The 448,562-nt window shown below is 61.1% G+C and carries 444 protein-coding genes, 3 tRNA genes, 23 pseudogenes and 1 riboswitch (2 of these 471 cut by a window edge); of the genes and pseudogenes, 215 read left to right on the top strand and 255 right to left on the bottom strand.

Annotated features, from left to right (window positions below; all coding sequences use genetic code 11):
• A protein-coding gene (locus tag U5G49_RS04590) for a sensor domain-containing protein (RefSeq protein WP_193444817.1) crosses the window boundary here: on the bottom strand, window positions 1-1,991 show its 5' portion. 307 nt of this gene lie to the left of the window's left edge; only the first 1,991 of its 2,298 coding nucleotides appear in the window; it begins with the start codon at window positions 1,989-1,991; its stop codon lies beyond the left edge, outside the window.
• A gap of 254 nt (window positions 1,992-2,245) precedes the next feature.
• Between U5G49_RS04590 and U5G49_RS04585 the strand changes: the two genes are divergently transcribed.
• Window positions 2,246-3,613 carry a TIGR03808 family TAT-translocated repetitive protein gene (locus tag U5G49_RS04585; protein WP_193444818.1) on the top strand — a complete coding sequence of 456 codons (1,368 nt, stop codon included), beginning with the start codon at window positions 2,246-2,248 and terminating at the stop codon, window positions 3,611-3,613.
• Between the two features lie 98 nt (window positions 3,614-3,711).
• Window positions 3,712-4,371, top strand: a complete 660-nt coding sequence (locus U5G49_RS04580; RefSeq protein ID WP_193444819.1) for a glutathione S-transferase family protein — start codon at window positions 3,712-3,714, stop codon at window positions 4,369-4,371.
• 152 nt (window positions 4,372-4,523) lie between these two features.
• Here U5G49_RS04580 and U5G49_RS04575 read toward each other — a convergent pair whose 3' ends face one another.
• Together U5G49_RS04575 and U5G49_RS04570 are read right to left on the bottom strand one after the other, a co-directional pair.
• Window positions 4,524-4,766 carry a hypothetical protein gene (locus U5G49_RS04575; RefSeq protein ID WP_193444820.1) on the bottom strand — a complete coding sequence of 81 codons (243 nt, stop codon included), beginning with the start codon at window positions 4,764-4,766 and terminating at the stop codon, window positions 4,524-4,526.
• 290 nt (window positions 4,767-5,056) lie between these two features.
• A complete protein-coding gene (locus U5G49_RS04570; RefSeq protein WP_193444821.1) occupies window positions 5,057-5,953 on the bottom strand; it encodes a LysR substrate-binding domain-containing protein in 897 nt (298 codons plus the stop codon).
• A 174-nt stretch (window positions 5,954-6,127) separates the two neighbouring features.
• Between U5G49_RS04570 and U5G49_RS04565 the strand changes: the two genes are divergently transcribed.
• Window positions 6,128-6,322 carry a hypothetical protein gene (locus tag U5G49_RS04565; RefSeq protein WP_193444822.1) on the top strand — a complete coding sequence of 65 codons (195 nt, stop codon included), beginning with the start codon at window positions 6,128-6,130 and terminating at the stop codon, window positions 6,320-6,322.
• 38 nt (window positions 6,323-6,360) lie between these two features.
• Window positions 6,361-6,726, top strand: a complete 366-nt coding sequence (locus U5G49_RS04560; protein WP_047619561.1) for an MmcQ/YjbR family DNA-binding protein — start codon at window positions 6,361-6,363, stop codon at window positions 6,724-6,726.
• On the opposite strand, the gene U5G49_RS04555 is transcribed toward U5G49_RS04560, so the two are convergent.
• Window positions 6,711-7,331, bottom strand: coding sequence for a glutathione S-transferase family protein (locus U5G49_RS04555; RefSeq protein WP_193444823.1), 621 nt, complete (start codon window positions 7,329-7,331; stop codon window positions 6,711-6,713). The two genes, U5G49_RS04560 and U5G49_RS04555, sit on opposite strands and share 16 nt — an antisense overlap.
• 228 nt (window positions 7,332-7,559) lie before the next feature.
• On the bottom strand, window positions 7,560-7,916 hold the full coding sequence (locus tag U5G49_RS04550) for a DUF4406 domain-containing protein (protein WP_088680780.1): 357 nt from the start codon (window positions 7,914-7,916) through the stop codon (window positions 7,560-7,562).
• Window positions 7,917-8,056: 140 nt separating this feature from the next.
• On the opposite strand from U5G49_RS04550, the gene U5G49_RS04545 reads away from it, so the two are divergent.
• Window positions 8,057-8,812, top strand: a complete 756-nt coding sequence (locus U5G49_RS04545) for a DeoR/GlpR family DNA-binding transcription regulator (protein WP_193444824.1) — start codon at window positions 8,057-8,059, stop codon at window positions 8,810-8,812.
• On the opposite strand, the gene U5G49_RS04540 is transcribed toward U5G49_RS04545, so the two are convergent.
• Both U5G49_RS04540 and U5G49_RS04535 read right to left on the bottom strand, forming a co-directional pair.
• Window positions 8,787-9,527, bottom strand: coding sequence for a hypothetical protein (locus U5G49_RS04540; RefSeq protein ID WP_193444825.1), 741 nt, complete (start codon window positions 9,525-9,527; stop codon window positions 8,787-8,789). The two genes, U5G49_RS04545 and U5G49_RS04540, sit on opposite strands and share 26 nt — an antisense overlap.
• A 128-nt stretch (window positions 9,528-9,655) precedes the next feature.
• Window positions 9,656-10,663, bottom strand: coding sequence for an asparaginase (locus U5G49_RS04535; RefSeq protein ID WP_166480334.1), 1,008 nt, complete (start codon window positions 10,661-10,663; stop codon window positions 9,656-9,658).
• A gap of 613 nt (window positions 10,664-11,276) precedes the next feature.
• Here U5G49_RS04535 and U5G49_RS04530 point away from each other — a divergent pair.
• Window positions 11,277-12,488: an MFS transporter gene (locus U5G49_RS04530; RefSeq protein ID WP_193444826.1), complete on the top strand. Its 1,212-nt coding sequence runs from the start codon at window positions 11,277-11,279 to the stop codon at window positions 12,486-12,488.
• A gap of 28 nt (window positions 12,489-12,516) precedes the next feature.
• Here the strand turns inward: U5G49_RS04530 and U5G49_RS04525 are convergent, their stop codons facing one another.
• Window positions 12,517-13,140 (bottom strand): helix-turn-helix transcriptional regulator, encoded by a 624-nt coding sequence (locus tag U5G49_RS04525; protein ID WP_193444827.1) that lies wholly within the window; start codon window positions 13,138-13,140, stop codon window positions 12,517-12,519.
• Between the two features lie 101 nt (window positions 13,141-13,241).
• Between U5G49_RS04525 and U5G49_RS04520 the strand changes: the two genes are divergently transcribed.
• Window positions 13,242-14,669, top strand: coding sequence for an MFS transporter (locus U5G49_RS04520; protein ID WP_193444828.1), 1,428 nt, complete (start codon window positions 13,242-13,244; stop codon window positions 14,667-14,669).
• A 274-nt stretch (window positions 14,670-14,943) separates the two neighbouring features.
• Here U5G49_RS04520 and U5G49_RS04515 read toward each other — a convergent pair whose 3' ends face one another.
• The 5 genes from U5G49_RS04515 to U5G49_RS04495 form a co-directional block, all read right to left on the bottom strand.
• Window positions 14,944-15,723, bottom strand: coding sequence for a class I SAM-dependent methyltransferase (locus U5G49_RS04515; protein ID WP_018241160.1), 780 nt, complete (start codon window positions 15,721-15,723; stop codon window positions 14,944-14,946).
• 162 nt (window positions 15,724-15,885) lie between these two features.
• Window positions 15,886-16,881 (bottom strand): NAD(P)H-quinone oxidoreductase, encoded by a 996-nt coding sequence (locus U5G49_RS04510; protein WP_193444829.1) that lies wholly within the window; start codon window positions 16,879-16,881, stop codon window positions 15,886-15,888.
• A gap of 175 nt (window positions 16,882-17,056) precedes the next feature.
• Entirely contained in the window at window positions 17,057-18,880 is a 1,824-nt protein-coding gene (locus U5G49_RS04505) for a bifunctional diguanylate cyclase/phosphodiesterase (RefSeq protein ID WP_246289050.1), read from the bottom strand.
• Between the two features lie 159 nt (window positions 18,881-19,039).
• Window positions 19,040-19,279 carry a ribbon-helix-helix domain-containing protein gene (locus U5G49_RS04500; protein ID WP_018449468.1) on the bottom strand — a complete coding sequence of 80 codons (240 nt, stop codon included), beginning with the start codon at window positions 19,277-19,279 and terminating at the stop codon, window positions 19,040-19,042.
• A gap of 193 nt (window positions 19,280-19,472) precedes the next feature.
• Window positions 19,473-20,027 carry an HdeD family acid-resistance protein gene (locus tag U5G49_RS04495; RefSeq protein WP_112906276.1) on the bottom strand — a complete coding sequence of 185 codons (555 nt, stop codon included), beginning with the start codon at window positions 20,025-20,027 and terminating at the stop codon, window positions 19,473-19,475.
• A 152-nt stretch (window positions 20,028-20,179) separates the two neighbouring features.
• Here U5G49_RS04495 and betI point away from each other — a divergent pair, with 152 nt between their 5' ends.
• The 3 genes from betI to betA all read left to right on the top strand — a co-directional run bounded on the left by betI (window position 20,180) and on the right by betA (window position 24,086).
• The gene (gene betI, locus U5G49_RS04490) at window positions 20,180-20,806 is read left to right on the top strand and encodes a transcriptional regulator BetI (protein ID WP_193444855.1); all 627 of its coding nucleotides are present in this window, start codon (window positions 20,180-20,182) and stop codon (window positions 20,804-20,806) included.
• On the top strand, window positions 20,803-22,266 hold the full coding sequence (gene betB, locus U5G49_RS04485; protein ID WP_018241156.1) for a betaine-aldehyde dehydrogenase: 1,464 nt from the start codon (window positions 20,803-20,805) through the stop codon (window positions 22,264-22,266). The genes betI and betB overlap by 4 nt, the downstream gene beginning before the upstream one ends.
• 170 nt (window positions 22,267-22,436) lie before the next feature.
• Entirely contained in the window at window positions 22,437-24,086 is a 1,650-nt protein-coding gene (gene betA, locus U5G49_RS04480) for a choline dehydrogenase (RefSeq protein ID WP_193444830.1), read from the top strand.
• On the opposite strand, the gene U5G49_RS04475 is transcribed toward betA, so the two are convergent.
• The 5 genes from U5G49_RS04475 to U5G49_RS04455 form a co-directional block, all read right to left on the bottom strand.
• Window positions 24,087-24,386 carry a type II toxin-antitoxin system RelE/ParE family toxin gene (locus U5G49_RS04475; protein ID WP_130652001.1) on the bottom strand — a complete coding sequence of 100 codons (300 nt, stop codon included), beginning with the start codon at window positions 24,384-24,386 and terminating at the stop codon, window positions 24,087-24,089.
• Window positions 24,383-24,664 (bottom strand): YlcI/YnfO family protein, encoded by a 282-nt coding sequence (locus U5G49_RS04470; RefSeq protein WP_003546405.1) that lies wholly within the window; start codon window positions 24,662-24,664, stop codon window positions 24,383-24,385. The genes U5G49_RS04475 and U5G49_RS04470 overlap by 4 nt, the downstream gene beginning before the upstream one ends.
• 119 nt (window positions 24,665-24,783) lie before the next feature.
• Window positions 24,784-25,257 (bottom strand): DUF6644 family protein, encoded by a 474-nt coding sequence (locus tag U5G49_RS04465; protein WP_193444831.1) that lies wholly within the window; start codon window positions 25,255-25,257, stop codon window positions 24,784-24,786.
• A 19-nt stretch (window positions 25,258-25,276) separates the two neighbouring features.
• On the bottom strand, window positions 25,277-25,624 hold the full coding sequence (locus U5G49_RS04460; RefSeq protein ID WP_210262234.1) for a DUF6152 family protein: 348 nt from the start codon (window positions 25,622-25,624) through the stop codon (window positions 25,277-25,279).
• A 248-nt stretch (window positions 25,625-25,872) separates the two neighbouring features.
• Window positions 25,873-26,319 (bottom strand): RrF2 family transcriptional regulator, encoded by a 447-nt coding sequence (locus U5G49_RS04455; RefSeq protein ID WP_018241150.1) that lies wholly within the window; start codon window positions 26,317-26,319, stop codon window positions 25,873-25,875.
• A gap of 420 nt (window positions 26,320-26,739) precedes the next feature.
• Between U5G49_RS04455 and U5G49_RS04450 the strand changes: the two genes are divergently transcribed.
• The 5 genes from U5G49_RS04450 (at window position 26,740) to U5G49_RS04430 (ending at window position 32,008) form a co-directional block, all read left to right on the top strand.
• The gene (locus tag U5G49_RS04450; RefSeq protein ID WP_193444833.1) at window positions 26,740-27,516 is read left to right on the top strand and encodes a phosphoadenylyl-sulfate reductase; all 777 of its coding nucleotides are present in this window, start codon (window positions 26,740-26,742) and stop codon (window positions 27,514-27,516) included.
• Window positions 27,517-27,668: 152 nt separating this feature from the next.
• On the top strand, window positions 27,669-28,622 hold the full coding sequence (gene cysD / locus U5G49_RS04445) for a sulfate adenylyltransferase subunit CysD (RefSeq protein WP_003546395.1): 954 nt from the start codon (window positions 27,669-27,671) through the stop codon (window positions 28,620-28,622).
• Between the two features lies 1 nt (window position 28,623).
• Window positions 28,624-30,120 (top strand): sulfate adenylyltransferase subunit CysN, encoded by a 1,497-nt coding sequence (gene cysN / locus U5G49_RS04440; RefSeq protein WP_018449476.1) that lies wholly within the window; start codon window positions 28,624-28,626, stop codon window positions 30,118-30,120.
• A 412-nt stretch (window positions 30,121-30,532) separates the two neighbouring features.
• Window positions 30,533-31,174, top strand: coding sequence for a peroxiredoxin-like family protein (locus tag U5G49_RS04435; protein ID WP_193444834.1), 642 nt, complete (start codon window positions 30,533-30,535; stop codon window positions 31,172-31,174).
• Window positions 31,175-31,594: 420 nt separating this feature from the next.
• Entirely contained in the window at window positions 31,595-32,008 is a 414-nt protein-coding gene (locus tag U5G49_RS04430) for a GFA family protein (RefSeq protein WP_193444835.1), read from the top strand.
• A 154-nt stretch (window positions 32,009-32,162) separates the two neighbouring features.
• Here U5G49_RS04430 and U5G49_RS04425 read toward each other — a convergent pair whose 3' ends face one another.
• Complete coding sequence (locus tag U5G49_RS04425; RefSeq protein ID WP_246289054.1) at window positions 32,163-32,543, bottom strand: GNAT family N-acetyltransferase; 381 nt, start codon at window positions 32,541-32,543, stop codon at window positions 32,163-32,165.
• Window positions 32,544-32,681: 138 nt separating this feature from the next.
• Window positions 32,682-33,548, bottom strand: a complete 867-nt coding sequence (locus U5G49_RS04420) for a LysR family transcriptional regulator (protein ID WP_193444837.1) — start codon at window positions 33,546-33,548, stop codon at window positions 32,682-32,684.
• 67 nt (window positions 33,549-33,615) lie between these two features.
• Here U5G49_RS04420 and U5G49_RS04415 point away from each other — a divergent pair.
• Window positions 33,616-34,586 (top strand): annotated as a pseudogene (locus tag U5G49_RS04415) (quinone oxidoreductase family protein).
• A 14-nt stretch (window positions 34,587-34,600) separates the two neighbouring features.
• On the opposite strand, the gene U5G49_RS04410 reads toward U5G49_RS04415, so the two are convergent.
• The 11 genes and pseudogenes from U5G49_RS04410 to U5G49_RS04360 form a co-directional block, all read right to left on the bottom strand.
• Window positions 34,601-35,104 (bottom strand): hypothetical protein, encoded by a 504-nt coding sequence (locus U5G49_RS04410; protein WP_020572948.1) that lies wholly within the window; start codon window positions 35,102-35,104, stop codon window positions 34,601-34,603.
• Window positions 35,105-35,593: 489 nt separating this feature from the next.
• Entirely contained in the window at window positions 35,594-36,775 is a 1,182-nt protein-coding gene (locus U5G49_RS04405) for a glycoside hydrolase 5 family protein (protein WP_193444838.1), read from the bottom strand.
• 15 nt (window positions 36,776-36,790) lie between these two features.
• Window positions 36,791-38,170 (bottom strand): polysaccharide biosynthesis protein, encoded by a 1,380-nt coding sequence (locus U5G49_RS04400; RefSeq protein ID WP_193444839.1) that lies wholly within the window; start codon window positions 38,168-38,170, stop codon window positions 36,791-36,793.
• Window positions 38,171-38,172: 2 nt separating this feature from the next.
• Entirely contained in the window at window positions 38,173-39,174 is a 1,002-nt protein-coding gene (locus U5G49_RS04395; RefSeq protein ID WP_193444840.1) for a glycosyltransferase family 2 protein, read from the bottom strand.
• Window positions 39,167-39,994 (bottom strand): hypothetical protein, encoded by an 828-nt coding sequence (locus U5G49_RS04390; RefSeq protein WP_113543311.1) that lies wholly within the window; start codon window positions 39,992-39,994, stop codon window positions 39,167-39,169. Before U5G49_RS04390 ends, U5G49_RS04395 begins: the two co-directional genes overlap by 8 nt.
• The gene (locus U5G49_RS04385) at window positions 39,991-40,878 is read right to left on the bottom strand and encodes a DUF6492 family protein (protein WP_193444841.1); all 888 of its coding nucleotides are present in this window, start codon (window positions 40,876-40,878) and stop codon (window positions 39,991-39,993) included. The genes U5G49_RS04390 and U5G49_RS04385 overlap by 4 nt, the downstream gene beginning before the upstream one ends.
• Window positions 40,875-42,974: a hypothetical protein gene (locus U5G49_RS04380; protein ID WP_193444842.1), complete on the bottom strand. Its 2,100-nt coding sequence runs from the start codon at window positions 42,972-42,974 to the stop codon at window positions 40,875-40,877. Before U5G49_RS04380 ends, U5G49_RS04385 begins: the two co-directional genes overlap by 4 nt.
• Window positions 42,961-44,121, bottom strand: a complete 1,161-nt coding sequence (locus U5G49_RS04375) for a glycosyltransferase family 4 protein (RefSeq protein WP_130715963.1) — start codon at window positions 44,119-44,121, stop codon at window positions 42,961-42,963. Before U5G49_RS04375 ends, U5G49_RS04380 begins: the two co-directional genes overlap by 14 nt.
• A 26-nt stretch (window positions 44,122-44,147) precedes the next feature.
• Complete coding sequence (locus U5G49_RS04370) at window positions 44,148-44,864, bottom strand: glycosyltransferase family 2 protein (protein WP_245268248.1); 717 nt, start codon at window positions 44,862-44,864, stop codon at window positions 44,148-44,150.
• 173 nt (window positions 44,865-45,037) lie between these two features.
• Entirely contained in the window at window positions 45,038-46,294 is a 1,257-nt protein-coding gene (locus tag U5G49_RS04365) for a polysaccharide biosynthesis/export family protein (protein ID WP_246289063.1), read from the bottom strand.
• Between the two features lie 285 nt (window positions 46,295-46,579).
• Window positions 46,580-46,721: pseudogene (locus U5G49_RS04360) on the bottom strand (IS5/IS1182 family transposase); the annotation flags it as partial.
• A 215-nt stretch (window positions 46,722-46,936) separates the two neighbouring features.
• Between U5G49_RS04360 and U5G49_RS04355 the strand changes: the two are divergent.
• Window positions 46,937-47,890, top strand: a complete 954-nt coding sequence (locus U5G49_RS04355; RefSeq protein ID WP_193444843.1) for an NmrA/HSCARG family protein — start codon at window positions 46,937-46,939, stop codon at window positions 47,888-47,890.
• Between the two features lie 59 nt (window positions 47,891-47,949).
• Here the strand turns inward: U5G49_RS04355 and U5G49_RS04350 are convergent, their stop codons facing one another.
• Together U5G49_RS04350 and U5G49_RS04345 are read right to left on the bottom strand one after the other, a co-directional pair.
• Window positions 47,950-48,870 carry a LysR family transcriptional regulator gene (locus tag U5G49_RS04350; protein ID WP_018241132.1) on the bottom strand — a complete coding sequence of 307 codons (921 nt, stop codon included), beginning with the start codon at window positions 48,868-48,870 and terminating at the stop codon, window positions 47,950-47,952.
• 200 nt (window positions 48,871-49,070) lie between these two features.
• A complete protein-coding gene (locus tag U5G49_RS04345; protein WP_131605207.1) occupies window positions 49,071-49,670 on the bottom strand; it encodes an NADPH-dependent F420 reductase in 600 nt (199 codons plus the stop codon).
• Window positions 49,671-49,781: 111 nt separating this feature from the next.
• Between U5G49_RS04345 and U5G49_RS04340 the strand changes: the two genes are divergently transcribed.
• Window positions 49,782-50,711, top strand: a complete 930-nt coding sequence (locus U5G49_RS04340; RefSeq protein WP_193444844.1) for a LysR family transcriptional regulator — start codon at window positions 49,782-49,784, stop codon at window positions 50,709-50,711.
• 68 nt (window positions 50,712-50,779) lie between these two features.
• Here the strand turns inward: U5G49_RS04340 and U5G49_RS04335 are convergent, their stop codons facing one another.
• Window positions 50,780-51,769, bottom strand: a complete 990-nt coding sequence (locus U5G49_RS04335; RefSeq protein WP_018241129.1) for a LacI family DNA-binding transcriptional regulator — start codon at window positions 51,767-51,769, stop codon at window positions 50,780-50,782.
• Between the two features lie 613 nt (window positions 51,770-52,382).
• Between U5G49_RS04335 and U5G49_RS04330 the strand changes: the two genes are divergently transcribed.
• On the top strand, window positions 52,383-53,888 hold the full coding sequence (locus U5G49_RS04330) for a DegQ family serine endoprotease (RefSeq protein ID WP_193444845.1): 1,506 nt from the start codon (window positions 52,383-52,385) through the stop codon (window positions 53,886-53,888).
• 143 nt (window positions 53,889-54,031) lie between these two features.
• Here U5G49_RS04330 and U5G49_RS04325 read toward each other — a convergent pair whose 3' ends face one another.
• A complete protein-coding gene (locus U5G49_RS04325) occupies window positions 54,032-54,406 on the bottom strand; it encodes a hypothetical protein (protein WP_193444857.1) in 375 nt (124 codons plus the stop codon).
• Window positions 54,407-54,478: 72 nt separating this feature from the next.
• The gene (locus U5G49_RS04320) at window positions 54,479-54,883 is read right to left on the bottom strand and encodes a hypothetical protein (protein ID WP_018241126.1); all 405 of its coding nucleotides are present in this window, start codon (window positions 54,881-54,883) and stop codon (window positions 54,479-54,481) included.
• A gap of 191 nt (window positions 54,884-55,074) precedes the next feature.
• On the opposite strand from U5G49_RS04320, the gene U5G49_RS04315 reads away from it, so the two are divergent.
• The 8 genes from U5G49_RS04315 (at window position 55,075) to U5G49_RS04280 (ending at window position 58,363) form a co-directional block, all read left to right on the top strand.
• Window positions 55,075-55,377 carry a hypothetical protein gene (locus tag U5G49_RS04315; RefSeq protein ID WP_018449489.1) on the top strand — a complete coding sequence of 101 codons (303 nt, stop codon included), beginning with the start codon at window positions 55,075-55,077 and terminating at the stop codon, window positions 55,375-55,377.
• A 145-nt stretch (window positions 55,378-55,522) separates the two neighbouring features.
• On the top strand, window positions 55,523-55,786 hold the full coding sequence (locus U5G49_RS04310; protein ID WP_018241124.1) for a DUF1488 family protein: 264 nt from the start codon (window positions 55,523-55,525) through the stop codon (window positions 55,784-55,786).
• Between the two features lie 79 nt (window positions 55,787-55,865).
• Window positions 55,866-56,228 carry a hypothetical protein gene (locus U5G49_RS04305; protein WP_018241123.1) on the top strand — a complete coding sequence of 121 codons (363 nt, stop codon included), beginning with the start codon at window positions 55,866-55,868 and terminating at the stop codon, window positions 56,226-56,228.
• Window positions 56,229-56,295: 67 nt separating this feature from the next.
• A complete protein-coding gene (locus tag U5G49_RS04300) occupies window positions 56,296-56,445 on the top strand; it encodes a hypothetical protein (RefSeq protein WP_163999960.1) in 150 nt (49 codons plus the stop codon).
• Between the two features lie 84 nt (window positions 56,446-56,529).
• Window positions 56,530-56,973 (top strand): pyridoxamine 5'-phosphate oxidase family protein, encoded by a 444-nt coding sequence (locus U5G49_RS04295; protein WP_193444846.1) that lies wholly within the window; start codon window positions 56,530-56,532, stop codon window positions 56,971-56,973.
• 208 nt (window positions 56,974-57,181) lie between these two features.
• Window positions 57,182-57,418, top strand: a complete 237-nt coding sequence (locus tag U5G49_RS04290) for a hypothetical protein (RefSeq protein ID WP_193444847.1) — start codon at window positions 57,182-57,184, stop codon at window positions 57,416-57,418.
• Between the two features lie 118 nt (window positions 57,419-57,536).
• Complete coding sequence (locus U5G49_RS04285) at window positions 57,537-57,719, top strand: DUF3606 domain-containing protein (RefSeq protein WP_018517836.1); 183 nt, start codon at window positions 57,537-57,539, stop codon at window positions 57,717-57,719.
• Window positions 57,720-58,162: 443 nt separating this feature from the next.
• Window positions 58,163-58,363 carry a hypothetical protein gene (locus U5G49_RS04280; protein ID WP_193444848.1) on the top strand — a complete coding sequence of 67 codons (201 nt, stop codon included), beginning with the start codon at window positions 58,163-58,165 and terminating at the stop codon, window positions 58,361-58,363.
• Window positions 58,364-58,957: 594 nt separating this feature from the next.
• Here the strand turns inward: U5G49_RS04280 and U5G49_RS04275 are convergent.
• The 8 genes and pseudogenes from U5G49_RS04275 to U5G49_RS04240 form a co-directional block, all read right to left on the bottom strand.
• Complete coding sequence (locus tag U5G49_RS04275) at window positions 58,958-59,143, bottom strand: hypothetical protein (RefSeq protein ID WP_018241117.1); 186 nt, start codon at window positions 59,141-59,143, stop codon at window positions 58,958-58,960.
• 272 nt (window positions 59,144-59,415) lie between these two features.
• Window positions 59,416-59,844, bottom strand: a complete 429-nt coding sequence (locus U5G49_RS04270) for a DUF1515 domain-containing protein (protein WP_193444849.1) — start codon at window positions 59,842-59,844, stop codon at window positions 59,416-59,418.
• A 16-nt stretch (window positions 59,845-59,860) separates the two neighbouring features.
• Entirely contained in the window at window positions 59,861-60,379 is a 519-nt protein-coding gene (locus tag U5G49_RS04265; RefSeq protein ID WP_246289066.1) for a hypothetical protein, read from the bottom strand.
• A 92-nt stretch (window positions 60,380-60,471) separates the two neighbouring features.
• Window positions 60,472-60,672, bottom strand: a pseudogene (locus tag U5G49_RS04260) (hypothetical protein); the annotation flags it as partial.
• Between the two features lie 19 nt (window positions 60,673-60,691).
• Window positions 60,692-61,053: pseudogene (locus tag U5G49_RS04255) on the bottom strand (hypothetical protein).
• Window positions 61,053-61,514 carry a lysozyme gene (locus U5G49_RS04250; RefSeq protein WP_193444850.1) on the bottom strand — a complete coding sequence of 154 codons (462 nt, stop codon included), beginning with the start codon at window positions 61,512-61,514 and terminating at the stop codon, window positions 61,053-61,055. The pseudogene U5G49_RS04255 and the gene U5G49_RS04250 overlap by 1 nt, the downstream one beginning before the upstream one ends.
• Window positions 61,489-61,743: a DUF7940 domain-containing protein gene (locus U5G49_RS04245; RefSeq protein WP_193444851.1), complete on the bottom strand. Its 255-nt coding sequence runs from the start codon at window positions 61,741-61,743 to the stop codon at window positions 61,489-61,491. Before U5G49_RS04245 ends, U5G49_RS04250 begins: the two co-directional genes overlap by 26 nt.
• Before the next feature lie 398 nt (window positions 61,744-62,141).
• Entirely contained in the window at window positions 62,142-62,636 is a 495-nt protein-coding gene (locus U5G49_RS04240; protein WP_246289069.1) for a hypothetical protein, read from the bottom strand.
• Here U5G49_RS04240 and U5G49_RS04235 point away from each other — a divergent pair.
• Window positions 62,620-63,390, top strand: a complete 771-nt coding sequence (locus tag U5G49_RS04235; protein WP_322790909.1) for a methyltransferase domain-containing protein — start codon at window positions 62,620-62,622, stop codon at window positions 63,388-63,390. The genes U5G49_RS04240 and U5G49_RS04235 overlap by 17 nt on opposite strands.
• Window positions 63,391-63,485: 95 nt before the next feature.
• On the opposite strand, the gene U5G49_RS04230 is transcribed toward U5G49_RS04235, so the two are convergent.
• The 5 genes and pseudogenes from U5G49_RS04230 to U5G49_RS04210 all read right to left on the bottom strand — a co-directional run.
• Window positions 63,486-68,834, bottom strand: a complete 5,349-nt coding sequence (locus tag U5G49_RS04230) for a M10 family metallopeptidase (RefSeq protein WP_284200482.1) — start codon at window positions 68,832-68,834, stop codon at window positions 63,486-63,488.
• A 119-nt stretch (window positions 68,835-68,953) separates the two neighbouring features.
• Complete coding sequence (locus U5G49_RS04225; RefSeq protein ID WP_193446135.1) at window positions 68,954-70,411, bottom strand: HlyD family type I secretion periplasmic adaptor subunit; 1,458 nt, start codon at window positions 70,409-70,411, stop codon at window positions 68,954-68,956.
• Window positions 70,408-72,555, bottom strand: coding sequence for a type I secretion system permease/ATPase (locus U5G49_RS04220; protein WP_193446136.1), 2,148 nt, complete (start codon window positions 72,553-72,555; stop codon window positions 70,408-70,410). Before U5G49_RS04220 ends, U5G49_RS04225 begins: the two co-directional genes overlap by 4 nt.
• A 209-nt stretch (window positions 72,556-72,764) precedes the next feature.
• Window positions 72,765-72,941, bottom strand: coding sequence for a hypothetical protein (locus U5G49_RS04215; RefSeq protein WP_193446137.1), 177 nt, complete (start codon window positions 72,939-72,941; stop codon window positions 72,765-72,767).
• A 60-nt stretch (window positions 72,942-73,001) separates the two neighbouring features.
• Window positions 73,002-73,292, bottom strand: a pseudogene (locus U5G49_RS04210) (IS481 family transposase); the annotation flags it as partial.
• 339 nt (window positions 73,293-73,631) lie between these two features.
• Between U5G49_RS04210 and U5G49_RS04205 the strand changes: the two are divergent.
• Genes U5G49_RS04205 through U5G49_RS04195 form a run of 3 tightly spaced genes read left to right on the top strand, consistent with a single transcriptional unit; the run spans window position 73,632 to window position 75,676 of the window.
• Entirely contained in the window at window positions 73,632-73,829 is a 198-nt protein-coding gene (locus U5G49_RS04205) for a hypothetical protein (protein ID WP_065283532.1), read from the top strand.
• On the top strand, window positions 73,819-74,307 hold the full coding sequence (locus U5G49_RS04200) for a recombinase family protein (RefSeq protein ID WP_284200481.1): 489 nt from the start codon (window positions 73,819-73,821) through the stop codon (window positions 74,305-74,307). Before U5G49_RS04205 ends, U5G49_RS04200 begins: the two co-directional genes overlap by 11 nt.
• Window positions 74,246-75,676 carry a recombinase family protein gene (locus U5G49_RS04195; RefSeq protein ID WP_322790908.1) on the top strand — a complete coding sequence of 477 codons (1,431 nt, stop codon included), beginning with the start codon at window positions 74,246-74,248 and terminating at the stop codon, window positions 75,674-75,676. The genes U5G49_RS04200 and U5G49_RS04195 overlap by 62 nt, the downstream gene beginning before the upstream one ends.
• A gap of 222 nt (window positions 75,677-75,898) precedes the next feature.
• Here U5G49_RS04195 and U5G49_RS37320 read toward each other — a convergent pair.
• A pseudogene (locus U5G49_RS37320) lies at window positions 75,899-76,656 on the bottom strand (helix-turn-helix domain-containing protein); the annotation flags it as partial.
• A gap of 430 nt (window positions 76,657-77,086) precedes the next feature.
• On the opposite strand from U5G49_RS37320, the gene U5G49_RS04180 reads away from it, so the two are divergent.
• The 3 genes from U5G49_RS04180 to U5G49_RS04170 all read left to right on the top strand — a co-directional run bounded on the left by U5G49_RS04180 (window position 77,087) and on the right by U5G49_RS04170 (window position 79,867).
• On the top strand, window positions 77,087-77,932 hold the full coding sequence (locus U5G49_RS04180) for a dienelactone hydrolase family protein (RefSeq protein WP_193446155.1): 846 nt from the start codon (window positions 77,087-77,089) through the stop codon (window positions 77,930-77,932).
• Between the two features lie 86 nt (window positions 77,933-78,018).
• The gene (locus U5G49_RS04175; protein ID WP_245510096.1) at window positions 78,019-78,198 is read left to right on the top strand and encodes a hypothetical protein; all 180 of its coding nucleotides are present in this window, start codon (window positions 78,019-78,021) and stop codon (window positions 78,196-78,198) included.
• A gap of 358 nt (window positions 78,199-78,556) precedes the next feature.
• Window positions 78,557-79,867, top strand: a complete 1,311-nt coding sequence (locus U5G49_RS04170; protein WP_246289400.1) for an integrase catalytic domain-containing protein — start codon at window positions 78,557-78,559, stop codon at window positions 79,865-79,867.
• Between the two features lie 133 nt (window positions 79,868-80,000).
• Here U5G49_RS04170 and U5G49_RS04165 read toward each other — a convergent pair whose 3' ends face one another.
• Complete coding sequence (locus U5G49_RS04165) at window positions 80,001-80,462, bottom strand: hypothetical protein (RefSeq protein WP_193446157.1); 462 nt, start codon at window positions 80,460-80,462, stop codon at window positions 80,001-80,003.
• Between the two features lie 289 nt (window positions 80,463-80,751).
• Between U5G49_RS04165 and U5G49_RS04160 the strand changes: the two genes are divergently transcribed.
• The 3 genes from U5G49_RS04160 to U5G49_RS04150 all read left to right on the top strand — a co-directional run bounded on the left by U5G49_RS04160 (window position 80,752) and on the right by U5G49_RS04150 (window position 82,023).
• Window positions 80,752-81,081: an ArsR/SmtB family transcription factor gene (locus U5G49_RS04160; protein WP_018449519.1), complete on the top strand. Its 330-nt coding sequence runs from the start codon at window positions 80,752-80,754 to the stop codon at window positions 81,079-81,081.
• Window positions 81,078-81,542 carry an SRPBCC family protein gene (locus U5G49_RS04155; RefSeq protein ID WP_193446158.1) on the top strand — a complete coding sequence of 155 codons (465 nt, stop codon included), beginning with the start codon at window positions 81,078-81,080 and terminating at the stop codon, window positions 81,540-81,542. The genes U5G49_RS04160 and U5G49_RS04155 overlap by 4 nt, the downstream gene beginning before the upstream one ends.
• A 64-nt stretch (window positions 81,543-81,606) precedes the next feature.
• A complete protein-coding gene (locus U5G49_RS04150; protein ID WP_168319597.1) occupies window positions 81,607-82,023 on the top strand; it encodes a GFA family protein in 417 nt (138 codons plus the stop codon).
• Between the two features lie 357 nt (window positions 82,024-82,380).
• On the opposite strand, the gene U5G49_RS04145 is transcribed toward U5G49_RS04150, so the two are convergent.
• Window positions 82,381-83,454 carry an alkene reductase gene (locus U5G49_RS04145; RefSeq protein ID WP_193446159.1) on the bottom strand — a complete coding sequence of 358 codons (1,074 nt, stop codon included), beginning with the start codon at window positions 83,452-83,454 and terminating at the stop codon, window positions 82,381-82,383.
• A 123-nt stretch (window positions 83,455-83,577) separates the two neighbouring features.
• Window positions 83,578-84,366, bottom strand: coding sequence for an SDR family NAD(P)-dependent oxidoreductase (locus U5G49_RS04140; RefSeq protein WP_193446160.1), 789 nt, complete (start codon window positions 84,364-84,366; stop codon window positions 83,578-83,580).
• Between the two features lie 113 nt (window positions 84,367-84,479).
• On the opposite strand from U5G49_RS04140, the gene U5G49_RS04135 reads away from it, so the two are divergent.
• The 6 genes from U5G49_RS04135 to U5G49_RS04110 all read left to right on the top strand — a co-directional run bounded on the left by U5G49_RS04135 (window position 84,480) and on the right by U5G49_RS04110 (window position 89,378).
• Window positions 84,480-85,055: a TetR/AcrR family transcriptional regulator gene (locus U5G49_RS04135; protein ID WP_018449523.1), complete on the top strand. Its 576-nt coding sequence runs from the start codon at window positions 84,480-84,482 to the stop codon at window positions 85,053-85,055.
• A 474-nt stretch (window positions 85,056-85,529) separates the two neighbouring features.
• A complete protein-coding gene (locus U5G49_RS04130) occupies window positions 85,530-85,805 on the top strand; it encodes a DUF4242 domain-containing protein (protein WP_024322782.1) in 276 nt (91 codons plus the stop codon).
• 499 nt (window positions 85,806-86,304) lie between these two features.
• A complete protein-coding gene (locus tag U5G49_RS04125; protein WP_193446182.1) occupies window positions 86,305-87,357 on the top strand; it encodes a sensor histidine kinase in 1,053 nt (350 codons plus the stop codon).
• Window positions 87,358-87,430: 73 nt separating this feature from the next.
• Window positions 87,431-87,817 carry a response regulator gene (locus U5G49_RS04120; RefSeq protein ID WP_193446161.1) on the top strand — a complete coding sequence of 129 codons (387 nt, stop codon included), beginning with the start codon at window positions 87,431-87,433 and terminating at the stop codon, window positions 87,815-87,817.
• A gap of 95 nt (window positions 87,818-87,912) precedes the next feature.
• Window positions 87,913-88,317, top strand: coding sequence for a hypothetical protein (locus tag U5G49_RS04115; RefSeq protein ID WP_246289402.1), 405 nt, complete (start codon window positions 87,913-87,915; stop codon window positions 88,315-88,317).
• 269 nt (window positions 88,318-88,586) lie between these two features.
• Window positions 88,587-89,378, top strand: a complete 792-nt coding sequence (locus U5G49_RS04110) for an aldolase (RefSeq protein ID WP_193446162.1) — start codon at window positions 88,587-88,589, stop codon at window positions 89,376-89,378.
• 116 nt (window positions 89,379-89,494) lie between these two features.
• On the opposite strand, the gene U5G49_RS04105 is transcribed toward U5G49_RS04110, so the two are convergent.
• The 5 genes and pseudogenes from U5G49_RS04105 to U5G49_RS04090 all read right to left on the bottom strand — a co-directional run bounded on the left by U5G49_RS04105 (window position 89,495) and on the right by U5G49_RS04090 (window position 91,913).
• On the bottom strand, window positions 89,495-89,845 hold the full coding sequence (locus tag U5G49_RS04105) for an AraC family ligand binding domain-containing protein (RefSeq protein ID WP_193446163.1): 351 nt from the start codon (window positions 89,843-89,845) through the stop codon (window positions 89,495-89,497).
• Between the two features lie 233 nt (window positions 89,846-90,078).
• Entirely contained in the window at window positions 90,079-90,507 is a 429-nt protein-coding gene (locus U5G49_RS04100; RefSeq protein ID WP_193446164.1) for a hypothetical protein, read from the bottom strand.
• A gap of 201 nt (window positions 90,508-90,708) precedes the next feature.
• Window positions 90,709-91,182, bottom strand: coding sequence for a nucleoside deaminase (locus U5G49_RS04095; RefSeq protein ID WP_193446165.1), 474 nt, complete (start codon window positions 91,180-91,182; stop codon window positions 90,709-90,711).
• A 111-nt stretch (window positions 91,183-91,293) separates the two neighbouring features.
• Window positions 91,294-91,410, bottom strand: a pseudogene (locus U5G49_RS37060) (nuclear transport factor 2 family protein); the annotation flags it as partial.
• Between the two features lie 53 nt (window positions 91,411-91,463).
• Window positions 91,464-91,913, bottom strand: a complete 450-nt coding sequence (locus U5G49_RS04090; protein WP_193446166.1) for a VOC family protein — start codon at window positions 91,911-91,913, stop codon at window positions 91,464-91,466.
• 51 nt (window positions 91,914-91,964) lie between these two features.
• On the opposite strand from U5G49_RS04090, the gene U5G49_RS04085 reads away from it, so the two are divergent.
• Complete coding sequence (locus U5G49_RS04085; protein WP_193446167.1) at window positions 91,965-92,567, top strand: TetR/AcrR family transcriptional regulator; 603 nt, start codon at window positions 91,965-91,967, stop codon at window positions 92,565-92,567.
• A 57-nt stretch (window positions 92,568-92,624) separates the two neighbouring features.
• Here U5G49_RS04085 and U5G49_RS04080 read toward each other — a convergent pair whose 3' ends face one another.
• A complete protein-coding gene (locus U5G49_RS04080) occupies window positions 92,625-93,563 on the bottom strand; it encodes an AraC family transcriptional regulator (protein ID WP_193446168.1) in 939 nt (312 codons plus the stop codon).
• Window positions 93,564-93,642: 79 nt separating this feature from the next.
• Here U5G49_RS04080 and U5G49_RS04075 point away from each other — a divergent pair, with 79 nt between their 5' ends.
• The gene (locus U5G49_RS04075; protein ID WP_018241081.1) at window positions 93,643-94,470 is read left to right on the top strand and encodes an oxidoreductase; all 828 of its coding nucleotides are present in this window, start codon (window positions 93,643-93,645) and stop codon (window positions 94,468-94,470) included.
• 52 nt (window positions 94,471-94,522) lie between these two features.
• Here U5G49_RS04075 and U5G49_RS04070 read toward each other — a convergent pair whose 3' ends face one another.
• The 3 genes from U5G49_RS04070 to U5G49_RS04060 are packed head-to-tail and all read right to left on the bottom strand — an operon-like array spanning window position 94,523 to window position 95,871.
• Window positions 94,523-94,762, bottom strand: a complete 240-nt coding sequence (locus U5G49_RS04070; RefSeq protein ID WP_193446169.1) for a hypothetical protein — start codon at window positions 94,760-94,762, stop codon at window positions 94,523-94,525.
• Window positions 94,759-95,103 (bottom strand): hypothetical protein, encoded by a 345-nt coding sequence (locus U5G49_RS04065; RefSeq protein ID WP_284200497.1) that lies wholly within the window; start codon window positions 95,101-95,103, stop codon window positions 94,759-94,761. Before U5G49_RS04065 ends, U5G49_RS04070 begins: the two co-directional genes overlap by 4 nt.
• Before the next feature lie 48 nt (window positions 95,104-95,151).
• A complete protein-coding gene (locus U5G49_RS04060; protein WP_193446170.1) occupies window positions 95,152-95,871 on the bottom strand; it encodes an SOS response-associated peptidase in 720 nt (239 codons plus the stop codon).
• Window positions 95,872-96,069: 198 nt separating this feature from the next.
• Here U5G49_RS04060 and U5G49_RS04055 point away from each other — a divergent pair, with 198 nt between their 5' ends.
• From U5G49_RS04055 to U5G49_RS04040, 4 genes are all read left to right on the top strand, one after another.
• Window positions 96,070-96,660, top strand: a complete 591-nt coding sequence (locus tag U5G49_RS04055) for a TetR/AcrR family transcriptional regulator (protein WP_193446171.1) — start codon at window positions 96,070-96,072, stop codon at window positions 96,658-96,660.
• Between the two features lie 73 nt (window positions 96,661-96,733).
• Window positions 96,734-97,363, top strand: coding sequence for a hypothetical protein (locus U5G49_RS04050; RefSeq protein WP_193446172.1), 630 nt, complete (start codon window positions 96,734-96,736; stop codon window positions 97,361-97,363).
• Window positions 97,364-97,598: 235 nt separating this feature from the next.
• Entirely contained in the window at window positions 97,599-98,174 is a 576-nt protein-coding gene (locus tag U5G49_RS04045; protein ID WP_193446173.1) for a DUF308 domain-containing protein, read from the top strand.
• 176 nt (window positions 98,175-98,350) lie between these two features.
• Window positions 98,351-100,123 (top strand): adenylate/guanylate cyclase domain-containing protein, encoded by a 1,773-nt coding sequence (locus U5G49_RS04040; protein ID WP_193446174.1) that lies wholly within the window; start codon window positions 98,351-98,353, stop codon window positions 100,121-100,123.
• 142 nt (window positions 100,124-100,265) lie between these two features.
• Here U5G49_RS04040 and U5G49_RS04035 read toward each other — a convergent pair whose 3' ends face one another.
• On the bottom strand, window positions 100,266-100,859 hold the full coding sequence (locus tag U5G49_RS04035) for a TetR/AcrR family transcriptional regulator (protein WP_193446175.1): 594 nt from the start codon (window positions 100,857-100,859) through the stop codon (window positions 100,266-100,268).
• A 129-nt stretch (window positions 100,860-100,988) separates the two neighbouring features.
• Here U5G49_RS04035 and U5G49_RS04030 point away from each other — a divergent pair, with 129 nt between their 5' ends.
• From U5G49_RS04030 to U5G49_RS04005, 6 genes are all read left to right on the top strand, one after another.
• Window positions 100,989-101,369: a DUF4267 domain-containing protein gene (locus U5G49_RS04030; RefSeq protein WP_193446176.1), complete on the top strand. Its 381-nt coding sequence runs from the start codon at window positions 100,989-100,991 to the stop codon at window positions 101,367-101,369.
• A gap of 1 nt (window position 101,370) precedes the next feature.
• Window positions 101,371-101,691: a DoxX family protein gene (locus tag U5G49_RS04025; RefSeq protein ID WP_193446177.1), complete on the top strand. Its 321-nt coding sequence runs from the start codon at window positions 101,371-101,373 to the stop codon at window positions 101,689-101,691.
• Window positions 101,692-102,016: 325 nt separating this feature from the next.
• Window positions 102,017-102,349 carry an ArsR/SmtB family transcription factor gene (locus U5G49_RS04020; RefSeq protein ID WP_018241069.1) on the top strand — a complete coding sequence of 111 codons (333 nt, stop codon included), beginning with the start codon at window positions 102,017-102,019 and terminating at the stop codon, window positions 102,347-102,349.
• Window positions 102,342-102,827 (top strand): SRPBCC family protein, encoded by a 486-nt coding sequence (locus tag U5G49_RS04015; RefSeq protein ID WP_193446178.1) that lies wholly within the window; start codon window positions 102,342-102,344, stop codon window positions 102,825-102,827. The genes U5G49_RS04020 and U5G49_RS04015 overlap by 8 nt, the downstream gene beginning before the upstream one ends.
• Window positions 102,820-103,440 carry a glutathione S-transferase family protein gene (locus U5G49_RS04010; protein WP_193446179.1) on the top strand — a complete coding sequence of 207 codons (621 nt, stop codon included), beginning with the start codon at window positions 102,820-102,822 and terminating at the stop codon, window positions 103,438-103,440. The genes U5G49_RS04015 and U5G49_RS04010 overlap by 8 nt, the downstream gene beginning before the upstream one ends.
• A gap of 349 nt (window positions 103,441-103,789) precedes the next feature.
• A complete protein-coding gene (locus tag U5G49_RS04005) occupies window positions 103,790-104,602 on the top strand; it encodes an alpha/beta hydrolase (protein ID WP_193446180.1) in 813 nt (270 codons plus the stop codon).
• A 233-nt stretch (window positions 104,603-104,835) separates the two neighbouring features.
• Here the strand turns inward: U5G49_RS04005 and U5G49_RS04000 are convergent, their stop codons facing one another.
• Window positions 104,836-105,768: a LysR family transcriptional regulator gene (locus U5G49_RS04000; protein ID WP_193446181.1), complete on the bottom strand. Its 933-nt coding sequence runs from the start codon at window positions 105,766-105,768 to the stop codon at window positions 104,836-104,838.
• 121 nt (window positions 105,769-105,889) lie between these two features.
• Here U5G49_RS04000 and U5G49_RS03995 point away from each other — a divergent pair, with 121 nt between their 5' ends.
• Window positions 105,890-106,582, top strand: coding sequence for a type 1 glutamine amidotransferase domain-containing protein (locus U5G49_RS03995; RefSeq protein WP_018241064.1), 693 nt, complete (start codon window positions 105,890-105,892; stop codon window positions 106,580-106,582).
• Window positions 106,583-106,996: 414 nt separating this feature from the next.
• Entirely contained in the window at window positions 106,997-107,935 is a 939-nt protein-coding gene (locus tag U5G49_RS03990; protein WP_284200496.1) for a sialate O-acetylesterase, read from the top strand.
• Between the two features lie 288 nt (window positions 107,936-108,223).
• Here the strand turns inward: U5G49_RS03990 and U5G49_RS03985 are convergent, their stop codons facing one another.
• Both U5G49_RS03985 and U5G49_RS03980 read right to left on the bottom strand, forming a co-directional pair.
• Window positions 108,224-108,697, bottom strand: a complete 474-nt coding sequence (locus U5G49_RS03985) for an SRPBCC family protein (RefSeq protein WP_193446829.1) — start codon at window positions 108,695-108,697, stop codon at window positions 108,224-108,226.
• Window positions 108,698-108,730: 33 nt separating this feature from the next.
• Complete coding sequence (locus U5G49_RS03980) at window positions 108,731-109,600, bottom strand: SDR family oxidoreductase (protein WP_193446830.1); 870 nt, start codon at window positions 109,598-109,600, stop codon at window positions 108,731-108,733.
• Between the two features lie 104 nt (window positions 109,601-109,704).
• Here U5G49_RS03980 and U5G49_RS03975 point away from each other — a divergent pair, with 104 nt between their 5' ends.
• Together U5G49_RS03975 and U5G49_RS03970 are read left to right on the top strand one after the other, a co-directional pair.
• Window positions 109,705-110,595: a LysR family transcriptional regulator gene (locus U5G49_RS03975; protein ID WP_193446831.1), complete on the top strand. Its 891-nt coding sequence runs from the start codon at window positions 109,705-109,707 to the stop codon at window positions 110,593-110,595.
• Between the two features lie 253 nt (window positions 110,596-110,848).
• The gene (locus tag U5G49_RS03970) at window positions 110,849-111,406 is read left to right on the top strand and encodes a BA14K family protein (RefSeq protein ID WP_018449554.1); all 558 of its coding nucleotides are present in this window, start codon (window positions 110,849-110,851) and stop codon (window positions 111,404-111,406) included.
• Between the two features lie 163 nt (window positions 111,407-111,569).
• On the opposite strand, the gene U5G49_RS03965 is transcribed toward U5G49_RS03970, so the two are convergent.
• The gene (locus U5G49_RS03965; RefSeq protein ID WP_193446832.1) at window positions 111,570-112,316 is read right to left on the bottom strand and encodes a glucose 1-dehydrogenase; all 747 of its coding nucleotides are present in this window, start codon (window positions 112,314-112,316) and stop codon (window positions 111,570-111,572) included.
• A 107-nt stretch (window positions 112,317-112,423) separates the two neighbouring features.
• Between U5G49_RS03965 and U5G49_RS03960 the strand changes: the two genes are divergently transcribed.
• Window positions 112,424-112,768, top strand: a complete 345-nt coding sequence (locus tag U5G49_RS03960) for an ArsR/SmtB family transcription factor (protein WP_018241057.1) — start codon at window positions 112,424-112,426, stop codon at window positions 112,766-112,768.
• A gap of 650 nt (window positions 112,769-113,418) precedes the next feature.
• Here U5G49_RS03960 and U5G49_RS03955 read toward each other — a convergent pair.
• Entirely contained in the window at window positions 113,419-114,300 is an 882-nt protein-coding gene (locus tag U5G49_RS03955) for a LysR substrate-binding domain-containing protein (RefSeq protein WP_193446833.1), read from the bottom strand.
• A 123-nt stretch (window positions 114,301-114,423) separates the two neighbouring features.
• On the opposite strand from U5G49_RS03955, the gene U5G49_RS03950 reads away from it, so the two are divergent.
• The gene (locus U5G49_RS03950; protein ID WP_193446834.1) at window positions 114,424-115,128 is read left to right on the top strand and encodes an SDR family oxidoreductase; all 705 of its coding nucleotides are present in this window, start codon (window positions 114,424-114,426) and stop codon (window positions 115,126-115,128) included.
• Window positions 115,129-115,213: 85 nt separating this feature from the next.
• Entirely contained in the window at window positions 115,214-115,783 is a 570-nt protein-coding gene (locus U5G49_RS03945) for a pyridoxamine 5'-phosphate oxidase family protein (protein ID WP_193446835.1), read from the top strand.
• A 73-nt stretch (window positions 115,784-115,856) separates the two neighbouring features.
• Here U5G49_RS03945 and U5G49_RS03940 read toward each other — a convergent pair whose 3' ends face one another.
• Both U5G49_RS03940 and U5G49_RS03935 read right to left on the bottom strand, forming a co-directional pair.
• On the bottom strand, window positions 115,857-116,114 hold the full coding sequence (locus U5G49_RS03940) for a GlsB/YeaQ/YmgE family stress response membrane protein (protein WP_112906193.1): 258 nt from the start codon (window positions 116,112-116,114) through the stop codon (window positions 115,857-115,859).
• A gap of 168 nt (window positions 116,115-116,282) precedes the next feature.
• Window positions 116,283-116,501 (bottom strand): hypothetical protein, encoded by a 219-nt coding sequence (locus tag U5G49_RS03935; RefSeq protein WP_193446836.1) that lies wholly within the window; start codon window positions 116,499-116,501, stop codon window positions 116,283-116,285.
• A gap of 507 nt (window positions 116,502-117,008) precedes the next feature.
• Here U5G49_RS03935 and aac(6') point away from each other — a divergent pair.
• The 3 genes from aac(6') (at window position 117,009) to U5G49_RS03920 (ending at window position 119,607) form a co-directional block, all read left to right on the top strand.
• Entirely contained in the window at window positions 117,009-117,461 is a 453-nt protein-coding gene (gene aac(6') / locus U5G49_RS03930) for an aminoglycoside 6'-N-acetyltransferase (protein ID WP_193446838.1), read from the top strand.
• A 117-nt stretch (window positions 117,462-117,578) separates the two neighbouring features.
• On the top strand, window positions 117,579-118,445 hold the full coding sequence (locus tag U5G49_RS03925) for a protein-L-isoaspartate O-methyltransferase family protein (RefSeq protein WP_193446837.1): 867 nt from the start codon (window positions 117,579-117,581) through the stop codon (window positions 118,443-118,445).
• Window positions 118,446-118,581: 136 nt separating this feature from the next.
• On the top strand, window positions 118,582-119,607 hold the full coding sequence (locus tag U5G49_RS03920; RefSeq protein ID WP_284200639.1) for an IS110 family RNA-guided transposase: 1,026 nt from the start codon (window positions 118,582-118,584) through the stop codon (window positions 119,605-119,607).
• 269 nt (window positions 119,608-119,876) lie between these two features.
• Here the strand turns inward: U5G49_RS03920 and U5G49_RS03915 are convergent.
• From U5G49_RS03915 to U5G49_RS03905, 3 genes and pseudogenes are all read right to left on the bottom strand, one after another.
• A pseudogene (locus tag U5G49_RS03915) lies at window positions 119,877-121,062 on the bottom strand (IS3 family transposase).
• A 314-nt stretch (window positions 121,063-121,376) separates the two neighbouring features.
• Entirely contained in the window at window positions 121,377-122,402 is a 1,026-nt protein-coding gene (locus U5G49_RS03910) for an IS110 family RNA-guided transposase (RefSeq protein ID WP_284200639.1), read from the bottom strand.
• 488 nt (window positions 122,403-122,890) lie between these two features.
• The gene (locus U5G49_RS03905; protein ID WP_018241043.1) at window positions 122,891-123,502 is read right to left on the bottom strand and encodes a TetR/AcrR family transcriptional regulator; all 612 of its coding nucleotides are present in this window, start codon (window positions 123,500-123,502) and stop codon (window positions 122,891-122,893) included.
• A gap of 137 nt (window positions 123,503-123,639) precedes the next feature.
• Between U5G49_RS03905 and U5G49_RS03900 the strand changes: the two genes are divergently transcribed.
• The 3 genes from U5G49_RS03900 (at window position 123,640) to U5G49_RS03890 (ending at window position 125,300) form a co-directional block, all read left to right on the top strand.
• Window positions 123,640-124,038: a RidA family protein gene (locus U5G49_RS03900; protein WP_166480422.1), complete on the top strand. Its 399-nt coding sequence runs from the start codon at window positions 123,640-123,642 to the stop codon at window positions 124,036-124,038.
• Between the two features lie 331 nt (window positions 124,039-124,369).
• The gene (locus U5G49_RS03895) at window positions 124,370-124,687 is read left to right on the top strand and encodes a PepSY domain-containing protein (RefSeq protein ID WP_027685622.1); all 318 of its coding nucleotides are present in this window, start codon (window positions 124,370-124,372) and stop codon (window positions 124,685-124,687) included.
• Between the two features lie 16 nt (window positions 124,688-124,703).
• The gene (locus U5G49_RS03890; protein WP_028734442.1) at window positions 124,704-125,300 is read left to right on the top strand and encodes a general stress protein; all 597 of its coding nucleotides are present in this window, start codon (window positions 124,704-124,706) and stop codon (window positions 125,298-125,300) included.
• 258 nt (window positions 125,301-125,558) lie between these two features.
• On the opposite strand, the gene U5G49_RS03885 is transcribed toward U5G49_RS03890, so the two are convergent.
• The 3 genes from U5G49_RS03885 to U5G49_RS03875 form a co-directional block, all read right to left on the bottom strand.
• On the bottom strand, window positions 125,559-126,260 hold the full coding sequence (locus U5G49_RS03885; protein ID WP_193446284.1) for an alpha/beta fold hydrolase: 702 nt from the start codon (window positions 126,258-126,260) through the stop codon (window positions 125,559-125,561).
• 215 nt (window positions 126,261-126,475) lie between these two features.
• The gene (locus U5G49_RS03880) at window positions 126,476-127,162 is read right to left on the bottom strand and encodes an alpha/beta fold hydrolase (RefSeq protein ID WP_193446283.1); all 687 of its coding nucleotides are present in this window, start codon (window positions 127,160-127,162) and stop codon (window positions 126,476-126,478) included.
• A gap of 201 nt (window positions 127,163-127,363) precedes the next feature.
• On the bottom strand, window positions 127,364-128,287 hold the full coding sequence (locus U5G49_RS03875; RefSeq protein ID WP_246289426.1) for a helix-turn-helix transcriptional regulator: 924 nt from the start codon (window positions 128,285-128,287) through the stop codon (window positions 127,364-127,366).
• A 199-nt stretch (window positions 128,288-128,486) separates the two neighbouring features.
• Between U5G49_RS03875 and U5G49_RS03870 the strand changes: the two genes are divergently transcribed.
• Window positions 128,487-129,086 carry a c-type cytochrome gene (locus U5G49_RS03870; RefSeq protein ID WP_193446282.1) on the top strand — a complete coding sequence of 200 codons (600 nt, stop codon included), beginning with the start codon at window positions 128,487-128,489 and terminating at the stop codon, window positions 129,084-129,086.
• Window positions 129,087-129,187: 101 nt separating this feature from the next.
• On the opposite strand, the gene U5G49_RS03865 is transcribed toward U5G49_RS03870, so the two are convergent.
• Window positions 129,188-130,174 (bottom strand): MBL fold metallo-hydrolase, encoded by a 987-nt coding sequence (locus U5G49_RS03865; RefSeq protein ID WP_193446281.1) that lies wholly within the window; start codon window positions 130,172-130,174, stop codon window positions 129,188-129,190.
• A gap of 134 nt (window positions 130,175-130,308) precedes the next feature.
• On the opposite strand from U5G49_RS03865, the gene U5G49_RS03860 reads away from it, so the two are divergent.
• Both U5G49_RS03860 and U5G49_RS03855 read left to right on the top strand, forming a co-directional pair.
• Window positions 130,309-131,205 carry a LysR family transcriptional regulator gene (locus U5G49_RS03860; protein ID WP_193446280.1) on the top strand — a complete coding sequence of 299 codons (897 nt, stop codon included), beginning with the start codon at window positions 130,309-130,311 and terminating at the stop codon, window positions 131,203-131,205.
• A 218-nt stretch (window positions 131,206-131,423) separates the two neighbouring features.
• Window positions 131,424-132,533: a sulfite oxidase gene (locus U5G49_RS03855; RefSeq protein WP_246289424.1), complete on the top strand. Its 1,110-nt coding sequence runs from the start codon at window positions 131,424-131,426 to the stop codon at window positions 132,531-132,533.
• Window positions 132,534-132,941: 408 nt separating this feature from the next.
• Here the strand turns inward: U5G49_RS03855 and U5G49_RS03850 are convergent, their stop codons facing one another.
• From U5G49_RS03850 to U5G49_RS03820, 7 genes are all read right to left on the bottom strand, one after another.
• Window positions 132,942-134,135: an IS91 family transposase gene (locus tag U5G49_RS03850; RefSeq protein ID WP_127431938.1), complete on the bottom strand. Its 1,194-nt coding sequence runs from the start codon at window positions 134,133-134,135 to the stop codon at window positions 132,942-132,944.
• Window positions 134,136-134,138: 3 nt separating this feature from the next.
• Window positions 134,139-135,044, bottom strand: coding sequence for a tyrosine-type recombinase/integrase (locus U5G49_RS03845; protein ID WP_193446278.1), 906 nt, complete (start codon window positions 135,042-135,044; stop codon window positions 134,139-134,141).
• A gap of 161 nt (window positions 135,045-135,205) precedes the next feature.
• Window positions 135,206-136,114 (bottom strand): RNA polymerase sigma factor, encoded by a 909-nt coding sequence (locus U5G49_RS03840; RefSeq protein WP_193446277.1) that lies wholly within the window; start codon window positions 136,112-136,114, stop codon window positions 135,206-135,208.
• Complete coding sequence (locus U5G49_RS03835) at window positions 136,111-136,854, bottom strand: SDR family NAD(P)-dependent oxidoreductase (RefSeq protein ID WP_193446276.1); 744 nt, start codon at window positions 136,852-136,854, stop codon at window positions 136,111-136,113. Before U5G49_RS03835 ends, U5G49_RS03840 begins: the two co-directional genes overlap by 4 nt.
• Before the next feature lie 481 nt (window positions 136,855-137,335).
• Entirely contained in the window at window positions 137,336-137,932 is a 597-nt protein-coding gene (locus tag U5G49_RS03830) for an ATP-dependent Clp protease proteolytic subunit (protein WP_193446275.1), read from the bottom strand.
• A 44-nt stretch (window positions 137,933-137,976) separates the two neighbouring features.
• Window positions 137,977-138,336, bottom strand: coding sequence for an SRPBCC family protein (locus tag U5G49_RS03825; protein WP_193446274.1), 360 nt, complete (start codon window positions 138,334-138,336; stop codon window positions 137,977-137,979).
• Window positions 138,333-138,647: an ArsR/SmtB family transcription factor gene (locus U5G49_RS03820; RefSeq protein WP_018449587.1), complete on the bottom strand. Its 315-nt coding sequence runs from the start codon at window positions 138,645-138,647 to the stop codon at window positions 138,333-138,335. Before U5G49_RS03820 ends, U5G49_RS03825 begins: the two co-directional genes overlap by 4 nt.
• A 316-nt stretch (window positions 138,648-138,963) precedes the next feature.
• On the opposite strand from U5G49_RS03820, the gene U5G49_RS03815 reads away from it, so the two are divergent.
• From U5G49_RS03815 to U5G49_RS03800, 4 genes are all read left to right on the top strand, one after another.
• The gene (locus U5G49_RS03815) at window positions 138,964-139,668 is read left to right on the top strand and encodes a GntR family transcriptional regulator (RefSeq protein ID WP_246289422.1); all 705 of its coding nucleotides are present in this window, start codon (window positions 138,964-138,966) and stop codon (window positions 139,666-139,668) included.
• 85 nt (window positions 139,669-139,753) lie between these two features.
• On the top strand, window positions 139,754-140,278 hold the full coding sequence (locus tag U5G49_RS03810; protein WP_131605147.1) for a flavin reductase family protein: 525 nt from the start codon (window positions 139,754-139,756) through the stop codon (window positions 140,276-140,278).
• 10 nt (window positions 140,279-140,288) lie between these two features.
• A complete protein-coding gene (locus U5G49_RS03805; protein WP_193446273.1) occupies window positions 140,289-141,770 on the top strand; it encodes a 4-hydroxyphenylacetate 3-hydroxylase family protein in 1,482 nt (493 codons plus the stop codon).
• Complete coding sequence (locus U5G49_RS03800; protein ID WP_193446272.1) at window positions 141,767-142,153, top strand: cupin domain-containing protein; 387 nt, start codon at window positions 141,767-141,769, stop codon at window positions 142,151-142,153. Before U5G49_RS03805 ends, U5G49_RS03800 begins: the two co-directional genes overlap by 4 nt.
• Before the next feature lie 152 nt (window positions 142,154-142,305).
• On the opposite strand, the gene U5G49_RS03795 is transcribed toward U5G49_RS03800, so the two are convergent.
• Window positions 142,306-143,112, bottom strand: a complete 807-nt coding sequence (locus U5G49_RS03795; protein ID WP_193446271.1) for a class I SAM-dependent methyltransferase — start codon at window positions 143,110-143,112, stop codon at window positions 142,306-142,308.
• A 474-nt stretch (window positions 143,113-143,586) separates the two neighbouring features.
• On the opposite strand from U5G49_RS03795, the gene U5G49_RS03790 reads away from it, so the two are divergent.
• On the top strand, window positions 143,587-144,387 hold the full coding sequence (locus U5G49_RS03790) for an SMP-30/gluconolactonase/LRE family protein (RefSeq protein ID WP_193446270.1): 801 nt from the start codon (window positions 143,587-143,589) through the stop codon (window positions 144,385-144,387).
• 146 nt (window positions 144,388-144,533) lie between these two features.
• A complete protein-coding gene (locus U5G49_RS03785) occupies window positions 144,534-144,848 on the top strand; it encodes an EthD family reductase (RefSeq protein WP_193446269.1) in 315 nt (104 codons plus the stop codon).
• Between the two features lie 14 nt (window positions 144,849-144,862).
• Here U5G49_RS03785 and U5G49_RS03780 read toward each other — a convergent pair whose 3' ends face one another.
• Complete coding sequence (locus tag U5G49_RS03780; protein ID WP_246289420.1) at window positions 144,863-144,985, bottom strand: pyocin activator PrtN family protein; 123 nt, start codon at window positions 144,983-144,985, stop codon at window positions 144,863-144,865.
• Between the two features lie 55 nt (window positions 144,986-145,040).
• The gene (locus tag U5G49_RS03775; protein ID WP_193446268.1) at window positions 145,041-145,949 is read right to left on the bottom strand and encodes a LysR family transcriptional regulator; all 909 of its coding nucleotides are present in this window, start codon (window positions 145,947-145,949) and stop codon (window positions 145,041-145,043) included.
• Window positions 145,950-146,228: 279 nt separating this feature from the next.
• On the opposite strand from U5G49_RS03775, the gene U5G49_RS03770 reads away from it, so the two are divergent.
• From U5G49_RS03770 to U5G49_RS03760, 3 genes are all read left to right on the top strand, one after another.
• Entirely contained in the window at window positions 146,229-146,504 is a 276-nt protein-coding gene (locus U5G49_RS03770; RefSeq protein WP_376770339.1) for a DoxX family protein, read from the top strand.
• 246 nt (window positions 146,505-146,750) lie between these two features.
• A complete protein-coding gene (locus tag U5G49_RS03765; RefSeq protein WP_193446267.1) occupies window positions 146,751-147,800 on the top strand; it encodes an LLM class flavin-dependent oxidoreductase in 1,050 nt (349 codons plus the stop codon).
• Window positions 147,801-148,279: 479 nt separating this feature from the next.
• Window positions 148,280-150,205, top strand: coding sequence for an adenylate/guanylate cyclase domain-containing protein (locus tag U5G49_RS03760; RefSeq protein WP_193446266.1), 1,926 nt, complete (start codon window positions 148,280-148,282; stop codon window positions 150,203-150,205).
• An 18-nt stretch (window positions 150,206-150,223) separates the two neighbouring features.
• Here the strand turns inward: U5G49_RS03760 and U5G49_RS03755 are convergent, their stop codons facing one another.
• Window positions 150,224-150,352, bottom strand: a complete 129-nt coding sequence (locus tag U5G49_RS03755) for a hypothetical protein (RefSeq protein ID WP_431312676.1) — start codon at window positions 150,350-150,352, stop codon at window positions 150,224-150,226.
• Between the two features lie 90 nt (window positions 150,353-150,442).
• Window positions 150,443-150,958 (bottom strand): hypothetical protein, encoded by a 516-nt coding sequence (locus tag U5G49_RS03750; protein WP_193446265.1) that lies wholly within the window; start codon window positions 150,956-150,958, stop codon window positions 150,443-150,445.
• A gap of 336 nt (window positions 150,959-151,294) precedes the next feature.
• Here U5G49_RS03750 and U5G49_RS03745 point away from each other — a divergent pair, with 336 nt between their 5' ends.
• Entirely contained in the window at window positions 151,295-151,972 is a 678-nt protein-coding gene (locus tag U5G49_RS03745; RefSeq protein ID WP_193446264.1) for a winged helix-turn-helix domain-containing protein, read from the top strand.
• Window positions 151,959-153,326, top strand: a complete 1,368-nt coding sequence (locus U5G49_RS03740; RefSeq protein WP_193446263.1) for a sensor histidine kinase — start codon at window positions 151,959-151,961, stop codon at window positions 153,324-153,326. Before U5G49_RS03745 ends, U5G49_RS03740 begins: the two co-directional genes overlap by 14 nt.
• A gap of 50 nt (window positions 153,327-153,376) precedes the next feature.
• Here the strand turns inward: U5G49_RS03740 and U5G49_RS03735 are convergent, their stop codons facing one another.
• Window positions 153,377-154,180 (bottom strand): glycosyltransferase family 25 protein, encoded by an 804-nt coding sequence (locus tag U5G49_RS03735; RefSeq protein ID WP_193446262.1) that lies wholly within the window; start codon window positions 154,178-154,180, stop codon window positions 153,377-153,379.
• A gap of 337 nt (window positions 154,181-154,517) precedes the next feature.
• On the opposite strand from U5G49_RS03735, the pseudogene U5G49_RS03730 reads away from it, so the two are divergent.
• Window positions 154,518-154,968 (top strand): annotated as a pseudogene (locus U5G49_RS03730) (TetR/AcrR family transcriptional regulator C-terminal domain-containing protein); the annotation flags it as partial.
• A gap of 34 nt (window positions 154,969-155,002) precedes the next feature.
• Window positions 155,003-155,866 carry a class I SAM-dependent methyltransferase gene (locus U5G49_RS03725; protein WP_193446261.1) on the top strand — a complete coding sequence of 288 codons (864 nt, stop codon included), beginning with the start codon at window positions 155,003-155,005 and terminating at the stop codon, window positions 155,864-155,866.
• Between the two features lie 248 nt (window positions 155,867-156,114).
• Here U5G49_RS03725 and U5G49_RS03720 read toward each other — a convergent pair.
• The 3 genes and pseudogenes from U5G49_RS03720 to U5G49_RS03710 form a co-directional block, all read right to left on the bottom strand.
• Window positions 156,115-157,493, bottom strand: a pseudogene (locus tag U5G49_RS03720) (sulfatase-like hydrolase/transferase).
• 509 nt (window positions 157,494-158,002) lie between these two features.
• On the bottom strand, window positions 158,003-159,577 hold the full coding sequence (locus U5G49_RS03715; RefSeq protein ID WP_193446260.1) for a carboxylesterase/lipase family protein: 1,575 nt from the start codon (window positions 159,575-159,577) through the stop codon (window positions 158,003-158,005).
• Window positions 159,578-160,011: 434 nt separating this feature from the next.
• Window positions 160,012-161,427 (bottom strand): DUF1254 domain-containing protein, encoded by a 1,416-nt coding sequence (locus tag U5G49_RS03710; protein ID WP_246289418.1) that lies wholly within the window; start codon window positions 161,425-161,427, stop codon window positions 160,012-160,014.
• A 153-nt stretch (window positions 161,428-161,580) separates the two neighbouring features.
• Here U5G49_RS03710 and U5G49_RS03705 point away from each other — a divergent pair, with 153 nt between their 5' ends.
• Together U5G49_RS03705 and U5G49_RS03700 are read left to right on the top strand one after the other, a co-directional pair.
• Entirely contained in the window at window positions 161,581-161,817 is a 237-nt protein-coding gene (locus U5G49_RS03705; RefSeq protein WP_193446285.1) for a hypothetical protein, read from the top strand.
• A gap of 269 nt (window positions 161,818-162,086) precedes the next feature.
• On the top strand, window positions 162,087-162,989 hold the full coding sequence (locus U5G49_RS03700; protein WP_193446258.1) for a GNAT family N-acetyltransferase: 903 nt from the start codon (window positions 162,087-162,089) through the stop codon (window positions 162,987-162,989).
• Between the two features lie 115 nt (window positions 162,990-163,104).
• Here the strand turns inward: U5G49_RS03700 and U5G49_RS03695 are convergent, their stop codons facing one another.
• On the bottom strand, window positions 163,105-163,869 hold the full coding sequence (locus tag U5G49_RS03695) for a methyltransferase domain-containing protein (RefSeq protein ID WP_193446257.1): 765 nt from the start codon (window positions 163,867-163,869) through the stop codon (window positions 163,105-163,107).
• A gap of 344 nt (window positions 163,870-164,213) precedes the next feature.
• Between U5G49_RS03695 and U5G49_RS03690 the strand changes: the two genes are divergently transcribed.
• Window positions 164,214-164,717, top strand: a complete 504-nt coding sequence (locus U5G49_RS03690) for an AAA family ATPase (protein ID WP_193446256.1) — start codon at window positions 164,214-164,216, stop codon at window positions 164,715-164,717.
• A 150-nt stretch (window positions 164,718-164,867) separates the two neighbouring features.
• On the opposite strand, the pseudogene U5G49_RS03685 reads toward U5G49_RS03690, so the two are convergent.
• The 8 genes and pseudogenes from U5G49_RS03685 to U5G49_RS03650 all read right to left on the bottom strand — a co-directional run.
• Window positions 164,868-165,455, bottom strand: a pseudogene (locus U5G49_RS03685) (hypothetical protein); the annotation flags it as partial.
• A gap of 13 nt (window positions 165,456-165,468) precedes the next feature.
• Complete coding sequence (locus U5G49_RS03680; RefSeq protein ID WP_130740961.1) at window positions 165,469-165,666, bottom strand: response regulator transcription factor; 198 nt, start codon at window positions 165,664-165,666, stop codon at window positions 165,469-165,471.
• Window positions 165,663-165,962, bottom strand: a complete 300-nt coding sequence (locus U5G49_RS03675; protein WP_193446255.1) for a GcrA family cell cycle regulator — start codon at window positions 165,960-165,962, stop codon at window positions 165,663-165,665. Before U5G49_RS03675 ends, U5G49_RS03680 begins: the two co-directional genes overlap by 4 nt.
• Window positions 165,959-166,354: a hypothetical protein gene (locus U5G49_RS03670; protein ID WP_182565468.1), complete on the bottom strand. Its 396-nt coding sequence runs from the start codon at window positions 166,352-166,354 to the stop codon at window positions 165,959-165,961. Before U5G49_RS03670 ends, U5G49_RS03675 begins: the two co-directional genes overlap by 4 nt.
• Complete coding sequence (locus tag U5G49_RS03665; protein WP_193446254.1) at window positions 166,320-166,685, bottom strand: hypothetical protein; 366 nt, start codon at window positions 166,683-166,685, stop codon at window positions 166,320-166,322. Before U5G49_RS03665 ends, U5G49_RS03670 begins: the two co-directional genes overlap by 35 nt.
• Before the next feature lie 33 nt (window positions 166,686-166,718).
• Window positions 166,719-166,997 carry a sigma-70 family RNA polymerase sigma factor gene (locus U5G49_RS03660; RefSeq protein WP_193446253.1) on the bottom strand — a complete coding sequence of 93 codons (279 nt, stop codon included), beginning with the start codon at window positions 166,995-166,997 and terminating at the stop codon, window positions 166,719-166,721.
• Between the two features lie 215 nt (window positions 166,998-167,212).
• Window positions 167,213-167,408, bottom strand: a pseudogene (locus tag U5G49_RS03655) (hypothetical protein).
• On the bottom strand, window positions 167,405-167,596 hold the full coding sequence (locus tag U5G49_RS03650; RefSeq protein ID WP_041936201.1) for a hypothetical protein: 192 nt from the start codon (window positions 167,594-167,596) through the stop codon (window positions 167,405-167,407). The pseudogene U5G49_RS03655 and the gene U5G49_RS03650 overlap by 4 nt, the downstream one beginning before the upstream one ends.
• A 172-nt stretch (window positions 167,597-167,768) precedes the next feature.
• Between U5G49_RS03650 and U5G49_RS03645 the strand changes: the two genes are divergently transcribed.
• Complete coding sequence (locus U5G49_RS03645) at window positions 167,769-168,416, top strand: S24 family peptidase (protein ID WP_018449194.1); 648 nt, start codon at window positions 167,769-167,771, stop codon at window positions 168,414-168,416.
• Window positions 168,417-168,621: 205 nt separating this feature from the next.
• On the opposite strand, the gene U5G49_RS03640 is transcribed toward U5G49_RS03645, so the two are convergent.
• The gene (locus U5G49_RS03640; protein ID WP_018240996.1) at window positions 168,622-168,840 is read right to left on the bottom strand and encodes a hypothetical protein; all 219 of its coding nucleotides are present in this window, start codon (window positions 168,838-168,840) and stop codon (window positions 168,622-168,624) included.
• Window positions 168,841-169,293: 453 nt separating this feature from the next.
• Between U5G49_RS03640 and U5G49_RS03635 the strand changes: the two genes are divergently transcribed.
• From U5G49_RS03635 to U5G49_RS03625, 3 genes are read left to right on the top strand one after another with little or no spacing between them, the layout of a single operon-like run.
• Complete coding sequence (locus U5G49_RS03635) at window positions 169,294-169,557, top strand: hypothetical protein (protein WP_193446252.1); 264 nt, start codon at window positions 169,294-169,296, stop codon at window positions 169,555-169,557.
• An 11-nt stretch (window positions 169,558-169,568) separates the two neighbouring features.
• Complete coding sequence (locus U5G49_RS03630) at window positions 169,569-169,808, top strand: hypothetical protein (protein ID WP_193446251.1); 240 nt, start codon at window positions 169,569-169,571, stop codon at window positions 169,806-169,808.
• Window positions 169,805-170,029, top strand: a complete 225-nt coding sequence (locus U5G49_RS03625; protein WP_193446250.1) for a hypothetical protein — start codon at window positions 169,805-169,807, stop codon at window positions 170,027-170,029. Before U5G49_RS03630 ends, U5G49_RS03625 begins: the two co-directional genes overlap by 4 nt.
• 26 nt (window positions 170,030-170,055) lie before the next feature.
• Here U5G49_RS03625 and U5G49_RS03620 read toward each other — a convergent pair whose 3' ends face one another.
• Window positions 170,056-170,295, bottom strand: a complete 240-nt coding sequence (locus tag U5G49_RS03620) for a DUF982 domain-containing protein (protein WP_018069182.1) — start codon at window positions 170,293-170,295, stop codon at window positions 170,056-170,058.
• Between the two features lie 182 nt (window positions 170,296-170,477).
• Here U5G49_RS03620 and U5G49_RS03615 point away from each other — a divergent pair, with 182 nt between their 5' ends.
• From U5G49_RS03615 to U5G49_RS03595, 5 genes are all read left to right on the top strand, one after another.
• Window positions 170,478-170,666, top strand: a complete 189-nt coding sequence (locus U5G49_RS03615; RefSeq protein WP_193446249.1) for a hypothetical protein — start codon at window positions 170,478-170,480, stop codon at window positions 170,664-170,666.
• Window positions 170,667-170,675: 9 nt separating this feature from the next.
• On the top strand, window positions 170,676-171,698 hold the full coding sequence (locus U5G49_RS03610) for a LuxR family transcriptional regulator (protein ID WP_193446248.1): 1,023 nt from the start codon (window positions 170,676-170,678) through the stop codon (window positions 171,696-171,698).
• Window positions 171,699-171,948: 250 nt separating this feature from the next.
• Window positions 171,949-172,200 (top strand): type II toxin-antitoxin system Phd/YefM family antitoxin, encoded by a 252-nt coding sequence (locus U5G49_RS03605; RefSeq protein WP_003557256.1) that lies wholly within the window; start codon window positions 171,949-171,951, stop codon window positions 172,198-172,200.
• Entirely contained in the window at window positions 172,197-172,646 is a 450-nt protein-coding gene (locus U5G49_RS03600) for a type II toxin-antitoxin system VapC family toxin (protein ID WP_193446247.1), read from the top strand. Before U5G49_RS03605 ends, U5G49_RS03600 begins: the two co-directional genes overlap by 4 nt.
• A 218-nt stretch (window positions 172,647-172,864) precedes the next feature.
• Entirely contained in the window at window positions 172,865-174,451 is a 1,587-nt protein-coding gene (locus U5G49_RS03595) for a hypothetical protein (RefSeq protein ID WP_193446246.1), read from the top strand.
• Window positions 174,452-174,469: 18 nt separating this feature from the next.
• On the opposite strand, the gene U5G49_RS03590 is transcribed toward U5G49_RS03595, so the two are convergent.
• Together U5G49_RS03590 and U5G49_RS03585 are read right to left on the bottom strand one after the other, a co-directional pair.
• Complete coding sequence (locus U5G49_RS03590) at window positions 174,470-175,768, bottom strand: bifunctional folylpolyglutamate synthase/dihydrofolate synthase (protein WP_193446245.1); 1,299 nt, start codon at window positions 175,766-175,768, stop codon at window positions 174,470-174,472.
• A gap of 21 nt (window positions 175,769-175,789) precedes the next feature.
• A riboswitch (ZMP/ZTP riboswitch) is annotated at window positions 175,790-175,867 on the bottom strand.
• A 291-nt stretch (window positions 175,868-176,158) separates the two neighbouring features.
• Window positions 176,159-176,235: transfer RNA gene (locus U5G49_RS03585), tRNA-Pro, on the bottom strand.
• Between the two features lie 261 nt (window positions 176,236-176,496).
• Between U5G49_RS03585 and U5G49_RS03580 the strand changes: the two genes are divergently transcribed.
• The gene (locus U5G49_RS03580; RefSeq protein WP_018240983.1) at window positions 176,497-176,904 is read left to right on the top strand and encodes a hypothetical protein; all 408 of its coding nucleotides are present in this window, start codon (window positions 176,497-176,499) and stop codon (window positions 176,902-176,904) included.
• A 135-nt stretch (window positions 176,905-177,039) separates the two neighbouring features.
• Here the strand turns inward: U5G49_RS03580 and U5G49_RS03575 are convergent, their stop codons facing one another.
• The 3 genes from U5G49_RS03575 to U5G49_RS03565 all read right to left on the bottom strand — a co-directional run bounded on the left by U5G49_RS03575 (window position 177,040) and on the right by U5G49_RS03565 (window position 181,546).
• On the bottom strand, window positions 177,040-180,435 hold the full coding sequence (locus tag U5G49_RS03575; protein ID WP_193446244.1) for an acyl-[ACP]--phospholipid O-acyltransferase: 3,396 nt from the start codon (window positions 180,433-180,435) through the stop codon (window positions 177,040-177,042).
• A gap of 93 nt (window positions 180,436-180,528) precedes the next feature.
• A complete protein-coding gene (locus U5G49_RS03570) occupies window positions 180,529-180,810 on the bottom strand; it encodes a YiaA/YiaB family inner membrane protein (protein ID WP_003546080.1) in 282 nt (93 codons plus the stop codon).
• Window positions 180,811-180,859: 49 nt separating this feature from the next.
• Entirely contained in the window at window positions 180,860-181,546 is a 687-nt protein-coding gene (locus U5G49_RS03565) for a PspA/IM30 family protein (RefSeq protein ID WP_193446243.1), read from the bottom strand.
• 111 nt (window positions 181,547-181,657) lie between these two features.
• On the opposite strand from U5G49_RS03565, the gene U5G49_RS03560 reads away from it, so the two are divergent.
• The 5 genes from U5G49_RS03560 to U5G49_RS03540 all read left to right on the top strand — a co-directional run bounded on the left by U5G49_RS03560 (window position 181,658) and on the right by U5G49_RS03540 (window position 186,146).
• A complete protein-coding gene (locus U5G49_RS03560; protein WP_183605995.1) occupies window positions 181,658-182,266 on the top strand; it encodes a TetR/AcrR family transcriptional regulator in 609 nt (202 codons plus the stop codon).
• 450 nt (window positions 182,267-182,716) lie between these two features.
• Window positions 182,717-183,496, top strand: a complete 780-nt coding sequence (locus tag U5G49_RS03555) for an SDR family NAD(P)-dependent oxidoreductase (protein ID WP_193446242.1) — start codon at window positions 182,717-182,719, stop codon at window positions 183,494-183,496.
• Between the two features lie 137 nt (window positions 183,497-183,633).
• Window positions 183,634-184,245 carry a hypothetical protein gene (locus tag U5G49_RS03550; RefSeq protein ID WP_193446241.1) on the top strand — a complete coding sequence of 204 codons (612 nt, stop codon included), beginning with the start codon at window positions 183,634-183,636 and terminating at the stop codon, window positions 184,243-184,245.
• 209 nt (window positions 184,246-184,454) lie between these two features.
• A complete protein-coding gene (locus U5G49_RS03545; protein ID WP_193446240.1) occupies window positions 184,455-184,823 on the top strand; it encodes a protein NO VEIN domain-containing protein in 369 nt (122 codons plus the stop codon).
• 135 nt (window positions 184,824-184,958) lie between these two features.
• Window positions 184,959-186,146, top strand: a complete 1,188-nt coding sequence (locus U5G49_RS03540) for an integrase core domain-containing protein (RefSeq protein ID WP_432417007.1) — start codon at window positions 184,959-184,961, stop codon at window positions 186,144-186,146.
• Window positions 186,147-186,184: 38 nt separating this feature from the next.
• Here the strand turns inward: U5G49_RS03540 and U5G49_RS03535 are convergent.
• Window positions 186,185-186,258, bottom strand: a tRNA-Gln gene (locus tag U5G49_RS03535).
• Between the two features lie 162 nt (window positions 186,259-186,420).
• Here U5G49_RS03535 and U5G49_RS03530 point away from each other — a divergent pair.
• Genes U5G49_RS03530 through U5G49_RS03520 form a run of 3 tightly spaced genes read left to right on the top strand, consistent with a single transcriptional unit; the run spans window position 186,421 to window position 189,521 of the window.
• On the top strand, window positions 186,421-187,329 hold the full coding sequence (locus U5G49_RS03530) for an MBL fold metallo-hydrolase (protein WP_193446680.1): 909 nt from the start codon (window positions 186,421-186,423) through the stop codon (window positions 187,327-187,329).
• Window positions 187,330-187,350: 21 nt separating this feature from the next.
• Window positions 187,351-187,800: a thiol-disulfide oxidoreductase DCC family protein gene (locus tag U5G49_RS03525; RefSeq protein ID WP_193446679.1), complete on the top strand. Its 450-nt coding sequence runs from the start codon at window positions 187,351-187,353 to the stop codon at window positions 187,798-187,800.
• Complete coding sequence (locus U5G49_RS03520) at window positions 187,797-189,521, top strand: SDR family oxidoreductase (protein ID WP_193446678.1); 1,725 nt, start codon at window positions 187,797-187,799, stop codon at window positions 189,519-189,521. Before U5G49_RS03525 ends, U5G49_RS03520 begins: the two co-directional genes overlap by 4 nt.
• Window positions 189,522-189,663: 142 nt before the next feature.
• Here the strand turns inward: U5G49_RS03520 and U5G49_RS03515 are convergent, their stop codons facing one another.
• Both U5G49_RS03515 and U5G49_RS03510 read right to left on the bottom strand, forming a co-directional pair.
• The gene (locus U5G49_RS03515; RefSeq protein ID WP_049735019.1) at window positions 189,664-190,614 is read right to left on the bottom strand and encodes an IS110 family RNA-guided transposase; all 951 of its coding nucleotides are present in this window, start codon (window positions 190,612-190,614) and stop codon (window positions 189,664-189,666) included.
• Window positions 190,615-191,358: 744 nt separating this feature from the next.
• Window positions 191,359-192,270 (bottom strand): DUF1499 domain-containing protein, encoded by a 912-nt coding sequence (locus U5G49_RS03510; protein WP_193444396.1) that lies wholly within the window; start codon window positions 192,268-192,270, stop codon window positions 191,359-191,361.
• A gap of 339 nt (window positions 192,271-192,609) precedes the next feature.
• Between U5G49_RS03510 and U5G49_RS03505 the strand changes: the two genes are divergently transcribed.
• Window positions 192,610-193,002, top strand: a complete 393-nt coding sequence (locus tag U5G49_RS03505; RefSeq protein ID WP_018240964.1) for a hypothetical protein — start codon at window positions 192,610-192,612, stop codon at window positions 193,000-193,002.
• Window positions 193,003-193,017: 15 nt separating this feature from the next.
• On the opposite strand, the gene U5G49_RS03500 is transcribed toward U5G49_RS03505, so the two are convergent.
• Window positions 193,018-193,263: a hypothetical protein gene (locus U5G49_RS03500; protein ID WP_018449220.1), complete on the bottom strand. Its 246-nt coding sequence runs from the start codon at window positions 193,261-193,263 to the stop codon at window positions 193,018-193,020.
• Window positions 193,264-193,406: 143 nt separating this feature from the next.
• On the opposite strand from U5G49_RS03500, the gene U5G49_RS03495 reads away from it, so the two are divergent.
• Window positions 193,407-193,604 carry a hypothetical protein gene (locus U5G49_RS03495; protein ID WP_012756389.1) on the top strand — a complete coding sequence of 66 codons (198 nt, stop codon included), beginning with the start codon at window positions 193,407-193,409 and terminating at the stop codon, window positions 193,602-193,604.
• A gap of 287 nt (window positions 193,605-193,891) precedes the next feature.
• A complete protein-coding gene (locus U5G49_RS03490) occupies window positions 193,892-194,170 on the top strand; it encodes a hypothetical protein (protein WP_193444376.1) in 279 nt (92 codons plus the stop codon).
• Between the two features lie 35 nt (window positions 194,171-194,205).
• Here the strand turns inward: U5G49_RS03490 and ppdK are convergent, their stop codons facing one another.
• The gene (gene ppdK / locus U5G49_RS03485) at window positions 194,206-196,914 is read right to left on the bottom strand and encodes a pyruvate, phosphate dikinase (RefSeq protein WP_193444377.1); all 2,709 of its coding nucleotides are present in this window, start codon (window positions 196,912-196,914) and stop codon (window positions 194,206-194,208) included.
• 442 nt (window positions 196,915-197,356) lie between these two features.
• Between ppdK and U5G49_RS03480 the strand changes: the two genes are divergently transcribed.
• Window positions 197,357-197,617 carry a hypothetical protein gene (locus U5G49_RS03480; protein WP_193444397.1) on the top strand — a complete coding sequence of 87 codons (261 nt, stop codon included), beginning with the start codon at window positions 197,357-197,359 and terminating at the stop codon, window positions 197,615-197,617.
• On the opposite strand, the gene U5G49_RS03475 is transcribed toward U5G49_RS03480, so the two are convergent.
• The 5 genes from U5G49_RS03475 to U5G49_RS03455 all read right to left on the bottom strand — a co-directional run bounded on the left by U5G49_RS03475 (window position 197,614) and on the right by U5G49_RS03455 (window position 203,330).
• A complete protein-coding gene (locus tag U5G49_RS03475) occupies window positions 197,614-201,075 on the bottom strand; it encodes a chromosome segregation SMC family protein (protein ID WP_193444378.1) in 3,462 nt (1,153 codons plus the stop codon). The genes U5G49_RS03480 and U5G49_RS03475 overlap by 4 nt on opposite strands.
• A gap of 96 nt (window positions 201,076-201,171) precedes the next feature.
• A complete protein-coding gene (locus tag U5G49_RS03470; protein ID WP_112906128.1) occupies window positions 201,172-201,942 on the bottom strand; it encodes a DsbA family protein in 771 nt (256 codons plus the stop codon).
• 213 nt (window positions 201,943-202,155) lie between these two features.
• Entirely contained in the window at window positions 202,156-202,380 is a 225-nt protein-coding gene (gene relB, locus U5G49_RS03465) for a type II toxin-antitoxin system RelB family antitoxin (RefSeq protein ID WP_018245169.1), read from the bottom strand.
• 258 nt (window positions 202,381-202,638) lie between these two features.
• A complete protein-coding gene (locus U5G49_RS03460; protein WP_193444379.1) occupies window positions 202,639-202,833 on the bottom strand; it encodes a hypothetical protein in 195 nt (64 codons plus the stop codon).
• Complete coding sequence (locus U5G49_RS03455) at window positions 202,833-203,330, bottom strand: DUF721 domain-containing protein (protein ID WP_018245166.1); 498 nt, start codon at window positions 203,328-203,330, stop codon at window positions 202,833-202,835. The genes U5G49_RS03460 and U5G49_RS03455 overlap by 1 nt, the downstream gene beginning before the upstream one ends.
• Before the next feature lie 108 nt (window positions 203,331-203,438).
• Between U5G49_RS03455 and mutY the strand changes: the two genes are divergently transcribed.
• From mutY to U5G49_RS03440, 3 genes are read left to right on the top strand one after another with little or no spacing between them, the layout of a single operon-like run.
• Window positions 203,439-204,530 carry an A/G-specific adenine glycosylase gene (gene mutY, locus U5G49_RS03450; protein WP_193444380.1) on the top strand — a complete coding sequence of 364 codons (1,092 nt, stop codon included), beginning with the start codon at window positions 203,439-203,441 and terminating at the stop codon, window positions 204,528-204,530.
• A 2-nt stretch (window positions 204,531-204,532) separates the two neighbouring features.
• Window positions 204,533-205,147, top strand: coding sequence for an HAD family hydrolase (locus U5G49_RS03445; RefSeq protein ID WP_193444381.1), 615 nt, complete (start codon window positions 204,533-204,535; stop codon window positions 205,145-205,147).
• A 5-nt stretch (window positions 205,148-205,152) separates the two neighbouring features.
• Window positions 205,153-205,518, top strand: a complete 366-nt coding sequence (locus U5G49_RS03440) for a nuclear transport factor 2 family protein (protein WP_018245163.1) — start codon at window positions 205,153-205,155, stop codon at window positions 205,516-205,518.
• Between the two features lie 155 nt (window positions 205,519-205,673).
• Here the strand turns inward: U5G49_RS03440 and U5G49_RS03435 are convergent, their stop codons facing one another.
• The 3 genes from U5G49_RS03435 to U5G49_RS03425 form a co-directional block, all read right to left on the bottom strand.
• A complete protein-coding gene (locus U5G49_RS03435; RefSeq protein ID WP_018449229.1) occupies window positions 205,674-206,816 on the bottom strand; it encodes a site-specific DNA-methyltransferase in 1,143 nt (380 codons plus the stop codon).
• A 178-nt stretch (window positions 206,817-206,994) separates the two neighbouring features.
• A complete protein-coding gene (locus U5G49_RS03430; protein WP_166480470.1) occupies window positions 206,995-207,345 on the bottom strand; it encodes an antibiotic biosynthesis monooxygenase family protein in 351 nt (116 codons plus the stop codon).
• A complete protein-coding gene (locus U5G49_RS03425; protein ID WP_075224706.1) occupies window positions 207,342-207,671 on the bottom strand; it encodes an NIPSNAP family protein in 330 nt (109 codons plus the stop codon). Before U5G49_RS03425 ends, U5G49_RS03430 begins: the two co-directional genes overlap by 4 nt.
• Before the next feature lie 84 nt (window positions 207,672-207,755).
• Between U5G49_RS03425 and U5G49_RS03420 the strand changes: the two genes are divergently transcribed.
• Window positions 207,756-208,442 (top strand): ArsR/SmtB family transcription factor, encoded by a 687-nt coding sequence (locus U5G49_RS03420; RefSeq protein WP_018449232.1) that lies wholly within the window; start codon window positions 207,756-207,758, stop codon window positions 208,440-208,442.
• Between the two features lie 46 nt (window positions 208,443-208,488).
• Here the strand turns inward: U5G49_RS03420 and U5G49_RS03415 are convergent, their stop codons facing one another.
• Window positions 208,489-208,920: a hypothetical protein gene (locus U5G49_RS03415; RefSeq protein WP_026231108.1), complete on the bottom strand. Its 432-nt coding sequence runs from the start codon at window positions 208,918-208,920 to the stop codon at window positions 208,489-208,491.
• Window positions 208,921-209,154: 234 nt separating this feature from the next.
• Window positions 209,155-209,364 carry a hypothetical protein gene (locus U5G49_RS03410; RefSeq protein ID WP_018245157.1) on the bottom strand — a complete coding sequence of 70 codons (210 nt, stop codon included), beginning with the start codon at window positions 209,362-209,364 and terminating at the stop codon, window positions 209,155-209,157.
• A gap of 261 nt (window positions 209,365-209,625) precedes the next feature.
• On the opposite strand from U5G49_RS03410, the gene U5G49_RS03405 reads away from it, so the two are divergent.
• The 4 genes and pseudogenes from U5G49_RS03405 to U5G49_RS03390 all read left to right on the top strand — a co-directional run bounded on the left by U5G49_RS03405 (window position 209,626) and on the right by U5G49_RS03390 (window position 214,387).
• Window positions 209,626-211,458 carry a methyl-accepting chemotaxis protein gene (locus U5G49_RS03405; RefSeq protein ID WP_193444382.1) on the top strand — a complete coding sequence of 611 codons (1,833 nt, stop codon included), beginning with the start codon at window positions 209,626-209,628 and terminating at the stop codon, window positions 211,456-211,458.
• Between the two features lie 43 nt (window positions 211,459-211,501).
• Window positions 211,502-211,726 (top strand): annotated as a pseudogene (locus U5G49_RS03400) (hypothetical protein); the annotation flags it as partial.
• A 205-nt stretch (window positions 211,727-211,931) separates the two neighbouring features.
• The gene (locus U5G49_RS03395) at window positions 211,932-213,341 is read left to right on the top strand and encodes a Dyp-type peroxidase (RefSeq protein ID WP_193444383.1); all 1,410 of its coding nucleotides are present in this window, start codon (window positions 211,932-211,934) and stop codon (window positions 213,339-213,341) included.
• A gap of 356 nt (window positions 213,342-213,697) precedes the next feature.
• Window positions 213,698-214,387 carry an HAD family hydrolase gene (locus tag U5G49_RS03390; RefSeq protein WP_193444384.1) on the top strand — a complete coding sequence of 230 codons (690 nt, stop codon included), beginning with the start codon at window positions 213,698-213,700 and terminating at the stop codon, window positions 214,385-214,387.
• 85 nt (window positions 214,388-214,472) lie between these two features.
• On the opposite strand, the gene U5G49_RS03385 is transcribed toward U5G49_RS03390, so the two are convergent.
• Both U5G49_RS03385 and U5G49_RS03380 read right to left on the bottom strand, forming a co-directional pair.
• Window positions 214,473-215,237 carry an MBL fold metallo-hydrolase gene (locus U5G49_RS03385; protein WP_193444385.1) on the bottom strand — a complete coding sequence of 255 codons (765 nt, stop codon included), beginning with the start codon at window positions 215,235-215,237 and terminating at the stop codon, window positions 214,473-214,475.
• 256 nt (window positions 215,238-215,493) lie between these two features.
• Window positions 215,494-216,141: a hypothetical protein gene (locus tag U5G49_RS03380; RefSeq protein WP_018449237.1), complete on the bottom strand. Its 648-nt coding sequence runs from the start codon at window positions 216,139-216,141 to the stop codon at window positions 215,494-215,496.
• A 275-nt stretch (window positions 216,142-216,416) separates the two neighbouring features.
• On the opposite strand from U5G49_RS03380, the gene thrC reads away from it, so the two are divergent.
• From thrC to U5G49_RS03360, 4 genes are read left to right on the top strand one after another with little or no spacing between them, the layout of a single operon-like run.
• Entirely contained in the window at window positions 216,417-217,841 is a 1,425-nt protein-coding gene (thrC, locus tag U5G49_RS03375) for a threonine synthase (RefSeq protein WP_193444386.1), read from the top strand.
• Between the two features lie 3 nt (window positions 217,842-217,844).
• Window positions 217,845-219,143: a M16 family metallopeptidase gene (locus U5G49_RS03370; protein WP_026231110.1), complete on the top strand. Its 1,299-nt coding sequence runs from the start codon at window positions 217,845-217,847 to the stop codon at window positions 219,141-219,143.
• A 29-nt stretch (window positions 219,144-219,172) separates the two neighbouring features.
• Complete coding sequence (locus tag U5G49_RS03365; protein ID WP_018245151.1) at window positions 219,173-219,787, top strand: GNAT family N-acetyltransferase; 615 nt, start codon at window positions 219,173-219,175, stop codon at window positions 219,785-219,787.
• Window positions 219,784-222,696, top strand: a complete 2,913-nt coding sequence (locus U5G49_RS03360) for a sensor domain-containing phosphodiesterase (protein WP_130715783.1) — start codon at window positions 219,784-219,786, stop codon at window positions 222,694-222,696. The genes U5G49_RS03365 and U5G49_RS03360 overlap by 4 nt, the downstream gene beginning before the upstream one ends.
• A 33-nt stretch (window positions 222,697-222,729) precedes the next feature.
• Here the strand turns inward: U5G49_RS03360 and U5G49_RS03355 are convergent, their stop codons facing one another.
• Together U5G49_RS03355 and U5G49_RS03350 are read right to left on the bottom strand one after the other, a co-directional pair.
• Window positions 222,730-223,356 carry a class I SAM-dependent methyltransferase gene (locus U5G49_RS03355; RefSeq protein WP_193444387.1) on the bottom strand — a complete coding sequence of 209 codons (627 nt, stop codon included), beginning with the start codon at window positions 223,354-223,356 and terminating at the stop codon, window positions 222,730-222,732.
• Between the two features lie 303 nt (window positions 223,357-223,659).
• Complete coding sequence (locus U5G49_RS03350; RefSeq protein WP_193444388.1) at window positions 223,660-224,637, bottom strand: AraC family transcriptional regulator; 978 nt, start codon at window positions 224,635-224,637, stop codon at window positions 223,660-223,662.
• A gap of 126 nt (window positions 224,638-224,763) precedes the next feature.
• On the opposite strand from U5G49_RS03350, the gene U5G49_RS03345 reads away from it, so the two are divergent.
• On the top strand, window positions 224,764-225,798 hold the full coding sequence (locus U5G49_RS03345; protein ID WP_193444389.1) for an SDR family oxidoreductase: 1,035 nt from the start codon (window positions 224,764-224,766) through the stop codon (window positions 225,796-225,798).
• Between the two features lie 431 nt (window positions 225,799-226,229).
• Entirely contained in the window at window positions 226,230-226,580 is a 351-nt protein-coding gene (locus U5G49_RS03340; protein WP_284200606.1) for a DUF2200 domain-containing protein, read from the top strand.
• A gap of 76 nt (window positions 226,581-226,656) precedes the next feature.
• Here U5G49_RS03340 and U5G49_RS03335 read toward each other — a convergent pair whose 3' ends face one another.
• The gene (locus tag U5G49_RS03335; RefSeq protein ID WP_193444391.1) at window positions 226,657-227,355 is read right to left on the bottom strand and encodes a TetR/AcrR family transcriptional regulator; all 699 of its coding nucleotides are present in this window, start codon (window positions 227,353-227,355) and stop codon (window positions 226,657-226,659) included.
• A gap of 231 nt (window positions 227,356-227,586) precedes the next feature.
• Between U5G49_RS03335 and U5G49_RS03330 the strand changes: the two genes are divergently transcribed.
• The 3 genes from U5G49_RS03330 to U5G49_RS03320 all read left to right on the top strand — a co-directional run bounded on the left by U5G49_RS03330 (window position 227,587) and on the right by U5G49_RS03320 (window position 229,045).
• A complete protein-coding gene (locus U5G49_RS03330; protein WP_193444392.1) occupies window positions 227,587-228,030 on the top strand; it encodes a RidA family protein in 444 nt (147 codons plus the stop codon).
• Window positions 228,031-228,172: 142 nt separating this feature from the next.
• A complete protein-coding gene (locus U5G49_RS03325; protein WP_246288940.1) occupies window positions 228,173-228,598 on the top strand; it encodes a hypothetical protein in 426 nt (141 codons plus the stop codon).
• 138 nt (window positions 228,599-228,736) lie between these two features.
• On the top strand, window positions 228,737-229,045 hold the full coding sequence (locus U5G49_RS03320; RefSeq protein WP_065277994.1) for a Dabb family protein: 309 nt from the start codon (window positions 228,737-228,739) through the stop codon (window positions 229,043-229,045).
• Window positions 229,046-229,077: 32 nt separating this feature from the next.
• On the opposite strand, the gene U5G49_RS03315 is transcribed toward U5G49_RS03320, so the two are convergent.
• Genes U5G49_RS03315 through U5G49_RS03305 form a run of 3 tightly spaced genes read right to left on the bottom strand, consistent with a single transcriptional unit; the run spans window position 229,078 to window position 231,613 of the window.
• Window positions 229,078-229,977 carry a metal ABC transporter substrate-binding protein gene (locus U5G49_RS03315; RefSeq protein ID WP_193444394.1) on the bottom strand — a complete coding sequence of 300 codons (900 nt, stop codon included), beginning with the start codon at window positions 229,975-229,977 and terminating at the stop codon, window positions 229,078-229,080.
• Window positions 229,978-229,994: 17 nt separating this feature from the next.
• Window positions 229,995-230,867: a metal ABC transporter permease gene (locus U5G49_RS03310; RefSeq protein ID WP_018449256.1), complete on the bottom strand. Its 873-nt coding sequence runs from the start codon at window positions 230,865-230,867 to the stop codon at window positions 229,995-229,997.
• Window positions 230,864-231,613, bottom strand: coding sequence for a metal ABC transporter ATP-binding protein (locus U5G49_RS03305; RefSeq protein ID WP_193444395.1), 750 nt, complete (start codon window positions 231,611-231,613; stop codon window positions 230,864-230,866). The genes U5G49_RS03310 and U5G49_RS03305 overlap by 4 nt, the downstream gene beginning before the upstream one ends.
• A gap of 472 nt (window positions 231,614-232,085) precedes the next feature.
• On the opposite strand from U5G49_RS03305, the gene U5G49_RS03300 reads away from it, so the two are divergent.
• Complete coding sequence (locus U5G49_RS03300) at window positions 232,086-233,036, top strand: IS110 family RNA-guided transposase (RefSeq protein WP_049735019.1); 951 nt, start codon at window positions 232,086-232,088, stop codon at window positions 233,034-233,036.
• 468 nt (window positions 233,037-233,504) lie between these two features.
• Here U5G49_RS03300 and U5G49_RS03295 read toward each other — a convergent pair whose 3' ends face one another.
• The 6 genes from U5G49_RS03295 to U5G49_RS03270 are packed head-to-tail and all read right to left on the bottom strand — an operon-like array spanning window position 233,505 to window position 239,039.
• Window positions 233,505-234,197 (bottom strand): amino acid ABC transporter permease, encoded by a 693-nt coding sequence (locus tag U5G49_RS03295; protein ID WP_193444430.1) that lies wholly within the window; start codon window positions 234,195-234,197, stop codon window positions 233,505-233,507.
• 19 nt (window positions 234,198-234,216) lie between these two features.
• Window positions 234,217-234,924 (bottom strand): amino acid ABC transporter permease, encoded by a 708-nt coding sequence (locus tag U5G49_RS03290; protein ID WP_193444429.1) that lies wholly within the window; start codon window positions 234,922-234,924, stop codon window positions 234,217-234,219.
• 55 nt (window positions 234,925-234,979) lie between these two features.
• On the bottom strand, window positions 234,980-235,804 hold the full coding sequence (locus U5G49_RS03285) for an amino acid ABC transporter substrate-binding protein (RefSeq protein WP_193444428.1): 825 nt from the start codon (window positions 235,802-235,804) through the stop codon (window positions 234,980-234,982).
• A 16-nt stretch (window positions 235,805-235,820) separates the two neighbouring features.
• Window positions 235,821-236,561 carry an amino acid ABC transporter ATP-binding protein gene (locus tag U5G49_RS03280; protein ID WP_011650774.1) on the bottom strand — a complete coding sequence of 247 codons (741 nt, stop codon included), beginning with the start codon at window positions 236,559-236,561 and terminating at the stop codon, window positions 235,821-235,823.
• Window positions 236,554-238,044, bottom strand: a complete 1,491-nt coding sequence (locus U5G49_RS03275) for an NAD(P)-binding domain-containing protein (RefSeq protein ID WP_193444427.1) — start codon at window positions 238,042-238,044, stop codon at window positions 236,554-236,556. The genes U5G49_RS03280 and U5G49_RS03275 overlap by 8 nt, the downstream gene beginning before the upstream one ends.
• Window positions 238,041-239,039 carry a LysR family transcriptional regulator gene (locus tag U5G49_RS03270; RefSeq protein WP_193444426.1) on the bottom strand — a complete coding sequence of 333 codons (999 nt, stop codon included), beginning with the start codon at window positions 239,037-239,039 and terminating at the stop codon, window positions 238,041-238,043. The genes U5G49_RS03275 and U5G49_RS03270 overlap by 4 nt, the downstream gene beginning before the upstream one ends.
• 161 nt (window positions 239,040-239,200) lie before the next feature.
• On the opposite strand from U5G49_RS03270, the gene U5G49_RS03265 reads away from it, so the two are divergent.
• Both U5G49_RS03265 and U5G49_RS03260 read left to right on the top strand, forming a co-directional pair.
• On the top strand, window positions 239,201-239,683 hold the full coding sequence (locus U5G49_RS03265) for a CMD domain-containing protein (protein WP_018245126.1): 483 nt from the start codon (window positions 239,201-239,203) through the stop codon (window positions 239,681-239,683).
• Complete coding sequence (locus U5G49_RS03260) at window positions 239,680-240,255, top strand: peroxidase-related enzyme (protein WP_113541742.1); 576 nt, start codon at window positions 239,680-239,682, stop codon at window positions 240,253-240,255. Before U5G49_RS03265 ends, U5G49_RS03260 begins: the two co-directional genes overlap by 4 nt.
• Before the next feature lie 122 nt (window positions 240,256-240,377).
• Here U5G49_RS03260 and U5G49_RS03255 read toward each other — a convergent pair whose 3' ends face one another.
• Entirely contained in the window at window positions 240,378-240,863 is a 486-nt protein-coding gene (locus U5G49_RS03255) for a peroxiredoxin (RefSeq protein WP_003557102.1), read from the bottom strand.
• 95 nt (window positions 240,864-240,958) lie between these two features.
• The gene (locus U5G49_RS03250) at window positions 240,959-241,810 is read right to left on the bottom strand and encodes a protein-disulfide reductase DsbD domain-containing protein (RefSeq protein ID WP_065277974.1); all 852 of its coding nucleotides are present in this window, start codon (window positions 241,808-241,810) and stop codon (window positions 240,959-240,961) included.
• Between the two features lie 141 nt (window positions 241,811-241,951).
• Between U5G49_RS03250 and U5G49_RS03245 the strand changes: the two genes are divergently transcribed.
• The 3 genes from U5G49_RS03245 to U5G49_RS03235 all read left to right on the top strand — a co-directional run bounded on the left by U5G49_RS03245 (window position 241,952) and on the right by U5G49_RS03235 (window position 244,086).
• A complete protein-coding gene (locus U5G49_RS03245) occupies window positions 241,952-242,557 on the top strand; it encodes a YqgE/AlgH family protein (protein WP_018245102.1) in 606 nt (201 codons plus the stop codon).
• Window positions 242,558-242,657: 100 nt separating this feature from the next.
• Window positions 242,658-242,849, top strand: coding sequence for a CsbD family protein (locus U5G49_RS03240; RefSeq protein WP_003546001.1), 192 nt, complete (start codon window positions 242,658-242,660; stop codon window positions 242,847-242,849).
• A gap of 148 nt (window positions 242,850-242,997) precedes the next feature.
• A complete protein-coding gene (locus U5G49_RS03235; protein WP_113541741.1) occupies window positions 242,998-244,086 on the top strand; it encodes a zinc-binding metallopeptidase family protein in 1,089 nt (362 codons plus the stop codon).
• A 196-nt stretch (window positions 244,087-244,282) separates the two neighbouring features.
• Here U5G49_RS03235 and U5G49_RS03230 read toward each other — a convergent pair whose 3' ends face one another.
• The 6 genes from U5G49_RS03230 to U5G49_RS03205 all read right to left on the bottom strand — a co-directional run bounded on the left by U5G49_RS03230 (window position 244,283) and on the right by U5G49_RS03205 (window position 248,386).
• Entirely contained in the window at window positions 244,283-244,693 is a 411-nt protein-coding gene (locus U5G49_RS03230) for a hypothetical protein (protein ID WP_113541740.1), read from the bottom strand.
• An 11-nt stretch (window positions 244,694-244,704) separates the two neighbouring features.
• On the bottom strand, window positions 244,705-245,160 hold the full coding sequence (gene rnhA, locus U5G49_RS03225; RefSeq protein WP_003545999.1) for a ribonuclease HI: 456 nt from the start codon (window positions 245,158-245,160) through the stop codon (window positions 244,705-244,707).
• The gene (locus tag U5G49_RS03220; RefSeq protein ID WP_193444425.1) at window positions 245,157-246,122 is read right to left on the bottom strand and encodes a homoserine kinase; all 966 of its coding nucleotides are present in this window, start codon (window positions 246,120-246,122) and stop codon (window positions 245,157-245,159) included. Before U5G49_RS03220 ends, rnhA begins: the two co-directional genes overlap by 4 nt.
• Before the next feature lie 70 nt (window positions 246,123-246,192).
• The gene (gene ispH / locus U5G49_RS03215) at window positions 246,193-247,194 is read right to left on the bottom strand and encodes a 4-hydroxy-3-methylbut-2-enyl diphosphate reductase (protein ID WP_011650764.1); all 1,002 of its coding nucleotides are present in this window, start codon (window positions 247,192-247,194) and stop codon (window positions 246,193-246,195) included.
• A gap of 63 nt (window positions 247,195-247,257) precedes the next feature.
• Complete coding sequence (locus U5G49_RS03210; RefSeq protein WP_210262189.1) at window positions 247,258-248,004, bottom strand: SURF1 family protein; 747 nt, start codon at window positions 248,002-248,004, stop codon at window positions 247,258-247,260.
• A 1-nt stretch (window position 248,005) separates the two neighbouring features.
• A complete protein-coding gene (locus tag U5G49_RS03205) occupies window positions 248,006-248,386 on the bottom strand; it encodes a DUF983 domain-containing protein (RefSeq protein WP_047622041.1) in 381 nt (126 codons plus the stop codon).
• A gap of 141 nt (window positions 248,387-248,527) precedes the next feature.
• On the opposite strand from U5G49_RS03205, the gene U5G49_RS03200 reads away from it, so the two are divergent.
• Entirely contained in the window at window positions 248,528-249,169 is a 642-nt protein-coding gene (locus U5G49_RS03200) for a chloramphenicol phosphotransferase CPT family protein (RefSeq protein ID WP_047622040.1), read from the top strand.
• A 54-nt stretch (window positions 249,170-249,223) separates the two neighbouring features.
• On the opposite strand, the gene U5G49_RS03195 is transcribed toward U5G49_RS03200, so the two are convergent.
• The 6 genes from U5G49_RS03195 to coxB form a co-directional block, all read right to left on the bottom strand.
• Window positions 249,224-250,102: a cytochrome c oxidase subunit 3 gene (locus U5G49_RS03195; RefSeq protein ID WP_018245095.1), complete on the bottom strand. Its 879-nt coding sequence runs from the start codon at window positions 250,100-250,102 to the stop codon at window positions 249,224-249,226.
• Between the two features lie 61 nt (window positions 250,103-250,163).
• A complete protein-coding gene (locus tag U5G49_RS03190) occupies window positions 250,164-250,772 on the bottom strand; it encodes a cytochrome c oxidase assembly protein (protein ID WP_018245094.1) in 609 nt (202 codons plus the stop codon).
• Window positions 250,769-250,909, bottom strand: coding sequence for a hypothetical protein (locus U5G49_RS03185; RefSeq protein ID WP_193444423.1), 141 nt, complete (start codon window positions 250,907-250,909; stop codon window positions 250,769-250,771). The genes U5G49_RS03190 and U5G49_RS03185 overlap by 4 nt, the downstream gene beginning before the upstream one ends.
• On the bottom strand, window positions 250,909-251,859 hold the full coding sequence (locus tag U5G49_RS03180; RefSeq protein WP_193444431.1) for a heme o synthase: 951 nt from the start codon (window positions 251,857-251,859) through the stop codon (window positions 250,909-250,911). The genes U5G49_RS03185 and U5G49_RS03180 overlap by 1 nt, the downstream gene beginning before the upstream one ends.
• A gap of 67 nt (window positions 251,860-251,926) precedes the next feature.
• Entirely contained in the window at window positions 251,927-253,633 is a 1,707-nt protein-coding gene (gene ctaD / locus U5G49_RS03175) for a cytochrome c oxidase subunit I (RefSeq protein WP_018449293.1), read from the bottom strand.
• A gap of 17 nt (window positions 253,634-253,650) precedes the next feature.
• Window positions 253,651-254,535 (bottom strand): cytochrome c oxidase subunit II, encoded by an 885-nt coding sequence (gene coxB, locus U5G49_RS03170; RefSeq protein WP_018449294.1) that lies wholly within the window; start codon window positions 254,533-254,535, stop codon window positions 253,651-253,653.
• A gap of 316 nt (window positions 254,536-254,851) precedes the next feature.
• Here coxB and U5G49_RS03165 point away from each other — a divergent pair, with 316 nt between their 5' ends.
• From U5G49_RS03165 to U5G49_RS03155, 3 genes are all read left to right on the top strand, one after another.
• Window positions 254,852-255,520, top strand: coding sequence for an invasion associated locus B family protein (locus U5G49_RS03165; protein ID WP_018245089.1), 669 nt, complete (start codon window positions 254,852-254,854; stop codon window positions 255,518-255,520).
• A gap of 359 nt (window positions 255,521-255,879) precedes the next feature.
• Window positions 255,880-257,295: a metalloprotease TldD gene (gene tldD / locus U5G49_RS03160; protein WP_018245088.1), complete on the top strand. Its 1,416-nt coding sequence runs from the start codon at window positions 255,880-255,882 to the stop codon at window positions 257,293-257,295.
• Window positions 257,296-257,311: 16 nt separating this feature from the next.
• The gene (locus U5G49_RS03155) at window positions 257,312-257,803 is read left to right on the top strand and encodes a GNAT family N-acetyltransferase (protein WP_065277967.1); all 492 of its coding nucleotides are present in this window, start codon (window positions 257,312-257,314) and stop codon (window positions 257,801-257,803) included.
• A 69-nt stretch (window positions 257,804-257,872) separates the two neighbouring features.
• Here U5G49_RS03155 and U5G49_RS03150 read toward each other — a convergent pair whose 3' ends face one another.
• The 4 genes from U5G49_RS03150 to U5G49_RS03135 form a co-directional block, all read right to left on the bottom strand.
• Window positions 257,873-258,298 (bottom strand): DUF6678 family protein, encoded by a 426-nt coding sequence (locus U5G49_RS03150; protein ID WP_309232538.1) that lies wholly within the window; start codon window positions 258,296-258,298, stop codon window positions 257,873-257,875.
• 67 nt (window positions 258,299-258,365) lie between these two features.
• A complete protein-coding gene (locus U5G49_RS03145; RefSeq protein ID WP_193444422.1) occupies window positions 258,366-258,881 on the bottom strand; it encodes a hypothetical protein in 516 nt (171 codons plus the stop codon).
• 86 nt (window positions 258,882-258,967) lie between these two features.
• Window positions 258,968-259,285, bottom strand: a complete 318-nt coding sequence (locus U5G49_RS03140) for a nucleoside triphosphate pyrophosphohydrolase family protein (protein WP_018245086.1) — start codon at window positions 259,283-259,285, stop codon at window positions 258,968-258,970.
• Window positions 259,286-259,368: 83 nt separating this feature from the next.
• Window positions 259,369-260,652, bottom strand: coding sequence for a D-alanyl-D-alanine carboxypeptidase family protein (locus U5G49_RS03135; protein ID WP_193444421.1), 1,284 nt, complete (start codon window positions 260,650-260,652; stop codon window positions 259,369-259,371).
• Between the two features lie 262 nt (window positions 260,653-260,914).
• Here U5G49_RS03135 and U5G49_RS03130 point away from each other — a divergent pair, with 262 nt between their 5' ends.
• Entirely contained in the window at window positions 260,915-261,952 is a 1,038-nt protein-coding gene (locus U5G49_RS03130) for a polysaccharide deacetylase family protein (RefSeq protein WP_193444420.1), read from the top strand.
• A gap of 5 nt (window positions 261,953-261,957) precedes the next feature.
• Here U5G49_RS03130 and pdxH read toward each other — a convergent pair whose 3' ends face one another.
• Window positions 261,958-262,578 carry a pyridoxamine 5'-phosphate oxidase gene (gene pdxH / locus U5G49_RS03125; protein WP_018245083.1) on the bottom strand — a complete coding sequence of 207 codons (621 nt, stop codon included), beginning with the start codon at window positions 262,576-262,578 and terminating at the stop codon, window positions 261,958-261,960.
• Between the two features lie 65 nt (window positions 262,579-262,643).
• On the opposite strand from pdxH, the gene U5G49_RS03120 reads away from it, so the two are divergent.
• The 4 genes from U5G49_RS03120 to U5G49_RS03105 all read left to right on the top strand — a co-directional run bounded on the left by U5G49_RS03120 (window position 262,644) and on the right by U5G49_RS03105 (window position 266,499).
• Window positions 262,644-263,102 carry an RT0821/Lpp0805 family surface protein gene (locus tag U5G49_RS03120; protein ID WP_018245082.1) on the top strand — a complete coding sequence of 153 codons (459 nt, stop codon included), beginning with the start codon at window positions 262,644-262,646 and terminating at the stop codon, window positions 263,100-263,102.
• Window positions 263,103-263,726: 624 nt separating this feature from the next.
• The gene (locus tag U5G49_RS03115; RefSeq protein ID WP_193444419.1) at window positions 263,727-264,944 is read left to right on the top strand and encodes a J domain-containing protein; all 1,218 of its coding nucleotides are present in this window, start codon (window positions 263,727-263,729) and stop codon (window positions 264,942-264,944) included.
• Window positions 264,945-265,065: 121 nt separating this feature from the next.
• The gene (gene fabI / locus U5G49_RS03110; RefSeq protein ID WP_018245080.1) at window positions 265,066-265,884 is read left to right on the top strand and encodes an enoyl-ACP reductase FabI; all 819 of its coding nucleotides are present in this window, start codon (window positions 265,066-265,068) and stop codon (window positions 265,882-265,884) included.
• Between the two features lie 24 nt (window positions 265,885-265,908).
• Window positions 265,909-266,499, top strand: a complete 591-nt coding sequence (locus U5G49_RS03105; RefSeq protein ID WP_193444418.1) for a histidine phosphatase family protein — start codon at window positions 265,909-265,911, stop codon at window positions 266,497-266,499.
• Window positions 266,500-266,625: 126 nt separating this feature from the next.
• Here U5G49_RS03105 and U5G49_RS03100 read toward each other — a convergent pair whose 3' ends face one another.
• A complete protein-coding gene (locus tag U5G49_RS03100; RefSeq protein ID WP_018449305.1) occupies window positions 266,626-266,886 on the bottom strand; it encodes a DUF1344 domain-containing protein in 261 nt (86 codons plus the stop codon).
• A 244-nt stretch (window positions 266,887-267,130) separates the two neighbouring features.
• On the opposite strand from U5G49_RS03100, the gene U5G49_RS03095 reads away from it, so the two are divergent.
• The 3 genes from U5G49_RS03095 (at window position 267,131) to ribB (ending at window position 272,757) form a co-directional block, all read left to right on the top strand.
• A complete protein-coding gene (locus tag U5G49_RS03095; RefSeq protein ID WP_193444417.1) occupies window positions 267,131-270,310 on the top strand; it encodes a bifunctional diguanylate cyclase/phosphodiesterase in 3,180 nt (1,059 codons plus the stop codon).
• 232 nt (window positions 270,311-270,542) lie between these two features.
• On the top strand, window positions 270,543-271,640 hold the full coding sequence (aroC, locus tag U5G49_RS03090) for a chorismate synthase (protein ID WP_018516574.1): 1,098 nt from the start codon (window positions 270,543-270,545) through the stop codon (window positions 271,638-271,640).
• Window positions 271,641-271,653: 13 nt separating this feature from the next.
• Window positions 271,654-272,757: a 3,4-dihydroxy-2-butanone-4-phosphate synthase gene (gene ribB / locus U5G49_RS03085; protein ID WP_018245075.1), complete on the top strand. Its 1,104-nt coding sequence runs from the start codon at window positions 271,654-271,656 to the stop codon at window positions 272,755-272,757.
• A 37-nt stretch (window positions 272,758-272,794) separates the two neighbouring features.
• On the opposite strand, the gene U5G49_RS03080 is transcribed toward ribB, so the two are convergent.
• Both U5G49_RS03080 and U5G49_RS03075 read right to left on the bottom strand, forming a co-directional pair.
• Window positions 272,795-273,745, bottom strand: a complete 951-nt coding sequence (locus U5G49_RS03080; protein ID WP_322790906.1) for an IS110 family RNA-guided transposase — start codon at window positions 273,743-273,745, stop codon at window positions 272,795-272,797.
• Between the two features lie 386 nt (window positions 273,746-274,131).
• Window positions 274,132-275,322: a winged helix-turn-helix domain-containing protein gene (locus U5G49_RS03075; RefSeq protein ID WP_193445790.1), complete on the bottom strand. Its 1,191-nt coding sequence runs from the start codon at window positions 275,320-275,322 to the stop codon at window positions 274,132-274,134.
• 118 nt (window positions 275,323-275,440) lie between these two features.
• Here U5G49_RS03075 and U5G49_RS03070 point away from each other — a divergent pair, with 118 nt between their 5' ends.
• The 6 genes and pseudogenes from U5G49_RS03070 (at window position 275,441) to U5G49_RS03045 (ending at window position 280,004) form a co-directional block, all read left to right on the top strand.
• Window positions 275,441-276,115 (top strand): energy-coupling factor ABC transporter ATP-binding protein, encoded by a 675-nt coding sequence (locus U5G49_RS03070; protein WP_113541772.1) that lies wholly within the window; start codon window positions 275,441-275,443, stop codon window positions 276,113-276,115.
• Window positions 276,115-276,723 (top strand): energy-coupling factor transporter transmembrane component T family protein, encoded by a 609-nt coding sequence (locus U5G49_RS03065; protein ID WP_113541729.1) that lies wholly within the window; start codon window positions 276,115-276,117, stop codon window positions 276,721-276,723. Before U5G49_RS03070 ends, U5G49_RS03065 begins: the two co-directional genes overlap by 1 nt.
• A gap of 24 nt (window positions 276,724-276,747) precedes the next feature.
• A complete protein-coding gene (locus U5G49_RS03060) occupies window positions 276,748-277,311 on the top strand; it encodes a biotin transporter BioY (RefSeq protein ID WP_028734878.1) in 564 nt (187 codons plus the stop codon).
• 166 nt (window positions 277,312-277,477) lie between these two features.
• Entirely contained in the window at window positions 277,478-277,990 is a 513-nt protein-coding gene (locus tag U5G49_RS03055; protein ID WP_026231124.1) for a GXWXG domain-containing protein, read from the top strand.
• A gap of 87 nt (window positions 277,991-278,077) precedes the next feature.
• Window positions 278,078-278,866: an alpha/beta fold hydrolase gene (locus tag U5G49_RS03050; protein ID WP_047622012.1), complete on the top strand. Its 789-nt coding sequence runs from the start codon at window positions 278,078-278,080 to the stop codon at window positions 278,864-278,866.
• A pseudogene (locus U5G49_RS03045) lies at window positions 278,866-280,004 on the top strand (PAS domain-containing sensor histidine kinase). Before U5G49_RS03050 ends, U5G49_RS03045 begins: the two are co-directional and overlap by 1 nt.
• Before the next feature lie 126 nt (window positions 280,005-280,130).
• Here U5G49_RS03045 and U5G49_RS03040 read toward each other — a convergent pair.
• Complete coding sequence (locus tag U5G49_RS03040) at window positions 280,131-280,352, bottom strand: hypothetical protein (RefSeq protein ID WP_130751077.1); 222 nt, start codon at window positions 280,350-280,352, stop codon at window positions 280,131-280,133.
• Window positions 280,353-280,519: 167 nt separating this feature from the next.
• Window positions 280,520-282,064: a methionine--tRNA ligase gene (gene metG, locus U5G49_RS03035; RefSeq protein ID WP_193445789.1), complete on the bottom strand. Its 1,545-nt coding sequence runs from the start codon at window positions 282,062-282,064 to the stop codon at window positions 280,520-280,522.
• Between the two features lie 455 nt (window positions 282,065-282,519).
• Between metG and U5G49_RS03030 the strand changes: the two genes are divergently transcribed.
• Both U5G49_RS03030 and U5G49_RS03025 read left to right on the top strand, forming a co-directional pair.
• Window positions 282,520-284,043 carry an FAD-dependent monooxygenase gene (locus tag U5G49_RS03030; protein WP_193445788.1) on the top strand — a complete coding sequence of 508 codons (1,524 nt, stop codon included), beginning with the start codon at window positions 282,520-282,522 and terminating at the stop codon, window positions 284,041-284,043.
• A gap of 164 nt (window positions 284,044-284,207) precedes the next feature.
• Window positions 284,208-284,819, top strand: coding sequence for a 2'-5' RNA ligase family protein (locus U5G49_RS03025; RefSeq protein WP_193445787.1), 612 nt, complete (start codon window positions 284,208-284,210; stop codon window positions 284,817-284,819).
• 37 nt (window positions 284,820-284,856) lie between these two features.
• Here U5G49_RS03025 and U5G49_RS03020 read toward each other — a convergent pair whose 3' ends face one another.
• Entirely contained in the window at window positions 284,857-285,258 is a 402-nt protein-coding gene (locus U5G49_RS03020) for an acyl-CoA thioesterase (RefSeq protein ID WP_018245058.1), read from the bottom strand.
• A 283-nt stretch (window positions 285,259-285,541) separates the two neighbouring features.
• Between U5G49_RS03020 and U5G49_RS03015 the strand changes: the two genes are divergently transcribed.
• From U5G49_RS03015 to dxs, 5 genes are all read left to right on the top strand, one after another.
• Window positions 285,542-286,477: a histone deacetylase family protein gene (locus tag U5G49_RS03015; protein ID WP_193445786.1), complete on the top strand. Its 936-nt coding sequence runs from the start codon at window positions 285,542-285,544 to the stop codon at window positions 286,475-286,477.
• A 2-nt stretch (window positions 286,478-286,479) separates the two neighbouring features.
• Window positions 286,480-286,731, top strand: coding sequence for an exodeoxyribonuclease VII small subunit (locus tag U5G49_RS03010; protein ID WP_003545921.1), 252 nt, complete (start codon window positions 286,480-286,482; stop codon window positions 286,729-286,731).
• 88 nt (window positions 286,732-286,819) lie between these two features.
• Complete coding sequence (locus tag U5G49_RS03005; protein ID WP_130751067.1) at window positions 286,820-287,587, top strand: SDR family NAD(P)-dependent oxidoreductase; 768 nt, start codon at window positions 286,820-286,822, stop codon at window positions 287,585-287,587.
• Window positions 287,588-287,796: 209 nt separating this feature from the next.
• Window positions 287,797-288,720 carry a pirin family protein gene (locus U5G49_RS03000; protein WP_018449326.1) on the top strand — a complete coding sequence of 308 codons (924 nt, stop codon included), beginning with the start codon at window positions 287,797-287,799 and terminating at the stop codon, window positions 288,718-288,720.
• A gap of 165 nt (window positions 288,721-288,885) precedes the next feature.
• On the top strand, window positions 288,886-290,802 hold the full coding sequence (gene dxs / locus U5G49_RS02995) for a 1-deoxy-D-xylulose-5-phosphate synthase (protein WP_018449327.1): 1,917 nt from the start codon (window positions 288,886-288,888) through the stop codon (window positions 290,800-290,802).
• Window positions 290,803-290,920: 118 nt separating this feature from the next.
• On the opposite strand, the gene U5G49_RS02990 is transcribed toward dxs, so the two are convergent.
• Both U5G49_RS02990 and U5G49_RS02985 read right to left on the bottom strand, forming a co-directional pair.
• Window positions 290,921-292,858: a methyl-accepting chemotaxis protein gene (locus tag U5G49_RS02990; protein ID WP_130715730.1), complete on the bottom strand. Its 1,938-nt coding sequence runs from the start codon at window positions 292,856-292,858 to the stop codon at window positions 290,921-290,923.
• A 219-nt stretch (window positions 292,859-293,077) separates the two neighbouring features.
• Window positions 293,078-294,076, bottom strand: coding sequence for a DUF4424 domain-containing protein (locus tag U5G49_RS02985; RefSeq protein WP_193445785.1), 999 nt, complete (start codon window positions 294,074-294,076; stop codon window positions 293,078-293,080).
• Between the two features lie 93 nt (window positions 294,077-294,169).
• On the opposite strand from U5G49_RS02985, the gene U5G49_RS02980 reads away from it, so the two are divergent.
• From U5G49_RS02980 to U5G49_RS02970, 3 genes are read left to right on the top strand one after another with little or no spacing between them, the layout of a single operon-like run.
• The gene (locus U5G49_RS02980) at window positions 294,170-294,955 is read left to right on the top strand and encodes a TlyA family RNA methyltransferase (RefSeq protein WP_245509981.1); all 786 of its coding nucleotides are present in this window, start codon (window positions 294,170-294,172) and stop codon (window positions 294,953-294,955) included.
• Window positions 294,952-296,202 carry a class I SAM-dependent RNA methyltransferase gene (locus U5G49_RS02975; RefSeq protein ID WP_131605829.1) on the top strand — a complete coding sequence of 417 codons (1,251 nt, stop codon included), beginning with the start codon at window positions 294,952-294,954 and terminating at the stop codon, window positions 296,200-296,202. Before U5G49_RS02980 ends, U5G49_RS02975 begins: the two co-directional genes overlap by 4 nt.
• A gap of 2 nt (window positions 296,203-296,204) precedes the next feature.
• Window positions 296,205-297,215 (top strand): MBL fold metallo-hydrolase, encoded by a 1,011-nt coding sequence (locus tag U5G49_RS02970; protein ID WP_193445784.1) that lies wholly within the window; start codon window positions 296,205-296,207, stop codon window positions 297,213-297,215.
• An 80-nt stretch (window positions 297,216-297,295) separates the two neighbouring features.
• Here the strand turns inward: U5G49_RS02970 and U5G49_RS02965 are convergent, their stop codons facing one another.
• Complete coding sequence (locus tag U5G49_RS02965; protein WP_193445783.1) at window positions 297,296-298,051, bottom strand: crotonase/enoyl-CoA hydratase family protein; 756 nt, start codon at window positions 298,049-298,051, stop codon at window positions 297,296-297,298.
• A 9-nt stretch (window positions 298,052-298,060) separates the two neighbouring features.
• Complete coding sequence (locus U5G49_RS02960; protein WP_193445782.1) at window positions 298,061-299,839, bottom strand: acyl-CoA dehydrogenase; 1,779 nt, start codon at window positions 299,837-299,839, stop codon at window positions 298,061-298,063.
• 208 nt (window positions 299,840-300,047) lie between these two features.
• On the opposite strand from U5G49_RS02960, the gene U5G49_RS02955 reads away from it, so the two are divergent.
• On the top strand, window positions 300,048-301,043 hold the full coding sequence (locus tag U5G49_RS02955) for a transporter (protein ID WP_003556974.1): 996 nt from the start codon (window positions 300,048-300,050) through the stop codon (window positions 301,041-301,043).
• 93 nt (window positions 301,044-301,136) lie between these two features.
• On the opposite strand, the gene U5G49_RS02950 is transcribed toward U5G49_RS02955, so the two are convergent.
• Both U5G49_RS02950 and U5G49_RS02945 read right to left on the bottom strand, forming a co-directional pair.
• Window positions 301,137-301,622, bottom strand: coding sequence for a BA14K family protein (locus tag U5G49_RS02950; protein ID WP_018245044.1), 486 nt, complete (start codon window positions 301,620-301,622; stop codon window positions 301,137-301,139).
• A gap of 145 nt (window positions 301,623-301,767) precedes the next feature.
• Window positions 301,768-303,012, bottom strand: a complete 1,245-nt coding sequence (locus tag U5G49_RS02945; RefSeq protein ID WP_130751053.1) for an aromatic ring-hydroxylating oxygenase subunit alpha — start codon at window positions 303,010-303,012, stop codon at window positions 301,768-301,770.
• A 418-nt stretch (window positions 303,013-303,430) separates the two neighbouring features.
• Between U5G49_RS02945 and U5G49_RS02940 the strand changes: the two genes are divergently transcribed.
• From U5G49_RS02940 to U5G49_RS02930, 3 genes are all read left to right on the top strand, one after another.
• Window positions 303,431-304,039 (top strand): DUF6656 family protein, encoded by a 609-nt coding sequence (locus tag U5G49_RS02940; RefSeq protein WP_018245042.1) that lies wholly within the window; start codon window positions 303,431-303,433, stop codon window positions 304,037-304,039.
• 109 nt (window positions 304,040-304,148) lie between these two features.
• Window positions 304,149-305,123, top strand: a complete 975-nt coding sequence (locus tag U5G49_RS02935; RefSeq protein ID WP_193445781.1) for an L-threonylcarbamoyladenylate synthase — start codon at window positions 304,149-304,151, stop codon at window positions 305,121-305,123.
• 35 nt (window positions 305,124-305,158) lie between these two features.
• Window positions 305,159-306,595 carry an FAD-binding oxidoreductase gene (locus U5G49_RS02930; protein WP_193445780.1) on the top strand — a complete coding sequence of 479 codons (1,437 nt, stop codon included), beginning with the start codon at window positions 305,159-305,161 and terminating at the stop codon, window positions 306,593-306,595.
• A gap of 50 nt (window positions 306,596-306,645) precedes the next feature.
• On the opposite strand, the gene U5G49_RS02925 is transcribed toward U5G49_RS02930, so the two are convergent.
• Window positions 306,646-309,981: a DUF1217 domain-containing protein gene (locus U5G49_RS02925; RefSeq protein ID WP_193445779.1), complete on the bottom strand. Its 3,336-nt coding sequence runs from the start codon at window positions 309,979-309,981 to the stop codon at window positions 306,646-306,648.
• A 300-nt stretch (window positions 309,982-310,281) separates the two neighbouring features.
• Between U5G49_RS02925 and U5G49_RS02920 the strand changes: the two genes are divergently transcribed.
• Complete coding sequence (locus tag U5G49_RS02920) at window positions 310,282-310,848, top strand: DUF6101 family protein (protein WP_017990459.1); 567 nt, start codon at window positions 310,282-310,284, stop codon at window positions 310,846-310,848.
• 95 nt (window positions 310,849-310,943) lie between these two features.
• Here U5G49_RS02920 and ubiA read toward each other — a convergent pair whose 3' ends face one another.
• The 5 genes from ubiA to U5G49_RS02895 form a co-directional block, all read right to left on the bottom strand.
• Entirely contained in the window at window positions 310,944-311,903 is a 960-nt protein-coding gene (gene ubiA, locus U5G49_RS02915) for a 4-hydroxybenzoate octaprenyltransferase (protein ID WP_193445778.1), read from the bottom strand.
• 159 nt (window positions 311,904-312,062) lie between these two features.
• The gene (locus U5G49_RS02910; RefSeq protein ID WP_193445777.1) at window positions 312,063-312,875 is read right to left on the bottom strand and encodes a MipA/OmpV family protein; all 813 of its coding nucleotides are present in this window, start codon (window positions 312,873-312,875) and stop codon (window positions 312,063-312,065) included.
• A gap of 112 nt (window positions 312,876-312,987) precedes the next feature.
• Window positions 312,988-313,569: a histidine phosphatase family protein gene (locus U5G49_RS02905; protein ID WP_018449342.1), complete on the bottom strand. Its 582-nt coding sequence runs from the start codon at window positions 313,567-313,569 to the stop codon at window positions 312,988-312,990.
• A gap of 67 nt (window positions 313,570-313,636) precedes the next feature.
• On the bottom strand, window positions 313,637-314,896 hold the full coding sequence (locus tag U5G49_RS02900; protein ID WP_047621988.1) for an SAM-dependent methyltransferase: 1,260 nt from the start codon (window positions 314,894-314,896) through the stop codon (window positions 313,637-313,639).
• Between the two features lie 133 nt (window positions 314,897-315,029).
• Window positions 315,030-317,339, bottom strand: a complete 2,310-nt coding sequence (locus U5G49_RS02895) for a Tex family protein (protein ID WP_193445776.1) — start codon at window positions 317,337-317,339, stop codon at window positions 315,030-315,032.
• Window positions 317,340-317,558: 219 nt separating this feature from the next.
• Here U5G49_RS02895 and glyS point away from each other — a divergent pair, with 219 nt between their 5' ends.
• Both glyS and U5G49_RS02885 read left to right on the top strand, forming a co-directional pair.
• The gene (gene glyS, locus U5G49_RS02890; protein WP_193445775.1) at window positions 317,559-319,673 is read left to right on the top strand and encodes a glycine--tRNA ligase subunit beta; all 2,115 of its coding nucleotides are present in this window, start codon (window positions 317,559-317,561) and stop codon (window positions 319,671-319,673) included.
• A gap of 57 nt (window positions 319,674-319,730) precedes the next feature.
• Window positions 319,731-320,219, top strand: coding sequence for a DUF523 domain-containing protein (locus tag U5G49_RS02885; protein WP_193445774.1), 489 nt, complete (start codon window positions 319,731-319,733; stop codon window positions 320,217-320,219).
• A 79-nt stretch (window positions 320,220-320,298) separates the two neighbouring features.
• Here U5G49_RS02885 and U5G49_RS02880 read toward each other — a convergent pair whose 3' ends face one another.
• From U5G49_RS02880 to U5G49_RS02840, 9 genes are all read right to left on the bottom strand, one after another.
• The gene (locus tag U5G49_RS02880; RefSeq protein WP_193445773.1) at window positions 320,299-322,122 is read right to left on the bottom strand and encodes a methyl-accepting chemotaxis protein; all 1,824 of its coding nucleotides are present in this window, start codon (window positions 322,120-322,122) and stop codon (window positions 320,299-320,301) included.
• Window positions 322,123-322,500: 378 nt separating this feature from the next.
• Entirely contained in the window at window positions 322,501-322,962 is a 462-nt protein-coding gene (locus U5G49_RS02875; protein WP_182563916.1) for a plant virulence effector HPE1-like domain-containing protein, read from the bottom strand.
• Between the two features lie 99 nt (window positions 322,963-323,061).
• The gene (gene purD / locus U5G49_RS02870) at window positions 323,062-324,339 is read right to left on the bottom strand and encodes a phosphoribosylamine--glycine ligase (protein WP_166480524.1); all 1,278 of its coding nucleotides are present in this window, start codon (window positions 324,337-324,339) and stop codon (window positions 323,062-323,064) included.
• A 65-nt stretch (window positions 324,340-324,404) separates the two neighbouring features.
• A complete protein-coding gene (locus U5G49_RS02865; protein ID WP_193445772.1) occupies window positions 324,405-326,339 on the bottom strand; it encodes a DUF2207 domain-containing protein in 1,935 nt (644 codons plus the stop codon).
• Between the two features lie 37 nt (window positions 326,340-326,376).
• Entirely contained in the window at window positions 326,377-327,639 is a 1,263-nt protein-coding gene (locus U5G49_RS02860) for a 3-phosphoshikimate 1-carboxyvinyltransferase (protein ID WP_193445771.1), read from the bottom strand.
• A 108-nt stretch (window positions 327,640-327,747) separates the two neighbouring features.
• Window positions 327,748-328,299: a LemA family protein gene (locus U5G49_RS02855; protein ID WP_018245022.1), complete on the bottom strand. Its 552-nt coding sequence runs from the start codon at window positions 328,297-328,299 to the stop codon at window positions 327,748-327,750.
• A gap of 140 nt (window positions 328,300-328,439) precedes the next feature.
• Complete coding sequence (locus U5G49_RS02850) at window positions 328,440-329,396, bottom strand: glycine--tRNA ligase subunit alpha (RefSeq protein WP_018245021.1); 957 nt, start codon at window positions 329,394-329,396, stop codon at window positions 328,440-328,442.
• Window positions 329,397-329,565: 169 nt separating this feature from the next.
• Window positions 329,566-329,757 (bottom strand): membrane protein, encoded by a 192-nt coding sequence (locus tag U5G49_RS02845; protein ID WP_003556931.1) that lies wholly within the window; start codon window positions 329,755-329,757, stop codon window positions 329,566-329,568.
• A gap of 18 nt (window positions 329,758-329,775) precedes the next feature.
• Entirely contained in the window at window positions 329,776-330,636 is an 861-nt protein-coding gene (locus U5G49_RS02840; RefSeq protein WP_113543179.1) for a S49 family peptidase, read from the bottom strand.
• A 183-nt stretch (window positions 330,637-330,819) separates the two neighbouring features.
• Here U5G49_RS02840 and U5G49_RS02835 point away from each other — a divergent pair, with 183 nt between their 5' ends.
• Window positions 330,820-332,160 (top strand): Nramp family divalent metal transporter, encoded by a 1,341-nt coding sequence (locus tag U5G49_RS02835; protein ID WP_018245019.1) that lies wholly within the window; start codon window positions 330,820-330,822, stop codon window positions 332,158-332,160.
• 17 nt (window positions 332,161-332,177) lie between these two features.
• Here U5G49_RS02835 and U5G49_RS02830 read toward each other — a convergent pair whose 3' ends face one another.
• Window positions 332,178-332,954, bottom strand: a complete 777-nt coding sequence (locus tag U5G49_RS02830; RefSeq protein ID WP_130651806.1) for a tRNA1(Val) (adenine(37)-N6)-methyltransferase — start codon at window positions 332,952-332,954, stop codon at window positions 332,178-332,180.
• Between the two features lie 6 nt (window positions 332,955-332,960).
• A complete protein-coding gene (locus U5G49_RS02825) occupies window positions 332,961-333,188 on the bottom strand; it encodes a putative signal transducing protein (protein WP_003545870.1) in 228 nt (75 codons plus the stop codon).
• Window positions 333,189-333,296: 108 nt separating this feature from the next.
• On the opposite strand from U5G49_RS02825, the gene U5G49_RS02820 reads away from it, so the two are divergent.
• The 4 genes from U5G49_RS02820 (at window position 333,297) to moaB (ending at window position 337,811) form a co-directional block, all read left to right on the top strand.
• Window positions 333,297-334,313, top strand: coding sequence for a polyprenyl synthetase family protein (locus U5G49_RS02820; protein WP_018245017.1), 1,017 nt, complete (start codon window positions 333,297-333,299; stop codon window positions 334,311-334,313).
• A gap of 133 nt (window positions 334,314-334,446) precedes the next feature.
• Entirely contained in the window at window positions 334,447-336,279 is a 1,833-nt protein-coding gene (locus tag U5G49_RS02815) for a tetratricopeptide repeat protein (protein ID WP_018449355.1), read from the top strand.
• A 69-nt stretch (window positions 336,280-336,348) separates the two neighbouring features.
• Window positions 336,349-337,260, top strand: a complete 912-nt coding sequence (locus tag U5G49_RS02810) for a 4-(cytidine 5'-diphospho)-2-C-methyl-D-erythritol kinase (RefSeq protein WP_193445770.1) — start codon at window positions 336,349-336,351, stop codon at window positions 337,258-337,260.
• Entirely contained in the window at window positions 337,260-337,811 is a 552-nt protein-coding gene (gene moaB, locus U5G49_RS02805) for a molybdenum cofactor biosynthesis protein B (RefSeq protein WP_193445796.1), read from the top strand. Before U5G49_RS02810 ends, moaB begins: the two co-directional genes overlap by 1 nt.
• Window positions 337,812-337,845: 34 nt before the next feature.
• On the opposite strand, the gene U5G49_RS02800 is transcribed toward moaB, so the two are convergent.
• Both U5G49_RS02800 and U5G49_RS02795 read right to left on the bottom strand, forming a co-directional pair.
• On the bottom strand, window positions 337,846-338,160 hold the full coding sequence (locus U5G49_RS02800; protein ID WP_026231129.1) for a hypothetical protein: 315 nt from the start codon (window positions 338,158-338,160) through the stop codon (window positions 337,846-337,848).
• Window positions 338,161-338,341: 181 nt separating this feature from the next.
• Complete coding sequence (locus U5G49_RS02795) at window positions 338,342-338,860, bottom strand: glycosyltransferase family 2 protein (RefSeq protein WP_018245012.1); 519 nt, start codon at window positions 338,858-338,860, stop codon at window positions 338,342-338,344.
• Between the two features lie 139 nt (window positions 338,861-338,999).
• On the opposite strand from U5G49_RS02795, the gene U5G49_RS02790 reads away from it, so the two are divergent.
• Window positions 339,000-340,157: a PA0069 family radical SAM protein gene (locus U5G49_RS02790; RefSeq protein WP_193445769.1), complete on the top strand. Its 1,158-nt coding sequence runs from the start codon at window positions 339,000-339,002 to the stop codon at window positions 340,155-340,157.
• Window positions 340,158-340,434: 277 nt separating this feature from the next.
• Window positions 340,435-341,124: a ribonuclease HII gene (locus U5G49_RS02785; RefSeq protein WP_193445768.1), complete on the top strand. Its 690-nt coding sequence runs from the start codon at window positions 340,435-340,437 to the stop codon at window positions 341,122-341,124.
• 92 nt (window positions 341,125-341,216) lie between these two features.
• Here the strand turns inward: U5G49_RS02785 and U5G49_RS02780 are convergent, their stop codons facing one another.
• From U5G49_RS02780 to U5G49_RS02745, 8 genes are all read right to left on the bottom strand, one after another.
• Window positions 341,217-341,708 carry a F0F1 ATP synthase subunit B gene (locus U5G49_RS02780; protein ID WP_018245009.1) on the bottom strand — a complete coding sequence of 164 codons (492 nt, stop codon included), beginning with the start codon at window positions 341,706-341,708 and terminating at the stop codon, window positions 341,217-341,219.
• 3 nt (window positions 341,709-341,711) lie between these two features.
• The gene (locus U5G49_RS02775) at window positions 341,712-342,335 is read right to left on the bottom strand and encodes a F0F1 ATP synthase subunit B (protein ID WP_193445767.1); all 624 of its coding nucleotides are present in this window, start codon (window positions 342,333-342,335) and stop codon (window positions 341,712-341,714) included.
• 77 nt (window positions 342,336-342,412) lie between these two features.
• Window positions 342,413-342,640 carry a F0F1 ATP synthase subunit C gene (locus tag U5G49_RS02770; RefSeq protein ID WP_003545854.1) on the bottom strand — a complete coding sequence of 76 codons (228 nt, stop codon included), beginning with the start codon at window positions 342,638-342,640 and terminating at the stop codon, window positions 342,413-342,415.
• A gap of 67 nt (window positions 342,641-342,707) precedes the next feature.
• Window positions 342,708-343,460, bottom strand: coding sequence for a F0F1 ATP synthase subunit A (locus tag U5G49_RS02765; protein WP_018245007.1), 753 nt, complete (start codon window positions 343,458-343,460; stop codon window positions 342,708-342,710).
• 62 nt (window positions 343,461-343,522) lie between these two features.
• Window positions 343,523-343,861, bottom strand: a complete 339-nt coding sequence (locus U5G49_RS02760; protein ID WP_012756239.1) for an AtpZ/AtpI family protein — start codon at window positions 343,859-343,861, stop codon at window positions 343,523-343,525.
• 271 nt (window positions 343,862-344,132) lie between these two features.
• The gene (locus U5G49_RS02755; protein WP_018245006.1) at window positions 344,133-345,344 is read right to left on the bottom strand and encodes a cell wall hydrolase; all 1,212 of its coding nucleotides are present in this window, start codon (window positions 345,342-345,344) and stop codon (window positions 344,133-344,135) included.
• Window positions 345,345-345,497: 153 nt separating this feature from the next.
• Entirely contained in the window at window positions 345,498-347,396 is a 1,899-nt protein-coding gene (locus U5G49_RS02750) for a potassium transporter Kup (RefSeq protein WP_193445766.1), read from the bottom strand.
• A gap of 18 nt (window positions 347,397-347,414) precedes the next feature.
• The gene (locus tag U5G49_RS02745) at window positions 347,415-348,392 is read right to left on the bottom strand and encodes a magnesium transporter CorA family protein (RefSeq protein ID WP_018449361.1); all 978 of its coding nucleotides are present in this window, start codon (window positions 348,390-348,392) and stop codon (window positions 347,415-347,417) included.
• A gap of 39 nt (window positions 348,393-348,431) precedes the next feature.
• Here U5G49_RS02745 and U5G49_RS02740 point away from each other — a divergent pair, with 39 nt between their 5' ends.
• The gene (locus U5G49_RS02740) at window positions 348,432-348,668 is read left to right on the top strand and encodes a hypothetical protein (protein WP_018245003.1); all 237 of its coding nucleotides are present in this window, start codon (window positions 348,432-348,434) and stop codon (window positions 348,666-348,668) included.
• A 61-nt stretch (window positions 348,669-348,729) separates the two neighbouring features.
• Here the strand turns inward: U5G49_RS02740 and U5G49_RS02735 are convergent, their stop codons facing one another.
• From U5G49_RS02735 to U5G49_RS02725, 3 genes are all read right to left on the bottom strand, one after another.
• Entirely contained in the window at window positions 348,730-349,890 is a 1,161-nt protein-coding gene (locus U5G49_RS02735; RefSeq protein WP_028734918.1) for an Mrp/NBP35 family ATP-binding protein, read from the bottom strand.
• Between the two features lie 636 nt (window positions 349,891-350,526).
• Window positions 350,527-351,261, bottom strand: a complete 735-nt coding sequence (locus U5G49_RS02730) for a LuxR family transcriptional regulator (protein ID WP_193445765.1) — start codon at window positions 351,259-351,261, stop codon at window positions 350,527-350,529.
• A gap of 253 nt (window positions 351,262-351,514) precedes the next feature.
• Entirely contained in the window at window positions 351,515-352,312 is a 798-nt protein-coding gene (locus tag U5G49_RS02725; RefSeq protein WP_193445764.1) for an IclR family transcriptional regulator, read from the bottom strand.
• 111 nt (window positions 352,313-352,423) lie between these two features.
• Between U5G49_RS02725 and U5G49_RS02720 the strand changes: the two genes are divergently transcribed.
• The 5 genes from U5G49_RS02720 to U5G49_RS02700 all read left to right on the top strand — a co-directional run bounded on the left by U5G49_RS02720 (window position 352,424) and on the right by U5G49_RS02700 (window position 356,483).
• Window positions 352,424-353,188 carry an SDR family NAD(P)-dependent oxidoreductase gene (locus U5G49_RS02720; RefSeq protein WP_065277920.1) on the top strand — a complete coding sequence of 255 codons (765 nt, stop codon included), beginning with the start codon at window positions 352,424-352,426 and terminating at the stop codon, window positions 353,186-353,188.
• Window positions 353,188-354,105 (top strand): 2-dehydro-3-deoxygalactonokinase, encoded by a 918-nt coding sequence (locus U5G49_RS02715; protein WP_193445763.1) that lies wholly within the window; start codon window positions 353,188-353,190, stop codon window positions 354,103-354,105. Before U5G49_RS02720 ends, U5G49_RS02715 begins: the two co-directional genes overlap by 1 nt.
• A 13-nt stretch (window positions 354,106-354,118) precedes the next feature.
• Entirely contained in the window at window positions 354,119-354,760 is a 642-nt protein-coding gene (locus U5G49_RS02710; RefSeq protein ID WP_047621959.1) for a 2-dehydro-3-deoxy-6-phosphogalactonate aldolase, read from the top strand.
• The gene (locus U5G49_RS02705) at window positions 354,757-355,644 is read left to right on the top strand and encodes an SMP-30/gluconolactonase/LRE family protein (protein WP_018244996.1); all 888 of its coding nucleotides are present in this window, start codon (window positions 354,757-354,759) and stop codon (window positions 355,642-355,644) included. The genes U5G49_RS02710 and U5G49_RS02705 overlap by 4 nt, the downstream gene beginning before the upstream one ends.
• 233 nt (window positions 355,645-355,877) lie before the next feature.
• Window positions 355,878-356,483, top strand: a complete 606-nt coding sequence (locus tag U5G49_RS02700; protein WP_018244995.1) for a PRC-barrel domain-containing protein — start codon at window positions 355,878-355,880, stop codon at window positions 356,481-356,483.
• Window positions 356,484-356,536: 53 nt separating this feature from the next.
• On the opposite strand, the gene U5G49_RS02695 is transcribed toward U5G49_RS02700, so the two are convergent.
• Both U5G49_RS02695 and U5G49_RS02690 read right to left on the bottom strand, forming a co-directional pair.
• Window positions 356,537-357,901 carry a putative bifunctional diguanylate cyclase/phosphodiesterase gene (locus U5G49_RS02695; protein ID WP_018244994.1) on the bottom strand — a complete coding sequence of 455 codons (1,365 nt, stop codon included), beginning with the start codon at window positions 357,899-357,901 and terminating at the stop codon, window positions 356,537-356,539.
• 126 nt (window positions 357,902-358,027) lie between these two features.
• Window positions 358,028-359,749 (bottom strand): response regulator, encoded by a 1,722-nt coding sequence (locus U5G49_RS02690; protein WP_112906032.1) that lies wholly within the window; start codon window positions 359,747-359,749, stop codon window positions 358,028-358,030.
• A 184-nt stretch (window positions 359,750-359,933) separates the two neighbouring features.
• Here U5G49_RS02690 and mutL point away from each other — a divergent pair, with 184 nt between their 5' ends.
• On the top strand, window positions 359,934-361,736 hold the full coding sequence (gene mutL / locus U5G49_RS02685; RefSeq protein ID WP_193445762.1) for a DNA mismatch repair endonuclease MutL: 1,803 nt from the start codon (window positions 359,934-359,936) through the stop codon (window positions 361,734-361,736).
• A 171-nt stretch (window positions 361,737-361,907) separates the two neighbouring features.
• Window positions 361,908-362,138 carry a DUF2093 domain-containing protein gene (locus U5G49_RS02680; RefSeq protein ID WP_003588271.1) on the top strand — a complete coding sequence of 77 codons (231 nt, stop codon included), beginning with the start codon at window positions 361,908-361,910 and terminating at the stop codon, window positions 362,136-362,138.
• 166 nt (window positions 362,139-362,304) lie between these two features.
• Here the strand turns inward: U5G49_RS02680 and U5G49_RS02675 are convergent, their stop codons facing one another.
• From U5G49_RS02675 to U5G49_RS02665, 3 genes are all read right to left on the bottom strand, one after another.
• A complete protein-coding gene (locus U5G49_RS02675; protein ID WP_193445761.1) occupies window positions 362,305-363,222 on the bottom strand; it encodes a sugar ABC transporter substrate-binding protein in 918 nt (305 codons plus the stop codon).
• Between the two features lie 78 nt (window positions 363,223-363,300).
• Window positions 363,301-364,065 (bottom strand): ATP-binding cassette domain-containing protein, encoded by a 765-nt coding sequence (locus tag U5G49_RS02670; protein WP_027685817.1) that lies wholly within the window; start codon window positions 364,063-364,065, stop codon window positions 363,301-363,303.
• Entirely contained in the window at window positions 364,062-365,120 is a 1,059-nt protein-coding gene (locus tag U5G49_RS02665; protein ID WP_193445760.1) for an ABC transporter permease, read from the bottom strand. Before U5G49_RS02665 ends, U5G49_RS02670 begins: the two co-directional genes overlap by 4 nt.
• 99 nt (window positions 365,121-365,219) lie before the next feature.
• Between U5G49_RS02665 and U5G49_RS02660 the strand changes: the two genes are divergently transcribed.
• Window positions 365,220-366,104, top strand: coding sequence for a GntR family transcriptional regulator (locus U5G49_RS02660; RefSeq protein WP_193445759.1), 885 nt, complete (start codon window positions 365,220-365,222; stop codon window positions 366,102-366,104).
• 50 nt (window positions 366,105-366,154) lie between these two features.
• Here U5G49_RS02660 and lpxK read toward each other — a convergent pair whose 3' ends face one another.
• The 6 genes from lpxK to U5G49_RS02630 all read right to left on the bottom strand — a co-directional run bounded on the left by lpxK (window position 366,155) and on the right by U5G49_RS02630 (window position 372,276).
• The gene (gene lpxK, locus U5G49_RS02655; protein ID WP_193445758.1) at window positions 366,155-367,228 is read right to left on the bottom strand and encodes a tetraacyldisaccharide 4'-kinase; all 1,074 of its coding nucleotides are present in this window, start codon (window positions 367,226-367,228) and stop codon (window positions 366,155-366,157) included.
• Window positions 367,229-367,510: 282 nt separating this feature from the next.
• Complete coding sequence (locus U5G49_RS02650; protein WP_193445795.1) at window positions 367,511-368,233, bottom strand: HAD family hydrolase; 723 nt, start codon at window positions 368,231-368,233, stop codon at window positions 367,511-367,513.
• Window positions 368,234-368,242: 9 nt separating this feature from the next.
• Window positions 368,243-369,562, bottom strand: coding sequence for a lipid IV(A) 3-deoxy-D-manno-octulosonic acid transferase (gene waaA, locus U5G49_RS02645; RefSeq protein WP_193445757.1), 1,320 nt, complete (start codon window positions 369,560-369,562; stop codon window positions 368,243-368,245).
• 171 nt (window positions 369,563-369,733) lie between these two features.
• A complete protein-coding gene (locus U5G49_RS02640) occupies window positions 369,734-369,982 on the bottom strand; it encodes a DUF4170 domain-containing protein (protein WP_018244984.1) in 249 nt (82 codons plus the stop codon).
• Window positions 369,983-370,043: 61 nt separating this feature from the next.
• Entirely contained in the window at window positions 370,044-370,853 is an 810-nt protein-coding gene (locus tag U5G49_RS02635) for a 3'(2'),5'-bisphosphate nucleotidase CysQ (protein ID WP_193445756.1), read from the bottom strand.
• Between the two features lie 76 nt (window positions 370,854-370,929).
• Entirely contained in the window at window positions 370,930-372,276 is a 1,347-nt protein-coding gene (locus tag U5G49_RS02630; protein WP_018244982.1) for a TldD/PmbA family protein, read from the bottom strand.
• A 119-nt stretch (window positions 372,277-372,395) separates the two neighbouring features.
• Between U5G49_RS02630 and U5G49_RS02625 the strand changes: the two genes are divergently transcribed.
• The 4 genes and pseudogenes from U5G49_RS02625 to U5G49_RS02610 form a co-directional block, all read left to right on the top strand.
• Window positions 372,396-374,210 (top strand): monovalent cation:proton antiporter-2 (CPA2) family protein, encoded by a 1,815-nt coding sequence (locus tag U5G49_RS02625; protein WP_112906030.1) that lies wholly within the window; start codon window positions 372,396-372,398, stop codon window positions 374,208-374,210.
• Window positions 374,211-374,329: 119 nt separating this feature from the next.
• Window positions 374,330-374,701 (top strand): VOC family protein, encoded by a 372-nt coding sequence (locus U5G49_RS02620; RefSeq protein ID WP_193445755.1) that lies wholly within the window; start codon window positions 374,330-374,332, stop codon window positions 374,699-374,701.
• A 3-nt stretch (window positions 374,702-374,704) separates the two neighbouring features.
• Window positions 374,705-375,064, top strand: a pseudogene (locus U5G49_RS02615) (EVE domain-containing protein); the annotation flags it as partial.
• A gap of 92 nt (window positions 375,065-375,156) precedes the next feature.
• Window positions 375,157-375,298 (top strand): annotated as a pseudogene (locus U5G49_RS02610) (IS481 family transposase); the annotation flags it as partial.
• A gap of 95 nt (window positions 375,299-375,393) precedes the next feature.
• Here U5G49_RS02610 and U5G49_RS02605 read toward each other — a convergent pair.
• Genes U5G49_RS02605 through U5G49_RS02595 form a run of 3 tightly spaced genes read right to left on the bottom strand, consistent with a single transcriptional unit; the run spans window position 375,394 to window position 378,940 of the window.
• Window positions 375,394-376,275, bottom strand: coding sequence for a patatin-like phospholipase family protein (locus U5G49_RS02605; RefSeq protein ID WP_018244977.1), 882 nt, complete (start codon window positions 376,273-376,275; stop codon window positions 375,394-375,396).
• 12 nt (window positions 376,276-376,287) lie between these two features.
• Complete coding sequence (rsmD, locus tag U5G49_RS02600) at window positions 376,288-376,848, bottom strand: 16S rRNA (guanine(966)-N(2))-methyltransferase RsmD (RefSeq protein WP_017959156.1); 561 nt, start codon at window positions 376,846-376,848, stop codon at window positions 376,288-376,290.
• Complete coding sequence (locus tag U5G49_RS02595; protein WP_113542657.1) at window positions 376,829-378,940, bottom strand: pseudouridine synthase; 2,112 nt, start codon at window positions 378,938-378,940, stop codon at window positions 376,829-376,831. Before U5G49_RS02595 ends, rsmD begins: the two co-directional genes overlap by 20 nt.
• 90 nt (window positions 378,941-379,030) lie before the next feature.
• Here U5G49_RS02595 and U5G49_RS02590 point away from each other — a divergent pair, with 90 nt between their 5' ends.
• Window positions 379,031-379,468, top strand: coding sequence for a nucleoside deaminase (locus tag U5G49_RS02590; protein ID WP_113542656.1), 438 nt, complete (start codon window positions 379,031-379,033; stop codon window positions 379,466-379,468).
• A gap of 51 nt (window positions 379,469-379,519) precedes the next feature.
• Here U5G49_RS02590 and U5G49_RS02585 read toward each other — a convergent pair whose 3' ends face one another.
• Window positions 379,520-380,149, bottom strand: coding sequence for a hypothetical protein (locus tag U5G49_RS02585; protein ID WP_113542655.1), 630 nt, complete (start codon window positions 380,147-380,149; stop codon window positions 379,520-379,522).
• Window positions 380,150-380,282: 133 nt separating this feature from the next.
• Window positions 380,283-383,174, bottom strand: coding sequence for an isoleucine--tRNA ligase (ileS, locus tag U5G49_RS02580; RefSeq protein WP_193445753.1), 2,892 nt, complete (start codon window positions 383,172-383,174; stop codon window positions 380,283-380,285).
• A gap of 323 nt (window positions 383,175-383,497) precedes the next feature.
• Here ileS and U5G49_RS02575 point away from each other — a divergent pair, with 323 nt between their 5' ends.
• On the top strand, window positions 383,498-383,878 hold the full coding sequence (locus U5G49_RS02575; protein ID WP_245494208.1) for an antitoxin Xre/MbcA/ParS toxin-binding domain-containing protein: 381 nt from the start codon (window positions 383,498-383,500) through the stop codon (window positions 383,876-383,878).
• A gap of 3 nt (window positions 383,879-383,881) precedes the next feature.
• Window positions 383,882-384,316 (top strand): RES family NAD+ phosphorylase, encoded by a 435-nt coding sequence (locus U5G49_RS02570; protein ID WP_131605806.1) that lies wholly within the window; start codon window positions 383,882-383,884, stop codon window positions 384,314-384,316.
• On the opposite strand, the gene U5G49_RS02565 is transcribed toward U5G49_RS02570, so the two are convergent.
• Window positions 384,305-385,297, bottom strand: coding sequence for a bifunctional riboflavin kinase/FAD synthetase (locus tag U5G49_RS02565; protein WP_113542673.1), 993 nt, complete (start codon window positions 385,295-385,297; stop codon window positions 384,305-384,307). The two genes, U5G49_RS02570 and U5G49_RS02565, sit on opposite strands and share 12 nt — an antisense overlap.
• 14 nt (window positions 385,298-385,311) lie before the next feature.
• Complete coding sequence (locus U5G49_RS02560; protein WP_193445752.1) at window positions 385,312-386,160, bottom strand: TIGR01459 family HAD-type hydrolase; 849 nt, start codon at window positions 386,158-386,160, stop codon at window positions 385,312-385,314.
• 364 nt (window positions 386,161-386,524) lie between these two features.
• On the opposite strand from U5G49_RS02560, the gene groES reads away from it, so the two are divergent.
• The 3 genes from groES to U5G49_RS02545 all read left to right on the top strand — a co-directional run bounded on the left by groES (window position 386,525) and on the right by U5G49_RS02545 (window position 389,647).
• Window positions 386,525-386,821, top strand: coding sequence for a co-chaperone GroES (gene groES, locus U5G49_RS02555; RefSeq protein WP_003545797.1), 297 nt, complete (start codon window positions 386,525-386,527; stop codon window positions 386,819-386,821).
• 72 nt (window positions 386,822-386,893) lie between these two features.
• Complete coding sequence (gene groL, locus U5G49_RS02550) at window positions 386,894-388,534, top strand: chaperonin GroEL (RefSeq protein ID WP_018244970.1); 1,641 nt, start codon at window positions 386,894-386,896, stop codon at window positions 388,532-388,534.
• Between the two features lie 636 nt (window positions 388,535-389,170).
• The gene (locus tag U5G49_RS02545; RefSeq protein WP_193445751.1) at window positions 389,171-389,647 is read left to right on the top strand and encodes a hypothetical protein; all 477 of its coding nucleotides are present in this window, start codon (window positions 389,171-389,173) and stop codon (window positions 389,645-389,647) included.
• A 123-nt stretch (window positions 389,648-389,770) separates the two neighbouring features.
• Here the strand turns inward: U5G49_RS02545 and U5G49_RS02540 are convergent.
• Window positions 389,771-390,480: pseudogene (locus tag U5G49_RS02540) on the bottom strand (glutathione binding-like protein).
• Window positions 390,481-390,692: 212 nt separating this feature from the next.
• On the opposite strand from U5G49_RS02540, the gene U5G49_RS02535 reads away from it, so the two are divergent.
• Window positions 390,693-391,130 (top strand): DoxX family protein, encoded by a 438-nt coding sequence (locus U5G49_RS02535; protein ID WP_113542647.1) that lies wholly within the window; start codon window positions 390,693-390,695, stop codon window positions 391,128-391,130.
• A gap of 81 nt (window positions 391,131-391,211) precedes the next feature.
• Here the strand turns inward: U5G49_RS02535 and hisG are convergent, their stop codons facing one another.
• From hisG to hisS, 3 genes are read right to left on the bottom strand one after another with little or no spacing between them, the layout of a single operon-like run.
• Window positions 391,212-391,907, bottom strand: coding sequence for an ATP phosphoribosyltransferase (gene hisG, locus U5G49_RS02530; RefSeq protein ID WP_113542646.1), 696 nt, complete (start codon window positions 391,905-391,907; stop codon window positions 391,212-391,214).
• Window positions 391,904-393,025 carry an ATP phosphoribosyltransferase regulatory subunit gene (locus U5G49_RS02525; protein ID WP_193445750.1) on the bottom strand — a complete coding sequence of 374 codons (1,122 nt, stop codon included), beginning with the start codon at window positions 393,023-393,025 and terminating at the stop codon, window positions 391,904-391,906. Before U5G49_RS02525 ends, hisG begins: the two co-directional genes overlap by 4 nt.
• A 42-nt stretch (window positions 393,026-393,067) precedes the next feature.
• Complete coding sequence (gene hisS / locus U5G49_RS02520; RefSeq protein WP_193445749.1) at window positions 393,068-394,591, bottom strand: histidine--tRNA ligase; 1,524 nt, start codon at window positions 394,589-394,591, stop codon at window positions 393,068-393,070.
• A gap of 130 nt (window positions 394,592-394,721) precedes the next feature.
• Here hisS and U5G49_RS02515 point away from each other — a divergent pair, with 130 nt between their 5' ends.
• The 3 genes from U5G49_RS02515 to copM all read left to right on the top strand — a co-directional run bounded on the left by U5G49_RS02515 (window position 394,722) and on the right by copM (window position 396,455).
• Window positions 394,722-395,480, top strand: a complete 759-nt coding sequence (locus U5G49_RS02515) for a hypothetical protein (RefSeq protein ID WP_193445748.1) — start codon at window positions 394,722-394,724, stop codon at window positions 395,478-395,480.
• A gap of 171 nt (window positions 395,481-395,651) precedes the next feature.
• Window positions 395,652-396,020 (top strand): hypothetical protein, encoded by a 369-nt coding sequence (locus tag U5G49_RS02510; protein WP_193445747.1) that lies wholly within the window; start codon window positions 395,652-395,654, stop codon window positions 396,018-396,020.
• A gap of 75 nt (window positions 396,021-396,095) precedes the next feature.
• Complete coding sequence (copM, locus tag U5G49_RS02505; protein ID WP_113542642.1) at window positions 396,096-396,455, top strand: CopM family metallochaperone; 360 nt, start codon at window positions 396,096-396,098, stop codon at window positions 396,453-396,455.
• Window positions 396,456-396,521: 66 nt separating this feature from the next.
• Here the strand turns inward: copM and U5G49_RS02500 are convergent, their stop codons facing one another.
• Window positions 396,522-397,571 carry an aldo/keto reductase gene (locus U5G49_RS02500; protein WP_018449391.1) on the bottom strand — a complete coding sequence of 350 codons (1,050 nt, stop codon included), beginning with the start codon at window positions 397,569-397,571 and terminating at the stop codon, window positions 396,522-396,524.
• Window positions 397,572-397,921: 350 nt separating this feature from the next.
• Here U5G49_RS02500 and U5G49_RS02495 point away from each other — a divergent pair, with 350 nt between their 5' ends.
• Window positions 397,922-398,626 (top strand): HAD family hydrolase, encoded by a 705-nt coding sequence (locus tag U5G49_RS02495; RefSeq protein ID WP_018244959.1) that lies wholly within the window; start codon window positions 397,922-397,924, stop codon window positions 398,624-398,626.
• A gap of 29 nt (window positions 398,627-398,655) precedes the next feature.
• On the opposite strand, the gene U5G49_RS02490 is transcribed toward U5G49_RS02495, so the two are convergent.
• Both U5G49_RS02490 and U5G49_RS02485 read right to left on the bottom strand, forming a co-directional pair.
• Entirely contained in the window at window positions 398,656-399,159 is a 504-nt protein-coding gene (locus tag U5G49_RS02490) for a hypothetical protein (protein WP_018449393.1), read from the bottom strand.
• Entirely contained in the window at window positions 399,156-399,785 is a 630-nt protein-coding gene (locus U5G49_RS02485; RefSeq protein ID WP_130715699.1) for a DNA-3-methyladenine glycosylase I, read from the bottom strand. The genes U5G49_RS02490 and U5G49_RS02485 overlap by 4 nt, the downstream gene beginning before the upstream one ends.
• 249 nt (window positions 399,786-400,034) lie before the next feature.
• Here U5G49_RS02485 and U5G49_RS02480 point away from each other — a divergent pair, with 249 nt between their 5' ends.
• From U5G49_RS02480 to U5G49_RS02470, 3 genes are all read left to right on the top strand, one after another.
• Complete coding sequence (locus U5G49_RS02480) at window positions 400,035-400,784, top strand: L,D-transpeptidase (protein WP_193445746.1); 750 nt, start codon at window positions 400,035-400,037, stop codon at window positions 400,782-400,784.
• Window positions 400,785-401,024: 240 nt separating this feature from the next.
• The gene (locus U5G49_RS02475; RefSeq protein WP_193445745.1) at window positions 401,025-401,717 is read left to right on the top strand and encodes a L,D-transpeptidase; all 693 of its coding nucleotides are present in this window, start codon (window positions 401,025-401,027) and stop codon (window positions 401,715-401,717) included.
• A gap of 123 nt (window positions 401,718-401,840) precedes the next feature.
• On the top strand, window positions 401,841-402,515 hold the full coding sequence (locus tag U5G49_RS02470; RefSeq protein WP_018244954.1) for an outer membrane protein: 675 nt from the start codon (window positions 401,841-401,843) through the stop codon (window positions 402,513-402,515).
• Window positions 402,516-402,534: 19 nt separating this feature from the next.
• Here U5G49_RS02470 and U5G49_RS02465 read toward each other — a convergent pair whose 3' ends face one another.
• The 4 genes from U5G49_RS02465 to U5G49_RS02450 all read right to left on the bottom strand — a co-directional run bounded on the left by U5G49_RS02465 (window position 402,535) and on the right by U5G49_RS02450 (window position 407,032).
• Window positions 402,535-402,975, bottom strand: a complete 441-nt coding sequence (locus U5G49_RS02465) for a hypothetical protein (protein WP_130715696.1) — start codon at window positions 402,973-402,975, stop codon at window positions 402,535-402,537.
• Window positions 402,976-403,017: 42 nt separating this feature from the next.
• Window positions 403,018-404,328 (bottom strand): glycolate oxidase subunit GlcF, encoded by a 1,311-nt coding sequence (gene glcF, locus U5G49_RS02460; RefSeq protein ID WP_193445744.1) that lies wholly within the window; start codon window positions 404,326-404,328, stop codon window positions 403,018-403,020.
• Window positions 404,329-404,396: 68 nt separating this feature from the next.
• The gene (gene glcE, locus U5G49_RS02455) at window positions 404,397-405,596 is read right to left on the bottom strand and encodes a glycolate oxidase subunit GlcE (RefSeq protein WP_193445743.1); all 1,200 of its coding nucleotides are present in this window, start codon (window positions 405,594-405,596) and stop codon (window positions 404,397-404,399) included.
• Window positions 405,593-407,032 (bottom strand): FAD-linked oxidase C-terminal domain-containing protein, encoded by a 1,440-nt coding sequence (locus tag U5G49_RS02450; RefSeq protein ID WP_193445742.1) that lies wholly within the window; start codon window positions 407,030-407,032, stop codon window positions 405,593-405,595. Before U5G49_RS02450 ends, glcE begins: the two co-directional genes overlap by 4 nt.
• A 161-nt stretch (window positions 407,033-407,193) precedes the next feature.
• Here U5G49_RS02450 and U5G49_RS02445 point away from each other — a divergent pair, with 161 nt between their 5' ends.
• The gene (locus tag U5G49_RS02445; protein ID WP_193445741.1) at window positions 407,194-408,090 is read left to right on the top strand and encodes a LysR family transcriptional regulator; all 897 of its coding nucleotides are present in this window, start codon (window positions 407,194-407,196) and stop codon (window positions 408,088-408,090) included.
• 13 nt (window positions 408,091-408,103) lie between these two features.
• Here U5G49_RS02445 and U5G49_RS02440 read toward each other — a convergent pair whose 3' ends face one another.
• On the bottom strand, window positions 408,104-408,955 hold the full coding sequence (locus tag U5G49_RS02440) for a LysR family transcriptional regulator (protein WP_193445740.1): 852 nt from the start codon (window positions 408,953-408,955) through the stop codon (window positions 408,104-408,106).
• A gap of 137 nt (window positions 408,956-409,092) precedes the next feature.
• Here U5G49_RS02440 and U5G49_RS02435 point away from each other — a divergent pair, with 137 nt between their 5' ends.
• Window positions 409,093-410,088, top strand: a complete 996-nt coding sequence (locus tag U5G49_RS02435; RefSeq protein WP_193445739.1) for a zinc-dependent alcohol dehydrogenase family protein — start codon at window positions 409,093-409,095, stop codon at window positions 410,086-410,088.
• A 19-nt stretch (window positions 410,089-410,107) separates the two neighbouring features.
• Here U5G49_RS02435 and U5G49_RS02430 read toward each other — a convergent pair whose 3' ends face one another.
• On the bottom strand, window positions 410,108-411,265 hold the full coding sequence (locus U5G49_RS02430; protein ID WP_193445794.1) for an adenosylhomocysteinase: 1,158 nt from the start codon (window positions 411,263-411,265) through the stop codon (window positions 410,108-410,110).
• 155 nt (window positions 411,266-411,420) lie between these two features.
• A complete protein-coding gene (locus U5G49_RS02425) occupies window positions 411,421-412,329 on the bottom strand; it encodes a LysR substrate-binding domain-containing protein (protein ID WP_193445738.1) in 909 nt (302 codons plus the stop codon).
• A 234-nt stretch (window positions 412,330-412,563) separates the two neighbouring features.
• Here U5G49_RS02425 and U5G49_RS02420 point away from each other — a divergent pair, with 234 nt between their 5' ends.
• The 5 genes from U5G49_RS02420 (at window position 412,564) to U5G49_RS02400 (ending at window position 418,126) form a co-directional block, all read left to right on the top strand.
• Complete coding sequence (locus U5G49_RS02420) at window positions 412,564-413,076, top strand: NUDIX hydrolase (RefSeq protein ID WP_193445737.1); 513 nt, start codon at window positions 412,564-412,566, stop codon at window positions 413,074-413,076.
• 62 nt (window positions 413,077-413,138) lie between these two features.
• On the top strand, window positions 413,139-414,638 hold the full coding sequence (locus U5G49_RS02415) for an inorganic phosphate transporter (protein WP_193445736.1): 1,500 nt from the start codon (window positions 413,139-413,141) through the stop codon (window positions 414,636-414,638).
• Window positions 414,639-414,759: 121 nt separating this feature from the next.
• Window positions 414,760-415,497 carry a 16S rRNA (uracil(1498)-N(3))-methyltransferase gene (locus U5G49_RS02410; RefSeq protein ID WP_193445735.1) on the top strand — a complete coding sequence of 246 codons (738 nt, stop codon included), beginning with the start codon at window positions 414,760-414,762 and terminating at the stop codon, window positions 415,495-415,497.
• Window positions 415,498-415,644: 147 nt separating this feature from the next.
• A complete protein-coding gene (locus U5G49_RS02405) occupies window positions 415,645-417,018 on the top strand; it encodes a glutamate--cysteine ligase (protein WP_193445734.1) in 1,374 nt (457 codons plus the stop codon).
• 241 nt (window positions 417,019-417,259) lie between these two features.
• Complete coding sequence (locus U5G49_RS02400) at window positions 417,260-418,126, top strand: DUF937 domain-containing protein (protein WP_193445733.1); 867 nt, start codon at window positions 417,260-417,262, stop codon at window positions 418,124-418,126.
• A gap of 194 nt (window positions 418,127-418,320) precedes the next feature.
• Here the strand turns inward: U5G49_RS02400 and U5G49_RS02395 are convergent, their stop codons facing one another.
• Window positions 418,321-418,620, bottom strand: coding sequence for a DUF1127 domain-containing protein (locus tag U5G49_RS02395; protein WP_018449411.1), 300 nt, complete (start codon window positions 418,618-418,620; stop codon window positions 418,321-418,323).
• A gap of 215 nt (window positions 418,621-418,835) precedes the next feature.
• Here U5G49_RS02395 and U5G49_RS02390 point away from each other — a divergent pair, with 215 nt between their 5' ends.
• Window positions 418,836-419,792 carry a LysR substrate-binding domain-containing protein gene (locus U5G49_RS02390; RefSeq protein WP_032995021.1) on the top strand — a complete coding sequence of 319 codons (957 nt, stop codon included), beginning with the start codon at window positions 418,836-418,838 and terminating at the stop codon, window positions 419,790-419,792.
• Window positions 419,793-419,798: 6 nt separating this feature from the next.
• On the opposite strand, the gene U5G49_RS02385 is transcribed toward U5G49_RS02390, so the two are convergent.
• The 3 genes from U5G49_RS02385 to U5G49_RS02375 form a co-directional block, all read right to left on the bottom strand.
• The gene (locus tag U5G49_RS02385; RefSeq protein ID WP_246289297.1) at window positions 419,799-420,440 is read right to left on the bottom strand and encodes a TetR/AcrR family transcriptional regulator; all 642 of its coding nucleotides are present in this window, start codon (window positions 420,438-420,440) and stop codon (window positions 419,799-419,801) included.
• 224 nt (window positions 420,441-420,664) lie between these two features.
• Window positions 420,665-421,081 (bottom strand): MAPEG family protein, encoded by a 417-nt coding sequence (locus U5G49_RS02380; RefSeq protein WP_193445732.1) that lies wholly within the window; start codon window positions 421,079-421,081, stop codon window positions 420,665-420,667.
• A gap of 114 nt (window positions 421,082-421,195) precedes the next feature.
• Window positions 421,196-421,951 carry an SDR family oxidoreductase gene (locus tag U5G49_RS02375; RefSeq protein WP_193445731.1) on the bottom strand — a complete coding sequence of 252 codons (756 nt, stop codon included), beginning with the start codon at window positions 421,949-421,951 and terminating at the stop codon, window positions 421,196-421,198.
• 92 nt (window positions 421,952-422,043) lie between these two features.
• Between U5G49_RS02375 and U5G49_RS02370 the strand changes: the two genes are divergently transcribed.
• A complete protein-coding gene (locus tag U5G49_RS02370; protein WP_018244935.1) occupies window positions 422,044-422,961 on the top strand; it encodes a LysR family transcriptional regulator in 918 nt (305 codons plus the stop codon).
• Between the two features lie 8 nt (window positions 422,962-422,969).
• Here the strand turns inward: U5G49_RS02370 and U5G49_RS02365 are convergent, their stop codons facing one another.
• The 3 genes from U5G49_RS02365 to U5G49_RS02355 all read right to left on the bottom strand — a co-directional run bounded on the left by U5G49_RS02365 (window position 422,970) and on the right by U5G49_RS02355 (window position 426,386).
• A complete protein-coding gene (locus U5G49_RS02365) occupies window positions 422,970-423,524 on the bottom strand; it encodes a hypothetical protein (protein ID WP_193445730.1) in 555 nt (184 codons plus the stop codon).
• 2 nt (window positions 423,525-423,526) lie between these two features.
• The gene (guaB, locus tag U5G49_RS02360; RefSeq protein ID WP_130681284.1) at window positions 423,527-425,011 is read right to left on the bottom strand and encodes an IMP dehydrogenase; all 1,485 of its coding nucleotides are present in this window, start codon (window positions 425,009-425,011) and stop codon (window positions 423,527-423,529) included.
• 382 nt (window positions 425,012-425,393) lie between these two features.
• Window positions 425,394-426,386, bottom strand: coding sequence for an MBL fold metallo-hydrolase (locus U5G49_RS02355; RefSeq protein WP_193445729.1), 993 nt, complete (start codon window positions 426,384-426,386; stop codon window positions 425,394-425,396).
• Between the two features lie 251 nt (window positions 426,387-426,637).
• Between U5G49_RS02355 and U5G49_RS02350 the strand changes: the two genes are divergently transcribed.
• Entirely contained in the window at window positions 426,638-428,062 is a 1,425-nt protein-coding gene (locus U5G49_RS02350; protein ID WP_193445728.1) for an MFS transporter, read from the top strand.
• Between the two features lie 104 nt (window positions 428,063-428,166).
• Here U5G49_RS02350 and U5G49_RS02345 read toward each other — a convergent pair whose 3' ends face one another.
• The 4 genes from U5G49_RS02345 to U5G49_RS02330 form a co-directional block, all read right to left on the bottom strand.
• Window positions 428,167-428,550, bottom strand: a complete 384-nt coding sequence (locus tag U5G49_RS02345; protein ID WP_193445727.1) for a VOC family protein — start codon at window positions 428,548-428,550, stop codon at window positions 428,167-428,169.
• Between the two features lie 127 nt (window positions 428,551-428,677).
• Window positions 428,678-429,952, bottom strand: coding sequence for an O-antigen ligase family protein (locus tag U5G49_RS02340; protein WP_168324871.1), 1,275 nt, complete (start codon window positions 429,950-429,952; stop codon window positions 428,678-428,680).
• Window positions 429,953-430,363: 411 nt separating this feature from the next.
• Window positions 430,364-431,071 (bottom strand): RlmE family RNA methyltransferase, encoded by a 708-nt coding sequence (locus U5G49_RS02335; protein WP_112906002.1) that lies wholly within the window; start codon window positions 431,069-431,071, stop codon window positions 430,364-430,366.
• A gap of 9 nt (window positions 431,072-431,080) precedes the next feature.
• Window positions 431,081-432,646, bottom strand: a complete 1,566-nt coding sequence (locus U5G49_RS02330; protein WP_193445726.1) for a Ppx/GppA phosphatase family protein — start codon at window positions 432,644-432,646, stop codon at window positions 431,081-431,083.
• 243 nt (window positions 432,647-432,889) lie between these two features.
• Between U5G49_RS02330 and U5G49_RS02325 the strand changes: the two genes are divergently transcribed.
• Window positions 432,890-432,963: transfer RNA gene (locus tag U5G49_RS02325), tRNA-Gln, on the top strand.
• A gap of 330 nt (window positions 432,964-433,293) precedes the next feature.
• Here the strand turns inward: U5G49_RS02325 and U5G49_RS02320 are convergent.
• Together U5G49_RS02320 and U5G49_RS02315 are read right to left on the bottom strand one after the other, a co-directional pair.
• The gene (locus U5G49_RS02320) at window positions 433,294-433,536 is read right to left on the bottom strand and encodes a helix-turn-helix domain-containing protein (RefSeq protein ID WP_246289295.1); all 243 of its coding nucleotides are present in this window, start codon (window positions 433,534-433,536) and stop codon (window positions 433,294-433,296) included.
• Window positions 433,537-433,657: 121 nt separating this feature from the next.
• Complete coding sequence (locus U5G49_RS02315; protein WP_193445725.1) at window positions 433,658-434,416, bottom strand: membrane-anchored protein; 759 nt, start codon at window positions 434,414-434,416, stop codon at window positions 433,658-433,660.
• A gap of 120 nt (window positions 434,417-434,536) precedes the next feature.
• Between U5G49_RS02315 and U5G49_RS02310 the strand changes: the two are divergent.
• Window positions 434,537-435,219: pseudogene (locus U5G49_RS02310) on the top strand (transposase); the annotation flags it as partial.
• Between the two features lie 56 nt (window positions 435,220-435,275).
• On the opposite strand, the pseudogene U5G49_RS37055 reads toward U5G49_RS02310, so the two are convergent.
• Window positions 435,276-435,341: pseudogene (locus tag U5G49_RS37055) on the bottom strand (transposase); the annotation flags it as partial.
• Between the two features lie 479 nt (window positions 435,342-435,820).
• Window positions 435,821-436,087: pseudogene (locus U5G49_RS37085) on the bottom strand (hypothetical protein).
• Between the two features lie 208 nt (window positions 436,088-436,295).
• Between U5G49_RS37085 and U5G49_RS02305 the strand changes: the two are divergent.
• Window positions 436,296-438,320 (top strand): acyltransferase family protein, encoded by a 2,025-nt coding sequence (locus U5G49_RS02305; RefSeq protein ID WP_193445724.1) that lies wholly within the window; start codon window positions 436,296-436,298, stop codon window positions 438,318-438,320.
• Between the two features lie 352 nt (window positions 438,321-438,672).
• Window positions 438,673-440,438, top strand: a pseudogene (locus U5G49_RS37315) (recombinase family protein); the annotation flags it as partial.
• Between the two features lie 27 nt (window positions 440,439-440,465).
• Here U5G49_RS37315 and tnpC read toward each other — a convergent pair.
• The 9 genes and pseudogenes from tnpC to U5G49_RS02255 all read right to left on the bottom strand — a co-directional run.
• Window positions 440,466-441,860, bottom strand: a pseudogene (tnpC, locus tag U5G49_RS02295) (IS66 family transposase); the annotation flags it as partial.
• Window positions 441,861-441,934: 74 nt separating this feature from the next.
• The gene (gene tnpB, locus U5G49_RS02290; protein ID WP_193445723.1) at window positions 441,935-442,279 is read right to left on the bottom strand and encodes an IS66 family insertion sequence element accessory protein TnpB; all 345 of its coding nucleotides are present in this window, start codon (window positions 442,277-442,279) and stop codon (window positions 441,935-441,937) included.
• Window positions 442,276-442,530 carry a transposase gene (locus U5G49_RS02285; RefSeq protein ID WP_234907687.1) on the bottom strand — a complete coding sequence of 85 codons (255 nt, stop codon included), beginning with the start codon at window positions 442,528-442,530 and terminating at the stop codon, window positions 442,276-442,278. The genes tnpB and U5G49_RS02285 overlap by 4 nt, the downstream gene beginning before the upstream one ends.
• A 513-nt stretch (window positions 442,531-443,043) precedes the next feature.
• A complete protein-coding gene (locus tag U5G49_RS02280) occupies window positions 443,044-443,205 on the bottom strand; it encodes a CBS domain-containing protein (RefSeq protein ID WP_246289307.1) in 162 nt (53 codons plus the stop codon).
• Between the two features lie 96 nt (window positions 443,206-443,301).
• Window positions 443,302-444,038 (bottom strand): annotated as a pseudogene (locus tag U5G49_RS02275) (KpsF/GutQ family sugar-phosphate isomerase); the annotation flags it as partial.
• A gap of 231 nt (window positions 444,039-444,269) precedes the next feature.
• Entirely contained in the window at window positions 444,270-445,100 is an 831-nt protein-coding gene (locus tag U5G49_RS02270; protein WP_193445722.1) for a glycosyltransferase, read from the bottom strand.
• A 10-nt stretch (window positions 445,101-445,110) separates the two neighbouring features.
• Window positions 445,111-446,193 (bottom strand): NAD-dependent epimerase/dehydratase family protein, encoded by a 1,083-nt coding sequence (locus tag U5G49_RS02265; protein WP_210262351.1) that lies wholly within the window; start codon window positions 446,191-446,193, stop codon window positions 445,111-445,113.
• Window positions 446,194-446,231: 38 nt separating this feature from the next.
• Window positions 446,232-447,194 carry a glycosyltransferase gene (locus tag U5G49_RS02260; protein ID WP_193445721.1) on the bottom strand — a complete coding sequence of 321 codons (963 nt, stop codon included), beginning with the start codon at window positions 447,192-447,194 and terminating at the stop codon, window positions 446,232-446,234.
• Window positions 447,195-447,328: 134 nt separating this feature from the next.
• Window positions 447,329-448,562, bottom strand: partial view of a hypothetical protein gene (locus U5G49_RS02255; RefSeq protein WP_193445720.1) — the 3' portion only. Its footprint extends 1,214 nt past the window's final position; 1,234 of the gene's 2,448 nt are visible here — the last part of the coding sequence; its start codon lies beyond the right edge, outside the window; the stop codon is at window positions 447,329-447,331.

The raw sequence follows: 448,562 nt of genomic DNA, 5'->3' as shown, positions 1-448,562 counted from the left end.
GACAGGCGAACGCCCAGCGCCCGCAGCGATTCCATCATGGCGAGCGCGCGTTCGGCATCGTGCATCACCACGCTTTCGGTGACCTCCAGCTCCAGCCAGCGCGACTGCAGGCGGTGGCGCTCGAGCGCTTCGGTGACATGGGTTGCGAAATCCGGGTCGGCGAATTGCTTGGCGGAGACGTTGACGGCGATCGTCAGCGGCGGCAGGCCCATATCCTGCCAGTTGCGCGCCTGGCGGCAGGCCTCGTTCAGCACCCAGAGACCGAGGGGGACGATCAGGCCGGTCTCTTCGGCGAGCGGAATGAAATTGACCGGCGGCAGCCTGCCCTTGGCCGGATGGTTCCAGCGAACCAGCGCCTCGAGCCCGGTGATGCGGCCGGTGGCGACATCGACCTGCGGCTGATATTGCAGGAACAGCTGGTCGCCGGCGATCGCCAGGTGCAGTTCCTCGTGCTCGCCGAGCGGCATTCCGAGGGGCGTGCTGCCGCCCTCGTGATGTTGCAATGTGTTGCGGCCGAGTTCCTTGGCGCGGTACATGGCGCGGTCGGCATTGGCGAGAAGCTCTTCCGAGGTTGCGCCATCGAAGGGGAAGGCAGCGACACCGATGCTCGAGGTGACGGTGATCTCGCCGTCCGCGCCGCGGATCGGCCGGTTGATCGCCTTCTGCAGCTCGCGAAGACGGCGCGTGATGCCGGCATCGTGGCTCGACTGGTGGACGAGCACCACGAGGAATTCGTCGCCGCCGAGACGCACCACCATATCTGACGCCCTGACGCTATTAGCCATGCGGGCGGCGATCTCCTTCAGCACCTCGTCGCCGGCGGCGTGGCCGCGGCCATCATTGATGTACTTGAAATTGTCGAGATCGATATAGGCGACGGTCACCTTGCGGTTGTTGCGCCGGGCCTGGTCGAGGATACTCGCCAGCCGCTCCTTCAGGAAGGCGCGGTTCGGCAGGCCCGTGAGATCGTCATGATGGGCCATGAAATGAATGCGGTCGTCGACACGCTTGCGCTCGATGGCGATGCCGGCGATATGGGTGGCGAGCGCCACCAGCGTCATCTCGTGCTCGGTGGGACGGCGGACTTCCCTGGAATAGAGCGCGAACGTGCCGAGCACATTGTTCTGCGATGTGGCGATCGGCGTCGACCAGCAGGAGCGGAAGCCGAACGGGGCAATCAACGCGCGAAAATCCTCCCAGAGCGGATCGCTCATCACGTCCTCGACGATCACGGTCTGACCACGCCACGCGGCGGTGCCGCAGGAGCCGACCTTCGGGCCGATCGTGACACCATCGATGAGGCGGCTGTAGCCGCCGGGCAGATTGGGAGAGGCGCCGTGATAGAGCCTGGTGCCCTCGCTGTCGAGCAGCAGCACCGATCCGTCGATCCCGGTCAGTTGCGCCTCGATCATCAGCACGAGCGCCTCGAGGATCATCGGCAACGGCTCGTTGCGGGCAATCATTTCGAGCAGGCTCGCCTGGCCGCGATGCAGATCCTCCTGGCGCTTGCGTTCGGTGATATCACGGGAAACACCGATCAGGCCGACGATTTCGCCGCGATCGTTGCGCAGCGGGATCTTCGAGGTCAGCCGGCATATCGGTCTTCTGCTGCCGGGAAGGACGTAGGATTCCTCCATGTCGATGCGGGCTTCGCCCGTCGTCATGATCTGCTGCTCGATATCGAAATGGTGGAGCGCCGTCTCGAAATCGAACAGGTCGAAATCGCGCTTGCCGGTCATCAGCACAGCACTCTCCAGGCCAAGGCTGCTGGCGGTGACGGCATTGGCAAAGACGAAGCGGCTGTCACGATCCTTGACGTAGAGAAAATCCGGAAGCTCGTGGACGATTTCCTTGAGGCGGAGATTCTCGATACCCTCGGAAAAGTGGTGGGCAGTCGATGCCATCATTGCCTCCGTCGCGGCGACGATGCGCCGCGTTTCGGCCGTCAGGGCATCGGCTGATTCCCATCGCCTGGCACTCGGTTCGTGCATGCCGCCATTCTCCCCGCCGGCCGAAGGCCGTATCCCACACCCGTCATCATAGAATTTCCCTTAAAAGTAGTCCTCATTTCCTTCGGCTTGCTTAAATGAAAGGGTGAACAAGACGACAATATAAGCGGCGATATCCTGCCGTCGCGCTCGCCACGACGGCAATTTCGCCCGCCTTTGCCAAGCTTGTGCCAAAAGAATACATGTCCGCCTGGCACGTTTCCTGCTACGGGCGCCTTATGAAAGGAGTACCCGGGATGCCCTCACGCCGCGACATGCTTTTATTCCTCGCGGCCTCGGCGGTTGCGGGAGGGACATCACGCGCCGTCGCCTCGCCGCTGACGGCGGCCGCTCAGCCCGACCTGCGTGGGACAATCGACGCGGTGGAATATCGCGCCATTCCCGAAAGTGGCGACCGCAAGACACGCAACCTTGAGCAGATGATCAAACAGGCGGCGCGCGAGAACGTGCCGGTGTTCTTGCCGCCCGGCACCTACCGGGTCTCCAACCTCACCTTGCCCGACAATACCCGCATCACTGGCGTGCCCGGCGCCTCGCGGATCATCTATACCGGCGAGGGCCATCTGTTTTCGGCCGAGAACGTGCGGCGGATCGAGCTTTCCAATCTCGTCATCGACGGCGGCAACCGCTGGCTTGGCGACGATGCCGGCGCGCTGTTGCAATTTACCGGCGTCGACGAGGTGCTGATCGAGAATTGCGAGATCGGCGGCAGCCCCAAACACGGCCTGCAGCTGGAGCGCTGCGGCGGCAGGATCGAGCGCAGTCACATTTCGGGGGCTGCCCAATCCGGACTTTACGCGGTGGATTCCACCAACCTTTCGGTCACCGGCAATACGGTCTCGGATTGCGGCAATGGCGGCATCCTGGTGCATCGCTGGAAGAAGGCGGAGGACGGCACGGTTGTCTCCGGCAACCGCATTTCCAACATCCGCGCCAATGACGGCGGCACCGGCCAAAACGGCAACGGCATCAATATTTTCCGCGCCGACGGGGTGATGGTGGTGAATAATCACATCTCCGACTGCGCCTTTACGGCGATCCGCGCCAATTCGGCCTCGGATATCCAGATCAGCAGCAACCAATGCCGGCGCTCCGGCGAGACGGCGATCTATGTCGAATTCGCCTTCGAAGGCGCTGTCGTTTCCGCCAACATGATCGACGGGGCGGCAAACGGCATCTCGATCGCCAATTTCGACGAAGGCGGCAGGCTGGCGAGCGTCACCGGCAACGTCGTGCGCAACCTGACGCTGAAAGGTCCCTACCAGCACGAGGTCGGTTTCGGCATCGGCATCGCGGCGGAGGCCGATACGCTGATTTCAGGCAATGTGATCGAGGGCGCGCCGCGCTGGGGGCTGCAGATCGGCTGGGGTCCGTATCTGCGCAACGTCGTTGTGGCAGGCAATGTGGTGCGCAAGGCGCCGGTCGGTTGCGCCGTCTCGGTCGCCGACGGGGCCGGGACCGCGGTCATCACCGACAATATCTTCCAGGAGACCACCGAAGGCGCGGTGTTAGGCTTCCAGTGGGAGAAGAAGGTGTCCGGCGAGATGGCCGGCGGCGGCTCGCCCTATGCGCAGCTCACCGTCGAGCGAAACCGCGTCTCCTGAAGGCCATCAAAAGCTTTCATCATCCCATCAGCCACAAGGACTTTTCCCACGCCGATCCGGCATTTACGGTCTCTCGGACACATCGAGGGGATATGGACATGCTGACAATCTACGGAGTCTATCGATCGCGCGCCTCACGCGTCTACTGGATGGCGGAGGAACTCGGGCTCGAATTCCGCTCGGTGCCGGTGCTGCAGGCAAGGCGGCTCGCAGATCCGCTATCTCAGGATGCGCCGCTCAACACGCATTCGCCTGAATTCATTGCCGTCAACCCGATGGCGCAGATCCCCAGCATTCGGGACGGCGACCTCGTCATGCACGAGTCGCTGGCGATCAATCTTTACCTCGCCCGTAAACATGGCGGACCGCTTTCCGGCCAAACCGTCGAAGAAGACGGATTGCTGACGATGTGGACGATCTGGGCGGCTGCGGAGGTCGAACCGCACACGGCGAAGATCGTACTCACCTATGATAACGGGCTTGAAAACAGCGAAGGTGGCCAACAGACGATCGCGGTTGCCTGCCGCTCGCTGCGCAGGCCGCTGGCGGTTCTCGAAGGCCACCTCGCCGGCCGGCAATGGATCGTCGGCGACCGTTTCACCGTTGCCGATCTCAACATCGCCGAGGTGCTGCGCTACGCCCAGAGCGAAGAGGCGCTTTTCCAGGCGCATCCGAATATCAAAGCCTGGATCGAGCGCTGCCAGTCGCGCCCGGCCTATAAGGCGATGCAAGCAACACGCAGCAAGGAGCCGATCTAAAGCGCGGCGCACGAATTGCGTCCATTGGATACGTCGGCCACGAGGCCTTAAAGTGGATGTCGTCTATGATCGAACGAATTTTAGAGCATCCTCGACGCTGCGTGTGAATATCGAGGTGGTGTCGTCCGGCTTCTGACAACGTCCGCGCTGCTTCAAGCGTTGCCGATCGCGGGTCTCAGCCAAGCCACATCGATCAAGGCAGCTGCCAGCGCTTCGGCTTCACCGGTAAAGACACGATCGGAGTGACCACCGATCGGAAACCAGCCGCGCGCGTCCTCGACGTCTCGACGGAATTCCTCGAAGCCGACGGTTCCATCCGGCCGCCGAAATATATCGACGCAGCGGTCCGCGCCCTGATCGTTGATCGAGCGCAGCACTTTGTTCACATGCGCCATGAGCGTTTCTCCCAATCTGGAAGCATTCATTGAGGCTGGTGGATGTGGTCAATCCGTTGAATTAGAACAAGATTTGGTTATCGAAGCCGATCTTATCCAATTCCGGAGGCCACACTCGCCCTGATTAAGGATAGTCCATTGCTTGCCCGCCTGTCACCAGTTGCCGGCAATGATGAAGTCGTCTGGTTCGATGGCAGCGAACGGCCCGGAGTTCTGGCGCTCCGCGAGATTGAAGTCCATCCTGGTCGTGGGGAAAATCACCTCATGAACTCACGGCCTAGGTCTGAGGATTATCGAAAGAGCGCCAGCGTGCCGGCCATTTCCTCACGGATCCAGGCCTTGAAATCCTTCACCTTCTTCGGCTCGCGCGTGCCTTCGGCCGTGACGAAATAATGACCGAAGCCGGTCGGCGCGCGAATGCCGAAGGGGGCGGCGAGCCGGCCTTCGGCCAGCGCAAAGGCGGCAAGGGTCTGCCAGGCCAGCATGACGCCCTGCCCTGCAATCGCCGCATCGAGGCAGAGCGAGGCGTCGTTGAAGACGTGACGGGTCGAAAGCGTAGCACCGGATAGTCCGACCTCGCGCATCCAGACCTCCCAGGTGAACATGGCATGGCCATCGATGATGGCAGGCAGTTCGAGAATATCGGCAGGCTCTTTCAATTTTGCCGCCATCTCGGGCGAACAGACGGGAAAGACCTCCTGCTCCAACAGCAGCTCTGCCTTCACGTCCGGCCATTTGCCGGTGCCGACGCGGATACCGATATCGACGTCGCAGAGGGCCGGATTGACGAGATTGGTGGTTGCATCCAGCCGCAGCTTGATGTCGGGATGGCGCTCGGCGAAGCGATCGAGCCGGCAGACGAGCCAGCGGGCGGCGAAAACCGGCGCCACCGAGATTGTCAGGATCGTATCGTCCTTGCGGCTCGCGATCGACACCGCCGCCGAAAGACGGGCGAACCCCTCGTCGAGCGCCAGAAGCACCGGCCGGCCGGCTTCGGTGGCGATCATGCCCTTGGCGGTGCGCTCGAAGATCACCTGACCAAGCTGGGCTTCTGCCTTGATGACCTGCTGGCTGACGGCGCCGACCGAGACGCCGAGTTCGTCGGCGGCGGCCTGGAGCGAGCCGAGACGACCGACGGCCTCCAGCGCGCGCAGGCCGTTGAGATGGACCATATTCAAGTTCTTCATATAGTTTTTCTATAGCGGCGCCGCATTAATCTCAATTGAAAATCTACCTGTTGAGGCCGACATTGCAAGCATAGGCAATCCATTCAAACGCAGGACGCTAGCGGATGGGATGGCTCAGCAGGCGCCAGCCGCCATTGATCATCCTTCTGCGCTACTGAGAAAGCGAGGCATGCCATGTCTTTGTTGAAGTTTTTCTTCACCCCTGTTCGGCAGGTGGCAAGCGCGGAAATTGCCCCAGCCTGGGAGGATGATCCGCTGCGGCATCCCGAGCTCGAGCGCATGTCGATGCGCGAAATCGCCGATCTGCCGCTCGGGATGCCGATCGGCTTTCAAGCAGAAGCCAAGCCGCCGCTGGCGAAATGCGCGTGATAACATGGTAGGTTTGCCCTAACCGAAAGGGCGGAGCAATGGCCGACGACGTCGATGCGATCTTCCAACGCCTGAAGCGGCTGGCGGCGGAAGCCGGCCTGCCTGATGTCGAGGAGAGCACCTCCTATGGCAATCCGGCGCTGAAGGTCGGCGGCAAGAGTTTTGTCGCGGTGAAGAATGCCGAGACGATCGTGATCTCGATTTCGCTCGACGACAAGGATCACCTGCTGGAGATGGCGCCTGACGTCTATTTTCAAACCGATCATTATGTCGGCTGGCCGCATCTGCCGGTGCGCGCCGCCGTGATCGGCGACGAGGAACTGCGGTTGCGACTGATCGGCGCCTGGCTGTTCCGGGCGCCGAAGAAGCTTGCCGCAGGTTTTAACGGTCAGGCCCGATCGTAGGCCAGCGCCCGCTGGACGGCGGGGCGCAGCAGCATGCGGGCGTGGTGGTCGCTCGCCTTTTCGAAGCGGGCGGGATCGACTCCGTCCGATGGCAGCCAGTCGGTCATGACGAAGAGATAGGGATCGGCGAGCGAATAGGCCTCGCCCATCACCCATGGGCCTTCGAACATCGTCTGCTCGATCAGCGTGAAACAATCGGCCATATTCTCAGGCACCTTCGCCTTCATCGCCTCGATTGCCGCCGGCTCGTCGGCCCAGCGGGAGCCGCGCGGGCGATGGGCATGGTTCACATGCACGGTCGAGCAGATATAGCTGTTGAAGGACTGGAGCCTGGCAAATTCGAAAGGATCGTCGAGAGGCGCCAGCTTGGCGGCCGGCGCGCTCTGAGCGATATAAGCCAGGATCGCCGGCGTTTCCGTCAGCACGCCATAATCGGTGACCAGTGCCGGCACCCGGCCCTTCGGGTTGATTTTCAGATAGTCCGGCGAACGCTGCTCGCCATCGCGGAGGCTGATCTTCTTCTTTTCGAAGGCCAGGCCGGATTCTTCCAGGGCAATAAGGCTTGCGAGCGCGCAGGTTCCCGGCGCGTAATACAGTGTCAGCATGGTTCTCGACTCCCTTTCGGCAAGGGTTATAGCGTAGCGGTCGGTGCGCCGGAACTGGGGAGATTGGGTTTTGATCGTCCATCGGGACAAGGTGGGTCCGAGTGTGAGGACATGATCTGTGTGTGCCGTGTGGCCCCCTCATCTGACGGGTCGGTTGAGGGGGTGAGCGACAAAGCTGCGAATGCGCTGAGTATAAACGAGGGGCAAAGCGCAGGCGCAGCAATCCGCTCAGCCGCAGCCCGGCACATCCTCCAGCCTGTGCCAGACCGGAATGCCGCGTTCCCTGGCGATGCGCACGTCGTTATCCGCTCCCTTGGAATCGCCCGGCAGGCGCAGCACGCCCTCGCAGAGCTGCAGCAGCCGGCCGGCGACCGGGTGGAAGATCTCTTCGTAGAGCGCATCGCCAACCGACCGGCCGCCGGCGGCGTGCCAGATCGGCAGCGCCACCCATTCGCCGATCATCGGCACGTGGCCCGCCTCAAACAGCGCGTGCGAGGGTTCTTCCAACCGCTTCAGGTTGGCGGCCATCTTTTCCGGGTCGTCGCCCGTTCCGGACCGATAGGGCCCGGCAATCAAAATCAACATGATCCACTCCTTCGCTCCGCTTCTGCGTGAGCACTCCCGGCCTCATGCACGGGATTTGGTGAAAATGCACGATATTTCTTGAATGTCGAGTCATTTCGTGCAATATCGGGCTATTATGTTTAATTTCGTGCAGAGAGACGATGCTGACAACGCAACGCAAGACCCTCATTCTCGACATCCTGCGCCGTGACGGCCAGGTGATCGCCAAGCGCGTCGCCGAGGATTTCGCCCTTTCGGAAGACACGATCCGGCGGGACCTCAGGGAAATGGCGGCGGAGGGGCTGCTGAAACGGGTGCATGGCGGGGCGATGCCGCTGGCGCCTGACCTGCCTGACCTCACCGCCCGGCGCAGCGTGTCGTCGCAGATCAAGGCGCGCCTAGGAGCAGCGGCGGCGGCGATGGTCAAGCCCGGTCAGATGATCTTCCTCGACGGCGGCACGACCACGGCGGAGATCGCCCGGCATTTGCCGCGCGACATGCCGCTGACGGTTGCGACCCACAGCCCGACGATCGCCGCCGAGCTGGAACACCACCCGACAGCCGAGGTGATCCTGACCGGCGGACGGCTCTACAAACATTCGATGGTGGCGACGGGCGCGGCGGCGGCAGCGGCGATCTCGCAACTCCGCCCCGATCTCTTCTTCCTCGGCGTCACGGCCGCGCATCCCGTGCACGGGCTTTCCACCGGCGATTTCGAGGAAGCGGCGATCAAGCGGCACATTGCCCGGTGCTCGGCCGAAACGCATGTGCTGCTGACCGTGGAGAAGTTCGACCTCGTCTCGCCCTGCCCGGTGCTTGGCATTTCCGAGGTGGCGGGGCTGATCGTGCCCATGGAGGTGACCGCCGAACGGCTGAAACCCTATCGCGATCTCAACGGCGCAATCGCCGCAGCATGATGGTGCTGCGGGAGGGCTGCGGTGCTGCAGCATGCGGCAAGAGACTTGCGGCAAGGGCCGCGATGAAGGCCGCCAGCACGGCATAGGCCGGCGCCATGCTGCCGGTTCCAAAGGTGAGCACCGTCTGCAGATATGGCTGCGCCAACGCGATGACGACGGAAAGTGCCGGCATATCGAGCAGGGTCCCGGCGATCCGCGACAGTTCCGGCATGAAGGCTGCGCCAGAAAGCGCGCCGTAGACCGCCGTCAGGCGGAGTGTGAGGCGCAACGGCACCGAGGCTGCAAGCGGCAGCATGTCGCCATCCTCGAGGGCAAACATGAGATAGGCTGCGAAAGCCGCCAGAAACAGGAAGGCGACGGGCAGTGCGGCCAGGGTGGCGGATTGCGTCAGCGCCGCCGCATCCGACGCCAGGAAGAGCAGGATCGGCGTGGAAGCGACGAACCAGATGGCGACGATCGGCCCCCAGAACCAGATGAGCGAGAGAGCGTGAAGACGGAGCAGCGTCGCCATGAAGAGCACGCCGATCGCGGTCCAGATGCAGGCGGGTTTGAGCACGCCCGACATCAGCCGCAGGGCCGGCTCGCAGGTCCCGGCCATCTCGCCGCAGCCGGACAGCTGGATGGTGAGCCAGGTGATATAATCGAGGCTCAACGTAGCGAACATGAAGATGCCGATGCCCATCAGCATCCACCAGAGATAGCGGCCTGCAAACATGCCCTGCCCTCACGGCTTCCAGGACTGTGCTCACGTCGCCGCGAAAGGGTGCATCCGCGATCGCAGGACGTACCCCTTTATATTAGGCAATTCTTATTTTTCTAATAACTTATGTAAGCAAGCTCGACTCATCCGGCCAAGGCGGAAGTGACCCTGACATCGCCGACATGGATGCCGTTCCAATTGCGCATTGGCTTCGTGGCATGGGCGATCAAGGCCGCATGCACCTCGCTCTCCGTCTCGAAGAAGCGGGCGAGGGTCGCCGCCACCATGGCTTCGGCGGCGCGGGTCGTGCCATCCTCGCATTTCAGCGCGATGGCAATGCCCTTTTCCGGGATGGCGGCGCAGAAGACGCCTTCGGCGCCTGTTTTGCAGAAGATACGGCCGGGGGCGATCTGCATCAGTTCCGTGCAGGCGCGGCCGGAGCCCGCGACATAGAAGGGCTCGGCCATGCAGGCCTCGATCAGGCGGCGGGAGGCCTTGGCGCGCAGCGGTTCCAAGCCGTTGCCGGTCGCCATTTTCGCAAAACCGTGAGCAAGGCTCTTGAGCGGCACGGCATAGGTCGGAATCGAGCAGCCGTCGGTGCCGCAGCTCTCGGCGCCAAGCACGGCGCCAGTCAAGCTTTCCATCGCCGCGCGGATCTCGACCTGCAACGGGTGCTGGTAGCCGACATAGCCCTTCGGATCGAGGTCCTGATGACAGCACGCGCAGATGAAGCCGGCATGTTTTCCCGAGCAATTGTTGTGCAGCGCGTTCGGTGCCTCGAGCGTGCGGGCCTGATGGATCAGGGTCTTCTGATGGAACGACCAGTGGGCGCCGCATTCCAGCGCCTCGGCGTCGCGACCGGCGCGCGACAGCATGGAAGCGGCCAGCGCCACATGCTCGTCCTCGCCACTATGCGAGGCGCAGGCCAGCGCCAATTCCTTGTCGCCGAAGCCGTAGGCATCGGCAGCACCGCTCTCGACCAGCGGCAGCGCCTGCATCGCCTTGCAGGACGAGCGCGGGAAGACCGCGGCCTCGATGTCGCCCAGCGAGAAGACAAGCTTGCCATCGCCATCGATGACAGCCACCGCGCCACGATGGCGACTTTCGACGAGCAGGCCGCGGGTGACTTCGACGGTGACGGGATTGGTCATGAGCTCTCATCCGGATGCTGGCGGGTTGCGCAGTCCATAACGCGTCACGCGGCGAAAGCCAACGGGGTTGACGTGGCGTCGGGGTTTAGGCGGCTGCGCGGGTGCCTGCTGATAGTGCACCGGCTCTATGGGTGGCTGGACATCACCGCATATTCCGCCGTCCCAGCCCTTGAGTTTAGACGGCTCGAGACGTTATGCCTTGCAACCCAATTCACAATCCGAGGGATTGTTTTGCAATCGGGCATATCTATCACCGAGTCCACGTTGTTGGCACTTTTCACGATTGTCTCTCTGAGCTTGGCGTGTTGGTTGGCACGCCAGCCCGCAAAGACGAGCGTCGGAATCACCCTTGGAGTCCTTCTTGGGCTGGTGTTGATATACACCACGTCAGCGCTCGTCGCTTTTTTGGCAAATGTTCTTCCCTTCGGGCAAATCGACTTCTGGCTCTCGAATTTGGTCGCGAAATTCTGAAATAGGCATTCAGCCCCCTTGCAGGCTTGGACGCGATCACATCGTCCAAACATTCATCACAAAAATTGACGGAGACGATCTAAAACTATCGTTTCTCTGATAGGTCCGATGCAGCTAAGAGTGGTGCATCAGGAACCGCCCCATGCCATCCACCTTTTCCTTGATCCTTCGCGACAACAGGATCCGTATTCCGACCGTGACACTCGTCGCGCTCGCCTTCACCTATGCTTCGACCGCGCCCTACCAGTCGATCATCGGGATCAACGAACTCGGCTTGAGCAATGGCGCCTATTCGGCGCTGGTGTTCTTCTCGGCAATCGTCAACGTGACGACGAGCCTGACGCTCGGCATCTGGTCGGACAGGCTGAAAGAGCGCCGGCCGCTGGTGCTGGGGCTTTGCGTCGCCGGCATGCTCGGCTTCGGGTCGATCGCGATCATTCATAGCCCCGTGGTCTTCATCTTCTCCACGCTGTTGCTGGTGCCGATGAGCAATTCCACCTATTCGCTGCTGTTCGCCAGCCTGCGCGCCAGGACCAATCAAATGGACCGTGGCCAGGGGGCGGCGATCACCGCAACGGTGCGAGCGCTGTTTTCCGGCTCATGGGCGCTGGCGCCGGGGTTGATCGGCCTCTATCTCGTCAGTTCGCCGTCGATGACGCCGGCCTATGGGATCGCGGCATTGGCAAGCTGCACCTGCTTCTGCCTGTATTTCTTCTTCGCACCCCGAAATGGCGCCGCCGGCCCTGCCCCCGATCACGCCGGATTCTTTGCTTCGCTGAAACGGATTTTTGTGCCGCACGTGCTGTCGCGCGTTATCGTCATGGCGATGCTGTTCGGGCTGCAGCGGCTGAACAGCATGCTCTTGCCGCTGATCATCACCCATGCGGCCGGCGGCACCGTCGTCGATGTCGGCTTCATGGCAGGTTTGACGGCGCTGCTCGAGATGCCGTTCATGATGATGTGGGGCTTTGCGCAGCGCCACTTCCGGACCGTGCATGTGCTCGCCTTCGGCGCGCTGATCTACTGCGCCTATCTGCTACTGCTTGGTTTTGCTTCCGCGCCCTGGCACATCTATGCACTACTCCTCCTCAATGCCTGCGGGGCGGCAGCGATCCTCAGCGTGCCGATCACCTATCTGCAGGACCTGATCGCGGACCGACCGGGGCTTGGAACCTCGCTGATCTCGCTGAACACGTTCATTGGGACCGGCATCAGCGCCGGCCTCTTCGCTTTCGGCACCACGATCACCGATTATTCCGGCACCGCCTTTGTCGGCGCGGCCGCGGGTCTCGCATCGATCGGAGTGCTGCTCTATCTCGAAAGCAACTGGCGGCAGGCGCGGCAGCCGGCGTGAAGCGCCAGCCGGTTGCGAGCGATATCGGTCAACGCGGCATGATGTGGTAGGCGCAGCGGCGGGCGCCGGCGAGGATGTGTTCGCTGCGCTCGATATCGGCGCCGAGGACGGCGCGGAAGGTTTCGAGTTCGGAGCGGCAGAAGCCGGCGCAGACGGTTGCGGCGGCGCAGATCGGGCAGTGGTTTTCGACCAGCATGAAGGAGCGGTCCGCCTCCTGCCAGTGATCGGCCATATAGCCCTCGCGGGTGCGGATGCCGGCAAGGGCCTCGATGCGCGAGGCAAGGTCATGCGCCTCGCTGAGTTCCTGCCGATAGCGCTGCAGCGTCTCGGCCTCGCGGGCGGAGATGACCGTATCGAGGGCTGCGGCCCCGAGCTGTTCGACCAGCGTGCCAAGGAGATTTGCCGTCAGCTCGGCATGGCCATCCGGAAACTGGCGGTTGCCGCTCGCCGTGAGGTGCCAGAGCTGGCGCGGCCGGCCCCTGCCCGCGGCGGCAACGGTGACCGGTTCCACCAGCCCCTCCTCCGCCATCTTCGACAGCTGCTGCCGGGCGGCTTCGCCTGATATGCCGAGCGCATCGCCGATCGCGGCGGCAAGCTGCGGGCCGTCGGTCTTTATCAGGATCAGGATCCGGTTGGCTGGGGACTGGCGCATATTTTCCAAGTTAAGTCTTGTTTTAATCGAAGCGGCATGCAATTTTCCAATTTATAACTTGGAAAATAATCCTTCGCCAGTAAAAATCTCGGGGTCCTCCCATGTCGAATATCGACCAGACCGCAGCCGTCTCGAATTCCAGCTCGGTCTTCCGCCTGTTCCTGCCCGAGCACCTTCCGGCAACGCTGATGCTGGCCGGCGGCGTGACGCTTTATGCTGTGGAGAGTTACATCATGGCGACGATCGCGCCTTCGATCGTGCGCGATATCGGCGGGCTCGCGCTGTTTTCCTGGGTCACCAGCCTGTTCGTCGCCGCCGCCGTGCTCGGCTCGATCTTCGTCGCCATGCGGCCGCGCGGCATCGGGCTTCGATCCGTCTATGTGATCGCGGCACTGGTCTTCGGCGTCGGCAGCCTGATTGCCGCAGCCGCACCGTCGATGCCGGTGGTGCTGATCGGACGCGCGGTGCAGGGTCTCGGAACTGGCGCGCTGGCAGCGCTCGGCTATGCCTTCATCCGCTTCGTCTATCCCGAGCCCCTCTGGCCGAAGGCCTCGACGCTCTATGCGGCGATCTGGGGCGTGGCGACCGTCATCGGACCGACGCTCGGCGGCTTCTTTTCTTCGGGCCACGCCTGGCGCTACGCTTTCATCGTGCTGGTGCCGCTCGGGCTGCTGATGGCGATCCTGGCGCCACGGTTTCTGCCCGAGGTCAAAGATGACCGCGAGCAGGAGAAGACCCCGGTTGCCCAGATCGGACTGCTGCTTGCGGCCGTGCTGATGGTGAGTGCGGCCGGCGCGATCGAGACAACAGGCGCGAAAGCGGCGCTGATTGCGGCCTCGGTCATCGCGGTGGCAACCATGCTTCTCATCGAGCGGAAGAGCCCGAACCGGCTCTTGCCGTCCGGCGCCGTCAGCCTTTCCCAGCCGATTGCCCGGGTCTACCTGGCGATGCTCGCCATGACCGTCGTCCTCGTCAGCGACGTCTTCATTCCCTATTTCCTGCAGACCCTGCATGGGGTGGCGCCACTCCTATCGGGATATCTCGTCGCACTCGTCGCCCTCGGCTGGACGTTTGCGGCCTTCCTCAGTGGCTCTTGGACCGGCAGGCAGGCTTACCGGGCAATCGTCATTGGTGCCCTTATCGAGGCGGCGGCGACCGCTTCGCTCGCGATTTTCCTCGCGAGCGACAATCCGGAGGGGCATATGCCTTTCATCGTGCCGGCGGCGATCGGCATGTTCATGATGGGCTTCGGCATCGGTCTCGGCTGGGCGCATCTCGTCGCCATGGTCCTGAGGCTCGTTGCCGACAACGAGCAGGACAAGGCCTCTTCGGCGATCCCGACGATGAGTTCGCTCGGCGGCGCCTTCGGTGCGGCCTTCTCGGGCGTCATCGCCAATGGCGCCGGCCTCGTCGATCCGGGCGGCGTTGCAGGCAGCATCTCGGCGGCCCACTGGCTCTATGTCGCGATGGCGCTGCCCGGCATCGTCGCGATTGTGGCGGCGATGACGCTGAGAGACAGCCGAAATTGAAAAAGGCGCCTCGGGTTCGGGGCGCCTTTTCATAACTGAATGCTTGCTGCGCTCTTAGAACAGGATGATTTAGGCCCTATCGGCCTAAGGTCCGAATCCTGTTCTCAATTCAAGAGTTAGAGCATGATGTCGTCCGAAAACCACTCACACTGTTCTGACGACATTATGCTCTAAAGCGCGTCGCATCAAATTTGCTTCATGCAACACGCTTTAGCTCTTTGTTTTTATGCATGTCGTTGTCCCGGAACCGCTGCACACTTCCGGGCGACATGCATTAGGCGACGTTGCGCTCCGGTTCCGGCTCCTGCTGGACGGCCTGCTGCTTCACGCCGAGATAGAGGACGGAGCTGCGGCCGATGCCATAGGTATCGCAGACCTCGGGCGTCAGGAATTCGGTGACCGGAACTTGCTGCACCGCCAAACCGGCGCGCTGGATCACATCGATGAACCCGGACCTTGAGAAGAGGCGCACATGGTCGTCTTGGCCGAAATGCGCCCAGCGGCCTTCCGGCGTCGTCACTTCGGGATTTTCATAGTTGTCCTCGATCGACAGGCAGATCGGCGCCATCAGGATGGCGATGCTGTGCTCCTTGAGAACACGCCGGATTTCGGCGGTGGCACGCACCGGATCCTCGACATGTTCGAGCACATGGGAGCAAAGCACGAAGTCGAAGCTCTCGTCGGCGTAGGGCAGGTTGTGGATATCAGCTTTGTCGTCTGCCTCGGGCATATACATGTCGCAGCTGCGGTAGAAGATATGCGGGTGGCTCTTGAGCCAGAAGCTCAAGGCCCGTCCCGGCGCAATGTCCAGGAACCGGAAGGGATGCGCCTGGTTGAGGCGCTGGAACACTGGCGTCAGGAACAGCGCGTAGAGCCTGTCGCGATCGGACGAATGACAATTGGGGCAGCTATAGGCCTGATGGTTGATCGTCTCGAATTCATCGACGCGATAGGGAAAGCCGTGCTCGACCGCCTTGTCGATGTAGTAGCGCGGAAGCGGTATGAAATGCGGAATTCTGCTGCGGCAGATGGGGCAGGCGTGGAATAGAGCCATTGCATTCCTCGTAGGGACCGTACAATGCGCAAGCAACACCACATCAAGATGCGCAGTTTCGGGGCCGGGTTTCGATCAGACGACTGTTCAACGACCCGGGGAGACTCACAAACGGCCAGGATCAGCTTCACCTTGCGCACAAATGCTGGTCCGAAGCTGACCTCAGACGGTGAGCATGACCTTGCCGACATGGCTGCCGTCTTCCAGCAGCCGGTGGGCTTCGATAACCTCTTCGAAGGCAAAGACCTTGTGGATGACGGGCGCAACGGTGCCGGCTTCCAGCAGCGGCCAGACCTCGGAGAGCAAGTCGTCGCGGATGGCGCGTTTTTCTTCTGCCGTGCGCGGCCGCATGGTGGAGCCGGTGACCGTCAGCCGCTTGACCATGATCGGCGAGAGATTGACCTTTTCGGCGATCGCGCCGCCGAGGAAGGCGATGATCGACAGGCAGCCGTCCTTGGCCAACGAGCCGATGTTGCGCTCGAAATAGGAGGCGCCGATCATGTCGAGGATGATATCGACGCCGTGGCCGGTCTCGGCCTTGATCACCTCGGCGAAATCCTCGGTCCTGTAGTTGATCGCGCGTTTGGCACCGAGCCTCTCGCAGGCCTCGCATTTCTCCTTCGAACCTGCCGTCGCGTATACCTCGGCGCCGAAGGCGCGGGCGAGCTGGATCGCCGTCGTGCCGATGCCGCTGGAGCCGCCATGGATCAGCACGGTTTCGCCTTCCGTCAGCCCAGCCATCTGGAAGAGATTCGCCCAGACGGTGAAGAAGGTCTCGGGCAAAGCTGCCGCCTTCACCGCGTCATAGCCCTTAGGGAACGGCAGGATCTGGCCTGCCGGCAGCAGGCAATATTCGGCATAGGCGCCACCATTGGCGAGCCCGCAGACCTTGTCGCCGACGCCATAGCCGCTGACGCCGGGGCCGACGGCAACGATTTCGCCTGATAGCTCCAGACCGAGGATCGGGCTCGCATCCTTGGGCGGGGGATAGCTGCCCTGGCGCTGGGCAATATCGGGGCGGTTGACGCCGATTGCCTCGGCGCGCACCAGAACCTGCCCGTCTTGCGGTACGGGAAGCGGTCGTTTGCCGATCGTCATCACCTCCGGCCCGCCAAAGGACCGCAGATCGACGAAACGCATTTCCTGAGGCAATGGCATGACCCGGCTCCTCCCTGGAGCAGTTCAGCTTTTGGTGGAAGTGCGCGGAACCGCTCTGGCTTTTTGTCTAAAACACAGGAAGTAAATCAGCCCCGCAGGCTTGGGAAGACTTGATGTGGCAGAGGCGTCAATTCGCCTCGCCCACTGCATAAGTGCTACAGCGTCCTTTGCGCGTCTAAAATGACGCGCGGCGCTGCAGGAGATGGAAGACCAGGCCTTCCTCGCTGTCCTTGGCGGCCGACTTGATGATGGCGATTTCGGCGCTGACGCGGTTGATATCGTCGATGACGAGGCCCTCCGGCAGTTCGATGACGCCGATCGAGCAGCGCATCAGCGGGAACAAAGCTTCGGCGCCGGTGCGGTCGTGACCGAGGATGCGGCCGGCGGCGCGGTCCTCGTCGGAATAGAGATCCCGCACGTCGTCATGAAAATCGCTGATCAGCCGCTCGAGGATTTCCGTCAGCTCTTCCTTGGTCCAGCCGACGACGCCGATGAAGAAATCATCGCCGCCGACATGGCCGAGGAAATGACGTTCGGCGAAGAAATAGCGGCGCATCAGCGCGGCAAACAGCGAGATCGCGTGGTCGCCGAGATGGAAGCCATAGGCATCGTTGAACGGCTTGAAATTGTCGAAGTCGCAATAGCAGAAGTGGCGAAGCGCATCGCCGTCGCGGCCGGACTGACGCATGAAATCGCGGATGGCACGATTGCCCGGCAGGCCGGTCAGCGGGTTCTGGTCCTGCGCGGTCTTCAGCTGTTTCTCGTTGATGACCTTGATCAGCGACGCGGCGGAGACGACGCCGGCATAGCGCATATTGTCGGTCAGGATCAGGCAGTTGCTGCCTTCCATATTGGCGAAGATGGCCATCAGTTGCTCGGCGTCGCTGTCGAGGCCGACGATCGGCGCCATCTCGACGAAATGCGAGATGGAGCGCTCGTACATCTTGTTCTTCAGGAGATCGCGGCCGAAGGGCTGGTAGATATACTCCTTGAGGTGATGCTCGTGGATGATGCCGCGCGGCTCATCATTGGCGTTGAGGACGGGAAAGAAAGCCTGGCGCGGATTACGCCGGAAGAGTTCGAAGACGCTGTCGATGCTGTCATTCTCATAGACCGTCGGCAGCAGCTCGATCTGCTTGCGGATGAGGATTTCGTCGAGCGACTGGCTGCCCCGCTTGCTCTTGCCGAGCTCCTGCAGGTGCGGGTAGGACGGCGCCAGCTCTGATATATGCGTCGTCGGGCGCGAGATAAACCAGCCCTGGACGAGGTCGACGCCATATTCGCGGCAGGCGATGAATTCGGCCTCGGTCTCGATGCCTTCGGCGATGACGCGCGTGCCGAGCACATGGGCAATGTTGACGATGCTCCTCAAGAGATGGCGCTTGCGGGGGTTGCGGTCGATCTCGGCGACGAAATGGCGGTCGATCTTGAGATAATCGACGGCATAATCGCAGAGCAGCTTTATCTCACCGTGGCCGACGCCGAAATCGTCGATCGCCAGTTTGAAACCGGCCTTGCGCAGCCTGGAAACGAGGCCGGAAAATTCCGGCACGCTGGTATTGTCGAAACGCTCGGAGAATTCGAAGCAAACGGAAGACGGCGGAATATTCGCCTTGCGCAGATGCTGCAGCAGGCTCTCGACCAGGTGTTCGCCATGCGGGATCAGCCGGACATCGAGATTGAGGAACAGCGTCGAGGTGGAGAAATTCGATAGCGTCGCGAATTTGGCAAGCGCGCGGCTGGCGACCATCTGTTCGAGCTGCAGCAGCTGGCCGGCCCGGTGAGCCTCGTCGAGGATGTCGAGGGGCGTATCATAGCCGATGCGTTCCTGGCCGCGCATCAGGGATTCGTAGCCGAAAACCGTGCCGGTGCCGGCCTCGACGATCGGCTGGAAGGCATTCTCGACCACGAGCTTGGCAAGGGTGACGATCTGATCGCTGGCGTAGCGGCGCAGGACATCCGGCGCGACGGCGGCGGCCAAGGACATGCTGGTCTTCATTGTGGGCCGATCTCCACTGTGACTTGTTCTTTTTCGCCCGGAACATGCCGCAGAAGGATCAATGAAGTCTTTCGCCAGTGTGAAAGTTTTATGAAACGCGCAAGCGCGCTCTACGCGCTCCGCGTTTATTTAATTTTTCCAATGCAATCAAATGCTTGTTCAGGCGGAGCGACGGCGCTCCGCCTCGTGATCGGCGAACATGTCGGCGACGCATCTGCCGCCGGATGGAGCGCCGTCGTCAAGAATATCGTCCCGGAACTCATTGAGCTTGCGGGTGGTATCCCAGAGGCGGAGCGCCTCGCGGACGACCTCACTGCTCGAGGCATAGCCGCCATTGTCGACGGCGGCGCGGATGCCCGCTGCCTGTTGCGGAGAGATGGAAACGGTGACCATCGGCATGAACTTCCTCCCTTTTCTGATCAGGCAGAACCCTGCCTCTGGGGGACGCATGACCATTTTCAGCATTCTCGGCGATCTCGCCGGTGCCTTGGTGCATTCGCACTCAGACCGTTCACTTGGCTTAGGACCGGTCTGTAACCCGTTAAGTCTAATCCCCTGTCATAGCCTTGTCAAAAAAAGAACGGTCAACGCATCAGTTTCGACTGCGGATGCCGAGGCCGAAGGCAATCATTGTCGAGCCCTGGACGATGAGATCGGCGGCCAGGAAGAGGCCAAGGATCCACAGGCTGTTCACCGGCCAGCCGAGCGCGATGACGAAACCCGCAAGAGCGGTGATGACACCGCTTGCAACGATCCAACGCCAGCCCTTGGTGGGCTTCATGCGCATGCCGACCCAGGTGCGGAAGACGCCGGCGATGACCAGTGCGAGCGAGAGAAACAGCGTCAACGCCGCCGAGGTCAGGATCGGATTGACGAAGGCGCAGATGCCGGCAAGCACATAGAGCAGGCCGCTCAGTATCCAGAACAGCACATGATCCCAGCCGCGCACCTGGAAGGCATGGACGAGATAGATCACGCCGCCGAACAGCATCAGCATGCCGACATAATAGACCGAGACTACGGTGGCGAGCATCAGATTGCCGAGCGCAATCAGACCGCAAACGAGCAACAACACGCCGAGGCCGGCAAACCAGATCCATTTCGACTGCAGCGAAGATGTCGGCGTTCCCTCGAAGACATCGGTCATGATGCACCTCCTGAGATTCTGAATATGTTGCAGCAATTTGACAGGGAAAGATCCGCGCCCGGTCAAATCGCGAAAGATTTTTATTGATTGATCAGTCAATCAAAAATAACCTGCCGCTGATTTCAAGGAGTGGTTTGTTGCCGAAGGTCGGAATGGAGCCGGTGCGCCGCAAGGCGCTTGTCGATGCAGCGCTGCGGGTGATCGGCGATCACGGCTCGCTTGCCGTCACCATGTCCGATATCGCCCGGCAGGCCGGCGTGTCGCCAGCCCTGGCGCATCATTATTTCGGCAGCAAGGAACAATTGCTGATCGAGACGATCCGCTCGCTTCTCCGACAACTGCGCAGCGATACGGTGGCAGCACTTAAGGCCGCCAGGAGGCCGCGGGCGCGGCTTTCCGCCATCATCCGCGTCAGCTTCCACGCCGACCAGTTCGCGCCAGAGACGATTGCCGCCTGGCTTGCCTTTTACGCCGAAGCGCAGCGCTCGGAAGAGACGCGACGCTTCCTGGTGATCTATGCGCGGCGGCTGCGCTCCAATCTGCTGGCCGACCTCAAGGCGCTGTTGCCAGCTGACGCCGCAGAACGCATCGCCGAAGGCGCTGCGGCGATGATCGACGGGCTTTATATCAGGCAAAGTCTGAAATCCGCGCCGATCGGCATTGAAGCCTCGATCGCGCTGACGGAAGATTATCTGAATGCGCTTTTGGCCACCGCCTCCCCCTCTCCCCGGAGGGAGAAGGAACGACCACATCGAACCACCCAAGGACAAATGACATGAAAGCCCAGCCGAAAGCCTCGCACTTCATCGACGGCGAATATGTCGAGGATACCGACGGCACCGTCATCGAGAGCCTCTATCCCGCGACCGGCGAGGTGATCGCCCGGCTGCATGCCGCAACGCCCGCGATCGTCGAACGGGCGATCGCGGCGGCCAAGCGTGCCCAGCCGGAATGGGCGGCGATGAGCCCGATGGCGCGCGGGCGCATCCTGAAGCGGGCTGCCGACATCATGCGCGAGAGAAACCGGGCGCTTTCCGAACTCGAGACGCTCGACACCGGCAAGCCGATCCAGGAGACTGTTGTCGCTGACCCGACCTCGGGTGCCGATGCCTTCGAATTCTTCGGCGGCATTGCGCCGGCCGGTCTCAACGGTTCGCAGATCCCGCTCGGCCAGGACTTTGCCTATACCAAGCGGGTGCCGCTCGGCGTCTGCGTCGGCATCGGCGCCTGGAACTATCCGCAGCAGATCGCCTGCTGGAAAGCTGCGCCGGCACTTGTCTGCGGCAATGCCATGGTGTTCAAACCGTCCGAGAACACGCCGCTCGGGGCGCTGAAGATCGCCGAGATCCTGCACGAGGCGGGACTGCCGAAGGGGCTCTTCAATGTGATCCAGGGCGACCGCGACACCGGGCCGCTGCTCGTCAACCATCCCGATGTCGCCAAGGTGTCGCTGACCGGCTCGGTGCCGACCGGCCGCAGGGTGGCGGCGGCCGCCGCCGGCAACCTCAAGCATGTGACGATGGAACTCGGCGGCAAGTCGCCGCTTGTTGTCTTCGACGACGCCGATCTCGATTCGGCGGTCGGCGGCGCGATGCTCGGCAATTTCTATTCGACCGGGCAAGTCTGCTCGAACGGCACACGCGTCTTCGTGCAGAAGGCTGTTAAGGCCGAATTCCTGAAGCGGCTGAAGGTCCGCACCGAGGCGATGCTGATCGGCGATCCGATGGACGAGGCGACGCAGGTGGGCCCGATGGTTTCCTGGGCGCAGCGCGAGAAGGTGATCTCCTACATCGAGAAGGGCAAGGCCGAGGGCGCAACACTGATTGCTGGCGGTGGCATTCCGAACAACGTCTCCGGCGAGGGTTATTATGTGCAGCCGACGGTGTTTGCCGATGTCACCGACGACATGAGCATCGCCCGCGAGGAGATCTTCGGGCCGGTCATGTCGGTGCTCGATTTCGACGATGAGGACGAGGTGATCGCGCGGGCCAATGCCAGCGAATTCGGCCTTTCCGGCGGCGTCTTCACCGCCGACCTCACCCGCGCCCACCGCGTCGTCGACCGGCTGGAGGCGGGCACGCTCTGGATCAACACCTACAATCTCTGCCCAGTGGAAATCCCCTTCGGTGGCTCGAAACAATCCGGCTTCGGCCGCGAGAATTCGCTGGCGGCGCTGGAGCATTATTCCGAGCTGAAGACGGTTTACGTGGGCATGGGACCGGTGGTGGCGCCTTATTGAAGAACATCTGGTGCCCCTCACCCTATCCCTCTCCCCGCTCGCGGGGAGAGGGGACGTGGCATGCGGGGCGCTTAAGAATGCCGAAACGGTGCGGCATATCCCTTCTCCCCGCGAGCGGCGAGAAGGTGGCGGCAGCCGGATGAGGGGCAGGCTCTAGGAAAGACAAGACCATGCAAGCAGATTTCGTCATCATCGGCTCGGGCTCCGCCGGCTCCGCCCTCGCCTACCGTCTGTCGGAAGACGGCAAGAACAGTGTCATCGTCATCGAGGCGGGCGGCAGCGATTTTGGGCCGTTCATCCAGATGCCGGCGGCGCTTGCCTGGCCGATGAGCATGAAGCGATATAACTGGGGTTATCTGTCCGAGCCGGAGGCGAACCTCAATAACCGGCGCATCACCGCGCCGCGCGGCAAGGTGATCGGCGGCTCCTCCTCGATCAACGGCATGGTCTATGTGCGCGGTCATGCCGAGGATTTCAACCGCTGGGAAGAGCTCGGCGCCAGCGGCTGGGCCTATGCCGACGTGCTCCCCTATTACAAGCGGATGGAGCATTCGCATGGCGGCGAAGAAGGCTGGCGCGGCACCAATGGGCCGCTGCATGTCCAGCGTGGCGGCTTCACCAATCCGCTGTTTCGCGCCTTCGTCGAGGCCGGCAAACAGGCGGGCTTCGAGACGACGGAGGATTATAACGGCAGCAAGCAGGAAGGCTTCGGGCTGATGGAACAGACCATCTTCGGCGGCCGCCGCTGGTCTGCCGCCAATGCCTATCTGAAGCCGGCGCTGAAGCGGCAAAATGTCGGGATCGTCTATGGCTTCGCCCGCAAGATCGTGATCGAGGACGGGCGGGCGACCGGCGTCGAGATCGAACGCAACGGCAAAGTGGAGGTGGTGAAGGCGAACCGCGAAGTGATCGTCTCGGCCTCCTCCTTCAACTCGCCGAAGCTCTTGATGCTGTCGGGCATCGGCCCCGGCGAACATCTGAACGACATGGGCATTACGGTGAAGGCCGACCGGCCGGGCGTCGGCGCCAATCTGCAGGACCATATGGAATTCTACTTCCAGCAGGTGAGCACCAAGCCGGTGTCGCTCTATTCCTGGCTACCGTGGTTCTGGCAGGGCGTGGCCGGCGCACAATGGCTGCTCTCGCGCGGCGGGCTCGGCGCCTCCAACCAGTTCGAGGCCTGCGCCTTCCTGCGCTCGGCGCCGGGGCTGAAGCAGCCCGACATCCAATACCATTTCCTGCCGGTGGCGATCAGCTATGACGGCAAGGCGGCGGCGAAGAGCCACGGCTTCCAGGTTCATGTCGGCTACAACCTGTCGAAGTCGCGCGGCAGCGTGACGCTGCGTTCGGCCGACCCCAAGGCCGATCCGGTGCTGCGCTTCAACTATATGAGCCATGCCGAGGATTGGGAGAAGTTCCGCCACTGTGTGCGCCTCACCCGCGAGATCTTCGGCCAGAGCGCCTTCAACGACTATCGCGGGCCGGAGATCCAGCCGGGCGAAGGCGTGCAAAGCGACGAAGAGATCGACGCCTTCCTGCGCGAACATCTGGAAAGCGCCTATCACCCTTGCGGCACCTGCCGGATGGGCGCCAAGGACGATCCGATGGCGGTGGTCGACCCGCAAACGCGGGTGATCGGCGTCGATGGCCTGCGTGTCGCCGACAGCTCGATCTTCCCGCACGTCACCTACGGCAACCTGAACGGACCCTCGATCATGACCGGAGAGAAGGCGGCCGACCATATCCTCGGCAAACAGCCGCTGGCGCGCTCGAACCAGGAACCCTGGGTCAACCCGCGCGCGGCGGTCAGCGACAGATAGTCAGTGGTAGTCTTCTTCGCGCTGGTGACGGACGGCGATGACAATGACGCTCGTTTCGCTCATCACTTTGAAAAGAATGACATGTCCGGCTGAGCCGAATGGTACGACGAGCTCGCGCAGCAAGGGATCATCCGCAGAGGCGCGTCTGGCCATCAGCGGGAAATCCTGAAGTATCATCAGAGCTTTTTGGATGGCGTTGATGGCACGTTCCGCCAAATCCGGATCACGTTCGATCAGAAAATCGGCGAGCCGGTCCAGATCTTCATAGAAGGTCTGGGTATACTTTAGCTCGAAGGTCATTTTTGCTGTGCAGCTTTACGAGCTTTCGCCTTTTCAAGCTTTTTGCGCATCAACTCCTGAATGTCGTCCGTTGTGTAAAACACACCGGTGCGCTCTGCGTCCGCCAAGCCAGCCAGACCCCGCGCGATGAACTCCGCTTGGGTCTTTCTATAATCGATCTGGCGGCGAAGAGAGTCCTCTATCAGCGACGACAAGCTCTCGCCTTCTTTGAGAACGCTTTCGGCGGCAGCGCGCAATTCAGGATCCACGCGAAGGGATGGGAGAGATGCCGTTTTCATGACGTTCCCCATGCGTTGCAATTGCAATGCAATATGATGGATCATCGTGTTATATTCAACTCCCCTCCACCTGACGCAATTCATATGCGCCGTGGTTGAGAAAATCGGGAGCAATCCCATCAGAGAAATCCGATCCAGCGTCCCGCCACAAGTGCGGCGATCCATGTCGCCGCCGACAGAGCCGCCGAAACTCTTATGGCAGGGCGTAGAATGCCGACACTGGTTGCCGTTCGCCAACCCTGCCCAGCGTGCACCACCAGCACGTTGAGTAATCCGAAGGCAATCAGCCCTAGCTTGGCGAGGAAGGCGGGATTGGCGGCATATTCGACCGCCCGGACGCTGAAGAGACAGAAGCCGGTTAGAATAGCTGCGGCAAGGCCGACGCCGGCGGAGCGGGAGAGAAACGGGGCAACGACTTCAACAGGCAGCTTGCGGAAAAAGCCGACGAGCTTGAGATCAAGCGGCAGGATGGCGCCGATGAGAAGACCGATCGCCAGGATATGGGCTGCGTTGACGAACATGTAGAGTGTTCCGGAGCGCCGGAGCGCGGCCGCAGGCGTGGTGGCTGACAGCCATTCGAGAATGTCGATCACAGCTCAGTTCGCCCAGAGGTCAGTTCGTCTTGATGCGATCGGGATAGATATCATAGCGCTTCTCGCCGATGGTGAGGCGCACCGCCTTCATCCGCTTCTCCTTTGGATCCTGCGAACGGTTTCCAAGGGCCACCACCTGGTCGCCGGGCTTGGCGACACCTTCGACGAAGCCGGAGCGTTCCGTCTGGCGCGGATTGCCAATCTCGACGAGCCAGACGCCGTCATTGGCGGTCGCGACGTTAAGGGTCGGATGCGGCCCGCCCATGGAGATCTTCTCGATGGTGCCGCGAAGCTCGATCTGATCCGCCTCTGCCCAGGACCAGCCGTGATGGGCCATTGCGCCGGTGGCGAAAGCCACAGAAAGCATGGCCGCAGCCACTAGAGTATTTCCGTTTTTCGTCGCACCACGGAAATGCTCTATCTCTTTGTTTTCACGCAATTCTGGATGCAAAACCGCGCTGCACTTTTGCTGGAATTTCTCTAGCCGCTGCGCTGAAATTCTAAACATCATATCCTCCCTACCCGTATTGACGGGCAGGTGGAGCATGAGAGCCGGAAGAAAAGGGATTTCACCAAATCTTGAAGAAAGATGCGGGCGTCAGTTCACCCTGATGCTCAGGCCAGCAGACGGGTGACTTCGGCGCTGTGCGCTGGGGCGACGGCATCGGCGATGGTCGTCGAGAACAGCACCTTGCGAGTGGCGTCCGCCACCTTGGCGAAGACGTGGCGGATCTGGCAGTTCTGTTCGCCGTCGCAATCGTCGCACCGGCGGTAGGCGGTGATCGAGAGGCATGGAAGCGGGGCGATCGGGCCGTCGATGATGCGCAGGATCTCGCCGAAGGTGATGGTGTGGGCGGGCTTGAGGAGGAGATAACCGCCCTGCTTGCCGCGGCGGCTGGCGACGACGCCGTGATGTTTCAGGTCGAGCAGGATCTGTTCGAGGAACTTCTTCGGGATCTTCTGCTGCGCCGCGATATCCGAAATCATCACCGGTTCGTCGGCATCGGCATCAGCCAAGACCGTGAGCGCCCGCAGCGCATATTTCGCCTTTTGCGTAATCATTTTTGACCATCGACACACACAGGCAGTGCGAATTTCCGCACTGCTACGGAAGTACTTTCACCTCTATGGCACAACCAGCATGAACGGAATTTGAACGCGCCGGAGAAAGCCTTGAGAGACAAGCGTTTTGGCCTTGTTTTTTGCTCTCGGCCAAGCTCTCTTAATCTATGCCAAAACCGCGCCTTCTGCACCATTTTCGGCATCACTTCAGATTTCGGATTGACAGGCTGCGTGTAACTCTACTATTTCTATAGACATTCAAGCTGCCGATGTGGATTTTTGTCCGCAGGCGGCTGCTTTTCTGCATCGCGGCAGCTTCGGAGAGATATTTGCTCTTCCGGCCGCAGCTTTCGAAATCCCTTTTTCTGTCCGATCCCTGTGTGAACTGCGATACTCCGGTCAACAAAGGACAGGATTCTCATGACTGCTATCAATCCGATTGCGGAAGACGGGCCGATTGCGGAAGACGGACCGATTGCGGAAGCCAAGGCGCTGAATGACAGACTGGCAGGCCTCGACCTTGCCGGACGTCTGTCGCTGGTCTCAGGCCTCGGCGGCCGCGTGGTGTTCACAACGTCACTCGGCATCGAGGACCAGGTGATCACCGCCGAGATCGGCACGCACCGCCTGCCGATCGATGTCGCCACGCTGCAGACCGGCCGGCTGTTTGCCGAAACGCTGGCACTGATCGAAGAGACCGAAAGCCAGTACGACATTCGCATTCATCGTTACGAGCCCGAGAAGGCCGATATCGACGCCTATGCGGCGCAATACGGCCTCAACGGTTTCTACGAGAGCGTCGAAGCCCGGCATGCCTGTTGCGGCGTGCGCAAGCTGAAGCCGCTTGCACGGGCGCTCGAAGGTGCTGCGATCTGGATCACCGGCCTGCGCCGCGGCCAATCGGCCAATCGCGCCGAAACGCCCTTTGCCGAATACGACGCCGAGCGCCACCTGCTGAAGGTCAATCCGCTCGCCGACTGGGACCTGGAGGCGATCAAGGCCTTCGTTTCGGCAAATGGCGTGCCGGTCAATCCGCTGCACGCTCGCGGTTATCCCTCGATCGGCTGCGAGCCCTGCACCCGGGCGATCAAGCCCGGTGAGCCGGAACGCGCCGGCCGCTGGTGGTGGGAGCAGGACGAAACGCGCGAATGCGGCCTGCACGTCGCCGAAGAGGCCGCAGCGATCGCCGCACAGTAAATCACCTCACGGCTTTCCCAATCGGGGCGCGGCGACCGCCGCAGCCTTGGGAAAGCCAACATTCCCGGGGAAAGCCACCGTTCCCGGGGAAAGCCAACATCAAGGAATTGTTTTGCGGCGAGCCGTAAACGACCGATAGCCTGGAGTAAAACATGCCCGATAGCCGTCCGGATACGGAACTCAGCAATCCGCAGAGCGCCAAGGCGCCGCTCGACCCGCATCTGAAAGCGCTGGAAAACGAATCCATTCACATCTTCCGCGAGGTTGCGGCCGAATTCGAGCGTCCCGTCATGCTCTATTCGATCGGCAAGGACTCCTCGGTGTTGCTGCATCTGGCGCGCAAGGCCTTCTATCCCGGCCGCGTGCCCTTCCCGCTGCTGCATGTGAATACCGGCTGGAAGTTTTCCGAGATGATCGCCTTCCGCGACGAGACCGCGAAGAAGTATGATCTCGATCTGATCGAGCACATCAATCCGCGCGGCAAGGCCGAAAACATCACGCCGTTTACGCATGGATCGGCTGCTTTCACCGACATCATGAAGACCGAAGGCCTGCGTCAAGCGCTCGATGCCGGCCAGTTCGATGCCGCTTTCGGCGGCGCGCGGCGCGACGAGGAAGCCAGCCGCGCCAAGGAGCGCATCTATTCCTTCCGCACGCCGGATCATCGCTGGGATCCGCGCAACCAGCGGCCCGAACTCTGGAACATCTACAACGGCATGATCCGCAAGGGCGAGAGCGTGCGCGCCTTCCCGCTGTCGAACTGGACTGAGGTCGACATCTGGCGCTACATCCAGGCCGAGGACATTCCGCTGGTGCCGCTTTACTACGCCAAGAAGCGGCCCTTCGTGGAGCGCGACGGCATGATGATCCTCGCCGAGGATCCGCGCCTGGAACTGCTGCCCGGTGAAGTCCGCCAGGAAGGCATGATCCGTTTCCGCACCCTCGGCGACTTCCCGCTGACCGGCGCCATCCGCTCACAGGCCACCACCCTCGAAGAGGTGATTGCCGAACTCGAAATTGCAACGGTGTCCGAACGCCAGGGCCGCGCCATCGATCGCGACCAGTCCGGCTCCATGGAAAAGAAGAAGCGTGAAGGATATTTCTGAGATGACCGCAGCCCAAACCGCCGTCTCGGCCGCCACCGTCGTCAGCCTGCCCGCCGCCGAGCAGCAGAAAGCTCTGCGCGACTCGCGCCCGCTGCGCCTCATCACTTGCGGCAGCGTCGATGACGGCAAGTCGACCTTGATCGGCCGCCTGCTCTGGGACACCAAGGCCGTCAAGGAAGACCAGGCCGCCACCCTGCAGCGCGATTCCACCGGCAAGCAGAACGATCTCGGCCTGCCCGACTTCGCATTGCTGCTCGACGGCCTGCAGGCCGAGCGCGAACAGGGCATCACCATCGATGTCGCCTATCGCTATTTCTCGACCGACAAGCGCTCCTTCATCGTCGCCGACACGCCCGGCCACGAGCAATATACCCGCAACATGGCGACCGGCGCCTCGACCGCCGATCTCGCCATCCTGCTGGTCGATGCGCGCTTCGGCATTCTCGAGCAGACGCGCCGTCACGCGACGATCGCCTCGCTGCTCGGGATCAAGCAGTTCGTGCTTGCGGTCAACAAGATCGACCTCACGGGCTATGATCGCGCCGGTTTCGACAAGATCAGCCATGACTTCCGGGAATTTGCCCTGTCGCTCGGCGTCAAGCAGATCACCGCCATTCCGATGTCGGCGCTGAAGGGCGAAAACGTCGTCTATTCCGGCCAGGCCGCCATGCCCTGGTACAGCGGCCCGACGCTGGTGGAGACGCTGGAGCTTGCCACCGTGCGCTCGTCGCAGACGGTCGGCTTCCGCCTGTCCGTCCAGCGCGTCTCGCGTCCCGGCGAAAGCTTCCGCGGCTATCAGGGCACGGTTGCCGGCGGCTCGGTCAAGCCGGGCGACAGCGTCATGATCCTGCCGTCCGGCATGGTCGCCAACGTCTCGAAGATCGTCACTTTCGATCTCGTCCGCAATGCCGCCGTTGCCGGTGACGCGATCACGCTGGTGCTCGACCGCCAGGTCGACGTGGCGCGCGGCGACATGATCGTCTCGATCGACGCCCAGCCGCAGGTCGGCCTTGCCTTCGACGCGCAGATCGTTGCACTCCAGCCTGAGGGCATCGAGCCCGGCAAGCGCTACTGGCTGAAGAGCGGCAGCCGCCGCCAGCGTGTGCAGGTGCAGCCACTCAGCCAGCTGGAGCTGAAGACCGGCAGCTGGAACGCCGCCCAGCGGCTCTACATGAACGCCATCGGCAAAGTTCGGCTCGTCTTCGACGAAGCGGCGATCTTCGATCCCTATGAACAGAACCGGCTTTCCGGCTCCTTCATCCTGATCGATCCGGAGACCAACAACACGGTTGCCGGCGGCATGGTGACCGGCAAACGCACCGAACTCGGCGGCCTGCACAATGGCGAAGCCCGCGTCATCCTCTCGCTTCCGGCCGATCTTGCCGAGCAGATCATGGCAAGCGAACTCTTCGCCAGCCGCAGCCATGAGGCGGAGGTGCGGCGCATGACGGCAGCCGAAGCGGCCGACCTCTGGTCGAGCGCTGCAAGCGATATCTGATCAGGGATAAGGGGCCAGCAAGACTGGCCCCTCACCGAGGCCGAATCCGCTGGCTGCAGGGCCGGCGGATTTCCCTGTCGAGCGGCAAAGAACCGATCAGAACCTGAGGCTTTGCGATAGGGGCTTTCCGCTAAGCGGCCCCACGCTGCTTGAACGCGAAATTGGCAGGTCCCCCCGCTCAATTTTCTGTGTCCGCCTCTACGGCCGCTAAAAAAATCAGAGTTTGCAGAAAACGGACTTTTTCAATTCACGATTCGCTGTTTAACGCTTGCCCGCAGGCCAATGTGGGGTCATTCTTAGATCGGATCCTGGCGGTGCGGTAAGACGAGAGGTCAGGCCTTGCAACGCTCAATCTCGACCTCGCAGCACGTGGCGCCTTTTCTCGACTGATCCCCGAGCGAGGAGGTTGTCCATGTCCACGCACTTTGTCGAACATCCGCTACAACCGGGCGACCGGGTCCCGAACGTTGTGTTTGATGCGATCTCGCGCGAGGGGAAGATCGCACTTGATGATTTTCGTGGCCGCAGCCCGTTGTTGATCGGTTTGTTTCGAGGCCTGCATTGTCCGTTCTGCCGGCGGCATGTCGCGGCCATGGCATATCTCAACCCGATGCTGCGTGAGAAAGGCGTCCAATCTCTGGCGGTGGTCAACACCCCGGTCGAACGCGCGCGGCTCTATTTCCGTTACCATCCGATACCCGATCTTCTTGCTGCTTCCGACCCGGTACGGGCTTCGCACCAAGCCTTCGGCTTACGCGAGGTCGGGATCGACACGGTCATGGCGATACGGATCGATCTTCCGGGCGAGTTGCCCGAGCCGATGGGCGTGATGGCAATGGACGAATTCATCAACGAGAAGGAAGGATATCAGATTACGGAAGCCGATCAGCAGATGATGACTGCCGATCACGGGCAGCTTGTCGGTCAGTTCCTCATCGACCGGGAGGGCATCGTACGCTGGAGCTTCACTGAAGTTCTAGAGGCTGGGCTCCAGACATTCAAGGCACCGAATTCCGAGGAATTGATGTCGGTAGCTTCCCAAGTCGTACATTAACAACGAAAACTCGCTGGACGACCTGCCACAAGTCGGCCTTGCCGGTGCGGCGCACGACGGCCGCCGAAGCGGCCGACCTCTGATCGAGCGCTGCAAGCGATATCTGACAAGGGATAAAGGATAAGGGGCCCGCAAGACTGGCCCGTCACCGAAATGCGGGATCACCGAACCCGCTGGCTACAGGACTGGTCAGAACCTGAGACTTTGCGATCAGGGCTCCACATCCGCTCCGGCCCGAAGCGGTCAGATGGCGTTCCTCTAGACTTCGGCATTTCCGCGATCTACATTTGAGCTTCTGTGAGGCTGGAATTATATCAGCTCTCAGCCCATTCGCATCGCCCACCCTCACCATTTGCGGTTCGGGCCTGCGCTTCACCCCCCATTCAACGTAATTTCACCGTGCAAGCGGGAGGAGTTTCCATGGCCGATGCCCAATGCGCCTGCGGCGCTCTGAGACTGATGCTCAGCGAGCCGCCACAATTGACAGCTCTCTGCCACTGTTTGGCCTGCCAGCGCAGAACCGGTGCGCCGTTCAGCGCAAATGCTTTCTATTCGATCGGCTGCGTCGAAATATCCGGAACGTCTACAGAATTCATTCGTACCGCCGAGAGCGGTCGCAAGGTCCGAATGCATTTTTGCCCAACGTGCGGCTCGACCGTCTATTGGAAGGCCGATGCTGCGCCGTCATGGATCGGAGTGGCGGTAGGTTCCCTTGCCGACCCGGCCTTCGCGCCACCTGCCATATCAGTCTTTGAACAATCGAAACATAAGTGGGTGCAGCTTGACGAAGCGGTAGAGCACTTTCAGAGCCATCCAATCCGCCAATTGGAATGAATCGACGCGGGCTTTCGGCCTGAAGCGGACTTTGGATCATCGGCAGCGCAAGCGCTTTCGCTGCCTGCTAGACAACCCTTTCGCGCAGACCATTGATCGCTGACAACACCGTTGCCTCCGGACCGAGCCCTCTCGGCAGATAGTCGCGCAAAACTCAGAGTGATCGTTCGAAAAGAAGCTCATTCCCCCTTTCGCCGACATGCTCCCAACCAGCCGCTCGATAAAATCTCTCGGCTCGGGTGTTTGGATCGGTGGTGAGCCACGCGCGTTCGATGCCGGCAGATTTGAGGCAGGCGCAGGCTTCGGCCAGCAGAATCGAGCCAATCCCTTTTCTTTCAAATCCGGGAGCGATAAAGAGCGCCCAAATGTTTTCGTTGCGTGGGTCAGCCGCGGAAAAGCCGACCACATCGCCGTTCTCTTCCCAAACGGCCACTCCCGGATTTCTTACATACCATTCATAATCATGATCGGTGACCTTAGAGGGGTCAGCCAATACGTTTTCGACGACTGAAGAACGGACAACTTTGAGCGCCATGAGGTCACTCGCAACCGCTTTTCGGAGCATGCAACGATCTCTCGATAGCTTGTGAAAGGCTTGCAGAATGCCTCTTTGTGGCGATCAGTTCAATGACTGCCTCTGCCGCTTTACGGCCCTAGCCAACTGAGCGGACTACTATTTCCCGAGAGCGTTTTTCAGCGCATCGACGACGACGCGAACGGAGGGGATGTCCTTGATGTCCGAATGGACAACCAGCCAGACCTCTCTTGTCAAAGCATATTCGTTCTCAATGCGCTGGAGACCGCTGGACTCCGGGACAGCGAAATCGGGGAGCATGACGACACCTGCGCCAAGGCTTGCGGTTGCGGCCTGAAACTCCAGAACGGATGACCTCACAGCGATCGGCCGGCCGGCCGCCAATTCGATCAACCGCAACTGTTGCGGCGAGGCGTTCATGGTTTCGTCGTAACCGATGAAGGTCCAGTCCGACGGTGGAACCATTTCGAGATAGGTCTTGGATGCGTAGAGATGGAAGCTTGTCTCGCCGAGCTTGACGATGGCGTAATCGCCGTCCTCGGGACGCGACATTCGCACCGCAATATCCGCCTCTCGTCTGTTCAGGGACGCGAGGCGCTTTTCTCCGACAAGCGTGATCTGAACACCGGGATGGTCTCGCCTGACGGCCGCGATCGGCTTTGCCAGGAGCACGCTTGAGAGAGCGGGAGGCGCGCTGATCCTCACATGGCCACGCAATTCCGTGGCGCTGCTGCGACCAAGCTGCTCGATTGCCGCAGTTTGCGCCGCGACAAGAGCTGCGTGCCTGGCAACCTGCTCTCCGTCCGCGGTTAACATGATGCGCCGTCCGCGGCGGTCTATGAGTTTACGCCCCAGGCTGGCTTCAAGCGACGAAACGCGCCGACTGATCGTGGCGTGTTCGACGCCGAGCTGCTTTGCGGCACCAAGCAATGTTCCGGACTGCGCGAGTGCCAGGAAATGCCGAAGGTCGTCCCAGTCGATCTTTGTGAATTCTCTCCCAATCATTGTGAAGCAATAGGGAATTTTCACACATCATGCCATCGCTTAATTTGTGCCCATGAAGGAGCACGAGATGACCGACCAAATCATATGGCTGAACGCCCCTGGTGACATCACCCAGTTCCGCGTTGAGCATCACGATTGTGAGCCTCCCGGTGATGGCGAGATAAAAATCCGTCATCAGGCGATCGGAACCAACTTTCTCGATGTCTATCATCGAAAGGGCATCTACCCCATGCCCTCCTACCCCGCGGTGATCGGTGCGGAGGCGGCGGGCATCGTCGACGATGTCGGTCCTGGTGTCTCCCTGTTCCAAAAGGGTGACCGCGTTGCCTATGCCGGGCCTCCGGTTGGAGCCTATCGCTCCACGAGGAATATTGCCGCTGAAAGGGCGATCAAGCTTCCGGATGCCGTTTCAGCAAAGACGCAGCGAGTTCGTTGCTCAAAGGCATGACCGCCTACATGCTGTTGAAAAAGACCTATAATGTGCGTGCAGGCACTCAGGTTCTGATCCATGCGGCCGCCGGTGGGCTTGGCAGCATCCTCGTGCGTTGGGCCAGGTCGCTCGATGCCACCGTGATCGGGACGGTCGGCTCTTCCGAAAAGGCAGCCCTCGCCGCATCTTATGGCGCCGATCACCTTATTGTTGGACGAGGCGCCGATATCGTTGCGGACGTGAAGCGGCTCACGAACGGGCTTGGCGTCGACGTCGCCTATGACGGGATAGGCGGCGACACGCTTCTCAAAAGCATTCGTTCTGTCCGCCCATTCGGCATGGCTGTCACCATCGGTCAGGCCGCCGGTGCTATTCCACCGGTGCCTGTCGAGGAACTTCGACCGGGCAAGGCGCTCTGCCATCCGAGCATCATGGCCTGGTGCGCTGACGTCGGACAATATCGCGAGGCTGCTCTCGCTGCCGTCGGGGCGATGGAAGCGGGGATCGTTTCGCAGATCGGTGCCGAATATCGTTTGGCCGATGTTGCCAAGGCGCACGAAGAGATGGAATCCGGACGCTCGGCCGGCAGTATCCTGCTGATACCTTGATCGGTCAGCGTCCGTTATTTCGGTTTGCGCAGATGGAGAGATCCTGTCGGAATAGGAACCACACTGGCAAGTCGTTGGCCTACCACGGTACCGATTGTGGCAACCCCGGACGTATTCCTGGATGCAGGCTCGATTTGGCGAAGAAACAGTCCGCTATCATCTGCAAGAGATCCGATGGTAATCATCGGCTCATCGTCGACGAAAAGTATCAATCCAATGCCGGATCCGACCTTATCCTCCACCCTGCACGGCAGGGCTCTCAGTACGGTCTCCGCGTTTGTCGAAAACAGGGATTTCACAAGCCCGCCAAGGGCTTCGACCTTATTGACGAACGGCCGCACGACAAGCGTGACCGCGTCTTCTTCAGATAAAGAGAGTTTGACTGAAAACTGAGCCGGCGCAGAACCGGTTGGCAGGCAAGCACTATAAAGCTGGAAAATCGCGGCGCGGGCGAAATTCAAGCGTGTATCATGGGATTCGGCTTCGACGATTGATTGAAGAAAGCGTGAAGAGTTCACTGCCGCAATCCCTATTTCGAATCGGGGTAGCCCGATGAGGTTTCATTATACGATACCGCTTCTGCGTGCGAGCCGTCCGCATTATTCATATTAACGAATGCTGACCTTCGAAAATCTCCGGCTTGTCCCCGATATCCTGGATGGACCGCGAATATTTGGCGAAGCTGGAAAGCCAGTTTAGATCGCAACAAAATATGAAAGCTTTAAGTCAATACTCTGGCGTGTCGAGATCGCTATCACTCGTCTATCGGTATGCGACGATTGTGGAGGGTGGAAAGCCCCCGGAGCATGATGCCGAAAAGTGCCCGCAGTATTCGGAAGACATCATGCTCCATAAAAACCGGATTCAGATTTTAGGCCGACCGGCCTAAATCATCCTGCTCCAGGGGAAAGAACGCGCAACCGTTCCGGTCCGCAGGAGCGCTTCTGATCTTCGTGTTACGCATATTGTCTTCTTGAAATCGGTTTCCGCCTTCGAGCGAGCCCTGATTATTGAAACTTGAGGGCGGCGGCGCGCAGAGCCTGCCAAGCAGGGCCTCCATCGTTATGAATGTCGAATTTGTCGTAGTCGTCCTGGGGATAGAGGCCTGAGTCCTGTGTACTGACAAGCCGCCAAACCACCCAGCCTCCGCAATTCGACGTGGCGATCGTGTTCAGCCAAGTTTCATAGGCATTTGCCTGATCGGGATCGGATCGCGGAACTCCAAATTCCTCCAGGATCACCGGTTTTCCGATATTTCGTCCGATCGCGCAGTATTCGCGAATGCGAGCATCGAAATCGGAATGGCTGATTTTGACGTAGGATGGGTAGCCATGCCATGTGCCGAAATCGACGCTCGGAATGTTCATATCCGACAGCTTCTGATCCATGTTCCCATGGCCCGTCGTTACGAGCTGTTTCGGTGCAAGGGTTTTGACATAGGCTGACATTTCCGACACCCAGTCGTGAAGGAGCGGTTTGGGATGAATGTCAGGTTCGTTGGCCAGGTCCCAGGCAAATATGGTGGGGTCATCGGAATAGCGGACACCAGTAATCGTGTTGACGCGCGACAAAACATGCCGAATCCATTCCTTGTAATCGCGTCGGGTTCTCGGATCAGCGGCAAAAAAGGTGTATTTGTCCGAACTCCCGTACCAGGCGTTCATCTGTTGGGCACCGCCCGTATAGGCCCAGAAATCGACGAATGCGAGAATCAGCTTAAGTTTGCGCTTCCCCGCTTCCGCGATGAGGTAATCGACCTTTTGCAGGCCGTCAGGTCCATCGTTGGGAACCATCCGTTTGGTTGTCGGATCCCAACTCATCATGTAGATGCCCTTGGTACCCAGATTGCTGGAATCGGACGTGCTTTTTGAGTTCCAGATCGTCGGCACCCGGCCGTCCAGCGACCCTATAACCGGTTGCAGGAAGGTGCGCACCACATTGGCACCCATTGCCGTGGCATCGTCCAACACGCGGGTGACTTCGCCTGGCGAGCCAAATGTCAGATAATGGTTGTTTACGCCGGCCACGCGAAATGGCTTGCCGTCCAGCAGGAAGCCCTCCCCTTTCGTCGTGACGAAAGATTGCTGCCCAGATGACTGCGCGGCCGTAGATCCGACCTGAGCAGACCAAAAAAGCGCCAGAGCCGCAGCGCCGACAGCGAAATTCCGGAAGCGTTGAATAGGCCTCATGCGAAGAACTCCCTTTCAAGCCCGTGACGCAATTCCGATTTGGTCGGTCTGGTCGAGGGAATTGCCATATGTCGAGACACCGGCAGCCGCTGATGGCGCGGTAGTGGACGGCGTCGCAGTGCGCCATGCAGCCCAATACAATGCCGGGCACAGAAGGAGGCCTTCTAGCGAAACAGCAATGACCCAGAAGTTGGCTGTGCCTGCGATCCCGAATTGCGCACCGGCGGCAGCGGCCACGATCTCCAGCACCGCACCGCCGATCAGAACGAGCGTGGCAAAACCCAGGCGCCGCCGGACACGTTGAACCGCGAGATAATGATACTTGGACGCCATTCCGAAAGCGGCAAAGCCAAGAAACTGGAGACTATTTCCTGCAATCACAGCATAGGCCGGATTGAATATCCAGAGCATGAAGCGCGACAGGAACAGGAACGCCAAGGCGGTCGCCGCGCAAACCAGCATCGACAAGCCGAGCGACAGGCGCAGGCGCGCGGGAAACAGCTCCGGCTCCCGCACAGCGATTGCAAACAACACCGAGGCGAGTGACGCAGGGACTAGAAGCGCGACGTTCAGCACCGTCCAGGCGGCATAGAAGGCGGCGTTGATCTCAGCGGACAGCATCACCGTGACGACGAAGGGCAGCAGCAGCGCCGGCGCCTGAACAGCCATGCTGAGCGCATGATGGCCTAAAACCTGTCCGAGCGCCGGGCGGAAGGCGTGGATGTCTGGCCGGTGGAAAACGCGCCCACCGGCATAAACAAGAAGCCCGGCCACGACGACCAGCGAGACAAGCTGCCCGGTAAACCAGGTGGTGAAGATCGCCAATTCGCTGCTTGCGCGGCCAAGTGTCAGGCCGAGAGCGATCAGTAGAAGAAGCTTGCTGGCGGCGAAGACGACATTTCGGGCCAGTTGAAGGCCGCTGCGCAGAAGGCCGACCAGGGCCTGGTCGAGCACGAGGGTCACGGCCGTCAGAGCGCAAGCAACAACGAAGAAGAGATCGGTCGCGGAGGAGCCGACGATCGAGCCAAGCTGCGTCGATGTCCAGGCTGCGATAGCAAGATAGATCAGCCCCACCACGATGGAGGCGCTGAACGAGGCAAGGAGCGCGCCCGTCAAAAAAGGGCCTGCTCTTTTCTGGCGGCCTATCTCGCCCATCAGGAAGGGTCCGAGACCGACTTCCCCGAGATTCGCGAGGAGGTTCATCAACGATATGGCGGCGGCGGCGAGCCCCACAGCCTCGGCCGAGAAGGAACGCGCCGCGAACCACCAGTAGACGAAGCCGAGAATGGCCGTCATCAACGTTCCAAGCCCCAACATGCCTGCATTGAGGAGCAGGACCGCCTGATTCATCAGGAGGCTGCGGACCTTGGCAATAGCGGCGTTGAGGGTCATCATGCCTATTCCACCGGTTCGAGAGTGCGAGCAGGAACGGAGGTGAACGGTCGCGTAAGGGCAGCGCGGGTCCGGCCGAGAGCGAAGCCGGCCGCAGTGGCTGCCAGGCCGGCGCCCAGCGCGACGGCGCGAAGAAGGCCGCTCGGCTGGCCAAGCAGCACGTCAGCGAATCCCCGCATAACCCCTTGCGGCAACGTCCTCGTCATATAGGTCTTTTCCGACGCCAGCGCCTCGCCGGAGCCCGCCATCAACGATAGGCAGGCCTTTGAAAGCCCTTCGGCCCAGCAGCGGTGGAGGAAATATTTCCACGTCGCGCGATCGGCGGGTATGGCGTGATCGCTGCCGCTCGATGGCTCGAAGACGAAACGGCCATGCGGCAGGGCCTTGGTTGCACGGATGCAGAGCTCGGTTTCCTCGCATCCGAGCGGCAAAGCCTTGGCCGTTCGGCCCAGGCCGGAATCGAAGCCGCCCGTATGATCGAAGACGGAGCGGCGGATGCACATCGACGCGCCGATGAGGTTGCGCACCGGCCCTGGATGAAGACCGCGGTAGGTGCAGCCAAGAGTCCACAGGAATTCGTCGGGAAACCAGGACGGACGGTCCGTTTCCCACAACGGGCGGATAGCCGACACGGCGCCCAGCACCGAGGGGTCCTCCAGTTGCCAAACCAAGGTCGCCAGCAAATCTTGATCCGACACGGCGTCGTCGTCGAGAAACAGGATGACCTCGCCGCGGCTGACTGAAATCCCGGTGTTGCGGGCACCGGAGAGGCCGGGCGGATGAATATTCTCGACGATCCTGACCGGGGTTTCGAAGCACTTGGCGCGCAGACGCAGCGCGAGTGGCGGATTGTGATCGACGACGACAACGATCTCGTCCGCGGTCGGGACCTGGCGGGCTGCCGCCGCGATTGCCTTGTTGAGAATGTCCCAGCGCTTGTCGGAATAACAGCAGATGACGATTGCCGTCGTGAGCTTGCCGGGCACGGGGTGCTGGAAATCATCCATTTTTCGTCTCCGGAGCGGACTGAAGGGTTATTCCGGTCGGTGCCGGGGACTGGAGCGTGTCGATGGTCATCCAGACCTTGCGGTAGATCGTTCCCCTGTCGCCGCCCTTGTAGAGCCAGGCTTCCAGCCGTGCGGGTGGGCGCGTTTTTGTGGGTACGGAGAATTCGAAGGTTTGGCTGGAGGAAGGCGCCAGTTCGAAGGTTGGCATCTTTCCAATCAACGTGCCGCCCAGAACAAGGTCAAAACTGTAAAGCGTTTTGGCGTCTTCCGAATTGCGCACGCCGACCGTTACCACATTGTTCGTCCAGTTCCATTTGGGCACCATCCAAAGCTCGGTGAAATGAAACGGCTTGCGTTCAAGCGCGACCGGGCGCGCCACGAGGACGGAACTCGCCGCCAAGATCATGGAAACTGCGAAGATCGCAAAACGGCGGCCGGGCCAAGCCCAGGGGATGGCTGGAACCGGCCTTGCGAGCAGCAAAACGACATTCAGCCACCGAAGGGCGATAGTCGTCAGGCCCAGCGCGTAGACCCAGCCTCGCGCATCGAGATGGCCGACGACATGCAGCAGAAGCCCCAGAAAAATGCAGGTCGCCAAGCTCAGGAACACCGCGAACGTCCCCCTGGTGACCACATCGCCCTCGAAGCGCAGGGTGTCCACCAGCATGCGGCCCGGGAAATACAGTAACAGCGGCGCGCAGAGCGCCAAACGGACCAGCTTCTCCCAGGTCGAAAAGGTTTCGGGCAGCCACGTTACGGCCAACGCAGCGGCAAGAACCCACAGCGGAATGATTCCCAGAAAGACACGGCGGGCCATCATCGGGGGCGAGCTCCTGCATTCGCCCATGCCGTTGCGCCGATGATCTGAGCGGCGCCCGGGTTCACCTTCATGAGCTTCTGGCGGATCACATTCGGGTCGAAGGATTTCTGGACGAGATGAACGATCTTGCTGTCCAGCCGGCTCAGCGTGAGGCCGAGGCGGCTATGGATCTGCGTCAGATAGGCCCCGCGCGCGTCGCGTATCGTCGGCGACAGGTGCATCACATCGAGCAGAAAGACGGAATAGAGTGTCCATTCTCCGAACCGCGTCTGGTCTTTTGACGCACTCAGACCCTTGAGCAGCTCGACGTAGGGTGTTGAGCCGTATTTCGACGCGATGTAGTCATTCAGCGCGATGAGCCATTCACGCTTGAAGCAGAAGAAATCGTTGATGAAATCGACGTAGCGAAAAGACCGGGCCGGCTCGACGCCGAGGATCCTTGCGACATTACGCAACCGTTTCTTCTCGAAACGGTAGTGAAGATCGGCAAGCCTGTGGCTGGAATAATAGAGAACCGGTTCGCGCCGGTCGATCAGATCGGTCGTCGCGATGGGCCGCAGCAGCAGTGTATCCGCACCGAGATTGCAGAAATGCTCAGTGCGGCAGAATTCGAAGGCGCGCAGCTTGATGATCTGCTGCCGAAACCAGCCGGGAAGTTCCAGTTCGCTGGCCGAAAGCCAGTCGTTATCGCCGGTGACGGCGGCGCCAGGCACGAGACCCTTCGCGTCGAGGAAGGCTCTTAAAGCGGCAGGGTTGTCCGTGACCATGGTTAGGTTTCCCTTGTCGGGGAAATGCTGCTGGTAGGAGCGAAGGGACGCTTCGAGCAAATATTCGATGTCCCGCGAATGGACGCACATGAAAGCGTCGATACGGCTATCGATCATTGTAAATCTCCGTCTGGTCGTCCCAGGGATTGCGCCGGCTCTCCGGTCCGCCTGGGAGGGGCGGCGGGCTGCCGTGTTTTCCCGAGCCGCCCGACATCGAAAATGACCATGAAGCCGTTGTCGAAGGTGCGGTCGACATCGGGCTCGGAATTGAACTTGAGCAACGACGACGCCTGGAGGGGGACCGTGTGGTTTCGGTCCTGCGCGCCGCCGTCGAAATAGACGCCGACGCCGGGCAAGCCGGTGGTCATGCGCAGATCGACCATGACGAAACCGACGCCCGAGTCGATCAGCAGCTTGCGTTCCATCGGGCCGAGATCGGCAGCGGTGATGGCCATGCCTGTATCCCGCCCGCTCTCAAGCGTGGTCGAGACCTTTTGCCGGCCGTAGGTGGACAGGAGCAGGCGATTGATCCGGTCGGTTGCGAAATGCTGCTCGCCGCCCAGCCATTCCCTGGTCCACTTTGCGGCGCTGATCCCCATCGGTTCTATCGACGAGGAGTCGGCCGAAACTTCATAGCCGGCCGGAACCAGGATACGTGGCCCCTCGGAGCTGATGACGCCAGCGATCAGCACCGTCGTTGCGGCGGCGGCAAGCGACGTTGCGCGCAGCCAGCCACGCGAGGTGCCGTGCCAGAATGCCGCGACGGCCACCGCGACGACGATTGCGACGCCGAGGAAAGATAGCGAGCCGATGCGGTTGCCGATCTCCCACCCACTGCGCGTCAGCCGGAAGATGATACTGACGGGATAGGCCAGCGTCACCAAAACGAGGATCTCGAGAAGGCTTGACCGCCATAGGCGCCATCTGGTCGGCGGCCAGAGGATGCTCGCATTCGGGTGCTGCCCATTGAAAACGAGCGAGCGGAGAAAGCCGGTGAGAAGTCCCAGGCAGATCAGCGCGACGCCCGCCATCGTCAGGTAACGTTGCCAAGCAGGCGCCAGGGCTCCCGTGTCCGACACGAAAAGCTTACGCGTCGAGGTCGAACTCGATACGAGTTGCGCTACCTCGTGTATGCCGCCTGCCAGTACGGGAAAGATGTAGCTGCCGGTGGGGTTCCCGACGATCTTCGACCAGGCGACCGGAGCAATCACGGCGATCGAGGCCAGCAGGATCGCCTGCCGCCTCTGCATAGCGGAAGCGCCCTGCCTCAGGCATTCCATCACCGCCGTGCCGCACAAAAGGGCCGTGCAAAAATAGGAGGTGAGATGATGAGTAGCTGCGAGCGCCACGATCAGGACCATGGTGGCGACGACCGTCGGCCAGCCTGCCGTGTCGCCTCGCTCCAGGCGTCGGCTTTCGGAAGCCAACAGCACCGCCGCAAGCATGGGGATCGCCAGGCTTTCATACGAGTAGTGGACGTCGAACAGCAAAAACGTGGACGAACCCATGTAGATCAGGCAGGCGATGGAGGCGATCCGTGCAGAATTCGTGATCTTCTCAAAGAGCAGGAATAGCGTGAGCATCAGCATCATCCGTGCTGCCGCCAACACGATGAGGCCTGCCGCGAAGACGGACAGTCCGGACAGTTTGACCAAGGCGGACGTTACGAGCTCTAGCCCGGGATAGAGGGGGCTGACCGGCAAAAGGGGATTGGGCAGGAACAGTCGCCCCGCCTCCAGAATGTCGTTAACCGTCGCCCAGTGCAGGAATTCGTCATGGTCTATGAAGGCGACGGGCGCGCGGATCAGGCGTACCACGAAGAGGGCTGAGGTCACGATCACGATGAGCGCCAACCGCTCCAGGCGGCTGGCCCCCGGATGGATGATTCGCGCCGCAGCGGGGAGAAAGATCGCGGCGATGGCGGTATAGAACGTGGGAACCGCCCAGCCCTCTCCCAGCCGACTGGCATTTGCAGCAAGAGCGACCACAATAAGGGCGCAACTGCACAGGAAGGCAAAGGCCGGCGACATCCCCAGCGACGAAGGATCGGCAACACCCCCGACCGCGCTGTCCTGCCTGCGCAGGCCCAGAAATGCGGCGATCCACAGATCGATGCGTGGAATGGAAACCCCTACCATATAGCCATGACGATAAGCTCCGTCCTGGTAGGCCTTCTGCTGGTCTGGAGACGTCCGCCCCTCAACAACGGTCATCGTGCTTCAAATCTCCAAGCAGTGCCGGACCGGTTCGCAGTTCAGGCTGCGGATGCGAAAGTACGCGTCTGTACACCATCAGCAGCCGGTCCGTGCAATCGTCCCAGTCCGGCAAGCTCGTCTCAACCGAGATCGGCCCCGCCTCCATGGCGGCGAGCATTTCACGCGCGGTGAAGTCTGGCGAAGCGTTGAGCGGAATGGATCGCACGAGGCCCTCCTCAGCCAGCTCCCGAAAGCCGGATGTGTCGGTGGTCAGTACGGGAGCCTTGACCGAAAGCGCCTCCATAACCGCCACGGGATGAGCTTCATAATCGCTGAGGAGCACGACAAGAGCGGCCGAAGACAAAAGATCGGCCATTGCGGACCGGTCGGTCGGCGGAATTGCCCCGATCTCGACACGGTTGCCGAGCCCGAGTTCGGCCACCTGCTGACGCAGCTTCGCCTCATAAGGGCCTTCTCCTAGGATCCGAAGGCGCATATCGGGGAATTTCGTTGCCAGCACATTAAATGCAGCAAGCGCCCGATGATGACCTTTGTAGCGCTCCAGCCTGCCGAGCGAGACAATCAGCGGCCTGTCGTGTGGTGAAGCCGGTCGCCGCCCGGACTTTTCCGGCAGGCGCGCGCCATTGGGGATAACGATGAACCTGTCTCTCGCGATTGCCATATTATGGCTGAACAGATCCGCTTCGAACCGCGACACGCCAATGAGTTGCGCTGCTCTGGCGGCCAGAGGCGCAAGCATTCTATGTTGGAAGCGCCGGATCGAGGACCGAAATCGTGACGAATGGCCACCGCTGTGAAAGGTAACCACGAAAGGAAGCCCGTTCCGCGATGCGGCGGCCATTGCCAGCGGTGCCAGGAAGGTGTGGTAGCCCTGAACATGCATCAGGTCCCAATCACCTTCGGCGACCGCCCTGAAGACGCCGGGGGCGAAGCACCAATCCCGCCCACGGGGAAAGGTCTTCAGCCTGACAATCTGCACGCCGTCTCGGCTTTCCGCTGCCGGAAGAAGGCCGTCGGGATTGCCCGTCAAGACCGTCACCGCATGCCCCTTGTGCACGAGCCGGGTTGCGACCTCGCTTACATGGGTTTCCGTTCCTCCGGCAAAAGGCAGGTATCTCGCGCTGAGCATCAAAATGCGCATCATGCGGCCTCGCCCACTAAATCCAGACCTCAGGACATGCCCTGCTCGAGGACTTGGACGCCCGTCGGCGTGCTGACGCGTTCTCGGAAGATCGTCTTCAGCACGCGCCAGCCGTCCGGAAGGGCACGCAGATTGCTGACGCCGTAGATACGCTCCGATTCAAAGCTCGCGACTTCCATGATTTTGAGCTTGTTCTTCAGGGCCCGCAAATTGATCAGCGTCTCAATTTCGAAGCCGTCGCAGTCGGCACGCAGCAAGGGAACATGCCGTTTCCAAAAGCCCATGTAGCCGTAGCACAAATCGCTGAAAGAGCTGCCATAGAGCATCCGGACCAGGAGGGTCAGGCCGAGATTGCCGAAACGGCGGATGACTGTCATGTCGCTGGTGCCGCCACCCTGCATAAAACGAGAACCCTTGACGAAATCCGCACCTGCAACAAGAGCCGCGACGAACAAGATGATTTCGTAGGGATCCATCGAACCGTCAGCATCAAGCATCACGATCATATCACCCGATGCGGCTTCGAAGCCGGTCCGCAATGCGATGCCTTTGCCCTTCTTGGGCTGGAGCACGATCTTGACATCGTCGCGCATGCTTCGCGCTATGTCAGGCGTTCCGTCTGTCGATCGCCCATCGACGATGATGATTTCATGCACCCAGGTCGGTATGCGGGGCAAAAGCAGCTTAATGTTTTCCGCTTCGTTCAAGGTTGGAATGACGAGCGAGGTCCTTGGCAAATTGAACATCGGACCCTGGACCGGCATTGAGGAATGCGAGGATTCTAAAGCTTCGATTGTAGACATAAGCTCTCCATGGCGTTTTGGACCGCGTGACAAATCGCAAATCAACGATGCCCCTGAGCTCTTGGGCCGAGAGGAGGACTAAACTCTCCCAGTCGGGAGGAGTATGCGGCTAAGTCTCAATGGACTTTGATCAGATCGCCAGGCTGTAAGACCGTTTCTTCGGTCGCAGGTTCGACGATGACACCGTTCGGTCCAGGCCGAACGATTTCGAATTCAACATCGGCGGTATCCTCCGACGATACCATGGACCGGAAAATTTCAAGATCGCTCTCGGTCGTCTTCAACGCCGTGGATAGGCCTCTTTCGGCATCCGCTGCTGACTTTTCGATCTCGATCTTGCGTTCGATACGATCGCGCTCGACATCCTGTTTCGCTGCCGCCAACCGTTGCTTTGCGCTCTCGACATCGATGACGGCCTGCTGTTTTCGATCTTCAGACTCAGTCAGTTCGCTTTGCGCCCGGGTCAACTCGATGCTGGTGACAAGCTTGTTTTTGGCCAAATTCTCGATACTTGCCAGCCGATCCTGACGGACCCGAATTGTGGCATCATAATTGCCGACGCGGGCCTGACGCAGATCGAGATCGGCCTGAGCATCGGTAACAGATTTTGCGTAAGCACTGCTCTGCGCATCCTTGCTCGTCGTTACCAATTGGCGCTGCCATGTCTCATCATCCAACAACTGTTGAGCATCGGGATCGGGACCAAAAACAGGTGTGCCAATGCTGGCAATTTGCACGGAATCGCGCTTCGCCCTCAGCACCTCGGTTCGCGACGCAAGCCGCTTCAGATCGGCCAGCCCAGCCTTCAACCGCTCGATCTGGCGTGTAATCTCCACACTCTGCCATGGCTCGATAGTCTTCGCCGTCATGCCACCCGCTTGCGCAACGGCATGCAGAACAGTCATGCCATCAACATATTGAAACGAGCCTGGATTACGAACCGGGCCGGTAATGTAAATCGGCTGGTGCTCAATCCTGACGATGTTGACGAACCCCTTTCTGCCGACCAGACTTTCGTACGAAGGAAGAATTATCGCCTCCACATCGGCCGGAGGAAGCCCTCGAACCGGGAAGCGTCCCAAAAGCGGAAGCGAAATGGTTCCGTCCGCTTCAACGACGTATTCGCCAGTGAGCTCGGGGCGCTGGTAAAAGTTCCAGGGAACCGTGCCCCGTGAGCCCGTCCAGCGATCTTCTACAGAGGCCAAGCTTTCGTAAAATGCGAGATTCAATTTATCGCCTGAACGAAGACCATCACGCAGCGATTGAGGCTGCCGGGCCGAAGTCTCGCCAGAGGTCACAACCGGGGCTGAACCTGTGGACGCAGGTAAATCTTCCGCTGCTGACGTCAATGGAACAATTGCTGCAAACACCATGCACAGTATTGTTTGATGCAGGCGAGAACCGATTCTCGACCTATATTGAGGCATCTCTGGCGATATTATCTTCGAAAGCTTCATGTTTCGAATTTCCGCTTTGAAAGCGCTGAACACTGTCCGATCTCTTTAAGGTTAACATAATATTAACCATATTCAATAGTACTTAACAATGATTAATACATCTGCCAGACAGGCCAAGAGTCTGCGTTGAAAAGAATTCAATAAAAGTAATATCTTGCGGCGACTGGGCAGCACTTCGAAACCTTTGGTCCTATCGGTTTATTTGACGGTCTGCAGGGTGAACTTGCGTCTTTGCCATGCAGCTCTCAGCATTAGTCCATCAGAGCCGCCATCGGCGAAGAGATGTCTGAGCCAACGCCGGCATTTGAGAAGTGGTTTCAAGAACGACACTTGCGCCGTCGCGATGGATGGCGAACCGATTTGTATCCAGGCCCAGCCGGGACGCCATTTATCCAGAAAATGGCATTACGTTATGCATTTCAGATATCTACAGCCATAGAACCTGTTGCGATAGGGTGCCCGCCATCGAGTGGGCTCTCGGCACAGGCCGACCGCTCTCCCGCAAAACGACGCCTGCCACCGTAGCGGCGTCAATGACAGGGAAAGGTTTAAAGCTCTATGTCTGCACATGAAAAGCCACTGATCGCGATTGTCGGTGCAACGAGCAAACAGGGGCGCAGCGTCGCCGCGACACTCCTTCAGAGCCAACGTTTCCGGGTGCGAGCTTTAACCCGGAAAAAGGATTCGCCTGAAGCTTTACGTCTGGAGGAACGCGGCGCTGAAATCGTAGCCGTCCCTCTCGAACTTGGCCGTCAAAAGGACCTCGTCGCCGCCTTCAAAGGCGCGGATGGCGCATTTCTGATGACGCCGCCGATCGCCCCGCCTGAGACAATCGAGGCCCCTCTCGGCCGACAACTGGCGGATGCCGCCGTTGAGGCCGGCGTCGGGCATATTGTTTTCAGCACGCTTGAGAATGTCGACAATATAACCAACGGGACGAAATATGCGCCGCATTTTACCGACAAAGCGCGCGTTGCAGACCATATTCGCGGCCTGCCGGTCTCTCATTCCTTCGTCATGCTGGCATTCTTCTACACGAATCTTCTCGAATATTATGTGCCGCGCATGGAGGGCGATACGCTCCTCTTGCCGATTTATCTTCCTGACGATTTCCGAGCGCCGTTTGTCGATCCGCTGACGGCGACCGGGCCGGTCGTGCTTGAAATTTTCTCAAATCCCGAGCGTTACAACGGGAAAACGCTGCCGATCGTTGGCGATATCATTTCTCCGCGCGAGATGGTCGAAACCTTTCAGCGCGTGACCGGGCTCAAGGCCGCGTATCGAAACGCTTTCACCAGGGATGGCCTGCTGCACTACTTTCCGGAGTTTGCCGCCAACGAACTTCTCGTTCGAGAGCTTCTGGGGATGGTCGAATATGCTGTCGACCATGGCTATTTCGGCAAGGAGCACGACCTCGAATGGAGCCGTCGCCTGAACCCCGACACTCTCAACTGGGAGCAGTATCTCAGGACGACGGGGTGGCGTGGCGATAAGTGGTCTTTCGGACTTTGAAGCATGTCGCGCAAATGTGTGCGCGGTTTTGCGATAACGACACGCTTGAAAACAAGGGCTTACGATGGCCGAATTCCCGGCAATTTGGAAACCTCGGCGACAAGAAAGTCGACGAGAAGCCGAACGCGGGCAATGGCTGCACGCTCTGGAACGATCAGCAAGCTCACCGGAACCGGTAAAGGACGATAGTCGCCAAGCACGACCTCGAGCTGGCCGTCGTCCAGAAGATCGTGGACCAACCAGAGATGTGCAGGACCAATGCCGCGTCCGGCGGCAAAGGCTTCGCGCGCCGCGAGCCCGTGATCGACGCGCAGCTTGCCACTGACCGGGATCATCAGGCTTGTGCCGTCGGGAGAGGACAGAACGAGCTGATCGCTCCCCGCCACATTGGACATCACGACGGTTTCGTAGCGTGACAGATCGGCTGGGCGTTCCGGCCGTCCGTGGGAGGACAAATAGGTTGGAGCGCCCACCAGCAACCGATGGCTTTCTCCGAGCGCATGAAGTTTCATCGCGCTGTCCGCGAGAGGCCCAAGACGGAGTGCGACGTCGACGCCTTCGCGAACCAGGTCGATCCGCTCGTCCGTCAGGTTGAGGTCGACCCGAATGTCCGGATGCTTGTCCTGAAAGTCAAAGATGAGGCGGGTGATGTGCATCACGCCGAGTGCTGCCGTACAGGAAAGCCGAACAGCCCCAGCAGGAGCCCGGCGGGCATCTCTCGCTTCTTCCGCAGCCTGTTCGACCAGGCGTAATATCTGAAGGCAGTTCGTATAGTAGCGGCTGCCTTCGTCGGTAAGGGTGACGCGTCGCGTGGTTCGGCTGAGAAGCGGTACGCCGACAGCCTCCTCAAGTTCATTGAGGTGCCGCGTCACGGTGGATTGACCGACACCCAGCTCTCTTGCGACCATCGACAGGTTGCCGCGTTCGGCGACGCGGACAAAGGTGCGCATTCTGTCCAGAGACAGTCCTGCACTATCCATTTTTCAGCACAGTGATCCTCATTCATTCTATATAGGGAATAATCTCGGCTGTGCCTACTGCATAATTCCTTAAATCGGAACCGATTTAAGGATAAAACTACGCAGCAATTCAAGGTGTTACAGCGTCCTTTGCACGGCTGAAAAGATGCGCGGCGCTGTCGTTCGAGCAAATCGGCCGGATTGATCCGGCCGATCGCTGTTCATCCGAATTTGACGAGGTTGAGGACAGGCAACGGCCCGCCGGGGAATTGCGCGAGCTTGCCGCCGATCGAAATCGGCCCGAGATCGATGCCGGCAAAGCCCAATTTGGAGATCAGCGTCCCCACTTCGGCCTTCGATTGGGCATCGTCGCCGGAATAGAAGAGCACGCGGCTGCCGCCCTCGGCGCGGGGATCGGCTGAAACCAGATGCGCCTGGAGATGGTTGAATGCCTTCACAACGCGAGCACCGGGCACCAGGCCGGCGAAGACCTCAGTCGACAAACGACCATTCAGCTCGGCTGGTTTGAACAGCGGCCCTTCGATCGGATTGTTGGCGTCGATTACGATGCGACCCGCCCAGTTAGGAAGACCCGCCAATGCCTTGGGTAGCTTCGACCAAGGGACGGCGACAAGGACGAGGCCGGCTTTCGCCGCCTCTTCGATTGTCCCCGCCGTAATGTGCGGCGACAGTTCCTCGGTCAGATCCTGCAATGTGTCGGGGCCGCGACTGTTCGAGATCGTGGCGGCGATGCCGTTGCGGGCAAGGGCTCGGGCGAAGGCGGAGCCGATATTGCCGGCGCCAATGATGCCGATGGTCATTGCGATAACTCCATTGTTTGGTTTCGATGGAGTGAATATCGCCTTGTTATTCCCTTGTGATTAGACAGAATTGCCTGTTATCAATTTCAAGCATTGATTGAAAGTGATGGTATGGAGACACTTGCAAACCTGGAATCCTTCGTGCGCAGCGCCGAGCTTGGAAGCTTCTCCTCGGCGGCACGACGGCTCGGCCTGACGCCGGCGGCGGTCAGCCGCAATGTCGCAGCACTTGAAGGCAACCTGAAACTCAGGCTGTTTCAACGAAGCACCCGAAGTCTGACGCTCACGGAAGCAGGCGAGCGCTTTCTGCACTCAATCCGAGATCACCTGGAAAGCCTGCAGGGAGCGATCTCGGAGGCATCGAGCGAACAGTCCGAACCATCCGGCGTGCTGAAACTCAGCATGAGCCCGACACTCGGCATAGGCTACATCCTTCCGCTATTGCCGGAGTTCATGCAGCGATATCCGATGATCCGCCCGGAATGGATGTTCGAAAACAGACAGGTCGATCTGATCGCCGAGGGCTATGATGCTGCGATCGGCGGGGGTTTCGAGTTGACGCCTGGTGTCATCGCCAGGCCATTGGCCCCTGCTCATATTATCCCCGTGGCATCACCGGGATATCTGGGCGATCGGGTTCCGCCTCATGATCCGTCCGGCTTGCACGAACTCGACGGTATCGTCATGCGTTCGATGCGGACGGGTCGAATTCACCAGCGGCAGATGCGCAATCTTGCTGGAGATGAGCAGCCTGCGGTCTTGAAAGAGACGATCGTCGTCAACGATCCCGCGGCCATGCGATCCGCCGCCCTTCTCGGCCTTGGTGTCGCGATGATCGCCAAGGCGGATGCTCTGGCCAATCTGGAGAGCGGAGAACTGACCCGATTGGTCCCGGCATGGTATGCCGACGCAGGCCCGATTTCGATCTATTATGCAAACCGCACCCTGTTGCCCTCCAAGACAAGAGTGTTCATCGACTTCCTGACGGAGGTTTTTCAACGTGAGCGATGGCCGGAACGATTTGCAGGAACACTGGGCTGATATCGATATTTTGAAGGCATTTTTGACTGCCTGCATCGGCAGACGAAAGGCTGGCGAATCGTGCCGAACTAGCGCGTCGAGCCGCGCGGGATGATGGAGAAGCCGCAATCGACCTTGTTTTCGCCGGGCGGCTCGTCGCGGATGGCGCGCCGCAGCATGTCGGCGACGCGGTAGCCGATATCGTAGCGTGGAATCTGAACCGTCGTCAGGGTCGGTTGGGTGAAGGCTGAAAACTCCAGATCGTTGAAGCCGCAGATGCCGACATCCTCCGGCACGCGGATGCCGCGCGCGGCGCATTCGATGAGGACACCGAGCGCCAGATCGTCGCTTTGAGCAAAGACGGCATCGATATCCGGCACGCGCTGCAACAGGCGGGCAAACAATTCCCTGCCGAGGCCGGTGCTGCTTCCCTCATTTCCGCCAATGGCGAGATCAGCATCGAAACGGCCGGCTTCGCCCATCGCGGCCTCATAGCCTTCCTTCCGGCGACGCGAGCGAATATCCGTGCCGCGGCCGATGAAGCCGATCCTCTCATAACCCCTCGATAGCAGGAAGCGGGTGGGTTCGGCGCCGGCCGCATAATGATCGAGGCCGACGACCAGCCTTTCCGGCTCCTGGCTGAGATCGGTGATATGGGCGATCGGACAGGCGGCGTTTTCGATCAGCGACAGAAGATCATGATAGGATTCGGCGCCCGCGATAATGACGCCGGCCGGCTTCTGCGTCAGGAAGGATCTGAGCTCGCCGGCCTCGCCGTCGACATGGTGGAGCGTGTTGGAATATTGCACGCGGAATTCGGTGGTGCGCAAGCAATCCTCGATGCCGATCATCAGACCGGCGAAGCCGTGATGGTGCAAAGCGGGCGTGATGACGCCGATGATGCCGTTGTGGCGGCCGGCGAGTGCCCGGGCGGCAAGATTGGGGATATACCCCATCTCGTCTACCGTGCGCAGGATAGTCTGGCGCAGATCCTCCGAGACGATTTCGGGATTGCGAAGCGCGCGCGAAATGGTGATGGGGCTGACACCCACCTTCTTCGCCACATCGCTCAACTTCACATGCGCACCGCGCCTGGCCTTCCGCCCCCGCTCCACTGCCGTCCTCACCGCCCCCGTTATATCTCGCCCGCGAGACTCGCTTGCCCTCGAATCGCGACCTTTACTTTCTGAAGAAGAAATAATTTAGAGTCTACTAACATTTTATATTCGCAACAGAATCCGGGAATAGAATTTCCAGAAACAGCAACGGGATCGTCTGTCGGCAAATTACGGGCGCGTGCGGCGATCGGATCACCGCCATCGGGAATAAGTCCATTTATTTTCGAATGAAAACATCGCGAAGGACGCGAAGCGAGACAAAACCGGGCCGGAAGTTCTGCAGCGGGGCAGCCGGCCGGAACGCACTTGCAGCGAAGATTAAATTCCCGTCATATCTTACAAATCGGCAATATAAACATGATCAAACTTTAATTTGTAAATCCGCTTGGTGGGATCATATGAATCCCGAGCGCCAATTCTTCTCTTCCCCCCGGTCGCCGCCCCTCGACGACTGCGCGTTCCCCAGAGGAATTGCCGCCAAACGCCATCCGACGCCAGGTCCCAGGACATGGAACCACGACGCCATCCAAAGCCAACCCTCTCGCAAGGGACCACCGCCCAAGGGATCACCACCATGTCACACATCTTACGCAAACATCGCACCGCAGCGCTTGTCGGAGCCGCCATCATCGCCGGCGCGGCATGCCTGCCCTTTGCGATCAATTCGTCCAGCGCCTTTGCCGCGCCGTCCGATGCCGGCGGCGTTCTCGCGCCGAGCGGCTCCTTCGCGTCCATCGTCGATGCCGACAAGCCTGCGGTCGTCACCATCACCACGACAATGAAGGCGACCGATGTCAGTGCCGACCAGCAGGAGTCGCCGATGGACGAGCAGTTCCGCCAGTTCTTCGAGGACCAGGGCATCCCGCTGCCGCACCAGGCGCCGAAAAACCGGCCTTCGCAGCAGGCGATGGCGCTCGGCTCCGGCTTCATCATCAGCCCCGACGGCGTGATCGTCACCAACAACCATGTCATCGACAATGCCGTCGACATCAAGGTGACGCTGGATGACGGCACGGAACTGCCGGCCAAGCTGATCGGCACCGACCCGAAATCCGATGTCGCCGTGTTGAAGATAGAGGCGGGCAAGCCGCTGCAGACCATTGCCTGGGGCGATTCCGATAGGCTGAAGCTCGGCGACCAGATCCTGGCGATCGGCAACCCCTTCGGCATCGGCACCACGGTGACGGCTGGCATCGTTTCGGCGCGCGGCCGCGACCTGCACAGCGGCCCCTATGACGATTTCATCCAGATCGACGCGCCGATCAACCATGGCAACTCCGGCGGCCCGCTCGTCGACCGCAGCGGCAATGTCGTCGGCATCAACACCGCCATCTATTCACCGAACGGCGGCAGTGTCGGCGTCGGTTTCGCCATTCCCTCCGACGAGGCCAAGGCGATCGTCGCCAAGCTGCAGAAGGACGGCTCGATCGATCACGGTTATCTCGGCGTACAGATCCAGCCGGTCACCAGGGATGTCGCCGATGCCGTCGGCCTTGATAAAACAGGCGGTGCGCTGGTTGCCGCCGTCACGGCCGATACGCCGGCCGCCCATGCCGGCCTGAAGCCGGGCGATATCGTCACTTCAGTCGGCGGCGAGACCGTCAAGACGCCGAAGGACCTGTCGCGCCTGGTCGCCGACCTTTCGCCGGGCGCCAAGGAAGCGCTCAGCGTCTGGCGCGACGGCAAGACGATCGATCTCAACGTTACCGTCGGCACCAATGAGGAAGGCCAGAAACAGGCCGGGGCCGAAAGTCCCGCCAGCAAGGGCGAGAGCAGCGGCCAGCCGAGCCTCGGCATCAGCCTTGCCGACCTGACACCCGACGTGCGCCAGCAGCTCAACCTGCCGCGCTCTGTCAACGGTGCGGTGGTCGCCAGTGTCAACCCGGACAAGTCGGCCGCCGCCGCCGGAATTCAGTCCGGCGATGTCATCGTCTCGGTGAACGACAGACCGGTCCATAACACCCGCGACGTCAAGACCGCGATCGCCGATGCCGGCAAGGCCGGCCGCAAGTCGGTGCTGCTGCTCGTCGAACGCGATGGCAACAAAACCTTCGTCGCCGTGCCGTTTGGGGCGGCCTGACAGTCTCCCGAGCTTTTGCCGCAAACAGGAAAAGCCCGCCTAAGGCGGGCTTTTCGACAGACCCCGAGCGGAAAGGCCTTGGAGCCAAGCACCGCTCAGTCAGCAAGAAATCTATAGGGCGCCGTCTGCCCCTCTATTCCTGCTCAGGGAGATTTCAGCGTCGTTGTCTTTGCGCGCAGGCGGGATTTGCCCTTTTGGCGGTTTGCCTCTTGCCGCTTTATCGCGTCGGATTGGCTGCGTTGCGCCGCCTCCAATTGCTGCCGCGTCGGGAGATCATGGTCGTAGGTGGCAGCGCTGAATGCCGTTGCGTTGTCGAACGGACCTTTGTGTGGACGCGCCAGACCATAGGCTTGCTTATCAGCGCTATCGATCCCCTGCTCCGCCGACGGTGAGCGCGCCTGACGAGCCTGCGTTATCAGATCGTCGGCGGTCGAGCTTGACGTCGCGTTTTTCCGCACGGGGGCGATGATCTCGTGCTTCCTGGCCCGATCCTTTTGATCGGCGTGAATCCCAGACATGTCTTCTTCCTTGTTCGTCATGTCATCGCGACGATCGATCGGGCGTTGCCGGTGACGTCGCAGCAGGCGCGTTCACGGGATCTCGGACAATCGTTCAGGCAGCCTGGTTTTGGGAAAGCGGTAAGCTGGCGGCCGCAGCGGTGCGTCCGCGCGACCAGACGCCGTATACCGCGCGATCCGATAGGCTTTCACCGGGGCGCCGCCGTCATCCTGCCATCTGGCAAAGGAGCCGTCTTCCATTGCCTGCGGAAGCGGGCCTGAGCTCAATTGTGTCGCGAGATACATTTTCAGAGCCGATTTCAACGCGGCCTCATCGACGATTCCCATCTGGAAACAATGAATGAGGAAACTTGTGGCGCTGATCTCGCCATCATCGGTCGCGTAGGTTTCGCCGCCGCGAAAGCCGGCCTTTCGGAGGATACGGTCCAGCATTCTCAAATTGTGGATATCGAATAATTGATCTGATGTGGAAGACATTGTGTCCTCCTTCGTTGGGGCTAGGGTTCGCTGGCGCCAGGGCTTACTGGCGCGCCCCAAGCAGCGGTGCCCGTATCGTGCCCGCCGATAGTTCAGCTTGCGCTCTTTGCCATCCGACCGCAACCTCATTCGGCGGTAGCCATTGATAATGGCGTGGCGGAACCCATTTTAGAGAGAGGAGGATACGCATCATGCAGTTCAACGGTGAAGCGACCCTCACAAAGCCGTCGGCACTGGCGGTTTCAGAACGGCGTGCGCTCATAGATCACCTCAGAGAGGTGATCGCAGGCCTGGCTCACGGGCTGGCCGCCGATGGATTGCTGGACCTTGTGCCGCCTCTGCTTGAGATAAACAAAGTCCTCCGCGATATGACGGACGAAATTTCGCGTGCGGACCCGGTCTATTCCGACGAGATCATCACTGGTACGGTGCGCTTGATCAAGACATCTCAGGCTTTGCTTGATGACCGGGTCATCGTGCAGACGATCCATTGAGACCTGGCGACGATCGGGCATGGCGGCAGGCTGGTTGCCAACCATCTGGCATCAAGCTGCCCGTTCCGGTCAGCCGTGCATCGACAATCATCGCCGGGTCCGAGGGTCGCACAGCGGCTCCCACCCACTTCCAAGGACAACCGCAATGGCACTTATCTTTCCCAACAGAAGCCGCAGCTTCGACGAAGCGCGAAAAGGTGTCCGCTTCACCGGCTATGACGGCATGTTCGAGGTCAGGTTTCTGGTCGAAGAAGCAGCCCTCGGCAGCGCGATCACCCAGAATTCTTCCGAAGCCGCCTATCTCAATGCCTTCGATGCGGCGCGTTCTTCCATTCAGGAGGCTGCATCGAGAGTCTATCAGCATCGACGCGGAAACAACTTCACGCTCACGGCTGCAGATTTTCGCTGATTGCGAGAAGGCGTACGGCCGGTGAACTGAAACGGCCACCATCCTGCTACTGCCGGATGAGACAGGGGGAGCAAAGCATATGGTTGCCACACGATACCGCCTGAAAGACCTGAAGCTGGCACGTCGCCATATCGTGAAGGCGGCGCATCGCGTTGCCGATCAGGAAATGCTGATCAGGAAACTATTGCGCAAAGGCAGACCCTCCGGATCGGCCTATGCGCTGTTGAGCAGGCTCTACGACGATCAACGGCGGAAACTCGATCGGCTGAAACTGATCGAAGCAATGGTTGAGGTCGAAGCGCAATCCTGTATGGACGTGCCCCGCAATCCTGCCCCCTCCGCGCCGCCATTGGCGATCGTGCACAGCAGCGGGATCTCTCTGCCGGACCGGCAATCCGCCACGCCTTGTAGCGCAGAGGATTGGCGCCCATATTTGGTGTAGTGGCAGTTTGTGAACGGGCGCTGCTTCCCGGGTGATCAGAGTTATCCGGCCCCAACCAAAGGAGGGCATGATGTCTTCCACGGTAAACATCCATTCGTGGAAACGCCTGGCTCAGCATATCGGCAGGTTCCGGTACATCGACTTCCTGGTGAAATCGACACCGGCCATCTGTCTGGCCTTTATCGTCTATATCATTCTCAACGATGTGTTCTGGTAGGCGCGGCAAGACTGTTGCGGCGAGCCAGAACGCTTTGCTGCCATCAAACGAAGGGCTGAAACGCTGACGGAATTGGATAACGCGATGCAACTGCGAGAAATGGGTGAACAAGACTGCCTCGCCTTTCTGGCAGGCCACACCCGTGGCCATCTGGCATGCCTGGGCGAAAAATATCCCTATATCGTTCCCATTCAGTATGCCTATGAAAAAAGCCGGCTTTTCATATTTTCCATGCCGGGCCTGAAGATTGATCTATTGCGGGCCCATTCGCCAGCCTGTGTTCAGGTTGAAGAATTTGGCGAAAACCGAACGTGGAAGAGCGTGCTTGTTCAGGGCACCTATGATGAGCTGACCGATACGCCGGCCCGGCATGACGAACGCATCCACGCCTGGTCTCTCCTGCAGAAGCAACCGTTCTGGTGGGAACCCGGATCGCTTGCCTTAAACTCGGAAAGCGAAGACAGCCTTGCTCCCTCCATATTCTTCGGCATTTCGATTGAGATGGTATCGGGGAGGCAAGTGGTTTAACATCCGGGCGTTCAGACTGGCCGCGCCTTGATCCTTGATTCGCAAAGCGGCGCTGCTGCATGATATATGGAACTCCAGACAGACACCCCCAGCTAAACGCTGTCCGATACCAGCCTTTCCCATAGGGGCGCGGATTGCTTGATGCATCTACCAACGTGGCCTGCCGAACCGGCACCGCGTTGAATGCCACGCGACCATAGGGAAAACGATGACAGACGCACCTGAGAATGAAGCGCTTTTCAACATCACCGGACACTATGTGCAGGAATTGAAGGCCGTTCTTCAAAGCGAGAGCATTGTCGAAGGCACCGACTACGAAAACAGCGCCTTTAACGAAAAACGACGGGCGGAAGGACTGCACCTGCTGCGATTCCACAAGACCGGCACGGCAGCGCAGGCGACGCAGATCTGGGAAAGACATATGACGGCCCGAGCGCATCGATAAGACGGCACGGAGCCAAATCTTCGGCTGATGCCGACTTGAGAGCGCCGGTTCTCCGATCCTCGGTCCGGAGACGACGGCGTTGGCACGCCCACTCAACATTTCCATGGAAGGAAAAATCATGTCCAATGACAAAACGAAAAAGATCCAACCCGCCAAAGAGGCCGTCACTGAGGCGCCCTACGAAGTCATCTATTTCGCCAAGAAACATCGCATTTCCAACGAGGATGCCAGGGACATCATTGAGAAGCACGGCGCCAATCGCAAAGAGGCTGATAAAGCCGGCCGCCGTATCAGCGTCTAGCGAAAAAAATAGCCTCGCAGGCGCTAAACTCTAAGGGCTTTATTGGATGCATGTCATTTTCCCAAAACCGCACACACTTTGGGCGACATGCAGTATTTGATGCATGTCGTTATCCCAAAACCGCGCACACTTTTGAGCGACATGCTTTATTTGATGCATGTCATTATCCCAAAACCGCGCACACTTTTGAGCGACATGCATTGGCCGCAGCTGGCTTTGCATCTGCTTGCGATGCCACGATGCAACATCAGTGGACGAATTAACCCTACTGGCTTACCTTAATATCAGCATGCGCTTGAATACATCCGCCCCTATGCCATCGTAGCCTCAACGACAACACTTCTGGTTCCTGAAGCAGCTCGCCGGAACCGTGGCCCCGCCTTTCCCTGGAGAGGCTGGCTTGCCTTCAGGGGCCCCGAGCTAGATCGAATGGAGGGTATGCCATGAACAACATCTTGGAATTTCGTCCAAAATGCGCGCATGACGAAAGTCTGTCCGACTGCCGGGAAGCGCTTGAACCGGCCGTGATGAAAATCGTCAGCGACGCCATCGGCAAGGGATACACGGCCGCGGAAGCCGCCATGGTGGTTGCCGATATCGCCGACGATTACATTCTCATGCTCTCGCGGCAACTGCAGCATTGACAGGCTTTCCTGGCGCGCAGCTGTGCCTTCTTGATCCATCGCAGATGCTAGATCAATGCGTCTTCGAGCGTGTGAACTTCCAACGTCGACAAACGACAAATGACTTTGCCCGCTGACGACAGCCGGGCGCCTTATCATCATACTTGCATGAGTGGACCGCGCAGCAACTGCAGGGGTAGCAGTAGGTACAGGAGACGAGACCTGCCGCGCGATCCGCCGGCAAAACCCCTGATATTGTCGGAAGTTCCCCGGCAGAGATACGACGCCACGATCCCGGAAATTCCGCCAGGGATGATCGACAACCTGCCCGGGCACGTTGCGACCGTCACACCGATGAGCTCCCGCCGGGCGAAAACCGACAGGCACATTGGAACGCCAACGAAAAACCCCGCCGGAGCAGGGCTTTCAGCAGGTCCAAGTGGAGCAAGCCGGAGATTCGGCCCACGTCTTAAACAAGATCGATCATGTCAAAACCCGGCAAAAGCACCTCTTTCGCGAGCGTTCACGGCGCTCCTCTGTTCCGCTCAATCTTTGAATCATTGCCGTAATGTGGCGTGTATTGATCCCTGCGACGTCTTCCGCGACCCTCGCCATCTAACGCCACCTCGGCTGCCGCGGCGGAGCATTGGCCTGGATTTCATGGAGTGGCGCCCGAGAGCCGAGAAGTTTCTTCAGCTTCTTCTCCTCGGCCGGGCCGATCCCAAACTTGCGGCAATGTTCCGCAACATCGTGCTCTCGCGGGCCGGGAATACGAACTTGGCGATTGCTCATGGTTTTCATGACCGTTTCCTCCTGAGAGGAAAACCAGCAGGCGGTCGTTTTGTTCGTTAGTGATGCCTAAAATTTAGGAGTCTGGTTTGCTTCGGTTTTGGGGCGAGCATAAGTATCGGTCCGCCAGGCGCCAAGGCGGCGCTTAAAGGGATCATCAACGGGTTCATTTTCATAAAACGAAACAGCGCCATCGCCACCGCAATAGCAGGCTATCTGTAGAGCACGAAATGCATCTGCGCACGCCACACCCAAGACCGGCCGCCGAATGACCGGCACCCGCGTCAATTGATCTTCAACCAATGCCGAAGCGCTGCCACCGCGCCGTCGCTAGCATAGGCGATCATCCCGCCAATCGTCAGGCCGGCAAACGCGATAAGCCCCGATATCCCATAGCCGATCGATTTCATCCGTTTCCACTCTTCAAGTGCCGGCCCGACCGCCTCCTGGTTCTTCTCGACGGTCTCCTTGAGGCTTTTGATTTCCTCGCGGATCTGCGCATCCGCACCGCCGCTGATCGCCACCCTGGTATCGAGATGGGCGATCTGCCTGGCCTGTTCGTCGAGCCGCTGGTGGACCACGGCGCGGCTATTGTGGGCATTGGCCTTTTCGTCGCTGACCTCCTTGCGCAGAAGCGCGACGTTGTCCTCGATGCCTGTCAGCCTTCCCTCGACGCGCCCGAGAGCGCGGAGAATATCGTCATTGGATGTCATCTCTCTCAGCGCTCGACTAGGGGTAAAATTTCAGCTTTTCGGATTGCGGCAAGCGGCCGACAAATCGCAAGATCTCATGCAGCGTCGGATGGACGTGGTATCCAGGTTCATGCCGTGAGCCAGCAGCGCGGCATTGTCCTGGACGTTGGTGGCGAATGTCCTGCACCTTATAGTCGGCCGTCCCGTCGCCATTGTCGATGCGGCCATAGGTGTTTCTCGACGTCCATTGACCAGGCTGATATTCGAACATGATGCGGGTGCCGTCCGGCACCGAAGCCGGCAGCTTGATCGTGTCCCACGTCGTCACGCCGTCCTGATTTCCAGGATGCCCGACGACGTTTCCGAGCGGAAACATTTCAGCGGCCGACGACTTCGTCGGATCAGTGTCCGCCGTGAAGGCAAGCAGCTGATCGATGACCTTGGCGTAACGAGAACTTGCCTTGATGGTGTTGTTCACCGTCGCCAAGGTGGTTGTCCATAAGGCGGGAACGGTATAGCCCGCGACCGTCCGGCCGCTGTCCGACGAAGCGGTCATGGTCGGAATTATGGTGACGCCGACGACATGGATGCCCGCCCCATCGCATTCGGCAAGATCGTCTCCTGCGGCGCAAGGCCGCCCTCTGTGCAGCCGAAACCCACGGTGAGGTCGTCGTAGAACTGAAGGGTGCGCCCCTGGCGGGCATTGGCCCGGTCGAGAGCCTGTCGTTCGCGGGCGAGGATGGCGATCACAGGCTCGGCTTCGACAACAGGCGCATGCGCTTCCTGCCGGCGCAGATCATTGGGCAAAGGCGGCAGCGCGATGCCGGCCGCCGCCTGCCCCGTCGTCACCGCCGCCTTGTTCAACCGCTCAGTGGCGGAGCAGCCACTGACGATCAGCAGCAGTGACAGCGCAAGCGCGGTTCTTTTCCGAAAGCTGAAGTTCATAGGATCGGATCTCGATTCGAGTGTGTCTTTGGCGGCCTGCTCGGCGGCTTCCGCGGCCGCGAGGCGCTTGCGATGCTCCTCGTTCGCCCAGGCGGCGGCGTTGCGCTGGCGCTCCATCTCTTCGGCCCGGGCGCCGGCTGCGGTCTTTTCGGCCAGCAGGACATAGCCGGCGCGCGCCTCGCGGGCCGCCGAGGGATAGCCGATCGAGACGGCATAGAGATGATAGAGCAGAAGGCCGGCGGCGATGCCGGCGCCCATTTTGAGCGTGTCGAGGATGGAGAACATCAGATGCCCTCGAGGCAGAAGGCGCGTTCTTTCTGCCGGCGCCGTGTCAGGCCGGGAAAGACGATGCCGGCCGCGCGGTTCCACTTCAAAAGCGACTCGCAACCCTCGGCCGTCCTGCCCTGGTTGATGAGCTTGACCGCGCTCGACCCACAAGCCGCCTTGACGCCGACATTGTAGGCAAAGGAGGTCAGCGCCACGAAGCGGGCATCCGGCAGCGGAACATGCACGCAGCTTCCGACACCGCTGGCATAGGTCTTGAGCTCCAGCGCCAGGAGCGCCTTGCACTGCTCCACCGTCTTGTGATCCCCAGGTTTGACGCCATTGGTGCTGCCATAGCAGATCGTCCAGGGCCCTTGCGTGGCCGGATCCGGATAGGCATTCTGACGCAACCCCTCGAACGATCCGACGAGCGCCACAGCCATGGCCGCGGCGGCACTACCCTTCTGCAGGCGGTATGCCATTCAGGTCTCCTGAGATTTTCTGCTGGACGAAGATGCGGGCGATAATCGCCGCAACGGCCAAGAGGCCTGTCATCGCCGACATGGCGAGCTGGATGTAGATGTTGCGGGATAGCCAGGTCGCGGTGATGAAGGTGTAGACGGGCTCAATGATGATGAAGAGCAGCGCCAGCGCCATGAGGCGGACGCTCCACGCGCGCTTGAGCACTGCGCGCCAGTTGTGGACGAGCATGAAGTGGGCTCGGGATTGTGGATGTGGCGAGGCATCCGACTCCTAGGTGAAGACGGGTGCAGATTGTTGTCGCGATGTGAACAGGCTATGGCCTTACCAACGTTCGCGCAGGCGCTTCGCGAACCGGTGGGCGAGGAGGAAGCATTGAATATTCAAACGCGAACCGCGCTCGTCCTTGCTCTGCATCGGCGGCGTCTTCTTGGTGATCATCCGCTACTGCGTCTCCGCCGGCTATCTCTAACGGCAATACGGTTCGAGTGATCGCAGATTCATGCGCTGCGGCAAACGCTGGTTCAGGAGACATCCTGCCTTATTCGAAGGATAAGCTTTATCGGTCGCTGCCCAACGGAACGCTGTCCAAATGACAACGATTGCTTATTGAAAGATAAGCGTTCCTGTCAGCGTACGATATCGTAGCCGCGCGCCTTGATACGACCCTTAATCGTGAGAACTGGATCATTGTTGCTTGGATCGATCGACAATTCGGCGCCGACTGTATTTCCCATGATGATCCGAACATTACGAACGCCGGCCCCATCGTAGTTCTTCGATCCGAATTCGGCCCAGCCGTCCTTGATGCCAGATCGGGCGCAAAAGATGGGCGAGCCGGGGTGCCTGATAGGGTCAATATTGCATATGTCCTGCCAGGCATAGCCGCTATCAGAGTTTGATATAGCGCCCTCCCCCGGCACGATGTCGAACGCCATATTCTTGCCCGGTTCGTTCGGGCGAGCGACGGCGACCGAAGCGAAGGAGACATCGTTTCTCTGGCTGATATTGAATGATGTCGCCAGGAATTGAGCGAATGCAGGAGGAGCGATAGGCGAGAGACCAAGGGATCCTGCGAAAAACAGGCCGTTGAGAGCGGTTAACGCAATGCCGAGCTTACTCATATGTTTCCTTGAGTTTGGGGCGACGGTGGAACTAAGATTGATTTGCTCGCTCCTGCATGATAGCGGCGAAGATGGCGGGTCACGATATATTTATAGCAAGCAGGCCGCCTTATCGCCCGTAGTTGATCCACAAGAAAGTTGGAACTTGTTCAAAAGACTAATTCGATCTTTTCGCAGACCGGCTAGCCTGCCGCAGGGCACCGACGCGTTCAACTGCGGCGGACAAACCGCCAACTCCTGGATGGACAGGGCGAACATTTCCGCCGATTTGATAGCGAAAGCGGCGTCGCTGAGTGGGCGCCCCCGGGCGATTTTAGCAGACATTGGATGCGGCGACGGCAAATTAGGCCCTTTGGTCGCCTCCAAAAGGGCTGGGTTCACTTATCGCGGGTTTGACCTACACCCACAGAGGAAGGGAATAACGCCTTTTGACCTGAGGAAGGACAAACTGGAGGATCGATATGACGTTATCGCTCTTCTAGGAGTACTCGAGTACATCTCCGACCTACAATCTGTGTTGCGCCACCTTCGGGACCACTGCAGTTTCTTGGTCGTCAGCCATGTCTCAAATCGAGTTGGGATGAGCGCAGACGAGATGGCCAAGTTGAACTGGACAACCGTGTTGTCCAAGGGCGCATTTTCTTCCGAGTTGACAAAAGCAGGCTTCTCCATCGTCGAGGATCGGACCACTACTAATGGCCAGACGGTAATCTGGCTTTGCGAGGTGGATGGACAGCAAGGGCTGGAAGCTTAAGCTCTCCTTTCTCGGCCCGGCCCAGTCGGGGAATGCGGACCGAGGTAGGTGCCCCACCCCCGGCAGGTTTTTCTGCCGGGGAAGTTCGAGCAATATCACACAAACTGGAAGTCCTCTGACTGAAGGCTCGATACGAGGATACTCTGAAGTGTTATGGTGTTGTCAGCATCGGCCTTTATGATCGTATCATTCCCAGACTGGCTCGATGCGGCAAGAAGCGACGCCCAATCCGAGAAGATGCTATCATCGATCCTGATAACATCATGATCACTGCCACTTGCCCCGAAATTTGTGATCGTGTCATGGCCCCAATCCGGCAAATAGACGAAGACGTCTGCCACTATGCTACCGGTGATGATATCGTTGCCGGCGCCCCCCGTCAGCGTGTTGCTGCTGACTATGTTGCCGATGATGCGGTTGTCCAGCGAATTGCCGGTGCCGGTGAAGCTACTCCAGCCGCTATAGGTCAGGTTTTCCACATTGGCGCCGAGCGTATAGCTTGAAAGCGACGTCCGAACCGTGTCCGTTCCCTCATTGGCGCTTTCGGTGACGACGCCGGCGGCATCGTCGACAAGGTAGATGTCGTCTCCAGCGCCGCCGATCAAGGTGTCAGCGCCAGTCGCGCCATCCAGCCGATCGTTGCCGACACCACCGGTGATCGTATTGCCGAGCCCATTTCCGGTACCGATGAAGGCCCCCGAGCCGATGTAGGTGAGGTTTTCGACATTGGCAGTAAGCGTGTAATTTGCCAGCGTCGTCCGAACCGTGTCAGTCCCCTCATTGGCATTTTCAGTGACGACGTCGCCCGCATTGTCGACGGAATAGGTGTCGTTGCCCGTGCCACCGAGCAAGGTATCGGCTCCCGCCGCGCCAATCAGCCAATCGTTGCCGGCACCGCCTGAAAGCGTATCGGCAGCAGCGCCCCCGGTGATCGTGTTGTCTAGCGTATTGCCAGTGCCGGCAAAGGCGCCCACTCCGGTGTAGGTCAGGTTTTCGACATTGGCGGCAAGCGTGTAGCTTGCCAGTTGCGACGTCCGAACCGTGTCGGTCCCCTCATTGGCGTTCTCGGTGACGACGTCGGCGGCATTGTCGACAGAATAGGTATCGTTGCCGGTGCCGCCGATCAAGGTATCGGCGCCCGCAGCACCGTTCAGCGAATCGTTGCCGGCACCGCCGATGATCGTGTTGGCAGTCGCATTGCCAGTGCCGGTGAAAGCTCCCGTGCCGATATAGGTCAAGGTTTCGACATTGGAGGCAAGCGTGTAGCTTGCCAGCGCCGTCCGAACCGTGTCGGTCCCCCCATTGGCGTCTTCGATGACGACCTCAGCGATATCGTCAACGGAATAGGTGTCGTTGCCGCCGCCGCCGATCAAGGTATCTGCGCCCGCCGCGCCATCCAGCCAATCGTTGCCGTCGAAGCCGGACAGCCTATCATTGCCGACACCGCCTGTGATCGTGTTGGCGAGTTCGTTTCCGGTGCCGGTAAAGGCCCCCCCGCCGACATAGGTCAGGTTTTCGAGATTGGAGCCGAAGCCGAGCGCGTAGTTTAACAACGTCGTCCGAACCGTATCCGTCCCCCCATTGAGGTTTTCGGTGGCGACGTCGGCAGCATTTTCGACGGAGTAGGTATCGTTGCCCGTGCCGCCGAGCAAGGTATCGGCGCCCGCTGCGCCAATCAGCCAATCGTTGCCGGCACCGCCTGACAGCCTATCGTTGCCGACACCGCCAGTGATCGTATTGTCGAGAGCATTGCCAGTCCCGCTAAAAGTCCCAGTGCCGGTATAGGTCAGGTTTTCGACATTGGCGGCCAGCGTGTAGCTCACCAGTGCCGCCGTCCGAACCGTATCGGTGCCCTCATTGGCATTTTCAGTGACGACGTCGCCGACATTGTCGACCGAATAGGTGTCGTTGCCGGTCCCGCCGAGCAAGCTATCGGCGCCCGCCGCACCGTTCAGCCAATCGTTGCCGGCCCCGCCTGAGACCGTATCGGCGGCAACGCCCCCGGTGATCGTGTTGTCGAGCCCGTTTCCGGTACCGCTGAAGGCCTCGGTGCCGGTGTAGGTCAGGTTTTCGACATTGGCGCCAAGCGTGTAGCTTACCGTGGCGCGAACCGTGTCGGTCCCCTCATCGGCGTTTTCTGTGACGACGTCGGCGATATTGTCGACGGAATAGGTGTCGCTGCCGGTGCCGCCGATCAAGGTATCGGCGCCCGCCGCGCCGTTCAATGTGTCGTCGCCGACACCGCCGATGATCGTGTTGTCGAGCCCGTTTCCGGTACCGCTAAAGGCCCCCCCGCCGACATAGGTCAGGTTTTCGATATTGGCGCCAAGCGTATAGCTTAACAACGTCGTCCGAACCGTATCCGTCCCCTCATTGAGGTTTTCGGTGACAACGTCGGCAGCATTTTCGACGGAGTAGGTATCGTTGCCCGCGCCGCCGAGCAAGGTATCGGCGCCCGCCGCGCTAATCAGCCAATCGTTGCCGGCACCGCCTGACAGCCTATCGTTGCCGACACCGCCAGTGATCGTATTGTCGAGAGCATTGCCAGTCCCGCTAAAAGTCCCAGTGCCGGTATAGGTCAGGTTTTCGACATTGGCGGCCAGCGTGTAGCTCACCAGTGCCGCCGTCCGAACCGTATCGGTGCCCTCATTGGCATTTTCAGTGACGACGTCGCCGACATTGTCGACCGAATAGGTGTCGTTGCCGGTCCCGCCGAGCAAGCTATCGGCGCCCGCCGCACCGTTCAGCCAATCGTTGCCGGCCCCGCCTGAGACCGTATCGGCGGCAACGCCCCCGGTGATCGTGTTGTCGAGCCCGTTTCCGGTACCGCTGAAGGCCTCGGTGCCGGTGTAGGTCAGGTTTTCGACATTGGCGGCAAGCGTGTAGCTTGCCAGTTGCGACGTCCGAACCGTGTCGGTTCCCTCATCGGCGTTTTCGGTGACGACGTCGGCGACATTGTCGACGGAATAGGTGTCGTTGCCGATGCCAGCGATCAAGGTGTCGGCCCCTGCCGCGCCGTTCAGCCAATCGTTGCCGTCGCCGCCGATGATCGTGTTGGCAGTCGCATTGCCGGTGCCGGTAAAGGCTCCCGTGCCGGTATAGGTCAGGGTTTCGACGTTGGTGCCGATGGTAAAGCTGGCTAGCGCCGTCTGGACCGTATCCGTCCCCTCATTGGCATTCTCAATCACAGCATCCGTTGCAATATCGACGACGTAGACGTCGTCGCCCACCCCGCCCGACATCGTGTCCAATCCGGCACCGCCGATCAATGTGTCGTTCCCAGTACCACCTGACAGCCTGTCATCGCCGACTCCGCCGGTGATCGTGTTGTCGAGTCCGTTTCCGATACCGCTGAAGGCCCCGGTGCCGGTGTAGGTCAGGTTTTCGACATTGGCGCCAAGCGTGTAGCTTGCCAGTTGCGACGTCCGAACCGTGTCGGTCCCCTCACTGGCGTTTTCGGTGACGACGTCGGCGATATTGTCGACGGAATAGGTGTCGTTGCCGGTGCCGCCGAGCAAGCTATCGGCGCCCGCCGCGCCATTCAGCCAATCGTTGCCGGCACCGCCTGTCAGCCTGTCTTTGCCGATGCTGCCGGCGATCGTGTTGTCGAGCCCGTTTCCGGTACCGTTGAAGTCTCCCAAGCCGGTGTAGGTCAGGTTTTCGACATTGGCGCCAAGCGTGTAGCTTATCAGTTGCGACGTCCGAACCGTGTCGGTCCCTTCACCGGCATTTTCGGTGACGATGTCGGCGATATTGTCGACGGAATAGGTGTCGTTGCCAGTGTCGCCGAGCAAGCTATCGGCGCCCGCCGCACCGTTCAGCCAATCATTGCCGTCGCCGCCTAAGAGCGTATCGGCCGCAGCGCCCCCGGTGATCGTGTTGTCGAGCCCGTTTCCGATACCGCTGAAGGCCCCGGTGCCGGTGTAGGTCAGGTTTTCGACATTGACGCCAAGCGTGTAGCTTATCAGTTGCGACGTCCGAACCGTGTCGGTCCCCTGACTAGCGTTTTCGGTGACGAGGTCGGCAGCATTGTCGACGAAATAGGTGTCGTCGCCAGTGCCGCCGATCAAGCTATCGGCCCCTGCCGCACCGTTCAGCCAATCGTTGCCGCCGCCGCCAATGATCGTGTTGGCAGTCGCATTGCCAGTGCCGGTAAAGGCTCCCGTGCCGGTATAGGTCAGGGTTTCGACGTTGGTGCTCATGGTATAGCTGGCAAGCGCCGTCTGGACCGTATCCGTCCCCCCATTGGCATTCTCAATCACAGCGTCGTTGGCATTGTCGACGATGTAGACGTCGTCGCCCACCCCGCCCGACATCGTGTCCAATCCGGCACCGCCGATCAATGTGTCGTTGCCGATACCGCCGGCAAGCGAATCATTTCCGGCATTGCCCCAAAGCGTATTGTTCGCGTCGTTGCCGACAATCGTATCGTTGCCGGAACCGGCCTGAACATTCTCGATCAACGAGGCAAGATTGCCATGATAAAGAAGTGCGTTGAAAATGTTGCCGCGGGCATAACCACTGTTCGGGCCTCCTCCCAGGTCGGCCAACTGGCCCTGGGAAAAGACCGAGTAGCTCCCGGGTTGCAAGTTGATGTTAAGGCCGGTGGAATAGGCGCTGAGATCATAGGTGTCGATACCGCCGCCGTCCCAGACTGTTGCGAAGATCCTGTTGGCATCGGGCGTGATGGCCGCAACCCCGTTGACATAGGTGATGCCTTGGTTCGGATTCCACTTGTAAACGGTATTGCCACTGTTCGTCGTGTAGTCCGCACCATACATTTCCTGCAGGGCGGCGATGTCGAGCATCATGAAAGTTTGTGGCGCACCGTCATGCTCATACTTGATCCCACTCAAATCGTCTCCGACATATGTGTGGTAGGTCATGATCGTGTATTCGAGCGAGTCATATGCGCTCGGAACAACTGTCGTATTGGAAGCATCCCCTTCATGAGCATGTTTCAGCCCGAGAGCATGGCCCAGTTCATGCGCCAAGGTATGGCCGGCATAGTTGCCGAACTCCGGAAAGCGAAGATCATCTTCAGTGCCGGCATATGACGTCCCGAACCAGACATCGCCGCCTGCCTCCGGACTGTCTGGATAATAGGCCCATGCCGTCGGGGGCATCCATGACTGAGCGAACCGCACCGATGCGGTCTCCGCACTACCGGCCTGAAAGTTGGCGTTCGTAAATCCCTCTACGGAGAAGCCGTCATTTGCCGTGTTCCCGTAGGATTGCTCCATAAAGAACAAGGCAAAAGACTGCTGTTGCGAGGAAATCGAAGAGAAACTGTAATCTTTCTCGCCGCTGTAGGAGTACGATGCCGAGGTGGTGGGAAATGCGTAGGTTATCGTTCCGTCCCAGGCAGAACCACTGAAAAGCCCGTCAACTTTCTGATCCCCAGTCAAAGCGACGCTTGTTGTCGAAGTAATAAGGTTCGTCATAAAATCCCCGTTTGCCTAATCCACTCTGCCGGGCCAAATGCCGGCCCCCTCTGCTCCGCATGAGGGTGAAATTTCAACTACAATTCTAATCTCGCTTCAGTAAGGTGTGATCGTAGCAACTAACGCTCATGAAGTGCTTCTTCTGCGACCTCGACCAAAGGCGAGAAGACATATTCCAGGATCCTGCGCTCGCCCGTTCGAACCTCCGCAATTGCTGCCATGCCCGCACTTAACTTGACCTTACGGCCATCTGCTGAAATTTGGTCTGCCTGCAGGCTCAACGTGACCGGAAATACGAGATTCTGTATTCTTTCAGCGCCGCCGAACGCGGTCTCTGCCTGCCTCGTTACAGGGTCACCTTCACGGCGTGCGGCGTCGGGTTCCGGAATCGCATCTGCCGCAATTTTGATGACGCGGGCCGGGATCGTCCCGTAGCGAGTAAAGGGAAAGGCTTCGAGCTTGACGACAGCATCCTGGCCGACCTTGATGAAGCCGATGTCCTTGTTCAAAGCGTAAACTTCGAGCTCCAGTGTGCTTCCCTCAGGTACGACACGCATCACGTCCTCGCCGACGGTCACCACTTGACCCACACTGGTAATCGAGGATGCTTGCACCGTGCCGTCTATTGGACTGCGCAAGCTCATCTGCTCGCGAACATTTCTGGCTTTCGCCAGCCGCTGCTCCAGCTCTTCGACCCGACGTTCCGCATTACCCAGCCGCTCGAGCTGATCGCTTAGGAACGCTCGTGTTAGCTTGTCCTTCTCCCGCGCAAGGACCTCGATTCCGGCCGCGGCATCAGCGAGCTGGCCTTCCTGCATGACTAGCTGCGTCACCTGCTCCTTCAAAGTTTCCGTCGCATCGATCACGCTCGCCATCGTGCCGGCTTCCTTCGAAGCAAGCGTATTGCGCATCGCCACACGCTCTTTCAGGGTTTCAACCAGCGACTTTTCAGCCGCAACCGTCACGATCAGACGATCCCGTTCCACTTCCTTCTGGTGCTTCTGAGCATCAAGTGACGCGACTGCGGCCTGGTATTGGCCGAGGTCACCCCGCAGGATGCCTTCTTCACGACCACGCAGTTCATCGGGCGCGTCTGCATCCCATGAGATCGGTGGCAACGACTGACCCATCTCCTGAGAACGAACATAATCCACCGCAGTTTTTCGGCGCCGGACCTCGGCCCTCACGGACGCCAGGCCTTTTGTCGCATCCGTCTCGTCGGCAATGGCATCCGTCGGATCAAGTTCGAGTAGGATATCCCCGCTCTTGATGTGTGTTCCATTTGATGGCGGAAGCGCCTTCACCTTACCCGTCAACAGCGGCTGAACAACCTTGACACGACCCGTCGGCTGGATTTTGCCTTGTGCAGCCGCAATGATGTCGATGCGGCCAATATAGGACCAGATCAATGCCGTTGTGACGAAGGCGCAAATGATCATGATCAGCGCCAGACGCACCGGCGAGGGTGGGGTCTCCAGGATTTCGATCGCCGGCGCCAGAAACTCATGATCGGATCGCTTGAGCGGGCGCGACGGAAGGCCGGCATATCGAACAGCTTGGGCAGGTCCACCTTTCATGCGGCGCCTCTGTCGTTCTGCAAGGCCCAAAGTCGTGCATAGAGCCCGTCCGAGCGCTTGAGCAGATCGTCATGGCTGCCAACTTCCGCTATGCGCCCGTCACCCATGCCGATGATCCGGTTGCAAGGCCGCACGGCGGCGAGCCGATGCGCGATGATGATAACCGTTCGGCCGGCGGCGATCTGGTGCATGTTGGTTTGCACGACGCGTTCGCTTTCATAGTCGAGGGCGCTGGTCGCTTCATCGAAAATCAGGATCGGTGGGGCGGTTGCAAGCGCACGGGCAATGGCGATCCTCTGACGCTGGCCACCGGACAGGTTTGCGCCGCGCTCTTCGATCATCGTGTCGTAGCCGTGCGGCAACCGCAAAATGAATTCATCCGCTCCGGCGAGCTTGGCAACCGCAATAACCTGAGCCCGCTGCATCGCCGGATTTGAAAAAGCGATATTGTCGTGGATCGTACGGTTGAACAGCAGGTTCTCCTGAAGAACCACTCCGATGTTGCTCCGAAGCCAGGCGGGATCGAGCTGGGATAGATCCATGCCATCAAGAAGGACCTGCCCCTCTTCGGGGACATAAAGACGCTGCACCAGTTTTGCGAGCGTCGACTTTCCGGAGCCCGAGGCGCCGACGATACCGATGATCTCTCCCGGCTTTATTTCAAGTGATACATTTTTCAAGACCTCCGGAGAACCGGGCCGATAACGGAACGTTACGTTTCGAAGTTCGATTTTCCCCTTTGGTACCGGCAACGACGAACGGGTTTTTGGCTGACGTTCCATCGGCGTGTTCAGAATGTCACCGAGCCGATCGACCGAGATCTGCACCTGCTGGAAATCTTGCCAGAGTTGGGACAGCCTCAAAATCGGCTGGGTGACCTGCCCGGCAATCATGTTGAAGGCGACAAGAGAGCCAACGGAAAGCTCGCCTTCGATTACGGCCCTCGCACCGAAAAGAAGAAGGGCGGCCGTCGAAAGCTTGCTTACATATTGAATGGCGTTTTGTCCGCCAACGCCAAGCAGGGTCGTATCGAAGGCTGTTCGCACGTAAGCTGCGAGCTTCTCTTCCCACTGCGCCTGCATCACCGGCTCCACCGCCGCGGACTTCACCGTGTGGACTCCGACAATGGCTTCGACCAGGAACTGCTGGCTTGCCGCGCCCCGATTGAACTTCTCCTTGACGAATTCGCGCAATGGCGGTCGAACCACGCTTCCGATCAGAATGTAGATCGGGATGGCGGCGATGACGATCAGCGTCAGGCTCCAGGAATAAGCGAAAAGAACCGCGATGAAGACAAAAATGAAAACGACGTCAAGCGCCGAAAACAACCCCTGCCCGGTCAGAAACGCGCGGATCGTTTCAAGTTCGCGGACGCGGGCGACGGTCTGTCCGGCAGATCGCGTCTCGAAGTACTCCAGCGGCAGCCGTAGCAGATGATGGAACAATCGTTGGCCGAGCTCAACATCGATCCGATTCGTTGTGTGAGCCAACGCATAGGCTCTCAGATATTGAAGCATCACATCGAAGAGGCCAATGATCGCGATACCGGCGACAAGCACGAACAGGGTCGAATAGCCTTTGTGCGTCAGGACCTTGTCGACCACAATCTGAAAGAACAAAGGTGTGATGAGCGCGAAGATCTGCACAAACAGCGAGGCAAGCAACACATGTGCGAGCGGCTTTCTATAGCGCCAGATCGATGGCAGAAACCACTTGAGACCGAATTCTCGCGGGTCGGACCCTTCGCCCCTTATGCGCCGGCCTACAAGAATAACACGCCCGTCGATTTCGGCTAAAATATCTGATGGAGTAATTTCGCGATCAGCACGCGTTATCGGATCGACAAGTCGATACTTCCCGGACGGATTCAACCCGGCGAGCACCTGAAAGGTTCCGCTGCGCACTTGGACAATGGCGGGGACGGGCATGGCTCGAAGACGTTGCTCCGTGACCTTCTCCACGACGCGCGCCTTAAGTCCGATGATCTTGGCTGCTCGCTGAATGTCTATGGCCTGGGACGTACGCCCCTTCAACGCCAGGTCGTGCTGCAGCTGAGCCGGGTCGGCAGCAATGCGATAGAATGCAGCGATACCGCAGAGCGCACGAAGACCGGAGTCCAGATGCTGCGAAACGACGCCATCCATATGCGGAACTAATCCCTCTAAGCTGCGGATTGCCCCGCTCACGACACCACCCGCCCAACCGCTTGCCGCGACTGTCTGCCGAGATGTACCTCACTCAGAAATGCGGCGCCACGGGGATATTGGAGCCTTGCAGATTTCGAAATGGTTGTGGCGAAGAAGCAACAGCGCACCGTCGGTAGCATATCTGCACTTCGCCGGCGCCTCGCCTCTCATGGCTGGGCGCCGCGTTGCGAGTGGCTGCGGGCCTTCTTGACAGGCAGCACATAGCCCGCGCGGGCCAGCCGGGCCACCGAGGGATAACCGATCGCAACGACATGGAGGTAATAAAGCGGCAGGCAAGCGGCGATACCGACGCCTATCTCGAGGGTGTCGAGAAGTCCTGACATCAGAGGCCTTCCAGGCAAATTAGCGCTCCTTCTGCTTCGGTCGCCTCAACGGCTGGTCCTTCATCGACTCATTGACAGCCTCGGCGTCGTTGCGCCGAAGAAGACGCCGTAGAGACCATCGCGGTGGAGCGGGCGGATGGCGAGGCATTCGGTTTTGAAGGCGTTGGGCACGCGCCAAGCCCGTCCCTTGAAGCGGACATAGCCCTTGGTTGTTCCAACGCGGCGCACGATTTCGCCGCTGTCATAGGCCGGTTCGGGCAGGCGGTCGGGAAACGGGCGCGGTGAAGGCCGGTAGCGGCTGGCCGGCACGGCCATGTCGATGCCCTGGTGGGGACGGCAATGGTTGTACAACACGACGATAGAACACCCACGGGACCGAGGTTCGCGAGCTTATGTATCCGTGGCATCCCTGGTCCGGACGGCTCGTTCACGTGCATGATGCGGTGTCCAAAGGGACGCATATTTTCCGCTGCAGCCTGTCTGGTTCTTCTTCTGGTCGACTTCTTGAGGTCCCGTCGTGGATGTTCGACCGATCAGTGAGTGGTTGTTGGCGCAGCCTGGCGGTCCCGCACGTCGATCTCGCAAGCCTGCATACTTTGGCAAGATTGCTGAAGGACGCTGATGCCTCATCGCAATCTTCGGTAATCGGCGCAGCATTGGTCTCTCACGAAACGAGTCGGAGAGATGTTCATGCCTCGCCAGCCCATGACATGCCAGTTCGATCTGTTCTCGGCCCCGCAGCGGGGGAAGACGGCAGGGACGCCGCAATGGTCGGAGTTGCCGGAGGAGACCCGCCAAGCGTTGACGGTGCTCATCGTGCGGCTGTTCGTCGATCACGCAAAGTGCGGACATGCCTCCCAACAGAAGGAGGCCGGTCATGATGCATGAGAAGATCGGGCCGCATCATCTGAAGCGGAAGGCCATCCTCTATGTTCGGCAGTCCTCGGCTCACCAGGTTCTGCACAATCGAGAGAACAGCGCCCTCCAGTACGCCATGCGCGACCGTCTGGCAGCGCTTGGATGGTCACAGATAGAGACGGTGGATGACGACCTTGGTCGTTCGGCCGCCGGCGGCGTGACCCGCGCTGGATTTGATCGGATGGTGGCGGAAGTCTGCCTTGGCAAGGTTGGCGCCGTGGCCGCGCGTGAGGTATCGCGCTTCGCCCGGAACAGCCGCGATTGGCAGCAACTCATCGAGATGTGCCGCGTTGTCGATACCGTCCTGGTCGACCAGGAAGCAGTTTATGCGCCCCGCCAGGGCAACGACCGCCTGCTCCTGGGTTTGAAGGGCAGCCTCAACGAGTATGAACTCGATCTCTTGCGAGCGTTCCCTTTCCGCCCGCCATCAGAAGGCTCGCCGCGGTGAACTCGTCGTCACTGTTCCGGCCGGCTTCGTAAAGGCCGGTGATAGGATCGAGAAGGATCCAGACCGACGCATCCAGGAAGCCATCGCACTCGTCTTCAACAAGGTCGCCGAACTCGGGAGTGCCCGGCAGGCCTTGCTATGGTTCCTTGAGCAGGGGTTGGACCTGCCCGTCAGGTGCGCCAACGGTGACGTCATCTGGCGCAGGCCAAATTATGCCACCATCCACCGGATGATTGCGAACCCGATCTACGGCGGCGCTTATGCTTATGGTAAGAGTCGTTCCGTACCGGGATACGATGGCCGATCTGGAATTCGCCGCAAGGCGCGTGACGAATGGGTTGCCCTGATCCCGGACGCGCACGAAGGTTACATCAGTTGGGAACGGGCGGAGGAGATCCGCAAGATGGTCAGCGACAATGTACCGGCCAGTCGCCATCATGGAGCGCCGAAGCATGGCGACGCTCTGCTTGCCGGCCTGTTCCGCTGCAAAAGGTGCGGCCGGAAGCTGACGGTTCGTTACACAGGAGCCAACCATAACATCCCGCGCTATTCCTGTTGGCGTGGTCTACTCGATAGTGGCGAACCACGTTGCATCGCCTTCGGCGGTCTGCGGGTCGATGATGCGATCGAGGAGGCGCTGCTCGGCGTGGTCGAACCGGGAGCCATCGCGGCCGCCGGTGAGGCGGAACGCAATATGGCCAGCCAACGCGATAAGGTTCAGGATGCCCTGCTGCGCGACCTCGAGGCAGCACGCTATGTAGCCGACCGGGCATTCCGGCAATATGACGCGGCCGATCCGGAAAACAGACTTGTAACGTCGGAGCTGGAGGCGCGCTGGAACAAGGCGCTGACTGGCGTCGGCGAGATCGAGGCCAAGATTGCCAAACATCGGACAGTTACGCCGCAGCCGTTCCCTATGTCCGCATCACAGGTAACCGCACTTGCGGGAAACCTTCGCACCGTCTGGACGGCGCCGACAACCGATGCAAGACTGAAGAAGCGCATCGTGCGCACGCTCATCAATGAAGTGGTCGCCGATCTCGATGATGGAACCTCTGAGATCGCCCTCGTCATTCATTGGGTTGGAAGCGTCCACACCGAGCTGCGCCTGCCGAAGCGACGCCGTGGCCAAAGAAACGCGACCCCTGACGACATTGTCGACGCTGTGAGACAGCTCATCTTGATCGCCAATGACGACGTGATTGCCGGTGTCCTCAATCGCAACGCATTGACGACCGGCAATGGCAATCGCTGGACACGGGAGCGGGTCACCGCGCTGAGGTCATATCGCAAGATTCCGGTCTTCCGTCCGCAGATCGACGGGGTCGAGCCATGGCTTAATCTTGTGCGGCGAAGTTACTCGGGATAACGCCAAAGACGCTGCGTCTGGCGGCGAGGCTGGCGATATTGAGGGGGTTCATCCGCTACCCGATGGCCCATGGATCTTCAGCCGTTCCAAACTCGCGACCCCACAAGCACGTCAGATCCTCGATCGTGCCCGGAAGAACCCTCGCCACCCCGCGGGATCGCCTCCAGATCAGGAAAACCTATCCCCTTCAATGACATAGAAAGATGGGTGTTATGAAACAGGATTGTAGATGTCACGCCAGCGGTCGAAGGCCCTTTGCGCTTGGGCGTGGGTGGCGAGCGCAGCGAAGTCGAAGACCTCGGCCTTGAGGCTGCGGTGGAAGCGTTCGTTCTTGCCGCGGCCCTGGGGGTGGTAAGGTCTGGCATGGTTGAGGTCGATGCCGAGCTTGAGCAGCCAGACACGCAACCTTGTCCATTGGTTGGGCACGCCGGTGCCCCATGGGTTGCCGTTGTCGGTATAGATGGCCAGCGGCAGGCCGTGGCGGCGCAGGATGGGCTCCAGCCGGCCGCGGACGGTCTGCATGCGCTCGTCGGCGCAGGCTGAGGCCTACGGCGAAGAGGGAATGGTCATCGATAACAGTCAGGGGATGGCACCAGAGGCCTGAGACGAGCTGCGTGCGGCCCTGGCCCGATGCGGTCGTGGCGCACCAGGATGGCGTGGACGGTTGATGCAGACGGCGGCTCGGTCCCGAGATCCTGCAGCCGGCGGGCGATCTTGCGAGCGGCCCAGGCCGGATGTTCGTCGCGGATATCAAGCACCGCGCGCTCGAGATCGCCTCCGGTACGCCGCGGGCTCGCATGCGGCCGGCGGGAGCGGTCCACCACCGGCTCGCCCGCCCGCAGGCGCCGCAGGCAGACATAGCCCGTCTCCCGGCTGATGCCGAAGCGCTGGCAAAGCTCAGAGACGTTCGTCCCCTCCAGCCCTGCCAACCGGCAGAATTCCAAACGCTCATCCACAACTGACCTCGACCGCCAAACCATGCCGACCTCCCGAAAAATCATTCCGGAAGTGTCAGGCATGTCTCCGAACATCTGTCAGCTATGTATCAAGGCCGTACACTTGAGCCTGGGATCCATTCCGCTTCTGATGGAGACCAACGTGGGTCCTCGGGTCAAACCCGACGATGACGGAGCAAGAGGTGGGCCGTGTGACAAATCCGCAAGCCTTAGAAAGTGGCGCGTACGATCAGCCGGCGGCGACCGATTTGGTCGACATCACCTCTGGACTCAAATTTCGCAGCTTGGATTTACGGCAGTCATAAACGACCTGCCAGGGGGTGATCAAGCGCTTCTAACCGCAGCGCGCAGATAATCTGCCCGACCCAATCGGCGGCACCCCCTCACCCGCTTTGCGAGCCTTCAGGTCCGGCGTACAATGAGCAGGCTGTTGATCCAATAGCGGAGAAGTTCAGTGAAAACCACGAGACTTTTTCTGTGCCTCGTCGCTTTTCTCAGCGTCACGCTCGCTGGAAACCCGGCTGATGCCGACGAACGGGTTCACTTCGAAAGCGCGCCCGTCAAGCTCAGCCCGTTTCGAATAAGCAAGGCTAGAGAACAGGGAGAAATTATTTCTCAACCGCAAGGCACACCCCTGCTGGGATATCTATCCCGCCCGAAGGGTGATGGCCCCTTCCCGGCGGTCGTCCTCCTGCATGGATGCGAGGGCATGCGGTTGAGCGTCAAAGACCTTTGGCCGAAACGGCTGGTTTCGTGGGGTTACGTCGTGTTGGTCGTCGATAGCTTCACTACCCGCAACATCAAGGACACGTGCCAGGGTTCGCTCCCCGATCGCCTCTTCGACGCCTATGGCGCTTTGAATTTTTTATCGAAACAAAGCTTTGTCGATGCGCGGCGCGTTGCCTTGATGGGCTTTTCAACGGGCGGCACCGCGACGCTGGAAGGAACAAAAATCGAAGGCAACGAACAGCTCATGGACCACAAATTCAGGGCAGCGGTTGCCTACTATCCGCTCTGTGCAGCAAGTCAGGGCGATGCAACAGTGCCGACCCTGATTTTGAGTGGCGAACGCGACAATTGGAGCCCGGCTGACCGGTGCCAGAAGAGGCTTGCCCGTCTGAGCGACAATGGCCCGCCCATCGAGCTCAATGTCTACAAGGGCACTTACCACGATTTTGACGCCCCGGAGTTTAAGGTGGGACGGCGGGTGTTTGGTCACATCGAAAAATACAATCCAGACGCCGCAGGAAAATCCATCCGCAGCGTTCGAACATTCCTTCAAACGTACCTCTCGAACTAAAGCCCGAGCTTTGTCCGCATGAGCGCCGATACTGTTGAAACACGATGCCCGGTGTTATGGTGGTTGCTCGCAAGAGGAGCGAGCGGATGATCTGGATCTACTCTGTCATCGGCGTCTTGAGCGGCGCGCTACTGATCGGCCTCGCGATCTGGGTCGGCATGTCACCATCATTATCCGACCGAAAATCGTGGCTGCCGGAACCGAGTGGAAACTCCGTAGAGCCGAACGATTCGAGTATTGCGGGATCGGGTAGTGACTTGGCTTAGATCTGCGGGAGATTGATGTCAGGCGAATTGAGAAACTGACCCCCGCATTGCCTCACGTTGATTGTTACCGATAGGGTCCGCGTCCCGAGGGGATGAAGCCGTTGTTGTCATCCTGGTTCGGAGGATGGATGGCGAGGCGGGTTAGCATGGCGACACGGTCGGAATTGGTCGAAGCGATTGTCGAGCGATATCGTTCGAGCTGCCGGGCCGACAAGCAACGGATTCTGGACGAGTTCGTCGCAGTTACCGGATATCACCGCAAGCATGCGATCCGGGTGCTCCGCCGTCCAGCGACCGGTTCGTTACCCACTAGACGATATCCCGTACGCTATGGCGCCGATGTTCGGGAGGCACAGTCTTGTGGGAAGCATCCGACCGCCTCTGCTCGAAGCGCCTCAAGCCGCTGATCCCCATCTTGCTGCCGGCTCTTGAGCGGCATGGCCGGCTGGATCTTGATATCGAGCTTCGCGACAAGCTGCTGACAATCAGCGCAGCGACTGTGGATCGCCTCCTGTCGGAAGTGCGTGCTGTGGCCCGCGGCGGACAACGCCGCCGTGCCGGAATGAGTTCTGCGGTTCGGCGGTCGGTTCCTGTGCGCACGTTCGGGGACTGGAACGATCCGCCGCCAGGTTATGTCGAGGTCGACTTCGTGGCCCATTCCGGCACCTCTTCATCCGGCAGCTTCGTACAGACGATGGTGCTGACCGATATCGCCACAGGTTGGACCGAATGCGTGCCAGTGCGGACACGCGAAAGCGGTCTTGTGATCGCTGCCATTAAATGTGCCAGGTCGCTGTTTCCCTTTCCGCTGCTGGGCGTTGACTTCGACAATGACAGTGCCTTCATGAATGAACTCGTGGTCTCCTGGTGCCGAAGTCAAGGGTTGGAAGCAACCCGTTCCCGTGCCTATCGGAAGAATGATCAGGCATGGGTCGAGCAGAAGAACGCGCCATCGTTCGACGGCTGGTCGGCTATGGCAGGTTCGTTGGGGCCGAAGACGGCGGCGCTTGTTCGCCTCTATGGCGCGGTGCGGCTGCACGTCAATCTCTTCCAGCCTTCATTCAAGCTGCGAGAGAAGACCCGCATCGGCGCCCGTGTGATCAAGCGCTATCATCCGCCACTGCCGCCAGTCGAGCGCGTATTGGCCCATCCCGAGGTGGCCGAGATCGACAAGGAGCGGCTGCGCGCGATGTTAGCAACGGCGGACCCGGTAATGCTCTTCATTGGCATCCGTGCGGCGCAGGAGGATTTGGGAAAACGCGTCGATCGTCGTGGAGTGCAAGTAACGCCTGAGGAACCTGTCGTCATCGACCTGCGGCGCTTCACCGCTAATCTGAAGACGGCTTGGCAGAAAGGCGAGGTGCGACCTACGCATAAAAGGTCATATCGGCGGACCAAACCCTATCCGAAGAGGCCGACCATGCTTGAGCCGTATGAAGCTCAGATTCGGGCATGGCTGGAGGCTGATCCGACACTCTCGGCGGCCATCGTGCTGCAGCGGCTGATGAACGTCGATCAGACACGGTTCACAAACAAGAGCCTTCGGACGGTGCAGATGGCGGTGAAAGTCTGGCGTCAGGAGTCGGTCGTTGAGATCCTCAATGGCGACTGGATGACGATCACGCCGGCTCTTCCACCCGCCAAATCGTTTGGTAGCATTCTTCGGTGAGGCAATAGGAGGGGTCAAATCTTCACTTCGCTTGACAATTGAGCGTCGGCTGCGAGTTTTACACCAACGCACCCGCATTCTCCGTCATTCCAGGCCTTGAGCCTGGAATCCATGCCGACCGGCCGCGGAGGCACTACCGCGTGAGCATCGCCTTCAGTCGCTGTTGCAAGGCAGGAGGTTCGCTAGACATTCGAACCTGACCGAGCGCATACCGCATGGCAGGCGTGAACGGCAGCCAATGCTGCAAATGATCCAGCAATTCATCCGACATCATGTCTTCGAGCGGGCCGGCGCCCATTTGACCGAGCGCTTTCTCGTGATCAGGTAATCTGGCTTGCTCGACAATGGCGAGAATGCGCTTCAAGACGCTCTCTCTCGAATCATGCAGTAAAATCGTCGACCAATACCATTCGCCAGGATCTGCGAGATAAGCCTGCACATAGGCTTCAGCGCTAACCGGTGGCTTTCCGACAGCCGTCACATCCGGCAGCCACGTCAGATCCGATGCGAGCGCGCTGCGTGTGAACGGTTTGGCCGCTGGAGCGTCGGCGGTGTGGCTCCCCGAGCGCGGGTTGCTACGGTTTTTCTTGGTCACTTTGGCTTTCCATTTCGAAAGCACTCTGCATCAGCAAATGGTTGTCCGCAACTCAACTCCGCTATCCCCGGCCACTCGACGCGCCATCCGCTGCGCCGGCGGCAAGTTTGGCGGAAACGCGCCCCCACCCTCCGTCATCCCAGGCCTCGAGCCTGGGATCCATGCCCGTGGCTGATGGAGGCCGACGTAGATCCTCGGGTCAAGCCCGAGGAAGACGGAGCAAGAGGCGAACTCCCCACCAAACAAATTAGCCTTGACTCATCAATTAGCATGCGCTATTGATTACCTCATGATCGAAGCCGCCTCCATCACCGCCGTCATGCGCGCCCTTGCCGATCCCACGCGGCGGGCCGTGTTTGAGCAGATCGTCAATTCAGACGAAATCACCGTCGTCGAACTGACGCGGGCAAGCAGCGTCACGCAGGGCGCCATTTCGCAGCACCTCAAGGCGCTGAAGCAGGCGGGCCTGGTCGCGGAGCGCCCCGAGGGGCGGAAGGTCTATTACCGCGCCGAGCCGGAAGGCCTGGAGCCCCTTGTCGACTGGATGAGCCATTACGGCGTCTTCTGGCGCGACCGCTTTGCCAATCTCAGAACATTGCTGAAGGAAATCGATCCATGAGCGACGCCGCATTGAAGCCCGACACGCAAGAGATCGTGGTCGACGAGGTCTTCCCGCATCGGCCGGAGACGATCTGGAAAACGCTGACCACGGCCAATCTGATGGGCCGCTGGCTGATGATGCCGGCTGGCTTCGAGCCCTTGGAAGGCAAACGCTTCACCTACCAGACGACGCCGGCCGGCGCCTGGGACGGCACCATTCACTGCCAGGTGCTGGAAGTGAAGCCGAACGAGTGTCTCTCCTATGCCTGGAAAGGCGGGCATGAGGGAAATGCCGGCTACGGCTCCCCGCTCAACACCGTGGTCACCTTCATTCTGTCCGAGGTCGAAGCCGGCACGCGGCTTCGCCTCATCCATTCCGGCTTCGTCCTGCCGAGGAATGAAACCGCCTTCCAGAAGATGGGCGAAGGCTGGAAGAAGGTCGTGAAGAACATCGGCGCCATCGTCGGCGAGACGGACTGAGGCGACCGACATCGCGCTTGCCGACGCAGCGTTTTATTCGGCGGCGCTTCATCAGGAGAGAGATATGAGCAAGCCTTACACCGGCGGATGCGCCTGCGGTGCGATCCACTATGAAATCTCGGCCGAGCCGATTGCGATGAACGACTGCCAGTGCCGCGATTGCCAGGCGACCAGCGGCACCGGGCACGGATCCTATCTGACCTTCCCGAGCCGGCAGGCGGTGAAGCTCGAGGGCCAGGCGACGCATTGGGAGATGGTCGCCGACAGCGGCAACGTCAAGACGCGCGGCTTCTGCCCCGCCTGTGGCGCGCCCGTCTATCTGACCTTCTCTGCCATGCCCGATCTCTTCACCATTCACGCCGCCAGCCTCGACGATCCCACCCGATACCAGCCGCAGATGGTGACCTACACGCTGCGCGGCCTCGGCTGGGACCGGGTCGATCCGGCGGTGCCGAAATTCGAGACGATGCCGCCGATGTAAAGCTGGGGCAGCGGCCCTGGCAAAATGGTGCGATCGGCTGGGTCGCCGTGTGTCAGTGAACCCCATGCCCACCTGACCTGGCGCAAGCGATGCCAGGAGAGTTCAATTTCCGGCAAGACGCTCGATCGGCTCGGCCAGGTCGAGCCAATGCGGGCGATTGCCCCACCAATGAACATGATCCGGCGTCTAAACATCTAAAGCTGGCGGACGGTGTCAGCTGGTAATGCAGAAATTCGCCTCGGCCTGCGCGTCCTGGTGAAACCTGAGGCAAGGGCGTTCTTAGCCCCGCCGCCTCCCCCATTCGGCATGGTGAAAAGGCGCCGCGCAGCAGCACGGCGCCGGTGCATCACGCGCGCGTCATGCGGCGATCGAGGGATAGTCGGTATAGCCTGGGGCGCCGCCGCCATAGATGGTCGCCGGGTTCACCTCCGCCAGCGGAGCAGCGGTCTTCAGTCTCTCGACGAGATCAGGATTGGCGATGAATGGCCGGCCGAACGAGAACAGATCCGCCGCGCCCTCCGTCAATCGCAACGTTGCGCGGTCGAGGTCGTAGCCATTATTGGCAATGTAGGTGTTTGCGAACTTGGCCCTGAGCTCCGCGTAGTCAAAGGCAGCAGCCTCATTGGGCCCGCCGCGCCCAGCTTCGACGACATGGAGATAGGCAATCCCCATCTGGCCAAGCTTCTCGGCGATATAGTTGAATTGCGCCTGCGGATCGCTCGAGGTGACGCTGTTGACCGGCGAAATCCGCACTCCCGTCCGCTCGGCGCCGACCTCGGCAGCCACGGCGGCAGCGACTTCCAATATCATCCGGGCGCGATGTTCAACCGAGCCGCCATAGGCGTCGGTGCGGGTGTTGGCGCCGTCTTTGGCAAACTGTTCCAGCAGATAACCGTTGGCGCCATGGACTTCGACGCCATCGAAGCCCGCGGCAATCGCGTTGGCGGCAGCGCGACGGAAATCGGCGATGATGGCCTGGATCTCATCCAGTTTGAGCGCGCGAGGTTCGGACACGTCGACGAAGGCATTGTTCACGAAGACCTTGGTCTCAGCCTTGATGGCCGATGGCGCGACCGGCGCCTGCGCATTCGGCTGCAGATCGACATGCGAAATACGACCGACATGCCAGAGCTGCAGGAAGATGTGTCCGCCTTTGGCATGCACCGCATCGGTGACTTTCCGCCAGCCGTCGATCTGGGCTTGCGTATAAATTCCCGGTGTATCCTGGTAGCCCTGCCCTTCCTGCGAAATCTGCGCGCCTTCCGAGATGATCAGGCCGGCTGTCGCCCGCTGGGCATAATATGTCGCGGCGATATCGCCCGGCACGAAGCCGGCGCCGGCTCTGTTGCGGGTCAAGGGCGCCATCACGATCCGATTCGCCAGCGTCAGGGCGCCGAGTGTGTAGGGTTCAAAAAGTGCGTTGTCAGTCATTTCGTTTCTTTCGTCAGGATTTCGGGGGTCTCTGTCACATCTCGGAGTTTCGCGCCGGAACACGGCACAGGCCGGCCTTGCGACACAGCCTGTGTTGGTGACGGCGCGTTTCCGCGGGAAGCGCTACGAGGCGGCGCGATAGCGCTCTGCCGGCTCAGACTGCGAAAAGCCCGGGATCATCGTCTGGCGCGCGGACTGATAAGCGTCCCATTGGGCGGCATCGTGCAGAGGCGGGATGGTGACGGGCTCGCGCTTGTCGAAGCCTGCCAGGGCGGCGTCCACTAGTTCGCCCACTTCCATCACGCCGGAGAGCGTGTTGACGTCGATGCCGGAAAGTTCCCAGATCTCCGTCCGTGTCGCAGCCGGCAGAACCGCCTGGACGTAGACGCCTTTGGGACCGAGTTCGAGGCTGAGCCCCTGGGAAAGGAAGGTCACGAAGGCTTTGGTGGCGCCGTAGACCGTCATTCCGAATTCCGGGACGAGTCCGACGACCGAGGAGACGTTGACGATGGCGCCCGAGCCCGCTTCGACGAAGCGTGGCGCAACGGCGCTGGAAAGGCGGGCAACCGCCGTCGCGTTGAGCGCGATCAGCTGGGCGATATCATTGACGGGCTGATTGACGAACGTGCCTTCGAGGCTCGTGCCGGCATTGTTGACGAGAATCCCGATCCGATGATCGTCGCGCAGACGGGTTTCCACCGCCGCAAGCTCATCGGATTTGGTGACATCGGCCTGCAGGATGTCGATCGTTACGCCGGTTTCCTCGCGAAGTCGCGCCGAGAGAGCCTCCAGCCTTGCCCTATTGCGCGCGACCAGTACGAGATTGTGCCCACGACGGGCGAAACGGTCTGCATAGGTCGCTCCGATACCCGAGGAGGCGCCGGTGATGAGGACGGTGGGAGTGTCAGTCATTGTCTTGTTCTCTTTCGAATGAGCGTTATATAATTATGATGGATATCCTAATTACGGATTTAAAGTGATGGCTATCATAAAAAAGTCAATGGCAGAGAGGGAGAAATCTCAACATGAAAATCAGCCGTGAGCAGATGGCCGAAAACCGCCAAAGGATCCTGGAAGTCGCAAGCCGGCTGTTTCGGGAGAAAGGATTCGAGGCCGTCGGCGTTGCCGAGGTGATGAAGGCCGCGGGCCTGACGCATGGTAGCTTCTACGGTCATTTCAGCTCGAAGGACGACCTGATCGTCCAGGCGCTCGCGCATGCGCTTGGCCAGCGCAATGGCGCGTCACTCCCGCTTGGCGCCTATATGGAAGAGTACCTGTCGCCGCGCCATCGCGACAACAGGGCCGGTGGCTGCCCAATTTCCGGACTTGCCGCCGACACGCTGCGCCAGACGCCTGAGGCCCGTGCGGCGGTGACCGAGGGTGTGCGGGCGCAGATCGACTGGATGAGCGAGAAGGACGAAGGGCCGGACGCCGACCGCCGACGCCGGGCAATCGCCAACTGGTCGGCGATGGTCGGGGCAACGATCCTCGCTCGCGTCATAGTCGATCCCGCCCTGTCGAAGGAAATATTGACGGAGACGCTGGCCTGGATCGATGACGGAGCCGACCGACCTGCTTCGGCACCGGCAAAAGCCGAATGAAGAACAGCGACGGCCAGCGGCCGCGTCCCGCCGCAGTTCCCATCGCCGGATCCAAGATCCTCGATGCCGACCTGCCATAGGTGGGCAGCCGTCGGCTGAGCGTCCAGCCCCATTTCGGGCATTTTAGTTGGTCGGATGTCAAGTGACGTCGCCGTTGCTTCCAATAGGCGATTAGCTTCAACGAGAAATGGACGGCTACATCAGCAGATTCGAATAGATAAAGATGCCCGTCGCCTGTAAAGTTCTCGTGCCGCCGCCCGTATTGGCTGGCAAGCGTCTGAGACAGGTATCGATATTCCGCAATCGCGCTTGTGATCGTGTCGCGCGAAACCCTGTTCCAAACCGCTGAGTGTCGGACGAGGTCTGTGAATACGGCGGCAAAGTAGATGTCCATTCGCAACGGCCGGAAGTTCAAAGCGATCGCGCAACATGTTCAAACGGTTGCTGTCGTCGCTCAACCCAAGGACAACCATCATGCCACAGTACATGGTCGAAAGACACCTGCCTGGAATCACTCCCGATCAACTCAGTGCGGCGGCGTCCCGCGCGAAGAACGTCACCGCAGAGATGACCAGCCAGGGCAAGCCAGTGCGCTATCTTCGCTCGACATTCGTACCGTCCGAGGAACGATCATTCTGTCTGTTCGACGCTTCGTCGGAACAAGATGTGATGGAGGCAAACGAACGCGCAGAGATCCCGCTGGTGAGAATTACCGAAGTTAAGCACATCTCTGCCGATGACGTGGTCTAGCGCATCAATGGTCGACGTAAGCGCAAACGATGTAATGACCACTTCGGGTCGACAGGTGGCAAGCGTAAGGCCAGGATCGGCCTAAGCGGACTAACGGAGTTAGCGAACTGTCGGCCGACTAAGCCAGAGGTCCACGACTTGCGATGCCGAACGACTTTCCGCCTTGATCGCGAACCTTCCGGTCGAAGAGCCGAAAGCGGAAGGCCGCCGTCGTCCGGAACGCGCCAATTGCGGTCGCGCGTCGCATCGAATTGGATTCAGCCGATCGGCTTTAAGTCTGTTATTTGATGCATGTCGTTGTCCCAAGACCGCCGCACGCTTTTAGGCGGGATGCATTCGGCATCGGCTCATCGCCGATATGGCAGCGCGATATTTAGCATGAAGAGATTGCGCGTCGCGCGTGTTATAGTCTCTTTGTCCAGCTGCGCCTTTCGGCCGGTTGGCATTATTGCCGAGTGATGACTTGCTTCGTGAGTCTCCGGCCCATGAGGGCCTCTCCATGCAAAAGACACCCACAGTGCATCTCGAAGCGGCGAGCACGCTTGCCGTGGTGGTATCGTCCAATGAACCGCTGCTGTTCCTGTCCGACGACCTGAAGGTCATCGCGGCGAGCGCATCCTTCTGCCGGGCCTTCGACATCGACCCCAAGACGATTTGCGGCCAAAGCCTCAGCGAAATTGGAAACGGCGAATGGGCGATGCCCAAGCTTGCGTCACTGCTGAAGGCCACCGCCTCGGGAAGTGCCACCATCGAGGCTTACGAAATCGACTTTCAACGGCCAAACCAGAAGACACGGCACCTGGTCGTCAATGCACGGACGCTCGATGACGGCGACATCGATCATATTCGCCTCCTTCTGGCCATTACCGACGTGACCGATGTGCGCGCCGAGGCTCGGCTGAAAGATGATCTCGTTCGCGATAATGCGATCCTGCTGCAGGAGGTCCAGCACAGGGTCGCCAACAGCCTCCAGATCATTGCGAGCGTTCTCATGCAGAGCGCCCGGCGGGTCCAGTCGGAGGAAGCGCGCGGGCACCTCCACAATGCCCATCACCGGGTCATGTCGATTGCGGCCCTGCAACGGCAGCTCTCGACGTCTAACGGCGGCAAGGTTGAACTCCGTACCTATTTCACTCAGCTTTGCCAAAGCCTCGGTGCATCGATGATCGCTGACCCAGACAGGCTTTCGATTCAGGTGTGGGTCGACGACAGCGCCGTGGAAGCGGATGTTTCCGTTCGCTTGGGGCTCATCGTGACCGAGCTTGCAATCAACGCCCTCAAGCACGCCTTTCCCGATGAGCGACCGGGCGCAATCGTCATCGACTATCACTCATCCGGCGACGACTGGACTCTCTCCGTTACCGACAACGGCATCGGCATGCCTACGGGTAGCGAAGCACCAAAGGCCGGCCTGGGGACCGGCATAGTGGAGGCGCTGGTCAAGAGCCTGAATGGCGAAATTCAGTTGAGCGATGCGGCTCCCGGCACCGCCGTCGCAATCAGCTACCGGGAAAGCGCCGGTTTGCGAACCGACATTTCTACGGCCGCGTAGGAACCGATTGGCTTCCCAAGCGCTACACTACCGGAGCCCACGAGGTTCACACTCCAATTTGACCGAGTGAGTGATGAAAAATGGCAAGGCGGTCGTCCTGGTCGTCGAAGACAGCACGATCATTCGGATGAGTGCCGTCGATCTGGTGCTCTCTGCTGGCTACGAAGCGCTGGAGGCGTGTGATGCGGACGAGGCAATTGGCATCCTCGAGTCGCGAAACGACATCGATCTGGTTTTCACCGATGTTCAGATGCCGGGCACGATGGATGGCATCAAGCTATCCCATTACATCAGGGATCGGTGGCCGCCTGTCAGGTTGATTGTTGCATCCGGCGAAGCCATCCTCGAAAAGAGCAATCTCCCCACGGGAAGCAGGTTCTTCTCGAAACCCTACGACGACCACGCGATTACCGATGCAATGGCTCATCTGCTGTCGATTGGGAATACGACTGGCTGCTAAGTTAGATGTTTTTCGACTGTGGGGGCTCTGAGCGCGTAGCGTCCTTCTCGAGGAGTACGGCGCGGCGTCTGAAACGTAACCGCAGGAACTGACCATTGACACAACCCGCAGCCGACAAGGTCCGCTTCAAATTTGTTACGCAATGCCCAAGGGATGATGGCTGCGGCGTTTTCGTCTTGCAGATGCTGACGGGCAAACCCTACGACCAGATTGCCGGCATGATCGATTGGGGCGTTCAGACCAATCATTACACAACGTGGAAAGAACTGCGCGGCGTCCTGACCGCGTTGGGCTGGCAGACTGGCGGATTACGCATGGCAGAGAGCTGGAGCGATGTTTGCGGGGTAGCGGTCGTCCATGTCGAAGGAGACCACTTCATCCTCTATGACGCCGATAACGGCGTCTTCTATGATCCGGGACAACCCGATGGCCCCGATCTGCATAGCCACCTCGTTCCTATGAACTACCTTCCGGTACAATCGCCAGAGAACGGTGCGTAAAAATGCAAAAGCGCGTCCCCAACCTCCGTCATCCGAGGTCTTGAGCCTGGAACCCATGCCCGCCCCGATGGTCGGCGCCAATAGCACTCGCCGTGACCACAATTTCAGGCTCGCGGATAGGGAAAGGCGCAGCCGCCGAGGAGCGTACTCACCCAAAATATGCAAATGAACCGAACCATGTTTGTCTCCGCCGGCTTGATGCGAGGCTGATCCGGGCGTAATCCAGGACACAGCCACCCTCTCCTTCGACACCAATTTGAAACGATCCCATGGCGCACTCCCTCAATACAGCCCCATCGCCCGCCGGCGGCCCCAACCAGCCGAAACTTGATACGGACGACATCTGGCAGTCCCGCGTCGATCTTGCGGCCTGCTTCCGGATGGCGGCAAGGCTCGGCATGGAGGAAGGGATCTGCAACCATTTCTCGGCCGTCGTTCCCGGCTATGACGACCTGTTCATCGTCAACCCTTATGGCTACGCTTTCGCCGAACTGACGGCCTCGATGCTGTTGATCTGCGACTTTCACGGCAACGTGGTGTCTGGCCGCGGGCAGCCTGAGGCCACCGCTTTTTACATCCACGCCAGGATTCACAAGAACGTCCCGCGCGCCAAGGTGGCGTTCCACACCCACATGCCTTATGCCACCGCCCTTTCGATGACGGAGGGCGATCCCCTGATCTTTGCCGGGCAGACCGCTTTGAAATTCTATGGACGCACGGCCGTCGACCAGAACTATAACGGCCTGGCGCTCGACGCGCGCGAAGGCGATCGGATCGCGGCCGCCATCGGCGATGCCGACATCGTCTTCATGAAGCATCACGGCGTGATGGTCTGCGCACCCAATATCGCCGAGGCCTGGGACGACCTCTATTACCTCGAGCGCGCCTGCGAGGTGCAGACGCTTGCCCTGTCGACCGGACGCGAAGTCCTTGCCGTCGCGCCTGAGATCGCCGAAGCGGCGTATCGGCAAATGCGCGAGGGAGACCCGGAGTCGGCGCGGCTCCATCTGGAGTCCGTCAAGCGCGCACTCGATCGCAGCGAACCCGAATACAAGCGCTGATCCGCAGACCGCGGCTTAGCATCGGCCCGAAAATCGGAATCGATTTTCGGAAAGCACGATGCGTAGATTCAAAGTGTTAGAGCGTCCTTAGTGCGTCCGAAAGGACGCACGGCGCTCTACGCGTGCGCCGGCCGCCAATGCGGATAGGTGACATAGGCGGTGAGCGCGCCCTCCTCGTGCGAGCGGATGGTCACCGCTTCTCCCTTGGGCATGTAGACGATCGCGCCTGGCCCGGCGGTGACCGTCCCCGCGTCTGTCGAGACCGATAGCCGCCCTTCCAGAACGATCATGACGTCGTCAACTTCAATCGTCTCGGTGAGGCTTTGGCCGGGCGCGTAGCGTCCATAGCCGATGGTGATCGGCCCTCCCTGCCGCTCGTCGACCAGATTGCCGACGAAGATATCTGCCTCCTGCCCGGGGGAACGCTCCAACGCCACGTCGGCAACCGTGAACTTACTTACTTTCATCGTCTTCCTCCATTGCCGCGTGCAGAGGTAGCGCGGAAATCCCGCGCGCCAAGACAGATGATAAATTCTCGAGGAGGACGGCGCCCCGCCAGAAGCCGCCACTCCGTCGACAAAATAGTCTCCATTATAGAAGGCAATTAGGTGCAACCACTTGCGCGGGAAATCGACCTTGGCCGCAACGCACCACAAGCGGACCTGTCGTCTGCCTGCTTTCGAGTTGATGTAGGCAGGGGCTATTTTCGGCTTCGGCTGGCTAGCCAAGAGTAAATAATTCCCCACACAACGCCGGGGATAAAGTTGCTGCTAACGATTAGCGGCCTGCTGTAGTTCGTAAACACTGCATCGTTGCCATAAGCCTGCAACACGAGAAGAGCTTGCAAAGCACTGATACAGCCACCGACGATTGTCGTGGAGGCTACCCCATGAAGGACGCCAAATCTTTCTAGCCCAAGCGTGGCGATAGCAGGAAGTCCAAGGATCAACGGCACCACGAGGAGCGGAAGGAGCCACATTGTGGCACCGAAAATCACGTCGCCGTAATGGATGTATGAACGGGTGATCGTAACGGAGAGCCAAGCCGACCATAACGTAGCCCAAGCCAACAGGAACGCGAGAAATGTCACTCGGCTCGTTGGAAGTGCCTTGCCTTTCAAATCGGTCATGCGCGTCCCTCCTCGAAGCCAGCTGCCCTCTGGCAGGACTCCGTAATTGTCGTCACGGTCATGTCGTTGACTTCGCATCAATTCAAGGTCGGGGGAAAAAGCGTAGTGGCGGCTCGGGGCCGATTGTAGACATCCGCGCAGCGATCCCGTGATAGCGCGCGTTGCGGGAGATAGCTGCCCTCGGCTTATCGCCGGCAAGCTCTAAGCCTTGCCCAGATGCTTCGGCCAGAATTGCTGATGGATTTCGGCGGCTTCGTTTTCGAGGTTCGTCGGGCCAACCACGGTGACGTTGCGCGCGCCGGTTTGCAACACCGCCCGGCTCGGCACGTTCAACCCGATCCCGGCGATCTCGCCGAGCCGTGTTTCGGAGCACGCAAACACCATGCGCCCGATGCCCGACCAGTAAATCGCCCCGGAGCACATCGCGCACGGCTCCGTGCTGGTGTAGAGCGTGCACTCCGCGAGAAAGGCAGTGTCGTAGTGCTGCGCCGCCAGTTTAACCAGGTTCATCTCGGCATGGTTCGTCATATCGCGGCCGGTGAAGACGCTGTTTTCGGCGCGCAGGATGACTTCCCCGTCCTTCACCAGCACCGAGCCAAACGGTTCGTCGCCGTGGTCCATCGCGGATTTCGACAGCGCAATCGCCTCGCGTAAAAACGGCTCGTGGTATTCCATCAGAGTCTCCCCAGCTAGAGCAGGAGGATCTTGTCTTGAATCGGAGGGATTTCCAAGGGGCTGCACGTCAGGCGATCGCGTCGTCTTGGTCATCGTGTCATGGCTCAGGACACCGGATCCGATCGCCGAAAGAATAGCCTGTGCAGGGATTGGGCCACGCTCAGGCGTCACTAGCACCCAATCCTCAGTGATGCAGGCGGCGATCTGGGTGGGATCGTTGGAAACCATCGCCGCGTTGAAGGCGCGCTCAGCCTCCTCGAGCGCTTCAAGGGCTGCGGCACTCACGCCGACATGTCCTCGTTCCAGCGGCGTTGCATCTCCTCAGGCGTGACCTGCTCGATGGTTTGCGACAACATCCAGCGATGACCGAAGGGATCAAGCACCTGCGCCACCCGCTCGCCAAAACTCTGGTCGGTCGCCGGGCGCAACATCGTCGCCCCGGCCGACAGCGCCTGCGCTAGTGCTCCGTCGGTCGACACCGTGTCCATGTGGAAGGTCACCGGCGAGCCTCCGACGGTATCGGGAGACAGGGCGCCGAAGTCCGGATATTCGTCTGCCAACATCATCAGCGTCTCTCCGAAACGCAGCTCGGCATGGCCGATCCGCCCGTCCGAAGGATCGGTCATGCGGAAGACTTCTGTGGCGCCGAAAGCCTCCTTGTAGAAGTCGATGGCCCGTGCCGCATCCTTGACGATGAAGTAGGCGCTCACTTTTCGGGCAAAACTCGGCATGGATGATCCTCCTTGACTGGTTTATATATTAACGTTACGTATCGTAAAGATATGAGTCAAGAGAGTCATGCAACAGCGAAGAAACGAGGGCGGCCGCCAAGCGCTGCCGCGCAGAGGCGTGCCTTGGAGGCCGCCCATGAAATCCTGATGGCCGAAGGTTTTGGCCGCATGACGATCGAAGCCGTGGCGGCGCGGTCCGGTGTCGGCAAGCCGACGATCTACCGCTCCTGGGCCAATGCGCAGGAACTGGCGATGGCCGCTCTTCTGGTCAACCGGCTACCGGAAGCGGAGGTTGGAGGGGGCACGGCGCAGGCGGCCCTCGGCGCGCAGATGAGCGGACTGGTGACTGCCTTTGCGAGCACGCGCGGGCGGCAGATCACTATGGCACTTGCGGCCGCCGACCCGGAAAGCGAATTCACCAAGGCCTTCCGCAATCGGGTGATCCTGTCGAGCCGCAACGCGGGTCGTGTCATCCTGGAGGAGGCTCTGGCTCGGGGAGAGATCGTTCCGCCGCTGGATATGGAGGCGCTGCTCGACATGATCTACGGACCGGTCTTCTTCCGGCTGCTGGTCGGCCATCGCCCGGTCTCGCCGGAGTTCGGCGATGCGATCGTCAGGACCGCGTTGCGGGCCGTTGCACCGTCGGGCGAGTGAGACCCTCCCGTCGCGATGGGCGAAGCCAACGGCTGCGCAGGCGGCCGACCAAGCGGCCTAACCGTGATCGTCGCCCAGTTCGCCAAGGTGGCGCTGGACCCACTTGATCTCTTCCGATGCCGTGCGCCCGAAATGCCGTTTGAAATCGCGGCTGAACTGCGCCGGGCTTGCGTAGCCCACGGAAACCGCGACCTCGGTAATCGTTCTGGTCTGGCGCGCGATCATCAATCTTGCTTCGTGAAGCCGCATCGCTTTGACGTATTGCATCGGACTGTTGCCGGTCAGCCCCTTGAACTGAACATGGTAGGAGGGAACGCTCATGCCCACCTCTCTTGCCAGATCGGCGACGGCGATCTCCAGGCCATAGTTTTCCCGCAACCAGGCGAGGCTCTGAATGATCTTTCCGGATCTGCCTTTCTGCTGGAGGGCGGCGATCATCGCGCCGCCTTGCGGACCGACCAGGACGCGGTAGTGCAGTTCGCGCAGAATGCCGGCGCCAAGCACATCCGTCTCGACGCTGCTGCCAAGCGCCGTCAGCAGGCGCAGCAGAACATCCTCGATATCGTCAGCCATGCTGCTCGACACGAGACTTCTCGGCTCGTCGCCTGGCAGTTCGGCATGTTTTTCCACCTGCAGTGCGATCTCGGCCGCCATCTGCATATCGAACTCGACATAGACCGCAAGCAAGGGCCGCTCGGGACTGGCCGTCGACGTCATCCGAAACGGAACGGGCAGCGACACCGCCAGATAATGCTCCTCATCATAGAGGAAGACTTCGCCTTCGAGGATGCCCTGCTTGCTGCCCTGCAAGACGAAAACCGCGCCCGGTTTGTAGAGCACCGGGATGTCGTGGAGCACGGCTTCCGTGCGCAATATGCGGACGGAAGCAAGCGCGGTCGGATTGTATCCGTGACGCGGGGCGAGACGCCCGGCCAACGCGACCATCTCCTCTCGCCTGGATAGGCCGCGATCAGCCTTCATAGGATTTGGCAACATTCTGAGAGAATCCGCAATCGATGCGCCGGTTTCTCCATACTATTTGTCAAGACCCATCCTCAATCAAGGAATATCGCTGATGTCACGAAAGACCTTCTTCATCACCGGATCGAATTCCGGCTTCGGGCTCGCCATTGCTTCCGCCGCCCTTCAGGCGGGCCACAGGGTGATCGGCACCGTGCGCTCGCAAGCGTCGCGCACAGCGCTCGCCAAAACCCTGCCTGGCCTGCGGCCGGTCGTCTGCGACGTCACGGAGTTCGACCGGATTGATGATGTCGTCCGCCAGGCGGAGGACGAGCATGGGCCTGTCGACGTGCTGATCAACAATGCCGGCTACGGCCATGAGGGCGTGCTCGAGGAGTCGCCGATCGAAGAGATGCGGCGGCAGTTCGACGTCAACGTCTTCGGCGCCGTCGCCGTTGCCAAGGCATTTCTGCCTGGGTTTCGCGCACGACGCCGCGGCTTCATCGTCAACGTTACCTCGATGGGCGGCGTGATCACCATGCCGGGCATCGGCTATTATTGCGGCAGCAAATTTGCGCTCCAGGGCATATCGGAGGTGATGCGCGCGGAAATGGCCCCGTTCGGGGTACATGTGACGACCCTTTGCCCCGGCTCCTTCCGGACAGACTGGGCCGGACGATCGATGGTCCGCACCGAGCGGTCGATCACCGATTATGATGGCCTTTTCGATCCGATCCGCAAGGCGCGACAGGCCGTCAGCGGCAAGCAGCTCGGCGATCCCGCCAAACTGGCCGCCGCGGTTTTGGAACTCATCGAATCCGACAATCCGCCGCCGCAGCTTCTGCTCGGCAGCGACGCCCTCAAACACGTATCGGACAGGATCGTTCGCCTCCAGCAGGAGATCGAGGCGTGGAAGTCTGTGACCGTCTCGACTGACGGCTGACGGCAGAAGCTCTGTTTTCCGCTTCAACGATATCGAGATAATCTGCCAGCTCTTATTGGATGATTTTCCCGCCCCCGGCCGCCTCCTGCTTCCGCCGGAGCGCCTGTTCCTCTTCGAATGTCTTGTGCGGGAAGTGTTCCCAACACCACCAGCGCGTTGGCACGGCCGGGGATGGGCTGTTTCCCCAGCCTCCCCACTCCTTGCAGCGTGTGCCGTCAGCAAGCCGGTGCTCGCAATAGTGCTCAACGATCACATTGGCGCCCGGCGCAGTCGAATGGCCTTCGATGCTCATGGGTGCGTCCTCCGTTTCCCGCTCTTGATGCTCTCATAGATCATTTCCAGCCGCCTCGAGGCGACATAGGCACTGTCCTCGTATCCGGCCGATGGCCAATCCAATCGATGGCTGCCATCTGTCGCCACGATCCAGAACCATCGATTATCGATCCCTCCGCCCGCCTGTGAGCGGAATATCCTGCCGATCTGGGTATCGCCGTCAAAAGCGACGTAATCGTCGCCGGGTTTCTCTTTCCAGGCGTGCCGCCATTTGTATTTGATTTCCCGGCCGCTGACATGTTCCCACGATTTCCATGTGATTTGTTCTGGCGTGCGTCGTCCTGTCCTCTCGCGAGGTATCCCTTTGACCGCATGGTTGATGGATGGCTCCCGCCCGAGCCGGTGAATTCAGATGAGCGTCGGTTCCGGATCGGGGTCGATCGGATCGATGATGTCAGCCGTGTCATTCTTGGGCGAACCCACATTGCGGCCGATCGGCCACATGGTCATCAGCTCCGCCGGGAACGGCTTCATCAACTCGGTCGGATCAGGCTCCTGAGATAGCCAGCGCTCGTAATCTTCGCGGTGCAGGACGACCGGCATGCGGTCATGGATCTGCGCCATCATCGCATTCGGCTCGCAGGTGACGATTGCGAAGTTTCTGATGTCGACGCCTTCCGGGCTGCGCCAAATCTCCCAGATGCCGGCGAGCGCAAAGGGCGAGCCGTCAGCCATGGCGATCGCATAGGGCTGCTTGTTCTTGCCGGTGCCGAAGATATCCTTCCACTCGAAGAAGCCGTTGATCGGCACCAGGCAACGGCGAGACCTGTAGGCCGAGCGGAACAGGCCGTTGGTACTGATGCCCTCGCAGCGGGCATTGATCGGCGGCGGCCGCCCTCCCGGCTTCATCCATGCCGGCATCAGACCCCAGCGCGCCGAGGCGAATACCGGCCCCATGACATCAGGCTCGCGGACCATGTCGCGAATGATGATCGGATAATCCAGCGTCGGCGCGCCGTTATAGCGCGGAAATCGGTTCCCGAGCGCATCGATCGCGCCCCGCTCTGCAAAGGCGAAATTGCGCACCAACTCCTCAAGCGATGTCTTGATATAGACGCGACCGCACATCCGGAACTCCATCCCGCATATTAGATGTTCTGATTATGTTCTGGGTATTCGAGGCGAGTCAAGGCCCGTCGCTACAACCGATGCCGCCATCGCTTTCACCAGAGTCAAGGTGAAGCCTGTCACCGTCTCGATGACCGCTGACGGCAGAAAATCTGCTTTCCGCTTGACAGCCTTCCTACTGAAAGGTAGATGAAATCCATGAGCAATGTTTTGACGACCTCCGACGAAATCCTGGCCTCCGCCCGCGCGCTGATCATGACCGGAGGCTATAACGGCTTCAGCTATGCCGATATCGCTGCCGTCGTCGGCATTCGCAAGGCCAGCATCCATCACCATTTTCCCAGCAAGACCGATCTGGTGCGCACGCTTGTCGTGCGATATCGCGAAGATGCCGAGGCGGGGATCGCCGGCCTAGAGCAGCGGGTGCGAAATCCCCTGGCGCTCCTCCAAGCCTATGCGGGCCACTGGGCCCAGTGCATCGAGGACGCCAGCCGGCCTTTTTGCGTCTGCGCCCTGCTGGCGAGCGAACTGCCGGCGCTGCCGCGGGAGGTCGCAGTCGAAGTCAAGGCTTTCTTCCGCTTTGCATCGACATGGCTGACCTCGGTGATGGAACGGGGCGCTCAGGACGGCAGTTTGAAACTGTCGAGCGAACCGCGCGTCGAGGCTGAAGCCTTCATGGCCACCGTCCATGGCGCCATGCTTTCAGCCCGCGCTTACGGTGCCCCGGAGATCTTCGCCACCATTCTGGCCCCCACCTTGCAGCGGCTGTCTCCGACCGCCGCTCAATAGAGTTCCTGGCGGCATAAAAGCCCGGAGCGACAAACGACGTTCAGTGAAACTACCAACTAGTAGGAAGAATGACATGATCAAGACCATTCTCCCCGCCCTCCTCCTGGGGCTCACCGCCATCGCGTCGACGGCCCTTCCAGCGGCGCCTGTCCATGCCGAAGACCAGAAGCCCGGGCAGATCCATGTCAGGGGCAGCATCGTCAGCTACAGCGGCTCCGCTCTCAAGGTGAAGACCCGCGATGGAGAGACTGTCGATGTCATCCTCGCCGACGGCTGGAAGCTGGCGAGCGTCGCAAATGCTGCGGTCACCGACATCAAGCCGGGCGACTTCGTCGGCATCGCATCGCTGCCCAGCGCAGACGGTGGCGACGGCGCGCTTGAGGTGCTGATTTTCCCGCCGGCGATGAAGGGTGCGGGTGAAGGCAGCTACGGCTGGGACCTCAAGCCCAACAGCAGCATGACCAATGCAACCGTGGCCGATGCCGTCAAGGGCGTCGATGGCCGCACCGTCACCGTCTCCTATCACGGCAAGGAAAAGAAGATCGCCATTCCGGACGGCACGCCGGTCGTCACCATCGCTCCGGCCAGCAATGACGATCTCGTTGCCGGCGCCGTCGTCTTCATCCCCGCCGAGAAGGCTGCCTCGGGCGCCCTCGCCCATCAGGTGCTTGTCGGCAAAAATGGCGTGGTCCCGCCCATGTGACCACGTCGTCGCCGGTCGGCCGGGCCGCCCCCGGTTCGACCGGCGATTTACCAGGGAATGCCGCCTGCAGCCGATGGATTCGAGCGATGGAGAACACCGTCTCGACAGCCGCCCGTCGGTGCTGGGGCAGTTCCGGGAACCTCATGAAACCCAATCTCGATGACGGACGCCGCCCCTCACGGCGGTGAGCCGCCCCCATCAGACCAACACCATCACATTCAGGAAAGAGATCCTAATGAGCAACGATCAAACCACCGTCGCGTCTGGCGACAGGGAAGAGTGGCTGACGCGCTATTACTTCACCCGCGCAGCCTTTTCCGCAATCTGGGTCGCAGCCGCCTTGACGGCCGGCCAGCAGTCGCTCGCCGTCGCGGCGGCATTGCTGATCCTCTACCCGGCTTGGGATGCAGCCGCGAACCTCATCGACGCAGCGCGCAATGGCGGCCTGGCAAACAACCGCAGCCAGGCGATCAACGTCGCCGTCAGCGCGGTGACAACAGCGGCCGTGATCGTCGCCCTGACGATGAGCATGAACTGGGTTCTCGGCGTCTTTGGCCTCTGGGCGATCTTTTCCGGTCTGCTGCAGCTTAGAACCGCTGTCCGGCGCTGGAAAACCAATGGCGGCCAGTGGGCAATGATCCTCAGCGGCGGCCAATCCGCGGTGGCAGGCGCGTTCTTCATCGCCCAGGCGCAAATGCCGGAACCGCCCTCCATTGCCAACATCGCCGGCTATGCCGGCCTCGGCGCCTTCTACTTCGTGGTCTCGGCCGCCTGGCGGAGCGTCACGCAGATGCGGCGGAAGCGGGCCTGAGCCGATCGGGGGCGGGATCTTCCGTTTGGCCGCATGACGGAGCAGTCATTGCGTGAGGCTGTAACGTCGGCGGCGTCCCCATGAGCCATGGCCAACCAAGATCGCTCTGAGCAGCGGCTAAAACTTCTTTCTTGCCCTCTGTCTCCCTGTTATCGTGGAAGTTAGGAGACAGCGCCATGAGCGAGAACCGAAAGCTGGCTGCAATCCTGGCCGCGGACGTGGTCGGGTACAGTCGGCTTGCCGGCGCTGACGAGGACCTCACCCTGGCGAGGTTGCGCACACTGCGCAGCGATCTCATCGATCCGACGATCGCCGTGCACCACGGCCGGGTGGTGAAGCGCACCGGCGATGGTGCGCTGGTCGAGTTCCGCAGCGTGGTGGACGCCGTGCGCTGCGCCATTGAGGTGCAGAACGGTATGGTGGAGCGCAATGACGGCGTCCCGCAGGACCGTCGCATCGAGTTCCGGATCGGTATCCATTTGGGCGACGTCGTCGAGGAAAGCGACGGCGATCTGATGGGCGACGGGGTCAACATCGCCTCGCGATTGGAGGGCGTCGCCGCGGCGGGCGCGATCTGCCTGTCCGAGGATGCCTATCGCCAAGTCAAGGCGAGGCTCGACCTCTCGGTCAGCGATCTCGGCAGCACGCAGCTCAAGAACATCGCCGAGCCGATCCGGGTCTATTCGCTGCAAGTCGGCAGCGCAGCGACCAAGTTAGCCGCGACCTCGGAAACCGCGACGAGCCGACCGGCGACGGCAGCGCCACCGAAGCTGTCGATCGCCGTCCTGCCCTTCGCCAACATGAGCGGTGACGCCGAACAGGACTACTTCGCCGACGGCATCTCGGAAGACATCATCACGGCGCTATCGAAGCTGTCGCAGCTCTTCGTCATCGCTCGCAATTCGTCGTTCACTTTCAAGGGCAAGAACGTCCATGTGCAGGAGGTGGGCACCAAACTCGGCGTGCGGTATGTGCTTGAGGGTAGCGTACGCAAATCGGGGAACAGGGTACGCATCACCGCGCAGCTCATCGACGCGACCACCGGCGGGCATTTATGGGCGGAGCGGTTCGATCGCGACCTCACCGACATATTCGCGGTTCAGGACGATGTCACGCAGCAGATCGTCGGCGCGCTGGCGGTCAACCTGACAGAGGGCGATCGGCAAAGACTTGCGCCGGGGCAGACGCGGCACCCCGAGGCGTATGACTGCTTCTTGCGTGGCCGGGAGCTGTGGCACCGGCTGACGAAGCAAACGAACAGCGACGCCCGCGACCTTTTGCAACGTGCCGTCGAACTGGACCCGAACTTCGCCTCGGCCCACGCCTTCCTCGCCCTTACCCACGGGCTCGACTACCTGAACCGGTGGAGCGCGTCGCCGCAGCGCTCGATCGAGCAAGCCGAAGAGGCGGCGACCCTGGCGGTAGCGCGGGATGATAGCGATCCCGTGGCGCACTGGGCACTGAGTGTGGTCAAGCTTTACTCGCGACAGCACGATAGAGCCATCAGCGAGGCCGAGCGTGCGATCGTCCTCAATCCGAACTTCGCCGAAGGGCATGTCGGCCTCGGCGAAGCACTCATCTATTCAGGCAGATCCGAGGAGGCACTCGCCTATTTCGATCGGGCGAGGGTCCTGAACCCGTATTTTCCGGATGTCGTTCTTCACTTTCAGGCCTTGGCCTTGTTTCCACTGGGAAGGTACGAAGAGGCCGTCGAACTGTTGCTGCAGCGCGTGAGCCGCAACCCCGTCACCGATGTCTCGCGCGCGCTTCTGGCCGCCTGTTACGGGCACCTCGGCCGTTTCGAAGAGGCTCGCGCGACGTGGCAAGAGGTGATGCGCGTCAATCCCGACTACTCCCTGGAATACCGTCGCAAAGTCTTGCCCTTCAAGAACCCCGCCGATTTCGAGCTCGTCGTGGAGGGGCTACGCAAGGCCGGTGTCGTACAATGACGGTGATTAATCTCCGATCTTGAACCTGTGGGATGGCGTGTGGAGCAAGGACAGCAACGGATCCGGCGGTGACCGGCGACAGCTCTCCGTTGAAGATGCGCAGTCCACATCCGGTAGCCGATGCGCCAAGCGACTGATGTCATCAGCCGCGACTGGGCGCGTTGCTTCCCGCATCCACGATCGCCTGAACCACAAGCGCGATGCGTTTGTCACGCATGCCGGGCCTGATGCGGCCTGAACGTTCGAGCTCGGCAAGCCCATGAAGGGCTGCCCAGAAGGTCTCGGTCACGATCTCCACATCGGCACAGAACGGAGACACGGCTGCTGCAATGGCGTCGAAACCGGCCCGAAGTTCCGATCTCGTTTCGGCCTCGGCGAACTGCAGTTTGGTCGGCAGGATAAACATGGCCTGGTAGAGTGCTGGGCGACTGAGCGCGAAAGCAAAATAGGCCATGGCAACGTCCATGAGGGCATCTCGTCGCCCGTTTGCCCCGCCTGCCGCTTCCTGAAGAACGGTTGCGAGTTCCTTGAAGCCCTCGACTGCAACCGCGGCAACGATGGCGTCCCTGTTGGCGAAATGCGAATAGAGGATCGGCTGGCTGTATTCGATTTCCTTGGCCAGACGGCGGATCGTCACGGCATCCCATCCTTCGCTCTCCGCGACGGCACGTGCTGCCGCGACAATGCGCTCTTCGCGCCCTGCCCTTTCCCGGCTTTTTCGCTCTGCGATCCCCATTGCTCAATCTCCATGCCCTCGCAGGGCCAGCACTCATCAAAGATTATACCAATGCTAGACTAACTAGCAATGCTAAGGCATTTTATCTAGCAGTGCTAGATTTTGTATCAACGATAGAAGGATTGTCTCATGCTTTGGCTTGCCAACGGGGCCGGGTTGCTGCTCGCCCTCGCTATTATCGCGATCGGCACCAGCTATATTGCGAGCCCGATGACCACGATGCGCAGTTTCGGCCTGCCGCTTCCCGAAGAAGGCCCAAACGTCGCTTGGTGGCTCCGCCTCAAGGGTGTTCGCGATATCGTCGCGGGACTGCTCGTGCTGGCGTTCATGGTGTGGGGCGCTCAACGGGAGGTCGGCATCGTGCTTTTGATCGAAGCGATGATCCCTGCGGGCGACATGCTGCTCGTTCTCGCAGCGAAAGGCTCCACCAAAAGCGCCTTCGGCATTCACGGCCTGACGGCGGTGATTATGGTGCTGGTCGCCATCCCCATGATGATCGGGGCTGACTGAGATGGTTCACGTTCTTTCCATCTGGTTCCTGGTTGTCGCCTTCGCGGGCGCAGGTCTCGTCAACGCCATCGGCACGGCGGCGACGCGAAGTGAATTCGCTCGGTGGGGCTACCCGCGCTGGTGGGGTATCGTGACGGGTGGGCTGGAGATATCGAGCGCCGTCCTGATTGCGCTTCCCGCCAGCCGCATTGTCGGCGTGGCGCTTGGGGCGGTCATCATCGCGGCTGCGGTTTTCACGGTTCTACGCCATCGCGACGATGCACACCTGGCGCCGCTCAGTGTCTTTGTCACCCTGATTGCTGTTGCTGCGATCTCAACTTGAGCACGATCGGCCGCTTTCACCGACAGGCGTGAGCGAAGCACTATCATGTGGTTGCTGGCGCCACCTGATTGTAGCGGTAATCAGCCTCAAGCCCTGAGCCTGGAATCCATGGCCGCTGCTGATCGAGGAGGCCTGAGTGGATCCTCGGGTCAAGCCCGAGGAGGACGGAGCGCGGGGTGGCGTCTGCAGCAGGAACAGCGACGTATCCCGACATGATCGGGAGTCATCAACGCCGATTTTTGCCCCGTGATTTCGCCCATGTAAAACCGTTGACATTACGCTGAGTAGAATATATCCATTCAGTTATATAGCTACATGGTGATATATGGACGACAAGCTCGATGCGATTTTCTCCGCACTCGCCGATCCCACGAGGCGAGCAATTCTTGGGCGGCTTGCGAACGGCAAGGCGACGGTGGCCGAGCTCGCTGATCCCTTCGAGTTGTCTCAGCCTGCCATATCAAAGCATCTCAAGGTCCTGGAACAGGCCGGATTGATCCGCTCCGGCCGTGAAGCGAATTCGCGTCCCCGCGTCCTCGAGCCGGCTGCGTTGAAGACAATTGCTGATTGGATCGCCGATTACAGACGCTTCTGGGATCAAAGCTTTGATCGTCTCGATGACTATCTGTCCAAGGTACAAGGATACGAAAATGACTAATCCAAAGACCGACACCGACAACGCCCGCGACCTGGTTCTTGTACGAAGGTTTGATGCCCCATGCGATCTGGTTTTCAGGGCATGGACCGACCCGAAAGCGTTAGCACAGTGGTGCGGTCCTCACGGTTTCAAGGCGGTGGGCGACCGACTTGAAGCTTGGCCCGGCGGTAGACACCGCGCCTGTCTGATCGCGCCAGATGGAGAAGAGCATTGGGTCGGCGGAAAATATCTGGAGGTCGAGCCGCCGCACAGGCTTGTCTTCACACATGCCTGGGAACTCGCAACCGGCGAAAATAGCCCGGAAACAGTCGTCACCATCACGTTCAGGGAAAGCGACGGAGGTACGGAAATGACTTTTCGGCAGAGTGGATTTGATAGCGCATCGTCACTTAAGGGTCATGAAGCCGGCTGGTCCCAAAGTCTCGAGCGATTGAGCGTCTTTCTCGGGACTGAATCCGAAGGGCCGGATCATGTCTAAGGCGGCGATGAAGCTCTATTATTGCGAGACGCTCAATCCGCGGAAGGCCTGCGCCGCTGCCCGTTTTCTTAAAGCCGACGTCGAGTTCGTCAGGGTTGACCTGGCAAGCGGAGAACAGCGCACCGCAAAATTCCTGGCGCTTAACCCGAACGGGAAAGTCCCGGTGCTGCAGGATGATGCCGGAACTTTATGGGAAGCGAACGCCATCATGTGCAGGCTGTCTGACAGCGTCGCATCGGATTTTTGGCCGCATGACCACCGGCAGATCGACGTGCTGCGCTGGTTGAGTTGGGATGCCAGTCATTTCACCCGGCACGGTGCAACGCTGTGGTTTGAAACCTTGATCAAGCCGTTGTTCGGCGGGGAGCCTGACGTCGCCGTGATCGAAGATGCGAAGACGAGTTTTCGACTCCATGGTCGCGTGCTCGACGATCATTTGGCCAAGAACAGCGTCGCCGTCGGGAAGACACTGACTGTGGCAGACTTCGCATTGGCCGCTGCACTTCCTTTTGCAACCGCCGCCGGGATTCCAGTCGCCGAGTTTCGGCATATCCAAACGTGGTACGGACGGCTTGAAGAACTGGATGCGTGGCGAAACCCTTTCCCGGCCTAGGAGGGCACGGGCGAAGGCCCCTTTTGCCAGGGTGAAAGGCGTTGGCGGCACTCCTCCTTTGTCGCCGAGGCTACATCGATCCGGCCAGGCAAGTTCAGCGATCGACCCCTCTTCGACGCTGAAGATGGCAGCTCATGCATTCGCAGGGCGCCAATGCGGATAGGTAACATAGCCGGTGAGCGCGCCCTCCGCATGCGGTCCGGTTCCAGATGGGGCGAACAGTCGAGCCTCTTCTCCATAGGATCGCTTTGTGCCTATATTGCCGCTGCGCTGAGCACACCGCGCCGCAACGGGCCGCGGTTGCCGCATAGCGTTCAGGTCATTGCCAAACCGGCGGGTACAGTTTGTCGTGAGCGCTACAAGGTACTTGCTGATGTTGCCGCTGATGGCGGTCGTCGCCTACGTGGCGCTCGTGGGTCTGATCTATCTGTCTCAGCGAGCCCTGCTTTACCCCGGAGCCGGCGCCACACCTGTTCCGGAGCACGCGAGTTGGGGCGAGACGGTCCACATCAAGACGCCCGACGGAGAGATGCTTCAGGGACTGTACAGCCAGGGCGACAGCGACAAGCCCTGCGTGCTCCTCTTTTTCGGAAACGGTGACCGCCTCGACAATTACGCGTTTCTCGCCCAGGCGCTGACCACATGGAGGATTGGATTGCTGGCGATTTCCTATCGCGGCTATCCCGGATCGACCGGCTCACCCAGCGAGCAGGGCCTGCTGACAGACGGGATCGCCGCGTTCGACTGGCTTTCGGCACACGGCGGAAGCGAGATCATTGTGCTCGGTCGGTCACTTGGCACTGGCGTCGCCGTGAATACCGCCGCGAAGAGGCCGGCCGCGGGCGTCATTCTCGTGTCTCCGTACCTGTCGGTACTGTCGGTTGCGCAGACGCATTATCCGTTCCTCCCGGTCGAGGTTCTTCTCAAGGATCCCTTTCGCTCGGACCTCAACATAGGCAAAGTAAGACAACCAAAGTTGTTCCTTCACGGCCGGCTTGACGATAGCATCCCGCTTTCTTCAGGGCAGGCGTTGTACCGCATCGCACCCGAGCCCAAGCGGATGTTGATCTATGACGGTGCGGGTCACAACGATATCTTGAACGACAGAATGGTCGGTGACGTCATCCGTTTTGTGGAAGAGCTGAAAGGAAACCGGCCCTAAAATCCCGTCACGGACGGGAGCGGTTTGCCGGTCGTAGTGGGAGGCAATGCCCGGGAGCGGCTCGCGAGGCGACCAGAGTGGATCCTCGGGTCAAGCCCGAGGAGGACGGAGCACGCGGTGGCGCCTGCAGCAGGAACAGCGACGTATCCCAACATAATCGGGTGCCATCAACACCGATTTTTGCCCGGCCATTTCGCCCATGAAGGCCTCGCCGAGGTCTCGAACACGCGTTTTCAATTTCCAGCCATCGCTTCTGCCGCCGCAGCGTCGGAGACATCCTTTGCCACCTCGACGATCAATGACCTCAGCCACCGATGAGCCGGATCGTTTCGATAGCGGACATGCCATGCCAGCTCTACCGGAAAGCTGCCGAGATCGACCGGTGCGGGCAGGACTTTGAGACGCGGGTCGCGGGCAAGGCGCTGACAGATCAGCCGGGGCAGTGTCGCGCAGTAGTCGGTGACGGCCACCATTTCCGGGACCGCCAGGAAATGGGTGACGGAGACCGAGACGTCGCGCCTGAGACCGGCCTGCTGCAGCATCTGGAACAGGCCGACGCGCATCCGGCCGGGCGGAAGCACGTTGACATGCCGCATCCGCTGATACTGTTCCTCGGAGATGCTTTCGGCGATCTCGGGATGATCGCTGCGCACGACGCAGGCCAATCCATCATCCATGAGATGCTGCACGACCATATTGTCCGGCGGCTCGACGATCCTGCCGAGCACCATTTCCGTCGCCCCTGAAATCGCGCCGGTCTCGGCCAGATCATTGCCGAAGGGCGTCAGGCGAAGCCTGATCCCGGGAGCGCATTCGCGCAGCCGCACCACGATCACCGGCATCAGGACGAACTCGACGTAGCTGTTGGGGGCGATGGTGAACTGCCGTGTCGCCCGCGCCGGATCGAATGCCTGCTGACCGAGAATGACGTCATCCAGGCTCGCCAAGGCCCCGCGGATCACTGGAGCAAGTGCCTGCGCCATTTCAGTCGGCTTCATGCCGTAGCGCTCGCGGATGAACAGCGGATCGCGCAGCGTCTCGCGAAGGCGGTTCAACGCATTGGAGACGGCCGGCTGCGTCATGCCCAGTTGTTCGGCTGCGCGCGTGACATTGCGCTCTTCCATAAGCGCCACGAAGACAGGCAGGAGGTTCAGGTCATACTTCATCCAGATATATTGCCGAACGCATATCTGAAATCAAAGAAATAAATTTCCGGAATGAGAATGGCCGAGGCATGATCCGCTCATCGACAGCAACCGATCACATCTGTCTCGAAAGGATCTCCAGATGAAAATCCTCATGGTTCTCACCTCGCACGACGAACTGGGCAATACCGGCCGGAAGACCGGCTTCTGGCTCGAAGAGTTCGCCGCCCCCTATTATGCCTTCCTCGAAGCCGGCGCCGACGTCACCGTCGCATCGCCCAAGGGCGGACAGCCGCCGCTCGACCCGAAGAGCGACGAACCGAGCTTCCAGACCGACCAGACCCGCCGCTTCCATGCCGACCCGGATGCCCAGGCCGTGCTCGCCTCGACCGTAAAGCTCGCTTCGGTCTCCCATGAAGATTACGACGCCGTGTTTTATCCGGGCGGCCATGGACCGCTTTGGGATCTGGCGGAAGACAAGAATTCGATCGCCCTCATCGAATCGCTCTATCAGGCCGGCAAGCCCGTCGCCTTTGTCTGCCACGCACCGGGTGTGCTGCGCCACGTCAAGGCTGCCGACGGCACGCCGCTGGTTCAGGGCAGACAAGTCACCGGCTTCAAGAACTCCGAGGAAGACGGCGTCGGCCTGACCCAGGTGGTGCCGTTCCTCGTCGAGGACATGTTGAAGGAGAATGGCGGCATCTATTCCAGCGGCGATGACTGGTCGTCCTATGCCGTCCAGGACGGCCTGCTGATTACCGGGCAGAACCCCGGTTCATCGGTGGAGACCGCCGGCATTCTGCTCGCCGCTGTGACGGCGGCAAAGGCCGCCTGACACACGGCGGCTGGTCGGGGATCAACCCATGACCAGCCGCTTTGTTATTTGTGTTGCGGCCATACTCAGAGCTTTCCCTTGCCAGCAATTCGCGGGTCCGCTGGAGACCTGCCCCGGCGCGATTTATCGCGCGTACGATCGGCGGCCCGCTGCTTTATCTGGACCCGCCCTATTGGGATGGACGAGCAGGAGTTTCTCCATGGAACTGCAGGCTGCACAGCAGGCACGATCTCTCACCCAACCGGATTATTGAAATCACCGGTCCGGTCTATATTTGAGCAGACTTCGGCGACGCCACGCGAACTAGTCGTGGAATGGGCTCGATCTTCGCGACGAATTCTCTTTTTTAAAGATCATGCCCGAGGCAAGCAGATGTGGCGGTGTGTCGTCGGATGACGCTTGAAAGTCAACGGCATGCGCAAAACAATGGCAGTCGGCCTTGCCGCCTTGATCGCCATGTACTTTCTCGGCGGCATGAGCGCGAGACGTGAGATCTTTCCTTGGCCACAACTTTCCGCGCTGAGGACAATGGTTGGCGGAGAGAAGGCTGCGGCTGCAAGCCGTTATGCTTTCGACGACAAGGAACGACTCATCGGGGATGAATCAAAAACGCTTGTGACCTGCCCGACTCAAACTGATCGAACTGCTGTCTTACTCGTTCTTGGCCAATCGAACGCGGCCAACGACGGTGGACAACGGCACAGGTCAAATTATGGCGCTCGCGTTGTAAACGCCTTTGACAAACGCTGCTTCATCGCCGCCTCGCCACTTCTTGGATCGACCGATACCAAGGGAGAGTACTGGACGCTGCTTGGGAACAATTTGATCGCATCGGGACAAAATGACAGCGTTATCCTCGCACCTCTCGCATATTCCGGATCTGAGGTCGCACGATGGGCGAAAGGCGGTGACCTCAATCCTGTGCTGGTCGATACCGTGAAACAGCTTCAGGATTCCGGTTATCGGATAACGAGCGTCCTCTGGGTGCAAGGAGAGAAGGACCTCGTTATCGGCACCACTGCGGAGACCTATCAGAAACAATTCATGTCGATGGTTGACACGTTGCGTCAGCACGGCGTCGAAGCACCCGTCTACATTTCGATCGCATCGAAATGCCTCGAACCGAGCAACGGCGGCTTCAAGGAGCATATTCCAGACAATGCGATAGTACGGGCGCAACTGGCCCTGTCAAAAAGCGGCCACGGTATCCGAGAGGGCGTAAATTCTGACGCGTTGCTCGATGGAGACGACCGCTACGACGATTGCCATATCGGGGGCACAGGCGCGGAGAAAATGTCGGAGGCCTGGCTGAACCTTCTGCGCGGCGATCGCCGCCTGGAAACCTCGGGATAGTCTTCCTAGAACCGGTTTTCGCGCCTTCGCGAGCTCGGCCTCGGGCTCTGTCCGGTATTCGATACCTTGTCACTTGTCAGCGATTTCAACGAAAAGGGCAAGGTTCAGCCGGTGCCCTCCTCCTTTGGCGCAAGGCCTCCCGTCCGAAAATCAACACGGTTTCTGTTGTCACCTGATGTCGTGCAAACTGCCTGACGCGCCTTTCGCAATCGGCCGTACCGTTTTGTGCCACCGCAAGGCAGGGCGTCTCGTCAAGAGGCCGCCCTGTTGCTTGTGTTCTGGTGAAGTTTAGAGCTTTCCCTCTGCCAGCAGTTCGCGGGTCCGCTTCAGCGTCGACAGCAGGGCGGCCTTGTAGCCGTTTTCGCTATCGAATTGTGCCTGCTCGGCCCGCTCTTCCGGGCCGTTCGGCTGTTTGCCGCGCAGGCCGAGATAGCAGTAGAAGCGCAGTTGCAAAGCACCTTCTTCATCCTCGAAGAGCTCATTGATGATTGCTCCCTCGCGTGGCCCTATTGCCTGAAAGAAGGTCACCTTGCTTTGCCGTTCCAGGGTGATGATCTCGCGCAGATCCTCCCCGCCGATCGTCGCCTCGCGCACGAAGTGGGTCGGGCTTTCCTCCACGACATCGCAGCGGGTGCAGAGACCGGCGGGAAGAAAGAGCCGGGCGTCGCGTGCCTTGAGTTCAAGACCTTGCCAGGCCTCAGCGCGCGTCAACGGGGTTTCGCCTTCCGGGTTCACGGGAACGGTGGCTGTGGAATAAATCATGGTGATCGTCCTTTTGAGATCGCTGTTGCTGCCTCAGGCGGAGGCAACGGTTTCCGAGGCGACGGCGCGATAGGAGCGAAGCGGGCGTCCGAGCAGCTTTGTCAGACGCTCGACGTCGCCGGCCTCAGGCAGCATCCCGTCGGCGATGAAGCGTTCGCCCATCAGGCGCATGTCATAGGCCATCCAGGCAGGCATGAACTGCTTGAGATTCTGCTCGAAGCCCTCGGTATTGTCGCCGCCGTAGTCGATCGGCCGGGCGAGCACGTCTGACCAGATGGCGGCGATATTGCTTCCGGTCAGTGTCTGCGGACCGACGAGGTTGATCCTCTCGAGCGCCAGCGGCTCTGCAGCCTGTTCGCGGCGCAGCAGCTCAAGGGCAGCGATCTCGGCGATGTCACGGACGTCGATCATGGCGAGACCCTTGGGTCCGATCGGCATCGGGTAGGCGCCGTAGCCGGTGATGACGTCTTTGACCGTCAGATCGTTCTGGATGAAGTAGGCCGGGCGCAGGATGGTCGCCTTGAAGTCCATCTGCTCGATCATCCGCTCGACCCCGAACTTGCCGGCGAAATGCGGCACGTTCACGTAGACGTCGGCGTGGATCACCGAGAGATAGACGATCCGCTCGATGCCGGCCGATCGGGCGACGTTCAGCGCGACCAGTGCCTGGGTGAATTCGTCCGGCACCACGGCGTTGAGCAGGAACAGCGTCGACACGCCTGACATGGCGTTGCGCAGGGCATCGACGTCGAGGAAGTCGCCCTGCACGACGCTGACATCAGCCGGGAATTCGGCTTTCGACGGGTCGCGGACAAGAGCACGGACATCGGCGCCGCGCTTGACGAGGTGTTCGACGACTTGGCGGCCAACATTGCCCGTGGCGCCGGTGACGAGAATGGTCATGGTATTTCTCCGTGTTGGGTTGCTTGACACGTCGAATATGTGTGGTTCACTGGTAGTCCGATAGATGGCGATTTTGGCCACGCCGTCTCGCTGGTGGAACACCCATGGATCTTCTTGCGCTTGCCGATTTCAATCTCGTTGCCCGTCATGGTGGCTTCGGCAAAGCGGCAAGGGCGACGGGCCGGCCGAAGGCAACCCTGTCGCGGCGTGTCGCCGAGCTGGAAAGCAGCCTCGCTCTGCGGCTGTTTGAACGGGGTGCGCGTAACCTGAAGCTTACCGAGGAAGGACGGGCGCTTTTCGAGCGGACGGGGGCGTTGCTCGCCGAACTGGACGAGACGGCGTCAATGATTGCCTCCGGCGGTCAGAGGCCCAAGGGGAGATTGCGGATCAGCGCACCTCTACATTTTTCCCAGACCGCAATGGGGAGGATCGCAGCCGGCTTTGCCCTCAAATATCCGGAGGTGAGGCTTGAGGTGACGAGTGAGGACCGGCCCGTGGATATGATCGAGGAAGGCTACGATCTGGTCATCCGGGTCAATCCGGATCCCGACGAAAGCCTGGTCGGGCGGGCGTTTCTGCGCGACCGGCTGGTGGTGGTGGCAAGCCCCAATCTTCCCCGCCCGACCGGTGGAGCTGCCGCTCCCGCCGTTGCGCGCGGGGTAGGCGAAGCGCGAACATGGCACGTGAAGACACCCGGCGGCCGCTCAACGATTAGAGTCGAGCCGGTCCTCACTTTGTCAACGCTCATCACGATCCGGGATGCGGTGCGCGCCGGCGTCGGTGCAGGACGTCTTCCCATTTCGCTGGTGAGCCACGACCTGGCTGACGGCACTCTGGTCAATTGGGGGGATATCGACGGCCCCGAGATCGCTCTCTGGACGCTCTATCCCTCTCGGCGGCTGCTGAGCGCGCGCGTATCGGCGTTCCTGGACTTTCTGAAACAGGCCTTCCCCAATGGAACGGCTGACGAATTAGCCGCCTATATCGGTAGGTGATGACGGCGCTTTGTCGGCGTCTCCGACGAGCTCCGCGTCGCATGATTCAGGGAGCGTGCACCGGCTCCTATGAGATGACGAGGGCGGAGCATGCCTTCGCCGGGAGCCTCCTTCGAAGAAAGCTGCCCTGCTCATGCATAATTCCTCGAATCAAAGTCGATTTTAGAGTAAAATCGATCAGTTTACCTAGAGGGCTGAAACGTCCTTGCGCGCCGACTTCGACGCGCGGTGCTGTAGAAGGAAAGATGAGCCAATGAAAAGGTTAGCAATCGTTGCCCTGTCGCTGGTGACGGCGCTGACGAGCGTCCCGCCGGCCATGGCGTTTCCCACCATTGCCGTGCCGAACATCGAAGGCGCACAGGCGCAGCCGGTCCAGTACAGACATCACGGCGGCGGCCATGGCGGCTACTACCGGCATGGCGGCTACTACGGGCATGGACACCACGGTAGTAACAACGGCTGGGCCTGGGGACTCGGCGGGCTCGCGGCCGGCGCAATCATCGGCGGAATGCTGGCGCAGCCGTATTACGGCCAAGGCTACTACGGTCAAGGCTACTACGGTCAGGGCTACTACAATCGGGGTTACTACGGCCAGGGCTATTACGGATCCGCCTATTACGGTGCTCCGCGCTACTACGGGTCGACCCTGTACCGTCCGCGCTACTATGCGCCGCGCTATTACCGCCAGGCCTATTATGGCGGCAACGGACATACGAGCTGGTGCTATGCGCGCTACCGGTCTTACCGGGCCTACGACGACACGTTCCAGCCCTACAACGGTCCGCGACGGGCGTGCGTCTCGCCCTACTAAAGCATGTCGCGCAAAAGTGTGCAGTGGTTTTGCGACAACGACATGTGTAAAAACAAAGACCTAAAGCGCGACAAGCGAATCTGAAAGATCGCGACGCGCTTTAGCCGTTTAATTCAGAACAGGATTCAGGTTTGAGGCCGACCCGGCCTCACATCATCCAGTTCTAGCGGAAACCGCCGCTGGCGGCCAATCGTTCGCCGGTCAGCCAGCGGGCATCGTCGGAAGCGAGGAAGACCGCGACACCGGCGATATCGTCCGGCTGGCCGGTGCGGCCGAGCGGCGTCTGGGCCACCAAAACCTGCTCGAAATCCGAGCCGATGACGCCGGCGGAGTGCGTGCCCTCGGTCTCCACGATCCCCGGCAGGATGGCGTTGACCCGGATCTTGCGCGGCCCCAGTTCCTTGGCAAGCACGCTATTGATGCCCTCCACGGCGCCCTTCGTGCCCGTGTAGACCGAAGAGTCTGGCGGCGCCAGGCTGGTGACCACCGACGAGATGTTGATGATGCTGCCGCCCTCGCCGAGATGCTTGGCCGCGGCCTGGGTGGTCAGCAGAACGCCCAGAACATTCACGTCGAACATGCGACGATATTGTTCCTCGGTCACCTCACCGATTGGTGCGAATTCATAGACGCCGGAATTGTTGACCAGCACGTCGAGCTTGCCGAACTCCCTGACCGCAGCATCGACCAGTCCCTGGGCCTCGCCGGCTTTCGAAACATCGCCCTGCACCGCGATGGCTTTGCCACCGGCCGCACCGATCGCCTCAACCACGGCGTCCGCGCCCGCCTTGCTCGAAGCGTAGTTGACCACCACTTGCGCACCCTCTGCTGCGAGTGCCTTGGCAATCGCAGCGCCAATACCTTTGGAGGCGCCCGTCACCACAGCGACCTTTCCTGTGAGCTTAGCCATTTCTCGTTCCTTCCGATCTGGATAGCCGCCGGGATTGGCAAGCTTGTTCCATAGTTCGGAAATTCGGAACTGTTGATCTCATTGTCAAGGGACGCTATATAAAATTCATGAGACCGCTCTTTCACCCAGCCCTGGAGGACATCAAGCCCGAGGCGATCCTCTATGCGCTGTCCGATCCGGAGCGCGTTGCCATTTATGCAAAGCTTGCCGGCGCCAGCAGTGGCGGGACGTGCTCTGCCCTTGCCGATCTCGGCGACCGCGTCATTCCAAAGTCGTCGCTGTCCAACCATTTCAAGGTGCTGCGCGAGTCCGGGCTGATCATCAGCGAGCGCCAGGGTGTGGAAATGCGCAATCAAACGCGCTGCACCGAGCTGGACGAACGCTTCCCGGGCCTGATCAAGGCCATTCTGACGGCTTACGGCCAGCCTCCCGGGCAGCCGAAGACGGACTGATCGCCCCTAGAGCAGCATAGTCCAGTCTAAGCAAAACTCGTCCTGGGGCAATGATCGCTTGTAGCGCGATCCGGTCTTAATCGCTCGGCTGTCGTGCCCGAAGTATCCCGCTCACTGTTCCGTCCCCAACAAGCCGTAACATTTGGTGGGCCCATGCTGGTCGTCGTTTAGAGAGCAAATTCGGATGCGCCACACTCTGTCACTACCCCGCTGCCAGACGGCCAAGGAATTTCCTCGAACTTTCCCCCCGTCCTCGGAGTATGCATTGAGGGTCCACGCTGTGTCATTCGATCCTCCCGATTGGAGAACTTGCAACTTCTTGTCCGGCACTCCCCCATGGGTCCACTCTTGGTGAAGCGCCTCTATCGCTTCGCGGCCAAAAGCAGGAGCCGCGTAGGGCGAATACAACTGAGCATCGAGAGTGAACATTGCGGCGCAAGCAGCCGCGTCCCCTGCCCGATAAGAGGCTGTCATGCGATCCATCAAATCTTGAAAATCCGGCAACGGATCCATAAAGCGAGCCCAAACCTTAAATGAACGAAACATATCATACCATCGTTTCGAACCGACCAAAGCTGTTTGGCCTTGGTCTGCTGTTGGCGCAAACCTGCCGCACCTGGTCCATTCCTTGACCGATGGCTGTCCGACGATCAGCTCTGCGCCTGCGAGCGCAGCCAGTCCTGAAGCTTGTCCACCGCTTCGGACTTCCGATATCGCGGCTTCACCAGATAGAAGTGCGATCGCGCCCTGAGGGCGCCGTCGAAGACCTGTCTCAGCCTGCCCGCCTCGATGTCGGTCGAGACGAAAGCGCGGGTCGCCACAGCGATGCCCTGTCCGGCGATGGCAGCTTCGATCGCGTGCGATGTCTGTGAGAAGCTGATGCCCCGAAACAGCGTGGGATCGCCGCCGCCGAGGAAGCGATCGATATATTCGGGCCAGGAATTATGGGCATCGTGAAGCAGCGTGTAGTGCGAGAGTTCTTCCGCGTTGTTGGGCTCGGCGCCCTCGGCGACGAGGCTTGGATTGCAGATGGCAATGATCTCCTGCTCGAACAGCAATTCGGCGGCGAGGCCGGGACCGAAGGGAGGGCTGCCATATCGGACGGCGAGATCGACGCCGTCGACCTGGAAGCTGGAAATGCGGTCCGTCGCCAGGATGTGGAGATCGAGATCGGGATGCCGCGAGGTGAAATCCGGAAGACGCGGGATCAGCCATCTCGAGGCGAAGGTCGGTGTCGTGCTGACCACCAGTTTGACCGGCTGAGGCTTCAGGTTCGCCGTCGCGTTTACAAGCAGTTCGAAGGCGCGCCGGACGTCGGCCACGTAGCTTCGCCCCTCCCCGGTCAGCGCCAACGACTTCGGCAGGCGCTCGAACAATGTCACCCCGAGTTCCGCCTCGAGCCCACGCACGTGCTGGGCAACGGCTCCCTGGGTGACGCCGAGCTCTTCGGCCGCCAGCCGGAAGTTCAGATGACGCGCCGCGACGTCGAAGGCCTTGAGGCCGTTGAGGGAGGGAAGATTGCCGATGGACATGGACTCTCGATAGTTTTTCTACTGTGACATTTCACGAAAACTGGTTCGCTCTCGCTTGAAGCCCATGGTATTCGAAGGATCAGAGCCCGGCAATGGGTGCAAAATCTGGTAGGGAGAGCGACGATGACAGTAGAAAAGGTAGCGATCATTACGGCTGGCGGCAGTGGCATGGGTGCGGAAGCCGCCAAGCGGCTTTCGGCCGATGGCTTCAAGGTCGCCATCCTGTCCTCATCAGGCAAGGGCGAGGCGCTTGCCACCGAACTGGGCGGCATCGGCGTCACCGGCTCGAACCAGTCCAACGACGACCTCAAGCGCCTGGTCGACGCATGCATGGAAAAGTGGGGCCGGATCGACGCGTTGGTCAACAGCGCAGGTCACGGTCCCCGTGCGCCGATCACCGAGGTCACCGACGAACAGTGGCATACCGGCCTCGACGTCTATCTGATGAACGTCATCCGTTCGGTTCGCCTCGTCACGCCGATCATGCAGGCGCAGAAGTCGGGCGCAATCGTCAATATCTCGACCGCCTGGGTGGCCGAACCGTCGGCGATGTTCCCGACCTCGGCCGTCTTCCGCGCCGGGCTCGCCGCCTACACCAAGATTTACGCCGATACCTATGCGGGCGACGGCATCCGCATCAACAACGTGCTGCCAGGCTGGATCGACAGCCTGCCGGCGACGGAGGAGCGCCGCGACAGCGTGCCGATGAAGCGTTACGGCACCAGCGCCGAAGTGGCGGCGACGATTTCCTTCCTCGTTTCCGAAGGGGCGGGCTATATCACCGGCCAGAGCCTCAAGATCGACGGCGGCCTTACCCGGTCCGTCTGACAGGATGGCTTTCAACGCCAGGGAGAACAGCGATGTGCTGCGACTACGTCAAGGCCGGCGAGATAAAGAAGGCGGAGGCGGCACAGTGAACCTCGCCGAGGTCGATGCATCGGCCTGGGTCGAGCTGGAAGGTGCTGCCGCCGATCCGCAGTCGGCCTTCCGCTACCTGAACCTGTGTTCGGTCGACGCCGGCGGCCGTCCGCAAGCCCGCATGGTGGTGCTGCGGCGCGTGGATATGGCGCGACGCGTCCTGGAAATCCATACGGATGTCAGAAGCCCGAAATGGCAGGAAATAACGGCCAATCCTTTGGTCACCCTCCTCGGCTATGGCCCGCAGCCGAAAGTGCAGCTTCGCCTTCAGGGATCGGCCGAACTCCATGGACCGGCAAGCGAATGCGCGACTGAAGCCTGGAGCCTGCTGCCGCGATCGACGCGCAGTACCTATATGGGTGGGCCGCCGGGCGACGAAATCGGCGAGCAGCCGGCAAGCGAGGCAGCGGACGCAGACGCCGATGGGCGGGCCTTCTTCGGGGTGCTGATATTTCGAGCCGAGACGTTGGACTGGTTCAAGCTGCGCCACGCCGACAACCGACGCGCAGTCTTTGCCTACGACAATCTGGGCACGCTGACCTCCTCCCGCTGGGTCAATCCGTGAACGCCGGACGACCACGCGTGAGCGCGCGAAAACGTGATGAAGGCGGCCGGTTTGCGGGCCGCCTTCTGTTTGATCAGGCCGTGCGTCTGACCATTCTCGCAATGGCTATCAGGATGCAGGCTCCGATGAAGCCCGCGATCAGATAACCCAGCCAGCCGCCAAGGGCGACGCCGAAGAGCGACAGGATAAAGTTGGCGACGATGGCGCCGACAATACCGAGAATGATGTTCATCAGCACGCCCATATTACTCTTCATGAGCATTTCGGCGAGCCAGCCGGCAATGCCGCCGATGATGATTGCGGCGATCCAGCCGATACCTGCACTTTCCATAGCAATTCCCCATTGTGAATGATTGATCAGCCGGCGCCGGCTATCATGTCTCGCCGATCGAGCTAAACCGATGGCCAAGCGACAACACTATAACCGTCCGCCGCGCCAGTTGGTTCCATAAGCCCGCGCCCCAAAAGCGGTCGTGTGCCCCTCCTGATCTGGTTCAGGTCACCTGTCGGCCGCGGGCCAATCGTTGGCAGGCTCCTCTATGACGGCAACGTCGTCGTCCGCAGGGTCGGGATCGCGCTCAAGGGCTGCGCGCAGATTGCCGATCTCCTTGATGATCGCTTCGAAGACGTCCTGCTGCCTTGCCCCGGCTACAACGCAGTCGTCGACGAGATACTCCAGCTTTGCGCGAAGCCCGGCCTTCCAATTATTTTTGCTCATAGCTTCTCCTCCTCTGATCGATCCACGCGGAGCATGGTCGCTCGCGTGTTCCGCCGCCTTTGATGGGCAGGCGGCGGGATGAGGTCGCGGCGAACGGGTAAGGTGCTCTCCTGGCATTTGCGCCCGCACCGAGAAATCGGAACCGGTGCGTTCACCATCTCCGTCACGTCCGATTGGCACGCCGCGACCTCGGCGGATTAACCGATAGCCGCAGCAACGGTTCCGCCCTGCCCGGACTCTTTGCATCCGTGAAACCGTCTCGCCTTCACCTCTGGAGCCGATATGCAAGTCCGGCATTTATTTCGAGCCCGAGACTATGCCGAGGCAATCCCTAAAGTCCGCGGCTTCCCGGTCCAGCACGGCATATTTCCCGCTGTGGGCGCGGCGGATTTGTGCCAATGGCAGGCATTGCCGGCATCGCAAAACCATCTATTCTGCGAGGTTGCAACAGTCAGAAAAACACGTGTCGCTTTAATCGGGAATTTCGCGACAACAGAGAACTACAATATGGAATCGATTATCGAGATTGGGACCATAAAAGATGTTGAGGCGTGGGCGGAGCTTCGCGTTGCGCTGTGGCCGCATCACTCGCTCGAATATCATCGAACTGAGTTGGGCTGGGCGTTTCTTTCAGAAAGTGGAGAAGCCATCGCGTTCATCGCTCGAAATGCTGCGAATGAAGCTGTCGGGTTTGCTGAGGCCACTTTGCGACATGATTATGTGAATGGATGCAGCAGCTCGCCCGTTCTGTTCCTCGAAGGGATTTATATCAGGCCCGTTGACAGGCGAAAGGGTATCGCACGATCGCTTTGCAATGCCGTTGCCGATTGGGGAAAGTCGTTTGGGTGTGTTGAGTTTGGCTCTGACGCGCCGCTTGAGAATTCAGCCAGCCACGCGCTCCATACCGCTTTAGGATTTGAGGAGACACAGCGCGTCGTGTTCTTCCGAAAGCCACTGTAGGCCGCTTTTGCCCTTCCACGAGGTTCGCCGCACACATCCTAAGACTTGTTACGTCACAGATTTCAGTCGCAAAATGCGTCGCAGGTTAGGGAACTATTCATCGGAGTTGATCTGCTGATGACACCGGACGAATTGAAGATCGTGCGTCGAGCTTATGCGAAGCAGATCACGGCGGCTGTGAGAGTTGTCGATGAGCATGTTGAAACAGCTTTCGCCGAAGTGCCGCGAGAAGATTTCCTTGGTCCCGGTCCGTGGCCGATCTTCCGAATGCGAAAAACCTATGTTCCGACCCCGGCCGCCGACCCGGTTTACCTCTACACGGATGACGTTGTTGGCATCGTCCCTGAGCGCCACATCAACAACGGACAACCGTCACTTCATGCCTTCCTGCTTTCGCAGGCTGCGCCGCGAGCAGGCGAGCATATCGTGCATGTTGGCGCTGGTGCCGGCTACTATTCTGCGATCATGGCGAAACTCGTTGCCGCATCCGGCAAGGTGACGGCGATCGAGTTCGAGCCGGAGCTTGCTGTGCGGGCAAAAGCAAATCTCACTCCCTATCGGAATGTTTCCGTGGTTCCGGGCGATGGCAGCTCCGCAGCTTTCGATGCAGCCGATGTGATTTATGTGAACGCCGGCGCGACCCGGCCCGCGAATATCTGGCTGGACCGGCTCAATGACGGCGGAAGGCTGATCCTACCGCTTACGACAGATCTTGGGTTTACCAGTAGCAATTGGAGCAACATGCACCTTCGCGGAGCGGTGTTCCTCGTGACGCGCAGCGGTGAGGAATTTCACGCGCAATGGATTTCGCCGGTGGCCATCTTCCCCTGTGAAGGGATGCGCGACGCGGAATCGGAAAAGGCGCTTGCGGCGGCGTTCGAGAGCGGGGAGCACACGAGGGTGACGCGGCTGTACCGCAATGATGAGGTGCCGGCCGAACGATGTTGGGTTCGCGCTTCCGGCTGGTGTCTAGCCTATGCTTAGGTAATAAGCCGGCATCATACTGTCGCGGAAATCCTGACTTTTGCGACACTGACCTGATGTGGTGGACGGCCTCCGCTCCCGGCATCGCAATGTGCCAAAGTGTGGCTGTCGAAAGTCACATAAGGGAGAGCCGTCCATGGAGAAGATTACCACAATTGGCCTGGATATCGCCAAGCATGTATTTCAGGTTCACGGGATCAATGGTGCCGGCGCGACGGTGAGCCGCCGCAAGCTGCGCCGCGACGATGTCGTTGAATTCTTCAAGGCATTGCCGCCATGCCTGATCGGAATCGAGGCATGCGCGACTGGACACCACTGGGCTCGGGTTCTTATGGCGCTGGGTCACGAGGTTCGGCTGATGCCGGCGTCTTACGTCAAGCCATACGTGAAGCGGCAGAAGAATGACGCGATGGATGCCGAGGCGATTTGCGAGGCGGTGACGCGGCCGACGATGCGCTTCGTTCCAGTGAAGAGCGAGGAGCAACAGAGTGTGCTGATGCTACATCGGGTCCGCGAGCTTTTGATCCGGCAACGGACAATGCTGGTGAACGCCTTGCGCGGCCACTTGGCGGAGTTCGGCATCGTAACGCGACAGGGGGTTGCCGGGGTCGGAACGCTGATCGCGTTGATCGAAGACGATGATCACGATCTCATCCCGCCGCTTGCGCGGTCCGCACTTCTTCCGCTGATCGAGCAGCTGCAGGAGGTGCACGAGAAGGTCAACGCGATGGATCGCCAGATTCATGCGTGGCATCGCTCGAACGAGCTGAGCCGGCGCCTTGAGACGATCCCTGGAATTGGCCCGATCACTGCCAGCGCAATTGCCGCGACGGTGACCGACGCGTCGCTCTTCAAATCCGGCCGACAATTGGCGGCATGGATAGGCCTAGTGCCGCGGCAGAACTCATCGGGTGGCAAGGACCGCCTCGGAAGGATCAGCAAACAAGGCGATCCCTATCTCCGCCGGCTTCTCGTTGTCGGGGCGCATGCGGTGCTTCGTTTCAGCCGCAAGGCCAAAGTGGCGCCGACGCGTTGGGCCGCCGGGCTTCTGGTGAAGAAGCCGTACAATGTCGTCGCTGTTGCCTTGGCGAACAAGATGGCGCGTATCGTCTGGGCGTTGATGACGACGGGCAGGCGCTTTGAGGCTACCGCCTCCCTTTGAAACTTTGAGAGCTCACAGAGGATGCAGAAATTGGTGAGGTGCTAATGGTGTGATGGCGAACGGTCGAGCCGGGATCGGACAAACCCGATCAGTGGGTGCCGCTTGAAAGCGCGTTGACCTGTCTGGGATCTGATCAGCGGACTACATCAGGGCCAGCGGCATGAACAGGCCGCGATCAAAGGCCGTATACATGCCTGCACCCGACCAATCGTCAGAAATGCCAAAAAGCCCTTGCCACGCGGAGGCCGTCCATACATGCCACTGAACTTTCATCCGGCTGCGGTTAGAGCCTCGGCGGCTTTGAATACGCCAAATGGCGCGGTGTGAGCAACCGGCGGAAACGCGAAGCTTTCATCTTGCGTAGCGTTGGAGCCGGTTGCGGCGATGCTCCCGGCATAGTCTGCCGGGGTCTGATATCCGAGCGATGAGTGCGGCCGGAAATGGTTATAATCCTCAGCCCATTCAGCGATGGCGCTGCGGGCATGATCGAGGCCGAAGAAGAGGCTCTCGTTGAGCAACTCGTCGCGCATGCGACCGTTGAAACTCTCGACATAGCCGTTCTGCATTGGCTTTCCCGGCGCGATGTAGTGCCACTCCACCTTGTGATCCTTCGACCAGGCAAGAATGGCATTCGAGGTGAATTCGGTGCCGTTGTCGGAGACAATCATTCCGGGCTTGCCGCGTCGTTCGATCAGCGTCGTCAGTTCTCGAGCAACAGACCAGAGATAGACGTGTCCGGGATCGCTGCCAGGCATTCGCGCGTCACGTCATCAACGACATTCAAGACCCGGAATCGTCTGCCGCAGGCAAACTGGTCGTGGACGAAATCCAGCGACCAGCGGGCATTGGCTTTCGCCTCGACCAGGATCGGTGCACGCGTGCCGACAGCACGCCGCCGGGCCTTTCGCTTGCGAACGGAAAGCCCTTCCTCGCGATAAAGACGGTATATGCGATTGACGCCGGACGGCTCTCCATCTCGCCGAAGCAGGATGAACAGCCGACGGTAGCCAAAACGCCGCCGCTCGTTGGCGAGGTCGCGCAGCTTCGCTCGCAGATCGACCTCCGGCGGTCGACTTGACCGATAACGGATCGTCTTGCGGTCGGCAGATATGATCTGGCAGGCCCGACGCTCCGAAAGACCCATGACGGCCTTCAGATGCGTGACGGCTTCACGCTTGGCGGCAGGCCCTACCATTTTTTTGCAAGAAGCTCGCGGAGTGCGGCTGCATCCAGCATCTGCTCGGCCAGCAACTTCTTTAGCCTGGCATTCTCGTCCTCGAGCGCCTTCAGACGCTTCGCCTCGGAGACGTCCATGCCGCCAAATTTGGCTTTCCAGTTATAAAACGTCGCTTCTGAAATCCCGTGCTTGCGGCAGAGGTCGGCTGCCTTCGCGCCAGCCTCCTGCTCCTTCAGCACCGCAATAATCTGCTCTTCCGTAAATCGCTGCTTCTTCATTCGTCCGTCCTTTAACAGGCCGGACTCTAATCCATTCTGGAGGAAATTCTCAGTGGCATGTATGGACGGCCTCCGCGTGGCAAGGGCTTTTTGGCATTTCTGACGATTGGTCGGGTGCAGGCATGTATACGGCCTTTGATCGCGGCCTGTTCATGCCGCTGGCCCTGATGTAGTCCGCTGATCAGATCCCAGACAGGTCAACGCGCTTTCAAGCGGCACCCACTGATCGGGTTTGTCCGATCCCGGCTCGACCGTTCGCCATCACACCATTAGCACCTCACCAATTTCTGCATCCTCTGTGAGCTCTCAAAGTTTCAAAGGGAGGCGGTAGCCTCAAAGCGCCTGCCCGTCGTCATCAACGCCCAGACGATACGCGCCATCTTGTTCGCCAAGGCAACAGCGACGACATTGTACGGCTTCTTCACCAGAAGCCCGGCGGCCCAACGCGTCGGCGCCACTTTGGCCTTGCGGCTGAAACGAAGCACCGCATGCGCCCCGACAACGAGAAGCCGGCGGAGATAGGGATCGCCTTGTTTGCTGATCCTTCCGAGGCGGTCCTTGCCACCCGATGAGTTCTGCCGCGGCACTAGGCCTATCCATGCCGCCAATTGTCGGCCGGATTTGAAGAGCGACGCGTCGGTCACCGTCGCGGCAATTGCGCTGGCAGTGATCGGGCCAATTCCAGGGATCGTCTCAAGGCGCCGGCTCAGCTCGTTCGAGCGATGCCACGCATGAATCTGGCGATCCATCGCGTTGACCTTCTCGTGCACCTCCTGCAGCTGCTCGATCAGCGGAAGAAGTGCGGACCGCGCAAGCGGCGGGATGAGATCGTGATCATCGTCTTCGATCAACGCGATCAGCGTTCCGACCCCGGCAACCCCCTGTCGCGTTACGATGCCGAACTCCGCCAAGTGGCCGCGCAAGGCGTTCACCAGCATTGTCCGTTGCCGGATCAAAAGCTCGCGGACCCGATGTAGCATCAGCACACTCTGTTGCTCCTCGCTCTTCACTGGAACGAAGCGCATCGTCGGCCGCGTCACCGCCTCGCAAATCGCCTCGGCATCCATCGCGTCATTCTTCTGCCGCTTCACGTATGGCTTGACGTAAGACGCCGGCATCAGCCGAACCTCGTGACCCAGCGCCATAAGAACCCGAGCCCAGTGGTGTCCAGTCGCGCATGCCTCGATTCCGATCAGGCATGGCGGCAATGCCTTGAAGAATTCAACGACATCGTCGCGGCGCAGCTTGCGGCGGCTCACCGTCGCGCCGGCACCATTGATCCCGTGAACCTGAAATACATGCTTGGCGATATCCAGGCCAATTGTGGTAATCTTCTCCATGGACGGCTCTCCCTTATGTGACTTTCGACAGCCACACTTTGGCACATTGCGATGCCGGGAGCGGAGGCCGTCCACCACATCAGGTCAGAGCTCCTTAAAAGGGACGCTTGCCGAGTGTTTAACTATCGAGGATTTCTTGACGCGGGAGCAACGTAGTTACTGTAGTCTACGGGCGGAATTGGACCTGGCAGGCCGTTGAAGACGTCGCTCGCCCAGGCCCGCCGTGATCGTGATTCACTGTCTCCGCATTGCTTCGGAGAGCGGAATGCGAGGCTTCCTGCGTGTCGAGCAAGATTTCAAAATTGGAGCGCATGGGGGGGGAACCGCAACGGGTAGGTTACAGTACCATGGCCGTCTCATACAGGTAGCATCCGGTCGCCGGCGGAGTGGCGCTATGGGTCCCCAATAGTTGCCGCTGGAACTGCTTCGGCTTTGCCTGCCGACAAAGCTGGAAAGTTGATCGGCACCGACCCGTCGCCCTTCCCAGATCACAAACGCTCCACCAGCAGACCTGCCGCCATGGCCTGAAAAGCCTCGACCGCCTTCGGCAGCACGCTCTGCGGGTCTTCGCTGGCGGCGATCCAGAGGGCGGCATTGAGAGCGGCGCCGCTCAGCAACCGGGCCGCCGCCTCCGGGTCGAGCGGCTTCAGGATGCCTTGGGCGATCAGGCGCTCGACCGTGCTCTTGGTCACCTGCAGGCAATTGTTCTGGCTCGGCCATTGCGATGGATCGCCCAACACCGCCGGTCCGTCGAGCAGAACGATGCGCTGGACTTCCGGATTGAGCGCCATCTCGATATAGGCCGCGCCCTCGGCGAGCAGGCCCTGCCAATCTTTGCCTGCGCGCGCGCCAATCTCTTGCGCGCGCACCGCCATCTCCGTGTCGATCTGATCGACAACTGCCGCCAGCAGCCCGCGCTTGTCCTGGAAGTTGTGGTAAAGCGCGCCCCTTGTCAGACCGACATCGGCCGTCAGCTCGTCCATGGATGCTGCAGAGTACCCCTTTTCCGCAAAAGCCTTCCGCGCCGCCGCGATCAATTTGACGCGGTTTTCCTGCATCGTTTCGCTGCGCTTCCTAACCATTCCATCCCTCAATTTCATATACGAAGCGTATATGGACTTGACATACGCTCGGTGTGCCGCATATTTCACATACGACCCGTATACCAAATTGGGCGCGAGATGTGAAGCGTTACGCCGTGCTCATCGGTCGTTGTCAACAATGAAGAGAGATCAGAATGACCCAACGCGAAGCAATCTTTCCTGCCAACCGGCACGCTCTTTACGAAGAGCATGGCTATTCCGCCGCGATCCGATCCGGCGATCTGCTGTTTGTATCAGGACAGGTCGGCAGCCGTCCGGACGGAACACCCGAACCCGATTTCGAACGGCAAGTGCGGCTCGCCTTTGACAATCTGAAGGCCACGCTGAGTGCCGCCGGCTGCACGCTGGATGATATTGTCGATGTCACCAGCTTCCACACCGACCCCGAAAACCAGTTCGCAACGATCATGGCCGTCAAGCAGGAGATTTTCAGCAAGCCACCCTACCCGAACTGGACTGCGCTCGGCGTCAACTGGCTCGCCGGCTTCGACTTCGAGATAAAGGTCATCGCCCGTATTCCTGGAAGTCACTGACATTGCCGGGGCCGCATCCGTCGCCGCACGCAGTGCCGGCAGGAGAGCGGCCCCGCGCTGCCACCCCCTGGGATATTTGACAGAAACACAACTTTAAGAGTTAGAGGATCGGCCTCACACCGAGAGGCTTCCTCAAGCCGCCCGTGGATCGCCGGTTACCCCTCTGTTATTGCCTGCTTACATTGCCCCGGCGCCGCAAAGAATGACCCCGTAGCGCGCCGCTTTGCCATATATTTAGAAAAATCAACCGCATAATCTCTGGGAACAAAGATCTCCCCTGCGTGTTTTGACCGCATGGATCTCATCTGATCCGCAAATGGAGAAAACACACATGAAGAAGATCGTCTTCGCGGCGGCAATTCTCGGCGCGTCTGCCTTTGCAGCCTTTGCCCAAACCACACCCGCTCCATCCAAGGATGGAAATACACCTGCGGTTGCAACCCCAGATACCAAAAATCCGACTGCGCCCGTTGAGGGCGCCAATAGCTTTACCGAAGCTCAGGCGAAGGATCGCATTGCGGAAGCGGGCTACACCGACGTCAAGGATCTCAAGCTCGATGACAAGGGGATCTGGATGGCCTCCGGCATGAAGGACGGCAAAGCCGTCGCCATTGCCCTCGATTATCAAGGCAACATCGTCGCCAAGTAACCCAAGGAGAAGCATGATGAGAACTGTAACCGGACTTTTCGACGACTACTCGGACGCTCGCTCCGCCGTCAGCAAACTGGAAGCGGCGGGCATTCCGTCAAACGACATCAGTATCGTCTCCAACAAGGCTGGCCGCATCGATCGCGACTCTGACGTTGGCGAGGATGCCGCGACGGGCGCCGGCATTGGCGCTGCCGTCGGTGGCGCTGGCGGCCTGCTCACCGGACTGGGCCTGATGGCCATCCCCGGTGTCGGGCCGGTGGTTGCCGCAGGCTGGCTTGCCGCGACTGCGGCCGGGGCTGTCGCCGGCGCCGTCGCTGGCGGTGCCGCCGGCGGCCTGATCGGCGCCCTCACCGACTCCGGCGTCCCGGAAGATGATGCCCACCTCTATGCCGAAGGTGTCCGTCGCGGCGGCAGCCTGGTCACGGCCAAGGTCGACGACGCCCGCGCGCCCGAGGCGCAGGCCATTCTGCAGGGTTCAAACTGGGTCGACCCGATCGAACGTCGGCGCGCCTATAACGAGCAGGGATGGACCCGGTTCGACGAAACGCTCGATCCATATGCCCCCGAGCAGATCGCGCAGGAGCGCGACCGGTATCGGCGGACCGCCTAACCGGCCTTGAGTTCAACCCTCCTTGCACGTCGCAAGGAGGGTTGAAGTGGTGATCTCACGCGTCAGCCGGTGCCTCTGGCCGGAGCAGATGGCCCACAGCGAACTCCACGCCTCCACCGCACCCCTTCCTGCAGCTGGCATTCGCGCCTGATTCCCCTCACACGGCGAGCAGTTGGCGGACGCGCTTATAGGTGCATCTGCCGACAACAGAAAAGACCGCCTCATGGCGGTCTCTTCATATGCGATTTCCACGATATATCAGCGACGCTCGACGGCCGCCGCTGCCTTGCGGATGACATCGATGACCACGTCGGGTTGAGAGAGCATCGGCACGTGGCTGCTTTCCACCTCCGTCACCGTCGCGTTCATACGCTTGGAAACCCAGCGCTGAAGATCGGGGTGCACCGTGTGGTCCTGCGTCGCCAAGACGTACCAGCTTGGCTTGGACTTCCACGAGATCTCGTCGGCACTGAGCTTTTGCTGGTTGAACAGATCGGCAACCGGCGCATAGTGCGTGGCCCATACAAGCTTCTGCTCTTCCTCCGAGAGGTCTCCAGCGAAGAACTTGGTTCCGCTCGGCAGCATCCAAGCCCGACCGTCCGCTGCCTCGACGTGGTTGAAGATGTCCGAAGGATACTTGTCGAGCTGATCCTGCACGGTCTCGCCGACATCCGGGGCGACCGCGGCGATGTAAACCAGACCAACGACACGCTCGTCGATGCCGGCGGCCGTGATCGTTGCGCCACCGTAGGAATGCCCGACGAGGATGACGGGGCTGCCGACACGATTGAGCGTCCGCTTAACCGTAGCCACGTCCTCCTCGTAGGAGTCCAGGCCGTACTGGACGGCGATGACTTCGTGCCCGTCCGCCTGCAGCGCAGGGATTACTTTGCTGAAGCATGAGCCGTCGGCCCAAATGCCGTGGCAAAAAACGATGGTGGGTTTCGATGATGTAGACATGATCCTGTTCCTTCTTGGGTTGGGCAAATAATTCCGTTGGGGGGCAAGCGAGCCAACGGCTTCTTTCGAAGCTTTTGTGACCAGGCGATGCGCGCCAGGTCGAACTTGGTCGAACAGACACAGTCCGCTAAAGAATGGGTCGTCGTTTCGCCGTTGTGGCGAGGTCGTTCCGGAATATGTTGTTTTGAATGATGCTTCGGCTTGGGACCGAATTATCAGTCAAAAGACGCGGCGGCGTTGGCGATGAACTCGGCAACGACTTTCGGTTGTGAAAGCATAGGCAAGTGGCTTGCCTGAACAACCATGATCTCGGCACCCATACGTTCGGCGGAGTCCTGCTGTACCGCGGGCGGCATCGTGTGGTCGAGCGTTGTGACCATGTACCAAGAAGGCTTGGTGTGCCACGCGCTTTTGGAGATCTTCTCTAATTTACTGCGTGTTCCAAGCGGTCCCTGAGTGGCGTAGACGATATCGGCTTCTTCGGTCGGAAGATCCTGGCCCAGGTATTTGCGCACCCCGTCGCGGGTGAGCGTAACATGCGCGTCGCCCCAGGGCCTCAGTTCATTCACAACAGCCGCAGTCGCATAACCGCTCCACCAGTCGTCGACGGACTGGCCACTGTCTGGCGCAGCGCCGGCGATGTAGACGAGGCCCGCAACTCGGCTATGATTGCCCGCCTCGGTAATGACCGCGCCACCATAAGACTGTCCCACGAGGATGACCGGACCGTCCTGCATTTCAATGGCGCGATGAACAATTGCCACGTCCTCAGAGAACGAGGTCAATGAAAGCTGAACGGCGATTGCATCAATGCTTCGCTCTGACAGTAACGGTATAACTTTATTCCAAGCATTACCGTCGAGGAAATATCCGTGTACAAGAATAACGCTTATAATATTCACGGCCACACCTCCTGCACTGACGTCGTCTGTTGGCAATACATATGAACTACTTTGAAGATTGGGTCATGGCATTTTATTGCTGTATCTGGGATGTTATTGCTTAAAATAGGCCGATGAGACGAAAAATCTGTTTTTCGGCTTGATAAGTATCGAAGTTATTTGACGCTAATGGTAGCTTATTGCTTACTTTGTACATTATTGTCAGATCTCTGACAAATGCCGGCGGCCCTGTGCGCGTGCGTATGCAGCAGGGGTGCTACCGACGACCTTTTTGAAACGGCGGGTCAGGTGGCTTTGATCGACAAACCCAAGCTTATCGGCAATATCGGCCAACGATATTTCGGCTGTCTCGATCAATGACTTCGCTTGCTCAATTCTGCATTGCTCCACGTATCGCGCAGGCGTCATGCCAATCTCAGCTTTAAAAACCCGGATGAAGTGAAAGCGGCTGAGACCGGTCCGCTTCGCGAGCGAGGAGAGGTCAGGAAAGTCGTGCGTTGTCCGCCCAAGATGCTCGATTACCCGTCGGATGGCTTCCCTGTCGCTGATTTCGCCGGTGTGATCGGAGACTGTGTAAACACCATACATTGTAACGAAATGCGCGGTTAGCGCTTCAGCAAGGTGACGTAACAGAGGCATCCGCCATTGAAAATCCGGCTTGCGCATCTCCTCGAGGATCGCGCCGCCGATGTACAGTGCAAACAAATCGTTGGCGTGAAGGATAGAGCCCGTCTGATCATCCCTGCCTCGGAGGGGCTCACGTAACCGAGAGCCATCGCTGAGTTGCTCTGGGTCGATACCGATCCGAAGCATTGGCGGGATAGCGCCTCCAAGCCGTGCTGGGCTGCCGGCCGGGACGACAATCAGATCCCCTGCTCTGCAAGATACCTCGCGGGACGCTATGTGCGTTTGAAAGCGGAATTGCCGTGATGATCCCAGCGCCACTAACACTGCATGATGATCACACCCAGGCACAACCAGTTCGACGCCGTGGCTCCCGTCTCTCACATCAAAGTGCAGGCCGCGAGAGGTAGACGACATGCCTGCCGTCGATATGGGCCAGCCGCCGAGCTGGGCTCGGATTTCACCGATACCAGACAGCTCACTCTGGCCCTGAACCTTCATCGCTTTAGCTCCGTATTTAGGCCAGAATTTCCCGGATTTATGCAGCAAATGCCGCAAGACTCCAAGTCAACTAGGGCGTGAACTCATAAAAACGCAGCCATAGTCGGATGGAGGCGGCCGGGGTCCGCTCGCCAATGGTTGCATCTCCTGATAAGATCAGCATCACACTTCAGCTTAAGCCTCGATCTGGAGGCCTCGCATGCCCTGCAGCAATGCGCTCGCTCCGTTCGTCATCGCCGCTCTCGTGGCCCTCGGTCCGCTGCCGGCTGGAGCGCAGAACAATGCTGCGCCACCGCCGGCGGCAATCTCCCACAAGGCCAAGCTTTGCCAGATGTGTCACGGTAAGAAAGGTCTGCCGACTGTTAAGAACACACCGATCATCGCCGGCCAGCACGAGTCCTCATTGCTGATAGCTTTGCAGGAATATCGCAATGGAGAGCGCACCGACGACCTCATGGGCCGGATCGCGAAGAATCTTTCCGACGACGACATGAAGGCGCTTGCGGGCTACTTCTCCGCACTGCCTTGGCCCGCCTACCGCGAGCCGGCCGACGCAGCGAGCATTACCCGCTTCCAAGCGCTCGACGCCGGGAAGAAGTGCACCTCGTGCCACCGGGAGGGTTTCGTCGGATACGCCAACACTCCGCGCGTCGCCAATCAGAAGCTGGACTACCTGATCAAAACCCTCTCCGACTTTCGCGATAACAAGCGCCCGAACGTGCCCCGCATGACGGCCTTGGTGCGTAATTTTTCGGCCGAGGACATCGCTGCCATGGCTCACTATCTTGCCGGCCTCTGACGATCAGTTCGGGGTCGGCGATCCACCGAATAGGGCCGCCGGCGCGATTGCAGTTGGGATCTGCTTGGCATTGATACCCTTAAGATCACCGAGAGCAGCCATCAGTCCTGCAAGGCCCAGTCTGCAACCTGCCAACGCATCTCCCCATGATCAGCAACGACACGACCGAGCCCAGGGAACGGCATGTGCGTGGCAGCGATGAGTGCGCCTTCCGACGCGGCACGCGGAAAGAAGCGATCACGCATGGCTTTCGCAGCGGCACGGTCCTGCTCAAACAGGAAGAACACATCGGTCGCGGCCGGATGCACGACCGGAAAAATCATATCCGAAACCATGATCATGCTCTTCCCGCCATCTTCCACCCGCACGCCGATATGGCCGGGTGTATGGCCGGTTAAGTCGACGATCGAAACGCCCCGCATGATCTCGCGCTCTCCGTCGATCGCTTGGAGCCTCGGATATAGCCGCACGACCTCCTCCGCCATCCTGAAGCTCGTCTGCAGGTATTCAGGTGCGCCGTTGCGCTTGGCCGGATCGGTCCAGTGAGTGATGTCGCGACGATCGATATAAAGCTCGGCTCCGGGGTAGTTGTTCTTACCTCCCAGAACCAGCCCACCCATGTGGTCTTGGTGCATATGCGTCACGATGACCGCGTCGATCTTGTCAGGCTTCAGACCGAGCGCGGCGAGTGCCTGTGGTAACTGTCCGGTCTGCCCGATCGAACCTGCCGCACCGGCATCGATCAGGATGCGGCGCTCGCCATCCTCGACGAGATATTGGTTGAAGAGGAACCGAACCCCACTCGGCCGGGCGGTAAACTGTGCGCTTGCCGCCCTCTCGACCTCGGGCGCCGAGCGCCCCGGAAAGTAGTCATAGGGCATATCGGCATAGCCGTCCGTCAGTGCCGTCACGGTGAACCGACCGATGCGGATCTGTGCGAACGGGTTCATCGCAACAGGCGCCTTGGCAGCTTCCTGCGTCGCCGCACGGGCGGCGGCGTCGCCGAGCAGGCCTCCACCGAGGAGGCTTCCGCCGATGAGGCCGAGAGGCAGGGCGCCAGCGAAGGCGCGACGTGAAAGTTGAGGCATGTCATCTTTCTCCGGATCAGTAGCACGATGGGAGCTACATCGAGCCCCTTGACGACGCGAATGCTATGACATCCACAATCAACCGGGTATCTTGGCAATGTGGAAACATTCTTCTCATTTTATGGAAGGCTTCGATGGATCGTTTTGACGCGATGGCGGTGCTATTGGCGGTGGTCGACGCCGGCAGTCTTTCTGCCGGGGCACGGCGGCTGAATGCGCCGCTGGCCACGGTCAGCCGCAAAGTGGCCGATCTTGAAAAGCATCTTGGCGTTCGCCTGGTCGTGCGCACCCGCCGCGGCCTCGCCTTGACGGAGGAGGGGCGCGCCTTCGTCGCCGCGTCACGTCGTATTCTCGAGGAACTGGACGCAGCGGAGCGGCAGGCCAGCGGCGATTATGGAGCGCTGCGTGGCGGGCTGCACGTCACCGCGCCGATTGCCTTCGGCGAGCGCCATCTGCTGCCAATTGCGCTCGAATTCCTGAAGGAGCAACCCGATATCAACCTGCGGCTGACCCTGACTGATCGGCAGCTAAGTCTGAGGGATGAGCACGTCGATGTAGCCCTACGGATCGGGCACCTGCCGGACAGCGCGATTATCGCAACACGGGTTGGCGCCGTCCGCCGGGTGATCTGCGCGAGCCCCGACTATCTCGCCCGCCGAGGAGTGCCGCGTCAGCCGGAAGACCTCGCCCCGCATGATGGCATAAGCTTCCAGGGCTTCGCGACCGCCCCGGAATGGCGATACCGCCGGGACGGCGCGGCCTTCGCCGTCGAGCCGCGCCTCAAACTCGCGGTCAACACGACAGAGGCTGCCATTCAGGCTGCGCTGGCCGGTATCGGCATTATTCGCGTGCTTTCTTACCAGATCAACGAACATTTGCGCTCTGGCGCTCTGCACGAATTGTTGGCGGAGTTCGCACCGGAGCCGCTGCCGGTAAATGTTATTCACGGACCAGCCGATCCGCTGTCGCTGAAGGTGCGGTGCTTCCTTGACTGGATCGGCCCCCGCCTGCGCGCGCGGATGGCAACCTAGCGTCCCGCCTATCAGACGCGCCTCCGTTATTGGCGGTCAGGCTCACTGGGAGTCGATCGTCCTCTGCCGTTCGAGGTCGATCCGAGGAACGTGCGATATGTGCTAGGATGCGGCCCGAAGGCGGAATGCGACGGACGCACTGCGAGGGGCGGTGTGATCGCACCGGAATTCGCGCGACCGAGAGCCGACGTTGTGTCTTGAAAGGGGAGATGAGGACGATGCCGACACCAGAGCAACCCAGTCTAATCGTTCGACAGAAATCCCCCCAGAATATCGAGTTTCCGTTTGCGTCGCTCTCCGATTGGCTGATTCCGACCGAGCTGTTCTTCGTGCGAAACCATTTCCCGTCGCCGGACCTCGATGCGCGAGACTGGAGATTGCGCGTTGGCGGGGCCGTGGAGCGGCCGATCGAACTTGACCTCGACAGCATCAAGGCGATGCGCAGCACGACTTTCACCGCCGTCGTCGAGTGTGCAGGGAACGGGCGCGTCTACTATGAGCCGCCGAAGGAGGGATTGCAGTGGCAGAACGGAGCCGTCGGCAATGCCGCGTGGACAGGTGTTCTTCTGCGCGACATTTTGGAAATGGCGGGCGTTAAGCGAACCGCATGTGAGGTTCTGCTCGCAGGCGCCGACAGCGGCGTCGTCGACACGAACAAGAAAACAGCTTCTCCCGGCCCCATCGCTTTTGCGCGCAGTCTACCGCTTGAGAAGGCCATGGCCGACAGCACGATCCTTGCCTATTCGATGAACGAGGAGCCGTTGACGCGCGATCACGGCTACCCGCTACGCGCGGTCGTGGGTGGCTGGTTCGGCATGGCTTGGGTCAAGTGGATCACCGATATCACGGTTGTGGAGCAACCGTTCCTTGGCTACTGGCAGGCGCGCGACTATTTCCGTTGGGAGCGCAGCCTCGGGGAACCCACGCTGGTCCCCCTTGCGGAGATGGAGGTCAAAGCGCAGATCGCGCGTCCGGTACAGGGGGCGCAGCTCATCGCCGGCCAACCGTACCGGATTTTCGGAGCCGCCTGGAGCGGAGAGGCTGCTATCCGGCAGGTGCAGGTCTGCACCGGAGATGGCAAGGGCTGGCGCGAGGGAAGGCTCCTCGAAACAGAACGTCCCTTTGCATGGCGCTTGTGGGAGTACATGTGGACCCCTGAAGAAGTGGGGCGATATACACTGCGATGTCGCGCGATCGATGGGGCTGGATGCGTGCAGCCCGACCTCCAGCGTTCCGACTGCGAGAGCTACGCGGCCAATTGGATCATTCCGGTGGAGGTTACGGTCGTTTCCAAGCCACAGACGTACGAGGAGGAATTCGTGATCTGATCACCCGCATGGGGCGGAATGGCGGCTTTTGGCGCAACTGCGACCCGCGTTGTCACTGCGTCATGTCCGCTTTGCACCAACAGCGACGGGTGGCTCGATGACCATTATGGTTTAGGGTTTCGGGTGCCGTCAGGCGTACGAAAGCCTCTCATGCAGGAACCCGCGGTCCGCACACTCCGGTCTATGGGGTTTTGTGTTTCAGGGCGGCCCAGGCGCACTCAATCACAGCAGCGTCCGTAGGACCAAGCGCGTTGAAGAAGGCGTCTGCAGGCGTGATCGCAGAGATTTTCGCAGAGACTCCGAGAGAGTTTTCAAGACTGAGAGTTATCGCCACTCCACTTGGCGCAAGCCATCCCGTTGGCCGACGTTGATGTGAGGTGGCCACATGAATGAACAGGCTATGCCGGGTCATGAAGCGTTCTCTCGGTTCGTTGCCGCCGTGTCTGGCGGCCCGCGCGGCTGTCGCCACCGTTCGAATACCTCAATGATGATCATGCGTCCGCCACAGCAGGGACATGACGGGCGAAAGTCGGTCTGTTCGTCCGCTGCGTCGTGACAGGGCGGCGCAGCGACGTTCAGGAGTTCGCGCGCGCGTGCGATGCTGCTCGTGCGGGAGCCGCCGGCGAGCAGGCCGTAGTGACGAATGCGATGGAAGCCGCGCGGCAGGACATGGAGCAGGAAGCGGCGGATGAACTCGTCGGTGGTGAGCGTCATGATCTGCTGCCGGTCCGCTCCATCGCGGCGGTAGTCCTTGTAGCGGAAGGTTACGCCGCTCTGGTCGAAGCTGATGAGGCGGCTATTCGATATTGCGACCCTATGAGTGTAGCGCGACAGATAGGCGAGCACCGCTTCCGGGCCGGCGAAGGGTGGCTTGGCGTAAACGACCCAGCGCGTCTTGCGGACCGGCGACAGGTGACGCACGAATGCCCGGCGATCAGCCAAATGTGCTGCCGATTCGAAGAAGGCAAGCCGGCCGGCGTCGTGGAGCTGGAGCAGCCGAGTGAGGAACAGGCGGCGGAACAGCTTGCCCAGCACGCGCACCGGCAGAAGGAACGCAGCACGCGACGAGATCCATCGTTTCCCGTCGAGGGCAATGCCGCCGCCCGGCACAATCATGTGAACATGGGGATGATGCATCATTGCCGAGCCCCATGTATGCAGGACAGCCGTGATGCCGATGCGTGCGCCGAGATGCTTCGGGTCGGCAGCGATCGTCAGCATCGTTTCCGATGCGGCCTTGAACAGCAGGTCATAGGCCAGCGCCTTGTTTTGGAATGCGATGTCGGCGACCCCGGCGGGCAGTGTGAAGACGACATGGAAGTATCCCACCGGCAGCAAGTCGGCTTCTCTTTCAGCGAGCCAGGTGCGTGCGGCAGCACCCTGGCACTTCGGACAATGCCGGTTGCGGCAGGAATTGTAGGCGATGCGCCATTGGCCGCAATCCTCGCAGGCCTCGACATGTCCGCCCAATGCAGCGGTGCGGCAGTGCTCGATCGCGGACATCACCTTGAGCTGGGCTAAGCTGAGATGTCCTTCATGGGCTGCCCTGTAGGCGGGTCCGGCGGAACGGAAGATATCGGCGACCTCTATCGAGGTGCGCACGGCTCAGCCGTCGGGCGTCTTGCCTTCCATCAGCGCCATCAGCCGGTCAAGCGGCCCCGCGACCGCGTGGATCGTCCGGGTCGAGACCTTGGCATAGAGCGCGGTTGTCTCAAGCTTGCTGTGTCCGAGCAGAACCTGGATGACCCTGATATCGGTGCCGTCCTCCAGAAGGTGGGTGGCGAAGCTGTGCCTTAATGTATGCGGGCTGACGCGCTTGCGGATGCCGGCAACCTCGGCTGCTTCCTGCACCGAGCGATGCAGTTGCCGCGACGAGATCGGATCGGTGCAACTGCGCCCCGGAAACAGCCAGCCATGGGGTAACATGACGCCGCGCCGCTTTCCTTCGCGCCACCACAGTCGCAGCAGTTCCAGGAGTTGCGGCGAGAGCATGGCGTTGCGGTCCTTGCGCCCTTTGCCCTGTTCAACGCGTATCAGCATGCGTGTCGAGTCGATATCGTCGACCTTGAGGTGCGCAACCTCGGAGACGCGCAAGCCCGCGCCATAGGCAACGCCGAGCGCCGCTTTATATTTGATGCCTGGTGCCGCCTCGAGCAGCAGTGCGGCTTCCTCCACGCTCAGCACCTCGGGCAGCTTGCGCGGATTGCGGGTTATCACCAGCGCTCGCGCCATATCCCGCCGCCTCAGTGTCACCGTGAACAGAAAGCGCAGCGCCGAGACCGTGCTATTGATCGTCGCCGAGCCTACACCGTTCTCATGCTGATACAACTGGAAGCGCCGTATGTCTTCGGCCGTCGCGGTGTCGGGCGTGCGCCCAAGAAAAGCGGCGAAGCGCCGGACATGACGAATGTAGTCATGCTGCGTATGGGTTCCCAAACCCCGCATCACCATGTCTTGTTGCATGCGCTGGCGAAGCGGTGTGATCGGGGCATCGTTTGAAAAGCTGGCCATGGAAAGTTCCTCTCGTTGAAGGGAACTCAATCGTCTGGCAACAGCCTCTGCCTGCCTAGAACTTCAGATAATCACACCAACCTCACCGCGCGCACCCTCCCGCGAAGCGGGTTCGTGCATGAGGCGCAATCCGGCCATGGCGGCTATTCGGCCCAAACCAGTCACCGCGATGCGGCCAGCATGACATCAGCACCATCCATGACGTAGGTCGCATAGCGATGGTCGCGGATCAGGCTTATCTTTTGCTCCCGCCATTCGAGCAGCATGAAATAGGAAGGACCGCCCGGCGGTTCGGCTGATACCAGCAATATTTCCCGGCCTTCCAGCCAAGCCGGTTCGATCCTGACCGGTGGATATTCGGCATAAAAGGTGAAAAATCGACCGACATCGGCGGCACCAGAGATTTCCGGCCGTCGCGCCTGACGAAGCCGAACATCCTCGGCCAGCATGCGACGCAAAGCGTCCCAGTCTCGGGCTTTGAAGAGCGCTGCAAAGTTCAGGACCTCGGGACTCGGCGGTGGCGGAACCTCGGACCGCACGTCGGAGATGGCGCGCAATCTCGCCCGACCGCGCGACAGATGGGCCTTGACGGCATCGACACTCAGTTCCAGCAGCGCTGCGATGTCCGCAAGTGACTCTCCCAACACATCCTTGAGGATCACCGCGCTGCGTTGCGGCACCGGCAATTCTGCAAAGTGGCCCAGGGCGACCCGCACCGCGTCCTGCCGGATCAGCGCGTCCTCCGGACCGACGGCACTGATATCGGCCAGATCGAAAGCCATCTCAAGGGGCTCCGATCGGAGTGTACTGCGCTGGCGCAGGGCATCTATGGCTCGATTGTGGACAATGCGAAATAGCCAGGGTCGCAGCGGCGTGCCCGGCGGGATCGAGCCAGCCGTCGCAAATACCCTGGCAAATGCGTCCTGAATCACATCCTCGGCGTCGATCACCGAACCCACCAGACGAGCGGCATAGCGGTGCAGTTCGGGGCGAAGCGCGTCCGCTTCCCTGGCGAGCGCTGCGAGCAGAGTTTTCCTCTCTTCGTCTTCGAGAGCAGCGTCTTCTGTCATTCGATGACCGTCACACCCGTATCCCCACGCACCGCGTAGACCATGGCCCCGGCGAGGCCCGTCCTGCCGATCAGGTCGGCGACCATATCGCCAAAATCCCGCGGCGTCATGTCCGGCCAGGTGGCGGCATGTTCGGCAAATGTCCGACCCGCCGCCGCGGCATAGGCCGCGATGCCGGTATCACCCACACCGGTTCCTACGAACATCTGCCGGGGAACGATGACCCGGAAGCGCAGACCCAGGCCGAGTTCCGCCGATAGGCCCTCGGCATATTTTGCAATGAACCACTGCGCGCGCTTGGCTCCCGCATAACCGCCCGATAGCGGCGACCCCTGCACGGCGGCTCCGCTGGAGACCAGGACGACAAGCCCGCCCGGCGTCATCGGCAACGTCAGAGCAGCCTGTACCCAGTGCAGCGCGGCCTTGACGTCCACATTCCAGTTGGTCGTGAATGCCTCCCAGCCAATCCGGTCGATCCGTTCCATGGGCGGTTCCGCACCGGCGTTCATGATGACGAGATCGGGTCGCGTCTGCTCCATGATCCGCCATGCCGCGTCGACATCGGTTGCATCAGCCGATATGGCGGTGACGGCCGGTTGCTCGCCTGGCCCCTGCGCGGCAGCCGCGTTTCGGGCCACCACTGTGACTTCGGCCGCGCGAACCGCAAATGCCTCGGCGAGCCCCCTCCCCAAGCCGCGGCTCCCGCCGACAACCACGATTCGCTTTCCTTCCAGATCCATCTCTCAGTCCTCATTTGCGCGGGTCCGACCGCTCGACGACGGTCACAACAACGACGTTCCAACGAGGTGAAAAGAGTCATCGCCATCTGCGATTTGTCGGGCCAGCGTCAAAGAGTGTGACTCGACCGAAGTTCGATGGTGATCGATCTCGAATGCGTAACACGGCCATTCGGTCGCGCGTATTGCCGTCACACCGGGTAATCCAGCGAAACCTTGTTAACGCTTCTCAAGAAAATATGACACAGCCGGCGCGATGCTGAGATTGATGGACAGCCGGATCGCCTGGATCGCCCTTCAGGGCGGTGAACCCGTGGGAACAGCAAGCCTTGACGGGGATATGGTGAGGATTAGAGACGATAGCGGCATGCGAGAGCCGAGGAGGCTGCTTCCGGGAGGTTTGCTCTCAAGCGTTCTTCCAGCCAATCGACGCATGATAGACCATTTCAATCCGAGGCTACGCTTATGCCGTTGCGTCCGGATTTTATTCCCGGACCTGTAGGATGCGGTCGACCAACCCCCATTCCAGAGCTTCCTCTGCGGTCATGAAACGGTCGCGGTCCATCGCGCGTTCAAATTCCTCATAGGTGCGTCCGCAATGCTCGGCATAGAGACGTGTCATCCGGTCCTTGGTCCGTCTGATTTCCTCGGCATGGATGAGCATGTCCGATGCCTGTCCCTGAAAGCCACCGGATGGCTGATGGACGAGGATGCTTGCATTGGGCAGTGTTGCCCGCTGTCCGGGTTCACCCGCCATCAGCAGGAACGATCCCATCGAGCGGGCTGTCCCCATGCAAAGCGTATGCACCGGAGCGCGGATGTAACGCATGGTGTCATACATGGCGAGGCCGCTCGTCACCATGCCGCCGGGGGAATTGATATAGAGGCTGATTGGCTTCTTCAGGTTTTCCGCTTCGAGGAACAACAATTGTGCGCAGACCAGCGCAGACACGGTGTCGTTCACTTCGCCATTCAAAAAGATGATCCTTTCACGAAGCAGGCGGGAATAGATGTCGAAAGATCGCTCCCCTCTGCTTGATTGCTCTACCACCATAGGGACGAGTTGCATCGCTTCGCGCATCGGCGAACTCCAATCTTCCAGAATTTAAGGGGCAGCTCGCCGCGTCAGGCAGCGAGCATGAGGAGCAGGCTATTATTGTTTGCGGTTGCGCGGGTCATCCGATCGAACCTGACGTCCGTAAGCTGGTGAATGATCCGCAGCTTGGTTCCGCCGGTGTCGTTGGGGGTAATCCGAAAGATGACCACGCTTTCAAGGAACGGCGGTTCGCTTTCGCGCATCCGGTAGCGGACCTCTTGCCCCGCCGTCAGAGACGCAGCCTCCGGATCGGCCAATGCCTCTTTCGGCAACCATTTCTCTCGAAACTCCGCAATGCTTATCGCGCGCCAGACCTTGTGCGGCGGCTCGTCGATTTCGTACTCAAGCTCGATGCCCCTGTCGTGATCGTCGGTCTTGCTCTCGTTCATTGATCCATATCCTTCAGCAGAGCTTTGAGGGCGTCGATGCGCGCGGGCCAGTAGGCGCGATACTTCGCCAGCCATCCGGCAATGAGTGCCAAGCCTTCTGGATCGACCTCGTAGTTCACAAAGCGCCCCTGTCGTTCCTCCCGCACCAGTCTCGCGCTCCGCAGAACGGAGAGGTGTTGGGACATGGCGGGCTGACTGATCGTCATGCCATCGCGCAAAGCGCTGGCATTCATGCTTCCGGTCGCCAGCTTCTCAAAGATCGCGCAACGGGTGGGATCAGCCAAAGCCTTGAAGATGTCGTTCTCTATCATGCCCACACATAAGCACAGACTTATACGATTCGCAAGGCTTCTCCGCCCACTTCCAGCTGAAAGCCGGAAACGCGGCGCCTGCCGGGCTTGCGGCAACTGACGGCACCACGGTGCCCGGATGACGGTGCCGTCTTAAACAGTGTGCAGACAAGGGCTTGGCCCCGGATGGGACCCATGGGGTGCCGGTTCGTTTAATCTTGTCCTCCTAAAATCCCGCCGGTGGGAAGGGGTGCAGGGCTGCCCAGAGCCGCCATTTCTGTCAGAGGCGTTATCGTCGAATTGCGCTTGACTTTATTATATGCATCTTGTATACATCATGTTTATGATAACTAATTCAGCCAGCGGCGCTGCCGCGCTCCATCGAGGTGATGCAGCGCAGGATGTCGTTTATGCCTGGCTGAAGAAGCATGTGCTGACACTGCCGCGCAATGAGACGACGTTCCTGACGGAGGCGCAGGTCTGTCGGCAAACCGGCGTCTCGCGAACCCCGGTCAGGGAGGCGTTTCTGCGACTGGAGGCCGACGGCCTATTGCGGATTTTGCCCAAGAAAGGGGCATATATCGCGCCAATCACCGAGATCGAGGTCGACGCGATCATGCAGGCACGCGGCTTGGTCGAGGAATGGTGTGCACAGCAGGCAAGCCGTTTCGGGGCGAGCCTAGCCGACGAGCTGGATCGGCTGATCGCCCAGCAGGAGCAAGTCCGAAGCGATCGTGTCGCGTTCATCGAAAGCGATCGAGACTTCCACCGGGCGATCGTGAGGGCTGCGGGCAATCCTGTTCTCGCGACCTTCTATGAGAGCCTTCGCGATCGGCAGGTTCGAATGGGGGTGCATGCGATCTCTGTCGGCAGCCGCGTTGACGAGGTACTGGCGGAACATCGGGCAATAGCGCAAGCCATTCGTACATCGCAAGCGGACGAGGCCGCCGCAGCGGTGGGAGTGCATTTGGCTCGGACTTTGGCCGCATTGCGGGCACCCACACTCGTCGACTGGTCGCCCGGCTCGCGCGCGGTGGTATAGGTCGCAACTTGCGGCCAAACTGGCAAAGAAAACTGAAATGACGGGATTGGCAATCAGATAGATCAATTCGACATCGGGGACGGCCATGGGACCGGTCATCGACGTGCGTTCATTCAGGCAGGCGTTAGGGCAGTTCCCCACCGGAGTCTGCGTCGTCACCAGCGTGATTGGCACAGAAAAACTCGGCGTCACGATCAGTTCGTTCAACTCGCTGTCGCTCGATCCGCCGCTGATCCTTTTTTCCATTGACCGCCGGGCCGCCAGCCTTTCCCTATGGATGCAGGCGGAGTGCTACGCCATCAATGTGCTGTCCGAGAACCAAGCCGATTTGTCGAGCCGATTTTCCAGGCCGCTTACCAACAAATGGGAAGGGATCGCCTGTGAGACGAAGGTCGGGCATGGAGTCATCCTTCCGGGAACTGCCGCAGTGTTTCACTGCGCGCCTTGGGCTGCCCACGATGGGGGCGACCATCTGCTGTTCATTGGCAGAGTGACATCATTCCAATCGTTTCGCGACCGCCGGCCGCTCGTGTTCAGCCAGGGCAGATATGCCGCGCTGGAAAGTGGAAGTCATAACGAGGTGTCCTGGCCACTGGCCATGCACTATTGAGGGGGATGACATGTTGAAAACCGGTTCGGAGCATATCGAAACCCTGCGTGACGGCAGGCAGGTGTTCATCAATGGAAAGCTTGCGGATGATGTCACCGTTCATCCGGCATTCCGACAATCTATACAATCCGTGGCGCGGCTCTACGATTTCCAAAGCGCCGAGCAGAATCGCGCCATCATGACATACGAGGTGAACGGCGCTGGCGCTGCAAGCCGCATCTGGCAGATGCCCGACAATTACGCGGAGCTGGTGGCGCGTCGAAGGGCACTGGAGACCTGGGCAACATTGCATTGCGGTTTCCTCGGCCGTGCCCCGGACCATGTCGCTTCGTGTCTTGCGGGCATGATAATGGGCATCGAGATCTTTCAGACCTACGATCCGAAACGCGCCGAGGCACTTGCCGAATACTATCGATACGCTCGCGACAACGACCTTTACCTGACCTATGTGATTATCAACCCCCAGGCTGACCGATCGAAGAGCGCAAGCCAGCAGCAGGACCGTACCTTGACGGCCGGCATCGTCGACCAGGATGCAGAAGGTCTGACGATCCGCGGCGCAAAGATGTTGGCGACGGGCGGCATCATGGCCAACGAGGTTTTCGTCACCTGCATTCAGCCGCTCTCCGAGGGCGATGAATCCTACGCGGTCTCCTTTGCAATTCCGATGAATGCACGCGGGCTCAAAATCATGTCCCGCAAGTCCTATGAAGAGCAGGCGACCAGCGTCTTCGACAATCCGCTCGCCAGCCGCTTCGATGAGAACGATGCGATCCTCTACTTCGATGACGTCAAAGTTCCATGGGACAGGGTTTTCATCAACCAGGATATCCGCATGTGCCAGCAGCAGTTTCATGCCACGCCCGCCCATGTCCTGCAGAATTACCAGGCGCAAATCCGCTTGATGGTGAAGATGCGATTTCTCCTGGGTCTGGCACATCGCATCGCCGAAACCAACGGCATCGTTAGTTTCCCGCAGGTGCGCGAAACGCTCGGAGTCCTGGCGGCCCAGAACACCATGGTCGATGCGCTGGTGCATGCCATGGAGGTCAAGGGACGAAACTTCGGTGCCTATTTCGTCCCGGATGCGCACACGCTCTACTCAGCCCAGGTACTCACGCAGAAGCTCTATCCGGAAGTGATTTCGTCACTGCGCGAACTGGCGGGCGGCGGACTGATCATGCTGCCCTCAAGCGTCGAAGACTTCGCCGATCCCCAACTCAAGGCTCTGATCGAGAAGACCCAGCAGTCACCATCCGCGAGCGCCGAAGGGCGGGTGAAGCTCTTCAAGCTGGCCTGGGACGCGATCGGCTCCGAGTTCGCCTCGAGGCATACCCAATACGAGATGTTCTATGCGGGCGCGAACTTCGTCACCAGGACCCACAGTTACAGAACGTGCGACTGGCATTCGGGAACCCGATTGGTCGATCAGATGCTCGATTCCTATTCTCTCGAAGGCGACCTTGCAGCCCAAACGGCGGTGGCGGCATGACCACACAGCCGTTCCCACTGAAAGAGCACAAGGAATTCCACCAGGTGGACATGGGACAAGGGTGGCGCGTCCCTCCCGGCTACCCAGAGGGGATCGAGCAGAAAATATTGGCGGGGCGGCTCGATGAAGTGAAGGGCGAAGGTAGCCGGACACGATTGCTGCGTTTCCTCCCGGGCGCGCGCACTGAAAAGCCGTTCGTGCATGACTACTGGGAAGAGGTCTATCTTCTCGAAGGCGACCTCATAGTCGGCGACAGGTCCCCCGAAACATATCCTGCTCATACCTACGCATGCCGTCCTCCAGGGGTCTTTCATGGGCCATTCAAATCAGAGATGGGCTGCTTGCTGCTGGAGATTCACTATTATGAGACGACATTGAGATGACCACTTCTGGCGCAACGCGGAAATTATTCCGATTTGGGGGCCGCTAGCGGCCTAGCAGCTTTTGGCTGCCGAGGAACGACAACTGGTGATCAACCCGCGGGTTAAAGGTCTGAGAACGGCCCCCTCGCAGGCCCATTGCATGTTCGCCAGGATCAGGCTGGGACCACGCCACGCACCACACGGAACATCATGGGAAATGACCGGGGTCCATCGGGCAAGCCAACCAGATACCCGGCACGAACATGCTGTTCGATCGAACCGCGGGCGTCGTCCGAAAGTGCCATCAATGTGCTTGTGGTGCTGCCTGGGCCGTCGGTGAACGTAGCCCAATAATCCGCGAAGGACGCATACTCGCAATCCACGACAACGGGAATCTCCGTCACGTCGACGAGGCCGATCTTCCGCCACAACGTCGCCTGGCCATTAGGCCAGAAGAGCTGGCGCCCCGCCCGCATCGATCTCAGCCTGGCGAAGTCGGTCTCAAGCACGGCGCCGGTGTTAATGACGAGATCGAAGGCGGGCATGCCACCCAAGAACTGAGTAACGGCGGACGCGACCACGCCGCCTGGACGGGTCACGCGCTTCATCTCGGCAACGACCTGTTCAATTTCCGGGATAACGTCCAGGGCCAGGGTGGAAACGGTGGCATCGAAAAAGTCAGTGTCGAACCGCATGTGCCGGACATCGCCGTGTTCATAGGCGATATTGGGGTGGGATCGTCGACGGCGGGCTCCTTCCAGGTATCCCTCAGATGCGTCAACACCGATCACATGCGCTCCCGCCTCGGCCAGTGCTTTCGATAACACACCTGTCCCACATGCTACATCGAGCACGCGACTGCCCGGAGCAATATTAGCACGGGCGAGAAATGGGCTTGCCAGATGTTCGCTCCAGCGCCCAATGAATGCCTCGTAGGCGTCGGGATCAGCCCAATTATATCGTAGTTCTGCGGCTTCCAAGGTTTGCCATCCTCTCTCGATCAAGAATGGACGGTAACACGGCCATTCGGGTCGCGCGTATTGCCGTCACACCCCGGTAATCCAGCGAAACCTTGTAACGCTTCTCAAGAAAATTTGACACAGCGGGCCCCCCGAAATCACACTGGCCTTCCCGTAGTGGGTGCTCCGAGGCACCGTTTGGTTGGTTTGACTAGTGTGATCCGCGTAGGTCGCACGGTGTGGCACTTTCCACATAACCAGTCGCGGGTCGGTGTCCCGCCTGCGGGGATCCTCCGGGTGCGAACAGGCGTGCCACGTCAGCCTCACTTTCGCGGTTTGATCCAGGCGCTGTCCCGACGTCGACGCCGCTGGTACGGGAGATACGGCCATGATTGCCCTTTTTCGCCAGACAAGTGTCGGCATTGGCTTTGCTTACTCGTCTTTACAAGGTGGCTCCATTCGACGGGCCTGGGCGCAGAACGACAGGAGGGCGAAATGAACAGGACAAGGGTTCGGTTGGAAGACCGGGGGCTGGTCGAATGCCCACGATGGCATGACGGCGAGCTGTGGTTCGCGGATTGGACAAGCGGCGAAATTCTCGCCTTGAGCGAGCACGGAACTGTCAGAGTGGCGACAACCGCGAAAGCCCCGCCCCTGTCATTCGACTTCGGACCACAGGGCGACATGTACGTCATCGCGTCAGGGGCATCGCACTTGCTGCGATTTGACGGCTCCGGACTGGAAGAGTTCGCCGAGCTGGGAGCGAATGGCTGGAACGAGATCGTGATCGATCCGCAAGGCCGTATCTACGTCAACGGACCCGCGATCCTGCTGATACATCCGGACGGGACGGTCGAAACACAAGCGGAAGGCTTTCAATTTCCAAACGGAATGGCTCTCTCTGCGGACGGGCGCACACTGGTTTGCGCCGAAAGCTGGGCGAAACGGCTGACATCGTTTGACGTCGCCGCCGACGGGCGACTTTCGCATCGAAGGGTTTGGGCCGATCTTCCCGGGTGGCCCGATGGCATATGCTTCGACGCTGAAGGGGCGATCTGGTACGCCGACGTACCCAATGCCTGCTGCTGCAGGGTTCGTGAAGGCGGCGCGCTCCTCGATGACGTGAAGCTCGATCGCGGCGCCTTCGCCTGCATGCTGGGTGGACCTGATCGAACCACCCTCTACATAACTGCCGCCAGATGGTTCGGGATGGACAAGATGGACCAGATGGGCGGAACTGGCCAGCTGTTGTCCGTCGAGGTCGAGACGGCCGGGGCGGGTTGGCCTCACGGCTAGGTCAGCCACCCGCTTCGAAAAGCACAGCGAAAACAACCTTGTGCTCGTCAAACTCGCTTCAGCCAAAATCTGGATGCGCTTCACGAGTCGGAGAGCTATAAAGTCCCCTCGGACGCTCGGAGAGGCGTTCAGGCAGGAGCCCGACCATGATCAAGATGAGCGTCTACTATCCGGCCAATGGCGGCTCGAAGTTCGATCACGACTACTACCGCACCCGCCACATGCCACTGATCCAGGAACGGCTCGGCGATGCCTGCCTGCGCTACGAAATCGAGAGGGGCCTTGCGGGTCGCGAACCTGGAAGCGCGCCGGAGTTCGTCGCGGCGTGCCACATCTACTCGCCGACCCTGGGGAGATTCCAGGAGGCGTTCGGTCCCCACCGTGCGGAGATCGTCGCGGACGTCGCCAACTATACGGACATCGCGCCCATCGTGCAGATCAGCGAAATCGTTGGAGGGTAAGCGGCTTCGGCGCGTCAGGCGTAGCCGTTGAACTTTCCGGGATCGGCGTAGTGCTGGCGCACCTGATCGATGGTGACGTAGCCGGTGCCGAACCGGTCGACGATCAGGAACGTGGTTGCCGTTGAAGCGAAAACCACCTTGCTCTCGCCAGGACGGGGAGGAAGCTCGCGTGTTCCATCATGGACGGTAGGGCTATTTGATGGAGCTGTCGTTGGAACACGCTGTTAGTCGACCGATAAACCAGCGTCCTGCGGGGCCTGGCGGATCGTCGGATCGATAGGCGATGGACACTGGCAATCGAAGTCCGCCTGCAGGTAAATCCTCGATGATCAGCGAGACCAGCCGCCCTTCCTCGATATCCGTCTTCACGGCATGTTCCGGCATCCCGCCCCAACCAAGGCCGTTGACCAGAAAGGTATGTTTGGCGAAGAGGTCGGCCAGCCGCCAGGTCTGCGAAGACATCACGCCGAATTCCCGCCCGGCCGACAACTCCGTACGATCGGTGAGGATCAGCTGGACATGCTGCTCGAGTTGGCTCTTGGAAATCGGCCCTTCGATCAATGATAACGGATGGTCTGCGGAAGCAACGATATTGAACAGGATACTGCCGAGAGGCTCGGTTGCGATCCCTGAAGGCATGACCGGCAAAGAGCCAACGATGCCGACATTGGCTCTTCGATCAAGTATAGGCTCCACCGTACCGCCCAGCGCCTCCACGAACAGACGCAATGGAACAGTTGGGAAACGCTCGCGAAAGTCCTTTGCTGCCTCAGCGATTATGTGGATGGGAAAGAACACGTCGATGACGACGGACAGCTCTGCTTCCAGCCCGGTGGCCATCCCCTTCGCGTAGGATTTGAATATGTCCACCTTGGCGATGATCTCGCGGGCCTTTGGAAGCAGCAAATCTCCTGCTCCGGTCAATCGAGGATATCGGCCATCTCGATCGAACAATTCAACGCCGAGTCTAATTTCCAGGCTGCGAATGAGTTCGCTGACGGCCGACTGGGCCCGCCCCAGTCTGCGGCCTGCCGCAGAGAAGCTCCCTTCATCGACAGTCACCACAAAAGTGCGCAATTGATCGAGCGATATTCCGTCCAATCTCTGTTCCCTTCACCAATACGGTATAATATCGGATTACTCGATGGTATCCATCATTAAATATCGGCTTTTCCAATGCTTTCCGCCGTGTGATGAGAGGGAACAGACAATTATTTTGGTCCTGCCCATGGCAGATAGGGAAAGTAGATACCGATGACAGCCGCATATTCTCCGCTGATTTCACAGAGTAAAGCCGTCCGCGTTGCATCCTGGGCTCTGCGCCTTCTTTCTGCTGCCGTGTTCCTGGCGGCCGGGGGCGCATAAATTGCCGGGGTGCCGATGATGGTGGCGATTTTCGACCAAGTGGGTTTTGGTCAGTGGTTTCGCGTGTTGACGGGCATCGTGGAAGTCGGCGGCGCGATCGCGCTGCTGGTGACCGCAAGCACGGCATTCGGCGCTCTGACGCTCGCTGTCACCATGGTGTTCGCCGTCCTCACTCACCTTATCCTGATCGGCGGCAATCCATTGCCAGCCGTAGTGTTGCTGGCGATGACCGGCACAGTGGCGTGGCTCTACCGTCGCAGCTTCGCTGTCATTTTAGATGCCCTGCGTTAAACGCCAGGCGGTTCAATCACCAGATATCACCGTCATTGCGGGCGCGCACATTGCTCGCAATGAGTTTCAGCTCTCGTCAGAGGCACTGATGATGCGTTTCACTGTTTTTCTCCTTGCGTGTTTATGTCTGGCATCTTGCCACACAACCCAAATGGGCCAGTCACTGGGCTGGAAGGAGCCACAACGCGGCGACACGACGGACGCCTACGAGCGTTCACTGCGATCATAACCTGGAAGGAGTTCTCCTTGGAAATCGGTATCGATAGTTTTGCGATGCTTTTGACTGACCCTGCCACAGGCCGGTTGCAGTCGGCCGCCGATCGTATGGCCAGCGTCCTCGCCGAGGTCGAACTGGCAGACCAAGTGGGGTTGGATGTCTTCGGGATGGGTGAACACCACCGCGCAAATGCTCTGGACTCAGCGCCGGCGATAATCCTGGCTGCCGCCGCAGCACGGACGAAATCGATCAGGCTGACAAGCGCAGTCACAGTCCTCGGCGCGGCCGACCCCGTCCGTGTCTTTCAGGATTTCGCCACTCTTGACCTTATATCTCGCGGCCGAGCCGAGCTCGTTGTCGGTCGTGGTTCGTCCGTTGATGCCTATCCATTGTTTGGGTTCGATTTGCGCGACTATGACGCGCTCTTCGTCGAGAAGCTCGAGCTTCTGCTCAAGATCAGAGCCAACCCCAGAGTCGACTGGCAGGGCCGTTTCCGCCCCTCGCTGAAGGGCGAGGGAATTTATCCGCGTCCCTATCAACACGATCTTCCAATCTGGCTCGGCGTGGGCGGAACACCGGGGTCTTTCGCGCGGGCTGGAACGCTTGGCTTGCCGCTGATGATCGCGATCATCGGTGGCAGCTTTGATCGCTTTCGGCCTCTTGTGGAACTCTATCGCGACGCTTGGCGCGACGCTGGCCACGATCCGGACAAGCAGAAGATCGGTGTCCATGCTCTCGGCTTTGTCGCAGAAACCGACAAGGCTGCGAAAGAGGCGTTTTTCCCCGGCTGGTTTCAGATGTTTACGGAAGCGGGAAAGGAACGAGGGTGGCCGCCGCCGACAGAGGCGCAATTCGAGCACATGTGCAGCCCGAACGGCGCGTTCCTGGTCGGCAGTCCACAAACGGTGGAGGACCGGATAGTCGCCGCAGATAAGGCCTTGGGAGGCGTGTCGAGGTTCACCTTTCAAATGAGCACAGCCGCACTGGATAATGACGCGATGCGACGCTCCATCGAGCTGCTTGGCACTGAAGTTGCACCGAACGTTCGTAAAGCAACGGCCTGGCGCCAATCGGCTTGATCGAGCTGCAAAAGAGCGTCATGAGCTAAGACCGGTCAGGCGCTTGACTGATCCGGCTATACGCCGAGAAGCTCACCTCGGCCTGCGCAGTTCGTCCCGGCGAAAGCTGAGACAAGGGCGTTCTCAGCCCCGCCGCCCTCCCTTCGATATGGTGAAACGCCGCCGCAGTACGGCGCCGGCGTCTCGGGCGGCGAGCATCCTTCGACAGAGTGCTATCGTGGCGGCGACCGGACATGAAGGTCCTTCGGGCTTCATGGCGGCGCTCAAGCGGAGATGCCCACCATTTTGAGTTTGTCGCAGAAGCTCGCTCTGGCTTTTTTCGACGCCCCCGCCGCAGGAAAACTTGAAGCCGTAGCCAGCTTATCTGCACAAGCGCCGGAGAACTGATATCATCACCTTGTGTAAGTTTTCAAAAAGCGGTTAGCTGCCATCGTTGAGCTTCGTGTGCTGAGACGTGTCCGCATTCCGAGGAAAATCTCGTGCACTGGTCGAAACCGCTAAGACTGCATCTCGGCGTCCTGGTCGTCGCATCGCTGCTGTGCACGTCGACGCCGATCATCTGGATGGCCTTCAGCCACGGACGCGATGCTGCAGTAAGCGCGGGCGCGCAGCAGATGCGCGAGATGAGCTTGCGGCTGATCGAGGGATACCGGAATACGCTGCAGGGCGGCACCGAGGCGGTCGCACTCGCCGCGACCCTGCCGCAGCTTACTTCCCCGCCGCCCCAAGATATCAAGGCAAAACAGCAATTCTTTCTGGAAGTTCTGCGAAACGTCCCCAACGCGACGAGCATCTACACGGGCTATCCCGATGGCTCGTACCTGCAGGTCATCAATACGGTAAGGGACGATGTTCGCCAGACCCTCTCGGTGCCTGAAGGCACGGCATTCGCGGTCAGAACGATTGCACAGAGACAAACGACCGACGTCATATCGACGCTTCGCTTTCTCGACAGCCAAGCCATTGAGATAGGGACGAGGAACGTCGAATATGCATCCTTCGATCCGCGGCAACGCCCGTGGTATCAATCCGTCGTTCAGGACGGTATCCCGGTTTCCGTTGGACCCTATGTCGCCGGCACGCTCAAGGTTCCGACGCTGACAATCGCAGCACCGATGCGGGACAATGGCCAGGTGGTGGTCGGCATCAACATTCATCTGCAGACCGTCAGCCGCCTGCTGGACGCGGGTCAGATTTCGCCGCGAGCAAGAGCCTACATCATCAATGGTGGCGGTGATCTCGTCGCCCATTCCGACCCGGCTGTCATGAGCAGGATCATCGGACTATGGTCGAGAACGGCAGGCGCCTTTGCCGCGACCGCAAACGGTTTCGACACCAGCCTCGCAACCGTGGCCCGGCTCAGGCAGGATCCCGCCTTTGCCAATGGCGGCCTGGCGCGGGTCGGTTTCGATGGTGAAAGTCATCTGGTGCAGATTGCCCCCGTGAGCGTGTCTGGCCTGTTTCACGGAAGCGTGGCCGCAATCGTCGTGCCGCTGGAGGACCTGGTGGCCGAGGCCAATCGGCTGCTTGTGCGCAATCTCCTCATTGCCAGCGCCTTCGTGATCGCGGGTGTCGCTGCAACGGTGATGCTGTCGCGCATGGTCAGCCGCTCCCTCTATCGCCTGGCGGACGAGGCGCGCAGGATCGGCGATCTCGAGGTCGGCGAGAAAGGCGTCTCCCATTCCTTTATAACGGAGATCAACACGCTGGCGAGCGCGCTGGCGGCAAGCCGCCACGCCATCGGCCAGTTTGCCCTCTATGTTCCGCGCGAAGTCGTCAGACGGATCATCGATCCCCAGGGAAGAACCGCCGTCAAGGCGCAGCGGCAGGACGTGACCGTGCTGTTCACCGACATCCGCGACTTCACCACCATCTCCGAGCAACATTCGCCCGAGGACGTGGTCGATACGCTGTCGGCCTATTTCGAACTGTTGAACACCATCGCCGAGCGCCATGGCGGGACCGTCGTCCAATATCTCGGCGACTCCATTTTCGTCATGTGGAACGCCCCTGTTCCCGATGCCGGACATGCCGAAAACGGCTGCCGATGCGCGCTTGCCATGAAAGCGGCGGTCGACGACTTGAACGAAGCCAATCGTCAAAATGCCCGTCCCGCGCTCGTCACGCGATTTGGATTGCACACCGGCCCGGCGGTCGTCGGCAGTTTTGGCGCGATTTCGCGACAGCAGTACACAGCCATGGGCGATACGATCAATGTCGCCTCACGGCTGGAAGGACTGAACAAGGACTTCAACACCTCGATCCTGGTGAGCGCGGCCACACGCGACGCCGTCGCCGATCGTTTCCGCCTTCGCCCGCTTGGCCTGGTGCAGCTCAAGGGGCGGGCCGAGAAGGTCGATCTATGGGAGCTTGTCGGGGATGCCAATCACCTTACAAATCCGTAAGTTGTGACCAAAGCCCGATCAGCTAGATTGCTGCCCCAGGCATCCGGGAGCGATCGGGCTGATGGGCATGTAGACGATCTCGCCGGGGCCGGCGGTGACCGTTCCCCCGTCCGTCGAGACCGAAAACCGGCCTTCCAGAACGATCATGGCGGCTTTGACCCTTTTCGTTCGGGATTAGGTAGCAAAAACCACCCTATAGCTTCAGGTTAGTCGCGGTGAGTCAATTCGCAAATCATCTCAGAAATTACACTGAACGGCCGAACATGCCACAACCACCTCTTGCCATTCGTAGTACCACAACAGACCTTGCGCGGTAACAGTCGATACTGCGACAACCAATATCATCTGTCGGAGCGTGAGGGATTTCCAAAACATAGACCGAGCTAGAAGTAGGCAGCTCGTCATTCCTGCCGGAAACATCAAAACTGGCACCCACGAAACAACTTCTGCTTCAAATCGGTCTTTCGACGAACAGCACAAGAAGTATTTGTGGTCTTCCGAAAGCCCAAGAATGACCTCGGTCACCGCTATATACCCACTCCAAACCACCGCCACCGGGCCAAGAAGATACCCCACGACAGCGACGACGAGGAATGCCCCGAATAAAAACAGCAACGGCTTCAGGCCAAGCATAAAAGCGAGTGTTTTCAGAACGAGGAAGACTGGCGATGCCAGAACACAAAGCAACGTCGCCGATGCCCAACCCCGCTTTTGTCTCTGAGTTGGAAGGTCGACTTCGGCTTGCACATCCATGCGTGGCCCCTCAAATGTGAAAAAGCGAAACGACCATGTGGTGATAGTGCGTGGCCAAAAGCGCTAACTGTCTGCTGATCACACTGTCAAGCCATCCATCGCGCGATCGGTTTGACTCCAACCCAAGAAGAACCTCTGCCCCAGCGCGTTCGCAATCTGCTCGTGGGCACCTTTCGGCCCCTTGCGGGCGCCACTGGGAACACGTGCGCCCTCCTACCTCTTCGCCCGACTTCCTGAGGCTCCACTCCCCCACCCGTCACCTTACAAATCCGTAAGTTGAGGCCGAAGCCTGATCAGCTAGATTGCTGCCCCAGGCATCCGGGAACGATCGGGCTGATGCGAATCCTGCTTATCGAGGACGATACCAAGACGTCCGATTATATCGCCAAGGGTTTTTCCGAGGCCGGGCATGTCTGTGACGTGTTCGGCGACGGCCGCGATGGGCTGTTTCAGGCGCAGCGCGAGGCCTATGACGTCATCGTCGTCGATCGCATGCTGCCGGGCCTCGATGGCCTGGCGATCGTGCGTTCACTGCGCGCCGCCAAGGTCGGCACATCGGCACTGTTCCTGACATCGATCGGCGGCGTCGACGATCGGGTCGAGGGGCTGGAGGCGGGCGGCGACGATTATCTTGTCAAACCCTTTGCCTTCTCTGAGCTGATGGCGCGCGTCAATGCGCTTGGCCGGCGGCCGCCGGTGCAGGAGCAGAGGACGGTGCTGAGGGTTGCCGATCTCGAGCTCGATCTGATCCGGCGGGAAGCCCGCCGCGCCGGCCAGGTGATTGAGCTGCAGCCGCGCGAATTCACCCTGCTCGAGGTGCTGATGCGCGGCGAAGGCCGGGTCATCACCAAGACGATGCTGCTGGAGCGGGTCTGGGATTTCCACTTCGATCCGAAGACCAGCGTCGTCGAGACCCATATCAGCCGGCTGAGAGCCAAAGTCGACAAGCCGTTCCAGGCCCAGCTTCTGCATACGGTTCGCAACACCGGATACAGCCTGCATGCGCCTCGCTAGCCTGCGCAGGAGCACGCCCTTCCGGCTTGCCGTCACCTTCGGCGTCCTCTTCGTCGTCACCTTCATTCTCAGTGGCGCTATCATCTATCACATGCTGCGCCTCGGCCTCGGCCGCGATCTCGACCAGTCGCTCACCGAGATGAATTCGCTTGTCGTCTCGACCTATGAGCCCAACGATACCGAGGATCTGGTCAACACGCTGAACAATTATGCGAGCTTCCAATCGACCGCCGACGGGCTCTACTCGCTGACCGACCATGCCGGCAAGAAACTCGCCGGCAATTTCGCAGCCCCCCGTATCCCCAACGGCGTCTATACCGTCACCTCCAGGGATGTCGGGCTGAAGGGGCATGAGCGCTACCGGATGCAGGTCTCGACCATCGGCCCCTATAGCCTGGTGGTGGCGGAAAACTTCAACGATGTCGACGAGATGCTGCGGATCGTGCTGGTGAGCTTCGAATGGGCGGCCGCGATCGTCGTGGCGACCGCGATCGGCGGCGGCGTCTTTCTCGCCGTTCGCGCCCAGGCGCGGCTGGACCGGGTCGCCCTCACCATGAACGATGTCTCGCTTGGCCAGCTTCAGGCCCGCATTGCGATCACCGGAAACGGCGACGATCTCGACACGGTGGCGATCCAGATCAATGCGGCGCTGGAGCGGCTGCAGAGATTGGTCGAGAGCATGCGGCAGGTGAGCGCCGATATCGCCCATGATCTGAAGACGCCTCTGAACAGGCTGCGCCTGACGCTGGATGCCGCGGTGGCGGGAAACGACCGGCAGGCGGATGTTTCGGCGCTGCTTGACGAAGCGAGACACGAGAGCGACCGGATCAACGCCACCTTCGAGGCGCTGCTGCGCATTTCCCAGATCGAGGCCGGCGCCCGCAAGGAGCGTTTCCAGGCGACCGATATCGACGCCGTGCTTGCCGTGATTTCCGAGGTCTATGCCGGCGTCGCGGAAGACGCGCTGATGGCGCTGACGATTGCGGAGCGCTGTCCCGCGCTCATCCGGGGCGACCGTGATCTGTTGACGCAGATGATCGCCAACCTGGTGGAGAACGCGATCAACCACTGCCCGGCCGGAACCGGCATCACGGTTTCTCTCCGTTGCCAGGGCGGCCGCGCCATCCTTTCGGTCGCCGATAGCGGCCCCGGCATTCCCGCCGGCGAAAGGGACAAGGTCTTCCGGCGTCTCTACCGGCTCGACAAGAGCCGCACGACGCCGGGAAGCGGGCTTGGGCTCAGCCTCGTCAAGGCGATCGCCGAGCTGCATGCGGCCGAGATCACCATGGCGGACAATCATCCCGGCCTCATCGTTTCGATCGGCTTCCCGTTGATGCCGACCGAGAAGCCCTAACCGCCCATCCCGGAGGAGCGGTTCTAACCGCTCACCCCGGGGGAGCGGTTCTAACCGCTCACCCTCCAAGCCGCGAGACGGCGGAAGCGACGAGCAAAACGGCGCACCTCAGCCGCGGTTCGATAGGGCAGGACACTCCACGGCCGGCGGCGGCCCAGCCGATAGGTCGAAAGCCCCGCCTGGATCTGGGAGCAGGGATCGGCCCTTTGGCTGACCGGCAGCGGATCGACGAAGCAGGCGCTCAGCCCATCATCGAACTCTAGATCGAAGGCGAGATCATAGGGCAGGCGCATGGGGACAAGCACATCGGCAATCCAGCCTGCCGCCTTGCGATTGATCAGATAGGCGCCGGACCCCTTCTCGCGGGTGAGCGCGATGGCAAGCGAGCGTGACGCGGTCAGCGGCTCCACCTTGTGCTTTTTCCCGGAATTGACGGTCGACAGGCGCAGGATGTCCCAGCGCGCCTGGTGCTCAAGAGCGGCCTCGAGCAGCTCGGCCAGATCGTCATCGAAATCGAGATCGTCTTCCAGAATGAGCGCGAACTCGGCATGGCTTCCGAGGAACCGCTTGGCGCATTCGACGTGGCTGAGATAGCAGCCGATCTCGAAAGGGTTCGGCCGGCGGCCGTGCCGGCTGAGATAGGCTGCTTCGTCGAAGCCCGGATGCGGCAGGCTCAGCCCTGCCCCATCGACCGCCGCCACACGCTCGAAGGCAAGGCCGAAGCTTGCCAGCAGGCGCTCCATTCGAAACCGGCGCAATGGCGCGCGGTCGAGATTGATCAGATAGGTATTCACCCGCAGGCTGACCGGATGAAGGGCCGGCATAAGGGCGGCAGGTGCGGTGCGCATGTTCATGAGAGAGCTGACCTTCGACTTGGCAATGATGGCGCCAAGCCTGCGCTCCAAACCTCACGGGGACTTCGCTGGAACTATACATTTTCGTAAAGTGCGAGGGTCGAACAACCGAGGCTGCATTTCTTACGGATTGGTATGATCCCGGCAAAGTGCGCGTGAGAATGCCGCGCTACCAGCTCTCGTGCGGCACGCAGTGGACGCCTCCCTTCCCGCGATCGAAACCGACAACCAGCGAGCCTTCGATGACGACAGCGACCCACTGCGTGCCGCCCCGGATGATCCCTGGCTTGAGCAATCGCTCAGCGCCTGCCTCCTCATTGATCAGAGTCGAAGGTGACAGGTCGCCCAGCGAGCGAGGATATCCAAGCTCAGCATCTATCGGCACTTCAATAACAAGGAGGCGGCTTGGCCAAACGATAGTCGACGCCGCGTGCGAACTCTTTGTGGAGCCGCGTGCGAACTCTTTGTGGAATTGGGTTTTCAAGCGACGACATTGGACGAATCAAAAGTCGTTAAGCAAGCTCCATTACGAAGCCGGCCCCGCCTATGTCATCGCCCAAATCGAGGCCCTGTTGCGTCAGTTGCACACGAAGGCGGTTCTGAACGTGCCCAATCCTCTCCAGTCCGCCCGCTTATTTGCCGCGCTTATCAAAGGATCCGATCTCCTGATTATCGCACGCTTCGATGAGGCGAGAGCAGAGGACGATAACGAAATCGAATCCTATTGCCGGTCGGCCGTCGCCATGTTCGTCGCCGCGCACGGTGGCAACAATCACGCGGGCGGATAGCTTGATTAAGAACGGATCAGAACAAGGATATGGCATGACAGAGGAAAATGTTTATCAGGTCGCCGACTGGAAAGGCCAAAGCGGGGAGCGCTGGGTCACTTACCAGGCCCGGCTCGATGCCATGATGGCGGCGTTCGGCCAGGCCGCGATCGAAGCCGCCGCGCCCGCTACAGGCGAACGCGTGCTGGACGTCGGCTGCGGCGCGGGAGCGTCCAGTCTGGATCTGGCCGCCCGCGTCGGCGCGGGGGGCCATGTGCTAGGCGTGGACATATCCGAACCGCTGATCGTCAGCGCGCGCGCGCGAGCGCCGCAGGATACGCCGGCCCTGTTCCAGGTGGCCGACGCCAGCAGCACCGAGCTGCCCGAGGGCGCGTTCGACATCCTGTTCTCGCGCTTCGGAGTGATGTTCTTCGACGATCCTACGGCGGCGTTCGCTCATATGCTGCGTGCGCTCAAGCCGGGCGCGCGAGTCGCTTTCGTCTGCTGGCGCGGCATGGCCGAGAACGATTGGGTGCGCTTGCCGCTGGGCGCGATGAAGGGCATCCTCCCGCCGACGGCGCCGCCCGATCCCGAAGCGCCCGGCCCGTTCTCGTTTGGCGACCAGGGGCGGGTAGCGCGCATTCTAACGGCGGCTGGCTTCACCGATGTCGCCATCGCGCCCTTCGATGCCTCTATCCCATTCGGCAAGGGGGAGACGCGGGATGCGGCGCTCGACGACGCGGTGAAGATGACACTCGAAGTCGGCCCGCTGGCGCGCGCTCTTGCTGATCAACCCGACGATATCCGGGCCCGCGCCTCGGCCGCGGTTCGTGCCGCCTTCGCGGGCTGCCCCGGTGAGCGGTCGGTGATGATCGACGGCGCGGCGTGGATCGTCACCGCGCGCAATCCGGCAAGCTGACAGGGATTATTAATACGCGCGACCTCTCCGTTCCCCGCCACGTCTCGCATGGCGGCGTCCCCTCTCCCCGTCTTTTACGGGGGGCCGCAGGATGGGTCGAGACGAGTGGCTCGACCCCGGCAAGGCTAGGGTGAGGGGCAGTCCTCGTTGCGTAAGGCCTCGGCGACATAAGGTGCGTCAGCCGTGCTCTGGGCTTAGCCACGAAAGTGGGCAGCCCCTGCGAGCTGCCCCTTGATAGGCAGGACTGCCTATTGCGCTTGCTTCCTCATGGCTTCGGCGATCTGCGCCTTGACGGCACTCAACCCGAGGCTCGCACCAGCCTGCATGGGTGGGAATTCGACGGCGGATTTCGCCAATTGTTCTACCCGCTGCTGTACAAGCACGAAGCGCCAGAACTCGAATTTATACCATTCGAAATATTCGAGGGAGCCGGTGTTCCCCTTGTAAAACGCTGTCCGCTCGAACGGGTCCAGACGTAGATTGACGATGGTTGGCGCACCCAATGTCACTGTGTCACCGAGCCAGCCGCCGGGCTGTTCCTTGAAGGTATATTTGTAGTCTTCGACGCGGGGACATGTCCAGGCCAGCGGATCATTGCCGGTGCGCGAAAGCCGCCCTCAAAGGTCGTGCCCTTCCCGCCATAGAACGGCGTCTGCCCGCCATCAGGCCAGGTAAAGTTCTCGGTTCCGTTGTCGGTGGTGAACATGACGATGGTGTTGTCGTCTACGCCCATATCCTTGAGCTTTTGCATCGTGGCGCCCACGATGTCATCAAGTTGGGCCATGCCAGCCTCGTGAATGGTCCATCCATTCTCCGAGTTGCGTATATTTTCATACTTCTCCGAGAGATGCGTTACGATGTGCATGCGGGTCGGGTTGAGCCACAGGAAGAACGGCTTTCCCTCCGCCTTGGCCTTTTCGATGAACTTGAAAGAGAGGGACTGGATTTCGTCGTCAACGGTCTTCATGCGCTCAGGATAGAGCGTGCCGGCATCCTCGATCCGTTGTTTGCCCACCTTGCCCCAGCGCGGCATTTCTGTCGGATCATCCACCTCTGTCGCCCAGGAATGGACCATGTTGCGTGGCCCGACGACGTTCAGTTGGTCCTGCGGATAACCAGGGTGCGCAGGGTCTTCCATCGCATCGAGGTGGTAGAGATAACCGAAGAACTCATCGAAACCGTGAACGGTCGGCAGGAACTCGTTCAGGTCACCGAGATGGTTCTTGCCGAATTGCCCAGTGGCATAGCCCATCGACTTGAGCACGGTCGCGAGCGTGGGGGCAGCAGCCGGCAGACCGATCTTAGAACCCGCCTGGCCCACCGTGGTCATGCCCGTGCGGACCGGCAACTCGCCGGTGATGAAGTTCGCACGGCCTGCCGTGCAACTCGCCTCGGCGTAGTAGTCGGTAAAGAGCATGCCATCGGCCGCAAGCTTGTCGAGATTTGGCGTGCGGCCCGCCATCATACCGCGATTGTAGGCCCCGATATTCCAGATGCCAACGTCGTCGCCCATGATGACGACGATGTTTGGTTTCGGCGTTTGGTTCTGAGCGATTGCCGGTGCACTTAACGTGACAGCAAATGCCGAAGCCAGTAGTCCGAAACAGAGGTTTTTTGTATAGCTCATAATTACTCCTCCTCCTGAGTTTTGCGCGCCCGTTACGGCACCGGTTTTAACGGTGCTACGGTGCGTGCAATGCGGTAGGCTGAAAGTCGTTCGTGGCTATGTATTATGCGCCGAAGGGGCGATCATGCCTGCTAGTGCAGGTGGGATCGGCGTCAAGGACGGCGTGGTTGCCGGCATCGGCAGATTGTCTCGCAAAGAGCTGCGGTAGACAGAGTTCGATCCCGCTTTGAATATCGCACAACTTTAGCTCAGCGACTAGGCGAGTTTCTCAGCTTATGCGAGACAGCCCAGTTGGAATAGGACGTCTGCTTCTGGCGCAATTCGACAGACCCGGCTGCCGCCTGTCGCCCCAAAGCTGCCAAGCGCAATTCAACGGAGATCGGGCTTCCGTCAATAGCGACATCTGGAAAGGTCTTCCCAGGAAGATGGCAATGACAAAGCGTGCTTGTGTTATACAGCGGTTCCCGCAATGGGTAAGGCAACAGACCAGGCGACAGGCGCCGACCCCGTCATTTCGTCTCCTCCCAATGGCTTTGCCAGAGGTCGAGCCTCGGCTTCAGCGGATCGGCTCCGACCGTTGCGCCGTCATTGCCGAAGTCGATGACCCTGTCGGCGAATGGGTCGTGGTGAGGCCATTTTGGCCGTGAGCCGCTATTGGGGTCACCCCTCCTTGCAAATTCGAGCCAGTATTCGCTTGCCAATGTGGCCATGGCCCAGTCGGCAGGTGTCACCTTGTCTTTCACCAGTGCGTTTGGAATGCCCAGCGTATACGGAATTTCGAATCCGTGCAGGGTGCCTTTCCATGCCGGATCGTTGCGGAGAGCCTCGGCGACATAGGAGAAACGATACCACCACGTCGGTTGACCAGCGCGGATCATCTCGTCAGCGAGGTGGCGGGATGGTTCGACAAGCGTCTTGTCGGCCAGAACCTGCTGCTTCAGCTCATCGAGGGTCTGTTGACCGCTGGGATCGTAGAGGCTGCGGGCTTCGGCTGCATGATTGCCGAAGAGCGCGAAGAGATCGTCTTTCGTCGCGGCCTCACCGATGCCGAGATCACGATCATTTGCCCCGACGATGACCGGAACCGGCGCCTGACGGCCCGCCGCAAAAGCCGCTTCCGGCGTTTCGAGCAAAAACCGTCCGTCAATGATCGCGCCTGAGATGCCGATGACAGGCTTGCCTGTCGACATTCCCACAAGCACCTCTTGTGCCGATGCGCCTTCGGTGAGCTTTTCCGCAGGCAGCGCCCGAAGGGCCGCCAGAGCCTCGGCATCGCTGCCATTGATTCCCAGAGAAGCCGCATAGTCCAACGCGATTTTCTCTGCTTCCTTCAAAGGTGACAAAGGCGTGCTCTGCGCCCGCGCGGTCGGCAGACCCGGCGACTGTAGAATGGCGCCCCGGAACAGCCCGCGTGACAGTGGCGATATCATGTGCGCCATCACCGAGCCGCCACCGGCCGACTCTCCGAAGATCGTCACTTTCTTCGGATCGCCGCCGAAGGCTTCGATATTTTGCTGGACCCATTTCAGGGCGGCCAGCTGATCCATGTAACCATAGTTGCCGACGGGCTCGTCAGGGGATTCCTTCATCAGCGCCGGATGGGCAAAATAACCCAGTCGGCCCATGCGGTAATTCATGCTGACGAACACAACCTTCCGGGCGGCGAGATGGCCACCGGGATATTGCGGGGTGTTTCCATGGGCAAGAGCGCCGCCGTAAATCCAGACCATCACCGGCAGCGGCGTGCGGAGACGCTTGACGGGTGTCCAGACATTGAGGGTCAGACAATCCTCCGACTTCGGCAGGTCGTCGGTCTGCATGCAGGACGGACCGAAATCGCGGGCATCCCTAATACCGCTCCATGTCTCCGCTGGTCTCGGATTGCGCCATCGCAGATCACCAACCGGCGGCGCCGCATAGGGTATGCCCTTGAAGCTGAAGACCGTGCCCGACCTCTCACCCTTCAGCATCCCGCCATCGATGGTAACGGTGTCGTCTGCCACAGCTGATCGTGGCACGAACGCCATCTGACAGGATGCGACCGCCAAAAAGAGCAGAAACGTGCGACGGCCGTCCACAAACACTGCACTCTCCACCGCTCAGTTGAGTGAGAGCAAAATACTCCCATAGGACGGCAACGGAAAGGGTTCATCAGGCATCGCTAAAGTGCGCTATTGCTCCACGGCGGGTTTCGGCTCGATCAGCTGGGAGCTTGGCGAAAACGCACCCCCAACCTCCGTCATCCCAGGCCTCGAGCCTGGGATCCATGGCCACGGCTGATGGCTGGGCCTCGGGTCAGGGCTACGGCAGTTCGCTTTTCGCCAGAAGCAGCCAATCAAACTTCTCTATTTCGGAAACAGGAACGTCAGCGCTACACGGAAACCTCATCCCTCCGGGCTGTGTTCGGGTGACTAGACCCAGTAGCGTGCTCCTGCAGCGAAGCTCACTGGTTGCTCGCCGAACTTCAGAACTCTCATGCCCTATCCCCTCTGGATAATCGAACTTGGCAGCGTCGGGACTACAGTTCCTTTGTCATCGGCGGATGCTTCCACTTGCCCTCCAGCGCTTCCTCCTTCGGCCAATATAGCCGCATGAAAGCGATGAACGGCCCTTTGGGCGCGGGCAACCAGTTCGCCTCCTTGTCCTTGCCGGGCGATTCGTTCTGGACATAGAACGTCAGGCCGCCGTCGGCGTCCTTCACGAACTGCGGCAGCATCGGCGAGTTGAGCAGGTAGCGGTTGATCGGATTGGCAACGAGCAGGCTCTGCGGAAGTTCGTACATCGTCAGCGACCAGAAGGCGTTGACGGGTGGCAGCTGCCCCGGCGCGAAGCGGAGGGCATAGCGGTTGGCACCATCCAGCTTCTTTCCGTCGGCATCGACGGCATAGACCGGATACATTGCCTCCTGTTTCGAATTGCCCCCGATGCCGAGCACGGCACCAGCCATGCGGTAGAGGTAATTGTTCTTCAGATACTCCCGCGTGCCGAAGACGTCGCCGGAGGTCACTTCGCCCGTGTCGATTTTCTGTTTCTCAAGAGTTGCCAGTTCCTTCCAGGCATCGGCCATGCCTTGTTCGAAGGCAGCCTTCATCTCCGGCGAAAGCTTGTCGAAGTCGATGGTCTTGCCGGCGCCGACGCCGATCTTGGCAAAACGCGCCGTGAGTTCGGTTTCCGACGGATCGGTCGGGCAATACTGCAGGATGAAGTTCAGGATGTTGAAAAACTCCGGCGACGTCTTCTCCTCTTCGGGCGTCAACGTCTTGATGAAATCAACAGCGGGCGCGGCTGCTGGCGCTGTTTGGCCGAGAAACACCGAAAGCGGCTCCGCCTTGTAGCCGGCCTGAACTTTCTTGACGTTGTCGATATCGTCCGGATTGAAAAGCTGCGTGCGGTAGGCGGCCCAGATAAAATCGGTCTCCGAGCGGATCACTTTCTTCACACCCGAGGGCGTCTCACCTTTCCAACCCGGACCGGCGACGAGGAAGCTGCCCCCGTCATTGCCGGTCGCGCGGCTGCCTAGATAGGCGAAGTTGAAGGTGTACGCGTCGATCATTTGGACGCTGAAATAGCGATCCTTTTCAATCGGAGGCACGGTGAGCACCATCGGTTCGGTGCGCAGGTCCAGGCCCAGCCATGAGTACGGCGTATCCGAGTTGGGCGTTTGGATTGCCGTGTCAGCGGGCGTGTAGACACGGGGAGTATTGACGATCTGGTTCCATGGCCCCTTGTATTCGGGATTTTTAGTATCGACGAAATAGGCGTGCTGGATGCGGTAGCTGTCCACCATCGGGAAGCCGTAGACATAGGCTTCCTTGGCGATGGCGCGGACTTCGGCCGCAGTGGCTTCCGCAGCTTGAGCGGCCCGGGGGCCAAATCCCGCTACCGCCGCGGTAAGAATCAGGCCATTTGTGAACTCGCGTTTTGTTAAATTCATGGCGTTTTCCTCCCGCGCCAATTGGCGCGCTCGAAGCGCGAAAACGCAAGTATGTTACAGTAACCTACGAAGGCCTGTGCGATCGAGCGCCCATTGACGTGAACAGGTTTCACCCCAATACGGTCAGGCCAGCCAGACGACAACGGGAGTGTAATAGTGAGCGAATCGACCGTAGCAGATGCAACAAACCGCATTTATGAGTCGCTTCAGGCGGACAACGCCGACATCGACGTGCATATCGCGGCCCTCAAGGCAGCGTTGACGCGGGCGGGTTTAAAGGAGGCCGTATTCGACCCCGCTAGGCTCGTGCAGAATAACCGTTCTGGCAGGAAGCGGATGGAGGCCTACTTTCGGCAGCGCGGTGTCACGGTGAAATTCTCAGCCTCGTGAAGCCTTCCTGTGAACCTTCAGTGGGCTCCAAGCCCACGCATTGGCGTCGGATGGGAATGAAGGTCGCGTCGAAGTAACCTGGCTCGTATCGGCCCTTAGTGGCGACGGGCGGCTGCTTGCCCTTTCCCGACGCTCGGCGGGCGGGTGGACCGTGAGAGTTGACCGAATGTGGACTCGCTGGAATAGTGAGCCGAGCAGTGTGACGTCGGAGTATTTGCGACCCTGCGGCTCGTGCTCACAACGGTTGATATTCCTGTGGGGAGTCCTCGATGTCTGTCATTTACAGGCCAGCCCAGGCGGAGGATTTGGCAGCCACCGATGTGCTGGTGGTCGCCAGCATCAATGAGCTCACCATCCGACATGGCTTCGGCCCAATGGCGATGCCAAACCCTCCCAACTTCCAGCTGTTTTCGCTTGAAGACGACCCCGGCGGTCTATGGCTCGCGGAGAACGGCAGCGACATCGTCGGATTCGCATGGAGCTGGGTGTGCGGTGATCTTTGGTTCCTTGCCCAGCTGTTTGTCGACCCGGCGCAACAGGGTCAAGGAATCGGCAATGAGCTGATGAGACGAACCATGGAGCACGCCCGAAAATCAAGGACGGCCCATCGGGCATTGATAACGTTCTCCTTCAATCGTGTCTCGCAAGGTCTCTATATCCGGCATGGCCTCTTCCCCAAAATGCCGATCTATTTCGTTGGCTCCAGTCGTGAACAGGTGGCCGCCAAGTTGCAGGAGCCGTCATTGCGAAGCGTCGCTCTCGTCGACACCGACGCTACGATAAAGAGACTTGCCGAAATTGACGCTCGCGCCGTCGGCGCTGCGCGAGACAAGCACCACCGCTATCTGCTCAGCGACCCCGCGACCACCGGTGTCCTGCTCTATGCCGGAAACGAATGCGTCGGCTACAGCTATGTCAGTGCGAGCGGGCATATCGGACCGCTCGCCGCCACTCGTGCAGACGTTCTTCGCGATGCTTTTGCTGCTGCGTTGAAGATTGCCGCGGATGGCTCGTCCGAGAAGGTTTCGGCGTTCCTGCCAGGCACATGCGAGGGCGCGCTCAGCCTGGCCATCGATGTCGGCATGCGTATCACGTTTCCGATGCTGCTGATGGCAGCACCCGGCTTCGGCGACTGGGTCAAATACCTACCGCGGAATCCAGGATTTATGTGAGCAATAATAGGTTCCTGCCACAAGCCGCATGACACCTTCGTCATCGATGGTGCGAAGCAGGAGGATGTCTTCGATGCGATCATCGCGGAAATCGGCCGTCTGCGGGCTGCCGACGTCAGAGGGGCCGAATCCCTTCCGCCCATGACATGCCGAACCACACCGCCGAATCTGGCGCCCTGCTCCACTCGATCAAGGTGTCGAGACCTGCCGTAACCGCGTCTCGTGAAAGCCCAGTCGCCACGATGTCGTCGATCGCTTCGTCGACGATGCCCGCAATGTTGCGAACCACATCCTCGAAATCGGGATCACCCGAGCAACCGCCGAAGAAAACAAGCGTGTTACGGCGAGGACGTAGGTCCGCCTGGTGAAGCAACTGCACGAGCCGACGCCCGACGATAGGGTCGTTGCAATGCCTGTCATAGGTGCGCTGATAAGCGTTCCAGACCGGCGAGAACCCCGGGGGTTCTGGCCATAGCCGCAGACCGTCGTAGTCGTCATCGGACAGGATCACACGGCCACCCGGCCGCACCGCGCGCGCCATGTTGCGAACGACCTGCAGCGGGTCGGGTATGTGCTCAAGGACGAAGCGAGCGTGAGCGACGTCGAACTGACCTAGCTCGTCGTCGCGAAGGGGCGGATCGAGGACGTCGCCCTGCCTCATCTCGATCATTGCGGTCTCGTCGTCGGCCGCCGCTTGGCGCAACGCCTCGGCGATCTGTTTCGGACTTCGCTCCAGCCCGAGCACTGGGACGCCGGTGACCCGTGCCATCATCCGCGAGTACTGACCAAGGCCGGCTCCGAAGTCGACGACGCGTTCACCGGCGGCGAGCTGCGCGGCATCGATACACCGCTCGTTCAGCCGTCTGTTCAGTGCGGTCAACCGCTGTTGTTCTGCCTCGCTCGATCCATGCGTGTAGTGAGATGATGACATTCGCTGCCCCCGCTGAATGGCGCGGTAACGGTGCCAGAATTCGGGCGAGAGTCAATTCGGGCGGGAGTCGATGAGGTCGACTGGAGATACCACAAAGCAGCCAGTGGGTTAGACGACCTCACCTGTGAGCTCACCCATGCGCTCCGTCTTGACCCCGGAACAGAGCGATCCTACAAGATAGACTATGGCAACACACCTCTGATTGGCCGCGCCTTCCGGCCTTGAGCGAAGCGCAGCCCTCCGCGACTCCGCGGGGCCACGTCCACTTGCCAAGCCAAATCAGAGATTTTCCAATGCCGACGCTCTACCTCACTTGCGGTCTTCCCGGTTCGGGAAAGACGTCGCTCGCCAAGATAATCGAACATGAAGCATCTGCCCTCCGTCTGACCGGAGACGACTGGATGCACGGGCTTTACCCCGGCATCTCTACTCCGGAAGCCGAAACTGGTCCGTGCCGAGGTAGGGTCGAGAGCCTACAATGGCAGATCGCTCTGCGTGCCGTCAGGCTTCAGTGTAACGTTGTCGTGGATTGGGGAGTGTGGTCACGGGCAGAACGCGACACCTGCCGGGAGGAAGCTCGCGCAGCTGGTGCCCGCGTCGTCCTCTGCTTCCTCGACGTTCCCTTTGATGCGCTTTGGGACCGGGTCTCCCGGCGAAACGCCGAGCTTCCAGTCGGCACGTTCGACATCTCGCGGGCGGACCTGCTTCGGTGGTCGGAGCTGTTCGAGCCGCCAACCGCCGAGGAGATGGCGCTTTACGATCGGCAAACCCATCCAGCCATCACCGCTCTTAAATGAAGCGCCACAGCGCTGGGGGTATTCTCAGTCTGCGTAGTCGGTGGGTCAAGCCCGAGGACGACGGAGGGTGGGGTGAGCTCTGCGGCAAGAACAGCGATGGCGGATGGGAGATGTGCGAATTTCGCGTCCGTCGCCCGTCATCATCACCCACCCCTCGTCCCCCCGCAACGCCGTCAACCCCCTTCGCAGCCACAGCAATTGCTGCGGCGGCATCTGGCGCAAATGTTCGTAGTCCATCACCGTGACGTTATAGACCGTGCTCCTGACCTGCGGTCCATCCGGGCGGCGGAGCAGGATGCCCTGCAGGGCCATCATGCGGTTGCTGGCCTTGCGGGCGCGGTCGGCGAGGGTGTCGGTGACCTCGCCTTCGTGGCCTTTGACGGTAAAGAGGGTTTGCGCCCGGGGGCTCGGGGCCGGGATGCCTGTGGTCTTGTGGTAGCGGGCGATTGCCTCGGCGTAATCGTCGCCGGCCTGGCGCTGTTCTGAAGTGATCAGGCCGTCGAGGAACATGCGGCCGAGGGTGTAGCCGGCAAAGGGGCTCCTGACCGTCTCGTCGGCAGCCGTCCTGTCAAATCCGTGGATGCGGCGGCGGGCTGATATCGCGACGCTGATATTCTCCTTCTCGGTTTCGAAGGGCTTGATCTTGCCGCAGGGAAAACGCTCGACATTCTCCTTGCGCGGACGGCCGGCGCCCTTGTTGACCCGCCCTGTCTTCACCTTGGTGGCTTTGCCGCCCATGCTGATTGTCCTTCTATCGAATGATGCCGTTTCTGAGTGCGGCGGCGACCAGCGCCGTATCCTTGAAGACGCCGAGCCGCGCCTTGGCGTTGGCAATGTGCGTGTTCACGGTGATGTGGGAGATTCCGAGAATGGTGCCGATCTCGGCGGCCGTCTTGCCCGCCGCCATCCAGCGGATGATTTCGGTTTCGCGTGGGGTGACGGTGCTCATGGCTCTGCAGGCCCATCGATGCTGGGCACGCGCGGCATCGTCACATGGGCGCCCGACAGGGTCACACGCGTGACGCGGTCGGGATGGCGGATCGGCTGGACGGGCGGGCCCGCCTTCGGCTGCGGATGCCAGGCGTCCTGCCGCGAGGGAAACCTGTCGCGGTTGCGGTGCGCCATGTTGATGATGGTGTTCTTCTTCGAGCCGAAGAGGTTGGCGATCTCTCTGGCCGACAGCCCTTCCTTCCAGAGCTTTTCCGCCTTGACGATCTTGTCTTCCGTCCAAAAGGTGATGGTCATCTCAATGCCTCCTCGTATCGTGCGGCTCTTGCAATGATCGGGTTGTCGGGAAACATCCTCGCGAGTTCCCGCTTGGCGCTGCGGCTGCCATTGGCGGCGTCGCGCAGCAACTGCATCTTGTAGGCTGTGACCTTCGGCTGCGGCGTCTCGGGTTCGGCCTCCATGCGCGGGCGGCTCTCCGCCTCGATCGCCGCTTGTTGATGGCGGCATTGCTCGGCGAAACTGGCTGAGCTCGGGGCGAAGGCGCGGTTATGATCCCTCACCTTTCCGGAGATGAAGAGTTTGGCGGCCTGCCAGACCGCCTCCAGCGGGATGCCGTCGATGGCGACGAGATAGGCGCGGATCTGCATGTCGGGATCAGTGCCTGCGGATGCCGGGAAACCCGAAAGCATCCCAGCTATGATCTTCACCGGAGAGGAAATCTCTTGCGGCATCGACTGTCGTCCTTCTCGTACTGCTGTTGATCGACCCGGCTTCCCTCGCCTTCTCCCTGAGGTACCAGTCGCATTTGATCGCCTGCCAGCCGCGGAAGATCTGCATCTCGGCGGCGCCGACCGGGTCGCCGGTCAGCAGATATTCCCTCGCCTGCATCCTGGCGGCATAGACCGTCAGCGGCTTCTTCAGCGTGCGCTTGCGATGCTCGATGATCGCTGCCGCGAGCTCCTCCCCCAGCACCGGGCTGAGGATGTCCATGATCTCCTGGCTCGTTGTGTCCCTAGCCATGCGATGTCCCTTTCCCGATTGAGATGGCCGACCTCAAACCCGCAGCCTCCGTCGCCCGCCGGCGAAATTCACCGGCGTGCCCGGCTTAAGGGGGCGACGGGGAAACCGCCTGACCTCGCCGCCGGCATGGTCCTGCTGGGTGGTGTCGCCCTTCTCGGGGCTTCGAAGTTTGTGGATCTCGGTTTCCACCGACGGCACCGACGTGCCGAGGAGGGCTGCGATTTCGATATAGTCCCGGCCGGAGCGGAAGAGCTCGAGCGCGTTCATGTGAGCGCCTTGCTGCGCCGGGCCGGCCTTGGGCTGGATGCTCATCGCTTGATCCTTCTTTCCCGCGAACGTCGTCCGCCATTGCCGCCGAAGCGGGTGCCAACAACGTCTTTGATTCTTCAGGGGTGACGACCGGAACCCCGGCTCTGGGAGCAAAGGCTCCGGTCGTCTGCCAGGCCGCCGCCTGGGTTTCGGGCGCGAGTGCGCCCGGGAGCTGGCGTCGCCGAGGGAGGAGCGACGACGCCAGCCACCGATAGCCGTCAGGGAGGGGCTGGGCTATCGGGGTTGGTGATCGGCTGAGCGCCGGGCGGGATCATCGTCTCGCTGATCTCTTCCGGGCGCGTCGGCCGATCGCAATTCTCGCAGTGGCGCTCGATCACCTCGGCGATCGACAGCGCCTTGCCGCAGTTTCGGGCAGCCGGTGTAGCGGGCGGTGGTTTTCGGGGAGATGGTCATAGCGATTCCACCTCCCGGTTGGCGTTCAGCACCTGCTGCAGGGCCTTGGCGAGGAAGGGGATATCCTCGTTGCGAACCGGGATTACCGACATCCGCCCTCCCCTTGGGCCTTGCGGCCGGTGTATGACGACGCCGGTCGGCATGACGTCCATGGCGAGCCGCTCTTCCGAGGAAATGGTGAACCTCATGGTGCCGTCTCCCCCGCCGCGGGACGCGGCGCGCAGGCCGGTAAATTCCGAAAGGCTGGCCCGTTGTTGTAGATGTCGGTGTTTGTCATGGCGATTAGGGTATACTTAATACCTCATATGTCAAGCACATTAGGGCATGACATGTACCTTATTTTCGGGTATTTTTCATATCATGTTGAAAGAGCAGGAACAATTTGAACGCGAAGAACGCGCAAAGCGCCTCGTCATGGCCAGGAAGAATGCTGGCTTTGCCGGGCCGAAGGCGATCGTCGATCGGTTCGGCTGGAATGCGAATGTCTACAAGGCGCATGAGTCCGGCCGCAACGGCTTCGGCATTGCCGATGCGAAGAAGTATGCCCGCGCTTTCAAGGTCAATCTCAACTGGCTGCAGTTCGGCACCGGCAACGCGCTCGATCCGGATGAGCTGCCGGTCTCCGTTGCCGATATCCCGAAGATCTCCTGGGTCAGCGCCGGCCAGCTGAGCGAGCAGGCGCCGATCACCGACTTTTCGGAATTCCCGACGGTCGCCGCCCTCGATCTGCCCGATGGCGAATGGATCGCGCTCGAGGTCGAAGGCAATTCGATGAACAAGATCTCGCCGCCGGGCTCGATCATCTTCGTCAATCTGCGCGACAAGCGCCTGGCGCCGAACGCGCTCTATGTCGTCGCCGACGAGACGGGGGCCGCGACCTACAAGCGCTATCGCCCGAACGACAATCCGCCCTTCCAGCCGGCATCCTACGAGGACGTGCCGCCGCCGGAATTCCAGGGCGCCGTCACCATCGTCGGCCGCGTCCGCCGATCGATCATCGAGATGTAGGGATGAGCGCTCAAGGCTCGGAAATAGTGCCGCGAATCAATCATATTTCAGTAGGGAAAACAGGATGATACGCCCTTCCTCACGCACCGGCAGAATCTGGTTCTATATCGTCACGATAGCGGTGTTGCTCCTGGCGTATAGCGCCGCGCGAGAGATGTACGGCCTGTAGGATTTCGCTCCGAAGCTCGCCGATCCCCAGCCTGGATCACGAGGGGTATCGGGAGGATTCATCCTCTGAAACCACAAATTGCGGCAGCTCCGGATGCCGTTCGCGCACCACTCTCGACACCGCCACCAGGATGGAACGAATGGCTGCGGGAAACATGTCCTTCGGCAGCTTCTCCTCCCACGGATCGTAAAATTCGGTGATCGCATCCAGGCCCGCCTCGATCACTTCGTCGGTGATTTCGATTTCGCTGCGCATGGCCGGCCTCCTTTTTTCTCCTAGCATCATACTCCAACTTCAGTTCTCATTCCTCTCTCTTCAGCTTAGGAGGAGAAGGTTCCTGAAGGCTGGTGAGGGAGGGTTCCGGCCAAAGCTTCCCCCTACCCCATGAGCAAAGCCCATGAAGCCGGGAGAGCATTGGCCAAGTCCTGAAGGCCGGAGCCGGGATGGGACACGTGCCAGAGGGGCCATTCGCTTCGCCCTCGTCCCGATTTTCTGACAGCGCACTTAAGGACTTTCGCTTCCCGCGCCGCTGGGCTTCGTCAGCTCGGGAGTTGCACCCGGTCGCCCAATCACTGGCGACAGGCATACGCCTATGATTCGTACCTCGTCAATCCTAGAGGTATTTTTTATACCTTTTACGGTTGACGCGACGAGGTATAATAAATACCTTATTCTCACAAGCCGATCAGAGGCGCGAGAGGACAGGCGATGCAGCACATCCGCAATATCGAGACCGAAGAGAGCAGGCGGGATGCCCGCTGGAATGCGGCGCGCACGATGGGCGACTGCCGCGCCTATATGGCCAACGAGGCCCAGCGCATGGGCGCCCTCGGCTTTGCCTTCCTCCGCCGTCCCGAACATTCGATCCGCGGCCCGTCCTGGCTGCGCGGCGCGAGAGCCTCCGTCGAGGAGCATTACCGCTATGCCCGCGAGATCATGGGCATCACCGATACCGATCAGCTTTACGCCTGAGGGGAACGGAGATGCCTGCCGCCAATCCCACATCCGAACCATCGACCGACAGCCCTTCCCTTGCTGCCGCCCGGCGGGCCGGGGCAACCGAAAAGACCCGCGCCAAGGCCCGCTTCACCGCCGGGGCGCCCGATCTCCTGGCGGCGCTGGTGGAGGCCGAACGCTTTTTCGATGGCAGCGACGATCACGGCTGCCCGCTTCACCGGAAGGTCCTCGCCGCCATCGACACGGTGAAAGGCGGCGCAGCATGAGCGATTGCCTCATCAAGGCCTTTACCGGCTGCGCCTGCCCGCCCGGCGAATGCGTGGAAAAGCCCGTCACCCCGGCGCCGGTCACCTTCGTCTCGTGGCGGACCCAGGCAATCGCCTGCCTCGCCTTCGGCTTCCTCGCGGCGATCGTCTCGGCCGCCTGGATGGAGACGCAGTTCAAAACCCGGGATCTGCGAAACCAGGAGCAGGTGTCATGGAAATGAGCCAGGGCTTTTGCCAACACCGCCGCTCAGGAGCTGAACTTGATGTCGCTGGCCTTCGCCGCGGTGATGAATGCGCGGCGCACCTGCTCGGGCCCGGCAGCATCGTTGAACACGTCAAGCACAAGCCGTTCGGCCGCCTTGGCCGCCGGCGTCTGCTCGGGCCAATCATTCAGTAAAGTGTTGCCGGCCTGAACGACATTATAGACCGTCCTCACCTTGCCATTGATGGTGATCTTCACCGGCTTGAACCTTCGTCGCCTGCTCATGATGCATCCCCTCACGCTGGAAATACGCGACTCAACGAATCACAGCGGGACTCGTTCCGGTTGAGATAATTCTTCGTTCGCCAGCCGGGCGCCGAGCCCGATGTCCTCCGTCTGCATGACAGAGCACGGCTCGGATGCGTGCGAGAATGCGGCAGATGAAGCCCGAACCAGGAGGCAACACAATGGACCTTCAAAGTCTCGTCGCCGCGCACATGCCAAACCGCCGCCGCCCCTCGCAGATGGGCGCCGCGGCCGAGGACCGATACTACCGAAATCAGATCAGCCTGCCGCGCCTGCGGCTTCGGCTCCTCGGGCTGATCGCAACGACCGCCGGCGTGACGCTGCTTCTGGCCGGCGTCATCAACACATGAGGTGCCGCCATGCTCCGACAGACCGATCATGCTATGCTGCAATCCGTTGTCACGGGGGACCGCGCGATGGACGACAGCGAGGCTGACCGGGCGGCGATCATGGCAGTGATCCGCGCCGAAACCGAGGCCTGGCTGCAGCGCGACTTCGAGGCTCTGGCGAGCCACTGGGTGCAGTCGCCGCAGACCCGGCGGATGGAATATTTCGCCTCGCTCGGCGTCCGGGTGGACGAAGGCTGGGACCCGATCGCGGCGCGGATCAAGAAGATCGTCGAGCGATTCCCGGAGAAACACGCTTTCGCGGAGCGCGTCCGCTGGGAAAAGGTCAACATCGTCGTCGACGGCAACATGGCCTGGATGACCTTCGATCAGATCGGCAGCGACACCGGTGAGGATCGCAAGCGCCAGCTGCGGATCCTCCAGCGGATCGACGGCGCCTGGAAGATCGGCTGCATGGTGATGATGGAGAGCAGCGTCGAGGAGGCGAACTGCCCGCTGATCGAGGTCGACGTGGATGCGCGGATCCTCTGGACGAACCGGCTGGCGCGGGAGCGGATGCCTGGCCATCCCGGGCTCGTCGCCGCCGCCGGCCGCCTGCGTGCCCGGCAGCGCGAATGCGACCCTGCGCTACGCGAGGCGGTGCGCCTGGCATTCCGCGAGCTGCAGAGCCAGAGACCGCTGAACATCGCGCCGAAGCAGACCTGGGCGGTGGCGCTCGGCGAGGACGCAGCCGGGATGCCACTCCACTGCTGGGTCCTGCTCGAGGACGGCAAGACGCTGGTCTCCTTCGACGACGCCGAGACGGTGGCGCGCCGGATCGCGAGCGCGCGGGAGGTCTTCGGCCTCTCGCCGGCGCAGACCCGGCTTGCGCGCCTGATCGTCGATGGCCATGACCTCGCAGCCGCCGCCGATCTGCTCGGGGTCAGTGTCAACACGTTGCGCACCCAGCTGCAGCGCATCTTCGACAAAACCGGCGTACGCAGCCAGGCGGCATTGGTGCGGGCGCTGCTGAGCGCTGGAGCTCCGAGCCAATAGCCTCGACCGCGGGCGTCTGGTTGGACTAATCGTTCAGGCTCGAACTGGATCCATGCGGACGATGCACCGTTCCTGTTCAGCCGCGCCTTGGCTATAACTTTCCTGCGGAAAAATTATAACCAGAGGAAGGGTGGGCTTTCGGTCGGTTGATTCTAAAGCGCTGCTGCATCCCTGGAAAACTCCCCTCTTGATTCCGTCGGCGTCAATGTCTATTTTGACCATATATGGTCATTTAAGACAGGAGGCCGCAATGTCGACGATCAGCGTGGCAGAGGCAAAGGCCGGTTTCGCCGGACTGGTGGATGAAGCGGCAAACGGGGAATTCGTGACGATCACGCGACACGGAAAGCCGGCTGCCGTGCTTGTGTCCGTCGAAGCAGCCGAGGCCGCGAAAAGGGCTTTGAAGACGCCACGGCCGAATTTCGGGGATTTCCTGTTGACGTTTCCCGGTGGGGTCGAGCTGGAGCGGAACCCATCGAAAATGCGCGATATTGATCTGTGACCGCCTACCTTCTCGACACGAATATCATTTCGAAGTTCGCGCCGGGCAAGGCGTCGCCGTCCGATCCGGTGCGGGCATGGTTCCGTGAGCAAGGCGAAGCCGATGCTCTCTTTCTGTCGGCTCTAACAGTCGCGGAAATCGAAAAGGGAATGCGGAGCCTTCACCGTCGCGGCGGGATCGAGCGGGCAAAGCGCCTTTCGGATTGGCTGGACTTCATCACCGACAGTTTCGGGGATCGGATCTTGCCGATGGATACCGTTGTCGCGCGGATCGTCGGCGCCCTGGAAGATGCCGCCGAGAGCCAGGGCCGTCATCCCGGCCTTGGCGATCTCATCATCGCAGCGACCGCGCGGGCCTACGACCTCACCGTCATTACGGAAAACTTGCGGCATTTCCCGCCGCTTGACGTCGCTGTCGATCTTCCCGCCGCGTTCCGGTCGGAATGATCCGAAGCATCGCCGATCACGAGCCGCACTTGATGTCGCTCGCCCTGGCTGCCGTCATAAACGCCCGCCGCACCGGCTCGGAAGCACTAGCAGCTTGGCAGCTTTGACCGCCGTACCTGCTGATGGCGCAGCACCTTACGCACCGATCTGAACCTGATCTAAACCGACCGTCCAAGAGAGATCATGATATGGTTGGAGTCCAATTTGGAGGGGGGGCTATGCTGAAAAATCCCATAATTGGACTGGCGGTTGGCGCGCTGATCGTTTTTGCGACCCACGCCGTAGCGACTGCCGATCCGCTCCCCAAAGGTTTTGAGCGCCACAAGTTCAACGGATCGGTCAGACCGGAGGTCGAGGACGGCGTGACCCGGTTTGAGATATTCGACCGTCAGTGTTCCAATGTCGACTATGGCGATGGACGCGGCGAAAATGATTGCCGCAATGGCAACGTCCGCTCGACAATTCGCTGTACGCGAGACATGAGGGTTGGCGAAAGCGTCGAATACAAGTTTGATTTCCGGCTCGATCCGACCTTTGCCTACAAAGGCTGGCACAACAACTCCGCCAATGGCTTTTATCCCGATGGCTGGGACAGCCATTTGCGCTTGGCGTCCTGGGAAGGACCGGCAATCCACAATTTCATCTACATGCTGAAAGCCGACACGCGCAACGGCGTGAACTTTCTCGCCCGCCAGTGCCAAAAACCGCAAGATTTCGGCAAATGGGCGACATTCTCGCTGAAAATCCGATGGGCAAACGATGAGAGCGGATGGGTTACGGCAAGCTGCGACAACAAGGTGATCTACGCCGCCGAAGGCGAAGCAACCAACCAAGCTCCGCATTGCTGGGAATCGAACGAGTGCGAGCCGCAATCAAACCGCGACCCGAAATCATTCAACTTCATTCTCGGCCCGGTGATGATGGGTTGGGGCGGTGACTGGAAGAGCTATGACCATCATACGTCCCAGTTTGACGTGGTGCAGCCGGACGGTATCGGCATCGATGTCCGCAATGTCAGTGTGACCCGCGGTGTCAACAATTATTCCGCCGAACAAGCCGCTTTGCTCAAGACGTTGCAGCAGCAACTGAGTGATTTGGGCTGCAAGCCAGGGAATCTCGAGGGCAAGCCTGACAAGGTAACACGGCAAGCCGCGCTCTCCTGCCGCAAGTTCGAGAGCGGTTCGCTTCCCCAAGCGCTCAACCTCACGACGCTGCAAGCCTTCGCTGACGCCTATGCCAAGCCGGAGACCGCAAGTCTGCCGTCAGGCAACGCCGCGGCTGGTACCGAAAACCTTTCGTCCAAACCGAGGACCTATATCAAGCTCGGCGAAATGCTTGCCATGAAGACGGGCAAAGACACCAAGGTGAATTCCAACTTCTTCGGCAAGATCAAAGGCGCCAGGAAGGGACAGAACGAGTTGGACTTCATCATACTGGGTCAGTTCGACTACACTGACAACACTTTCAGCCAGCTGTCATTTGTTCTGCAAGACAATCTCTCCAAGGCCGAAGTGAATGCGGCGGCCAAATGCGGCTATGGGACGATCCGGTTTCCGGACGGCACAGATCATGTGGAGATCCGTATGAACCATTCAGGAAACACGTTCTCGTCCCCGCCAAGAACCGACTGCCTGATTCAAGCGCTCGGCAAGCGACCGGCATCGCAGGTTCCCTACCTCACCACGGGGTTTGCCGATCTGGCCAAATCAATGGTTTCCGACGGCGGCTGGAAGAAACTGAGGCATGAAGGTTTGAAGATATTTGTCAAACGTGTTGCGGATGGCGAAATCACAGTCGGCGGCTAAGATCGCACCCGGTCAAGCTCACGCCGCACGGATGATGCCGACGAGATAGAGCGATCCGGTAACGAGAACCCAAGCGCCTGATTCCGTGGCGCCTGCCAGCGCTTCTTGATAGGCCTCGAGCGGGTCTATCATGACGATGCTGAGCAGCCCGAGGGTGTCTGCAATGGTCTTCAGCTGTTCTGGCGAACGCGATCTGGCGCCGACGGTGGTGAAGATGATCGATATATCGTGGCGCGTCATCGTCGACAGCAAGCCTGCCGCGTCCTTGTCGTCCGCGATTGACATGACGGCAATGCAAGGCGCGCGGTATTTTTCTTCTTGTGAGAGGTCACTCAGAACCGCAGCAAGGTTAAAGGGAACATGTGCGCCGTCCAGCACCACATTGACCTTGGCATTGTCGCCGTGGCTGGTGATGACAGCGATTTTTTCGAGCCGTCCCGGCAGGCGGGCAGATTCGATCGTTGAGGGATCGAGGAGCTGTTCTCCAAGCGGCTCCGACATCGCGCTTGCGCCCTTTGTCATGACGCCCATTTTCCCGAGCACATCCAGAACCACGCCCGCCACGGCAACATTCCGCTGCTCGATGGTTGCGTCGGCCGGCACCGTGGGGCGTCGCACGGCACAGCCGAGTTCTGCTGCCCGGGCGGATACGACGGCGCCTGCCTCGTCCGCCTCCGGCAGGAGTGTGACGACCGTTGCGCCGCGCTTTATGATTCCTGCCTTCTCGAAGGCAATGGCTGCGCGGGTTTTGCCGAGGATTTCGGTGTGCTCAAGATCGATATTGGTGATAACCGCGACATCGCTTTGAACGATATTGGTCGAGTCCCACCGCCCCCCAAGTCCGGTTTCGAGAACGGCCCACTCCACCCTTTCCGACCTGAAGATCAGCAAGGCTGAAACCGTCAGAATATCGAACCAGGTCGCTCCCTGCCCGTCCGTCGCCTCCCGCCTCGCGTCTTTGAACGCCGAGAGCGCCGCCCCGAGCGCATCCGCCAGGCGCTCCTCGCCGACCGGACGGCCGTGAATGCTGACCCGTTCGGTGATGTGCATGACATGCGGCGAGGCATATCGCCCGACGGAGAACCCCGCCCGCGCAAGACCCGCTTCGATCAGGGCGCAAGTCGAGCCTTTGCCCTTGGTGCCGGCCACATGGACGATACGGAAGCTGTTCTGGGGATCGCCAAGCCGACGAGCGAGATCGCGCATCGGCTCCAAATCGACCCGCATATCGCCGCGCGGCCGGCGCTCCCAATTCGTGAGTTGATCAAGTTCGGCTAGAGAATTCGAAAGCCGTTCACTTTCGATGTGGGACGACATGGGGCACCTTCTCAAACATGATCCAGATGCCCAGGCGAGCGACCAAACTCCTGCGCTCCCCGGTGGTATCCACCTTCATCGCCAGTCACGCAGGCCTTCGATGCTAGCATAGATGATTCCGAAATCCAGAGCGACGCTGGTGTGAAGCACAATTGCGGGCACCTGGATGGAGACGCAGCTCAAGACCTGGGATCGGCTCGAACTTGATCCATGCGGCGCCGATGCACCGAGCCCCTGCCAGCCGCGCCTCAGTTATACCTTTCCTGCAGAAAAATTATAACCGGGGGAAGGATGGGCTTTCGGTCGGTTCAACTCGCTACAGTGAAATCCGAGGGACTTTGGGCTGAGATCAGCAGAAACGAAAAACCCCGCCGGAGCGGGGTTTCTAGCTGGTCGGAGTGGAGTGATTCGAACACTCGACCCCCACGTCCCGAACGTGGTGCGCTACCAGACTGCGCTACACTCCGTGACCAGCGGCGCTTCTATAGAACAGCCTATCTGGTTGCACAAGCACCAAATTCCAAAAAGCCGGGGGAATTTTTGACGGTGACGTGACAGGTTCGAGGTCACGCGGCTGCAGCAAAAAGCCACACCTCTCGCAAATCGAACGGAAGTGTCAAAGGGGCAATTTTCTTTTGCCAGGTTCCGCGCTAAAGGGCAGACGGGACAGGCGAAACCGCTGCGACGGCGGCTTCGCAGCCACTGCGCTTGAGATCAGGGACGACACGATGAATTTCCGCACCATGACCGCGGCCGGGCTTGCCATTGCGCTTGCCGGATGCACGACCATTCCTTCCGCCGGCAATCCGATCGAGGCCCGCTGGGTCGGCAAATCGGCCGGCATCTTCTTTGCCGCCTACGGCCCGCCGATCAGCGATAGCGAGCAAGGCTCGACCACCATCTATACCTGGCGCGGCGGCTACAAGACCGTGCGCATCCCGGCGAAATATGCCGAAGGCGCCGACGGCAAGCGCGGCAAGCAGATTTCCTCCGCCCGCACCGCCTATCTGCGCTGCCAGGCCGAAATCACCACCAGCTCCGATTACACCATCCGCGACATCCGCACCGTCGCCGACATCCCCGGCGTCGATGGCCCGTCCTATTGCGCAGAGTTTTTGGCGCCCGAACAGAAGTAACGGACGGTTGTTTGAAATGCAGAACAGGCGGCCGGGTGCCGCCTGTTTTGTTTTTGCAGGTCATCGTCTTGCTGCCGTTCGACCGGCAGGGATCGAAGCACTTTCAGTCAGGCTAGCGGCTGAAAAACTCGCCGCTCACGCCGCCTCCACCCCCTGCGCCGCCGTTTCCGCCAACTTCCGCGCCGCGACGAAATCCACCTTGCCGGAACCCAGCACCGGTACCTTGCCGATATTGACCTCGGCCGGGACCATCATGTCCATGGCGCCCTTGGATTTGGCGAAGGCGAGGAATTCGGCGCGGGTGGCGGTGGGGGCGTCGGTCAGGAGCACCAGGCGCTCGCCCTTCTTGGCGTCGGGCAGCGAGGAGACGACCGAGAGGGCGCCCGGCCACAGTTCGGCGGCCAGCGTCTCGACGGCGGCGAGCGAGATCATTTCGCCGCCGATCTTGGCGAAGCGCTTGGCGCGGCCGCGGATCTTGACGAAGCCATCCTCATCGATGGTGACTATGTCGCCGGTGTCGTGCCAGCCGTCGACCAACGGCTCGAGCACGCCGGGCTTTTCGGCGCGCAGGTAACCGGCCATGACATTGGCGCCGCGCACATGCAGCCGGCCGCCCTCCTCGATGCCGGGCACCGGTTCGAGCTTCCATTCCATGCCGGGCAGGATTTTGCCGACCGTACCCGACTTGTTGTACATCGGCGTGTTGATGGAAATGACAGGCGCCGTCTCGGTGACGCCGTAACCTTCCAGGATGCGCAGGCCGAATTTTTCCATATAGGTCTGGCGGGTCGAGGCCTTCACCGGCTCGGCGCCGGAGAAGATATAGCGGATCGAGCGGAAGTCGTAAGGATGGGCCGTCCTCGAATAGCCGTTGAGGAAGGTATCGGTGCCGAAGATGATCGTGGCGTTGGAGACATAGATCAGCTCCGGCACGATGCGGTAATGCAGCGGCGACGGATAGAAATAGACCGGCACGCCCGAGATCAGCGGCAGCACGGTGCCGGCCGTCAGCCCGAAGGAATGGAACACCGGCAGGATGTTGAACACCTTGTCGCCGCTGTGGAAATCGATGCGGGCGGCGGCCTGGGCGGCGTTCGACAGGATGTTGCGGTGGGTGAGCACCACGCCCTTCGGCGTGCCCTCGGAGCCCGAGGTGAAGAGGATCACCGCCGGACCATCCGGCCGGCGCTTGACGAGCGGCCGCGCCTTGCGGAGATACCCGAGGATCTTGTCCTTGAGGCCGATTTCGGCGCGGAGATCATCGAGCCAGACGATCTTCACCTGCTTTTCCATCTCGGCAATCACGGCACCGAGCTTGGCCTGGGTGACGAAGGCGCGCGAGGTCAGCACATGCTTGACTTCGGCGGCCTTGCAGGCGGAGAGGATATTGGCGGCACCGGCGGTGAAGTTCAGCATCGCCGGCACCTTGCCCGCGCTCATCACGCCGAGAAGCGTGGCGGCGGCGCCATTGGCATTCGGCAGCATGACGCCGAGGTTGGTTTCCGGGAAGCGGGCGCGGAATTTTGCGCCGAGCACGGCAGCCCCGGTCAGCAGCTTGCCATAGGTCAGCCGGCCGGTGACCGGATCTTCGACGGCGAGCTTGCCCATGCCGAATTCATGGCCGGCCTGGATGACGCGATTAAGCACGGTCGACGAGGTATCGGCGGTCTGGAACAGCAGGTTCGACATCACCTGATAGAGGGCAGCGCCCGCCGCCGTGCGGCGCTTGCGGCCTTTCAGCTCCGGCGGCACTTCCAGCTTCACCGGCTCGAGAATGGTGACCTTGACCTTGGGGAACAGCCGGCGGCGGATCTTGCCGTTGTCGAGATAGGAGAGATAGCTCTTCTCCAGCCCGTCGATCCTCACCGGCACGACCATCGAGCCGGTCTTGTCGGCGACCATGGCGGCGCCGTCATAGACCTTCATCAGCGTGCCGGTCACCGTCAGGCGGCCCTCGGGGAAGATGCCGATCGGGTTGCCGTCCTGCACCACCTTGATCAGCGAGCGCGTCGCCATCGGCTTTGTCGGGTCGAGCGGCAGGAATTTGCACATCTTCAGGAAGGGCCGCACCCACCAGGCCTGGGCGATCTTGTAATCGACGGCAAAGGTGGGCTCTTCCTCGGTGATGGCAAGCGCCAGGGCACCGTCGAGCAGGCTGACATGGTTGAGCGCGATGATCGGCGCGCGGCCGGCCTTCTTGATATTCTCCAGCCCCTCGACCTCCAGCCGCATGAAGGCGCGGAACAGGATCGAGATGAAATCGCGGAAGGGATTGGTCGGCAGCGTCTTCAGCATCAGCCAGGCGACAGCAAAATTGATGATGCCGAGGCCGATCAGGATCTGCGGAATGGAGGCGCCGAGCGCCTGGACGGCGGCAACGAGGCCGAGGCCGACGGTGATGAACAGCGCCGACAGCACGTTGGCGGCGCCGATGACACGGGCGCGGCGGTCCTCATGCGCCCAGGTCTGCAGCGCGGCGAAGGTCGGCACGGCGATGAAGGCGCCTGATATGGCCATGCCGGCGAGATCGATGGCGACGCGGATGGTATTTTCACCGGCGAAGAAGCCGGCGATCGTCGTCGCATGGCTCACCGAAGCCAGGCCCCAGAGGTTCCAGGCGAGATCGAGGCTGAAGAGGCCGAGCAGCGCCGTGCCGACGGGGGCCGGCAGCAGCACGATGCGGCCAGAGGACATCCATGCGGCAATCGCCGAACCGACGGCGACGGCAATGGCAAAGACGGTGAGATAGGCCGGCACGACGAGCTCGGAGCCGCCGAGCAGCTCGGTGACCATGGTCGGCAGGATCGACAGCACGAAGGCGCCGACCAGCCAGAACCAGCAGTTCATCAGCGCCGAACGCCACAGGCGCTTGTCGGCGCGGATTTCTATGACCAGGGTGTAGCTGGAGCGGATGACATTGCGGTCGATTTCGAGATCCGGCGCCTTGGAGCCGGTGGGCGGGATCATCCGGCTGGCCAGCCAGCAGAGCACCGAAAGCCCCATCATCATCGTGCCGAAGATCAGCACATTGTCGCCGCCGGAGAAGGCGAAGGCGGCGATGATCGTGCCGGCGAGGATGGCGATGAAGGTGCCACCTTCGATCCAGGCATTGGCCTTCGGAAGGTCGCGGCGTTCGAGATGATCGGGCAGGATGCCGTATTTGATCGGCCCGAACAGCGCCGAGACGACGCCGAAGCCGAACAGTGCTGCCATCAGCACGAAGATGGACGAAAATGCCAGACCGAGGACCGCAAGCCCGGCGATGGCGATCTCGCAGCGTTTCAGCAGCTCGGCAATCTTGGCCTTGTCATGCTTGTCGGCAAGTTCGCCGCCGAGCGCCGAGAGCAGCAGGAAGGGGACGATGAGGATGACGCCGGCAAGCGTCACCAGCGCAGCCCCCTCGCTCGCCGACATCTTGAAGAGAATGAGGAACACCAGGGTGTTCTTCAGAAAATTGTCGTTGAAGGCCGTGAGGAACTGGGTCCAGAACAGCGGCGCGAATTTCCTTGATGTCATCAGATTGTGTTGCACGGGCTCGTTCCCCTTTCGGCAGGCAGAGAAGGCCACAGAGTTGTTACGCAATAGTTGAGTGCGATAACAACTCTGCAGTGCGGTTAACGAAGATTAATCTTCATCGTTACGATTGAACTTGACCAGCAGTTTCTCGGTGCGGGCATCCTCGACCTTGCGGATCAGCTTCTCGGATTCGGCATTGTCGCGCAGCGTCTTGGTGATATTCACCGTGGTCTGCACCAGCATCAGGATGCCCATGGCGAGATAGCCTTTGCCCCAGAGATCGAGCGGCATCATGTAAAGGCCGAGCGCCAGCATGAAGGCGGCCGAGCCGAAGGAGATGTAGGAGAAGCTGACCCAGCTGGCGGAATGTTTCTGGAAACTGTCGTTCATATCAGTGGTCCCTATAGTTCGATGGATGGATGGTTGGATGGATGCAATTTCAGGCAGCAGGCGTGATGCGGCTCTTAAGCCGCGCCAGCACATCATCGGCGGATGAGCGCAGCGGCGCCCCGCAGCCGGCATTGGCAAGCTTTTCGATGATGCCGGCCGGGCGGATGGCGCCTTCCATGTCCTTCAGGGCTGCGGCCGTCAGCTCATTCTGGCTCTGGCGCAGGCGAAGCCGGGCCAGGGTCTCCTCGGCATCGTCGAGCGTGGCAAGCCCCGGACCGGCGACGACGACATCGAGCTTCTGCGCCTCCTGCGTGGCGCGGGCCAGCCGCTCGCCGCGCTGCAGCTCCTGCAGCCGGGCCTCGGAGGCGCGGACGATCGCCTTCAGCTTGTCGATGGAGCTGGTGAACTGACCTTGCGCCTTCTCCGATGCATCGCGCTCAGCTTCGAGATAGGCGATCGCCTCGGCCGCCTCGCGGGCCAGGCCCTCATTGCCCTTAGTGAGGGCCGCGGAAGCGCGGATCTCGAGATCGGCGATGCGGGCAACGATTGTTGCGTGCTGCCCCTTCTCCTGCTCGTTCTGGGCGATGGCGACGGCCACACTGCGGCGGGCCGACTGGATCGACTGGGCGGCATCGCGGATCTGCTGGGAAAGCAGCGGCACGGCGTGGCAGTCGGCGAAAGCCTGTTCGGCATCATGCGCCCTGCCCCGCAACAAAATGGAAATCAGTTTGAACATTTCCTTCCTCCGGTTTATGAACGTTGTTCACGAGAGGTGTTATGCCAGAATCATGAACGTCGTTCAAGATAAATTTTGAACGACGTTCAAAAAATCGAAGTGGAATGGTTAATGGCCGGTAGGCGAGAAGAAAAACGCGAAGACCTGAAGGCCCGGCTGATCGAGGCGGCGCGCGAGCGGATCGCCAAGGACGGGCTCACAAATCTCAGAGCCCGCGACATCACCCAGGATGCCGGCTGCGCGCTCGGCGGCCTCTACACGGTCTTTTCAGACCTCGCCGAGCTCGTCATCCACGTCAACTCCGCGACGCTGAAGGCGCTGGAGGCGAGGCTCACCCTTGATAAAACCAAGGACCGGCCGCCGACCGACCGGCTGCGCAACCTGGCGCAAGGATATCTGAGCTTCGCCGTCGAACACCGGAACCTCTGGAAGGCGCTGTTCGAACACTCCCCGCCGGAAAGCAGCCCGACGCCGCAATGGCATCTTAACGAGCACCTCTTCCTGATGGATGTGATCGCCGAACCGCTGGCCGAACTGCAGCCCGACATGCCCCCCGAAGACCGCGCCATCCGCGCCCGCACCTTGTTCGGCGCCGTGCATGGCGTCGTCAGCATCAGCCTCGAAGGCCGCTTCGTCGGCCTGCCGCTGGAGCGGCTGGCACGGGAGGTGGATGAGCTGGTGCAGACGATTGCGGCGGGGGCGGAGCGGCGGCGGGGGTGATGAGGCGTTGGGCGCGAGACCAGCCCCTCATCCGGCTGCCGCCACTGCCAGGGTCGAGCCACACGTCTCGACCCGTCCTTCGGACCCCCGTAAACGGGGCGAAGGGAGATGCCGCGCCGGCTTCCTCCATCTCTACCCTCCGTTTGGCACGTCCCCTCTCCCCGTTTTTTTACGGGGAGAGGGTTAGGGTGAGGGGCAGGCATCCGCACGGAGGGCCAGCCGTAAATCCTCACGCTGGGAGGACAGACCTGCGAAGCGCCACCATCCATATTACCGAGCGGGAAAATTCATAAGCCTCAACCCTGCTCCACATCCCGAAATATCCCGATCGGTAAATTCCCATGAATCCTCACCTGGGAGCACGGGAACCCATCTCCCAACTCCTCCGTTGAGCAACCCAATGAAAGCTGCTTGACTGACGCCCTCCACGCCACCGCGAAAGGAAACCCCATGAGCCGTATTTTCATCACCGGTTCCACCGATGGCCTCGGCCTCGCCGCCGCCCGCACCCTGATGAAGGAGGGCCATGAGGTCGTGCTGCATGCCCGCTCCCGGGAGCGTGCCTCCGCTATCTCAGAGATTTCGGCTGCGGCGCTCGGCATCGTCATCGGCGATCTCGCCAGCGCCACGGAAACGCGATCGATTGCCGAGCAGGTCAACGCCATCGGCCGCATGGACGCCGTCATCCACAATGCCGGCATCTACCTCGAGCGGAGCCGGGGCGAAACGCCGGAAGGCCATGCAAAGACGCTGGCGGTGAATGTGCTTGCCCCCTATCTGCTCACCGCCTGGATCACCCGCCCCGATCGCCTGGTCTATCTCACCAGCGGCATGCACCGCAGCGGCGGCAGCGCCCTTGACGATATCGACTGGAAGAAGCGGCCATGGAACGCAAGCCAGGCCTATTCCGAAAGCAAGCTCTACATCGCCACCCTCGCCGCCGCCATCGCCCGCCATTGGCCGGATGTTCTGAGCAACGCGGTGGATCCCGGCTGGGTGCCGACAAAGATGGGCGGCGCCGGCGCGCCCGATGACCTGGAGATGGGGCATCTGACCCAGACATGGCTTGCGGCAAGCGATGCGGGAGCCGCGAAGGTCGGCGGTGGGTATTGGTATCATCGGCAGCGGCGGGAGGCAGCTGCGGAGGTTACGGATCCTGGGTTTCAGGATGCGCTGGTGGGAAGGCTTGGGGAACTGACGGGCGTCCGCCTGTTTGCAGAGCGGCGGTAGAGCGTTTATCGGGAGTTGCCGCGTTCCCCCTCGATGTTTACCAGCAGGCTTTACTTGAGCATGGCGCGGCCGGCGTCGGGCTGCGCAGCGGCGATAGACGGCGAGCTGTAGTGACAGACTGATGACGCGATAGACTTGTGCAGACCGAGCACCCGCAGATGAAGATCGGCGAGTATTTTCGTACCTGGCACAATCGAATCACGTCTCGGATTTTCTCGATGCCGCTGGACAAGGAAACTGCGAACTACATGCTTCAACTCACGGAGGAGATTGACCGCCTCTGGCGCTACATTGGTTATGATGAGAAGGCAAAGGAGGCACGCGCCCGTGCTCGGGACATCGAGGGTAAGGTCGCGGGGTATAAGAAGGAGGCCGAAGATCTATTCCGGCGGCAGTATGAAGAAGCCTCGAAATACTTCAACACGGTCATGGCGGTGGGGTACGCAGGATACTTTGCAACCTGGACGTTGATGAGATCGGATATCGATAAGTGGCACCGGTCCTTTATCGGCCTAATGGGCATGGTCTCGCTCGCTACCTTCATCTGCTGGGAACTGTTCGCCATGCTCATGCGGATGAAGGGCCTGGAGGAAATCAACGTTTTCTTCCGAAACATGATCTCAGTCGACGATTTTGAGCCGCTTCGCCAGGAGCAGCTATCGAGAGAAGCCAAGCGGATGATGTGGGCGCGCCCCGTATGGGCGGCCGTCTTCTTTTTAGTGCCGGCACTGCGGCTCTCGGCGCGATAGATCTTATGCTTCGACTCTTCAAGAACTTGTGACGGCGCGTGAAATTGTCATCGCCGGCATGAGAGTCGAGCCCTGTAGGCGGCAAGTTCCGCGACCTGCCGGGAGCGTCGAACAAGGGCGTGGGCTCTGGCCAGAAGCCGCAGCCTGCAAGCGCTCAGCGTAGCTATGACAGCCTGGATCTTCAGAAGATGGGGTGGGAGCATGTCCAAATGGCGTTCGAGGAGGGGGCTTTGAAACTAGACGACTTCCAACAAACGCGCGGTGTCGGCGCAGATGGCGCTCTGGAGTGGAAACGGTTTGTGGAGATGAAGGCCGTCGGCCGAGAAATGCCGTCCCAGGTATCGTTGACTGAGATGGAATTCCGCCGGGCACAGGAGCAGAAGGGGCACTATCTCCTGGTAATCGTGAGCGGACTAGAAGAAGGGTTTCAAACTCAGATCACTGTTTTTGCGGATCCCCTGAACTCTCTCCCGTGGGTGCCGCGCGGCTCGGTCTCGATTGGAGGGCTTACATTGGGGCCGGCCGTCATTCTGAAGGAGAGCGGCGAGGAAACCTTGGCTAGCAGCGCGTCAGTGTAGGAGGCTGGGCGACGTCGGATGCGCAGCTAACGGCCACGCGCCTATAGCTACTGACATGTGTCCTTCCCGAGAGAGGGGTGACAGTTCATACCGGAGACATGGGTTACACTTTTTGCCTTTGCGAGGAGAGCGAAGGTGCCTTGGCAGGAGTGCAACCGCATGGACGAGCGTCTCAAATTCGTTGCGCGGGTTCTGGATGGCGAGAAGATAGCGGCGCTGTGCCGCGAATTCGGCATCTCCCGCAAGACCGGTCACAAGATCATCAGCCGCTATAACGACAGCGGTCTGGAAGGACTGACAGATCGATCGCGACGGCCTTACCGGCACGCCAATCAGCTTCCTTTCCAAATCGAGAAGCTGATTGTGCGGACCAAACAGGACAAGCCCAACTGGGGCGCACCAAAGATCAGGGAGCGGCTGGCGCGGCTATATCCGGATGTTCACACGCCGGCGATCTCAACCGTGCATGCCGTCCTCGACCGCAACGGCCTGGTCAAGCACGGTAGGCGGCGACGCAACAGGGCTGAAGGAACAGCCCTCTCCAATCCAGGGCTGCCCAACGACCTGTGGTGCGCCGATTACAAAGGCGAGTTCATGCTTGCCGATAAGCGCTATTGCTACCCATTGACGATCACCGACTTCGCCAGCCGCTATCTTTTGGCCTGCGAAGCGTTGCACACGACCAAGGAGGTCTACGCCTTCACCGTTTTCGAACGCGTCTTCAAGGAGTTCGGCCTGCCCAAGGCGATCAGAACCGACAACGGAGTGCCTTTCGCCAGCCCCAACGGACTGTTCAATCTGTCGCGGCTCGCCGTCTGGTGGCTCAGGCTCGGTATCGACATCGAGCGCATCAAGCCGGGCAACCCGCAGCAGAACGGCCGCCATGAGCGCATGCATCTGACACTGAAACTTGAGACAACCAAGCCGGCCGGAGACAATTTCCTGCAGCAGCAAGCCCGCTTCGACGACTTCGTCGAGGAGTTCAACACCGAGCGGCCCCACCAGGCGCTCAACATGGCCTGCCCGGCAGAATGCTACGACGCTTCACCGCGCGCCTACCGCGGCCTACCCGATCTCGACTACCCGCTCCACGACCAGACAGTCACCGTCACAACATGCGGACGCATCTGCTACAAGCGGAAGAAGATCAATCTCAGTCTGGTCTTCGCCGGTCAGGCCGTCGGCATCAAGCAGGTCGAAGACCATATCTGGCTTACAAGCTTTATGGATTACGATCTGGGATACTTCGATGATGAGACATGCAGGCTTGAACCTTTGCCGAACCCTTTCGGTCCAAAAGTGTTACCTATGTCTCAGGAATAAACCGTAACCTATGTGTCCAGAACGGACCTTAGAATAACTGGCTGGGGCGCCTGGATTCGAACCAGGGATGACGGTACCAAAAACCGTTGCCTTACCGCTTGGCGACGCCCCACCAGAGCTTGAGCGGAAACCGCTTGCTCAAATCGACGCCTGATTAGCAAAGCTCTTCGCCTGTCACAATGACTAAGTTTAACCCGGCGCAGATTTATGCGCTGCGTAGCGGCGGCCGCCGTGCTAGGAATTGGTGACGTTATCGGCCCGAGATCATTCCTTCATGGACAGTCCCGCATTCGACCTCGCTTTCGAGCCGGCCTATGGGCAGGCCGTGCCGGTTGTTGCAGGGGTTGAGCGGGTTACAGTGAACAATCCCGGCCCTTTCACCTTTTTCGGCACCAACAGCTATATCGTCGGCTCTTCCTCCGTCGCGGTCATCGATCCCGGCCCGGAGGACGAGGCGCATTTCCAGACGCTGATGGCAGCGCTTGCCGGCCGCGCGGTGACGCATATCTTCGTCAGCCACACGCATCGCGACCACTCGCCGCTGGCCCGCCGGCTGCAGGCGGCAACGGGGGCGGTGACGGTGGGCCAGGGGCCGCATCGGCCGGCGCGGCCGCTGCGGGAGGGCGAGATCAATCCCTTTGCCGAAAGCTCGGATCTATCCTTCGTGCCCGATATTGCACTCAGCGACGGCGAGACCCTATCGGGCGATGGCTGGTCGCTCAGAGCGGTGCTGACGCCGGGGCACACGGCCAATCATGCCGCCTTCGCGCTCGAGGGTCGCGACATCCTATTCACAGGCGATCACGTCATGGCCTGGTCGACCTCGATCGTCGCGCCGCCGGATGGTTCGATGGCGGATTACATGACCTCGCTCGAGCGGCTGATTGCGCGTGAGGACCGGCAGTTGCTGCCCGGCCATGGCGGGCCGGTGATGGAGCCGGCCGGCTTCCTCAGGGCGCTGAAGGCGCATCGCCTCAGGCGCGAGCAGGCGGTGCTGGCACGCGTCCAGGCGGGCGACACTCAGATTGCCGAGATGGTGAAGGTGATCTATCGCGATACCGATCCGAAGCTGCATGGGGCGGCCGCCCTTTCGGTGCTCGCCCATATCGAGGATCTCCTGGAGCGCGGCGAGATTGCGGCCGATGGGCCGCCTTCGCTTGCCGCCACCTACCGGCTGTTGTAAGCGGGAGATGGGGAGATTACCATGACGCGTGCCGCTTACAGCTATCGCAGCGATGCCGATGTGCCCGATTTTGCCGATGACCAGCCGCTGATCGTCTTCGATGGCGAATGCGTGTTCTGTTCCGGCTGGGTGAAATTCGTGCTGAAACATGACAAGCAGCAGCGATACCGCTTCCTCGCGGCGCAGACGCCGCTCGGAGCCGCGCTCTACCGGCATTACGGGCTCGATGCGCGCGACTATGAGACCAATATCCTGATCGAAGAGGGCCGCGGCTTCTTCAAGTCCGACGGCACGATCCGCATGGTGGCGGGTCTCGGCTTTCCCTATTCGCTGGTCAAGATCTTCCGGCTGCTGCCGCAGCGGGTGGCCGATGCGCTCTATGAATTCATCGCCCGCAACCGGCTGAAGATTGCCGGGCGGCAAAGCTGCATGGTGCCGACGCCGGAGCAGCGGCGCCGCTTCATCACATGAGCGCCGACCGGTTTTCACTGCTCATCATCGGCGGCTATGGCACCTTCGGCGGGCGGCTTGCCCGGCTGCTTGGCGATCAACCCAGGCTCAGGCTGCTGGTTGCGGGGCGCTCGCTTGAAAAGGCTGACGATTTCGTTGCGGATCTCCGGACGCCGAAAGATGGAGCCGAGGGCCTGGGAAGCAACAATCTCGGCGCGATGGTGCAGGCAGTGGCCTTCGATCGCGACGGTGATCTCACCGAACAGCTGACGCGGCTGAGGCCCGATCTCGTCGTCGATGCCTCGGGGCCGTTCCAGACCTTCAGGAAGGATGCCTATAAGGTGGTCCAGGCCTGCATCGGCCTCGACATCGATTATGCCGATATCGCCGACAGCACCGGCTTCGTCGCCGGCATCGGTGGGCTCGATGCCGCGGCCAGGGAAAAGGGCACCTTCGCGCTTTCGGGGCTGAGCAGCCTGCCCACCCTCTCCTTCGCGGCACTCGATGCGATGGCGCCGCATTTCTCCCGTATCGACAGTGTGGCGGCCGGCATTGCCCCGTCGCCGCATGTGCAGATCGGGCTCAATGTCGTGAGGGCGATCGCGACCTATGCCGGCAGGAAGGTCACGGTGCTGCGCGAGGGGCGGCTGGCCGCCGGGCGCGGGCTGATCGATGCGATGCGGGTGACGGTGGCGCCGCCGGGGGTGACGCCGCTGCGCAGCCGGAAGTTCCTGCTTGTGGATGCGCCGGACCTGGCGTTGCTGCCGGCGCGTGCTGCCGGCCTGCAATCCAGCTTCACCGGTGTCGGCACCGAGCCGCAGCCGCTGCAGCACTTGCTCAGCCTCGCGGCACGGCTTGTCCACCTTCGGCTCCTGCCGTCGCTGATGCCGTTTGCGCGGCTGCTGCAAGGTGCCAGCCATCGTTTCGCGATCGGCGAACATCGCGGCGGCATGTTCGTCCGGGTCGGCGGTCTCGATCACGCGGGAAAGCGGCTGACTTCAGGCTGGCATCTGATTGCCGAAGGTGATGACGGGCCGTTCATCCCCATCATCGGCGTCGACGCGCTGGTGCGCCGGCTGCTGACCGGCGTGCGGCCAGAGCCCGGCGCACGGCCGGCGGCGGGGGAATTACGGCTCGAAGATTTCGAAGCGGCGTTCCGGCGTTTTCAGATCACATCGGGCATCCGGATGGAAACCGAGGCGGCGCCCCTGCCGCTCTACCACAGGATTCTCGGCAGCGCCTGGGAGCAGCTGCCGCCCGCCATTTCAGCCCTGCATGCCGGCGGGGCGCGCGTCGCCTCCGGCCGGGCGCGGATCGAGCGCGGCGGCGGGCTTCTGGCCAGGGTCGTCGCCCGCGTCATCGGCTTTCCCGAAGCGGGCTGGGAAGTGCCGGTCACGGTGCGCTTCGCAGCCGATGGCGACAGGGAGATCTGGACCCGGGATTTCGGCGGCACGGTCTTCCGCAGCTTCCAGGTCGAAGGCAAGGGCCGCGACCGACATCTGCTCACCGAGGTGTTCGGGCCGTTCCGGGTGCTGTTGGCGCTGGTGCCGGATGGGGAGAAGCTGCGGCTCGTGGTGCGCGGCTGGCGGTTTTGCGGGGTGCCGCTGCCGATGTTTCTGGCGCCGGGTGGCGACACTTATGAGGAGGAGCGCGACGGGCGGTTCCACTTTCATGTGGAGATCGGCGGGCGGCTGACGGGGCTGGTGGTGCGGTATACGGGGTGGTTGGTGGTGGAGGAGTGATGGGGTGGCTGCGGTGAGCCTGTCGGTTCGCGCGGATGGGTGCCCCTCACCCCTAACCTTACCGGGGTCGAGCCCTGCGAGAGCGAGCGAGGAACGGAGAGGTCGCGGCAAATCTCTTCGCCCCTCGGGGAGCAACCATGTTTCAATTTTGCTGGTATTGTGGCGTCCATTCGGTGTTTCGAATGAGGATGGCATTGGCGAGGATGATGAGTTTGCGGGCGACGGCTATGACGGCGCACAGGTGTTCCTTGCCGTTGCTGCGCAAGCGCGCATAGAACGACGCGAGATCCGGATTGTGCCGGGTTGCCGTGAAGGCGCACATGAACAAGCTCTTGCGCAGGCGTTCGCGGCCACCCTGGATGCGGCGTCTGCCATGATGTTTTCCACTATCGTCGTCATAGGGTGCGACGCCGGCAAGGGCGGCGATCTCGGCACGGCCGGCATGGCCGAGTTCGGGCAGCCGAATGATCAGGCACAGCGCGCTGCGCAGCCCGATCCCCTTGATGGAGATCAGCAGATCGAGCCGCCGGGCCAGGTCACAATCGTCGCGAACCGTCTTTTCGAGCCGCAGCAGACGGGCCTTGCGGCAGGTTTCGAGCCGGGCGATCTCGCGCGCGTGACGGCGTTTGACGGCCTCCGACAAGGCGGTCTCGGCAAAGGTCTTCACCAGCGCGATCTGCTGCTCGATCTGTTCCACATAGGTCAGTTCGGCCGCCAACCTGTCGAAGCGTGCGTCCGGCAGTGCCGGCAACTGCTCGAGACTTGCAGTGAAGAGCGCAATCAGCGCGGCATCGAGCCGGTCGTTCTTTGCCCGCCGAAGCCGGCTCTTGGCGAAGAACCGCAATTGCGCTGGCTGCAGACGCGCCGCCGGTCGCTTGCCGGCCCGCAGATGCACCATCAGCCGCCATTCATAGCCACCGGAGGCTTCGAAGCCGATGCGACTGACGTCATGCTCTTGAAGGAAGGCGTCAAGCGCCTTCAGACCAGCGGTGTCGTACGTCACCCTCAGCCTTGCGTCGTCGGGATGGATGGCAATGTCGAGATGGCTTTTGCCGACATCGATTCCGGCACAGATCATGCTATTATCTGTCATCTTCGTCGTCCCTGTCTTGGATACGAACCCCAAGGTTCCTGCAACCACACGGGCCAGATGAAGAGCCGGTTGCGATCCTGCTCCCCACAGCCCCAAACGGCTAAGAAGGTGACGATCCGACAACCAGCTTCCGGGCGGGCGGCCACCCGCCCGGAAGCGTTAGTATCCTACATTCCTGTCATCCAAGAAGGTGGCGGCAGCCGGATGAGGGGGCCACACGGCATACCTCTCTCGCAATCACCTATCCCACCACGCCGACGGCAAGCACGCTGAACATGCTCAAGACGATACCGACGCGGTCGAAGCCCGCACATAGGCGTTGTAAGGAGAGACCGGTTTCGGCGGCCCCCTCATCCGCCCTACGGGCACCTTCTCCCCGAGGGGAGGAGGGGGATCGAGAGGCTGCGGCACCGTAAGGGCGTCGAGTCCGCCGCACCCTATCCCGGCCCTTCGCTTTGGGCTCAGGGCGTTCGCAACTGCAATCGATTCACTGGATCGATTGTTGGCGCCTTTGGCGGCACTGTAAGGGCGTCGAGTTTTGCCGCACCGTATCCCGGCCCTTCGCTTGGGCTCAGGGCGTTCGCAACTGCAATCGATTCGCCGGATCGATTGCTGGCGCCTTTGGCGGCACCCTAGGGCGTTGCGTTTGCCGCACCGTATCCCGGCCCTTCGCTTTGGGCTCAGGGCGTTCGCAACTGCAATCGATTCGCCGGATCGATTGCTGGCGCTTTGCGCCACCGTTGCTCACCCACCCGCAATTCCCAGCAGTTCGGCATCCAGCGCCTTCAGAAAATCGCCGGCGATTTCGGCGCTGAAGCCGAGGTCGTGTTGGCCGTAGCGGGAGGCGACGCGGATGTCGACGAAGGTGGTTTCGGCCTCTTCGCGGAGCCGAATGAGGATATCGAAGCGCAGGCCGAGGATCAGCGTGCGGGTGGTGCCTTGCAGCGTCACGCCGGTGGCGCCGCGGATCAGCTTGGCCACATCATCGTCATAGGGGCGCGGCGTCGGCACGGGGACGATATCGGGCGCATCGGCCACGGCATCGTCGCTCGCCGGCGGCGGCTTGACCGGTCTGTCCTCGGGATCGCGGCCCGGCTCGGTGTCGCCACTGCTTTTGGTGATGGTAATGCCGCTCATCTTGGCGACCTTGCGCACCGCTTCGAGCACGCGGTCGAGCGCGCCCTCATAGCGCCGGCCGGTCAGTTCGGGATAGGCAGCGAGCTGCTTTTCGCGATCCTCCGGCGTCACGTCAGCGTTGCGTTTCAGCCAGATCTGATCGGAATAGGGCGGCGACAGCCAGTCGGGTGCGGAGACCGGATCGGTGGAGACGTCGTAGATATCAGGCAGTGTCAGATAGTGCTCGGTGGCATAGGCGCCGAGCCCGAGCGGAAAGGCGGCATAGATCAGCGCCGCCAGTGCCGCCAGCCCGCCTTCTGCCCCCGTCATCCAGAGGCTGCGCAGCCCGAGTGCTGCCAGCATGGCGGCGAGCAGCGCGCCGCCGGCGGCGGCAATCAGCAGCAGCACCAGATAGGGTGTGGCGAGGCCGCCGAAGCGGTGGGCGATCATGACAGCCAGCGCCAGCACCAGGGAAAACGCCCCGAGCAGCCGCGAAAAGCGGGCGGCGTTGGAAACGGGGCGGTCGAAGCGGATGGCCATCAAACTTACCGGTTGCTCGTCAGCGCCCGCGCGTTCGACCACGCAAATCGCCTCACCCCTGTTTAGAGCATGATGCCGAAAAGTGTGAAGCGGTTTTCGGACGACATCATGCTCTATTCTTTGATTTAGATCCGGATTCAGATTTTAGGCCGGCCCAGCCTAAAATCATCCGGATCTGGGGCAAGATTCGGCTAAATTGAAACTATTGTCTGAAGCAATGCGTTGGAATCCACGGCGAAGGCCATGGCGAAACGGCGGTTGCTTCATAAGCCCTTGCTGATATGTCAAAAAAGAGCCATTCTGCCGCGGTTTCATCTCCAGATGTAGAGGAGAGACGGGATGATTTCACCCGAGATTGCAGCAAGGCCGCAGGCGTCTGCGCTTGGCGGGATCGACCACCAGTCCGAGCCGATGCTGCCGATGGAGCTGCTCGAGCTCGAACTTTCGCTCGAAGGTTATGCCGGCGGCGATGCCGGCTTCTGCGAGGCGGTGCGCCAGGCAGCGGCACGCTCCGGCGGCGAACTGCTGTTCGACCTGCCGGCCGGCGGCCTCGTCCAGAATTGCCGCCGCATTGCCGTGCTGCGCATTCCGGATGACGGCCAGGAGATGCGCGTCGTGCTGGCGCTGCTCGACGATCACGGCACTGAGATCCGCATGCAGGCGCCCGATGAAGAGACCGCGCCGCTGGTGCGTTTCGCCGATGCCTTCATCGAACTGCTGGAGCGGATCTAGGTCTAGTTCAAGATGTCAGCGGCGCTCGGCCGCGGCTTCCGCAACACTGCGGAACGGAAACTTGCGCCCGCATTCGCATTTGATCATGAAATTTTCCTGGTTGTTCGAGGGCCGCTGCACGCCAAAGCCGCGCGGCAGCTGATCGACCTTGAAATCCGGGTGCTTGCGTTTGGGATCATCGACTTCAGAGGCTTCGGCAAAGCCCTCATTGCCGCATTGCGGACAGTTCAGTTTTTTCGAAAATCGATCGCGAAGGGCCATGCTCGTTCCAGTGATTCCGGCCTCTTTTGGAGAGGCCATGCTTTCCTCATACAGAGGAATGCCCCTCATGCATAGAAAGCTTGGCCGGCGAAAGTGGAACCAAGTGCTGAGGCTGCCGTTCCTTTTTCGAAAAGGAGGCACTCATGCCCAACAAAGACCCGATCCCGACACCCAATGCCGATACGCCGCGCGGCCCGACGCCGACACCCGGCATTCCCGACCCCATCCAGCAAAAACCGCCGCTGACGCCGGCACAGGATCCGGCCGATACGAAGAACCCGCAGGATCCACCGCTCAATCCGGCGCTGCTGCCGATCGGGGATCCGGCAGGGGCGGCGTGACGATCCTGGTCGTGCCGTATGGCTGCCCTCACCCTAACCCTCTCCCCGTAAAAACGGGGAGAGGGGACGTGCCCTGCGAGAGGTTAGTGGGGAATGGAGAGGTCGCGGCATGTCCCCTTCGCCCCGCGAGCGGGGGTCCGAAGGACGGGGCGAGACACGTGGCTCGACCCCGGTTGGTGGCGGCAGCCGGATGAGGGGCTGGCCTCAGCGATCTCCTGGGAAGAGCGGCTTGACGCCCTCGCCCGAATGGCCTTTGCTCGGGGAAATGCATTCCAAGGAATAAACCAATGCGCATTCGTCTTCTCATCAACGTCATGGCAACCATCGTCGCCGGGCTCTCCGCCTGCCAGACGATGACGCCGGAGGAGCGGCGGGCGGCGGATGAGCAGCGGTGCCTCAGCTATGGCTTCCGCCGCGGCACCGATGGTTTTGCCACCTGCCTGCAGCGCATCGATCTCGACCGGCGGGCCGAATTGCGGGCGCAGAGTGCCGAGATGATGCAGAGCATGGCCTGGGATCTGAACGGGCCTTATATCTACCGCGATCGCTGGCGGTATCATCACTGAGCGCCACGGACGCCCTGCCCAACTCCATCGATATTTTACAAGCCTGCCCGCAGCTCTTTCGGACCGCGCCGGACCTCGTCCAGACCATTTGAAATCACCGCCTGCGCCGCCGCCAGCCTCGCGATCGGCACGCGGAACGGCGAGCAGGAGACATAATCGAGACCGATCGTCTCGCAGAAGCGGATCGAGGCCGGGTCGCCGCCATGTTCGCCGCAGATGCCGAGCTTCATGTCGTTGCGGGTGCGCCTGCCGCGTTCGGCGGCGATGCTGATCAATTCGCCGACACCGTCGAAATCGAGCGAGATGAAGGGATCGTGCTCGATGATGCCCTTGCGCTGATAGGTGGGGATGAAGGCCGAGGCGTCGTCGCGCGAGATGCCGAAGGTGGTCTGCGTCAGGTCGTTGGTGCCGAAGGAGAAGAATTCGGCGGCTTCGGCGATCACATGGGCGCGAAGGGCCGCGCGCGGCAGCTCGATCATCGTGCCGACGAGATAATCGATCTTCATGCCGGCCTCGCTCATCACATCGCCGGCGACTGCATCGATCCGCGCCTTGACGTAATCGAGTTCGGCGCGCAGGCCGACGAGCGGCACCATGATCTCCGGCACGACGGCAGCCCCGGTCTCCTGGGCAGCGGCAATCGCCGCCTCGAAGATGGCGCGGGCCTGCATCTCGACGATTTCAGGATAGGAGATCGCCAGCCGGCAGCCGCGATGGCCGAGCATCGGGTTGAACTCGTGCAGCGCATCGACGCGCTGGCGAAGCACGGAGGGCTCCATGCCCATGGCGAAGGCGACTTCGGCCACCTCGTCGTCTGTTTTCGGGAGGAATTCGTGCAGCGGCGGATCGAGCAGGCGGATCGTTACCGGCAGGCCGTGCATGACGGTGAAGAGGCCAGTGAAATCGAGGCGCTGCATCGGCAGCAGCTTGTCGAGCGCCAGCCGCCTGCCCGTCTCATCGACGGCAAGGATCATCTCGCGCATCACATGGATGCGCTCGCCCTCGAAGAACATGTGCTCGGTGCGGCAAAGGCCGATGCCTTCGGCGCCGAAGGAGCGGGCGGCCAGCGCATCGGCTGGCGTATCGGCATTGGTGCGCACCGTCATGCGCCGGGCGCGGTCGGCCCAGCCCATGATGCGGCCGAAATCGCCCGACAGCGCCGGCTGGATCATCGGCACCTCGCCCTTCAGCACCTGGCCGGCCGAGCCGTCGATGGTGATGATATCGCCCTTCTTCAGCGTGACGCCGATGCCGAGCAGCCGCTCGTTGCGTTGATCGATGCGCATGGTGCCGGCGCCGACGACGCAGGGGATGCCCATGCCGCGGGCAACGACCGCCGCATGGCTGGTCATGCCGCCGCGGGTGGTGAGAATGCCTTCGGCGGCATGCATGCCGTGAATATCCTCAGGGCTGGTCTCGACCCTGAGCAGGATGACCTTGCGGCCTTCACCTTCCGCCTCGACCGCCTCTTCCGCTGTGAAGACGATGGCGCCGGTGGCAGCGCCCGGCGAAGCCGGAAGCCCGGTGCCGATCACCTGGCGGGTGACGCGCGGATCGATGGTGGGATGCAGCAGCTGGTCGAGACTGGAGGGCTCGATGCGCAGCACCGCCTCGTCCTCGGTGATCACTCCCTCATCGACCATGTCGACGGCGATCTTCATTGCCGCCCGCGTCGAGCGTTTGCCCGAACGGGTCTGTAGCATCCACAGCCTGCCGCGCTCGATGGTGAATTCGATATCCTGCATGTCGCGGTAATGGATCTCGAGCTCGGTGCAGATGCGGCAGAGCTCGCGAAACGCCTCGGGCATCAGCTTTTCCATCGAGGGTTTTTCGGAGCCCGAGGAAATCCGCCCCTCCTCGGTGATGCTTTGCGGCGTGCGGATGCCGGCCACGACATCCTCGCCCTGGGCATTGACCAGGAATTCGCCGTAAAGCGCCCTCTCGCCGGTCGAGGGGTTGCGGGTGAAGGCAACGCCGGTGGCGGACGAATTGCCGAGATTGCCGAAGACCATCGCCTGGATGTTGATCGCCGTGCCCCAGCCTTCCGGAATATTGTGGAGCTGGCGGTAGGTGACGGCGCGCGCGCTCATCCAGCTGGAAAACACGGCGCCGACCGCGCCCCAGAGCTGGACTTCGGGATCCTGCGGGAATTCCCGCTCCAGCTCCTCCTCGATCAGCTTCTTGTAGAGCGAGACGATATGCTGCCATTCCGAGGCGCTGAGTTCGGTATCGAATTCATGGCCGAGCTTGGCCTTCTCGTCTTCCAGGATCTCCTCGAAGGCGTCGTTGCCGAGGCCCATGACGACATCGGCATACATCTGGATGAAGCGGCGGTAGCTGTCCCAGGCAAAACGCGCATCGCCGGCATCATGACCCAGCGCCTGCACGGTCTCGTCGTTGAGGCCGAGATTGAGCACCGTGTCCATCATCCCAGGCATCGAGACGCGGGCGCCGGAGCGCACCGACAGCAGTAGCGGCTGGCTGACCGAGCCAAAGTGGCGGCCGGTGACCGCTTCGATCGCCGATATGCCGGCGCGCACTTCAGCCTTCACCGCATCCTCGATGTGGCGGCCATTCTTGTAATAGGTGTTGCACGCGTCGCTGACGATCGTCAGCCCCGGCGGCACTGGCAATCCGAGCGCGCACATTTCCGCCAGATTGGCGCCCTTGCCGCCCAGAATCTCGTGATCGCGCGCCCGGCCCTCAGCCTGCCCGTCGCCGAACCTATAGACCCACTTGGTCATCTTCCCCCCAACACCAAATCGAGATCAGCTTAATCCGTTGGTGTTGAAATGAAAATCGACAAATGCGGCAGAATGTTGCGCTGCACAATAAATCTTGGCCGTGGCCGGCATCGAAACGGTTGAAAGGCGCCCAAACAGCAAACAAGGCATAAAAAAAGCTTTGCGGGACTGCAACAACGTCCCGCAAAGCCTTGTTTCCGTCCGGCCAGGAAAACCGGACGGGGGGTCCCTCAACCCAGGAACGGCTCGCCTTTTTGTAAAGAGAACCGCTCTGACCTCGTCATACGCAATTCCTGGGAAAATAGATCGCTACTTCCCAAGATTTGCTCTCGGTTTCCGGTTCTTGCCCTCGCCCGGAAAACCGCACGCAAATTCGACAATGCGCAACCTTTGGTCGCCCGCTTTCCAGCAGAGTAATTAGGTTGCGTTGAAACAACTTCTAATGCAAGTCAGCGAAAAGAGCATCACCCAAATGGGGTACAAGCGACAAGAGAGCCGACCTTTTTTGGTGTTTATTGCTCGGCCCTTGATTTTACGCAATTTCCGGGCGCAAAACCGCGCCGCACCTTTGCTGAAATTGCGCCTGCCTGGTTTCACGCAATCCCGGACGGAAAACCGCTGCGCACTTTTCCTGGAATTATTGTCTTTGGTTTCGCAATTCCGGACGGAAAACCGCTACGCACTTTTCCTGGAATTGCTTTAGGCAATCTCGCGCAGGCGCTCGGCCATTTGCAGGTCGACGGAGACGAGCTGGGAGACGCCCTGTTCGGCCATGGTGACGCCGAAGAGGCGGTTCATGCGGGCCATGGTGATCGGATTGTGGGTGATGATGACGAAGCGGGTTTCGGTGGAGGCCGCCATTTCGTCCATCAGGTTGCAGTAGCGCTCGACATTGTGGTCGTCGAGCGGCGCGTCCACTTCGTCGAGCACGCAGATCGGCGCCGGATTGGTGAGGAAGACGGCGAAGATCAGCGCCATTGCCGTCAGCGCCTGCTCGCCGCCCGAGAGCAGCGTCATGGTCTGCGGCTTCTTGCCGGGCGGACGGGCGAGGATTTCCAGGCCGGCTTCGAGCGGATCGTCGGATTCGATCAGCTGCAGCTCGGCGGTGCCGCCGCCGAAAAGATGGGTGAACAGCCGCTGGAACTGGGCGTTGACGATGTCGAAGGCGGCGATCAGCCGCTCGCGGCCCTCTCGGTTGAGGCTCTGGATGGCGCCGCGCAGCTTGCGGATCGCATCGATGACGTCGTCGCGTTCCTTGATCAGCGCTTCGAGCTTCTCGCTCAGTTCCTTCTGCTCCTCGTCGGCGCGCAGGTTGACGGCACCCAGCCGCTCGCGCTCGATTCTCAGGCGTTCCAGCTCGCGCTCAACTTCGCGCGGATCGGGAAGCGCCTGCATGGTCGGGCGCCCGGTCAGCTGCAGCGCCTCGTGCGGCGCGACGTTCAGGACCTCGCGGATGCGGCCTTCGCTTTCCTGCCGCTTCTCGCGGGCCGAGACCAGGCGCTCCTCGGCACGGCCGCGGCGTTCACGGCATTCGGCAAGTTCCGACAGTGCCGTCGTCGCCTTTTGGTCGGCTTCGCGCTGGATGCGTTCGGCCTCGGCCAGGAGATCGCTGGCCTGGCGGCGCGCCTCCTCGGTCTTCTGCAATTCGCTGAGCAGAGCGCGGCGCTTGTCGTCGAATTCATCCGGCGCCAGTTCGAGCTCGGCTGCCTCTTCGCGCGCCTCTTCCTCGCGTTCACGCAGCGTCGCGACATGATCTTCGGCGCTTGCCGCCCGCTGGCGCCAGGTGTCGCGCTCCTGGCCGATTGCCATGATGCGGCGCTGGCGGGCTTCGTTTTCCCTCGCCAGGCTTTCATGGCGGGCGCGGCTTTCGGCCAGCGCTCCGCGATCGGTCGCAACTTCCGCCTGCTGGAACCGCAGCCGCTCGTCGATCGCAGTCAGATCGGGCGCGTCCTCCAGCTCGATGCGGGCATTCTCTTCCTGGATAGCGATCTCCTCCAGCTGCGCGCGCAGCTGGCTGGCGGCCTCGCTGACGACATCGCGGCGGCGGATGAGGTCGCCGGAGGCACGCTCGGCGGCGGCAAGCGCATCACGCGCTTCGGCGAGATGACGCGCCGACAGGCGGCTCATGTCGCGGGCCTCGGCAAGCCTTCGCTCCTCAGCGCGGATCGCTTCCGCTGCCGCTGCCTGCCGCTCCTCGGCTTCGGCAAGCGCGTCGCGGGCAAGGGCTGCTTCGCTTTCGAGTTCGGCCAGACGGTTCTTCTGGGCAAGGCGGAGCGCCGCAGCACTTGGGGCGTCGGCACCGGTGACATGGCCGTCCCAGCGATAGACCGCACCCTCTTTCGTCACCAGCCGCTGGCCGGGCTTCAGCGCCGCCATCAGCGACTCGGCATCGCCTTCCGCGACCAGGCCGATCTGGCGCAGGCGGCGGGTCAATTGCGCCGGCGCGCGGACATGGGTCAGCAACGGCGCAACACCGGATGGAAGGGCGGGATCGCTGGCACCGTCGCCATTGTCCGACCAATGGGCCGGCGCCTCGGCATCGAGCGGCGATTCCAGATCGTCGCCGAGGGCGGCACCGAGTGCCGTCTCGAAGCCGCGATCGACCTTCAGTTCGTCGGCAACCGGCGGAAATTTGCCGGCCGCCGCACCGGCGGCGAGCATGCGGGAAATGGTGCGGGCCTCGGTTTCCAGCGCATTCAGGCTCGAGCGGGCCTGATCGACCGGCGCGCGCGACAGCGCCTCGGTCTGGCGGGCTGCGGCCAGCGCCTGGTCGACCAGCTGAACCGCGGCGTCTGCGTCGGCGACGGCGATCTCGCCGGCCTCGACGATGGCGCGTTTTTCGTCGGGATCGGGCAGGCCGGCGATCTTCTCGCCGACAGCTGACAGTTCCTGGTTTGCCTCATCCATCTGGCGTTCGAGCCGCATCCGCCGGTCGGTGAGATCGCGGATGGCGCGTTCCAGCTGGTTGCGGCCGGCAGCGGCCTCGGCGCGCTCGGCCGTCAGCGCTGTAAAGATGCGCTCGCTGTCGGCAAGTTTTGCCGCCGCCTCCTCGAAGGCCTCGCGGGTTTCCTCGGCATAACGGCCGGAATCGGCAAGGATTTCTGAAATCTCCGCCTCTTCGGCATCGAGCCTCGCCAGGATGACGGCATTGTCGGCCACCAGCCGCTCTTCGCGGCTTATATCCTCGGCAAGCTGGGCGAGACGGCGGGTCAGCTCGTCGCGGCGGCGCAGGATGCGGCCGGCATCCTCCTCCAGCTGGCTTCTGGCGATCTGCAGGCGCTGCAGGGCGGCGGCCGCACGCGCCTCGCCCTCGCGCAGTTCCGGCAGTTTCAGGCTGGCGATGCCCTGGTTCTTCGCCGCCTCCATCTGCATCTGCGCCTTTTCGGCGACGACGGAGGTCGCCTGGCTCAGCGCGCTGTCGGCCTCGGCCTCGGCTTCCTTGGCCTGCACCCAGCGGATATGCAGCAGCATCGCCTCGCGGGCGCGGATATCGGCAGACAGCGTCTTGAAGCGGTTTGCCTGGCGGGCCTGGCGCTTCAGGCTCTCGATCTGGCTTTCGAGCTGCGAGGTGACGTCGTCGAGGCGCTCGAGATTGCCTTCGGCGGCGCGCAGCCGCAGTTCGGCCTCGTGGCGGCGGGAATGCAGGCCTGAAATGCCGGCCGCCTCTTCGAGCAGCTGGCGGCGGGCCTGCGGCTTGGCCTGGATCAGCTCGCCGATGCGCCCCTGCCCGACCATCGACGGCGACCGCGCGCCGGTGGAGGCGTCGGCAAACAGCAGCTGCACGTCCTTGGCGCGGCTTTCCTTGCCGTTGATGCGATAGAGCGAACCCTGTTCACGCTCGATGCGACGGGTGACCTGAATCTCGTCGCTGTCGTTGAAGGCGGCAGGCGCGGTGCGCTCGCCATTGTCGAGATAGAGCGCCACTTCGGCGGTATTGCGCGCCGGGCGGTTGCCGGAGCCCGAAAAGATCACGTCGTCCATGCCGGAGGCGCGCATGTTCTTGTAGGAATTCTCGCCCATCACCCAGCGCAGCGCCTCGACGAGATTAGACTTGCCGCAGCCGTTCGGGCCGACAACGCCGGTCAACCCGCGTTCGATGATGAATTCCGTCGGCTCGACAAAGGATTTGAAGCCGACCAGGCGCAGCTTGTTGAACTTCATGCAGAAGCTCCGCAGCGCGGGACGGGCTTGTCAAGCAGCCACAAAAAAACGGGCGCACGGCTTTCGCCGTCGCCCGTTCTATCGAAACGATCCGGTTCAGAGCAGGCTGTCGATAAGCTTCGACATGGTGTCAACCGGCATGTCTCCAGAGTAGCGCTTGCCATTGATCAGGAAAGTCGGGGTGGCATTGACGCCAAAATCCTTGGAACCTCTTTCCCGCGTGGCGTTCACTTCATCCAGAAGCTTCTGGTTCGTCAAGCATTTCGTGAAGCTATCCTCAGTAAATCCGGCAAGCTTCGACATCTGCAGCAGTGCGGCGCGGCCATCATCGGCGGCGGCCCAGATCTGCTGCTGCTTGAACAGCATCGAAACCATCGGGAAATACTGTTCCGGCGTGCTCAACTGTTCCGGATTGGAAGAGCTGCAGCGGGCGAGCATGAAGGCGGCGGCAGCGCGCGGATCGAAGGGGAATTCGCGGATGATGAACTGCACCTTGCCGCTGTCGACATATTTCTGCTTGATCGTGTCGAAGGTGGTGTTGTGGAAATGGGCGCAATGCGGGCAGGTCATCGACATATATTCGACGATCTTGACCGGGGCATCGGCCTTCCCAAGCGCCATCTCCGGCAGCGCGCCGGGCTTCAGCACTGCGGCCATGTCGACATCGCCGTCGGACTGCGGCATTTCGGTCGCCGCTGTGGCCGCCGTCTGCATGGTGTCGACATTGGTGCCATCAGCCATGGTTTTGCCGGAGGACGAAGCATCGGCAGCGTCCTTGCTGTCGTTGCAGGCGACAAGCGCAACGGCAGCTGCGGCGATGGCGATACCGCTGAGCAGGCGGCGTTTCGTCAGTTGCATTTCGGACATCTGCATGGATTCCCCATAACTAATGAGATTGACGGCGTGACTGTGCGATATAACGGCTGACGGCCGCTCACAAGCCACGCTTCACCAACTTCCTTCAAAGAATTGTGACCGCGGGAAGACGACTAGACCAAAAATTGCAAGATTGGTCCGTCTGCGAATTTTGCCGATAGATATCGCGGCGGCTGCCAGCCGGTATCGGCTGGTCGATGAAACTCAATTGTCCACCCCGTAACGCGCCGTCAGCTCGGCCAACGGCACGCTATCGCCCTCGTCGCGGCGAAGTTCTTCGAGGCGCCTTTTGGCAAGATAGACATCTTCCAGATCGTCGAGATGCGCGAGGATGGCTTGCCGCACATAGAAGCTCTTGCTGCGGCCGGTACGCCTGGAAAGCTCATTCAGCCGCGCTTCGATATCAGGGGGCAACTGCAAGACCAGCATGATTTTTCTCCCGTCTGCTATATACAAATATGGCATCCGAAGCGTTTTGCCAGTGCCTCTACACCGCCGAGGAAAGTTCAAGAGGGTAGCGTCAAGGTTCGGTGAAGATGTCGAGGATCAGCGTCGTAGCGGCTGCTCGGAGCCCGCAAAGCTCTCGATCATGGCCTCGATGACACGTTCACGATCAAGCACTTCGGCATTGAATGGCAGGCCGACCGGATAACAGAGGGGATCGGATTCGGCGGTATAGACCAACGCTTAGGCGCACTTGCGCGTGAACTGGGCGCGGATCGCCTGGCGGCGTTCTTCGGGCGGCTGATCCTTGGTCTCGGCGAGGAGCTTGCGCATGCGCGGGCTGAGCACCAGGCCGTCAACCGCACTGATCTTTTCAGCACAGGCCTGGGTCAGGCCGCCGGTCTTGGCGTTGCCGGTCAAGTTGGGCGTTTTGCTCATCAGCGTTGATTCCCCCGCTTGCCCATCACCGCGGTCCCCAAGCGCTGGATCGCCTGGCGCAGCTTGTCGTTCTCGATCCCCTCCATCATGCCTTCGAGCTTGCGGGCGGCTTCGCCTTTCAGCGGCGCCGGGGTGCGGGAGCGGCGGATCGGTTGTGAGACCGGCTTCTGGACGATGCGGATCTGGTGGACGGCGGCAAAGCCGAAGAAGCTGTTGATGCGCTGGATGAGTTCGCCCTGGGCATGGGTGAGGAAGAGCGCACGCGCGCCTTCGCAGGCAATGGTCAGCACGCCGGGGCGGAAGCCGCCGACCTCATTGCCGCCGCGAGCCCAGGCGATCTTTTCCGGCCGGGTGCAATCGGCGAAATCCTCGCCGGCGATTTCGCTCCACGAGCCGAGCAGAGCCGTGCTGATGCCGGCGCGCCGGGCAAGCACCGGATCGATCAGCCCGTTCGCCAGCTCGGAGATCTGCTTCACATCTTTGCGTGGATAACTCATCGAAACCCTTCGGCGCCGCCGCCAATTCGCGCTTCAATTCGCATAGGCGACTTGATCGCGCGGCATTGCTTCGCCAAGTATAGGCACTTCCCCCCATCGCGGCAAATCATGACGATCACCACACTCGACACGCCCTCAGCAAAGCCCCTGCTCGACTGGTACGATCGCCACCACCGCGAGCTGCCCTGGCGTGTGGCGCCCGGCATGGCGGCCCGCGGCGTCAAGGCCGATCCCTATCGCGTCTGGCTGTCCGAAGTGATGCTACAGCAGACGACGGTGCAGGCGGTCAAACCCTATTTCGAGCGGTTTCTGCAGCGCTGGCCCGAGGTGACCGATCTTGCCGCAGCTGAAAACGACGCGGTGATGGCCGCCTGGGCGGGCCTTGGCTATTATGCGCGGGCCCGCAACCTGAAGAAATGCGCCGAAGCGGTGGCGAACGAGCATGGCGGCGTCTTTCCCGATACCGAAGAGGGCCTCAAATCCCTGCCGGGGATCGGCGACTATACGGCCGCCGCCGTCGCGGCCATCGCCTTCAACCGGCAGGCGGCGGTCATGGACGGCAATGTCGAGCGGGTGATCTCCAGGCTCTATGCGATCGCCACACCGCTTCCGGCGGCAAAGCCCGCGATGAGAGAGAAGGTGGCGCGGTTGACGCCTGTCGATCGGCCCGGCGATTTCGCCCAGGCGATGATGGATCTCGGGGCGACGATCTGCACGCCGAAGCGGCCGGCCTGTTCGCTCTGTCCTTTCCTCAGTGCCTGCGAGGCGCTCAAACTTTCCGATCCCGAGCTCTTTCCGGTCAAGGCGGCGAAGAAGGAGAAGCCGGTCAGATATGGCGCGGCCTTCATCGCGGTAACAGGTGATGGCGAGATCCTGTTGCGGCGGCGCATCGACAGCGGCCTGCTCGGCGGTATGACCGAGGTGCCGACGACCGCGTGGACAGCGCGCATCGACGGCGAGACCTCGGCTCGCGCCGCGCCCTTCGAAGCGGCATGGCAGGCCTCTGGCACCGTCATCCATGTATTCACCCATTTCGAGCTCAGGCTTTCGATCTGGCGTGCGGCAATCGCTGCCAAGGTCAGCACGAATGACGGATGGTGGGAGCCGGTTACAAATCTTGAAGCCCAGGCCTTGCCGACCATCATGAAAAAAGCGATCGCAGCGGCTATTCCTCTCGCGTTTAAAACATCCAAGGGATGACCATGACCACCGACATAAGACATATCGTTTTCGATATCGGCAAAGTCCTTATTCATTACGATCCGCATCTTCCCTTCAGCCGCCTCATCCCTGATGAAACGGAGCGCAACTGGTTCTTCGCCAATGTCTGCACCCATGACTGGAACATCGAGCAGGACCGCGGCCGCACATGGGCGGAGGCCGAAGCGCTGCTGATCGAACAGCACCCGGCGCGTGAGGAGCATATCCGCGCCTTCCGCAAATATTGGCACGAGATGGTGCCGCACGCCTATGACGACAGCGTCGCGATCATGGAGGGGCTGATCGCCGAAGGGCGTGATGTAACGATGCTCACCAACTTCGCCTCCGACACCTTCCGCGAGGCGCAGGCGCGCTTCCCCTTCCTCAACCTACCGCGTGGCGTTACGGTTTCCGGCGATGTCGGCCTGATCAAGCCGGATATCGCGATCTACGAGACGCATACGAAAAGTTTCGGCCTCGATCCCGCTGCGACGATCTTCATCGACGACGCAACGGTCAATGTCGAAGGCGCCAAGGCCTACGGCTGGAATGCGGTGCTGTTTTCGGGGCCCGAGAAGCTGCGCAGCGATCTCACGGCTTACGGATTGAAGGTCTGAGACCGATGGCATTCGACCCCGCAGAAGAAATCGAACGTTTTCACGCCGCTATCAACGCCCTCGATTTTCCCGCCATCGAGGCCTATTTCGCCGAGGACGCGACCTATGTCTCGAACGGCGTCGGCAGCCTTGCCGGCCGCGCCGAGATCATGGCTGCCTTCCGGCGTTATTTCGACGACTATCCCGATCAGACGGCGGAAAATTCGCTGGTGGAAACGTTGACGCCGCTCTCCGGCCGATCGGTCTGGTCGGTGCGCGCCACCCACAGCAAATCAGGCAAGCCGCTGATCCGCGAGGGTGAGGAGACGATCACCTTCAATGCGGAAGGGCGCGTCACGCGGGTCGACGTCACCGATTACCAGGAATTCTAACTGGAGCAATTCCGGCAAAAGTGTGCAGCGGTTTTGCGTCCGGAATTGAGCACAAACAAAAGAGGACGCCCGGGGCTTGACCCCGGGCGCCTTGGTCCTTCTTCCGCAACTGGAGGAAACCGGAAGAAGATATCTCGATCTCGCGAAGGTGGTGCTCACTCCGCCTTTGCCAGATCACTGCGGATGACGGACCTGAGATCGTCGATCGGGCGCAGGGACTGCCCGTCTTCGAAATGCCAGAAGGTCCATCCGTTGCATGCATCGAGACCCTGCACTTTGGCGCCGAGACGATGAATGGAGCCGGCCTCGCCGCCTGAAGCGACCGTGCCGTCGGCGCGGACGATGGCGCTGTAACGGCGCCTGGCGTCGGTCAGCACCTGGCCGGGCTTGATCAGGCCGCTTTCAACCAGCACGTTGAAGGCGACGCGGACTTCGGCCTTCTTGCCGGTCATGACGGTCAGTTCCGCCTTGCCGAGCGGCTCGACGGCGGCGATGCGGGCAGAGGCCGCATCGATATAATCCTGCTCGCGCTCGATGCCGACGAAGTGACGGCCGAGACGCTTGGCGACTGCACCCGTCGTTCCCGAGCCGAAGAAGGGATCGAGCACGATATCGCCGGGCTTGGTCGAAGCCATGATGACGCGGGCAAGCAGCGCCTCCGGCTTCTGTGTCGGATGCGCCTTCTTGCCGTCCTCGCCCTTCAGCCGCTCGCTGCCGTTGCAGATCGGGAAGAGCCAGTCGGAGCGCATCTGCACGTCGTCATTGGCGGCCTTCAGCGCATCGTAATTGAAGGTATAGCCCTTGGCCTTGGCGCTGGGGCTTGCCCAGATCATCGTCTCATGGGCGTTCTGGAAACGGCGGCCCTTGAAATTCGGCATCGGGTTGGTCTTGCGCCAGATGATGTCGTTGAGGATCCAGAAATTCAGATCCTGCAGCGTGGCGCCGACACGGAAGATATTGTGATAGGAGCCGATCACCCAGATCGAGCCGGTCGGCTTCAGCACACGCCGGCAGGCCAGCAGCCAGGCGCGGGTAAAGGCGTCATAGGCCTCGAAGGAGGCGAACTGATCCCATTCGTCGTCGACCGCATCGACCAGCGACTGGTCGGGACGATGCAGCGTTCCGCCGAGCTGGAGATTGTACGGCGGGTCGGCAAAGATGATATCGACGGAGTGGCTGGGCAAAGCTTCAAGGGCGCTGACGCAATCGCCCTTGATGATCGTGTCGACCCAAGAATCCGGCCGGGAATCCGACTTGACGGAAGCCTTGAGGTCGGCAAGCGGAAAAACTGATGCCATTCTGATACTCACTCATACGCTCTACGCTTAACTGTCCGTTATGGTTACGCAACTTAGTTACCAAAGCCTGAAGCGGTTGCCGATTTCGGGAATTTATTCGGGTGGCCGATGAGTGAGCGGCAGACTTTGCCGACGCCGGCCGGCTGCCGAGCGGCGGCAAGAATGCCGCCGCCGGCGATCAGGCGGCGTCGTGAACCCTGCGGCTGTCATCAGGCGCTTCGTCGCGTTCGAACATGCCGTAATCGCGAACGACACTGGCAATCCGCAGGCGATAATCCGCGAAGATGCCGCCGCGTCCGGCCTGCTGCGCTGCCCGGTGCGCCTCAAGATTGCGCCACTGCTTGACGGCTTCCTCATCGCGGAAAAAGGAAAGCGACAGCAGCTTGCCGCGGTTCGTCAGGCTCTCGAAACGCTCGATCGAAATGAAGCCGTCGATCCTTTCGAGCTCGGCGCGCAGTTCGCCGGCGAGATCCAGATATTTGTGGCGTTCGCCCATATAGGGCACGACTTCGAAGATGACGGCGATCATGACAGCACCAGCTTGGCGTGAGGAGCGGAGACATTTTTGAGGAAGATGCGATCCTCCTTCAGGATGAAGCCTTCGCGTCTGGCAAATTCATAATTCTCGCGGCCGAGCGGGTCGGAAGCCAGCCTGGCGCGATAGGCTTCGTAGGCGGCGAGGCTTTCGATATTGTAGACGCCGTAAGCGGTCGTTGCCGAGCCCTCATGCGGGCCGTAATAGCCAATCAGGTCGGCGCCATTCTTCGGGATTGCCTGGCCCCAGTTGCGGGCATATTCGGCAAACGCCTCCTTCTTGAAGGGGTCGATCTGATAGCGGATGAAGCAGGTAATCATATCGTTTCTCCTTTGCTGTCTCAGTGCTCTCCTGGGCCGTTTTCGCACATTGCCTGACGGCGATGCTTCGGTTACGATCGAACTATGAAGGAAGGCCCTGACATTGCGCAGATCGGCGCGCTCATCGGCGATCCCGCCCGCGCCAACATGCTGGCGGCACTCACCGGCGGCCGGGCGCTGACGGCGACCGAGCTTGCCGGCGTCGGCGGCATCACCGTACAGACGGCGAGCACGCATCTCGCCAAGCTCGAAGCCGGCGGGCTGCTTGCCCAGCGCAAGCAGGGCCGCCATCGCTATTTCACGCTGGCCGACGAGGCCGTCGCCCGGCTGATCGAAAGCATGATGGGCTTTGCCGCCGGACGCGGCCATCTGCGTCACCAGCCGGGACCGAAGGAGCCGGCGCTGCGCAAGGCGCGCATCTGCTACGATCACCTTGCCGGCGATTACGGCGTACGCATGCTCGACAGCCTGATTGCCTCCGGCTCGATCGATGCGGTCGGCGACGGCCTGGCGCTGACGGAAAAGGGTGAAAGCGATCTCAAATGCATCGGCATCGATGTTCGCGACCTCAGATCGTCGCGCCGGCCGCTCTGCCGCTCCTGCCTCGACTGGAGCGAAAGACGCGCCCACCTCGCCGGCAGCCTCGGCAAGGCCCTGCTTTCAAGCTTCCTCGACAAAGGCTGGGCGCGGCGCACGGCGGAAAGCCGCTCGATCCTGTTTTCGCCGGAAGGCGACCGGCAGTTCCTCATGCTTTTTCCGATTGATGGGTAGGTTTGTTACGGATCTACAAAAGATTCAAGTTCAGCATCCACCTCCCTCACGCACCTGCCCTCTTTTCATCCTCCTGCCGCACATGCGCGCGCAGCGCCGCCAGCGTGAGCGCTAGCGCCGCGTGATTGCTCTCGGCTTCACCAAGCACGCTTTCACCCTCCTTGGTCTCGCGCAACTGCGCACCGTAGAGCGACTCGTCCGCTGTCTGGCGGCCGCGGGCGAGGTGCCAAACCGCATCCGGCCGGACTTCCCGGCACAGGTCGATGGCATGATTGACGTCGTGTGTGAAGGGTCGCGCCATCAGGAAGCCGTGCTCTGACTTGATACTGCTCGGCAGGTAATCGTTAGGACCGTCGAAATCGTTGGGCTCGGCCGGCCGGAGTTGCTTCAACAGAAAGGCACAGGTGATGAAGGCGTCGATCCGGCTGTCGGGCATGTCAGTCTTTTCCAGGGTTTCGATGATGTCCTCGATTGTCATGCTGTCTTCCTCTTCATCCATTCTCTAGGCGCCGCTTGTTCTCCTCCCAAGAGCGGCGGTGGCGTCCTCCTCGATCGCCATCTAGTGCATGAGTTTGCCAAAGGTAGTCCCCGGGCTGCGGTTCGTCTGCCATGACGCGGATTTGATGGATGTCGCGCCGTCCTCAACGCGGTAACAGGCTTGCCTGCTGCCAGACCATTCTCTCGATGCTCGCAAGCTATCGGCGACTTGCCTCTAGCAGCCTTTCTTCCTCATCTTCCTTTCGATCTTGGCTCTCTTGTCGGTGCCATCCCCGGCATGCTTTCCGCCGGTCAGGGCATTATCCTTCATCGCCTGCAGCTGCGCACAGCTTCGGTGCTTGCCCTTGGCGATAACGTCGGTGGATGTGAAGGCAAACAGCAGCGCTACGGCTGCCGCCGGTCGGACGAAAGCTGAAAGCCTCATTGTCCCTCTCCTCTTGCGCATGCATGGTACGCCCCAGACCGTGAAGCAGCAATGAGCCTCGACGATCCCCCGGCACTCGCGGAGGTCCGTCATTCTATCGGCATCGGGCATCCGCTCGACCCACAAAGAGCTCAACTTCTCATCGAAAGTGAAATTTGCGCTGCAACCTATTGTTTTCGCGCCGCTAAGCGACACGCTGCTGAGAAATCATTAAGCATGTTCTGGTACTCTCACCTTCTAAATTAACGAGAGAGCCCTATCATGGCGTCGATCCAGCATAAGATCATCATTGCGAGCATCGCGATTTTCGGGTTGGCGGGCGGCGCGACTGGCGTCGGCATCTGGTCCGCCTCGACCCTCTCCGAAAACAACGCCGACGTTGCCCGGTCGGCACAGATCCTGCGCAACCACATGCAGGCCGACATGATGCATGACGCAATGCGCGCGGACGTGCTGGCATCCATGCTGGCGTCCAATCCGGCAGCCGGCATAGAAGCTGCCGGGGTGAAGGCGGATCTGGCGGAGCACGACGCGTCGTTCCGCGAGATGATTGCTGCCAACAAGGCGCTTGCCGCCGACGAAAAGACCAAAGCGCTGCTTGCCAGCATCGAACCTCCCCTTCTGACCTATGTCGAAAACGCCAAGAAGATCGTCGATCTGGCGAGCCAGGATCCCTCGGCGGCATTGAAGGCCTTGCCCGAATTCATGCAGCAGTTCTCGACGCTGGAAACGGCCATGGAACAGGCCGGGGATGAGATCACCGCGGCGTCGGACGAAATTTCCAAGCATAGCGCCGACATAAAGGCGTCGGTCGATATTGTTCTGAAAGCACTTCTCGCCGCGGCCGCGCTGTTTGCGCTCGGCCTCTATTTCCTGACCCGCAAGACCGTCACCAAACCAATCCTTTCGCTTTCTAACGACATGCAAAAGCTTGCCGGTGGTGACACAGCCATTGCCTGCACCGGGATCGGCCGCACCGATGAAATCGGAACGATGGCATCGGCCGTCGAAATCTTCCGCCAGGCGGCGATTGCCAACAAGCAGCTTGAGCAAGACGCCGAGGCAGCCCGATTGCAGGGCGAAGCCGAGCGGGTCACGGCGCGCAAGCAGGCTGACGAAGACGCCGCCGAACGGCTGCGGGCGGCGACATCGGGCCTCGCCGCAGGCTTGAAGCGCCTTGCATCCGGCGATCTCGCCTTCCAGATCGACGAGCCCTTCGCCCCCGACTTTGAGAGCCTCCGGCATGATTTCAACATGTCGATCCAGCAGCTCGATCAGACGCTCAGCGCCATCGCAACCGCCATTGCCGCGATCGACGAAGGCACAAGGGAAATCGCATCCGGGGCCGGCGATCTGTCGAAACGAACCGAACAGCAGGCAGCCTCTCTCGAAGAAACCGCCGCAGCGCTCGATCAGATCACCGCCAATGTCTCGAACTCGAGCAAGCGGACCGATGAGGCGCGCACTGAAGCAACCGATGCAAACCGCAACGCCGCCAAGTCTTCCGAGGTCGTGTCGCATGCCGAAGAAGCCATGCGCCGCATCGAGGCTTCGTCCCAGCAGATCTCCAGCATTATCGGCGTGATCGACGAGATCGCCTTCCAGACCAATCTGCTGGCGCTGAACGCCGGCGTCGAAGCGGCACGCGCCGGAGACGCGGGCAAGGGTTTTGCGGTGGTGGCGCAGGAAGTTCGCGAGCTCGCCCAGAGATCGGCGCAGGCGGCAAAGGAAATCAAAGGCCACATCCAGAAATCGTCGGTGGAAGTGGAAAGCGGCGTCAAACTGGTTCTCGATACCAGCCAGGTTCTGAAGGCGATCAGCGAGCAGATTGCCCGCATCAATCAGCACATGGATGCCATCGCCGTATCGGCAAGAGAGCAGTCGACCGGCCTTGCCGAAGTCAACACCGCCGTCAATTCCATGGACCAGGTGACCCAGCAGAACGCAGCGATGGTGGAGCAATCCACCGCGGCATCCGGTCAGCTTGCCCAGGAAGCTGCCAAGCTGCGCGAACTCGTTTCCCGGTTCAGGCTTCAGGCGACAGCCTCGACGCAATCTGCAGCGGGACGCCGGGGTGGGCAGCTGGCGGCCTGACGGCTGCTATCTGCTCGCCATTTGTCCATTCCCGCGACGTCGCGGGGACCTCAGATCATCGCGGTCGCCGCTCCTGCTTCGACTGTAACGAAAGGCGGGCTCATCTTGCCGGCAGTCTCGGCGGGTCCCTGCTGCCAGTTTCTTCGACAAAGGCTGGGCGCGCCGGACGGCGGAAAGTCGCGCCATCATCTTCTCAGCGGAAGGCGGCGGGCAGTCACTGCACTCTTCAGCAGATCTGGCAGCAGAGCCTATCCAAGAGGGCAAGTGATAAATCAGATCAAAGCCCGCTACCCCCTCGCCCGCAGCATCGAGGACATGCGGAGCACCCTGATATCAATAGGTTCGTTTGTAGGTCAAAAAAGGCAAAAGATTCAAACCGTCATTCGAAATACAAATCAAATAATAAATGGTTGCGTTGACTCAAATATGCTACCTGTTGTTTAATGACGACGTCATTAACGGAGGAATGCAAGATGTCCGTCACGTTAAACTCTCCAATATCATGGAAAAACCCATCGGCTGATGACAGCACTATGCTCGACAATCTTCAGCCAAACATCATCAAGGCGCATGTTCGTGAGTTTTTGACTCTAATTTTTCTGCGGTTTGACGATAAGGAGGCTGCGAAAAGCTTCCTTCGGGCAATTTCCACGACGCTGATGAAATCGGCAAAGCAACATTTAATGGAAATTGAAGCATTCAAAGCCAAACCTTCGACGCCGGGAACGCCGTACATTGGGCTTGGCCTTACTGACGCGGGCTATCAAGCCCTCCAAATCGCCCAAAGGCCGAGCGATCCGATATTCCGCGCGGGTATGCAAAAATCCGTCTTGAATGACCCTGATGTCAGCAGGTGGGATTCTTATTTTCGCCATCCCATCCATGCGGTCGTTTTGGTGGGAGATATGCTCAATGACACCAAGGTCACTGCTCATGATCAGGTGGTAAACTTGATCCAAGCCTCGCAAGGGGTAACAATCGTAGGGACGCAAGATGGCCTGGGCCTTCACAATGACAATAGAGAAGGTATCGAACACTTTGGCTATGTCGATGGGCGCAGCCAGCCGCTGTTTCTGCTGGAAGACATCGACGCGGAAGAAAACGCGACAGATGGGATTGCGAACTGGGATCCGGCTTTCCCATTAGAACAGGTTATTGTTCCTGATCCAGCAGCGCCCGATCCGGCCGTTCATTTCGGAAGTTACTTCGTATACCGGAAGCTGGAACAAAACGTCCGCCGCTTCAAAAGGCAAGAGCAGAAACTTGCAGATCGCTTGTTCGGATCTGATGACGAAAGGGCCGGCGCCATGGTCGTCGGGCGCTTTGAGGACGGAACGCCGGTCACGATGCAGTCAGAAGACGGAGTTGAGTCACCCGTCCCGAACAACTTCAACTACTTCAGCGACAAGAGCGGCGCGAAGTGTCCCTTTTCAGGGCATATCCGAAAAACCAATCCGCGAGGGTCGGGCGGGTTCGAAAACAGTGCTGGCGAGCGAAAGCACCTCATGGCCCGACGCGGCCAAACCTATGGCGTGCGAACAGATAATCCGAACGATGGCAAGATCGAGAACAAACCGAGTAAATACGTCGGCCTGCTGTTCATGGCGTTCAACAATGACATAGGCAATCAATTCGAATTCACGCAGAAAAATTGGGCCAACAATCCCGGTTTCCCAGCCGTTCCGGCTGGCTTTCCACCGCCTGGAGTCGATCCGGTCATCGGTCAAACAAAACAAGATGCTGCGCGACCAGATATGGAAGGAGCTGCCATCTGGGGTGATCCCAGCTCCCTCAAGACCGTTGCAACCGTTCCTCAAGCGGTGAAGATGAAGGGAGGCGAATATTTCTTTATGCCGTCCCTCGCGTTTCTGAGCTCGCTTTAAACTTGCCATGACGTCGGCGGGCAATCCTGCCGACGTCATTCCACCGTCATCTCCAGGCACTCTCACCTTATAGCGCCGCGCACGATGCTAGGCGAGCATTCGGCTGATGCGGCTTGCGATTGTGCCTTCCGGTTCCCTCCCCATGCGCGTTCGGTGGCGAGCGAGTTCCTGCATGTCGAGGCCGGGATGATGGCGGCCAACGCCGCCGATCCGGCAGCGACGCCGGAGCCGGTCGCTTGCCGCATCGCAGCCATGCTTGAGATCAGGTTGAGCTTTGGCCGGGCATCGTGTAAAGCCGCAGCATTCCCGGACAAGACCCAGACTTCCAGCCCAGACTTTCAGCAAGGCGTGAACATATGGACGGCTTCGACCTCATCATCTTCGACTGCGACGGCGTTCTCGTCGATTCGGAAATTATCGCGGCGGAAGTCGAATCAGCGCTTCTCACAGAGGCCGGATATCCGATGGGCGTCGAAGAAATGGGCGAGCGCTTCGCCGGCATGACATGGCGCAACATCCTGCTGCAGATCGAGCGCGAGGCGAGCATCCCGTTTTCGGCCTCGCTGCTCGATAAGTCAGAGAAGATGCTCGACCTCAGGCTGGCGCAGGACGTCCAGGCCATTCCGGGCGTCGAATTCGCCGTCTCCAAGCTGCCGATCAAGCGCTGCATCTGCTCGAATTCGAGCACCAAGCGGCTCGACATGATGCTGACCAAGGTGGGCCTGAAGTCGCTTTTTGCGCCGAACATTTTCTCCGCCAAGGACCTTGGCCCGGACCGCGCCAAGCCGAAGCCCGACATCTTCCTGCATGGCGCAAGCCAGATGGGTGTTTCACCTGACAAGGTTGTTGTGGTCGAGGATTCCGTGCACGGCGTGCATGCGGCGCGCGCCGCCGGCATGCGCGTCATCGGTTTTACCGGCGCCTCGCACAGCTATCCCGCCCATGCCGACAAATTGACGGATGCCGGCGCCGAAACGGCAATCTCCCGCATGAACGACCTGCCAGGCGTCGTCGCCGCACTGGCGGCCTGGGACAACGTTCTCTGAGGCTCCCGAGGCGCCTCAAGCCCGCTCTTGTCAATGCGACGAATTACGGAGATCAGCTCTCCGAGCCCGTAAGCTGCACGCTATGTCAATGGGTAGCGGATCGGGTCAGCACCAGCACTTCCCCGTCGGCGGGTATCAGCAATCTGGAAGCAGGAATGCCGCGCGCCTCTGCCGCGCGACGCAAACCCTCACGGCCAATTGTTGCGTGATCGAGCGCCTCCATGTGGGTGGCAATCACAAGACTGGAGGCCGCGATTTCGCAAACTGCAATCGTTTCCTCGGCATTCATGACAATGAGGTCGCCATTCCATAACGCGCCACAGGAATGGGTGATGAGGATATCGGGACTCGTCGCGCGGATGACGTCGGTGACCGGCGGATAGAGCACGGTATCGCCAGCCCAGTAGATCGAAGGCTCGCCCGCTGCTTCGAGGCTGAAACCCATGACCGAGCCCATCTCTTCGAGAACGGGACCAAGCCCATGACTGCCTTCGCGGCGCGTGAGCGTCAGACCTTCCCAAGTCGCCATATCGGTCAATGGCGAGACCTCGGTGAATCCTGCTCCGCGAATTTCCGCTTCATCGCCAGGTTGGCAGATAATCGGCATGTGCTTCGGCACATGCTCCATCGCCACCTCATCGAAATGATCCTCGTGCAGGTGCGAGACGATCACCAGTTCCACGCCATCGAGGATTTTATCGATGCTGACAGGAAGCTCGACCAATGGGTTCGGCGAGCGACCGGCAAAAGAAGGCTGGCTGTGCTTCGGAGCGAAATAGGGATCGATCAGCACCGTGCGGCCAGCGTAGTCGAGCTTCAAGGTCGCGTTTCGGATCAACTGGAGCTTCATGGCAACATTCTCCCTGCGGCACCTGTCCTGAGATGATCGTCGCAGTTGCTGGCGTGAAATCAAGTCGGCCAGCGATCCATCGGTGCGCGGGAGACGAGATTAAAGCCGATGCGAAAAATGAGTGTTGCTTTCGATCTTTCGCGCCGATGGTTGCCCCTCACCCTAACCTTACCGGGGTGGAGGCACGTGGCTCGACCCAGTCAGAGGTGGCGGCAGCCGGATGAGGGCCGATGTCAGGTCGAAGCCCGAACTTCCTTTAGCTGCTCTTCTTGGTCTTTGCCGGCTGGGTGTCGAAGCCGACATTGACGCGCACCAGGGCGCCGGAGCCGACCGGCATCTTGATGCCGTCCTTGCGGAAGATGACCTGCGCACCCGGCGTGCCCGGCGGGATCTCGGTCGGGAACTTGGTGACCTCGGAATAAAGCACGGTCTCGCCGTCGAGGACGGAGATGCGGATCGGCAGCGTCACCGGGCCTGGCGTACCGGCCGGGCCGGCAACGAGGCGCAACTGGGCGACAACCGTCATCGTCAGGTTCGTGTCGTTCAGCGTGCACTGGCGGGTGTAATCGCCGAAGGAGGCCTGGAAGACGACCTGCTGCGGATCGTCCTTCTTGCCCTTGGCATAGGTGCGGAAGATCGCGTCCTGGTCACGCATGAAGATCTGCGGGCAGGCGCCCTGGACGACGGGGGCGACCGTGCCCTGCGCCGTCGTGGCGGTGCCGATCGAAGGATTGTTCGAAGAGGGGTTGGCGGGCGCCAGCGGCATGATCTGGGCGGTGCCGTTCGGCTGGGTCGTCGGCGCTGACGACTTGCTGTCGCCGCCTATGCCGAGCGAGTTGCAACCAGTCAGCAGGGCAAGAAAAGATGCGGAGACGATGAGACGCGAGACCTTGCCGAGCACCATATTCCATCCCTTGTACAAGCGTTTCTTGGAGGCCCCATGTCTTTTTCGCGAGGCCTTTCATGACGGTTTGCGATGGTCTATATCAGCGGCGCAAACAAAAATCGATTGGGTAAGCGCCGTTTTGATGCACTTTTCGACGCCGGATGCGGGCAAGTTCAAAAGCATACAAGCAGAGCCCTGCCCGCAGGGCGGCCCCTTTTCGATTTCCGGCCCAGATTTCCGGCAGAGCGGGCCATGGCGCGCCCGGCCGGATTTCCTCCAGCGATAGATCAAGGATGACGAACGTGGACTATATCTCGACCCGCGGCGAGGCCCCTTCCCTCGGCTTTTGCGACGCCCTTTTGAGGGGGCTGGCGCGCGACGGCGGGCTCTACGTTCCCTCGAAATGGCCGAGCTTTTCCAAGAAGGAGATCCGGGCGCTCAGGGGCAAGACCTATCAGGAGATCGCCTTCACCATCCTGTCGCCCTTCACCAATGGCGAGATCCCCGACGATACCTTCCGGGCGATGATCGACGAGGCCTATGGCACCTTCCGCCATCCGGCGATCGCGCCGCTCGTCCAGACCGGGCCGAACAGCTTCGTCATGGAGCTTTTCCACGGCACGACGCTCGCCTTCAAGGACGTGGCGATGCAATTGCTCGCCCGGCTGATGGACTATGCGCTCGAGAAGCGCGGCGAGCGGGCGACGATCGTTGGCGCCACCTCGGGCGATACCGGCGGGGCTGCGATCGACGCATTCGCCGGCCGCGAGCGCACCGACATCTTCATCCTCTTCCCGCACGGCAAGGTCTCGCCGGTGCAGCAGCGGCAGATGACGACCTCGTCTTCATCAAATGTGCATGCGCTTGCCGTCGAGGGCAATTTCGACGATTGCCAGAACCTCGTGAAGGCGATGTTCAACGACGTGGCTTTCCGCGACAAGGTCCGGCTGTCAGGGGTCAATTCGATCAACTGGGCGCGGATCATGGCCCAGATCGTCTATTATTTCACGGCGGCGGTGGCGCTTGGCGGCCCGGACCGGAAGATCTCGTTCACGGTGCCCACAGGCAATTTCGGCGATATTTTCGCCGGCTACTGCGCCAAGCGCATGGGCCTGCCGATCGACCGGCTGGTGATCGCCACCAACGAGAACGACATTCTGGCGCGGGCGCTGAAGACCGGCCGCTACGACATGAAGGCGGTCAAGGCGACGAGTTCGCCGTCGATGGACATCCAGATCTCCTCGAACTTCGAACGGCTGCTCTTCGAAGCCTATGACCGCGACGCCTCGAAGGTGCGCGCGGCGATGGAAAGCCTCAAGCAATCCAACGGCTTCGAGATCGGTGCGCAAGCGCTGAAGGCGATCCGCCGCGACTTCCGCGCCGGGCGCGCCAGCGAGAAGCAAGTGGCAGAGACGATCCGCCAGACCCATGCCGAGACCGGCTATCTGCTGGATCCGCATTCGGCGATCGGCGTCTTCGTCGCGCAGAAGAAAGAAAAGCCGAATACGCCGATGGTGACACTTTCGACCGCGCATCCGGCGAAATTCCCCGCCGCCGTAAAATCCGCCTGCGGTATTGACCCGGCGCTTCCGACGTGGCTTGCTGATCTAATGCACAGGGAGGAGCGTTTCCAGATCATCAAACCGGAGCTGAAAGCCGTTGAGACTTTTATCGGCAAGCATGCCCGCGGCGAGACGACAGCAGGCGCAGAAAGATAGCCAATGACAGTTGAGTGCACCCGGCTTAAATCCGGGCTGACAGTAGTCACAGAAACCATGCCGCATCTTGAAAGCGTTGCGCTCGGAGTCTGGATCAAATCGGGATCGCGTAACGAGACGGATAACGAGCACGGCATCGCTCATCTGCTCGAACACATGGCCTTCAAGGGCACGGCGCGCCGCACGGCCCGCCAGATTGCCGAGGAGATCGAGGATGTCGGCGGCGAAGTCAATGCCGCGACCTCGACCGAGACGACCTCCTATTATGCCCGCGTGCTCAAGGACTACGTGCCGCTCGCCGTCGACATCCTCGCCGACATCCTGACGGAGTCGGCCTTCGAGGAAGAGGAGCTGGAGCGCGAGAAGCAGGTGATCCTGCAGGAGATCAACGCCGCCAACGACACACCCGACGACGTGGTGTTCGACCGGTTCTCCGAGGTCGCCTACCGCGACCAGACGCTCGGCCGGGCGATCCTCGGCACGCCGGAGACCGTCGTCTCCTTCACGCCGCAGCAGATCCGTGGCTATCTCAGCCGCAACTACACGACCGACCGCATGTTCGTGGTCGCCACCGGCGCCGTCGAGCATGACGAATTCCTGCGCATGGTCGAGGATCGTTTCGCGAGCCTGCCGACGGCCCCTTCAGCGCCGCCCGTCATGGAACCGGCGCGTTATATCGGCGGCAGCGTGCGCGAACCCCGCGACCTGATGGACGCGCAGATCCTGCTCGGCTTCGAAGGCAAGCCTTACCACGCCCGCGATTTCTACTGCTCGCAGATCCTCGCCAATATCCTTGGCGGCGGCATGTCGTCCAGGCTCTTCCAGGAAGTGCGCGAGTTCCGCGGCCTCTGTTATTCCGTCTATGCCTTCCATTGGGGCTTTTCCGACACCGGCATCTTCGGCATTCATGCCGCGACCGGCGGCGAAAACCTGCCGGAGCTGGTGCCCGTCATCATCGACGAGCTGCACAAATCAGCCGATCAGATCCACCAGAAGGAAATCGAGCGCGCCCGCGCCCAGATCCGCGCCCAGCTGTTGATGGGTGCGGAAAGCCCGGCGGCCCGCGCCGGCCAGATCGCAAGGCAGATGATGCTTTACGGCCGGCCGATCTCCAATCCGGAGATGATGGAGCGGCTGGAGGGCATCACCATCGAGCGGCTGACCGACCTCGCCGGCCGGCTGTTCTATGACACGGTGCCGACGCTTTCGGCGATCGGTCCGTTGGAACAGCTCGCGCCGATGGAAGACATCACCGCCTCGCTTTCGGTCCCGGCGTCGAAGACGCTGCAGGCAAGCCGCTGAGCCGACGTCTGTCCTGCCGGGAGTGATCGATGCCAAAATCGGTTTTTCGGTTCCTGTCGCGGCAGCCGGAAGCGGTGGAGCTGGAGAACGACAGATATCTCCTGCGCCTGCCGCGCTATCAGGATTTCAACCAGTGGCACCGGCTGCGCGCCGAAAGCCGCAAATTCCTGGAACCCTGGGAGCCGACCTGGCGGCGCGACGAGCTGACGGAGGGCGCCTACCGCGCCCGCGTCGTCCGTGGCAAGCAGGAATATGCCTCGGGCCAGGCGGTACCGCTGTTCATTTTCCTGAAAGGCGACATGACGCTCGTCGGCGGTGTCACCATCGGCTACATCAGAAGAGGTGCGGCACAAAGCTGCATGATCGGCTACTGGATGGGCGAACGCCATGCCGGCCAGGGGCATATGTTCGCCGCCCTTCAATTGGTTATTCCTTACATCTTCGCCGGGCTTGAGTTGCACCGTATCGAAGCAGCCTGTATTCCAGATAACGCGCGCAGCATTCGTCTGCTTGAAAAAGCCGGGTTTCAACAGGAAGGCTATCTGCGCGGATATTTAAAGATCAACGGTCAGTGGCATGACCATGTGATGTTTTCACGTCTCGCCACCGATACGGATAAAGGCAGGAAAACCGACAGCCGATGACAAGAGACCGCATGCTGCCCAAGTCACCGTCCGGACGAGTGATCGCGGTGATCGCAGCCTTTTTCCTGGCGGCCTTCGCCTTCGTGGCGGGTGTTGCCCAGGCGGCCGAACCTGTAAAAATTTCCCGTGACGATACCGCGCTCGATCTGACGGCAACGACCGAGATCTACGCCAACCAGGGCGAGGCCTTCCAGGTTTCGACGGCGGCCGGCGCCGACGGCATCCGCCGCCGCATCGAGGTCAGGGCAAGCTCGGAGAACCATCAGGGCGACTGGGCGGTGTTTGCGCTCGCCAACGTCTCGGAGGAACAGCTCGAGCGTGTCATCGTCGCGCCGCATTTCCGTCTGGTCAATTCCAAGCTGTTCTGGCCGGATCTCGGCTCGCAGCGCATCAGCGCGATTACCCCGAGCGAAGGTTTTGCGCTCGATCGGCAGCCGAGCGACGAGGCCGATGTCTTTCGCATCACGCTGAACCCCGGCGCCGTCATCACCTTCGTCGCCGAACTGTCGACGCCGGAACTGCCGCAGATCTATCTCTGGGAACCGGACGCCTACAAGGACACGATCAACGCCTTCACGCTCTATCGCGGCATCGTGCTCGGCATTGCCGGCCTGCTCGCCGTGTTCCTGACCATCCTCTTCGTCGTCAAGGGCACCTCGATGCTACCGGCGACGGCGGCCCTTGCCTGGGCGGTGCTCGGCTATATCTGCGTCGACTTCGGTTTCCTCGGCAAGCTCATCAGCGTCGCTTCGGCCGATCAGCGAATATGGCGCGCCTGTGCGGAGGTGGCGCTGGCGTCGAGTTTCGTCATCTTCCTGTTCACTTATCTCAACCTCAACCGCTGGCATGCGCATCTCGGCTACGCGACACTTGCCTGGGTGCTTGGCCTTGCCCTGCTCTTTGGCGTGGCGATCTACGATCCGTCGATTGCCGCCGGCATCGCCAGGCTTTCCTTCGCGCTGACGGCGACGATGGGGCTGCTTTTGATCATCTATCTCGGCTTCAACCGCTATGACCGCGCCATCCTGCTGGTCCCGGCCTGGGCGCTGATCCTCGTCTGGCTGTTCGGGGCGTGGCTGACGGTCACCGGACGGCTCGACAACGACATCATCCAGCCCGCACTCGGCGGCGGCCTGGTGCTCATCGTGCTTCTGATCGGCTTCACCGTCATGCAGCACGCTTTTGCCGGCGGCGCCTTCCAGCAGGGGCTGTTTTCCGATCTCGAGCGGCAATCGCTGGCGCTGACCGGCTCCGGCGACATGGTGTGGGATTGGGACGTGGCGCGCGACCGCGTCGTCACCATTCCCGACGTCTCGATCAAGCTCGGCCTATCGCCGGGCGCCATGCATGGCGCGGCGCGCAACTGGCTGCCGCGGCTGCATCCCGACGACCGCGACCGCTTCCGCGCCACGCTCGACGTGCTGCTCGAACATCGCCGCGGGCGGCTGAACCACGAGTTCCGCATCCGCGCCGAGGACGGGCATTTCCACTGGCTCTTGATCCGCGCGCGGCCGGTGCTCGGCTCGAACGGCGAAATCATCCGCTGCGTCGGCACGATCGTCGACGTGACCGAACAGAAGAATTCCATCGAGCGGCTGCTGCATGATGCGCTGCACGACAATCTGACCGGCCTGCCGAACCGGCAGGTCTTCCTCGACCGGCTGCAGTCGGTGCTGGCGCTGGCGCCAGGCGGCGACACGCTGCGCCCGACGGTGATGGTGATCGACATCGACCGCTACAAGCTGGTCAATGATTCGCTCGGCGTTGCTGCCGGCGACAACATCCTCATAGCACTGACGCGGCGGCTGCGCCGGCTCTTGAAACCGCAGGACACGCTGGCGCGGCTTGCCGGCGACCAGTTCGGCCTCATCCTGGTTTCCGAGCACAATCCGGCCAAGGTCGCCGATTTTGCCGATGCGATCAGCAAGGCGATCATGGTGCCGATCAACTTCGCCAATCGCGAGATCATCCTGACCGCCTCGGTCGGCCTCGCCTCCTGGGTCGACCGGCAGGAGAGCGCCACCGGCCTGCTCAGCGATGCGGAGCTTGCGATGTACCGGGCAAAACGAGCCGGCGGCAACCGTGTCGAGCCATTCCAGCCGGCCTTCCGCGACTTCGGCACCGACCGGTTGCAGCTCGAAACGGATCTGCGCCGCGCCATCGAACGCAAGGAATTGTCGATGGTCTACCAGCCGATCGCAAGGCTGGAGGATGTCGAGGTCGCCGGTTTCGAGGCATTGATGCGCTGGGAACATCCCAAGCGCGGCAATATTCCGCCTTCCGAATTCATTCCGATCGCCGAGGCCTCCGATCTTATCGGCCCGCTCGGCATGTTCGCGCTGGAACAGGCGACCAACGATCTGATGAGCTGGCAGCACCAGACCGGCGAACTGCCGATCTTCGTCTCGATCAATCTGTCGAGCGTGCAGCTGCTCAACAACGAGCTCTATGACGACGTGCGTTCGGTTCTCGCCAAGACGCATTGCCAGCCCTCGCGCCTCAAGCTCGAACTGACGGAATCCATGGTGATGGAAAATCCGGAACAGGCCCGGCTGGTGCTGCAGAAGCTGAAGGAAGCCGGCATTGGGCTGGCGCTCGACGATTTCGGCACCGGATATTCGTCGCTCGCCTATCTCACCCGCTTCCCCTTCGACATGATCAAGCTCGACAAGGCGCTGGTGCGCGACGGCAGCGACAAGAAGGCGACCGTGCTCCGGTCGGTGATATCGATGGCGCGCGAACTTGAGATGAAGGTGGTGGCGGAGGGGATCGAATCCAACGAGGATGCGATCGAACTCGCCAAGATGGGCTGCAACTACGGCCAGAGCTACCTTTTCGGCCCGCCGATCCCTTCGGAATCGGTGCTGCGGCTGCTGCGGGACCGCTTTCCGCTGACGAAACGGGCGTGATCGGAGCGGCTGGTCTCGCAAGTTCTATGTGCGTCACGCCCGACTCGCCCGAACGCTGAGCCACCGATCATGGGGCTTTCCGACGCACAGACGTACCTCGCTGACGATCCAGCCGGCGTCTGTGAGTGCTGACCGCAGGGCAAACTCGCGCCAGTACGTCTCGACGTAGCGCCGGGGCGCTGCAGCACTGCCATGTGTGGACACATCCTCGCCATCGCCCTCTCTTACCGAGGCGTGCAAACGGCCACCGGTCCGGGTCGCCTCCGCAAGCCGTCCGAGCACCGTGCCGAAATCCTCGCGCGCGACATGAATCAGGCAGGCACAGGCCCAGATCCCGTCGTACAGCGTACCTGGACGCTGCGGGTCGGCCAAGTCTTCGGTCAGCGGGTCCAACAGGTCGGCCTCGAAGCCACTTTCGCGAAGCAGTTCGACGAAACCCTTTGAAATATCGGTGCGCCGGACGCTAATTCCCCGCTTCTCCAGCTCAAGTGCATCTCGCCCACCACCGCTTCCGATCTCCAGCACCCTGCCCGAGCCGCCCAGCTCGGTCACGAACGCATCGATCTCTGTCGCGACCCATTCGGGCATCGCCGCGGCCTCCGCAGCGTACTCCGCCGCGACCGCATCATAGGACCGCACGGTATCCAGGTCGGTGCTCATCCTAGCGCTCCTCCTTCAAGACAAGAGGCCTGATGAGCCAGAGGCCCATCAGCCCGTTGCGCCCTTCACACTTCGGCAGTTGGTGACATCGCGGGCGATTTACTTCCCAGCTTTAGCAGAAACGCGATCAGAGACGCCACCGACCGAGCCAATGCTGCCGGGCGGCAATGCGCCGTCGAATTGGTCATAGAGGCTACCTTAACGGGGCCTTGAAAGCAGACATGGCAACGGATTGAGAAGCGACATGTTTGCGCCGTAAGCGGACTTCTGCCGACCAATCGATCTTGCTCTATGCGAGTTTGGTCAGCTTTCCGAGACGGCGTTCGAGACCTGGTTTGACAACGGCTCTCCATCACTCCCATCCGAAGCATGCAGAGAACCTCTATAGGCTGTCGGAGAGCTGCCGCTCACGCGTTTGAATGCGTTGCTGAAGGCGCTCTCGGACGTATATCCAAGGGAGCGGGCCACGATCGCTACGGGCGTCTTATCCTCGCGCAAGGCGCGTTCGGCGAGGCGCATCCGCCACTCTGTAAGATAGCCAATTGGTGCGACACCCGCTGCTGTTCTGAAGTTGAAGGCGAATGATGTCCGCGACATCGCGCATGCCTTTGCGAGATCTTCCAGATGCCAGGCACGCGCTGGGTCACCATGCATCAGGCGCAATGCAGGCGCAATTCGTGGATCAGCCAGTGCGCGCAACCAACCGGCAGGTATGAGGTTCGACGTGTTGAGATGAGAGCGAAGGATCTCGATGAAGAGCAGTTGCGTCAACTGTGCCGACGCGAGCTGAGCACCCGGCTGCCCGATGTCCCTTTCTTCAATCAGCCGATCAAGAAGCCACCGGAATATTGCCGCGTGCGGCGATGACGCCCGCGTGTGAATCCATAAGGGCAGTATGTCTGCCAACAGACCGCCGCGGATCGGATCGAGCAGCACATGGCCGCCGATATGCGCAAAGTCTCCACCATCGCCGAGCGTCGCCATCGTCCTGCCGCTGCCGGAAAAGAGATCCATCGCGTCGACAGGCTCAATACTCAGGTCACTAGCGAGAACGAAGCTCCGACGTCTTGCCAGAAGACCGACGTCGCCCGTTTCAAAATGCTTAGGCTCCGCTTCGCCCTTGAGTGTAACCCAGCAACTTCCCTTGACCACGGCAAAGAACTTGATCTTGTCACGTCCTGGAAAACGGATCGCCCACGGGCCGCCAGCGGTGAAGCCACCCGTTACAACTGCTTCCGCATTCGTGAGCTTTAGTAGGTCGGAAAATGGGTCAGTGATCATTTCGTACTCTCGCGCAAGTAATCCGTATCTTCAAGCATTCACAGTACAGGCGGCTGCTCATAGCTTCCACCCACCACGCGTTCTGCAATCAAATGCGGCGCGATCTGGATACCTGTGAGGACCGATATGACTGGCGAACTTGTACTTGTGACCGGAGGCACCGGCTTCATTGCGCAATATTGCATGCTGTCTCTATTGAATAATGGCTACCGTGTGCGAACGACAATTCGTTCGCCCCAACGGCAAGCGGAGGTGCGTGAGCATCTGAGGTCTGGCGGTGTGGATGCAGGTGAACGTTTGTCGTTTGTCTTCACCGATCTCAATGCCGATCATGGATGGCCGGAAGCTGTGGCGGGGTGCGCCTACGTGATGCACGGCGCTTCGCCAACCCCGTCCGGCGATCAGACCCGCGAGGAGGATTGGATCAAGCCCGCTGTCAACGGAAACCTCAGGGTGCTGCGAGCGTCGCGTGATGCTGGGGTCAGGCGTGTTGTGCTGACATCGGCATTTGGCGCGATCGGCGTCGGCCACAAGCCCGGCTATCGGCGACCATTCGACGAAACCGACTGGAGTGACCTGAACGGCAACGTTGCGCCCTATCAGAAGTCCAAAACCCTTGCTGAGCGCGCTGCCTGGGATTTCGTTGCGCGGGAAGGGAATGGGCTGGAACTTGCAGCGGTTAATCCGGTCGCTGTCTACGGACCGGTTTTGGGGGCTGACTATTCCCATTCGATTAGGCTGATCGCCAACATGATGAGTGGGCAGCCGGGATGCCCCCTGAATGTCAACTCCTGCTGCGTAGACGTCCGCGATGTCGCAGACTTGCATCTTCGCGCCATGACCAATCCCGCTGCCAAGGGAGAGCGGTTTCTCGCCACCGTTGGCGAAAGCATCTGGATGATCGAAGTCGCAGAACTGCTGCGGCGACGATTGGGGAAAGCCGCCGCGAAAGTATCGACACAAGTTTTGACCGACGACCAAGTCCGCACCGCTGGTGAAACGAACGAGCAGCTTAAGGGGATCGTGCCACTGCTTGGATACAATATGAATTCGACCGGCAAAAAAGCCGAACACCTCTTAGGTTGGGCTCCCCGATCAAGAGAAGAGGCAATCGTTTCGTGTGCCGAGAGCCTCATCCGGCTTGGACTGCTTCGCGACTAGTTGGGAGGCGAAGCGAAGAGCCTAGCGGGTTCTTCGCTCACCATTGCGTGGTGGCCTCAATGTGACCTGATCTACTGGGTGACTTCGAACCGGGCGGGCCCTTGGTTTCCTCTGTATGATGGTAGGGGCTGCTGCTATGTCCGCTTCGAGCCGATCCTAGACGTCGGGCAGGTCGCTTGCATGTCCGTTTTCGTGTCGGGGTGTTCTAGCTGCTGGCTGTGCGCCACCGGCCCCGTAGCGGTCGTCTACCCAAGCCGAGCCGATGTCCGTTGTTGGTGCAATCCGGTCGAAGATGCGCGGCGCTGTAGAGATGCCGCCTTTGCACCGATCTACTTCGCGCCCGCGGAAGCTTACCCTTTATCGGCCGCTTGTTGAGGTCTTGAAATCAGCTATCTCAAGCCGGAAAATATCTGGAACGTTGAGGAGCACGCATGACGAAGCATCGCATCTATTCAGTCAACGTCGCCAGCGTCTATCCCCACTATGTCGCCAAGGCAGAGAAGAAGGGGCGCACGAAGGCAGAGGTCGATGAAATCATCCGTTGGCTGACGGGGCATAGCCAGCAGAGCCTGGACGATCAATTGGCTGAGAAGACCAACTTCGAGGATTTCTTTGCGCAAGCGCCTCGGATGAATCCATCCCGATCGTTGATTACGGGCGTGATCTGCGGCGTCCGCGTTGAAGAAATCCAGGAAACGACGATGCGGGAAATCCGCTATCTGGACAAATTGATCGACGAACTCGCGAAGGGGAAAGCGATGGAGAAAATCCTGCGGAAATAGCCAGTCGGGCTTGCATGAGCTCACCCAAGGCACGGGCGCAGAATCCGGCACCGCCTCGTCCAGGAATGACGAATGTTCATTGTCGCGGCGCGAGGCCATCGAGCAGGAAGTCGAGACCCTTCCTGAAGGCGCCGTCCCAATCATTGTCCAGCAGCAGACGAGAGCGCTCGATCGTTGGGTAGTCTTGGCTGAGATCTGTCAGGCGCTGCTGCGCGGCGGCCCTGTCGTCGTCCGAGAGGTCGAAGTTCGCCCGGGTGGTGGTCGCGCCGATCACAAAATTCCAGAGCGACCAGAGCGCGACGTTCAAATCAGCATCGGCGACACCGGCTCCGGACAAGGTCTTGCTCAGCAGTTCCAGGCGGCTGAGGATGTTCGGGCCGAGCGCCCGGCGCGGCAGCAGCGATGCCGACCAGGGATGGCGCAGCATGCTGGCGCGCCAGTCTTCGAGCATATGAACGACGTCGCCGCGCCAGTCTCGGGACGCATCGACTTCAGGCGGGCCGCGATATTCGAGCACCGAATCGAGGGCCAGATCGAAGACCTTTTCCTTGTTGTCGACGTGCCAATAGAGGCTCATCGCGCCCGCGCCGAGGCGATCGGCCAGCCGACGCATCTTCAATCCGTCGACGCCCTCTGCGTCCAGCAGTTCCACCGCGGTCGCCACGATCCGTTCCAGGGAGAGAGGCGGTTCATTGCGCGGCTCCTGCCCGGACTGGGGTGACACACCTGTCCGGGCAGACCCTTTGCTCTCAGCGCCGCTGCGTTTGGCTGCCATTCGTCTCCCTTTACTCATCAGACGTCGATCTAAGCCGACAATGCTGGGAATGTCGATCCTGATCGATTGACTCGTACGACGTACGATGCAATTTAAACGTACGACGTACGAGTCAATTCTATTGCGATAAAGTTCCACCCTGCAGGCCGCGAGGATCCGTTGCTCGCAGTCCTGAGAAGCCGAGAGAAAATCGTGTCAATCAAACATCTCATTATCGGAGGACTCATCATCATGACCACCAGCGTTCCCGCCGCGGCGACAGCCAATGAGGACGGTCTCAAGCTTGATATCGTCAATCCGAAAAACCTCTACGACCCCTCGCCGAATGGCTACAGCACGGCGGTGATCGTGCCCCGCCAAGGCCGGCTGGCCTACATCTCCGGACAGGGCGGCCAGGACAGCACGGGAGCCTTGTCGCCCGATTTCGCCGTCCAGGTGAAGCAGGCCTATGCGAATTTGCGCACCGCCCTCGATGCGCTCGGCGCTAGGCCGGATCAGGTCGCCAAGCTCACGGTCTTCGTGGTCGATCACGATATGTCCAAGCTTGAGGTGCTAACCAGGAGCGTCAAGGACATATTCGGCGCGTCGCTGCCGGCGCAGACGTTGATTCCCGTTCCCAAGCTGGCCATCGACCCCATGCTCTTCGAGGTCGAAGCCACCGTCGTTCTGGAATAGCGGCGCCGCCGGATCTACACAATTTCGGATTTTCCCGGTGGCGCGCCAACATCTGCTTGGCGTGCCACCTGTGCTTTTGTGAGTGGCCATTGACCAATCGCCTGCGATGTGCGCCACTCATTCCTTGTACAAGGAAAATCCCATGCTCAAGTTTCTGCTCGCCCTCTCGATGGGTGTTTTTTGCGTATCGCCGCTTCAGGCCGGCGACGTCACTCCCGTTACCAAGAGCTGCCAGCCGGGGGCAAAACAGGCGCAATGCGAGCGATGGGTCACAGATATTAAGAAAGCCGTCGAGCTGGCCTATAAAGGCGATCACGGGGCGCAGGTGACCGTTGCCTTCTGCCTGTCCACAGGTTGCCATGGTGCCGTCGCCGTCGACAAGGTCGCCTCCTGCAGCTGGCATCTCGTCATCGCCAATTCCGGTACTACAACAGTGCTTGACAGTTCGAACACCAGGATCACCTGCCGGCCGATGACGGGGGCTGAGAAAGACGAAGCCCGCGCGCTGGCGAGCGATCTCGTCCAGAAGATCTACAAGCGGCCCTTGGTTAAGACCGACCAGATGTAATCGGTTGGGGTGCCGGCTCGCAGCGCAACGCCTGCGTGAAAATAAATCTCATTGCTCTCCCGGCTTTCGCCGCTATTCTCCACGCAAAGAAAATCGCGCCAAAGAAAATCGGGCCAAAGAAAATCGGGAGGACCACGGATGATCCTGCACTGCGTATTCCTGCGGCTGAAAACCGCGATGACGACCGACGATAAGCAGTCGCTGTTTGCGGCAATCGTCGCCCTGAAACAGGTCATTCCCGGCATATTGGACATCAAATACGGGCCAAATGTTTCGCCAGAGGGACTGCATGGCGGCTTCGTCGATGGGTTTGCCGTGACCTTTGAAAGCGCCGAGGCCCGCGACGCCTATCTCGTCCATCCCGAACATGTAACTGTTGGCGAGCGCATCGTCTCGTCGACGGATGGAGGCCTTGCCGGCATCCTGGTCTTCGACCTCAATTTATGAGGGCCGCGGGCCGAACCCGCAGCCCTTGATCCTCAGCTCGATTTCGCCATGGCGGCGGCGAGCTGGTCGACATTGTACTTGAACATCTTTTCATAGGTCGGCGCCGGCCCCTTGGCGTCGGAGAGGGATTCGACATAAAGCTCGCCGCCGGGCTCGGCACCGGTTGCCTTGGCGACCTGCTTGACCAGGCGCGGATCGTTGGAATTCTCGAAGAAATAAGCTTTCACATGCTCGCCCTTGATCTGCTCGATCAGCTTGGCGACGTCGGCGGCCGAGGCCTCGCTTTCGGTGGACAGACCAAGCGGCGCCAGGAAGCTGACATTATATTCGCGGCCGAAATAACCGAAGGCATCGTGGCTGGTCAGCACCTTGCGTCGATCCTCGGCCACCTTGTCGAATTTCGCGTGGGCGTAGGCGTTCAATTCATCCAACGTCTTTGTGTACTTCTCGGCATTGGTCTTGAAGGCGGCGGCGTCCGTGGGATCGGCCGATGACAGCGCCTTTTCGATATTGGCGACCCAGACCTTGACGTTGACGGGGCTGTTCCAGACATGCGGATCGGTGATTTTTTCGCCGTCCTCTTCCATGGTGCGGGTGTTGATGCCTTCGGAAACGGTGACCGGCTTGCCCTTATAGCCCGAGGCGGTGATCAGCCGGTCCATCCAGCCCTCCAGCCCCTCGCCGCTGACGAAGGTAACCTGCGCCGCGTTCAAATTCTTCGCATCGGCCGGCGACGGCTCGAATTCATGGGGATCCCCGTTCGGCCCGACGAGGCTCGTCACCTTGATGTGCTCGCCGCCGACCTGTTTCACAACATCGGCAAGCACGGTGAAGGACGCCACAACCTTCAGCGTCTCGGCGGAGGCGGGCATGGCCGACAGCGCCATCAAAGCGGGGATTGCTGCGGAGAGAAGCAGTCTGTGCGATGTCATCGAAGTCTCCCTTGGGATCAGCCCTTCAAATGTGGGCGGGGAAAGAAGCGCCGGGCCAGGCCGGAGGGCGCGAAAAGAATAGAAAGGCCGTAGAGGATCGCCGCCGTCATGATGATCGTCGGGCCGGAGGCGAGCTCAAGATGGTAGGAGGCGATCAGGCCGAGATAGCCGGATGCGGCGGCACTTGCGGCTGATATCGCCATCATCACCGGCAGGCTGCGCGACCAGAGCTGGGCGACGGCTGCCGGCAGCATCATCAGGCCGACCGCCATCAGCGTGCCGAGCGCCTGGAAGCTGGCGACGAGGTTCAGCACCACGAGCAGCAGGAAGAGCACGTGATAGACCGGCCCGCGCCCACCGACGGCGCGCAGAAAACCCGGATCGAAGCATTCCGCCACCAGCGGCCGGTAGATGAAGGCGAGGATAACGAGCGTCAGCGAGGTGATCGCGCCGATCAGATAAAGGGCGGGCGCATCGATCGCCAGGATGGTGCCGAAGAGCACATGCAGGAGATCGATATTCGAGCCGCGTAGCGAGACAATCAGCACGCCGAGCGCCAGCGACGCGAGATAGAAGCTGGCAAAGCTTGCATCTTCCTGCAGCACGGTCATCCGGCTGACGGCGCCGGAAAGCAGCGCCACCGACAGGCCGGCGATCAGCCCGCCGAGGCCCATCGCCGTCAGCGATAACGAGCCGGCGACGAGGTAACCGATGGCGGCCCCCGGCAGCACGGCATGGCTCATCGCGTCGCCCATCAGGCTCATGCGCCGCAGCATCAGGAAGACGCCGATCGGGCCGGAGCCGAGCCCGAGGCAGAGGCAGGCGACGAGCGCGCGGCGCATGAAACCGTAATCGGCAAAGGGCGCGAGGAAGAGATCGTAGGCCGTCATGCCGCCGGCGCCTCTTCAGGTGCGCAGGCATTCGCATCTTCGTCCCAGCGCTCGGCCATTGCGCGCGCCTTCAGGAGATTGACGGAGGACATGACGTCTGCGGTCGCGCCCCAGCCGACAAGTTCGCGGGCAAGCAGCATGGTTTGCGGGAAGTGGGCGCGGACGAGCTCGAAATCGTGCAGCACGGCAATCACCGTGCGGCCCTCGCCGTGCCAGCGGGTGACGATATCGATGAGGTCCCTGGTCGTGCGGGCATCGATTGCCGTAAACGGCTCGTCGAGCAGGATGATGCCGGCATCCTGCAACAGCAGGCGGGCAAAGAGCACACGCTGGAATTGGCCGGCCGAGAGAGACCCGACATGGCGCCGGCCGAAGCCCTCGAGGCCGACGGCCGATAGCGCCTCGCCCGCCCTTTTCACCTCGGCGGGCGCGATGCGGCCGAAGGCTCCCGTCTTCTTCCAGGCACCGAACATGACGGTGTCGATGACCGAAATCGGAAAGCGGCGGTCGATCTCCGCCGCCTGCGGGAGGTAACCAAACTCCGTCCGCCCCAGCCGGTGCTCGACCCTGCCTTCGGCGGGACGAAGCTCGCCCATGATCGCCTTCAAAAGCGTCGACTTGCCCGCCCCGTTCGGCCCGGCAATCGCCGTCAGGCTGCCCGAGACGAATGCGCCGGAGACATGATGGACGGCGGGATGCCTATTATAGGCGACGGTCAAATTCTCCAGACGGATCAGCGGCGTCATGGCAAGAGAACCGCCCAGTGGATCGCCAGCCAAAGGATTGATATGACCAGCGCCATGCCAATCACCCTAGATAAAGCCGACTGTCCCAGCAGGCTGACGGAGGGGCGGTCGGGGCTCGGGGGCATGGCGCATCCTACAATGTAATAACATTACGGTTATGTTATAACGATTGCGGCGAGATTGAGGCGAGGCTTGTGCATGACACTGATCCGCTCGGTTTCAGACGTTCCACAGCGTTTAACCCGGGAGATTGCCGCTTGCCCCTCATCCGGCTGCCGCCACCTTCTTGGATGACAGGAATGTAGGATACTAACGCTTCCGGGCGGGTGGCCGCCCGCCCGGAAGCTGGTTGTCGGATCGTCACCTTCTTAGCCGTTTGGGGCTGTGGGGAGCAGGATCGCAACCGGCTCTTCATCTGGCCCGTGTGGTTGCAGGAACCTTGGGGTTCGTATCCAAGACAGGGACGACGAAGATGACAGATAATAGCATGATCTGTGCCGGAATCGATGTCGGCAAAAGCCATCTCGACATTGCCATCCATCCCGACGACGCAAGGCTGAGGGTGACGTACGACACCGCTGGTCTGAAGGCGCTTGACGCTTTCCTTCAAGAGCATGACGTCAGTCGCATCGGCTTCGAAGCCTCCGGTGGCTATGAATGGCGGCTGATGGTGCATCTGCGGGCCGGCAAGCGACCGGCGGCGCGTCTGCAGCCAGCGCAATTGCGGTTCTTCGCCAAGAGCCGGCTTCGGCGGGCAAAGAACGACCGGCTCGATGCCGCGCTGATTGCGCTCTTCACTGCAAGTCTCGAGCAGTTGCCGGCACTGCCGGACGCACGCTTCGACAGGTTGGCGGCCGAACTGACCTATGTGGAACAGATCGAGCAGCAGATCGCGCTGGTGAAGACCTTTGCCGAGACCGCCTTGTCGGAGGCCGTCAAACGCCGTCACGCGCGCGAGATCGCCCGGCTCGAAACCTGCCGCAAGGCCCGTCTGCTGCGGCTCGAAAAGACGGTTCGCGACGATTGTGACCTGGCCCGGCGGCTCGATCTGCTGATCTCCATCAAGGGGATCGGGCTGCGCAGCGCGCTGTGCCTGATCATTCGGCTGCCCGAACTCGGCCATGCCGGCCGTGCCGAGATCGCCGCCCTTGCCGGCGTCGCACCCTATGACGACGATAGTGGAAAACATCATGGCAGACGCCGCATCCAGGGTGGCCGCGAACGCCTGCGCAAGAGCTTGTTCATGTGCGCCTTCACGGCAACCCGGCACAATCCGGATCTCGCGTCGTTCTATGCGCGCTTGCGCAGCAACGGCAAGGAACACCTGTGCGCCGTCATAGCCGTCGCCCGCAAACTCATCATCCTCGCCAATGCCATCCTCATTCGAAACACCGAATGGACGCCACAATACCAGCAAAATTGAAACATGGTTGCTCCCCGAGGGGCGAAGAGATTTGCCGCGACCTCTCCGTTCCTCGCTCGCTCTCGCAGGGCTCGACCCCTCGCCCCGTTTACGGGGAGAGGGTTAGGGTGAGGGGCAGCCACGCGCGCCAACCGGACAGTCGTGGCTCAGGGCTTGACCCGAGGATCTACTCTCGCCTCCATCAGCACCGGACATGGATCCCAGGCTCAAGGCCTGGGACGACGGAGGTTTGGGGCGCGTTTCTGCCAAACTCCCCAATGGGCGCCCTTTAGCCCGCAGGCGGCGATTATCAACACCATCTACTGTGGCGCGGTTCAGTCGGGGTTCTTTTGCCTGAACGTGCGGCCGAGCTCCCTCGCTGTTGGACATTAGCCAATCCGCATCCCCTCGAAAGCGATAGCCGCTACATGCCGAAACGACTGTGGAAACCCTGACCCCTGCATCGTGCTCGAGGAAGGGCAAACTACCCTAGGCCCATACCCTCAGCGCCCGCTCCATCCGGTCGGCGGCATATGTGACGAGATAGGCGATCACCATGTAGATGACGACAGCGATCAGGAAGGCTTCGAGGTAGTAGAAGTTCAGCGCCGCGGTCAGCTGCGACTGTGCGAAGATGTCGACGACCTCGATGGCAAATCCGAGAGACAGCGCCTTCATGATCACCATGATGGAGTTGGCAAGATCCGGGATGGCCGCGACGATGACCTGAGGCAGCATCACCCGGCGGAACACCTGGCTGCGCTTGTAGCCCAGGGAGTAGGCCGCATCGGCCTGACCGTTGTCGAAAGAATTCAGTGCGCCCTTCACGACTTCCGCCTGGAAGGCTGCGACGCAGGCGGTCAGGGCGACGATGAGCGTGATCCAGTTCGGCGTCGAGTGACCGTTATAGTCCATGCCGACGAGCGAGGTCAGGAACTGCAGCGTCGGCGGCAGGCCGTAATAGGCAAGGAAGATCACGATCACCATCGGAACACCCTTGAAGACGACCTTGTAGGCGACGACCAGTTCCCGAAGCAGCGGGACCCGCCGATATTCCACCATCGCAAAAAGGCTGCCGACGATCGTAGAACAGATGAAGATTCCAAGCGCCATGGCGAGCGTCACCGGGACCGCGCCAAGGATATCCCAGAGATCGGGCAGAAGGACTTCGGAATCGAACATATGATGACCTCCTATTCGATCAGACGCTTGCCATCATGGTGGCCTTGGCCGGTGTGGTATTGGGCGCAAACTTTGCGTTTCGCGTTTCGAAAAAGCGCACGACCATCCATGCCACGAGGCATAGCAGCGAATAGATCACCGCCAGCACAAGATAGGTCTCGAACTGGTACTGGTTGTAGTCGCGCTCCATGACGAGATGGGCGGTCGCCATGACATCCGCGGCGCCGATGTACATCACGAGTGCGACGTTGTGAATGAGGTAGATGATCGAGTTGCCGTAGCCTGGCAGGGCGATGTGCACCGCCTGGGGTCCGACGACACGAAGGATCTTCTGAAGGAAGGTGTATCCGAGACTGTCGGCAGCGTCGTGCTGACCGCGTTCTACGGCGAGGTAGGCTGGCCGCAGAACCTCGGAAAGATAGCCGCCATGGTAGAGGCTGAGGCCGACGATCGCCGCGACATTCGGGGACACGAAGTCCTCGACCTCGAAAAGAGCGACGACCAGCGGCAATCCGTAGAAGGCGACGAACAGTTGCAGCACGACGGGGACGCTCCGGGCATAGGACACGTAGAGGTCGGCCAGTTGGCTGAGAACCGGTATCCTGCGCACCCGGAACGTCGTCGCAATCAGCGCCAGCAGGAAGCCGGCGATCATGGCCGTGAACGTGATCGCAAGCGTCAGCGGCAATGCCTTGAGCAGCTCGGGGATCATGATGGAAAGGTCCACTTGGGAACACTCCTTGTTTCAAATTCAGCCTTGATCGTCGGCCCTGCCTTGGGCGTTACTTCATGTAGGTGGTGATGTCCTCGCCGAACCATTTCTGCGAGAGCTTGGCCAGCGTGCCGTCGGCCTTGAGCTCCTTCAGAGCCTTGTCGATGTCTTCGGAGAGCGCCTTGTTCTCCTCGGAGCGATGGATCAGCACGAAGGTGTTGTTGATCGCGACCGGCTCGCTTGCCTTAACGTTGAGCTTCTGCTGGTCGATGACCGTCTGCTCGCCGAGGTTCGACGGCAGAACCAGCGCGTCGTATTTGCCGTTCTCCACCTCTTTCAGGCGATCCGGATAGGGAATGCCGGCGCTGGAGGCGGTGATCTCGATCTTGAAGTCGGGGTTCTTTTCCTGCCAGGCGGTGGCGAATTTGTAGATGCCGCCGCCGGCCGTCACCGGCACGATCTTCTTGCCGACCAGATCCTTCATCTCGTTGATGCCGCTGTCCTTGCGGCTGTAGATCTTGATCAGGCTGGCGCCGATCGGGCTTTCCGGAATGAGGAACTGCTTTTCGCGAGCGGGCGCCCGGTAGTAGCCGCCGGTCGCGATGTCGTATTTTCCGGTCGCAAGGCCGGTCTCCTGAGCGATGTCGGCAGCACCCTCCATCTCAAATTTGTACTGGGGCAGCTTGGCGTTGATCGCCTTCAGGACGTCGGGTTCGTAACCCTGCGGCTCGACGCCGATGGCACCCCACGAGAGCGGTTTGGATTCGGCAGCCGTGGCGATCTTGATGGTGCGCACGTCCTCAGCATGCGATTGGCCCGCGGTTGCGAGGGCAAAGGCAACGCCGGCGACAGCGAGGCCGAAGGTGCGGCGGGAAGTCGACTTGATGGAAGACATGTCAGGCATCCTTTCTTTACTGGATGGAGTGTTCGGAATTCAGGAACTGGGCAAGGCGCGGGTTGGAGGGCGTGTCGAAGATCTCGGCAGGGCTGCCTTGAGCGGCGACAACGCCCCGATCCATGAAGACGATGCGGTTCGAGATGTTCTTTGCGAACTGCATCTCGTGGGTGACGAGGAGCGAGGTGATGCCTGACGACGTGACGTCCCTGATCACCTTCAAGACCTCGCCGACGAGTTCGGGGTCGAGCGACGACGTCGGTTCGTCGAAGAGCATGACGTCCGGCTTGACGGCCAGCGCACGCGCAATGCCGGTTCGCTGCAGTTGGCCGCCGGACAGCTGGGACGGGTAGCTGTCGATCTTGTTCGAAAGGCCCACCCGCTCAAGCTCCTGCAAAGCGATCGAACGCGCCTCGTCCTTCGACTTGCGCTGCACGACGACGAGCGGATCCATCACGTTCTGAATGACGGTCATGTTCTTGAAGACGTTGAACTGCTGGAAGACCATCGCCGTCCGCAGCCGGATCGCCTGGACCGCGGTGCTGTCCGGCTTCCGGTAGTCCATCCTGACCTGATCGAAGGCGATCGTGCCGGAGGCGGGCTTGGCCAGATAGTTGATGCACTTCAGCAATGTCGTCTTACCGGTGCCGCTGGGGCCGATGATCGACACCACGTCGCCGCGGTTCACCGAGAGATCGACACCGTTCAGGACCTGGGTGTTGCCATAGGACAGCTTTAGATCTTTGAGCTCAAGCATTTCGGGTCGATGTCCTTTCGGCAGATAGGTCGGAGAGCGTCGTGGTCTCGTCGTCGGCCCACTCGTCTCCGAGCAATTCGGGCGTGTCGAACGCCTGGAGATCGGCGAAATGACGCTCGCGGTCGGCGACGAACAACGCCCTGACGATGCCGCGGGCAAGCCGGTCGGCGCCTTCGCTGATCGCGGGAATATCGCCCGTGAGCTTGCCGTGGCTGAGCGTGGCGGGGAAATTGAAGCAGTGGATGCGGGCCAGCGCCGGGCAGGCGCCCGGCTCAGCCTCGAGGAACTCGAACGCGTCGCCGAGGTCCGGCGAGGTTTCAAGCTCGTCGTTTCGCATGTCGGCGGGCACGGGAAAGCGGTCGCGCCAGAGACGGATATGCGATGCGACGGGGCCAAGTTCCGGCCGGTTCGTCAGGTCGACCTTGAAGCCGGTGCCGAAGATCAGGAAATCGACGGGATAGCTGCCTTTCGGCGTCGTCACGACGATATGATCGCCTTCCTTTTGCAGCCGGTTGATCGGGCTTGCGAGATGGAGATGGGCCTGCGGGAATGCGCTGACACGCAAGACGCTCGGACGCGGCGGCGGCGTTTGCGAGCGCATGGCGTAGTCGAGAAAGCGCCACTTCCAGTCATCCGGCAGACCGGCGAAGCCGTGCACCACGCCCTGGCTGCCGATGCCGGTGAATTTGTTGATCCGTGGCAGGTCGGTCCTGCGCACGAACAGGTCAAGCCGGGCGGCGCCTGCCTCGAGCGCGGTGGCGGCGTTGTCCATCGCCGAGGCGCCGGCGCCGACGACGCCAACCCGTTTGCCGCGCAATGCGGCGAAATCGATTTCGTCGGCGGTGTGAGCCCAGAACTTGCGATCGACGTCATCGGCGATCGGCGGCACGAAGGGGCCGCCCAGGCCGTCGCGGCCCGTCGCCAGCACCACATGGCGCGCGATTGCCGTTTCGGTCCGGCCATCGTGACGGCAGACGATATCGAGCAGGCCGTCGGCGCGCGGACGAATGGCCTCGACGGTGACCCCATTGCGCACCGGCAGGTCAAGCACGCGCCGGTACCACACCAGGTAGTCCATCCATGTCTGACGCGGCGCCCTGTCGAGCGCGATCCAGGCATTGCGGCCGTGCAGCGCCTCGTAATAGGCGCGGAAGGTCAGCGCCGGCAGGCCCATCGCGGGCCCGGTCAATTGCTTGGGAGAGCGAAGGGTTCGCATCCTGGCGAAGGTGACCCACGGCCCCTCGCTTCCGGCAGGCGCCTTGTCGAGAACGACGTGGTTGGCGACGCCGAGCCGCTTCAGCATGGCGGAGGCGACGAGTCCGGCCATACCAGCGCCGATGATCACGATGTCGACGACCCCTTGGCCATCGACGAGGCGGGGCGGAACCCAGGATTTGGCCGGCAGCTCCAGCCAGGCAAGGTCCTGCCGCAGGCGTGCCTCGAGGGCCTCGAGACTGTTCGGAAACGTCGAGAGGTCGCTCATGACGGTACGTCCTCGGTCATCGGGCTACCGCCGTAGACGGTGTCGGCCAATGCTTCGACGCCGCCTGCGTCATGCAGCCGGCACCCGGGCATCGCCAGGGCCACAGCGCGCGCCGCATCGATGACGGCGGCGACCGTCGGGGTCAGCGGCATCGCGGCCGGCGAGATGGCGCCGAACAGGAAGGGGATGGTGTGGTCGAGGACGCGCATCACGATCCCCTCGAGCGGAACGCCGGAGACCGTTGCCGGCTCGACGATGGCCGCTCCCAGTCCGGCCCGGACCATGGTGAGGCCCGTCAGCGAGGCGTTGACGTCGATCATCCGTTGCGGCGCGACGCCCGCCCGCTCCAGCGCTTCGTCGATGCGGTGCCGCAACCGGTAGGGATTGGCGAGCGTGATGATGCGGCGCTCGGCGAGATCGGAAAGACGCACCACGTCATTGCTGGCGAGTGGGTCGTTCGCGGCGAGCGCAACGACGCAGGGCGCTTCGGCAATCCAGTGCACGTCGAGACCGGGATGTTCCAGCGGCAGGCTTGATATGCCGAAGTCCGCCGAGCGGGCGAGCACGGCCTGCACGACGTTCTCGGCCGCCAGCGCCTGCACATGGAGATGACGCGGTATCAGGTCCGGCGCGACGGCCGCGATCGCCTGGGGCAGAACGCCGGCCGCAAGTGAAGGCGTGGCCGCGATTGTCAGCGACGGCGGCTCATCGAGACCGATGGCGTTCGCTCGTTCGCGGATGTGGGCGAGGCTCGCAAGATGGCGCTCCACCTCGGCGTGAAAGAGGAGACCGCGCGCGGTCGGGCTGATGCGCGGACCGCTTCGGTGCAAAAGCGCATAGCCGATATCGGCTTCCAGATCCTGGATCAGCCGCGTGACCGCCGGCTGCGATCGTCCAAGCAGCCTTGCCGCCCCGGTCACGCTGCCGGCGGACATCACCGCTGCGAAGGCTTCAAGTTGCCTTATATCGAAAGAGTTAGAATGCATAGTGGACATCAAACACTCTCCTTCATGCCAGTAAAGCATGACAATTCTCATTTGACGACTGGCAGTAGATAAAAAATTCACATCGAATGCTGTTTATCATTCCAGTTTGACATAATGAGGCGTCAGGCCTACCTAGGGCTTATGTCCTTTGACGTCTTGAGGAGCTTGTTTTGACACTCATCGAAACTCTTGCCTCCGTGAGCCCGGGTTCAGCCCTCGCGGAAGCCATGGGGAAACGCGCGGAAATCCTGCGCCTCAGTGAAGCCGCCCACGACGCCGTGCTTCTGCCGCGCGATCCCGGCGGACTGTCCCACGGCCTGAGGGCCGCGCTCGCCGCCCGCATGGCGCGCCACAACCGCAGCCCGGCGCTCGCAAGCCACTACGACACGCTCGTTGCCCGCGCCGGCGAAGCGGCGACAGCCTTGCTCGCCGAGCCCGACACGAAGGTGACGGACCCCCGGACTGCGGAGATAGTTCGTCATGCCGACCGGCTGACGCTCGCGCCGCGCGATGCCACGCGTGCCCATGTCGAGGCATTGCGTCAGGTCGGCGTCACCGACGCTGACATCGTCCGGCTCGCGGAGCTTGCGGCTTTCGTCAATTACCAGGTGCGGGTGCTTGCCGGCCTGAAGCTGCTGGGAGAAATGCGATGAGCGAGGTCGTCCACACCTTCACCACCACGGTGCCCCGCTGGCAGCCCTATGTCATTCCGGTCGATTTCGCGACCGCCACCGACGAGCAGCATGCAGCGATGCAGACGACGCCGTCGAACAAGGGCATCTCGCCCTATGTGCTGACCCTGGCGCACGACCCCGAGACACTCGCGGTCCGCTCGCCGCTGTTCAACCTGATCATGTACGGCAAGGACGGACTGGCGGGGAGCGAGCGCGAACTGGGCGCGGTCGCGGCCTCCGTCGTCAACCGCTGCGTCTACTGCGCCGCCGTCCATGCATCCCGGTTCAACAATCTGACAAAACGCACGGATGTCATCGAAGCCGTATTCGCCGATGGTCTCGAAGCGACGCTCGACGAGCACCTCCAGGCAATCTTCGACTTTTCAGCCCGACTGTCGACCACGCCGCCCGAGGCGGTCGCGGCCGACGCGCAGTCGCTAGCAGACGTCGGGCTCGACGAGTTGGAGGCCCTCGATCTCGTCCTCTCATCGGCCATCTTCGGCTGGGCGAACCGCCTGATGCATACGCTCGGCGAGCCGATGCAGGACTAAAGGCGCGTCACGATCGCGCTGTAACTGCACGCCCTGGCATAACCTGGTCCATCGTTGAGCACCGACACAACTGAAAAGGGGCGACCGAACGGCCGCCCCTTCATAACGCAGGCAATGAACGCTCAGAGCTGTTCCAGCATCGCGGCAGCACCCGAGACCGTTGCCTGGCCGGGGCTTTCCTCGACGTTGAGGGCTTTCACCACGCCGTCTTCCACCAGCATCGAATAGCGCTTGGAGCGCAGGCCGAGGCCGCCGGCGGAGAGGTCGGCGTCGAGGCCGACGGCCTTGGTGAAACCGGCATCCCAATCGGCGAGGAAGTGGATCTTGCCCATGCCGCCGGATGATTGCGCCCAGGCGCCCATTACGTGCCAGTCGTTGACTGATACAACGGCGATGTCGTCGACGCCCTTGCCAAGGATGGTGTCGCGGTTTTCGAGATAACCCGGCAGGTGGTTCAGCGAGCAGGTGGGCGTAAAGGCGCCCGGCACGGCAAAGAGCACGACGCGCTTGCCGGCGAAGAGCTGATCGGTGGTGATTTCAACCGGGCCGTCAGCCGTCTTTTCCTTGAAGGTGGCGGCAGGAAGCTTGTCGCCGATCGCGATGGTCATGGTCTTCTCCTTGGTTCTGGCTTGGGGGTTTCCGGCTTTGGGGGTTCTGCTTGGCGGCGGGCGCAGCACGGGATCGAGGCGACTATAGGAGCCCATCATTGAAAGGCAAGAGTGGTCTCCATCGCCCTTTCGCCGTCGATGACCAGTACGCCCCAGCGCTTGCCGGATATGTCGTAATTCTCAGGCAGTTTGCCGATAGCGACGTCGACCTTGAAAGTGGCGCCGTCGCGCTTGCCGCCGATCTGCTTGGTGAAGGCATGGCCGCTCGGGCCGGTGACGATGATATCCGGCGCGCCCTTCCCCTCGCCCGGCTCCCCGCCCGGCAGAACGAGTGTCAAAGACAGCGTCTTCCTATCGGGCGACATCGCATGCGCCGTCACGCCGAAATCCTGCGACGGCGGCTTCGGCAGCTTCGCATCGGCAGCCTGAAGGATCGCCTCCTCTTGCGGGTGCGACTGGATGGCGGGGCCAAGCTTCAGCTGAAAATTCGCCTGGAAGGGAATGCAGATATCCCTGCAGATGCCGATGAAGGCGGCAGCGTCGATCGTAACCGGGCCTTTGCCGGCCGCCGTCAGCGACAGCGGCAGCGTCACCGGCGTGTCATAAGCGATATCCTCGACCGTGCCGTTGAAAAAATGCTTCGGAACGGGATAGGCGATGGCATCGAGCGTGACGCCACTGCCCGCCGGGATGGTGATCTGGGGCGGAATGCCATTGCCGCCGGGCTCTTTCCAATAGGTGATCCAGCCGGGTTTCGGCTCGATCTGAAGGGCGGCGCGGATTTTGCCGCCGGCATCGGGCGCGAGCGCCACGAGACGCATGCGGCCGCCCTCGTTGTCCGCCCAGGCGCTCATTTCCGCATGGGCGGAATAAAACGGCACAAGGGCTGCGACCACCGACACAACCGCGATTAAAAGCCTGCGCGGGCCTGAGGAAATAATCATCATGGAACAAAGGTTTACCGAATGTGCTGTTTCGCCGCCAGAAGCCGTGGCGATTTAAATCTTCATTTTCAGTTGATTGATGTGTGACATTGGCCCATGTTTCTTTTGTCGAGGCCTTGGTGCGGTCTAGCAGCAGGAGGAACGATGTCCTTATTGACGCTGAAGAACAGACGGGAACGTGGCTTCTTCGATGGCCAGTTCCTCATCGCCATGCCCGGCATGGAAGACCGCAATTTTGCGCGCACCGTCATCTATATCTGCGCGCATTCGGATGCCGGGGCCATGGGCTTCGTCATCAACCGGCCACAGAGCCTCACCTTCACCGATGTGCTGCTGCATCTCGACATGATCAAGCAGGAAGATTCGATCGTGCTGCCGAAGCGGGCGCGCGACTTCCCGATCCAGACCGGCGGCCCGGTGGAAAGCGGCCGTGGTTTCGTCCTGCATTCGGACGATTATTCCAGCGACTCCAGCATTCCCGTCAGCGACGACATCTGCCTGACAGCGACGCTAGATATCGTGCGCGCCATCTCCAAGGGCAATGGGCCGACGCGGGCGACGATGCTGCTCGGCTATTCCTCCTGGTCGGCCGGCCAGCTCGAAAGCGAGGTCGTCAACAATGGCTGGCTCACCTGCCCGGCCAATGAGGAACTGATCTTCGACCGCAGCCTCGACGACAAATACGAGCGGGCGCTCGCCGGCATGGGCGTGACCGCTGCGATGCTTTCGGCCGAAGCCGGCCATGCCTGAAAGGCTGGCCTGACGGACAGCGGGAACGAATAGCCAAGAGTGACGTTTCATTTCGGCAAGCATGGACAAAAGGCCCATGCCGACCAAGGAGACATCACTTATGGGTAGCACCAGCGACAAGATTTCCGGTAAGGCAAACGAAATTGCCGGCAAGACCAAGCAGGCCGTCGGCAAGGCGACGGACGATCGCGAGATGCAGGCCAAGGGCGCCGTCCAGGAAGCCAAGGGCAAGGGACAAGTCGCAACCGGCAAGGTCAAGGACAAGCTCAAGGGCGCCGTCGATCGGCTCTGAGCGACAGCACTAAGACGCGCAAAGGACGCTGTGCTTCCGATTTAAGGAATGCGCAGTAGACGCTCATCCTTTATCACCATGCCTGCTGCGCCCTCGCGCGGCAGGCATTTTTAATCCGTCACCCTCATGCTCTGCAGAGATAGATACGATGAAACTTTTTGCCTGCGACAACTGCGATCAGGTCGTCCACTTCGACAACCGGCGATGCGTGCGCTGCAACCATCGCCTCGGCTTCCTGCCCGGCGATCTGGCGATGCATGCGCTGGAACCGCGCGACGAGATACTCTGGCAGCTCGTTTCCAATCCCGATCGCGACGTCCGCTTCTGCGCCAATGCCGGCCTCGACATCTGCAACTGGCTGGTGGACGGTGACGGCGAGAGTGAATTCTGCGTTGCCTGCCGCCATAACCGGCTGGTTCCGAACACCGATACCCAGGACGGCATCGACCGCTGGCGGCGCATCAGCCAGGCGCAACGTCATCTGTTTTATTCGCTGCTGCGCTGGAAGCTGCCGCATCCCGATCGGGATCAAGACCCGCAAGGCGGCCTGGTCTTCGATTTTCTCGAGGATTCGATAGAGAGCAACGGTTATGTCGTGCCGGCCATGACCGGTCATGAGGAAGGCCTGATCACCATCCGCGCCGCAGAGGCCGACGATGCGACGCGCGAACAGGCGCGCAGCTCGATGAACGAACCCTATCGCACGCTGCTTGGCCATTTCCGCCACGAGGCCGGCCATTTCATCTGGAACAAGCTGGTGCGCGATCGGGGCGGCCTTGCCGATTTCCGCGCCGTCTTCGGCGACGAACGGCAGGACTATGCGACGGCCCTCCAGAACCACTATGCCGGCGGTGCGCCCTTGGGATGGCCGGACAATTTCATCAGCGCCTATGCGGCGTCGCACCCCTGGGAGGATTTCGCCGAATGCTTCGCGCATTACCTCCATATCGTCGATACGCTCGAAACGGCGCGCGCCTTCGGCATCGCCATCGATCCGCGCGGCCATGAAGAAATATCAGGCGAGGTGGATTTCATCCCTTACCGGGCAAGAAGCGCCGAACAGCTAGTCAGCGCCTGGGTGCCGCTCAGCCTGGCGATCAACGCCATCCAGCGCAGCATGGGGCAGCCGGACTCCTACCCCTTCGTGCTGTCCTCACCCGTCGTGGCAAAACTCGAATATCTGCACCGGCTGATCCAGGGCGCCGCGACGGCGCCGCCGCAGCAGCAGGCGGCTTGAGGAGCTGGAAAGCTACCGAACCGGGTTACGAGTTCGACTGCTTTCAAGGCGACCAAGATTTTTGGCGGGAGGTGCTTTGCTGGAGCTTGCAAAAATTTCGGCTCGGCGCGGAACTAATTTGGCCGACGTGCACCTCTCGAAAGCTATGTCGTCGGCTCTCGTCCCGGATCTAACATGCTGCAGGACTCAATCGCATCTAGTTCCATATGGTCGGGACGGGAAACTCGCGCTGACACATAGAAGCGATTGAACGGACCTCGGCAGCCTGTTTGAGCGCCAGTTCGCCAAGCAGATCTGCGTATTTCTGTGTCATGGTATGTGCCTCATCTCTGGTGCTCCCACCAGCGATCATGTTCTTGATGCCGCGCTCGTATAAGATGCGAAACTTGGCTTGATACGCTTGCGCTTTCTTGGGCTCGCGCTTGTCTTTGAATCCCTGAGCGAGATGGCCGTAGTAAGCGGCACACAACATCGGCCGGTCGTCGAAGGGTTTATGCACCGGTTTTTCGGTCGCAACAGCACTGCTCGCACCACAATACATGCCAAACGCAATCAAAAGGCAGAAAATAGCAATGGTATAGATCGGACTCCTAAAGCTGAGTGACATGTGCACCTTCTTTAAAACGAAACCGCCTTGCCCTTCTTGAACGGCTCCATGCCCCGGCGGGCGAGTTCGTCGGCGCGTTCGTTTTCCGGGTGGCCGGCGTGGCCCTTGACCCAGTGCAGCGTCACCTTGTGGCGGTCACGGGCCGCCTCCAGCGCCTGCCAGAGCTCGGCGTTCTTCACCGGCTTCTTGTCTGCGGTCTTCCAGCCGTTTTTCTTCCAGCCGAATATCCACTTGGAGATGCCGTCCTTGACATAGGCGCTGTCGGTATAGAGATCGACCTCGCAAGGGCTCTTCAAGGCCGATAACGCCGAGATCGCCGCCAGCAGTTCCATGCGATTGTTGGTCGTATCCGCCTCGCCGCCGCAAAGCTCCTTTTCGACATCGCCATAACGCAGTACCGCGCCCCAGCCGCCAGGGCCGGGATTGCCGGAGCATGCGCCGTCGGTGAAGATATCGACGTGTTTCATAGGCTCAATCCGTATTCGGCGGGCGATTTGATCTGGCGGTGGAACCGCAGCTTGCGGAGATATTCGAGCGGGTCCTTCTTGGTGACCATGGCGCCTTCCGGCGTCGTCAGCCAGTCATAGAGCCGGGTCAGGAAGAAACGCAGCGAGGACCCACGCGACAGCACCGGCAGGGCTGAGATTTCGGCATCGCTCAACGGCCGGACGCTCTGGTAACCCTCGAGCATTGCCGTGCCCTTGGTGATGTTGTAGGCGCCGTCCTTCTCGAAGCACCAGGCATTCAGGCAGATCGAGACGTCATAGGCGAGCAGGTCGTTGCAGGCGAAATAGAAATCGATCAGGCCGGAGAGCTGGTCGCCGAGGAAGAAGACGTTGTCGGGGAAGAGGTCGGCGTGGATGACGCCGGCCGGCAGGCCGCTCGGCCAGGCAGTGGAGAGGAAGTCGAGTTCGCTGCGGATCTCGGTCTGCAGGCCGGGCTCGACCTCGCCGGCGCGCGCTTCGGATTTTTCCCACAGGCCCCGCCAGCCGTCGATCGACAGCGCATTCGCCCGCTTCAGCTCAAAACCATCACCGGCCACATGCATCTCGGCCAGCGCCCTGCCGACTTCGCGGCAGTGCCTGGCCTCCGGCTTTCTCAGCCACATGCCTTCGAGGAAGGAGATCAGTGCTGCCGGGCGGCCGGAGAGTGAGCCGAGCAGCGCGCCATCCCGGCGCGGAAGCGGCAGCGGGCAGGACAGACCGCGGGCGGCGAGATGCTGCATCAGGCCGAGGAAGAAAGGCAGATCGCTCTTTTCCACGCGCTTTTCATAGAGCGTCAGAATCAGCGGATCCTTGGAGGTGTGAAGCAGGAAGTTGGAGTTTTCGACGCCTTCGGCGATCCCCTTGTAGGAGAGCAGCGTGCCTGCGTCATATTCCGTCAGGAACCACTTCAGATCGTCTTCGGCGATATCGGTATAGACTGCCAAGTGAGGTCTCGCCCTTCATGCCTTGTTGATATTGGATTTGCCGGAGTGGACGCTAGGCCGAAAGGCCGATCTAGCCGTTGACGAAAGCCATGTCGGCCGCCGTCAGCTCGATATTGCGCAGTTCGCGGTTGACGAGGAAGTTTTCGGTTTCCTGCACCGTTTCGGCCAGTTCGACGCGGGCGTCGAAGCGGGCACGGAAAGCCTCGATGATCTCGTTGACGATGACCTCGGGGGCGGAAGCGCCGGCGGAAAGGCCGAGCGTCGAAATCGCGCCGATCTCGTCCCAGTCGAGCTCGGCGGCGCGCTGCACGAGGATCGATTTCTTCGCCCCTGCCCTGAGCGCCACTTCGACGAGGCGCTTGGAATTGGACGAATTCGGCGCGCCGACGATGATGAAAAGATCGCAGCCCGGGGCTGCCTGCTTCACCACTTCCTGGCGGTTGGTCGTCGCATAACAGATCGAGTCCGCGGCCGGCGCCGTCAGGTTCGGGAAGCGCTCGTGCAGGCGGGTGATGACGCCGGCCGTATCGTCGACCGACAGCGTCGTCTGGGTGACATAGCCGAGATTATCGGGATCAACAGGGACGTAGGCATCGGCATCCTCGATCGTCTCGATCAGAGAAACCGAACCCTCCGGCAGTTGCCCCATCGTGCCGATCACCTCGGGATGGCCGGCATGGCCGATAAGGACGACATGGCGGCCGAGGCGATTGTGGCGCATCGCCTGCTTGTGGACCTTGGAGACCAGCGGGCAGGTGGCGTCGAGATAGAAGAGGTTACGGCTTGCCGCATCCTCCGGCACGGATTTCGGCACGCCATGGGCGGAGAAGACCACTGGCTGGGCGCGGTGTTCGGCCGGGATTTCGTCCAACTCCTCGACGAAGACGGCGCCCTTGGCCTCCAGCCCCTCGACGACATAACGATTGTGGACGATCTCGTGGCGCACATAGACCGGCGCGCCATAGGATTTCAGCGCCAGCACGACGATCTGGATGGCGCGGTCGACGCCGGCGCAGAAGCCGCGCGGACCGCAGAGCCTGATCGTCAAAGGAGGTTTCGCCGCAATATTCATGTCAGTTCCGGGTTGAGAGATTTAGGGACCTCTAGCCCAATATGGTCGAGAATTGAAGTGATACTATTGCTGAGGTGTCTTGGCGCCCTTGCGGAACCAGGAGATCGCCACGACGACGATAAGCACGGCGGCCAGCCCGTACCAGGTGAAAGCATATTGCAGATGGTCGTTCGGCAGATCCACCTGGGTGACGCCGCCGATCGGCAGGCCGGCCGGATTGGGGGTGGAATCGGCATCGACGAAAAAGGGAATGACATCAGCTTTCTCCAGCCCGACGCTGGAGGCCATGACGTCGAGATCCTTCCAGTAGAAGATGTTCTTGGCGACGTCGTTGTCGGGCACCACCCAGGAGGGCTTGCCGGGAAGCTTTTCGCGCGCCAGGCCGGTGACGGTCTGCTGATCCGTCAGTTGGCCCTGCATGCGCATTTCCGGCTCCTTGTTGTCAAAGGGAACGAAGCCGCGATTGACGAGGAGAATGCGCCCGTCGGCAAGCTCCAGCGGGGTATAGATGTAATAGCCGGTCTGGCCGCGCCAGGTGGCGAAGAAGTGCCGCTCCTTGTTGTTGATATAGCGGCCGGTGGCGGTGACCTTGCGGTATTCGATGTCGCCGCCTGCAGCTGCCATCGCCTCGATGTCGGCAAGCGGCACGGGGGCTGCAACTTGCCGCGCAGCGATATCGGCGAGCAGGCCTTCCTTCCAGTGGAGACGCTCCACCTGCCAGGTGCCGAGCGAAATCAGGATGGCAAGGGCGATCAGCACCAGGATACCGGTCAAGACAGGCAGCCGGCGGCGCGGCGTTACATGCACCATTTCAGTCACTCAGGCGTCCTTCGCGGGCATTATGACGGTATTGCATGGCGATCAGGATGCCCTTGAACCAGCGCAGCGTCAGCAGCGACAGGACGATCGTCAACGGAGCAAAGAGCAGGATGTGCACCCAGATCGGCGGCCCGTAATTCACCTGCAGCCACAACACCATCCCGATGATGATGAAGCCGACGATGAGGATGACGAAGACGGCGGGGCCGTCACCGGAATCGGCAAAGGAATAATCGAGGCCGCAAGAAGCGCAGCGCGGCTTTAAGCCGAGCAGGCCATCGAACAGCTGTCCCTGACCGCAGCGCGGGCAGCAGCCTTTGATGCCGGTCTTCACCGGATCGACGGGGGGAAAATGGGCGCTGTCCTCGTTCATGGCATTCCTTCCCGCAGATGCATTCGCGGTCGCGGCTTCTTCAATGCTGCCTTAACTCTCCCATAAAGTATTCGCATCCCGAATGGAAAGGCCTGCGCGGTTTCGCCTCAGCGATTCGCGCCAAACAAAAGAAGAAGACTGATGAGCAACGATAGCCATACCGGACAGATCATTATCCTGAACGGCGCGCCGCGAAGCGGCAAATCCAGCATTGCGCGCGCAATTCAGGAAGGATTCGAGGGACCTTGGATCAACCTCGGCGTCGACACCTACAATGCCATGACACCGAAGCGCTACCTGCCCGGTCTTGGGCTCAGGCCCGGCGGCGAGCGGCCGGAGTTGGAGGAACTGGTGCCGTTCCTCTATGCGGCGCTTTATGAATCGATCGCCATCCATGCCGGATTAGGACTCAATGTCGTCGCCGATCTCGGTCATCACGATAGCTATTCGCAGCCGCTCGGCATTCTCGGCGACTGCGCCCGGCGGCTGCAAGACTTTTCCGTGCTGTTCGTCGGCGTGCGCTGTCCGATCGAGACGATCATGCAACGGCGGGAGGTCGTACAGGAAGGGCGCGAGACCCTCTACCTGCGCGGCAACGAGGAGACACCGGTTCCCGAGCCGGTGCAGCGCTGGCAGGACGAGGTTCATCGTCCCGGTATCTATGACATGGAGGTCGATACGTCGGTGCTTACGGCGCTCGAATGTGCCGAGGCGATCCGCCACCAGCTTGATCTCGGCATTCCCGAGCCATCGGCCTTCGAAAGGCTGGCCGGTTTGCGTTGAAACAAAAAAGGCGGGGCCAATGGCACCCGCCTTTTTGATTTTTGTCCGTCCCGGTCAGCCGGCTGCGAGGGGTGCGCCCCAGCCGCCCCAGACGTAGATGCAGAAGAACAGGAACAACCAGACGACGTCGACGAAATGCCAGTACCAGGCTGCCGCCTCGAAGCCGAAATGCTGCTTCGGGGTGAAGTCGCCGCGCAGCGCACGGATCAGGCAGACACCCAGGAAGATCGTGCCGACGAGGACGTGGAAACCGTGGAAGCCGGTCGCCATGAAGAAGGTCGCGCCGTAGATCGAATTCTTGAAGGCGAAGGGCGCGTGGGCATATTCATAGGCCTGGACGCTGGAGAACAGCACACCGAGCAGCACCGTCAGCGTCAGGCCCTGGATCAGGCCCTTGCGGTCGTTGTGCAGCAGCGCATGGTGCGCCCAGGTGACCGTCGTGCCCGACAGGAGCAGGATGACGGTGTTGTAGATCGGCAGATGCCACGGATCGAGGACCTCGATGCCCTTCGGCGGCCAGGTGCCGCCGGTATAGAGCAAGCGCGAGGCCTGGATCGCTTCGTTCGGATAGAGGCTGGCGTCGAAATAGGCCCAGAACCAGGCGACGAAGAACATCACTTCCGAAGCGATGAACATGATCATGCCGTAGCGCAGGTGCAGCGAGACGACGCGGGTATGGGAACCCTCATGGGCTTCCTTCACCGTATCGGCCCACCAGCCGTACATGACGTAGAGCACCAGCGCGAAGCCGATGTAGAAGAGCCAGGGATTGGCGAGTTCCGCGCCGGCGACCTTGAAGGAGCCGCCGTTCAGGTAGCGCATGTAGCAGACGCCGCCGATCGCCATGATGAAGGCGCCGAGCGAGGCGAGAATCGGCCACGGGCTCGGATCGATGATGTGATAGTCGTGATTCTTCTGGTGAGCATCGGCCATGTAGCTATCCCCGGATGTCTTCCTTCACTCCGTTCCCGGCATAGCCGGAAACGAGCCTTGATCAAAGTTTCTTTTCAATCTTCTCCGCTCCACCCTCATTCGAAGCCACCGGTTTCGGACCCTCTTTCGGGTAGAACGTATATGACAGCGTGACCGTGTGGATATCCTTGGATTCCACGGCCTTGACGATTTCCGGATCGATGTAGAACACGACAGGCATGTCGAGCTTCTCGCCCGGCTTCAGGTCCGTTTCCGTAAAGCAGAAACATTGCACCTTGTTGAAATAGACACCCGCTTCGCCCGGCGTAACGTTGAAAACCGCCTGGCCGCGCTGGGTTTCGTTCGAACGATTCTCGGCGGTGAAATTGACCTGGATCGTCTCGCCGATCTTCGGATTGACCTCGCGCTCGACGGGCTTGAATTCCCATTGCAGGCCGGGCGCGACATTGGCGTCGAAAGTGACGCGCATCGTGCGATCAAGCACGACGCTCGACACCTGGTCGACGCGCTGCGTCGTGCCGTTATAGCCGGTCACCTGGCAGAAGATGCGATAGAGCGGCACGGCGGCATAGCTCATCGCGCCCATGCCGAAGACGAAGCTCAGACACATCATCACGACGGCGCCGTTATTGCGGCCCTGCTTCTTCGGTGTACCGGCGTTTTCGCTCATCCAGCCATTCCCCCGCCGATCTTCACGATGGTGATCGCGTAGAAGAGAATAACGAGGCCGGCGAGCACCAGCCCGAGGGCGACGTTGCGGTTGCGGCGCGACTTGCGCTGCGCTGCCGTGAGCTTGATCAATTCCATCAGAACCAACCTCCCGCATGCGAGACCAGCAGCGAGACCAGCCGGTCGATCATCAAGGCGGAGAACACGGCGAAGAGATAGAAGATCGAGAAGCCGAAGAGCTTCTTCGCCGGGATCATTTTCAGATCGCCGTCGGGCATGCGCCAGACGGCGATGGAACAGTATATGAAGATCGCGCCGAGGGCGGCGGCGACGAGGCCATAACCGAGGCTCGCGAAACCGAGGAAGGACGGCAACACCGCGCAGACGGCGGTCAGCACCGCATAGGCGACGATCTGATGCTTGGTCACCCGTTCGCCGGCGACGTTCGGCAGCATCGGCACGCCGACGGCCTCGTAGTCGCGCATCTTGAACAGGGCAAGCGCCCAGAAATGCGCCGGCGTCCACAGGAAGATGATGAGGAAGAGAACCGTGCTCTCGATCGTCACGCTGTTGGTCACGCAAGCCCAGCCGATCATCGGCGGGAAGGCGCCGGCAGCACCGCCGATGACGATGTTCTGCGGCGTCGAGCGCTTCAGCCACATGGTGTAGACGACGGCATAGAAGAAGATGGTGAAAGCGAGGATGCCGGCCGAGAGCCAGTTGACGGCCAGGCCGAGGATCACCACCGAGAAGCCTGACAGCACCAGGCCGAAGGCGAGAGCCTCGGAGGGTGCGATGCGGCCGGCCGGGATCGGACGGTTGGCGGTGCGGCTCATGATCGCATCGATATCGGCGTCATACCACATGTTCAGCGCGCCGGAGGCGCCGGCACCGACGGCGATACAGAGAATGGCGATCAGGCCGAGGACAGGATGGATGTGGCCCGGCGCCAGCACGAGACCGGCAAAGGCAGTGAAGACCACGAGCGACATCACCCGTGGCTTCAACAATTCGAAATAATCGCGCGCACTCGCTTCCGACAATTCGCCGTCCTTTGCAAGCACCTCGTGATTGTCGATGACCGTCATCATTCCGTCCTGAATGTCTTACCATCAGGACGCCGTATCGAACGCGGCGTCCTGATGTCCGCGCAAATTACTTGATGCGCGGAAGCTGTTCCCACTGGTGATAGGGCGGCGGCGAAGGCAGCTGCCATTCGAGCGTCGTTGCACCCTCACCCCACGGATTGTCGCCGGCGACGCGCTTCTTGGCGAAGGCTTCGAAGACGCCATAGAGGAAGATCAGCACACCGAAGGCCGAGATGTAGGAGCCGATCGAGGAAACATAGTTCCAGCCGGCAAAGGCATCCGGATAATCGATGTAGCGGCGCGGCATGCCGGCGAGGCCGAGGAAGTGCTGCGGGAAGAACACCAGGTTGACGCCGATGAACATGATCCAGAAATGCAGCTTGCCGACCAGCTCGTTGTACATGTAGCCGGTCATCTTCGGGAACCAGTAGTACCAGCCGGCGAAGATCGCGAAGACGGCGCCGAGCGACAGAACGTAGTGGAAGTGGGCCACGACGTAATAGGTGTCATGCAGCGAGCGGTCGAGACCGGCATTGGCAAGCTGGACGCCGGTGACGCCGCCGACCGTGAACAGGAAGATGAAGCCGATCGCCCAGAGCATCGGCGTGCGGAACGAGATCGAGCCGCCCCACATCGTCGCAATCCAGGAGAAGATCTTCACGCCCGTCGGAACGGCGATGACCATCGTCGCGAAGACGAAGTAGCGCTGCGCGTCGAGCGACAGGCCGACCGTGTACATGTGGTGGGCCCAGACGACGAAGCCGACGGCGCCGATCGCGACCATGGCGTAGGCCATGCCGAGATAGCCGAAGATCGGCTTCTTCGAGAAGGTCGAGATGATGTGGCTGACCATGCCGAAGCCCGGCAGGATGAGGATGTAGACCTCAGGGTGACCGAAGAACCAGAACAGGTGCTGGTAAAGGATCGGGTCGCCGCCGCCTTCCGGAGAGAAGAAGGAGGTGCCGAAGTTGCGGTCGGTGAGCAGCATGGTGATGCCGCCTGCCAGAACCGGCAGCGACAGCAGCAGCAGGAAGGCGGTGATCAGCACGGACCAGGCAAACAGCGGCATCTTGTGCAGCGTCATGCCGGGAGCGCGCATGTTGAGGATCGTGGTGATGAAGTTGATCGCACCGAGGATCGACGAGGCGCCGGCAATGTGGAGCGCGAAGATCGCAAGATCGACCGCCGGTCCCGGCGTGCCGCTCGTTGCCAGCGGCGGATACATCGTCCAGCCGCCGCCCGTGCCATAGGCGCCTGCCGGGCCTTCGACGAACATCGACAGCAGCAGCAGCGCGAAGGCCGGAACGATCAGCCAGAAGGAGATGTTGTTCAGACGCGGGAAAGCCATATCCGGCGCGCCGATCATGATCGGCACCATCCAGTTGGCGAAACCGCCGATCATCGCGGGCATGACCATGAAGAAGATCATGATCAACGCGTGCGCTGTCGTGAACATGTTGAACATCTGCTTGGCGCCGTCGATTGCGGCATCGCCCTCATAGCCGTAGACCATCGAGGCCAGGCCGTGGAAGATCTGGATGCCCGGCTCCTGCAGCTCCATGCGCATGGCAACCGACAGCGCGCCGCCGATGATGCCGGCAATGATCGCGAAGATCAGGTAGAGCGTGCCGATGTCCTTGTGGTTGGTCGAGAACAGCCAGCGATTGGCAAAGCTCGGCTTGTGCCCGTGATCGTGGTGATCGTGATCATCATGCGCGTGGTCATGATGGGCGTGGTCATGAGAATGATCGTCGTGAGCGGAAGGTCCAGCCATTGTCCCGATCCCCTTAATTACTGTGCTTCGGCGACGTTGACGGTCTTTGCGGGACCATCGGTTGCAGCCATGAGTGTCTTGTAGGCGCCGGGCAGGTCGCTGGCGGCTGCGGTCAGCCACTGCTTATACTTGTCCTCGGAGACGACGCGGATGGCGATCGGCATGAACGCATGGTCCTTGCCGCAGAGCTCGGAACACTGGCCGTAGAACAGGCCTTCGCGCTCGGCCCTGAACCAGGTCTCGTTCAGGCGGCCCGGCACGGCATCGATCTTGACGCCGAAGGAAGGCATGGCGAAGGCGTGGATGACGTCGGTCGGCGCAGAGGTCACGAGAACGCGGACCGTCTTGTTGACTGGCAGGACCAGCTCGTTATCGACGGCGAGAAGTCTGGGATAGATCGACTTGTCTTCCTTGCCGGCGGCTGCGCGGTCCTGATCCTTCAGGAGGTAGGAATCGAAAGCCAGCGGGCTTTCGCCCGAACCTTCATATTCGTAGTTCCACTGCCACTGGGTGGCGGTCGCCTTGATCGTGACGTCGGGGTTTTCAGGCAGCGTCAGCTGCGCCGTCAGCAGGTTGAACGAAGGAATGGCGAGAAGAAGAAGCACCAGGACCGGCCCCACGGTCCAGGCAATCTCGATCAGCGTGTTGTGGCTCGTCTTCGAGGGAACCGGGTTCGCGCTGGCGCGGAACTTGAAACAGACGACGATGAGCAGGACCAGAACGAAAAGCGTGATCGGAACGATAAACCACAGGGTATATTGTTCGAACCAATGGATTTCCCGCATGATCGGCGTTGCCGCCGGCTGCAGCGTTGCCTGCCACGGCATGGGCTGGTCGGCATATGTGCCGGAAGCAAAAAGCAGACAGACCAGCGTGGTCAGGGCTGCATAAGCCTTCTTCATCACCTTATTATCTCCCTCGAGCGCTTGACCTGCAAAATAGAACGCAGAATCCTTGCCATCTTCAGCGCTTCAAACCACAGTTTGGCATTTGCCGCAACAGGTCAGAGCAATTGTCTATGCGGCATTTTTGCTCAAAGCATAGGCAGGTCAGAACGGCAAAACATCCCAAGTTTTTCATCAGCATATGAAAAATCGGCTTTCCGGCCAATCCGAGCGCGACACATTATTTCGCAAAGGTCCAATTTCCGCCGCAGTCCCCCGGTTTTCACGGGGTGGGGCTTTTCATTTTTGGTGGGCAGCTTCAACAATAGCCGCAATGATTCGATATCCAGAGGTTTCCATGGGTTTCCGTTCCCTCGCGCAGTCGCTTCTCCTGACTGCCAGCATCGCGGCCGCAGCGACGACGCCCGTTTTCGCACAGCAGCAACCCACGCCGTCACAGGCCAAGCCCCCCGCTGCCGCGCCGGCGCCGACCCCTGCTCCGGCGCCGCAGCAGCCGAGCGCCGCCAAACCGAATGTCGAACAGGTGACGCCCGGCCAGACGCAGCCGCCGGCGCCGGGCACGGTAAAGTCCAATCATGGCGCATGGTCTGTCGTCTGCGACAAGCCGGCCGGGGCTGCGACCGAACAATGCGCGCTGATGCAGAACGTCATCGCCGAGGATCGGCCTGAGGTCGGGCTTTCCGTCGTCGTCTTGAAGACGGCCGACCGCAAGTCGAAGATCCTGCGCGTGCTGGCGCCGCTCGGCGTGCTGCTGCCGAACGGCCTCGGGCTCAATGTCGACGGCAAGGATATCGGCCGCGCCTATTTCGTCCGCTGCTTTGCCGATGGCTGCTACGCCGAGGTCGTGCTCGAGGACGAGTTGCTCAAGACCTTCCGCAGCGGCGCCCAGGCAACCTTCATCGTCTTCCAGACGCCGGAAGAAGGCATCGGCATCCCCGTCGACCTCAAGGGCTTCGCCGAAGGTTTCGACGCCCTGCCGTGATGGCGGTCTGCCGTGGGTCCGCCCCTCATCCGGCTGCCGCCACCTTCTCCCCGTAAACGGGGCGAAGGGGATTTGCCCCGACCTCTCCGTCCCCCGCCCACCTCTTGCAGGGCACGCCCCTTGCCCCGTTTTTACGGGGAGAGGGTTAGGGTGAGGGGCAATTGTTTGCTCGCCATCTCAATCAAATCGGGTCCCAAGCTGACTATGTAAAAGAGCTGCGTCGCCACGCAGCGCAAAGGGATGGAAACGCTCCCATCCCTTTAAAAAAGAATAATTCGACGGCGGGGCTTCACTCCTTATTATGTGGAGCCCTATCTAGGGAGTCAGTGCACTCCTGAACGCATGCTTGGAGCCATACCATGACCACCGATCTCCTGACGCTTTTCGATGCCGATGAAGCCACGATGCGCAAGCACGTGGCCGAGGCTCTGTCCGGCGCCGATGATGGCGAACTGTTCATCGAGCATGCGCAGGCGGAAGCGCTGACCTTCGACAATGGCCGGCTGAAGGGCGGCAGCTTCAACACCGAACAGGGTTTCGGCCTGCGCGCCGTTGCCGGCGAAGCGGTCGGCTATGCCCATGCCGGCGATCTCTCGGTGGCGGCGTTGAAGCGGGCGGCCGATGCCGTCGGCGCGGTGACGCGCGGCTATTCCGGCTCCTATGCGGCAGCGCCGCAAGGCACCAACAAGAAATTCTACAGCGACGAGAACCCGATCGGGCAGCCGAGCTTCGAGGAGAAGGTCAAGGTCCTGCAGGACATCGACGCCTATCTCCGGGGCAAGGATGACAAGGTGCGGCAGGTGACGGCCTCCGTCGCCGCAAGCTGGCAGGTCGTCGATATCCTGCGCGCCGACGGACACCGTGTTCGCGACATCAGGCCGATGACGCGCATCAACATCTCGGTCATGGTCGGCGAAGGCGATCGGCAGGAGAGCGGCTCCTATGGCAGCGGTGGGCGCATCGGCTTCGGCGATTTCATTGCCGAAGGCAGCTGGCAATACGGCGCCGACGAGGCGCTGCGCCAGGCGCTCGTCAATCTCGAGGCGATCGATGCGCCGGCGGGCACGATGGACGTGGTGCTCGGCTCCGGCTGGCCGGGCGTGATGCTGCACGAGGCTGTTGGTCACGGGCTGGAAGGCGATTTCAACCGCAAGAAGACGTCGGCCTTTGCCGGCCTTCTCGGCCAGATGGTCGCCGCTCCCGGCGTCACCGTCGTCGATGACGGCACGATCGACAATCGCCGCGGCTCGATCACCATCGACGACGAGGGCACGCCGTCCGCCTATAACGTGCTGATCGAAAACGGCAAGCTCGTCGGCTATATGCAGGATCGGCAGAATGCCCGGCTGATGGGCATGGCGCCCACCGGCAACGGCCGCCGCCAGGGCTATTCCCATGTGCCGATGCCGCGCATGACCAACACCTATATGCTCGGCGGCGATAAGACACCTGAAGAAATCATCGCCTCGGTGAAGAAGGGCATCTATGCCGTCTCCTTCGGCGGCGGCCAGGTGGATATCACCTCCGGCAAGTTCGTCTTCGGCTGCACCGAGGCCTATCTGATCGAGAACGGCAAGGTCGGCGCGCCGATCAAGGGCGCGATGCTGATCGGCAACGGTCCGGATGCGATGAAGCGGGTGTCGATGATCGGCAATGACATGAAGCTCGATACCGGCATCGGCAATTGCGGCAAGGCCGGCCAATGGGTTCCCGTCGGTGTCGGCCAGCCGCATCTGCGCATGGATCAGGTGACGGTCGGCGGCACGCAGACCTGAGGCGAAAGGACCCGTCATGGCGGACGTCGAAATCAGAACCTTCACCGCCGATGACGCCGATGCCGTGCTTTCGGTGATCCTGCCGATCCAGCGCGAAGAATTCGGCATCGATATCACCGTGGATGCACAGCCGGATCTCAGGGTCATCCCGGATTTCTATCAGTCCGGCAAGGGGCAGTTCTGGGTCGCCGTCAAGGATGGGGCCATCGTCGGCACGGTCGGGCTCAAGGATATCGGCAACAACCAGGCGGCGCTGCGCAAGATGTTCGTCGCCGCCACGGTTCGCGGCCGCGAGCATGGCGTGGCGGCGCGGCTCCTCGATCGGCTGTTTGCCCATGCCAGGGATGCCGGCCTCACCGATATCTTCCTCGGCACGACCGACAAGTTCGTCGCCGCGCATCGCTTCTACGAGAAGAACGGCTTTACCGAGATTGCCAAGAGCGCGCTGCCCCGCTCCTTCCCGCTGATGGCGGTGGACAGCAAATTCTACCGCTATAAGGTCGGGTGAAGGCTTAAGTCACAGGTTCTATTGACAAATTGGCGACTGCGGGAACGAGTTACTGGAGCAGGATACCGTTCACGTTGTGTCAAAATCGATGCCGGAAGCATGCCCATAAATCGTGAAAAGGCCGTCACTTTCAACAAAAGGGATGCGCAGCCGTCTGAGCAATGAGCGCAGTTGATCCGAGCAATCTTCGATAATCGGCGGGAGCAAACGTGCTACATGGCGCTTATATCTTGGAGTGACCCTGATCCACTCAACGTGAACTCCCAATGCGGCCTCAGGCGTTGAAGCCCAATCACCCCAGTATGGGGGAGCACGTTCGATGGTGGAAGGACTCGGTTCGTTCTCGTCGAGCACCTTGACTTGATATGCAGGCGGAAACGGAAGTTCCCTTATTCCTGCACAGAGTTCCCGCCATTTCGTGTCGTTCATATGCGAAGCGAGTCCTCGCTCGGTGAGGAGCTTACGTCTTTTCTGATCCAAAGTAGCTCCTCGCATTTGCTGCCAAGCTCAACGGGCTCGATCCCGAAGCCTACTTTAGTTGCAGTGATCTCAGTCGGACAATTTACGGTTTGATCGATATCTGTGTTCCCACAACCGCGTCGGCTCGAAATGACTCGACGTCCAAGTAGTAATAATCCTTCTCTGAGCGCGGAAAGCCGAAGCTCATCGTGTGACTAGGAAACTCCACATCGGGTTCGTGTACGTCGGTAGAATACCAAAGCAGCAGCGGCTTCGTAACTCCCCGTTCTAGAAGATACCTAGCGAAATAGTCGCAAACGGCGAAATATACGAGAATGCAATCGTTCGGTTGAGATTCGGCGTTTAGCTCATCTTCCAGATGAATCTTATTTAAGGTCATCTCAACGGAGAAGTCGTCCAATCTATCTGCCGCTTCGACGATTTGCTCCATTAGCGAATCCCTTGGATCCCGTGGACCGAGAAAGTAGCCATTGTAGAAATCGGCTTGAGTTATCCAATCGCTCAGGCCTTTCGGAACGGGCGAACCAATACGCCTAGCGCTATCTTGTATCAGGCGGCCTGCCTTCTCGTTGAAGAAATGCTCGATCTTTGAATGCAAGGGATGCACCTCAACGTTTGGGGTCCGCCTCCAGATGTACGCCTATGACCTGTCCGGAGCTGATTGGTGGTGAGATTTCGGACCCATCAGCTCTTCGACGTCAGCGCCGGCTGGAACCGCCACTTCCGCTCGATGGCGGCGGCAAGATCGATGTCGTTGCGGCGGGCAAAGAGCAGGATGTGGCCGAGCAAGTCGGCGGTTTCGTCGGCGAGATCGCGGTCGAGTTCTTCCGGCGTCCGGTCCCTGCGGCGCCCACGGCCGGTCAGGCGGTTCCAGGCCTGGGTGAGCTCACCCACCTCCTCCTGCAGCTTCAAGAGAAACCAGTCGGGGTCACGCTCGATGCCATTGGCTGCGGCATAGGCCGCGGATGAGGTTTCGAATTGATCGGCGAGACGGCGTAGCATGGACGTTCTCCTTTTGTTTAGGGAGGAGACGCTGATTCCCAACAATTGTCCAGAACGGGATTGCCCAGAGTGCCGGGCGGCGATCAGCCGCGATCCGGCAGCAGCATGCAGTCATAGGAGCGCTGCTTCAGCGCATCGCAGGCCGAGACGGCGGCATCCTTGCTGGCGAAGCCGACGAAGCGGGCGCGATAGATCTTGTTGGCGCCCTGCCCGACCGCCTCGGTATAGGGCGAGGCAGAAACGAGCGGCGCGCCGGCTTCCGACTTCGCCTGGGCGAGAAGCGCGCGCGCCGCATCGGCGCTAGGAGCGGCCGAGATCTGGATCTGCCAGTCGCCATTGGCCTTCTCTGCTGTTGTCTTTGGCGTCTTGCCGGCGTTCAGGATCTCGTCCATCGCGACGGGACGATCCAGCGGCACGACGGCGTCATCGGCATAGGCCAGGCTCTTCGCCGCGAGATCGTCGGCCGGGCGCGGTGCATTGAGCGGCACCGGAACATCGGACGCGTCAGCGGCGGACGCGACTTCGACAGTTTCTTTCGCGCCGACGCTCGCCACCAGCTTTGCGCCGCCGGAAGACGAGGCACGGCCGAGATAGCGGTCGAGCAAACCAGCCATCTTGTCGTCGCGGCTGCGGGCAGTGCGGCCGCCGAGCACGACGCCGACCACACGGCGGTTGCCGTCCCTGACGGCGCTGACGAGGTTGAAGCCGGACACGTTGGTATAACCGGTCTTGATGCCGTCCATGCCCTGATAGCGGTACATGAGATTGTTGTGGCCACGCACGGTCCGGCCGCGGAAATTGAAGCTTGCCGTCGAAAACAGCCGGTATTCGTTCGGATAATTCTTCATCAATGCGACAGCGAGTGTCGACATGTCACGCGCCGTCGTGACCTGGCGGCCGTCCGGCAGGCCGGATGCGTTGACGAAGACGGTGCGGCTCATGCCGAGCTGGCGGGCTTTGGCCGTCATCACCCGGGCAAAACCGCTTTCCGAGCCCGCGAGCTTTTCGCCCATGGCGGAGGCGGCATCATTGGCCGATTTGACGATCATGCCATAGACCGCCTCGCGCACGGTGATCGTGCCGCCCGCCTTGACACCAAGCTTGGTCGGCGGCCGTGCGGCGGCGTATTTCGAAATCCTGATCGGAGTGTCCCAGGTGATCTTGCCGCGGTTCAACGCCTCGAAGGTGAGATAGAGCGTCATCATCTTCGTCAGCGAGGCCGGATGGTTCAGCGTATCGGCGTTTTCGGCGGCGAGAACCTTGCCTGTGCGGGCATCGAGGATCAGCGAAGCATTGCCGGCAAGGGCCGCAAGAGGCGCCGAAACGGCAAGCGTTACGGTCAAAACAGCCGCCAAGAGCTTTCTCATGCACTTTCCCCTCATACGCTGGCCCCTCATACGCTGGCCCCTGATGCGCAGCCCTCGATGCGGGCTCCCGGTCAGACCGGCATTTGTGCCGTAATGTGACAGAAGCCGTAAGTTTGGCGCGACTTTGAGGCAACGCCTATCATTTTTCTAGTCTTTTCATTGCCTTGGTTAACAGGAAATCAAAGACCTGTTCCGAACAGGGATTCAGCAAGGCTTAAGTCGCACTTGCTAGTTTCCAGCAAAGGCAAGGGACGGGCGCCGCATGACGGGACAATTCAAGCGACTGGCAAAACGCGCAGCGATCGGCGCCGGGCTCGAGGTTTCCTGGCTGCTCGCCTCGGCCGGGCTGATGCAGGAAGCGCGCGGGCGCGGCGTCGTCTTCACGCTGCATCATGTCCGCCCGCACGTGCCAGAGGCCTTCGAACCGAATGCGCATCTCGAAATCACCCCGCGCTTTCTCGACGCGGCGCTGCGGCGGCTGCGGCGGGAGGGTTATCGTTTCGTGCCGCTCGGCGAGGTGCCGGTGCTGCTGGCGGAGCCCGAGAGTGGAGCGCCGTTTGCTGCCTTCACGCTCGACGACGGATACAGCAATAATCTGGAGCATGCGTTGCCGGTATTCGAGCGACATCAAGCGCCGTTCACGGTATTCGTCGCCAAGGGTTTTGCCGAGGGCTCCCACAGCATCTGGTGGGAGACGCTGGCGATCCTCTTGCGCCAGGTGCCGGAAATCCGTTTCGATTTCGGCCGCGGCATGGAGCGGCTCGCGCTCGACATGCCGCAGCAGCAATGGCATGCCTTCGACCGCTTCGCCGCTTATATCCATCGCTCCGACGAGGCGGGCGCCGTCGCCGCCATCGATCTGCTGGCGCGGGAAAACGGCATCGAGCCGACAGATATTGTGCGCGAACTGGTGATGGGACCGGGCGAATTGCAATGGCTGGCGGCACATCCGCTCGCAACGCTCGGCGCCCATACGATCAGCCACCGCGCACTGGCCCGGCTGCCGGAAGCCGAAGCACGAATAGAAATGCAGGCTTCGGCCGATTACCTCGAAGCGGTGACCGGTATCCATCCCGAGACGATCGCCTATCCCTATGGCACGCCGGACGCTGCGACCGCCCGCGAGGCGCGCATCGCTCGCAATCTCGGCTTTACCCTCGCGGTCACCACGCAACCCGGGCTGCCGGCAGCGAAGCTGACCGGCTATCTCCCGCGCATTTCGCTCAACGGCTTCTACCAGAAGCGACGCTACGTCTCGGCGCTTGCCTCCGGCATACCGCTGAAGCTGATGGGCCGATAAGCTCGTTACGGATACATCCGCACCTTGTCCCATTCGCCTTCCGGTGATGGCCGGCGGAATTCGACCCGGTCGTGCAGGCGGAATTTCTGGTCCTTCCAGAATTCGATCGAGGTCGGCCGGATGCGGAAGCCCGACCAGTGGGCGGGGCGCGGAATCTCGCCGATGGCATAGCGCGCGGTATATTCGGCCACGGCCTTTTCCAGCGCGAATCGACTTTCGAGCGGACGGGATTGTTTGGAGGCCCAGGCGCCAATGCGGCTGCCGCGCGCGCGCGTCTTGAAATAGTCGTCCGCTTCGGCATCGGTGACGATCTCGACGGGGCCGCGCAGCCTCACCTGGCGGCGCAGGCTTTTCCAGTGAAAGCACATGGCAGCCTTTTTCTGGCCAAGAATTTCGCGGCCTTTCTGGCTCTCGAAATTGGTGTAAAAGACGAAACCGTTGTCGTCGAATCCCTTCAGGAGAACCATGCGGACATTGGGAAGACCATCCTCATCGACCGTTGCCAGCGCCACCGCATTCGGGTCATTGGGCTCGGACGCCTCGGCTTCTTTCAGCCATTCGGCAAAGAGCTTGAAGGGTTCGCCACTTTCGGTAAAGTCACCGCTTGTTAACTCGTTTGCCGACATATTGGTTCAAATGCCCCGGATTATTCAAAACTCGCCCAGCTTTTGATAACTGGACAGGATGCAGGGTGGAAGTCATAACAAAGTCATCTCGCCATACAAAGGGCCTGCGGCGACGCAGCCGCGCGTTCTTCGTCATCAGCACCGCGATGTTATCGCTTTCCGGCTGCGTCGGCGGCGGTATGGATTTCTTGAGTGACGCCAAGGTCGACCGGTCGGTGGCAACCGGCACCGTGCCGCAGACACCGCCGAGCACCGACACGCTTTCCGACGAGATGACCGTGCGCAATGCCGTCACCTCGGCCGATGTGCAAAGGCTCGAGGGCCAGCCGCTTCCTTGGGCAAATGCATCGACGGGCAGTGCCGGTGTCATCGATACGATCGTCGAGAACAACGAGTCCGGCCAGGTCTGCCGCCAGTTCCGCACGACCCGGCATTCCTATGTCGGCATCGCCAAATTCTACGGCAAGACCTGCCTCGTCGGCGGCGGCAACTGGCAGCTTCTGAGTTTCCAGCCGGAGAGCTGATCTTCCTAGAGCCTTTCCGGGTTAGATTGAAGCATTCTGCCGGAGCAGGTTTTCGTCAGGGCAAAGGCGATTGGGGCATACCTCCTGGTACGTCCGAGCCAATCGCCTTTGATCCTGGCGGAAAGATGCCCGGCCCACCGGCCGCACTGCTTCGCCATGCGAAGCAATAGGTGCGTCCGGCGATTCTAAAGTCTTGCAGATTTGCCCGGCAAATCTGCGGGAGGGTTGGCTGAAACGGGCCGGCTGATCGACCGGCCGGCTTGGCCGTAGAGCTTGGCTACGACGCGCGCCGACCGGTCGACCATCCGACTCCGTTTGAGCCAACAGAATGCTTCAATCTAACCCGGAAAGGCTCTAAGGTAGTTCAAAATATTACAGCGTCCCTTTGCGCGTTCGAAAAGACGCGGGCCGCCGTCGCCAACAGGTTAACGCGCGGCCGCTTTCTGCCCAATGCTTAGCAAAGAGCTAACCATTCGCCGCGAAACACCCCACATGTCTCCACAGAAATAACAAGTGATTAGCAACTCCGCCGCAGGATCGGCGTTGAGAGTGGTTCTTCCTGCCTTTGTGGCGGGTGGCGCCACACACGTTTTATTGGACGGGGATGCCGGGCAAGGACGAGGCTTGCCGCATCGCAACACCGGCGGTTTTGACATGCGCGATCCTTATAAAATTCTGGGCGTCAGGCGCGACGCGGCAGTAGACGAGATCAAGGCGGCTTGGCGCAACATGGCCAAATCAGCCCATCCCGATCACAATCAGGACGATCCGACAGCGACGGCCCGGTTCGCCGAGATCGGCCGCGCCTATGAAACGCTGAAGGATCCGCGCAAGCGCAGCCTGTTCGACAATGCCCTGCGGATGGCCGAAGCCAAGAAGCATGAACAGACGATCATGCAGCAGCGCCAGGCCGCCCGCGAGGCGGCCGTGCGCGCCAAGGCGGCGCAGGCCAATGCCGAGCGCGTGATGGAAGAATTGGCGCGCGCCGCCCAGAAGGCTGCCGCCGACGGCTCCAGGCAACAGGCAGGTTCCGCTGAGGCCGCCGACGAGATGGTGGATCGCATTTTCGGCGCCCAGGCCCGCGCAGCTGCCAGTGGCCAGGCGCAGGGTCGCACCCAGCAGACGCAATATCAGCAAGCCCAAAATCAGCAGACACAAAACGCCCAGGGCGACGCCGGCAAGCGCATGGATGGCGATGCCGCCGAGGCCGACAGCAAGGGCGACGAGGAAGCCGGCGAAGCTGCGGCAAATGCCGCCGCCAACCTGTCGCTGCCGCTCAGCATCCTGACATCACTGGTGCGCCGTTTCACCGGCGCCAAGGATACGGGCCTCGAAAAGGCACCGGATGAGGTGACGACGGCGACGGTGACGATCGACGACGTGTTAAAGAGCGGCTGGATCACTGCGTCCCTGCCGGAGGGCCGCGAAATCGGCTTCGCATTGCCGGCCGGCACGACCGACGGTCACGAGATCAGGCTCAAGGGACAGGGCTTCAAACTGCCGGGCCTGCAGCGCGGCGACGCCGTCATCAACATTCGCATCGCGCCAGATCCGCGCTTCACGGTCGACGGTTTCGATCTGCACGCCGTGCTGCCGCTCAGCATCGAAAATGCCGTGCTCGGCACCGAAGCCCGCATCGAAGGACCGAGCGGGCCGCTGAACGTGACGATCCCGGCATGGTCCGGCTCGGACAAGACGGTTAGAATTCCCGGCCAGGGATTGCCCCGCGAAGAGGGCGGCAGAGGCGATCTCGTTGTCGAATTGCGCATTATCTTGTGGGAAAAACCCGACGATAAAATCACCGATCTCATGCGGAGCATGCGCGAAGGCCTGTTCCTATGAAATTTTTATGACATTCGCACCCTTTATTACGATCCCTAACAGTTGATGATCCCGGCCAAGCTTGAACCGATTAACGGCCTATGCCATAGGCAGGATCGATCAGAATCCTAGGGAGCGAAATATGGCTCAAGCATCCGGCCTCATGGCAGGCAAACGCGGCGTCATCATGGGTGTCGCCAACAATCGTTCGATTGCGTGGGGTATTGCCAAGGCCATTCATGCGCAGGGTGGGGAAGTCGCGTTCACCTATCAGGGCGATGCGCTGAAGAAGCGTGTCGAGCCGCTTGCCGCCGAAATCGGCGCGACGCTCGTCGGCCACTGTGACGTCGCCGACGAAGCCACCATCGACGAGGTTTTCGGGAACGTCGAAAAGCTGTGGGGCAAGATCGATTTCCTCGTGCATGCGATCGGCTTTTCCGACAAGGACGAGCTGACCGGCCGCTACGTCGACACCTCGGCCGACAACTTCGCCAAGACGATGCAGATCTCCGTCTATTCCTTCACTTCGGTCGCACGCCGCGCCGAGAAGCTGATGACGGATGGCGGCGCCATGCTGACGCTGACCTATTACGGCGCCGAAAAGGTGATGCCGAACTATAACGTCATGGGTGTGGCCAAGGCCGCGCTCGAAGCGAGCGTCAAGTATCTCGCCGTCGACCTCGGGCCGCAGAACATCCGCGTCAACGCCGTCTCGGCCGGACCGATCAAGACGCTTGCCGCCTCGGGCATCGGCGATTTCCGCTACATTCTGAAGTGGAACGAATATAACGCGCCGCTGCGCCGTACCGTCACCATCGAGGAAGTCGGCGATGTCGGCCTCTATCTCCTGTCGGACCTGTCGCGCTCCGTCACCGGCGAAGTGCACCATGCCGACAGCGGCTATCATGTCATCGGCATGAAGGCGGTCGACGCGCCCGACATTTCCGTCATCAAGGACTAGAGCATTTCGAGCGGAGCTGAGACCGTGCTTATCTACGTGATCAGACACGGCCAGACCGCCTGGAATGCCGAGCGCCGCCTGCAGGGTCAGAAGGATATCCCGATGAATGCCACGGGCCTGGAACAGGCCCGGCAGAACGGCATCGCGCTTGCCGGGATTCTCGGCGACACGATCGACCAATTCGATTTCGTCGCCAGCCCGCTCGGACGCACACGCGCGACCATGGAGATCATGCGCACCGCCATGGGCCTGCCACCGCTCGCCTATCGTACCGATCCGAGGCTGGTGGAAATTTCCTTCGGCGACTGGGAGGGCTCGACAATCAAGGAGCTGAAGGCGACGCAGCGTGAGCGGGTGGCGGAACGCAATGCCTCGAAATGGGATTTCATCCCGCCCGGCGATGATGCGGAAAGCTATGAAATCCTCTCCTGGCGGACCGGCTCATGGCTGAACTCCGTCGATCGTCCGACGGTTTGCGTCACCCATGGCGGCGTCATCCGCACGCTTTTCCAGACGATCGCCGACCTGCCGAAAAGCACTGCTGCTGAAGGCGCGATCCCGCAGGACCGGATCATCAGGATCGAAACCGCTGAGCGGACGATCGTCTGGCTCTAGGCAGTGCCAGTCAGCGATGCGCTCAACAGGTCGGATTGGAATGCGAACGAGCTGTTTGGCCTGTGCGGTCCAGGGAGGTTGCAGCGATCGGCGCTTACCTCACCTGATCGGTCTCCAGAGAACTGCCTATTTGACGATGTCGAGATCGTTGATGACGCGTTTGCCGTCGACCTCGGTATAGAAGACGATCACCTTCACGCCGGCTTCGAGGCCGTCGAAATTGAATTCCTCAGGCGCCTGATAAGTCTTGCCGTCATCGAGCGTCAGCACGAGGTTTGTTGTGTCGACCTTCTTGATCGTCGCCTCGACATCGGCGCTCTCGGCAAAACCGCTCATCGGTGACAGGAAGCTTGCTGTTGCCAAAAGCGTGGCGACGACGAAACGCATGGCGACAATCCTTTTAAGACGCTGCACGAGAACATGACTGGCCACAGATAAGCTCCTGAATATGGCGAAAATTGCCCGTAAGAATGGCTTTTCCCGCCCAATTGATGAATAGGATTTTAAATATAATCAAGATACCGCGTTAACCCGCGGTTTTTCCCTTCACACGATTTTTCGGCATCGCCGGCGGGCAATCGTAAATTAACCCGCGCGTCCTACAGTTGCTCGCCAACAGGGGAGTTTCATTTTGCTATCCAGGCTCAGCGACAGCAAGCAGTTGCGGCGCGTGTTGAAGAATACTCGCGTTTCGTTTCTGGTTTCGTCGCTTGTCGCCCTCGTCGTCATCATGGTCGGCTTCGGCCTCGACCGGGCCAATACTGCGTCTTATGTGCGCGAACTTCATATCCGCACCGAAAACGAGACGAATCTGATCCGCGCCCGGGTGATGGCCGAGATCAATTTGGACCTCAGCGTCGTCCGCGACCTTACGAACCTGATCTCCCTCAGCGCGGCCAACGGAGAGGAGATGGAGCGCCAGATCAACTGGCTGCTGATCCAGAACCCGTCCTTCATTCATATCGCCGTCGCCCCTGATTTCATCGTCCGCGACATCCACCCGCCGCAATCCGGCAATGAGCGGATCGGCCGCGACGTGCGCGAAACTCTCTTCTTCCGCCAGGTGATGACCAGCGCGGCCGGCGACCAGTCGGCGCGCTTCTACGGCCCGATCAGCATTGATAGCCGCGACGCCTTTGCCATCTTCTTCCCGGTTTTCGTCAGGGAGAACGGCGAGCGGCGGCTCTGGGGCGCAGTCGAGGTCGCCATCGACCAGACGATGTTCTACCAGGCGACCGGGCTGATGCCGGCACGCGACCGCGAGAACCGGGAACGCTATCCGCATCTCGACCATCTTTCGATCGCCATCCGCGATATCGGCGCGGCGGCCGCGACCAATGCGGCTCTGCCGCCGCCGTTCTTCGGTTCGTCCGATATCGATGACAAGCATCCGATGCGCCAGAAGATCGGCTTTGCCGGCGGCAAGTGGGAGCTTTCCGCGGTCCCGAACAGCGGCTGGAACGCGATACCCGAAAACCGCACCGAGTTGCGTCTGATCATCCTTGCCGCCGGCTTCATCATCATCGTGCCGATCTTCTTCGCCACCCTTCTGCTCGGCGAGCGCAATCGCAATATTACCGCGCTGGAGAGGCGCGAGGCAAAATTGCTGGAACTGTCGCAGCGGCTCAATCTGGCGCTGGAATCCTCCAATATCGGCATCTGGGAGCTGGAGGATCATTCGAGCAGCCTGCTCTGGGACGCCCGCGCAGCGGCTCTGCACGGCAAAGCGGCGGCAGAAGGAAGCCGGCCGCTCGACGAATGGCTGGCGGCGATCCTGCCCGAGGATCGTGAAACCGCCGAAGTGCATTTCTTCAGCTGCAGCATTGCCGGCGCTGCCTGCACGGCGCAGTACCGCATCCTGCTTGGCGACGGTGGCATCCGCCACCTGCGCTCGGTCGGCGCCTTCTATACGGATGCCGGCGGCGTCAGCAAGACGATCGGCATCGTCTGGGACGTGACCGCCGATGCGGTGACCACCGACACGCTGCGCAAGGCCAAGGATATGAGCGAGGTCAAGAATGCCGAGCTGGAGCTGGCGCTTGAAGAGCTCTCAAGCCGCGAGGGCCAGCTCGCCGAGCTTTCCAGCCGGCTCGACCTGGCGCTCAACTCCTATCAGTGCGGCATATGGGAGGCGCGGCCCGGCCTCGGCGGCTCGATCTGGAACGAGCGGATGCACGAGCTCTACGGGCTTGCGCCGCGCAACGGCTTCATGACCGAGGAGATCTGGCTTAGCCGCATCCACCCCGAGGACCGGAGCCTGGCGCTCGAAAGCGCGCGTCACTTCAAGCGCAACGGCGATACGCACACCCTCGTCTGCCGGGTGATCGTCGACGACGGCTCGGTGCGCTATGTGCGCTCGGTCGGCAAGGTCCACCAGACGGGGACCGGGGAGATGAAGATCATGGGCATCGCCTTCGATGCCACCGAAGACGTGCTGATGACGATCCGGCTGAAGGCCGCCAAGGACGAGGCGGTCGCCAAGAATATCGAGCTCGAACTTGTCAAGAACAGGATCGAGCACAATTCGCTGCACGACCCGCTGACCGCACTCGCCAACCGCCGCAAGCTCGACATCGCACTCGAAAATCTCACCCATGACGGCCGGCAGCAGCGGCAGAAATTCTCGATCCTGCACATCGATCTCGACCGCTTCAAGGACATCAACGACACGCTCGGCCATGCCGCCGGCGATGCAATGCTGGTGCACGCCTCGAAGGTGCTCGCCAAGAATGTCCGCGGCAGCGATATCGTCGCGCGCATCGGCGGCGACGAATTCGTCATCCTCGCCCTCGACGTCGGCGACAAGGAGATGGCGCAGCTTTCGACACGGATCATCGAGGAGATGCGCCAGCCGATCGATTTCCAGGGCTTTTCCTGCCGCTGCGGCGTGTCGATCGGCATTGCACTCGCCAACGGCATCCATGTCGATGCGCGCAAGGTGCTGATCAATGCCGACATCGCGCTCTACCGCGCCAAGAGCATGGGCCGCAACCGCTTCGAATTCTTCAATCACAATCTCCAGGCCGATATCATCAACACCAAGCGTACGGCCGACGAGATCCTCGCCGGCATCGACAATGGCGAATTCACCGCCTGGTATCAGCCGCAGTTCTGCGCCCGGACGATGGAACTGACCGGCGTCGAGGCGCTGGTGCGCTGGAAGCATCCGTCCAAGGGACTGCTGACGCCCGACAAGTTCCTGCGCATCGCCGACGAGATCAATGTCGTGCAGATGCTCGACCGGATCGTGCTGGAAACGGCGCTGCGCGACAAGATGCGCTGGACGGCGCGCGGCATTGCCGTGCCCAAGGTCTCGGTCAATGTTTCGGCCCGGCGGCTGCACGACGGCAGCCTGTTGGAATCGCTCGCCGACCTGCATATCCGTCCAGGCGAAATCTCCTTCGAACTGGTGGAATCGATCTTCCTCGACGAGAGCGAGGACGTCGTCTCGCAGAATCTCGAGCGCATCAAGGCGCTCGGCATCGATATCGAGATCGACGATTTCGGCACCGGTCATACCTCGATCGTCAGCCTGTTGAAGCTGAAGCCCAAGCGCCTGAAGATCGACCGGCAGCTGGTGCAGCCGATCGTCAATGCCTCGCAGGAGCGCGCACTCGTCAGCTCGATCATCGAGATCGCCCGCTCGCTCGGCGTCGAGACGGTGGCCGAAGGAGTGGAGACGGCAGCCCATGCCGCACTGCTGCGCGATCTCGGCTGCGACATCCTGCAGGGCTATGCCTTCTCGCGGCCGCTCTCCTTCGACGATTTCACCAACGAAGCCACAGGAACGGGGTGGCGGCTGGCCTCGTGATCGCCGCCTGCCGATCGGCCTCGTCCTTACCCCTCCCCGCCCGCGCAGAGAGAGTGGCGGCAGGATGCGCCGTCCATCCCCGACAACGAACGGAAACAGCATTTCCTGAGCTGGTGGTTTGGCGCAAAGAAAGGCTTTTGCCTCGGCGAGTTTTTGGCCTATGAGTGTCGCGCCTTTTCAAGCAATGGCGCGGCCGGCAGCGACCGGCTTTGGCGCGCCACCGTGGGAACACATGTCGCACAATACATTCGGTCACCTTTTCCGCGTAACCACCTGGGGCGAAAGCCATGGTCCGGCGCTCGGCTGCGTCGTCGACGGCTGCCCTCCGGGGCTGCGCTTCAAGCTCGAAGACCTGCAGGTCTGGCTCGACAAGCGCAAGCCCGGACAATCCCGCTTCGTGACGCAGCGGCGCGAGGATGATCTGGTGAAGGTTCTGTCCGGCGTCATGCTGGACGCCGATGGCGAGACGATGACGACCACCGGCACGCCGATCTCCATGCTGATCGAAAACACCGACCAGCGCTCCAAGGATTACGGCGAGATCGCCAAGCAATATCGCCCCGGCCATGCCGATTATACCTATGACCTCAAATATGGCATTCGCGACTATCGCGGCGGCGGCCGCTCCTCGGCGCGCGAAACCGCTGCGCGGGTTGCCGCCGGCGGCATCGCCCGCCTTGTCGTGCCAGGCGTTACCGTGCGCGGCGCGCTGGTGCAGATCGGCAAACACAAGATCAATCGCCGCAACTGGGATTGGGACCAGGTCGATCAGAACCCGTTCTTCTCGCCCGATGCCGCGATCGTGCCGGTCTGGGAGGAATATCTCGACGGCATCCGCAAGAACGGCTCCTCGATCGGCGCAGTCATCGAGGTGATCGCCGAAGGTGTGCCGGCCGGCCTCGGCGCGCCGATCTATGCCAAGCTCGACCAGGATATCGCCTCGCTGCTGATGTCGATCAACGCCGTCAAGGGCGTCGAAATCGGCAATGGTTTTGCCGCCGCCGAAACGTCAGGCGAAGACAATGCCGACGAGATGCGCATGGGCAATGACGGCACGCCGATCTTCCTTTCCAACAATGCCGGCGGTATTCTCGGCGGCATCTCCACCGGGCAGCCGGTGGTGGCGCGTTTCGCCGTCAAGCCGACCTCCTCGATCCTGACCGAACGCCAGTCGATCGATGCGGAGGGCAAGAATGTCGATATCCGCACCAAGGGCCGACACGACCCTTGCGTCGGCATCCGCGCCGTGCCGATCGGCGAGGCGATGGTCGCCTGCGCCGTCGCCGATCATTATCTTCGCGACCGCGGCCAGACCGGCCGTCTGAAATAGGAGCGCTCGTCCCATGTCTTATGACCAGAAGCGTGTCGTCGACGCCATCCGGGCCTTCGAGGCCGGCGAGATCGTCGTCGTCATGGACGACAATGACCGCGAGAACGAAGGCGACCTGATCGTCGCTGCCGTGCATTGCACACCTGAGAAGATGGCCTTCATCGTGCGCCACACCTCCGGCATCGTCTGCGCGCCGATGCCGAAGGAAGAGGCCAAGCGCCTCAACCTCAACGCCATGGTGGCGGAAAACGATTCGGCCCATACGACGGCCTTCACCGTCTCGGTCGATTTCAAGCACGGCACGACGACCGGCATCTCCGCCGACGACCGGACGCTGACGGTGCGCAACCTCGCCAATCCGAATGTCGGCGCTTCCGATTTCGTCCGTCCCGGCCACATTTTCCCGCTGGTTTCCCGCGAAGGCGGCGTGCTGATGCGCTCCGGCCATACGGAAGCTGCCGTCGACCTCTGCAAGCTCGCCGGCCTGCCGCTGATCGGCGTTATCTCAGAACTCGTCAACGACGACGGCACCGTCACCCGCGGCCCGGAGGTGGTGGACTTTGCCGAACAGCACGGGCTGAAGCTTGTTTCCGTCGCCGATCTGATCGCCTATCGCCAGCGCAAGGAAACGCTGATCGAGCTCGGCACCAGCTTCGACATCGAGACGCCGTTCGGCAAAGCCAAGGCCCATACCTATTCCCTGCCCTGGGACCCGATGCAGCATCTCGCCGTCGTCTTCGGCGACATCCGCGACGGTGTCGACATCCCGGTGCGCCTGCATCCGGAGAATGTCGCCGATGATCTCTTCGGCAAGAACAGCCCGGTCGATTTCTACATGCAGAAGATTGCCGAGCAAGGCCGCGGCGTCATCGTCTATCTGCGCGAAGGCTCGGTCGGCGTCGGCCACCACGACAACGGCCGCAAGGCCCGCAACCAGGGCCGCGAAGCCCATGCCGAGGCCCAGACGCGCGACAGCGAGTGGCTGGAAATCGGCCTCGGCGCCCAGATCCTCAGGGATCTCGGCGTCAGCTCGATCAAACTGCTCACCAGCCGCGAGCGCCACTATGTCGGCCTCGAAGGTTTCGGCATCAAGATCAGCACGACGGAGATCTGCTAAAGGCTTTTCCCTTCGCCCCTCGGGGAGCAACCATGTTTCAATTTTGCTGGTATTGTGGCGTCCATTCGGTGTTTCGAATGAGGATGGCATTGGCGAGGATGATGAGTTTGCGGGCGACGGCTATGACGGCGCACAGGTGTTCCTTGCCGTTGCTGCGCAAGCGCGCATAGAACGACGCGAGATCCGGATTGTGCCGGGTTGCCGTGAAGGCGCACATGAACAAGCTCTTGCGCAGGCGTTCGCGGCCACCCTGGATGCGGCGTCTGCCATGATGTTTTCCACTATCGTCGTCATAGGGTGCGACGCCGGCAAGGGCGGCGATCTCGGCACGGCCGGCATGGCCGAGTTCGGGCAGCCGAATGATCAGGCACAGCGCGCTGCGCAGCCCGATCCCCTTGATGGAGATCAGCAGATCGAGCCGCCGGGCCAGGTCACAATCGTCGCGAACCGTCTTTTCGAGCCGCAGCAGACGGGCCTTGCGGCAGGTTTCGAGCCGGGCGATCTCGCGCGCGTGACGGCGTTTGACGGCCTCCGACAAGGCGGTCTCGGCAAAGGTCTTCACCAGCGCGATCTGCTGCTCGATCTGTTCCACATAGGTCAGTTCGGCCGCCAAGCTGTCGAAGCGTGCGTCCGGCAGTGCCGGCAACTGCTCGAGACTTGCAGTGAAGAGCGCAATCAGCGCGGCATCGAGCCGGTCGTTCTTTGCCCGCCGAAGCCGGCTCTTGGCGAAGAACCGCAATTGCGCTGGCTGCAGACGCGCCGCCGGTCGCTTGCCGGCCCGCAGATGCACCATCAGCCGCCATTCATAGCCACCGGAGGCTTCGAAGCCGATGCGACTGACGTCATGCTCTTGAAGGAAAGCGTCAAGCGCCTTCAGACCAGCGGTGTCGTACGTCACCCTCAGCCTTGCGTCGTCGGGATGGATGGCAATGTCGAGATGGCTTTTGCCGACATCGATTCCGGCACAGATCATGCTATTATCTGTCATCTTCGTCGTCCCTGTCTTGGATACGAACCCCAAGGTTCCTGCAACCACACGGGCCAGATGAAGAGCCGGTTGCGATCCTGCTCCCCACAGCCCCAAACGGCTAAGAAGGTGACGATCCGACAACCAGCTTCCGGGCGGGCGGCCACCCGCCCGGAAGCGTTAGTATCCTACATTCCTGTCATCCAAGAAGGTGCCCGTAGGGCGGATGAGGGGGCCACACGGCACGCCATTCATTGCGCTTCGCTTGCGCTCAGTGCATTCGCGGCTTTGCCGCTCACCCCCTCATCTGCCTACCGGCATCTTCTCCCCGCTGGGGCGAAGGGATACGTAGCAACGTCTCGGTCCTTTCACCTCGGTAGGAGCAAGATATATCGGACGAGATTCGCCTACCCTCTCCAGCCCTCGAGAAGCACGACTTTCTCCACACCGGCAAACCGCGCAACCCGATCAAGCTCGGCTTCCAGTCTCTCCAGCCGCCCAGCCGACGGTTTCACGCCGGGCTCCAGCCACAGCCGCTTGACGTCGAGCGTCGACTTTTTCCGATCCGCCTTCATGTCGATGCGGCCGATCAGCCTGTCGCCTTCGAGCAGCGGGAAGACGTAATAGCCATATTCGCGCTTCGGCTCGGGCACGAAGATCTCGATGCGGTAGAAGAAGCCGAACAGGCGTTCGGTGCGGTTGCGGTCGCGGATCATCGGATCGAAGGGGCTGAGCACGCGGATGCGTGGCGGTGCGCCGGGGTAGTTGTCGAGTGTCGACAGGAAATCGGCAAAAGCCCAGGATGGGCGCGCCTTGCCGCCAAGCGCCGGTTCGATCAACACTTCGATCAGTTCGTCGCGATGGGCTGATACCCAGGCCTTGGCCTCATCGGGCGAGACCAGGTTCCAGAAGGCTGATATCTCGCCATGGGTGGCGAAGCCGAGCCGGGTAAGCGCGCTGCGGCAGGCCCAGTCGACGAACTCCTCGCGACTCACCTCCGGCTCGCGGAACTCGGCCGGGATGACGCGTTCCGCCAGGTCATAGATCTTCTGGAAATTCGAGCGGCCGGCGATGGCGAACTTGCCGGTGTGCCAGAAATATTCGAGCGCCGTCTTGTTCGGATGCCAGTTCCACCAGCCGCCGGAAACGTGGCCGTCGGCCTTGATGTCGCGCGCCAGGATCGCGCCGTCGCGCTCAACGCGCTCATAGGTCTCCGCGAACGCCGCCTCGAAGCCCTCGCCGCGCCATTTGCGCCAGCGCTCGACGATCACCTTTTCCTGATGGCGGAACTTGTGCTTCCAATAGACGAAGAAGGCGCTCGGCAGGATGGAGGCGTCGTGCGTCCAGTGCTCGAACAGCGCGCCGTCCTTTTCGAGCAGCGCGGTCAGATGCTCGCGCCTGTAGGTCTGGTTGCGGGAAAACAGGATCTGATGATGCGCCCGCTCCACCGTCTGGATGCTGTCGACCTGGACGAAACCCAGTTCATGGATGAGCTGCAACAGGCCGGCCTTGGTCAGGGCGCGGTTCGGCGGGGCGCTGAGGCCCTGCTTGGCAAGAAAGACACGGCGGGCGTCGGAATTGGAAAGCAGATTCGTCATGACTGCATCATAATCCGGAAAATCTTCCTAGCCACCCGATATCGACAAGGAGATTTACTCTTTCATCACCCGAGATTCCCCGTATAGAAGCGGGATCGCGAGGATGCGAGGGATGGGTTTGGATATTCGTTTCGAAGGCGCCGGGGTCAGTTTCGGGGCACGGGTGGCGCTGCAGCCGCTGACGCTTGGCATCAGTGGAAAACGCATCGGCGTCATCGGGCTGAACGGTTCGGGCAAGACCACTTTCGCGCGGCTGATCAACGGATTGACCAAGCCATCGGTCGGCCGCGTCACCGTCAACGGCCGCGACACGAGCGATGAGAAGGCTGCTGTGGCCGATGTCGGTTTCATCTTCCAGTCGCCGCAGAACCAGATCATCCTGCCGATCGTCAAAGACGACATCGCCTTCGGGCTGAAGCGGCGCGGCTTAACCAAGGCGGAAATCGAGGCGAAGGTCGAGGGCGTGCTGGCCCGCTTCGGCGCTGAGGCGCTGGCCGATCGCCGCGCGCATGAGCTTTCCGGCGGCGAGCTGCAGGTGGCGGCCCTCTGCTCGGTGCTGGCGACGGGACCGGGCATTCTCATCCTCGATGAACCGACCAACCAGCTCGACCTCAAGAACCGGGCGTTGGTCGAAGGGATTATCGCCGGGCTCCCGGAAAGCGCCATCATCATCACGCATGATCTGGAGCTGATCGCCGGTTTCGAGCGGGTGCTGCTGTTTCATGAAGGGCGGCTTGCCGCCGATGCGCCGGCTGGCGAAGCGATCGCCCGCTACAAGGAGATCGCCGCCTGATGCAATCGCTCTATGTCGAAGGCAACAGCGTGATGCACCGGCTTTCGCCGCGGGTAAAGCTGTTGTCGCTGACGGTCTTCGGCGTGGTGCTGTTCATCAGCGGCAACATCCTGCTGCTTTCGATCGCCGTGCTGCTGACGGCGGTTCTCTACCGGATGATCGGCCTGCCGTTTGCCGATGGGCTCAGGCGGTTGCGGCCGGTCTTCCTGACGATCGCGGTCGTGGCGCTTTTCAACCTCTTCTTCAATCCCTGGCAGCAGGCGCTCGTGCCCCTGCTGCGGCTGACGGCGTTGATGCTGCTTGCCGCCACCGTGACGGCGACGACGTCGATCACCGAGTTCATCGACGAGGTGACGGCGCTTGCCCGCCCGCTCGAACGCACCGGCTGGGTGCAGGCCGACGATATCGGCCTGGCGCTGGGGCTGGTGCTGCGTTTCGTGCCGGAGATCGTCGGCCGTTATCAGGCGATCCGCGAGGCGCATAAGGCACGCGGGCTGAAGGTCCGGCCGACGACGCTGCTTGCGCCGCTGATCATCCTGACCCTTAAGGATGCGGATAATATCGCCGCGGCGATTGACGCGCGCGGAATTCGGCGGCATGTGAGTTAACGATTGATAAACACGGAATTCATGATGAGCACTCGCGACCTCGTTCTTACCGCCCTCTTTGCCGCGATCATCGTGGCGCTTGGCCTGCTGCCGCCGATCTCGCTCGGCTTCATTCCGGTGCCGATCACCGCCCAATCCCTCGGCGTCATGATGGCCGGCGTCGTGCTCGGCGCCCGGCGCGGCGCGATTGCCGTGCTGATCGTGCTGGTTCTGGTCGCGATCGGCCTGCCGGTGCTTTCCGGCGGCCGCGGCGGGCTTGCCATCTTCGCGTCGCCAACGGCCGGCTTCCTGATCGGCTGGATCTTTGCCGCCTTCGTCACCGGCTATCTCAGCGAACGGCTGGTCAACGAACAGCAATCCGGCCTGGTGCAGACGGTGAGCTTCTTTCTCACCGCCATGGCCGGCGGCATCGTCGTGCTCTACGCTTTCGGCATCACCTATCTCGCGACCGTCGCCGGCTTCGGCTTCCAGAAAGCCTTCATCGGCTCGATGGCCTTCATTCCCGGCGACGTGATCAAGGCCTTCGTCGCAGCCCTGCTTGGCCGCGCCGTCATGGTCGGCTATCCCCTGCTGCCGTCGCGCGCCTGACGCATAGACCGGCCTTGTCTGGTGAATACCCCAACGGCCCCTTCGGGGGCCGTTGCGCTTAAAGACATAGAGCCCTTCACCAGAAGTCGCTTCCGGTCCGGATGAATGCGGGAACTTCCAAACCTTCTTTTCATTTGTCGCAACGAACATCCTTGAAGGAGAAATCATGCGAGGCGACCAGCAGGAGGAGATGGCTGCCTGGTTCCGGTCGCTGGATCCTGTCCAGCCGAAGGACATGGTCGGCCTCTGGAGCGGCGTCGGCATTCCATCGGATCATCCACTGGACGGCGTGCTCGAGAATCTCAACTGGTTTGGCAAGCGCTTCCATTCCGACATGAGGGCGGACGCCCTGCTCTTCACGTGGAGACCGGGCCGGCTCGTGGCGCTCGAGCCAAGCTTCTTACCCATCAGGCTGGCGATCAAGATAGCGCCCTTTGGCCGGACATTCGTCGCGCGCAGCTGGTTCTCATACCTGCAGAAGATGCTTCGAGCGAGAGGCACGACCGCTTCGTTACGGCTTCAGGCCTTCGACGGCATCGAAACGGCTGCGATGATCTACGACAAACAGCCGATCGTGGACTACTTCCGGAGGATTGACGATGACGAGATTGCCGGAATGATGTGCGTTCGCGACGACCCTCGGCGGTTCTTCTTCAAGCTCCGGAAAGTGATGGACTGAGGTATGCAGCAAACGGCTGGCGCCTGGATAATCTTTCCTCAATCCAAAACAGGCTGAACATGCTATGAAAGCAGGGAAGAGGACGAGATGACCGTCATCGATCGAAATCATGTTCAAGTCCGGGGCGATGGCCAGCGTGCGATGATCTTTTCGCATGGATTCGGGTGCGACCAGAATATGTGGCGCTTCGTGGCTCCGGCTTTTGAAGGCGACTTCAAGACAGTGCTGTTCGATCATGTTGGCGCGGGTCGATCCGATCTCACGGCCTATGATGCCGGAAAGTATTCTTCATTGTCTGGTTATGCCGATGACCTCGTGGAAATTTGCCGCGCGCTTGGCCTGACGCAAACAGTCTTCGTCGGGCACTCCGTCAGCGCGATGATTGGCGTCATCGCGTCGCTTAAGGCACCGGACCTGTTTGAAAGCCTGATCCTTGTCGGGCCGTCGCCGCGCTATACCAACGACGATGACTATATCGGCGGCTTCAGCGCGACCGAGATAGACGAACTCCTGACATCGTTGGACGACAATCACTTGGGGTGGTCTGCCGCCATGGCGCCCGCCATCATGGGCAATCCGGATCGACCGGAACTTAGCGAAGAGCTGACAAACAGTTTCTGCCGCACCGATCCTGAGATCGCCAAGGCATTCGCACGGGTGACCTTCACGTCAGACAATCGCCGCGACCTTCCGCGCGTCACCGCCAGAACGCTGATCCTTCAATGCCGCGATGATATCATCGCCTCCGAAGAGGTCGGCGAATACGTCCATCAGCAGGTCCCGAATAGCCAATTGGTCGTGCTGAACGCAAGTGGCCACTGCCCTAACCTCAGCGCTCCCGACGAGGTCATCTCTGCAATCCGGCGGTTCGTCTGATGAGCGGTCCCGACACGCAGATCTCCATGCCGGCGGAAGACCTTGAGGACTTATACGAAAACGCGCCATGCGGCTATCTTTCGCTGCAGCCGGACGGGCGCATCGCCAAGGTGAACAAACGCTGTCGACCTGGATCGGCATCCCTGCCGAGCAACTCCTCGGCAAACGACTTCACGATCTGCTCAACACCTCGGGCCGTATATTCTACGAAACCCATTTTGCGCCTTTGCTGCGCATGCAAGGGTTTTTCAACGAGGTTGCCCTCGATCTTATGGCGGCGGACGGTAGAAAACTGCCTGTGCTCGCCAATGCCATGGAAAGACGTGCAGAAGACGGTGCCCTGCTTTTCACCCGTGTGACGATGTTCCAGGCTGCCGAGCGTCGCCGTTATGAACGGGAACTGGTCGAAGCGCGCGCGGCGGCGGACACGGCCGGTGCCATCGTCAAATCCCAGCTCGACTTCGAACAGCAAACCGCCGAGTTGCGGGAGCAGTTCATCGCCATCCTTGGGCATGACCTGCGCAACCCGCTTGCCTCGATTGCCGCTGCGGGGCGTATGTTGCGAAAGGAAGAGCAGACCGATCGCTCTACTAAAGTTCTCGATTTGATGCAGAGCAGCGTCGTTCGCATGTCTGGCCTGATCGACAACGTCCTCGACTTCGCGCGTGCACGATTGGGTGGCGGCATCGTGCTCGACAGGCGAGCGGAGGAGGTCGAGCCGATCCTGCGGCAGGTCATCGAAGAACTCCGCTATAGTCACCTCGACCGCAGGATTGAAGTGAGCATCGAATTAGACGGCCCTATAAGTTGCGACAGCAGCCGGATTGGCCAGCTGGTGTCCAATCTCTTGGGAAATGCCCTGACCCATGGGACGCCGGACGAACCGGTGCGGCTATCTGCGGCAACCGTCGACGGAAGACTGGAGCTTTGGATCGCCAACGGCGGCGCTCCTATTTCCAGCGATGCGATGACACGGCTTTTCCAGCCTTTCTTCAAAGGCGAAGCCGGCACAAGTCAAAGAGGATTGGGGCTGGGTTTGTATATCGCTTCGGAAATCGCCCGCGCCCATGGCGGGGCGATCACGGTCAGTTCCGGTGACAACGAGACACGCTTCACCTTTGTGATGCCCTTGGATTGAACCGGACCGCACAGCTGCGCCGGCGTGGGCGACGTTCCGTTCTATTGCCGTCTCGGTACCGCCTGGAATCCGGGCAACAAAAAACCGCCTTGAGGCGGTCGGGCATTCTATCGATTTCAGTTTGATTTAGTCTCCTCCTCCGCCGTCTCCGCCACCGCCATCACAGCCGCCCTCACCTGAGGCATCGAACCAGCCTCCACCTCCATCGCCGGAGCCTTCCGAATTGCCCCACCTGCGCTTGGTGTTTGCGGTGGTCTGGGTGGTGGCGCCTCTTTCTGCCCTTGCGATCAGCGCAAAGATCAGTGCGAAGCCTCCAACGAGCACGGTCACCACAAGAAATATCTCCAATCAGTATCCTTTCGTTGTTTCAGGAAATCTCGTTTCCTGACTAAAATAGTAGATTATTTTCCCGCTTCCGGAAATAGCCTGAATATGAAACTTTCATGACACTCTGGTTCACGTCAAAACTCTGCGCTGGCTAGTTGCAGCGCAGAGCATCTCGGGCTGGTTCCCCTTCAAGCCGCCGCTCTTTGCGGAAAGAGGACGGCTTGCGGGGCGGCTTTGACTCCAGCCACCATCAAGGGGTCCCGATAGAGGCGAGGAGACGGTATTCCGAGCCTGGAATGCAGCTTTGCGGCCGAGCTTGGCAGGAACGGCAGGAGGCAGCGGGCGATGATCGCAAGGCCGTGGACCTGCTCGGCCAGGGAAGTGCCAAGACGGGTCGCGGTCGCCTTCCGATCGTCCGGCGTAAGATCGGCAAGCAGGGCTTTCGCATCGGCCCATGGCGCGCGTTGTGCAAACCACCTGTTCGCCGCACCGATGAACTCGAAAATATCCGCGAGGCCGACATGGAGCTCGTAGGCAGCGAAGGCTCGAGCCACCTTCTCCGGAAGGCGGGCAGCAGCCTCGACGAAGTCGCTGTCTGGCACTGGCGGAACGATGCCGTTGAACGAGGTCGACAGAAGGGCAAGGACCCGGTTGGCGAGATTTCCGAGCTGCCCTGCCAACTCTCCCGACCAGGCGGCTTCCAGACGCTCGTCTGAGAAATCGCCATCGTCACCCGAGCGTATATGCCGGAGCAGGTAATATCGCAGTGCGTCTGGTGTTTCGTAGGATTGGATGATGCGTTCCGGATCGATGCCGTTGCCGGCCGACTTGCCGATCTTCCGGCCGCCCACCGTGACGTAGCCGTGCACCAGGATCGACGAAGGTGGCGGCAGGCCTGCGGAAAGCAGGATGGCCGGCCAGTAGATGGCGTGGAACTTGGAGATGCCCTTGCCGACGACGTGGATGCGTTGGCCGCCGTTCCAATAGTGCTGCAGCAGGGTTGGATCGGACCCGTGGCTGAGACCTGTGAGGTAGTTCGCCAATGCATCGAACCAGACGTAGACGACCTCATCCCCATCGGGGACGGGCACACCCCAGCCGCGCGCCCGTTCGGCGCTGCGCGACACGCTGATGTCGCTCAGGCCGCGCCGCAAAAGGGCAAGGACCTCGTTGCGACGATGGGCTGGAACGATCCGAAGCCCCCCGGTCTCGACGAGCTCAAGCAGCCGGTCGCCGTATCGCGAGAGGCGGAAGAACCAGTTCTCCTCACGGATGGTCTCAAGGGCAATGCCGTGTTCCGGGCAGCGCCCGTCATCGAGTTCCGACGGCTCGTAGAATTGCTCGCAACCGACGCAATAGAGGCCCTCATAGGCCTTGCGATAGAGGTCGCCATTTTCAGCGCATGCCCTCCACAAGGCGTGGACGCAGGCAACATGCCTTGGATCGCCCGACGTGCGGACGAATTCCTCGTTGGAGATATCGAGCAGGCCGCCAAGGTGCTCGAACCTGTCGGCGTTGGCATTGACGAAGTCCCTCACCTCCTGTCCCGCAGCTTCCGCCGACCGGACATTCTTCAGGCTGTTATCGTCGGTTCCGCACTGGAACCGGACATCGTGGCCGAGAAGGCGGAAATGGCGGGCGTAGGCATCGGCCTGGACGAGCTCGAGAGCGAAGCCTACATGCGGCGCGGCATTCACATAGGGGATCGAGGTGGTGATATAGATCTTGTTCATCGGCATTCCCTTTCGAAGGCTGTTAATGCCCGCGAGACGGATCGACCCATGAAAAGACCGCCTCGAGGGCGGTCGCTGGTGCATTATGAACGCACGAAACCCGCCACGCTATGAGCGCGGCATCATCATCACGAAAGTGCTGATCACGGCGTTGTCCATACAATTTTCCTAGCATCAAGGGCGGTTTCGAACAAGCGCGCACTTCGACCGGGAATGGTGCTTCTGCCTTGTCACGGAGCCGTTGCAGACCAAACGGCATGCCGATATGCTGCCGGTGTCGGAAAAGGCAGACTTGGTTTGGTAAGCCCAAGTCCTTCTGGAAACGGAAGCTCTGTCCCCTGCCCCAGGCATGAGACCCCGCGACGAACGTCGGACGCTGAGAGCGCCCACACGTTCGTCCGTGTGGTTGTCAGAACGACGAACTGCTCCGGTCGAACGACCAAAAGGAGCCGTTCATGAATAATCGCCACCCAACGTCTTTTCTCTTCGATGTCGTGATTGCAGGCGCCGGGCCGGTCGGCTTGTTGCTGGCCTGCGAGCTCAGGCTTGCAGGTGTCTCCGTGCTGGTGCTGGAGCAGGCGGAAATCCCGCACTCGCCGTTGAAAAAGCTGCCCTTCGGCATGCGCGGCCTGACGCTGCCGACGATTGAAGCGTTCTACAGGCGCGGCCTGCTCGATTCCCTTGAAGCGCCCGGGCGTCAGGCAAAGCCAGAGGGAAAACCGCGCAAGCAGGCCGGACACTTCGCCGGCATCCCCTTCGATTATGACAGGATCAATTCCTCGAACTGGGCCTATCGGCTGCCGAGCCCCGCCGACAGCAATATGGCGGCAGAAATGGAACCGGTCGAGATCGTCCTTGCCGATCGCGCGCAGTCCATCGGCGTCGAGATCAGGCGGGGTGTGCGCGTCGAAGGTTTCGCACAGTCAGCGGACGGTGTCACGATCCAAGCTGGAGATCAGAGCTTTGAGGGCCGTTGGCTGGTCGGCTGTGACGGTGGCCGCAGCGTGGTGCGCAAGGGGGGCGGCTTTTCCTTCGTCGGAACCGATCCCGAGTTTACCGGCTATTCCGTGCAGGTCGATCTGGCTGACCCGGAAAAGCTGAAGCTCGGCCGACAGCTGACGCCGACCGGCATGTATTTCCAGACGCAGCCCGGCCATTTCGGCATGGTGGAGTTTGACAGCGGCGCATCTCACCGCACCGGACCGATCACGCTTGCGCATGTGCAAGCGGTGCTGCGGCGGATATCGCAGACCGATGTCACGCTGACCGCGCTGCGCGTCGCCACCAGTTGGACCGACCGCGCCCAGCAGGCGACAGAATACCGCAAGGGCCGGGTGCTGCTTGCCGGTGACGCGGCCCATATTCATTCGCCGCTCGGCGGGCAAGGGCTCAATCTCGGACTTGGTGACGCCATGAACCTTGGATGGAAACTGGCCGCCACCGTCCGCGGTGAAGCGCCGGACGGACTGCTCGACAGCTATTTCAGCGAACGGCATCCGATCGGTGAACAGATTCTCGCCTGGTCGCGGGCGCAGGTCTCGATCATGCGGCCAAGCCCCCACGCCCGTGCGATGGAATCCATCATCCGCGATCTCATCGCCACCCGCGACGGGGCCACCTATTTCGCCGACCGGGTCTGGAATGCGTCGATGCGCTACGATCTCGGCGACGGCCACGCACTGGTCGGCCGCAGCGTCCCGGACTTCGAATGGACCGACGGTACCAGGCTCGCCGCCCTGCTCGCCGACGGAACCGGTCTGCTGATCGACTTCGGCGACCGCGCACCGCTCCGGTCGATCGCACGCCGTTGGGATGACCGGGTCAAATATGTCGAGGGTGAGGTGAAGGACCGGCTGGGACTGACCGCCCTGCTTGTCCGTCCGGATGGAATTGTCGCCTGGGCCTGTGAGGGCGAGTCGAATCCTGAAGACGCTGTCGAAGCCGGATCGCGTTGGTTTGCTGTCCATGATGGCGGATAAGGTGCCGCCATCTTAACGAATGTCTCCAAGACTTCCATCACCATCGCGGATGCCTAGCAGGCGCCTGCCATCATTGGCGAGCGGTTTCGTGATGTGATAGCAAGACATGGGAATTGCACGCTCACGGCGCGGCGTGCCCGTGTTGGATAGAAGAACCTGCTGCTGTGATCCGCACGAAGGTCGATACGCTGTGGTTTAAGCAGTGCTGCGCGTTTCACCTGCAGTTTCTTCCCGATGGCGAAGCTCTGTCAAAGCTCTGCAACTTGCAGGACAGGATCGAGCGAGACAGCGATGCGCCGCTCTCACGCGTCCCGGCTAAGAGCCTGCACATGACGGTCGTCACCCTGGTCAACGCCGCGGCCCAATTCAGTATTCCAAACGACGAGGTCTGGAAGCTGAATGGGGAAAGATGGAAGGAAATCGTGGAGAGATTGGTCGAAGAGACCCCGCCATTTGAGCTCCATTTTCATGAGGTGGCTGCTTCGGAAGCCGCTATCTTCGTAAAGGCAGAGGAGCCGGCGGAATTGCGCAGGCTTCGTTCGGCCATTTCACATGCCATCTGCTTCGAACAGTGGTGTGCAACCCCGCCCCGAATAGCGCACATAACACTGTTCAGATTTTTTGCAGAAGACAGGCTACCAGCAGTCAACTTCGACGCAGGCTTATTGCCCAAGGCAATGAAGGTTGGATCCTTTAAATTGCTGGAAGAGCGCGTTTATCCAAGCGTCGAGATCAATATACTCAGCGAGCCACTCCTCCGAGGCAAAAGCACCTAGTGGCAATTCTGGCTGGTCGATCGGCTCTGCTTTGCCCCTAATCCAAAAACCGATAAAGCCAGTCGCGCGTTTCCTCCGGCAGCGAGGCCGGCGACTGGTCCTCGCGGGTGCGGGCTTGCCAGATGATCTCGACCTCGGCGGCACGCTCCTCCCCGGTGTCGATCGCAACGAGGAGGCCGATGGAATGCATGCCGATCTTGTCGACGGTGGCGGTGAAGGTTGCCAGCTCATCGTAGTGCAGCGGACGGTGCAGCATGCAGGAAACCTTGCTGGGGCTATAGACCGGTTCGTCATCGACATCGGGCCGTGAGGACCAGAAGCTCGCAAGGACGGACTCTGCATAGGAAATATAGGAGGCCAGAAACATCTGGCCGGTCATATCGACATCGCGAAACGGCACACGTATTTCCGCCACATCAGGACGTTTCGACTGACTCATCAACAGATCTGCCTTACAGAGGTCCCATGGCCACACTACTTCATAATAGCTTATATCGGAACTGGCTTAAGGATAAAATTACGCAATAGTTCAAAGTGTTACAGTGTCCTTCACGCACCGGAAAGGCGCGGCTCCGTTGCAATGGAGCTGTTCGACGGAAACGGCGTAACTGAGACAGTTGTGACAGGCGAACGGTTGGACGGCGGCAGAGCGCTTGTTGAAATCGACCGATGATGCCCCATCTGCTGTGGCACATGACATAAGCGACCGATAGAGTGTCTTCATGAGCACCCGTCTTTATGAACACCCGATCTTCCTGGAACATGTGACGCCCGCCGGCCATCCGGAGCGATCGGACAGGATCCGCGCCATCAATGTCGCGCTGGAACATCCGAATTTCGAGCGGCTGGAGCGCCGGCAGGCGCCGCAGGCGAACGAGGATGCGGTGCTGCTTGCCCATCCCGAAGAACATCTCATCACCATCATGCGGGAGATTCCCGAGGAAGAGGGTGAGATCAACCAGATCGAAGCCGATACCTATGCCAGCAGCAAGAGCTTGCAGGCGGCGCTGACCGGCATCGGCGGGGCGATGGCGGCGGTCGACGACGTCTTTACCGGCCGGGCCGACAATGTCTTCGTCGCCGCCCGCCCGCCGGGGCACCATGCCGAGAAGATGACGGCGATGGGCTTCTGCTTCTTCAACAATGCGGCAATCGCCGCCCGGCATGCGCAGAAGACGCATGGCGCCGAGCGCATCGCCATCGTCGATTGGGACGTACATCACGGCAACGGCACGCAGGATATCTTCTGGGACGATGCCTCGGTGCTGTTCTGCTCGACGCATCAGATGCCGCTTTATCCCGGCACCGGCGCCAAGGACGAGAAGGGTACGCACAACACCATCGTCAATGCGCCACTTTCGCCGAATGTCGGCAGCGACCACTTCCGCGAGGCGTTCAAATCGCGCGTGCTGCCCGCGCTTGACGATTTCCGGCCGGACCTCATCATCATCTCCGCCGGCTTCGACGCGCATCACCGCGATCCGCTGGCGCAGATCAACCTGACCGGCGAGGATTTCGACTGGGCGACCGGGCGTGTGCTCGAACTGGCGGACCGGTACGCGAAGAACCGGGTCGTCAGCCTGCTCGAAGGCGGTTATGATCTCGAGGGACTCGCCGAATCGGCGGGCATGCATATTCTGAGAATGATGAAGGGTTGAGAATGACTGACAGCGCCAAGCCGGAGGTGTCCGGCCTATCCTTCGAAAAGGCGGTCGCCGAACTCGAAAGCATCGTCGCCCGGCTGGAACGTGGCGATGTGGCGCTGGATGAATCGATCGAGATCTACGAGCGCGGCGAAGCGCTGAAGAAACATTGCGAGACGCTGCTTTCGGCCGCCGAGAACCGCATCGAGAAGATCAGGCTCGACCGCGCCGGCAAGCCGCAGGGCGTCGAGCCGCTGGACGGCGCCTGAGGCGCAGCAAACTCGCTTTTTAAGGCGCTTGGCTATCGGCTTCAGACCGATCTATGATCCCCATCCAAAACGATGAGGGGACAAGGAAATGACGGACAGGTTGAAGGGCAAGGTCGCCATTATCTCAGGCGGCGCGACCGGCATGGGCGGTGCCGCCTCGAAGCTTTTTGCGGCGGAAGGCGCGCGCGTTGCGATCATCGACCGCAATGGTGATGCAGCAGCCGAGACCGTCCAAGCCATCCGTGATGCCGGCGGCGAGGCCGAATACTGGACGGCCGACGTCTCGGACGAAGCAGCCGTCATTGCCGCCGTCGCCGGTGTCGAAGAACGCTACGGCGCAGTGACCGTGCTTTTCAACCATGCCGGCACCATCGTCATCAAACCTTTCCTGGAAACGACTCTTCAGGAATGGGACTGGCTGCATGCCGTCAATGTGCGCTCAATGTTTCTGATGACCAAGGCCGTGCTGCCGAAGATGATTGAGAGCGGCGGCGGATCGATCGTCTGCACCTCGTCGATCTCGGCGGTCGCCGCCACGCCGATGGAAGTGCTTTACGACACGACCAAGGGTGCCGTGCATATGTTTGCCCGCGCCATCGCGGTGGAATTCCGTGACCGCAACATCCGCTGCAATGCCGTTTGCCCGGGCTTCATCCGCACGCCGCATGGCCTGCGCGAGGTGGCCGATCTGCAGGCGCTCGGCGTCGACGTTTCGGATGCCGCCATTGCCGCGCAGCAGGGGCGGATCGGCGAGCCCGAAGACGTGGCGCGGGCTGCCCTTTATCTCGCCAGCGACGAGTCGAGCTTCGTCAACGGCGCCCATCTCTTCGTCGATAATGGCTTCACCGCAATCTGAGCCATCCGTGCGGCGCGCTTCAAAGTTAGGGCGTCCTTGGCACGTCCCGTTGGACGTGCGGCGCGCTAATTGCTATCCCTGGTCGATGCGCGACTGCCTCATTCCTTAAATCGAGATCGATTTAAGGACAAATTATGCAGCAATTCAAAACTATAGCATCCTTTGCGCGTCTGAAAGACGCGCGGCACTGTAGTGATCGGAGATCCCTGATGTCCTTCTTTCCCGGTAAAGATCCCCTGCCCGGCGATGCCTTCGCCTGCGACGCGATCGAGAACCTGATCATCCCGCGCACCAGCGATATCGGCGGTTTTCAGGTGCGCCGCGCGCTTCCCAGTCGGCAGCGACGGCTGGTCGGGCCGTTCATCTTCTTCGACCGCATGGGGCCGGCGATCCTGAAGCCGGACGAGGCGCTTGACGTCAAGCCGCATCCGCATATCGGGCTGTCGACGGTCACCTATCTGTTCGACGGCGAGATCCGCCATCGCGACAGCCTCGGCACCGAAAAGGTCATCCGTCCCGGCGATATCAACCTGATGACGGCCGGCCGCGGCATCGTGCATTCCGAGCGCACCCCGGACAATCTGCGCGGCCATCCGCTGCTGATGTCGGGGCTGCAGACCTGGCTGGCGCTGCCCGACGACAAGGAGGAGATCGATCCTTCCTTCGCCCATACGGAAAAGTCCGCCATGCCGCTGATCGAAACGGCAGGCGTACGCGGGCGCGTGGTCATCGGCTCGTTCGAAGGCATGACATCACCCGTCGGCGTTTTCTCCGACACGCTCTATGTCGATCTCGACCTGCAGCCGGGCGCCAAATTTCCCTTCGGCGCGGGCCACGAGGAGCGCGCCGTCTATGTGCTGTCGGGCGAGGTTGTCATATCAGGCGACCGTTTCGCTGCCGACCAGCTGCTGGTCTTCCGGCCGGGTGATGCGATCACGCTGGAAGCCGGCCGCGATGGCTGTCACCTGATGCTCTTCGGAGGGGCAGCGCTCAATTCGAAACGTTATATCTGGTGGAATTTCGTGTCCTCCTCGAAGGAGCGGATCGAACAGGCCAAGGAGGAATGGCGCACCGGCCGGTTCGATATCGTTCCCGGTGACGAAGAGGAATTCGTACCTTTGCCGGAAGGCTGAACGACACGAAATGAACGAAATAGACCAGGATATCCGCCTAAAACCGCTCACACTTTCCGGCACCATGCTCTAAGGTGAAAAGCTTCGGTTCCTGAAATGCACTTGTTTTGCCGCAATCTAATCGAATAAAGCGGAACAAGGAAAAGCAAGAAAGAGCGCCCGCCCGTGACACAACTGCCGAAGACCCCCCTGCTCGACCAGGTCATCTATCCCGCCGACCTGCGCAAGCTCGAGGATCGCGACCTACCGCAGCTTGCCCGCGAAGTCCGGGACGAAATGATCGATGCAGTGTCGCGCACCGGCGGCCATCTGGGCGCCGGTCTCGGCGTCGTCGAATTGACGATCGCCATCCACAGCGTCTTCGACACACCTGATGATCGGCTGATCTTCGATGTCGGCCATCAATGTTATCCGCACAAGATTCTCACCGGCCGGCGTGACCGCATCCGGACGCTGCGCCAGGAAGACGGGCTGTCCGGCTTCACCCGTCGGGCGGAGAGCGAATATGATCCGTTCGGCGCCGCGCATTCCTCGACCTCGATCTCGGCCGGCCTCGGCATGGCGATTGCCGCCGACCTCGACAAATCAGACCGCCGCGTCATCGCCGTCATCGGCGACGGAGCGATGTCGGCCGGCATGGCCTATGAAGCGCTGAACAATGCCGGCGCCCTCGACGCCCGCCTCATCGTCATCCTCAACGACAACGATATGTCGATCGCGCCGCCGACGGGCGCAATGAGCGCCTATCTCGCCCGCCTCGCGTCGGGGCGCACCTATATGGGCTTCCGTGACTTCGGCAAGAAGCTGACGGCCTATCTCGGCAAGAATATCGACCGGGCGATCACCCGCGCCGTCGAGCATGCGCGCGGCTACGTCACCGGCGGCACGATGTTCGAGGAGATGGGGTTCTACCATATCGGCCCGATCGACGGGCATTCCTTCGACCATCTGCTGCCTGTGTTGCGCAACGTGCGCGACAATGGTCGCGGACCGGTGCTGATCCATGTCGTCACTCAGAAGGGCAAGGGCTATCCGCCGGCGGAAGCCGCGGCCGACAAATATCACGGCGTCAACAAGTTCGACGTCATCACCGGCGCCCAGGCAAGGGTCAAGCCGAATGCGCCGAGCTATACCAGCGTCTTTGCCGAAGCGCTGGTGCAGGAAGCCGCTCTCGACGATAAGATCGTCGGCATCACCGCCGCCATGCCTAATGGTACCGGCCTCGACAAGCTCGCCGAGGCCTTTCCGTCGCGCTGTTTCGACGTCGGTATTGCCGAACAGCATGCCGTCACTTTCGCTGCCGGCCTCGCGGCAGAAGGCTACAAGCCGTTCGCCGCCCTCTATTCCACGTTCCTGCAGCGCGCTTACGACCAGGTCGTGCATGACGTGGCGATCCAGGGACTGCCGGTGCGTTTCCCGATCGACCGCGCCGGCTTCGTCGGCGCCGACGGACCGACCCATGCCGGCTCCTTCGACACCGCCTTCCTCACCACCCTGCCTGGCTTCGTGGTGATGGCGGCGGCCGACGAGGCCGAACTCAAGCATATGGTGCGCACGGCTGTTGCCTATGATGGCGGGCCGATCTCGTTCCGCTATCCGCGCGGCGAAGGTGTCGGCGTCGACATGCCGGCGCGCGGCGAAATCCTGCAGATCGGCAAGGGCCGCATCGTCAAGGAAGGCACCAAGGTGGCGCTGCTCTCCTTCGGCACCCGGCTTGCCGATTGTCTGCTGGCCGCCGAGGATCTCGATGCTGCGGGGCTTTCGACGACGGTCGCCGATGCACGTTTCGCCAAGCCGCTCGACCACGACCTGATCCGCCAGCTTGCCCGCCACCACGAGATGGTGATCACCGTCGAGGAAGGCTCGATCGGCGGTTTCGGCAGCCATGTGATGCATTTCCTTGCCACCGAAGGCCTGCTCGACAACGGCCTGAAGCTGCGCTCGCTCGTCATGCCCGACATCTGGATGGAACAGGCCAAGCCCGAAGCCATGAACGCCCACGCCGGCCTCGACCGCGCCGGCATCGTCTCGACGGTGTTCAGGGCGCTGGGACGTGGCGTTGCGGTTGGGGTTGCGGGATAAGATTATGTCAGGGCGTGCCGTGTGGCACTCACCCGCCGCCAAGCAGGGCCTCTCAATAAAAAAGGGCGGCGCATCACTGCACCGCCCTCTTCATTTAACGTCCCTGCGAAGGGCCCTCTCAGAACTCCGTCCATTCCTCCTGAACGGTAGCCGTAGCAGCTGCCTGTCTTCCGCCGAAGGCCTTGGCGACGGTGCGGGTCAGGGCGTGGGCCGGTGAGGCGACCGGACGGGCGTTGGTGCCAGCGACGGCAGCGCGCGGCGCCGGGGCCGCCTGGCCGAGCTTGAACTGGCGCAGCAGCTCGTCGAGGGCGTTTGCCTCCTGGGCGAGCGCATGGCTTGCCGCGGTCTGTTCCTCGACCATGGCGGCGTTCTGCTGGGTACCCTGGTCCATGTTGTTGACGGCGGTGTTGATCTCCTGCAGGCCGATCGACTGTTCGCGGGTGGCGGTGACGATGGCGTTGACGTGGTGGTTGATCTCCTGCACCTCGGAGACGATGACCTCCAGCGCCTTGCCGGTCTCGCCGACGAGGCCGACACCGGCAACGACCTGTTCGCCCGATGTGGTGATCAGCGCCTTGATCTCCTTGGCCGCCTTGGCCGAGCGCTGGGCGAGCTCGCGCACTTCCTGGGCGACGACGGCAAAGCCCTTGCCGGCATCGCCGGCACGCGCCGCTTCGACGCCTGCGTTCAGCGCCAGCAGGTTGGTCTGGAAGGCGATGTCATCGATGACGCCGATAATGTTGGAGATTTCGCCCGAGGACTTCTCGATCTGCTGCATGGCAGAGACCGCCTTGCGGACGACCTCGCCTGATTTTTCGGCGCCGAGGCGGGTGCGCTCGACGAGATTGCCGACATCCTCGGCGCGCTTGGCGCTGTCGCGGACGGTCGTCGTCACTTCTTCGAGCGCTGCGGCGGTCTGTTCGACGGCGGCAGCCTGCTGCTCGGTGCGGTGGGCAAGATCGTCGGCGGCCGAGCGGATTTCGCCGGCGCCGGCATTGATCGCCGAAGCGTTGCGGCCGACCGATTGCAGCGCCGCCTGCAGCTTTTCGACGGCATGGTTGAAGTCATTGCGCAGGCTGTCATATTGCGAGGCGAACGGCGTCTGGATACGACCGGCCATATCGCCATTGGCAAGCTCGGCAAGGCCGCCCGCCAAGGCGTCGATGGCATAGCGGATCTCGCCTTCCTCGCGCGCCTTCTGCTCGTCGCCTGCCCGGCGCTGGCGCTCGGCGTCGTCGCGCATGCGGTCGGTCTCGCCGGCAAGGCGCAGCTTCTCGATCGCCGCCTGCTTGAAGACCAGGACCGACTGGGCCATGCGGCCGATTTCGTCGCCGCGCTCGACAGCCGGGACTTCGATGTCGTTCTGACCGCCGGCAAGGCGATCCATGGCCGCAGTCATGCCGACCACCGGCCGGACGATGGTGCGCGACATGAGCCAGGCGAGAACGGCAGCCGCAAGCGAAGCGAGGATGCCGCCGGCAAGCAGCGTCGTCTTCAGATCGCTGTTGGCATCGGCCCGGATGGCGGCAAGCGCGTTCGACTTTTCACGCGCAGTGGCCTTGATCTTGGCAGAGGCCTGGCGGAACCCGTCGAGCTGGCCCTTGGTGGCGTTGACGCCGATCTTGACGACCTCTTCGATCGGCATGTCGGTTTCCTTGCGCGCCTTGGTCTGCGGCTCGGCAAGTTCATGGAAATAGAGGTCGGCGGCCTTCTGCATGCCGTCGATCATCTCGACCAGCTGCGGCTCGCCCGTCGCCGTCTGCTTGGCGGCGGCAATCGCTTTCAGCATGCGCTCGCGGTTGGCGAAGACATCGCCATAGGTGCTGTCGCTGCGGAAGAGGATGAAGCCGCGCAGGTTGACCGCCTGCTCGAGCATCGCCTGCAGCGCATCGTCGATCTGGTTGACGAGCAGCTCGGACTTTTCCTGCTCGGCAGAAGCGGCCGCGGACGCCGTCGCCTTGGAATAAACGAAAGCGGATATGGCGACGAAAATGAGAATGAGGGCTGCGAACGTGGCCGCAAGTTTACCGTTCAAGGATATGTTTTTGGCGGACATCGGTGATTTCTCCTGACGACAGTCGACGCGGCGAGAGGCAGGTCGCGCGAGACGCAACCGCCGGGATGTTTGAACCTGAGAACATGATCGGCGTGGAAACGCTTGCGCCTTCATGGCGCCGAGCAGTTCAGATGAACCGCTGCAATCACGCTGAACCTATATGGGCAGGCTTTAAATTTGCTTAAATTTGTGCACTGCAACAGCGGCAGAGCCTGCGGATTATTGTGCCGTTTCCGGAGGATTGAGGATCAGGATGTCGAAATCCTTAGTAGGATCGAAATCCTCTGATGTCATCCGGAAGGTCGTCGGACCGATCTTCTGAACGTTGCTGCCGCAGAAGCTGATGAGGCTGCCGGGCTTGCCCTTGTCGATCGTCAGCTGGAAGCGCTTGATCGGCCCCGCCCAATTGGCGCCGGTCGACAGCACATAAGAGATCCAGCTTTCGGTATAGTTGGCGCCTCCCGCCTCAGCTTCCCGAGCACGCTGCTGGGCAACCCTGACGAAATCTCCGTCGAGGCAATATTTGCGCGAATATTCCTCGAAACGATCACCCTTCGGCTCGCCACCTTCGAAAAAGCTGATGGCGACGGTGCCGCCGACGGCCGGCTTGTAGCGATGCTCGACGCTGACCTTTTTCTTTGCCGGGAAGGTGGTGCGCCACCAATAGGTCGAGCGCAGCGTCCAGAGCGGCACGAGGTCGACCCCGGCGGCATCGCCAGTGCCCATGGGATAGACGAGGCCGCGGGAGATCCAGTCCTTGCGGACGGTTTCGGGAAGCTTGGCAAGCGCCTCGGTCGTCTTCTGGCTATAGGGCAGGACGGGAATGCCCAGCTTGGCGAATTCGTCGGTCACGTCGATGCCGAGCGAAACGACGCGCTGCTGCAGCTTGGCGGTGATCGGCCTGCCATCCTGCACGGTGGAGAAATGCAGGAAATTGTCGCTGTCATAATCGGAGATGGCGGAATTGTTGTCGACCTGGCCTGATATGTCAGGCATCGGAAAGGCGACCAGGCTTTCGACATCCTTGTCGGAGCTATTCTCAAAGATATAGTCGACACGCACTTCCGAAGCGGAGATGAAGAGATCCTCTTCAGCCATGCTGACATCATCGGATTGGGCAAAGATCAGCCCGCCGGTCTTGACCTCGGCCATGGTGTCGTTCGCGAGCGCGGGCGATGCGATGACTGCCGCGACAATCAGAGTGAAGAGCTTCAGCATGGAACACCCCCGTGTCTGCGGCCCGCCCCGCGATCGCCGCGGCAGGATTATCGCCGAAAGCTTTTGAGGGTCAATGACGGTCTTGGGAACAAAATGCTTGCAACCGGCGGCTTTGCCGGTCATGCACAGCCGATGTCAGATCAAAACACCCAACGCCTCGACCAGCTTCTCGTCTCTCTCGGCCTCTTTGCCAGCCGTTCACGCGCCCGCGACGCCGTGCAGCGCGGCACCGTCAGGATCGGCGGCCAAGTGGTCACGAAGGCCGGCGCGCTGTTTGGCGCCGACGCGGCAATCGAGATCGACGATCCGGCGCAGGACTATGTCTCCCGCGCCGCGCTGAAGCTTGCCGCAGCCCTCGACCATTTCCGGCTCGATCCTGCCGGCCATCACTGTCTCGATGTCGGCGCCTCCACCGGCGGCTTCACCGAGGTGCTGCTGCAGCGGGGTGCCCAGCATGTCACCGCGATCGATGTCGGCCATGGGCAGATGCATCCGCGCATATCGGGCGATCCGCGGGTGACGAACAGGGAAGGCCTCAACGCCCGAAACCTGACGGCAGAGGATATCGGCCATCCCGCAACCTTCATCGTTTCCGACGTCTCCTTCATCACGCTGAAGCTGGCGCTCGCGCCGGCTCTTGAGATCGCCGAACCGGGCGCTGTCGCCATCTTGCTGGTCAAGCCGCAGTTCGAGGCCGGGCGCGAGGCGATCGGCAAGGGCGGGATGCTGAAGGACCCCTCGTCTGCTCCCGCCGTCGCTGCGGAACTGGAGCGGTGGTTCATCGAGGACATGGGCTGGAAAAGCCTCGGCCTCATCCCCTCCCCGATTTCCGGCGGTGACGGCAATCAGGAATTCCTTCTGGCAGGATTGAAACCGTGAGCACCGAAACCGTCACGATCGAGAAGCTCGGCGCCCAGGGCGACGGCATCGCCAGCAGCGCCGGCGGACCTGTTTATGTGCCCTTTTCGCTGCCTGGGGAAACGGTGGCGATTGCCCGGGTCAAGAGCCAGGGCACGATCATGTCGATCACAACGCCCTCGCCCGACCGGCAGGAGCCGCCCTGTCGGCATTTCGGCCCGGATGGAGTCAACGGCACCTGCGGCGGCTGCACACTGCAGCATATGGCAGACGCGCCCTACCGCGCCTTCAAGCGCCAGCTGGTCATCGACGCGCTGAAATCGAAGGGGCTGACACCCGAGGTTGGCGAGGTCGTTCCGGCCCGGCCGGGCGAGCGGCGGCGCGTGGTGTTTGCGGCGCGCAAGACCGAGAAGGACATGCTTGTTGGATTCAACCAGGCCGAAAGCCACCATATCGTCGCCATCGAGGAATGTCCGATCTCGTCGGCAGGGATCATCGCCCGACTGCCGGCGATCAGGGCGATTGCGGCTTCGCTGGCGACCAGCGCCGAACCCTTCCGCGTCGCGGTGCTCGAAACGCTTTCCGGCCTCGACATCTCCGTCGACGACGTGAAGAAACTCTCCGACCCGCAGCGGCGCAAGGCGATCGAGACCGCGCTTGGCCTGCGCGGCATCGCCCGTGTTTCGCTGAACGGCGAAATCCTCGTCGAGCCGTCGAAGCCGATGGTCGAATTCGGCGGCGTCCAGGTTTCACCGCCGCCGGGCAGTTTCACCCAGGCGACCAAGCCGGCGGAAGAGGCGATGGCGGAGCTGGTCATTGCCCATGCCGGTAAGGCGAAGCGGATCGCCGATCTCTTTGCCGGCTCCGGCACGTTTTCATTGCGGCTGGCGCGGATCGGCCGCGTGCACGCCGTCGAAGCCGAAGCAAAGGCGCTCGCCGCACTCGATCATGCCGCCCGCAACACGCAAGGACTGAAGCCGGTCACCGTCGAAAAGCGCGATCTCTTTCGCCGTCCTTTGATGACGCAGGAGTTCAAGCCCTATGACGCCGTCGTCTTCGATCCGCCGAGGGCGGGTGCCGAGTTCCAGTGCCAGGAGCTTGCCCGCTCAGGCGTGAAGAAGATCGTGGCCGTCAGCTGCAATCCGCTGACGCTGGCGCGGGATCTCGCGATCCTCGTCGAGGGCGGCTACCGGATCACGCAAGTGACGCCGATCGACCAGTTCCTCTGGACCTCGCATGTCGAGGTGGTGGCGACGCTGGAGAAATAGGCGTGCCTGTCGGGAAGACCAAAAGACGCAACCCCTACTATAACGGCCCAGTGTCCGACCATTTCGACGGCACACATTTCTTCAATCCCGACGGTATTGAGCCCCTTGGTTTCCGCGATCTGCTGCGGTGGCAATTCGGCGGTGGCCGTGAGCGCTGGCCGCAGTCGGTCCCAAGTCCATACCCGGCGGCCAAGCCGGATCCATGCGTCGACGGCGAGGATCTAAGGGTGACCATGGTTGGTCATGCAACAATGCTCGTGCAGGTCGCTGGGCTCAATGTCCTCACCGACCCGGTGTGGTCGGAGCGCGTAAGCCCCTTCGCTTTTGCCGGACCCAAGCGCGTCGTCCAACCGGGCATCGCGTTCGATGATTTGCCGCCGATTGATCTCGTGCTGGTATCGCACAATCATTATGATCATCTCGATATCGCAACGCTCAGGCGGTTGGGTGCGAAGCATCGGCCGCGTGTCGTGACGCCACTCGGCAATGACACGATCATTCGCCGTGCCGTGCCCGATATACAGACGACATCGATGGACTGGGGCGAGCGGATTTCGCACGCCGGAATAAGCATTGATGCGGAGCCTGCACACCATTGGTCCGCGCGCGGAACCGCCGATCGCCGGATGGCACTCTGGGCCTCGTTCGTTTTGTCGACTCCAGCCGGAAAAATTTATCACGTCGGAGATACGGGCTTTCACCACGGCATCAATTACCAAGCGGCACAGCAGAAGCATGGCGGCTTTCGTTTGGCCATTTTACCCTTCGGCGCATATGAGCCGCGCTGGTTCATGAAAGGGCAGCACCAGAATCCCCAGGAGGCGGTGATCGGGATGAAGTTGGCAAATGCGGCCTATGTGGCCGGGCATCACTTCGCCACGTTCCAACTGACGAATGAAGCGGTCGACGCGCCGGCAAGGGCGTTGCAAGACGCAATGAGCGAGCATGATATTCCCCCGGAGCGGTTCCGGCCACTGAGGGCCGGCGAGGTATTCAATGTGCCGGCGGTCTAATCGGTATCCGTTTGCTCCCGGACTGATGTTGGTATCGGCCTGCTTCCCATAGATACTTCGGAAACGACCGAGATCGCCGCTCAGCGACGCATGAAAGCTTCGAAAGCCGCCCGAGCCTCGGCGCTTTTCAGCCGCGCGGAGAAATGGCGGGCCTCCTCGTCGATGCGGGCGATGATCTCGCCGCGATCGCCACGAATGAGATCACGGGCAATGCGCAGCGCCTCCGGCGGCTTGGCGGCGAGCTTTGCAGCCGTGGCCAGGGTCAGAGAATCGACCTCGCCAGTTTCAACGACCTTCCAGACCAGGCCGGCTTCCTTCGCCTCGTCCGCAGAGAATGCTTCGCCGGCGGCAAGCATGGCGAAGGCGCGCTGATGTCCCATCAGGCGCGGCGCGACGAGGCTGGAACCTGCCTCGGGCACCAGCGCCAGATCGACGAAGGGTGTGCGAAACTGGCTGCGGCTGGAGGCGATGGTCAGATCGCAATGGAGATGGATCGTCGTGCCGATGCCGACCGCCAGACCGTCGATGCCGGAGACGACGGGCTTTTCGGCCTTCACCAGCGCATAGAGGAAATCGAGGATCTCCTGCTCCAGACCGCGGCCGCCCATTGCGGCAGCCAGAAAATCGTTCAGGTCGTTGCCGGCCGAGAAGCAGCCCTCGGTGCCGAGCAAAGCGGTGGCTCGGATGTCGGGGCTTGTGTTGGCCGCATTCAGCGCATCAGCCATCGTCCGATACATGGCGCGGGTGATGGCGTTCTTCTTTTCCGGCCGGTTGAAGCGGATGGACTGGACGCCGGGATAGGCGGAAGGCTGCTCGACGATGATGTAATCGGTCATAAGGTCTCCTCAGGCAAGCAGGATGCGGGCGGCGGCAAGGCTTGCCGCGCCATTGACGACCCGGTCGCGAAGGGCTGCGGTTTCGGCGATCAGGTTTTCGGCGGCGAAGCGGCAGAGCGCGATACGGTTTTCGGCCGCGCCATCGGCACTTTCGGCAAGCCCGCCCTTGGCGAGGTAACAGCCGGTGAGCACGAGGCCGAACAGCCGCTGATAGGGCGTGGCACCCGAGAGCGCCTCGGCGGTCCTGTTCTCGGCAAGCGTCTTCATCAGCCAGGCGGTCGCCTGCTCGAGATCGGCGATCGCAGCGTCGAGCCTCGCAGCGGTTTCGCCGAAACCGTCGCGATTGGAGCGGCGGACGCCATCGGCGATCTCTCTGAGCTCGGCGATGAAACCCTTCACCTGATCGCCGCCGGAGAGCGGCAGCTTGCGGGTGACGAGGTCGATCGCCTGGATACCATTGGTGCCCTCATAGATCGGGGCGATGCGGGCATCGCGGAGATAACGCGCCGCACCCGTCTCCTCGATGAAGCCCATGCCGCCATGCACCTGAATGCCGAGCGAGGCGACGTCGACGCCGGCATCGGTCGAAAAGGATTTGGCGATCGGGGTGAGCAAAGCGGCGCGCTCCTGCCAATGGCGGCTGGCGTCACCTGCCCGATGCGACATGTCGATCGCATGGGCGCAGGCATAGGAGATGGCGCGCGCCCCTTGGGTCAGCGCCTTCATGGTGAGGAGCATGCGGGCGACATCGGGATGTTCGACGATCGGGCTCATGCCGGCGCCGCTTGCGCCCGGCGCCCTGCCCTGGGTGCGTTCCCTGGCATAGGCGAGCGCCTTCTGGGTGGCGGCCTCGGCGATCGCCACGCCCTGCATGCCGACGGCGAGGCGGGCATTGTTCATCATCGTGAACATGCAGGCCAGCCCCTTGTTCTCCTCGCCGACCAGCCATCCGACTGCGCCCTTTTCACCGCCGAATTTTCCGTCTCCATAGATCATCGTGCAGGTCGGCGAACCGTGGATGCCGAGCTTGTGCTCCAGCGAGTGGCAGAACAGATCATTGCGGGGCCCAAGCGATCCGTCGTCGTTCACCAGGAATTTCGGCGCCAGAAACAGCGAGATGCCGCGGGTGCCGGCCGGCGCATCCGGCAGGCGGGCCAGCACCAGATGGATGATATTGTCGGCCGCATCATGCTCGCCCCAGGTGATGAAGATCTTCTGGCCGAAGAGGCGGTAGCTGCCGTCGTCGCTCCGCTCGGCGCGAGCCTTGAGCACGCCGAGATCGGAGCCGGCATGCGGCTCGGTCAGGTTCATGGTGCCGGTCCATTCGCCGGAGACCATCTTTTCCAGATATTTCTGTTTCAGCGCGGCACTGCCGTGGGTGCTGACGGCCTCGATGGCGCCCATCGTCAGCGTCGGGGCAAGCGCGAAGGCCATGGAGCCGGAATTCCACATTTCGAGTGCTGCGACATTCAGCATATGCGGCAAGGCCTGGCCGCCGAAGGCCTCCGGCGCCGTCAGGCCGTTCCAGCCGCCGGCGATCCAATGGCGATAGAGATCGCGCCAACCATCCGGCAGCCTGACCTCGCCATCGATCAGGCGGGCGCCCTGACGGTCGCCGATTTCGGCGAGAGGCGCCACTTCCTCTGTGGCAAAACGCCCCGCCTCGGCCAGGATGGCGTCGACCAAGTCTTCGCCAAGATCGCCGAGCAGCCCTCTTGAAATCGCCTCGTCCATGCCCGCTACGTGCTTCAACGTGAACGCGATTTCCTCGACGGGCGCCTTGTACATGGTTTTTCCTCCGCAGACCGGCCTGCACTTGGGCAAGCCCCTCCGAGGCAAGGGCTAATTGATTTTTACGTAAACGTCAATTTCGATTTCCTCGGCCGCCATGCGATAAATCGCCTGACAGGGCGCTTTGCTCTTGCACCTTTGGACAAATGGACGTCATGAACAATCTCTAAGGGAAGACATCGCCTTCGCAAAGGACCGGCGAACAATGGATACATTGCCCGTCAACATACCCGGTTTCGTCTGGGCCTATCGCTTTTCGCCTGAAGAAAAGACCGCGGTGCGACTGAACAATAGTGCGACGGTGGCGGAACTGACCGCCGACAACTGTTTCTACTGGCTGCACCTCAACCTTGTCGATGCCCGCGTGCCGGCCTTGCTCGATACGCTGGACGGACTGACAGAGGACGCGAAATCGGCGCTGACGACGCGCGATACGCATGCGGCCATCACCGTCGACGAGCAGATGCTCTATGGGACGCTCGTCGATTGCCAGCGCGATTTCGCCCAGGATACCAACAATCTCGGCTGGCTGCATTTCGCCATGTCCGACCGCTTCCTCATCACCACGCGGCTGCAGCCGCTGCGCAGCGTCGAACGGGCGCGGGCGCTGATCGAGAAAAACCCGGGCAAATTCTCCCGGCCGGTCGATCTCTTCGAACTGCTGGTGATCGAGTTCCAGCGCACGCTGATCGCAATCGTCATCGAACTCACCGAAGAGCTGAACCAGATCGAGGATATCGTCTACGACAGTGCGCAGCGCGACGAGCGCCGACGCCTGGCGCCGGTCCGGCGCACCGTGGTCAGGCTGCATCGGCACCTGCGCACCGTGCTGGCGCTGATGCGCCGGGCGGCGGCGGCCGACGACGACGAGATGCCCTTCGGCTTCGACGATGTGGCGCGGCGGCTGACGAGCCGGCTGGAAACGGTCGACCACGATATCTATGCGCTGCAGGACCGGGCACGCCTGCTGCACGAGGAAATCGATTCGAAACAATCCTCCGAAACCAACCGCCACCTCTATCTGCTGTCGATCATGACGGCCTTCCTGCTGCCGCCGACGCTGGTGACGGGCTTCTTCGGCATGAACACGGCAAACCTGCCATTCGCCGTCGGCGACTACGGCACCGAATACGCCGTCGCCCTCATCGTCGCCTCCATCGCCTTTGCCTGGTGGCTGCTGAGGCGTGTGGATATTCTTTGAACGCGAAACGCCCGGCATGACTGCCGGGCGCCTGGTTCTTATCTTAGCTCGATATCACGACATGCCAAAACCACTACGCGGTTTGGGGTGACGTCAGTAGGGCGAATAGCACTGCTGACGCGGGCCGTTATAGGGCTGGAAGGTGTTGTCGTAGGCGCGATAAGACCGGTAGCGGTTTGCGCACCAGGCGACGTGGCTCGAACCCATGCGGGGGGCCGGGTCGACGTAACGCGGCTGCGCGACAATCGCGCCGCCGATCACTGCGCCGGCGCCGAAGGCGGCAAGCGGATACCAGTAGCCGTTATAATGGCGATAGCCCGGGCGGTAATAGGAATATCCGCGATAGCCGCCATAATAGCCGGGCCGGTAGTAGGCGCCGGGACGATAGCCAGGCCGGTAATAGGCGCCCGGACGATAGCCGGGGCGATAATAGCGGCGGTACTGGACATTCTCAACTGCGGAGGATTTTTCCACCTGCGGGGCGGTGGGCATCTGGATTGCCTGCGACGGCGCAAAGCCCGTCAGGACCACGGCGGCAGCCAGCACTGCGGTCGCGATCTTGTTTCTCAGCCCGATCATTGCTTCAACTCCCATACAACAGCGATCACCGCCTGCCTAGCAACGCCTTTTCGCCTGAATGGTTCCAAAAGCAGCCGGGGCCGGCTACTCTCCCTTTTAGATCAGCCGAACTGAACCGGACATTAACCGGTGCGGCAAAGCGCTATCAGGCAACGACGGAGAACTTCGCCTGGTCACCCTGCAGGCGGTTCACCATGAAGTTCGAATACCATTCGAGGAACTGCATGACGCCGCCCTCGTGCAAGGCGGAATAGGGGCCGGGCTCATAGGCGGGTGAGTGAATGCCGAAGGCGTTTTCCTCGACGATGCGGCGATCCTGATCGTTGGTCTCGGTCCATACGTGAGTCAGTTCCTCGAGATTGTAATCCACGCCTTCGACGGCATCCTTGTGGACGAGCCACTTGGTCGTCACCGCCGTCTCGTTGGCGCTGAGCGGCAGCACGCGGAAGGAGATGGCGTGGTCACCGAGCAGATGGTTCCACGTCGTCGGGTAGTGGAAGAGCAGCATGGTGCCGATATGGCTGATCGAGATATCGTCGGAGAGCTGGCGCTGGACGGCGCGCTTGCCCGACATCGTGTAGCTCTCGGCATCTTCGATCAGCGGCATGCGGGCGGTGCGGAACTGACCGTCCGGCGAAATCTGGAACTTGCTCGGCAAGCCGGCAGCCTCGCAGCGCGCCCAATGGCCGGCGATCTCGGGATCGTCGGCGCCGCCATCCGTGCCGGTGACACTCGGGGCTTCGGGATAGGTGCGGCAGAGCTCGGGGTGATTGGCGGCGCAGTGATAACACTCGCGGTTGTTTTCCCAGACAAGCTTCCAGTTGCCCTTCTCGATGATCGTGCTCTGGAAGGCGACCTTGCTCTCACTGATCCGGTGCGGCGCGACATAGGGTTCGATCTTGTCGCGCACCGGCTGGAAATCCGGGGCGGTGTTGGCAAGGCAGATGAAGACATAGCCTGCGACGGTTTCGCAATGGACGGGTTTCAGGTTGAAGCCGGTCTTGTCGAAATCATCGCCCATGTGGCGGGCAAAGGCGAGCTTGCCTTCGAGATCATAGGTCCACTGATGGTAGGGGCAGACAAGACGCACGGAGGAGCCGTGCTCCTTGGTGCAGACGCGTGAGCCGCGATGGCGACAGCTGTTGTGGAAGGCGCGGATGATATTGTCGCGGCCGCGGACGATGACGACGGGATAGTTGCCGATCTGGACGGTGAAATAGGCGCCCGGCTTCGGCAGCTCGCAATCATGGCCGATGAACAGCCAGTCGCGATAATAGATCATCTCCATGTCGAGCTGGAAATAATCCTCGTCGATATAGAACGGCTGTTCGAGGCTGAAGCCCTCACGGCGGCTCTTGAGCTGACGCAAAACGTTGCTGCGAATATCCATCTTCATGTCCTCGTGCACCCGGTTGCCACCCTCGCGTGGGAAGGCCGGCGGAAGCGCGCCCGCTTCCTTCTCCTTCGGGAGAATTGTTCATGGCGCCATTTAATCACCGAGCATGGCTGCCGCTTGGTTGTAATGCGACATCGGCTTCGAAATTGACGACAGGATGCAGCAAGCCACAAGCTGCCCATCCCGGTCGATGACATCGCCCGACTCTCTCGGCAATTATCGTCAATTGCGACATGGCGTAAAGACCCGTTGCGCAAAGAGGTCGGCTGCCTGATATCGAGGTCAGTCGCGTTTGCGACATCTCCCGGCATTTACCTTTCAGCCGGCCGGCTGCCGTGGCGATTTTTTAACATCGCCTTAAGCATACCGCCCTATCCTGCTGCTGATTCAGACCGACCGAAGAACGCGAACCATGGCCAAACTCCGTTATTTCGACGCGAAAGAAGCAAGTAAACTGCAAGAGCCGCAGCTGATTGCCGCGCATTCCGAATTTTTGCGCACTGGTCGCATCCCCCGCGAGCGGCGGCACTGGCTGGCCGAGGAAAAGCGGTATTTCACCCATGATGAGGTCGCGGCAAAGACCGGCCGCAAGCTGCAGGTCGCCGGCGAGAAGACGCATCAGCACATCAACGGCTTTCACCACTCGATCCAGTTTCCGAAGATGATCTTCCACCGGACGCTGGAGGACAGCCCGCATCTCGGTTATTGCCACGTCACTGCCGCGCGGACGAAATTCGCCCATTACGAAGAGGTAAGCTGGGCCTTCTACATCTCCAATTTCTATTCCGACATCGGCGAGAACGATAATTTCTTCGAGCGCATCGATGTCGGTTATTCCCGCATGTATTTCGCCGTCGCGATCAAACCCGGCGAGAACTCCGCCGAAAAGATGACCATCGACCGGTCGGTGCGCGGCAACGGCCTGCTCTTCCGAACCCATGATCCGCAGGCTGCGATCCGCAACATCCTCTTGCTCGGCGCCCGCAACGAACAGCTGCGCGAAATCATCCGGCAGCTCTAAAGCGATTGATCGCCGGCGGCGGAAAGCCTAATGACTGCCGACCTACAGCGCCGTGCGTCTTTCCAGACGCGCAAAGGACGCTGTGGCACTTTGGATTGCTGGGCAGAACATGGCACGCACGATCGACATAGGCACCGACAGGCAAGCAGCGCTCGAGGCGGCCTCAGCCGCTCTTGCGGACGGCTTTGCCATCGCCATCCCGACTGAGACCGTCTACGGCCTGGCAGCCGACGCCACCAATCCCGCAGCCATCACCCGTATCTACGAGACAAAGGGGCGGCCGCGCTTCAACCCGCTGATCTGCCATATGGCCGACCTCGCCATGGCCGAAGAGCATGCCGAATTCGACCCGGTCTCACGGGCGCTCGCCAGGGCCTTCTGGCCCGGCCCGCTGACCCTCGTGCTGCCGCTGAAGCCTCAGAGTTCGATCCATTCGCTGGCGACCGCCGGACTCGACAGCGTCGGCATCCGTGTGCCGAAGGGTTTCGCAGGCGCGTTGATCGGCGCCTTCGGACGGCCGCTCGCAGCCCCCAGCGCCAACACCTCGGGCGGGGTAAGCGCCACGAGTGCCGCCCATGTCGAAGCCGATCTCGGGGCCAGGATCCCATTGATCCTCGATGCTGGCCCAAGCGCTGTCGGCGTCGAATCGACGATCGTCAAGGCAGAGGGCGGCCGGCTGAGGCTGCTTCGGCCGGGTGGACTGGCAGCGCGCGAGATCGAGCGCGTCGCAGGCCAACCGCTGCTGCGGGCGAAAACGGCATCGGCGGCAATCGAGGCGCCAGGCATGCTCGCCTCGCATTACGCGCCGGGCGCTTCCGTGCGCCTCAATGCGACGGCGGTGGAACCCGGCGAGGCACTGATTGCCTTCGGCAGCGCTGCGGTCTCCGGCGCAAACAGCGCGCGGATCGTGCTTGATCTCAGCCCGCGCGGCGATCTGGCAGAGGCGGCGGCCAATCTTTTCGACTACATGAAGCGGGCCGATGCCAGCGGCGCTCAGAGCATCGCCTTTTCGCCGATTCCCGAGGAGGGGCTGGGCGAAGCGATCAACGACCGGCTGCAGCGGGCGGCCGCACCCCGCGACTGAAAAGACCGCGCATGAAGATGGAGGACCGCGCCCGAATGAGCAATTCCAGCATTTCCACCGAACTCCTCAACCGCTTTACGGCAATCGTCGGCGACAGGTACGCGCTGCGCAGCGAGGCCGATCTTGCGCCGCATCTGATCGAAAACCGCGGTCTCTATCACGGCTCCTCCCCTCTCCTCTTGAAACCCGGCTCGGTCGAGGAAGTCTCTGATATCATGAAACTTGCGACGGAGACCGGAACGGCGATCGTGCCGCAAACCGGCAATACCGGTCTCGTCGGCGGCCAGACGCCGCGTCAGGGCAAGTCCGATATCATCCTGTCGCTCGAGCGGATGAACAAGATCCGTGATGTCGATCCGGTGGCGAATGTGCTGGTGGCCGATGGCGGCGCCATCCTGGCCGAGGTGCAGAAGGCGGCCGAGGCGCATGGGCGGCTGTTTCCGCTGTCGCTCGGCTCGGAGGGTTCCTGCCGCATCGGCGGCAACCTTTCCACCAATGCCGGCGGCACGGCGGTGCTTGCCTATGGCAATATGCGCCAACTCTGCCTCGGCCTCGAAGTGGTGCTGCCGACCGGCGAGATCTGGGACGGCTTACGCCGCCTGAAGAAGGACAATACCGGCTACGACCTGCGCGATCTCTTCATCGGCGCCGAGGGCACGCTCGGCATCATCACCGGCGCGGTGCTGAGGCTCTTTCCTCAGCCGCTCGGCCATCAGGTGGCCTTTGCCGGCCTGAATTCGGTGGCGGATGCGCTTGCTCTCTTCAACCTCGCCGCCAGCCTCTGCGGCGCCTCGCTCACCGGTTTCGAGCTGATGCCGCGTTTCGGTGTCGAGATCACCACCCGCCACATCGACGGCGTGCGCGATCCGCTGGACGCGGCCTATCCCTGGTACGTGCTGATCGACATTTCGACCTCGGATTCGGCCGAGACGGCGGAGCGGATGATGAATGGCGTGCTGGAACAGGGTTTTGAGGCCGGGCTGGTGCTGGATGCCGCGATCGCCGCATCCGTGGCCCAGCAGAAAGCGATCTGGCACATGCGCGAGAGCATGTCGGATGCTCAGAAGCCGGAAGGCGGGTCGATCAAGCACGACGTTTCCGTGCCGGTATCGAAGATCCCGCATTTCATGGCCGAGGCTGAAGAAGCTGTGATGGCGGCGATGCCGGGCGCCCGCATCTGCGCCTTCGGCCATATGGGCGACGGCAATATTCATTATAATATTTCCCAGCCGCTCGGCGCCGACAAGACCGCCTTCATCGCCCGCTGGCGCGAAATGAACCACATCGTGCATGGGCTGGTGCTGGCGCATGGCGGTTCGATCTCAGCCGAGCACGGCATCGGCCAGCTGAAGCGCGACGAGTTGGCGGCAATCCGGCCGGCGATCGAAATCGAGCTGATGCGCCGCATCAAGCGCGCCTTCGATCCCGCCAATATCATGAACCCGGAAAAGGTTGTCAGCCTCGATCCTTGAGGCCGACGGTCAGAGCGATCAGGCCTGCTGCGTGCAGCAGGTCGGGGCGATCAGCTTTGCTGCGTGCCGCCGCCGGTCAGGATCATCAGCGCCGGCGACTGCTGGGCAGCGTTCTGGACATCGTACATCGCGGTGAACCGGCGCAGCAGCTTGTCGACCTTCTTCGGATCCTGGAGATCCTCGAGCTTGACGAAGCGGTTGATCAGATCGGCCTGCTTGGCGACATCCATGCCCGAGATCTGCGATGGCAGGCTGTAGGCTGTCGTGATGACCTGATAAAGCGCCTTGTCGCCGAGGATCGAATAGATCGAAGTGATGCTCGAGGCCTTGCGGCTGAAATAGAGCGCCAGGCGCACGCCGTCGTTGGTTTCGCCTTGCTGGGCTTCCATCGTCTGCTGGACGTAAAGTTCCTGGGTGTGGTCCTCGGCCGCCTTGTTCTGGATCGTGCCGATCTTGGCGCGGGTCAGATTGCCGTCCTTGTCGAAGTTGAAGGCGGCGACGATATCCTGGAAACGCGCATCGGCCTTGGTGTTGAGGTAGCTCTTCTTGTCGTCGGGATCCGAGGTGAAGATCTTCTTCAGCGTGGCCTTGTCGTAATCCTTCGGGTCAAGGTTGTTCGCCTTCAGCACCAGGTCGGTCAGGCGGCTATCATCCAGGAAATCGTCGAGCGACTTCACCTTCGCCATGCCCTTGGCGAAATAGTCGACTTCGGCCGTCGCATCTTTCGATGCCTTGTCCTTCACCGGACCGTCCTTCATCAGCATGGTGATATGCGATTTATAGTCGGTGGCGTATTTGGCCATGGTCGCGTCGGGAAGCGCCTGGAAGGGCGATGCCGCCTTGCCGTCGGGGCCGAAGTTGAAGGCGCGGGCAAGGTTGGTGATGCGTTCATCCTTGAGCGAGGCGATATAGCCATCCGGATCATAGGCATCGCTCGTCAAGATCTTGCGCATCATCGAGCGCGGGACGTCCTGGTCGGTCAGACCGAAAGCCTGCAGCGCCACATGGTAGAGATCCGGCAGATTGTCATTGCCCTTGCTGAAATCGGCGGACGAATTGCTGCGCAGGAAATCATTGACGGTCTTGACGTCGGAGAAGTTCAGCAGGCTGCTGCTGTCGGCCATAAGCTTCTGGTAGTTGGATGCGACCTCGTCGATCGCCTCGTCGCGTTCGTCGTCATAACGCGCCGCATAATTGTCGTTGGTGGTCTGCGCCTGGTCGGCCGTCTGGACCGAACTGACGACAGGAAGCGATCCGTCGGCGGCGAAGTTGAAGTCGGCGTTGAGATCGGCGTGGCCGGCTGCGGCAGCCGCCGTCGCATCGGTCAGGATGCTCTTCAGATCGGCGTCCGAGATATCGAACGGCAGATTGTAGGTGCTCTTCAGGAAATTGGTGATCGTGCCATCGGCGATGAGATCATCGACATTGCCGATCGTCGCCATCCGGGCGGAATAGTCGTCCGTCCGCGCTGAGGCAGTAAATTTCGTGCTGCTGATCTGGGTGGCCGTCTGCGCTGCCATACCGTCCTCAAGCGTGCCGTCCGCCTTGAAGTTGAAGGCGGCGGCAACGTCGGCGTAGGTGCCGGTGCCGCTCTGATCGGTCAGGATACTGCGAAGAGCGACGTCGCTGATCGTCGACGGGATGCCGTAGGCGTTGCGCACAAAATTGTTCAGCTTCTGGTCCGTCAGCAACTGATCGACGTTTGAGATGCCCGCAATGGTCGACTGGTAGTAGACTGCCGCATTGTCGGCCTTGCTGGCAGTGCTGGCACTTTGGGTTGCCGTCTGCGAGGCGTAAAGGGTCGCGACCGAACCGTCCGCTTTGAAATTGAAGAGGTCGTGAACGTCGCTGTAGCCTTGGGCGCTGGCAGCGGCGGGATCGACGAGGAAAGTCCTCAACGTCGCATCGGAGACGCTGTCGGCGATCTGCATGCTGTTTCTGATATAGCTGACCGCAACAGCATCCGACATGATGTCATCGACATTGGTGACGTTGCCGATCATGCTGTTGAAATGCGCTGCATTCGCCGCCGACTTGTCGGTGGTGGACTTCCGCTGCGCCGCGGTCTGGATCACGGAACCGTTGATCGAGCCGTCTGCCTGGAAGTTGAAGTCGGCATTGAGATCGGCATGCCCCTGGGCCGCCGCATAGGTCGAATCGGTCAGGATGTTCTTCAGGTCGGCATTGCTGAAACTCGTGCCGAGACCATAGGCATCCTTGATGTAGCGGGCCAGCACACTGTCGGCGAGCAGGTCGTCGACATTGGTGATGCCGGTCGACTGCGAGGTGACGGTATAATAGTTGTTGGTGCTCGATGCCGCCGCCTTCAGGCTGTTTGCCTGATCGACCGACTGGACGCGCGCCGTGCTGGAGGTCGACCCGTCAGCCTTGAAGTTGAAAGCATTGTAAACATTGGTAAAGCCCATCAGCTGGGCATAACCGGGATCGGTCAGCACCGCGCGCAGCGCTGCCGCGGTGAAGTCGGCGCCCATGCTGTAGGCCGTCGTGATGTAGGAGGTCAGCCGCTTGTCGGCGACCAGATCGTCGACATTGGTGATCGTGCCGATCTTCGCGGTGTAATAGGCCTTGTTGTAGTCCGCCGCCGTCTGGCCGACGTAGTAGACATCCGAACCGACCGAATTGTCGATGATGAGGGACTGGGAATTCAGAGTGTAGGACTCGATGACCGAGGCCTTCTGCGCGGCGGTCTGCGCCGTGCCGTTGACGGTGCCATCCGCATTGAAGCTGAACTGGGCGGCAAGCGCCTTGTACTTGTCGCCGCCTTGCGTGTTGACAACGCTCGTGGGGTCGCTGAGATCGCTCGTCAGCACCTGCCGCAGAAAATCCTTCGACGCATAGGTCGGATCGATCTTGAAAGTCTTCAGCACATAGGTGCGCAGCCGGGTGTTGTTGACCAGGTCGTCGACGGTCTGCACGCTATCGATATTGTTGCTGTAATAGGTGCTCTCGGCGGTCGCGGCCTTGTCGGCATCGATGAAGGACTGCTTGTAGAGGCCGATGAGGTCGTCCTCCTGCGCGTCCGTCTGCACGTCCTTGGCCGGCTCGTTGAAATTGAAGGCGGCGGCGAACTCGCGGTAGCGCGTATCGGAAAGCTTGTTGGCGTAGCTGTTGGGATCGGTGAGATCGCTCTCGAGCACCTTCTTCATGAAGGCCTTGGCGTAGGTCATGTCCTCGAGACCATAGGCCTTCATCGCATAGCTGTAGAGCTTGTAGTCGCCAAGGAAGTCGTCGACTGACGTGACCTTGTTGATATGGTCAGCGTAATACTGGGCATCCTTCTTGACCGTCGCTTGCGACGCAACCTTGTTGAGGCTGGACGTCATATCTCGCGACAGGATCGTGTAAGCGAGGGAAGCCGTGATCATAAAAAGCGCCCTTTTCGGCAAAATCTCTAAAAGAACGACGAACTGCTGGTGAGCACATTTTGCCACGGAAAACTTACCTGAGGCTTACCTCTGGATGCATCATTTCAGGACACCACGCCGTTCACTTTCCGGAAACCCTGCCGGATTCGGTTTTGATAACCATCAGAGGAGGCAAAGTTTTCTTAACCGCAATTTTTAAGCTGTACGGAAGGGCGGCTGCCTATTGTCGGCCATAGAGGACGAAAAGTCCCAAGGAGAAGACCGGAAATCGGCTCTCAGGTAAGACAAGGGTAGAATGAAATGAACAATCCCGTTATGAAGCCCGCTTGGGCTGGCACGACGTTACGCCTCGATCCGTCCCGCTTTCCCCAGCAGGTCAGCTACGCCATCCACGATTGTTCGGATGACGTCAATATCACGATAGATGAACGCGGTGCGGTCCTGCGCAAGGTCCTCCCCTCCAGCGGCCTGCCGCTCTCGATTGCGCTGCCGAAGCGCGTTTTCAAGGGTGTCGCCGCCCGCGCCATCGACCATGGCGACGGCGATGTCACCGTAACCCTCGAACTCCACCACGCCGATCCGGAGCTCTGCATTCCGCTGCTCGTCGCCCATGATCTCAGCGACATCGCCGCCGACTGGCGCAGCTGGTCTGAGGCTTTCCGCATTCCGATGCTGATGGTCGAGGCCGACGGCGTCGCCCGGCCGCTCGAAGACCATATCGGTGCCTTGCGCACCAGCGATCTCAAGCCTCGCCGCCGTCATTCCTACTTCGCCAATCGCCGTCCGCGCTTCCTCGTGCGCCGTACAACCGGCCGGCTGGGCGTCGCGATGAAGATCGAAGGTAAGGAAATCATCGCCCGCAACTGAACAAAAACGCGACAGTTCCATTTGGCGACGTCGCTTCGGAACCATTTTGAAACCCGGCGCCCGCGCCGGGTTTATCGTTTCATTCGTCGTCCCAATCAGGGAATGGCAAACAGCAGCGAGATGAAGAGGCCGAAGAAGATGATCAGGCCGACGCGGTTGTTTGACTTGAAGAGCGCCAGGCACTGGTCGGCATCATCGATATCGAGCCGGACGATCTGCCAGGCGAACATGCCGGCCGCACCGAGCAGCCCCAGAAATGCGATGAGATTGGCGCCGGCCAGAGCGAAAGCGATGAACATCAGCACCAGCGTCAGTCCATAAAGGCCGATCAGCCATTGCCGCGTCCTGTCGCCGAACAGGCGCGCAGTGGACCGGACGCCGATCAGCTCGTCATCCTCCTTGTCCTGATGCGCATAGATCGTGTCGTAACCGATCGTCCAGGCGACGGAGGCGGCGTAGAGCAGGATGGCTGCAAAGGAGAGGCCACCGAAAATGCCGGCCCACCCCATCAGCGCACCCCAGGAAAAGGCAAGCCCCAGGTAGAATTGCGGCCAGTCGGTGAAGCGCTTGGCAAAGGGATAAAAGGACACGATCCCGAGCGAGAGCACGCCGAGGAAGACGTTGAGCCAGTTGAACTGCAGCAGCACGAAGAGGCCGACCAGCGCCTGCAAGCCGATGAAGATCTTCGCCCGACGGCGGGTGACGCGGCCGGAGGGGAGCGGACGTGACCGCGTGCGCGCCACTTCCATATCGATCTCGTGGTCGACGAGATCATTGTAGGTGCAGCCGGCGCCGCGCATGGCGACCGCGCCGATGAAATAGAGGAACAGGTGAGATACCAGCAGGCTGCCGGAATAGATCCCCTCGCCGATCGCCGCATTGGCGGCAAGGGTTGCCGACCAGAAGCACGGCCACATCAAGAGCTGCCAGCCGATCGGGCGATCCCAGCGCGCGAGCTGCGCATAGGGCCAAAGCCATGGCGGCAGGATCCGGTAGACCCAGTTATCGGAAGGTGCGTCGGAGACGCGATCGTTGAAGTCGCCAGTATCGTGCATGCCGCTCATCTAGCGGCGGGCCGCCGATCCGGTCAAGAAGCGATCATTGTGTTGCCAGTTGCATCATTCCTTCGATCGAAATCGATTTAAGGATCAAATTATACGTAAATTCAAAGCGTTACGGCGCCGCGCGTCTGAAAGGACCCGCGGCGCCGTCAATCACTGCAGTGAGAAATTGAACTTGTAGATCGCCGAGACGCCGATCAGGACCTGGTTCTTCGAGCCGCGCTCGCGCACGAGGCTGCTGTCGGCGGCAGGACCTGCCAGCCGCTTATATTCGAGGAAGGAACTGGCCGAGAGGTTTTCCGTCGCCTTCCAGGTGAGCGCCGTGCCGGCGCCATAGGACTGGATGCCCGACGAGGGCTTATAGGGATCAAGGCCACTTGCCGCCGCCTGCTTGGCGTTGACGCCGTAATAGGCGTCGTAATAGCCGCTGGTGGCGAAGGTCGCACGCGGGCCGCCTGACAGTTGCAGGTCGGGCGCGATATCGGTGAAGGCGTCGACCGCGAGATCGGCAACGATACCGTCATGCGAGCGGATGCCCTGGCGGACTTCGGCGCGGGCGCGAAGGAAATAGGTCGGGTAAACTTCGACAAAACCGCCGGCTTCCGCCCCCCATTTGACCTTCTTCAAGCCCTTCAGCTCGCTGCCGTCGCCGTCATCGCGCGACGGGACGAACCTGCCGACGATGCCGGCACGGAAGGCGCCCTTGTCGATGAGGGCGAAGGACGGATTGTCATTGCGCGACGAAAAACGCGGGCCGGCGCCTTGGCGGCCGACCGAGATCAGCGGGCTGAACTTGAATTCATTATGCGACGAGCCCTCGAATTTCGGGGCAGAAAAGCCGGCGACGCCGACGCTCAGATACCAGTCGCCGGACCAGAAGTGCTGGCCGCTTTCCTGGGCGGGGGCCGAACTGGCAGATAAAAGGGCAATAGCCAAAGAGATCGATACGACTGATCGATGAGACACGTCCGCACTCCAGAAAACGCAAAAACAAAGCCGCGGAGGGCGGCGGCCGCTACATTTATCCCGATCTCGTTACCCCAATGTTAACCACGGCGGGGAGGGAGACGATTGTATGCTAACGCTGGTTCCAGCGGCGGATGACCGGTTCGGTCAGATCGTGTTCGTAGCCGAGCACGCTGATGCTGGCCGTATCGAGCACGAAACGGGAGCCATCTTCCGGCGGCAGGCCGAGCCAGCGGGCGGCGAGGACGCGCAGGAAATGCGAGCTCGAAAAGATCAAAATGGTGCCGCCCGTTTCGCGAAGCGCATGGATGACGGCGTCTGCGCGGGCACCGACATCGGCGGCGAACTCGCCATTCGGGCAGCCGTCGCGAAAGAGCTGCCAGCCGGGACGGTCGGCAAGGATCGCCTTGGTGGTGATACCTTCATAAGCGCCGTAGTCCCATTCGGCGAGATCGTCCTTGATCACCGCGCCCGATCCGAATCCGGCGAGCGTGCAGGTCTTGCGGGCCCGCGCGGACGGGCTCGACCAGACGGCGGAGAAGGTAGGGCCCGCCAGCCGGTCGGCGAGTTTGCGGGCGGCCTCCTCGCCGTTCGCCGTCAGAGGAATATCGCTGCGTCCGGTATGGCGCCCGGACAGGCTCCATTCGGTTTCACCGTGGCGGACCAGGTAGATCTCGGGAAACGCACTGCTCATCGGCACGTCCTTTCATTGGAAGCGGTCCCTCGGCAAAACCGCCAGCGGAAGCGGCCCTTCCGCGGGATCAGAACGTCACCTTTTCCAACGGTGCGCGCCTCGCCTCGAATTCCTTCAGCTTGGCTTCGTTGCGGGCGATGTAATTGCGATTGTCGGGAACGGCAAACTGGTTCTTGGCGACCTGGATCTGCAGGATGAAGAGCTCGTCCCAGCGGAAGCCCATCTCGGAACCCGCCAGATAGAATTCCCACATGCGGAAGAATTGCTCGTCGTAAAGCGCCACCGCTTCGGCCTTGCGCGCCACGAAACGCTCGCGCCAATGGCGCAGCGTATAGGCATAATGCATCGGCAGGATTTCGATATCCTTGACCAGCAGGCCGGCTTTTTCGAGCGGCGGCACGACCTCGCCGACGGAGGGGATGTAGCCGCCGGGGAAGATGTACTTCTCGATGAACGCATTGGTGCCGAAGCTTGGCTTCGGACGGCCAATCGAATGCAGCACCATGACGCCGTTGTCATCGAGCAGATCCGATACCTTGCGGAAGAAATTGCCGTAATTGCCGATACCGACATGTTCGAACATGCCGACCGAGACGATGCGGTCGAACTTCCTGCCCGTCATGGTGCGGTAGTCCTGCAGTTCGAATCGCACACGGTCGGCAAGGCCGCGTTTTTCGGCGCGCAAACGCGAGACCTTGAGCTGTTCCTCGCTCAGCGTGATGCCGGTGAAATCGGCACCGTCGGTCGCTTCCGTCAGATACATGCCCATGCCGCCCCAGCCGGAGCCGATCTCCAGGATGCGCTGGTTCGGCTCGAGCAGAAGCTTGGCAGCGATATGGCGCTTCTTGGCGAGCTGCGCCTCGTCGAGACCAATGCCCGGCGGCTCGAAATAGGCGCAGGAATATTGCCAGTCCTCGTCGAGGAAAAGATCGAAGAGCTTGGCCGACAGGTCGTAATGATGGGCGACATTGTGCTTGTTGCGATTGACCGGCACGCGGCTCTTCAGCTGCTGCCAGGCAATGCGGCCGAGGAGCAGAGCCGCCATCTTGAAATCGAAGATTTCGTTGGTGGTGTTCTGTTTCACCAGCGACAGGAAATCGTAAATGTTGCCCTGTTCGAGAATGAACCGGCCCTGCATGTACATTTCGCCGAGCTTCATGGTCGGGTCGCGCCGGATGGCGTCCTCGGCCTCCTGATCGGCAAGGCGGGCGACAACGGTTTCACCCGTGCCGTCGCCGATAGTATGGGTTTCGCCATTGGCAAGGGTAAGTTTCAATGAACCCTTGCGGACGATTTGCTGGACGATCGATAAGAATGCCGACGCCATGGACGCCTCGCAAATGTGACAGGATGGTCACATCAACTTAGTAGCTCTCTTTCGCCTTACAAGCGCCGGATTTAGCACTCCGTTCAGAACGCTGCCAAACTGTTGCATTTTTGCCGAAATGCCGGTTAAACCCTTATTTTCGCTTCATGGCTTCGGCAAGAGCCGCGCCGAATGCGCCCTGGCTCTCGGGTTTCTGAGCCGCGGGCCGGCGCTCGTTCTGCGGCCGCGACCCTTGGCTTGGGCGAGAATCACCACGCGGCGGCGGCGCTGATGAGCCGTCATCGCGTCGCATGGAAAGGCCGATGCGCTTGCGCTTGGCATCGACTTCGACAACCCGCACCTTGACGACATCACCCGCCTTGACGACCTCGTGGGGATCCTTGACGAAGCGGTCGGCAAGCTGGGACACATGCACCAGACCATCCTGGTGCACGCCGATATCGACGAAGGCGCCGAAGGCGGCGACATTGGTCACCGTGCCTTCCAGCACCATTCCGGGCTGGAGGTCGGAAATTTCGTTGACGCCCTCGGCGAAGGTCGCGGTCTTGAAGCTCGGACGCGGGTCGCGGCCGGGCTTTTCCAGCTCCGCGATGATGTCTTTGACCGTCGGCAGACCGAATTTCTCGTCGATGAACTGGCGCGGATCAACCGATTTCAACACCGCGCTATCGCCCATCAGCGCGCGTAGATCGCGGCCACAGGCGGCGACGATCTTCTTGGCGACGCCGTAGGCCTCAGGGTGCACCGAGGAGGAATCGAGCGGCTCTTTGCCGTTGGGAATGCGCAGGAAGCCGGCGCATTGCTCGAAGGTGCGGCCGCCGAGGCGGGCGACCTTCAGGAGATCCTTTCGCGTCTCGAAACGGCCTTCGCTGTCGCGGTGGCGGACGATGGCGTCGGCGATCGACGGGCCGAGGCCGGAGACGCGCGACAGCAGCGGCGCAGACGCGGTGTTGAGATCGACACCGACGGCATTCACCGCGTCTTCCACCACGGCATCGAGCGAACGCGACAGCTTCTGCTGGTCGACGTCGTGCTGATACTGGCCGACGCCGATCGACTTCGGCTCGATCTTGACGAGCTCGGCCAGTGGATCCTGCAGGCGCCGCGCGATGGAGACGGCGCCGCGCAGCGACACGTCGAGATCGGGAAACTCAGCTGCTGCGGTTGCCGAGGCGGAATAGACCGAGGCGCCGGCTTCCGACACGATGACCTTGGTCGGCTTCGGCGCCGGCAACTCGGCCAGCATGTCGGCCACCAGCTTTTCGGTTTCGCGGCTGCCGGTGCCGTTGCCGATCGAGATCAGCTCGACATTGTGCTTGCGGATCAGCGATGCGAGCTCGACCTGGGCGCCACGCACGTCGTTCCTCGGCTGGAAGGGATAGACGGTCGATGTCGCCACCACCTTGCCGGTGCCGTCGACGACGGCGACCTTGACGCCGGTGCGGATGCCGGGATCGAGGCCCATCGTCGCGCGCGAGCCGGCGGGCGCTGCCAAAAGCAGGTCCTTGAGATTGCGGGCGAAGACATGGATCGCCTCTTCCTCGGCCCTTTCGCGCAGTTCCCGCATCAGGTCGAGCGAGAGCGACATGGAAAGCTTGACGCGCCAGGTCCAGCTTGCGACCTCCATCAGCCAGCGGTCGCCGGGACGGCTGGTACCGATCTCGTAGGCCGCCACAATCATGCGTTCGACCGGCTTGTTCGGAGAGGCGGTCTCGGCGTCGGCCTCGATCGTCAGCGTCAGCACCTCCTCGTTCCAGCCGCGCAACATGGCGAGCGCGCGGTGGCCCGGCGCCGTCGCCCAGCGTTCGGAATGGTCGAAATAGTCGGAAAACTTCTCGCCGGTCGCCTGCTTGCCGTCGACGACTTTCGCCTTCAGCAACGAGGCCTGGCGCATATGGGCGCGCAACTTACCGAGCAGGTCGGCATTTTCGGCAATGCCTTCGGCAATGATATCGCGCGCGCCTTCGAGCGCCGTCTTCACATCGGGCACATCAGCTGTGACGAAGCCTTCGGCCAAGACCGCCGGTTCCCTGGCGCGGTCGGCGAGGATCGTCTCGGCGAGCGAGCCGAGGCCGCGTTCACGGGCGATTTCGGCCCGCGTGCGGCGCTTCGGCTTATAGGGCAGATAGAGATCCTCGAGCTCGGCCTTGGTTTCGGCCCCAGTGACCTTGGTCATCAGTTCGTCGGTCATCTTGCCCTGGCCGGTGATCGATTCGACGATCGCGTCGCGCCGGGCTTCGAGCTCGCGCAGATAGACCAGCCGCTCGGCGAGATTGCGCAGCTGCGTATCGTCCAGCCCGCCCGTCACTTCCTTGCGGTAGCGGGCGATGAAGGGCACGGTGGCACCCTCATCGAGCAACTCGATGGCGGCTTTGGCCTGTTCGGGCCGGGCGTTGATTTCGGCGGAGATGCGGGCTGCGAGAAAACGGAGGTCTGCGGCCATGGGATTTCCTGTTTCGTCAGAGGTGGCGGGACCATAGCGGCGAAAAGCGGCAAGGCAATGTTGGAGTTTACGGCTAGGCGCCGATCCACAGGATAAGCATGCCGGAAAGGCGGCGATTTTGCGGTTGTGCAGATGCGCCATTCTTTGCTAGCAGAAGCAACGTTTTGACCCGGCGCCCATGCCATCCCTCCCCTGTCGCGGGAGGCAAGGAAATTCGACATGCCAAACCTTCTTCTCGAACTCCGCTCCGAAGAGATTCCGGCCCGCATGCAGCGCAAGGCTGCCGGCGACCTGAAGAAGCTCGTCACCGATGCGCTTGTCGAAGCGGGTCTGTCCTACGAAGGGGCGCGCGAATACTGGACGCCGCGGCGGCTTGCGCTCGACATTCACGGCCTGACGGCCCGCTCCGCCGATGTGCGCGAGGAACGCAAGGGGCCGCGCACCGACGCCAACGAGAAGGCGATCGAGGGTTTTCTACGCGGCGCCGGCCTTTCCTCGGTCTCCGAGGCGCAGGTGGTGAGCGATCCGAAGAAGGGCGATTTCTACGTCGCGGTCATCTCCAAGCCCGGCCGCGCGACGGAAGAGATCGTCACCGATGTCATGCCCGGCATCATCCGCGATTTTCCCTGGCCGAAATCGATGCGCTGGGGCAAGGCCTCGTCGAAGCCCGGTGCGCTGCGCTGGGTGCGGCCGCTGCAGTCGATCGTCTGCACCTTCGGCCCGGAGCATGAAGAGACCACCGTCATCCCCTTCGAGATCGACGGCATCACCGCTTCCAACATCACCTACGGCCATCGCTTCCATGCGCCCGAGGCGATCACCGTCCGGCGCTTCGACGATTATGCGGCGAACTTGGAAAAGGCGAAGGTCATCCTCGACGCCGAGCGGCGCAAGGACATCATCCTGCACGACGCCCGCGACATCGCCTTTGCCAACGGGCTGGAGCTGGTGGAAGACGAAGGCCTGCTGGAGGAAGTCTCCGGCCTCGTCGAATGGCCGCAGGTGCTGATGGGCAGTTTCGAGGAGGATTATCTCTCGATCCCCTCCGAGATCATCCGGTTGACGATCAAGACCAACCAGAAGTGTTTTGTCACCCGAAAACAGGGTGAAGAGACGCTTTCGAACAAGTTCATCCTCGTCTCCAACATCCAGGCAAGCGACGGCGGCAAGGAAATCGTCCACGGCAACGGCAAGGTGGTGCGGGCCCGGCTTTCGGATGCGCTGCATTTCTGGAAACGCGACCAGGGCAATCTGCCGGATCTCGAGACGCTCACGGCTTCGGCGGCAAAGTTCGGCCTCGACATCAAGAAGCCGCTCGACCAGCGCATGGCCAAGCTCGATGCGCTTGACGTGACGTTCCATGCCAAGCTCGGCACACAGGGCGCGCGCGTCGCCCGCATCCAGGCGCTGGCAAAGGAGCTGGCAAAGATCACCGGTGCCGACGCGGCTCTGGTCGATCGCGCCGCCGTGCTTGCCAAGGCCGATCTGCGCACCGAAGCCGTCGGCGAATTCCCGGAACTGCAGGGCTTGATGGGCCGCAAATATGCGGCGCTGCAGGGCGAGGACGCCTCCGTTGCCGCCGCGATCGAGGACCATTACAAGCCGCAGGGTCCGTCGGACCGCGTGCCGGAGGACAGAGTGGCGATCACGATCGCGCTTGCCGACAAGCTCGATACGCTGATCGGCTTCTGGGCGATCGATGAAAAGCCGACGGGGTCGAAGGATCCGTTTGCGCTGCGACGGGCAGCACTCGGTGTCGTCAGGATCCTGCTCGAGCGAAAGATCCGCCTGCCGCTGTTGGCAACGACAAGGGATGGCGACCTGCTCTCCTTCTTCCACGACCGTCTCAAGGTCTATCTGCGCGACCAGGGCGCCCGCCACGATCTCATCGACGCCGTGCTGACTTCAGATGCCGACGACCTGTTGATGGTGGCGCGCCGCGTCGAAGCGCTGACGGCCTTCATCACCTCGGAGGACGGCAAGAACCTGCTCGCCGGCACCAAGCGCGCGACGCAGCTGCTCGCCGCCGAGGAAAAGAAGGGCACCGTGATCGCCGATGGCGTTTCGGAAGCGCTTCTCAAGCTCGATGCTGAGAAGGAACTGTTCGCCGCAATCTCCAGCGCCTCGAAGGATGCCTCGGACGCCGTCGCCGGGGAAGACTTCCGCTCGGCAATGGAAGCGCTTTCCAAGCTGCGCGGCCCGGTCGACCGCTTCTTCGAAGACGTGCTCGTCAATGACGAGGACGCCGCCATCCGCGCCAACCGTCTCGCACTGCTGCGGCTGATCCGCGAAGCGACGGGAACGGTTGCGGATTTCTCGAAGATCTCGGGGTGATATTCGGCCGCCATCGGCGGTCTGGCATTGCCGCCGTCGTCGCGTTATTCAAGAGACATGCAGAGCAAGATTCTTGTCAGCGCCTGTCTTATGGGCCAGGCCGTCCGCTATGACGGCCGGGCGAAGCCGTTGCTTCATCCTGTGATCGAGACATGGCAGGCCGAGGGCCGGCTGGTGACGATCTGTCCGGAGATGTCGGCAGGCATGACGGTGCCGCGGCCGCCGGCCGAGATCGCAAATGCCGCGACCGGCGAAGAGGTGCTGGCCGGCACGGCGCGGGTTGTCGAGCTGACGGGCGCCGACGTGACGGAAGAATTCCTGCAGGCGGCGGAAAATGCCGTGGCGCTCGCACGACAGGCAGGCTGCCGCTATGCGCTGCTCATCGACGGCAGCCCGTCCTGCGGTTCGGCTTTCATTTATGACGGTACGTTTTCCGGCCGCAAGCAGGCCGGCCACGGCGTGACGGCAGCGGCGCTGAAAGCTGACGGTGTCGAGGTCTTTTCCGATCACCAGATCGAGGAACTGATCGACCGTATCGCGCAATGAGCCTCAAAAGGCACGGCCGCCGGAGAACCGACGGCCGCTAAGAATTTGGTGATGAAAAGGCTTATTGCCTCCGCGCCGTTTAAGCGGCGCGGCGACCTTGATGCATGGCCGGAGCGGCGCTTTCGCCACTGACCCGGAAGCCGCGGATGAGGTCGATCAACTCGTCAGTATCGCTGGCCAGCGTTTCGGCCGATGCCGTGGTCTCCTCGGCCATGGCGGCGTTCTGCTGGGTGGCGGCGTCGAGCTGGTTCATCGACGAGGAGATCGAGCGCAGCGTCGTGTCCTGTTCGGAGGCGCTGTGGGCGATCTTGGCAACGATCTCGTTGGCGGCCTTGATCTGGTCGGAGATGCGCTTCAGCGCCTCGCCTGCCTCGCCGACCAGACGGACGCCATGGTCGACCTGGCTGGAGGAGCGGGCGATCTGATCCTTGATCTCCTTGGCGGCCGCGGCGGAACGCTGGGCGAGTTCACGGACTTCCTGGGCGACGACCGCAAAACCCTTGCCGGATTCGCCGGCGCGAGCCGCCTCGACGCCGGCATTCAGCGCCAGCAGATTGGTCTGGAAGGCGATCTCGTCGATGACGCCGATGATCTTGGTAATTTCCGACGACGACTTCTCGATGCCGCTCATTGCCTCGATAGCCTGGGTGACGATCGCATCGCTATGGGTGGCTTCGGTGCTGACCGCGTGGACGCGCTTGCTGGCTTCATGCGCGCCATCGGCGGTCTGGCGGACGGCGACGGTGAGTTCGTCGAGCGCGGCCGAGGTTTCCTCGAGGCTGGCGGCCTGGCGCTCGGTGCGCTGCGACAGCTCGTTGGAAGCGCGGCGGATCTCTTCCTTGCTGGTGCCGATGTCGGTGCCCTTGGCGCTGACCTTGGCCATGGCGGCTTCGAGATGCGACAGCGCATCGTTGAAGTTGTCGCGAAGGGCGGCGTATTTCTGGCCGAGATCGGCGCAGCGGACGGTGAGATCGCCGCGGGCGATCATTTCCAGCGCCTGGCCGATCGTCGTCACCACCCGCGCCTGCAGCGTGGCTTCATCCTGCTGCTGGCGCAGATTGTTTTCGCGCTCGTTTTCCAGTGCCAGCTGCTGGGCCGCCTCGCGATCGGACATCGCATGGCGCTCCCTGATCTTTTCCTGCAGCGACTGCGTCGCCTTCGCCATCATGCCCACTTCGTTATTCATGCCGGTATGCGGGATGGCGATCGAAACATCCTCTTCGGCGACAGCCTTCAGGGCGGCATGGACGTTGTTGAGAGGTCCCGAAATGCCGCGGATGACGATATAGGCGGCCGTCATGGCAAGGAAGAACAGAACGATGCTGCCGGAGAGCGCGGTGAGGATCGTGCTGTTTATCTGAGCATCGAGATCGTCCATGTAGACGCCGGTGACGACGACGACCTTCCAGGGATCGAAGGCCTGGCCATAGGCCGTCTTGCGGTAATCGCCGGCCGGCTGGCCCGGTTTGACCGTGGAATAATATTCGACGAGACCGCCGCCCTGCTGCCCGAGCTTGACCAGCTCATCGCGATAGAGCTTGCCTTTGCTGTCCGGCTGGCCCTTGTTGATCTGCCCGACTTTCGAGGCGTCGTAGTGGAATACCATCTGGACGTCGTAGCTATAACCGAAGAAATAGCCGTCCGGATCGTATTTCATCCCGTTGACGGTGGCGTAGGCCTGCTTCTGGGCATCCTCGAGCGTCATTTCGCCCGCGGTTACCTTGGCCTCGTAAAGCTTGAGAACCGAGACCGCCGACTGAACCTCGGCGCGGAGCATGTCATAACGCTCCTTGTAGATCGCATCGACCGAGGATCGGATCTGCAGGGAGGTGGCGATCGCAAAGGCGATCATCAGGCCGACGACCAGCAGTATGAGCTGCTTCGATATCTTCAAATTTTTCATGACGCCTCGCAACGGGAATGGATAGCTGCATTCCGGTGCGGTTTTCTACCGCCTGTGCGAGCGCGCCAAACAAGACGACGCGTCTACCGCTGCTAAAATAAACATGCTGCGACCGGGTAAGTAACAATTGATGCCCACCCTATAAAAAAGCTTTAACTTTATTGAATGCGATGCGAACTTCCCTCAAAATCAAGGGGTAGAGTTACAAGGCACACCGCCGGATTTTCATCCGCCGGCCTAATATCATGTCGAACTCTCAGCTTGCCCGGCGCATCAAAACAGGAATGCACCCCCGCTGCTCATCGAGGGTGCATTCGTCCACCGGTGGTGGAACCCCAAGCGATCGAAACCTTGATCAGGTAGGGGCAGGGAACTTTTTTAGAAACGCAGCTTAAACTCGGAAACGTTAATCGCTGCCGGTTGTTCCGCCATACCTGCCGCAACGGGCCTGGCGTCGCCGCCAATGACGGCCGCGGTGGTTGCATTCATGTCGATACCGTCTACCGGCGCCGCTGGCGGCGCGGCCGCAATCATGGATTCAGGCGTCGCCTTGCTGACGAAGACGACGGGCGAGCCGCCCATCCAGCCTTCGGTGCGATAGATCTTCTTTTCGCCGCCGACGTCGCGGACTTCACTTGCCTGGAAAGCGCCGGGCTTCAGCTCCGGCACCGTATAGTCCTTCTTGGTCAGTTCGGCCTGGAGCGGCGGGCAATCGGCACAGCTTTCGGTGACGATGCTGCCTTCAGCGCGCGGCGCAATCTTGCCGACCACTTCTATCGAGGACGCCATCACAGGGCCTGCCATCAGCAGGATTGCCGCACCGAGGAAAATCTGACGCATCAATGCCACTCCGTCTCATCTTGGGAGCGGTATAGCGCAGCTTTGTTTCCATCCCGTCAGGGGAAAGGGTAAAAATTTAAAGAACGGGCCGGTTTATACTCACTCCGAGCCCGTTTCGCGCTCGATCGCCCGCCAGCCGATGTCGCGCCGGCAGAAGCCGTTTTCCCATCTCACCCTGTCGAGCAGCGCGTAGGCGCGGTTCTTGGCCTCGGCAACCGTGCCGCCTGACGCGGTGACGTTCAGCACGCGGCCGCCGGTCGCAACCAGTGCACCGTCTTTCAGACCCGTGCCGGCATGAAACACCTTCTCGCCCTCGCCTGCATCCGGCACGGAAAGAATCGGCGTGTTCTTCTCGTAGGCGCCGGGATAACCCTTAGAGGCCATGACCACCGTCAGTGCCGGATCGTCGTTCCATTCGGCCTTGACCTGATCGAGCGTGCCATTGGCGGTGGCGAGCAGCAGCGGCAGGAGATCGCTCTTCAACCGCATCATCATTACCTGGCATTCAGGATCGCCGAAGCGGACATTGTATTCGATCAGCTCCGGCCCCTTCTTGGTGATCATCAGCCCGGCGAAAAAGACGCCGGAGAAGGGATGACCGCTCTCGGCCATGCCACGCATCGTCGGCTCGATGATCTCCTTCATCGTCCGCTCAACCATTTCGGCGGTCATCACAGGCGCCGGCGAATAGGCGCCCATGCCGCCGGTATTGACGCCGGTATCGCCCTCGCCCACCCGCTTGTGATCCTGGGCGGTTGCAAGCGGCAGCGCATGTTTGCCATCGCAGAGGCAGAAGAAGCTCGCTTCCTCGCCATCGAGATAGGCTTCGACGACGACTTCGGCGCCGGCAGCGCCAAAGGCGCCCTCGAAACAGTCGTCGACCGCCGCCAGCGCCTCGTCGAGCGTCATCGCAACCGTCACGCCCTTGCCGGCGGCAAGACCATCGGCCTTGACGACGATCGGCGCGCCCTCGGCGCGGATATAGGCTTTGGCCTTCGGCGCATTGTTGAAGCGTTGGTAGGCGCCTGTCGGAATGCCGTAGCGGGCGCAGATATCCTTGGTGAAGCCTTTGGAGCCCTCGAGCTGGGCTGCGGCAGCGGAGGGACCGAAAACCACAAGGCCATCGGCGCGCAGCCGGTCAGCGAGGCCGGCAACCAGCGGCGCCTCCGGGCCGACAACGACGAAATCGATCGCCTTGTCCTTGCAGAAGGCCGCGACCGCTTCGTGATCCTCGATGTCAACCGGCACGAGGACGGCGTGTTCGGCAATGCCGGGATTGCCGGGTGCGGCGTAGAATTCCGTCATCAACGGCGATTGCGCCAGCTTCCAGGCGAGCGCATGCTCGCGTCCGCCCGATCCGATCAACAGAACCTTCATGCGCGACCCTTTCCTTTTCTGTCTGGCGGTTAAGGGCCAAGGGCTAAAAGGTCAAGCGGGAAAGCTTACCAGCCCCCGCCTCCACCGCCTCCGCCGCCGCCGCCCGACGAGCCGCCGCCGGAAAAACCGGAGGAGGAACTCGATGGTGGCGGCGCGGGAATCGTCGACGCGATGGTCGAGGCCATGGACGAGGAAAAGCCGCCGATGCGATCGGAAAAGCTGCCGCTGTTGAAATTGCCGGAATACCAGGTGGGCGCATAGGCAGCAGCCGCGCCCGCAGCGGCCGCCGCAAGCCAGGTTTCGAAAGTGCGCGACCAAGGCTTTTCGACGCCGAGCGCCACCGCATAGGGCAACAGCGTCTCGAAATGCCGCGGCGACATTTCCGGAGCGCCTGCCGTGTTCATCCGGTCCTTCTCGGCAAGCGTCAGATATTGGCGCAGGCCGTCTATGCCATCCATCATCTTGGCGCCGAGCGGGGTCGGCGCGCCCATGATGAAGAAATAGAGAATGTTCAAAAGCACGATGCCGCCGACGGCAAAGAGCATCGGCGTTTCGTGCAGTTCCACCAGCGAGGAGGCAAGCGCCAGAACCATGGTCGCCAGAATGCCGATGCCGATGAAGACGCCGACGGCGGCGGCGATGATGGCGATGATCTTGCCGAACAGCGACTTGCCGCGATGCAGCGACCTGACGAGGCCGGCGGCGAACACCGAGACGAAGACCGAGATGGCGCTCGGGATCAGCATCAGCGCGATGGTGTCGGGCGCCAGCGAACCGAAGACGAACAGGATCACCAGGGCTGCGGCGCTGAGCGCGATGCCACCTGCGGTATAGGCCAGGTTGGAATTGTAATATTTGCCGCGATGCTCCTTCTCGATCGCCGAGCGGAAGGCCTGGCCGACAGACTTCACCCGCTCGCCATTGGCCTTGTCGATCGTCAGCGTCGAACCGGCACCGCCGGCAACCTTCAGCAGTTCGATTTCGCCGGCCTGGAATTTCTCCTCGCCGAGCGGTTTGCCGGTGCCTTGGATGACGATCGAATTCTTCAGGTCTTCGAGCTTGACGTAGCCGCGGACGGCAAGATTGAGGGCGGTGGCAGAGAGCGCCGTCCAGCCCTCGCCGGAGAAGCCCTTATTGTCGATATAGTTGACCAGCGCCGGCGAGATACCATCAGGCGCGTCCCAGCGCGGTACGACGACGCCACGGGCGGGATCGCGGCCGACCTTCAGCCAGGAGCGCGTGTAATAGGCGAAAACGAGGATCAGGCCGCCGAAGCCGATGAAATAATTGCGGTTGTCCTTCAACCACCAGGTGCTTTCCATATCCGCGCTCGGCGGATCGATCGAACCCTTCGGCAAGCGGATCGCGAAGGTCAGTCCTTCGTGGGCATCAAGCGGCGCGGTGGTAGAAAAGACCAGGCCAGCGCCGGTTTCGCTGACGCGGGCATTCTTTTCCGTCGCGCCCTGGGGGCCAGTGAAGAAGGCCGTCTCCGTCGCGCCGACGCCGGGCGGCAGCGTCACCGTCGCGGTGGCCAAGCGGATCGGGAAGATCCAGCCATTGCCGGTGACGTTCCAATAGAGTTCGTCGTGATCGTCGAAATAGCGGATCTGGCGATTGGTCCTGTAGGTGAAGACGTATCGATGACGGCCCGGCGTCACGGTCACGTCGGCAGAACCGGCATAGATGCGGATGCCGCCTGATATCGATTCGGTGTGCCAGGGCTCGTTATCGCCATCGCGCTGGACCGACACCATATCGAAATCGACGCTGCGGCGGCGGCCCGCGGCATCGGTGAAATAGAGCGGGAAATCACGGAAGACGCCGTGGTTGATCTGATTGCCTTCGGCATTGACGGTGATCGTTTCCGTCACCGTCATCGCGCCACTTTTTTCGAGCGCGATGTCGGAGGCAAAACTGTCGATCACCTCGGCGGCAAAGGCCGCCGGGGCGGCGAGCATCAAGACCAGTGCAAAGCAAAATCCGAAAAACCGACGCCCCATCCCTGTCTCCCGCCGGCAGCCTCGGCTGCGCGTTCCGTCAATCGTTGTCCTGATAGGTCACGCCGAGTGCCGCCAGCGTCCGCCAATAGGCGGGGAAGGTCTTGCCGACGCAATCGGGATCGAGAATGGTGATGCCGTCAATCTTCAGCCCGGCGAGCGCAAAACTCATGGCGATGCGATGATCGGCGAAGCTGTCGATATCCGCCGGCAGACGCTTGCCGGCAAGTGCGGGATCCGACTGCACGATCAGATCGTCGCCGTCTTCGTGGGCAAGCCCTGAAACAATGCGGTTGAGGCCGGTCGAGAGCGCCCGGATGCGGTCGCATTCCTTGACGCGCAGATTGGCGATGCCGACGAAGCGAACCGGCGTCTCGTTGAAGGCGGCAAGCACGGCAAGCGTCGGAACGGCATCCTGCATCTGCGAGCCGTCGATCTCTGCCGGCAGATGCGGGAATTTGGCGATGATGTCATAGGCGCGCGCATCGGGCTGCGAGAAGGTATCGGAGGGAACACCGAGATCGATCGCGCCGCCGGTGAGAACCTCGGCCGCCCAGAGATAGGTCGCAGCCGAGGCATCGGGCTCGACGATGAAATCGGCAGCGCGGTAGCCGGTGGGCTCGACACGCCAGGTGACCGGGCTGGTCTTCTCGACCTTGGCGCCGAAAGCCTTCATCGCCGCCGTGGTCAGATCGATATAGCCGAGCGCGCCAATATCCTCGCCGACGAGTTCGATGTCGACCGGCCGGTCGCCGCCGGCCGCCATCATCAGCAGCGCGGAGACATACTGGCTGGACAGGCCGCCATCGATTCGGATGCGGTCGGCCTGGAAGCGGCCGGTGCCCTTGACGGTGACCGGCGGGCAGCCGGTCTCGGCGGTCGCATCGATGCCGAGCGTGCGCATCGCCTCGACCAGCGGGCCGATCGGGCGCTTGCGCATATGTTCGTCGCCATCGACGATGACGGTGCCGTCGACGAGAGCCGCGGCCGCTGTCAGGAAGCGTGTCGCCGTGCCCGCATTGCCGAGAAAGAGCGGCGCCTTGGGCGGCAGCAGCCTGCCGCTGCCGGTGACGACGAAGGTGGTATCGTCAGGCTCGTCGATTGCGACACCCATGGCACGCAGCGCTTCGGCCATATAACGCGTATCGTCGCTCTTCAAGGCCCCGGTCAGCCGGCTGGTGCCCTTCGCAAGGCCGGCGAGCAGCAGGGCGCGATTGGTGATCGACTTGGAGCCCGGCGGCATGGCGCGGCCGGAAAGCGGCCTGCCAGGCGGGATGATCGTGAGTTTGGCTGTGCGTGTCATGCTGTTTCTTCCGTCCATGGGGCGACCTTAAAGCGCGAAATGCTCTAGCCGGCCGCAAATCTGCCCTTGCTCTTAATCGCTTTCCGGCAAAGGCAAAATGCCGGATCGTCAGAATTTCACGGTGGGGACGGCGCGATCGGCCTCGTTGGTGATTTCGAAATATTCCCGTTTCGAAAATCCGAACTGGCCGGCAACGAGATTGGACGGGAAGCTTTCGACCTTGACGTTCAGGTCGCGGGCCGCACCATTGTAGTAACGCCGCGCCATCTGCAACTCGCCTTCCATGGTTTCCAGCGAAGCCTGGAGCTCGGCAAAATTCTGGTTGGCCTTGAGATCGGGATAGGCCTCGGCGAGCGCGATGACACGACCGAGCGCCTGGCCGAGCAGGCCTTCCGCCTGCGCCCTGCCGGCGACATCGCCTGATGGAACGGCCTGCGCCTTGTTGCGGAGCTCAACCACCTCTTCGAGCGTCGACTTTTCATGGGCGGCATAGCCCTTGACCGTCTCGATCAGGTTCGGGATCAGATCGGCGCGGCGCTTGAGCTGGACGTCGATGCCCGACCAGGCCTCTTCCGCCATCTGCCGCGCGCGAACCAGGCCGTTGTAGATGAAGATGAGATAGAGCGCGACCAGAACGATGACGCCAAGCGCAATAAACATCGCGAATTCCCCCGCAGCGAAGTAATGTCCGCGCGGAGACTACGCGGGTTTGCCGGCTGCCGTCAAACGCCGATATCCGCGACGATTCGGGGTGCCCGACCAGCCGTCGATATCGACGATACGGCTGGCAGGCTGTTGCGTTACGCCGCCTCTTTGCCCAGGTTGACGCCGCCGGCATCGGTCAGCAGGAAGGCTTCGCCGCAGGCCTTTGCGAGCGTGCGAACGCGCAGGATATAGCTCTGGCGCTCGGTGACCGAAATGACGCCGCGGGCATCGAGCAGGTTGAAGACATGGCTTGCCTTGATGCACTGATCATAGGCCGGGAAGACGCATTTGTGCAGGCGCTGGTTGGCGTTGTCGCCCGGCGCGCCGGCATCGAGCAGCGCCCGGCATTCCTTTTCGGCATCGACGAAATGGCGATGCAGCATCTCGGTATTGGCGAACTCGAAATTATGACGCGAATATTCCTGCTCGGCCTGCAGGAAGACGTCGCCATAGCTGATCTTCTCGTCGCCGTCGCGGCCGTTGAAGTTCAGATCGTAGACATTGTCGACGCCCTGGACATACATGGCGAGGCGTTCGAGACCATAGGTGAGTTCGCCGGCGACGGGCGAGCATTCGATGCCGCAGACCTGCTGGAAATAGGTGAACTGCGAGACTTCCATGCCGTCGCACCAGCATTCCCAGCCGAGGCCCCAGGCGCCGAGCGTCGGGCTTTCCCAGTCGTCCTCGACGAAACGGATGTCATGCAGCAGCGGATCGAGGCCGATCGCCGCCAGCGAGCCGAGATAAAGCTCCTGCAGATTTGCAGGGTTCGGCTTCAGGATGACCTGGTATTGGTAGTAATGCTGCAGCCGGTTCGGGTTTTCGCCATAGCGGCCGTCGGACGGGCGGCGGGACGGCTGAACGTAAGCCGCCTTCCATGGCTTGGGGCCGAGGGCGCGCAGCGTGGTGGCCGGGTGGAAGGTGCCGGCGCCGACTTCCATGTCGTAGGGCTGCAGCACCGCGCAACCCTTGTCCGCCCAATAGCTATGCAGGGTCAGGATCAGCGCCTGGAAAGAGCGCTTCGGGTTCATATGGTCTGGAATAGCTGACATCGAACGGCACCGATTGCTGGGGAATTATCGGCGCGACAGGTGCCATGGAGGGCGGCGGGGGTCAAGACTTTTGCAGCGATGAAGAGGCGTCGAATGCCGATGGGGAAGAGGAATTCCGCTGCCCCTCCCCCTCACCAACCGGGTGAGCGGCAGTGCGTGGCGACGCCTTTTATTCGCCCTCGCGCTTCAGCCGGTATTCTCCCGTTGCCGGGTCCTTGACCAGCGTGCCGATCGCGCCGGTCTGACGCTCCTTTTCAGCGCGGCGCGATTTTTCGGCGAGCTTGCGGGCATCGGAGACGAAACGGCGGTAGAGCCACCAGGCTGAGAAAACCAGAATCAGGATGGTAATTAGTTGCGGCATGCCCCTCTCTTGCTCCCTTCAAAGCCCGAAACGACTCCACAATGCTCTCTCTTCCGCCGCTTCGACAAGCCCCGTTGCGAGACCGGATGCAGCGCCTTCGAATGAGACCGGCGACACACCTGGAATCCGGCGGCCGAACAGGCCGCGGCCGGCGGTGACGAGCTCCAGCTTGGTCTTCTGGCCGTAGCGCCTTTTCAGTTCCTGGCGCATGTCGCCGAGGCCATCGATGAGGCCGAGCTCCAGGCCGCGCGTGCCGCTCCAGAACAGGCCGGAAAACACCGCCGCATCATCCCTCAGCTTGCCGGCGCGACGTTCGCGCACCATTGAGATGAAGACCTGATGGATTTCGAGCTGCAGGCTCTTCAGATACTCGATATCCTTTTCCTTTTCCGGCTGGAAGGGATCGAGGATCACCTTGTTTTCGCCCGCCGTATAGACGCGGCGTTCGACGCCGATCTTCTTCAGGAGTTCGGGAAAACCGAAGCCGCCGGAGACGACGCCGATCGAGCCGACGATGGAGGTAGCATCGGCAATGATCTCGTCGCCGGCAAGGGCGATCATGTAACCGCCGGAGGCGGCGACATCCTCAACGAAGACCAGCACCTTCTTCTGCTTCTCGCGAGCGAGCTCGCGAATGCGGGTGAAGATCAGGCGCGACTGGACGGGCGAGCCGCCCGGCGAATTGATGGAGATGGCGACCGCCGGCGCGTCCTTCATGGCGAAGGCTTTTTCCAGAACCGGAGAGACATTGGCGAGATTGAGGGTCGGCCTGAACTGGCCGCCGCCGCTGATGATCGCCCCCTGCAGCCGGACGACCGGGATGGTGATGCCGTCCTTGCGGAACCGTTTCGGCAGCAGTTTTCTCAAGAATCCGGCCATTTCCCATCCTTCGCTTCGGGTCGCACGATCGCAATTTACGATCGGCATCCATGTATGCGCTGGAACGGCAAACGCAATGGCCGCGTTCCTGAAAATAGCAGGTTTGATTTTGTTGTTGCGAATGACTTGCATTATCATTCTAATTCGTCATAGTGCCCTGACGATAAAACAGGTGGAAATCGCATGGACGTCCTAAATCCGAATGCAAAGAGCGGCTGGCGGCACGAACGCGGAGAGGGATCGCTCTCCGATGTCTACCGCACCGTCGGAACCGGGCGTCACAGCTCGAGGTGGCGCAGGGCAGCAGCCTTCGCCGGGCCGGGCTACATGGTCGCCGTCGGTTACATGGACCCGGGCAACTGGGCGACCTCGCTCGCCGGCGGCTCGAAATTCGGATACGCGCTGCTCACCGTCGCACTGCTTTCCAACCTGATGGCGATTGTGCTGCAAGCGCTCTGTGCGCGTCTCGCGATCGCTTCCGGGCGCGATCTTGCGCAGGCTTGCCGCGACGCCTTTCCGAGATATGTCTCGGTACCGCTCTGGGCCCTTGCGGAAATCGCCATCATCGCCACCGACATCGCCGAGGTGATCGGCACGGCGATCGGCCTCAATCTGTTGATGGGCATCCCGCTCGAACTCGGCGTGCTGATCACCGCGCTCGACGTCTTCGTGATCCTCTTCCTGCAAAAGCTCGGCTTCCGCTGGGTGGAGGCCTTCATCATCGCGATGCTCGGCGTCATCGCGGTCTGCTTCGGCGTGCAGATCCTGCTTGCCGACCCACAGTGGGGCGCCGTCCTCACCGGCTTCTTCCCGACCACCGACATCGTCACCAATCCGGAGATGCTCTATCTGGCGCTCGGCATTCTCGGCGCGACCGTCATGCCGCACAATCTCTACCTTCACTCCGGCATCGTGCAGACGCGGGCCTACGGCCATACTGTTCCCGAAAAGAAGGAGGCGCTGACCTTTGCGACGATCGACTCGACGGTCGCGCTGTGTTTCGCGCTTCTGATCAACGCCTCGATCCTGATCCTTGCGGCGGCCGCCTTCAATGCGCACGGCAAGACCGACGTCGTCGAACTCGGCGAAGCCCATTCACTGCTGTCGCCGCTGCTCGGCCTCGCCATCGCGCCGACGCTCTTCGGCATCGCACTTCTCTGCTGCGGCCTCAACTCGACGGTGACGGCAACGCTTGCCGGCCAGATCGTCATGGAAGGCTTCCTGAAGATCCGGCTGAAGCCCTGGATACGCCGGCTGATCACCCGCGCCATCGCCATCGTGCCGGCGGCGATCGTCACCATCTGGTACGGCGACCAGGGCACGGCGCAGCTTTTGATCCTCACCCAGGTGGTGCTCAGCCTGCAGCTTTCTTTCGCCGTCTTCCCGCTTGTCATGTTCACCGCCAGCAAGGCCAAGATGGGCGAACTGGTGGCGCCCCGCTGGCTGAGCGGCATCGCCTATCTGATCGCGGTCGTCATCGCCGGGCTGAACGTCAAGCTGCTCTTCGACTTCGTCACCGGCTAAAGCGTGAACTTACCACTCTAAAGCCTGGCGTAGGCCGCCCGGCCATTGTTGAAATCATCGACGAGAGGGGAGAACTTGTGGCTCCCCTCTTCGTGCATGATCAGAGGGGCGCGCAGCGACAGCCGCGCCCGCGATCCCTTGATACCAGTCACCAGGATACGGACGGCATTTTCACCCGGACGCGGGTGGATAGCGGTGATCTCGATGCCGCCGAAGCGCCGGCCGCAGGCGGCAACGATCTCGGCGATCGACTGAGGCCTGGCGATCAGCGACAATTGCCCGCCTGGGATCATGATGGCGCCAGCCGTGCGGATCCAGCTTTCGAACAGGCCGTCGGTCATCGCATGGGCTTCGGCCTTCAGCGCATCCGGCGTGCGCCGGTCGCCGGCGTCGTTAAAGGGCGGGTTCATGATGACGTGGTGGAAGCTTTCATCGGTGAGCCCGGCATCGTTGCGCGCCTTGGCGGTCAGCGTCACATCGGCCTCGACGACGCTGACGCGGTTGGCGATATGGGCATTGTCGGGCAAGAGGATGCTGCGGCGGGCATAATCGGCCATCTCGGCCGAGCGCTCGAAAAGCACCACTTGTGAATCGGCAAGCCGCGAGGCGACGGCAAGGCCGGCAGCACCGGCGCCGGCGCCGAGATCGGCAACCCTGACCGGGCGATCGTCGGCGACCAGAGCCGCAAGCAGCATCGCATCCATGCCGGAGCGATGGCCCCTGCCCTTCGGCTGCACCACATGAAAGGCGCCGCGATGAAAGGCATCGATGGTGTCAGCGGTTTCCCCGGTCATCGGAGCTCACTTCCGCTCGCGCAACTCGCCACCGAGACCGGCATCGGTGAGGATGCGGCGCGCCTGATCGGCCATCTCCTCATCCACCAGCAGGCGACGCGACAGCATGCCGAGCGAGCCTTCCAGCACGCTCATGCCCTGGTCGGCGATGAAGCAGTGAATTCCCGCATCCTTCATCAAACTCTCGGCATAAGAGAGCAGAACGGGGTCGTTGGCGCGGATAAGCTCATGCATTTGCCGTCGTTTTCCTTCCAATTTCGCTCAGCGCGACAATTCACCCCTTGCCGCGTCCATCGCCCCTTTCTATTGTCAGGTGCAAAGAATGAACAGGAGTCCGGGTCGTTGGGCGTGGTCATACCGCTTGAAGAAAGCAAAAACAAACTGGCATCCATCAAGCCATTGGTCGATCTCACCAGGGCGGACATGGAGCGAGTGAACCAGCTCATTCTGTCCAAGGCCGGCTCCGACGTGCAGATGATCCCCGAAGTGGCGAACCATCTGATCTCGTCCGGCGGCAAGCGGCTGCGGCCGATGCTGACACTGGCTTCCGCCTCGCTGTTCGACTACAGGGGCGAAAACCACGTCAAGCTCGCCACATCGGTCGAGTTCATGCACACGGCGACGCTGCTGCATGACGACGTCGTCGACGAAAGCGATCTGCGCCGCAGCAAGCCGACGGCGCGGATGATCTGGGGCAACCAGGCAAGCGTGCTGGTCGGCGACTTCCTGCTCGGCCAGGCCTTCCGCATGATGGTCGATGTCGGCTCGCTCGATGCGCTCGACGTGTTGTCTTCCGCCGCCTGCGTGATTGCCGAAGGCGAAGTGCTGCAGCTTTCGGTCGCCAAGAACATGGAGACGACCGAGGACGATTATCTCTCCGTCATTCGCGCCAAGACGGCGGCTCTCTTTGCTGCCGCCGCCGAAGTCGGGCCGATCGTCGCAGAGGCCGGCCGCTCCGGCCGCAATGCGCTGAAATCCTACGGTATGAATCTGGGGCTCGCCTTCCAGCTCGTCGACGACGCGCTCGACTACGGCGGCAAGGCTGCCGATCTCGGCAAGAATGTCGGCGACGATTTCCGCGAGGGCAAGATCACCCTCCCTGTTATTCTCGCCTATCGCCGCGGCACCGAGGACGAGCGCGCATTCTGGCGCGATGCGATTGAAGCCGGCAACAGCACCGACGCCAACCTCGAAAAAGCGCTGGGGCTGATCACCAAATATGGCACGCTCAGCGACACGATCGGCCGCGCGATCCATTATGGTACGATCGCGCGAGACGCGCTTGCGCCGCTTCCCGATACGGTGTGGAAATCCGCCCTGATGGAAGTGATCGACTTCTGCATCGAGCGCGTCAATTGATCAAACGTCCTTGATCGCAGGCTGATTTTCTTGCGGCGCCGCTTCAAAAAAGCCATCCTGTTATGAATCAGTGATCGCAACTTGTTTTGCGGCCGGCACCATTGTCGGGACGCTGTCGAAGAAAGGTTTCCTAATGCGGCAGAGACTTGCCATCCGTCTTCTTACGAGCGCAGCGCTTGCAGCTGTCCTTTCGCTGGGCAGTGTCGGCGGCGTGAACGCCGAGGATGCGGCCAAGGCAGACGATGCCGGCACGGCCGCTCACTTTGATGCCGATAGCGTTACCAGTTTCTCCGGCGCCTTCCTTGCCGCGCGTACGGCCGATGTCGATCATGACTACGAAACGGCGATCGAGCTCTACAAGAAGGCGCTGCAGATCGAGCCCGGCAATCCCGAGATTCGCCAGCGGCTGATGATCTCGCTGCTGCTCAATGGCGACATCAAGGAGGGCGTCAAATATGCCAACGACCTGAAGGGCGATCCTTCCGTCGAGCGCATCACCACGATTGTGCGCGGCATGGATGCCGTGCGCCGCGACGACTACAAGACCGCCGAGTCCATCCTGAAATATAAGGGGCCGAACGATCTCGACCGGATGATGAACGACCTGCTGCTCGCCTGGGCCCGTGTCGGCGCCGGCCGCGGCAAGGAAGCGCTCGCCATGGTCGAGAAGATGAAGGGGCCGGACTGGTTCCGCATCTTCCAGAATTACAATGCCGGCGCGATCGCCATCGCCATCGGCGACGTGAAATCCGCCCGCCAGCATCTGAACGATGCCGTGCTCGACAAGGAAGGCGGAGCGACGGCGCCCGATACCTTCATGCGCGCGGTTATGGCTCTTGCCCGCCTCGAAGCAACACAAGGCAACAAGCAGAAGGCGCTCGACGCCGTTTCCGTCGGCGACAACCTGCTGCCGAATTATGCGCCGCTAAATGCGCTGCGCGACAGCGTCGAAAAGAACGAGAAGCAGGAACAGCAGGTCAAGACGGCCGAAGAAGGCGCTGCCGGCGTGCTCTTCTCCGTCGGTGGCGCGCTGAACCGCGACGGCGCCGAGGATATCGTCTCGCTTTACCTGCAGACGGCCAATGCGCTCGATCCGAACAGCGCCGATACGCTGGTGCTGCTCGGCGGCATTGCCGAGAAGCAGAACCAGATGGACCGCGCCATCGCGCTCTACAAGAAGGTGCCGGAGAATTCACCGATGCGGCGCATCTCCGAGCTGCAGCTCGGCCTTGCCCTTGCCCAGGGCGGCAAGGTGGATGAGGCGCGCAAGCACCTGCAGGCGCTGATCGCCTCCGACCCGAAGGACATCCGCAGTTACCTCGCCTATGGCAGCGTCCTTTCCGACGCCAAGGACTACGAGGCGATGGCCACCAATTACGACAAGGCCGTCGATGCGATCGGCCCCATTCCCGGCCGCGCCAACTGGAGCGTCTTCTTCCAGCGCGGCATCGCCTATGAGCGGCTGAAGAAGTGGGACCAGGCGGAACCGAACTTCCGCAAGGCGCTGGAGCTCAATCCCGACCAGCCGCAGGTGCTGAACTATCTCGGTTATTCCTGGATCGACATGAACCGGAACCTCGACGAAGGTCTCGGCATGATCAAGAAGGCCGTCGATCTTCGCCCTGATGATGGTTACATCATCGATTCGCTCGGCTGGGCCTATTTCCGCCTCAACCGCTTCGACGATGCCGTCGACGAGCTGGAACGGGCCGCACAGATCAAGGCCGGCGACGCGACGATCAACGACCATCTCGGCGATGCCTACTGGCGCGTCGGGCGCAAGCTCGAGGCCGTCTACCAGTGGAACCGGGCGCTCAGCTCGGAGCCTGAAGCCGCCGAAATTCCGAAGATCAAGGACAAGGTCGCCAACGGCCTGCCTCCCGCCAGCGACGATGCCAAGGCGGCCGACAAGAAGCAGCCGGATCCGGCACCCGTCATCCCGCCGCCCGTCGACAAGAAATCCTGACGGGCGGGACGTTTGCCTGAAGAGGGCCCTGAAGAGGGCTTGGCCGCTTCGAGATCAAAGAAGTAGAGCATGATGTCGTCCGAAAACCGCTCAGACTTTTCGGCATCATGCTCCAGCATCTCCGAGGAAGCTCGCGCCAAAATCAACCTGGCCCTGCATGTGACGGGCCAGCGGCCGGATGGCTATCATCTGCTCGATATGCTGGTGACCTTCGCAGATCATGGCGACCGGCTGGACTTCATGCCGTCGCCGACCGACGAATTTACCCTGTCTGGCCGTTTCGGCGAAACACTTGCCGGCGACGGCGGCACCAACCTGGTGCTGAAGGCGCGCGATCTCCTGCGCGAGGCGATCGGTCCCCTCGCCTTTCCCGTCCGTATCCAGCTCGAAAAGAATCTACCGGTTGCCTCCGGCATCGGCGGCGGCTCGGCCGATGCGGCCGCGACGCTGCGTGGGCTGATGCGGCTCTGGGGCACGAGCTTGCCCGAGGAGGCGCTCGCAGCTCTCGCCCTGAAGCTCGGCGCCGACGTGCCGATGTGCCTTGCGAGCCGGCCGCTGATTGCCCGCGGCATCGGCGAAAAGATCGAACCCGTGCCGGAGCTGCCCGTCCTTGCCATGGTGCTCGCCAATCCGCTGAAGGGCGTCTCCACGCCCGAGGTTTTCCGCCGGCTGGCAACCAAGAACAATCCGACTCTGCGCCTGGCTCCAAGTTTACGCGGGACTGCCGACTGGCTCGCGGCGATCGGTGCGGCCCGCAACGACCTGGAGCCGCCGGCGGGCGAGATGGTGCCCGAGATTGCGGTGATCTCGGCGATGCTGCAGGCTCACGGCGCGCTTTTGACCCGTATGTCCGGTTCCGGCGCCACCTGTTTCGGCATCTTTGCGACCATGGCTGCTGCCGAAGATGCGGCGGCAGCTCTTCACGACGAGCGGTCCGACTGGTATTTCCAGGCGACGGAAACGGTTTCGGGAGGTGCATGATGGCAGGTCTGGACGAAAAGCGGCCCTTCATCGCGGTCGGCATTGCGGTTCTGACGATCTCGGATACCCGCACGCCGGAGACAGACAAGTCAGGCGACACGCTGGCGGCGCGGATCACAGAGGCGGGCCATAGGTTGGTCGACCGGGGGATCGTGCCTGATGATCGCGCGGAGATTGCCGCGCGGGTGGAGGCCTGGACTGACAGAGAAGACATAGACGTGGTCATCACCACCGGCGGCACCGGCTTTACCGGCCGCGACGTGACACCCGAGGCGCTGGAGCCTTTGTTCGAAAAGCGGATGGACGGTTTTTCCGCCATCTTCCACCGGATCTCCTACGAGAAGATCGGCACGGCGACGATCCAGTCGCGCGCCACGGCAGGTGTTGCCAACTCCACCTTCATCTTCGTGCTGCCGGGCTCGCCCGGTGCCTGCCGGGATGCCTGGGACGGCATTCTGAAAGGACAGCTCGACTACCGCAGCGCGCCGTGCAATTTCGTCGAGATCATGCCGCGTCTGGACGAACACCTGAAACGCGGCGCGACGAAGTAGGGCATGGTTGCCCCTGGCGAACCAGGGGCATTCACTATGTGGCCAGGCCCGGCAAGACGGGCATGGTGTCCCAGCTATCACCCGACAGCAGAACGCAGCTTATGCCGTGAACATCCGTGACGATGAGGGTCCAGGTGCCGCTTTCGGCGGCATAGACCTCAAGAATGGCGTTCTCGTTGATCAGTCCGACTGCCGTGAGCTTTTCGGCGAAGTTTTTGTCCAGGAAATTGACGATTTCGGGTCGGCCTGCGCAACTGCGCATCATCTGCGATGCTGCCGAATGCGGATGCGCGATCACCAATGTCGGCAATATGACGGCTATGAGGCCGTAGATCATACTGCGTACCATGACGCACCTCCTTTCGCCGGAAACCCGGCAGAAGAGGAGATTTTCGCTGACCTGTTCTGCCGTTCACCGGCATTCCATGGCCATTCCGTTGCGAAGCGCGGCGCTTCGACGGCGCCATGTTGAATTATAGCGCGAAATCCTATTGGGCGCCATCTTTTGCTCATGGAGAGGGTTGCGGCACCTACCGCGCAGCGCGGGCGACCCAGGACGGAATCAGTTCGCTTGCGAGTTTGCGCGGCTTCTGGCCCTTGACGAATTCGGTAAGCCGCATCCCGCTTTTGGCGATGGCGAGCGCCTGCTTCTTCGGCAGGAGAAAGCCGAGTTCCAGCGGCGGCACGGCACGGCCGACACGCTGAAAGAACGGGCGCCTGTAACCACGCGATGCGGTGAAGCGCGCCGGCAGCTTGTTCAGCGCGACATATTCGGCGATCTCATCGATCCAGCCCGCCTGGGGTCTCGCGCCCGGCTCGACGAAGAGCAGCCATTCGCCGCGGGCGGAGCGGACGATGTCCTTGATATCCCACTGCGAATGGAAGCGGCAGCCGGCGGCGTCGGCCACCCGCGAGGTGCCGTCGCGCGAGCCGTGATCGAGCACGACCACATCGCTCACCAGCCCCTCCACCGCGCCTGCCACCAATACCGATAAGGTCTGCGCCAGCTCAGATTCCTGATCCTGACATTCGAGAACAACCGTCAACATTGACCATTTATAATGCGCCGCACAAATTTTTGCCAGCACCGTTTTCCTCATTTTGTTCTTGCATTGTTCTCGTTTTGCAGATAGGAATTTAATCAGCAGAACGGGCGGAGGCGATCGCTTTCCGCCACGGGAGAATCCGATGAGAGAGCAGTCCCTGGCAGGGCAGGCCGCATTCGCGCCTGCCAATACGGCAGATATTGCCGATGCGATGATCGTTTCCTCCGGTCTGAGAGTCGAGGTCGATCGGCGGCGTGGACGTGGGGCGGGGCTGAACCCGACAGGTCGGTTCGAGGCGCTGCAGCGGGAGACCGTCGACGATGGCTGGCAGACGTGGGAAGAGCTGCCGCCCTACAAGACAGAAGTGCAGGTCGAGAAGCCGCGCACGGCAATCACCCGCAACGAATCGCCGGACATTCCCTTCGACCGCTCGATCAATCCCTATCGCGGCTGCGAGCACGGATGCATCTATTGTTTCGCCCGGCCGACACACGCCTATATGGGGCTTTCTGCAGGGCTCGATTTCGAGACGAAACTCTTTGCCAAGCCCGATGCGGCAAAACTCCTGGAGCGGGAACTCGCCAAGCCCGGCTACAAGGTACGGGTGATCGCGATCGGCACCAATACCGATCCCTATCAGCCGATCGAGAAGGAATGGCGCATCATGCGCGGTATTCTCGAGGTGTTGAACAAGGCGAACCATCCGGTATCGATCGTCACCAAGTCGGCGATGATCTTGCGTGATCTCGATATTCTGCAGGAGATGGCAGCTAAGAACCTGCTGCGCGTCGGCATCTCGGTGACCACGCTGGATCGCAAGCTTGCCCGGACGATGGAGCCGCGTGCCGCCACGCCGCCGCGGCGGCTGGAGACGATCCGCACCCTTGCCGAAGCAGGCGTGCAGACGGCTGTCATGGCCGCCCCGCTCATCCCGGCGCTGAACGACCACGAACTTGAGCGCATCCTCGAATCGGCAAAGGCTGCCGGCGCCGCCGAGGCGAGCTATGTCATCCTCAGGCTGCCGCTCGAGGTCAGCCCGCTGTTTCGCGACTGGCTGCTGCAGCATTACCCCGATCGTTACCGGCATGTGATGTCGCTGGTGCGCTCGATGCGCGGCGGCAAGGATTATGATGCCGAATTCGGCAAGCGCATGAAGGGCGCCGGCCCCTATGCCTGGCAGATCGCCCGGCGTTTTGAAATGGCAGCCCGACGTTTCGGCCTGACACGCCGCAGCGTGCCGCTGCGCGACGATCTGTTCGTGCCGCCCGATGGCAGCGGCGTGCAACTGTCGCTGCTCTAACCTTTTGTTTTACGGCAATTCCGGACCGAAAACCGCGCCGCACTTTTCCTGGAATTGCCTCTAACCTTTTACGCAATTCCGGACGGAAAACCGCGCGGCACTTTTCCTGGAATTGCTTCTAGCTTGCGCATCGGCTCTCGAGAAAACCGCCTGTTTTCGAGCCCGAGCGCAATTCCCGCGGATGGCCCTGACCGCCACCATCCGCCGGAGCGTCCCCGGCCGCCGCCCTGATCCGGGGACTTGCGGGCAATCGGGTTGGCGTGCGAGGTTCAGCCGCATGAAACCTCGCACGTCACCCGATTCTCCCCTGCTTTTCGACACGGTTCCGCTCGTGCCGGATTTCCGGCTGGAACTCAAAGCCCGCAAGGCCGGCCACTGGCCGGTTGCCGGTGCCGACGAGGCAGGCCGCGGGCCGCTGGCGGGACCGGTCGTTGCTGCTGCGGTCATCCTTGATCCGCGGCGCATCCCTGAGGGTCTGAACGATTCCAAGCAGCTTTCGGCGCAACGGCGCGAGGAACTGTTCGTGCAGATTCTCGCGACGGCGACCGTCTCCATCGCCTCCTCAAGCTCGACGCGCATCGACGAGACGGATATCCGCAAGGCAAGCCTCGACGCCATGCGCCGGGCCATCTGCAGCCTCGCCGTTCCGGCAAGCTACGTGCTGACCGACGGGCTCGATGTGCCGCCCGGCCTTGATTGCCCCGGGCAGGCCGTGGTCAAGGGTGATGCCCGCTCGGTCTCGATCGCCGCCGCCTCGATCGTCGCCAAGGTGACGCGCGACCGGATGATGGCACGAGCGCATAATGTATTTCCGGATTACGGTTTTGCCGCGCATGTTGGCTATGGCACGGCGCAGCACCGCGCCGGCATCGAGAGGCACGGCCCCTGTTCCCTGCACCGGATGAGCTTCAGGCCGTTGCGAAAGGTCGAGGACGGTCCTGAGACGGACGAGCTGCTTTCCGAATAGGCCAATCAAAAAAAGCCAAGCAGAAGAAAAAACCGCTCAAACGAAAAGGCCGGGACATGCCCGGCCTTTCCTCTCAATCTTTTTCGAAGCGCTCAGTTGAGCCGCGTCTTGACCTGGCCGACGGCATTGCCGAAGAGCTCGGACTGGACCTTGGCATCGGCCTGCTTGGCAAGCACGGTTTCTGCGGCAGCGATCGCCAGATCGACAGCAGCGGAACGTACCGCCTTCATCGCTTCGGCCTCGGCCTGCTTGATCTTCTGCTCGGAGAGCGCCGTGCGATTGGTGACGAATTCTTCCGTCTTCTTCTTCGCTTCAGCAGTCAGCATTTGGGCTTCGCGCTCCGCGGCGGCAACGATATGGGCCGCCTCGGCTTCCGCTTCCTTGCGCTTGCGCTGGTATTCGGCGAGCAGGTGCTGGGCCTCTTCGCGCAGACGCTTGGCTTCGGCCAATTCGTTGCGGATCTGGTCGGCGCGGTCGTCGAGCGACCGTGCCATCATGCCCGGAACCTTCAGGTAAACGACCAGCGCCAGGAAGAGGACGAGGCCGACAAAGGCGAAGAAAGTCGCGTCAAAGGCAAATTCCATCGATCAAGCCTCCTTCTTGGCAGCCGCGACGGCGGCAGCGACATCGGCCTTGGCAACGGTGCCGCCGATCAACTGATCGACAACGGCAGCCGCCGTTTCCTCGGCAATGGTGCCGACGTCGGCGAAGGCCTTGGCCTTGATCTCGCCGATGCGGAGCTCGGCAGCCTTGATCTTTTCCGACAGGCTCGTCTCGACAGCGCGACGATCCTCTTCGGCCTTGGCCTTGGCGGCGTCGCGGGCGGCGGCGCCGATCGCGTTGGATTTGGCGCGGGCAGCGGCCAGTTCACCTTCATAGGTCCGGACGGCGGCGTCGGCTTCCGCCTTCAGGCGGGCTGCCTCTTCCAGATCCTGGGAAATACGCGTGTGACGCTGATCAAGGATGGCCCCGATGCGCGGCGCGATGACCTTTTGCATGAGCAAATAGAAGACGCCGAACGTGATCACCAGCCAGAGCAGCTGGGACGCGAAGGTCGTCGAATCGAAAGGCGGGAAAGGGCCGCGGGCGTGTTCGCCTTCGGCAACACCAGTCTCGGTATGGACCTCGCCTGCGGCCGGAGCGGCGTGCGCATCCGTACCCGTCGCTGCGGCCGGTGCTTCCTCAGCGTAAGCCGGGGTCACAAAAAACATGCTCACCTCCAGGTGGACTGCAAATGCAAAGGATCACGGCTTGCGGTCGCAGGCCGTGATCCATCTATTCGCCGATATCAGACGGCGAAGAGGAGGAGGAGAGCGACGAGCAGCGAGAAGATGCCCAGAGCTTCCGTAACGGCGAAGCCGAATACCAGACGGCCGAACTGGCTGTCAGCGGCAGACGGATTGCGCAGAGCGCCGGAGAGGTAGCTGCCGAAAATATTGCCGAGGCCGAGAGCCGTACCGGCCATACCAAAGCAAGCCAGGCCTGCACCGATGTACTTTGCTGCTTCCGCTTCCATGTTGAACTCCTTTGAAATGGTTGTTGCGGCGAATGACTGACGCCCTTTGACGTCGATGTCGTTATCCTTAGTGCCCGCCCGGATGGATTGCGTCGTTGAGGTACATGCAAGTCAGCACCGCAAAGACGTAAGCCTGAAGGAAGGCGACGAGGAACTCGAGACCGGTCAGGGCGACGGTCATGATGAGGGGAAGAACGGCGCCGCCGACACCGACAGCACCAAGGGCTCCGAGCGAGGCGACGAAGCCTGCGAACACCTTCAGCGTGATGTGACCGGCGAGCATGTTCGCAAAAAGACGAACAGAGAGTGAAATCGGACGGGACAGGAAGGAGATGATCTCGATCGTGACGACCAGCGGCAGCAGAACGCCCGGCACGCCCGAGGGCACGAAGACATTCAGGAAGTGGAAGCCGTGCTTATAGAAACCGTAGACGAGAACCGTACCGATAACCAAGAGCGCCAGCGCGAAGGTGACGATGATCTGGCTGGTGACCGTGAAGAAATACGGGAACATACCGAGCAGGTTCGCCGTCAGAACGAAGGTGAAGAGCGAAAAGACCAGCGGGAAGAACTTCATTCCCTGCTTGCCCGCGCCTTCCTTCAGCATGTTGGCGATGAATTCATAGGACATTTCCGCGACCGACTGCGAACGGCCCGGCACGATGGCGCGGTTCGAGGTCGCGAAATAGAGGAAGCCTACGGCAACGGCAGCCGAAGCGGCCATGAAGAGCGATGCATTGGTGAACGAAAAATCAATTCCGCCGATTTCGATCGGCACAATCTTCTGGATCAGGAACTGATGAGTCGGATCGTTAGACACCGCTTGTTCTCTCTCTTTGGCCCGCAGGACGCGGGGTCATTGCACTGGACCGGAACCGGTCCTTATTTCTTGTCGTCCTTGTCGTCCAGGGGATGGGCCACCACCCCCGCAGAACGCAGCACGTTCAGAACGCCGGCACAAAATCCGAGAAGCAGAAGAACAATCAAACCCCAAGGCGCCGTGCCAACAAAACGGTCGAGGAGATAGCCAAGGAGAGCACCGACGACGATTGCGGAAATGAACTCGCTGGAAAGCTTCATCGCCTGGGCATAACCTTTGCGGCTTACCTCGGCGCGGGCTTCCCTAGCCTCGTCTTCTCCCGTCTCTACGCCCTTGGTCGCGAGTTTCGCTCCCAATTGCGCACGGCGCTTTTCAAGACTTTCCTCGCGGTCGTCCGCCATGGATCTCTCCTCGTCTGCCCGTCGCCCGCACTCCCGCTACCCCGGTCATTCGGACCCCGGACACGAAGGTTGAGACCCTTCCGGCCCGTTCTGAAGTCGCGCGCAACATAGTTTTAGGGATTAGCATAGTCAAGGCGTAGACAGCTTCTGTCCAGCGAGAAAATAATTCTATCAAATCAAAGAGATAAATCGACTCCGGATCGATCGCGCAAATTCGACGGAAAGAATCCGCTTTTCCGGGCCGGAAATCTGCTTGCCCAAGCGATTTATCTCAACTCCAGCCGCCGCCATAGGTGCGATAGAAGACGTGAAGACCGATGCGACCGACCTTTTCCATGGTCTTTGCCCATTTCGGTCTGACATAGACGGCATGATAGTGCGTCGCCGAGCCCACCTGCGGCAGCCAGATCTTGCCTGATGTCACCGCCATCGCCACATCGCGGGCGACTCGCCAATGATATTCCGAGTTCACCCTGTCCTTGATGCTGTCGCAGGCGAAGGAAAACTGGCAGCGATTGCGCCAATCCTCGTTCTGGTAAACGACGCCGCAGATGGTCTTGGGATAGGAGGGATTGCGGACACGATTGAGGATGACCTGGGCGACGGCCGCCTGGCCCTTCACCGATTCTCCCCGTGCCTCGAAATAGATGCCGGAGGCGAGGCACTGCTGTTCGCGGGCGGAGAAGACGCTCGGCGCCAGCACGCTTGCGGCCCACGCATGATCGCGCGGGCCGATCTCCGGAACGAAGCGGCCGCTATCCGGCTCGGCCAGGATGGAATCGAATGGCGATTGGCGGGCATAGTCAGGTGTTGCCGGCGCATAGGCTGTGGCCAGCACGTCGGCCTTGTTGCTGGTGACGAGGCTTGCAAGCATTGCCGGCACGCCATTATCGGTCACAACAGGCTGCGTCTTATAGAAAGATGTGGCGATCTGGATTTCCTTGCCCTGGATCTTCGGCTTGACGAAGGCCGACCTGTCCTTGAGATCGAAGCTCGGGGTGAAGAGCATCTTGGTGCGCTCGAGGATCGAGCCGGCGGAAAAGTCCTTCGGTGGCTGCATCTTCTCGACGGCGACGACGCGGCCCTTCTTGGTGCTGCGATTGACCCGATCCTCGTCCGGCGTGTCCTCGTGGCCCTTGTCCTTGGTGGTAAAAGCGACCTTGCGGCCATCGGGCAGCACCATGCCGGCACCGGCGGAGATCGAACCCGTCACCATCGGCTCGGCGAAGGCGAGTTCGGCCTGGTGGATGGAGCCGGCCGGCGAATTGGTCAGCACCATGCGCCAGTTCTCCCCCTCATGATCGAGGCCGGCGAGCATGGCGGCCAGATCGGCATGAGATGCGACGCTCGGGAAAATCAGCCAGCCGGCAAGACCGAAGATTACGGGCGACACCCAATTCTCGGGAATGAGACGCAGCTTGCTACGGGAAGGGCTCTTTCGACGCAACACGGACTCCGGGCATGGAACGCGGGAACATTCCATTGAAAATCTCGCATTAACCTTGACGTCCGGTTAACAGGCCGTGCCGGAATGTGCCTATGGGCAGCTCAGCACAACCCGAAGGGATGCGTGCTGTCGCAATACCCGCGACTTCTCCCCGCCGACACGGGGAGAAAGGCCGGCGGCGAAGCGCAATCAAATAATAACGTGCGAGCCCAGTTCCACCACGCGGTTGGCCGGCAGACGGAAGTAGTCCGAGGGATTGGCAGCGGCGTTGGCGAGGGCGATGTAGAGCCGGTCCTGCCAATAGGGCATGCCCGACTTGGCGTCCGGCACCAGTTTGCGGCGGCCGAGATAGAAGGAGGTCGACATGATGTCGAACTTCAGCCCCGTCTTGCGCAATGTCGCCAAGGCCTGCGAGACGTTCTGCGATTCCATGAAGCCGAACAGCAGCTCGACGCGGGAGAAACGCTCGGAAATCTGCTCGACCTTGTAGCGGTCGTGGGTTGGCACGCGCGGCTTGTTGATCGTGCGGATCGTCAAGATGACGTTGCGATCGTGGAGAACGTGGTTGTGCTTGAGATTGTGCAGCAAGGCGGCGGGGGCGGATTCCGGATCGCTGGTCAGGAAGATCGCCGTACCCGGGACCTGGGCCGGCGAATGTTCGCTCTTGCGCTCGATCGAGCTGACGAAGGAGGCGAGCGGAATATCGGTATGGCGGGTCTTTTCCATCAGGATCGCCGTACCGCGACGCCAGGTCCACATGACGACGGTAAAGGCGGTGGCGATCATGATCGGGATATAGCCGCCGTCGTGGATCTTCAAAAGGTTGGCGCCGAGGAAGATCATTTCGAGCACGACGAGCGGCGCAAGCGCGATCACCGCGACGGGAAGCGACCAGTTCCAGCGGGCGCGGACGAATTCGAAGGCCATGATCGAGGTGACGACCATGGCGCCGGTGACGGAGATGCCATAGGCGGTCGCCAGCGCGTCCGAAGTCTTGAAACTCAGCACCAGGAAGATGACGCCGATGAACAGCACGGCATTGACCGACGGCACGAAGATCTGCCCGGTATTGGTTTCCGAAGTGAAGAGGATTTCCATCCGCGGCAGGAAGCCGAGGTTGATGCCCTGGCGCACCATCGAGAAGGCGCCGGTGATGACAGCCTGGCTGGCGATGATCGTCGCGGCGGTCGCCAGGATAACGACCGGCAGCAGCGCCCATTTCGGATACATCAGATAGAAGGGATCGGACATCGTCATCGGATTGCCGAGAACGAGCGCCCCCTGCCCGAGATAGTTCAGCGTCAGCGCCGGGAAAACCAGCAGGAACCAGGCCCACTGGATCGGGCGGCGGCCGAAATGGCCGAGATCGGCATAGAGCGCCTCGGCACCCGTGACCGTCAGGAAGACGGCGCCGAGCACGACGACGCCGTAGAAGCCCTCATGCAGCAGGAAGCTAACGGCATAATAGGGATTGAAGGCGGCCAGGATGCCGTAATCGTCCGAGATATGGGAGATGCCGGCGGCAGCCATGACGAGGAACCAGACGGCGGTGATCGGGCCGAAGAACTTCGCGACGGCGCCGGTGCCGCGCGATTGCACGACGAAGAGCAGCGCCAGGATCACCACCGAGATCGGCACGATATATTCCGCGAGGCTGGGTGTGACGAGCTTCAGACCCTCGACGGCCGACAGCACTGAAAGCGCCGGCGTGATCATCGCATCGCCGAGGAAGAGGGCAGCACCCATCAGGCCGAGCAGCATCAGGATGGCGGTATGGCCGTTGGCGGTCTTCATCAGCAGGGCAAGCAGCGACAGCGTGCCGCCCTCACCGTCGTTGTCGGCGCGCAGCAGGAAGAGCACATATTTGATGGTGACGATGATCGTCAGCGCCCAGATCATCAGCGAGATCAGGCTGATGACTTCAAAACGGGTGACGCCGTCATGGGCCACCGGCTTCAACGCCTCGCGAAAGGCATAGAGCGGGCTGGTACCGATATCGCCGTAGACGACACCGACGGAACCCAGCCCGAGATAGAACAGCTTTCGCGGCGTCATGTGGCGTTCGTTCGGATGGCTCTCTTCGGACATGAAGTTGCAACAGGCTCCTTAGAGCCAGCCTTTCCAGCGGAAAAAGAAGAAGGGGATGACGGCGGATATCACCATCAGGGCCAGCGAGTAGGGATAACCCGCGACCCAGGTCAGCTCCGGCATGATCTGAAAGTTCATACCATAGATGGAGGCGACCAATGTCGGCGGCAAGAACACCACCGAGGCAATCGAGAAAATCTTGATGATCGAGTTCTGCTCGATGTTGATGAGGCCGAGCGAAGCGTCGAGCAGGAAGGTGATGTTGGCGGCGACGAAGGAAGCATGCTCCGACAGCGACTGAATATCGCGCGAGACGGTGCGGCAGAGCTCCTTCGCCTCGCGGTCCTGCTGGATCGCCGGGATCGTGTGAAAGAACGTCAGCAGGCGGGCAAGCGAACCGAGACTGTCGCGCACCTTGCTGATCATCCGGTGATGGCCGGCAATATCGCGCAGCTTCTCCTCGAGGTAGTTCGAGGGCTTGCGCACCTTCCTTGCCCGGTCGCCGAAGACATGCGTCGACAAGATGTCGAGGCGCGAGACAGAGATTTCGAGGATCTCGGCGGTGCGGTCGACGATCGTCTCCAAGAGCTTGGCGAGAAGGGCGGCACCACTGCGCCAGTTTTCCGGCAGCCGGTGGAGCGCGGCGATGAACAGCGCAAAGGATTTGGGATGAGCGTAGCGAATGGTGACCAGGCGGTTTCCGGCCAGGATGAAGGCGACATCGGTCAGAGTCGGTACGTCGGTGTCAGCCTTCCAGAGCAGCGAGGCGGTCATGAAGACGGCGTCGTTTTCGACATAGAGACGGGCAGAAGGCTCGATATCCTTGAGATCGTCGCGGGTCGGAACCTCGATGCCGAGAATTTTTTCGACATAGAGTTCCTCGTCGCGGGTCGGCTCGATCATGTCGATCCAGACGACATCCTCGGGAAAGGAGGCGGCATGCGACAGATCGCGGATCTCGACCGACTTGCAATTCGAACAGTAAGCGGTAATCACCGGTAGTCTCTCCGGCTGCATCCAACCTCAAAGGTCGGCATGCGCATTGTGCTCAACCGCATCGCAGTTCCCAATCCTTCGATCGACAAGACAACTCCGAACTTGCAGGCGGGCCGCCTCTTCGAAACGAAGACGACCGTCATTGAGCATCTGCAGCAAAACGCCATCATGGCGCCGCGGCATATGAAGCAAAGCCGTGAAATAATCAAGACATCTTCCGTGAAGCGCGGCTTTTCACCACGTTTCCCCCACAATTTGGGGTATCCGCCGCGGTGATTCGGCTCGCTAAAGCACCAACGTTATCCCGGAACCGCTGCACACTTCCGGGCGACACGCATTATTCGAAAACGATCGTCGGCGCCGGGCGCTGGGACTGGCCGGCGATCTGTTCCCAGACCTTGGCGGCGATGCCGCGATAGATGCCGGCGACGACGCCGTTCGGCTCGGAGGCGACCAGCGGCGTGCCGGCGTCGGAGGTTTCGCGAATGTTCATCGTCAGCGGCACTTCGCCGAGGAAGGGCACGCCGATGCGCTCGGCCTCCCTGCGGGCGCCGCCATGGCCGAAGATGTCGTAGCGGGTGCCGGTATCAGGAGCGATGAAATAGCTCATATTCTCGACGATGCCGAGCACCGGCACCTCGACCTTGCGGAACATGTTGAGGCCCTTGCGGGCATCGATCAGAGCGAGATCCTGCGGCGTCGAGACGATGACGGCGCCGGCAAGCGGCACCTGCTGGGCCATGGTCAATTGCGCGTCGCCGGTGCCGGGCGGCATGTCGACGACGAGGACATCAAGTTCGCCCCAGGCGACTTCGCGCAGCATCTGCAACAGCGCCGACTGGACCATCGGCCCGCGCCAGATCATCGCCGTCTCCTCATCGACAAGGAAGCCCATCGACATGACCTTGAGGCCATAATTCTCCATGGGATTGATGATGCGGCCGTCGATCTGCGTCGGGCGGCCGGATATCTTCAGCAGTCGCGGCATCGAGGGACCATAGATATCGGCATCGAGAATGCCGACGCGAAGACCGTTGGCGAGCAGCCCGAGCGCGAGATTGACGGCGGTGGTCGACTTGCCGACCCCACCCTTGCCCGAGGCGACGGCGATGATGGCGCCGATGCCAGGCACACCGATCTTGCCGGCGCGCGGCGGCTGTTGAGGGGCGTGGGCCCCGTGATCGTGGCCGGGATGACCGTGCGGCGGGTTCGGCGCAGGGCGGGCCGCCGGAGCAGCGGCGGCCGCCTTCTTGTCCGCGGTCAGTGTGACGAGGGCGCCCTTGACGCCCGGCATTTCCTTGATGACGCGCTCGGCGGCAAGCCGCATCGGCTCAAGCTCCTTGGCGCGGTCGGCCGGAACGGTGATCGAGAAATAGACCTTTCCGTCGGAGATGAAGACGTCGGAGACCATGCCGAGCTCGACGATATCGTGCTCGAGATCCGGTCCACGCACGGTCTTCAGCGTTTCGAGAACCTGTTCCTTGGTGACGTCGGTCATTCCACCCTCACTGCTTTTTCTTGCAGACTACAGCGCCGCGCGTCTTTCAAGACGCGCAAAGGACGCTGTAGCACTTTGAATTGCTGCATGATTTCAGCCTTGATCGAAATCGATCAAGGCTGAAATCATGCAGTAGAGATAGTGGAGACGGAAGCCTTCGCCAAACAAAATCATCGGGAAGAAAATCGATTTGACGGCGTGCCAAAAGAGCGGCGGGGAATTGGCAATCCGTTGCGGCCATCAAGTCCGCCGGGCTTTCGCCCTGATGGCCGCAACGGTCTCCCCGAGAACCGGCGCAATCCGGGGCGAACTAGAGCAAGCCGAGCAAAAGGCCAGTGAAAAGTGAACCGGGAAGAGGAAATCGCAAACAGCTGCGAAAGAAGCGGTGCCAAAACGCAACAACCGCCGCCGACACCGAAGGGCCGGGAGAAAGCGGCATCGGCGTCGGGCAGCGGTGTGTCGGCCGCGCCATTTCCTGGCGCTGGTCTCAAAGTCCCCTCTGGACCTCTCGCAAACGAGATGCAGAAAGCGTGCCAGATGGAAAATCAGCGCAAAAGCGCTTGGGACAGCCCTCCACCGGGAAGGACTTGCCTATGCGCTGGGCGGCTTCGAAAGCATTCGGTTGTTTTTTGCAACTTATTTGATCAAGCCAATGCGCAGCGCCTTGGCGACGGCCTGGGTGCGGTTGACCGTGTCGAGCTTCTTGGTGGCGCGGTTGAGGTAGTGATTGACCGTGTGCTCGGACAGGGTGAGGATTTCGGCGATTTCGGCACTGGTCTTGCCGGCCGCCGTCCAGTTGAGGCAATCGATTTCGCGGTCGGTCAGCGTGTCGGTGATGCGCGTATCGAGGTTGCGGATCTCGGCAAGCCTGTCGAACACATGGATGGCGATATAGCAGAGTTCGCGCATCTCGGCCGGGCTGAAGGGTTCGCGGTCGCCGGCGAAAGAGACGGCGCCGCGCAGTCCGGAGGGCTCGTGCGTCGGAAAATAGGCGCCGCGCATCATCTTGAAGCGATCAAACAGGGAGGCGACGAGGATGGACTTGCCGTCGTCCCGCGACCAGTTCTGTCTTGACATGTCGTAGAAGAAGGGCCGCGCAGATGTTCTGAGGCGTCTGAGGACCGGGCTGTTCACCATCAGGCCCTCCTGATCGTAGAGAGCCAGAAGCTCGGCCGGCCAGCTGGTGATGACAGTGCTGCCCTGAAGATCGAAGGAAGTGATCGGCGGCAGGTTGAGGACCATGAAGGCACGGCTGCGATAGGCTTCCGTCACCCGTTTCATGAAACGGAAAATATCGAACTGGGTCTTCAGACCCGCTATTTCCTTGATATAATCGTCTTCTTCCGTGGATGTTTGCGACAAGGGTGCCATCACATTTCTTCATCTTCGGCACAGCGGCCGGCAAACCGTTTGCGAAACCTGCCCGCTATGGGTGTTTCGATTGCATCGGGGAACGACGATCGCTGGTTGGAATCGGCTTCAGCGTTGAGCGTTCGGCCGGTGACTGGTTGTAGATTTCGCGGACCGTTCTAGTTGTGGTGATTCGTCGGCAAATCTCAATATCGCGCTCATCATAAGCATGCTCTGCGATTGCGTCCAGCAGCGGGCTGATTGCAATTTTCTCTCAACGGCGCGGACCGAGACGGACGCGCATGCCTTCCATGATCCTCGCAGCCGCCAGTTGAACCGGAACGGCCCATTGGTGCAGAAGTTCCATCGACAACCGATAGGCCGGGCCGGTAATCGAAATACCCCCCATAAAGGTCCGATCCTCCGACCAGACCGGTGCGGCGACGCAGCGGATGCCGGCCTCATGCTCCTCGCGGTCGAAAGCATAGCCCTGATCGGCAATCTCGCGGATTTCGGCAAGCAGCGTTTCGGCCGAGACATGGGTCGAGGCGGTAAAGCTGGTGAAGCTCAGGCCGGCGACGAGATCGACGAGGCTTTCGGCCGAAAGCCGCGAAAGGGCGGCCTTGCCGACGCCGGTGCAATAACAAGGCGAGGCATTGCCGATCTGCGAATACATGCGCACCGGCTGTCGGCCTTCGACTTTGTCGAGATAGATGATCGACTGGCCTCTCAGAACGCCGAGATGCACCGTCTCGCCGGTTGCCCGCTGCAGATCGGCAAGGTGCGGCTCGGCGATCATGCGGAATTCGTTGCGCGCCCAGCTGCGCGCGGCAAAATCGAGCAGGCGCAGGCCGGGCGCATAGCGGCCGTCGCCATCGAGCTCGAGCAGCCCTTCCTCGACCAGATGGCTCAGCTGGCGATGCAGCGTGCCGCGCGGCTGGCCGGCGAGAGCCAGAACATCCGTAAAACGCAGCGGCGCATCCGCGTGGGTGACGAGATCGAGCAGAACCATCAGTTTGCCGAGCGTCCCGGTCTCACGTGCCTGTGCTGCGCCGCCGCCGTTTGAATCCATTGCCTCATCCACCCTTGACAGAAAGGCCACTGTAATTCGATAATTCCATATAGTCAAATTAAGTTCCAAATAATGGAACAACGATACGGTCGGGAGGCGACGGTGACCATAATGCCAGCAGCACAATTTCCCGAGTTCAAAGACCGAGCCGTGCTCGTGACTGGCGGCGGATCGGGCATCGGTGCTGCGATCGTCGAAGGTTTCGCGCGCCAAGGCGCCAAGGTCTCGTTCATCGATATCGCCGAGGCGGCCGGCCGCGAACTCGCCGACAGGCTGTCGCGGGAGACGGCGCATCCGGTCTCCTTTCACCATGCCGACCTGCGCGACATCGAGGCGATCCGGCGCACGGTCGATAGCGTCATTGCCAGCTCAGGGCCGATCCGCGTGCTGGTCAACAATGCCGCCTGGGACGACCGCCATGAATTCGACGCGGTGACCGAGGCCTATTGGGACAACAACCAGGCGGTCAACCTCAAGCATGTGTTCTTCACCTCGCAGGCAGTCGTGCCGTCGATGCGGGTGGCCGGCGGCGGGGCGATCATCAATATGTCGTCGATTGCCTTCAAGCTGAACATGGGCGGCTTTCCCGCCTATGCGGCAGCCAAGGCGGCGGTCGTCGGGCTGACGAAGAGCCTGGCGGGCAGGCTCGGGCCGGAGAACATCCGGGTCAACTGCATTCTGCCCGGCATGGTCGTCACCGAGCGGCAGATGCAGCACTGGCTCACCGAGGAGAGCATTGCGCGCTCGGTCGAGGACCAGTGCCTGAAGGTCGCGCTCAAACCCGATGCGATCGTCGGTCCCTGCCTGTTTCTTGCATCCGACTGTGCGGCTGGAATGACCGCCCAGTCCCTGATTGTCGATGGAGGCGTTCTGTAATGGCAAATCCCGCTTATGTCGCGGTGGACTGGGGCACCAGCAGCTTCCGCTTGTGGCTGATGGGTAGGGACGGCACCGTCCTTGCCGAACGCCGCAGCGGCGAAGGCATGACGAGCGCGGCAAAGACCGGCTTTTCCGCGGTGCTTACCGGCCATCTCTCAGCCATCGAGGCGCCGGAAAACCTGCCGGTGATCATCTGCGGCATGGCCGGCGCACGGCAGGGCTGGGTCGAGGCCGGTTATATCGACGTGCCGGCGCCGCTTGCCTCGATCCTCACCGGGGCGGTCTCCGTACCGGGCGAAAGCCGCGACATCCGCATCCTGCCGGGCCTTGCCCAGCGGGACATGGCGACGCCCGACGTCATGCGCGGCGAAGAAACCCAGCTTCTCGGCGCGCTCGGCCGCGCAAGCTCCGGAGCGCAGGCGGTCTGCATGCCCGGCACGCATTCGAAATGGGTGCATGTGACGGACAGCAAGGTGACCGGCTTTTCGACCTTCATGACCGGCGAGCTGTTCGACGTCATCAGCAAACACACGATCCTTTCGCATGCCGTTGCCGGTGCGGCAGAGCAGCCGGCGGATGCGGCAGCCTTCGAGGCCGCCGTCTCGGCCGCTTTCGCGCGCCCGGCCCTTGCCTCCAACCTGCTGTTTACCGCCCGCTCCGGCCAGCTCCTGCACGGGATTTCTGCCGCAGCGGCGCAAGCCCGGCTATCCGGCACGCTGATCGGCCTCGAAATCGCCGGCGCGCTGCAAGATGCGGCAAACGGCACCGACATCACCCTCGTCGCCTCAGGGCGCCTGCAAGCGCTCTACGAACAGGCCTTCAACACCCTGTCCCTTGCCTTCACCGCCATCGACGCCGACGCCGCCGTGCGCCGCGGGCTTTCGGCTGCAGCCGAAGCCATCTGGCCGAATTGAGAAAGCTGACACGATGAACCGTATCCCCTTCCCCGACATGAAACGCCCGCTGATCGCCATCCTTCGCGGCATCCGGCCTGACGAGACCGAAAGCGTCGTCGGTGCACTGATCGAAAATGGCCTGACGGCGATCGAGATCCCGCTCAACTCGCCGGAACCGTTCAAATCCATCGAGATCGCCGCGAAGTTGGCACCGGCCGACGTGCTGATCGGCGCCGGCACGGTGCTGACCGTCGAGGCGGTCGACAGCCTGCATGCGGCCGGCGGCAAGCTGCTCGTCACGCCGAATGTCGAGCCCGAGGTGATCATCCGGGCGCGCGACTATGGCATGGTGACGATGCCGGGCGTCTTTACGCCGACCGAGGCGCTGGCAGCAGCGCGCGCCGGGGCCACCGGTCTCAAATTCTTTCCGGCCAGCGTGCTCGGCCCTTCCGGCATCACGGCGATCCGGGCAATCCTGCCGCCGGAGCTGATGATTGCCGCCGTCGGTGGTGTGTCGGATAAGAATTTCGGCGATTATACCAAGGCCGGCATCTTCGCCTTCGGCCTCGGCACCAGCATCTACAAGCCAGGAATGACCGCATCAGAGGTTGCCGAGCGCGCCAAGGCGACCATTTACGCCTATGATGCAGCCATTGGGAGCGTGAACGTATGACCGACATTTATGAGTTCGAGGGCAAGACACTTTGCAATACCAATTCCGTTCTCGGTGAAGGCCCGACCTATGATCCGGACAGCAATACCGTCTGGTGGTTCAACATCCTCGGCAAGGAACTGCACGAGCTCAATCTTTCGACGGGCGCGAAAAAGGTGCATCCGCTGCCTGTGATGGCGAGCGTGCTTGCCCGCATCGACGCCGGGCGGCAGCTGATCGCGACGGAAGAAGGGCTTTTCGTGCGCGACGTCGCAAGCGGCAACCTCACCTTCTACGCAGCACTCGAAAACGACAGGCCGGAAAACCGTTCGAACGATGGCCGCACCCATCCGTCCGGTGCACTCTGGATCGGCACGATGAGCAAGCGGGCGGAAAACCAGGCCGGCGCCATTTATCACGTCGCTAGCGGCAAGGTGACGAAGATCTTCAACGGCATCAGCATCCCGAATTCAATCTGCTTCTCGCCTGACGGCACGATCGGTTATTATACGGATTCCCGCATCAACCGGCTGATGCGCGTCATGGTCGATCCATTGACCGGCCTGCCTTCGGGCGAGCCGATCGTGCTTGTCGACAGCATGGACGACCCCGGCGACATTGACGGCTCGGTGGTCGATGCCGACGGCTATTTGTGGAATGCGCGCTGGGGTGCCGGCGTCGTCGACCGCTACAGTCCGGACGGCCTGCGCATCTCGCGCTACAAGGTTCCTGCCGTCCAACCCTCCTGCCCTGCCTTCATCGGCGTCAATGCCGACCGCCTGGCGGTAACGACCGCCTGGGAAGGGCTGGATGAGGATGCCCGTTCGGCGCAGCCCAGTGCCGGCGCGCTGTTGGAACTCGGCATCGAGGTCAAAGGCGTGTTCGATCCCGTCTACGTGATCTGATCACCGGGTGATCAGAGGCCATCAGAGGCGCTCCCGACCGGGGCGCCTTTTCTCGTTTTAGCGGCGGTTCTTCGATAAATGTTCCGTGATAATCGAGAAATTTTCCGTGTTTTCAACCGGAACCAATCGCTCCACCAGTCATTTTCCCTTCGAACCGGCGCGTCAACGAGACCTGAGAAACAGGTGTTGCCGCGCCAGCGAACACTCTAGGGAAAAACAAAGGTAGGTTCGAAATGACACGCAAACTTCTGACGACCGTTGCCGCTGGCGCACTGTTTGCCACGGCTTTCGTACCGGCGGCATTCTCGCAGACAGCCCCGCAGCCTGCGGATCCCGCTGCTCCGACCCAGGCGGCCCCCGCCGATCCGGCAGCACCGAAGCCGATGACGCCTGACGTCACCAAGCCTGCAGGCGATGCTGCACAGGCTCCGGCCGCAGCACCGACGGCAGACACGGCTCAGGCCGGCTATCTGACGGAACAGTCTCCGGACCAGGTCAGCGCCAACACCTATATCGGCCAGTCGGTCTATAACGGCAACAATGAAAGCATCGGCAGCGTCAACGACCTGATCCTGAAGAAGGACGGCGGGTTTGTTGCTGCAATCGTTGGTGTCGGCGGCTTCCTCGGCATCGGCGAAAAGAATGTCGCCGTGCCGATGGAAAAGATCACCGTCGCGCAGAACACCCAGGACGGCAGCGTCAAGCTGACGACCAGCGAAACGTCTGAATCGCTGAAGGCCGCACCTGAGTTCAAGACGCTGGCAATGCTAGCGGCCGAAAAGGCTCCGGCTGCGACCGGTACCGACACCACGGCAACCGGCTCGACCACGCCTAAGTAATCCGTGCGTGGTAGTATAGCGTAGGCGATGGCGCTTCCAGGGGCGCCATCGTTTTATGCGCTGACACGCTCCATCACGGTCGGATCATAATAATTCTCGTGCAGGAAGCGCAGCGTCGCGATACCGTCCGCCGGGCGGCCGAAATGATAGCCCTGGCCCATGCCGCAGCCGAGCGTGCGCAACTTCACCGCCTCGGCATAATCCTCGATACCTTCCGCCACAACTTCCAGCTCCAGGCCCTCGCACATGGTAAGGATCGCTTTGATGATGTGTTCGGAGGCGCGATCGGAATTGATGCGCGAGACGAAGGCACGGTCGATCTTGATCTTGTCGAAGATGAAGTCGCGCAGGCGCCCGAGGCTCGACTGACCGGTGCCGAAATCGTCGAGCGAGATGCGCACACCGGCGGCACGCAGATCAGCGATGATGCGATGAGCTGTATCGGCCGAACTCATCACCGCGGTCTCGGTGATCTCCAGCTCCAGGCGATGCGGATCGAAGCCGACGCGCCCAAGGATCGACAGGACGCTGCTGCTCGTGCCCGGATCCATCATTTGGGCCGAGGAAAGATTGAACGACAGAAAGAGTTCGCGCGGCCAGGAAAGTGCTGCTTCGGCAGCTTTACGCAGCAACGCCTCCGACAGCGCGTCGATGAAGCCGCGCTCTTCGGCGAGCGGCACGAAGACGCCGGGCGACACGAAGCCGAGATCGGGATCGTTCCAGCGGGCAAGCGCCTCGAAGCCGACGACCTGATTGTTGGACAGCGAGACGATCGGCTGGAAATGCACGTCGATCGCATCCGAGATGATGGCGTTTCTGAGCGCCTGCTCCAGCTGCGTGGCGCGCTTCATTTCCTGCGCGATCTCGCGCGAATAGACGGTGATCTGGCCGCGACCGCGGCGCTTGGAACGGTAAAGGGCGGTCTCGGCGCTCTTCAGCAGTTCCTCGCAATCCTCTCCGGCGAACGGATAGATGGAGAAGCCGAGGGAAGCGGAGAGACGGACGTTGCGGTCGCCGAGGTCATAAGGGGCCGATAGCACCTCGCGGATCATCTGGCCGAATTTCTCGGCGCTCGCCCGCTCGAAGATCAACGGCAGCACGAAGGCAAATTCGTCGCCGTCATGGCGGGTCACAAGCGCACCATCAGGAATACAGGCCCTGAGACGATGGGCGACCTGGCAGAGGATTTCATCGCCGGCTGTCGAGCCGAACAGATCGTTGATCGGCTTGAAACTGTCGAGGTTGACGATGCCGATGGTGAAGGGGGCCGGATCGCTGGCGCGCTCGGAAGAGATCTGCAGGACCTTCTCCCGCATGCGATTGCGGTTTCCCAATCCGGTCAGCGGATCGGTATAGGCCATCGCCTGAAGCTCATTCTGACCCACGGTCAAGAAAGCTATTTCCGCCGATTTCATCATGCAAACCCGAGCTTCCCCCGCAGCCATGCAAAAGAATGACCGGCATGTCTTAACAATTCGATAGGAAATCAGCGGCCTCTGCCGCCTGAAACGCCCAAATTCTAGGGAGTTGACGGGTATCGCCTTCTAGTTTCGCGCCCGCATAGGTTCGTCCATCAGGTACTTCTGAAACACCGTCTCAAGCATATCGGGGCTGACGGGTTTCATGATGACGTCGTCCATGCCTGATTTGACGCATTCGGCGCGGTCGCGCTCGAAGGCCTGGGTGAGCACGCCGATGATCGGAGTGCGGGTGCCGCCGCCGGTTTCCTCCATCTGCCGGATGAGGCGCGCGGCCTCGAAGCCGTTGAAACCGGGCAGGGAAATATCCATCAGCACGATCTGTGGCCGGTGCTCGGCCCAGAGGCGCACGGCCTCGTCGCCGGTCGCTGCCAGCATATGGCGGTAGCCGAGGCCTTCGAGGATCTGCGAGAAGACGATCTGGTTGATGTCGTTGTCTTCGGCCACGAGAACCTGCAGGCCAACCACATCGTCGGAAATGCTGATTTCCCAATCGGTATCCGAACCGGCAGCACTGCGGCTGTTGCGATTGAAATGGCGGGCGATCTGGAATGTGAGCTCGTTGGCGATCTGGAAACCGTCCATGACGAGCGCCGGGATGCCGTATTGCTCGGCAAGCTCGAGGCAGCGCATACCCATCTGGTTGTCGATGATCAAGAGATCGAGCGAGATGCCGGAGGAGGTAGCGATTTCCAGGAACCGCTCCTCTTCGTCCTCGCCGCGGACCGAGCAGGATTCGAAGCCGTATTTCGTCAGCGTCCGCAGCGCGGCGGTCTCGGCTGCGAGGTCGGCAGTGACGACGAGGACCTTGCGGCCGGAGAAATTCTCCGGAACGATCGCTTCCATCGCCGCCGGTTCGCGCCGCTCGACGCCGGTTGGTACCGGCACATAGGCCCGGCGGTAGCTTTGATTGCTGGAGGCGGTGATCGCGGACGCTTGGCCGAACTCGTCGAGATCGGCGCCGTCGCGCGGCAGGTCCTGCATGGTCGATACCAGGAAATAGCGGCCGGGTTTGCCGATGCGGTGCTTGCGGCTGACGATGTCGCGCTCGATGCCGTCGCGGGAGATCTGACGCTGGCGAGAGACGGACATCTCGCCAGTCTCCAGTACGTGGCGATCGCTCTCCTCGAAACGCTTGGCGATCTCCTCTGAAAAAAGATCACCGCTCTTGCGCCCGAGCACCTCGTCGGCGCTCGTCTGATATTTCTCGCAGAAGGCGAGATTCACCGCGACATAGGTGAGGTTGCGGTCCTTGACGAAAAGCGGAAACGGCAGATTGTCGAGAATGTCCTCGGTCAGTTGCACGCGCTCCAGATCGGAGCGCCATTGCTCTTCGCGCTTCTTGTTCTCGGAAATGTCGGAGATGATGGTGACGCCGTAACCGCCCGGCAGCCTGCGCTTGACGAAGCGGACCCAGCTGTCGGCGCCGTGGCGCTCGACGGCGTCGAAGCGCTCGCGCCAATGCGAGGCGATTTTCTGCGACAGCCAGTCCTCGCGGCTCAGCGAGCCGCCCTGCCTCACATCATATTGCTGGCGAATGCCGGTGTCGTACATCGCACCGAGGAAATCGCGAAGCCGCGTGCCCGGCTTCAGCATTTCGGCGGGCAGCGGAAAGAATTCGAGGGTCTGGCGGCTTGCGAAGATCAGGTGATCGTTCTTGTCGTAGATGATGAAAGCTGCGGAAAGGCTGTCGCACACCACATCGAAAAGCGCCGTCTGCAGATCGGCCTCGGCGGGAGACCCATCGATTTCTGATGATGTGTCCGCCTTTTCGAAGCCGGCACTCATTCCATTGCGTCCCACATCTGTTCGATTTCACAGCTTCCGGAAGTATGTGATTAGAAATGCCATTTTTATGTTAAAACCGGCTTAACACTAGCCACCCCCAAATTCGGGGACGGCGGTGATCACGCTTTGGGGAAAGCGCATCGAAACCCCTTCCCTCCGGCCCGCGAATCCCCGAAAATAGCCCATGGCCATCAGACAGCTTTCCGAAACGCTCATCAACCAGATCGCCGCCGGCGAAGTCATCGAACGGCCGGCGAGCGCTGCCAAGGAACTGATCGAAAACGCACTCGACGCGGGCGCGACGCGCATCGAAATCGCCACGGCTGGCGGCGGCAAGGCGCTGCTGCGTGTCAGCGACAACGGCTCGGGCATGGACGCGGCCGATCTGGAACTGGCGGTCAGGCGCCACTGCACCTCGAAGATATCGGAGACGCTCGAAGATATCCGTACGCTCGGCTTCCGCGGCGAGGCGCTGCCCTCGATCGGCTCGGTCGCGAGGCTCAGCATCGCAAGCCGCAAGCGCGACAGCACCGGCGGCCACGAGATCGCCGTGACCGGCGGCAAAATCGCGCATATGCGCCCGGCTGCCGCCAATCCCGGGACGATCGTCGAGGTGCGCGACCTGTTCTTTGCCACACCGGCCCGGCTCAAATTCCTGAAGACGGAGAAAGCCGAGGCCGGCGCCATTACCGAGATCGTCAAGCGCATGGCGATCGCCTTTCCGGCGGTGCGCTTCGTGCTGTCGGGTTCGGACCGCACGACGCTGGAATTCCCGGCGACCGGCGACGATCATCTGGCGCGCATGGCGCAGGTGCTCGGCAAGGAATTCCGGGACAATGCGATTGCGCTCGACGCCGTGCGCGAAGAGATCTCGCTGACTGGCTTTGCCGGCGTGCCGACCTTCAACCGTGGCAACTCCGCTCATCAATATGCCTTCGTCAACGGCCGGCCGGTGCAGGACAAGCTGATCCTCTCGGCGATCCGCGGCGCCTATGCTGAGACGATCCCATCCGGTCGCTATCCGGTGGCGGTGCTGTCGATCACGCTCGATCCCGCTCTCGTCGACGTCAACGTGCATCCGGCAAAATCCGACGTGCGGTTCCGCGACCCTGGCCTGGTGCGCGGCCTGATCGTCGGCGCCATCCGCGAGGCCTTGGCGCGCGACGGCAGCCGAGCGGCAACGACCGGGGCGAGCGACATGCTGCGTTCCTTCCGCCCCGGCTTCCAGCCGAATACCCAGCGGCCGCAGGGCGGATGGTCGGCCGAGACATCGCCCTCCCGGCCCTTTCAGCCGACAACGGGTTTCGGCGAACGACCACAGGCGTCCTTCGACGGACTTTCGATGCCGACGGCGCGGGCCGAGCCACAGTTTTCGCCGCAGCCGTCAGCCCCCGAACCAAACGCACGGTATCCGCTCGGCGCGGCGCGGGCGCAGATCCACGCCAACTATATCGTCGCCCAGACCGAGGACGGGCTCGTCATCGTCGACCAGCATGCCGCGCATGAGCGGCTGGTCTTCGAAGCAATGCGCAAGGCGCTGCACTCCAAGCGGCTGGCCTCTCAGGTGCTGCTCATCCCCGAAATCATCGACATTCCGGAAGAGGATTGCGACCGGTTGATGCAGCATGCGGCCGAGCTTTCCGAACTCGGCCTTGCGATCGAGCGTTTCGGCCCAGGCGCTATTGCCGTGCGCGAGACGCCGGCAATGCTCGGCGAGGTCGATGCGCATGGGCTGATCCGCCAGCTTGCCGACGAGATTGCCGAATGGGACACGGCGTCGGGCCTATCGGCCAAGCTCGAATATGTGGCGGCGACCATGGCCTGCCACGGCTCGGTGCGCTCCGGACGGCGGCTGCGACCGGAGGAAATGAACGCGCTGCTGCGGGAAATGGAAGTGACGCCCGGCTCCGGCCAGTGCAATCACGGCCGGCCGACCTATATCGAATTGAAGCTCAGCGATATCGAGCGGCTTTTCGGCAGAAGCTAAAAAAGCTGGAAAAGCAACCCTTTCGGGAGTATGGCAGACTAAAGCGTGTCGCGATCTTTCAGATTCGCTTGCCACGCTTTAGGTCTTTGGTGTTCCGCATGTCGTGATCGCAAAACCGCGGCACACTTTTGCGCAACATGCTTTAATGACAGACTGCAGGGAACGGAGCGCATGAATTTGTTCGAAGGACACGGAAACCGCGAAGCGAAGATCCGGTATCTCGATGGCGATTTCCAGATTCTCTCGCCCGGCTCCTATGTCGTCTGCGCGATGACGGGAAAACAGATCCCGCTCGATGAATTGCGCTACTGGAGTGTTGCCCGGCAGGAGCCCTATGCCGACGTGATCTCGGCGATCGAGGCCGACAAACGCGCCGGCGTGCTGCCGAACCAGCGGCGCTAAAGCGTCGCGCGCCTCACCATCGATAACGATCAGCCAAGGCTTTGCTGAAGGCGTGCTGGCCGTCCCGATAAAAGATTCAAATCTGGGCACAACGAGCGGTCACCCGCCGGCCCGCCCAGCGAAGGACGGACCGTTTGCGTGATCCGATCCCCACAGGGGCGACGGTTCACTTGAATTTCGCCATATTCTCCGGCGTCACGAGCGCAGCGCCGGAGTCAATCAAGGACTCAACCTTCTCTCCGCGAATCGATTTTACCAGCGCATCCACACCGAGTTCAGCCATCTTGGTGGGGAACTGCGCAACCGACGCATCCTCGACTCCACTCTTCAGCGCTTCCTCTTCGCCGCAGCAGAAATCGAAACCGACCAGCACAATCTTGTCATTGGCAGTGCCAGCGTTCTTGATTGCGCGCGCCGCGCCAGCAGCGGGCGGGCCGCAAGCGGCATAAATGGCCTTGAGATCCGGGTTCTTCGTGAGCAGATCCTCGGCGACACTGATCCCGAGCTCCTCGGTGCAGTTTGTTGCGCCTTTCCCGACGATCTTGACATCAAGGCCGTTCAGCCCTTCAAGCATACCGTTCACGCGGTCATCAAGCGCCGGCACACCGGGCACGCCCTCGAGAATCCCGAGCGTGTCGCCGGCTTTAAGAACGGTTTTGAGATATTCGCCAGCGATTTTGCCCGCAGCGAAATTATCGGTCGTGGCAAGCGCCGTCCTGCCTTTCCAATCCGGAATGTTGTTATCCATCAGCACGATCTTGACACCGGCCGCCACCGCCTTGTCCAGCGCAGTGGACACGGTGGGATCGACGGGAGTGAGGGCAATGCCCTGCACGCCTCGTGTCACCATGGACTCGATCTGTGCAATCTGGCCCTCGATGTCGGTTGCCGATGTACCTTGCCCGTAGATGATCTCGACGCCGGGATTTCTCTTTGCATAATCTTTGGCTGCGTTCTCCATTGTTGCGAAGAACGGTACAGGGAATTTGGTTATAAAGCCGAGCTTGACCGGCTCCTGCGCCCAGGACGGGACTACAGCGACGGCCAGGAGCGCAAGAGCGCCCAGCAGGGATTGCAGTTTCATGATAGACCTCCCATGTTTCGACCGCCCTCCTCTAGAGCGATCTCGTTGTCCGCTGCCCCAAAGAAGCAGCGATCTCCTTTAAGCCTCGGCGCCGACAATCATCGCGACAAGGTCCTGCTTGTTCGCTTGCGTTGGCTTCAGTTCACCCACCTTGCGCCCCTGCCGCAGCACAACCGCCCGATCGGCGATTTCGACGACATGCTCCATATTGTGCGTGATGATGATCACGGCATTGCCGTCGGCTTTGAGCTGATGGATAAGGTCAAGAACCTGGCGAGACTCGCGAAGACCGAGGGCGGCGGTTGGTTCGTCAAGGATTACCAGCTTGCGCGCAAAAACAATGGCGCGCGCGACCGCGATCGCCTGTCGCTGTCCCCCAGACATCAGCGCGACCGGCGCATCGAATCTCGGCAGCTTAACCTTCAGGCGATCGATGACGCTCGCTGCTTCCCGCTTCATCAGGCCCGTGTTGAGGAAGCGGAGCGGACGCGGCAGCCAGGAGGGGAAAGAGATTTCTCGTCCGCAATAGAAATTCTGTACGGGGGTCAGGTTGTCGAAAAGCGCCAGATCCTGATAGACGGTTTCAATACCGGCGCGGCGGGCGGCGGCCGTTGAATGGAGCGATACGGGCGCGCCATCCACGAGGATTTCTCCTTCGTCGAGACTATGAAGCCCACTGATGCATTTGACGAGCGTCGACTTGCCGGCGCCGTTGTCACCCAAGAGAGCGGTTACCTCACCTGCATAGGCATCAAAGCTTACATTTTTCAGGGCATGGATGGCGCCAAAGCGCTTCTGGGCGTTTCGAACCGAAAGTGCCGGTGTGGTGGATGCAGTGTTCATTGCACTCTCGCCGATTGAAGCACACGCGCGCGCGCCTCGAGATGGTTACGAAGCACGTCGGCCTCTACGGCGATGACGATGACGAGCCCAATCGCGATCATTTGAAAGAACACGTCGACCCCTAGAAGGTTAAGGGCGTTGCGGATGACGCCGATCAGCACCGCGCCGATCAGGGCGTGGCCGAGATGGCCTCGTCCGCCAAGGAAGCTGGCGCCACCGATAATCACCGCAGCAATCGTGTCGAGTTCCAAAAGATTGCCGTAGATTGGCGAGGCGGCGGCGGTCCGTCCTGCGAGCAGCACCGCGCCGACACCTGCACAAAAGCCGCAAATAATGTAGGTTGCGAGCAGAACGCCCTTTACCGGGATACCCATGCTTCTGGCGGCATTCGGCGCGCCGCCGACCGCATAGATCCAACGGCCAAAGACAATCGACTTCGTCAGGATCAGAAAAAGAAGCGCGAACATCGCAACGGCAAAGAAGGAATTGGGCACACCAAGCGTCGTACCGCCACCGATCGCGGTCACTGCATCGGGCATCCCGCGCATGGTGGTGTGGCCGGGCGCCAATGCAAGTGCCAGACCGCGGCAGATACTCAAGGTCGCAAGTGTAATGATAAAGGGGTGTGGCAGCCGACCGTAGACAAAGACCAGGCCGTTGACCGCACCAATGGCAGCGCCGGCAAGCAGCATGGCCATAATGACGACGACTGAAGAATCAACCTGCTGATAGACAAGTCCGCCGATGACTGTTGCCAGCGCAAGATTCGAGCCGACAGACAGGTCGATGCCGCGCGTCAGGATAACGAGTTGCTGCCCCATTGCTACAACAGCAATCACTGCAGTCTGCGCCAGGATGTTCCCCAGGTTAACCGGCTTTAGAAAGGCCGGCGTGATCAAACTGACGACGGCGATGAGCATAATCAGGATCAATAGAGGGCCAAGGCTCAATAGCTTCAGTCCGAATGTGATGCCAGATTGTCTCGGCTGGAAGGTTGCATCGTGCGAACCACCAGGCCGGGACGAATTCTGAGGCAGAATCCCGGAGTCTTCCAAATTCCCCTAGCCTCCCCCGTTTTTTATACATAAGAAACATATGATACACGTGCGTCAAATTGTTTTTTATGGATATCTAATCATATCAAGAGTTGCACCATGAGAACAGATACGACTTTCAAGCGGGCATTCAATGATATGATCGATATCATTCGCACGCTCGATCTTGGGGCGGAATTGCCGTCCGAAAATGCACTGCGCGCCCAGCTTGGCGTGAGCAGAACAACGGTGCGGAAGGTGCTGGCGGGGATGTCCGCACGTGGGATCATCATATCTGAAGCACACAGGCGGATCATACGTGAGCAGCCACGACAGAAAGAGCGCTATCCGAAGAAAGAGACCTTGGCAATTTCGGAACAGGTCGAGACGAGCTTCATGGAATGGATGCTGCGCGGCGATGCCTGTCCGGGCACAGAAATCAACGAGGCGGAACTAGCTCGGAAATTCGGCGTCGCGACAACGATTGTCCGTGAGTTTCTCAATCGATTTCAGAAATATGGGCTGATCGAGAAGCGTCAGAATGCAGGCTGGGTTTTTAAAGGGTTCACAGCCAGTTTCGCACTCGAGCTGTTCGAGATCAGAGAGATGTTCGAAATGCGCTCCGCACGGCTTTTCGCTGCCCTGCCCGACGGGTCGCCCGTCTGGAAACAGATCCAATCTATACGGGCGGCACATTTGGAACTGCTCGCGGATATCGACGCCCGGTTTCAGGATTTCTCGGAGCTGGACAGCCGGTTCCACCGGCTAATTACCGCAGTCGCGCCAAACCGCTTTATCGAAAGCTTCCAAGACGTGATAGCCATGGTCTTCCACTATCATTATCAGTGGAACAAGCGTGATGAACGCGCCCGGAATGAGGTCGCCATCAAGGAACATCTCGCCCTGATCGAAGCCCTCGAAAGCCGCAATATCGCCTTGATCGATCGCGCATGCCGGTTGCATCTGACTTCCGCCCGCGAAACTTTGCTTCACTCGATCGCGTGATAGCGTTGCATGTGGAGATGTACGCAGGACGAGGCGTTTGCAGCTGCCTGTTAGAGCCGTTCAGCCTTTCTTGGAATCGTTTTAACTCCGGCCTTCATCTCCCGCAGCCTCCGCTCGCGGCAGGCGACGATCGCCCGGTCAATGATTAAGCTGGGGGCGAGGTGATCCTCGAAGACCATGTCGACCTCGATCACCCGGCTCTTTTCGACGAGCCGTGCCGCCTTGCCCTGATGGCCGGAGAGGCGGACGAAATCCTTGGACGTGGTGACGATCAAGAGACCTTGACGCTCGGCAGTCGTCAGGATGTCGTCGATCTCCTCCTCGGTCAGGTGCTCGTGATCGCCGAAGGACTTGGCGACGACGATCTCGGCGCCGCGCGACTCGACCGTGCGGAAGAATTTGGGGGGATCAGCGATGCCGGCGAAGGCGAGCACCTTCGTGCCGGCAAGCGTATTGTCGCCGCGCACTTTCAGCGATGCGGTGAAATAGGGTTTTGCGGCGCGCGCCGCCATCCGGACGATCCTGTCGGCGGCATTGCCGCCGCCGACCTTCAATAGGGCTGTCGCAGAACGCAGCTGCTGGCGGATCGGCGCGCGGACCGGCCCGCCCGGAACGATATGGCCGTTGCCGAGGCCGCGGGTCGCGTCGATGACGAGCAGGGCATAGTCGATCGTCAGCCGGGCACTCTGGAAACCGTCATCCATGATGATGAGATCGGCACCCTCCGCCACCAGGCGTGCGGCACCCTCGACGCGCCTTCGGGAAATCACCGTCAGCGCTTCCTGGGCAAGCAGCAACGGCTCGTCGCCGACGGCAATCGCCCGGTGATGATCAGCGTCGACCACCGTCGTCACATCGAGCGAACCGCCGTAACCCCTGCTGAGAAAGCCGGGTTTCAGCCCTTTCGCCTTGGCTGCGCGGGCAATCGTCAGCGCCGTCGGCGTTTTGCCGGCGCCGCCGACGGTGAAATTGCCGACGCAGATAACCGGGATGGGAACGGAGGCGCGGCGCGCATGGGCCATGCGGTGGCCGGCGATACGGCCATAGAGAAAAGAAAGCGGCAGCAGCAGCCAGGCCCGCCAATCGGCTTTCCTCCACCAGAACGGTGGCGCTTCAGATATCATCTTGCCGTCCCGCTCCCCTGTCCGGCCTGTTCTCACGCAATCCCGTGGGAAAGTCGCTGCGCGCTTTTCCCGGCAAAACCGCTGTGCACTTTTGCTGGAATTGCTTTAGCCACAGCCAGTCCCCTGCTTTTCGACCGGCCGGATTGAGAAGCCAAAACCTGAAAAAATGCAAGCCCTTACGGCACCGCGCCTCCGATAGGACGCATCAAGGACGCTCTACGACTTTGAACCGGCACTTAACCGCGAAAATCGATTCCGAATTTCGGGGTTAAGTGCCGGCGGTCAGGCGAGCTGCAGATCGGGCAGCAGGGTCTCGATGGCGGTGATATCGTCAAGCACGTGATCGGCTGCGGCGGCAAGCGTCTCCCGCGAACCGGTGCCGGTGAGCACCGCGATCCGCAGCCCCGTCCCGGCATTCAGACCCATATGCAGATCGTGGTTGTTGTCGCCGACCATGGCGACCTCTTCAGGCGAAAGACCGGTTGCAGCGCAGAAGCCGAGCACCATGCCGGGCTCCGGCTTGACGCCGAAACCGCTGTCGTAGCCGGCGATGTAATCGACATAGGGGGCAAAACCGAAACGTTCCGCCGTCTGGCGGATCGATCGTTCATTGTCGCTGGAGGCGACACCGAGCTTGAAGCCGCGCCGATGCAGCCGGGCGAAGAAACCGGCAAGATCGGTCACCGGCACGGAAAATTCGGCAGCGCTGGAAAAGAGCTCGTCAAGGCGGACCGTCAGTTCGCCGACATCGACCATCGAGCCCGCGGCAACGAGACCCTCGGCGATCTGGCGGGTATTGCCGGCGGCAAGCAGGCTGTCGGGAACGATATGGCCGGTCACCGGATCCATGCCGCAAGCGGAAAGCAGCCGGTCGGCGAGAAGCTCATCCCCCTGGGCTGCGATGCGGGCAAGCTCGCGGTTGACCGGCAGCCAGCTCTCATCATAGTCGAGCAGCGTGCCGTCCTTGTCGAAGAGAATGCCTTTGATAGGGGACGCTGCCGACATCATATCTCCTTAGACCTGGGCCACGGCCTTGGGCAACAGCCGCGCCTTCACCGTCAGCGGATTGATATAGGGTTCCAGCCCCTTCACTGTCGCCGTCAGCGCGCCGCGCATCTCGTGCACGGCAGTGATGCCGGCCTCGATCATGTTGCGGCGGGCGTCGTCATTGATCAGCAGGTAATGCACGCCCTTGGCCAGCATTTCGGTATCGCGCACCATGCGGGCGCTGCCGCTGCGGGCAAGCTTCTGATAGGCATCGCGGAAATTCTGCACATGGCCGCCGGAGAGAATGGCGCAGCCGAGCATGGCAGGCTCCAGCGGGTTCTGGCCGCCTTCGGCAAAGAGCGAGCGGCCGACGAAAGCGATTTCCGTCAGTCTCAAATAGAGGCCCATTTCGCCGATCGTATCGCCAAGGAAGATATCGACATCGGCGGACAAGACATCGTCGCGGGTGCGGCGGGCGACCTTCAGCCCCTGCTTGACCAGGGCCGCTTCGATCTCGTCGCTGCGCTCGGGATGGCGCGGCACGATGATCGTCAATTGATGGTCGCGCTCCCTCAGCGCCCGATGAACGATGGCGGCGGCATTCTCCTCGCCGTCGAAGGTCGAGATCGCCGCCCAGGTCTTGCGCTCGCCGATCTGCTTCTTATAGCGGGCGAGGACAGCGCTGTCATAAGGCGGTGCGTCGGTATCGACCTTCAGATTGCCCGAGGTGATGACAGGGACAGCGCCGAGATCGCGGAAACGTTCGGCATCGACATCCGACTGGGCGATGACGAGGGCAAGATTCTCGAACAAGGCTTCGGCGATCGCCGGGCGGCCGCGCCAGCGGGCAAAGGAGCGGTCCGACATGCGGGCATTGATCAGGATCTGCGGAATGCGGCGGTGGCCGAGTTCCAACACCGTTGCCGGCCAGATCTCGGATTCGGCGATGATGGCGCAATCGGGCTGCCAATAATCGAGGAAGCGGCTGACGGAGGGCTTCAGGTCGAGCGGCACATATTGATGGATCGCTTCCTGGCCGAGGCGCTCGGCGGCGAGCTTGGCGGAGGTGATGGTGCCGGTCGTCAGGATGACATGGATGTCGCGGCGGCGGATTTCGCGGATCAGCGGGATGACGGCGTTGGTTTCACCGACGCTTGCGGCATGGAACCAGACGAGCGGGCCTTGCGGCCGGTTGGCGCTCGGATAGCCGAAACGTTCCAGGCGGCGGGCCCGGTCTTCCTTGCCCTTGGCCGTGCGGTAGGTGATGTAGAGGCCGACCACAGGAGAGGCCACGGTTCCCGCCAGACGGTATGCGTTCAGACCGAAGCGCGCCATCCGGGAGCTCATTGCGCCAGCCTCCGATCAAAACCGATCGACATCAAACCCATTCCCTAATTATCGTTGCGGCCGCAATGGCCGATTAATTTGTTCAGAATGCGTCCAACAATCCGGATCGACGGGCGCCCGATGCACCAAAGCCCCGCTCGACGAGCGGCCGGCCGGCAGCACTTGCAAAGGTCAGTTGCCCCTGGCCTTTTCCTGCGGATCAAGCAAACGATGCATGTGGACGATGAAGTAGCGCATATGCGCATTGTCGACCGTCTGCTGCGCCTTCGCCTTCCAGGCCGTCAGCGCCGTGGCATAATCCGGGAAAATGCCGACGATATCGAGACCCTGCAGATCACGGAACTGGACGTCATCGAGGCTTTCCAGTTCACCGCCAAAAACGAGATGCAGAAGTTGCTTCTTGTCACCGGATTCAGTCATTTTTTGTTCTCTTTCTGCCTATTCTCCTCCGCCACCCATCTGCGGGATTTTGACGGAAACGTCAACTGTCTCGTCGCTCCGCAAAGGCCGCGAGGAACTCGCCGAGGCGGCGCGTTGGGGCCGCGCAGAGAACCTTGTGGGTGACTTCGGCACGGTTGTAGACGATCGGCTGGCCTTCGATGTCGACGAGGCCGCCGCCGGCGCAGACAAGGATCAGATCGGCGGCGGCAAGGTCCCAATCATGGGAATTGCCCTTGACGAAGGTGCCTTCGAGACGACCATCCGCCACCATGGCGATGCGATAGGCGAGCGAGGGAATGTATTTCTCGCGCGTCACCCGGTCGCGGAACGCCGACGGAAAGGTCTTCAGCAGGTCGTCGCCGATCGCAAGGCGGCTCATCTCTTCCGCTCCGGCGGCCGAGACGGTGAAGGGCACGCCATTCTTCAGCGCCGCGCCGCCCTCGACCGCCTCATAGAGCTCCTCGAGCGCCGGGGCATAGAGCACGCCGGCCACCGGCCGGCCGCGATGAACCACCGCAACGCTGACGCACCAGACCTTCTGCCCGCCGAGGAAGGCGCGCGTGCCGTCGATCGGATCGACGATGAACAGCGTCTCGCGTGAGAGACGGTCGGCATCGTCGTCGGTTTCCTCCGACAGCCAGCCATAATCCGGCCGGGCCTTGCGCAGGATGGTCTCGAGCGTCTTGTTTGCAGCGAAATCGGCAGCGCTGACAGGAGACCGGTCCTCGTTCTTCCACCAGACCTCGGGAGACTGGTTGAAGAAGCCGAAAGCGACGGCGCCCGCCTCTCTCGCAGCATCGGCGATCAGCGTGAGATCGCTCTGCCACCGGGCTTTCTCCATGTCGCTCATCAGATCAATCCATTTCTGAACTACAGTTGGAGCATGATGTCGTCCGAAAACCGCGCACACTTTTCGGCATCATGCTCTAGCGTCCGGCAAGCGTCATGCCTTCGATGGCGAAGGTGGGGGCCGCGACGCCGAACTTGCGATCGATGTCGTTTGCCGGCGTCAGGCGCATGAACATCTCCTTGAGGTTCGAGGCGATCGTCACCTCGGAGACCGGGAAGGTGAGTTCGCCGTTCTCGATCCAGAAGCCGGTGGCGCCGCGGCTGTATTCGCCGGTGATCATGTTGACGCCGTGGCCGATCAATTCGGTGACATAAAAACCGTTGCCGACGCTGCGGATCAAATCCTCCGGCGAAATGTCGCCGGGTTCCAACGCAAGGTTGGTGGAGGAAGGCGAGACGGCAGTGCCGCCGCGCACGCCGCGGCCGTTGGTCTCGAGGCCGAGCTCGCGCGCGGTCGAGGTCGAGAGGAACCAGTGCTTCAAAACACCATCCTCGATCATGACAAGCCGCTCGCCGGACACACCCTCGCCATCGAAGGGCCGCGAGGAGGGCCCACGCACGATCAGCGGATCATCGGTGATCGACAGGCCCGACTTCAGCACCTGCTGACCCATTCTGTCGCGCAGGAAGCTGGACTTGCGGGCGACGGAAGCACCATTGATCGCACCGGCGATATGGCCGACGAAGCCGCGGGCGACACGCGGGTCGAAGATCACCGTGACGTCCTTGCCGGTCGGCACCTGGCGCGGATTGACGCGCTTGATCACCCGTTCGCCGGCGCGACGGCCAATTTCAGCGGGGTCGTCGAGCTCGGCATAATAGAGACGGCTGTCGAAATCATAATCGCGCTCCATGCCGGTGCCTTCACCGGCGATGACGCTGACGGAATGGCCGAAACGCGAGGCCATGTAACTGCCTTCGAATCCGTGCGAGGTGGCAAGAACGAGGCCGCCCATGCCGGCTGAGGCGCCGGCGCCGGAGGAATTGGTGACACCCTTGACCGCAAGCGCGGCCGCCTCAGCCGCAAGACCCGCCTCGCGCAGCATCTCGGAGGAGACCTCCGTGGTATCGAGCAATTGCAGGTCGGGATAGGATCTCGAAAGGCTCGCCTCATCCGCCAGGCAGGCGAAGGGGTCTTCCGGGGAAACCTTGGCCATGGCAACGGCGCGTTCGGCAAGCGCCTGAAGATCGAAGCCCGGATTGGCCGAAACGCTGGCGACGCGCTTGCCGATGAAGACGCGCAGGGAAAAATCGTCGCTTTCGGAGGATTCCGTGCCCTCGACCTTGCCGAGGCGCACGCTGACCGATTGCGAGCGCGACCGGACGACGACGGCATCGGCGGCATCAGCCCCTGCCTTCCTTGCCAGATCGATCAATTGAGTTGCGCGGGAAAGAAGTGTCGAGGAATCAATTTCAGAGGACATGATTTGGCCTTTCCTTCGGCTTCCATTTATTGTGCACTCTCCCAAGCATCAAGGCCGCCGCCGCCGATTCTTTATCGGGGCTGCCTGCGTGCTCCCTGCCGTTGAAAGAAATTGTCAGCATGTCAGCGCCCAATGCCCTTTTTTCCGAAACGATCCTGCTGCTTGGCGGCGCGGTGGTCGCCGCTCCGATCTTCAAGAAGCTCGGGCTCGGCACGGTGCTCGGCTACCTCGCCGCCGGCATCGTCATCGGCCCGGTCTTCCACGGCATCACCGATGGCGAACAGATCCTCGCCGTCGCCGAACTCGGCGTCGTCTTCCTGCTCTTCATCATCGGACTGGAGTTGAAGCCCACCCGTCTCTGGCAGATGCGGCGCGACATCTTCGGCCTCGGCACGGCGCAGGTGGTGGTGACGGGGCTGGCGCTGACCGCACTTGCCTGGTTTTCCCAAGTTCTCGACTGGCGCGGCAGCATCGTTGCCGGATTTGGCCTGGCGCTGTCTTCGACCGCCTTTGCCATGCAGATCCTCGAGGGCGACGGCGACGTCAACACCAGATACGGGCAACGTTCCTTTTCGATGCTGCTGTTCCAGGACCTGGCAATCGTGCCGCTGCTGGCGCTGATCACCATCCTCGATGGCGGCGACAAGGGCAACAACGCACCGCTGTTGGATTTCGCGGTCGCCGTCGGTGCGGTTGCGGCGATGATCGTCATGGGACGCTACCTGCTAACGCCGCTTTTCCAGATCATCGCCCGGACCGGCGCGCGCGAGGCAATGATCGCGGCCGCCCTCTTCGTCGTCATGGGATCGGCGAGCCTGATGCAACTTGCCGGGCTTTCGATGGCGATGGGCGCCTTCTTATCCGGAGTGATGCTTGCCGAATCCTCCTACCGGCACGAGCTGGAGGCGGATATCGAGCCTTTCCGCGGCGTGTTGCTCGCTATCTTCTTCATCGCCGTCGGCCTGTCGCTGGAACTCGACGTTCTCGCCGACAACGCGCTCTTCGTCATCGTCGCCGTGCCGATCGTCATGGCCGTCAAGGCGATCGTCATCTATGGGCTCTGCCGGATCTCGGGCTCCCCGCACGACGATGCGATCCGCATCGCCTTCCTGCTGCCGCAGGGCGGCGAATTCGGCTTCGTGCTGTTCACCACGGCGGGTACGGTCGGGCTGATGTCGACGAGCACGGCCTCGCTGCTGGTCGCGGTCGTCACGCTGTCCATGGCGCTGACGCCGATCGGATCGGCCCTTTCGAAGCGGCTGCTGCGCGGCGACGAGCAGGAGGAGCTGGACGAGGATTTCGAGGGCGCCAGCGCCGACGTACTGATGGTCGGCTTCTCGCGTTTCGGCCAGATCGCCGCCCAGATCCTGCTTGCCGGAGGGCGCAGCGTCACCGTCATCGATTTTTCGGCCGACCGCATCCGCCAGGCCTCCTCCTTCGGCTTCCGCATCTATTTCGGCGACGGCGCCCGCAAGGACGTGCTGCGCTCGGCCGGCATCGACCGGGCGAAGATCGTGCTCGTCTGCACGCAGAAGAAGGAAATCACCGACAAGGTGGTGGAGCTGGTGCAGGCCGACTATCCGCAGACGCGGCTCTACGTGCGCTCCTACGACCGCATCCATTCGATCGAACTGCGCAACAAGGGCGTCGACTACGAGCTGCGTGAAACGCTGGAATCGGGCCTGCTCTTCGGGCGGCGAACACTGGAGGCGCTCGGCGTTTCCGAGGTCGACGCCTATGAAATCGGCGAGGATATCCGCAAGCGCGACGAGGCGCGTCTGGTGCTGCAGGTGTCCGAAGGGCTGCAGGCCGGGCGCGACATGCTGTTTTCCCACCCCGTCCGCCCCGAACCGCTGGTCAAGCCGAAGCGTGCTGTCGATCCCTTCGAGGACGATCCGCTGGCCGGGACCGCGGATGCGACAGCGGACGCGTAGATCAACTCCAGGACATACGAAGCTTGAGCGCGGCGAACTCGCCGCCGGGGAACGCTACTGCCAGAATCTGTCAGCATGTCTCTGTAGGTGTCCTCCTGACTGATAAACAGGAGCTTACCGTGATCGACAGCAACAGCATTCTACTCTTCGTCGCCGACGCGCCAAAGAGCGCCAGCTTCTATGCCCGACTGCTCGGGCTGGACGCCGTTGAGGCCAGCCCGACCTTCGCCATGTTCATCCTGTCTTCGGGTCTGGCACTTGGACTCTGGGGCGAGAAGGGCGTTGAGCCGGCGCCAGCTCCCACGGGCGGCGGCTGCGACCTCGGTTTCAAGGTCGCGACAGCAGACCTGGTCGATACGCTTCACACCGAATGGCAAGGCAAGGGCGCGACCATCCTTTTGCCGCCGACCGACCTCGATTTCGGCCGTAGCTTTGTCGCGGCGGATCCCGACGGGCATCGCCTGCGCGTCTATAACGTGGCGGAAGGCTGAAACATGTCCCGCAACTGGATCGCAGTGGCATCGGCAAACCATGTACGCATCGGGCGGGAAGCGGGTTTCATGCAGGTTTGTCACGGAAAGGCCGCTCCGCTTAGGCGGAGCGCGCCTGGTGACCGCGTGATCTACTATTCGCCGACCGAAACATTTGGCGGCAGGGATCGGCTGCAAGCGTTGACTGCAATTGGCATGGTCAAGGAAACTGATGCATATCAGGTGGAAGTTCATCCCGACTTCCGCCCCTGGAGGCGGGATGTCGCCTGGTGGCCGGCCATGGAAACGCCTATCCGGCCACTGCTCGACCGACTATCCTTCACAAGCGGTCGGGCAAGCTGGGGCTATCAACTTCGCTTTGGCCTCTTCGAGATCGACAATGACGATGCCGAGCTGATAGCCGAAGCGATGCTCGGTGAAACGCCCGCGGAATTTGGGCTGCCCGACCGGTTTGGAACCTCCCGAAAAACCGCACAGGCCCCAGCCTCTGCTTCCTTGACCCGTCCATCTTCGCGCGGTTCTGCACGGCCCATCGCACCGAACATCGGCTGACCAAGCCTTCATCCGTGGACCAACGGTCAATCCGACCGACAGAGCGGTTCAGCTTTTCATTGAAGCGCAGAGCCGCTCTAACTTTTTATTCTTACGCAATTCCGGGCGGAAAACCGCTTCGCACTTTTCCTGGAATTGCTCTAGCGCTTCAGCCGCGCCTCGATTTCCCGGTCGAGGGCGAATTTCAAATCGTCCTTGACGCCGACGGACATGGCGAGGACTTCGCGGGCCTTGAGGAAATCCATAACGCCGGTGCGGCCGACCGTCGGGCGCAGGAAGATATGCGGCGGGCGAAGCTTGAGCTTCAGCGAGATCGCCGTCTGCATCATCAGCTGGCCGGAGCCGAAAATGCTTTCCATGCGGTTCGGAATATGGGTGCCGTCGCCTTCCGGCGCGCCGACGACATCGATGCCGACGACGATGTCGGCAAGATCCATCAGGCATTCATAGGGCACCGGATTGCTGATGCCGCCGTCGATCATCACGCGGTCGCGCAGGCGCACCGGCATGAAGACGGCGGGGATGGCGGACGAGGCGGCCAGCGCCGGAAACAGTTCGCCCTGCTCGATGATGACTTCGCACTGCCCGTAATAATCGGTGGTGATCACCTTCATCGGAACCAGCAGGTCCTCGAAGCGGGCCGGCAGTTCGGACGGCAGGAAGGCCTTGAGGATCCGCTCCAGATTGAACTGGCCGATGCGGATACCCTTGGCCACCGCATCGCGCACCGTCGCCGGCCTCAGCCCCCAGATGCGAGCAACGACCGCCGTCTTGTTGCCGACGGTCGTCAGCGCATGTTCGCGGATTTCGGCGCCGGACATGCCGGCAGCCATGCCAGCGCCCATGATCGCGCCCATCGACGAACCCGATACCGCCACCGGGCGGATGCCGAGTTCATCGAGCGTTTCGATGATATGGATATGGGAAAGTCCGCGCGCGCCGCCGCCGCCGAAAGCGACCGCAACCGTTGGCAGATCGCTGATCGCGGGCAATTTCGGGCTGATGATCTCTGCCTGCTGCACGCCCGCCCCCGCTTATTGCGGCTGATATCGGAAGAAATGCACCCTCGTATCGCCAAAGATGCGGCTTTCGAGGAAAACATAGGAAGGATGGACGGAAACGACAATATCGGCGCGTTCTTCGAGCACGGCGATTGCGCCCGGCCGTAGCCAGCCGCCCTCGGCCGCCGCCGCCATCGCCTTCTCACCGAGACCCTTGCCATAGGGCGGGTCGGCAAAGAGCACGTCGAAGGGTTCGAGATTGCCGACGCTGCCGAGATCGGTCGCATCCCGGCGCAGGATGCGCGTGCGGCCGTGCAGGCCGAGCGCATCGATGTTCTCCCAGAGCAGCGCCCTGCCCTCGACACTGTTTTCGACGAAGAGCGCATGGCGACAGCCGCGTGAAACGGCTTCGAGGCCGACGGCGCCGGTGCCGGCAAAAAGGTCGAGGATCCGGGTGCCATCGACGCATTCCGGATAGGCATGGCTCAATATATTGAACAGGCTCTCGCGCGTCCGGTCGGCAGTCGGCCGGATCTCGTTGGATTTTGGCACGGCGAGAGGCCGTCCGCGAAACTCACCGCCGACGATCCGCACCGCGCGTCATTCCCTTTCCTTTAGCACCACCTCTGGACGGCCCGCCTGCAGGCCTATCGCCGCCCGGTCTGTCACCGCCGGGCTTGGCGCCTTTCGGCTTGCCGGAAAAACTCTTGGCCCCACCAGGCTTGGCCCCACCGGGCTTGGCCGCAAAGCCCTTGCCGCGCGGCCTGTCACCAGAAGGCCTGTCACCCGAGGGCTTGTCCCCGAACGGTCTTTCACCGCGCGGACGCTCAGAGCGCCCCTCTCCGGCAAAGCTTCTGGCTGCCCGCGGACGCTCATCACCGTCCTCGCGCGGCCTGCGATCGCCACGCGGTTTGTCGCCGAAGGGCCGGTCTCCACGCGAGGGGCGATCACCGAACGGCCGGTCGCCGCGCGGACGCTCCGAACGGCCTTCGCCGGCGGAGGTTCTGGCGGCACGGGGACGCTCGTCGCCGTCCGTACGCGGCTTGCGATCACCGCGCGGCTTGTCGCCGAAGGGCCGATCCCCACGCGAGGGGCGATCACCGAACGGCCGGTCGCCGCGCGGACGCTCCGAACGGCCTTCGCCGGCGGAGGTTCTGGCGGCACGAGGACGCTCGTCAGCTTCCGCACGCGGCTTGCGATCACCGCGCGGTTTGTCGCCGAAGGGCCGATCCCCACGCGAGGGACGATCACTGAACGGCCGTTCGCCGCGCGCCGGGCGGTCGCCAAAACCGCGGTCTTCGCGGGCGGGGCGATCCCCGAAGGAACGCTTGCGGCCGAAGCCCTCGCCCTCATCCTTGCGACGGGGCTGCTCGCTCGAGCGGATCCATTCGCCATCCTCTTCGCGCACGCGGTTCACCTGTGTGCGCGGGCGATCCTCGATGCGATCATTCTTGGCAGGCGCCGGCTCGCCGCGCCGGCGCGCGGTCTGCGCATTCTTGGCGGCTTTCGCAGCAGCCTTTTCGCCGAGCGGCCGGGCGCCCGGCGCCATCCAGACATTGGCGCTGCGGCGCTGGCCGAGCGGCTGGGGACGCTTTGGCCTTTCATCGTCCCGGCGCCCGCCATCGCGGCGGTCGTCCTCTTTGCGCGCGCCACCGTGGCGGTCGTCGCGCTTGGTGTCGAGGCGGCTCAGCGCCCGTTCGCGCTTGTCCTCGTCGCGGCGCGGACGCTCGCGTTTTTCCGGTGCTGCGGGCTCTGCCTCTTCCTCGGCAGCGACGGCCGGCGCATTGTAGATCGGCGCGTCGAAATTCGCCTTGGCTTCCTCGATGAGGCGCGGGCCGAGCTGGTCGCGGAGTGTCCGGCCGCGCACTTCGATCACATGGCCTTCCGGTAGGTCGCCGAGCTGGAACGGGCCATAGGAAATGCGGATCAGGCGATTGACGTCGAGGCCGAGCGCGCCGAGCACGTTCTTGATTTCGCGGTTCTTGCCTTCGCGAAGGCCCATGGTGATCCAGACGTTCGAGCCTTGCGTGCGGTCGAGCGTCGCCTCGATCGAGCCATAGAGCACACCGTCGACGGCGATGCCGTCCTTCAGCTTGTCGAGCGCGTCCTGATCGATCTCGCCATGGGCGCGGACGCGGTAGCGCCGCAGCCAGCCGGTCGCCGGCAGCTCGAGCGCCCGGGCGAGACCACCGTCATTGGTCAGCAGCAGCAGGCCTTCGGTGTTGATGTCGAGGCGGCCGATCGACATGACGCGCGGCAGCTCGTCCGGCAGGTTGTCGAACACGGTCGAGCGGCCCTCCGGATCGGCATTGGTGGTCACGAGGCCGGCGGGCTTGTGATAGAGCCACAGCCTGGTGCGCTCGATGCCGCGGATCGGCACGCCGTCGACTTCGATCCGATCGGCGAGCGTGACGTTGACGACGGGGGTTTCGAGCACCCTGCCGTTCAGCGTCACACGGCCTTCCATGATCATGCGTTCGATGTCGCGGCGGGAGGCAACGCCGGCGCGCGCCATCACCTTGGAAATGCGTTCGGCCTTGGCCTCACCATCGGTCTCGGCGGCGATCGTGCGTGCGGCCGCAGGCTTTGCCGGCTTCTCGCCGTCCGCCTTCGGGCCGGCTTTCGACCTGATATCCCGTGAAAGGGGCTTTGCGCCCGGGCGTTTTGGCTTGTCTTTGGGTGTCATTTGTTGTTTGCCTGCCTTTTGGGCCTGTCTATCAGGTCACGCATCTGCGGTTAAGTGGAAATTCTTGCGATCGTGAAGACAAATCGTTTCATGGAGATGGCGCTTGAAGAAGCGCGCGCGGCCGGAAAACGCGGTGAGGTGCCGATCGGCGCCGTCGTCGTTATCGACGATATTGCCGTTTCACGCTCGGGAAACCGTACGCGCGAGCTCAAAGACGTCACCGCGCATGCCGAAATCGCCGCGATCCGGCTCGCCTGCGAAGCGCTTGGACAAGAGCGCCTTGTCGGTGCCGATCTCTACGTGACGCTGGAGCCTTGCACCATGTGCGCAGCAGCCATCTCGTTTGCGCGTATCCGCAGGCTCTATTACGGCGCCGAGGACCCGAAGGGCGGCGCCGTCGACAATGGCGTGCGATTCTATGGGCAGTCGACCTGCCACCACGCCCCGGAAGTCTATTCCGGCTTCAACGAGGTCCAATCGGCCGATATGCTGCGAAAGTTCTTCTCGCAAAGGAGAGAGGCGCCGTAATCTCCAGCGCCGGTGCGCGGCGCCGTCATCCTTGCCGGCGCGCCGAAAAAGCTATTGCAGGAGGTTCCACCACTGCTTGCCGGTGTTGGCGACAGCTGCATCCTTTTTACGCTTCTTCTGCTTCTTGAGCTCGGGCTCGCCGACATCATCGAGCTTTGCCGGATCGTCGACGGTGCGGTAGCCGGGCGGCGGATCTGATATATAGCGGCGCTGATCGACATAGGAGCCCTTCTGCAGAGCACGGGCTTCACGATAAGCCTTGGTCTGGGCTTCCGTCGTGCGCCGGCCGCCTTCGATCGCAGAGCTTGCGAGCGGCGAACGGTAATTCGGATTGTCCGAATTCTCGTCGGCTTCCGAAACGAGACGGGCGCGGGTCTCCTCCGGCGATTCAAGCCATTGCGGATTGTCCTTGTTGGCGACCGTCTGCTGCGGCGCAACGAGGGTCTCTTTCTGCGCCTGTGCCGGCAGCACCAGCGTCGGCCGCGGCGTGTACTTGACGCCCTTGTTCTTCGGGTCCGGTCCAGTCAACGACACGGACTGGCCGAGATCGTCGGTCAACTGTTCCATGGCGGTCTTGTCCGTGCCGTAGGTCGGGCTGCTGGCGCAACTGGACACCAGGGAGCATCCCGCCATTACAACAGACAGGCAGGCGCCCATACGGAACCAATGCGTTGCTAACATGAAAACCCTTCCAGCCCTGCCGGTGCAATCCTCGCCCAACCGGACAACCGTCCCCCTGACGCAAAAATCCGGCCATTTTCAGGCAGCTTTTACCGGATGAACCGCGAAAGCGCAATTCATCCGGCAATATTCTTCACTTGAGCGCGGCAAGCTCGCGAAGGGCAGCAGCGTCGCGGGCCGAAACATCGGGATATTCCGGATCGGAGCCGACATCCCTGGTGATGCGCCATGACCGAGCGCATTTTTCACCCTCTGCAAGCCTTGGCACGACGCTGACCTCAGGCACCTCGGCAAGGCGGAAAGCATCCGACGGTCCTTCGCCGGCCTTGATCTCGATTGCCGAGGTGATGCAGACCTCGGTGAAGTCCTGGCCTTCCAGCGCCTTTAACAGCTCCGGATTGGCAATGTGGACAAGCGGAGCCGCTTCCAGCGAGGAGCCGATGCGCTTGTCCTTGCGCTCGATTTCCAGAGCGCCGGTCACAACCGAACGCACTGCGCGGATCTTCTTCCACTTCTCGGCCAAGGCATCGTTGCGCCATTCCCTTGCGACCGGAGCAAACTGCTCAAGATGCACGGAAACGGCAGACGGGTCACGCGACAGCCAGGCCTCCTCGGTGGTGAAGGGCAGCATCGGGGCGAGCCACGTCACCATGCAATCGAAGATCTGACGGATGACGTGCAGGCTGGCGCGCCGGCGCAGGCTCGACGGCGCATCGCAATAGAGCGCATCCTTGCGGACATCGAAATAGAAGGCCGAAAGCTCGACATTGGCGAAATCGATCAGCGCGCGAGCGATCTTCTTGAAGTCGAAGGCGTCGTAGTTCTCGCGCACCAGCTCATCAAGCTCGGCAAGCCGGTGCAGCATCAGTTGCTCCAGCTCGGGCAGGTCGGAAAGCGCGATCTCCTCGCCCTTGTCGTGGGCGAGCGTGCCGAGCATCCAGCGGATGGTGTTGCGCAGCTTGCGATAAGCGTCGACATTGGTCTGGATGATCGTCTTGCCGACACGCAGGTCGTCGGCATAATCCGAGGTCATGACCCAGAGGCGCAGGATATCGGCGCCGGCGTCCTTCATCACTTCCTGCGGCGCGGTGACGTTGCCCTTCGACTTGGACATCTTTTCGCCCTTCTCGTCCATGGTGAAGCCATGGGTGAGGACGGCGTCGTAAGGCGCACGGCCACGGGTGGCAGCCGATTCCAGCAGCGACGAATGGAACCAGCCGCGATGCTGGTCGGAACCTTCGAGATAAAGATCGGCCGGCCACTTCAGATCCGGACGGTCTTCGAGCGTGAAGGTGTGCGTCGAGCCAGAATCGAACCAGACGTCGAGAATATCCATGACCTGCGTCCAGCGGGAATGGTCATGGTCATTGCCGAGGAATCGCTCCTTGGCGCCTTCGGCAAACCAGGCGTCGGCGCCCTCATGTTCGAAGGCTTCGAGGATGCGGGCGTTGACGGCTTCATCGACCAGGACCTCGCCCTGCTCGTCGGCAAAGACGGCGATCGGCACGCCCCAGGCGCGCTGGCGCGAGAGCACCCAGTCCGGGCGGCCTTCGATCATGGCGCGCAGGCGGTTCTGGCCGGCGGCGGGCACGAAGCGCGTGTCGTCGATTGCACCGAGCGCGCGCGAACGCAGCGTCGTGCCGTCGGCAAGGGTCTTGTCCATATAGACGAACCATTGCGGCGTATTGCGGAAGATGACCGGCTTCTTCGAGCGCCAGGAATGCGGATACTGGTGCTTCAGCCGGCCGCGGGCAAAGAGTGCGCCGCGGGCGATCAGTTCCCTGATGACGCGGTCATTGGCATCGCCCTTCTTGCCGTTATCGTCGATGACACGGGCGCCTTCAAGGCCCGGCGCGTCGGCGGTGTAGAAGCCGCCATCGTCGACCGGGAACGGGATCTTGGTCTCGATGCCGCGGGCCTCAAGCGTGCGGACAGCCGACATCCAGGCATCAAAGTCTTCGCGACCGTGGCTTGGCGCCGTGTGCACGAAACCGGTGCCGGCATCATCGGTGACGTGATCGCCATCGAGCAGCGGCACGAGGAACTCATAGCCACCGCCGAGACCCTTGAAGGGATGCGCGCAGGTCATCGCTGCAAAGTCAGCCGAAGAGACATCGCTCAAGCGCTTGTACTGCAGCTTGGACTTGGCAAAAGATTCCTCGGCCAGCTTATCGGCAAAGATCAGCTTTTCGCCCGGGCGCGGGCCAAAATCGTTCTCGGCGGCCGTCACCTCATAGAGGCCGTAGGAAACACGCGCGGAAAAGGAGACCGCGCGGTTGCCGGGGATGGTCCAGGGCGTGGTCGTCCAGATGACCACGAACGCATCCTTGAGCGCAGCCGGACCTTCGACGACGGGGAATTTCACCCAGATCGTATCGCTCTCATAGTCCTGGTATTCGACCTCGGCCTCGGCCAGCGCCGTGCGCTCGACGACCGACCACATGATCGGCTTGGAGCCGCGATAAAGCTGACCGCTTGCGGCGATCTTCAAGAGTTCGCCGGCGATGCGCGACTCCGCGTGGAAGTTCATCGTCGTATAGGGATTGTCGAAGTCACCCTCGATGCCGAGACGCTTGAACTCTTCTGCCTGGACCTTGATCCAGCCTGCGGCAAATTCACGGCATTCCCGGCGGAATTCGTTGACCGGGACCTCGTCCTTGTTCTTGCCCTTCTCGCGGTACTTTTCCTCGATCTTCCATTCGATCGGCAGGCCGTGGCAATCCCAGCCAGGCACGTAATTGGCGTCGTAGCCGCGCATCTGGAACGAGCGGTTGATGACGTCCTTGAGGATCTTGTTCAGCGCGTGGCCGATATGGATGTTGCCGTTGGCATAGGGCGGACCGTCGTGAAGGACGAATTTCTCGCGGCCAGCGGCGGAAGCGCGCAGTTTCTTGTAGAGACCCATCTCCTGCCAGCGCTTGACGAGTTCCGGCTCCTTCTGCGGCAGGCCGGCGCGCATGGGGAAATCAGTCTCGGGCAAATAGAGGGTCTTCGAATAGTCGATCTTTTCGGCTGTGTCGGTCATGTCTGGCAATCGTTTCTGGCGGCCCGGAAAGGGCGCAACGGGCGTGAAATAGCTGGTGACGGAAGCGCTCTATCTAAGCGCCAAAAACCCGGACCTTCCGGCCGCTTAGCGCGCGCGGAAGGCCGGGCCGATAATTCGCATCGTCATTGCCAGCCGAAGTTTCGTCATCGCGCCGGTTCATAGGCGTTTTTGCTGGGAAAAGGAAGAGGCCGGCTGCCACAACGGAAGCAATTGAAGATGGCGCCAAATGCGCATATATATTGGGGCAAGTGGCATAGAGGTCATTCACGGCAATGCTTGGTTTTCTTCAGACATCAGAATCGATGACCATACGCGAGCGCCTCGAGATCGCTTCGCACGGCTCCGTCCAGGTTTATGACGGAGCGATGGCATTGAAATTGACAGAGCTCGGCTTTTCCGTGGAGGAAATATATCGTTTCATCGCACCGCGCCGAACTCTGGCGAGACGCAATGCAAACGGCGAGCCGCTGACGGTCGAGGAAAACGACGGCGCCTTACGCATCGTGCGGATCGCGGACATGGCTAAGCGCATTTTCGGCGACAGAGCCGTTGCGTTCGATTGGCTGCGCAAGCCCAATCGCGGCATGGACGGCATCGCGCCGATCGATCTACTGGAATCGGAAACCGGCGCCCGCCTCGTCGAGCAGGCCCTGCACCAGATCGACCATGGGATTTACGTCTAGGCGATGATCTTATGGCGTATTTCGAATTATGTTGATCTTTCCGGACGCGGCGGGCTGCTTGCACCGGGACGATGGCATCATCAGGGAATTCCCGTCGTCTATTGCTGTGATCACCCGTCAACTGCGCTCCTCGAAATTCTGGTACAGGTCGATCTGCATCAAATTCCGAGAGATTTTCAGCTCCTGAAAATCCATTGCCCGGACGACATCGAAGCCTTCGATATCGGGAGCGACCCTGCTGTGATCAACCAGACCAGCCAGACGCGCGACCGTGGCAGCAAATTGCTGGAAGACAACGATTTCTGTCTCCTGCGCGTCCCATCGGCAATCATGCCGGAAGCCGCGAATATTCTTATCAATCCGCGTCATCCGGACGCGTCGCGGCTGACAATCGAAAAGACGATCCGCTACCCTTTCGACAGCCGGCTACTGCGCTGAGGAAAAGCACAGTTTCCCATCAAGCGCACTGAGCGGCGTAACGCCGGCAAGCAGCGCCCTCGCCTCTTCCTCATCGCGTTTGATCTGGGCGACGAGCGGATCGAGGCCGTCGAATTTCAACTCGGGTCTAATATAGCCGAAGAAGGAGACTGAGCAGAGCTGGCCGTAGAGGTCGCCGCTGAAATCGAAAAGATAGGTTTCGAGCAGCGGTGCGCCGTTTTCCGTCACCGTCGGACGGCGGCCGTAGCTTGCGACGGCATCGTGGAGCGTGCCGTCCTGACGGCGGAAGCGGACGGCGTAGATGCCGGCAGCAAGATCGACCTCCGGCGGCAGGCGCATGTTGGCCGTAGGGAAACCAAGCTGGCGGCCGAGCTTTTCGCCGTCGATCACCTCGGCTTCCACTGTGTAGCGGTAGCCCAGCATGCCGGCGACTTCGCTGACGTTACCCTCCTTCAGGAGCGCGCGGATATGGCTCGAAGAGACGACATCGGCGTTTTCGTCGCGGAAGGCATCGATCAAGGTGACTCCGAAGCCGTAGCTATGGCCGGCATTCATCAGGAAGGCGGGACCGCCCTCGCGGCCGCGGCCGAAATGGAAATCGAAGCCGGTGACGACTTCGGAGGCGCCGAGCCAATCCTTCAGGATCGAATGGATGAAATCATCGGCCGAGCGCTGCGAGAATTCGTAGTCGAAGGGATACTCGATGACGGCGCTGAAACCCAGCGCTTCCAGGATGCGGGCCTTCAGCGGCGCGGGCGTCAGGCGGAAGACCGGCGCCTGCGGCCGAAAGACCGTGCGCGGATGCGGCTCGAAGGTCAGCACCAAAGCGGGAATACCGCGCGCCTTGGAAATTTCGAGCGCGCGGCTCAGCACCGATTGATGGCCGCGGTGCACGCCGTCGAAATTACCGATGGCAATGACGCCGCCCTTCAGATGGGCGGGCAAGGGTTCCCGGGTTTCATTGCGGTGGAAGACGGTCATCGGCTGGCTTCTCTTCATGCAAGGCGTGGCATCCACCACTTCGGCGCGGCTTTTTCCCGTTCAAGATAGGCGTCGAGGATCGCCTCGTCGGTTTCGCCGTTGAGGGTGTATTCCTTGGCGTGGATACCGCCGCTGATGTAAAGAAGGTCGAGGCCATAATTCAAGGCACCGCGCACATCGGTCGGCATGCCGTCGCCGATCGCCAGCACTCGGTCGACCGGGAAATCGCCGCGAAGCTCGCGGGCAGCGGCCAGCGTCGCCTCGTATATCGGCCGGTGCGGCTTGCCGGCGATGCGGGTGCTGCCGCCGAGCTGCTCGTAATAGGCGGCTATGGCGCCTGCGCAGGGAATGATGCGATGGCCGCGCTCGACGACGAGATCGGGATTGGCGCAGATCATCGGCACGTCGCGTGCTCTGAACTCCAGAAGCATATCGGTGTAATCCTCCGGCTTCTGCGTCTCGTCGTCGTAAAAGCCGGTGCAGACGAGCGATTGCGCTTCGCCCGCGGGCTTATGCTCGACGTCGAGGCCGTCGAGGAGCGGGGTGTCGCGCTCGGGACCGAGCAGAAAGACCGTCTTCGGCCCTTCGGAGATCAGACCGCGCGTGACGTCGCCTGAACTGACGATCCTGTCATAGGCGCTGTCGGGAACACCGATCTGGCGCAGCTGCTCGACCACCTGCCAGGAAACGCGCGGCGAATTGGTGATGAGGACGACGGTAAGACCACTCTCGCGTGCCGCTTCGAGTGCTGCCGCCGCCTTCGGGAACGGATCGACGCCGTTGTGAACGACGCCCCAGACATCGCAGAGCACCACATCATAGTGACTTGTTATCTCCGAGAAGTTTTCTATCCGCTTCGCCATTCCGATTTCCCGATTTGCTTCAGTCACCGGTGACATTGCAAAGGCGCAAGGCGATGGCAAGGCATTTTCTTTGCAGCCGGCCAATGGGAAGATTTCGACCGGCGATCGGCGGGAGTGGATGGGCAAAGCTTGACGATCCCATCCCAAGGCCGACGAGTTCGGCTGCGCCGGGTTTCGGCCGCAATCTCCGACTATTCTCCAGCCTCTTCACAATTCCGGCGCAAAAATTCGTGATTGCTCTCATTGACTCCTTTCGGAGCCATCCCTAAATGGTCGTCGCTAGCACTCACCGCAAGGGAGTGCTAACACATATCCATGTGGACCACTCCGGTCCGCGAATGTCATTCGATCGAGGGATTAGACAATGGCAAGCACCAACTTCCGCCCCCTTCACGACCGCGTCGTTGTTCGCCGCGTTGAGTCCGAAGCCAAGACCAAGGGTGGCATCATCATTCCCGATACCGCCAAGGAAAAGCCGCAGGAAGGCGAAATCGTCGCCGTCGGCTCCGGCGCGCGCGATGAGTCCGGCAAGGTTGTCGCACTCGACGTCAAGGCTGGCGACCGCATCCTGTTCGGCAAGTGGTCCGGCACCGAAGTCAAGATCGACGGCGAAGACCTTCTGATCATGAAGGAAGCCGACATTATGGGCATCATCGGCTGATCGGCCGACCTGCTTTCCCGAAATGGCTGACGGGCCTTTTGCCCGAACAACTCGAATTCAGGAGTTAAGAATATGGCATCTAAAGAAATCAAGTTTGGCCGCACCGCGCGCGAAAAGATGCTGCGCGGCGTCGACATTCTCGCCGATGCAGTGAAGGTCACGCTCGGCCCGAAGGGTCGTAACGTCATCATCGACAAGTCCTTCGGCGCTCCGCGCATCACCAAGGACGGCGTTTCGGTCGCCAAGGAAATCGAACTCGAAGACAAGTTCGAAAACATGGGCGCCCAGATGGTCCGCGAAGTTGCTTCGAAGACCAACGACATCGCCGGCGACGGCACCACGACTGCAACCGTTCTTGCCCAGGCGATCGTTCGCGAAGGCAACAAGGCCGTTGCCGCCGGCATGAACCCGATGGACCTGAAGCGCGGCATCGATCTTGCTGTTGCTGACGTCGTGAAGGATCTCCAGGCCAAGGCCAAGAAGATCTCCACCTCGGAAGAAGTTGCACAGGTCGGCACGATTTCGGCCAATGGCGACAAGCAGGTCGGTCTCGACATTGCTGAAGCCATGCAGAAGGTCGGCAACGAAGGCGTCATCACAGTTGAAGAAGCCAAGACCGCCGAAACCGAACTCGAAGTCGTCGAAGGCATGCAGTTCGACCGTGGCTACCTCAGCCCCTACTTCGTGACCAACCCGGAAAAGATGATCGCAGACCTCGAAGATGTCTTCATTCTCCTTCACGAGAAGAAGCTCTCAAACCTGCAGTCCATGCTCCCGGTTCTCGAAGCTGTCGTTCAGACAGGCAAGCCGCTCCTCATCGTCGCTGAAGACGTCGAAGGCGAAGCCCTCGCAACGCTCGTTGTCAACAAGCTGCGCGGTGGCCTCAAGATCGCTGCCGTCAAGGCGCCTGGCTTCGGCGACCGCCGCAAGGCCATGCTCGAAGACATCGCCATCCTGACGGGCGGCACTGTCATCTCTGAAGATCTCGGCATCAAGCTCGAATCCGTCACGCTCGACATGCTCGGCCGTGCCAAGAAGGTTTCGATCTCCAAGGAAAACACCACGATCGTCGACGGTTCGGGCGCCAAGACCGACATCGAAGGCCGTGTTGCCCAGATCAAGGCTCAGATCGAAGAAACCACCTCCGACTACGACCGCGAGAAGCTGCAGGAACGTCTTGCCAAGCTCGCTGGCGGCGTTGCCGTCATCCGCGTCGGCGGCTCGACGGAAGTCGAAGTGAAGGAAAAGAAGGACCGCATCGACGACGCGCTCAACGCGACCCGCGCTGCTGTGCAGGAAGGCATCGTCCCCGGCGGCGGTATCGCTCTGCTCCGCTCCTCCACGAAGATCACCGTCAAGGGTGCAAACGACGACCAGGAAGCCGGCATCAACATCGTTCGCCGCGCCCTGCAGTCGCTCGTTCGTCAGATCGCTGAAAACGCAGGTGACGAAGCCTCGATCGTTGTCGGCAAGGTCCTCGACAAGAACGAAGACAACTTCGGCTACAACGCCCAGACATCCGAATATGGCGACATGATCGCCATGGGTATCGTCGACCCGCTCAAGGTCGTTCGCACGGCGCTGCAGAACGCTGCTTCTGTCGCATCGCTGCTGATCACCACCGAAGCCATGATCGCCGAACTGCCGAAGAAGGATGCCCCTGCTGGCATGCCGGGCGGCATGGGCGGAATGGGCGGAATGGACATGATGTGATTGGCGAAAGCCATCACTGACCACCATTCCGGCATCCGGAACAGGAAGGGCGGCCCTCGGGTCGCCCTTTTCTTTTTCCCCCAAACGATTCGAAACGCTGCACACTGATTGGCATAGCCGACGAAACGTTTACCCAGTTCCCTCTTGCCGGCCCCGGGCGCGAAGCTTGCGCCAAGCTTGCGCTGCCTGCGTATTTCTGAGCCTGCCAAAATGCGAGAAATCGCGGTGCTGCTGCAGTACTTCCGGCCTGACGTGGAGTGAAAACGCTTGCAAAGCTCTCAAAGATGATCTTCCCATGCCAATTCTGGCGAAATAGGCGGAAGATGTGGGCATCCTAAGAAATGAGGCCGATCCGAATTCCCCTTAAAAAGCCGTTGCCGTTTGTCCAAAAGCCCCTATAAATCCGCGCTGCAATTAAAGCGCGCCCGGCGATAATTTTTCGCCAATAGACGAGGCCGGAGTGCGGAAGGCGATGCGTGAACGTTCGGTTTCGAAGGGCTCCGGTTACAGAGGCCCGATGGCCGTGCAATCATCGCCGGAGGTAAGCGCGGGCATCATGCCCGCTGCTGCGTGATCCTGTTTCTTTGTGTTTGCCGAGCGTGCGGCGGAAGAGCCGCATCCGAACTGGGGAACGCCTTGTTTAAGATCGCCAGAGCCAATGCAGCCGTACCCTTGACGCCCGGCTCGCTTGATGACGCCAATCAAAATCACGAGATGTTGGCGCAGTTTTCCGTTTCCGAAGCCTGGACTGGAGATTTTTCGAGCGGGATGCTCCGTCTCGGCGAATGGAGCGCAATGCTGCACGGCCTTGCCGCACAGGAATGCGGACTGTTAAGCCTGATCCGCTGCTACGACACCAAGGAGCGCAGCCACATATTGGAGCTGTTTGAGCAGGCGGCGACGCTCTGCTCCTCCTTCTGTTTTTCGACGACGATCATCATGCCGAACGGCTTCCGCCAGCCGCTGTTCTGCATGGGCGAGTCGAACGGGCTTGAGCAGAAATACAGCGGCAGCATGTTCGGCGTCTTCATCTTTCCACGCTTCAAGCTGGAAGGGGCAAGCCAGATCACGACAGCGCCGCACGTCCTTTCAGACGCGCAAAGGACGCTGTAGCCCCTTAAATCTGTTCCGATCTAAGGAGTTGTGCGGGAGTTGGCGATAGGCCGGAAGAGCAAAATCAACGGCCGCTCCCGACGTCTTCGAGGGCGGCCTTTCTACTTTCCGGCGATCTGTTGGTTACTCCGGCCTGACCGGGATGTTGAGGCCCCTGGCACTTGCCGGACGGGCGATGCAGCGCTCCAGCCAATCCGAGACGGCGGGGAATTTCGCATATTCGAGCACCTCGCGACCGCCATAGAAGATATCGGCGCCGCGAACCCAGGTGAAGGTGGTGATGTCGGCGATCGTATACTGATCGCCCATGATCCACTGACGACCCTTCAGCCGGCCCTCGAGCACGCCGAGCAACCGTTTGGATTCATCGCGATAGCGCTCCACCGGGTAGGCGTTGTTGGCGACCTTGTCGGCAGCGAATTTGTGGAAATGTCCGAACTGGCCGAACATCGGGCCGATACCCGCCATCTGGAAAAACACCCACTGGATGGTTTCGTAGCGGCCAGCAGCATCGCAGGGATGAGCTTGCCGGTTTTTTCCGCAAGATAAAGCAGGATGGCGCCAGATTCGAAAAGACCGATCGGCTTCCCGTCCGGACCGTTTGGATCGATGATCGCCGGAATGCGGCCGTTCGGATTGAGAGATTCGAATTCCGGCGACTTCTGCTCGTTGGCGGCGAAGGAAATATAATGCGGCTCATAGGCGAGAGCGAGCTCTTCGAGGGCGACGGAGACCTTCACCCCATTCGGCGTCTGCAGGGAATAGAGCTGGATGATATCGGAATTTCTAGCCGGCCAGCGCGTCGTGATCGGAAATGCGGAAAGATCTGCCATCGGATTCTCCATGTTGGGCGCCGACCATAAAAGACCGGGCTTGGCAAAGGCAAGCGGGAGACGGCAAGGAGATCGTTCCATATTAGTGAACGAAGTGTCCCCTTTCGTTTATCTTTCCACAACGCAAGAAAAGAGCGACATAGAGACATCCGAGGTCGAACCGGTGCCGGGGCACCAAGATCTCCAGAGTCATTGAAACGGAGACAACGTCCATGTCGAACAACGTCATTATCCTGATTGCCCGTATCCTTCTTTCCTTCATGTTCATCTTTGCCGGCTTCGGCAAGGTAACTGATCCGGCAGCGACCGCCGGCATGATCGCCGGTGCCGGCCTTCCGGCTTCCACCGCGCTGACCTATCTCGCCGGCCTCTTCGAACTCGCAACCGGTATTGCCGTGCTCGTCGGCTTCCAGGTCCGCATCGTCGGCTGGCTGCTGGCCGTCTTCTGTGTCTTCACCGGCGTCGTCTTCCACCTTGCGCCGGTCAATGTTCCGGATTTCCCGGCTGCGGCCAACGGCTGGATCAACGGCCTGAACTTCGTCAACTTCCTGAAGAACATCACGCTCGCCGGCGCCTATATCATGCTCGCAACCAATGGCGCAGGCGCCTACTCGCTCGACGCCCGCCGCGGCGCTTACGTAGCTGCCTGACACAAGCAGACATCCTCCCAGAAACAGAGAAACTCGCCGTCATCCGACGGCGGGTTTTCTTATGCCTTGGCGGCCGGAATATCAGATGGCGTCGCGCACTGCCTCGATGATTGCCTGCACAGCCGGTTCACTGGCGTGGCTTTCCTTGCGGGCGCGCACGAGGCAGGCCTGCGAATGCAGGATGACGCCGTCCTGGAGCACCTTCAGGTGGTTGGCGCGCAGCGTCGAGCCGGTGGAGGTGATATCGACGATGATATCGGCCGAGCCGGACGCGGGGGCCCCCTCGGTGGCGCCCAGGCTTTCGACGATGCGATAAAGCTGGATGCCGTGCTGGCTCGAAAAGAACTGCTGGGTCAGCCGCCAGTATTTGGTGGCGATGGCAAGGCGCCTGGAGTGGCGCGCGCGGAAATCGGCGGCGACATCGACGAGATCGGCCATGGTGTCGACATCGAGCCAGATCTCCGGCACGGCAACGACGACATCGGCATGGCCGAAGCCGAGCCGGGCGCAGAATTCGACCCGCTTGTCGACCTCGGCAAAACCTTCCCGCATCAGATCCTCGCCGGTGACACCGAAATCGACGGTGCCGTTGCCGATTTCACGGGAGATTTCGGAAGCCGAGAGGAATGCGATCTCCACATCATCCCAGCCTTCGACGCGGCCGCGGTAGGAGCGATCGTTGCCAACCGCCGAGATCGTCATGCCGGCACGTTCGAAGATCGCCGAAGCGTCCTCCTTCATCCGGCCCTTGGAGGGAAGCGCGATGGTGATGGTCATGCGGCTGCCCTTTCGGTTTCGATACGGTCGAGCCAGAAGGAGAAGCCGACGGCCGGAATGCGGTCCGTTGCGCCGAGGAAAGTCAGGAGCCGATCGAAGCGGCCGCCGCCGGCCAGAACCGCGGTCGAGCCTTCCACCGTCACCTCGAAGACGAGGCCGGTGTAATAATCGAGCGGGCGTCCGAAGGCGGCGCGATAGTCGAGGCAGGAAAGATCGACACCGGCATTGGAAAGTGCTGCGACCCGGCCATTGAAGCGCGCGAGGGCGTTGCCGAGTTTCAGCCCGGCAGCATCGGCGAAACCGGCAAGGGCCGCGGACGCATTGACGAGCGGCACGTCAAGCGACAGGAACTCTTCCAGCACGTGGAAGGCCGCGTCGTCGAGGCGCGTTTCGGACAGGATGAGCTTTTCCTTGAGCCTTCGGGCGATCTCCAGGGCCGAGCGGCCGGCATTCGTCGAATAGCCGGTCTTCTGCATCTCCCGCTCGAGATGGGCGACCAGCGCCTGCTCGTCGCCCGATGCGACAAGCCTGGCAATATCGTCGTCCAACCCGGTGACGAATTGCGGGCTGACGAGGCTGGCAAGCAGCGCTTCCAATTGCGTCATATTGCCGAAGGCGTGGATGAGGCGCTTCTGCCAGCCGAGCGGCAGGCCGAGCGCCTGGACGACCGCCTCGAACACCGCCTGGTCGCCCAGCGTCACCGCCAGGCGGCGGCCCGGCAGCAGGCGGGCGAGAATGCCGGTGGCATCGCCGATAGCGCGGGCGTCGGCGTTAGACAGGTCAATATCGCCGAGATCCTCAATGCCGGCCTGATAGAATTCGTTGGCGCCGTCGCGACGCTGGCGGAAAACCTCGCCGAGGTAGGCGTAGCGCTTCGGCGTGCCGGTCGCCGTCTCGATGTGGCGCAGACAGACGGGGATGGTGAACTCGGGACGCAGGCAGAGGCTGGCGCCGGTTTCGCTCTCGGTCATGAAGATGCGGCGGCGCAGATCTTCGCCGGCGATATCAAGGAAAGGTTCGGCCGGCTGAATGACAGGCGTGTCGATGCGCTCGGCATTGCGCGCGACAAATTCGGCAAGCAGGTCGTTGGCAAATTCGGGGAGGTTGATCAGAGGCATGCGGGCCTCCAAACGATAGGCAAAGAGCGTGTCGGAAATGCCTCAGACATTGCCGCCCGCCCTTTTCCGATCCTCGGCCTGCGCAGCAAGGATTTCACGCACCTTGGCGACGAGGTCGGCTTCCGGGGCAGTCTCCTGCGCGACACGGGCTTCGCGCCAGCTGGCGTTGTCCTCGATCTCGCCGGAGAGCCGCTTGCCTTCGATCAGATCCTTGATCTGCACGACGCCTTCGGCGCGCTCGTCGCCGCCCTGAATAATGGCGACAGGGCAGCCGCGGCGATCGGCATATTTCAGCTGGTTGCCGAACTTCTTCCAGTTGCCCTGGAACATCTCGGCGCGGATGCCGGCGGCGCGCAGTTCCTGCGTCATCCTTTGATAGCGGCCCATTGCCTCGACATCGCCGTCCATGACGGTCACCAGCACCGGCTCGATGACCTCACTGGCGCCGAGCTTGCCGAGGTTCTTCAGCGCCGTCATCAGCCTGGAGACGCCGATCGAAAAGCCGGTCGCCGGAACCGGCTGACCCATGAAGCGCGAGACGAGGCCATCATAACGGCCGCCGCCGCCGACCGAACCGAAGACGACCTTTTCGCCCTTTTCGTTGGTGACGTCGAAGCTCAGTTCGGCCTCATAGACCGGGCCGGTATAATATTCGAGGCCGCGGACGACGGAGGGGTCGATCTTGATGCGGTCAGGGCCATAGCCGGCGCTGGTGACGAGTGCTGCTATGAAATTCAGCTCCTCGACGCCTTCGGAACCCCTGGCGGTTCCGACAACGAGCTCGGCGAGGCGGGCGGCACTTTCGGCATAGTCCTTGATGCCGACGAAGAACAGCACCTTGTCGATCTGATCCTGGTTAAGCCCGGCGCCCTTGGTGAAATCGCCGGACTCATCCTTGCGGCCGGGGCCGAGCAGCAGCGCCACGCCCTCCGGGCCGAACTTGTCGAGCTTGTCGATGGCGCGCAGCACGTTCAGCCGCTGCCCCGCCTTGTCGTCGCCGCCGAGACCGATGGCCTCGAGCACACCATCCAGGACCTTGCGGTTATTGACGCGGATGACATAGTCGCCACGTTTGATGCCGAGGGCTTCCAGCGTATCGGCCATCATCATGCACATTTCGGCATCGGCCTGGACGCCGGGCGCGCCGACGGTATCGGCATCGAACTGCATGAACTGGCGGAAGCGGCCGGGGCCGGGCTTCTCGTTGCGGAAGACGTAGCCGGCGCGATAGGTGCGGTAAGGAAGCTGGATCTCGTTGAAATTCTCGGCGACATGACGGGCGAGTGGCGCCGTCAGGTCGTAACGCAGCGACATCCATTGTTCGTCATCGTCCTGCAGCGAGAAGACGCCCTCGTTCGGCCGGTCGCTGTCAGGCAGGAACTTGCCGAGCGCATCGGTATATTCGAACAGCGGCGTTTCGAGCGGATCGAAACCGTAATGCTCATAGACTTCCCTGATCTTTGCCGTCATCTCGTTGACGGCGCGGATATCGCCGGCCGTCCGGTCGACGAAGCCGCGCGGCAGGCGGGCCTTGAGCTTTTGTGGTTTCTTCTGCTTGTCGTTCATTTCCGGGAATTCCACTGACTGTGACAGTGGCGGTTTCCTAGCGGATTGGGCGGGGAGCGGCAAGGGCGAAGGGTCTTGATGTGGCTGCGAGAATCGATTGAACGAAGAGGCATCCATCAGAAATGCGGATATGCTCATGATCACTGAGGCGCTTCTCTATGCCGCGACCTTGCCGCTGACCGGCAAGCCGCATCGAAAGTTCATCCGCTATTCCGTCAATCTCTGGTCGCGGGCTGGGCGCTGCGCCGGGGATTGGGCCGAACATGAGGAGATGAGCCGGAAGGCAATCCTGGCGGCGACCGCCGATCTCAGGCAGAAGCGGACCGCCGTCGTGCTCGGTTCCGGCCTGTTGCGCGATGTACCGATCGGGGTGCTGGCGCGAGATTTCGACACCGTCGTGCTGGTCGATCTCGTTCATCTCGCCTCCGTGCGCCTGTGGCTGTCGGGCAAGGGCTATCGCAATGTCCGGCTGATCGAGCGCGATCTCTCCGGCTACGATGAACTTGCCGCCGGCCGCGAGCCCGAACCGCTCGGCTTCCTGCGCGCTGTGCCCTATCTCGATCTGGTGGTTTCCGCCAACCTCTTGTCACAGATCGGTCGCGGTGTGAAACGGCGCCATGAAGCTGACGCCGGGCGAATGCCTGAAGACACGGTGGAAAGGCTGATCGCGGCACATCTGGCCGGGCTTTCCGGGCTTTCCTGCCGCAGTTGCCTGGTGACCGATATCGCCTATGCCGTCATCGACCGCAACGGCAAGACACATGAGGAGGCCGACCTGCTGCATGGCGTTTTGCCGCCACCGGCAAAAGCTAGCTGGACATGGCCGATGGCGCCGCTCGGCGAAGAGAGCAAGGATTACCGGATCGAGCACAAGGTCATTGCCACCTAGCCCATCGTGCTTTCCGAAAATCGGAATCGATTTTCGGAAAGCACGATGCGAGGATTGAAAGTGTTACAGCGTCCTTTGCGCGTCTGAAAAGACGCGCAAAGGACGCTGTAGTGATCAGGATGTGATCGCCGGTCGGCTTGGCTTGCACCCGGCCTTCGCCTATAAAACAGTATGCGCATGCTCGCCCTCATCACGATGTTTCTCGGCTGGCTGGTCTACAGCGCCATGTCCGCATGGGCGGGCTGTCCGACATGTGCGTCGATGAACGCACCGGTCGCCGTCGAAACCGGCAGTATGCACCATGAGATATCAGGCATGAATATGCCTGGGGGGGCTGATAAGGCCGATCCGTTGAAAGACCCTTGCGCCACCGGTAATTCCGCGCATATGCCGCTTTGCGCCGCCTGTCTGCTGCTGCCACCGGCGGTGATGGTCATGGCCAGCGGAAAGTCCATCTTCGGCTATCCCGTCCCGGCGCTTGCCCGCGCCCTCGATGACAACAAACCGACACCGCAGTCGCCGCCTCCCCGACTGTCCTGACACCACAGCAATCCATTCCAATCGGGTGGCCCAGCTGCCCAGCAAACCTATTGTCAGACAGAGGAAGGAACTCTCATGTCTTTGAAAATCATCGCCCTCACTGCAATGCTCGCCATCATTGCCGCTCCTGTCCTTGCCGAAGACATGCCCATGGATATGAGCAAGCCGATGGGCAACCACGATGCGGCAAGCCACGCCTTCAGCGAGGCCAACGCCAAGATGCACAAGGATATGATGATCGAGTATAGCGGCGATGCCGATGCGGATTTCGTCCGCGGCATGATCCCGCACCATCAGGGCGCGATCGATATGGCCAGGATCGAGCTGCAATATGGAAAAGATCCCGCTATCCGCAAGCTCGCCGAAGCCGTCATCAAGGCGCAGGAAGCCGAGATCACCGAGATGAACGCCTGGCTCAAAGCCCACGGCAAATAATCGATCGTTGATGAAAAGGGGAACGCCGGAAATGTCCGGCGTTCCCCAAGACTTATGTTGGCGAGGTCAGTCCTTCGGCTCGAAATCGGCCGGGCGGCGGCCGGCGCCCTGTCGCGCCAGCATCCAGCCCGGATACTCGGGCGCAAGCGCGCTCACCTCGTCGAGCTTTTTCATATCGTCTTCATCGAGCTTCAGCTTGACGGCGGCAAGGTTCTGGTCGAGCTGGTCGACACGCTTGGCGCCGATGATCACTGTGGTGACGAAGGGCTTGGCGAGGATATAAGCGAGCGCCACGGTGGCGACGCTGACGCCGTGCTTTTCGGCGACTTCGCGCATGACGGCAACGCAGGCCCAGGCCTTGTCCTTGTCGACGGGCGGGAAATCGAAACTGGCGCGGCGGCCTTCGCCGTTGCCGGGCGCGCCTGGACCATACTTGCCGGAGAGCAGACCGCCGGCGAGCGGCGACCAGACCATCAGGCCGAGCTTTTCCTCCTGCATCATCGGCACGATGTCACGCTCGAGATCGCGGCCGGCGATGGAGTAATAGGCCTGCACGGTTTCAAAACGGGCAAAGCCGCGGCGTTCGGAGAGGCCGAGCGCCTTGGAAATGCGCCAGGCCTGCCAGTTGGAGACGCCGATATAACGCACCAGACCGCGGGAAACGAGATCGTCAAGAGCGCGCAGCGTCTCCTCGATCGGCGTCACCGTATCGGTCGCGTGGATCTGATAGAGGTCGATATGATCCGTCTGCAGGCGCTTGAGGCTCGCCTCGACGGAATCCATGATGTGGCCGCGCGAGGCACCGCGGTCGTTCGGCTTGTCGCCCATGACGCCGTAGACCTTGGTGGCGATGACGACGTCCTTGCGGGGGATGTCGAGGTTCTTCAGCGCCTGGCCGAGCAGCCTTTCGGACTCGCCGGATGAATAGACGTCGGCCGTGTCGATGAAATTGACGCCTGATGCAAGCGAGCGCTCGACGATCCGGTCGGCGGCATTCTGGTCGACGTCGGCGATGGCGCCCCACATACTGCCTTGTTTGGCTTCGCCGAAGGTCATCGTGCCCAGGCAGATTTCCGAGACGAAAAGTCCCGTATTTCCGAGTTGATTGTAACGCATGGTCGAAAAATTCCTTTGTGTCTGCCGCAAGAGGGGCTTGCGAACTGCTGAACTTCATTTTTTGATTATTGGCCTGCATATGACAGGCACAGCCGTGGCTGGCTGCAAGGTGAGGCGATTGTCATGTAGTGCGGCGGCGGCGCTTTTCAACGCCGACGCGCGGCGCTGTAAAGGCGGATGCCCTTGTCTCGACACAGGCATCCGATAGATTGCCGGCCATATTTCCGGAACAGGATGATTTTAGGCCGGGTCGGCCTAAAATCTGAATCCTGTTCTAAGTTAAATTGTGAGAGCATGATGTCGTCCGAAAACCGCTCACACTTTTCGGCATCATGCTCTAGGGTGCGCATATGGCGACGCGACCACTGACCACGATCGGCTTCGATGCCGATGATACACTCTGGCAGAACGAACAATATTACCGACTGACGGAAGCGCATTTCACCGGGCTTCTTGCCGATTTCGCCGAAGGACCGAAGATTTCCGAACGGCTGCTGGAAGCGGAGAAACGGAACCTTCGCCACTACGGCTTCGGCATAAAGGGTTTCACGCTGTCGATGATCGAGACGGCGATCGAAATCACCGAGGGCAAGATTCCGGCCGGCGTGATCGCCAAGATCCTCGATACCGGCCGCGAGCTCCTCTCTCATCCCGTCGAAACCATGCCGCATGTGCGCGACACGCTGGAAGCGCTTGCCGGCAAATACCTGCTCGTGATGATCACCAAGGGCGATCTCTTCGATCAGGAGCGCAAGCTTGCCCAATCCGGGCTCGGCGACTTCTTCGACGCCATCGAGATCGTCTCCGACAAGACGGCCGTCACCTATCGCCGCATCTTCGCCAAGGTCGGCGACGGGCCGGAGCGGGCGATGATGGTCGGCAATTCGCTGAAATCGGACATCGTGCCGGCAATTGCCGCCGGCAGCTACGGCGTTTTCGTGCCGCACGAACTGACCTGGGTGCTGGAACATGTGGACGAGCCGAAAGAGGCGCCGCGTTTCCGCAAGATCGACCACCTCGGCGAATTGCGCGACCTGATCGACCGGCTCTCATAAGCTGCCAAGCTGCGCTTGTAGCTCTTGGCTCACTGCTTGGCTGGCGCCTTTGGAAACAGCGACGGGCGCTCCGGCTCGGCGGCCGGTTTCGGCTGCTGCGGGGCAGCCGCCAACGGCTCGATCAGGATGCTGAAGGGAGCGCCGAGGCCACGGCGCGGCGAGACCTTGGAATAATAGGGGCGCAGCAGCCAGGTGGCGTTCTCCTTGACCGTTGTCTCGAAGCTCATGCCGTCCTCGTCGGTGCCGAAGAAGGCCTCGTCATCCGGTTTCGACAGGTCGAAAATCGCCAGGAAGGCAAATTTGCTCTTACTGGAAAAACTGATCTTCATATGCTGGCCGGCGCGCACCGGCAGCGTATAGACATGGCTATTGCCGAACTTCGTCCAGCCCTTCAACTGCATGGTGACGGCCGGGAACTGCAGCTTCTCCAGCTTCTCGCCGGGATCGAGCTGCGGCGTCTGCGCCATGGCGGAGGCAGTCAGGAGGAAAAGGGCAGCGGCGGCGATGATTGTTCTCACGGATAGATCTTTCATGGGCGGACCAGAGCGGTGCGCATCGCCTCGACCTCGGGCCGACAGAAGCAACCTTCCAGATGATCGTTGACGAGACCCATCGCCTGCATGAAAGCATAAACTGTGGTCGGGCCGACAAAGGTCCAGCCGCGTTTCTTCAAATCCTTCGAAATGACCACGGATGTCGGCGTCGTCGGATTGGCAACAATATGCTCGCGGTCGACCACCGCCGGCCGCTCGTTATGGCCGGGTTCGTAGCGCCAGAAATAATGGGCGAGCGAGCCGAATTCGTCCCTGAGCTCGATCGCACGCTTGGCATTGTTGACGGTCGAGACGATCTTGCCGCGATGGCGGATGATGCCGGCATCGGCAAGGCAGCGAGCGACATCCCCTTCGCCGAAAAGGGCGACCTTGTGGAAATCGAAACCTGCGAAGGCGGCGCGGAAATTCTCCCGCTTGCGCAGGATCGTCAGCCAGGAAAGGCCTGACTGGAAACCTTCGAGGCAGATCTTCTCGAAGAGGCGGATGTCATCGGTGACGGGGCGGCCCCATTCCTCGTCATGATACCGGAGATAATCGGGCAGATTGGCGTGCCAGTGGCAGCGGCTCCTGCCGTCCTCGCCGATGATGATGCCTGTCGCGCTCATGATCCTTCATTCTGCGGGGGTCCGCTTCGTTCTCCGGTCTTTGATTCCGGCTTTACCATTTGCAAACCGTCTTTCCAAACCGAACGGTAACCCTGACGAAAAGTTTATCCCAACGGTCGGCTTTTCATGAATCGATCTTTACCATTCGCTGGCGGATTGGGTGGCAGCGTCTTTGCCGGGCGGAACATCTCCGCCCGGGCGGACATGTCCCGCCAGCGCATTTTCGGTCATTTGTAGAGAGTTCGTCCGATGATGAAACAGCTTGTTCTTGCCGCAGCCCTCTTCGGCATTTTCTCCACGGCCGCCTTTGCAGACGACCGCTATGCCACTCGCCCGCCCGTCGTGCTCAGCCCCGATCTGACTGCGCCCTGGATCAACCAGCTGGGCGGCGGCACCGTTCGTCCCGTCGTCTATCAGCGGCCGGTCGTCCGCCAGCAGCAGCGCGGCCTTTTCCAGCGTCGCGTGCTGCGCCAGGCGCCGCAGGCCGCGCCGCAGACCGTTTCGGCGATCAATCCCGGCATCCCGTCGATCCGCCATCCGATCGAACCGCAATACCTGCCGCAGATGGTCGACTACGACACGCAGGAAAAGCCGGGCACGATCGTCATCGATACCAACAACCGCTTCCTCTATCTGGTGATGCAAGGCGGCAAGGCGCGCCGCTATGGCGTCGGCGTCGGCAAGCCGGGCTTCGAATGGGCGGGCGCCCACAAGATCACCCGCAAGACCGAATGGCCGGACTGGACGCCGCCCTCCGAGATGATCAGCCGCGAAGCCGCCAAGGGTCATTACCTGCCGGCGCGCATGGACGGCGGCGCGGAAAACCCGCTCGGCGCGCGCGCCATGTATCTCGGCTCGACGCTTTACCGCATCCACGGCACCAACGCGCCCTGGTCGATCGGCAGCGCCGTCTCCTCCGGCTGCATTCGCCTGCGCAATGAAGACGTCATCGACCTCTACGACCGCGTCAGTGTGGGAACCCGCGTCATCGTCATGTAACGGCGGCGCAATACTTACAGCGCCGCGCGTCTTTTCGAGAGCCGCAAAGGGCGCTGTGACCCTTTAAATTGCTGCATAATTTTTCCTTAAGTCGATTCCGATTTGAGGATCAATTATGCAGCAGGGGCCGCAAGAACATCCTGCTCCCCTTCTCCAAAATTGCTGTATCCGGCCACGCCGATCTTGAATCGGGCAGAAGTTCATGTAGCTTCGGGCGGATTTGCTTGAGGGGAATCGATCATGATCAAACTAATGCCGGGTCTGGCTGCTGCCGGACTTGTCCTGTCCTTGATGTCTACATCCGCCTTTGCTGCACCCGCGGGCTCCGGGTCCGACAATGCACGACGCCCGGCGCAGATCGTGCGCGTGGCGCAGATGCCGAAATACGTGAAGCCGCAGTTCAAGCGCAAAAAAGTGCGCCTGGTAACGACGGAAGCCGCCGGCACCGTCATCATCGACACCAACAACAAATATCTCTACCTCGTCGAGGGCAACAACCGCGCCACCCGCTATGGCATCGGCGTCGGCCGCGACGGCTTCGGCTGGTCGGGGGTGGTCAAGATCGGCCGCAAGGCTGAATGGCCCGCCTGGACACCGCCGGCAGAGATGCGCCGCCGCGAAGCCGCCAAAGGACACATGATTCCTGCTTTCCAGGAAGGCGGCGAGGACAATCCGCTCGGCGCCCGCGCCATGTATCTCTACCAGGGTGGCCGCGACACGATCTTCCGTATTCACGGCACCAATCAGCCCTGGACGATCGGCCTCAACATGTCTTCCGGCTGCATCCGGATGATGAACGAGGATGTGACGCATCTCTACGATCGCGCGCCTGTCGGCACCAAGGTGATCGTCATCGGCCCCGGCAACCGGCAGGGCAATGTGGCGTTTGAGGACCGGGGCATCGACGTGCTGCGCACGATGTTTGGCGGCTGAGCAACACTTTCAAAAAAAACGAAAGGCGCTTTTTGACGCGCCTTTTATTTTGCTTAGACTTTCAGGCCGAAAGCTGGCAAACCTGCCTAAGAGTCGACACATTTGCAATATCGGGGCTATTCAATGACATATGCGCTGCGTTCCTCCGCTTCCGTACTTGCGGGCATCGCGTTTTTCACAATCTGTTCGGCAGTTTCCGCCTCGGCGGAAGATCTGCAATTCTCCATCTACGGCGGCTACCAGACCGCGCCGCATAGCGGCGTCGATCTTTCCGACGGCACGCACTTCACCGCCGGCTGGGAAGGCAAGTCCTTCGGCAGCCCGCCTTATTACGGCGGCCGCGTCACCTGGTGGCTCGAGAACTTCAACAAGCCGAACTGGGGTATCTCGCTCGATTATACCCATGACAAGGTCTATGCCGACGACGATACGCTGGCCAAGACCGGCTGGTCGCATTTCGAATTCACCGACGGCCTGAACCTCATCACGGTGAACGGTCTCTACCGTTTCCAGGATCCGACACGCCGCTGGACCCCCTATCTCGGCGCCGGTATCGGCGTGAACATTCCGCATGTCGAAGTGATTCGCCCCGAGGGCAAGACCTGGGCTTATGAATTCGGCGGCGTGACGCTGCAGGCCCAGGCCGGCGTCGACTTCAAGGTGACCGAGCGCTGGTCGACCTTCGTCGAATACAAGGGCACTTATTCGCGCATCGACGTTCCGATCGACAGCGGCGTGGACCTGAAGACCAACATCTTCACGAATGCCGTCAACGTCGGCGTATCGTTCCACTGGTAAATAAATTTCGGCTGCGGTGCTATTTCGTGCCGCAGCTGACCTTGCCCTCGACGGCATAGGGTTTTTCACCGCCTTCGATCGTCAGGGAATAGGTGCCGCTGAAATTTGCCGACGGCTTGCCGCGCTCACCGGCGACGACCACCAGATCCAGCGTTGCTCCGTCGGTATCGTCGCCGCCGCCGTCAAAGACCTCCATAAGCAGTTCGCCGTCGCGCGACCAGTGGTTGGTCAGGTGCTGCGATTCGAAAACACGCTTTCCGAATACTGTCGATTGGGCCTCATCCTTGACGATCAACGCGCCGCGGAAATGGTTCAGCTTGTGGCCGGCATCGCTTTCGAAACCGCTTTCGAGCGTGAAGCGTGCTTCCTTGTCATCGGCGGAACAGAAATAACGGCTATTTGCATGGGCGGTGCCTGCCGCACTGAGCAGTCCCGCAAGCACAATCATTCCCCGCCACATCGTCTAAACTCCCGAGACCGGCCCGACGGGCCTTCGCAAGCTTCAGCCTAACGGCAAACCTGTTAATTTTTCCGGCACAGCGCCGCCGTAGGCCCAATCGAGCAGTTCGACCGTATGCAGGATCGGAATGCCGGTGCCGGTAGCGATCTGGGTGATGCAGCCGATATTGCCGGTGGCGATGACATCGGCCTTGGTGGCCTCGATATTTTTGACCTTGCGTGCCTTCAGCGCAGCCGAGATCTCCGGCTGCATGATGTTGTAGGTGCCGGCAGAGCCGCAGCAAAGATGACCTTCGGCGGGATCGCGCACCGTAAAGCCCGCCGCTTTCAGCAATTGCTTCGGCGCAAGCGTGATTCGTTGCCCGTGCTGCATCGAACAGGCGGAATGATAAGCGACCGTGATACCGTTCGGCATGTGTGCCGGCAGGTCGAGGGTTGTCAGATATTCGGTGACGTCCTTGGCCAGCGCCGAGACCCTGGCCGCCTTTGCAGCATAGGCGGGGTCGAGGCGCAGCATGTGGCCGTAATCCTTGATCGTCGTGCCGCAGCCCGAGGCGGTGATGATGATCGCATCGAGTCCCTGCCCCTCGATCTCGCGCGTCCAGATATCGACATTGGCGCGCGCGCTTTCGAGCGCCTGTTCGGCGCGACCCATGTGATGGACCAGCGAGCCGCAGCAGACCTCGCCTTCCGGCACCACGACCTCAACGCGGAGCCGCGTCAACAGCCGGATCGCCGCCGCGTTGATGCCGGGATCGAGCACCGGCTGGGCGCAGCCGGAAAGGATCGCCACTCGGCCGCGCCGTTCCGTTTCGGGCCGATGCGTACCGGGTTTTGCGAAGTCCGAAGCGGCGGGGATGCGGCGCGGCGCAAGTGCCAGCATGGCAGCGAAGGGTTTCAGCGCGCCACCCCGCATCAGACCGGCGAAGGGCCGGCCGAGGCGGGCGAGATTGAGCGCCAGGCGGAAGCGGCCGGGATAGGGCAGCACGGCGGCAAGGATGGCGCGCGTTAGCCGGTTCATGAACGGGCGCTTGTAGGTCTTTTCGATATGGGCGCGGGCGTGATCGACCAGATGCATGTAATCGACGCCGGAGGGACAGGTGGTGACGCAGGCAAGGCAGGAAAGACAGCGGTCGATATGGGTGACGACCTCGGTATCGGCGGGGCGGCCGTTTTCCAGCATATCCTTGATCAGGTAGATGCGGCCGCGCGGGCTGTCGAGCTCGTTGCCGAGGGTCACATAGGTGGGACAGGTGGCGGTGCAGAAACCGCAATGGACACATTTGCGCAGGATCTGCTCGGATTCGGCGACATCGGGATCGAGGAGCTGGGTCAGGGTGAAGTTGGTTTGCATCTAGCGGGATCCCCCACGGGTATTGGAGGTTTTGCTGGAGATAGGGAGACACGGATCCATCTTGTCCCTCACCCCATCTTCCCCGGATTGAATATGCCGGCCGGATCGAACTTTTCCTTCACCCGCCGTGACAGCATCACCACCGCCTCGGGCTCGGGATGGAAGGCTGATGTGACCGCCCTCGCCTCATCCGATGCACGGATCAGCGTCGCATGGCCGCCGCCGAGCGCCTTGGTATAGCGACGAACCAGTTCGGCTTCTGGGCCTGCCTCCATGCGCATCCAGACAAGACCACCCTGCCAGTCGTAGAAGGCGTCGACGGCGGCTTCGAGGCGGAGTGCGGCGACCAACTGATGGCCGGTGCCGGGGGCGACCGAGACGCGCCAGACCGGCCGCGCCGTGCCGTCGGCATAAGGCAGCACGTCACGAATTTCCTGCCAGAGTTTATGACTTTCCGGCTGCTCCAGCCGCGTGACCGTGGCGAAGGCCGACATTGCCGCGGCAAGCTTTTCGATGCGTACGTCGACCGAGCCCGGCAGGCCTTCGATGCGCAGAACCGTCGCCTCGCCCTCGGGCAATTTGCCGGCGAGGAATTTCCACGTCACCGTCAAGGGCAGATGCGCGGCACCCGAGACTTCGACCGGCAGCGCCATCGCCGCCGCCATGGCGTTTGCCGCCTCGGCGTCGTTGAGGCCGGACAGCACCACCGTCCGCTCCGTCTTCGGGCGCGGCGGCACACGGAAGGTGACTTCGGTGAGGAAACCCAACGTGCCATGCGAGCCAGCAACCAGCTTGACGAGATCGAGGCCGGTGACATTCTTCATCACTCGGCCGCCGGCCTTGATGATCTCACCCTTGCCGTTGAAGAAGCGCACCCCGAGCAGGCTGTCGCGGGCAGCACCCGCGATCAGCCGGCGCGGACCGGAGACATTGGCAGCGAAGACGCCGCCGATGGTCGGCTCACCGGATGTGCCCATCACAGGGCCATGATCCATCGGCTCGAAGGCGAGCATCTGGCCACTTTCCTGAAGTGCCGCTTCGACCTCGGCAAGTGGCGTGCCGGATCGGACCGTCATGACCATTTCGCCGGGATTATAGGCGACGATGCCGGTAAGCCCGGTCGAGCGCAGCCGGTCCTCGGCAGCAACGGCATTGCCGAAGCCCGAGCGGGTATTGCCGCCGCAGATCACGAGCGGCCGGCCGCTCTGCGCATGGGTGCGGACGATCCCTGCTGCCTCTTCCTCGCTCGTCGGCATCAGATCGATCATGCAGCGGGGCGCCCTTCGAGCGGAAAGACTTTCGACGGATTGAGGAGCCAGCCCGGATCGAAGGCGGCACGCGCTGCCATCTGCTGGGCGAGGTCGGTCTCCGAATATTGGTGACGCATCAGGTCGCGCTTCTCGATGCCGACGCCATGTTCGCCGGTGAGGCAGCCGCCGGCATCGACGCAGAGCCTCAGAATATCGTTGCCGGCCGCCTCGGCACGGGCGGCATCCTCGGGATCGTTGGCGTTGAAGAGGATCAGCGGGTGCATATTGCCGTCGCCGGCATGGAAGACGTTGGCGACGCGCAGGCCGTAATGATCAATGATCTCGGCGGTTCTTTTCAGCACGTGGGAGAGCTGGCTGAGCGGCACGGTGCCATCCATGCAGATATAGTCGGCGATGCGGCCGGTGGCGCCAAAGGCGGATTTGCGGCCCTTCCAGATCAATGCCGCCTCGGTGGCCGACTGGCATTCGCGCACGGTCTTGACAGCATGCCGGCGGGCGATCTCGACGATGTCCTTCAGCGTGGCGTCCATCTCCGCTTCTGACCCCTCGACCTCGACGATCAAAAGCGCACCGACATCGAGGGGGTATCCGGCATGGGCGAAGGCTTCGCAGATCTCGATCGCCGGCTTGTCCATGAATTCGATCGCCACCGGGATGATGCCGGCGGCAATGACATCGGCAACGCAGGCGCCGGCCTCTTCCGAGTTCTCGAAGCCGAAGAGCACGGGGCGCGCGCCTTCCGGCTTGGCGATCAACCGCACCGTCGCCTCGGTGACGATGCCGAGCTGGCCTTCATGGCCGCAGACGAGGCCGAGCAGATCGTAGCCTGCCGCATCCAGCGCCTTGCCGCCAAGCTCGATCACCGTGCCGTCGACCAGCACCATCCTGACGCCGAGCAGATTGTTGGTGGTGACGCCATATTTCAGACAGTGAGCGCCGCCGGAATTCATGCCGATATTGCCGCCGATGGTGCAGGCAAGCTGCGAACTCGGATCAGGCGCATAGAAAAAGCCGTCCGCGGAGACGGATTCGGAAATATTGAGATTGGTCACGCCGGCCTGGACCACGGCGACGCGGTTCGGCAAATCGATTTCGAGGATGCTGTTCATCTTCGACAGGCCGAGCACGACGGCATCCTCCTGCGGGATGGCGCCGCCGGAGAGCGAGGTGCCGGCGCCGCGCGGCACGACGGGAATGCCGTAGCGATGGCAATAACGCATGACGGCCGAAACCTCAGCCGTGGTGCGCGGCAGGGCAACGGCGAGCGGCAGGCGACGATAGGACACAAAGGCGTCGGTCTCGAACGGTACCAGCTCGCGCGCCTCATGCACCAGGCATTCCGGCGGCAGAAGATCGGTCAGATCGGCAACGATCTGGGCTCGGCGCGCCAGCACGTCGGCGCGGGGGCTGAGAAACGAAATGGCGTCGGACATGGCGCTCTCCCTGGCCCTGACGAGGGGGAATGGCAGCGGGAAGATGACAGCGGAAACCGGCCGCGAACCTCCCTGCCGCCGATAGACCGGCTTAGCACTTTCCCGAAAGTGGCGCAAATGCTAAGCACTTATGCCAAAAGGGGAAAAAGTCACAAAACCTTATGACCAATCTGGGTGATCTCGAAATCTTTGCCAAGGTCGTTGCGACAGGCAGCATGTCGCTCGCCGGGCGTGCGCTCGGCTTTTCCCCAGCCGTCGTCTCCAAACGGATCAAGCGGCTGGAAGACCGGCTGGGTACCCGGCTTTTACAGCGCACGACGCGGCAGATCTCGCTGACGGAAGCCGGACAGGGCTTCTACGACCGCGTTCTCGGCATTCTCGCCGGGCTGGAGGAGGCAGAATTTTATATCTCAGGCCGCTCGGCGCAGATGCACGGCACGCTGAAGATCTCGGCTCCGACCTCCTTCGGGCGCATGCATATCGCGCCGCATCTGAAAGATTTCATGGAGGCGCATCCGGAGCTTGCGATCAACCTGGTGCTGACCGACGAATTCAGCGACATCGTCGGCGGCGGCTTCGATCTGGCGATCCGCATCGCCGAACTCACCGATTCGAGCCTCGTCGCCCGCCGTCTGGCGCCGGTACGCCGGCTGCTCTGCGCTTCACCGGACTACCTGGCAGCGCATGGCGAGCCGAAGCATATCGAAGAGCTGAAACACCACCGCTGCCTGCCGGCCCACAATAACGACACCTGGCGGCTGAACGGGCCGGACGGGGCGCTGAGTCTCAGGCCGGAAGGCATGCTGATCACCAATTCCAGCGAGGTGATCCGCGAGGCTGTCATCGCCGGCCTCGGGATCGCGTTGCGCTCCACCTGGGATATCGGCGAAGAGCTCAAGGCAGGCCGGCTGGTGCAGGTGCTGCCGGCCTATGAGGGCTCGCACAATGTCGCGCTGTCGGCCGTCTATCCCAGCCGGCAGTTCCTGCCGGCCAAGGTGCGGCTGTTCATCGACTATCTGGCAGAGCTTTACGGCCCCGTCCCCTATTGGGAGCGCTGATGGCAGCGCCGGTTCAGCGCGCCAATCTCTCGATGACGAGATCCAGCAGGGCGCGCAGCCGCGCCAGGCGCTTCATGTCGCGGTGATAGCCGACCCAGGTATCGCGGCCCGGCGGCGGTTCGCCGAGATCGACCAGTTCGATGGCGGCATGCGAATCGCCGAGCGGCCGCGGCAGGACGGCGAGCCCGGCTCCATTGGCACAGAGCGCCGCCTGCACGTCGCGGCTGTTGCTGCGCATGACGATGTCGGCCCGCGGCAACAGGCGTTGCAGCCAGCCGAGATCCGGCATGTCGCCAAAAGCCTCGTCCATGGTGATGAGGCGGGCGCCCGTGCCGTCGCCGGCCTCGGGGTGCTGCGCGCCGCGTCTGATGTAAAGGCCGTATTCGATATGGATGAGCTTGCGCGATATGATCTCCGCTTCCGTGAAAGGTCGGATGCGGAAGACGAGGTCGGCTTCGCGTCGCGACAGGTTGAGAAGCCGGCTGTCGGTCAGCAATTCGATCTCTACCTTCGGATGGACTTGTGAGAATTCCGCCAGCACCGGCGAAAGCACATGCGCGCCGAACCAGTCGGATGAGGATAGCCTGAGAAATCCATCGAGCTGACGGCTGCCGCCGGCAAGGACGCGCTCCATGGCGAGCGCCTCCTCCTCGATGCGTTCAGCGCCGGCGAACACCGCTGTGCCTTCGTCGGTCAGCACGAAGCCATCGGCCGTGCGCTGAAAAAGCGTCTGGCCGAGAGAGGCTTCAAGGACACGCAGCCGCCTGCCCATCGTCGGCTGCGTCAGCCCGAGGCTGCGGGCTGCTGCCCCCAGCGTGCCGAACCGGGCGATGGCCAGAAACAGCTTGAGGTCGCTCCATTCCATCGCTCGTTCCGTCAAACAAAAATGCATGGCCTTCAGTCGTTATCTTTCATTTTCATTCGCGTTTCAATGAACCATCTTTCTTCCACGCCAATTGCGGTGCCCTTGTAGACGCCGCACCGCGAACGAAGGAGAGTTCCATGCCTGTAGAATCAACGATGAAAGCGCTGCTGGCGCAAATGCCGAATTCGCCATTGCGCATCGCCGATATTGCAAAGCCGGTGCCCGGCGAAGGCCAAGTTCTGGTGCGCATTAAGGCAAGCGGCGTCAATCCGATCGATCTCAAGATCCGGGCCGGCAACGCGGCCCATGCCCGCCATCCGCTTCCCGCCATTGTCGGCATCGATATGGCCGGTGTCGTCGAAGAGATCGGAACTGGCGTCAGCGGTTTCCGCCGCGGCGACGCGGTCTACGGCATGACCGGCGGGGTCGGCGGCATTCAGGGATCGCTTGCCCAATTTGCAGCTGTCGACGCCGGGCTGCTGGCGCTGAAGCCGCAGAACCTGTCGATGCGCGAGGCAGCCGCCCTGCCGCTGATCTCAATCACCGCCTGGGAAGGGTTGGTCGACCGCGCCGGGGTCAAGGCCGGCCAGAAGGTTCTCGTGATTGGCGGCGGCGGTGTCGGCCATATCGTCGCGCAGATCGCCAAGGCTGCCCGAGCCGAGGTCTATGTGGTCGACGGCGCTTCGAAAACGGATTATCTCGCCGGCCTTGGCGCAACACCGATCGATCGTGACGCGGAAACGGTTGAAACCTATGTCGCAAGACACACCGGCGGCAAGGGTTTCGATCTGGTCTACGATACGGTCGGCGGCCAGGGGCTCGATACGGCATTCCGAGCCGTCAGCCAGTTCGGCCACGTCGTGAGCTGCCTTGGCTGGGGAAGCCATGCGCTGGCGCCGCTGTCCTTCAAGGCCGCCACCTATTCCGGCGTCTTCACGCTGCTGCCGCTTCTGACCGCCGAAGGACGCGCCCATCACGGTGAGATCATGGGGGAGATGACGAAGCTCGTCGAAGCCGGCAAGGTGATGCCGAAGCTCGACCCGCGCCGCTTCACCCTTGCCGATACAGATCAGGCACATCGGCTGATCGAAGACCGGCAGGCAGACGGGAAGCTCGTCGTCGAGATCGACTGATCTCAATCCGTCGGCGGAATTAGCGCGCCAGATCGAGGTAGGCGTTTGCCACCAACGCATCAATATCGGCGGGCACAGGCACGAGGCAGGATTGGGGACCGGCTTCGCCCCTGGCGATACGTTCCAGACAGCGGGCCTGAAGGGTGAAGCCGAGATCCATCGACTCGACCGTATTGCCGAGCGGCCGCGGGCCGGCGAGATTGGCCATGTGGCCGCCACCCAGCACATGGAAGGAACGGCGGTCGCGGAGATGGAAGGTCTCGATATGGTCGGCCTCGTAGCGGTCGATGCCGGTGACATCGGGATGGCGGCGGAAGGCTTCGACATCGATCTCATGCGGGAAATGGCCGCCGTTCATCAGGATCGCGCCGTCCTTGACGAGCGGCAGGTCGGCTGCCGTCACGATACCGGCAAAACCTGTGACGGTGACGATGATATCGGCCGAGCGGATCGCCGCGTCGCGCAGCGGCGTGACGAAACCATCGAGATGGGCTTCGAGCGTCGTCACTGGATCGATATCGACGACACTGACGGTGGAAAAGGCATTGCGGAAGCAGGCGGCCGTGCCCTTGCCGCAGGCACCGTAGCCGAACACCGTCACGCGTTTGCCGTTGGTGGAGCGATTGGTGAAGCGCAGATAGCTTTCGAACAGGCTCTGGCCGACGGCATGCCTGTTTTCGGCGAATTGCTTGATCGGGCTGTCGTTGATGACGAGGATCGGTAGGTTCAGGCGCTCTCGCAGCGGCAGCAAGCGCGTACGGCCCGAGGTGGTCTCCTCGGTGCCGCCGCGGAGATTGGCGTAGGGTTTTTCCGCCGCGATGGCGAAGAGATCACCGCCATTGTCGAGCAGCAGATCCGGCTTTTCGGCAATGACCGCTTCGAGGTTCTGATTGTGAGCGGCCGGATCCGTCGTCTGCGTCGCGAAAACCGTGATGCCCTGCGAGCGCAGGAACTCGACTGTCGAAGGCTGGGTGCTGTTGAGATTGCCCGTGCAGACAAGACGCGCGCCGCCGGCGCGAAGCGTCGTTAGCAGCGCCACCGTCTTCGGCTCCAGATGAATGCCGGTGCCGATCGACAGGCCCTCGAAAGGACGCGTCCGCTCGAATTCGGCGGCCGTCGCCTTGAGCAGCCGGCAGCTGTTGCCGATCCAGTCGATGCGGGTTGCGCTCTTTTCCATCATCGCTCTTCCCAATTCCATGTTCGTGCGGTTTCTGGAGTTTGCGCAATTCCGGACGCAAAACCGCTGCACACTTTTGCTGGAATTGCTTTAGCGGAGCGACGAGGCGGCCGATATGGGAGTAATTCTGGCGAAGGGGCAGAAAATCTGCCCTTTCAGGCCGGTGTCCCGCAACGAAGCAGCCAACCGGACAGGGCCGCGAAGGCTGGCCGTTTCGCATCCGGCATGCGGCAGCAGAAGCTGTAACCCGATGGCCGGGAAATGAAGCCGTAGGGCGCGACCAGATGCCCGCGCTTGAGATCGTCCTCGATCGAGGCACGCGGGGCAAGTGCGATGCCTATCCCGGAGCGGGCGGCAGCCAGGGCCAGCAGCAGATCCTCGAATTCTTGGGCGCGGGAAAAGACGACCGGCGGCGTGCCGCTTTCGGCAAACCATTCGTCCCAGAGCTTCGGAACGCTGCGGCTGGCGAGCATCGTCAGCACGCCCATCGCCACCGGGTCGCGCGATAGTGTCGCGGCAAGCGAAGGCGTGGCGACCGGGCCGAACTCGTCCTCCATGAATCGCAGGGCAGTGATGCCCGCGGCAGGGCGATATTCACCGCCCATGATCACAGCGTCCAATTCTGGGTGCATCTGCAACGGTTCGACGATGGTCATCGGCACGATGTCGACCGTGTCGCCGAGACTTGCCTGCATCGCTGCGACACGCGGCATCAGCCACCAGACTGCGAAGGCGGAGGGCACGCCGAGACGGATGCGGTTCGCCGCAGTCCCGTCGAGCTCAAAAGCAGCACGCTGCAGGATGTCGAAAGCCGCAGCCGAAGCTTCGGCAAAGGCCCGAGCCTGCAGGGTCGGGACGAGCCTGCGGCCGTCACGTGTGAAGAGCTTGCGGCCGAAGTGATTCTCCAGCGTGGCGATCTGCTGGCGTACGGCGCCGCGCACCACATTCAGCTCTTCGGCAGCCTTCAGAATACTGCCATGACGGCAGACGGCCTCGAAGGCGCGGATGGCATTGAGCGATGGAAGACGCATGAGGACGACATTCACCAGATCATAGTGGATCACTAAATCTCGCCATTGAACGAAAGGCAAGATCACGCCATATTGTACAGCTGTGCAATGTGACGCATTCGAGACAGGGTGTGACGGATTTTCCGAACCTGTCCCACCTCGATTTCCCCTATGAACGGCGATCAAATCGCGTTTCGAGTCGTGCTGCGCCTTTTTGAATTGCGTAAGCTTTCCGTGATATACGTATATGAGTGATTCCTAACGACGACTGTGAAGGTGACCCGACCATTGACTCTTTTCGCCCGACTGGCTTCCGATGTGCAACTGATGTTCCGGCGCCCGCCGCGACAGCAATATGGTGCGCTCTGCTACCGGGTAAAGAAGAAGAGCGGCGAGGTCGAGGTGCTGTTGATGACGAGCCGCGACACCGGCCGCTGGGTCATTCCCAAGGGCTGGCCGATGACGCGCAAATGCGCCCATGAGGTCGCGATGCAGGAGGCCTTCGAGGAAGCCGGCGTCCGCGGCGTAGTCGAAAAGGAAACGCTTGGCGCCTACAGCTATTCGAAGGTGCTGCGCGACGGGGTACAGGTGATCTGCAAGGTGCAGGTCTATGCGCTCGAAGTCACCGACATGGCAAAGAACTTCAAGGAAAAAGGCGAGCGCCGCATTGAATGGGTCTCGTTCGACGAGGCGGCCGGGCGTGTGCGTGAACCGGAGCTCCGGCACCTCTTGCTCGCCTTCAAGCGGACGATGACCGACCGGCATTCGGCCGGAGCGGCAAAGCAAATTCCGGCGGAATGAATCCTGCCATCTTGCACTGCTAGGAAAGCAGGGTAGAAGCAGAGTCATCCTCAGGAAAAAGAATGCCGCCACGTCCCGCAGTCCTCACGAAACGTACGCTCGACAAGGACCTCGACAAGATCACCCATGCCGAGGACGTGGCGAAGCATGTTTTGCGGCGGCTGGTGGCGCCTGGCCTCGGATTGATTTTCGTCGGTCTCGCCATGCTCTTTGCCGGCGTCTATGTGTTCGACCGGCCGGGAGCGATGCTCGTCGTGGCAGCGGCGGCCCTTGCCGGCTACATGGCGATGAACATCGGCGCCAATGACGTGACCAACAACGTTGGTGCCGCCGTCGGCGCGCGCGCCATGACAATGGGCCAGGCACTGGTCATCGCTGCGATTTTCGAAGTTCTTGGCGCCACGGTCGCCGGCGGCGAGGTCGTCAAGACGATTTCGGCAAACATCGTCGACGCCGTCCAGGTGCCGCCGGCAATGCTCGGTTGGATCATGATGGCGGCACTGACGGCGGCAGCTCTCTGGATCAACCTCGCAACCTGGATGAACGCGCCGGTTTCCACCACCCATGCGATCGTCGGCGCGGTGATCGGCGCCGGCATCTCAGCCGTCGGGCCGGAGCCGGTGAACTGGCGGGTGATGCTGGAGATCACCTCGAGCTGGATCACCTCGCCGCTGATCGGCGGGCTGATCGCGGCCGGGCTGCTTTATCTCGTCAAGACGCTGATCATCTACCGCGACGACAAGATCGCGGCCGCGCAGCGCTGGGTGCCGGTGCTGGTCGCGGTGATGGCCGGCGGCTTCATGGCTTATATGGTGCTGCAGCTGTCGCCCCCGGGCAGGTTCCCGCCGCTGACCGTCCTCCTCATCGGGATCGGCATCGGGCTGGTAAGCTGGCTTGCCGCCCGGCCGCTTGTTCTTGCCCAAGCGCGGGCTCTCGAAAACCGCAACAGCTCGCTGCGGACGCTGTTCCGGTTGCCGCTGATCGGCTCTGCGGCGCTGCTGTCCTTCGCACATGGCGCAAACGACGTTTCGAACGCGGTCGGACCGCTGTCGGCGATCGTCCATTCGGTCGGAATCGGCGGCGACGGCGGTGTCGGACATCCGCCGCTCTGGGTGATGCTGATCGGCGCCCTCGGCATCTCCGTCGGCCTGCTGCTCTTCGGGCCGCGCCTCATCCGCCTCGTCGGCGAGGAGATCACCAAGCTCAATCCGATGCGGGCCTATTGCGTCGCGCTGTCGACCGCCTTCACCGTCATCGTCGCCTCCTGGCTCGGCCTGCCGGTCAGCACCACGCATATCGCCGTCGGCGCCGTCTTCGGCGTCGGATTCTTCCGCGAATGGTACACCCGCCATTCGAAGCGCCGCATCGCCTATATCAGGCGCAAGGCCGAGAGCTTTGATATCGACGAGCCGGAGGAGCCGAATATCCACGAGACGCGGCGGCGCTATCTTGTGCGCCGTTCGCATTTCATGACGATCATCGCCGCCTGGATCGTCACCGTGCCGGTTTCGGCAACGCTTGCGGCAATGATTTATTGGGTTATGTTCGCGCTCTTCGTCTAAAGCGCGTCGCGATCTTTCAGATCCGCGTGCCGTGCTTTAGGTCTTTATTTTCTAGCATGTCTTCGTCGCAAAACCGCTGCGCAGTTTTGCGAGACATGCTTCAGGACCTCGAGTTTTCTAAATGCGTGCCAATTTCCGTATGCAACGGCTTTTCGTCGAGGCGCCGCTTTCCAGCGGTGCCGTCGTGGAGGCGAATGCCGATCAGTTCAACTATCTCGCCAATGTGCTGAGGATGGAGGAAGGTGGGGAGATCCTGCTCTTCAACGGCCGCGATGGCGAGTGGAAGGCTAGCCTCTTCTTCCCCACGCGCAAACGCATTCAACTGACGGCAATTGAAGAGACGCGGCCGCAGCCGCAACCTTGCGACCTGCATTATCTCTTTGCGCCACTCAAGGTCGGCCGCATGGATTATCTCGTGCAGAAGGCGGTCGAAATGGGAGCCGGCCTGCTGCAGCCGGTCATGACCCAGCACGTCCAAGGCAAGATCACCAATCTCGACAAGCTGCGCGCCAATGTCGTCGAAGCGGCGGAGCAATGCGGCATTCTCGGCATTCCCGATGTCGCCGAGCCGGTGAGGCTTCTCGACCTGCTCGACCGCTGGCCGAGCGAGCGCCGCATCATCTATTGCGACGAGGGCGATGCCGGACAGAACCCGCTGCCGGTGCTGTCAGCGATCAAGGAAAGACATCTCGCTCTGCTCGTTGGGCCGGAAGGCGGCTTTTCGGAAGAAGAACGGGCGCGGCTTCGAAGCCTCGATTTTGTCACCGCCATTCCGCTCGGACCGCGCATCCTGCGGGCCGATACGGCAGCCGTTGCGGCGCTGGCGGTGGTCCAGGCCGCGATCGGCGACTGGAACTAAGGTCGAAAACGGGTTGACATGGAAATCGCTGTTATTTTTTTGATGCGTCGTTGAAAGAATTTCACTTGCAACATGGGTGGCTTGGGTCCTAATCACCCTTCCAACTGCCCGGCCCCCTGGGCGCCTTTTTGAATACAGGTATCCCGCATGGCCCGCGACACCACCGACCAGACACCGATCTCTTCGGTCCAGGATTTGACCGACTATATCGCCGCCGGCAACAAGCCGCGGGAGCGCTTCCGGATCGGCACCGAACACGAGAAATTCGCCTTCTTCCGCGCCGACAACAGCCCGGTGCCCTATTTCGGCGATGCCAGCATTTCGGCCCTTTTGACCGGCCTGCAGAAAAAGAGCGGCTGGGAGCCGATCACCGACGGCGGCAACGTCATCGGCCTTGCCGAGCAGCACGGCATGGGCGCGATCTCGATCGAGCCCGGCGGCCAGTTCGAACTCTCCGGCGCACCGCTGGAGACGATCCACGAGACTTGCAAGGAATCGAACCAGCATCTGGCGACGCTGCGCGAAATCGCCGAGCCGATGGGCATCCGCTTCCTCGGCATCGGCGGCAGTCCGAAATGGACCTACGCGGAAACCCCGCAGATGCCGAAATCACGCTACGAGATCATGACCCGCTATATGCCGAAGGTCGGCACCCGGGGTCTCGACATGATGTACCGCACCTGCACGATCCAGGTGAACCTCGACTTCTCCTCGGAAGCCGACATGCGCAAGAAAATGCGTGTCTCGATGAAGCTGCAGTCGCTGGCGACCGCTCTGTTTGCATCCTCGCCTTTCACCGAGGGCAAGCCGAACGGGCTGCTCTCCTGGCGCGGCGATATCTGGCGCGACGTCGACAACCGGCGCGCCGGCCTGCTCGACTTCACCTTCCGCGACGATTTCGGCTTCCGCGACTATTCCGAATGGGCGCTCGACGCGCCGATGTATTTCATCGTCCGCGACGGCCGCTATCACGACTGTACCCATGTCACCTTCCGCCAGTTCATGAACGGCGCATTGAAGGGCGAGGTCGCCGATCCGGCGCCGACGATGGGTGACTGGACGAACCATCTTTCGACACTTTTCCCCGACGTGCGGCTGAAGCGTTTCCTCGAAATGCGCGGCGCCGACGGCGGCCCGTGGCGGCGCATCTGTGCGCTGCCGGCCTTCTGGGTCGGCCTGCTCTACGACGATGCGGCACTCGAGGCCGCCGACGAGCTGACGAAGGATTGGAGCTTTGCCGAGATCGGCGCTCTGCGCAATGCCGTTCCTGCCGAAGGGCTGAAGGCACAATTTCGCAGACATCCGCTCTTCGACATGGCGCGCGAGGTGGTCGGCATATCAAGGGCTGGTCTCAAGGCGCGCGGCAAGCTCAACCGGGAAGGCCAGGACGAGAGCATCTTCCTGGCGCCGCTCGACGAGGTGCTCGCCAAGAAGGCGACGCTGGCCGAGGATCTGCTTTCGCTCTATCACGGCCGCTGGCACGGTTCCGTGGAGCCGGTCTTCGAGGACTATCAGTACTGAGTCCGACCCAAGGCAGTTCCGGTTCTACCGGAATCGCTTGACAGCCCCTATTTTCGACTGTCTCCGAGCGGCGGAAATGCGGGCCGGCAACGTGGTGCTCCACCGACCGGCCGCTGAAGCCTTGGTCGCATGCTCTCGATAAATTCCTCCCTAAGTTCTTATGGCAAAAAGCAGTTTGCGCATTGCCATTTCCGGTTATAGTGGCGTTACAACGCGTCACGACCCGGGGAAAGGGACTTCCATGCTGCCACTCTTCGACATGATGATGCAGGCGCAGAACGGCGCGGCGATGGAGGCGATCGCCCGGCAATTCAACCTCGCGCAAGAACAGGCGACGAAGGCGATGGCGGCGCTGATGCCGGCCTTTTCCGCCGGGCTGAAACGCAGCACCAGCAATCCCTATGATTTCGTCGGGCTGATGCAGGCGGTCTCCTCCGGCAATTACGCGCGATATTTCGAGGATATGAGCCGGGCTTTTACGCCGGAGGGTATTTCCGACGGCAACAACATCCTTGCCCAACTCTTCGGCTCGAAGGAGGTTTCGCGCGCGGTCGCCGCCCAGGCCGCACAGATGACCGGCATCGGCCAGGATATCTACAAACGGATGCTGCCGGTGCTGGCCGATACGCTGATGGGCGGGCTCTTCAAGCAGACGACCGGCCAGATGGCCTCGCCGGTCAACCCCTTCGTCAACACCGCGATGAACGAGAGCATCCAGAAATGGCTGGAAAGCACCGGCTTTGCGCCGAAGCCGAGGACAGCTCCGGAACCCAGCATCTTCGACAATCCCTTCACGCAGGCGATGCAGTTGATGTTTTCGATGCCGAAGCCGGAAGCGACATCTCAGCCGAACCCCTTCCTCGACAATCCCTTCGCCAAGGCCTTCCAGGAGATGATGGGCGGGCTTGGCCAGCAGCCGGCGGCCCAGACTAAGACCAAGGCATCGGAGGCGCCGAAGGAAGAGGCGAAGATCAATGCCGACAGCTACACCGAAATGCTGAACGACATGTTCGACAGCGGGCTGGAGGTGCAGAAGAACTATCAGAGGAACCTGGAAGCGATCTTCGAAACCTATCGGCCGAAGTCCTCCTCTGAGACGAGCGAATAACCCCGAAAGTCGGAATCGATTTCCGGAAAGGAATTCGCGCAAATCCAAAATATTGCAGCGTCCTTTGCGCGTCTGGAAAGATGCACAAAGGACGCTGCAGGGCATAAAAAAACCCGGAGATGGCTTGGGAAAGCCGATCACCGGGTTAAGCGGCAGGGCTATTGGCTATCACCCTGCGGGGAAACTCGACGCTCCTACTCTTCGTGGGAGCGGAAGAGCGACAGGCGCCAGCGATTGCGCGCCGAGCGCGTCAGATGTTCCGACGGGTCCTCGAAGAAGGTCGACGCCAGGAACGCAGAGGTCAGGTCGGCCCTGCTAAGGCCGATATCCCTCAGCTGAGTGTCGTTCAGATCGTGTAGACCGTTGATCTCCATGCGATTGCGGAACACGCGAAAGAGGGAGGTCAACGGTGTGAAGCCTGCTGCCAGACGCTGGGAAAACGTCGGGGTGAGCTTGCCGCAGTCGAGTTCTATTGTTCTGTCTGTCATCCGCATGGGACTCTCCTTTCTTTCGATTTTCTTTTAGGCGCGCAACAGCCCAGCCCTCCCGCGAGGTCGCACGGGAAGGAGCAAGGCTGAATTGGGCTCGGACAGGCAGGGTGTCTGTCCTTCACTTTGCTTGATTTGCATCCCGAAGATGCCAAAGACCTATTGATCAGTCCAACGAATGTTTCTAATGATTATCATCAGCTATCTTTATGGGTGACAACATGTCCGCGCCTCTTGATCTCGACCAATTGCAGACTTTCATCGCCATCGTCGATTCCGGCAGCTTCACCAAGGCCGCCGACCGGGTCTACAAGACCCAATCGGCCGTCTCCATGCAGATGCGCCGTCTCGAGGAACGCATCGGTAAGCAGCTGTTCATCAAGGACGGGCGCGGCAACCGGCTGACGGTCGAGGGCGAAAAGCTGCTCAACTATGCCCGGCGCATCATCCGCCTCAACAACGAGGCGATCGCGGCCTTCGACGACAACAGGCTGGAGGGGATGCTGCGGATCGGCACGCCGGACGACTATGCCGACCGCTACATGCCCGAAATCATCGGCCGCTTCGCCAAGACGCATCCGAATGTCGAGCTCTATATCGTCTGCGAGCCCTCGGTGGATCTTGCCGAACGCATGCATAAGGGCGAGCTCGACATCGCGCTCGTCACCCACAATCCGCGCGAGCGCATGTCCGATGTGGTGAGAACCGAGCCGCTCTGCTGGGTGGGTTCGGCCAACCATCCGATCCGCGACGATGCGCCGGTGCCGCTTGCCGTTGGCCGGCGCGACTGCCAGTGGCGCCAGCTCGCCTGCTCGGCGCTCGATGCTGTGGGACGCGAGCACCAGATCCTGTTCACGAGTTGGTCCTGCACCGTCGTTGCCGCCGCCGTGCTTGCCGGCATGGCGGTTTCGGTGATGCCGGAATCGGCGCTGCGAACGGGCATGAAGGTGCTGAGCCAGGCGGACGGCTTTCCGGCGCTGCCGCCGGTGCAGATCGGCATCATGAAGCGACCTGGCGTTTCGCTCTCGCTGATGAACGCGATCACGGCGCATATCACCGCCTGCCTCGACAACATCACGCCCACTGTCGTCGACGACACGCTCGAAGCGGATGTCAAATCCGCTCAGGCGCGCCTTTATCCGCGGCTGAAGGCGGCCAATATGGTACCAAGCTGGTAAGAGCTCTCAGGCGGCGCGCGACACGGTCGCAGTGAAAAGGGAGGCGCGGATGACGCGCTTCCACTCATCGAGCATACGCCGCGCTAGGCCCTCCTCGCTCACGGCGGCAAGCCGGATGACGGCGCCGATCAGGTGGCTGAACAGGTAAGTGCGCGCATACATTTCATCGTCGCAAAGGTCGGGAGCCAGCCGACGCACGGCGTCATGGAAGATGCCGGCGACGCGACCACTATGCTCGATATTCAGCTGCAAGAGATCCTGGTCGGTCTCTGTTCCCATCCAGACGCCGAGATAGACGGGATCGTTGTGGTAGGAATCGTAATACCAGTCGATGGTGGCGCAGACGACATCCAGCGCCTGATCAAGTGACTGTACGCCGGTGAACATCGCCGCCATCTTCGCCTGGATCGCCGAGGCGTGCTGGTCGAACAGGGCTTTGACGATCGCCGCCTTCTCCGGGAAATACTGGTAAACCGAACCGATCGGCACCTTGGCGGCGGCGGCGAGCTCCGTCATCCGCATGGCGCTGACGCCCTTTTCGGCGATGATCTTGGCGGCGGCGGCGAGAATGAGGTCCAGCCTCTGGATGCTGCGCTCCTGCTTCGGCTTCCTTCGCAGGCCTATCCGATCCATGCTTTCCGCGCCCATGTCGTTCCCATTCTTTTTGTTCGCGGCGGAAGGCATGTGCCAAATCACCGCGTCGGGTCGATATGACATGCAGGTCTTCATCCGCCGTAAATGGAAACGTTCGCATTTTAACGGCCGGGAAAAGCGTGTGTAATCGCGATTTTAGGCTGCGGTTTTATCGGCTCACAACCCGATCCAAGCGATCTGGTCCGCATGATGGTTGATGGGCCAACTCGCCTGCCGCTTCACCCCATCGCCATCCAAATGGCGAGCCAGACCCACATGGCGGCCAGAGCCAAATAACCGGCGGCGAAGATAGGGCTGCGATAACGCAAGTCGTTGCTGGTGACATGGATGGCGGCGTGGGCGTAGCGCAGGGCGACGAAGGCCCAGGCGAGGCCGAGGGCGACGAGATTGTCGGCCTCGGTGACATAGAGAAGAATGCAGCAGGCGTAGAACAGCACAGGCAGTTCGAACTGGTTGGCGAGGCAGTTCTTCACAACAAGGCTTTCGGCCGGCTCGTCACGATTTTCGCGATAATCCGATTTCGCGATGGTGCCGGCGCGGACCATTTTTGCGCGCCGAAACCCAAGAAGCGCATAAAGACCATAGACCAGGGCCACATGGGCGAGGAGTGGCCAAAAGATTTCATAACCGGTCATGTGTGGCCCGTTTCCTTTCCGCTTCCGATTTCGACGCGAGCATTAGTCGAAAGACGATCGGGATACCAGCATCGGCGGCCCGCCATCAGAAAATTGGCGGGCCGCCGGATTTCATCACACCTGCGCGGCGCCGCCGTCGGCGAAGAGTTCGGTACCGGTGACGAAGCTCGAATCGTCGGAAGCGAGAAAGAGTGCGGCGGCCGCGATCTCTTCGGCGCGGCCGACCCGCCCCATTGGCACCTGCGTTGCGAGATAATTGAGCAGGCCTTGCTGTTGCTCCTCATCCTTGCCGGCGAGTTCGACGAGACCGGTTGTCTTTGTAGGACCGGGGCTCAGCGTATTGATACGAATGCCGCGATCCTTGAGATCGAGGATCCAGTTGCGAGCGAAGCTTCGTAGCGCGGCCTTCGAGGCGGCGTAGACGCTGAAGGCCGGAGTACCGGTCGAGCCCGCCGTCGATCCCGTCAAGATGACCGATGAGCCCTGATCGAGCAGCGGCAGCGCCTTTTGCACGGTGAAAAGAACACCTTTCACATTTCTGTCGAACGTGTCGTCATACTGCTCTTCGGTAATTTCGCCGAGTGGCAGCATCGAACCACCGCCGGCATTGACGAACAACACATCTATCCGGCCGGCTTCGGCTTTCACGCGTTCATAGAGCCGGTCAAGGTCCGCCAGCTTTGCCGAGTCCGCCTGGATGCCAGCAACCTTACCCCCTATCTCCGCAACGGCCGCGTCGAGCACGTCCCTGCGCCGGCCGGTCACGAAAAGCTGGGCGCCTTCGGCGGCGAAACGCTTGGCAGTCGCAAGACCGATGCCCGACGTTGCGCCAGTAATCACTGCAATCTTTCCACTCAACCTCTGTGTCATTGTCGTCTCCTGTTGTTCGACCAAGGCTGAGATATGGACGCGACGAACGTTTCGAAATAGAAAGAAATGAAAGCCATTATTACAGGAATGAAATGACGAAATTTCCGGATTTCGAAGGCCTCGCAATGTTCGCCAAGGTCGCCGAAGAGCGTTCTTTCGCCCGCGCTGCTAGGACGCTCGGTGTGTCGGTGCCCACCGTTTCGCGGGCTGTCAGCCGTCTGGAGGAGAGACTTGGCGCACGGCTCTTCAACCGCACCTCGCGGCAACTGGCGCTGACGGATTTCGGCTTGCGATTGGTCGACAGTGCCTCGCGGCTCTATGCGGAAGCAGAGGCTGCGGAAAATGCAGCGCGCGAGCTGTCCAGCCAACCGCGGGGGCTTATCCGGCTTGCCGTGCCGATGGCCTTCGGCACACGCTGGCTGGCGCCGATCCTGCCCGACTTTTTCGACCTCTATCCCGATATCTCTATCGACCTGCATATGAGCGACGCCACCGTCGACCTAGTGGGAGACGGTTTCGATGCTGCCCTGAGAATTGCCGTTCTGCCGGATTCCTCATTGGTCGCCCGGAGGCTGACAGCGGTCGCTCCTTTCATTCTCGCTGCACCGGCGTACCTCGATAGATACGGCACGCCGCGACATCCGCGCGAGCTTAAGGCTGACCATTGCCTAGGGTACGCCTATCGGCCGCGCCAGGACGTCTGGCGCTTTCGCAATAAGGCCGGCGAAGAGGAAGTTGTCGTGCCGGCCGGTCCGTTGCGCTCCACCAATTCGCAAGCCTTGATTCCGATGGCGCTGCACGGCCTTGGAATTGTAGAGTTGCCGGAATTCATGGCGCATGAATATCTCGCCGATGGCAGGTTGAAAGCGATCCTCGCCGACTGGACGCTGCCGAGCGGAGCGCTCTATTTCGTCACGCCCTCTGCCCGGGCTCGGCCTGCGAAGGTGGAGGTGCTCTCGGATTTCATGGTGGCGCGGCTTTCAAATCCGACGTGGCGGTGGACAGGCTGATAGCACCCTTAGTCTTGGCGCGGTGAGAGCCAGCGGGCGATGGCGAGCCGGGCGATGAGGATGAAGCAGATAGCAAGGCTTGCGAATTTCAGCCGCGTCATCCACGGCAGCAGCTGTGTTGCAAGGCCTGAAGGCGTACCATCGCCGAAGGCGATCAGGCTCGAGATGTTCTCGCCGTAATCGGCGATGCCGTAGATGAACGGCAGCAGGTAGACCGCCTTGCCAACGAGCGGATGCGCCGATCGGCCGAACCATGCGCCGCCGGAACCGAGCTTGAGGAAGGCGAGGAACAGCAGCGCTGTCAGCAATGCCGGAAAGATCAGCTCCGGCCCGAAATACATGGCGCGCAACAACCGGGTCGCCGTCTCGTTCTCATCGAGCAGCTTTTGCATGTGGAAGACCGCCGACTCGTCGTAACCGGCGAAATAGGTATCGAGCACCGCCTGGCCGGTTTCGTGCTTGAACGGAACGACGAAGCCGAAGGTCGTCCAGGCGAGCACGGCAAGACAGAGAGCTGCGAGCAGCGCGACGACCCAGAGAGGAATCGGGCTGCCCGCCTTCATGATCAGAGGCCGGCGCCTGGATAGTTCGGGCTCTCGCGGGTGATCGTCACGTCATGGGCGTGGCTTTCGCGAAGACCGGCACCGGAGATGCGCACGAATGTGGCCCGCTCCTGGAAATCCTTGAGGTCCTTGCCGCCGACATAGCCCATGGCCGCTTTGAGGCCGCCGGCGAGCTGGTGGATAACACCCGAAACCGGTCCCTTGTACGGCACCTGACCTTCGATGCCCTCAGGCACGAGCTTCAGCGTGTCTCGCACCTCGGCCTGGAAGTAACGGTCGGCCGAACCACGGGCCATGGCGCCGACGGAGCCCATGCCGCGATAGGCCTTGAAGGAGCGTCCCTGATAGAGATAGACCTCGCCCGGGCTTTCATCGGTACCGGCAAGCAGCGAGCCGATCATGACGGCGGAAGCGCCGGCGGCAATCGCCTTGGCAAGATCGCCGGAGAACTTGATGCCGCCATCGGCGATGACGGGCACGTCCTGATCATTCGCGGCCTGCACCGCCGACATGATGGCGGCGAGCTGCGGCACACCGACGCCGGCGACGATGCGCGTCGTGCAGATCGAACCCGGACCGATACCGACCTTGACGGCATCGGCGCCGGCATCGATCAGCGCCCTGGTGCCGTCATAGGTGGCGACGTTGCCGGCCATGATCCGCACCGAGTTGGAAAGCTTCTTGACGCGGCTGACGGCATCAAGGACGCGCTGCGAGTGGCCATGGGCGGTATCGACGACCAGAAGGTCGACGCCGGCCTCGATCAGCCGCTCCGCGCGCTCGAAGCCATCATCGCCGACGCTGATGGCGGCGGCAGCGCGAAGCCTGCCCTGCGCATCCTTGGAAGCGTTCGGGTTCAGCTGCGACTTCTCGATATCCTTGACGGTGATGAGGCCGACGCAACGGCCTTCGGTATCGACCACCAGCAGCTTCTCGATGCGATGCGAATGCAGCAGGCGCTTGGCCTCCTGTTGATCGACGTTTTCCTTGACGGTGACCAGTTTGTCCTTGGTCATCAGCTCATGGATCTTCTGTTCCTGATCGGTAGCGAAGCGGACGTCGCGGTTGGTCAGGATCCCGACGAGGCGGCCGGACTTCTCCACGACAGGGATGCCGGAAATGCTGTAGGATTTCATGAGCCCGAGCGCATCGGCAAGCGTCGCATCGGGGCCGATCGTCACCGGATTGACGACCATGCCGCTTTCAAACTTCTTCACTTGCCGGACCTGCTCGGCCTGCTCGATCGGCGTCAGATTGCGATGAATGACGCCAAGGCCGCCGGCCTGGGCCATGGCGATCGCCAGGCGGCTCTCGGTGACGGTATCCATGGCTGATGAGATGATCGGGATGTTGAGTTCGAAATCCCGGGCGATGCGGGTGGAGATATTCGTCTGGCCCGGCATGACCTCGGAATGTCCCGGCTGCAGCAGCACGTCGTCGAAGGTAAGCGCGTCTGCGCCGGTTGCCGTTTCAATGATGCGTGCCATGGCCAAATTCCTTCATTTAATAAAAATGCGACCCTGTCCGGAAACGAATCGTCCGCCCCGGCGGTCTGCATGGGTTGCTTGGAAGTTGGCGAGGGCTGGTAACACGTCTATGACAGGAAGGAAATAGCAAAAAGCCCGGCATGTCCGCCGGGCTCGTCATGGGTGCCATGCGCCAAGAGCATTGCAGGAAAAGCGCCAGCGCATCGGCCCGAAAATCGGAATCGATTTTCGGAAAGCTCGATGCGAGGATTGAAAGTGATGCAGCGTCCTTTGCGCGTCTGGAAAGACGCGCGGCGCTGTAAGCGCTTTTCCGTTCGGAATTACATAAAAACAAGAAATTAGAGCGGTCCAGCGCTTCCGTGAAAGGCTGAACCACTCCAGATCAGATGTCGAACTGATAGGTCTTCGGCACGAAGCGATAGCCGCCATCCTGCCTTTCGACGAAGCCGACCGCCGGGAACGGCATGTGATAGCCAAGGAAGGCGATCTTCTCGCTCGCAATCATCTCGAAAACCTTGCGGCGCGTGGCCGCAGCCTGCGTCTTGTCCATGTCGAAACGCACCTCCCAATCCGGCCGCAGCAGCGACAGGATATAATGGTTGGCCGTATCGCCGGTCAGCACAAGGCGTTTGCCCTCGGATTCGACGTGGAACACCATATGCCCCGGCGAGTGGCCGGCCGCCAGCATCGCCGTTATGCCGGGCGCGACGCTATCACCTTCCTTGACGAAGGTGATCTTTTCGGCGAGCGGCACCACATTGGCGAGCACCGCCTTGTGGCCGCCCTCGGCCGGCGTGCCCTCACGCGCCTTGTCCGACCAGAAATCATATTCGGCCTGGCCGACGACATAGCGGGCATTCTTGAAGGCCGCCGCGCCGTCTTCCATCAGACCGCCGATATGATCGCCGTGCAGATGGGTCAGCGCCACAAGCGTGACGTCGTCGGCCGAATATCCCGCCGCCTTCAGGCCTTCGGTCAGTTGGCCGGCGCCACGTGCGCGGCCGCTGGCGCCGAAGCCGGTATCGACGAGGATGACATCCGAACCGGTATCGATGAGAGCCGGCGTATAGCCATTCATGAACTTGTCGGCCGGCAGGAAGTTTGCGGTCAGCAACGACTTGACGGTTTCGGGGTCCTGATTGGTGCCGAAGGTTTCATAGGGCTTTTCGACAATGCTGGTGCCATCGCGAACGACGGTGAACTTATAGGAACCGAGCTTGAATTGATTGATCTCGGGCAAAGGCGTTCCATCCATATGATTGCTTTCTCCAGTTGCGGCCGCTTCGGCTTTCTCTCTTAAAATGACCGGTGCCACCAGCAAGCCAAGGCCTGCGGCAAAAAGGGTGCGCCGCTTTATTCCCGACGAGTTTGCCATATGTCCATCCTCCTATGACGTGCGGTGCGTCGCCGCACGGCCCCCCGATGTCAGTTCCGCCGGGTTTTTTTGCCCCGGCCAAGTAAACATATGTCAATCTTGCCAGGCGACGTTGATGCGCAAGGCGTCTCACGCAGACGTGAAGCAAACGTGTCGTCGACCCGGATTTGGGGATTGGCATGGCTGGGAACTGGGACTAAACAGCACTGGCCTTCCCAGCTCCATCCGCTGCCCCATCAAGGCTCCCGCCTATGAATCGCATCGTCCCGCTGATCCTTGCCGTCGCCCTCTTCATGGAACAGATGGACTCGACCGTCATTGCGACGGCGCTGCCGGCGATCGCGGCGGATTTGCATGTCGGGCCGATCACGCTGAAGCTGGCGCTGACCTCCTACATGGTGGCGCTCGCGGTGTTCATCCCGGTGAGCGGCTGGATGGCCGACAGGTTCGGCGCCAAGAAGATCTTCCGGCTTGCCATCTCCGTCTTCGTCATCGGCTCGATCTTCTGCGCCATCTCGTCCAACCTCGTCGAATTCGTGTTTGCCCGCTTCCTGCAGGGCATGGGCGGCGCGATGATGACGCCGGTCGGCCGCCTTGTGCTGGTGCGCACCACGAAGCGCAGCGATCTGGTCTCGGCCATGGCGCTGCTCACCATCCCGGCACTTGTCGGCCCGCTCACCGGACCGCCGCTCGGCGGCTTCATCACCACCTATTTCAGCTGGCACTGGATCTTCCTGATCAACGTGCCGGTCGGCATTATCGGTATCTGGCTTGCGACGATCTTCCTGCCGGAGGTGGAAGCGACGGCGCCGCCGCGGCTCGATTTCACCGGTTTCGTGCTGACCTCGCTTTCGGCTGCGGGCGTCGTCTTCGGCCTGTCGGTGGTCAGTCTGCCGGCCCTGCCCCCGATCATTGGCGTCACCGCGACCTTGATCGGCCTCACCTGCGGCTTCCTTTACGTGCGCCATGCCAAGCGTTACCCGGCGCCGATCCTCAACCTCAACCTGTTCAAGACCCCGACCTTCCGGGCCTCGACCTTGGGCGGCACGCTGTTTCGCATTTGCGTCGGCGCCATGCCCTTCCTGACGCCGTTGATGCTGCAGCTCGGCTTCGGGCTGACGCCGTTCCAATCCGGCCTCATCACCTTTGCTGGCGCGATCGGCGCGATCACCACCAAGTTCATGGCGAAGCGGGTCTTCGCCGCCGCCGGCTTCCGCACTACGCTTCTCGGCGCCGCGATGGTAACCACCCTGGTGACTGTCCTCACCGGCCTGTTCACGCCGTCGACGCCGCACCTCGTCATCATCGGCGTGCTGCTGCTCGGCGGTTTCTCCCGCTCCTTCATGTTCACCGGGGTGAATGCGCTTGCCTTCGCCGATATCGATGATGCCGAAGCCAGCCAGGCGACATCGATGAGCTCGGTGATGCAGCAGGTCAGCCTGGCGCTCGGTGTTGCGGTCGCCGCCGCGATCCTGGAGAGCTCGATCTATATCAGCGGCGAAGCGCTACAGGTGGCCGATTTCCACCTTGCCTTCTATATCATTGCCGGACTGACGGTGATTGCGACCATTCCCTTTATCCGGATGGACCGCAATGCCGGTGCGCTCGTTTCCGGCCACCGCTTGAAGACGATGACGGCAGCAACTGTTGAAGCCGAACAGCACGCGGTGAAATAAAGCATGTCGCGCAAAAGTGTGCAGCGGTTTTGCGGTAACGACATGCGTGGAAACAAAGACTTAAGGCGCGAGGAGCGAAGATCGCGACGCGCTTTAGGCAGCCGCTACTGCGGGTTTTCGCAGACCGCAGAGAGCTTGTTGCCGTCGAGATCACGCACATAGGCGGCGTAGAAATGGGCATGGTAGGAGCGCAGGCCGGGCTCGCCCTCATCCACGGCGCCTGCCGCGATCGCCGCCGCATGGAAGGCGTCGACATCGGCCCGTGTTTCGGCCGCAAGTGCCACCATGGCGCCATTGCCCGCGGTCGCCCGGCGGCGATTGAAGGGCGTCACCACCCAGAAGCGGCAGCGCGTATCGCCCTCGGCGGCATAGCCAATTTCCTCTTCGGAAGAGCGCTGGCGGCGATAGCCGAGCACCGGCAGCACGGCGTCATAAAAATGCCCTGCGCGATAAAGGTCGTTCGTTCCGAGCGTGACGTAGAGAAGCATTGGATCAGCAGCCCACAATTCTCAAGCCGGCTATCATCCGACATAATCGGCTCAAAGATCAAGCTTGCTGTTCCGGCTTCGGCCTTACGCCCTTTGTAGCCCTTGGCCAGCCGCCCATGTGCAACCGTCAGCTCGAAACAACGGGCGCAAACAGTGTGCTGCCTCGATCCGTGCAAATCAGGGCGACCATATAGGCGAAGATCGGATCCAGAGCCTTCTGGTTAAACATGATGCCAAAGCTGCCGGTTATGACGTAGCTGCTGAAGAGCAGAAGAGCGAGCGCAATCGCCAGATCGCGGCCCGGCCCGGGTTCTTTTCTCCACGCGCCGATCACCGGGGTGAGCAGCATCAGCGAAAGCGCCGCGATGCCGAAAACGCCGGCATCGATTCCCGCGGTCAAAAAACCGTTGTGGACATGCGTGAAGGACAGCTGCGGCCTTATGTTATCAGGCAGCTCTGCCAAAACCGAAGACATCCGATTTTGCGGGCCATAACCAGTCAAGGGGTCCTTACTGATTGCCGATAGTGCACCTTTGTACAAAGCGAACCTCGCGCTGAGCGAGGTGATCTCACCGTCGGTGCGTTCGACCGATGTCAGATTTTCCTGAAGCTCCTGAATGCGATGAAAAACCGGGCCGCTACCCAAGGCAACAAGGCCCACAAACAGCAAGGAGCCGGTAATGGCGAGGCTGCGCAAACTCAGATGGAAGCCGCGTTTGCGAAAAAACCAGATAAAGATGAGGACATGGACGGGAATGACCAGCCAAGCCGAGCGCGTTCCCGACAGCAGAACGCAGCCTAGACCGGCGGCATATCCCAAAATCGCAATCCTTTGCTCCACGCTTTTGGGAGATTGAAGGTTGAGGAGCGCAATGCCGCCGAAGAGAATGCCTATGATCCCGAGCAGGGCAGCGTTCGTAGCCCCGCCCTCTGCCCGGTCCATAAGAAACGCGATCTGCAGGAGACTGAGCAGAAAAGTAGCGATCATGCCAATCCCTGCGCCGAGGATGAAGAGCGGCACCAGACGGCCATCGGGAGATTGGCGCATCCGCGGCAATATCAGCCAGACCGAAAAGAAAGGCAGGAGCCGAAATATCCAGTCCAGTTCTTCGGAGTAAGGCGGATTGATGAATATGCTGGCGATCATCACCAGCGGGTAGATCGACATGCCAATGGCAACCAGCCGGTCGGATCTCGACAGATTCAAGGCAAGGCGGCCCGTGGCCAGACAATAGAGGCCCCATACCATCGACGCGAGGAGGATGAAGGAGTTAAAGTTCGGCGAAAGCCCCGGAAGGATTGCAAAGGCAAAGACCGTAATGCGGTTGTTTCGATCGAGCGCACTTCCGGCCTCCGTCCCGGGATGAAGCACTGCTATCGTGAGTTGTCTGAAATAATTCACCTTGCCGGCCCTGACCGTGTCGATGCTGACTCGCTATGGATCGCGAAGTCGGCTGTCAAGCCGTGATAAGGGTCGAAATCCATGACCTTATTCAATGCGGCATTCAGGCAACAGCATTCCGAGCCGCCATAGCCCTATCTAAACAATGGTCCACGATGCGACGCAAGGATCAAGTTGATCGGCAGAAAAACACGGCTGAGGTGCAGGCTGATTTGATCTCTGATCGGCATGGCTTGCATGCGAGACACCGTTGTTCGAGCGCGGTTAGCAGCTATCCTTGCCTGGAACTGTATGGACACGACCGAATGCACCGCTAGGGCAGGCCCCCACAGGACTTGGCTCGACTTGAGATCATCCGGATCTAACTAGGATCGCTATCATCGGACAAGAGTGGCCCGATGATCAAGCTAGCTATTCAGCTTCGGCCTTGCGCCCTTTGAAGCCCTTGGCCAGCAGGAACATCTCGACCGATTCGGCGCGCGACGAGTTCGGCTTGACATGGACGACCTGGCGAAAGTTCTGCTTCAGCATGGCAAGCAGCTCACGCTCGGTGCCGCCCTGGAAGGTCTTGGTGAGAAAATGTCCACCTTCCTGGAGCACTTCGACGGCAAAATGTGCCGCGACTTCGCAGAGATGCATGGTGCGCAGATGGTCGGTGCGATGGTGGCCGGTGGTGGGAGCCGCCATATCCGATATGACGAGATCGGGTGTGCCGCCGACCGCCTCCAGCAGCTTTTCCGGCGCGGTCGGATCGAGGAAATCGAGCTGCAGGATCTTGACCCCTGGCAGCTGGGTCATTTCAAGGAAATCGATCGCAGCCACACGAATATCATCATCTGTCGAGCCGGTGACCTTGGCTGCGATCTGCGACCAGCTGCCGGGGGCAGCACCCAGATCGATGATGCGCCTGGCGCCGCGCAGGATATGATGTTTCTCGTCGATCTCCAGCAGCTTGAAGGCGGCACGGGCGCGATAGCCTTCAAGCTGGGCGCGCTGCACATAGGGATCGTTGAGGTGGCGCTCCAGCCATTGGCGGGAGGAGGCCTTCATCTTCTTGTTTTTGACGCGCTGGCCGAGCTTGCGGCCGGTGCGGTTTCCCGCGATCGGTGCCTTGGTCATGCCTTTTTCCTATCTCGCGCGCTGGCCGCGTCGGTTACGGTTGCGTCGCCACACGCCGTCATCGGCCATCATGTCTGTGAGCAGGCCTTCCCTCAAGCCGCGATCGGCAACGCGCATGCGCGGGCTCGGCCAGCGGCGGCGGATCGCCTCGAGAATGGCGCAGCCGGCGAGCACCAGATCGGCCCGATCGGGCCCGATGCAGGGATTGGCGGCGCGGCTTGCGAAATCCCAGGAGAGAAGCTTTGCCTGCATGGCGGAGACCTCGTCATCGGACAGCCAGATGCCATCGACCTTGCGCCGGTCATAACGCGGCAGGTCGAGATGGACGCCGGCAAGCGTCGTCACCGTGCCCGATGTGCCGATCAGGTGGAAGTCGCCGGTCTGGGCGACCTCGATCTCCGGGCAATCGAAGTGTCCGAGCATGCCTTCGACTTCGCGCACCATGCCTTCAAAAGCCTCGGGCGTGACGTCGTGCCCGCCATGGCGCTCCGACAGCGTCACGACGCCGACGGGAAGCGAGGTCCAGTGGGTGATGTGATTGGCAAGGCGGCTGAAGCGATTGTCGCCGATGCGGATCACGGCGATCTCCGACGAGCCGCCGCCGATATCGAAGAGCACGACGGAGCGCGTCTCGCGACCGACCAGCGAGGAGCACCCGGAGACGGCAAGCCGCGCTTCGGTCTCGCGATCGATGATCTCGAGCGCGAGGCCGGTTTCGGCAACGACCCGGCGGAGGAATTCCTCGCCATTGACGGCCTGGCGGCAGGCTTCGGTAGCGATCAGCCGCATGCGGCGGATCTCCCGGTTCCTGAGCTTGGAGGCGCAGATCCTCAACGCCTCGATCGCCCTCTCCATCGCCTCGTCGGACAGGCGACCGCTGGCAGCAAGGCCTTCGCCGAGGCGCACGATGCGGGAAAAGGCGTCGACGACGCGGAATTGTCCCGGACGGGTCGGCTGGGCAATGAGGAGACGGCAATTGTTGGTGCCGAGATCGAGAGCGGCATAGAGCTCCTCCGGCCAAGCATGCTCGCCGCCCTGGCGATCTCCCTGATGCGCGGGATAGATATGGCTTTCCTGGCGGCCCCGGCGGTTGGCGCTCGCGCCATTCGATGTTTCACCCAGTTCGGCACCGAGCGCCGTCTCTTCCGCGCGGCTTTCCTGCTGCGAGACACTTGATGGTTTTGCCGTTGTCAGCGGCCGGCCCTGAAGACCGCGCTTGCCGCGATGCTTGCGGCGGCTGCGGCGGCTCGGCGCCGAATCGCCATCGGACCGGGCGGCATGATCTGCCGCTGCAGTCTGTTCCATCACATGAGGTTGAAGTGAACTATCCTGCGCAGCACCATGGCCGCCACGACGGCGACGCTTGCGCTTGCGGGCCGGATTACCGGCTGCATCTTCCATCGGGCGCGCTGGCTGTCCGGCACCGCCGGAAGGCTCATGCGAAGCGGGATGAGCCGCGTTGCGGGATTGCCCGCCACGTTTGCCCTTGCGGCGCCTGGACTTCTTGCCGTCCTTGCGCCCTGCCGCCGACGCCCCGTCAAATTGCGGCTTTGTGCCGCCTTCGGGGTCTTCCACGTTGTTTTTCCACCGCGCCGCGCAAGTCTTGAGATATGCAGCAGGCGCTCATTCGATTTTTGCGTTGCCGCAAGGATATCAGCGCCCGCCGAAATCGCCAAATTCTTTTTTGGACGGGGGTTTGCGGGTGGTTTCACCTCGTGGGCGGCAGCACCGAATTTTTTCAAAACGGCTATTTGCAATCCGCCCGCTTTTGGTTATAAGCGCCGCACAGCAGCCAAGCTATGCTTCGGCGGCAACTGCTGGGGAATAGTTCAATGGTAGAACGACGGACTCTGACTCCGTTAATCTTGGTTCGAATCCAGGTTCCCCAGCCAATTCTCAGCAAAACCCCTTATTTCCTTGATTTCCAGTCGTGCCGGATATCGTATTTGGCATCGGCACCCTGATGTCCAGAACTGTAGCCCCATAGGTGATGCTCACGATTTTTGAAACCGGACGGCGCACTTTTGCTCCACTGGGATCGCCCTTGGTATCGGCCTCTGGACCTTCGGCCTCTTCGGCGCCGGCGATGCCAAACTTTTCCTGTCGATCGGTCTTTTCAGCGGCTGCAACGGCATGCTGCCCTTCGCCATCTGCTCGGTCGGCAGAACCCTTTTTTGAAACCCAGACCCTCGGCCCGCACGAACACTCAAACGGCGCGTCGCTCAGGTTTTGATGCCGCGTTCGGCCAGTTCCGCGACAAGGCCCCGCGTCGTGAACGGGCCTAATTGGCAGCGTTGGCGCAGCCAGTCGGCCCGTTCGCCGGACAGGTTCCGATGCTTGCGCCCGCCGACGCGACCCAGCGTCAGAGCGCCGGTCTCGGCAAGCCGCTTCTTCCACTTCGAAACACAGGAGGGAGCGATCGCAAGTGCGGCTGCGATCGATCGTATCGTTTCTCCGGCATTCAAGCGCGCCATCCCCGTTCGCGAAGATCGTCAGAATATGGTTGCGTCATCCCTGCCGGCCATCCCGAACCAGTCATCTCGATTGACAAGCCGGGGAAAATCGCTGTTGTGAATTGTCGGTTGCTTATTGCGCCGCCTTGAACTTCGGTTCTTTGTCGCCCTGCCAGAGCGGCAGGCCGACTTCTTCCGCGACCTGCGGATCGGCTGTGTAGATGGGATAGCCTTGCCTGAGCAGCCTTATCAGGATTTCCCGGTCGAAACGGGTATGTTTGCGGGCCAGATTGGCGCTGTTGTATATGTGGCCGTTCGAATGAGGATTGATGCCGGTTATGATGACCGCGCTGGCATCGTTGTATAATGCAAACAACACTGCGATCATTCCGTTCGAGCACTTGGTTTCGGCATCGAGCTCAAGGTTCACCAGTCCGCTGGCTTTATGCATCAACGCTATGCGCTGATAGCGGCCCACGATATGGAGATCCCGGTAGCAATAGCTGAAGGAGTTCAGATTGTTTTTCACGCGCGCTTGGCGTTTCTGACCCCGCCGCCAGGTGAGAACGTAGAGAGCGCCGGTGCGGTGCCCGGTGAGAACGCGCCTTGTCTCCACAGCTGCCGTATTGCCGCCCTGGAGCTCGTTGAAGCCCATCAGGGTGATGTCGGGCGCATCGATGCCCCAGGCATGGACAGCTATTTGCGAGGCGTTCACCGAAATGATGCGATATGTTTCATCGAAGCCGACGGGCTTGTGGGAAATGGGTGCCGATCCGACGACCACGACAGGGCCGGCAAATGGTACACTGGTTTTCGGAGGCTTGGGCCTTGTCACGATATATCTGATGCGGCGGTAGATGATTTTATGAATCTGCGCAAGCAAATTTGGCATTCGAAGTATCACTCCAGCTCATGCCTAGCCTGAATTATCTCAAAACAAGAGGTGAATCGGCCCCAAGAATCGGAGAACTGCTTTTGTAACAAAGATTATCAGACTGCAAGACGGGTTCCGATGCAACTACACTATATCTCCACGCAACTCGGATTTGGAGGCTTCGACGGCCACAATGTTGTGGCTGGTTTCGATGGCGGCGCGATCACCTCGGATGCCGGCGCGCTTTTGCTTCGCCATGTCGACAAAGTCATTGGCCTGTTCGAGTGGATGGCGGCGTGCTTTGTTGAGGCCGCTGCGGCTTGCACGGTCCACAGTGTGCGCAGGCTGGTCTGGCAGCGCTTCGCGGCGATCGCCTTGGGATACGAGGCCGTCCACGACCATGACAGGCTGCGCCATGACCCGGTTCTTCGGCTTCTGTCGCATAGCCTGACGCCGAAGCGGCCCGACTATGCGGTGCTGGCCGGCTAAGGCTGGAGCACGGCCGCCTGGGGCAGCCGACGCGCTATCATAAGATCGGTTATAGGGCTAGCGCTGGAAACCTTATTTGTCGAGCTGTTTCTGGAGGCCCACGCTAAGCCGCGGGCCGAGATCGTGCTCGATCTCGACGCCACGACGATCCGCTGCACAGCCACCAGGAGGGTCCGGTTCTTTCACGGGTATTACAAATTGCCACTGATATCTGCCGCTTTACATCTTCTGTGGCCGCCACCTGCGTATCGGCCAAGCTGCGGCGTTCCAACATCGACGCCAGCGCCGGATCGGTCGCCGAAATCGATCACATCGTTGCGCAGATTCGCGAAATATGCAGACGATTTGCGCAGTATCTCATTGGCCTGACGAAGCTCGCGGTTCTCCCACTCAAGCGCCTGCATCTACCAAGCCAGGCGAATGTGCGCTCCACGACCCAGCGACGCGGCAGCACGGCTCAGGCACATCTTTGCCGATGGCGGTTAATCATCCTAGCCGAAGCGAAGGTTGCGCCCCGAGGTTGAATCATGCGTCGGTTCCTCTTTGATCGCAGGGGCGATCATTGCTCTATAGCAAATTAACGTTTAGGGATTCCGTTCTAGGAGCAAATCGGAATCAACACTGGCTTTTGGAATTCAGTGATCGATGGTGAGATTCTTCAGGATAGCTGGCCCTATGCGGTGCCTGCCCTGTTGATGAGCTTGACCGAGCTGGAGCCGCAGACCGCCCTAACGATATTGTAGGCAAACGAGGTCAGCGCCACGAAACGCGCATCCGGCAGGGCCACAGGTCGGCAATTCCAGCGCCAGCGGCGCGCTGCACTCTCCCGCCGTTTTGTAGGGCCCCGGGTCCGCCATCATTGGTGTTGCGGGAACAGATTGTCTTGGGCTCGCTTTATGTCGCCGGATCCGGATAGGTATCCTGGCGCACCCCCTAGAACGACCCGGCTAACGCCACGGCCAGGGGGCTGCGGGACCATCCTTCTGCAGGCGGTTTGCCCTTCAGTTCCCCTGAGATTTTTTTGGTGAACCAAAATGGGGGCGACGCCGCCAAGGCGAAAAGCATTGATGCCGCAGACATCGCGAGCCTGAAGGTAGAGGTTTCCGGAAACCCGCGTCGCGGCTACGAAACTGGTGACGGGCTCAGGACGATTAAGAGTAGCGCGAGCGCCAATAAGCGGACGCTCCACGCGCGCTTCATGGGGCTCCGGATCTATTGGATGTGGTACGGCAAGCAACTCACGGCTGCAAAGTGCATTTATGCGATACTGAGGTTCCCGATGCGGGTACTGGCTTAGCATTGCACAGGAGCGGGCATCAATGCCCGAGGCCGACACCTAGCTAATATCCCCACACGATTGATTTGCTCGTCTCTGCGTGATAGCCGCGGGTAACGAGGTGTAGACAAGATGAATATATCCACAGGTCGTCCGGTAAATGCGTCCCCGATCGAACGCGGTGTTCACGGAATAGGATATCGTGCGGACGTAGACGGCCTGCGCTCCATTGCAGTCCTATCAGTCCTCATGTTCCATGCGTTTCCGACCGTACTGCCGGGCGGCTTCATCGGCGTCGATATCTTCTTCGTGATCTCCGGCTTTCTGATCTCGACGATCCTTCTGGATGACCTGAACCGCGGCCGTTTCAATCTTCTTGACTTCTACAGCAGGCGCGTCCGGCGCATTTTCCCTGCCTTGTCGATCGTGCTTACGACGACCGCGGTTTTCGGATGGTTTGCCCTTCTCCCCGAGGAATATAAGGAACTGGGCAAGCATGTCGCTGGCGGAGCCGGCTTCGTGTCGAACCTCGTCCTCTGGCAGGAAAGCGGCTATTTCGACAGCGCGGCGGAAATGAAACCGCTGCTTCACCTGTGGTCGCTCGGGATCGAGGAGCAATTCTACATCGTCTGGCCTGCGATCCTTTGGGCGGTGTTCAAATTTCGTCTTCCGAATCTCCCGATCATCCTGCTTTTTGCGGCGCTGTCGTTCATAGCCAATATAGTGAGTGTCCACGCCAATCCGGTCGCAACCTTCTACTCGCCCTTCACGCGCACGTGGGAACTCTTGATTGGAGCCGTGCTCGCGCAGGCCTTGATTGACGGGCGCAGCAAGCATCCTTCTTTTTTCGGCGCGGCTGCAAACCGGATGAGTGCATCCAGCTTAACGGCCATAGCAGGTGCGATCCTGATTGGTGCGACACTCGCGTGTCTTTCCCCAGCGAGCGTTTTCCCTGGATGGCGCGCACTCTTCCCAAGCGTTGGAGCGGCCCTTCTCATCCTCTCCGCCTCTGGCAATTGGATCAATGCGAAGCTGCTCGCCAATCGCCCGATGGTGTGGGTGGGCCTGATCAGCTTTCCCCTATATCTTTGGCATTGGCCGCTATTGGCATTCGCTCGCCTCATTGAGGGCGACACACCAAATCTTGAAATTCGGGTATCAGCTGTTTTGGCGGCGTTCGCGCTGGCAACGGCCACCTATCTGCTCATTGAAACAAATATTCGCCGCAAGTGGAAATCCCGCGCGGTGACGATGACGCTGACCTACATCGTCTGCATTGTCGGCATGGCGGGGTATTCGATTTATCTTTACAATGGCGCGCCCATGCGTGAGGGCATTGCCATGGATGCCAAGATCCATGAGCAATTAGAAGGCACAACCTGGAAATACACGAGCAACGACATTTGCAAAGCCAAATATCCGGCAAATTTCCGATACTTCTGCACGCAGACGCGTGAGGGCTCACCCACGATGATCCTTCTCGGGGACAGTTACGCGAACGCACTTGTGGCCGGCCTCGTCGCCAATCCGGCCACGAAGGATGAAATAATCTTGTCATATGGCTCATGCGATCCAAGCGCGTCCGCCGGAGATCCGGAGATCAAGACACAGTGCGAGACGCAGGACAAGATCATCTCCGAGACACCAAGCCTGCGATATGCGATCCTGGAGGCAAAGTGGCCGCGATTCGACAGCGCTGGCCGCCTGATCGATTATTTTACGAATATAGCCGTAAGCGACGCTGCATGGGCGCCGCGCTATCGGGACGGTCTCGACAAGCGAGTTTCATTTCTCGAATCGAAGGGAATCAAGGTGTTCCTTTTCGGCCCTAAGCCTGAGATCGACTATGAGCCCAAGTATTGCTTTGCCCGGCCATTCAAACAGCCGGTGAAGAACTGCCGAGTGACTGAGGCCGAAGTTCAGGACCGGCAGCAAGAATTATCCCTGGTTTTGAAAGATGTTCTCGCCAGGCATCCAAACGCAACTTTTTTCGATCCCAATCCCGCGTTCTGCAAAGACGGGACTTGCAGCCTCAAGACCCAGGACGGATTGCCGATGCTGCGAGACAAGGTTCACTATTCGCAGTACGGAAGCGGGATCGCTATCGATCTATTTGTGAAGCAGGTGCAGAGGGAAGGGTATTTCACCGGGCATTGAAGGTTGCAGGCTTGGCAAATAGCCTAGCCTGCAAGTGTCGACGTAAAGACGAACCAGCAGTAAATTATCAAGAATGCATCAGCAAAGACCGCAAGTTTCGAAATATCGATTCGATATCGACGGCCTCAGAGCCTTTGCAGTGCTTTCGGTCGTCTTATTTCACGCCGACGCTTCCTGGCTTCCAGGGGGTTGTTGGTTCTGCAGAGTGCAAGGCTAAATCAGTTCAGTTATCGCGAGTTCTATGCCAGGCGAATTCGACGCATATTCCCCGCCCTGATCGTAGTATTGCTTGCAAGCTGGATCGTTGGCTGGTGGCTCTTAACTACTGACGAGTTTCTATCACTCGGCCGGCAAATCGTGGCGGGAATGGCATTTATGTGGCCTCGTTGAAGCTCGCGTCATAGATCACGATGGTGTCTACAATCCATGTCGGCCTAATGATCGTCTGCTGCTGGGGATGAAGGGCAGTATCAGCGAGTTCGAACTTGGCGTGCTGAGAGCCTGCATGCTCGATGCTGCCAGATCGAAAGCGCGCCGTGGCGAATTGCGACTTTCCGTTCCGTTCGGCTACATTTGGCATAGAGAAGCGGGGCTTGGACTGACCCCGATCTGCGTCTGCAAGACGTAATCCGATCTATATTCGCGCGCTTCCACGAGCTTGGAAGCGCGCGTCAGGTGCTGCTGTCGATGACGAAAGATCAAATCCACTTTCCGCGGCCGTCGGATGAAAGGCGCATGACCAACTTCGTCTGGACGCCGGTCCGTTATCGCAATGTAATCGGCATCCTCAAAAACCCCTTCTACGCCGGCGTCTACGTCTATGGGAAGAGCGAGAAGCGGACTGCCATCGTTGATGGACGAGCACGCCGCAGTTACGGGCATGGCAAGCCTGTCGGCACCTGGGAGATGATGATCCGGGATCATCACGAAGGTTACATCAGTTGGGACGAGTACGAGCGCAACCAACAGCAATTAGCGCTCAACAATTATGGCCGCTCGGGCGGGACTAAATCGGGCCGTGGCGGCAAAGCGTTATTATCGGGACTCCTAACCTGCGGACGGTGTGGGAGGCGGCTGAGTGTTGCCTATACGGGCAATCCACAAAGTCCTGTCTATCGCTGCGACAAGCAGAATCTAATGATGGGCTTGCCCCGGTGCATGACGTTCGGTGGCCCGAAGGTCGATGCGGCGGTTGCGCGCGAGTTGTTGCGCGCGGTAGAACCGTTAGCGATCGAAGCGACCTTTGAAGCAGAGCGGATGCACCGGGAGCGACAGGAAGACCAGCGGCACATTCACGACCTGGAGCTACAACAGGCTCGCTACGAGACTGGCCTGGCTGAGCGTCGCTATGCGGCATGCGATCCCGACAATCGTCTCATCGCCGCGCAGCTTGAGAAGAATTGGGAAACTGCATTACGCCGCGTGCGGGATCTGGAAGGGCGCAAGCCTGCCGACAGTCCTTCGACCATCGAGGTCGACCCAGGCACCTTCGCGAACTTAGCAGACAATCTCTTGGCGGCCTGGGATTCGCCCGATGTGACCATGCGCGTGCGCCAGCAACTGCTGCGCACACTCATCGCCGACATTGTCGTTGATGTCGACGATGCGGTGCGTGACGTGGTGCTGACGATCCATTGGAAGGGCGGTCAGCATTCGGAACTCAAGGTCCGCAAGCCTCAGACCGGTGAACACGGTTGTGCCACCACTGAGGATGCCCTGGCGGTGATGCGCAGCATGGCTGGTCGCTGGTCCGATGAACATATCGCCGCGTCGCTTAATCGAATGGGCATGCCAACGGGGCAAGGAAAAACCTGGACCGCGCATCGGGTCGCTTCTGTAAGGCGAGTTCGCGCAATCCACGCGTACAAATCAGCGGACAAAGACGGCGAATGGCTGACCATGACCGAGGCTGCGGCGGCATTAGGCGTAACTAACCATCGAATACGCCATCTGATAAAGATGAAGGTGTTGTCCGCCGAACAGGTGGTTCGCGGTGCGCCGTATCAAATTAGGGTCGGCGACCTGGCTTCTGCGAGGGTCCAAGCCGCGATAGCCCGAAAGGGCCGCCCGTGTCGCATTGCTGACACGGAGACGCTTCCAATGTTTACAGATACTTAGAGAAGGAGTGCACAATGATTCAGGTCCGGCGTGGGGTCTGATTGCTCGCTCGACTATGTTGGAGTCGAGTTCGATGCGGCCGTCGGTCAGGAAGCGCTCGAAGATGTCTCGACGCGAGATGGCATACCGCAGAGCCTGGGCGAGTTTGGATTTTCCAGAGACCCGCGGCAGGGTGGCCTGCCAGAGAGTGAAGAGGTCACGGACGATCGCTGCGGAGATCTCCTGGCGTGCAGCGACACGAGCTTCAGGGCTTTGGCCGCGCACACGCTCCTCGGCCTCCCATAACCCAGCCATACGCTCGATGGTGTCTGTAGCGACTTTCGAGCTCTTTGCGACATGCAACTCGTAGAACTTTCTCCGGCTGTGCGACCAACAGCCGGCCAGGATGGCGCTGTCATTGCCTCCATCTTTCCGGACGAGCTTGTTATAAGCGGCATATCCATCGACCTGCAGGATTCCACGATAGCCGCTCAGGTGTCGTGCGACACACTCGGTGGCTCGACTGTCCTCGAAGCGATAGGCTACCATCGGTGGACCGCTGCCCCCAAAAGTCCGGTCATCCCTGGCGTACGCCCATAGCCATGCCGTCTTCGCTGATCCGGAACCAGGAGCAAGTGTGGGCAAGGTCGTTTCGTCGGCAAAGATCCGTTCGGCCTTCTTGATCTCATCGAGGATGTAGTCGGCGAGGATATTGAGCTCGAACCCCAGCTTGCCCATCCATTGAGCCATCAGCTTGCGGTCGAATTCGACCTTGTCGCGTGCGTAGATGGCTTCCTGGCGATAGAGTGGCAGCCCGTCGGCATATTTGGAAACGGCGATCTGGGCCAGAAGTGCTTCCGTCGGAATGCCACCTTCGATGATGTGTGCCGGAGCCGCCGCCTGGACGACACCATCCTCGTTCCTAAAGGCATACTTCGGCCGGCGGGTGACGATGACACGGAACTTCGCTGCCACGACATCCAGCCGCTCGGAGACGTCTTCTCCAATCAGGGTTTTGGTCTTACCTGCATGTTCTGGAAGCTCTTCCGGTTCGATCACGACCTCGACGCGCTCAAGATGAGGCGCAAAGCCCTTGCGTGGCCTCGGAGCGCGTTTGCCGTCCGCGCTACCGCGGCCTTTGGTGACCTGAGCCTTGATCGTCGCAATGCCGGTCTCGATCTCTTCGAAGACAAAGGCATGCTGCTCGTCATCGACGGTGGATGAGCCGAGCTTTTCCGAGCGTCGGCCAAATCGGGCGCGATCGAAAGCCTTCAGGATCTGCGTCAGCCGCTCGATGCGCTCATCGGCGTCCGCGTTGCGGGCCTCTAGATCGTCAACCTGTTTCTCCAAAGCCTCGACGCGGGCTGCTTTTGCGGCCATGGCAAGGACCATGGCTTTGAGAGCCTCTACATCATCCGGGAGCTCAATCTCAGGCCGCGTCATGGGTATGATCAGAGCATATTTTGCCGCGCTCCGCCCATGGTTTCAGGGACCTGATTCACTTCGCCGCAGCGGTTTTACCCAACAATCTCGGGAGGCTTCACCGGCGTGGATCGAACCCGCTTCCAGTCCATTCCGTCGACTAAAGCCAGAAGCTGGGCATGATTGAGCTGGACGCGATGATGGCCGATCCGGGGCCAGCAGAACTGGGCTTTTTCCAGCCCCTTCGCATAGAGGCAAACGCCGGAGCCATCCCACCACACGATCTTGACTCGGTCTGCTCTCTTGGCCCGAAAGACATAAAGTGCACCGTTGAACGGATCACTGCCAGCATCCCGTACCAGCGAAAGCAAGCTGTCCGGCCCCTTTCGGAAGTCGATGGGATGGCTCGCAAGAAAGACCTTCACGCCGGACGGGATCATGCCGATCGCACCGCTCGGATCACCCGCTGCAGCTGTGCTTCGCCGATATCTGCGTCGGCCCGGATAACGACGTCGCCGATGACAAGCTCGATCATCGCACGTGTGCCAATCGTCCTGGTCCCTGCCTGACCAGCCCGATCTTGCGAGGAGGATCGTTGTCCGTCACGAGCATCACGACGCCAGCCAAATAGCTGCGAGGGATGTATGCCGATGCGATGCGCAATGGCCGAGACGCTTGCGCCGGGCTCCATTGCCTCAGCCACAGCCCGCGCTTTAAAATCATCGGACCAGCGGCGCCGAAATTGCCGTGGGGCGCCCTCAAGTCGTTCCGGAACAGCCTCGATCATATGGAAGTTTCTAGTTCCAGAGCTAGGCGCAGACATAGAAGCTCGCAGTTTGTGAATCGTCTGTCCGAAATACAGCGGCCAACGCCACCGACGCCAGATGGGGTCAGCTTGTCGCTTACGAGATAACCGCATCCGGCTCAAAGCAGGCCGCGACAAGCCGTTCCTTATCCTCGCGTGATCAGCGGCGGCGGCGCTCTACGGACGTGATCACCTCAATTGGATGCTTCGTCATATGACTACTCCTAGTGTTACCACTAGGACTGGCAGTCAGCAGCCCATCATCGCAAGACGGCCCTCACCGTGGGCTTACTTTGCTGATCACAGCCTATAGGTGGAAATTCGACCTTGCCGTCGTCGCCCTATCACTTAGATTTTAAAAGGGTGCGGCAGACCACCATCTAGTCGAAGAACTGCTCGTCAGGCGACGCCGATCCGCAGCAGGTCGTGGAAATGCACCAGGCCGACCGGCCGGCTGTCGTCGTCGATGACGATCAGCGCGCCGATATGATGCTGGTTGAGCAGCGCCAGGGCCGCGGTCGCCAGCACCGTCGGCTTCACCGTCTTCGGCGTCCGCGTCATGATGTCGTCGACATCAAGCTCGGCCAGATTGCGCGTCAGATTGCGCGCCATGTCGCCTTCGGTGACGATGCCGCAGAGCCGCCCATCTTCATCAAGCACCCCGACGCAGCCGAAATGCTTGCGCGACAGCACGGTGATCGCCTCCGGCATCGGTGTGCCCTTGGCAACGAGCGGCAGCCGCTCGCCGGTATGCATGACATCGGCGACATGCATCAGGCTCGCACCCAGCTTGCCGCCGGGATGGAAGACGTGGAAATCCGTAGCGGTAAAGCCGCGCGCCTCCAAAAGCGCCACCGCCAGCGCGTCGCCGATTGCAAGCTGCATCAGCGTCGAGGTCGTCGGCGCCAGCCCATTCGGGCAGGCCTCCTGCTCGTTCGGCATCAGGAGGACGATATCGGCGGCGGTCGCCAGCGAGGACCCTTCGCTGCAGGTGATCGCGATCAGCGGAATGGAGAAGCGCCGCGTGAAGGAATGATGCTCTTGAGCTCGGCGCTCTCGCCGCCTTTGGAAATCGCCAAGACGACGACGTCGCGCGCAATCATGCCGAGATCGCCGTGAGTGGCCTCCGCCGCATGCACGAAAAAGGCAGGCGTTCCCGTTGAGGCGAATGTCGCCGCCAGCTTGGCGCCGATATGCCCGCTCTTGCCGACGCCGGTGACGATCACGCGTCCGGAGATGTCGCCGATGACTTCGACGGCCCGGGTGAAGGGACCGGCCAATCCGTCGTCAAAGGCCTGTTCGAGCGCTTCAAGACCGCGTCTTTCGGTCTCTACCGTGCGTTTTGCCGACTCGAGCACGCTGTTTTCAACGAGGTTTATCGCTCTTCTGATCATGAAGTTGCGTTAGACCTTTTCACTTTCCGAGTCCACCCCGCACGATTTCGGTCGGCATCTGTGCAACGGGGCCACTGTTTTACCGGCTTGAGAAGAGGTCAAATAGCAGAAGGATGAGTACTCGTGCCGTTCCTCGCCCCACTCTTTCGCTCCGGCAGTGAAGTGGGCTTTGTATGGGCCTAATCAAGCAGCGAACCTTATGAAGGCGGCGCCCAACCGCGATCGAACATTTCAAAGCAACGACGGTAACCGCTTAAGACGGGCGAGAATGCGATGTTGAACGGGCAGCAGGCGCAGATACGGGGCAGGCCAGAACAAATCGCGGAAGAAACTTGAAGATTTCGAACGGCCGATCCATTTCGGGAATGCAGGATGGATATAGCCTTTGCCGATAGCTTGATTGATATCCGCCAATGTAACATCACCTGCGTCCAGCGCAGCGTTCACTGCCGCGTAAAACACGTCTCGATTAGGATTGGTCGGCTCTACCCATGGCTGGCGATTCATATCGGTGAAGTGGATAAGGCTCGTCTCGCCACTGCCGTAGTATTCGAGCGCATTCCATCGGAACGGCAAGATCATCGCCTTTTCGTCGGCAGACATATGAGAGAATTCGTAGACCAGAGAATGATAATCATAGACACCAGTATCGAGCTTTTGCATTAGCTCCTTGGCATCCCAGCGCGCCTTGGCGCAATCTACCAGGAAAACGCTGTATTGCGGTCGACGACCGCGTTCAGGCGGCTGTTCAGCGTACAAAAGCGATACCCCGTCGGGCATCGGCCAATTCCATAATTCGGCGATATCGGTAAAGACCAACATATCCGCATCCAGATAGATTGCCCGGCCCTCATAACCGCAGATTTGCGGAATCATGAAACGTGTGAAACTGAAGCCAGTCTTGGACCTTAGTGCCGGATTCTGAGGCGAAGGAGCGGCATAATCGCTGAGATAGTGAATCTTCACCGGAGCACTTGTACGCGAAGTGATGCTGTGAGCCAGCACCTTCGCGCCAATCATCTGGTATTCATCGGTGCCTATAAATATCTGGATTGGGTCCAAGTTCGTTGGCCTATCTTTGGGTGCGTTCTGATTTTATGTGGCGGGCAAGCTGCGCGATGCCCGTTTCCAGGCTCACTTTCGGTTCGTACCCTAACAAGGTCCGAGCCCGGGTATTATCGGCAAGCGCAAAACGGACATCCCCTGGCCGGAAATCGCCAGAAATGCGAAGGTTTTCTTTGCTGGCGCCCAGTTCGGTGAGCAAGCACTCAGCAGCATAACGAATTGTCGTGCTAATGCCGCTTCCCAAATTTATCGGCTCACTGTCAACGCTGCCAGCAACAGCAGCAAGCATCAGCGCCTCGACGATGTCATCGACGTAAACGAAATCGCGGACGATCTCGCCATCTTCATAGATGTTCAGAATCTTGCCGTCTAAAATCTGCTGGCCAAAAATCGAGAGCACACCGGTATACGGATTCCTGCTACTCTGCCCGGGCCCGTAAACATTCTGAAATCTGAGAATTACCGGTTGGATGCGCGTGTTGTCGAGGCCTTGGACGCATATGTATTCCTGCATCAGCTTTGTGGAAGCATAGATGCTTGACGGACGCAGAGTAATGCCTTCAGGAGTAGCGACAGGGGTAGCCGCTTCACCAACGCTGTCGTAGAGATCAAAAATCCCCTTAGACATAGTCTCGCTTAGACGCGGCTTCGGCGTGAAGATTTCGCCGAGGCTCGATTTGTAGGCGCCCTCCCCGTAGACTGCCCTGGAAGAGGCCAGAACGAGCCGTCTTGCCCTGTCGGGAAGCTTGCGCAACCCTTCAATCAGATAGGCGGTTCCATTGATGTTGGTATCACAATATCGAGAAATTTCGTGATAACTTTGACCCGTCCCAGTTTCGGCCGCAAGGTGGAAAATCAGGTCGGGATCGTGTCGCTCAAGCACCCCTTCAAAGAAAGCCCTGTCTGACACAGATCCTTCTTCAACAATTGCCCCCTCGATAGATTTAGCCGGTTTCTCGCCGTGGACTTGGGGATGAAAGTTGTCGAGCGCGACAACGGACTTAATGTCTGGCCGCTGCGCCAGGCGTGCAATGAGCCGCCTGCCGATGAAGCCCATGCCACCGGTGACCAATACTGTGTCTTGCTTCACTATCAAGAATCTCCTTGGGCATCATAACGGGGTCGGAATCAGGCTGCCTTCTCGGCGGCCAGTTTCGCCTCATATTCCTTGATGGCCTTGGTACGGAGACGCTTGGCCTCGTACACTTCCTTATGCGCAACATATCCCAGGCGCTTATCATTGGCCTTGTGATAATTGTACCAGGCCTTGCGTGCAAAACCCGGAATTTTATTGAGATACTTGAGATCAGCGATCAGAGAGGGCCGGAAATAGCCCATATCGATCTCTTTCTTAATCTGATCCATCGCCAACTGCCCCTCGGCAACCATTCGGTTCACTTCATTGAACCAGATGTATCCGAGTGGATGGCCACTAAAGGTCCATGGCTGAGTATAGACGTCGGTGTAGTGCAGCAGGCGCGTGTTTACGTCCCAATGCTCAAGTGAGTTCCATTCGAATGGAACGCCATACTTGACCTCGTTTTCTTCGAGAATGCAGAATTGGCTCATCAACTGATCGTAATCGTATTTGCCATCATCCATCCCCCGGACGATCTCCTCGACCTTCCAGGCGCAAGCGGCACAATCGATCAGCATCACAGCGCATTGCTTCTTACGGGCGGCAGGAGCCCCCTCCTTCGCCGTCGTCACCTCAGCATGCTTGACCTCTTGCTGGACAATGATCTTCGCGCCGTCGAAGGGAATATTCCACAATTCCTTGATGTCTTTCATGACGATCATGTCGGCGTCCATGTAGATCGCCTTGCCCTTATACCCATTCAGCGCTGGAATGGTGAAGCGGGAAAAGGAGAAGCCCGTACGCTGACCATTTCTCGGATCGACCGGTGTGGGCACCGGCAAATCCAGCATTCCAAAGACCTCAACCTTTGCATTGGTATGGCGCTTGATCGAGTATTCCAGAACGTTGACAGCAAGCATCTGCGAGCTGTCCGTTCCGACAAATACGCGGATGGTGTCATCATCCAGATTGCGGGTAGCAAGATCGTTGATCTGGGTTATAAAAGTAGGCATCGTCAATCGCCTTCCTGCTGGATCGGATAAGTTGCGTGTCACTCATACATTCTTACCCGCCATCGGATCAAATGGAATTAGCGGGAATAGACAGCTTTTGATGCCGCGGAGAATGATGAGCCGTGGGCGAGGTATCACTCGCTAAAGTGCTCGTTTTGTGGCGGTTTTGGCTTGCGATCTTCTAATAGGCGATCAATCTCACACACGATGTTGGACGCAACGTTTCCCGCCGCCAACGCGGACGATTTGAAGCGGCTGACGGCATCCATAGTCGCACTGCCGTCAAGAGCACGGGTTACAAAAGCCTCTATATCCTCATAGGAACGACCGATTTCGAGCGGTTCAAACAGAGGCAACTCCAACGTATTGGCAAAGACCAGAACCGGCCGGCAAAGCTGGGTCGCATCTACTGCAACTGTCGAGGGAGTTGTGATGGCCGCTAGTGAAGCCGAGAGTAAATCGGCGGCGGTGACACCGGCGAACCCGGGATCATCCCGGTGCAGTAGAAGCGTGTTGGCCCGGGTTGTTATGCGGGGATTCTTTTGCAGCCAGACGCCAGCCGGATGCGGTTTTATGACAAAAAACACATCCTTGAACGTGTCCACCAGTCGTTCGATGTTCGCGCTGAAGTGCCCGCGATAGCCATCGGCTTCATACCGATGCCAATGCAGATTCTCAAAAATCGCGATCACCGGTAGGCGGCGAGGGTTCATCAACTCGAGGCTGCTCTGAAGCGTCGCAAGGTGCCGCGACGTGCTTGGCGCAAATCGTCCTACGGGAATGCAGCGTCGCACAAGATCAGATGATGCTCGCTTCGGCAATCGCGCAGGATCGCCATAGGTGAATATGGATGACGACGCAATTTTCACATCACTGGTATGGCGATCATCAAAGTAGGATAAACCCGGCGCTTCCAATCCATGTTGCATGGATATCGTTGGAATACCGAGTTCATTGGCTTTCAACACGGCCGCGTGAACCAATCGATGGGGGCGCAAGGAAGTCTCCGCACCGACGATAAGGACGGACGCGGACTTCACATCGAGCGCTCGCAGATTGCCCTCGTCCGTGTCCTCCGTGAGAAGACGAAGACGCGCACCGGTGTTTACGATCTCTTGCACGATATCCGGCTGTTGAAGGTATACCGACTTCAGAAGCACCACATCCACATCACAGGAGTTGCCATTTTTGCCTTCGGCAGCGCGTGCAACCAAAGCCGTCACAACTGGCAGTAGCACATGGATGTCCTGTAGAAGATGGAAGAATATGGTAACCTGCGGAGATTTGGCGGGTCGGGATTTCTCCAACCCCATAAGCTCGAGCCATTTCCGGCCTGTAGCCTCTGCCGAGAATTCGTTCTCAATAATC

Source organism: Rhizobium indigoferae (assembly GCF_034554815.1).
In the GTDB taxonomy this organism is placed as follows: Bacteria; Pseudomonadota; Alphaproteobacteria; order Rhizobiales; family Rhizobiaceae; genus Rhizobium; species Rhizobium leguminosarum.
This window is presented reverse-complemented; position numbering and strand designations above follow the sequence as displayed.

Coding starts and splice junctions, on each gene's coding strand:
- U5G49_RS04585 (WP_193444818.1), top strand. CDS start 2,246: ATGCCCTCACGCCGCGACATGCTTTTATTCCTCGCGGCCTCGGCGGTT.
- U5G49_RS04580 (WP_193444819.1), top strand. CDS start 3,712: ATGCTGACAATCTACGGAGTCTATCGATCGCGCGCCTCACGCGTCTAC.
- U5G49_RS04575 (WP_193444820.1), bottom strand. CDS start 4,766: ATGGCGCATGTGAACAAAGTGCTGCGCTCGATCAACGATCAGGGCGCG.
- U5G49_RS04570 (WP_193444821.1), bottom strand. CDS start 5,953: ATGAAGAACTTGAATATGGTCCATCTCAACGGCCTGCGCGCGCTGGAG.
- U5G49_RS04565 (WP_193444822.1), top strand. CDS start 6,128: ATGTCTTTGTTGAAGTTTTTCTTCACCCCTGTTCGGCAGGTGGCAAGC.
- U5G49_RS04560 (WP_047619561.1), top strand. CDS start 6,361: ATGGCCGACGACGTCGATGCGATCTTCCAACGCCTGAAGCGGCTGGCG.
- U5G49_RS04555 (WP_193444823.1), bottom strand. CDS start 7,331: ATGCTGACACTGTATTACGCGCCGGGAACCTGCGCGCTCGCAAGCCTT.
- U5G49_RS04550 (WP_088680780.1), bottom strand. CDS start 7,916: ATGTTGATTTTGATTGCCGGGCCCTATCGGTCCGGAACGGGCGACGAC.
- U5G49_RS04545 (WP_193444824.1), top strand. CDS start 8,057: ATGCTGACAACGCAACGCAAGACCCTCATTCTCGACATCCTGCGCCGT.
- U5G49_RS04540 (WP_193444825.1), bottom strand. CDS start 9,527: ATGTTTGCAGGCCGCTATCTCTGGTGGATGCTGATGGGCATCGGCATC.
- U5G49_RS04535 (WP_166480334.1), bottom strand. CDS start 10,663: ATGACCAATCCCGTCACCGTCGAAGTCACCCGCGGCCTGCTCGTCGAA.
- U5G49_RS04530 (WP_193444826.1), top strand. CDS start 11,277: ATGCCATCCACCTTTTCCTTGATCCTTCGCGACAACAGGATCCGTATT.
- U5G49_RS04525 (WP_193444827.1), bottom strand. CDS start 13,140: ATGCGCCAGTCCCCAGCCAACCGGATCCTGATCCTGATAAAGACCGAC.
- U5G49_RS04520 (WP_193444828.1), top strand. CDS start 13,242: ATGTCGAATATCGACCAGACCGCAGCCGTCTCGAATTCCAGCTCGGTC.
- U5G49_RS04515 (WP_018241160.1), bottom strand. CDS start 15,723: ATGGCTCTATTCCACGCCTGCCCCATCTGCCGCAGCAGAATTCCGCAT.
- U5G49_RS04510 (WP_193444829.1), bottom strand. CDS start 16,881: ATGCCATTGCCTCAGGAAATGCGTTTCGTCGATCTGCGGTCCTTTGGC.
- U5G49_RS04505 (WP_246289050.1), bottom strand. CDS start 18,880: ATGAAGACCAGCATGTCCTTGGCCGCCGCCGTCGCGCCGGATGTCCTG.
- U5G49_RS04500 (WP_018449468.1), bottom strand. CDS start 19,279: ATGCCGATGGTCACCGTTTCCATCTCTCCGCAACAGGCAGCGGGCATC.
- U5G49_RS04495 (WP_112906276.1), bottom strand. CDS start 20,027: ATGACCGATGTCTTCGAGGGAACGCCGACATCTTCGCTGCAGTCGAAA.
- betI (WP_193444855.1), top strand. CDS start 20,180: ATGGAGCCGGTGCGCCGCAAGGCGCTTGTCGATGCAGCGCTGCGGGTG.
- betB (WP_018241156.1), top strand. CDS start 20,803: ATGAAAGCCCAGCCGAAAGCCTCGCACTTCATCGACGGCGAATATGTC.
- betA (WP_193444830.1), top strand. CDS start 22,437: ATGCAAGCAGATTTCGTCATCATCGGCTCGGGCTCCGCCGGCTCCGCC.
- U5G49_RS04475 (WP_130652001.1), bottom strand. CDS start 24,386: ATGACCTTCGAGCTAAAGTATACCCAGACCTTCTATGAAGATCTGGAC.
- U5G49_RS04470 (WP_003546405.1), bottom strand. CDS start 24,664: ATGAAAACGGCATCTCTCCCATCCCTTCGCGTGGATCCTGAATTGCGC.
- U5G49_RS04460 (WP_210262234.1), bottom strand. CDS start 25,624: ATGCTTTCTGTGGCTTTCGCCACCGGCGCAATGGCCCATCACGGCTGG.
- U5G49_RS04455 (WP_018241150.1), bottom strand. CDS start 26,319: ATGATTACGCAAAAGGCGAAATATGCGCTGCGGGCGCTCACGGTCTTG.
- U5G49_RS04450 (WP_193444833.1), top strand. CDS start 26,740: ATGACTGCTATCAATCCGATTGCGGAAGACGGGCCGATTGCGGAAGAC.
- cysD (WP_003546395.1), top strand. CDS start 27,669: ATGCCCGATAGCCGTCCGGATACGGAACTCAGCAATCCGCAGAGCGCC.
- cysN (WP_018449476.1), top strand. CDS start 28,624: ATGACCGCAGCCCAAACCGCCGTCTCGGCCGCCACCGTCGTCAGCCTG.
- U5G49_RS04435 (WP_193444834.1), top strand. CDS start 30,533: ATGTCCACGCACTTTGTCGAACATCCGCTACAACCGGGCGACCGGGTC.
- U5G49_RS04430 (WP_193444835.1), top strand. CDS start 31,595: ATGGCCGATGCCCAATGCGCCTGCGGCGCTCTGAGACTGATGCTCAGC.
- U5G49_RS04425 (WP_246289054.1), bottom strand. CDS start 32,543: ATGGCGCTCAAAGTTGTCCGTTCTTCAGTCGTCGAAAACGTATTGGCT.
- U5G49_RS04420 (WP_193444837.1), bottom strand. CDS start 33,548: ATGATTGGGAGAGAATTCACAAAGATCGACTGGGACGACCTTCGGCAT.
- U5G49_RS04405 (WP_193444838.1), bottom strand. CDS start 36,775: ATGAGGCCTATTCAACGCTTCCGGAATTTCGCTGTCGGCGCTGCGGCT.
- U5G49_RS04400 (WP_193444839.1), bottom strand. CDS start 38,170: ATGATGACCCTCAACGCCGCTATTGCCAAGGTCCGCAGCCTCCTGATG.
- U5G49_RS04395 (WP_193444840.1), bottom strand. CDS start 39,174: ATGGATGATTTCCAGCACCCCGTGCCCGGCAAGCTCACGACGGCAATC.
- U5G49_RS04390 (WP_113543311.1), bottom strand. CDS start 39,994: ATGATGGCCCGCCGTGTCTTTCTGGGAATCATTCCGCTGTGGGTTCTT.
- U5G49_RS04385 (WP_193444841.1), bottom strand. CDS start 40,878: ATGATCGATAGCCGTATCGACGCTTTCATGTGCGTCCATTCGCGGGAC.
- U5G49_RS04380 (WP_193444842.1), bottom strand. CDS start 42,974: ATGACCGTTGTTGAGGGGCGGACGTCTCCAGACCAGCAGAAGGCCTAC.
- U5G49_RS04375 (WP_130715963.1), bottom strand. CDS start 44,121: ATGATGCGCATTTTGATGCTCAGCGCGAGATACCTGCCTTTTGCCGGA.
- U5G49_RS04370 (WP_245268248.1), bottom strand. CDS start 44,864: ATGTTCAATTTGCCAAGGACCTCGCTCGTCATTCCAACCTTGAACGAA.
- U5G49_RS04365 (WP_246289063.1), bottom strand. CDS start 46,294: ATGGTGTTTGCAGCAATTGTTCCATTGACGTCAGCAGCGGAAGATTTA.
- U5G49_RS04355 (WP_193444843.1), top strand. CDS start 46,937: ATGTCTGCACATGAAAAGCCACTGATCGCGATTGTCGGTGCAACGAGC.
- U5G49_RS04350 (WP_018241132.1), bottom strand. CDS start 48,870: ATGGATAGTGCAGGACTGTCTCTGGACAGAATGCGCACCTTTGTCCGC.
- U5G49_RS04345 (WP_131605207.1), bottom strand. CDS start 49,670: ATGACCATCGGCATCATTGGCGCCGGCAATATCGGCTCCGCCTTCGCC.
- U5G49_RS04340 (WP_193444844.1), top strand. CDS start 49,782: ATGGAGACACTTGCAAACCTGGAATCCTTCGTGCGCAGCGCCGAGCTT.
- U5G49_RS04330 (WP_193444845.1), top strand. CDS start 52,383: ATGTCACACATCTTACGCAAACATCGCACCGCAGCGCTTGTCGGAGCC.
- U5G49_RS04325 (WP_193444857.1), bottom strand. CDS start 54,406: ATGTCTGGGATTCACGCCGATCAAAAGGATCGGGCCAGGAAGCACGAG.
- U5G49_RS04320 (WP_018241126.1), bottom strand. CDS start 54,883: ATGTCTTCCACATCAGATCAATTATTCGATATCCACAATTTGAGAATG.
- U5G49_RS04315 (WP_018449489.1), top strand. CDS start 55,075: ATGCAGTTCAACGGTGAAGCGACCCTCACAAAGCCGTCGGCACTGGCG.
- U5G49_RS04310 (WP_018241124.1), top strand. CDS start 55,523: ATGGCACTTATCTTTCCCAACAGAAGCCGCAGCTTCGACGAAGCGCGA.
- U5G49_RS04305 (WP_018241123.1), top strand. CDS start 55,866: ATGGTTGCCACACGATACCGCCTGAAAGACCTGAAGCTGGCACGTCGC.
- U5G49_RS04300 (WP_163999960.1), top strand. CDS start 56,296: ATGATGTCTTCCACGGTAAACATCCATTCGTGGAAACGCCTGGCTCAG.
- U5G49_RS04295 (WP_193444846.1), top strand. CDS start 56,530: ATGCAACTGCGAGAAATGGGTGAACAAGACTGCCTCGCCTTTCTGGCA.
- U5G49_RS04290 (WP_193444847.1), top strand. CDS start 57,182: ATGACAGACGCACCTGAGAATGAAGCGCTTTTCAACATCACCGGACAC.
- U5G49_RS04285 (WP_018517836.1), top strand. CDS start 57,537: ATGTCCAATGACAAAACGAAAAAGATCCAACCCGCCAAAGAGGCCGTC.
- U5G49_RS04280 (WP_193444848.1), top strand. CDS start 58,163: ATGAACAACATCTTGGAATTTCGTCCAAAATGCGCGCATGACGAAAGT.
- U5G49_RS04275 (WP_018241117.1), bottom strand. CDS start 59,143: ATGAAAACCATGAGCAATCGCCAAGTTCGTATTCCCGGCCCGCGAGAG.
- U5G49_RS04270 (WP_193444849.1), bottom strand. CDS start 59,844: ATGACATCCAATGACGATATTCTCCGCGCTCTCGGGCGCGTCGAGGGA.
- U5G49_RS04265 (WP_246289066.1), bottom strand. CDS start 60,379: ATGACCGCTTCGTCGGACAGCGGCCGGACGGTCGCGGGCTATACCGTT.
- U5G49_RS04250 (WP_193444850.1), bottom strand. CDS start 61,514: ATGGCATACCGCCTGCAGAAGGGTAGTGCCGCCGCGGCCATGGCTGTG.
- U5G49_RS04245 (WP_193444851.1), bottom strand. CDS start 61,743: ATGCTCGTCCACAACTGGCGCGCAGTGCTCAAGCGCGCGTGGAGCGTC.
- U5G49_RS04235 (WP_322790909.1), top strand. CDS start 62,620: ATGCCGAGCTTACTCATATGTTTCCTTGAGTTTGGGGCGACGGTGGAA.
- U5G49_RS04240 (WP_246289069.1), bottom strand. CDS start 62,636: ATGAGTAAGCTCGGCATTGCGTTAACCGCTCTCAACGGCCTGTTTTTC.
- U5G49_RS04230 (WP_284200482.1), bottom strand. CDS start 68,834: ATGACGAACCTTATTACTTCGACAACAAGCGTCGCTTTGACTGGGGAT.
- U5G49_RS04225 (WP_193446135.1), bottom strand. CDS start 70,411: ATGAAAGGTGGACCTGCCCAAGCTGTTCGATATGCCGGCCTTCCGTCG.
- U5G49_RS04220 (WP_193446136.1), bottom strand. CDS start 72,555: ATGGATGGCGTCGTTTCGCAGCATCTGGACTCCGGTCTTCGTGCGCTC.
- U5G49_RS04215 (WP_193446137.1), bottom strand. CDS start 72,941: ATGTCAGGACTTCTCGACACCCTCGAGATAGGCGTCGGTATCGCCGCT.
- U5G49_RS04205 (WP_065283532.1), top strand. CDS start 73,632: ATGCCTCGCCAGCCCATGACATGCCAGTTCGATCTGTTCTCGGCCCCG.
- U5G49_RS04200 (WP_284200481.1), top strand. CDS start 73,819: ATGATGCATGAGAAGATCGGGCCGCATCATCTGAAGCGGAAGGCCATC.
- U5G49_RS04195 (WP_322790908.1), top strand. CDS start 74,246: ATGAACTCGATCTCTTGCGAGCGTTCCCTTTCCGCCCGCCATCAGAAG.
- U5G49_RS04175 (WP_245510096.1), top strand. CDS start 78,019: ATGATCTGGATCTACTCTGTCATCGGCGTCTTGAGCGGCGCGCTACTG.
- U5G49_RS04160 (WP_018449519.1), top strand. CDS start 80,752: ATGATCGAAGCCGCCTCCATCACCGCCGTCATGCGCGCCCTTGCCGAT.
- U5G49_RS04155 (WP_193446158.1), top strand. CDS start 81,078: ATGAGCGACGCCGCATTGAAGCCCGACACGCAAGAGATCGTGGTCGAC.
- U5G49_RS04150 (WP_168319597.1), top strand. CDS start 81,607: ATGAGCAAGCCTTACACCGGCGGATGCGCCTGCGGTGCGATCCACTAT.
- U5G49_RS04145 (WP_193446159.1), bottom strand. CDS start 83,454: ATGACTGACAACGCACTTTTTGAACCCTACACACTCGGCGCCCTGACG.
- U5G49_RS04140 (WP_193446160.1), bottom strand. CDS start 84,366: ATGACTGACACTCCCACCGTCCTCATCACCGGCGCCTCCTCGGGTATC.
- U5G49_RS04135 (WP_018449523.1), top strand. CDS start 84,480: ATGAAAATCAGCCGTGAGCAGATGGCCGAAAACCGCCAAAGGATCCTG.
- U5G49_RS04130 (WP_024322782.1), top strand. CDS start 85,530: ATGCCACAGTACATGGTCGAAAGACACCTGCCTGGAATCACTCCCGAT.
- U5G49_RS04125 (WP_193446182.1), top strand. CDS start 86,305: ATGCAAAAGACACCCACAGTGCATCTCGAAGCGGCGAGCACGCTTGCC.
- U5G49_RS04120 (WP_193446161.1), top strand. CDS start 87,431: ATGAAAAATGGCAAGGCGGTCGTCCTGGTCGTCGAAGACAGCACGATC.
- U5G49_RS04110 (WP_193446162.1), top strand. CDS start 88,587: ATGGCGCACTCCCTCAATACAGCCCCATCGCCCGCCGGCGGCCCCAAC.
- U5G49_RS04105 (WP_193446163.1), bottom strand. CDS start 89,845: ATGAAAGTAAGTAAGTTCACGGTTGCCGACGTGGCGTTGGAGCGTTCC.
- U5G49_RS04100 (WP_193446164.1), bottom strand. CDS start 90,507: ATGACCGATTTGAAAGGCAAGGCACTTCCAACGAGCCGAGTGACATTT.
- U5G49_RS04095 (WP_193446165.1), bottom strand. CDS start 91,182: ATGGAATACCACGAGCCGTTTTTACGCGAGGCGATTGCGCTGTCGAAA.
- U5G49_RS04090 (WP_193446166.1), bottom strand. CDS start 91,913: ATGCCGAGTTTTGCCCGAAAAGTGAGCGCCTACTTCATCGTCAAGGAT.
- U5G49_RS04085 (WP_193446167.1), top strand. CDS start 91,965: ATGAGTCAAGAGAGTCATGCAACAGCGAAGAAACGAGGGCGGCCGCCA.
- U5G49_RS04080 (WP_193446168.1), bottom strand. CDS start 93,563: ATGTTGCCAAATCCTATGAAGGCTGATCGCGGCCTATCCAGGCGAGAG.
- U5G49_RS04075 (WP_018241081.1), top strand. CDS start 93,643: ATGTCACGAAAGACCTTCTTCATCACCGGATCGAATTCCGGCTTCGGG.
- U5G49_RS04070 (WP_193446169.1), bottom strand. CDS start 94,762: ATGAGCATCGAAGGCCATTCGACTGCGCCGGGCGCCAATGTGATCGTT.
- U5G49_RS04060 (WP_193446170.1), bottom strand. CDS start 95,871: ATGTGCGGTCGCGTCTATATCAAGACATCGCTTGAGGAGTTGGTGCGC.
- U5G49_RS04055 (WP_193446171.1), top strand. CDS start 96,070: ATGAGCAATGTTTTGACGACCTCCGACGAAATCCTGGCCTCCGCCCGC.
- U5G49_RS04050 (WP_193446172.1), top strand. CDS start 96,734: ATGATCAAGACCATTCTCCCCGCCCTCCTCCTGGGGCTCACCGCCATC.
- U5G49_RS04045 (WP_193446173.1), top strand. CDS start 97,599: ATGAGCAACGATCAAACCACCGTCGCGTCTGGCGACAGGGAAGAGTGG.
- U5G49_RS04040 (WP_193446174.1), top strand. CDS start 98,351: ATGAGCGAGAACCGAAAGCTGGCTGCAATCCTGGCCGCGGACGTGGTC.
- U5G49_RS04035 (WP_193446175.1), bottom strand. CDS start 100,859: ATGGGGATCGCAGAGCGAAAAAGCCGGGAAAGGGCAGGGCGCGAAGAG.
- U5G49_RS04030 (WP_193446176.1), top strand. CDS start 100,989: ATGCTTTGGCTTGCCAACGGGGCCGGGTTGCTGCTCGCCCTCGCTATT.
- U5G49_RS04025 (WP_193446177.1), top strand. CDS start 101,371: ATGGTTCACGTTCTTTCCATCTGGTTCCTGGTTGTCGCCTTCGCGGGC.
- U5G49_RS04020 (WP_018241069.1), top strand. CDS start 102,017: ATGGACGACAAGCTCGATGCGATTTTCTCCGCACTCGCCGATCCCACG.
- U5G49_RS04015 (WP_193446178.1), top strand. CDS start 102,342: ATGACTAATCCAAAGACCGACACCGACAACGCCCGCGACCTGGTTCTT.
- U5G49_RS04010 (WP_193446179.1), top strand. CDS start 102,820: ATGTCTAAGGCGGCGATGAAGCTCTATTATTGCGAGACGCTCAATCCG.
- U5G49_RS04000 (WP_193446181.1), bottom strand. CDS start 105,768: ATGAAGTATGACCTGAACCTCCTGCCTGTCTTCGTGGCGCTTATGGAA.
- U5G49_RS03995 (WP_018241064.1), top strand. CDS start 105,890: ATGAAAATCCTCATGGTTCTCACCTCGCACGACGAACTGGGCAATACC.
- U5G49_RS03990 (WP_284200496.1), top strand. CDS start 106,997: ATGCGCAAAACAATGGCAGTCGGCCTTGCCGCCTTGATCGCCATGTAC.
- U5G49_RS03985 (WP_193446829.1), bottom strand. CDS start 108,697: ATGATTTATTCCACAGCCACCGTTCCCGTGAACCCGGAAGGCGAAACC.
- U5G49_RS03980 (WP_193446830.1), bottom strand. CDS start 109,600: ATGACCATTCTCGTCACCGGCGCCACGGGCAATGTTGGCCGCCAAGTC.
- U5G49_RS03975 (WP_193446831.1), top strand. CDS start 109,705: ATGGATCTTCTTGCGCTTGCCGATTTCAATCTCGTTGCCCGTCATGGT.
- U5G49_RS03970 (WP_018449554.1), top strand. CDS start 110,849: ATGAAAAGGTTAGCAATCGTTGCCCTGTCGCTGGTGACGGCGCTGACG.
- U5G49_RS03965 (WP_193446832.1), bottom strand. CDS start 112,316: ATGGCTAAGCTCACAGGAAAGGTCGCTGTGGTGACGGGCGCCTCCAAA.
- U5G49_RS03960 (WP_018241057.1), top strand. CDS start 112,424: ATGAGACCGCTCTTTCACCCAGCCCTGGAGGACATCAAGCCCGAGGCG.
- U5G49_RS03955 (WP_193446833.1), bottom strand. CDS start 114,300: ATGTCCATCGGCAATCTTCCCTCCCTCAACGGCCTCAAGGCCTTCGAC.
- U5G49_RS03950 (WP_193446834.1), top strand. CDS start 114,424: ATGACAGTAGAAAAGGTAGCGATCATTACGGCTGGCGGCAGTGGCATG.
- U5G49_RS03940 (WP_112906193.1), bottom strand. CDS start 116,114: ATGGAAAGTGCAGGTATCGGCTGGATCGCCGCAATCATCATCGGCGGC.
- U5G49_RS03935 (WP_193446836.1), bottom strand. CDS start 116,501: ATGAGCAAAAATAATTGGAAGGCCGGGCTTCGCGCAAAGCTGGAGTAT.
- U5G49_RS03925 (WP_193446837.1), top strand. CDS start 117,579: ATGACACCGGACGAATTGAAGATCGTGCGTCGAGCTTATGCGAAGCAG.
- U5G49_RS03920 (WP_284200639.1), top strand. CDS start 118,582: ATGGAGAAGATTACCACAATTGGCCTGGATATCGCCAAGCATGTATTT.
- U5G49_RS03910 (WP_284200639.1), bottom strand. CDS start 122,402: ATGGAGAAGATTACCACAATTGGCCTGGATATCGCCAAGCATGTATTT.
- U5G49_RS03905 (WP_018241043.1), bottom strand. CDS start 123,502: ATGAAATTGAGGGATGGAATGGTTAGGAAGCGCAGCGAAACGATGCAG.
- U5G49_RS03900 (WP_166480422.1), top strand. CDS start 123,640: ATGACCCAACGCGAAGCAATCTTTCCTGCCAACCGGCACGCTCTTTAC.
- U5G49_RS03895 (WP_027685622.1), top strand. CDS start 124,370: ATGAAGAAGATCGTCTTCGCGGCGGCAATTCTCGGCGCGTCTGCCTTT.
- U5G49_RS03890 (WP_028734442.1), top strand. CDS start 124,704: ATGAGAACTGTAACCGGACTTTTCGACGACTACTCGGACGCTCGCTCC.
- U5G49_RS03885 (WP_193446284.1), bottom strand. CDS start 126,260: ATGTCTACATCATCGAAACCCACCATCGTTTTTTGCCACGGCATTTGG.
- U5G49_RS03875 (WP_246289426.1), bottom strand. CDS start 128,287: ATGAAGGTTCAGGGCCAGAGTGAGCTGTCTGGTATCGGTGAAATCCGA.
- U5G49_RS03870 (WP_193446282.1), top strand. CDS start 128,487: ATGCCCTGCAGCAATGCGCTCGCTCCGTTCGTCATCGCCGCTCTCGTG.
- U5G49_RS03865 (WP_193446281.1), bottom strand. CDS start 130,174: ATGCCTCAACTTTCACGTCGCGCCTTCGCTGGCGCCCTGCCTCTCGGC.
- U5G49_RS03860 (WP_193446280.1), top strand. CDS start 130,309: ATGGATCGTTTTGACGCGATGGCGGTGCTATTGGCGGTGGTCGACGCC.
- U5G49_RS03855 (WP_246289424.1), top strand. CDS start 131,424: ATGCCGACACCAGAGCAACCCAGTCTAATCGTTCGACAGAAATCCCCC.
- U5G49_RS03845 (WP_193446278.1), bottom strand. CDS start 135,044: ATGGCCAGCTTTTCAAACGATGCCCCGATCACACCGCTTCGCCAGCGC.
- U5G49_RS03840 (WP_193446277.1), bottom strand. CDS start 136,114: ATGACAGAAGACGCTGCTCTCGAAGACGAAGAGAGGAAAACTCTGCTC.
- U5G49_RS03835 (WP_193446276.1), bottom strand. CDS start 136,854: ATGGATCTGGAAGGAAAGCGAATCGTGGTTGTCGGCGGGAGCCGCGGC.
- U5G49_RS03830 (WP_193446275.1), bottom strand. CDS start 137,932: ATGCGCGAAGCGATGCAACTCGTCCCTATGGTGGTAGAGCAATCAAGC.
- U5G49_RS03825 (WP_193446274.1), bottom strand. CDS start 138,336: ATGAACGAGAGCAAGACCGACGATCACGACAGGGGCATCGAGCTTGAG.
- U5G49_RS03820 (WP_018449587.1), bottom strand. CDS start 138,647: ATGATAGAGAACGACATCTTCAAGGCTTTGGCTGATCCCACCCGTTGC.
- U5G49_RS03815 (WP_246289422.1), top strand. CDS start 138,964: ATGTTTATGATAACTAATTCAGCCAGCGGCGCTGCCGCGCTCCATCGA.
- U5G49_RS03810 (WP_131605147.1), top strand. CDS start 139,754: ATGGGACCGGTCATCGACGTGCGTTCATTCAGGCAGGCGTTAGGGCAG.
- U5G49_RS03805 (WP_193446273.1), top strand. CDS start 140,289: ATGTTGAAAACCGGTTCGGAGCATATCGAAACCCTGCGTGACGGCAGG.
- U5G49_RS03800 (WP_193446272.1), top strand. CDS start 141,767: ATGACCACACAGCCGTTCCCACTGAAAGAGCACAAGGAATTCCACCAG.
- U5G49_RS03790 (WP_193446270.1), top strand. CDS start 143,587: ATGAACAGGACAAGGGTTCGGTTGGAAGACCGGGGGCTGGTCGAATGC.
- U5G49_RS03785 (WP_193446269.1), top strand. CDS start 144,534: ATGATCAAGATGAGCGTCTACTATCCGGCCAATGGCGGCTCGAAGTTC.
- U5G49_RS03770 (WP_376770339.1), top strand. CDS start 146,229: ATGATGGTGGCGATTTTCGACCAAGTGGGTTTTGGTCAGTGGTTTCGC.
- U5G49_RS03755 (WP_431312676.1), bottom strand. CDS start 150,352: ATGATCGTTCTGGAAGGCCGGTTTTCGGTCTCGACGGACGGGGGAACG.
- U5G49_RS03750 (WP_193446265.1), bottom strand. CDS start 150,958: ATGGATGTGCAAGCCGAAGTCGACCTTCCAACTCAGAGACAAAAGCGG.
- U5G49_RS03745 (WP_193446264.1), top strand. CDS start 151,295: ATGCGAATCCTGCTTATCGAGGACGATACCAAGACGTCCGATTATATC.
- U5G49_RS03740 (WP_193446263.1), top strand. CDS start 151,959: ATGCGCCTCGCTAGCCTGCGCAGGAGCACGCCCTTCCGGCTTGCCGTC.
- U5G49_RS03735 (WP_193446262.1), bottom strand. CDS start 154,180: ATGAACATGCGCACCGCACCTGCCGCCCTTATGCCGGCCCTTCATCCG.
- U5G49_RS03725 (WP_193446261.1), top strand. CDS start 155,003: ATGACAGAGGAAAATGTTTATCAGGTCGCCGACTGGAAAGGCCAAAGC.
- U5G49_RS03710 (WP_246289418.1), bottom strand. CDS start 161,427: ATGAATTTAACAAAACGCGAGTTCACAAATGGCCTGATTCTTACCGCG.
- U5G49_RS03700 (WP_193446258.1), top strand. CDS start 162,087: ATGTCTGTCATTTACAGGCCAGCCCAGGCGGAGGATTTGGCAGCCACC.
- U5G49_RS03690 (WP_193446256.1), top strand. CDS start 164,214: ATGCCGACGCTCTACCTCACTTGCGGTCTTCCCGGTTCGGGAAAGACG.
- U5G49_RS03680 (WP_130740961.1), bottom strand. CDS start 165,666: ATGAGCACCGTCACCCCACGCGAAACCGAAATCATCCGCTGGATGGCG.
- U5G49_RS03675 (WP_193446255.1), bottom strand. CDS start 165,962: ATGACCATCACCTTTTGGACGGAAGACAAGATCGTCAAGGCGGAAAAG.
- U5G49_RS03670 (WP_182565468.1), bottom strand. CDS start 166,354: ATGCTTTCGGGTTTCCCGGCATCCGCAGGCACTGATCCCGACATGCAG.
- U5G49_RS03665 (WP_193446254.1), bottom strand. CDS start 166,685: ATGGCTAGGGACACAACGAGCCAGGAGATCATGGACATCCTCAGCCCG.
- U5G49_RS03660 (WP_193446253.1), bottom strand. CDS start 166,997: ATGAGCATCCAGCCCAAGGCCGGCCCGGCGCAGCAAGGCGCTCACATG.
- U5G49_RS03650 (WP_041936201.1), bottom strand. CDS start 167,596: ATGAGGTTCACCATTTCCTCGGAAGAGCGGCTCGCCATGGACGTCATG.
- U5G49_RS03645 (WP_018449194.1), top strand. CDS start 167,769: ATGTTGAAAGAGCAGGAACAATTTGAACGCGAAGAACGCGCAAAGCGC.
- U5G49_RS03640 (WP_018240996.1), bottom strand. CDS start 168,840: ATGCGCAGCGAAATCGAAATCACCGACGAAGTGATCGAGGCGGGCCTG.
- U5G49_RS03635 (WP_193446252.1), top strand. CDS start 169,294: ATGCAGCACATCCGCAATATCGAGACCGAAGAGAGCAGGCGGGATGCC.
- U5G49_RS03630 (WP_193446251.1), top strand. CDS start 169,569: ATGCCTGCCGCCAATCCCACATCCGAACCATCGACCGACAGCCCTTCC.
- U5G49_RS03625 (WP_193446250.1), top strand. CDS start 169,805: ATGAGCGATTGCCTCATCAAGGCCTTTACCGGCTGCGCCTGCCCGCCC.
- U5G49_RS03620 (WP_018069182.1), bottom strand. CDS start 170,295: ATGAGCAGGCGACGAAGGTTCAAGCCGGTGAAGATCACCATCAATGGC.
- U5G49_RS03615 (WP_193446249.1), top strand. CDS start 170,478: ATGGACCTTCAAAGTCTCGTCGCCGCGCACATGCCAAACCGCCGCCGC.
- U5G49_RS03610 (WP_193446248.1), top strand. CDS start 170,676: ATGCTCCGACAGACCGATCATGCTATGCTGCAATCCGTTGTCACGGGG.
- U5G49_RS03605 (WP_003557256.1), top strand. CDS start 171,949: ATGTCGACGATCAGCGTGGCAGAGGCAAAGGCCGGTTTCGCCGGACTG.
- U5G49_RS03595 (WP_193446246.1), top strand. CDS start 172,865: ATGCTGAAAAATCCCATAATTGGACTGGCGGTTGGCGCGCTGATCGTT.
- U5G49_RS03590 (WP_193446245.1), bottom strand. CDS start 175,768: ATGTCGTCCCACATCGAAAGTGAACGGCTTTCGAATTCTCTAGCCGAA.
- U5G49_RS03580 (WP_018240983.1), top strand. CDS start 176,497: ATGAATTTCCGCACCATGACCGCGGCCGGGCTTGCCATTGCGCTTGCC.
- U5G49_RS03570 (WP_003546080.1), bottom strand. CDS start 180,810: ATGAACGACAGTTTCCAGAAACATTCCGCCAGCTGGGTCAGCTTCTCC.
- U5G49_RS03565 (WP_193446243.1), bottom strand. CDS start 181,546: ATGTTCAAACTGATTTCCATTTTGTTGCGGGGCAGGGCGCATGATGCC.
- U5G49_RS03560 (WP_183605995.1), top strand. CDS start 181,658: ATGGCCGGTAGGCGAGAAGAAAAACGCGAAGACCTGAAGGCCCGGCTG.
- U5G49_RS03555 (WP_193446242.1), top strand. CDS start 182,717: ATGAGCCGTATTTTCATCACCGGTTCCACCGATGGCCTCGGCCTCGCC.
- U5G49_RS03545 (WP_193446240.1), top strand. CDS start 184,455: ATGGCGTTCGAGGAGGGGGCTTTGAAACTAGACGACTTCCAACAAACG.
- U5G49_RS03530 (WP_193446680.1), top strand. CDS start 186,421: ATGGACAGTCCCGCATTCGACCTCGCTTTCGAGCCGGCCTATGGGCAG.
- U5G49_RS03525 (WP_193446679.1), top strand. CDS start 187,351: ATGACGCGTGCCGCTTACAGCTATCGCAGCGATGCCGATGTGCCCGAT.
- U5G49_RS03520 (WP_193446678.1), top strand. CDS start 187,797: ATGAGCGCCGACCGGTTTTCACTGCTCATCATCGGCGGCTATGGCACC.
- U5G49_RS03515 (WP_049735019.1), bottom strand. CDS start 190,614: ATGACAGATAATAGCATGATCTGTGCCGGAATCGATGTCGGCAAAAGC.
- U5G49_RS03510 (WP_193444396.1), bottom strand. CDS start 192,270: ATGGCCATCCGCTTCGACCGCCCCGTTTCCAACGCCGCCCGCTTTTCG.
- U5G49_RS03505 (WP_018240964.1), top strand. CDS start 192,610: ATGATTTCACCCGAGATTGCAGCAAGGCCGCAGGCGTCTGCGCTTGGC.
- U5G49_RS03500 (WP_018449220.1), bottom strand. CDS start 193,263: ATGGCCCTTCGCGATCGATTTTCGAAAAAACTGAACTGTCCGCAATGC.
- U5G49_RS03495 (WP_012756389.1), top strand. CDS start 193,407: ATGCCCAACAAAGACCCGATCCCGACACCCAATGCCGATACGCCGCGC.
- U5G49_RS03490 (WP_193444376.1), top strand. CDS start 193,892: ATGCGCATTCGTCTTCTCATCAACGTCATGGCAACCATCGTCGCCGGG.
- ppdK (WP_193444377.1), bottom strand. CDS start 196,914: ATGACCAAGTGGGTCTATAGGTTCGGCGACGGGCAGGCTGAGGGCCGG.
- U5G49_RS03480 (WP_193444397.1), top strand. CDS start 197,357: ATGCAAGTCAGCGAAAAGAGCATCACCCAAATGGGGTACAAGCGACAA.
- U5G49_RS03475 (WP_193444378.1), bottom strand. CDS start 201,075: ATGAAGTTCAACAAGCTGCGCCTGGTCGGCTTCAAATCCTTTGTCGAG.
- U5G49_RS03470 (WP_112906128.1), bottom strand. CDS start 201,942: ATGTCCGAAATGCAACTGACGAAACGCCGCCTGCTCAGCGGTATCGCC.
- relB (WP_018245169.1), bottom strand. CDS start 202,380: ATGCTGGTCTTGCAGTTGCCCCCTGATATCGAAGCGCGGCTGAATGAG.
- U5G49_RS03460 (WP_193444379.1), bottom strand. CDS start 202,833: ATGAGCAAAACGCCCAACTTGACCGGCAACGCCAAGACCGGCGGCCTG.
- U5G49_RS03455 (WP_018245166.1), bottom strand. CDS start 203,330: ATGAGTTATCCACGCAAAGATGTGAAGCAGATCTCCGAGCTGGCGAAC.
- mutY (WP_193444380.1), top strand. CDS start 203,439: ATGACGATCACCACACTCGACACGCCCTCAGCAAAGCCCCTGCTCGAC.
- U5G49_RS03445 (WP_193444381.1), top strand. CDS start 204,533: ATGACCACCGACATAAGACATATCGTTTTCGATATCGGCAAAGTCCTT.
- U5G49_RS03440 (WP_018245163.1), top strand. CDS start 205,153: ATGGCATTCGACCCCGCAGAAGAAATCGAACGTTTTCACGCCGCTATC.
- U5G49_RS03435 (WP_018449229.1), bottom strand. CDS start 206,816: ATGGCATCAGTTTTTCCGCTTGCCGACCTCAAGGCTTCCGTCAAGTCG.
- U5G49_RS03430 (WP_166480470.1), bottom strand. CDS start 207,345: ATGATCGCCGTCATCTTCGAAGTCGTGCCCTATATGGGCGAACGCCAC.
- U5G49_RS03425 (WP_075224706.1), bottom strand. CDS start 207,671: ATGATTACCTGCTTCATCCGCTATCAGATCGACCCCTTCAAGAAGGAG.
- U5G49_RS03420 (WP_018449232.1), top strand. CDS start 207,756: ATGAAGGAAGGCCCTGACATTGCGCAGATCGGCGCGCTCATCGGCGAT.
- U5G49_RS03415 (WP_026231108.1), bottom strand. CDS start 208,920: ATGACAATCGAGGACATCATCGAAACCCTGGAAAAGACTGACATGCCC.
- U5G49_RS03410 (WP_018245157.1), bottom strand. CDS start 209,364: ATGAGGCTTTCAGCTTTCGTCCGACCGGCGGCAGCCGTAGCGCTGCTG.
- U5G49_RS03405 (WP_193444382.1), top strand. CDS start 209,626: ATGGCGTCGATCCAGCATAAGATCATCATTGCGAGCATCGCGATTTTC.
- U5G49_RS03395 (WP_193444383.1), top strand. CDS start 211,932: ATGTCCGTCACGTTAAACTCTCCAATATCATGGAAAAACCCATCGGCT.
- U5G49_RS03390 (WP_193444384.1), top strand. CDS start 213,698: ATGGACGGCTTCGACCTCATCATCTTCGACTGCGACGGCGTTCTCGTC.
- U5G49_RS03385 (WP_193444385.1), bottom strand. CDS start 215,237: ATGAAGCTCCAGTTGATCCGAAACGCGACCTTGAAGCTCGACTACGCT.
- U5G49_RS03380 (WP_018449237.1), bottom strand. CDS start 216,141: ATGGTGCTCGGCAAGGTCTCGCGTCTCATCGTCTCCGCATCTTTTCTT.
- thrC (WP_193444386.1), top strand. CDS start 216,417: ATGACGAACGTGGACTATATCTCGACCCGCGGCGAGGCCCCTTCCCTC.
- U5G49_RS03370 (WP_026231110.1), top strand. CDS start 217,845: ATGACAGTTGAGTGCACCCGGCTTAAATCCGGGCTGACAGTAGTCACA.
- U5G49_RS03365 (WP_018245151.1), top strand. CDS start 219,173: ATGCCAAAATCGGTTTTTCGGTTCCTGTCGCGGCAGCCGGAAGCGGTG.
- U5G49_RS03360 (WP_130715783.1), top strand. CDS start 219,784: ATGACAAGAGACCGCATGCTGCCCAAGTCACCGTCCGGACGAGTGATC.
- U5G49_RS03355 (WP_193444387.1), bottom strand. CDS start 223,356: ATGAGCACCGACCTGGATACCGTGCGGTCCTATGATGCGGTCGCGGCG.
- U5G49_RS03350 (WP_193444388.1), bottom strand. CDS start 224,637: ATGATCACTGACCCATTTTCCGACCTACTAAAGCTCACGAATGCGGAA.
- U5G49_RS03345 (WP_193444389.1), top strand. CDS start 224,764: ATGACTGGCGAACTTGTACTTGTGACCGGAGGCACCGGCTTCATTGCG.
- U5G49_RS03340 (WP_284200606.1), top strand. CDS start 226,230: ATGACGAAGCATCGCATCTATTCAGTCAACGTCGCCAGCGTCTATCCC.
- U5G49_RS03335 (WP_193444391.1), bottom strand. CDS start 227,355: ATGGCAGCCAAACGCAGCGGCGCTGAGAGCAAAGGGTCTGCCCGGACA.
- U5G49_RS03330 (WP_193444392.1), top strand. CDS start 227,587: ATGACCACCAGCGTTCCCGCCGCGGCGACAGCCAATGAGGACGGTCTC.
- U5G49_RS03325 (WP_246288940.1), top strand. CDS start 228,173: ATGCTCAAGTTTCTGCTCGCCCTCTCGATGGGTGTTTTTTGCGTATCG.
- U5G49_RS03320 (WP_065277994.1), top strand. CDS start 228,737: ATGATCCTGCACTGCGTATTCCTGCGGCTGAAAACCGCGATGACGACC.
- U5G49_RS03315 (WP_193444394.1), bottom strand. CDS start 229,977: ATGACATCGCACAGACTGCTTCTCTCCGCAGCAATCCCCGCTTTGATG.
- U5G49_RS03310 (WP_018449256.1), bottom strand. CDS start 230,867: ATGACGGCCTACGATCTCTTCCTCGCGCCCTTTGCCGATTACGGTTTC.
- U5G49_RS03305 (WP_193444395.1), bottom strand. CDS start 231,613: ATGACGCCGCTGATCCGTCTGGAGAATTTGACCGTCGCCTATAATAGG.
- U5G49_RS03300 (WP_049735019.1), top strand. CDS start 232,086: ATGACAGATAATAGCATGATCTGTGCCGGAATCGATGTCGGCAAAAGC.
- U5G49_RS03295 (WP_193444430.1), bottom strand. CDS start 234,197: ATGTTCGATTCCGAAGTCCTTCTGCCCGATCTCTGGGATATCCTTGGC.
- U5G49_RS03285 (WP_193444428.1), bottom strand. CDS start 235,804: ATGTCTTCCATCAAGTCGACTTCCCGCCGCACCTTCGGCCTCGCTGTC.
- U5G49_RS03280 (WP_011650774.1), bottom strand. CDS start 236,561: ATGCTTGAGCTCAAAGATCTAAAGCTGTCCTATGGCAACACCCAGGTC.
- U5G49_RS03275 (WP_193444427.1), bottom strand. CDS start 238,044: ATGAGCGACCTCTCGACGTTTCCGAACAGTCTCGAGGCCCTCGAGGCA.
- U5G49_RS03270 (WP_193444426.1), bottom strand. CDS start 239,039: ATGTCCACTATGCATTCTAACTCTTTCGATATAAGGCAACTTGAAGCC.
- U5G49_RS03260 (WP_113541742.1), top strand. CDS start 239,680: ATGAGCGAGGTCGTCCACACCTTCACCACCACGGTGCCCCGCTGGCAG.
- U5G49_RS03255 (WP_003557102.1), bottom strand. CDS start 240,863: ATGACCATCGCGATCGGCGACAAGCTTCCTGCCGCCACCTTCAAGGAA.
- U5G49_RS03250 (WP_065277974.1), bottom strand. CDS start 241,810: ATGATGATTATTTCCTCAGGCCCGCGCAGGCTTTTAATCGCGGTTGTG.
- U5G49_RS03245 (WP_018245102.1), top strand. CDS start 241,952: ATGTCCTTATTGACGCTGAAGAACAGACGGGAACGTGGCTTCTTCGAT.
- U5G49_RS03240 (WP_003546001.1), top strand. CDS start 242,658: ATGGGTAGCACCAGCGACAAGATTTCCGGTAAGGCAAACGAAATTGCC.
- U5G49_RS03235 (WP_113541741.1), top strand. CDS start 242,998: ATGAAACTTTTTGCCTGCGACAACTGCGATCAGGTCGTCCACTTCGAC.
- U5G49_RS03230 (WP_113541740.1), bottom strand. CDS start 244,693: ATGTCACTCAGCTTTAGGAGTCCGATCTATACCATTGCTATTTTCTGC.
- rnhA (WP_003545999.1), bottom strand. CDS start 245,160: ATGAAACACGTCGATATCTTCACCGACGGCGCATGCTCCGGCAATCCC.
- ispH (WP_011650764.1), bottom strand. CDS start 247,194: ATGAATATTGCGGCGAAACCTCCTTTGACGATCAGGCTCTGCGGTCCG.
- U5G49_RS03210 (WP_210262189.1), bottom strand. CDS start 248,004: ATGGTGCATGTAACGCCGCGCCGCCGGCTGCCTGTCTTGACCGGTATC.
- U5G49_RS03205 (WP_047622041.1), bottom strand. CDS start 248,386: ATGAACGAGGACAGCGCCCATTTTCCCCCCGTCGATCCGGTGAAGACC.
- U5G49_RS03200 (WP_047622040.1), top strand. CDS start 248,528: ATGAGCAACGATAGCCATACCGGACAGATCATTATCCTGAACGGCGCG.
- U5G49_RS03195 (WP_018245095.1), bottom strand. CDS start 250,102: ATGGCCGATGCTCACCAGAAGAATCACGACTATCACATCATCGATCCG.
- U5G49_RS03190 (WP_018245094.1), bottom strand. CDS start 250,772: ATGAGCGAAAACGCCGGTACACCGAAGAAGCAGGGCCGCAATAACGGC.
- U5G49_RS03185 (WP_193444423.1), bottom strand. CDS start 250,909: ATGGAATTGATCAAGCTCACGGCAGCGCAGCGCAAGTCGCGCCGCAAC.
- U5G49_RS03180 (WP_193444431.1), bottom strand. CDS start 251,859: ATGACGGTCATCGACAATCACGAGGTGCTTGCAAAGGACGGCGAATTG.
- ctaD (WP_018449293.1), bottom strand. CDS start 253,633: ATGGCTGGACCTTCCGCTCACGACGATCATTCTCATGACCACGCCCAT.
- coxB (WP_018449294.1), bottom strand. CDS start 254,535: ATGAAGAAGGCTTATGCAGCCCTGACCACGCTGGTCTGTCTGCTTTTT.
- U5G49_RS03165 (WP_018245089.1), top strand. CDS start 254,852: ATGATTCGATATCCAGAGGTTTCCATGGGTTTCCGTTCCCTCGCGCAG.
- tldD (WP_018245088.1), top strand. CDS start 255,880: ATGACCACCGATCTCCTGACGCTTTTCGATGCCGATGAAGCCACGATG.
- U5G49_RS03155 (WP_065277967.1), top strand. CDS start 257,312: ATGGCGGACGTCGAAATCAGAACCTTCACCGCCGATGACGCCGATGCC.
- U5G49_RS03150 (WP_309232538.1), bottom strand. CDS start 258,298: ATGCGAGGAGCTACTTTGGATCAGAAAAGACGTAAGCTCCTCACCGAG.
- U5G49_RS03140 (WP_018245086.1), bottom strand. CDS start 259,285: ATGCTACGCCGTCTCGCCGATCAATTCGAAACCTCATCCGCGGCCTAT.
- U5G49_RS03135 (WP_193444421.1), bottom strand. CDS start 260,652: ATGAGAAAGCTCTTGGCGGCTGTTTTGACCGTAACGCTTGCCGTTTCG.
- U5G49_RS03130 (WP_193444420.1), top strand. CDS start 260,915: ATGACGGGACAATTCAAGCGACTGGCAAAACGCGCAGCGATCGGCGCC.
- pdxH (WP_018245083.1), bottom strand. CDS start 262,578: ATGTCGGCAAACGAGTTAACAAGCGGTGACTTTACCGAAAGTGGCGAA.
- fabI (WP_018245080.1), top strand. CDS start 265,066: ATGGCTCAAGCATCCGGCCTCATGGCAGGCAAACGCGGCGTCATCATG.
- U5G49_RS03100 (WP_018449305.1), bottom strand. CDS start 266,886: ATGCGTTTCGTCGTCGCCACGCTTTTGGCAACAGCAAGCTTCCTGTCA.
- aroC (WP_018516574.1), top strand. CDS start 270,543: ATGTCGCACAATACATTCGGTCACCTTTTCCGCGTAACCACCTGGGGC.
- ribB (WP_018245075.1), top strand. CDS start 271,654: ATGTCTTATGACCAGAAGCGTGTCGTCGACGCCATCCGGGCCTTCGAG.
- U5G49_RS03080 (WP_322790906.1), bottom strand. CDS start 273,745: ATGACAGATAATAGCATGATCTGTGCCGGAATCGATGTCGGCAAAAGC.
- U5G49_RS03075 (WP_193445790.1), bottom strand. CDS start 275,322: ATGACGAATCTGCTTTCCAATTCCGACGCCCGCCGTGTCTTTCTTGCC.
- U5G49_RS03065 (WP_113541729.1), top strand. CDS start 276,115: ATGCAATCGCTCTATGTCGAAGGCAACAGCGTGATGCACCGGCTTTCG.
- U5G49_RS03060 (WP_028734878.1), top strand. CDS start 276,748: ATGAGCACTCGCGACCTCGTTCTTACCGCCCTCTTTGCCGCGATCATC.
- U5G49_RS03055 (WP_026231124.1), top strand. CDS start 277,478: ATGCGAGGCGACCAGCAGGAGGAGATGGCTGCCTGGTTCCGGTCGCTG.
- U5G49_RS03050 (WP_047622012.1), top strand. CDS start 278,078: ATGACCGTCATCGATCGAAATCATGTTCAAGTCCGGGGCGATGGCCAG.
- metG (WP_193445789.1), bottom strand. CDS start 282,064: ATGAACAAGATCTATATCACCACCTCGATCCCCTATGTGAATGCCGCG.
- U5G49_RS03030 (WP_193445788.1), top strand. CDS start 282,520: ATGAATAATCGCCACCCAACGTCTTTTCTCTTCGATGTCGTGATTGCA.
- U5G49_RS03020 (WP_018245058.1), bottom strand. CDS start 285,258: ATGAGTCAGTCGAAACGTCCTGATGTGGCGGAAATACGTGTGCCGTTT.
- U5G49_RS03015 (WP_193445786.1), top strand. CDS start 285,542: ATGAGCACCCGTCTTTATGAACACCCGATCTTCCTGGAACATGTGACG.
- U5G49_RS03010 (WP_003545921.1), top strand. CDS start 286,480: ATGACTGACAGCGCCAAGCCGGAGGTGTCCGGCCTATCCTTCGAAAAG.
- U5G49_RS03005 (WP_130751067.1), top strand. CDS start 286,820: ATGACGGACAGGTTGAAGGGCAAGGTCGCCATTATCTCAGGCGGCGCG.
- U5G49_RS03000 (WP_018449326.1), top strand. CDS start 287,797: ATGTCCTTCTTTCCCGGTAAAGATCCCCTGCCCGGCGATGCCTTCGCC.
- U5G49_RS02990 (WP_130715730.1), bottom strand. CDS start 292,858: ATGTCCGCCAAAAACATATCCTTGAACGGTAAACTTGCGGCCACGTTC.
- U5G49_RS02985 (WP_193445785.1), bottom strand. CDS start 294,076: ATGCTGAAGCTCTTCACTCTGATTGTCGCGGCAGTCATCGCATCGCCC.
- U5G49_RS02980 (WP_245509981.1), top strand. CDS start 294,170: ATGCTTGCAACCGGCGGCTTTGCCGGTCATGCACAGCCGATGTCAGAT.
- U5G49_RS02965 (WP_193445783.1), bottom strand. CDS start 298,051: ATGACCGATTACATCATCGTCGAGCAGCCTTCCGCCTATCCCGGCGTC.
- U5G49_RS02960 (WP_193445782.1), bottom strand. CDS start 299,839: ATGTACAAGGCGCCCGTCGAGGAAATCGCGTTCACGTTGAAGCACGTA.
- U5G49_RS02955 (WP_003556974.1), top strand. CDS start 300,048: ATGGATACATTGCCCGTCAACATACCCGGTTTCGTCTGGGCCTATCGC.
- U5G49_RS02950 (WP_018245044.1), bottom strand. CDS start 301,622: ATGATCGGGCTGAGAAACAAGATCGCGACCGCAGTGCTGGCTGCCGCC.
- U5G49_RS02945 (WP_130751053.1), bottom strand. CDS start 303,012: ATGGATATTCGCAGCAACGTTTTGCGTCAGCTCAAGAGCCGCCGTGAG.
- U5G49_RS02940 (WP_018245042.1), top strand. CDS start 303,431: ATGGCCAAACTCCGTTATTTCGACGCGAAAGAAGCAAGTAAACTGCAA.
- U5G49_RS02935 (WP_193445781.1), top strand. CDS start 304,149: ATGGCACGCACGATCGACATAGGCACCGACAGGCAAGCAGCGCTCGAG.
- U5G49_RS02930 (WP_193445780.1), top strand. CDS start 305,159: ATGAGCAATTCCAGCATTTCCACCGAACTCCTCAACCGCTTTACGGCA.
- U5G49_RS02925 (WP_193445779.1), bottom strand. CDS start 309,981: ATGATCACGGCTTCCCTCGCTTACACGATCCTGTCGCGAGATATGACG.
- U5G49_RS02920 (WP_017990459.1), top strand. CDS start 310,282: ATGAACAATCCCGTTATGAAGCCCGCTTGGGCTGGCACGACGTTACGC.
- ubiA (WP_193445778.1), bottom strand. CDS start 311,903: ATGCACGATACTGGCGACTTCAACGATCGCGTCTCCGACGCACCTTCC.
- U5G49_RS02905 (WP_018449342.1), bottom strand. CDS start 313,569: ATGAGCAGTGCGTTTCCCGAGATCTACCTGGTCCGCCACGGTGAAACC.
- U5G49_RS02900 (WP_047621988.1), bottom strand. CDS start 314,896: ATGGCGTCGGCATTCTTATCGATCGTCCAGCAAATCGTCCGCAAGGGT.
- U5G49_RS02895 (WP_193445776.1), bottom strand. CDS start 317,339: ATGGCCGCAGACCTCCGTTTTCTCGCAGCCCGCATCTCCGCCGAAATC.
- glyS (WP_193445775.1), top strand. CDS start 317,559: ATGCCAAACCTTCTTCTCGAACTCCGCTCCGAAGAGATTCCGGCCCGC.
- U5G49_RS02885 (WP_193445774.1), top strand. CDS start 319,731: ATGCAGAGCAAGATTCTTGTCAGCGCCTGTCTTATGGGCCAGGCCGTC.
- U5G49_RS02880 (WP_193445773.1), bottom strand. CDS start 322,122: ATGAAAAATTTGAAGATATCGAAGCAGCTCATACTGCTGGTCGTCGGC.
- U5G49_RS02875 (WP_182563916.1), bottom strand. CDS start 322,962: ATGCGTCAGATTTTCCTCGGTGCGGCAATCCTGCTGATGGCAGGCCCT.
- purD (WP_166480524.1), bottom strand. CDS start 324,339: ATGAAGGTTCTGTTGATCGGATCGGGCGGACGCGAGCATGCGCTCGCC.
- U5G49_RS02865 (WP_193445772.1), bottom strand. CDS start 326,339: ATGGGGCGTCGGTTTTTCGGATTTTGCTTTGCACTGGTCTTGATGCTC.
- U5G49_RS02860 (WP_193445771.1), bottom strand. CDS start 327,639: ATGACACGCACAGCCAAACTCACGATCATCCCGCCTGGCAGGCCGCTT.
- U5G49_RS02855 (WP_018245022.1), bottom strand. CDS start 328,299: ATGTTTATTGCGCTTGGCGTCATCGTTCTGGTCGCGCTCTATCTCATC.
- U5G49_RS02850 (WP_018245021.1), bottom strand. CDS start 329,396: ATGTCAGCTATTCCAGACCATATGAACCCGAAGCGCTCTTTCCAGGCG.
- U5G49_RS02845 (WP_003556931.1), bottom strand. CDS start 329,757: ATGCCGCAACTAATTACCATCCTGATTCTGGTTTTCTCAGCCTGGTGG.
- U5G49_RS02840 (WP_113543179.1), bottom strand. CDS start 330,636: ATGGCCGGATTCTTGAGAAAACTGCTGCCGAAACGGTTCCGCAAGGAC.
- U5G49_RS02835 (WP_018245019.1), top strand. CDS start 330,820: ATGGACGTCCTAAATCCGAATGCAAAGAGCGGCTGGCGGCACGAACGC.
- U5G49_RS02830 (WP_130651806.1), bottom strand. CDS start 332,954: ATGACCGGGGAAACCGCTGACACCATCGATGCCTTTCATCGCGGCGCC.
- U5G49_RS02825 (WP_003545870.1), bottom strand. CDS start 333,188: ATGCATGAGCTTATCCGCGCCAACGACCCCGTTCTGCTCTCTTATGCC.
- U5G49_RS02815 (WP_018449355.1), top strand. CDS start 334,447: ATGCGGCAGAGACTTGCCATCCGTCTTCTTACGAGCGCAGCGCTTGCA.
- U5G49_RS02810 (WP_193445770.1), top strand. CDS start 336,349: ATGATGTCGTCCGAAAACCGCTCAGACTTTTCGGCATCATGCTCCAGC.
- moaB (WP_193445796.1), top strand. CDS start 337,260: ATGGCAGGTCTGGACGAAAAGCGGCCCTTCATCGCGGTCGGCATTGCG.
- U5G49_RS02800 (WP_026231129.1), bottom strand. CDS start 338,160: ATGGTACGCAGTATGATCTACGGCCTCATAGCCGTCATATTGCCGACA.
- U5G49_RS02795 (WP_018245012.1), bottom strand. CDS start 338,860: ATGTTGACGGTTGTTCTCGAATGTCAGGATCAGGAATCTGAGCTGGCG.
- U5G49_RS02790 (WP_193445769.1), top strand. CDS start 339,000: ATGAGAGAGCAGTCCCTGGCAGGGCAGGCCGCATTCGCGCCTGCCAAT.
- U5G49_RS02785 (WP_193445768.1), top strand. CDS start 340,435: ATGAAACCTCGCACGTCACCCGATTCTCCCCTGCTTTTCGACACGGTT.
- U5G49_RS02780 (WP_018245009.1), bottom strand. CDS start 341,708: ATGGAATTTGCCTTTGACGCGACTTTCTTCGCCTTTGTCGGCCTCGTC.
- U5G49_RS02775 (WP_193445767.1), bottom strand. CDS start 342,335: ATGTTTTTTGTGACCCCGGCTTACGCTGAGGAAGCACCGGCCGCAGCG.
- U5G49_RS02770 (WP_003545854.1), bottom strand. CDS start 342,640: ATGGAAGCGGAAGCAGCAAAGTACATCGGTGCAGGCCTGGCTTGCTTT.
- U5G49_RS02760 (WP_012756239.1), bottom strand. CDS start 343,861: ATGGCGGACGACCGCGAGGAAAGTCTTGAAAAGCGCCGTGCGCAATTG.
- U5G49_RS02755 (WP_018245006.1), bottom strand. CDS start 345,344: ATGGAATGTTCCCGCGTTCCATGCCCGGAGTCCGTGTTGCGTCGAAAG.
- U5G49_RS02750 (WP_193445766.1), bottom strand. CDS start 347,396: ATGTCCGAAGAGAGCCATCCGAACGAACGCCACATGACGCCGCGAAAG.
- U5G49_RS02740 (WP_018245003.1), top strand. CDS start 348,432: ATGCGCATTGTGCTCAACCGCATCGCAGTTCCCAATCCTTCGATCGAC.
- U5G49_RS02735 (WP_028734918.1), bottom strand. CDS start 349,890: ATGACCGACGTCACCAAGGAACAGGTTCTCGAAACGCTGAAGACCGTG.
- U5G49_RS02730 (WP_193445765.1), bottom strand. CDS start 351,261: ATGGCACCCTTGTCGCAAACATCCACGGAAGAAGACGATTATATCAAG.
- U5G49_RS02725 (WP_193445764.1), bottom strand. CDS start 352,312: ATGGATTCAAACGGCGGCGGCGCAGCACAGGCACGTGAGACCGGGACG.
- U5G49_RS02720 (WP_065277920.1), top strand. CDS start 352,424: ATGCCAGCAGCACAATTTCCCGAGTTCAAAGACCGAGCCGTGCTCGTG.
- U5G49_RS02715 (WP_193445763.1), top strand. CDS start 353,188: ATGGCAAATCCCGCTTATGTCGCGGTGGACTGGGGCACCAGCAGCTTC.
- U5G49_RS02710 (WP_047621959.1), top strand. CDS start 354,119: ATGAACCGTATCCCCTTCCCCGACATGAAACGCCCGCTGATCGCCATC.
- U5G49_RS02705 (WP_018244996.1), top strand. CDS start 354,757: ATGACCGACATTTATGAGTTCGAGGGCAAGACACTTTGCAATACCAAT.
- U5G49_RS02700 (WP_018244995.1), top strand. CDS start 355,878: ATGACACGCAAACTTCTGACGACCGTTGCCGCTGGCGCACTGTTTGCC.
- U5G49_RS02695 (WP_018244994.1), bottom strand. CDS start 357,901: ATGATGAAATCGGCGGAAATAGCTTTCTTGACCGTGGGTCAGAATGAG.
- U5G49_RS02690 (WP_112906032.1), bottom strand. CDS start 359,749: ATGAGTGCCGGCTTCGAAAAGGCGGACACATCATCAGAAATCGATGGG.
- mutL (WP_193445762.1), top strand. CDS start 359,934: ATGGCCATCAGACAGCTTTCCGAAACGCTCATCAACCAGATCGCCGCC.
- U5G49_RS02680 (WP_003588271.1), top strand. CDS start 361,908: ATGAATTTGTTCGAAGGACACGGAAACCGCGAAGCGAAGATCCGGTAT.
- U5G49_RS02675 (WP_193445761.1), bottom strand. CDS start 363,222: ATGAAACTGCAATCCCTGCTGGGCGCTCTTGCGCTCCTGGCCGTCGCT.
- U5G49_RS02670 (WP_027685817.1), bottom strand. CDS start 364,065: ATGAACACTGCATCCACCACACCGGCACTTTCGGTTCGAAACGCCCAG.
- U5G49_RS02660 (WP_193445759.1), top strand. CDS start 365,220: ATGAGAACAGATACGACTTTCAAGCGGGCATTCAATGATATGATCGAT.
- lpxK (WP_193445758.1), bottom strand. CDS start 367,228: ATGATATCTGAAGCGCCACCGTTCTGGTGGAGGAAAGCCGATTGGCGG.
- U5G49_RS02650 (WP_193445795.1), bottom strand. CDS start 368,233: ATGTCGGCAGCGTCCCCTATCAAAGGCATTCTCTTCGACAAGGACGGC.
- waaA (WP_193445757.1), bottom strand. CDS start 369,562: ATGAGCTCCCGGATGGCGCGCTTCGGTCTGAACGCATACCGTCTGGCG.
- U5G49_RS02640 (WP_018244984.1), bottom strand. CDS start 369,982: ATGACTGAATCCGGTGACAAGAAGCAACTTCTGCATCTCGTTTTTGGC.
- U5G49_RS02635 (WP_193445756.1), bottom strand. CDS start 370,853: ATGAGCGACATGGAGAAAGCCCGGTGGCAGAGCGATCTCACGCTGATC.
- U5G49_RS02630 (WP_018244982.1), bottom strand. CDS start 372,276: ATGTCCTCTGAAATTGATTCCTCGACACTTCTTTCCCGCGCAACTCAA.
- U5G49_RS02625 (WP_112906030.1), top strand. CDS start 372,396: ATGTCAGCGCCCAATGCCCTTTTTTCCGAAACGATCCTGCTGCTTGGC.
- U5G49_RS02595 (WP_113542657.1), bottom strand. CDS start 378,940: ATGACACCCAAAGACAAGCCAAAACGCCCGGGCGCAAAGCCCCTTTCA.
- U5G49_RS02590 (WP_113542656.1), top strand. CDS start 379,031: ATGGAGATGGCGCTTGAAGAAGCGCGCGCGGCCGGAAAACGCGGTGAG.
- U5G49_RS02585 (WP_113542655.1), bottom strand. CDS start 380,149: ATGTTAGCAACGCATTGGTTCCGTATGGGCGCCTGCCTGTCTGTTGTA.
- ileS (WP_193445753.1), bottom strand. CDS start 383,174: ATGACCGACACAGCCGAAAAGATCGACTATTCGAAGACCCTCTATTTG.
- U5G49_RS02575 (WP_245494208.1), top strand. CDS start 383,498: ATGACCATACGCGAGCGCCTCGAGATCGCTTCGCACGGCTCCGTCCAG.
- U5G49_RS02570 (WP_131605806.1), top strand. CDS start 383,882: ATGATCTTATGGCGTATTTCGAATTATGTTGATCTTTCCGGACGCGGC.
- U5G49_RS02565 (WP_113542673.1), bottom strand. CDS start 385,297: ATGACCGTCTTCCACCGCAATGAAACCCGGGAACCCTTGCCCGCCCAT.
- U5G49_RS02560 (WP_193445752.1), bottom strand. CDS start 386,160: ATGGCGAAGCGGATAGAAAACTTCTCGGAGATAACAAGTCACTATGAT.
- groES (WP_003545797.1), top strand. CDS start 386,525: ATGGCAAGCACCAACTTCCGCCCCCTTCACGACCGCGTCGTTGTTCGC.
- groL (WP_018244970.1), top strand. CDS start 386,894: ATGGCATCTAAAGAAATCAAGTTTGGCCGCACCGCGCGCGAAAAGATG.
- U5G49_RS02535 (WP_113542647.1), top strand. CDS start 390,693: ATGTCGAACAACGTCATTATCCTGATTGCCCGTATCCTTCTTTCCTTC.
- hisG (WP_113542646.1), bottom strand. CDS start 391,907: ATGACCATCACCATCGCGCTTCCCTCCAAGGGCCGGATGAAGGAGGAC.
- U5G49_RS02525 (WP_193445750.1), bottom strand. CDS start 393,025: ATGCCTCTGATCAACCTCCCCGAATTTGCCAACGACCTGCTTGCCGAA.
- hisS (WP_193445749.1), bottom strand. CDS start 394,591: ATGAACGACAAGCAGAAGAAACCACAAAAGCTCAAGGCCCGCCTGCCG.
- U5G49_RS02515 (WP_193445748.1), top strand. CDS start 394,722: ATGCTCATGATCACTGAGGCGCTTCTCTATGCCGCGACCTTGCCGCTG.
- U5G49_RS02510 (WP_193445747.1), top strand. CDS start 395,652: ATGCGCATGCTCGCCCTCATCACGATGTTTCTCGGCTGGCTGGTCTAC.
- copM (WP_113542642.1), top strand. CDS start 396,096: ATGTCTTTGAAAATCATCGCCCTCACTGCAATGCTCGCCATCATTGCC.
- U5G49_RS02500 (WP_018449391.1), bottom strand. CDS start 397,571: ATGCGTTACAATCAACTCGGAAATACGGGACTTTTCGTCTCGGAAATC.
- U5G49_RS02495 (WP_018244959.1), top strand. CDS start 397,922: ATGGCGACGCGACCACTGACCACGATCGGCTTCGATGCCGATGATACA.
- U5G49_RS02490 (WP_018449393.1), bottom strand. CDS start 399,159: ATGAAAGATCTATCCGTGAGAACAATCATCGCCGCCGCTGCCCTTTTC.
- U5G49_RS02485 (WP_130715699.1), bottom strand. CDS start 399,785: ATGAGCGCGACAGGCATCATCATCGGCGAGGACGGCAGGAGCCGCTGC.
- U5G49_RS02480 (WP_193445746.1), top strand. CDS start 400,035: ATGATGAAACAGCTTGTTCTTGCCGCAGCCCTCTTCGGCATTTTCTCC.
- U5G49_RS02475 (WP_193445745.1), top strand. CDS start 401,025: ATGATCAAACTAATGCCGGGTCTGGCTGCTGCCGGACTTGTCCTGTCC.
- U5G49_RS02470 (WP_018244954.1), top strand. CDS start 401,841: ATGACATATGCGCTGCGTTCCTCCGCTTCCGTACTTGCGGGCATCGCG.
- U5G49_RS02465 (WP_130715696.1), bottom strand. CDS start 402,975: ATGTGGCGGGGAATGATTGTGCTTGCGGGACTGCTCAGTGCGGCAGGC.
- glcF (WP_193445744.1), bottom strand. CDS start 404,328: ATGCAAACCAACTTCACCCTGACCCAGCTCCTCGATCCCGATGTCGCC.
- glcE (WP_193445743.1), bottom strand. CDS start 405,596: ATGATCGATCTGATGCCGACGAGCGAGGAAGAGGCAGCAGGGATCGTC.
- U5G49_RS02450 (WP_193445742.1), bottom strand. CDS start 407,032: ATGTCCGACGCCATTTCGTTTCTCAGCCCCCGCGCCGACGTGCTGGCG.
- U5G49_RS02445 (WP_193445741.1), top strand. CDS start 407,194: ATGACCAATCTGGGTGATCTCGAAATCTTTGCCAAGGTCGTTGCGACA.
- U5G49_RS02440 (WP_193445740.1), bottom strand. CDS start 408,955: ATGGAATGGAGCGACCTCAAGCTGTTTCTGGCCATCGCCCGGTTCGGC.
- U5G49_RS02435 (WP_193445739.1), top strand. CDS start 409,093: ATGCCTGTAGAATCAACGATGAAAGCGCTGCTGGCGCAAATGCCGAAT.
- U5G49_RS02430 (WP_193445794.1), bottom strand. CDS start 411,265: ATGGAAAAGAGCGCAACCCGCATCGACTGGATCGGCAACAGCTGCCGG.
- U5G49_RS02415 (WP_193445736.1), top strand. CDS start 413,139: ATGCCGCCACGTCCCGCAGTCCTCACGAAACGTACGCTCGACAAGGAC.
- U5G49_RS02410 (WP_193445735.1), top strand. CDS start 414,760: ATGCGTGCCAATTTCCGTATGCAACGGCTTTTCGTCGAGGCGCCGCTT.
- U5G49_RS02405 (WP_193445734.1), top strand. CDS start 415,645: ATGGCCCGCGACACCACCGACCAGACACCGATCTCTTCGGTCCAGGAT.
- U5G49_RS02400 (WP_193445733.1), top strand. CDS start 417,260: ATGCTGCCACTCTTCGACATGATGATGCAGGCGCAGAACGGCGCGGCG.
- U5G49_RS02395 (WP_018449411.1), bottom strand. CDS start 418,620: ATGCGGATGACAGACAGAACAATAGAACTCGACTGCGGCAAGCTCACC.
- U5G49_RS02390 (WP_032995021.1), top strand. CDS start 418,836: ATGTCCGCGCCTCTTGATCTCGACCAATTGCAGACTTTCATCGCCATC.
- U5G49_RS02385 (WP_246289297.1), bottom strand. CDS start 420,440: ATGGGCGCGGAAAGCATGGATCGGATAGGCCTGCGAAGGAAGCCGAAG.
- U5G49_RS02380 (WP_193445732.1), bottom strand. CDS start 421,081: ATGACCGGTTATGAAATCTTTTGGCCACTCCTCGCCCATGTGGCCCTG.
- U5G49_RS02375 (WP_193445731.1), bottom strand. CDS start 421,951: ATGACACAGAGGTTGAGTGGAAAGATTGCAGTGATTACTGGCGCAACG.
- U5G49_RS02370 (WP_018244935.1), top strand. CDS start 422,044: ATGACGAAATTTCCGGATTTCGAAGGCCTCGCAATGTTCGCCAAGGTC.
- U5G49_RS02365 (WP_193445730.1), bottom strand. CDS start 423,524: ATGAAGGCGGGCAGCCCGATTCCTCTCTGGGTCGTCGCGCTGCTCGCA.
- guaB (WP_130681284.1), bottom strand. CDS start 425,011: ATGGCACGCATCATTGAAACGGCAACCGGCGCAGACGCGCTTACCTTC.
- U5G49_RS02355 (WP_193445729.1), bottom strand. CDS start 426,386: ATGGCAAACTCGTCGGGAATAAAGCGGCGCACCCTTTTTGCCGCAGGC.
- U5G49_RS02350 (WP_193445728.1), top strand. CDS start 426,638: ATGAATCGCATCGTCCCGCTGATCCTTGCCGTCGCCCTCTTCATGGAA.
- U5G49_RS02345 (WP_193445727.1), bottom strand. CDS start 428,550: ATGCTTCTCTACGTCACGCTCGGAACGAACGACCTTTATCGCGCAGGG.
- U5G49_RS02335 (WP_112906002.1), bottom strand. CDS start 431,071: ATGACCAAGGCACCGATCGCGGGAAACCGCACCGGCCGCAAGCTCGGC.
- U5G49_RS02315 (WP_193445725.1), bottom strand. CDS start 434,416: ATGCCAAATTTGCTTGCGCAGATTCATAAAATCATCTACCGCCGCATC.
- U5G49_RS02305 (WP_193445724.1), top strand. CDS start 436,296: ATGAATATATCCACAGGTCGTCCGGTAAATGCGTCCCCGATCGAACGC.
- tnpB (WP_193445723.1), bottom strand. CDS start 442,279: ATGATCCCGTCCGGCGTGAAGGTCTTTCTTGCGAGCCATCCCATCGAC.
- U5G49_RS02285 (WP_234907687.1), bottom strand. CDS start 442,530: ATGGAGCCCGGCGCAAGCGTCTCGGCCATTGCGCATCGCATCGGCATA.
- U5G49_RS02280 (WP_246289307.1), bottom strand. CDS start 443,205: ATGACGCGGACGCCGAAGACGGTGAAGCCGACGGTGCTGGCGACCGCG.
- U5G49_RS02260 (WP_193445721.1), bottom strand. CDS start 447,194: ATGCCTACTTTTATAACCCAGATCAACGATCTTGCTACCCGCAATCTG.